This is a genomic window from Actinoalloteichus hymeniacidonis (assembly GCF_014203365.1).
Taxonomy (GTDB): Bacteria; Actinomycetota; Actinomycetes; order Mycobacteriales; family Pseudonocardiaceae; genus Actinoalloteichus_A; species Actinoalloteichus_A hymeniacidonis.
Genome location: NZ_JACHIS010000001.1, coordinates 5,921,299 through 6,306,207 on the forward strand (window position 1 = coordinate 5,921,299; position 384,909 = coordinate 6,306,207).

General features: G+C 67.2%; 362 protein-coding genes, 9 tRNA genes, 1 other RNA gene and 1 CRISPR repeat array (1 of these 373 only partly in view). Of the genes, 175 read left to right on the forward strand and 197 right to left on the reverse strand.

The genetic code is table 11. The features are described 5' to 3' along the window. The 9 genes from BKA25_RS25265 to BKA25_RS25305 all read left to right on the forward strand — a co-directional run. A protein-coding gene (locus tag BKA25_RS25265) for an extracellular solute-binding protein (protein WP_069846120.1) crosses the window boundary here: on the forward strand, positions 1-1,102 show its 3' portion. 158 nt of this gene lie to the left of the window's left edge; the window shows 1,102 of its 1,260 coding nt (coding positions 159-1,260); its start codon lies beyond the left edge, outside the window; it ends in the stop codon at positions 1,100-1,102. Between the two features lie 89 nt (positions 1,103-1,191). Then, positions 1,192-2,070, forward strand: coding sequence for a carbohydrate ABC transporter permease (locus BKA25_RS25270; RefSeq protein ID WP_084643527.1), 879 nt, complete (start codon positions 1,192-1,194; stop codon positions 2,068-2,070). Beyond that, positions 2,067-2,969, forward strand: a complete 903-nt coding sequence (locus BKA25_RS25275; RefSeq protein WP_069846117.1) for a sugar ABC transporter permease — start codon at positions 2,067-2,069, stop codon at positions 2,967-2,969. The genes BKA25_RS25270 and BKA25_RS25275 overlap by 4 nt, the downstream gene beginning before the upstream one ends. 118 nt (positions 2,970-3,087) lie before the next feature. Beyond that, entirely contained in the window at positions 3,088-4,182 is a 1,095-nt protein-coding gene (locus BKA25_RS25280) for an ABC transporter ATP-binding protein (RefSeq protein ID WP_069846115.1), read from the forward strand. Positions 4,183-4,335: 153 nt separating this feature from the next. After that, positions 4,336-5,097 carry a hypothetical protein gene (locus BKA25_RS25285; protein WP_157420901.1) on the forward strand — a complete coding sequence of 254 codons (762 nt, stop codon included), beginning with the start codon at positions 4,336-4,338 and terminating at the stop codon, positions 5,095-5,097. Between the two features lies 1 nt (position 5,098). Continuing rightward, positions 5,099-5,446, forward strand: coding sequence for an immunity protein CdiI family protein (locus BKA25_RS25290; protein WP_157420900.1), 348 nt, complete (start codon positions 5,099-5,101; stop codon positions 5,444-5,446). Positions 5,447-5,605: 159 nt separating this feature from the next. Further along, positions 5,606-6,733, forward strand: a complete 1,128-nt coding sequence (locus BKA25_RS25295) for a metal ABC transporter solute-binding protein, Zn/Mn family (RefSeq protein ID WP_069846111.1) — start codon at positions 5,606-5,608, stop codon at positions 6,731-6,733. 76 nt (positions 6,734-6,809) lie between these two features. Further along, a complete protein-coding gene (locus BKA25_RS25300) occupies positions 6,810-7,634 on the forward strand; it encodes a metal ABC transporter ATP-binding protein (protein ID WP_216637776.1) in 825 nt (274 codons plus the stop codon). Positions 7,635-7,663: 29 nt separating this feature from the next. Beyond that, the gene (locus BKA25_RS25305) at positions 7,664-8,482 is read left to right on the forward strand and encodes a metal ABC transporter permease (protein ID WP_069853181.1); all 819 of its coding nucleotides are present in this window, start codon (positions 7,664-7,666) and stop codon (positions 8,480-8,482) included. A 15-nt stretch (positions 8,483-8,497) separates the two neighbouring features. Here BKA25_RS25305 and BKA25_RS25310 read toward each other — a convergent pair whose 3' ends face one another. Next, positions 8,498-8,953, reverse strand: a complete 456-nt coding sequence (locus BKA25_RS25310; protein ID WP_069846107.1) for an NUDIX hydrolase — start codon at positions 8,951-8,953, stop codon at positions 8,498-8,500. Between the two features lie 4 nt (positions 8,954-8,957). Beyond that, positions 8,958-10,304 (reverse strand): alginate O-acetyltransferase AlgX-related protein, encoded by a 1,347-nt coding sequence (locus BKA25_RS25315; RefSeq protein WP_157420899.1) that lies wholly within the window; start codon positions 10,302-10,304, stop codon positions 8,958-8,960. Between the two features lie 373 nt (positions 10,305-10,677). Between BKA25_RS25315 and BKA25_RS25320 the strand changes: the two genes are divergently transcribed. Continuing rightward, entirely contained in the window at positions 10,678-11,898 is a 1,221-nt protein-coding gene (locus BKA25_RS25320; protein ID WP_069846106.1) for a DUF418 domain-containing protein, read from the forward strand. A gap of 101 nt (positions 11,899-11,999) precedes the next feature. On the opposite strand, the gene BKA25_RS25325 is transcribed toward BKA25_RS25320, so the two are convergent. Both BKA25_RS25325 and BKA25_RS25330 read right to left on the reverse strand, forming a co-directional pair. Next, entirely contained in the window at positions 12,000-12,305 is a 306-nt protein-coding gene (locus BKA25_RS25325) for a hypothetical protein (RefSeq protein WP_157420898.1), read from the reverse strand. Then, the gene (locus BKA25_RS25330) at positions 12,298-12,564 is read right to left on the reverse strand and encodes a hypothetical protein (RefSeq protein WP_069846102.1); all 267 of its coding nucleotides are present in this window, start codon (positions 12,562-12,564) and stop codon (positions 12,298-12,300) included. The genes BKA25_RS25325 and BKA25_RS25330 overlap by 8 nt, the downstream gene beginning before the upstream one ends. Before the next feature lie 263 nt (positions 12,565-12,827). Between BKA25_RS25330 and BKA25_RS25335 the strand changes: the two genes are divergently transcribed. Continuing rightward, positions 12,828-13,112, forward strand: a complete 285-nt coding sequence (locus tag BKA25_RS25335; protein WP_069846100.1) for a YxzC family protein — start codon at positions 12,828-12,830, stop codon at positions 13,110-13,112. 168 nt (positions 13,113-13,280) lie between these two features. Then, positions 13,281-14,021 carry a class I SAM-dependent methyltransferase gene (locus tag BKA25_RS25340; RefSeq protein WP_069846098.1) on the forward strand — a complete coding sequence of 247 codons (741 nt, stop codon included), beginning with the start codon at positions 13,281-13,283 and terminating at the stop codon, positions 14,019-14,021. On the opposite strand, the gene BKA25_RS25345 is transcribed toward BKA25_RS25340, so the two are convergent. The 7 genes from BKA25_RS25345 to BKA25_RS25375 all read right to left on the reverse strand — a co-directional run bounded on the left by BKA25_RS25345 (position 13,929) and on the right by BKA25_RS25375 (position 20,059). Continuing rightward, on the reverse strand, positions 13,929-15,362 hold the full coding sequence (locus tag BKA25_RS25345) for an MBOAT family O-acyltransferase (RefSeq protein ID WP_069846096.1): 1,434 nt from the start codon (positions 15,360-15,362) through the stop codon (positions 13,929-13,931). The genes BKA25_RS25340 and BKA25_RS25345 overlap by 93 nt on opposite strands. A gap of 130 nt (positions 15,363-15,492) precedes the next feature. After that, positions 15,493-16,452, reverse strand: coding sequence for a 23S rRNA (guanosine(2251)-2'-O)-methyltransferase RlmB (gene rlmB / locus BKA25_RS25350; protein WP_069846094.1), 960 nt, complete (start codon positions 16,450-16,452; stop codon positions 15,493-15,495). Then, positions 16,452-17,882, reverse strand: coding sequence for a cysteine--tRNA ligase (gene cysS / locus BKA25_RS25355; RefSeq protein ID WP_069846092.1), 1,431 nt, complete (start codon positions 17,880-17,882; stop codon positions 16,452-16,454). The genes rlmB and cysS overlap by 1 nt, the downstream gene beginning before the upstream one ends. A 64-nt stretch (positions 17,883-17,946) precedes the next feature. Then, positions 17,947-18,645 (reverse strand): HAD family hydrolase, encoded by a 699-nt coding sequence (locus BKA25_RS25360; RefSeq protein ID WP_069846091.1) that lies wholly within the window; start codon positions 18,643-18,645, stop codon positions 17,947-17,949. 72 nt (positions 18,646-18,717) lie between these two features. Continuing rightward, the gene (locus BKA25_RS25365; RefSeq protein ID WP_069846089.1) at positions 18,718-18,978 is read right to left on the reverse strand and encodes a hypothetical protein; all 261 of its coding nucleotides are present in this window, start codon (positions 18,976-18,978) and stop codon (positions 18,718-18,720) included. Beyond that, positions 18,975-19,493 (reverse strand): hypothetical protein, encoded by a 519-nt coding sequence (locus BKA25_RS25370; protein ID WP_069846087.1) that lies wholly within the window; start codon positions 19,491-19,493, stop codon positions 18,975-18,977. Before BKA25_RS25370 ends, BKA25_RS25365 begins: the two co-directional genes overlap by 4 nt. Beyond that, complete coding sequence (locus tag BKA25_RS25375) at positions 19,490-20,059, reverse strand: hypothetical protein (protein WP_069846086.1); 570 nt, start codon at positions 20,057-20,059, stop codon at positions 19,490-19,492. The genes BKA25_RS25370 and BKA25_RS25375 overlap by 4 nt, the downstream gene beginning before the upstream one ends. A gap of 124 nt (positions 20,060-20,183) precedes the next feature. Between BKA25_RS25375 and BKA25_RS25380 the strand changes: the two genes are divergently transcribed. The 4 genes from BKA25_RS25380 (at position 20,184) to BKA25_RS25395 (ending at position 21,754) form a co-directional block, all read left to right on the forward strand. Then, entirely contained in the window at positions 20,184-21,041 is an 858-nt protein-coding gene (locus tag BKA25_RS25380; RefSeq protein ID WP_084642418.1) for a helix-turn-helix domain-containing protein, read from the forward strand. Further along, positions 21,038-21,226 carry a DUF397 domain-containing protein gene (locus BKA25_RS25385; protein ID WP_084642416.1) on the forward strand — a complete coding sequence of 63 codons (189 nt, stop codon included), beginning with the start codon at positions 21,038-21,040 and terminating at the stop codon, positions 21,224-21,226. The genes BKA25_RS25380 and BKA25_RS25385 overlap by 4 nt, the downstream gene beginning before the upstream one ends. 114 nt (positions 21,227-21,340) lie before the next feature. Beyond that, positions 21,341-21,538: a DUF397 domain-containing protein gene (locus BKA25_RS25390; RefSeq protein WP_084643526.1), complete on the forward strand. Its 198-nt coding sequence runs from the start codon at positions 21,341-21,343 to the stop codon at positions 21,536-21,538. A 24-nt stretch (positions 21,539-21,562) separates the two neighbouring features. After that, entirely contained in the window at positions 21,563-21,754 is a 192-nt protein-coding gene (locus BKA25_RS25395) for a DUF397 domain-containing protein (protein ID WP_236750456.1), read from the forward strand. A 98-nt stretch (positions 21,755-21,852) separates the two neighbouring features. Here BKA25_RS25395 and BKA25_RS25400 read toward each other — a convergent pair whose 3' ends face one another. Further along, the gene (locus BKA25_RS25400; protein ID WP_069846084.1) at positions 21,853-23,232 is read right to left on the reverse strand and encodes a helix-turn-helix domain-containing protein; all 1,380 of its coding nucleotides are present in this window, start codon (positions 23,230-23,232) and stop codon (positions 21,853-21,855) included. A 69-nt stretch (positions 23,233-23,301) separates the two neighbouring features. On the opposite strand from BKA25_RS25400, the gene BKA25_RS25405 reads away from it, so the two are divergent. Together BKA25_RS25405 and BKA25_RS25410 are read left to right on the forward strand one after the other, a co-directional pair. Continuing rightward, positions 23,302-24,243 carry a hypothetical protein gene (locus BKA25_RS25405; RefSeq protein WP_216637775.1) on the forward strand — a complete coding sequence of 314 codons (942 nt, stop codon included), beginning with the start codon at positions 23,302-23,304 and terminating at the stop codon, positions 24,241-24,243. After that, positions 24,244-25,482, forward strand: coding sequence for an acyl-CoA dehydrogenase family protein (locus BKA25_RS25410; RefSeq protein WP_084642414.1), 1,239 nt, complete (start codon positions 24,244-24,246; stop codon positions 25,480-25,482). Between the two features lie 26 nt (positions 25,483-25,508). Here the strand turns inward: BKA25_RS25410 and BKA25_RS25415 are convergent, their stop codons facing one another. Continuing rightward, entirely contained in the window at positions 25,509-26,027 is a 519-nt protein-coding gene (locus BKA25_RS25415; RefSeq protein WP_236750455.1) for an NUDIX domain-containing protein, read from the reverse strand. 124 nt (positions 26,028-26,151) lie between these two features. Between BKA25_RS25415 and BKA25_RS25420 the strand changes: the two genes are divergently transcribed. Further along, positions 26,152-26,304, forward strand: a complete 153-nt coding sequence (locus tag BKA25_RS25420; protein WP_157420897.1) for a hypothetical protein — start codon at positions 26,152-26,154, stop codon at positions 26,302-26,304. Between the two features lie 38 nt (positions 26,305-26,342). Here BKA25_RS25420 and ispF read toward each other — a convergent pair whose 3' ends face one another. The 3 genes from ispF to BKA25_RS25435 are packed head-to-tail and all read right to left on the reverse strand — an operon-like array spanning position 26,343 to position 28,116. Next, positions 26,343-26,840, reverse strand: a complete 498-nt coding sequence (gene ispF, locus BKA25_RS25425) for a 2-C-methyl-D-erythritol 2,4-cyclodiphosphate synthase (protein WP_069846079.1) — start codon at positions 26,838-26,840, stop codon at positions 26,343-26,345. After that, positions 26,837-27,589 carry a 2-C-methyl-D-erythritol 4-phosphate cytidylyltransferase gene (gene ispD, locus BKA25_RS25430; protein ID WP_069846077.1) on the reverse strand — a complete coding sequence of 251 codons (753 nt, stop codon included), beginning with the start codon at positions 27,587-27,589 and terminating at the stop codon, positions 26,837-26,839. The genes ispF and ispD overlap by 4 nt, the downstream gene beginning before the upstream one ends. Before the next feature lie 38 nt (positions 27,590-27,627). Then, entirely contained in the window at positions 27,628-28,116 is a 489-nt protein-coding gene (locus tag BKA25_RS25435) for a CarD family transcriptional regulator (RefSeq protein WP_069846075.1), read from the reverse strand. A gap of 287 nt (positions 28,117-28,403) precedes the next feature. On the opposite strand from BKA25_RS25435, the gene BKA25_RS25440 reads away from it, so the two are divergent. Both BKA25_RS25440 and radA read left to right on the forward strand, forming a co-directional pair. Continuing rightward, positions 28,404-29,174 (forward strand): hypothetical protein, encoded by a 771-nt coding sequence (locus tag BKA25_RS25440; protein WP_157420896.1) that lies wholly within the window; start codon positions 28,404-28,406, stop codon positions 29,172-29,174. Positions 29,175-29,316: 142 nt separating this feature from the next. Continuing rightward, positions 29,317-30,699 carry a DNA repair protein RadA gene (radA, locus tag BKA25_RS25445; protein WP_069846071.1) on the forward strand — a complete coding sequence of 461 codons (1,383 nt, stop codon included), beginning with the start codon at positions 29,317-29,319 and terminating at the stop codon, positions 30,697-30,699. A gap of 21 nt (positions 30,700-30,720) precedes the next feature. Here the strand turns inward: radA and BKA25_RS25450 are convergent, their stop codons facing one another. Next, positions 30,721-32,880, reverse strand: a complete 2,160-nt coding sequence (locus BKA25_RS25450) for a S1 family peptidase (protein ID WP_069846069.1) — start codon at positions 32,878-32,880, stop codon at positions 30,721-30,723. Positions 32,881-33,206: 326 nt separating this feature from the next. Between BKA25_RS25450 and BKA25_RS25455 the strand changes: the two genes are divergently transcribed. The 4 genes from BKA25_RS25455 to BKA25_RS25470 all read left to right on the forward strand — a co-directional run bounded on the left by BKA25_RS25455 (position 33,207) and on the right by BKA25_RS25470 (position 35,932). Continuing rightward, positions 33,207-34,091, forward strand: coding sequence for an HhH-GPD family protein (locus tag BKA25_RS25455; RefSeq protein ID WP_069846067.1), 885 nt, complete (start codon positions 33,207-33,209; stop codon positions 34,089-34,091). A gap of 56 nt (positions 34,092-34,147) precedes the next feature. Next, a complete protein-coding gene (locus tag BKA25_RS25460) occupies positions 34,148-34,672 on the forward strand; it encodes a 2'-5' RNA ligase family protein (RefSeq protein ID WP_069846065.1) in 525 nt (174 codons plus the stop codon). An 88-nt stretch (positions 34,673-34,760) separates the two neighbouring features. After that, on the forward strand, positions 34,761-35,072 hold the full coding sequence (locus tag BKA25_RS25465) for an antibiotic biosynthesis monooxygenase family protein (RefSeq protein WP_069846064.1): 312 nt from the start codon (positions 34,761-34,763) through the stop codon (positions 35,070-35,072). Beyond that, positions 35,069-35,932, forward strand: coding sequence for an SIR2 family NAD-dependent protein deacylase (locus BKA25_RS25470; protein WP_157420894.1), 864 nt, complete (start codon positions 35,069-35,071; stop codon positions 35,930-35,932). Before BKA25_RS25465 ends, BKA25_RS25470 begins: the two co-directional genes overlap by 4 nt. 193 nt (positions 35,933-36,125) lie before the next feature. Beyond that, a CRISPR array of direct repeats spans positions 36,126-36,680; the repeat unit is 37 nt; unit sequence GTGGCACCGGCCCGTGAGGGCCGGTGAGGATCGCAAC. A 278-nt stretch (positions 36,681-36,958) separates the two neighbouring features. Here the strand turns inward: BKA25_RS25470 and BKA25_RS25475 are convergent. Both BKA25_RS25475 and BKA25_RS25480 read right to left on the reverse strand, forming a co-directional pair. Continuing rightward, complete coding sequence (locus tag BKA25_RS25475; RefSeq protein WP_236750454.1) at positions 36,959-37,972, reverse strand: endonuclease/exonuclease/phosphatase family protein; 1,014 nt, start codon at positions 37,970-37,972, stop codon at positions 36,959-36,961. Between the two features lie 151 nt (positions 37,973-38,123). Continuing rightward, positions 38,124-40,682 (reverse strand): ATP-dependent Clp protease ATP-binding subunit, encoded by a 2,559-nt coding sequence (locus tag BKA25_RS25480; RefSeq protein WP_069846062.1) that lies wholly within the window; start codon positions 40,680-40,682, stop codon positions 38,124-38,126. 443 nt (positions 40,683-41,125) lie between these two features. Here BKA25_RS25480 and BKA25_RS25485 point away from each other — a divergent pair, with 443 nt between their 5' ends. After that, entirely contained in the window at positions 41,126-41,995 is an 870-nt protein-coding gene (locus BKA25_RS25485) for a (2Fe-2S)-binding protein (protein ID WP_084643524.1), read from the forward strand. A 329-nt stretch (positions 41,996-42,324) separates the two neighbouring features. Here BKA25_RS25485 and BKA25_RS25490 read toward each other — a convergent pair whose 3' ends face one another. The 19 genes from BKA25_RS25490 to dacB form a co-directional block, all read right to left on the reverse strand. Then, positions 42,325-42,675: a histone-like nucleoid-structuring protein Lsr2 gene (locus BKA25_RS25490; RefSeq protein ID WP_069846060.1), complete on the reverse strand. Its 351-nt coding sequence runs from the start codon at positions 42,673-42,675 to the stop codon at positions 42,325-42,327. A gap of 156 nt (positions 42,676-42,831) precedes the next feature. Then, positions 42,832-44,286 carry a lysine--tRNA ligase gene (gene lysS, locus BKA25_RS25495; protein ID WP_069853174.1) on the reverse strand — a complete coding sequence of 485 codons (1,455 nt, stop codon included), beginning with the start codon at positions 44,284-44,286 and terminating at the stop codon, positions 42,832-42,834. A 160-nt stretch (positions 44,287-44,446) separates the two neighbouring features. Next, a complete protein-coding gene (locus BKA25_RS25500; RefSeq protein ID WP_069846059.1) occupies positions 44,447-45,232 on the reverse strand; it encodes a type III pantothenate kinase in 786 nt (261 codons plus the stop codon). Between the two features lie 41 nt (positions 45,233-45,273). Further along, positions 45,274-45,804 carry an aspartate 1-decarboxylase gene (gene panD, locus BKA25_RS25505; RefSeq protein WP_069846057.1) on the reverse strand — a complete coding sequence of 177 codons (531 nt, stop codon included), beginning with the start codon at positions 45,802-45,804 and terminating at the stop codon, positions 45,274-45,276. A 13-nt stretch (positions 45,805-45,817) separates the two neighbouring features. Next, on the reverse strand, positions 45,818-46,801 hold the full coding sequence (panC, locus tag BKA25_RS25510; RefSeq protein ID WP_069846056.1) for a pantoate--beta-alanine ligase: 984 nt from the start codon (positions 46,799-46,801) through the stop codon (positions 45,818-45,820). Then, complete coding sequence (locus BKA25_RS25515) at positions 46,798-47,715, reverse strand: Rossmann-like and DUF2520 domain-containing protein (RefSeq protein WP_069846054.1); 918 nt, start codon at positions 47,713-47,715, stop codon at positions 46,798-46,800. The genes panC and BKA25_RS25515 overlap by 4 nt, the downstream gene beginning before the upstream one ends. A gap of 148 nt (positions 47,716-47,863) precedes the next feature. Further along, positions 47,864-49,411 carry a PrsW family intramembrane metalloprotease gene (locus tag BKA25_RS25520; RefSeq protein WP_069846053.1) on the reverse strand — a complete coding sequence of 516 codons (1,548 nt, stop codon included), beginning with the start codon at positions 49,409-49,411 and terminating at the stop codon, positions 47,864-47,866. A gap of 171 nt (positions 49,412-49,582) precedes the next feature. Then, positions 49,583-50,188 (reverse strand): hypothetical protein, encoded by a 606-nt coding sequence (locus BKA25_RS25525; protein WP_069846051.1) that lies wholly within the window; start codon positions 50,186-50,188, stop codon positions 49,583-49,585. 377 nt (positions 50,189-50,565) lie between these two features. Beyond that, the gene (locus BKA25_RS25530; protein WP_157420893.1) at positions 50,566-51,951 is read right to left on the reverse strand and encodes a DUF6779 domain-containing protein; all 1,386 of its coding nucleotides are present in this window, start codon (positions 51,949-51,951) and stop codon (positions 50,566-50,568) included. Between the two features lie 86 nt (positions 51,952-52,037). Beyond that, positions 52,038-52,505, reverse strand: a complete 468-nt coding sequence (locus BKA25_RS25535; RefSeq protein ID WP_069846048.1) for a DUF3180 domain-containing protein — start codon at positions 52,503-52,505, stop codon at positions 52,038-52,040. Next, the gene (folK, locus tag BKA25_RS25540) at positions 52,502-53,011 is read right to left on the reverse strand and encodes a 2-amino-4-hydroxy-6-hydroxymethyldihydropteridine diphosphokinase (RefSeq protein WP_069846046.1); all 510 of its coding nucleotides are present in this window, start codon (positions 53,009-53,011) and stop codon (positions 52,502-52,504) included. Before folK ends, BKA25_RS25535 begins: the two co-directional genes overlap by 4 nt. After that, positions 53,011-53,394 (reverse strand): dihydroneopterin aldolase, encoded by a 384-nt coding sequence (gene folB, locus BKA25_RS25545; RefSeq protein ID WP_069846045.1) that lies wholly within the window; start codon positions 53,392-53,394, stop codon positions 53,011-53,013. The genes folK and folB overlap by 1 nt, the downstream gene beginning before the upstream one ends. Next, positions 53,391-54,233 (reverse strand): dihydropteroate synthase, encoded by an 843-nt coding sequence (gene folP, locus BKA25_RS25550; RefSeq protein WP_069846043.1) that lies wholly within the window; start codon positions 54,231-54,233, stop codon positions 53,391-53,393. The genes folB and folP overlap by 4 nt, the downstream gene beginning before the upstream one ends. A 2-nt stretch (positions 54,234-54,235) precedes the next feature. Further along, positions 54,236-54,865, reverse strand: a complete 630-nt coding sequence (gene folE, locus BKA25_RS25555) for a GTP cyclohydrolase I FolE (protein ID WP_069846041.1) — start codon at positions 54,863-54,865, stop codon at positions 54,236-54,238. Positions 54,866-54,889: 24 nt separating this feature from the next. Continuing rightward, the gene (ftsH, locus tag BKA25_RS25560; RefSeq protein ID WP_069846039.1) at positions 54,890-57,310 is read right to left on the reverse strand and encodes an ATP-dependent zinc metalloprotease FtsH; all 2,421 of its coding nucleotides are present in this window, start codon (positions 57,308-57,310) and stop codon (positions 54,890-54,892) included. A gap of 294 nt (positions 57,311-57,604) precedes the next feature. Continuing rightward, the gene (gene hpt, locus BKA25_RS25565; protein ID WP_069846038.1) at positions 57,605-58,153 is read right to left on the reverse strand and encodes a hypoxanthine phosphoribosyltransferase; all 549 of its coding nucleotides are present in this window, start codon (positions 58,151-58,153) and stop codon (positions 57,605-57,607) included. A gap of 71 nt (positions 58,154-58,224) precedes the next feature. Further along, entirely contained in the window at positions 58,225-59,241 is a 1,017-nt protein-coding gene (gene tilS, locus BKA25_RS25570; protein ID WP_084642412.1) for a tRNA lysidine(34) synthetase TilS, read from the reverse strand. Positions 59,242-59,865: 624 nt separating this feature from the next. Beyond that, the gene (locus tag BKA25_RS25575) at positions 59,866-60,942 is read right to left on the reverse strand and encodes an Rv3626c family coenzyme F420 biosynthesis-associated protein (protein ID WP_236750453.1); all 1,077 of its coding nucleotides are present in this window, start codon (positions 60,940-60,942) and stop codon (positions 59,866-59,868) included. Positions 60,943-60,969: 27 nt separating this feature from the next. Further along, positions 60,970-63,048: a D-alanyl-D-alanine carboxypeptidase/D-alanyl-D-alanine endopeptidase gene (dacB, locus tag BKA25_RS25580; RefSeq protein ID WP_157420892.1), complete on the reverse strand. Its 2,079-nt coding sequence runs from the start codon at positions 63,046-63,048 to the stop codon at positions 60,970-60,972. Between the two features lie 329 nt (positions 63,049-63,377). On the opposite strand from dacB, the gene BKA25_RS25585 reads away from it, so the two are divergent. Continuing rightward, entirely contained in the window at positions 63,378-63,896 is a 519-nt protein-coding gene (locus tag BKA25_RS25585) for an inorganic diphosphatase (RefSeq protein WP_069846034.1), read from the forward strand. An 84-nt stretch (positions 63,897-63,980) separates the two neighbouring features. On the opposite strand, the gene BKA25_RS25590 is transcribed toward BKA25_RS25585, so the two are convergent. The 3 genes from BKA25_RS25590 to BKA25_RS25600 all read right to left on the reverse strand — a co-directional run bounded on the left by BKA25_RS25590 (position 63,981) and on the right by BKA25_RS25600 (position 67,257). Next, positions 63,981-65,801 carry an MDR family MFS transporter gene (locus BKA25_RS25590; RefSeq protein ID WP_069846032.1) on the reverse strand — a complete coding sequence of 607 codons (1,821 nt, stop codon included), beginning with the start codon at positions 65,799-65,801 and terminating at the stop codon, positions 63,981-63,983. Continuing rightward, positions 65,801-66,352, reverse strand: coding sequence for a MarR family winged helix-turn-helix transcriptional regulator (locus tag BKA25_RS25595; RefSeq protein WP_084642409.1), 552 nt, complete (start codon positions 66,350-66,352; stop codon positions 65,801-65,803). The genes BKA25_RS25590 and BKA25_RS25595 overlap by 1 nt, the downstream gene beginning before the upstream one ends. A gap of 125 nt (positions 66,353-66,477) precedes the next feature. After that, positions 66,478-67,257: a S1 family peptidase gene (locus tag BKA25_RS25600; RefSeq protein WP_069846028.1), complete on the reverse strand. Its 780-nt coding sequence runs from the start codon at positions 67,255-67,257 to the stop codon at positions 66,478-66,480. Between the two features lie 330 nt (positions 67,258-67,587). On the opposite strand from BKA25_RS25600, the gene BKA25_RS25605 reads away from it, so the two are divergent. Further along, on the forward strand, positions 67,588-68,484 hold the full coding sequence (locus tag BKA25_RS25605) for an alpha/beta fold hydrolase (protein WP_069846026.1): 897 nt from the start codon (positions 67,588-67,590) through the stop codon (positions 68,482-68,484). Between the two features lie 12 nt (positions 68,485-68,496). Here the strand turns inward: BKA25_RS25605 and BKA25_RS25610 are convergent, their stop codons facing one another. Together BKA25_RS25610 and BKA25_RS25615 are read right to left on the reverse strand one after the other, a co-directional pair. Beyond that, positions 68,497-69,198, reverse strand: coding sequence for a TetR/AcrR family transcriptional regulator (locus BKA25_RS25610; protein ID WP_236750452.1), 702 nt, complete (start codon positions 69,196-69,198; stop codon positions 68,497-68,499). A gap of 159 nt (positions 69,199-69,357) precedes the next feature. Further along, positions 69,358-71,151 (reverse strand): NPCBM/NEW2 domain-containing protein, encoded by a 1,794-nt coding sequence (locus BKA25_RS25615; RefSeq protein WP_069846025.1) that lies wholly within the window; start codon positions 71,149-71,151, stop codon positions 69,358-69,360. Between the two features lie 391 nt (positions 71,152-71,542). On the opposite strand from BKA25_RS25615, the gene BKA25_RS25620 reads away from it, so the two are divergent. Beyond that, positions 71,543-72,154: a GNAT family N-acetyltransferase gene (locus tag BKA25_RS25620; protein ID WP_084642405.1), complete on the forward strand. Its 612-nt coding sequence runs from the start codon at positions 71,543-71,545 to the stop codon at positions 72,152-72,154. Positions 72,155-72,237: 83 nt separating this feature from the next. On the opposite strand, the gene BKA25_RS25625 is transcribed toward BKA25_RS25620, so the two are convergent. After that, on the reverse strand, positions 72,238-72,720 hold the full coding sequence (locus BKA25_RS25625) for an MmpS family transport accessory protein (RefSeq protein WP_069846021.1): 483 nt from the start codon (positions 72,718-72,720) through the stop codon (positions 72,238-72,240). A gap of 464 nt (positions 72,721-73,184) precedes the next feature. Here BKA25_RS25625 and BKA25_RS25630 point away from each other — a divergent pair, with 464 nt between their 5' ends. From BKA25_RS25630 to BKA25_RS25640, 3 genes are all read left to right on the forward strand, one after another. Beyond that, a complete protein-coding gene (locus tag BKA25_RS25630; protein ID WP_084642404.1) occupies positions 73,185-73,430 on the forward strand; it encodes a DUF2188 domain-containing protein in 246 nt (81 codons plus the stop codon). 345 nt (positions 73,431-73,775) lie between these two features. Beyond that, entirely contained in the window at positions 73,776-74,051 is a 276-nt protein-coding gene (locus BKA25_RS25635; protein ID WP_084642402.1) for a PIN-like domain-containing protein, read from the forward strand. Positions 74,052-74,473: 422 nt separating this feature from the next. Next, positions 74,474-75,781: a hypothetical protein gene (locus BKA25_RS25640; RefSeq protein ID WP_157420890.1), complete on the forward strand. Its 1,308-nt coding sequence runs from the start codon at positions 74,474-74,476 to the stop codon at positions 75,779-75,781. 312 nt (positions 75,782-76,093) lie between these two features. Here the strand turns inward: BKA25_RS25640 and BKA25_RS25645 are convergent, their stop codons facing one another. Next, a complete protein-coding gene (locus tag BKA25_RS25645; protein WP_157420889.1) occupies positions 76,094-76,930 on the reverse strand; it encodes a hypothetical protein in 837 nt (278 codons plus the stop codon). 228 nt (positions 76,931-77,158) lie between these two features. On the opposite strand from BKA25_RS25645, the gene BKA25_RS25650 reads away from it, so the two are divergent. Next, the gene (locus BKA25_RS25650) at positions 77,159-77,716 is read left to right on the forward strand and encodes an HD domain-containing protein (protein ID WP_157420888.1); all 558 of its coding nucleotides are present in this window, start codon (positions 77,159-77,161) and stop codon (positions 77,714-77,716) included. On the opposite strand, the gene BKA25_RS25655 is transcribed toward BKA25_RS25650, so the two are convergent. Next, positions 77,707-78,177, reverse strand: a complete 471-nt coding sequence (locus BKA25_RS25655; RefSeq protein ID WP_069846017.1) for an NUDIX hydrolase — start codon at positions 78,175-78,177, stop codon at positions 77,707-77,709. The genes BKA25_RS25650 and BKA25_RS25655 overlap by 10 nt on opposite strands. Positions 78,178-78,192: 15 nt before the next feature. Next, positions 78,193-78,936, reverse strand: a complete 744-nt coding sequence (locus BKA25_RS25660; protein ID WP_069853168.1) for a DUF5919 domain-containing protein — start codon at positions 78,934-78,936, stop codon at positions 78,193-78,195. Between the two features lie 152 nt (positions 78,937-79,088). Here BKA25_RS25660 and BKA25_RS25665 point away from each other — a divergent pair, with 152 nt between their 5' ends. The 7 genes from BKA25_RS25665 to BKA25_RS25695 all read left to right on the forward strand — a co-directional run bounded on the left by BKA25_RS25665 (position 79,089) and on the right by BKA25_RS25695 (position 85,244). Further along, positions 79,089-79,508, forward strand: coding sequence for a hypothetical protein (locus BKA25_RS25665; protein WP_069846015.1), 420 nt, complete (start codon positions 79,089-79,091; stop codon positions 79,506-79,508). 23 nt (positions 79,509-79,531) lie between these two features. After that, on the forward strand, positions 79,532-79,735 hold the full coding sequence (locus BKA25_RS25670) for a hypothetical protein (RefSeq protein ID WP_157420887.1): 204 nt from the start codon (positions 79,532-79,534) through the stop codon (positions 79,733-79,735). Next, a complete protein-coding gene (locus tag BKA25_RS25675; protein WP_157420886.1) occupies positions 79,732-80,097 on the forward strand; it encodes a hypothetical protein in 366 nt (121 codons plus the stop codon). The genes BKA25_RS25670 and BKA25_RS25675 overlap by 4 nt, the downstream gene beginning before the upstream one ends. 474 nt (positions 80,098-80,571) lie before the next feature. Then, positions 80,572-82,095: an FtsK/SpoIIIE domain-containing protein gene (locus BKA25_RS25680; RefSeq protein ID WP_069846010.1), complete on the forward strand. Its 1,524-nt coding sequence runs from the start codon at positions 80,572-80,574 to the stop codon at positions 82,093-82,095. Next, a complete protein-coding gene (locus BKA25_RS25685) occupies positions 82,092-83,741 on the forward strand; it encodes a replication initiator (protein ID WP_069846009.1) in 1,650 nt (549 codons plus the stop codon). The genes BKA25_RS25680 and BKA25_RS25685 overlap by 4 nt, the downstream gene beginning before the upstream one ends. A 16-nt stretch (positions 83,742-83,757) precedes the next feature. Then, a complete protein-coding gene (locus tag BKA25_RS25690; RefSeq protein WP_069846007.1) occupies positions 83,758-83,946 on the forward strand; it encodes a helix-turn-helix domain-containing protein in 189 nt (62 codons plus the stop codon). A 233-nt stretch (positions 83,947-84,179) separates the two neighbouring features. Beyond that, a complete protein-coding gene (locus BKA25_RS25695; protein WP_216637773.1) occupies positions 84,180-85,244 on the forward strand; it encodes a tyrosine-type recombinase/integrase in 1,065 nt (354 codons plus the stop codon). Positions 85,245-85,322: 78 nt separating this feature from the next. Here the strand turns inward: BKA25_RS25695 and BKA25_RS25700 are convergent. The 7 genes from BKA25_RS25700 to BKA25_RS25730 all read right to left on the reverse strand — a co-directional run bounded on the left by BKA25_RS25700 (position 85,323) and on the right by BKA25_RS25730 (position 96,023). After that, positions 85,323-85,399 (reverse strand) — tRNA-Thr (locus BKA25_RS25700). Between the two features lie 61 nt (positions 85,400-85,460). After that, the gene (locus tag BKA25_RS25705) at positions 85,461-86,699 is read right to left on the reverse strand and encodes a DNA polymerase III subunit delta' (RefSeq protein ID WP_236750451.1); all 1,239 of its coding nucleotides are present in this window, start codon (positions 86,697-86,699) and stop codon (positions 85,461-85,463) included. A 157-nt stretch (positions 86,700-86,856) separates the two neighbouring features. After that, the gene (locus tag BKA25_RS25710) at positions 86,857-88,908 is read right to left on the reverse strand and encodes a bifunctional MFS transporter/dTMP kinase (RefSeq protein WP_311734511.1); all 2,052 of its coding nucleotides are present in this window, start codon (positions 88,906-88,908) and stop codon (positions 86,857-86,859) included. A gap of 437 nt (positions 88,909-89,345) precedes the next feature. Continuing rightward, complete coding sequence (locus BKA25_RS25715) at positions 89,346-89,759, reverse strand: hypothetical protein (protein ID WP_157420885.1); 414 nt, start codon at positions 89,757-89,759, stop codon at positions 89,346-89,348. Between the two features lie 110 nt (positions 89,760-89,869). Further along, positions 89,870-92,692, reverse strand: a complete 2,823-nt coding sequence (gene topA / locus BKA25_RS25720) for a type I DNA topoisomerase (RefSeq protein WP_069846002.1) — start codon at positions 92,690-92,692, stop codon at positions 89,870-89,872. Positions 92,693-92,939: 247 nt separating this feature from the next. Continuing rightward, complete coding sequence (locus tag BKA25_RS25725) at positions 92,940-93,599, reverse strand: hypothetical protein (RefSeq protein ID WP_236750449.1); 660 nt, start codon at positions 93,597-93,599, stop codon at positions 92,940-92,942. Between the two features lie 102 nt (positions 93,600-93,701). Continuing rightward, a complete protein-coding gene (locus BKA25_RS25730; RefSeq protein ID WP_069846000.1) occupies positions 93,702-96,023 on the reverse strand; it encodes a sodium-translocating pyrophosphatase in 2,322 nt (773 codons plus the stop codon). 282 nt (positions 96,024-96,305) lie between these two features. Here BKA25_RS25730 and BKA25_RS25735 point away from each other — a divergent pair, with 282 nt between their 5' ends. After that, a complete protein-coding gene (locus tag BKA25_RS25735; protein ID WP_084642398.1) occupies positions 96,306-98,756 on the forward strand; it encodes a DNA 3'-5' helicase SftH in 2,451 nt (816 codons plus the stop codon). Here BKA25_RS25735 and BKA25_RS25740 read toward each other — a convergent pair. From BKA25_RS25740 to ssd, 8 genes are all read right to left on the reverse strand, one after another. Continuing rightward, a complete protein-coding gene (locus BKA25_RS25740) occupies positions 98,726-99,367 on the reverse strand; it encodes a bifunctional DNA primase/polymerase (protein ID WP_084642396.1) in 642 nt (213 codons plus the stop codon). The two genes, BKA25_RS25735 and BKA25_RS25740, sit on opposite strands and share 31 nt — an antisense overlap. Positions 99,368-99,676: 309 nt before the next feature. Then, positions 99,677-100,057, reverse strand: a complete 381-nt coding sequence (locus tag BKA25_RS25745; RefSeq protein WP_069845998.1) for an Rv3654c family TadE-like protein — start codon at positions 100,055-100,057, stop codon at positions 99,677-99,679. Beyond that, positions 100,014-100,709, reverse strand: a complete 696-nt coding sequence (locus BKA25_RS25750; RefSeq protein ID WP_184285105.1) for a TadE family type IV pilus minor pilin — start codon at positions 100,707-100,709, stop codon at positions 100,014-100,016. Before BKA25_RS25750 ends, BKA25_RS25745 begins: the two co-directional genes overlap by 44 nt. Before the next feature lie 71 nt (positions 100,710-100,780). Next, entirely contained in the window at positions 100,781-101,101 is a 321-nt protein-coding gene (locus tag BKA25_RS28540; RefSeq protein WP_084642395.1) for a DUF4244 domain-containing protein, read from the reverse strand. Between the two features lie 104 nt (positions 101,102-101,205). Further along, positions 101,206-101,919, reverse strand: coding sequence for a type II secretion system F family protein (locus BKA25_RS25760; protein ID WP_236750448.1), 714 nt, complete (start codon positions 101,917-101,919; stop codon positions 101,206-101,208). Further along, the gene (locus BKA25_RS25765; RefSeq protein WP_069845995.1) at positions 101,913-102,734 is read right to left on the reverse strand and encodes a type II secretion system F family protein; all 822 of its coding nucleotides are present in this window, start codon (positions 102,732-102,734) and stop codon (positions 101,913-101,915) included. The genes BKA25_RS25760 and BKA25_RS25765 overlap by 7 nt, the downstream gene beginning before the upstream one ends. After that, positions 102,728-103,897 (reverse strand): TadA family conjugal transfer-associated ATPase, encoded by a 1,170-nt coding sequence (locus tag BKA25_RS25770; protein ID WP_069853161.1) that lies wholly within the window; start codon positions 103,895-103,897, stop codon positions 102,728-102,730. Before BKA25_RS25770 ends, BKA25_RS25765 begins: the two co-directional genes overlap by 7 nt. A gap of 149 nt (positions 103,898-104,046) precedes the next feature. After that, on the reverse strand, positions 104,047-105,129 hold the full coding sequence (ssd, locus tag BKA25_RS25775) for a septum site-determining protein Ssd (protein ID WP_069853160.1): 1,083 nt from the start codon (positions 105,127-105,129) through the stop codon (positions 104,047-104,049). Positions 105,130-105,753: 624 nt separating this feature from the next. Here ssd and BKA25_RS25780 point away from each other — a divergent pair. The 4 genes from BKA25_RS25780 to BKA25_RS25795 all read left to right on the forward strand — a co-directional run bounded on the left by BKA25_RS25780 (position 105,754) and on the right by BKA25_RS25795 (position 111,660). Then, positions 105,754-106,590 carry an HAD-IB family hydrolase gene (locus BKA25_RS25780; RefSeq protein ID WP_069845993.1) on the forward strand — a complete coding sequence of 279 codons (837 nt, stop codon included), beginning with the start codon at positions 105,754-105,756 and terminating at the stop codon, positions 106,588-106,590. A gap of 624 nt (positions 106,591-107,214) precedes the next feature. Next, a complete protein-coding gene (locus BKA25_RS25785; protein WP_084642390.1) occupies positions 107,215-109,065 on the forward strand; it encodes a glycoside hydrolase family 3 protein in 1,851 nt (616 codons plus the stop codon). Then, entirely contained in the window at positions 109,062-110,378 is a 1,317-nt protein-coding gene (locus tag BKA25_RS25790) for an exo-beta-N-acetylmuramidase NamZ family protein (protein ID WP_069845991.1), read from the forward strand. Before BKA25_RS25785 ends, BKA25_RS25790 begins: the two co-directional genes overlap by 4 nt. 7 nt (positions 110,379-110,385) lie before the next feature. Continuing rightward, complete coding sequence (locus BKA25_RS25795; protein WP_084643519.1) at positions 110,386-111,660, forward strand: serine hydrolase domain-containing protein; 1,275 nt, start codon at positions 110,386-110,388, stop codon at positions 111,658-111,660. Positions 111,661-111,743: 83 nt separating this feature from the next. On the opposite strand, the gene BKA25_RS25800 is transcribed toward BKA25_RS25795, so the two are convergent. The 4 genes from BKA25_RS25800 to BKA25_RS25815 are packed head-to-tail and all read right to left on the reverse strand — an operon-like array spanning position 111,744 to position 114,983. Continuing rightward, the gene (locus BKA25_RS25800; protein WP_172803714.1) at positions 111,744-112,538 is read right to left on the reverse strand and encodes an ESX secretion-associated protein EspG; all 795 of its coding nucleotides are present in this window, start codon (positions 112,536-112,538) and stop codon (positions 111,744-111,746) included. 28 nt (positions 112,539-112,566) lie between these two features. After that, on the reverse strand, positions 112,567-113,892 hold the full coding sequence (locus BKA25_RS25805; RefSeq protein WP_069845986.1) for a hypothetical protein: 1,326 nt from the start codon (positions 113,890-113,892) through the stop codon (positions 112,567-112,569). 15 nt (positions 113,893-113,907) lie between these two features. Further along, positions 113,908-114,528 carry a DUF3558 domain-containing protein gene (locus tag BKA25_RS25810; RefSeq protein WP_069845984.1) on the reverse strand — a complete coding sequence of 207 codons (621 nt, stop codon included), beginning with the start codon at positions 114,526-114,528 and terminating at the stop codon, positions 113,908-113,910. A gap of 35 nt (positions 114,529-114,563) precedes the next feature. Beyond that, on the reverse strand, positions 114,564-114,983 hold the full coding sequence (locus tag BKA25_RS25815; RefSeq protein WP_069845982.1) for a hypothetical protein: 420 nt from the start codon (positions 114,981-114,983) through the stop codon (positions 114,564-114,566). A 525-nt stretch (positions 114,984-115,508) separates the two neighbouring features. Between BKA25_RS25815 and BKA25_RS25820 the strand changes: the two genes are divergently transcribed. The 3 genes from BKA25_RS25820 to BKA25_RS25830 are packed head-to-tail and all read left to right on the forward strand — an operon-like array spanning position 115,509 to position 118,183. Continuing rightward, positions 115,509-116,441 carry a MurR/RpiR family transcriptional regulator gene (locus BKA25_RS25820; RefSeq protein ID WP_069845980.1) on the forward strand — a complete coding sequence of 311 codons (933 nt, stop codon included), beginning with the start codon at positions 115,509-115,511 and terminating at the stop codon, positions 116,439-116,441. Further along, complete coding sequence (gene murQ / locus BKA25_RS25825) at positions 116,438-117,376, forward strand: N-acetylmuramic acid 6-phosphate etherase (RefSeq protein WP_069845978.1); 939 nt, start codon at positions 116,438-116,440, stop codon at positions 117,374-117,376. The genes BKA25_RS25820 and murQ overlap by 4 nt, the downstream gene beginning before the upstream one ends. A 15-nt stretch (positions 117,377-117,391) precedes the next feature. Continuing rightward, positions 117,392-118,183, forward strand: coding sequence for a carbon-nitrogen hydrolase family protein (locus tag BKA25_RS25830; RefSeq protein WP_069845976.1), 792 nt, complete (start codon positions 117,392-117,394; stop codon positions 118,181-118,183). A gap of 63 nt (positions 118,184-118,246) precedes the next feature. Here BKA25_RS25830 and BKA25_RS25835 read toward each other — a convergent pair whose 3' ends face one another. Both BKA25_RS25835 and BKA25_RS25840 read right to left on the reverse strand, forming a co-directional pair. Then, positions 118,247-118,504, reverse strand: a complete 258-nt coding sequence (locus tag BKA25_RS25835; RefSeq protein ID WP_069845974.1) for a hypothetical protein — start codon at positions 118,502-118,504, stop codon at positions 118,247-118,249. 10 nt (positions 118,505-118,514) lie between these two features. Beyond that, complete coding sequence (locus BKA25_RS25840) at positions 118,515-118,967, reverse strand: hypothetical protein (RefSeq protein ID WP_069845973.1); 453 nt, start codon at positions 118,965-118,967, stop codon at positions 118,515-118,517. Between the two features lie 147 nt (positions 118,968-119,114). On the opposite strand from BKA25_RS25840, the gene BKA25_RS25845 reads away from it, so the two are divergent. Together BKA25_RS25845 and BKA25_RS25850 are read left to right on the forward strand one after the other, a co-directional pair. Beyond that, a complete protein-coding gene (locus BKA25_RS25845; protein ID WP_257786111.1) occupies positions 119,115-119,954 on the forward strand; it encodes a helix-turn-helix domain-containing protein in 840 nt (279 codons plus the stop codon). Then, positions 119,936-120,136 (forward strand): DUF397 domain-containing protein, encoded by a 201-nt coding sequence (locus tag BKA25_RS25850; protein ID WP_069845970.1) that lies wholly within the window; start codon positions 119,936-119,938, stop codon positions 120,134-120,136. The genes BKA25_RS25845 and BKA25_RS25850 overlap by 19 nt, the downstream gene beginning before the upstream one ends. A gap of 17 nt (positions 120,137-120,153) precedes the next feature. Here the strand turns inward: BKA25_RS25850 and arfB are convergent, their stop codons facing one another. Together arfB and acs are read right to left on the reverse strand one after the other, a co-directional pair. Beyond that, positions 120,154-120,579 (reverse strand): alternative ribosome rescue aminoacyl-tRNA hydrolase ArfB, encoded by a 426-nt coding sequence (arfB, locus tag BKA25_RS25855; RefSeq protein WP_069845968.1) that lies wholly within the window; start codon positions 120,577-120,579, stop codon positions 120,154-120,156. A 160-nt stretch (positions 120,580-120,739) separates the two neighbouring features. After that, positions 120,740-122,746, reverse strand: a complete 2,007-nt coding sequence (acs, locus tag BKA25_RS25860) for an acetate--CoA ligase (RefSeq protein ID WP_069845966.1) — start codon at positions 122,744-122,746, stop codon at positions 120,740-120,742. Between the two features lie 188 nt (positions 122,747-122,934). Between acs and BKA25_RS25865 the strand changes: the two genes are divergently transcribed. From BKA25_RS25865 to BKA25_RS25885, 5 genes are all read left to right on the forward strand, one after another. Beyond that, the gene (locus BKA25_RS25865; RefSeq protein WP_069853158.1) at positions 122,935-123,672 is read left to right on the forward strand and encodes an oxidoreductase; all 738 of its coding nucleotides are present in this window, start codon (positions 122,935-122,937) and stop codon (positions 123,670-123,672) included. Positions 123,673-123,835: 163 nt separating this feature from the next. Continuing rightward, the gene (locus tag BKA25_RS25870) at positions 123,836-124,270 is read left to right on the forward strand and encodes a YbaB/EbfC family nucleoid-associated protein (protein ID WP_069845965.1); all 435 of its coding nucleotides are present in this window, start codon (positions 123,836-123,838) and stop codon (positions 124,268-124,270) included. Continuing rightward, positions 124,267-124,569, forward strand: coding sequence for a hypothetical protein (locus BKA25_RS25875; protein WP_069845963.1), 303 nt, complete (start codon positions 124,267-124,269; stop codon positions 124,567-124,569). Before BKA25_RS25870 ends, BKA25_RS25875 begins: the two co-directional genes overlap by 4 nt. 113 nt (positions 124,570-124,682) lie before the next feature. After that, positions 124,683-125,618: a hypothetical protein gene (locus BKA25_RS25880; protein WP_236750446.1), complete on the forward strand. Its 936-nt coding sequence runs from the start codon at positions 124,683-124,685 to the stop codon at positions 125,616-125,618. Between the two features lie 21 nt (positions 125,619-125,639). Continuing rightward, entirely contained in the window at positions 125,640-126,275 is a 636-nt protein-coding gene (locus tag BKA25_RS25885) for a DUF6346 domain-containing protein (RefSeq protein ID WP_069845960.1), read from the forward strand. A gap of 22 nt (positions 126,276-126,297) precedes the next feature. On the opposite strand, the gene BKA25_RS25890 is transcribed toward BKA25_RS25885, so the two are convergent. Next, a complete protein-coding gene (locus BKA25_RS25890; protein WP_084642386.1) occupies positions 126,298-127,248 on the reverse strand; it encodes a sulfite exporter TauE/SafE family protein in 951 nt (316 codons plus the stop codon). Between the two features lie 126 nt (positions 127,249-127,374). On the opposite strand from BKA25_RS25890, the gene nhaA reads away from it, so the two are divergent. From nhaA to BKA25_RS25905, 3 genes are read left to right on the forward strand one after another with little or no spacing between them, the layout of a single operon-like run. Then, positions 127,375-128,631 (forward strand): Na+/H+ antiporter NhaA, encoded by a 1,257-nt coding sequence (nhaA, locus tag BKA25_RS25895; protein ID WP_069845958.1) that lies wholly within the window; start codon positions 127,375-127,377, stop codon positions 128,629-128,631. Between the two features lie 58 nt (positions 128,632-128,689). Next, positions 128,690-129,220 carry a phage holin family protein gene (locus BKA25_RS25900; RefSeq protein WP_069845957.1) on the forward strand — a complete coding sequence of 177 codons (531 nt, stop codon included), beginning with the start codon at positions 128,690-128,692 and terminating at the stop codon, positions 129,218-129,220. 14 nt (positions 129,221-129,234) lie between these two features. Continuing rightward, a complete protein-coding gene (locus tag BKA25_RS25905; RefSeq protein ID WP_069845955.1) occupies positions 129,235-130,194 on the forward strand; it encodes an alpha/beta fold hydrolase in 960 nt (319 codons plus the stop codon). Between the two features lie 69 nt (positions 130,195-130,263). On the opposite strand, the gene BKA25_RS25910 is transcribed toward BKA25_RS25905, so the two are convergent. From BKA25_RS25910 to nth, 4 genes are read right to left on the reverse strand one after another with little or no spacing between them, the layout of a single operon-like run. Then, positions 130,264-131,448, reverse strand: a complete 1,185-nt coding sequence (locus BKA25_RS25910; protein ID WP_069853156.1) for a MarP family serine protease — start codon at positions 131,446-131,448, stop codon at positions 130,264-130,266. Beyond that, a complete protein-coding gene (locus BKA25_RS25915) occupies positions 131,445-132,194 on the reverse strand; it encodes an NUDIX hydrolase (RefSeq protein ID WP_069845953.1) in 750 nt (249 codons plus the stop codon). Before BKA25_RS25915 ends, BKA25_RS25910 begins: the two co-directional genes overlap by 4 nt. Further along, on the reverse strand, positions 132,194-132,763 hold the full coding sequence (locus BKA25_RS25920; RefSeq protein ID WP_069845952.1) for a TlpA family protein disulfide reductase: 570 nt from the start codon (positions 132,761-132,763) through the stop codon (positions 132,194-132,196). Before BKA25_RS25920 ends, BKA25_RS25915 begins: the two co-directional genes overlap by 1 nt. Continuing rightward, positions 132,760-133,659 carry an endonuclease III gene (nth, locus tag BKA25_RS25925; RefSeq protein WP_311734512.1) on the reverse strand — a complete coding sequence of 300 codons (900 nt, stop codon included), beginning with the start codon at positions 133,657-133,659 and terminating at the stop codon, positions 132,760-132,762. Before nth ends, BKA25_RS25920 begins: the two co-directional genes overlap by 4 nt. Before the next feature lie 134 nt (positions 133,660-133,793). Between nth and BKA25_RS25930 the strand changes: the two genes are divergently transcribed. The 4 genes from BKA25_RS25930 (at position 133,794) to BKA25_RS25945 (ending at position 137,735) form a co-directional block, all read left to right on the forward strand. After that, entirely contained in the window at positions 133,794-134,039 is a 246-nt protein-coding gene (locus BKA25_RS25930) for a hypothetical protein (protein ID WP_069845950.1), read from the forward strand. Between the two features lie 156 nt (positions 134,040-134,195). Next, complete coding sequence (locus tag BKA25_RS25935) at positions 134,196-134,870, forward strand: Crp/Fnr family transcriptional regulator (RefSeq protein WP_069845948.1); 675 nt, start codon at positions 134,196-134,198, stop codon at positions 134,868-134,870. Between the two features lie 399 nt (positions 134,871-135,269). After that, complete coding sequence (locus BKA25_RS25940) at positions 135,270-136,526, forward strand: MFS transporter (RefSeq protein WP_084642382.1); 1,257 nt, start codon at positions 135,270-135,272, stop codon at positions 136,524-136,526. Between the two features lie 78 nt (positions 136,527-136,604). Further along, a complete protein-coding gene (locus BKA25_RS25945; protein ID WP_069845945.1) occupies positions 136,605-137,735 on the forward strand; it encodes a DNA polymerase III subunit beta in 1,131 nt (376 codons plus the stop codon). Positions 137,736-137,764: 29 nt separating this feature from the next. Here the strand turns inward: BKA25_RS25945 and BKA25_RS25950 are convergent, their stop codons facing one another. Both BKA25_RS25950 and BKA25_RS25955 read right to left on the reverse strand, forming a co-directional pair. Beyond that, positions 137,765-138,580 carry an MBL fold metallo-hydrolase gene (locus tag BKA25_RS25950; protein WP_069845943.1) on the reverse strand — a complete coding sequence of 272 codons (816 nt, stop codon included), beginning with the start codon at positions 138,578-138,580 and terminating at the stop codon, positions 137,765-137,767. After that, on the reverse strand, positions 138,577-139,443 hold the full coding sequence (locus BKA25_RS25955; protein ID WP_084642380.1) for an NUDIX hydrolase: 867 nt from the start codon (positions 139,441-139,443) through the stop codon (positions 138,577-138,579). The genes BKA25_RS25950 and BKA25_RS25955 overlap by 4 nt, the downstream gene beginning before the upstream one ends. A gap of 31 nt (positions 139,444-139,474) precedes the next feature. Here BKA25_RS25955 and BKA25_RS25960 point away from each other — a divergent pair, with 31 nt between their 5' ends. Both BKA25_RS25960 and BKA25_RS25965 read left to right on the forward strand, forming a co-directional pair. Beyond that, complete coding sequence (locus BKA25_RS25960) at positions 139,475-139,906, forward strand: hypothetical protein (protein ID WP_069845941.1); 432 nt, start codon at positions 139,475-139,477, stop codon at positions 139,904-139,906. A gap of 52 nt (positions 139,907-139,958) precedes the next feature. Further along, positions 139,959-140,873, forward strand: coding sequence for a Gfo/Idh/MocA family protein (locus BKA25_RS25965; protein ID WP_069845939.1), 915 nt, complete (start codon positions 139,959-139,961; stop codon positions 140,871-140,873). Between the two features lie 112 nt (positions 140,874-140,985). Here BKA25_RS25965 and BKA25_RS25970 read toward each other — a convergent pair whose 3' ends face one another. Genes BKA25_RS25970 through sp36 form a run of 4 tightly spaced genes read right to left on the reverse strand, consistent with a single transcriptional unit; the run spans position 140,986 to position 143,990 of the window. Then, positions 140,986-142,665 (reverse strand): hypothetical protein, encoded by a 1,680-nt coding sequence (locus tag BKA25_RS25970; RefSeq protein ID WP_069845937.1) that lies wholly within the window; start codon positions 142,663-142,665, stop codon positions 140,986-140,988. Between the two features lie 55 nt (positions 142,666-142,720). Then, positions 142,721-143,332: a hypothetical protein gene (locus tag BKA25_RS25975; RefSeq protein WP_236750445.1), complete on the reverse strand. Its 612-nt coding sequence runs from the start codon at positions 143,330-143,332 to the stop codon at positions 142,721-142,723. Between the two features lie 21 nt (positions 143,333-143,353). Beyond that, complete coding sequence (locus BKA25_RS25980; protein ID WP_069845933.1) at positions 143,354-143,827, reverse strand: RidA family protein; 474 nt, start codon at positions 143,825-143,827, stop codon at positions 143,354-143,356. Between the two features lie 7 nt (positions 143,828-143,834). Beyond that, positions 143,835-143,990 (reverse strand): Sp36 family protein, encoded by a 156-nt coding sequence (sp36, locus tag BKA25_RS25985; RefSeq protein ID WP_157420884.1) that lies wholly within the window; start codon positions 143,988-143,990, stop codon positions 143,835-143,837. A gap of 117 nt (positions 143,991-144,107) precedes the next feature. Between sp36 and BKA25_RS25990 the strand changes: the two genes are divergently transcribed. The 3 genes from BKA25_RS25990 (at position 144,108) to bagB (ending at position 146,639) form a co-directional block, all read left to right on the forward strand. Continuing rightward, positions 144,108-144,353 carry a hypothetical protein gene (locus tag BKA25_RS25990; protein WP_221313722.1) on the forward strand — a complete coding sequence of 82 codons (246 nt, stop codon included), beginning with the start codon at positions 144,108-144,110 and terminating at the stop codon, positions 144,351-144,353. A gap of 106 nt (positions 144,354-144,459) precedes the next feature. Further along, positions 144,460-145,464: an ATPase BagA gene (gene bagA / locus BKA25_RS25995; RefSeq protein ID WP_069845929.1), complete on the forward strand. Its 1,005-nt coding sequence runs from the start codon at positions 144,460-144,462 to the stop codon at positions 145,462-145,464. Between the two features lie 5 nt (positions 145,465-145,469). After that, entirely contained in the window at positions 145,470-146,639 is a 1,170-nt protein-coding gene (gene bagB / locus BKA25_RS26000; protein ID WP_069853154.1) for an ATPase BagB, read from the forward strand. Positions 146,640-146,660: 21 nt separating this feature from the next. Here bagB and BKA25_RS26005 read toward each other — a convergent pair whose 3' ends face one another. Beyond that, complete coding sequence (locus BKA25_RS26005; RefSeq protein ID WP_069853153.1) at positions 146,661-146,963, reverse strand: WhiB family transcriptional regulator; 303 nt, start codon at positions 146,961-146,963, stop codon at positions 146,661-146,663. A 263-nt stretch (positions 146,964-147,226) separates the two neighbouring features. Here BKA25_RS26005 and BKA25_RS26010 point away from each other — a divergent pair, with 263 nt between their 5' ends. Continuing rightward, the gene (locus tag BKA25_RS26010; protein WP_069845927.1) at positions 147,227-149,800 is read left to right on the forward strand and encodes a penicillin-binding protein; all 2,574 of its coding nucleotides are present in this window, start codon (positions 147,227-147,229) and stop codon (positions 149,798-149,800) included. 82 nt (positions 149,801-149,882) lie between these two features. On the opposite strand, the gene BKA25_RS26015 is transcribed toward BKA25_RS26010, so the two are convergent. Further along, positions 149,883-150,644, reverse strand: a complete 762-nt coding sequence (locus BKA25_RS26015; protein ID WP_084642376.1) for an EI24 domain-containing protein — start codon at positions 150,642-150,644, stop codon at positions 149,883-149,885. A 166-nt stretch (positions 150,645-150,810) separates the two neighbouring features. After that, a complete protein-coding gene (locus BKA25_RS26020) occupies positions 150,811-151,281 on the reverse strand; it encodes a GatB/YqeY domain-containing protein (RefSeq protein WP_069845925.1) in 471 nt (156 codons plus the stop codon). 137 nt (positions 151,282-151,418) lie between these two features. Between BKA25_RS26020 and BKA25_RS26025 the strand changes: the two genes are divergently transcribed. Both BKA25_RS26025 and BKA25_RS26030 read left to right on the forward strand, forming a co-directional pair. Then, complete coding sequence (locus BKA25_RS26025) at positions 151,419-152,381, forward strand: metallophosphoesterase (protein ID WP_069845923.1); 963 nt, start codon at positions 151,419-151,421, stop codon at positions 152,379-152,381. Positions 152,382-152,428: 47 nt separating this feature from the next. Further along, positions 152,429-152,505 (forward strand) — tRNA-Pro (locus BKA25_RS26030). A 1,041-nt stretch (positions 152,506-153,546) separates the two neighbouring features. On the opposite strand, the gene BKA25_RS26035 is transcribed toward BKA25_RS26030, so the two are convergent. Next, positions 153,547-154,062: a hypothetical protein gene (locus tag BKA25_RS26035; protein WP_069845921.1), complete on the reverse strand. Its 516-nt coding sequence runs from the start codon at positions 154,060-154,062 to the stop codon at positions 153,547-153,549. A 359-nt stretch (positions 154,063-154,421) separates the two neighbouring features. Here BKA25_RS26035 and BKA25_RS26040 point away from each other — a divergent pair, with 359 nt between their 5' ends. Beyond that, positions 154,422-155,420, forward strand: a complete 999-nt coding sequence (locus BKA25_RS26040; RefSeq protein WP_084642374.1) for a trypsin-like serine peptidase — start codon at positions 154,422-154,424, stop codon at positions 155,418-155,420. Positions 155,421-155,480: 60 nt separating this feature from the next. Further along, the gene (locus BKA25_RS26045; RefSeq protein ID WP_069845918.1) at positions 155,481-157,358 is read left to right on the forward strand and encodes a S9 family peptidase; all 1,878 of its coding nucleotides are present in this window, start codon (positions 155,481-155,483) and stop codon (positions 157,356-157,358) included. Between the two features lie 68 nt (positions 157,359-157,426). Here BKA25_RS26045 and BKA25_RS26050 read toward each other — a convergent pair whose 3' ends face one another. The 3 genes from BKA25_RS26050 to BKA25_RS26060 all read right to left on the reverse strand — a co-directional run bounded on the left by BKA25_RS26050 (position 157,427) and on the right by BKA25_RS26060 (position 159,124). Continuing rightward, complete coding sequence (locus tag BKA25_RS26050; RefSeq protein WP_069845916.1) at positions 157,427-157,921, reverse strand: Dps family protein; 495 nt, start codon at positions 157,919-157,921, stop codon at positions 157,427-157,429. Between the two features lie 53 nt (positions 157,922-157,974). Beyond that, complete coding sequence (locus BKA25_RS26055; protein WP_069845914.1) at positions 157,975-158,400, reverse strand: organic hydroperoxide resistance protein; 426 nt, start codon at positions 158,398-158,400, stop codon at positions 157,975-157,977. Between the two features lie 166 nt (positions 158,401-158,566). Continuing rightward, the gene (locus tag BKA25_RS26060; protein ID WP_069845911.1) at positions 158,567-159,124 is read right to left on the reverse strand and encodes an NADPH-dependent FMN reductase; all 558 of its coding nucleotides are present in this window, start codon (positions 159,122-159,124) and stop codon (positions 158,567-158,569) included. A 191-nt stretch (positions 159,125-159,315) separates the two neighbouring features. Here BKA25_RS26060 and BKA25_RS26065 point away from each other — a divergent pair, with 191 nt between their 5' ends. Beyond that, positions 159,316-159,519, forward strand: coding sequence for a hypothetical protein (locus tag BKA25_RS26065; RefSeq protein ID WP_157420883.1), 204 nt, complete (start codon positions 159,316-159,318; stop codon positions 159,517-159,519). Positions 159,520-159,746: 227 nt separating this feature from the next. On the opposite strand, the gene BKA25_RS26070 is transcribed toward BKA25_RS26065, so the two are convergent. The 4 genes from BKA25_RS26070 to BKA25_RS26085 all read right to left on the reverse strand — a co-directional run bounded on the left by BKA25_RS26070 (position 159,747) and on the right by BKA25_RS26085 (position 164,245). Next, positions 159,747-161,198, reverse strand: coding sequence for a catalase (locus BKA25_RS26070; protein WP_069845908.1), 1,452 nt, complete (start codon positions 161,196-161,198; stop codon positions 159,747-159,749). A gap of 42 nt (positions 161,199-161,240) precedes the next feature. Beyond that, positions 161,241-161,693 (reverse strand): Fur family transcriptional regulator, encoded by a 453-nt coding sequence (locus BKA25_RS26075; RefSeq protein ID WP_069845906.1) that lies wholly within the window; start codon positions 161,691-161,693, stop codon positions 161,241-161,243. A gap of 174 nt (positions 161,694-161,867) precedes the next feature. After that, the gene (locus BKA25_RS26080; protein WP_069845904.1) at positions 161,868-162,959 is read right to left on the reverse strand and encodes an aspartate-semialdehyde dehydrogenase; all 1,092 of its coding nucleotides are present in this window, start codon (positions 162,957-162,959) and stop codon (positions 161,868-161,870) included. Positions 162,960-162,979: 20 nt separating this feature from the next. After that, complete coding sequence (locus BKA25_RS26085; RefSeq protein ID WP_069845902.1) at positions 162,980-164,245, reverse strand: aspartate kinase; 1,266 nt, start codon at positions 164,243-164,245, stop codon at positions 162,980-162,982. A 386-nt stretch (positions 164,246-164,631) separates the two neighbouring features. On the opposite strand from BKA25_RS26085, the gene BKA25_RS26090 reads away from it, so the two are divergent. Continuing rightward, on the forward strand, positions 164,632-165,672 hold the full coding sequence (locus tag BKA25_RS26090; RefSeq protein ID WP_221312440.1) for an MptA/MptB family glycosyltransferase: 1,041 nt from the start codon (positions 164,632-164,634) through the stop codon (positions 165,670-165,672). 59 nt (positions 165,673-165,731) lie between these two features. Further along, on the forward strand, positions 165,732-166,382 hold the full coding sequence (locus BKA25_RS26095; RefSeq protein WP_069853151.1) for a nitroreductase family protein: 651 nt from the start codon (positions 165,732-165,734) through the stop codon (positions 166,380-166,382). Positions 166,383-166,404: 22 nt separating this feature from the next. On the opposite strand, the gene BKA25_RS26100 is transcribed toward BKA25_RS26095, so the two are convergent. Beyond that, positions 166,405-166,689: a hypothetical protein gene (locus tag BKA25_RS26100; protein ID WP_069845898.1), complete on the reverse strand. Its 285-nt coding sequence runs from the start codon at positions 166,687-166,689 to the stop codon at positions 166,405-166,407. A gap of 323 nt (positions 166,690-167,012) precedes the next feature. On the opposite strand from BKA25_RS26100, the gene leuA reads away from it, so the two are divergent. Together leuA and BKA25_RS26110 are read left to right on the forward strand one after the other, a co-directional pair. Next, positions 167,013-168,815, forward strand: a complete 1,803-nt coding sequence (leuA, locus tag BKA25_RS26105) for a 2-isopropylmalate synthase (RefSeq protein WP_069845896.1) — start codon at positions 167,013-167,015, stop codon at positions 168,813-168,815. 377 nt (positions 168,816-169,192) lie between these two features. Then, on the forward strand, positions 169,193-169,435 hold the full coding sequence (locus BKA25_RS26110; RefSeq protein ID WP_084642371.1) for a hypothetical protein: 243 nt from the start codon (positions 169,193-169,195) through the stop codon (positions 169,433-169,435). Between the two features lie 82 nt (positions 169,436-169,517). Here BKA25_RS26110 and BKA25_RS26115 read toward each other — a convergent pair whose 3' ends face one another. From BKA25_RS26115 to BKA25_RS26165, 11 genes are all read right to left on the reverse strand, one after another. Further along, on the reverse strand, positions 169,518-170,570 hold the full coding sequence (locus BKA25_RS26115) for an ABC transporter ATP-binding protein (protein ID WP_236750863.1): 1,053 nt from the start codon (positions 170,568-170,570) through the stop codon (positions 169,518-169,520). A 122-nt stretch (positions 170,571-170,692) separates the two neighbouring features. Beyond that, complete coding sequence (locus BKA25_RS26120) at positions 170,693-171,688, reverse strand: ABC transporter ATP-binding protein (protein ID WP_069845892.1); 996 nt, start codon at positions 171,686-171,688, stop codon at positions 170,693-170,695. A 2-nt stretch (positions 171,689-171,690) separates the two neighbouring features. Beyond that, positions 171,691-172,626, reverse strand: a complete 936-nt coding sequence (locus tag BKA25_RS26125) for an ABC transporter permease (RefSeq protein ID WP_069845890.1) — start codon at positions 172,624-172,626, stop codon at positions 171,691-171,693. Then, a complete protein-coding gene (locus BKA25_RS26130; protein ID WP_069845888.1) occupies positions 172,626-173,636 on the reverse strand; it encodes an ABC transporter permease in 1,011 nt (336 codons plus the stop codon). Before BKA25_RS26130 ends, BKA25_RS26125 begins: the two co-directional genes overlap by 1 nt. 49 nt (positions 173,637-173,685) lie before the next feature. Beyond that, the gene (locus BKA25_RS26135; RefSeq protein ID WP_069845886.1) at positions 173,686-175,383 is read right to left on the reverse strand and encodes an ABC transporter substrate-binding protein; all 1,698 of its coding nucleotides are present in this window, start codon (positions 175,381-175,383) and stop codon (positions 173,686-173,688) included. A gap of 132 nt (positions 175,384-175,515) precedes the next feature. After that, the gene (locus BKA25_RS26140; protein ID WP_311734513.1) at positions 175,516-176,211 is read right to left on the reverse strand and encodes a uridine kinase family protein; all 696 of its coding nucleotides are present in this window, start codon (positions 176,209-176,211) and stop codon (positions 175,516-175,518) included. Beyond that, positions 176,208-176,816, reverse strand: coding sequence for a recombination mediator RecR (gene recR, locus BKA25_RS26145; protein ID WP_069845884.1), 609 nt, complete (start codon positions 176,814-176,816; stop codon positions 176,208-176,210). Before recR ends, BKA25_RS26140 begins: the two co-directional genes overlap by 4 nt. A 77-nt stretch (positions 176,817-176,893) precedes the next feature. Beyond that, complete coding sequence (locus BKA25_RS26150; RefSeq protein WP_069853148.1) at positions 176,894-177,259, reverse strand: YbaB/EbfC family nucleoid-associated protein; 366 nt, start codon at positions 177,257-177,259, stop codon at positions 176,894-176,896. Between the two features lie 135 nt (positions 177,260-177,394). Next, positions 177,395-179,506: a DNA polymerase III subunit gamma and tau gene (locus tag BKA25_RS26155; RefSeq protein WP_069845882.1), complete on the reverse strand. Its 2,112-nt coding sequence runs from the start codon at positions 179,504-179,506 to the stop codon at positions 177,395-177,397. A gap of 86 nt (positions 179,507-179,592) precedes the next feature. Further along, an RNA gene (gene ffs, locus BKA25_RS26160) (signal recognition particle sRNA small type) lies at positions 179,593-179,687 on the reverse strand. A gap of 73 nt (positions 179,688-179,760) precedes the next feature. Beyond that, positions 179,761-180,645 (reverse strand): glycoside hydrolase family 43 protein, encoded by an 885-nt coding sequence (locus BKA25_RS26165; protein WP_069845880.1) that lies wholly within the window; start codon positions 180,643-180,645, stop codon positions 179,761-179,763. 323 nt (positions 180,646-180,968) lie between these two features. Between BKA25_RS26165 and BKA25_RS26170 the strand changes: the two genes are divergently transcribed. The 4 genes from BKA25_RS26170 to BKA25_RS26185 all read left to right on the forward strand — a co-directional run bounded on the left by BKA25_RS26170 (position 180,969) and on the right by BKA25_RS26185 (position 184,843). Next, entirely contained in the window at positions 180,969-182,006 is a 1,038-nt protein-coding gene (locus BKA25_RS26170) for a sugar-binding protein (RefSeq protein ID WP_069845878.1), read from the forward strand. Then, a complete protein-coding gene (locus BKA25_RS26175) occupies positions 182,003-183,505 on the forward strand; it encodes a sugar ABC transporter ATP-binding protein (protein ID WP_236750444.1) in 1,503 nt (500 codons plus the stop codon). Before BKA25_RS26170 ends, BKA25_RS26175 begins: the two co-directional genes overlap by 4 nt. 17 nt (positions 183,506-183,522) lie before the next feature. Further along, entirely contained in the window at positions 183,523-184,554 is a 1,032-nt protein-coding gene (locus BKA25_RS26180) for an ABC transporter permease (RefSeq protein ID WP_084642364.1), read from the forward strand. A gap of 204 nt (positions 184,555-184,758) precedes the next feature. Further along, positions 184,759-184,843 (forward strand) — tRNA-Ser (locus tag BKA25_RS26185). 108 nt (positions 184,844-184,951) lie between these two features. On the opposite strand, the gene BKA25_RS26190 is transcribed toward BKA25_RS26185, so the two are convergent. Both BKA25_RS26190 and BKA25_RS26195 read right to left on the reverse strand, forming a co-directional pair. Beyond that, the gene (locus BKA25_RS26190) at positions 184,952-185,302 is read right to left on the reverse strand and encodes an immunity protein CdiI family protein (protein WP_069845876.1); all 351 of its coding nucleotides are present in this window, start codon (positions 185,300-185,302) and stop codon (positions 184,952-184,954) included. A 216-nt stretch (positions 185,303-185,518) separates the two neighbouring features. Continuing rightward, the gene (locus BKA25_RS26195) at positions 185,519-186,556 is read right to left on the reverse strand and encodes a bifunctional NAD(P)H-dependent oxidoreductase/GNAT family N-acetyltransferase (RefSeq protein ID WP_216637772.1); all 1,038 of its coding nucleotides are present in this window, start codon (positions 186,554-186,556) and stop codon (positions 185,519-185,521) included. A gap of 129 nt (positions 186,557-186,685) precedes the next feature. Between BKA25_RS26195 and BKA25_RS26200 the strand changes: the two genes are divergently transcribed. Next, positions 186,686-187,081 (forward strand): MarR family winged helix-turn-helix transcriptional regulator, encoded by a 396-nt coding sequence (locus BKA25_RS26200; protein ID WP_236750443.1) that lies wholly within the window; start codon positions 186,686-186,688, stop codon positions 187,079-187,081. A gap of 890 nt (positions 187,082-187,971) precedes the next feature. Here BKA25_RS26200 and BKA25_RS26205 read toward each other — a convergent pair. The 3 genes from BKA25_RS26205 to BKA25_RS26215 form a co-directional block, all read right to left on the reverse strand. Next, a complete protein-coding gene (locus BKA25_RS26205) occupies positions 187,972-188,388 on the reverse strand; it encodes a hypothetical protein (RefSeq protein WP_069845870.1) in 417 nt (138 codons plus the stop codon). 165 nt (positions 188,389-188,553) lie between these two features. Next, entirely contained in the window at positions 188,554-188,742 is a 189-nt protein-coding gene (locus BKA25_RS26210) for a DUF397 domain-containing protein (protein WP_069845868.1), read from the reverse strand. Then, the gene (locus tag BKA25_RS26215; protein ID WP_172803712.1) at positions 188,739-189,566 is read right to left on the reverse strand and encodes a helix-turn-helix domain-containing protein; all 828 of its coding nucleotides are present in this window, start codon (positions 189,564-189,566) and stop codon (positions 188,739-188,741) included. Before BKA25_RS26215 ends, BKA25_RS26210 begins: the two co-directional genes overlap by 4 nt. Positions 189,567-189,884: 318 nt before the next feature. On the opposite strand from BKA25_RS26215, the gene BKA25_RS26220 reads away from it, so the two are divergent. From BKA25_RS26220 to BKA25_RS26250, 7 genes are all read left to right on the forward strand, one after another. Next, positions 189,885-190,058: a hypothetical protein gene (locus BKA25_RS26220; protein ID WP_157420882.1), complete on the forward strand. Its 174-nt coding sequence runs from the start codon at positions 189,885-189,887 to the stop codon at positions 190,056-190,058. After that, positions 190,055-190,522: a hypothetical protein gene (locus BKA25_RS26225; protein WP_069845866.1), complete on the forward strand. Its 468-nt coding sequence runs from the start codon at positions 190,055-190,057 to the stop codon at positions 190,520-190,522. The genes BKA25_RS26220 and BKA25_RS26225 overlap by 4 nt, the downstream gene beginning before the upstream one ends. Beyond that, entirely contained in the window at positions 190,519-190,752 is a 234-nt protein-coding gene (locus tag BKA25_RS26230; protein ID WP_069845864.1) for a hypothetical protein, read from the forward strand. Before BKA25_RS26225 ends, BKA25_RS26230 begins: the two co-directional genes overlap by 4 nt. A gap of 94 nt (positions 190,753-190,846) precedes the next feature. After that, complete coding sequence (locus tag BKA25_RS26235; protein WP_069845862.1) at positions 190,847-191,362, forward strand: hypothetical protein; 516 nt, start codon at positions 190,847-190,849, stop codon at positions 191,360-191,362. A 103-nt stretch (positions 191,363-191,465) separates the two neighbouring features. Continuing rightward, complete coding sequence (locus tag BKA25_RS26240) at positions 191,466-192,242, forward strand: hypothetical protein (protein ID WP_069845860.1); 777 nt, start codon at positions 191,466-191,468, stop codon at positions 192,240-192,242. 6 nt (positions 192,243-192,248) lie between these two features. Then, entirely contained in the window at positions 192,249-192,590 is a 342-nt protein-coding gene (locus BKA25_RS26245; protein ID WP_069845858.1) for an immunity protein CdiI family protein, read from the forward strand. A 111-nt stretch (positions 192,591-192,701) separates the two neighbouring features. Continuing rightward, complete coding sequence (locus BKA25_RS26250; protein ID WP_069845856.1) at positions 192,702-193,046, forward strand: immunity protein CdiI family protein; 345 nt, start codon at positions 192,702-192,704, stop codon at positions 193,044-193,046. A 93-nt stretch (positions 193,047-193,139) separates the two neighbouring features. On the opposite strand, the gene BKA25_RS26255 is transcribed toward BKA25_RS26250, so the two are convergent. From BKA25_RS26255 to BKA25_RS26305, 11 genes are read right to left on the reverse strand one after another with little or no spacing between them, the layout of a single operon-like run. Continuing rightward, positions 193,140-194,546 (reverse strand): Nramp family divalent metal transporter, encoded by a 1,407-nt coding sequence (locus BKA25_RS26255; protein WP_069845854.1) that lies wholly within the window; start codon positions 194,544-194,546, stop codon positions 193,140-193,142. Then, a complete protein-coding gene (locus BKA25_RS26260; RefSeq protein WP_069845852.1) occupies positions 194,546-195,706 on the reverse strand; it encodes an enolase C-terminal domain-like protein in 1,161 nt (386 codons plus the stop codon). Before BKA25_RS26260 ends, BKA25_RS26255 begins: the two co-directional genes overlap by 1 nt. A gap of 27 nt (positions 195,707-195,733) precedes the next feature. Next, a complete protein-coding gene (locus BKA25_RS26265; RefSeq protein WP_069845850.1) occupies positions 195,734-196,675 on the reverse strand; it encodes a phosphoglycerate dehydrogenase in 942 nt (313 codons plus the stop codon). After that, positions 196,672-197,841 (reverse strand): sialidase family protein, encoded by a 1,170-nt coding sequence (locus BKA25_RS26270; protein ID WP_069845848.1) that lies wholly within the window; start codon positions 197,839-197,841, stop codon positions 196,672-196,674. Before BKA25_RS26270 ends, BKA25_RS26265 begins: the two co-directional genes overlap by 4 nt. After that, complete coding sequence (locus tag BKA25_RS26275) at positions 197,838-198,605, reverse strand: HpcH/HpaI aldolase family protein (RefSeq protein WP_069845846.1); 768 nt, start codon at positions 198,603-198,605, stop codon at positions 197,838-197,840. Before BKA25_RS26275 ends, BKA25_RS26270 begins: the two co-directional genes overlap by 4 nt. A gap of 45 nt (positions 198,606-198,650) precedes the next feature. Beyond that, positions 198,651-199,604 (reverse strand): aldo/keto reductase, encoded by a 954-nt coding sequence (locus tag BKA25_RS26280; protein ID WP_069845844.1) that lies wholly within the window; start codon positions 199,602-199,604, stop codon positions 198,651-198,653. After that, on the reverse strand, positions 199,601-200,452 hold the full coding sequence (locus tag BKA25_RS26285) for an ATP-binding cassette domain-containing protein (RefSeq protein ID WP_069845842.1): 852 nt from the start codon (positions 200,450-200,452) through the stop codon (positions 199,601-199,603). The genes BKA25_RS26280 and BKA25_RS26285 overlap by 4 nt, the downstream gene beginning before the upstream one ends. Then, entirely contained in the window at positions 200,449-201,255 is an 807-nt protein-coding gene (locus tag BKA25_RS26290) for an ABC transporter ATP-binding protein (protein WP_069845840.1), read from the reverse strand. The genes BKA25_RS26285 and BKA25_RS26290 overlap by 4 nt, the downstream gene beginning before the upstream one ends. Continuing rightward, complete coding sequence (locus BKA25_RS26295) at positions 201,252-202,154, reverse strand: ABC transporter permease (RefSeq protein ID WP_069845838.1); 903 nt, start codon at positions 202,152-202,154, stop codon at positions 201,252-201,254. Before BKA25_RS26295 ends, BKA25_RS26290 begins: the two co-directional genes overlap by 4 nt. Next, entirely contained in the window at positions 202,151-203,086 is a 936-nt protein-coding gene (locus tag BKA25_RS26300; RefSeq protein ID WP_069845836.1) for an ABC transporter permease, read from the reverse strand. The genes BKA25_RS26295 and BKA25_RS26300 overlap by 4 nt, the downstream gene beginning before the upstream one ends. Position 203,087: 1 nt before the next feature. Then, positions 203,088-204,653 carry an ABC transporter substrate-binding protein gene (locus BKA25_RS26305; protein WP_069853143.1) on the reverse strand — a complete coding sequence of 522 codons (1,566 nt, stop codon included), beginning with the start codon at positions 204,651-204,653 and terminating at the stop codon, positions 203,088-203,090. A 441-nt stretch (positions 204,654-205,094) separates the two neighbouring features. Between BKA25_RS26305 and pdxA the strand changes: the two genes are divergently transcribed. Beyond that, the gene (gene pdxA / locus BKA25_RS26310) at positions 205,095-206,099 is read left to right on the forward strand and encodes a 4-hydroxythreonine-4-phosphate dehydrogenase PdxA (protein WP_216637771.1); all 1,005 of its coding nucleotides are present in this window, start codon (positions 205,095-205,097) and stop codon (positions 206,097-206,099) included. A gap of 14 nt (positions 206,100-206,113) precedes the next feature. Beyond that, positions 206,114-207,007 carry a DeoR/GlpR family DNA-binding transcription regulator gene (locus BKA25_RS26315; RefSeq protein WP_084642359.1) on the forward strand — a complete coding sequence of 298 codons (894 nt, stop codon included), beginning with the start codon at positions 206,114-206,116 and terminating at the stop codon, positions 207,005-207,007. Between the two features lie 35 nt (positions 207,008-207,042). On the opposite strand, the gene BKA25_RS26320 is transcribed toward BKA25_RS26315, so the two are convergent. Next, on the reverse strand, positions 207,043-208,776 hold the full coding sequence (locus tag BKA25_RS26320; protein ID WP_069845834.1) for a right-handed parallel beta-helix repeat-containing protein: 1,734 nt from the start codon (positions 208,774-208,776) through the stop codon (positions 207,043-207,045). A 61-nt stretch (positions 208,777-208,837) separates the two neighbouring features. On the opposite strand from BKA25_RS26320, the gene BKA25_RS26325 reads away from it, so the two are divergent. Further along, the gene (locus BKA25_RS26325) at positions 208,838-209,701 is read left to right on the forward strand and encodes a TetR/AcrR family transcriptional regulator (RefSeq protein WP_069845831.1); all 864 of its coding nucleotides are present in this window, start codon (positions 208,838-208,840) and stop codon (positions 209,699-209,701) included. 79 nt (positions 209,702-209,780) lie between these two features. Here the strand turns inward: BKA25_RS26325 and BKA25_RS26330 are convergent, their stop codons facing one another. From BKA25_RS26330 to BKA25_RS26340, 3 genes are all read right to left on the reverse strand, one after another. Beyond that, positions 209,781-212,522 carry a DUF8508 domain-containing protein gene (locus BKA25_RS26330; protein ID WP_069845829.1) on the reverse strand — a complete coding sequence of 914 codons (2,742 nt, stop codon included), beginning with the start codon at positions 212,520-212,522 and terminating at the stop codon, positions 209,781-209,783. A 244-nt stretch (positions 212,523-212,766) separates the two neighbouring features. Next, entirely contained in the window at positions 212,767-213,264 is a 498-nt protein-coding gene (locus BKA25_RS26335; protein ID WP_084642357.1) for a GNAT family N-acetyltransferase, read from the reverse strand. A 53-nt stretch (positions 213,265-213,317) separates the two neighbouring features. After that, positions 213,318-213,830 (reverse strand): MarR family winged helix-turn-helix transcriptional regulator, encoded by a 513-nt coding sequence (locus BKA25_RS26340; RefSeq protein WP_069845825.1) that lies wholly within the window; start codon positions 213,828-213,830, stop codon positions 213,318-213,320. 100 nt (positions 213,831-213,930) lie between these two features. Between BKA25_RS26340 and BKA25_RS26345 the strand changes: the two genes are divergently transcribed. Further along, the gene (locus BKA25_RS26345) at positions 213,931-214,587 is read left to right on the forward strand and encodes an FMN-dependent NADH-azoreductase (RefSeq protein WP_069845823.1); all 657 of its coding nucleotides are present in this window, start codon (positions 213,931-213,933) and stop codon (positions 214,585-214,587) included. 40 nt (positions 214,588-214,627) lie between these two features. After that, positions 214,628-216,241, forward strand: a complete 1,614-nt coding sequence (locus BKA25_RS26350) for an LLM class flavin-dependent oxidoreductase (protein WP_069845821.1) — start codon at positions 214,628-214,630, stop codon at positions 216,239-216,241. Positions 216,242-216,412: 171 nt separating this feature from the next. Here the strand turns inward: BKA25_RS26350 and BKA25_RS26355 are convergent. The 5 genes from BKA25_RS26355 to BKA25_RS26375 all read right to left on the reverse strand — a co-directional run bounded on the left by BKA25_RS26355 (position 216,413) and on the right by BKA25_RS26375 (position 218,698). Further along, positions 216,413-216,499 (reverse strand) — tRNA-Ser (locus tag BKA25_RS26355). Positions 216,500-216,566: 67 nt separating this feature from the next. After that, on the reverse strand, positions 216,567-217,223 hold the full coding sequence (locus tag BKA25_RS26360; protein WP_311734515.1) for an RNA polymerase sigma factor: 657 nt from the start codon (positions 217,221-217,223) through the stop codon (positions 216,567-216,569). 172 nt (positions 217,224-217,395) lie between these two features. Further along, positions 217,396-217,608 (reverse strand): CsbD family protein, encoded by a 213-nt coding sequence (locus tag BKA25_RS26365; RefSeq protein WP_069845819.1) that lies wholly within the window; start codon positions 217,606-217,608, stop codon positions 217,396-217,398. Between the two features lie 126 nt (positions 217,609-217,734). Further along, the gene (locus BKA25_RS26370) at positions 217,735-218,217 is read right to left on the reverse strand and encodes a nucleoside deaminase (RefSeq protein WP_084642355.1); all 483 of its coding nucleotides are present in this window, start codon (positions 218,215-218,217) and stop codon (positions 217,735-217,737) included. Positions 218,218-218,221: 4 nt separating this feature from the next. Beyond that, positions 218,222-218,698 carry a tRNA adenosine deaminase-associated protein gene (locus BKA25_RS26375; RefSeq protein WP_069845817.1) on the reverse strand — a complete coding sequence of 159 codons (477 nt, stop codon included), beginning with the start codon at positions 218,696-218,698 and terminating at the stop codon, positions 218,222-218,224. A 187-nt stretch (positions 218,699-218,885) separates the two neighbouring features. Between BKA25_RS26375 and BKA25_RS26380 the strand changes: the two genes are divergently transcribed. The 3 genes from BKA25_RS26380 to BKA25_RS26390 all read left to right on the forward strand — a co-directional run bounded on the left by BKA25_RS26380 (position 218,886) and on the right by BKA25_RS26390 (position 223,172). Beyond that, positions 218,886-219,872 (forward strand): prephenate dehydrogenase, encoded by a 987-nt coding sequence (locus tag BKA25_RS26380; protein ID WP_069845815.1) that lies wholly within the window; start codon positions 218,886-218,888, stop codon positions 219,870-219,872. Next, a complete protein-coding gene (locus BKA25_RS26385) occupies positions 219,869-221,863 on the forward strand; it encodes a fibronectin type III domain-containing protein (protein ID WP_069845813.1) in 1,995 nt (664 codons plus the stop codon). The genes BKA25_RS26380 and BKA25_RS26385 overlap by 4 nt, the downstream gene beginning before the upstream one ends. A 109-nt stretch (positions 221,864-221,972) precedes the next feature. Continuing rightward, positions 221,973-223,172 (forward strand): thiolase family protein, encoded by a 1,200-nt coding sequence (locus tag BKA25_RS26390; RefSeq protein ID WP_069845811.1) that lies wholly within the window; start codon positions 221,973-221,975, stop codon positions 223,170-223,172. A 15-nt stretch (positions 223,173-223,187) separates the two neighbouring features. On the opposite strand, the gene BKA25_RS26395 is transcribed toward BKA25_RS26390, so the two are convergent. The 7 genes from BKA25_RS26395 to BKA25_RS26425 all read right to left on the reverse strand — a co-directional run bounded on the left by BKA25_RS26395 (position 223,188) and on the right by BKA25_RS26425 (position 230,089). Then, positions 223,188-223,856 (reverse strand): putative glycolipid-binding domain-containing protein, encoded by a 669-nt coding sequence (locus tag BKA25_RS26395; RefSeq protein WP_157420880.1) that lies wholly within the window; start codon positions 223,854-223,856, stop codon positions 223,188-223,190. After that, the gene (locus tag BKA25_RS26400; RefSeq protein WP_084642353.1) at positions 223,853-224,029 is read right to left on the reverse strand and encodes an antitoxin; all 177 of its coding nucleotides are present in this window, start codon (positions 224,027-224,029) and stop codon (positions 223,853-223,855) included. The genes BKA25_RS26395 and BKA25_RS26400 overlap by 4 nt, the downstream gene beginning before the upstream one ends. 430 nt (positions 224,030-224,459) lie before the next feature. Continuing rightward, on the reverse strand, positions 224,460-225,713 hold the full coding sequence (locus BKA25_RS26405; protein ID WP_069845807.1) for a thioester domain-containing protein: 1,254 nt from the start codon (positions 225,711-225,713) through the stop codon (positions 224,460-224,462). 1,218 nt (positions 225,714-226,931) lie between these two features. Further along, a tRNA-Arg gene (locus tag BKA25_RS26410) sits at positions 226,932-227,004 on the reverse strand. Between the two features lie 37 nt (positions 227,005-227,041). Beyond that, positions 227,042-227,132, reverse strand: a tRNA-Ser gene (locus BKA25_RS26415). A 67-nt stretch (positions 227,133-227,199) separates the two neighbouring features. Beyond that, positions 227,200-229,260: an acetoacetate--CoA ligase gene (locus tag BKA25_RS26420; protein ID WP_069845805.1), complete on the reverse strand. Its 2,061-nt coding sequence runs from the start codon at positions 229,258-229,260 to the stop codon at positions 227,200-227,202. A 124-nt stretch (positions 229,261-229,384) separates the two neighbouring features. Next, on the reverse strand, positions 229,385-230,089 hold the full coding sequence (locus BKA25_RS26425; protein WP_069845803.1) for a dienelactone hydrolase family protein: 705 nt from the start codon (positions 230,087-230,089) through the stop codon (positions 229,385-229,387). Positions 230,090-230,407: 318 nt separating this feature from the next. Here BKA25_RS26425 and hisC point away from each other — a divergent pair, with 318 nt between their 5' ends. After that, positions 230,408-231,475 carry a histidinol-phosphate transaminase gene (hisC, locus tag BKA25_RS26430; protein ID WP_069845801.1) on the forward strand — a complete coding sequence of 356 codons (1,068 nt, stop codon included), beginning with the start codon at positions 230,408-230,410 and terminating at the stop codon, positions 231,473-231,475. A gap of 158 nt (positions 231,476-231,633) precedes the next feature. Next, positions 231,634-231,930, forward strand: coding sequence for a hypothetical protein (locus BKA25_RS26435; RefSeq protein ID WP_069853139.1), 297 nt, complete (start codon positions 231,634-231,636; stop codon positions 231,928-231,930). Positions 231,931-232,019: 89 nt separating this feature from the next. On the opposite strand, the gene BKA25_RS26440 is transcribed toward BKA25_RS26435, so the two are convergent. Beyond that, positions 232,020-233,270 carry an alpha/beta hydrolase family protein gene (locus tag BKA25_RS26440; RefSeq protein ID WP_084642350.1) on the reverse strand — a complete coding sequence of 417 codons (1,251 nt, stop codon included), beginning with the start codon at positions 233,268-233,270 and terminating at the stop codon, positions 232,020-232,022. Positions 233,271-233,640: 370 nt separating this feature from the next. Between BKA25_RS26440 and BKA25_RS26445 the strand changes: the two genes are divergently transcribed. Then, a tRNA-Ser gene (locus tag BKA25_RS26445) sits at positions 233,641-233,728 on the forward strand. A 168-nt stretch (positions 233,729-233,896) separates the two neighbouring features. On the opposite strand, the gene BKA25_RS26450 is transcribed toward BKA25_RS26445, so the two are convergent. The 3 genes from BKA25_RS26450 to BKA25_RS26460 form a co-directional block, all read right to left on the reverse strand. Next, positions 233,897-234,376, reverse strand: a complete 480-nt coding sequence (locus BKA25_RS26450; protein WP_375791869.1) for a MarR family winged helix-turn-helix transcriptional regulator — start codon at positions 234,374-234,376, stop codon at positions 233,897-233,899. 424 nt (positions 234,377-234,800) lie between these two features. Then, entirely contained in the window at positions 234,801-235,949 is a 1,149-nt protein-coding gene (locus tag BKA25_RS26455; RefSeq protein ID WP_069853136.1) for an endonuclease/exonuclease/phosphatase family protein, read from the reverse strand. A gap of 317 nt (positions 235,950-236,266) precedes the next feature. Continuing rightward, positions 236,267-237,796 carry a M28 family peptidase gene (locus tag BKA25_RS26460; protein ID WP_069845797.1) on the reverse strand — a complete coding sequence of 510 codons (1,530 nt, stop codon included), beginning with the start codon at positions 237,794-237,796 and terminating at the stop codon, positions 236,267-236,269. Positions 237,797-238,120: 324 nt separating this feature from the next. Between BKA25_RS26460 and BKA25_RS26465 the strand changes: the two genes are divergently transcribed. After that, positions 238,121-239,107 carry an NAD(P)H-quinone oxidoreductase gene (locus tag BKA25_RS26465; RefSeq protein WP_069845795.1) on the forward strand — a complete coding sequence of 329 codons (987 nt, stop codon included), beginning with the start codon at positions 238,121-238,123 and terminating at the stop codon, positions 239,105-239,107. Positions 239,108-239,121: 14 nt separating this feature from the next. Here BKA25_RS26465 and BKA25_RS26470 read toward each other — a convergent pair whose 3' ends face one another. After that, positions 239,122-239,784, reverse strand: a complete 663-nt coding sequence (locus BKA25_RS26470) for a class I SAM-dependent methyltransferase (protein ID WP_069845793.1) — start codon at positions 239,782-239,784, stop codon at positions 239,122-239,124. 199 nt (positions 239,785-239,983) lie between these two features. After that, entirely contained in the window at positions 239,984-241,183 is a 1,200-nt protein-coding gene (locus BKA25_RS26475) for a cysteine desulfurase-like protein (protein WP_069845791.1), read from the reverse strand. Between the two features lie 236 nt (positions 241,184-241,419). Between BKA25_RS26475 and BKA25_RS26480 the strand changes: the two genes are divergently transcribed. The 4 genes from BKA25_RS26480 to glfT1 all read left to right on the forward strand — a co-directional run bounded on the left by BKA25_RS26480 (position 241,420) and on the right by glfT1 (position 244,781). Then, complete coding sequence (locus tag BKA25_RS26480) at positions 241,420-242,007, forward strand: bacterial proteasome activator family protein (protein ID WP_084642345.1); 588 nt, start codon at positions 241,420-241,422, stop codon at positions 242,005-242,007. A 129-nt stretch (positions 242,008-242,136) separates the two neighbouring features. Next, on the forward strand, positions 242,137-242,997 hold the full coding sequence (gene wzm / locus BKA25_RS26485) for a galactan export ABC transporter permease subunit Wzm/RfbD (RefSeq protein WP_084643513.1): 861 nt from the start codon (positions 242,137-242,139) through the stop codon (positions 242,995-242,997). A gap of 15 nt (positions 242,998-243,012) precedes the next feature. After that, positions 243,013-243,831: a galactan export ABC transporter ATP-binding subunit Wzt/RfbE gene (gene wzt, locus BKA25_RS26490; protein ID WP_069845789.1), complete on the forward strand. Its 819-nt coding sequence runs from the start codon at positions 243,013-243,015 to the stop codon at positions 243,829-243,831. Further along, positions 243,828-244,781 carry a galactofuranosyltransferase GlfT1 gene (glfT1, locus tag BKA25_RS26495; RefSeq protein WP_084642344.1) on the forward strand — a complete coding sequence of 318 codons (954 nt, stop codon included), beginning with the start codon at positions 243,828-243,830 and terminating at the stop codon, positions 244,779-244,781. Before wzt ends, glfT1 begins: the two co-directional genes overlap by 4 nt. 252 nt (positions 244,782-245,033) lie before the next feature. Here the strand turns inward: glfT1 and BKA25_RS26500 are convergent, their stop codons facing one another. Both BKA25_RS26500 and glf read right to left on the reverse strand, forming a co-directional pair. Beyond that, a complete protein-coding gene (locus BKA25_RS26500) occupies positions 245,034-247,046 on the reverse strand; it encodes a glycosyltransferase (protein WP_236750440.1) in 2,013 nt (670 codons plus the stop codon). A 3-nt stretch (positions 247,047-247,049) separates the two neighbouring features. Further along, entirely contained in the window at positions 247,050-248,234 is a 1,185-nt protein-coding gene (gene glf / locus BKA25_RS26505) for a UDP-galactopyranose mutase (RefSeq protein WP_069845787.1), read from the reverse strand. A 2,052-nt stretch (positions 248,235-250,286) separates the two neighbouring features. On the opposite strand from glf, the gene BKA25_RS26510 reads away from it, so the two are divergent. From BKA25_RS26510 to BKA25_RS26535, 6 genes are all read left to right on the forward strand, one after another. Next, on the forward strand, positions 250,287-252,272 hold the full coding sequence (locus BKA25_RS26510; protein ID WP_069845783.1) for a DUF6541 family protein: 1,986 nt from the start codon (positions 250,287-250,289) through the stop codon (positions 252,270-252,272). 150 nt (positions 252,273-252,422) lie between these two features. Next, a complete protein-coding gene (locus BKA25_RS26515) occupies positions 252,423-253,307 on the forward strand; it encodes a glycosyltransferase (RefSeq protein WP_084642342.1) in 885 nt (294 codons plus the stop codon). Between the two features lie 349 nt (positions 253,308-253,656). Next, the gene (locus tag BKA25_RS26520) at positions 253,657-254,562 is read left to right on the forward strand and encodes a glycosyltransferase family 2 protein (RefSeq protein WP_236750439.1); all 906 of its coding nucleotides are present in this window, start codon (positions 253,657-253,659) and stop codon (positions 254,560-254,562) included. Between the two features lie 55 nt (positions 254,563-254,617). Beyond that, on the forward strand, positions 254,618-256,042 hold the full coding sequence (locus BKA25_RS26525; RefSeq protein ID WP_157420879.1) for a lipopolysaccharide biosynthesis protein: 1,425 nt from the start codon (positions 254,618-254,620) through the stop codon (positions 256,040-256,042). A 134-nt stretch (positions 256,043-256,176) separates the two neighbouring features. Continuing rightward, positions 256,177-256,863, forward strand: coding sequence for a polyprenyl-phospho-N-acetylgalactosaminyl synthase PpgS (gene ppgS / locus BKA25_RS26530; RefSeq protein ID WP_069845777.1), 687 nt, complete (start codon positions 256,177-256,179; stop codon positions 256,861-256,863). 4 nt (positions 256,864-256,867) lie between these two features. Further along, positions 256,868-257,284 (forward strand): DUF2304 domain-containing protein, encoded by a 417-nt coding sequence (locus BKA25_RS26535; RefSeq protein ID WP_084642340.1) that lies wholly within the window; start codon positions 256,868-256,870, stop codon positions 257,282-257,284. 91 nt (positions 257,285-257,375) lie between these two features. Here BKA25_RS26535 and BKA25_RS26540 read toward each other — a convergent pair whose 3' ends face one another. The 3 genes from BKA25_RS26540 to BKA25_RS28180 all read right to left on the reverse strand — a co-directional run bounded on the left by BKA25_RS26540 (position 257,376) and on the right by BKA25_RS28180 (position 259,632). After that, a complete protein-coding gene (locus tag BKA25_RS26540; protein ID WP_069845773.1) occupies positions 257,376-258,308 on the reverse strand; it encodes a GDP-mannose 4,6-dehydratase in 933 nt (310 codons plus the stop codon). A gap of 157 nt (positions 258,309-258,465) precedes the next feature. Beyond that, the gene (locus BKA25_RS26545; protein ID WP_069845771.1) at positions 258,466-259,278 is read right to left on the reverse strand and encodes an HAD family hydrolase; all 813 of its coding nucleotides are present in this window, start codon (positions 259,276-259,278) and stop codon (positions 258,466-258,468) included. Between the two features lie 222 nt (positions 259,279-259,500). Beyond that, positions 259,501-259,632: a hypothetical protein gene (locus tag BKA25_RS28180; RefSeq protein ID WP_257786084.1), complete on the reverse strand. Its 132-nt coding sequence runs from the start codon at positions 259,630-259,632 to the stop codon at positions 259,501-259,503. A gap of 238 nt (positions 259,633-259,870) precedes the next feature. On the opposite strand from BKA25_RS28180, the gene BKA25_RS26550 reads away from it, so the two are divergent. Further along, complete coding sequence (locus BKA25_RS26550; RefSeq protein WP_069845769.1) at positions 259,871-260,758, forward strand: LLM class flavin-dependent oxidoreductase; 888 nt, start codon at positions 259,871-259,873, stop codon at positions 260,756-260,758. 6 nt (positions 260,759-260,764) lie between these two features. On the opposite strand, the gene BKA25_RS26555 is transcribed toward BKA25_RS26550, so the two are convergent. Continuing rightward, entirely contained in the window at positions 260,765-261,334 is a 570-nt protein-coding gene (locus BKA25_RS26555; protein WP_069845766.1) for a helix-turn-helix domain-containing protein, read from the reverse strand. A 235-nt stretch (positions 261,335-261,569) separates the two neighbouring features. On the opposite strand from BKA25_RS26555, the gene BKA25_RS26560 reads away from it, so the two are divergent. Continuing rightward, the gene (locus BKA25_RS26560; RefSeq protein ID WP_236750438.1) at positions 261,570-262,262 is read left to right on the forward strand and encodes an endonuclease; all 693 of its coding nucleotides are present in this window, start codon (positions 261,570-261,572) and stop codon (positions 262,260-262,262) included. A 92-nt stretch (positions 262,263-262,354) separates the two neighbouring features. Here BKA25_RS26560 and BKA25_RS26565 read toward each other — a convergent pair whose 3' ends face one another. The 3 genes from BKA25_RS26565 to BKA25_RS26575 all read right to left on the reverse strand — a co-directional run bounded on the left by BKA25_RS26565 (position 262,355) and on the right by BKA25_RS26575 (position 264,802). Then, entirely contained in the window at positions 262,355-262,816 is a 462-nt protein-coding gene (locus BKA25_RS26565; protein ID WP_069853128.1) for a DUF350 domain-containing protein, read from the reverse strand. Between the two features lie 185 nt (positions 262,817-263,001). Next, the gene (locus BKA25_RS26570; protein ID WP_069845764.1) at positions 263,002-264,165 is read right to left on the reverse strand and encodes a glutathionylspermidine synthase family protein; all 1,164 of its coding nucleotides are present in this window, start codon (positions 264,163-264,165) and stop codon (positions 263,002-263,004) included. A gap of 4 nt (positions 264,166-264,169) precedes the next feature. Then, positions 264,170-264,802, reverse strand: coding sequence for a hypothetical protein (locus tag BKA25_RS26575; RefSeq protein WP_260331340.1), 633 nt, complete (start codon positions 264,800-264,802; stop codon positions 264,170-264,172). Positions 264,803-264,957: 155 nt separating this feature from the next. Here BKA25_RS26575 and BKA25_RS26580 point away from each other — a divergent pair, with 155 nt between their 5' ends. After that, entirely contained in the window at positions 264,958-266,292 is a 1,335-nt protein-coding gene (locus tag BKA25_RS26580) for a septum formation family protein (RefSeq protein WP_084642338.1), read from the forward strand. Then, positions 266,282-266,632 (forward strand): metallopeptidase family protein, encoded by a 351-nt coding sequence (locus BKA25_RS26585; protein ID WP_069845760.1) that lies wholly within the window; start codon positions 266,282-266,284, stop codon positions 266,630-266,632. The genes BKA25_RS26580 and BKA25_RS26585 overlap by 11 nt, the downstream gene beginning before the upstream one ends. Before the next feature lie 71 nt (positions 266,633-266,703). On the opposite strand, the gene BKA25_RS26590 is transcribed toward BKA25_RS26585, so the two are convergent. After that, positions 266,704-267,330: a histidine phosphatase family protein gene (locus BKA25_RS26590; protein ID WP_069845758.1), complete on the reverse strand. Its 627-nt coding sequence runs from the start codon at positions 267,328-267,330 to the stop codon at positions 266,704-266,706. Next, positions 267,327-268,316 (reverse strand): prephenate dehydratase, encoded by a 990-nt coding sequence (gene pheA, locus BKA25_RS26595; RefSeq protein ID WP_069845756.1) that lies wholly within the window; start codon positions 268,314-268,316, stop codon positions 267,327-267,329. Before pheA ends, BKA25_RS26590 begins: the two co-directional genes overlap by 4 nt. 258 nt (positions 268,317-268,574) lie before the next feature. Between pheA and BKA25_RS26600 the strand changes: the two genes are divergently transcribed. Beyond that, positions 268,575-269,153, forward strand: coding sequence for a macro domain-containing protein (locus BKA25_RS26600; protein ID WP_236750437.1), 579 nt, complete (start codon positions 268,575-268,577; stop codon positions 269,151-269,153). 162 nt (positions 269,154-269,315) lie between these two features. On the opposite strand, the gene BKA25_RS26605 is transcribed toward BKA25_RS26600, so the two are convergent. Then, on the reverse strand, positions 269,316-269,840 hold the full coding sequence (locus BKA25_RS26605) for an Hsp20/alpha crystallin family protein (protein WP_069845752.1): 525 nt from the start codon (positions 269,838-269,840) through the stop codon (positions 269,316-269,318). Between the two features lie 138 nt (positions 269,841-269,978). Between BKA25_RS26605 and BKA25_RS26610 the strand changes: the two genes are divergently transcribed. The 3 genes from BKA25_RS26610 to BKA25_RS26620 all read left to right on the forward strand — a co-directional run bounded on the left by BKA25_RS26610 (position 269,979) and on the right by BKA25_RS26620 (position 272,883). Further along, a complete protein-coding gene (locus tag BKA25_RS26610; RefSeq protein ID WP_069845750.1) occupies positions 269,979-270,608 on the forward strand; it encodes a response regulator in 630 nt (209 codons plus the stop codon). Between the two features lie 73 nt (positions 270,609-270,681). Continuing rightward, on the forward strand, positions 270,682-271,296 hold the full coding sequence (locus tag BKA25_RS26615; RefSeq protein ID WP_069845748.1) for an acyl-CoA-like ligand-binding transcription factor: 615 nt from the start codon (positions 270,682-270,684) through the stop codon (positions 271,294-271,296). 84 nt (positions 271,297-271,380) lie between these two features. Beyond that, the gene (locus BKA25_RS26620) at positions 271,381-272,883 is read left to right on the forward strand and encodes an FAD-dependent monooxygenase (RefSeq protein WP_069845746.1); all 1,503 of its coding nucleotides are present in this window, start codon (positions 271,381-271,383) and stop codon (positions 272,881-272,883) included. A gap of 40 nt (positions 272,884-272,923) precedes the next feature. Here the strand turns inward: BKA25_RS26620 and BKA25_RS26625 are convergent, their stop codons facing one another. The 7 genes from BKA25_RS26625 to BKA25_RS26655 form a co-directional block, all read right to left on the reverse strand. Next, positions 272,924-274,081, reverse strand: a complete 1,158-nt coding sequence (locus tag BKA25_RS26625; RefSeq protein ID WP_069845744.1) for a GAF domain-containing sensor histidine kinase — start codon at positions 274,079-274,081, stop codon at positions 272,924-272,926. Positions 274,082-274,173: 92 nt separating this feature from the next. Continuing rightward, a complete protein-coding gene (gene cydD, locus BKA25_RS26630; RefSeq protein WP_069845742.1) occupies positions 274,174-277,665 on the reverse strand; it encodes a thiol reductant ABC exporter subunit CydD in 3,492 nt (1,163 codons plus the stop codon). 101 nt (positions 277,666-277,766) lie between these two features. Continuing rightward, positions 277,767-278,774, reverse strand: a complete 1,008-nt coding sequence (gene cydB / locus BKA25_RS26635) for a cytochrome d ubiquinol oxidase subunit II (protein WP_069845740.1) — start codon at positions 278,772-278,774, stop codon at positions 277,767-277,769. Between the two features lie 91 nt (positions 278,775-278,865). Continuing rightward, positions 278,866-280,398 carry a cytochrome ubiquinol oxidase subunit I gene (locus BKA25_RS26640; protein ID WP_069853125.1) on the reverse strand — a complete coding sequence of 511 codons (1,533 nt, stop codon included), beginning with the start codon at positions 280,396-280,398 and terminating at the stop codon, positions 278,866-278,868. Between the two features lie 105 nt (positions 280,399-280,503). After that, on the reverse strand, positions 280,504-281,202 hold the full coding sequence (locus BKA25_RS26645; protein WP_084643512.1) for an IclR family transcriptional regulator: 699 nt from the start codon (positions 281,200-281,202) through the stop codon (positions 280,504-280,506). A 17-nt stretch (positions 281,203-281,219) separates the two neighbouring features. After that, positions 281,220-282,425, reverse strand: coding sequence for a fumarylacetoacetate hydrolase family protein (locus BKA25_RS26650; protein WP_069845738.1), 1,206 nt, complete (start codon positions 282,423-282,425; stop codon positions 281,220-281,222). 66 nt (positions 282,426-282,491) lie between these two features. Beyond that, on the reverse strand, positions 282,492-283,358 hold the full coding sequence (locus BKA25_RS26655) for a hypothetical protein (RefSeq protein WP_265736945.1): 867 nt from the start codon (positions 283,356-283,358) through the stop codon (positions 282,492-282,494). 68 nt (positions 283,359-283,426) lie between these two features. Here BKA25_RS26655 and BKA25_RS26660 point away from each other — a divergent pair, with 68 nt between their 5' ends. From BKA25_RS26660 to BKA25_RS26670, 3 genes are all read left to right on the forward strand, one after another. Then, positions 283,427-284,611, forward strand: a complete 1,185-nt coding sequence (locus tag BKA25_RS26660; RefSeq protein WP_069845734.1) for a homogentisate 1,2-dioxygenase — start codon at positions 283,427-283,429, stop codon at positions 284,609-284,611. A gap of 180 nt (positions 284,612-284,791) precedes the next feature. Next, positions 284,792-285,559 carry a DUF2470 domain-containing protein gene (locus BKA25_RS26665; protein ID WP_375791870.1) on the forward strand — a complete coding sequence of 256 codons (768 nt, stop codon included), beginning with the start codon at positions 284,792-284,794 and terminating at the stop codon, positions 285,557-285,559. Between the two features lie 23 nt (positions 285,560-285,582). Continuing rightward, positions 285,583-286,407, forward strand: coding sequence for a CPBP family intramembrane glutamic endopeptidase (locus BKA25_RS26670; protein WP_375791871.1), 825 nt, complete (start codon positions 285,583-285,585; stop codon positions 286,405-286,407). A 104-nt stretch (positions 286,408-286,511) separates the two neighbouring features. Here the strand turns inward: BKA25_RS26670 and BKA25_RS26675 are convergent, their stop codons facing one another. The 3 genes from BKA25_RS26675 to BKA25_RS26685 form a co-directional block, all read right to left on the reverse strand. Beyond that, positions 286,512-287,513: an eCIS core domain-containing protein gene (locus BKA25_RS26675; RefSeq protein ID WP_236750436.1), complete on the reverse strand. Its 1,002-nt coding sequence runs from the start codon at positions 287,511-287,513 to the stop codon at positions 286,512-286,514. Between the two features lie 434 nt (positions 287,514-287,947). Next, positions 287,948-288,145, reverse strand: a complete 198-nt coding sequence (locus tag BKA25_RS26680; RefSeq protein WP_157420877.1) for a type II toxin-antitoxin system VapB family antitoxin — start codon at positions 288,143-288,145, stop codon at positions 287,948-287,950. Positions 288,146-288,225: 80 nt separating this feature from the next. After that, entirely contained in the window at positions 288,226-288,858 is a 633-nt protein-coding gene (locus tag BKA25_RS26685) for a DM13 domain-containing protein (RefSeq protein ID WP_260331345.1), read from the reverse strand. A 94-nt stretch (positions 288,859-288,952) separates the two neighbouring features. On the opposite strand from BKA25_RS26685, the gene arcA reads away from it, so the two are divergent. Together arcA and BKA25_RS26695 are read left to right on the forward strand one after the other, a co-directional pair. After that, positions 288,953-290,182 carry an arginine deiminase gene (arcA, locus tag BKA25_RS26690; protein ID WP_236750435.1) on the forward strand — a complete coding sequence of 410 codons (1,230 nt, stop codon included), beginning with the start codon at positions 288,953-288,955 and terminating at the stop codon, positions 290,180-290,182. A gap of 179 nt (positions 290,183-290,361) precedes the next feature. Then, positions 290,362-290,922 carry a ferritin gene (locus BKA25_RS26695; RefSeq protein ID WP_069845724.1) on the forward strand — a complete coding sequence of 187 codons (561 nt, stop codon included), beginning with the start codon at positions 290,362-290,364 and terminating at the stop codon, positions 290,920-290,922. A gap of 263 nt (positions 290,923-291,185) precedes the next feature. Here BKA25_RS26695 and BKA25_RS26700 read toward each other — a convergent pair whose 3' ends face one another. After that, positions 291,186-291,794: a TetR/AcrR family transcriptional regulator gene (locus tag BKA25_RS26700; protein WP_069845722.1), complete on the reverse strand. Its 609-nt coding sequence runs from the start codon at positions 291,792-291,794 to the stop codon at positions 291,186-291,188. A gap of 90 nt (positions 291,795-291,884) precedes the next feature. On the opposite strand from BKA25_RS26700, the gene BKA25_RS26705 reads away from it, so the two are divergent. Then, a complete protein-coding gene (locus BKA25_RS26705) occupies positions 291,885-292,625 on the forward strand; it encodes an SDR family NAD(P)-dependent oxidoreductase (RefSeq protein WP_069845720.1) in 741 nt (246 codons plus the stop codon). Between the two features lie 87 nt (positions 292,626-292,712). On the opposite strand, the gene BKA25_RS26710 is transcribed toward BKA25_RS26705, so the two are convergent. After that, positions 292,713-294,638 carry an AAA family ATPase gene (locus BKA25_RS26710; RefSeq protein WP_069845718.1) on the reverse strand — a complete coding sequence of 642 codons (1,926 nt, stop codon included), beginning with the start codon at positions 294,636-294,638 and terminating at the stop codon, positions 292,713-292,715. 299 nt (positions 294,639-294,937) lie between these two features. Between BKA25_RS26710 and BKA25_RS26715 the strand changes: the two genes are divergently transcribed. From BKA25_RS26715 to BKA25_RS26730, 4 genes are read left to right on the forward strand one after another with little or no spacing between them, the layout of a single operon-like run. Beyond that, the gene (locus BKA25_RS26715) at positions 294,938-295,273 is read left to right on the forward strand and encodes a hypothetical protein (RefSeq protein ID WP_069845716.1); all 336 of its coding nucleotides are present in this window, start codon (positions 294,938-294,940) and stop codon (positions 295,271-295,273) included. 33 nt (positions 295,274-295,306) lie between these two features. Then, on the forward strand, positions 295,307-295,903 hold the full coding sequence (locus BKA25_RS26720) for a DUF3558 domain-containing protein (protein WP_084642334.1): 597 nt from the start codon (positions 295,307-295,309) through the stop codon (positions 295,901-295,903). Positions 295,904-295,930: 27 nt separating this feature from the next. Beyond that, complete coding sequence (locus BKA25_RS26725) at positions 295,931-297,367, forward strand: hypothetical protein (RefSeq protein WP_157420876.1); 1,437 nt, start codon at positions 295,931-295,933, stop codon at positions 297,365-297,367. A 3-nt stretch (positions 297,368-297,370) separates the two neighbouring features. After that, the gene (locus BKA25_RS26730; RefSeq protein ID WP_069845712.1) at positions 297,371-298,180 is read left to right on the forward strand and encodes an ESX secretion-associated protein EspG; all 810 of its coding nucleotides are present in this window, start codon (positions 297,371-297,373) and stop codon (positions 298,178-298,180) included. Between the two features lie 9 nt (positions 298,181-298,189). On the opposite strand, the gene BKA25_RS26735 is transcribed toward BKA25_RS26730, so the two are convergent. Both BKA25_RS26735 and BKA25_RS26740 read right to left on the reverse strand, forming a co-directional pair. Next, a complete protein-coding gene (locus BKA25_RS26735; RefSeq protein ID WP_069845710.1) occupies positions 298,190-298,957 on the reverse strand; it encodes a hypothetical protein in 768 nt (255 codons plus the stop codon). Next, positions 298,954-299,361, reverse strand: a complete 408-nt coding sequence (locus BKA25_RS26740) for a hypothetical protein (protein ID WP_157420875.1) — start codon at positions 299,359-299,361, stop codon at positions 298,954-298,956. The genes BKA25_RS26735 and BKA25_RS26740 overlap by 4 nt, the downstream gene beginning before the upstream one ends. Before the next feature lie 116 nt (positions 299,362-299,477). On the opposite strand from BKA25_RS26740, the gene BKA25_RS26745 reads away from it, so the two are divergent. From BKA25_RS26745 to BKA25_RS26760, 4 genes are all read left to right on the forward strand, one after another. After that, complete coding sequence (locus BKA25_RS26745) at positions 299,478-300,386, forward strand: helix-turn-helix domain-containing protein (RefSeq protein ID WP_172803710.1); 909 nt, start codon at positions 299,478-299,480, stop codon at positions 300,384-300,386. 18 nt (positions 300,387-300,404) lie between these two features. Then, complete coding sequence (locus BKA25_RS28545; RefSeq protein WP_084643510.1) at positions 300,405-300,662, forward strand: DUF397 domain-containing protein; 258 nt, start codon at positions 300,405-300,407, stop codon at positions 300,660-300,662. 399 nt (positions 300,663-301,061) lie between these two features. Next, on the forward strand, positions 301,062-302,264 hold the full coding sequence (locus BKA25_RS26755; protein WP_157420874.1) for a hypothetical protein: 1,203 nt from the start codon (positions 301,062-301,064) through the stop codon (positions 302,262-302,264). Between the two features lie 259 nt (positions 302,265-302,523). Next, positions 302,524-303,888, forward strand: a complete 1,365-nt coding sequence (locus tag BKA25_RS26760) for a hypothetical protein (RefSeq protein ID WP_172803704.1) — start codon at positions 302,524-302,526, stop codon at positions 303,886-303,888. Between the two features lie 62 nt (positions 303,889-303,950). On the opposite strand, the gene BKA25_RS26765 is transcribed toward BKA25_RS26760, so the two are convergent. Next, positions 303,951-304,877 (reverse strand): hypothetical protein, encoded by a 927-nt coding sequence (locus tag BKA25_RS26765; protein ID WP_157420872.1) that lies wholly within the window; start codon positions 304,875-304,877, stop codon positions 303,951-303,953. A gap of 124 nt (positions 304,878-305,001) precedes the next feature. Here BKA25_RS26765 and BKA25_RS26770 point away from each other — a divergent pair, with 124 nt between their 5' ends. Beyond that, positions 305,002-305,232, forward strand: a complete 231-nt coding sequence (locus BKA25_RS26770) for a hypothetical protein (RefSeq protein ID WP_069845698.1) — start codon at positions 305,002-305,004, stop codon at positions 305,230-305,232. 70 nt (positions 305,233-305,302) lie between these two features. Here the strand turns inward: BKA25_RS26770 and BKA25_RS26775 are convergent, their stop codons facing one another. Together BKA25_RS26775 and BKA25_RS26780 are read right to left on the reverse strand one after the other, a co-directional pair. Continuing rightward, on the reverse strand, positions 305,303-306,268 hold the full coding sequence (locus tag BKA25_RS26775) for a DUF5926 family protein (protein ID WP_069845696.1): 966 nt from the start codon (positions 306,266-306,268) through the stop codon (positions 305,303-305,305). A gap of 24 nt (positions 306,269-306,292) precedes the next feature. Beyond that, positions 306,293-307,105: a glycerophosphodiester phosphodiesterase gene (locus BKA25_RS26780; protein ID WP_236750434.1), complete on the reverse strand. Its 813-nt coding sequence runs from the start codon at positions 307,103-307,105 to the stop codon at positions 306,293-306,295. 141 nt (positions 307,106-307,246) lie between these two features. On the opposite strand from BKA25_RS26780, the gene BKA25_RS26785 reads away from it, so the two are divergent. From BKA25_RS26785 to BKA25_RS26845, 13 genes are all read left to right on the forward strand, one after another. Then, complete coding sequence (locus BKA25_RS26785) at positions 307,247-307,687, forward strand: YybH family protein (RefSeq protein ID WP_069845695.1); 441 nt, start codon at positions 307,247-307,249, stop codon at positions 307,685-307,687. Between the two features lie 111 nt (positions 307,688-307,798). Then, complete coding sequence (locus tag BKA25_RS26790) at positions 307,799-309,010, forward strand: cytochrome P450 (RefSeq protein ID WP_069845693.1); 1,212 nt, start codon at positions 307,799-307,801, stop codon at positions 309,008-309,010. 119 nt (positions 309,011-309,129) lie between these two features. Then, positions 309,130-310,545 (forward strand): histidine kinase, encoded by a 1,416-nt coding sequence (locus BKA25_RS26795; protein ID WP_446323465.1) that lies wholly within the window; start codon positions 309,130-309,132, stop codon positions 310,543-310,545. A gap of 148 nt (positions 310,546-310,693) precedes the next feature. Continuing rightward, positions 310,694-311,599 (forward strand): S49 family peptidase, encoded by a 906-nt coding sequence (locus tag BKA25_RS26800; RefSeq protein WP_069845689.1) that lies wholly within the window; start codon positions 310,694-310,696, stop codon positions 311,597-311,599. A gap of 135 nt (positions 311,600-311,734) precedes the next feature. Beyond that, entirely contained in the window at positions 311,735-312,529 is a 795-nt protein-coding gene (locus tag BKA25_RS26805; protein ID WP_375791896.1) for a LytR/AlgR family response regulator transcription factor, read from the forward strand. Next, the gene (locus BKA25_RS26810; protein WP_069845685.1) at positions 312,526-312,951 is read left to right on the forward strand and encodes a hypothetical protein; all 426 of its coding nucleotides are present in this window, start codon (positions 312,526-312,528) and stop codon (positions 312,949-312,951) included. Before BKA25_RS26805 ends, BKA25_RS26810 begins: the two co-directional genes overlap by 4 nt. Before the next feature lie 142 nt (positions 312,952-313,093). Continuing rightward, positions 313,094-314,953 carry a sodium/solute symporter gene (locus BKA25_RS26815; protein ID WP_157420871.1) on the forward strand — a complete coding sequence of 620 codons (1,860 nt, stop codon included), beginning with the start codon at positions 313,094-313,096 and terminating at the stop codon, positions 314,951-314,953. A gap of 210 nt (positions 314,954-315,163) precedes the next feature. Next, on the forward strand, positions 315,164-315,505 hold the full coding sequence (locus BKA25_RS26820) for a DUF485 domain-containing protein (protein WP_069853114.1): 342 nt from the start codon (positions 315,164-315,166) through the stop codon (positions 315,503-315,505). Then, complete coding sequence (locus BKA25_RS26825; protein ID WP_157421335.1) at positions 315,505-317,133, forward strand: monocarboxylic acid transporter; 1,629 nt, start codon at positions 315,505-315,507, stop codon at positions 317,131-317,133. The genes BKA25_RS26820 and BKA25_RS26825 overlap by 1 nt, the downstream gene beginning before the upstream one ends. A 182-nt stretch (positions 317,134-317,315) precedes the next feature. Next, entirely contained in the window at positions 317,316-317,834 is a 519-nt protein-coding gene (locus tag BKA25_RS26830; RefSeq protein WP_069845681.1) for a SigE family RNA polymerase sigma factor, read from the forward strand. Continuing rightward, the gene (locus tag BKA25_RS26835; RefSeq protein WP_069845679.1) at positions 317,831-318,763 is read left to right on the forward strand and encodes a hypothetical protein; all 933 of its coding nucleotides are present in this window, start codon (positions 317,831-317,833) and stop codon (positions 318,761-318,763) included. The genes BKA25_RS26830 and BKA25_RS26835 overlap by 4 nt, the downstream gene beginning before the upstream one ends. 204 nt (positions 318,764-318,967) lie before the next feature. Then, positions 318,968-319,315, forward strand: coding sequence for a rhodanese-like domain-containing protein (locus BKA25_RS26840; protein ID WP_069845677.1), 348 nt, complete (start codon positions 318,968-318,970; stop codon positions 319,313-319,315). Positions 319,316-319,353: 38 nt separating this feature from the next. Further along, entirely contained in the window at positions 319,354-320,226 is an 873-nt protein-coding gene (locus BKA25_RS26845; protein WP_172803709.1) for a DUF4328 domain-containing protein, read from the forward strand. Positions 320,227-320,249: 23 nt separating this feature from the next. On the opposite strand, the gene BKA25_RS26850 is transcribed toward BKA25_RS26845, so the two are convergent. Together BKA25_RS26850 and BKA25_RS26855 are read right to left on the reverse strand one after the other, a co-directional pair. Further along, positions 320,250-321,113 carry an Fpg/Nei family DNA glycosylase gene (locus BKA25_RS26850; RefSeq protein ID WP_069845674.1) on the reverse strand — a complete coding sequence of 288 codons (864 nt, stop codon included), beginning with the start codon at positions 321,111-321,113 and terminating at the stop codon, positions 320,250-320,252. Between the two features lie 108 nt (positions 321,114-321,221). Continuing rightward, positions 321,222-321,671: a DUF983 domain-containing protein gene (locus BKA25_RS26855; RefSeq protein ID WP_069845672.1), complete on the reverse strand. Its 450-nt coding sequence runs from the start codon at positions 321,669-321,671 to the stop codon at positions 321,222-321,224. A 376-nt stretch (positions 321,672-322,047) separates the two neighbouring features. Here BKA25_RS26855 and BKA25_RS26860 point away from each other — a divergent pair. Beyond that, positions 322,048-322,119: transfer RNA gene (locus BKA25_RS26860), tRNA-Gly, on the forward strand. 126 nt (positions 322,120-322,245) lie between these two features. On the opposite strand, the gene BKA25_RS26865 is transcribed toward BKA25_RS26860, so the two are convergent. After that, on the reverse strand, positions 322,246-325,935 hold the full coding sequence (locus BKA25_RS26865; protein ID WP_172803708.1) for a S8 family serine peptidase: 3,690 nt from the start codon (positions 325,933-325,935) through the stop codon (positions 322,246-322,248). A 726-nt stretch (positions 325,936-326,661) separates the two neighbouring features. Between BKA25_RS26865 and BKA25_RS26870 the strand changes: the two genes are divergently transcribed. After that, a complete protein-coding gene (locus BKA25_RS26870; RefSeq protein ID WP_157420869.1) occupies positions 326,662-327,996 on the forward strand; it encodes an acyltransferase family protein in 1,335 nt (444 codons plus the stop codon). 40 nt (positions 327,997-328,036) lie between these two features. On the opposite strand, the gene msrA is transcribed toward BKA25_RS26870, so the two are convergent. Beyond that, positions 328,037-328,696 (reverse strand): peptide-methionine (S)-S-oxide reductase MsrA, encoded by a 660-nt coding sequence (msrA, locus tag BKA25_RS26875; protein ID WP_069845667.1) that lies wholly within the window; start codon positions 328,694-328,696, stop codon positions 328,037-328,039. Between the two features lie 302 nt (positions 328,697-328,998). Between msrA and BKA25_RS26880 the strand changes: the two genes are divergently transcribed. From BKA25_RS26880 to BKA25_RS26900, 5 genes are all read left to right on the forward strand, one after another. After that, the gene (locus tag BKA25_RS26880; RefSeq protein WP_157420868.1) at positions 328,999-330,414 is read left to right on the forward strand and encodes a hypothetical protein; all 1,416 of its coding nucleotides are present in this window, start codon (positions 328,999-329,001) and stop codon (positions 330,412-330,414) included. A gap of 591 nt (positions 330,415-331,005) precedes the next feature. Next, positions 331,006-331,929 (forward strand): hypothetical protein, encoded by a 924-nt coding sequence (locus tag BKA25_RS26885; protein ID WP_157420867.1) that lies wholly within the window; start codon positions 331,006-331,008, stop codon positions 331,927-331,929. Further along, positions 331,922-335,659 carry an FkbM family methyltransferase gene (locus BKA25_RS26890; protein WP_069845659.1) on the forward strand — a complete coding sequence of 1,246 codons (3,738 nt, stop codon included), beginning with the start codon at positions 331,922-331,924 and terminating at the stop codon, positions 335,657-335,659. The genes BKA25_RS26885 and BKA25_RS26890 overlap by 8 nt, the downstream gene beginning before the upstream one ends. 3 nt (positions 335,660-335,662) lie before the next feature. Further along, positions 335,663-336,709, forward strand: coding sequence for a hypothetical protein (locus tag BKA25_RS26895; protein ID WP_069845658.1), 1,047 nt, complete (start codon positions 335,663-335,665; stop codon positions 336,707-336,709). 37 nt (positions 336,710-336,746) lie between these two features. Then, entirely contained in the window at positions 336,747-337,997 is a 1,251-nt protein-coding gene (locus BKA25_RS26900; protein WP_069845656.1) for an acyltransferase family protein, read from the forward strand. A gap of 3 nt (positions 337,998-338,000) precedes the next feature. Here BKA25_RS26900 and BKA25_RS26905 read toward each other — a convergent pair whose 3' ends face one another. Both BKA25_RS26905 and BKA25_RS26910 read right to left on the reverse strand, forming a co-directional pair. Further along, positions 338,001-339,305, reverse strand: coding sequence for an alginate O-acetyltransferase AlgX-related protein (locus BKA25_RS26905; protein WP_069853112.1), 1,305 nt, complete (start codon positions 339,303-339,305; stop codon positions 338,001-338,003). Between the two features lie 224 nt (positions 339,306-339,529). Beyond that, positions 339,530-340,072, reverse strand: coding sequence for a PepSY domain-containing protein (locus BKA25_RS26910; protein WP_069845654.1), 543 nt, complete (start codon positions 340,070-340,072; stop codon positions 339,530-339,532). 186 nt (positions 340,073-340,258) lie between these two features. Here BKA25_RS26910 and BKA25_RS26915 point away from each other — a divergent pair, with 186 nt between their 5' ends. Then, entirely contained in the window at positions 340,259-341,221 is a 963-nt protein-coding gene (locus BKA25_RS26915) for an aldo/keto reductase (RefSeq protein WP_069845652.1), read from the forward strand. A gap of 90 nt (positions 341,222-341,311) precedes the next feature. After that, the gene (locus tag BKA25_RS26920; protein ID WP_069853111.1) at positions 341,312-342,073 is read left to right on the forward strand and encodes an SDR family NAD(P)-dependent oxidoreductase; all 762 of its coding nucleotides are present in this window, start codon (positions 341,312-341,314) and stop codon (positions 342,071-342,073) included. Between the two features lie 72 nt (positions 342,074-342,145). Here the strand turns inward: BKA25_RS26920 and BKA25_RS26925 are convergent, their stop codons facing one another. Beyond that, positions 342,146-343,774, reverse strand: coding sequence for a TM0106 family RecB-like putative nuclease (locus tag BKA25_RS26925; protein WP_172803887.1), 1,629 nt, complete (start codon positions 343,772-343,774; stop codon positions 342,146-342,148). Positions 343,775-343,886: 112 nt separating this feature from the next. On the opposite strand from BKA25_RS26925, the gene BKA25_RS26930 reads away from it, so the two are divergent. Continuing rightward, positions 343,887-344,387 carry a DUF6474 family protein gene (locus BKA25_RS26930; RefSeq protein WP_375791872.1) on the forward strand — a complete coding sequence of 167 codons (501 nt, stop codon included), beginning with the start codon at positions 343,887-343,889 and terminating at the stop codon, positions 344,385-344,387. Between the two features lie 141 nt (positions 344,388-344,528). On the opposite strand, the gene BKA25_RS26935 is transcribed toward BKA25_RS26930, so the two are convergent. Genes BKA25_RS26935 through BKA25_RS26955 form a run of 5 tightly spaced genes read right to left on the reverse strand, consistent with a single transcriptional unit; the run spans position 344,529 to position 349,905 of the window. Further along, positions 344,529-345,521: a glycine betaine ABC transporter substrate-binding protein gene (locus BKA25_RS26935; protein WP_069845647.1), complete on the reverse strand. Its 993-nt coding sequence runs from the start codon at positions 345,519-345,521 to the stop codon at positions 344,529-344,531. Then, positions 345,518-346,300 (reverse strand): ABC transporter permease, encoded by a 783-nt coding sequence (locus BKA25_RS26940; RefSeq protein WP_069845645.1) that lies wholly within the window; start codon positions 346,298-346,300, stop codon positions 345,518-345,520. The genes BKA25_RS26935 and BKA25_RS26940 overlap by 4 nt, the downstream gene beginning before the upstream one ends. Continuing rightward, a complete protein-coding gene (locus BKA25_RS26945) occupies positions 346,297-347,478 on the reverse strand; it encodes an ABC transporter ATP-binding protein (protein WP_069845643.1) in 1,182 nt (393 codons plus the stop codon). Before BKA25_RS26945 ends, BKA25_RS26940 begins: the two co-directional genes overlap by 4 nt. Positions 347,479-347,491: 13 nt before the next feature. After that, complete coding sequence (locus BKA25_RS26950; protein ID WP_069845641.1) at positions 347,492-348,139, reverse strand: ABC transporter permease; 648 nt, start codon at positions 348,137-348,139, stop codon at positions 347,492-347,494. Beyond that, positions 348,136-349,905, reverse strand: coding sequence for a BCCT family transporter (locus tag BKA25_RS26955; protein ID WP_069845639.1), 1,770 nt, complete (start codon positions 349,903-349,905; stop codon positions 348,136-348,138). Before BKA25_RS26955 ends, BKA25_RS26950 begins: the two co-directional genes overlap by 4 nt. A 185-nt stretch (positions 349,906-350,090) precedes the next feature. On the opposite strand from BKA25_RS26955, the gene BKA25_RS26960 reads away from it, so the two are divergent. The 4 genes from BKA25_RS26960 (at position 350,091) to BKA25_RS28550 (ending at position 353,060) form a co-directional block, all read left to right on the forward strand. Further along, a complete protein-coding gene (locus tag BKA25_RS26960) occupies positions 350,091-350,660 on the forward strand; it encodes a hypothetical protein (RefSeq protein WP_069845638.1) in 570 nt (189 codons plus the stop codon). Positions 350,661-350,727: 67 nt separating this feature from the next. Beyond that, a complete protein-coding gene (locus BKA25_RS26965; RefSeq protein WP_069845636.1) occupies positions 350,728-351,441 on the forward strand; it encodes a YcnI family copper-binding membrane protein in 714 nt (237 codons plus the stop codon). Continuing rightward, the gene (locus tag BKA25_RS26970) at positions 351,438-352,004 is read left to right on the forward strand and encodes a copper resistance CopC family protein (RefSeq protein WP_084642327.1); all 567 of its coding nucleotides are present in this window, start codon (positions 351,438-351,440) and stop codon (positions 352,002-352,004) included. The genes BKA25_RS26965 and BKA25_RS26970 overlap by 4 nt, the downstream gene beginning before the upstream one ends. A gap of 57 nt (positions 352,005-352,061) precedes the next feature. Continuing rightward, on the forward strand, positions 352,062-353,060 hold the full coding sequence (locus BKA25_RS28550; RefSeq protein WP_069845634.1) for a CopD family protein: 999 nt from the start codon (positions 352,062-352,064) through the stop codon (positions 353,058-353,060). Positions 353,061-353,092: 32 nt separating this feature from the next. On the opposite strand, the gene BKA25_RS26980 is transcribed toward BKA25_RS28550, so the two are convergent. From BKA25_RS26980 to BKA25_RS26990, 3 genes are all read right to left on the reverse strand, one after another. Beyond that, positions 353,093-353,407 carry a hypothetical protein gene (locus BKA25_RS26980; RefSeq protein ID WP_236750433.1) on the reverse strand — a complete coding sequence of 105 codons (315 nt, stop codon included), beginning with the start codon at positions 353,405-353,407 and terminating at the stop codon, positions 353,093-353,095. 198 nt (positions 353,408-353,605) lie between these two features. Beyond that, the gene (locus BKA25_RS26985) at positions 353,606-354,520 is read right to left on the reverse strand and encodes an aminoglycoside phosphotransferase family protein (RefSeq protein WP_157420866.1); all 915 of its coding nucleotides are present in this window, start codon (positions 354,518-354,520) and stop codon (positions 353,606-353,608) included. Next, positions 354,517-355,899: a helix-turn-helix transcriptional regulator gene (locus BKA25_RS26990; protein ID WP_084642325.1), complete on the reverse strand. Its 1,383-nt coding sequence runs from the start codon at positions 355,897-355,899 to the stop codon at positions 354,517-354,519. Before BKA25_RS26990 ends, BKA25_RS26985 begins: the two co-directional genes overlap by 4 nt. 229 nt (positions 355,900-356,128) lie before the next feature. Between BKA25_RS26990 and BKA25_RS26995 the strand changes: the two genes are divergently transcribed. Together BKA25_RS26995 and BKA25_RS27000 are read left to right on the forward strand one after the other, a co-directional pair. Then, the gene (locus BKA25_RS26995) at positions 356,129-356,428 is read left to right on the forward strand and encodes a hypothetical protein (RefSeq protein ID WP_069845629.1); all 300 of its coding nucleotides are present in this window, start codon (positions 356,129-356,131) and stop codon (positions 356,426-356,428) included. A 7-nt stretch (positions 356,429-356,435) separates the two neighbouring features. Beyond that, a complete protein-coding gene (locus BKA25_RS27000) occupies positions 356,436-356,831 on the forward strand; it encodes a hypothetical protein (protein ID WP_069845627.1) in 396 nt (131 codons plus the stop codon). A gap of 452 nt (positions 356,832-357,283) precedes the next feature. On the opposite strand, the gene BKA25_RS27005 is transcribed toward BKA25_RS27000, so the two are convergent. Next, positions 357,284-358,312: a class I SAM-dependent methyltransferase gene (locus BKA25_RS27005; RefSeq protein ID WP_069845626.1), complete on the reverse strand. Its 1,029-nt coding sequence runs from the start codon at positions 358,310-358,312 to the stop codon at positions 357,284-357,286. A gap of 182 nt (positions 358,313-358,494) precedes the next feature. Between BKA25_RS27005 and BKA25_RS27010 the strand changes: the two genes are divergently transcribed. Beyond that, entirely contained in the window at positions 358,495-359,136 is a 642-nt protein-coding gene (locus BKA25_RS27010; protein ID WP_069845624.1) for a TetR/AcrR family transcriptional regulator, read from the forward strand. Between the two features lie 203 nt (positions 359,137-359,339). Here BKA25_RS27010 and BKA25_RS27015 read toward each other — a convergent pair whose 3' ends face one another. The 5 genes from BKA25_RS27015 to argS all read right to left on the reverse strand — a co-directional run bounded on the left by BKA25_RS27015 (position 359,340) and on the right by argS (position 367,308). After that, positions 359,340-359,678, reverse strand: a complete 339-nt coding sequence (locus tag BKA25_RS27015; protein ID WP_157420865.1) for a hypothetical protein — start codon at positions 359,676-359,678, stop codon at positions 359,340-359,342. A gap of 358 nt (positions 359,679-360,036) precedes the next feature. Then, the gene (locus BKA25_RS27020; protein WP_069845620.1) at positions 360,037-363,261 is read right to left on the reverse strand and encodes an L-tyrosine/L-tryptophan isonitrile synthase family protein; all 3,225 of its coding nucleotides are present in this window, start codon (positions 363,259-363,261) and stop codon (positions 360,037-360,039) included. A 655-nt stretch (positions 363,262-363,916) separates the two neighbouring features. Further along, on the reverse strand, positions 363,917-364,567 hold the full coding sequence (locus BKA25_RS27025; protein ID WP_069853106.1) for an NAD(P)H-binding protein: 651 nt from the start codon (positions 364,565-364,567) through the stop codon (positions 363,917-363,919). Between the two features lie 60 nt (positions 364,568-364,627). Continuing rightward, entirely contained in the window at positions 364,628-365,236 is a 609-nt protein-coding gene (locus BKA25_RS27030) for a hypothetical protein (RefSeq protein WP_236750432.1), read from the reverse strand. Between the two features lie 323 nt (positions 365,237-365,559). Then, complete coding sequence (gene argS, locus BKA25_RS27035) at positions 365,560-367,308, reverse strand: arginine--tRNA ligase (RefSeq protein ID WP_069845616.1); 1,749 nt, start codon at positions 367,306-367,308, stop codon at positions 365,560-365,562. Between the two features lie 177 nt (positions 367,309-367,485). On the opposite strand from argS, the gene BKA25_RS28555 reads away from it, so the two are divergent. Next, positions 367,486-368,721, forward strand: coding sequence for an alpha/beta hydrolase family protein (locus BKA25_RS28555; protein ID WP_084642323.1), 1,236 nt, complete (start codon positions 367,486-367,488; stop codon positions 368,719-368,721). A 607-nt stretch (positions 368,722-369,328) separates the two neighbouring features. Here BKA25_RS28555 and BKA25_RS27045 read toward each other — a convergent pair. Then, positions 369,329-369,411, reverse strand: a tRNA-Leu gene (locus BKA25_RS27045). Between the two features lie 139 nt (positions 369,412-369,550). Between BKA25_RS27045 and BKA25_RS27050 the strand changes: the two genes are divergently transcribed. The 9 genes from BKA25_RS27050 to BKA25_RS27090 all read left to right on the forward strand — a co-directional run bounded on the left by BKA25_RS27050 (position 369,551) and on the right by BKA25_RS27090 (position 380,189). Beyond that, positions 369,551-370,741, forward strand: a complete 1,191-nt coding sequence (locus tag BKA25_RS27050; protein ID WP_069845615.1) for an FHA domain-containing protein — start codon at positions 369,551-369,553, stop codon at positions 370,739-370,741. A gap of 106 nt (positions 370,742-370,847) precedes the next feature. Continuing rightward, the gene (locus tag BKA25_RS27055) at positions 370,848-371,303 is read left to right on the forward strand and encodes an FHA domain-containing protein FhaB/FipA (RefSeq protein ID WP_069845613.1); all 456 of its coding nucleotides are present in this window, start codon (positions 370,848-370,850) and stop codon (positions 371,301-371,303) included. Further along, positions 371,300-372,796: a PP2C family protein-serine/threonine phosphatase gene (locus BKA25_RS27060; RefSeq protein WP_084642322.1), complete on the forward strand. Its 1,497-nt coding sequence runs from the start codon at positions 371,300-371,302 to the stop codon at positions 372,794-372,796. Before BKA25_RS27055 ends, BKA25_RS27060 begins: the two co-directional genes overlap by 4 nt. Then, a complete protein-coding gene (locus BKA25_RS27065) occupies positions 372,796-374,244 on the forward strand; it encodes an FtsW/RodA/SpoVE family cell cycle protein (protein WP_069845611.1) in 1,449 nt (482 codons plus the stop codon). The genes BKA25_RS27060 and BKA25_RS27065 overlap by 1 nt, the downstream gene beginning before the upstream one ends. Continuing rightward, complete coding sequence (locus BKA25_RS27070) at positions 374,241-375,707, forward strand: peptidoglycan D,D-transpeptidase FtsI family protein (protein ID WP_069845610.1); 1,467 nt, start codon at positions 374,241-374,243, stop codon at positions 375,705-375,707. Before BKA25_RS27065 ends, BKA25_RS27070 begins: the two co-directional genes overlap by 4 nt. A gap of 3 nt (positions 375,708-375,710) precedes the next feature. After that, positions 375,711-377,201 (forward strand): protein kinase domain-containing protein, encoded by a 1,491-nt coding sequence (locus BKA25_RS27075; RefSeq protein WP_069845608.1) that lies wholly within the window; start codon positions 375,711-375,713, stop codon positions 377,199-377,201. A gap of 102 nt (positions 377,202-377,303) precedes the next feature. Continuing rightward, on the forward strand, positions 377,304-379,304 hold the full coding sequence (pknB, locus tag BKA25_RS27080) for a Stk1 family PASTA domain-containing Ser/Thr kinase (RefSeq protein WP_069845606.1): 2,001 nt from the start codon (positions 377,304-377,306) through the stop codon (positions 379,302-379,304). Between the two features lie 88 nt (positions 379,305-379,392). Then, positions 379,393-379,797: a nuclear transport factor 2 family protein gene (locus BKA25_RS27085; RefSeq protein ID WP_069845605.1), complete on the forward strand. Its 405-nt coding sequence runs from the start codon at positions 379,393-379,395 to the stop codon at positions 379,795-379,797. A gap of 104 nt (positions 379,798-379,901) precedes the next feature. Then, complete coding sequence (locus BKA25_RS27090) at positions 379,902-380,189, forward strand: hypothetical protein (protein WP_069845603.1); 288 nt, start codon at positions 379,902-379,904, stop codon at positions 380,187-380,189. An 8-nt stretch (positions 380,190-380,197) separates the two neighbouring features. Here the strand turns inward: BKA25_RS27090 and BKA25_RS27095 are convergent, their stop codons facing one another. The 3 genes from BKA25_RS27095 to BKA25_RS28560 are packed head-to-tail and all read right to left on the reverse strand — an operon-like array spanning position 380,198 to position 383,230. Next, a complete protein-coding gene (locus BKA25_RS27095; protein ID WP_069845601.1) occupies positions 380,198-380,839 on the reverse strand; it encodes an aminodeoxychorismate/anthranilate synthase component II in 642 nt (213 codons plus the stop codon). 40 nt (positions 380,840-380,879) lie between these two features. Next, complete coding sequence (locus tag BKA25_RS27100; protein WP_172803707.1) at positions 380,880-381,056, reverse strand: hypothetical protein; 177 nt, start codon at positions 381,054-381,056, stop codon at positions 380,880-380,882. An 11-nt stretch (positions 381,057-381,067) separates the two neighbouring features. Further along, complete coding sequence (locus BKA25_RS28560; protein ID WP_236750431.1) at positions 381,068-383,230, reverse strand: class E sortase; 2,163 nt, start codon at positions 383,228-383,230, stop codon at positions 381,068-381,070. 336 nt (positions 383,231-383,566) lie between these two features. Between BKA25_RS28560 and crgA the strand changes: the two genes are divergently transcribed. Continuing rightward, complete coding sequence (gene crgA / locus BKA25_RS27110) at positions 383,567-383,839, forward strand: cell division protein CrgA (RefSeq protein ID WP_069845600.1); 273 nt, start codon at positions 383,567-383,569, stop codon at positions 383,837-383,839. Positions 383,840-384,139: 300 nt separating this feature from the next. Here crgA and BKA25_RS27115 read toward each other — a convergent pair. Beyond that, a partial coding sequence (locus BKA25_RS27115; RefSeq protein WP_184285106.1) for a rhomboid family intramembrane serine protease occupies positions 384,140-384,909 on the reverse strand: 770 nt, incomplete at its 5' end.

The window sequence follows — 384,909 nt, forward strand, 5'->3', positions numbered from 1 at the left end:
CGAGATCGCCCAGGGCTGCGCCGAAGCGGGCGGCTACGACGTCACGATCGAGCAGGTCGCCTTCGATCAGGCCATCAACAACTACAAGACCGCCGCGCAGGCGGGGCAGGGCCCGGACGTGCTGCGCGCCGAGGTCGCCTGGGTGCCGCAACTCGCCGAGGGCGGCCTGGTTCAGGATCTCTCCGACACCGACCTCGCCGATTCGGCCGATTTCCTGGCCACTCCGTGGAGTTCGACCCAGTACGACGGACGCACCTACGCCGTCCCGCAGGTCACCGACACGCTCGCGCTGCTCTACAACCGCGAGCTGCTCGCCGAGGCGGGAGTCGAACCGCCGACGACGTGGGCCGAAGTCGAGGAATCGGCCGAGGCGCTGGGCGGTGAGTCGACGATCTTCCTCAACAACGACGCCTACTACGCGCTGCCGTTCATCTACGGCGCGGGCGGCGACCTACTCGACACCGAGAACCAGGAGATCCTGGTCAACGCGACCGAAGCCGTCGATGGCCTGAGCACCGCCAAGGACCTGCTCGACGCTGGGGCCGCGCAGACCGCGCTGGATCAGGGCAACTCCTACGGGAACATGAAGGCGGCCTTCACCGCGGGCGATGTCGCGATGATCATCGACGGCCCGTGGGCGATCGCGGAGCTGCTGGATGGCGCGGCCTTCGAGGACCCGGAGAATCTGGGTATCGCACCGGTCCCCGGCCCGACGGACGGCGAGGGCAACTCCCCGGTCGGCGGCCACGACTACGTCATCCGCCAGGGCAGCTCGGCGACCGAGTCCGCCCAGGACTTCATCGCCTGCATGAGCAGCACCGAATCCCAGATCACCATCGCCACCGAACTCGGTCTGCTGCCCACCCGCGAATCGGCCTACGAGGACGAGGCCGTCATCGATCAGCCGATCGTCTCGGCGTTCTCGCCGGTCATCGAGCAGGCCCGGCCTCGGCCGTGGATCCCGGAGGGCGGCGAGCTCTTCGACCCGCTCAAGATCGCCTACTCCGACATCCTGGCGGGCAACGTCGAGCCACAGGCGGCGCTGGACGAGGTCGCCACCACCTACCGGGACACGATCCTCACCGACTACTCCGTCAACTAGCAGACCGCAGCCGCTGCCGACTCGCCAGGAAGAAAAGGAGGGCCGCCACCGTGCGTCGGTTCCTGGACCGATATTGGTACGCCTACGCGATGGTGCTGCCGGTCGTGGTGGTGATCAGCGTCCTCGTACTGCTCCCACTGGGGCAGGGTGTCTTCTTCACGATCACCGACATCAACGAGAACAACATCGCCAACCCGATCCTGGACCGCCCCGCCACCTTCGAGGTGGTGGGGCTGGCCAACTATCTGAACGTGCTCTCGGGCGACCCCGCCTACGGCGCGTTCTGGTCGACGCTGGTTCGAACCCTGATCTGGACGTTCTCGGGAGTGTTCTTCCACTACGTCATCGGGCTCGGGTTGGCGATGCTGCTCAATCGCCCGATGCGGATGCGCAGCCTGTACCGGGTGCTGCTGATCCTGCCGTGGGCGGTGCCCGCCTTCATCAGCGCGTTCTCCTGGCGCTACCTGTTCAACGCCGACTACGGCTTGATCAACTGGGCGCTGGACTCGGTCGGGCTGCCGACGCCCGTGTGGTTGGGACAATCGGATATCGCGCTGGTCGCGGTGATCATCGTCAATGTCTGGCTCGGCGTGCCGTTCATGATGGTGGCGCTGCTGGGCGGGCTCCAGTCCATCCCGGCCGATCTGTACGAGGCCGCCGAGATCGACGGAGCGAGCCCCTGGCAACGCTTCGTCCACGTCACCGTTCCGGCTCTGCGCTCGGTGTCGAACACGGTGGTGCTGCTGGGGATCATCTGGACCTTCAACATGTTCGCGGTGGTCTATCTGGTCACCGGGCCCAATCCCAACACCCGGATCCTGATCACCTACGCCTTCGAACGCTTCTTCTCCGGCGCCACCAGGGATTACGCGATCGCCTCCACCTACGGCGTGCTGATCCTCTCGGTATTGCTGGTCTTCGCGTCCGTCTACCGCCGCGCACTCAAGCGGCAGGGGGAGGTCTGGTGAGCATCGACGCAGCCTCGTTACAAGCCACTCGGCAGGCGACCCGCCGCAGACAGCCCAGCCGAGCCCGACGCTCCCGACTCGCGAGCATCGGGCTGCACGCAACACTGATCGTCGCCTCGTTCATCGCGGTGTTCCCGGTCTTCTGGGTGTTGGTGACCTCGTTCAAGCCGGATTCGCGGGCGATCGAGCCGACTCCGACGCTGGTGAACGAATCCAGCCTCGACAACTACCGGGCGATCCTGTCCGGGGAGAAGGGCGATTTCCTCGCCTGGTTCGGCAACTCGATCACGATCGCCGGGCTGACCACGGTGATCGCGCTCTTCCTCTCGTCGACCACCGCGTATGCGGTCAGCAGGTTCGGTTTCCCGGGTCGGCGCGGGTTGATGCTGGGTTTCCTGGTGATCCAGATGTTCCCGTTCGCGGTGCTGATCGTGCCGCTCTACAACATCCTGCTGGGCCTGGGTCTGCATGGCTCGACCATCGGATTGGTGCTCGTCTACTGCACCACCGCGGTGCCCTTCTGTACCTACATGTTGAAGGGCTACTTCGACACGATTCCCGTTGACATCGACGAGGCCAGTCGAGTAGACGGGCTCTCCCCGTTCGGCGTCTTCTGGCGTCTGGTGTTGCCGCTGTCCCGGCCTGGCCTGGCCGTCACCGCGTTCTACGCGTTCCTCACGGCCTGGGGTGAGGTGGCCTTCGCTTCGTCGCTGCTCTCGGTGGCCGACGAATCGAAGACGCTGGCTGTCGGACTGCAGGTCTTCATTCAGCAGAACCGGACGGAGTGGGGACATCTCGCTGCCGCATCAATCCTTGTCGCGATCCCGGCGGTCGTGGTTTTCTACCTGGTACAGCGCTTCCTGGTGTCCGGTCTGGCGGCCGGCGGCGTCAAGGGTTAATCGAACAAGAACCTCACATAGTGGAGACGATGCTCGCAGACCATCTGCCCGCGAAAGCAGCAGGCAGAAGCCGTCCGGCGGCTCGGATTCACTACCTCCAACGTGGAAGGTGCAGCAAATGGCCGATGTGGCTTACAGGGGTGCTTCTCGGGTGTTCACCGGAACCCCACCGGTCAAGGCCGTGGACCAACTCGATCTCGAGGTCGCCGACGGCGAGTTCCTCGTCCTGGTCGGCCCCTCCGGGTCCGGGAAATCCACCGCCCTACGCATGCTCGCCGGACTCGAGGACATCGACGAAGGCGCCATCCACATCGGCGGCCGCGACGTCACCCACACCCCACCCAAGGGCCGCGACATCGCCATGGTCTTCCAGTCCTACGCCCTCTACCCCCACATGACCGTCGCCGAGAACATGGGCTTCGCCCTCAAACTCCGCCGCACCCCCAAAGACCAGATCAAAACCAAGGTCGACGAAGCCGCCCGCATGCTCGACCTCACCAACTACCTCGACCGCAAACCCAAAGCCCTCTCCGGCGGACAACGCCAACGCGTCGCCATGGGCCGCGCCATCGTCCGCGAACCCTCCGTCTTCCTCATGGACGAACCCCTCTCCAACCTCGACGCCAAACTCCGCGTCGAAACCCGCGCCAACATCGCCGCCCTCCAACAACGCCTCGACACCACCACCATCTACGTCACCCACGACCAAGTCGAGGCCATGACCATGGGCCACCGCGTCGCCGTCCTCAAAGACGGACTCCTCCAACAATGCGACACCCCCCGCGCCCTCTACGACACCCCCACCAACGCCTTCGTCGCCGGCTTCATGGGCTCCCCCGCCATGAACCTCAAAACCGCCACCCTCACCCCCCAAGGCGCCCAACTCGACGGCCTCACCATCCCCCTCACCCCCGAAACCCAGAAAACCCTCAACACCACCACCATCACCCTCGGCATCCGCCCCGAGAACCTCACCCTCACCACCAACAACCAACCCGGCATCGGACTCACCGTCGACCTCGTCGAGGAACTCGGCGCCGACGCCTACGTCTACGCCACCACCACCAACACCGACACCCCCGAACGCTTCATCGTCCGCGCCGACGCCCACAACCCACCCACCATCGGCCAAACCATCACCGCCACCCTCACCACCCCCCACCACACCCACCTCTTCCACCCCGAAACCGGACAACGCATCACCACCAACTGAGTGGTGATCAGCCGGATTTAATAAGCACACTTTCCACCGCCCGCCGCGTTTTGCCGGCGGGCGGTGTGTGTTCTGGGGTCATCCGAGTGCATTCGGTCACCTCAATGCGCCACCATGGGACGGACACGTTGCGTAAGGGGGCGCGCATTGTCCGTGACCGAAGTGGTTGCGCAGTTGCGGCAGGCATATGCGCTGGTAGTCGAAGCTCGGGAGGCCGCAACACGGGCCGAGGCCGCGATAGCGGCGGGTTCGGAGATCTTCGCCGAGGGCACTAGGGGATCGATCTGGCCGCAGGTCCGCGAGATCCACACGCTGGGCCGGGCCGCACGTGAGGATGTCGAACTGGCCTTAAGCGAGTTGGGCCAAGCACAGGACATCATCGATGGGTACTGCTTCGCGATCGCCGGACACGGGATCGGCCCACCCGGCGTAGATATCGGTTCCGGTGGGTCGGCGGGCGCGCGGACTCCTGGCACCGAGGAGCCGCCACCAGCACTGTCAGACGGTGGCGATCAACGAGACCATTACCCGGAGTGGATCGCCGAACGCGAACGAGCTGGCGCGATCATCGATCGAGATAACGTCGACCGCATGAGCAAGTTGCCGGACGGGCGGACCGTGTGGGTGGAAGGGAAAAATTCGGAAGGCGGGTCAGACCACATCCTTTCTATTGACCGGATAGGACACTTCGAACGGGTGGGGATCCCAAAACATAAGGTTATGGATCTCCTTTTCGTCGCCCTAGAGCGGGGTGTGATCGTCGGATACAGCGGCAGAGACCGTCCGGTGTACGAAGTAACATTTGAAAATGAGAGGCGCCGCATAGCGATTACGGTCACCTCGAAGGGGTTGATTGTTGGCGCCCATCCAATTTCATTAAAGCGAAAGCTTCGCCAGCATGCCTATAGGAGCTAGAGTGATCCGTTCAGTAGTGGTCTCTTTGTTGACAGGATGGCAGGAAGATCCGTTCTATTACGACTTCGACGACCCGGAGGAGTACAATCATTCGATCGAGGAGGCTGGCGAACAATTGCAGCTCCCTGCCGACCTGATCAGCGACATCAGGGCATGGGACGCCGAATATCAAGCGACCTACAATCCAGATGAATTCCATAAATCCGGCTTCTCCAGCCCAGAGATCGCGGCCGCATGGCGGGAGCGGGGCAAGGAATTGGCGGCGCGGATCAAGCGGGAGTCGCCGGTTACGGCCAGCGTGGATTATCAGGCCAACGGCCTGATCCCGAAGGGCAGCTGCATGTTCTGACCGGCCCGCACTCCCACTCCGGCCGGCCAAGATCAACCGGGGCGCCTCATCCATTCGGCGGTCTAGCCACCTCGTGCACCCCGAACGGAGTAAGGACAGGGGCTACACTGATTTGACTATCGTTTCCATCTTCCGAAGTCAGTCGCAGGAGGCCCACCCATGAGATCCCGATTGCGTCGACCTGCCGCCCTGGTGGGCGGCTTGGCGGTCACCGCGCTGACGCTCGCGGCATGCGGCGACGGCGGGGCCGGCCAGCAGGGGGACGCGGGCGACGGATCACTCAGGGTGGCTGCTTCCACGAACGTGTGGGGCAGCGTGGCGCAGGCCGTCGGCGGCGACGAGATCGAGGTCGTTGCGATCATCGATGACCCGTCCGCAGACCCGCACTCCTACGAGAGCACGCCCCGCGACGCTGCCGAGGTGCAGGACTCCGACCTGGTGGTGCTCAACGGCGGCGGCTACGACGAGTTCATGCGCAGCATTCTCGACTCGATCGGCTCGGATAAACCGACCGTCGACGCGGCCGAACTCGTCGGCGTCGAGGGCCACAGCCATGCCCACGAGGACGAGTCGGGCCATGGCGAGGACGACCACGCCCACGACGACGAGGACCACGCGGACGAGGGCGAGCACGGACACGGCGAGGACGAGCACGCCGAGGAAGACCACGGAGCCGAAGAACACGCCGACGAGGACCACGGCACTGAAGATCACAGCGACGCAGGCCACGAGCACGACCACGCTCACGAGCACGGCGAGGACAACGAACACGTCTGGTACGACGTCGACACCGTCGCCGCCGTCGCCGACGCGGTAGCCGCCGAACTCGGCGAGCTCGACCCCGACGGCGCCGAGACCTACACCGCCAACGCCGAGGCCTTCCACGCCGAGATCGACACGCTGCGCACCCAGATCGAGGGCATCGGCGCCGAACTCGACGGCGAAGCACACATCCTGTCGACCGAACCCCTCGGCCAGTACGTCTTCGAGCAGGCCGGTCTGCACGATGTGACTCCGACCGACTTCCTCCGCGCCGTCGACGCCGAGACCGACCCACCCGCCGCCGCCATCGCCGAGATCAACGAGGCGGTCGATTCGGGCGAGATCAACGCGCTGGTGTTCAATCCACAGACGGAGACGTCGGTGACCAGCCGGGTCCGGGAACGGGCCGAAGCGGCAGGCATCCCGGTCGTGGAGTTCACCGAGACGCTCCCCGCCGATCAGCAGGACTACCTCGCGTGGATGTCGGCGCAGGTCGATTCGCTTTCGGTGGCCTTGACGCCGTGACGACTGCCGGGCTCGACCGGCCGCCGCACGCACCCCGATCGCCTTCCGACGATCAACGGCAACGATGAGGACGGGCATGGCATCCAGCGCCGAACATCCCGCCGCCTTGCAGCTGCGGTCGGCCACCCTCGCCTTCGGCGAGCGCACGCTGTGGGACGGGCTCGATCTGGAGGTCCAGCCGGGCGAGTTCCTGGCGGTGCTCGGGCCGAACGGCTCCGGCAAGACGAGCCTGCTGCGGGTGTTGCTCGGCCTACAACCCCTCACCAGCGGCGAGGCCCGCATCGGTGGGATGCCGCCCGGCAGCCGCAATCGACGGATCGGTTACATCCCGCAGCAACGCAGTGTCGAGCCGACCTTGACCGTCCGGGGCCGTGACCTGGTCGGGCTCGGGCTGGACGGCCATCGTTGGGGTATCGGCTGGCGGGGTAGGCAGGAACGCCGGGAGCGGGTGGACGCGGCCTTGGCCTCGGTCGATGCCTTCGACTTCGGAAATCGGCCGCTCGGCCTGCTCTCCGGCGGCGAGCAGCAACGGCTTCGGGTGGCCCAGGCGTTGGTGGGCGACCCGGCGCTGCTGCTGTGCGACGAGCCGCTGTTGTCGCTGGACCTGGCGAGTCAGCGGATGGTGAGCCAGCTGGTCGCGGGCGCCGCCCGCCGCAAGGATGCCGCCGTCCTGTTCGTCACGCACGAGATCAACCCGGTGTTGCCGGTGGTCGACCGGGTGCTCTACCTGGTCGACGGGCGCTTCCGGGTGGGCACCCCCGACGAGGTGATGACCTCCGAGACGCTGTCCGAGTTGTATCGGACACCGGTCGAGGTCATCCGGCTCGCCGATCGAATCGTGGTGGTCGGTGGCGAGAACGGTGCGGCCGCCCACCACCACCCGTTGGAAGAGACCACGTGAACCTGGCAGCCATCTTCGACTTCGAGACCATGCTGCGACTGCTGGAGCTCGATTTCGTCCAGCAGGCTCTGCTCGCGGCCGCGGTGCTGGGCCTGGTCTCCGGGGTTCTGGGACCGCTGGTGGTCGCCAGGAACATGTCCTTCGCCGTCCACGGCACCGCCGAACTCGCCTTCACCGGTGCTGCGGCTGCGCTGTTGTTGGGCTTGAGCGTCGGCGTCGGCGCACTGGCCGGGGCGGTGATCGCCGCAGTGATCCTCGGGGTGCTCGGCAAACGGGGCAGCGAGCAGGATTCGGTCATCGGTGCGGTGCTGGCCTTCGGCCTGGGCCTCGGCGTGCTGTTGCTCTGGATGTATCCCGGTCGTGCCTCCAGCAAGTTCAGTCTGCTGGTCGGGCAGATCGTCGGTGTCGACTCGACCGATCTCGCCCTGCTGAGCGGCGCCGCGATCGCGGTCATCGTGGTCTTCGCGGTGCTCTACCGACCGCTGTTGTTCGCCAGTGTCGACCCCGAGGTGGCCTTGGCCAGGGGCGTTCCGCTGAAGTGGCTGACCCCGGTGTTCGCGGTGCTGGTCGGCATCGCGACCGCGTTGGGCGTGCAAACCGTCGGTGCGCTGCTCGTGCTCGCTCTGATGGTCACGCCCGGAGCCGCCGCGGCACGGGTCACGGCCAATCCGGTGACCGCCACGGTGCTCGCGGTGTTGTTCGCCGAGGCCGCGGTGTTGGGCGGCATCGTGCTGTCCTTGGCGCCGGGGGCTCCGGTGAGCAGCTTCGTCACGGCGATCTCGTTCGCGATCTACCTCGTGTGTCGGGTCATCGGGCGCTATCGACTGCGCAGGGTCGGCACGGCCTGAGTCCGGGGCGCGGTCTCAATGCTGGATGAGTCCGCCGACCGGGACCGGCGGCACCCGGCCGGTGGCGGGCCGGGTCTGCGCCAGCGCTAAACCGATGTCGACCAACGAGGATCGGCGCAACGACGCGACCTCGGGGATCGGCGTCCACACCGACTCGACGATCTCATCGCCGGGTTCGGGCCGAGGTAGACCGCCGGTGATCCGGACCTGGTAGAAGATCCCGAGGTTCTGGTGTTCGACGCCTGCACGCGCCTCGGCGGCGGGGATCACTCGCGAATCCACGCCCAGCAGGCGTTCGATCTCGGCCACGCAACCGGTCTCCTCGTCGACCTCGCGGATCACCGTGTCGAATGGGTGTTCCCCGTGCTCCACCCGGCCGCCCGGCAGGGTCCAGGTCCGCGCTGCATGGTGGGCGAGCAGCACCCGCCCGTTCTCGACGCACACGGCGTAGGCCGCCAGCCGGAAGCTCATCCGTCTATGGTCTCGGATGTTCGGCCAGGGCCGCACCGATATCGGCGACCACCCCGGGATCGAGGAACGGGGTGACGCCGCCCGCGATCAACCGCTCGACGGACTGCACGACGATCACATCGCCCGCCACCAACACGTCGAGCATGGCCTGTCGATCGCTCTGTGCCACGGTGTAGTTGATCAGCCGCAGGTCGGCGAAGGCGGCGGGCAGGTAACGGCTGGTCGACACCATGAAGGAGTCGCCGAGCATCGCGACGCGCTCGGTGACCATGCCGGTGGTCGCCGGGCTGGAGAAGTGCACCGCTTCGTCCAGGCGGTTGATCCTCGGACCGGTGCGGTCGACGGTCCCGTCGGGACGCAGGCGGTACCGGGTGCCGCTCTCGGCCTCGATCCGTCCCTGCATGACCGCGAGATCCGGCGTGTGATCCCAGCGACCCTGCCGATCGATGAGCCAGCTGTCCGAGCTGCCCGGACTGATCTGTTCGGCGAGTGCCCTGGTGGCCTCGATGGCGCCCTCATCGGTCCAATGCGTGTCCATCAGGTGATACGCGGGGCGGCCGGATTCCGGTGCGGGGTCGGGCTGCCGCAGTGCCGCCCGCAGGTCGAGCGCGCCCGTCTCGGCGGGTACCCGGGCCCAGAAGTCCTCGGTGGCGACTCTCGCGCACTCCAGATCCGGATACTCATCCGGTAGGTACTCCGGCACGATCGTGCTCTTGTCCGGCGCGATCAGCACGATGAGTTCGCGGCCGGATTCCTCGACCACCCGCCGCAGTTCCCGCAGGCTGGCGATCGACTGGTCCAGGTCGCGATAGGGATCGCATTTGCCCTCGACGTCGTAACCGAGGTAGAGCCACCCGTCCTTGCCCTCGATGACCTCGCTGGATTCGGCGAGGATCAGCTGCTCGGTCAGGTCCGTGGATTCCTCGGAAGGCGGGCTGGGCGCAGGTGGCTGCGGCAGCACCGCCGGGCCCGCTGGTTGATCGGGGATGCCCCGGCCGGGCGGCTCGCCGAACACACCTCTGCTGATCCCGTCGGCCAATCGGATGGCCGATTCGCGAAACACCAGGTTGTCGACGGCCCATTGCGGCATTCCGGTGAAGAAACCCCAGCCGTCGGCGAAGCCGGGAAACGCCACCAAGGGTCGATTCTCGATCTCGGTGGCCCGAACACCCATCCCGTAGACGGCCAGCGGCGCCGCGAAGAAGACCACTCCCGCGAGTAGCGCGATGAGTTGGCGGCCGCCGTGTCTCGGCCGGTACAACGAATGTTCCCTCGGCAACCAGGATTCGTGCACCTCGGGGAGAATCAGGCTCTCGGGTGTTGCACCACGAGCGCCCTCCAGGTGTGTCACGGGATACACGGTAGCCAAGCCCAGGCCCGCGTCGGTCGATCGCGCCAAGGCTTCATCGAGTCGGAACGCAACCGGAGTCCTCCGGCGGGGGCCGCAGTGGCGCGCGCTCCCGGCGCGGCGGTTGCATCGCGAATCCCCCCGCGAATCGATGTCGGCTAGCGATCGAATGGCTACGATCGGTGAGAACGACCGGGATGCCCGGCGCAGCAAGCGACTGCGTACCCGGTCGGCAAGTCGTCACCGAACTCCCGGGCTCCGCGCGTGCCTCGCTCGGCATCGCGAGACCGGGCAGCGGTCGATCGTTTCAGAATCCCGCGACCATGCAGGCGGCTATCGCCGCAGGTCGGCCCACGCTTCCCGAAAAAGGACACCGATGACGATTCACGACGATCCGCCACCACAGCGGCAACGCGCCGTCGCACCCGATCTGGCGCGCGGACTCATGTTGCTGTTCATCGCCCTGGCCAACGTCCCCTGGTTCCTCTATGGCGCGCCCACCGCTCTCACCAGCGCGCACCGCGCCGATGCCACCGGCCTCGACGTGGTGTGGCAGACCATCGCGATCGTCGCGATCGATGGGCGCAGCTACCCGCTGTTCGCCTTCTTGTTCGGCTACGGCATCTGGCAGCTCTACACGAGGCAGCAGGCTGCCGGAGTCGATGAGAAATCCGCGCGCCGCCTACTCCAGTTACGTCACCTCTGGATGATCGTCTTCGGTGGCGTGCACGCCGCGCTGCTCTGGCAGGGCGACGTCCTCGGCGCCTACGGACTCTGCGGGCTCATCATGGTCTGGCTGTTCCTGCGTCGGCAGACCGCCACTCTGCGCCGGTGGATCATCGGTCTGTTCACCATGCTGGCGATCGCCACGATCTCCGGATCGGTGGTGGGACTGCTGCTGCCGATGGAGGAGGCGGCCGCCATGGTCCAGCCCACTGTGCCACAACTGGCGGGAACCGAGTCCTATCTCGACTCGATCCTCCCTCGTTTCCTCTTCTGGTCGCCGCTGGTCGTCGCCCAGGGGTTACTCGGGTTCGTCGTGCCGATCGCCGTACTGCTGGCGATCGTCTGCGCTCGGCGGCGAATCCTCGAATCGCCGGAGACACATCGCAGGTTGCTGATGCGCACCGCAGTCGTCGGGATCGCGATCGGCTGGCTCGGTGCCGTGCCCGCCGCCCTGGTGCACCACGGAATCTGGGAGCTGCCCGATTGGGCACCCACCCTGCTGCACCTGCTGACCGGGTTGTGCGGTGGGATCGGTTATGCGGCGCTCTTCGGTCTGATCGCCGCTCGCTTCGCCGACGGTCGTTCTCCTGGCGCGCTGGTCGGCGGCCTGACGGCCATCGGGAAGCGGTCCCTGTCCTGCTATCTCGTGCAGTCGGTGATCTTCGCGCCGCTACTGGCCGCCTGGGGTCTCGGACTCGGCGCCACGCTCACCGAATGGCAGGCCGCGTTGATCGCGGTGGCGGCCTGGCTCGTCTCGATGGTGTTCGCCATCGCGTTGGAGCGTGCGGGTAAACGCGGTCCGGCGGAGTGGTTGCTGCGCAGGCTGGCCTATCGCGGACGACGTTCCTCGGCGACACCGGTAGCACGCTGATCGGGTTTCGCAGCCCGGACAGCTGTCGTCGCGGTCGAGTGCGGCTGCGGCGACAGCTGGCCTGGGAATAGCACCGGCCGCTGGGGCGGGGCTACATCCGGTCAGTCATCGCCGCCGATGTCGTCGGCATTCGTACCGCCATTTGAACCACCGATGTGGTCGTAGTGGCCGGACGGGCCGAAGACGGTGGGGTTGTCCCGGCTGCCGTTCTCGGGTTGCCGGTTCGGCTTCGGCGGCTGCTCGGATCGAACCTTCCTTGGTCCCCGACGCGCGAGGGCGAACGGCAGAATCAGGGCTAGCAGCACCATGGCCGTCAGAAGCAGCAGCCCGAGCGACGGGAGTTGGGCAGATTCCGCCTCAGCGGCGATGTCCAAGACGCCGGCCGCGAATTCGGCCGACTCAGTCACCGCCACCGCCGCCGCCGCCGTCGCCCCCACCACCGCTATCGCCGCCGCCCCAACCGCCACCGCTGTCGGAATGGGAGTCGGACGATGCGGATTCGTGGTGGCGTTCGTAGTCGCCGTAGTAGGTGTGGCCGCTATCGCCGGGGCCGCTGTCTCGATAGGGCCGCCGCTTGGCGGGGCGCCGGGTGCGCTTGCGGGCGGCACTGCGGCGCGCGGCGATCGCGATGAGAACCATGATGCCCAGCGGGATGAGCGCATACATCCACGCCGGTAACCCGTCGCCTTCCCCGCTCGACGCCGCTAAGCCGCTTGCCGTTTCGCTTGCCAGGCCGGCGATCACGCCAAGGCTCATTCTCGGACCTCCCGAATACGCTGCCCCCAGGAACGGCGGCTCGCTCAGGTTAGGCAGCGGATCTTCGGCTTGGACGCGAAATAACAGCATCGCCTACGGATGTTCACTGTCCGCAGGCATCGGGTGTGTGTGCTCCTCCCGGGCTGGGCTGTCTTGCGGTTACGGTCAACGATGTGACAGGCGACCAACGGCCGGACCTGGATCAGATCGAGGCTCGATTCCGGGCGGTTCTCGATGGGCGGTCCAGCCGCGATGCCATTGATCGGTGGGCCGCGAGGTGGGTAGCCGACGACGCTCTCAGCTGGGACGAGGTGAGTTGGTGGGCGTTGGAGAAGCTTCACGGCATCGATCTTCGCCATGGGCCACACCAGGATTTCCTCCACGGCGACGACCAGATCCGAGGCTGGCTGGTGGAACTGCACGCTCGCCGCGCCGCCGATCGGGACACCGGCGACTGACGCACTTCAGATCATCACGATGGACGCCACAATCGGTTCGCGCCGCTACCTGCATTCACGCCATGCCGGTCGGGTCCGAGGGTCGACGCGGCAAGCGACTCGGTCTCGCGAATTCGTCACCGCGAAAATTCGGTTTAGAGAGGTTTCGGTCGGATCTAGAATTCGATCATGATCAACCCGAATGCCGCCTTCGACGAACTCGCGCCGAACTACGATTCCGATGGCAGCCATCGGACGTTGGCCGAGCGTCTGGTCGCGGGCCTGGCGCCCTTGCGGGCGAAAGCAACCGTGCTCGATGTGGCAACGGGAACCGGCGCGGCGGCCTTCGCAGCACTGCGTCGGCTCGACATCACGCGTGTCGTGGCCGTGGACATCTCCGAGGGCATGATTCAACGAGCGAGACAGGCAGCCACCACCGCCGATCCGACGGGCCGGATCGAATGGCAGGTGGCGGCGGGCGTGCCCGCCCCGATGCCCGCAGGCTCCGCCGACCTCGTGCTGTGTGCCTCTTCGCTGCAATTCCTGGGCCGGGCGGCGCTGACCGATTGGCTGCGCGTGCTCCGGCCCGGCGGTCAGGTGGCCTTCACGCTGACCTCGGCGGCGTGCTTCCGGCCCTCCGGTGCCTTCGCCGAGCTGGCCGCCGCCGATCTGCCGATGCCCGCCGACGAGCAACAGGCGGCGCGAATCGCCGGCGAGGCCGGGTTCGAGAACGTCGCCGTGACCACCGTCGAGATCGCAGGCGACCGCCCGAAGGTCGTGTTCCTGGTGTACGGCACCGCTGAGGAAGCGAAGTTCGATTCAGGAGATGAGCAAGTCTCAGAACTGGTAATACAAGAACGGGCTGAACGTCCCGGTGGCGACCAGGATCGCGGCGTACCAGAGGCCGACGGTCAGCAGGGCCACGCGTAAGACGGTGGCGGACCGCGACCGGGCCGATTCCAGGTAGGGGCCGGTCACCGACTTCGACGGCAGGAAGAAGGCTCCGACAGCGAAGATCAGGATGAGCAGGCGTTGGTTGTTCAGCGCGTCGTCGACCTCGATCGACAAACCGGTGAAGTCGGGGATCGCCATGCTGCCGAGCACGCTGAACGCGCTGGCCATGTCGGGGGCACGGAACAAGACCCAGCCGATGGTGACGAGCAGCGTGGTCAGCACTCGGCGCGCGATGCGCCCGCCCGCCGAGGCTGGCGCCTTGTCCTTGCCGGTGGCCCGTTCGAAGACCAGCAGGGCGCCGTGGAAGAGGCCCCAGATGATGAAGGTCCACGCGGCGCCGTGCCAGAAGCCGGTGAGGAAGAAGATGATCCACAGGTTGCGGTAGGTCTTGGCCGAGCCGTGTCGGTTGCCGCCCAACGGGATGTAGACGTAGTCGCGGAACCAGCGCGACAGCGACATGTGCCAGCGACGCCAGAACTCGGTGACCGTGACCGAGGAATAGGGGCGGGCGAAGTTCTCCGGCAGCCGGAAGCCCAGCATCCGGCCTAAACCGATGGCCATGTCCGAGTAGCCGGAGAAGTCGAAGTAGAGCTGCAAGGTGTAGGCGATCGCGCCCAGCCAGGCGATCGCGAAGGTCATGTCCTGGTCAGGCGTGTTGAAGCAGGCCGCGACGACCGGGGCGAGCGAGTCGGCGACGATGACCTTCTTGGCCAGCCCCAGCGCGAATCGGGGCAGTCCGGCGGCGATGTCGTCGAGCCGGTGGCTGCGTTCCTGCGGCAGCTGGTCGGCGATCTCCCGGTATCGGATGATCGGCCCGGCGACCAGCTGCGGGAACATCGCGATGTAGGTGATGAACGACACCGGATTACGCAGGGCGGGCCGCTCGCCGCGATAGATGTCCACCACATAGGAGATGTGGTGGAAGGTGTAGAAGGAGATGCCGATCGGCAGTGCCAGTTCCACCGTCGGCAGGTCCGCACCGAACCAGCCGGCCAGGACGGCGGCCTGTTCGGTGGCGAACCCCGCGTACTTCCAGACGAAGAGGATCGAGAGGTTGAAGCTGATGACGCCGATCAGCAGCCATTTCTTCCGGCGTCGTTCGAGGTCCCACTCGTCCGGTTGCAGCGCGGGCGCCACCAGGTAGTTGACGACGATGCACGACAACAGCAGCAGGGTCGTGCCGCCCGCCCCGCTGGCGTAGAACACCAGGCTGGCCACGGCGACGACGCCGTTGCGCCAGCTCCGGGGTGCGATCAGCACCGCCGCGAGAACGACGGGCATGAAGTACCACAGGAAAAGCGGGCTGGCGAACGACATTCTCGGCCTTATCGACGTCTGGCGAGCGACTCTAACCGATCGAAGACGGCCGAGTACCCGAGATGGTCAACCTCGTCCGCATCGGTGCGGCGAGCAGCGCGTTCGTCGCTCCTCGCCGCCCTTCGCCTGATCAGGACAGGCGCCTGCGACGAGCCACCTCGGCCAGCACCACGCCGGTTGCCACCGAAGCATTCAACGACTCGACGTCGGTGGACATCGGAATCGACACGGTCTCGTCGCAGGTCTCCTTGACCAACCGTGACAGTCCACGGCCCTCGGAGCCGACGACGACCACCAACGGCCCGGTCGCCAATTCCAGTTCGTCCACGCTGATGGAACCGTCGGCGTCCAGACCGACGATCATGAAACCCTGTTTCGCCCAATCCTTCAAGGTTCGGGTCAGGTTTGTCGCCTTGGCCACGGGGATCCTGGCCGCGGTGCCCGCGCTGGTCCGCCACGCGACGGCCGTCAGACCCGCGCTGCGGCGCTGCGGAACCACGACGCCGTTGGCGCCGAAGGCCGCAGCCGAGCGGATGACCGCGCCGAGGTTGCGGGGGTCGGTGACCCCGTCCAGCGCCACCAGCAGGGGCGGACCGCTCGATTCACCGGCTGCGGTGATCAGGTCGTCCGGGTGGGCGTAGTCGAAGGGCGGCACCTGGAGCCCGATGCCCTGGTGCATGGCGCCCTGGGTGATGCGGTCCAGCTCGGTGCGCGAGACCTCCGAGACGGCGACGCCCTGTTCGGTGGCGAGGTTGACGGCCTCGGTCACCCGATCGTCCAGCTCGATCCCACTGGCCACATACAGCGCGGTGGCGGGCACGCCTACCCGCAGGCACTCCACCACCGGGTTGCGTCCCGCGATGGTCTCGGCGCCGGTACCGGCCGACTTCGAACGCTGCTCACGGTTGGCCGCCGCCCGGTTGGCGAGTTCGGCCCGCCGATGCGCCGGGTGGTAGGGCCGGTCCTCGGCACGCGGCGTGGGCCCGCGCCCTTCCAGTGCCTTGCGTCGCTGACCGCCGGAGCCGGTCGTGGCACCTTTCTTGGTGCCCGGCTTGCGCATCGCACCACGCCGCTGGGAGTTGCCCGCCATCAGTTGCTGTCCTTCACAGTCCATGTCGGCCCGTCCGGACCGTCTTCGACAGCGATCCCGACCGTAAGCAGCCGATCGCGAATCGCATCGGCACTCGCGAAGTCGCGGGCTGCCCGAGCGTTCTGCCGCTCGACCAACAACTGTTGCACGAGTTCGCCGAGGACCCCAACCGCGCGGTCTTCCGTGCTACCGGCTGCGGTGTCCCACTCGGTGGCGAGCGGGTCGAGGCCGAGGCTCGCCAACATTCTACGGACCAATGCGACGTGCTCGACCAGCGCCGACCTGCCCTCGGCCGAGGAGTCCTCGGCGAGCAGCTGGTTACCGGCCCGCACCAGGTTGTGCACGACGGCCAGCGCCCGAGGCACGTTGAGGTCGTCGTCCATCGCGGCGGCGAACTCGACCCAGGACTGGGTGGCGACCAGGGCGGCTTCGTCGGCGGACTGCTCGTCGGTGGCGTCGGTGGCCTTGCGGACGAAAGCCTCGATCCGCTGATAGGCCTTGGCCGCCTCGCCCAGTGCTTCCTCGCTGTATTCGAGGTTGGAGCGGTAGTGCGCCGAGACGAGGTAATACCGCAGCTCGGGGGCCCGCACCCGCTCCAACATGACCGGGATGCCGACGGTGTTGCCCAGCGACTTGGACATCTTCTCGCCGCTCATGGTCACCCAGGCGTTGTGCAGCCAGTATTCGGCGAACCCGTCGCCTGCGGCGTTCGACTGGGCCGCCTCGTTCTCGTGGTGCGGGAACACCAGGTCGGCGCCGCCGCCGTGGATGTCGAAGCGCGGGCCGAGGTAGTAGGTGGCCATCGCGGAGCACTCCAGGTGCCAGCCGGGCCGACCGGGGCCCCACGGGGTCGGCCACGAGGGCTCCCCCGGCTTCGCTGCCTTCCACAGGGTGAAGTCGCGCGGGTCACGTTTGCCGGTCGCGGCGGACTCGCCCTGCTGCATCTCGGACAGTCGCTGCCCGGAGAGCTGCCCGTAGTCGGGGTAGCTGGTCACCGAGAAGTAGACGTCGCCGTCGGCCGCGTAGGCGTGACCTCGGTCGATGAGCCGTTGCATCAGCTCGACCATCTGCGTGATGTGTCCGGTCGCCCGAGGCGTGACGGACGGCGGGAGGCAGCCGAGCTTGTCGTAGGCGTCCTCGAAGGCCCGCTCGAAGCGCGCGGCCCACTCCCACCACGGCCTGCCTGCGGCCTCGGCCTTGGTCAGGACCTTGTCGTCGATGTCGGTGACGTTGCGCACCAGGAGCACGTCATAGCCTGCCAGCATCAGCCAGCGGCGCAGCACGTCGAAGTTGAGCCCGCTGCGCACATGGCCGATATGCGGAATTCCCTGGACGGTCGCCCCACACACATAGATCGACACCACGCCGTCCTGTAGCGGACGAAAGTCCCGGGTGGTTCGAGTACCGGTGTCGTGTAGGCGCAAAGTCACATCGGAAAGGGTACGGAATCACAGACTTCCGCAACAGAAAGGGTTGACGAAGTCCGTTTCATCATCAAGCAGGCGCGGAATCCAACAGCCCATGCTTGCCGAGCACGTCCAGCAGGGCGGCAGGCCGCTGGTCGGTCGGCAGCGGCGGGACGATCGCCACGGTGCAGCCCAACTCGGCGGCCGCGCCGTCGGCCTCGGGGCTGTCGCCGACCATCAGTGTCTCGGCGGGCTCGACGCCGAGCCGTTCGCAGGCGATCTGGAACAGCTTGAGGTCGGGTTTCATCGCCCCTTCGACGTAGGACAGGGCGTACTCGTCGACCAACTCGGCCGCGTCGATGCTCGCCAACGCCGACCGGACGTCCCAGACGATGTTGCTGACCACCGCCGTGCGAATCCCGCCTGCGCGCAGCCCCCGCAATGCCGACGCCGTGTCGGGATAAGGCCGCCAATAGGCGGGGTCGATCAACCGCCGGTAAAGCGGTTCGGCCAACTTCTCATCGATGCCCGCTTCGCGAATGATGGCTTGATAAACCGTCTGATGCAGCGAGGCATCGAGGTCCCGACGATTCCAGGCATCTCGAAGTTCGGGGGGCAGGCCCGCTTCCTCGCCTGCGGGCGCGGTGAGCCGAACGATCAGTTTGGCCTCGGCATCCTCGGACAGCGGGGAGCCTGCCCCATCGCCGAGGCCGCGAAACCAGGCCGGGCCCGGTTCGAGCCGAAACAGGGTCCCGGAGAAGTCGAACAGCACGCCGCGAATCGCCACGCGCTCCACGGTACGTCGTCGGGCGGCGCGGACACCATGGGCCTTTCGGCCGGTGCTACCGGTCGTCGGCTCTTACTGGTCGGGAGATCGGGTGGGATTGCCGCGCAACACCCAGGCGTAATCGGCGCAGGCCGGGCAGGTGAGCTGTGGTCGAGTCGGATCGCTGCGGGCGGCGTCGCTGTTGACAACGAGCCGGGTGCCGCAGAAGGCCGTGATCTCGGTGCCTGCGGGCGGTCGGGGCGGGGGCGCGGCGTGCCGGTCGGAGACGGCGGATCTCGGCCTGGCGACGGGTTCCCAGAACAACTGTGGGTCGCCGTGCCAACCGGGGATCACCGTCCTGCCCGCAGGATCCGAGGCTGCCGAGCCCTACGGGATGGTTCGATGCGCCTGCGGAACTCGATCGGGCCGGTGGGGGTCGTCGGCAGCGGTTCGACGCCGGTGGGCAGCGGGTAGGGATCGACGAGGTTGATGGCGTCGACCAGGGCGATCACCAGTCGTGGCAGGCGATCGAGCCCGATTCGCCAGGCGTCACGGGGTGCGCGTTCGCCGAGGACAGCCAGATCGATCCCCACGCCGGGATACACGGTCAGCACCACCACGCGAGGCGCCAAACCAGGGCCGAGCGCGCGCAGTCGGGTCTCGCCGGGTTGTCGCAGGTCGATGTTGTCGATCAGTGAACGGGTGGTCGTGGGGTTGAGCGCGGCCAGACCTGCGGAGCTGAACCCGAGTTCGAGAAGGACCCGGTGTGCGGACCGGTCGACGGTGATCGCGATTCGTTGGCTGCTTCGGCGCCTGCCGCGTAGGTCGGCGGGGATCAGACTGAACAGCTCGGCGTCGGGATAGATCATGCGGCGCTCCGGAGCGGGACGTCGAGACTGCCGGTGAAGGCGGTGACATAGCCGGGCGATGGTGTGGGGTGCCGGTGGAGCGGCGATTGGTGGGAGCCCTGTGGTTCTTGGGACTGCGACGGGGTTTGCCAGCAACGCGCGGCGATCGCGGCCACGCAGTAGAAGTCGTCCTCTGCGGGATCGGCGTCGAGTGTTTCCCGCAGTAGCAACACATCACCCGCCGTCGGGTCGAATCGCGCTGGCTCGAAGGCGAAGTCATCGAGCGGGAATGGATCGGGCTCGGTCTCCCATTCCGAAGAGGTCGAGGTGGCCGCGTCTGGCCAGCCGATGGTCAGTAATGCCTCGTCACGAGGTGACGCGGCAATGCGTCGAGGTGCTGTCGCGCGGGCGGTGGTGTGCGTGGCCTGCGGTGAATAGCGGTGGTCGGACGCGGTTCGCGTGGCTCGCGGGCTGTGCGAGGCCAGGACGGCGACCGGCTCCCCGAAGGAGATCCAGATCAACACCACTCCGAACACCATGAGCGCCAACCCGCCCAACGCGGTACCGACAAAGCCGTCGATCGACATGAGCGACTCCGGAAATGTCACTGTCTGCAACTGGGACAGCACCAGCTTCTGGAAGTGACCCAGCTACTGTCAAGCTCCGCTCGGCCTATCCGCCCAATCGAGTGGCGGCGCTATCGTTCGATGCATGGCCAGCACAAACAAGAGCCCGCTTGTCTATGCGCTCGGCGAGGAGTTGAAGCGACTCCGCCTCGCGAAAGGGCTAACGGTCCGTGCTGTAGGTCGATTGGTCGGCGCCGATCACACCCTGGTCAGTCGCACCGAGTCAGGGGTGCGGAAGGTTTCTCCCGAGGAGATCGCCAGGTGGCTCGGCGCCATCGGAGCCGACAACGAGGACTACGACCGAATCCTCGAAATGGCACGAGACGCCACGCGAGCGACCTGGTCGGAGGTGAATAGTCCCGGATTGCCCACCCTGCTCGATACTTTGATCAAGTACGAACAACAGGCCACCGCGATCACCGAGGTCAATCCGATGCTTGTTCCTGGGCTGCTTCAGACCAGGGACTACGCGATGGCTGTCATGTCGGATGGCGATCTGGCAGCCGACAAAATTCTTCCCCGAGTGATGTACCGCCTCGGGCGGCAGGATGTCCTTCATCGCAAGGACGGCCCACACTTCACCGCGCTCATCGAAGAATCAGTTCTGCTCCGCCACATAGGCGGACACTGCGTGATGGCAGACCAGCTGGACTACCTGCTCGAAGCCAGCTCCCGCAAGAACGTTGACGTCCGGGTGATCCCACTATCAGCAGGCGCGCACGGCGGACTGGCAGGCGCCTGGGTCCTACTTGAGTTCCCCGTCGCACCACCAATTGTTCATCTCGAGCACGTTGGTTCCGCAACATTTCTCCATAAGCGACCACACACCCAATCCTTCCTCAACGCCCGCAGTAGCCTCTTGGATATCGCCTTGAACGGAGCCGAGTCTGCCGAGGTAATTACCTCTTATGCAGATCAGCATCGACGGAATGGGGATTCATGAACGAGCCGATCTCATGGCGCAAGTCAAAGCGCTCACACCAGACCACCTCATGCATTGAAGTGGGCCAGGATCCAAGAAACATGCGCATCCGAGACACCAAGAACAGAGCGGGCGGCACGCTACTCCTCGATAAGTCGACGTTCAGCGCCTTCTTAGCCGCAGTCAAGTCGGATCGGTTGCGCTAGAGCCCCCGTCAGGCTGCTATGGAACCGACCGATGGCGCTAACAGCACCAAGACTCACAACGCCTGCGTAAGGACCGCCAGCAACTCAGCGGAACATTTGAAAGAGGGTAGCAACATGACGGCACCCCGACAGTTCCACAATTGGCAGAAGTCAGCACACAGCGGCGGGCAGAGCCAATGCGTCGAGGTTGGCCAGGCTCCCGGCCTGATCGGCATCAGAGATACGAAGAACCGCACAGGCGGAACCCTCGTGATCGAACGCGGCGCGTTCGGCATCTTCCTAGCGGCAGTGAAAGCTAACCGGCTCCACTGACAGCGCACGAGAGGACGTTGCGACATGATGACGGACCTGCATAGATGGCGTAAATCGACACGATCTGGACAGCAAAGCTCTTGCGTCGAGGTCGGCCGGGCCCCCGGCTTAGTCGGCATCAGAGACACCAAGAACCGCGCGGGCGGAACCCTCATGGTCGAGCGCGCTGCCTTCGGCACATTCCTGGCAGCGGTGAAGGCCGACCGGCTCAACTGACCCGCCCACGGCAACGGCCTCCGGACCACACCGGACCGGAGGCCGCTCTATGCCAGCGCCGCCGGGGAGCGGACCCGGTCGCGGGGCACTGCTTCGGTTCAGACCGGTACGCCAGCGCGGCGGGCAAAGCCACGCAGGCCGGGCAGGGTGTTCGCCGTGGGGTGATGGAGCAGGCCTGCGGTGATCTCCTGGATGGGCTTGCGGTAGCGGACCTCGTCCGGCGAGGCATGTTCGGCGGCCAGCAGCGCCCGGTAGCACTGCGCGGGTTTGCCCCACTGGTGGTACGACCGCGCAACGTCGGACCAGTAGCGGGCCTGCCGTTCGGTCAGCGGGATCGCGGCGGGGTTGATGCGGCGAGCGACCTCGATCGCCGCACCGGAATCCCCGAGGACCCGCGCAATGCTGATCTCGTACAACCCCACGCCGGTCGGCCCGAACGCGGTGAACCGGTGATTGCCCTCGACACCCAAGCGGCCAGCCGCCTGAACGGCTTCGCCGATCAAAGTGTGCGCAGTATCGCGGTCCCCATCGACGGCGGCCGTGTAGGCGGCAGTGGACAGCAGCGATCCGTACACCGACAGGTATTCCGGCCCCCGGTTCAGGTCAGGTTGCAGGACGGCGGCAGCGTCGATGATCTGGCGCTCGGCGGTCGCGGTGTGGCCAGCGCGGCGCAGCACGATTGCCCAGGCTCGGCGGGCGGCAGCCTGAGTGAGCACGTCGTCTCCGGCGCCGTAAGCAGTGCTCACTGCTCGGTCGGCGGTGGTCCACGCCAACCGGTCCCGACCAAGCTTGACCATCAGCTCGGATGACAGGACATACAGCTGGGAGAGTTGGCCGGTCGCGTCGGCACGATCGTTCTCGTCCACGCCCTCGGCACCGGTGGCCATCGCAGTGGCTAGCAGCCTCGGTAGGCGTGCGGCGACGTCTGTGTAGCGGCCCTGCTGAAACGTGGCCCGCGCAGTAGCCACGTCGTGCCGCAGCTGAGGCAGCGTGGTCGGAACGCCAGAACTCAAAGCAGAATCGAGCAGGGTGCTCTCCAACACGGTGACCGGGTCGCTCGGTGCACCGCGTAGGGCGGGTGCACCGAGGACGGCGGCGCCTGCCAACCCGCTCAGTCCTGCCAACAGCGTGCGACGACGCATCGGGTCGGTCTCCTCGTCCGGCGCCAGGATGGACTCGACCATAGCGGCGGGTCGCGAAACTGACACGAACCGTGCCGAAATATCCGCGAGCCCGAGTAGGTGACTCGGGATCCGCAGTGCGTCGGCAAGGCCCCGCAGTACCTGAAGATCCCGCAGCGGCTGCTTGCCCGTCTCCAGCCGCGAGAGCGTCGATACCGAGTAGCCACACCGTGCCGCAAGCTTCGCGAGGGTCCAGTGGTTAGCTTGACGCACCGCGCGCACGATCGCCCCGGCGTTTCCGGATTCGAGGGCAGCGCGCACAGCGTCGGTGTGCCAGACCGCGTGGGGAGCATTCATCGCCTGCGCTCCTTGCTCAGGCCAGGATATCCCAGCGTATCCAACTGATTACTATCAGTGCCAGGCGATTTGCGTACCGTGCAATTCTGCTTCCAAACCTTGCAAAAGGACTGGTCAACGGCCTGCTGCAGTCGTGTGCTGGAAACCGCCTCGGCAGTCCACCCGTCCCTGCCGTGGTGGAGGGATGCCATGACCAGCCCCACCACATCTACTTCGATGGCGATGCCACAAGTTCCATCGAACCAGCCTCCAGCGCAGGAGTTGACTGCAGCCGAGCTGGACCGTGCAGGCCTGCTTCACGCAGATCCCGGCGCCCGGATCAGTCGGTTCGCGGTTTTCGTGCCCACCGACGCGCTTGGCACTCTGCGTCCGGTCACGATCCACTCCGGCGCCGTGGTCAGCCCCTTCTCCGTGGTCCACGGCGGCACCACCATCGGTGCACACGCCCGTATCGAGGGGCACACCATAGTGGGAACTCCGGAGCTGGGCTACGCGGTCGGCCGGGTCTACCCCGGGGTCGGCGGCGGCACAATGATCGGCGCTGGTGCAGTGGTCCGCAGCGGCGCCGTCGTCTACGCGGACGTTCAGATCGGTCTCAACGTACTCATCGGGCATCACACTCTGCTGCGCACCGATGTTCAGGTCGGCGCCGAATCCCAGCTCGGCCACCATCTGACCGTCGAACGCGCCAGCCGAATCGGTCGGGAGGTTCGTTGCTCTCCCGGCTCACACATCACCAGTTCCACCGTGTTGGCCGACCGGGTGTTCCTAGGGGCCGGGGTTCGCACGATCAACGACAAGACACTGACTTGGCGCGATCCCCTTCGCAAGCCGCTCCTGATCGCACCTCAGTTCGACACCGGCGCAAAAATCGGCTCCGGTTCGATAGTGCTGGCCGGTATCAGAGTCGGCGAGCAAGCGCTGATCGGGTCCGGTTCGCTGCTCACCCGCGACATCCCTCCCGGGGCCCTGGCTTATGGCCACCCGGCCAGGGTCCACGGGGAGGTCTAGGTGAGTATCGAGTCGATCAGCAACGGGCGGCCCCCTGGAGCCATCGGGAGGTGGTTGGAATCGCTCCTACCTGTGCTGGATCCGGCGAGGCTTGTCGACTGGCCTCGGTTGTCAGAACTGGCCGCAGCCCTGAACGAAACACTCGTCACCCATCCGCTCGATGCAGGTCTCACAGGAGGTGTCGAGCGCAGTCGCCGGCTTCATGACATCCGCCGTGCCTTGGCCGTGCGGGGCCACCTGAACACCGGCGGGCATCCACCGCTGTTCGGCGTACTCACGCAGTTCGTGTGCGGGTATCGGGATATCGACCTGCGCGATGCCACCGGCTTAGGGCACGGCCAGCTCATCGCCCGCCACGGCAGTGCCCGAGCGCGGCAGCATTGGATTCCCCGGTTGTTAGCTGGCGAGTTAGCCGGTATCGCCGTCACCGAGGCCCATGGTGGCTCGCGGCCAGCCGAGACCCGCACAGCAGCCGTGCACGGATCAGATGGCACCTGGCTGATCACCGGCGGCAAGACGTGGATCAGCCGGTTGAACGAGGCAGCCGTGTTCGTGGTGTTCTTCCTCGATCCACATGGGCACCTGGCTGCCGCCGCAATCGATGCCACCACGCCGGGCCTACACCGCCAGCCGCTGTCGCCGACAGGTCTGGCTGGCTGGAGTTGGGGTGTTCTGGAACTGGATGCAGTACCGGTCCGGGATACCGACGTGCTGCACGGAGACGGGATGGAACTGCTGCGCGAACACTTCGCCGCCTACCGGCCGCTAGTCACCGCAACAGCACTGGGGGGCGCGGCCGCAGTGTTCGACACAGTAGCCGCGACCCTCGTCGCCCGCCGAGACAACGGTGAACTGACGCGACTGCGGGACACGGCGCTGGTCACCCTCGGCCGCACCCACGCCCAGCTCATGACCGCCTTGCTTGGTGTAGTCGTGGCCGCGCAGCTCTCCCACACTGAGCACCAGGATGCGGAGCGCTGGGGCGCGGCGATGAAGGCCCACGGCATCGATACCGCCAACCAGGCCGCAGCGGAACTAGCGCTGCTATTGGGTGCGGTCGGGTACCGAACCGATTCCCCCGTTGCAAAGATCCGACGCGACCTCGGCGGGTTGCTGTACGCCGACGGCATCCACGACAGTCTCTATCGGGCTGCAGGCAAACAACACACGATCGCAGACCAGACCCTGCAGGTGGCGGGACGCTGGCTGGATGACATGCCGACCACCGGGGACGGCTGACGGCGGTAACGGGTAGGGACGCCGGTTCAGTCGATCCGGCGGCCCTGCTCGCACAGCACCGTCGTTCCCTGATCGACCGCCTCCATCGCAGCGGATACGCGGTCAGCTAGCAGCGGTTTGACCCGTTCGGCGACCTGGTCCGGCGCATAGAACCCTACGGAAAGTATTTCGGCGTCGACGAATTCCATCCCAATCATGTCCGTCGCATCCAAGACTCCACCGTCGAATACGAACACCACGCCTTCGGGACGGGAGTCCTGCGGCCGCACATAGTCCACGACGAGCAGCCGACCGAGCGGACGGTCCCAACCAAGTTCCTCCGCCAACTCACGGGTCGCAGCGGCCCACGGCGACTCATCGGAATCCACCGCACCACCGGGAATTTCCCAGTTCGGTTTATAGGACGGTTCAACCAACAACACCCGATCCTCGGCATCGCGAAAAAGCACACCTGCCGCCATCCGTTTGCGGGCGAGCCTGGCAACGTACTGCTCCACGGGTAGCACGTCCGTGGACGCCGATGAGGAGGAACTCGTCGAGGTCACCCATGCACTCTAATCGAGAGGCCAAAGGAGGCACGAGATTACGTCGGCTGGCTCGCCTTGTTGAAGGGCGAAGGTATGGCCCATATTCTGCGACCGACCGGGCCGACCGCTTTGTGCAGAAGGCGTGCTGACTGACCGCATCGTCGACCTGATCTCCGCAAGGATCGAACATCAGGGCAAAAAGCTCATCGCTCGCATCAAACAGGAGTCAGCGCGCATCAGCCGCATCGATTACCAGGCCAACGGCCATTACGAGAATGGCACCTGTGTGTTTTGATCCAGGGACGATGCTCGGCTCTGTGTTGAGAAGGACCCTCAGCCCTGAACCGGCACCAACAGCGCCGTGGCGATCGCTGCCACGCCCTCACCTCGGCCGGTGAGACCCAGACCGTCGGTGGTGGTGGCAGTCACACTCACCGGGCCGCCTGCGGCCTCGGAGAGGACCCGCTGGGCCTCTTCGCGGCGGGGGCCGATTCGTGGGGCGTTGCCGATGATCTGCACGACAGCATTACCGAGTCGGTAGCCCGCCGCCTCGAAACGGCGTCGCACCTCGCCGAGCAGCGCCACGCCGTGCGCACCCGCCCACTCGGGCGCGCTGGTGCCGAACACCGAACCGAGATCGCCGAGAGCGACCGCGCCGAGCATCGCGTCACACAGGGCGTGCGCGGCGACGTCACCATCGGAGTGGCCTGCACAGCCGGTCGCGTCCGGCCAGTGCAGTCCGGCCAGCCAGCAGTCCTTACCCTCTTGAATCGGGTGCACGTCGGTGCCCAAGCCGACCCGTGGCACGGCAAGAGCGGACAGCTCGGTCATCGGGCCTCTCCCACGGTCTCGTCGGCTCGCTCCGCCGCCACTGCCTTCTGCGCCAGCATGGCGTCGACCACCGCGAGATCGAACGGGGTCGTCACCTTGAAGGCATGGGAATGACCGGCAACGATATGCACCGGAATGCCGGACTGCTCCACTAATCCGGCGTCATCGGTGTTGAGAATCGACATCGGGCTCGCCCCATCGGGGTCAGAATCGAGCCCATAGGCCTTTCGAAGAACATCGACGTCGAAGCCCTGCGGGGTCTGCACCAACCGCAATCCGGCCCGATCCGGGGTCGCCACCACCCGGCCCGTCGAATCGATCTGCTTGACGGTGTCGGCCACCGGCAGCACCGGAATCACCGCAGGCAATCCCGAACGCACCGCGTCGACGACCGACCTGATGACCTCGACCGGGGTGAAAGCCCGCGCGGCATCGTGCACCAACACCACCCGGGCCCCGGGCAAGACAGTAAGGCCGCTCCGCAGTGCCAGACGCACCGAGTCGCCACGTTCAGCGCCACCCACGACCACGCTGACCTGCGACCCGAAACGCTCCACGGCAGCGACGACGACGGACACCTCGGCCGCTGGGGCGGCGACCACGACATGGTCGACGCATCCGGCGGACAACAATCCGTGCACCGCGTGTACCAACAACGGCTCGCCTGCGACCTCGACCAGCGCCTTCGGCACCTGAGCACCCAAGCGCTCGCCACGTCCGGCCGCAGGCACGACCGCAATGACACTCACTGTCCGCTACTTCCCTATTTACTCAGGGTGCCCAATTTTCAGGAAGCAGTTTCCAGAACCTCGTCGAGCAAGATTTCAGCCTTGCCCTCATCGGTGCCCTCTGCCAACGCCAACTCACTGACCAGTATTTGCCTGGCCTTGGCCAGCATGCGCTTCTCGCCCGCGGACAGACCGCGATCCTTCTCACGCCGCCAGAGATCGCGCACCACTTCGGCAACCTTGTTCACATCGCCGGAGGCGAGCTTCTCAAGATTGGCCTTATACCGCCGAGACCAGTTGGTCGGCTCCTCGGTGTGGGGAGCACGCAGCACCTCGAAGACCCGATTCAGGCCCTCTTGCCCTACGACGTCCCGCACACCGACGATCTCGGCGTTGTCTGCGGGCACTCGCACGGTGAGGTCGCCCTGCGCAACCTTCAGGACGAGATACTTCTTCTCCTCGCCCTTGATCACACGGGTCTCGATTGCTTCGATGAGAGCGGCACCGTGGTGCGGGTAGACGACGGTCTCTCCGACCTTGAAAACCATGTGTCCTCTGCCCCTTTCGCTGATGCCATCTTAACACGCAGGGCAATTCACGTCCGGCCGACCGACCAACCTTCCGCGCAGGTCAGCGCCAGTGTCCGGGGGTTGACAAACAGCCGAAGAACATGCAAGGGCGTTCGCAGAAGATCGGCTGACTGGTCCATTGTGGACTAATACCGATCGGGTACCTCGGGGACTTGATGTCACGACCGCGAAAGCCGTTGGTTAGGCTGCGCAGGAGGTCACGGGCTCGAGCCCGTCAGCGGCATGGTCTACAGGGAGGACCCGCATTGAGACGCGCAGAGCAGACGGTGCGGCGTGGGATCGGAACGGGCTCGGCCCGTCGACGTCTCGTACCCGTGGCGCTGGCAGCAGGCATCGCCCTGATCGCAGGCGGTTGCAGTGCAGGTCAGATCACCCAGACCTCCCGCAAAGAGCCGATCATCGACGGCATCAACGGTGACGTCGGGGACATGGCGATCCGCGACGCTCAGCTGCTCTTCCCGGTCGGCGAGGACCCGCGCTACGAGGCTGGCGACAGCGTCCCGCTGAGCGTGACCCTGGTCAACACCGGCTCGGTGACCGACACGCTCGTCGAGATCACCAGCCCGTCCGCGCAGGTCGTGCAGGTCCAGGGCGACACGGTGATCCCCGGCGGCACCAGCATCGTCGCGACCGTCGACCCGAGGGACTGGACCGACGCGCAGCGGCAGCTGGCCGAGCAGCAGGAGTCCGCAGACGCCTCCGGCACCCCCGGTGACACCGAGGACGAGGACGGCGAGAACCAGGACTCCGAGGACGCCGAGAACCAGGACGGCGACCAGGACAACACGACGGGTGACGAGACCAGCCCGTCCGACCAGCCGGAATCCTCCGCGAACCGCCAGCCGCTCGAAGACAACGTGATCACGGTGGTCTTGGACGAGCTCGTCAACGACGTGCAGGCAGGCACCAACCTCGAGGTCGTGTTCGTCTTCGAGAACGCAGGCCAGATCTCGCTCCAGGTTCCGCTTGGCCCGCCCGCCGAGGGCCGCCCGGTCGAGCAGAACGACGAGCACTGAAATCCGCCGCTAGTCGGCCCTGAGTCCGCGAGACGCGCCGATCCCCCACGGGGTCGGCGCGTAGTCGCATCCAGCTGACTTCGAGCACCACCGGCGGCCGCGATCGACATCGCGTCGGGGCGGCGGCCTAGTCTGCTGACCCGTGGCCCCGACGAAGAGTGCGAAGCCCGCCCGACCGAGGTACCGCTGTGGCGAATGCGGCCTCGAGGTGCCCAAGTGGGTCGGGCGGTGTCCCGAATGCCAGGCGTGGGGCAGCATCGATGAGACCGCCGCACCGAGCCGCTCCAGTCTGAGCCGGGTGGCGGCGGGTGCCCCGGCGACGCCGGCGCGGCCGATCGCCGATGTCGATGTCGAAGCGGCCAGAGCCCGACCGACCGGCGTTCCCGAACTCGACCGCGTCCTCGGTGGCGGGATCGTGCCGGGGGCCGTGGTGTTGCTCGCAGGCGAACCGGGCGTCGGTAAATCGACCCTGCTCCTCGAAGTCGCCCACCAGTGGGCGGCGGGCCCGGGTGGCCCCGCGCTCTACATCACCGGTGAGGAGTCCGCCGGACAGGTCCGGCTGCGAGCCGAGCGCACCGGCAACGTGCACGAATCCCTCTACGTCAGCGCCGAGAGCGACCTGTCGGCGGTCCTGGGCCACGTCGACGCGGTCCGCCCCGGGCTGTTGATCCTGGACTCGGTGCAGACCGTCCAGTCACCCGAGGTCGAGGGCAGTCCGGGTGGTGTGACGCAGGTCCGCGCCGTCACGGTCGCGTTGACGGCGCTGGCCAAGGAACGCGGCCTGCCGGTGGTCCTGGTCGGCCACGTCACCAAGGACGGCTCGGTCGCGGGGCCTCGGGTATTGGAACACCTGGTCGACGTCGTGCTGCACTTCGAAGGCGACCGGCACTCCACTCTGCGCATGGTGCGCGGGGTGAAGAACCGATTCGGCCCCGCCGACGAGGTCGGCTGCTTCGAACTCGCCGACGACGGCATCGTCGGGCTGGCCGACCCTTCGGGGCTGTTCCTCAACCGGCGCGAGACCGCGGTCGCGGGCACTGCGGTGACGGTCGTCGTGGAGGGCAAACGGCCGCTGCTGGCCGAGGTGCAGGCCCTGGTGTCCAAATCCACGCTGGCCATGCCGCGACGCGCGGTCAGCGGCCTGGACTCCGCTCGGGTCTCGATGATCCTGGCGGTGTTGGAGCGGCGCGGCCGGGTGCGGCTCGGCGAGTCGGACGTCTTCACCGCGACGGTCGGCGGCATGAAGGTCAACGAACCCGCCTCAGACCTCGCGGTGGCGCTGGCCGTGGCCTCTGCGGCCAACGATCGGCCGCTCCCGCCGGATCTCGCCGTGGTCGGCGAGGTAGGCCTGGCCGGCGAGATTCGCCGGGTCGCCGGGGCGGGCAGGCGGTTCGCCGAGGCGGCCCGGCTCGGCTTCACCAGGGCGCTGGTTCCGCCGGATTCCGGGCCGCTGCCTCCCGAGCTGCGTGCCGTGGTCGTCCCCGACCTGCGTGCCGCGCTGGCGGAGTTGCGTCGGGGCGACTGACCGCCGCCGAGCCTGCCTGGCTCAGTCGGCCTCGGTCTGCCCCGCCACGCCCAGTTGTTCGCGCCTGCGCCGCAGCATCAGCAGCGTCCCCGCGACAAGACCGGCCGTGCCGAGCAGGGCCAGTAGCGCCACCGACACGCCGGTGTCCGCCAAGTCGGGGTCGCCGCCGGTGGGCGGGTTCGCTCCGGGGCCGCCGGGTGCCTCCGGAATGACGGTGGTGTGGCCGCCCTCGCTCGGCAGCACGGTGATCGTGATGCTGGTCGGATTCGAGCCGACGTCCTCGACCAGTTGGACAGCGGCGATGGTGTGCGAGCCGTGTGACAGCGGCTCGACCAGGGTGATCGACCATTCGCCGTTGTCGTCCACGACGGAGGCCGTGCCGAGATCGACGTCGTCGACGGTCAGCTCGACCACGGCACCCGGCTCCCCCGTGCCGAAGATCATCGGCGCGGTCTCGTCGATCTCCGCGCCGTCCTGCGGCGAGGTGATGGCGGGCGGGCCGGGAGCGATGAAGAACCCGCTGGTCGTCTCCCCCGACTGCCACTGCGATCCGTTGGTCGCCGTCCACGACTGCGAGACGGTGATCTCGTAGTGGCCGAGCGCGAGCTGCTCCTCGGCGGGCAGCCGCCATTCGCCCCGATCATCGGCGGTCACCAGATGGCTCTGTCCCCGATAGGTGACGGTGACCGTCGCACCGGGCTTCGAAGTGCCCACGATCGGCAGGCTGCGTTCGGTGTGCCGGGAACCGTCCTCCGGGGAGGTCACCACCGGGACGCCCAACGTCGGTTCGTCGGGGTCCAGGAAGGCGGGGACTCCATCGCCGTTGGCGTCGTGCACCGTTGTCCGATCGGCGGCCAGCTCCTCGTGGTCGGGCACCCCGTCGCCATCGGTGTCCGCCGTGGTGGTGAGCACCCGCAGGTCGTCACCGAAGTCGCCGATCACATCGGTGGCCAAGGGCTCGGCGAAGGCGATGTTCTGCTCGCCGATCGTCGAGAGACAACGCCGATCGTCCGGCGTCAACGCCCCGGCGCTGTGCAGGCCGACGGCCAGGGTCCCGGCCAGCACGGCCCCGCCGCTGTCGCCGCGTTCCGTGCAGGCGTCGTACCAGAAGCTTCGCTGCGATTTGACGGTGCCGTCGGGGCCGTTGACCCGCACCTCGACGTCGACCTGCTGGATCTGGCCGCACTCCCACTGGCTGGTCTGGCCGGAATGACAGACCTGCATGCCCTCGATCGGGGCGACGACGCCTTCGACGGGCAGGGTGCCGCCCTGCCAGTCGGTCACCGCAGGCTGCGCGATCAGATTCGGATTCTGCACCCGCACGCTCGCGTAATCGTCGCCATCATCGCCATCGGCGATGCTGTTCCAGGCGACGCGCTCGGGAACGCCGATCTCGGTACCGTCCGCCGCGAGGATCGTCGCCGCATCCGTGGCACAGTGCCCGCTGGTCAACGCCAACGCGCGTCCTTGGCCGTCGATCGCGTTGAAACCCAGCGAGCAGCTCGCCAACTCGGAGCCGTCCTCGGCGGCGGCGCTGATGCCCTGCCCGCCGAGCAGGTCGGCGGCCTGTTGGGTCTGCGGGGGTTCGAGCACGAACTCGGTGTTCAGCTCGACGCCGTGGTCGCCGGGTAATTCGGCGGCCAGCGAGCGGCCCGCCGAGGTAGCCGAGAATGCGAGGGTGACGGAGCTGGTCTTGGCGCTGGTGGAGAGCCCGTAGATCAGGGCCCGTCGCTCTGCGGGCAAGCCGTCGATCCAGGCGCGGAGATCGGCCGAGACCTCGATCAGTCGTTCCTCGTTCACGCCTCGGATGTGTGCCTCGGCGCCGCGTTGCCGGACCATGTCGGCCGCACCCTGACTTGTCACCGCGACGTTGAGTCTGCCCGCCGCCGGGTCGAACCAGGCGCCACCGAAATTGTCGGCCAGTTGATCACGGAGGGCATCGGCGGTCGCGGAGGCATCTGCTGCGGCGAGGGAATTCGACGCATAGGTGATCGGGTCGGTCGCAAGATCGCGTTCGATGGCGACTTCGAGACTCGCCGGATAATTCGCCGCTTGATCGGCGGCGGAAAGATCCGACATATCCGATTGTTGTGCGATGCCGCGCGGTGTCGCTCCAAAGATCGATCCGGCAGCCAGTACGCCCGCAGCCAGCACCGAGGCGACCAGTCTTGCCTGCTTCACCGCTCCTCCAGCCCATTGCGGGCATGGCCCGACGATTGTTACCAGAGACGGTATCCAGCTGAGAGGCTCTCTCATTCCTTACCAAGCGAAACGAAGCGTAACGGTGCCCTGCTCGTTAGCTACCGAATGTCACCAAATCTGCACATGAGTTCACTCCGCTGCCGCAGGAAGCGCATCGCCGCAGCGTGGCAACACTGTGAGCACTCACCCAAGTGGCCCAGTAGAGACCGGCATTCGCCAGCCGGTCACGCGCCGGCCGATCCCCGCAGTCGCGAACCGGGGCCCGCGTGCATCGCCGAGGGCGGTACTGCCAGGATCGAGTCGTCATGAAGTCCACGGTGTTAGCCCCCACGACCTTGATCGCGTGGTTCGACAGGACCGGCCGCGATCTGCCCTGGCGCCACCCGGAGACCACCGGCTGGGGCGTGCTCGTCAGCGAGATCATGTTGCAGCAGACCCCCGTGGTCCGCGTGCAGCCGATCTGGCAGGACTGGATGCAACGCTGGCCGAAGCCGTCGTCGCTGGCCGAGGCCACCGCAGCGGACGTCCTTCGGGCCTGGGGCAAACTCGGCTATCCCCGGCGGGCCCTGCGTTTGCACGCCGCAGCGGCGGCCATCGCCAAGAACCACGGCGACGTCGTCCCCTCCGATGTCGACACGCTGTTGGCGCTGCCCGGCATCGGCGCCTACACGGCACGCGCGGTCGCCGCGTTCGCCTACGGCCGCCGGGCACCCGTCGTCGACACGAACGTGCGTCGAGTCGTCGCCAGGGCCGTGCACGGCTCGGCGGAGGCAGGTCCGCCATCGACCACCCGCGACCTTGCCGACGTCGACACACTGCTACCCGAGGAGGACGCGAGAGCCGCCCGCTATTCGGCCGCGCTCATGGAGTTGGGCGCCCTGGTCTGCACGGCCAGGAACCCGACCTGCGTGGACTGTCCGGTACGGGTGGACTGCGCCTGGCAACAGGCGGGCAAACCCGCCTATGCGGGGCCCACCCGGCCGACCCAGCGCTTCGCGGGAACCGACCGGCAGGTCCGGGGGCTGTTGCTGGACGTGCTGCGCGGTGCCTCCGGGCCGGTGGAACGGGCCAAGCTCGACCTGGTGTGGCAACACGACGGCCAACGAGATCGCTGCCTGGACTCGTTGCTCGTCGACGGATTGGCCGAGCAGACCGAGGACGGCTTGTTCGCGCTGCCCGGCGAATCCTGATCGTGCCGTCGACGCTGCGGCGCGGCGTGCCTGCGCATTAGGGCAGACTCCGCGTCGTGGCGGTGACGCTGGACTTCTTCTTCGACGATGCATCCGATCGCACGATCCGAGACCTGTGGCAACGGCTGGCCGACATCGGCGCGCGTCCCGTGCCGGGCTCGACCCACCCGGCCCCGCACGTCCGGTTCGCGGCCGCCGCCGAGATCGCGCCGCGCGTCCGGCAAGACCTACGGGCCGAATTGCGGGCCCTGTCGCTGCCGTCCTTCTGGTTGACCACCCTCGGCACCTTCGCCACCTCGGCGCCCGTGCTGATGCTGGGCGCCGTCGTGGACGCCGAACTCCTCGCCGTGCACTCCACGGTGCACGACGTCCTGGCCGGCCGGGTCAAGCAGCCATCGGCGTACTACCTGCCCGGTTCCTGGGTGCCGCACTGTCCGCTCGCCGAAGGGGTCGAGCGAGAAGCCTTGGCGGCGGGTTTCGCCGAGCTGCATCCGGTGCGGGCCATCCATGCCCGGGTCGTCGGGGTGGGCGTCGTCGATGGACGCACCGGCCATACCGAAGACCTGGTCCGCCTCGGCTGACACCATCCGACCGGATCACCCGACAGCTCGTCGATCTCGACACGACAGCGCCGGTGTTCGATCGGCCGCGACCGGTACCGTCGGATGCATGGCAGTCGTGAAGATCAACGCTATCGAGGTTCCCGAAGGCAGCGGCCCCGAGCTGGAGAAGCGGTTCGCCGCCCGCCAGGGTGCGGTGGAGAACGCCCCCGGCTTCCTCGCCTTCGAACTGCTCCGGCCGGTCGCGGGCGAGAACCGCTACTTCGTCTACACCCGCTGGGAGTCCGAGGAGGCATTCCAGGCGTGGTCGGGCGGCCCCGCCAAGGAAGCGCACTCGGGTGAGCGCAGCAAGCCGGTCGCCTCGGGCGCCAGCCTGCTCGAATTCGAGGTGATCCAGCACGCGGAGTCCAAGGGCGAATGAGCACGGATCCCATCCGGGAGGCGGCAGACCTGATCGCCGACGCCGAGGCCCTGCTGATCTGTGCGGGTGCGGGTTTCGGCGTCGATTCGGGTCTGCCGGACTTCCGTGGGCCGGAGGGATTCTGGCGGGCCTATCCGGCCTACCGGAGCCTGGGCTTGGACTTCGCCGAGCTGGCCGACCCGGTGCACTTCGCGGCGGACCCGGCGCTGGCGTGGGGTTTCTACGGCCATCGACTGGACCTCTACCGCCGCACCACCCCACATGCGGGCTTCGGGACGCTGCACCGGTGGGGAACGGCGCTGCCGGGCGGGTTCCGGGTATTCACCTCCAACGTCGACGGCCAATTCCAACGGGCAGGCTTCGCCGAGGAGACGATCGTGGAGCGGCACGGCTCGATCCACCGACTCCAATGCACCGGCCCCTGCGCACAACGACAGTGGCCCGCCGACGAGGTACAGGTCGACCTCGACGAGGAGACGATGCGGGCGCGCGGTCCGCTGCCGAGCTGCCCGGACTGCGGCGGCCTGGCCCGGCCGAACATCCTGATGTTCGGCGATCATTCCTGGGTGGCCGACCACACCAGCACGGCGATGGACGGCCTGACCACCTGGCTACGACCGCTACGGACCGCAAGACTCGTGGTGATCGAACTCGGTGCGGGGACCGCCGTACCCACGGTGCGGCGACAGGCCGAACTGGCCAGCGCGGCACGCGGCGCGCTGATCAGAATCAATCTGCGGGAGCCCGCTATCCGGCACGGGCGCGGCATCGAGATTCCGATGGGAGCCGCTGCGGCCATCGCCGCGATCGACGAACTGTTGCCGGATCGGCTGCGGGCGGCGGTGGAGACGGCCGGCTGATCAGCTGCGCGGGCCGGTCTCGACTGTTCGGTGTTCTCCGATGTGGTCCTCGCGCCGCGATGCGGTTCGCGCCGCTTAGGGAAGGCAAGCGTCCAACAACACGCCTCACCCTCCCGAACTGAATTCCGGGCGTGTCGGTCAACATTCGGTAACCTTGCCCCGCAACGAACACAATCGCCCCTGCATACGCAGGGTGGCACCGGCCCGTGAGGGCCGGTGAGGATCGCAACTGCGGGAGACCGAGGCGACGCTGACCCTCGGTGCGGCGTGGCACCGGCCCGTGAGGGCCGGTGAGGATCGCAACAGTTAGTTTCGGGTGAGTCGATTCCAGGCAATGCCGGTGGCACCGGCCCGTGAGGGCCGGTGAGGATCGCAACCAGATCGTGTGCCGAGTGACCTCGGTCGTTCGCTCGACGTGGCACCGGCCCGTGAGGGCCGGTGAGGATCGCAACTGCGGGAGACCGAGGCGACGCTGACCCTCGGTGCGGCGTGGCACCGGCCCGTGAGGGCCGGTGAGGATCGCAACAGTTAGTTTCGGGTGAGTCGATTCCAGGCAATGCCGGTGGCACCGGCCCGTGAGGGCCGGTGAGGATCGCAACCAGATCGTGTGCCGAGTGACCTCGGTCGTTCGCTCGACGTGGCACCGGCCCGTGAGGGCCGGTGAGGATCGCAACGCCAACAAGATCAGCTCCGGTGCCGCCGCCGACGTCGGTGGCACCGGCCCGTGAGGGCCGGTGAGGATCGCAACCCCGGCATCGTCGTCCTCACTGCTCGCGGCAAGGAGGTGTGGGTGAGGATCGCAACGGTGTTCGCGCCTGCGTCATCTCGCTGCGGCTCTCTGGTGGCACCGGCCCTCACGGGCCGGTGAGATCGCAACTGATCCTTGTCGATCTTTACGGCGTAAAGTTCAGGTCGTGGCACCGCCCTCACAGGCCGGTGAGGATCGCAACCGCCGTCTCGGGTGTCGTGGTTCCGGGTGTCGTTCCGGGTGACACCGGCCCTCACTGGCCGGTGTGGATCGCGCCACTACGACGGGACGACGAACTCGGCCAGGACTGCCCGGTGGTCGCTGCCGGGCACGTCGAGGACGTCGAAGGACTCGACGGCACAGCGGTTGTCGACCAACACGTGGTCGATGGTCAGCGGCGGCGCGGTGATGGTGCCGCCCGCAGGCCAGGTAGGGCGGAGTCCGTCGCCCGTCTGGTCGGCCGCGTCCTGGTAGCCGGAGTTCAGCAATCGCCGAAGTGGGCCATGGTCGAGGGTGGCGTTGAAGTCGCCTGCCAGCACCCGGATCGGGTCGGCCGAACGGGCCTCGGGCAGGCTCGCGAGTTCCCGCTGCCAGGTGTCGGTGGTGCCGTCGCCGATCGGCCACAGCGGGTGGACCGACACGATCTCGAACTCGCCGCCGTCGGGCAGCGTCACCGCTGCGGCGGACTGGCGATGTGTCGCCGGGATGGCATCGATGCGTTCGGCCTCGTGACGCGAATAGAGGCCCGAACCGGGTGCGCCGTTCTCCGGGTCGATCACCTGGTGCGGTAGCTCGGACTCGATGCCTGCCTCGGCCAAGGCGGTGACCGCCGCCGGGGTGAGCTCCTGCAGGCTCAGCACATCCACCTGTCGGTCCCGCACCAGATCGACGAGCACGGCGGGGTCGGCGCTGCCGTAGCGCATGTTGAGGCTCAGCACCCGGACCGACTCGCCCTGTACGAAGGGGCGCGCGTCCGGGGTGGCCCGGGGGATCACCACGGCGGCCATGATCACGGTGAGCACCGCGGCCACCAGGGCCACCGCCCAACGACGTAAGGCGAAGCCCGCGACGATGAGGAGAAGTCCCAGCGGCAGCGTGTACGGGGTGAGAGCGGCGGCGCCGACGGCGATTCGAAGTCCGCCGACCTCGATGAGTCGGTTCACCGACACCAGCACGAACGGCACCGTCAACAGCAGCAATAACAGGGTGACCAGCGGGCCGCCCGGACGTCGACGTCCGGTCTCCTCTGCCTCGGCAGGATCCTCGTATGCCATGTCCGTCCGCGCCCCCATGATCTGATTCTCACCCACGCCCGACCGGCGCGTCCCCGCCCTGCCCTGCCCGAGGCCCGCTCGGGCCTGCGGGCGGGACCCCCTAATACACAAAAGCTGGGGCCGATGCCCGGTTTCGGCATCGGCCCCAGCTCAGGGTTGGTTCATCGGGTCACTCGGACTCGCCCTCCGCGGGGGGAAGCTCCTGGTTGCCCCCGGTCGAGCTGGACAGCTCCACCGGCGGGACATCCGGAACCTGCGAGGGCTTCGGCTCGCCTCGGAAGACGAAGCGCGCCTTGTCGTCGCTCTTGCCCTCCTCGAAGCCCTCGACGTCGCCGATGATGATGTGCCCGGCCTCCAGCTCGCCGAACAGGATCTTCTCGGACAGCTGGTCCTCGATCTCGCGCTGGATCGTCCGACGCAGCGGCCGAGCACCGAGCACCGGGTCGAAGCCGCGCTTGGCGAGCAGCTTCTTCGCGTTGGCGGTCAGCTCAAGGCTCATGTCCTTGTTCTTGAGCTGCGTCTCGACCCTGGCGATCATCAGGTCGACCATCCGGATGATCTCGTCCTCGGTGAGCTGGTGGAAGACGATGATGTCGTCGATCCGGTTGAGGAACTCCGGACGGAAGTGCTTCTTCAGCTCGTCGTTGACCTTCTGCTTCATCCGGTCGTAGTTCGAGCCCTCGGTGCCGCCACCGGCGAAGCCCAGGCCGACCGCCTTGGAGATGTCCTGCGTGCCCAGGTTGGAGGTGAAGATGATCACCGTGTTCTTGAAGTCGACCGTGCGGCCCTGACCGTCGGTGAGCCTGCCGTCCTCGAGAACCTGGAGCAGCGTGTTGTAGACCTCCTGGTGCGCCTTCTCGATCTCGTCGAAGAGCACCACCGAGAACGGCTTACGCCGCACCTTCTCGGTCAGCTGGCCACCCTCCTCGTAGCCGACGTACCCGGGGGGCGCGCCGAACAGCCGAGAAGCGGTGTAGCGGTCGTGGAACTCACCCATGTCGATCTGGATGAGCGCGTCGTCCTCGCCGAAGAGGAAGTTCGCCAGCGCCTTGGACAGCTCGGTCTTACCGACACCCGAGGGGCCGGCGAAGATGAACGATCCGGAGGGACGCTTCGGGTCCTTCAGACCGGCGCGGGTACGACGGATCGCCTGGGAGACGGCCTTGACGGCGTCCTCCTGGCCGATGATCCGCTTGTGGAGCTCCTCCTCCATCCGCAGCAGCCGAGTCGTCTCCTCCTCGGTCAGCTTGAAGACGGGGATGCCGGTCCAGTTCGCCAGAACCTCGGCGATCTGCTCGTCGTCCACCTCGGCGACCACGTCGAGGTCACCGGACTTCCACTGCTTCTCCCGCTCCGCCTTCTGGCCGAGGAGCTGCTTCTCCTCGTCACGCAGGCGGGCGGCGCGCTCGAAGTCCTGCGCGTCGATCGCGGATTCCTTGTCCCGACGCACGTCGGCGATCTTCTCGTCGAACTCGCGCAGGTCCGGCGGCGCCGTCATCCGACGGATGCGCATCCGCGCGCCCGCCTCGTCGATGAGGTCGATCGCCTTGTCCGGCAGGAAGCGGTCGTTGATGTACCGATCCGCCAGCGTGGCGGCGGCAACCAGCGCCGAGTCCGTGATCGAGACGCGGTGGTGCGCCTCGTAGCGGTCCCGCAGACCCTTGAGGATCTCGATGGTCTGCTCCATCGTGGGCTCGCCGACCTGGATCGGCTGGAACCTGCGCTCCAGAGCCGGGTCCTTCTCGACGTGCTTGCGGTACTCGTCGAGCGTGGTGGCACCGATCGTCTGCAGCTCGCCTCTGGCCAGCATCGGCTTCAGGATGCTCGCGGCGTCGATCGCGCCCTCGGCGGCACCCGCACCCACCAGGGTGTGGATCTCGTCGATGAACAGGATGATGTCGCCCCGGGTGCGGATCTCCTTGAGCACCTTCTTCAGGCGCTCCTCGAAATCACCCCGGTAGCGGGAGCCCGCCACCAGCGAACCGAGGTCCAGCGTGTAGAGCTGCTTGTCCTTGAGGGTCTCGGGAACCTCGCCCTTGACGATGTTCTGCGCCAAGCCCTCGACGACGGCCGTCTTACCCACACCGGGCTCACCGATGAGGACGGGGTTGTTCTTGGTACGGCGGGACAGCACCTGCATGACCCGCTCGATTTCCTTCTCCCGGCCGATGACCGGGTCGAGCTTGCCCTCCCGAGCGCTCGACGTCAGGTTGCGACCGAACTGGTCGAGCACCAGCGAGGAAGACGGCGTGCCCTCGCCGCGGCCGCCGGTCTCGGCGGGTTCCTTGCCCTGGTAGCCCGACAGCAGCTGCAGAACCTGCTGACGCACTCGGTTCAGATCGGCACCCAGCTTGACCAACACCTGCGCGGCGACGCCCTCGCCCTCGCGGATCAGGCCCAACAGGATGTGTTCGGTGCCGATGTAGTTGTGGCCGAGTTGCAGAGCCTCCCGAAGCGACAGCTCCAGCACCTTCTTCGCCCGAGGCGTGAAGGGGATGTGGCCGCTCGGGGCCTGCTGCCCCTGACCGATGATCTCCTCAACCTGCTGGCGGACGCCCTCCAGGGCGATCCCCAGCGACTCCAGCGCCTTGGCGGCGACACCCTCACCCTCGTGGATCAGGCCCAGGAGGATGTGCTCGGTGCCGATGTAGTTGTGGTTGAGCATCCTGGCCTCTTCTTGGGCCAGGACGACCACCCGCCTCGCGCGGTCGGTGAACCTCTCGAACATTCGCACTCCTCGACAGCGGCGGCAGCGGCTCTCGCCCGGCCACACACCAGGGACTTCGGTCTCTGGCGCTGTAGTGACGGGGTCGGCACCCTAACAACCACTGTAGTCGGCATTACCGTGACATCGAGTTGGTGTCGGCTTCTCTTAGGCCGTTCCGTAGCACTCGCAACCTGCACAACGCTGCGTGACGCGGCCTCATTCCAGGTCAGGCCCTCGCGCGTTCGATGTCCGCTGAGAGCGAACACGCACCGTGTCGGACCACAACCACCCCGCGAGCCTCGCCCCATCCCGGCTCCCCCGCGCGGCGACCAGATAAGCTTAGGCAACCCTGATTTGGTCGCGGCTGTCATCGCCGAACCAGACGGTCGACCAGTAGGCGTTACCCGACGAAGGTGGGACATCGTGCCGATCCGCAGCTGCACCCAGGAACGGAGAGCCGGTCGATGACCACGGCTTTTCGCAGGTCAGGCGCCTATGGATCGGGGACGGCCGCGAACATCGCGGAGTCGATCGCCCGACTGGACCTTCCGCCGTGGCTGGAGGCCCGACACGGTGACGCCGCGCTCGACGCCGGTTGGTCACGCTGCTCGTCGCTGCTCGACGACCCGGCATCGTTCACTCGATGGCGTGAACTGCTGAGCGGCTGGCTGATCGAGAACTACGGGGCCGCCCCGGAACGAACCACCGCCGGCTACGTGATGTCCTGGTACCTCAGCGTGCCGGGCTACCTGGGTGCGCTGCTGTTCCACACGGCACGCCGGGTGCCGTCACTGGCGCCCGAGCACACCGCGTTCCGACTGGCCGAGGGACGACCGCACCTGGACGGCATCGCCCTGACCGGCGAGGCGTTCGCCTGCCTGCCCGACGATCCGGCCGCACACACCAGCGCGGCCACCGTGGTGGCCGACGAACACGCGTTGGCCGATCTGCTCCGGGCGAGGTTCGCGGGCCACGCCGCCCGCTTCGTCGCGGCGTTCGCCCCCGGCACCCGCCTGGGCCGCCGAATGCTCTGGGCAGCGGCCACCGATGTGCTGGACACCACGCTGTGGCTGGCGGGACAGATGTGCGGCGACGAGGACGGCGGGGTCGCCGATGCGGCCCTGGTGCTCGGCACCGCCGCCGACCCACTGCTGGACCCGTTCACCTCGGTATCGACGATGTACCGCGTCTCGGTGGACGACGGAGAACGGTGGACGAGACGTCGAGGAAGCTGCTGTTTCCATTACGCGCTGCCCGGTTCGCCCCAGGCCTGCACGACGTGCCCTCGGGTCGGCACAGCGGAACGGGACGCGCGCGTGCGCGAGCTCGGCTGACACTCCTGGCGACGCGTTCCCTCGATGGCAGTCGCCCACCGGCTGCCATCGAGACGTGTCCGAATCGAGCACAAGCGCGTCGCCGAGCGGCAACGGTCGCGTCGTTTTCTTCTCCAGGGTGATTTCGCGGGCAAGGTTCTTGCACTCGCCCGACTCAGCGCCGCACACATCGCAGCACGCGCGCGTCCCCTCGGCCCGGCTCTAGCCGAGCCAGGCCAATTCCCAGTCCGCGAGAACCGACTCGGTTTCGCCGGATTGCCGACCGAGGAATCCGAGTGTGGCGATCGACTCAATCAGTCGATTTCACGGTCGGAGTTCGTCGGTACGGCTCAGTTTGCCGCGTGGTAAGCGTCGATGACATCGGCGGGGATACGGCCGCGATCGGAGACCTTCATGCCACGCTTGCGCGCCCACTCCCGAATTGCCTGGTTCTGCTCCCGATCGCCTGCCGAGGTGCTGCCACCGTCGGCCCGGTCGCCGCCGGGACGCACGTTGCGCTTGCGCCCACCGGAGCGCCGCGCGTGCCCGACGAAACCGGCCAGCGCATCCCGAAGTACCCCGGCATTGGCCGAGGAAAGGTCGATCTGGTAAGCGGCTCCATCGAAAGTGAACTCGACGGTCTCGTCAGCCTTAGAACCGTCCAAGTCATCAACCAGTGTGACTGTGACCTTCTGTGCCATGACCCATGTCCTTCCACGAAAAGATCTGCTCAAGGCTGCCCACGCGCCTCATTTCAGCCGATATTACCGCAGAAATGGATCCGAACGCTCTTAGTTCTTAGACAACGTGTTTGGAAGAAGCCGATCGACACCGCATGGTGCCGATCGGCAGCAGCGTCATTCCGGACGGACCAGCGGAAACAGGATCGTTTCCCGGATGCCCGCACCGGTCAAGGCCATCAACAAGCGATCAACGCCCATTCCGCAGCCTCCAGTCGGCGGCATTCCGTACTCCAGAGCCCGTAGGAAGTCCTCATCCAATCGCATGGCCTCGACGTCGCCGCCCGCTGCCAGCCTGGCCTGCGCTTCCAGTCGTTCCCGCTCGACGACGGGGTCGACGAGTTCGGAGTAGCCGGTGGCCAGTTCGAAACCTCGGATATAGAGGTCCCACTTCTCCGCGACACCGGGTTCGGTGCGGTGCTGCCGAGTCAACGGCGAGGTCTCGATCGGAAAATCCTTCACGAAGGTCGGCTCGTACAGATGATCGCCGATCAGATGCTCCCAGAGCTCTTCGATCAGCTTGCCGTGACCGAGCGCGGGATCGTGTTCCAAGCCCTGTTCAGCAGCGATGGCCCGCAATCGCTCCACCGATGTGTCCGGCGTCACCTCTTCGCCCACCTTCTCGGCGAGAGAGCCGTACATGCTGAGCCACTTCCATTCACCGGAAAGGTCGTACTCGGTTCCATCGATCAGTGTGACGACCTCACCACCACAGGCGGCTCTGGCCGCCTCCTGGATGAGTTCCCTGGTCAAGGTCGCGATGTCGTTGTAGTCGCTATACGCCTGGTAGAACTCGGTCATCGCGAATTCCGGCGAGTGCGAGGAGTCGCTGCCCTCGTTGCGGAAGTTCCTATTGATCTCGAAGACGCGCTCCATTCCGCCCACCACGCAGCGCTTGAGATACAACTCCGGCGCGATGCGCAGGTAAAGGTCGATGTCGAACGCATTGGAGTGGGTGTGGAACGGTCGGGCCGCCGCGCCCCCGTACAGGGTCTGCAACATCGGCGTCTCGACCTCGGTGAAGCCGTGCCGATGGAACGACTCCCGCAGCGAACGAACCACTGCGGCCCGAGTCTCGACGATCCGACGGGCCTGTGGCCGCACGATCAGATCGACGTACCGCTGGCGAACCCGGGTTTCCTCGCTCAGTTCCTTGTGTGTCACCGGCAACGGACGCAGTGCCTTCGCCGCGATCCGCCATTCATCGGCCATTACCGACAACTCGCCCCGGCGCGAGGTGATGACCTCGCCATGCACGAATACGTGATCGCCGAGGTCGACATCGGCCTTCCACGAAGCCAGCGACTCCGCCCCGATCTGCGCCAGGCTCAACATCGCCTGCAACTCGGAACCATCTCCGGAACGCAGCGTCGCGAAGCACAGCTTTCCGGTGTTTCGCAGGAACATCACTCGACCCGAGATGCCGACGATCTCGCCGGTGGCGGTGTCGGGCTCGAGATCGGTGTGCTTCGCGCGAATCGCCGCGACGGTATGTGTGATGGGAAGCACGACCGGATACGGTTCGATACCGGATTCCAGCAACCTCGAGCGCTTCTCCCGGCGTACCTTCATCTGCTCGGGAAGAGTGTCCTCGCTGGTCGTGGCGTCGTGTTCCGGAATCGCGTTCACAGCGACACAGCGTACGGTCCGACCGGCGCTCGGCGGAAACGGGATACGGCTGCCGACGGGCGACTCGGCGGCCACTGCGGACCCCGACTCGGCGCGGCCGGTGTCAGCTCATATTGCGCTCGTAGACCAAACGCAGGCCGATGAGCGTGAGATCGGGAACATGGGTGGTGATCGTCTCCGATTCCCCGATCACCAACGGGGCCAGTCCGCCGGTGGCCAATACGGTGACCGGCCCGTGCTCCCCTGCCGACAGCTCGGCGAGGATCCGGCGGACCAGGCCGTCGACCTGGCCTGCGAAGCCGAAGAGGATGCCGGATTGCAGGCACTCCACCGTGTTCTTGCCGATCACGTTCCTCGGCCGCAGCAACTCCACCTTCCGCAGCTGAGCGGCCCGCGCAGCGAGGGCGTCCACCGAGATCTCGATGCCGGGCGCGAACACCCCGCCGAGAAACTCGCCCTTCCGGGAGATCACGTCGATGTTGGTGGAGGTCCCGAAGTCGACGACGACACAGGCCGTGTCGTAGAGATGGTGGGCCGCCAGGGTGTTCACGACTCGGTCCCCGCCGACCTCCTTGGGATTGTCGACCAGCAGCGGGACCCCGGTCCGCACCCCCGGCGCCACGATCAGGGTCGGGACCTCGGCGTAGTACCGAGCGAGCATCACCCGCAGTTCGCGCGCCACGGCGGGCACGGTCGACAACGCGGAGATCCCGGTGATCCGGTCGGCATGCTCACCGAGCAGACCGCGCATAGTCCACGCGAGTTCGTCGGCGGTCATCCGGGCATCGGTGCGCATCCGCCAGTCACGCAGCAGCCGCGCGTCCGGCCCGGAGCCGACGTACAGGCCGAACACGATGTTGGTGTTCCCGACATCGATGGTGAGCAGCACCGCCGGTTCTCCCTTCGCAGGCCGCCGGCCAGGGAAGGCCGTCAGCGTTCGGACTGCAACAAGGCGTCCAGGCGCACCGCATCATCGGTCTCGCCCGCCGCGATGCTCTCGGACCGGGCGGTGGTCGAGCCGCCTGCGGTCGGGGCCGAATCGGCCGACCGCGAATCGATGGAGCCCGATGAGAGACCGAAGCCATCGGGAACGACTGCCGGATCGGCGTCGAGGCTGATCACCTTGTTGTCTGCGTCGACGAACACCACCGAGGGGCGGTGCTCGCGGATCTCGGCGGCGTCCATCAGCCCATAGGCGATGAGGATCACCAGGTCACCAGGGTGCACCAGGTGCGCTGCCGCTCCGTTGATCCCTAAGACGCCGGTGCCGCGCTCGCCCGGGATGACATAGGTCTCCAGCCGGGCACCGTTGGTGACGTCGACGATGGCGACCTGCTCACCGGCCAAGAGGTCGGCCGCATCCATCAGGTCCTCGTCGACCGTGACCGAACCGACGTAGTGCAGGTCGGCCTGGGTGACGGTCGCGCGGTGGATCTTCGACTTGAGCATCGTCCGCAACATCTCGTTCTCCCTCTCAGCGACTCTCGGCGGAGTCGGTCGCCGCACCGTCCGCAGCCGGGGCGTCCGCGACCTCGCCCGGTTGCTCCTCGGCCGTTCCGAAGGCGATCGCGACGTTGTCGATGAGCCGAACCGCGCCGACCCGAGCCGCCACCAGCAGCCGGGCCTCGCGCTGCTCGTCGACGGCATTCAGTTCAACGTCGCGAAGCTCCAGGTAGTCCACGTCGAGAGCAGGCTCACCGTCGAGTACCTCGCGGGCGGTGGCCAGCACCCGCGCGGCATCCCCGCCCGAGCGAGCCGCATACACACCTGCCGTGAGGGCCGCCGAGAGCACCACCGCAGCGTTGCGTGCCTCGGCATCGAGATAGACGTTCCGGGACGACAGCGCCAGGCCGTCGTGTTCGCGGATCGTGGGGATGCCCACGATCGAGGCGTCGAAGTCGAGCTCGCGCCCCATCCGACGCAGCAGCACCAACTGCTGGTAGTCCTTCTCGCCGAAGAAGGCGAAATCCGGCCGGACGATGTTGAGCAGCTTGGCCACCACGGTCAGGACGCCCGCGAAGTGCCCCGGCCTGCTCGCCCCCTCCAGCTCATCGCCGAGGGGGCCGGCCGACACCGTGATCGAGGTACCTGCGCCGTACATCGCCGCCGCTGTCGGAGCGAAGACCAGCTCGACCTGCTCCGCACGGCAGACGGCGACGTCGGTGTCGAGGTCCCGGGGATAGCGCTCGAAGTCCTCGCCTGCGCCGAACTGACGCGGGTTGACGAAGATCGAGACCACCACGATGGTGTTGGGGACCCGCTTGGCGCGGCGGATCAACTCCCGGTGCCCGCGATGCAGGGCCCCCATGGTGGGCACCAGGACGATCCGTCGTCCGGTGGCCCGCAGCGCCCTGGTGACCCTCGCCAGCTGCGCGGGGTCGGAGTGCACCGTCGTATCACCGGGCGCGAACAACGGGGACTCCCCCGGCGCTCCGGGCGTGGCCTGGGTCTCGGTCATCGGGGCTCCTCGTTGAGCAGGTCGTCGACCTCGGCGGCGGTCGAGTCCGAGAGCAGACCGGCGGCTCTCGCTCGGTCGGCGGTGCGGGCGGCCAGCACCCGGTAGCTCGGGACCACCTCCGGTGCCACCTCGCCGAGCACGTCGAGATGGGTGCGCAGGGTGCTCAGATCGCCCCTGGCCACCGGGCCGGTCAGGGCTCGATCACCGTGGCGTAGGGCGTTGTCCATCGCGGCGCCGCACAGCGGTCCCAACAGCCGTTCCGGATGCGCGACGCCCGCTTGGGAGAGCAGCCCGACGCATTCCGTGAGCAGGGTGATCAGGTGATTCGCGCCGTGTGCCAGCGCCGCGTGATACAGCGGGCGGACCGCCTCGGGGATGCGGACCGGTTCCGCGCCGATCTCGACGACCAGCGCTTCGCCGACATTCCAGCCGGGCTCGACCGGGGAATTCGGGTCCCCGGACGCGGTGACGCCGATGCAGCAGGCGGCGAGTCGCTCCAGGTCCTCGCTGCGACCGGTGAAGGTCATCACGGGGTGCAGGGCTAGGGGGAGCGCGCCCAGCTCGGCGGCGGGGGTCAACACGTCTACCCCGTGGGCGCCCGAGGTGTGGGCCACGATCTGGCCGGCTCGCAGTGCCCCGGTGGCGACCAGCCCAGCAACCATGCCGGGCAGCACATCGTCCGGTACCGCGAGCATCACCAGGTCGGCCCTCGTGGCGACCTCGTCGGGCGCGAGCACCGGGACGTCGGGAAGGAGTTGCTCGGCCCGACGCAACGAGGCATCGGACACCGCGGAGGTGGCGACGACGACGTGCCCGGCCCTGGCGAGCGAGGCACCGAGCACGGCACCCACCCGACCTGCCGAGATGACTCCGACGGCCAATCTCGCAGGCCGAACCCCTGCGTTGTCGATCATGTCGGTGGCGACTCCATTTCTGCCGTTCCAGTCCCGTCCTTCGTCCTACGGGTACCGGACGGCGGCGAGCGTAACGGGATCGACGCCGGTCTGCCGCGATCGGGTGAGCAGGTTCACCGCCGCGATCGGCCGCCGGCGCCCGAGCCGATCAGGCCTTCGGTTCCCCGCTGGTCGGCGGCACCGGGTCGATCACCACGGTCACGTCGGTCGACTCCGAGGACTGCGCCGGGATCACCGGTTCCCGCGCCGAGGTCAGGGCAGGCTCGACCGGAGCGACGACCCCGTCGTGGCGGACGGTCGGTGCGCCGCTCGACAGCGGCTCCAGGACCATCTTCGGGATGGGCAGGGTCTCATCGGCCGATCGATTCGATCCGACCACGATCCCGGGCAGCGTGACCTCGGTGGAGACCGGCCGTCGAGGCGGGCCCAGTGCTCGCAGCAGCACGGGTTGGCGGTCGAACAGCCAACCGGAACCGCGCGATGGCCGGTTCCGTCTACGGATGCCCGCAGTGCTGCGCGCGGCGTCCGCCAGGGCGCCTGGCGAGCGCAGGACGGCCGCTCTACTCCGGATCAACCGCGCGACCGCCTGGTCGAGTCGCTCGGCCGTCTCGGGGAACGTCCGGCCGCCTGCCAACTGATTCCGCACGAACGCCAGCTCGGTGACCGCGAGCTGGTAGGCCGCCACCGCCTTGCCTGCCGAGGCCCCGGACCGTTTGCGGACGGCGACCCGCCATTCCTTGCGGCTGGTGAGGCTGGCCAGCAGGCCGATCTCGCTGGCGGCGATCCACCCCTCGGCCGCGAAGCCGGGCAGCTGGGTGACCACGACGTGTTGTTCACGCCGACGCTGCCAGCAGACCAGCAGCGCCGTGGAGAGGAAGATCGGCACCATCACCAGGAAGTAGACGTTGATGAAGATCCGGCCGCCGCCGAGGGTCGCAGCCCCGTTCCAGAGCGCGTGCAGCAACACCGCCATCAGGTAACCGATCAGTGGCGCCGCGATCCGCATTCGTGGACGGCTGGTGCAGGCGGCGATACCGAGCCCGATGCCCAGCATCGCGCCGAACAACGAGTGGGTGAACGGCGACAGCACCCCGCGCAGCACGAACACCGCGACCACGCCGCCGCTCATGTCACCGAAGCCGCCCTGGACGAAGGCCAGCCCGAAGTAGGTGATGTTCTCGGTGAAGGCGAACCCGACACCGGTGATCCCGGCGTAGACGATCCCGTCCACGATCCCGTTGAACTCCTGCCTGCGGCGCAGCAGCACAGCGAGCACGAAGAGCCCCTTGGCGGCCTCCTCGAACAGCGGGGCGGAGATCAACGCGGCGACGAGGTCACCGCCGCCGGTGCCCAGGAGCACCTCCCCGACGACCTGCGCGGTGTCGTTGATCAGCAAGGCGGCGATCGTGGCGCCACAGGCGCCCCAGAGGAAGGCGGCGAACAGCAGCCTCGGTGGTTCCGGCTCCCAACGGTCAACCCACAGAAAGGTCGCGATCACCGGACCCAGCGGCAACAACGCGGCCGCGGCGCCGACCACCAGCGCGACCGCGCCCACCCGAGCATGGGTCAGGCCCAGCAGCGTCAACCCGCACAGACCCAGGATCACGACGCCGAGCACCGGCAGCAGGAAACGCTGCCAACGGCTCGCCTGCGAGCTCGTCAATCGCTGCGACGTCGACGAATGTTCGCTGGTCACGGTTGGTAACACTAGGAGTTCGGGGACTCAGTCGAGCGGTTCGAGAACGGGGTGACCGCCGGTCGGGTGTAGTTCGCCGAATGCCACAACGCCCCCGTGGGTGACGCGGTGGGCGCTCCCGATCGAGTGAGCCCGTCGAGACCCGATGCGTCAGCCCGATGTCGCTGGCGGCTAGTCCCCCGCTTCGCTGGACATCGTGGCGTCGTCCATGCCTCGAATGCCACCGGCGAGAACGAACGGGTTGTACCGCAGCCGCCGCAGTAGCACCGCCGCGATGGAGCCCAACAGCATCACCGCAGCGACCACCAGCAACAGCCACCAGGAAGCGGCGTCGATCGTGAGTCCGACGACCGAGCGATAGCCGAAGTCGACCACCAGGAAACCCGCGCCGATCACCGACAACACACAGATACCCGCCGCCAGACTCAGGCCCCAGCTCCGGCCATGCCAGACGGCGCGGGCCGCCGCCCACAACAGTGAGACGATCGAGACCGGCAACAGGGCGAAGAGGCAGAAGAACACCACCGCAGGCGGCGTGGCCACCAGCTCGCCCTGCCACAGCCAGAACGCCACGACGAAGGTGGCCAGCAGCATCGCGGCGGCCAACACCGCGAGCAGCACGGCCGCAGCACGTAGCGACCGAGGCGGTGACCCGAACGGCAGGGCATTGCCCGCAGCCGCCGATCGCCGGGCCTGCACCGGAATCCGGCGCGCCGAAGAGCGCCGGTCGGCGGGGTCGACCACGACATCGGGCCCGGCTAGCTCCTCGTATTTCATCGGGAAAGTCGCACGCGAGCCACGGTCTGACATCGGGCCTCCCCTGACGCCGCGGGCCCCTCCCCGGCACCGGTACCGGCCCCCGCACGGGGGCAGACCCCGCCCTCTCATTATCGATCGTGTTGACCATCCAGGCCGGCGATCAGCACCGTTTGTCGAGGTGAACAGCCCATTCGGCTCGGATGACCACCGACCGTATTCACTCGGGAGGGTTCGGGGTCACCGACATGGCCGCCGGACGGTCGACCCGACCGCCCATCGCCGCCGTCAGACAGTCAGCGGGGACGCACCAGCACGCGACATGACTCAGCGCCCCGCGTTCATCGCCGGAGCGCGGGCAGCGAAGACGATGCCAAGGCGGCCCCGCCTCGGGGTGATCAGTCGCGCCTGCGGCGATGCCTGCGGGGCTGCTCGTCGCTGTAGGCCGCCAGCAGCTCGCTCACCGAACGGCCGGAAGCGTGCGCACCCGCGTCATCGCCGTCCTCCGGCGCCGCCCGACGACCACGGGCCGCCCGACGACCGGTCGGCTCGGGTTCCACCGCCACCGGCTGCTCGATCTCGGGCTGCCAACCATCGATGCCGTCGAAGGCGGTCTCCTCCGTCGCCCGCGATACCGGCGCGGGCACGGGGGCAGGCGGCGGCGCAGCGGGTGCGGGCCGCTTCGGACGGTTGATCTGCCGGGTGGGTTCCTCCCGGGTCGGCCGCTTCGGCGCAGGTGGCGGCGCCTGGCGCGTGGGCTGCTCGGGAGGCTGCGGCGGGTTCCGGCGGGCGGGCGGCCGGTTCGGCCCCCGGGCCGGCGGCTGCTTCTGCGGTGGTGGCGGTGCCTGCGCCGGTTTGCGCGGCCGAGCGGGCGGCTGATCCCGCTGATCCATCGGCTGGGGCGACTCGACCTCGCCGACGACCTCCATCCGCATCGACCGCGAGCTCTGGTCCTCTTGGCGGTCGTGCCCGGCGGCGGGCCTGGCCTGCGGCGGGACCTGTGCCGGTGGACGTTGTCCCGGACGCCGGGTCGCGGTCCGCCCGGAGTCTTCCCGGCGTGGCGCGCCCGCCCGCCACTGTTCGACCGGATGCGGTCGGTCGCCTCGGCCGGGCCGATTGCGTCCCGGGGAACCGATGCCGCGTCCATCCCCGGACCGCAGCTCCATCTCCTGAACCGCGTTCTCTACCTCCACCAACGCGTCGATGATCTGCGTCTCCTCGGCGGAGACCACCGAGGAGGAGCTCGACGAGGTGATGCTGCGGATCTCGTCATCGTGCGCGGCGATCACCCGTGACTGGTCGGACAGCGAGCGCAACCGGGTCGACTCCGCGCGCAGGGCGACGCGCTCGACCAGCACGTCACCACCGAGCAGCGCCTCGAGGTTCTCCCGCAGATTCCGAAGTTCACCGCGCAGCGCATCCAGTTCCCGGCGCGACTCGTCGCGGACCTCTTCCTCGACCTGACGTCGGGTCTCGGCCTCGACCTCCAGTTCGTACTCGCGACGCGCCGCGATCTCGCGTTCCAATTCGAGTTCGTAGATCTGCTGCAACCGGTCGGCTTCACCGGTGCGGGCATTGGCGTCCTTGCGATATCTGGCGGCGGCGAAAGCGCCCAACAGCGCCGTCCACAACGCCGCAAGCAGGCCGAGCCGCAGCAGACGCGCATCGTCACCGAGTACGAGGACCACCGTGGCGATGAGTGCGAGACCCGCACCCAACGCCCAAAGGATGGTTCCTCGGCCAATGCGATGACGCTCGCCGTCCGTATCTGACAAGCCGACCATGGCCCATACGGTACCTGCCGGTTATCTTCGCGAGACCTCCTCGCAGGCACTACGAAGATCAACCCGCCCTACCAGCGCGGAGCCGATCAGGCGTGCCGATCGGGATGCTTCTCGTCGTCGTCCTCGGGCGTCCGACAGCAGTGCTCCAGCCACAATCCGGCCGCGATCGCCGCCGCAGCCGACACCGCACCCACCACGGCGGCGGCCATATCCGCACCTGCGGCGGAGATATCGCCGATCAACGGAATGAGATAGCCCACCACACCCAGCCAGGCGCCGAGGACGATGGCACTCGTCAAGGACGTGGCCTTGGCCAACGCGACCGCTCTGGCAGCCACCAACGGCTCCACCGGCGGCGCACCGGGACGACGCCCGATCCTCGACCGCAGTGAGAAGGCCAGTACGACCTCGACGACCGCGAGGACGAACAGCGGGCTACCCGCCAGCAACGGCAACGGCGGCCACGTCCCATAGCCCGCCTGCACCACCAGGTTGAACAACAGCCCGGCGATGATCACCGCCGTACCGAGATCGCGTGCGCGGGTGAACTTCATCGGCTCCCCCTCGTCGTGGGGTGCTCGTCGAGCAGTCCCGTGTCGAGTCGGCGCAGATCCGTGCTGTCGAGTCCAGCGAGCAGGTCGCGAATCGGGCCGCGCCCCGGCAACACCGCATCCGGGTCGATGTCGTGCCACGGCACCAGGACACTGGCTCGGTCGCCCGCACCGGGATGCGGAAGCAGCAACTCGGGATCATCCGAGCGAACCTCGTCCACCGTCACCACATCGACGTCGAGGGTGCGTGGCCCCCAACGGATCTCCCGGACCCGCTGGGCCTGCGTCTCCAAGGCCTGCGAGCGGCGAAGCCAGTCCCAGGCCCCGATGTCGTCCTCGACGATCACCACCGCATTGAGGAAATCCGGCTGATCCAACACACCCCACGGCGCGGTCTCATAGACCGGCGACACCGCGCGCACCGCCTCGCCCAGCCCCGTCACGGCCAAGCGCAGCATGGCCAGGCGGTCACCGAGATTCGAACCGAGCGAGAGCACCGCGCGGCTCATCAGTCGGCCCGTCCCCGACCCGCCCGCCGCGACCGGCGCACGGTCACCGCGACGTCGGCGAACTCCAACGGAATGGGTGCCTGCGGCTTGTGCACCGTCACCTCGACGGCGTGTACCCGAGGATCGGACAACACCGAATCGGCGGCCTCGGCGGCGACGGTCTCGATGAGGTTCCTCGGTTCGCCCCCGACGATCTCGGCCATCCGAGTGGCCAGCACCCCGTAGTCGAGGGTGTCCTGCACGTCGTCGCTGCGCGCCGCGCGATCGGTGTCGATCCACACCGTGACATCCACGATGAAGTCCTGGCCGTCCCGGCGCTCATGCTCGAAGACACCGTGCCTGCCGCGAACCTTCAAACCGGTCAACACGATTCGATCGGTCATCGGTCGTTCCCGCCTTTCCATGCAGCCGCCACCCGCACCGCGTCCAGCGAGTTGACCACGTCGTGCACCCGTACGCCCCAGGCGCCTGCCTGCGCGGACAACGCCGAGATCACCGCGCCCGCGACCTCCCGACCTGCGGCGGGACGCGGCTTGCCGTCATCGTCGGCCAGCACCGCACCGAGGAACCGCTTGCGTGATGCGCCGATGAGGATCGGCAGTCCGAGCGAGCTCAACTCGTCCAACCGGCCGAGCAACTGCCAGTTGTGCTCCGCGGTCTTGGCAAAACCCAGCCCGGGATCCAGTACCAACGCCGAAGCAGCCACCCCGGCGGCCAGGGCCGCATCCACCCGGGCCGCCAGTTCGGTACGCACATCGGTCACCACGTCGGAGTACTCGGCCAGCGAGTTCATCTCGCGGCTGTGGCCGCGCCAATGCATCAACACCCACGGCACATCCGCATCGGCGACGACCTTGGCCATCCGATCGTCGGCGAGCCCGCCGGAAACATCGTTGATCACCGTCGCACCCGCGGCCACCGCCGCCTCCGCGACCACCGACCTCGTCGTGTCGATGCTCACCGGGACGCCCTCGGCGACCAGCTCGCGGATCACCGGAACGACCCGGTCCAGCTCGACCTCGGCGGGCACCCGATCGGAACCGGGGCGAGTCGACTCGCCGCCGACATCGATGAGGTCGGCGCCCTGCCGGGACATCCGAACGCCGTGCGCGACCGCCTCGTCCCGGTCCAGGTACCGACCGCCGTCGGAGAAGGAGTCCGGCGTCACGTTGAGCACGCCCAGCACCGCGCATCGGCCGGGATCGGGCAGCAGCCGATGCACGACTAGTGCCCCCGGATCAGGTCGAGAGCCTCGGCGCGGGACGACGGGGAGGAGCGGAACAGGCCACGCACGGCCGACGTCGTGGTCCGTGCACCGGGCTTACGCACGCCACGCATCGACATGCACAGATGCTCTGCCTCGATCACCACGATCACCCCACGCGGGTCGAGCTTGCGCACCAGCGCATCGGCCACCTGCGAGGTCAACCGCTCCTGCACCTGCGGGCGTCGGGCATACAGATCGACCACGCGCGCCAGCTTCGACAGCCCGGTCACCCGGCCCTGCTGGTTCGGGATGTACCCGACGTGCGCGGACCCGTGGAACGGCAGCAGGTGGTGTTCGCAGTAGCTGTAGATCGGGATGTCGGTGACGAGCACCATCTCGTCGTGACCCTCGTCGAAGGTCTTGTCCAGGACCTCGTCCGGATCGGTGAACAGTCCGGCGAACATCTCCTGGTATGCCCGACCCACCCGGGCGGGAGTGTCCCGAAGGCCCTCCCGATCCGGGTCCTCTCCGCAGGCCAACAGCAGCTCGCGTACCGCTGCCTCGGCGCGGGGCTGGTCGAACGCGGGCCGAGACGAGGGTCTCGCCCCCGCCTCGGCCTGGCCGTTCTCATTGATCAGGTCGGTCATCGCGTTCCTCCGCTGACGGCGGGGTCAGCGACCACCACCGTCTGACTGGTCCTCGTCGTCGACCGGACGGTCCGGCCTCAAATCATCCCGGTTGATCCGTTCCGTCCCATCGTGTGTCGGGTTCACACCCGAGACAGCGCCTGCCTCGTCACGACGTTCCCACGACGGGCCGGACTGACGCTCCCACGACGGGGTCCACGAACTCGGCGGTCCGGTGGGCGACGTCGCAGGGGTCCATCCGGGCGGCGCACCGTAGTTCGGCGGGCCAGAACCCACGCCATTGTGATTCACGCCCTGCGGGCCGACACCCTGCGGAACGGGCCTGCGAACAGTCGGGTCGGTGTCCGTCGAAGGATAGGTACGCGGCTCCGGGTCGTGCGGGGGCACACCCTCGCCCGGCCCGTGGCCCGTGCCGGGCAATCCGTCGGGCTCATGCGATCCGGGCGGTCCGTCGGGCAGATCGCCACCGCCGTGCGCCTCACCGACCGGGGTCGGCTCGGACTCGACGATCGGCGGCCACGGCTCGCCGCGCTCCTTGGCCAGCTCACCGGGGCTCTTGATCGGCGGCTTGTCCGACGGGGTGCGACCACCGAAGTCGTTGAACGCGGTGATCCGGGGCCGCTTCTCCACGCCTGCGAAGATCCGCTCGAGGTCGCGCCGCTGGAGCGTCTCCTTCTCGAGCAGCTCCCGCACCAGGTCGTCGAGGATGTCCCGGTAGGTCCGCAGGATCTCCCACGCCTCGGTGTGCGCCGCCTCGATGAGCGCGCGCACCTCCTTGTCGATCTCGTGGGCCGCTTCCAACGAGTAGTTGGGCTGGCTGCCCATCGAACGACCGAGGAAGGGGTCGCCCTCGTCCTTGCCGTACTTCACCGCGCCGAGTCGCGCGCTCATGCCGTACTCGGTGACCATCGCCCTGGCGATCTTCGTCGCCTGGTCGATGTCGGAGGACGCGCCCGTGGTGGGCTCGTGGAAGACCAACTCCTCGGCCGAACGACCGCCGAGTGCGAACACCAACCGGCCGATCATCTCCGAGCGGGTCATCAGCTCCTTGTCGTCCTCCGGGACGACCAGGGCGTGACCACCGGTGCGGCCTCGCGGCAGAATCGTGAGCTTGTAGACCGGCTCCAGGTCGGGCATCGCCCACGCCGCGAGCGCGTGACCGCCCTCGTGGTAGGCGACGAGCTTCTTCTCCTTCTCGGAGACGACGCGGCTCCGGCGGGCGGGCCCACCGATGACCCGGTCGACGGACTCCTCCAGCGAGGCACCAGTGATGAGCTGCTCGTTCTGGCGTGCGGTGAGCAGCGCGGCCTCGTTGATCACGTTGGCCAGGTCGGCGCCGGACATACCCACGGTGCGCTTGGCCAGCGAGACCAGGTCGACATCGGGAGCGAACGGCTTGCCCTTCGCGTGCACCTGCAGGATCGCCTTACGGCCCGACATGTCGGGTGCCGCTACGGGGATCTGGCGGTCGAATCGGCCGGGACGCAGCAACGCGGGGTCGAGGATGTCCGGCCGGTTGGTGGCGGCGATCAGGATGATGCCGCCACGCGAGTCGAAGCCGTCCATCTCGACGAGCAGCTGGTTGAGGGTCTGTTCCCGCTCATCGTGTCCGCCGCCGAGTCCGGCGCCACGCTGACGGCCGACCGCGTCGATCTCATCCACGAAGATGATGCAGGGCGCGTTCTGCTTGGCCTGTTCGAACAGGTCGCGAACCCGGGAGGCACCGACACCGACGAACATCTCGACGAAGTCGGAACCGGAGATCGAGTAGAAGGGCACGCCCGCCTCGCCCGCGACCGCACGCGCCAGCAGCGTCTTACCGGTGCCGGGCGGGCCGTAGAGCAGGACGCCCTTCGGGATCTTCGCGCCGAGTGCCTGGTAGCGGCCCGGTGCCTGCAGGAAGTCCTTGATCTCGTACAGCTCGTCGACCGCTTCCTGAGCGCCCGCCACGTCGGAGAAACTGGTCTGCGGCATGTCCTTGTTGAGCTGTTTGGCCTTGGACTTGCCGAAATTCATGACGCGGTTTCCACCGCCCTGAGCATTGTTCATCATCCACATGAGCAGCAGCAGGAGCAGGCCCAGCGGGATGAGGTAGATCAGAACCTGGAAAAGCAGGGAGTCCTGGGTGACGGTGGTGTCCCAGTCACCGGGAATATCGGCGTCGATGAGCGCCTGAGTGAATTCATCGGTGGCCTGCGAGGGGAACTGGGTGATGAGCTGGTTGTTCCCGTTCACCGGGTTCTCCAGCGTCAACCGGAGCTGCTGCTCACGGTCCTCCAGCACGGCCTCGCGGACATTGCCGTTCGTGATCTGTTCCAGAGCCGTGGATGTCGGCACCTGCTCGTACCCACGGGTGTCATCGAACAGGGCGCTGAACCCCAGCCACAGCAGTAGCACTGCCATGATCCAGAGCAGCGGGTTACGGAGCAGGCGCTTACGGTCCATTCGGCTACGGCCGCCTTTCGGCCTCGACCCTCCAGAGACGCACGGTGCGGGCAATCCGTCGACGAGACGGGAACCCAGTTCCGACCAGCGTACCGCTCAACGCGCTGCGTACTGCGCCGAGCGGTGGGGCGGCCGTACCGGCCGATACCCCGCACGCTGCTCACTCACGGTGACTCAACTGCCCGGCGGCCGAAGAAGTTCCCGACATCCGCCGGATGAGCGGTTGAGGTCACATCCGGCGGATGGGAGATCGAGATCGAATCGGCCGGGACGATCGTCCCGATGCCGGCTGAATCAGCTCGAGTAGACCCGGGGTTCGAGGGTGCCGACGTAGGGCAGATCCCGGTACCGCTCGGCGTAGTCCAAGCCGTAACCGACGACGAACTCGTTGGGGATGTCGTAACCGACGAAGCGCACGGGGACGTCCACCTGAACGGCGTCGGGCTTGCGCAGCAGCGTGCACACCTCCAACGACTTCGGGTTACGCGAGGCGAGGTTCTTCAGCAGCCACGACAGGGTGAGCCCGGAGTCGATGACGTCCTCGACGATCAGCACGTCGCGGCCCGCGATGTCCCGGTCGAGGTCCTTGAGAATGCGTACCACCCCGGACGACGAGGTTCCCGACCCATAGGAACTCACCGCCATGAACTCGAGCTGGGTGGGGATCGGCAGCTCACGGGCCAGGTCGGTCATGAACATCACCGCACCCTTGAGAACGCCCACCAAGAGGAGATCGGATTCCGCTTCTTGGTAAGCGGCCGCGACCTCGGCAGCCAATTCGGTGACCTTGTCCCTGATCTGCTGCTCGCTGATCAGCACGGAAGCGATGTCGCCGTCGTACACGGCTCGGCTTCCCCTCTCTATTCGGCTGGTGCGTTCCGGCCGGTGACCCAGTCGATCGCCCTGCGTCGAAGTCAGTCCGGCGCCTGGAGCGCAAGCCTGCCATGCGCCCGCGCGGCCACCAACCCACCCGGCAGCCACACACCGCCCTGTCCGCGCCATCGGGAGGCCAACTCGTCGACGGCCTGGAGATGCCGGGAGGACAGGTCTCGGACACCCATCGCCCGTAGCCAGGAACGGAGCACCCTGGACCGAATGGCGGCGGGCAGATCGGCCAGATACCCGGCCCGCAACTCGTCGGGGTGAGACTCGTCACGCGCGGCCGCCAACGCTCGATCCGACCACTCGTCGAGCGCGGACAGATCGGCCCGCAACTGCTCGGCAGTCCTGGCCAGCGCCGAGGCCACCCCGCCCTGCAACACGTCCTCCAACAGCGGCAACACCTCGTGTCGGAGCCGAGCCCTGGTGAATCGGCGCGCGCTGTTGTGCGGATCCCGCCACGGCGTCACCCCGAGGGCGACACAGGCCGCCTCCGTGGTGGCTCGGGTGCACTCCAGCAGTGGCCGAGCCCAGGGCGGATCCAGTGGACGCATGCCTGCGATCGAACGCGGGCCCGATCCCCGGCCAAGGCCGAGCAACACGGTCTCGGCCTGGTCGTCGCGGGTATGACCGAGCAGGACGAGTTGCTCGGGGTGCTCCCGTGCTGTGGACAGCGCGTCGTATCGGGCCCGCCGCGCCGCCGCCTCCAAGCCACCGTCGCCCGCGACCGTGACGCCGAGCACCCGGACCCGCGCGCACCCGAGGGCATCGAGTTGATCGGCGGCGGTAGCGGCGACGGCGGCCGAGTCCGGTTGCAGACCGTGATCGACTACCAGTCCGTGCACAGCTAGGCCGGGCCTGCGGGCGGCTTGGACGAGGCCGCCCGCCAGCGCGAGCGAGTCAGCGCCGCCCGAACAGGCCACCGCGATGCTGCCGACCCGATCGAGAGTCTCGGCCGCCGGTCCGGTCAGCAGCCTGCGCACCGCAGCGCGCACCTCGTCGAGGGCGACACCGGGTTCGATAGCGGGTTCGGCGGGCGGCAACGCGGTCATAGGGCGTGACTATCCCGGTTCGCGCCCGACAACGGGCAGGCGAGGGCCGTCGCGTTTCGGTGCCAGCCTGCGAGCCGGCTCGGGAAAGGCAATTCATGGTCCAAGGTCGGCCAGCGTGCTCGCCCTACCGAGTCCACATGCCAAACGGCGAATATCCACGTAACGCTTCCTGCACGCTTGATAAGCCCTGCGTCCGGCCTCACGACGGCAATTGAAGCCGCATCCCCGAGGTCGGGCCCTTCATCGACTCTTCTCGATTGCATTCGGCCGATTCACGATCGGCTGTTCTGCGGTGACTCGTCGATCAGGTCCGGTCTCTCGGCAGACTGCGCATTCCATTCGGCAGCTTCGGAAATCCCATGTCACGTCGGCCGTAGCTCGCACGGACATCGTGCTCTGCTAGCAACGCAGCCAGGCCTCGACCGCTTTCCCGAAAATCAGCCGTCGAAGCAGATTATTCACCGGCATACCCACAGATCAGCGGATAAGGCCGTGATTCTTGTCGCATATACGGATGAAGCTCTTACCGGACACTCGAATGCCCGATAAGGGCCCGCAGCCGGGCACCGATGCAGAACCACACGGTGCGCGGTGTCGAACCCGACCCGCGCACCGGGGGTCGCCCTAACCGTGGACCCGGTCCAGCCAGTCCGATGGTCGGCTGATCTCGGCACGGCTGGGCAGGGTCTCGGGAGAACGCCAGACCTCGTTGAAACCCGCCATGCCCACGGCATCGACGACCTGTTCGGTGAACTGCGCGCCATCGGCGTACTGGCGCACCTTCGCCTCGACCCCGAGCACCGACCGCAGCACCCGATCCAGTACACCGCCACCGCGTCGGCGAGCGGTGAACCTGGCCCGGATTCGGCGTACCGATGGCACCACGGACGGGCCCGCCGCATCCATCACGTGATCGGCGTGGCCCTCCAGAAGCGTGGAGAGCGCGATCAGCCGATCGAGGCGGACGCGTTGTTCCGGAGACTGCAGTAGTTCCATCAACCCGACCGGCTCACCCTCGGCGCCACGGCGCCGCGCGGAGCGGACCAGCTCCGGCAGCCGGACGACCACCTGGGCGAGGGTGTCGTCCATCGAGCTGAGCAGACTGCCGACCTCGCTTGCGAAATGATCACGCAACCAGGGAACGGCGTTGAACTGCAGCCGGTGGGTCGCCTCATGCAGGCAGACCCACATCTCGAAATCCTCGGCTGGCACATCGAGGGCCTGACGGGCGGCGACCACGTTCGGCGCCACCAACAACAGGTGACCCGAGCCATCCTCGCCGCCGAAGGGGTCGTACTGGCCGAGGACCCGGCTCCCGAGGTAGGCGAGCACCACACCCGTCTGCACGCCCGCGCTGCCTGCGGCGACGCCGCCGAGCAGGGTCGACGGGTCGTCACCGGCCAGTGCGTCATCCATCAACGCGGCCAGGCCGACAACTGCCGCCTGCGCCCAACCCGGCCGGTCGACGACCTCCCCGCTGTACAGCGGGAGGCCGGCGCCGAGACCGGTGACCTCACGCACGTGCGCCTCGGCGCTCACGCTGAAGTCGCGCAGCCTGGCCACGGTGGCCTCGGCCTCCGCCAGCGGCAGTACCGGTCCCGGTCGCATCAGCCGTTGCGCGGTCGACGCCGCCACGCTCCACGCGATCGGGACTCGGTCTGCTGTCGCTTCCAGCTCCTGCACGCTCGAGTCGGGCTTCACACCGCCGACGCTACCGAACGACGGGGGCTACCGACATCCGCACTCGCGCAGCGCGCTGGTGACCTCGTCCAGCGCTGGGCGAGCCACCGTGGCGTTCGTTCCGCTCGACAACAGCGCGAACGCCATCAGCTTCCCGTCCCGGTCGGTGACCACTCCTGCCAGGCCGTTCACCGCGGTAAGACTGCCGGTTTTGGCCCGCACCCAACCGCGCCCCGCAGAGGCGCCCGCCGGATAGCGATCGGTGAGTTTCCCACTGGCCCCGGCCACCGCCAGGCCGGTGAGCATCGGCCGCAGCTGTTGGGAGACGGCGGTGTCCGACTCGTCCGCCGGATGGGCGGCGAGGGAGAGCACATCCCCCAGCAGGTTCGGCGTGATGAGGTTCTGGTTGCTCAGGCCGCTGGCATCGGAGAGCTCCAGCTGCGAGATGTCGAAGCCGTTCTCACCGAGGACCTCGATGATCGAGGCGGCGCCGCCCGCGAAGGACGGTTCCGCGCCGCGCTCGATGGCGACCTCCCTGGCCAGCATCTCGGCGGCGACGTTGTCCGAGAGCAGCATCATGGCCTCGATCAGATCGACCAACGGCAGCGAGCTGATCTCGCCAAGCACCTCGCCGTCCGCCGGGCTGCCTGCCTCGTCGACGGCGGAGACGCTGGTCGCACCGAGTTCTGCGGCCAGGGCGTTGCCCGCCTCCAACGCAGGATCGCCGACTCGCTGCGAGAGGTCGTTGAGCGGGTCGGACCGGCCGCCGTCCAGCATCAGCGGCTCGATGAATCCGCCGTAGCTCGATGGGGCATCGCTGGCATCCCACCCGTCCGCGATGGCCTGACCGGTGTAACGGCTCGCGTCCACCAGCACCTCGGTGATGGCGATGTCACCCGCGTTCTCGCGCACCTGTGCGGCGAGATCGGAGATCCGGGCCGGGTTGGATGCGTAGAGGGTGTCCGTCCCTTCGGGGACGGCCGTCAGTGAGGGATCGCCGCCGCCCACCAGGATCACCGAGCCGGGTGTGGGACCGGCGACGACCGTGGTGGTGAAGGTGTGGTCGGCGGGGAACGTCAGCAGTGCAGCCGCCGAGGTGAGGATCTTCGTGGTCGATGCCGGGGTCGCGGGCACGTCGGCCTCGTTGCCCCACAAGGACTGTCCGGTGCCCGGGTCGACGATGACGGCGTGCAGCGTGCCGACCTCCGCCGCGGTCACCGAGGGTTGCAGTGCCGAGGCCAGCCCGGCTTCGGTCGGGCCCGCCGAGACGTGGTCCACCGGGATGAGTGCGAAGTCAGGATCGATCGGGTCCGGAGCGGGCTCCGTGGGCACGGCGGAGGGTCCGATACCGAAGACCCGGCCGACGGGTTCGATGGTGAAGACGGCGGTGGCACCGAGCGCGACCACCACGACGACCGCCAACGCACCGATGAGCAATCCACGCCGCTTGCGTGGCGGCTTGGCTGCCTTCGGAGCAGACGGCGGGTCCTCGGGCGGTTCACCACCGGATGCGGCGGCCGGTGGTTCGGCGGATTCGAAGACCGTGCCGCTGGAACGCGGCGAGAGGTCTCCGGACAAGGCGGTGGGTGGCCGGGTGAGCGCCACGGTCTCCTGGTCGCCGGTGGTGGCGGCCGGTTCGTTCTGGGTCATCGACCCGCCGCCCACGGTCGAGCTGATCGTTCCGGACGAGATCCTCGGCGGAACGCCCATCGACTGCTGACTCGGCCGATCCTGCGGCGCCCAATTGGCTGGCGGGCGATTCGCGGCGGGCGGCTGCGGGCGCGAACCTGGTCCCGACGCGCCCTGTTGCGGCCATTGCTGCTGTGGTGGCTGATGCTGCTGCCGCTGTTGAGACGGCGGCTGCTGAAGGTTCTGCTGCGGGTACCGCTGCTGGCCCTGCTGTCCCGGACCCGGTCGCTGTGCCGACGCAGGCGCGGGGCGCATCGAATCCGGCGGCCTGCTGCCTTCTGAAGCGGTGAGGCTGCCGGACAGGGCACCCCGCAGCCCGGTCGCCGAGCGCGGGGTCTCCGAGCCATCGGGCCCGCTGTCCCGCCTGACTTGGTCGCGCTGACCCGCCGGTTCGGCCTTGGGCTGCGCAGGCTGCCGGGCCGGATCGCCCGTAGGCATCGACGCACCCTGTCCTGAGCGATGCTCCGGAGGCGGTGGCGGAGGGTTGCTCGACGCCCGATCCTGGTCCGACGAACCCTGCGGTTCGTTGCGCCGGGGCGCGGCTGACCCTTGCGGGGGGTGCCCGGAATCGGACACGCGACCTCCTAGAACGGCCTGTTGGATGTGGCGGCGGCGCGGATGGGGATGGATTTCACATGCCGACGGGGGCTCTCGATGCGACTCCGCCGGGTCTCGTCGTTCAGACTAAGGGCCTGGGGTGACCGCAAGTGCAAACTGTGGATCACACAACGTCCAGACAACCCGGCGAAGACATTGCGAGGCACCGCGTGGAGTTCGACGTCACCATCGAGATCCCCAAAGGGGAGCGGAACAAGTACGAGATGGACCACGAGACCGGACGAATCCGCCTCGATCGGACGCTCTTCACCGCGACCCAGTATCCCGCCGACTACGGCTTCATCGAACACACGCTCGGCGAGGACGGCGACCCGCTCGACGCGATGGTGATCGTCCAAGAGCCTACGTTCCCCGGCTGCTTGATCCGGGCTCGAGCCATCGGCATGTTCCGAATGCGCGACGAGAAGGGTGGCGACGACAAGGTCCTGTGCGTACCAGCTGAGGATCCCAGGTCGGAGCACCTGCGCGATATCCACCATCTGGCTGAGTTCTACCGGATGGAGATCCAGCACTTCTTCAGCGTCTACAAGGAGCTGGAGCCCGGTAAGAGCGTCGAAGGCGCGACCTGGGTCGGCCGTACCGACGCCCAGATCGAGATCGAGCGCTCCTACCAGCGTGCGATCGACACCGGGTACTACGAGGGCAAGCACGAGTCGCCCAAGGTCTGAGTTCGAGACCGGGCGAAGGCGGCCCCCGAGTCGCTCGGAGACCGCCTTCGCCCGGTCACGTCCGGAGTTCGTACGCCGATGGCCTCAGGCATCGTCCGGACTGCGGTCACCGGAACCGCTTGCGCCGATAGTCGACGCCCTCGGTCTTTCGACCGCCCCCTCTGGGTCGCCCGCGTCCTCGGCATGCACCGAGTCCGCATGCCGGGTCGCCGATGACTCGGAGTCAGCGGCACGATCCGCTGCCGCCCGTTCCGCCTGCATCCGCTGGATGCCGGACTGGTTGCCGAGTTCGACATCCGGAACGAACCAGCTGAGCAGGAATGCCACGAGCATCACCAGTCCACCCACGAGGAAGACGGTGCTCATCGCGCTCGCGAACCCGTCGAGCACCGGAGCCGCCAACCGTGGATCGATGGTGGTCAAGAACGAGGTGTCGTTCAGGTCCAGCTCGGATCCGCTGCCCTGGAGATTCTCCAGGAATCCCTGGTTGGCCGGGTCGGCCAGCACCGCCGGGTCCTGCAGTGCCGCGTTGAACGCCGGGTCGTCGGCGGCCGAGGTGAACGCGTCGGCGATCCGCCCGGCCAACACCGAGAACAGGATGGACAGGAACACCGCGGTGCCTGCCGTGCCACCGGTCTGCCGGAAGAAGGTCACGGCGGCGGTCGCGGACCCGTTGTCGGCCGGTGGCGCATCGTTCTGCACCAATAGGGTCACGGTCTGCATCGACAGGCCCAGTCCGCTACCGAACAACACCATCAGCGCGCCGAGCAGCACCATCGGTGTGTCGGCGTCGATGGTGCTGAAGAGGAACAGCGCCGCCGCCATCACCCCCGCGCCGAGCACCGGGAAAACCTTGATCCGCCCGGTCTTGGCGATCAGTTTGCCGACGACGAACGTCGTGGTCATGATGCCGAAGGTCAGCGGGAGCATCAGCAACCCGGCCTGGGTCGGGGACTGGCTCTTGACGATCTGCAGATACAGCGGCAACGAGACCATGCCGCCGAACATCCCCAGGCCGATGATGAAGCTCATCAGGTTGCCGAGACGGAAGGTTCCGCTGCGGAACAACCTCGGCGGCAACAGTGCCTCGTCGCCCATCCGCCGTTCCACCAGCACGAACAGCACGACGCCGACGGCACCGATCGCGTACATGAGCATCGAGATGCCCGCACCCCAGCCCCATTCGCGCCCCTGCTCGGCCACGATCAACAGCGGGACCAGCGCCAGCACCAGGGCGGCGGCGCCCCAGTAGTCGACCCGATGGTTGACCCGGTTGTGCGGCAGGTTGAGCACCTTGGCCACCACGACCAACGCGATGAGGGCCACCGGCACGTTCACCAGGAACACCCACCGCCAACCAGCGACACCCAGCAGGCTCTCCTGGCCTGCGAAGAAGCCGCCCACGACCGGGCCGAGCACGCTGGAGACACCGAAGACGGCCAGGATGTAGCCCTGGTAGCGCGCCCGCTGCCTCGGCGCGACCATATCGGCGATGATCGTCATCGCCAGCGACATCAATCCGCCCGCACCGAGTCCCTGAATGGCTCGGTAGGCGGCGAGTTCGTAGATCGATCCCGCGATTCCGCAGAGCACGGAGCCGACGAGGAACAAGCCGATGGCGGTCAGATAGAGCGGCTTTCGCCCGTAGATGTCGGACAACTTGCCGTAGAGCGGCGTCGTGATCGTCGCCGTGATCAGGTAGGCGGTGGTCGCCCAGGCCTGGGCGGTCTGTCCATGCAGCTCGTCGGCGATGACGCGCATGGCCGACGCGACGATGGTCTGGTCCAGAGCGGCCAGGAACATACCCATCATCAGGCCGGAGAGCACGGTGAGAATCTGCCGGTGACTCAGCCCCCCGTCACCGGACTTGGCTACCTGCCCCGGTGGGGCCAGCGCCTCTGACATCAGGATTCCCCTTCATGACGAGCCTGGATGACGTCCGCGACGTAGGCGGGGAGCTTGGTCTCCAAAGCGTCCGCTAGTCGGGTTAACAGGCGAGCCAGGTCCTGCCGGTCCCGCGATGGCCAGTCCGTGATCATCCGGTCGATGAGTTCTCGACGGGTGGCCCGATGCGCGGCGAGTATCGATCGCCCCTGCTCGGTGATCGACAGAAGGCTGGCACGGCCGTCCTCGGGGTCGATCGTCCGCTCGACCAATCCGGATTTAACCAGCGTGGCGACCTGCCTGCTGATCGTGGATGGATCGAGGTGCAGGGCCTCGGCGACCGAGCCCGAGCGTCGGGCGCCCGCCTCGAGATGGAAGAGCACCAGATAGGTCGCCTTCTCCCACCCTGACGGCACTCCGAGTCGGCCTGCATGAGCCGTCGCGCAGTTGGACATCCGAACCACGCGGGCGATGGCCTGCCCGACGGCCTCCACCTCGACAGCCTTGGCTTCGAGAGCCTCCGGCCGGGAGGCGGCAGCGGCGTCCATGGACTCTCCTGTTGCTTGCGTCATCCAACTAGTTGTACGACACAAGCATCCACTCGACAGAGTCCGGAATTCAACTCAATAAAATATGACGCCGCTCTCAGGGCGACGGGCCGCAGACGAAGCGGCGCGCACTGGAGCGGCGTCGAGGCTCACGCGACTGTACTGCGGATCCAATCCTGGTATGCCGTCACGTCGGTGTAGATCAGGCCGCGTTCGCCACACACCGAGTCGCCACCTCGTCCGTCCAGCCCCACCAGGCCCCAGCCGCCTGCGAGCATCCGCTCCACCGCGGGACCACCGGAGTCGCCGTAGCAGGAGGTGGCCTTGCTGGTCACGTCCACACACAACTCGGTGCGTCCGTCGATCGTGGCTCGCGAACACTCGTTGTCGAAGGCGACGTCCCGGTCGATCTCACGCAGCAGCTTCGGGTACTCCCAAGAGCACTCGTAGGTGTTGCAGGTCTTGCCCCAACCGAGCAGGCGGATGGGATCGCCGTAGATCGGCGAGGACTTGGCGATGGCGACCGGCGCGGCGGTGACCGCGCGTTCCAAGCGCAACATGGCGATATCGCCGTGCAACCCGTCCCAGTTCGGGTGCGCGATCATCTCCACCACCCGTCGGTACTCGCCGCCCGCCGTCCGGTCGTTGGAACCGACTCGGACGGTGTACGCGTCGAGGTCGCCCTGCAGGCAGTGTGCCGTGGTGACCACCCAGATCGGGTCGACCAGCGCGCCGCCACACCAGTGGTCGCGACCTTCGGACTTTCGCTGGATCGAGGCCATGAACGAGTACTTCTCGACGGACTGGGTGCCACCGACGATCCTCGGGGCGGACTGCGGACCCGCTACCGCACTGCCCGCACCCGCCAATGCAGCAGTGAACATGACCACTGCGGCGAGCACGGCGCCCAGCGTTCGCGGCATCCGCATTGTTCGACTCCCTTGAAAACCCTGTTCCGGCTGGATGACCCGCTGATCTTCCGCAGTCGCCGACACAAGATCGCCCGACACACCGAAGCCCTCACCCGACCGATGGATGAATTTCCCACGATCGAGTGGGACACGGCCGGATCTCCGCCAACCCCGCGAGCCAGCCTGGAGAGAACGACGGCCACGGGGTCGCCGCGTCAGATTGCACTCCGCAAGCCAGAAATATGACCGAACGACCGTGCTAATTTATCGATGTCGGCTCCCCAGCTCGGTGGCGCGAGCCGGTGTCGCCCGGTCCAACCCGGACTCGGAAAGATCCGAAGGAGAGTCATGTCGCCCCTCTTCGCCCTCGTCCGTGGTGCCCTGTCCGCGACGTCTGCGATCGCCCCCGATCTGGCTGGTCGCCTGGCCTTCGAGTTGTTCCGCCGCGTCCCGCCACGCGGGAAGGTGCGTCCCGCCGAGCTGCCGGTCCATCAGGCGGCCGAGGTCGACCGGATGACCGTGGCCGGCCGAGAGGTCCGCCTCTACCGCTGGGGAACCGGCGACCGTCCCGTGCTGCTCGTGCACGGCTGGCAGTCCCGCGCATCCCGCTTCGCCGGTCTCATCGACGAGCTACAGGCCACCGGGCGCAGCGCGATCGCCTTCGACGCCCCCGGCCATGGTGACTCGGAAGGCAACACCACGACGGTGGTCGAATACCACGAGATCATCGCGGCACTACATCGGCGATACGGCGACTTCGAAGCGGTCGTCGGCCACTCATTCGGCGTGCTCTGCTCCTTCTACGCCCTCCGAGCGGGCGTACGAGCCGATCGCATCGTCGGGATCTCCGGCGTCGGCGACTTCGACTATCTGGTCGCCGAATTCGGTCGGATGCTGTCGCTACGGCCCGAGGTGACCGCGCGGATCCGAACCCACATCGAGAAGCGACTCTTCCCGGAACTCGTCGACGTCTGGGAGAAGTTCCAGGTCTGGCATCGCCCCGAGTCCGTTCCCGGCGAGCTGCTCTTCCTACACGATGACGATGACCAGCGAACCCCGCCCGAGCATTCGCTGCGGATGGCCACCACGTTCGGCGACCGCGCCCGGCTGGTCACCAGTAGGGGGCTCGGCCACTCCCGCATCGTCGCCGACCCGACGACCGTTCGCACGATCATGGATTTCCTCACGCGGGCCCCGGGAGGAATCACCAAGCCTGCCGAAGAGGATCAGGTCCGCGCACGGTGACGTCGTCATCGGTCAGCGTGGCGCGAGCGGCAACCGGTCCGGATGTGCACTCGCCTCCCGCAGCACCCGGAGTACCGCCTTGGCCGCCCTGTCGTAGGCGACGTCGTCATCGTGCAGCAGAGAGGCGCCGTTGGACGCCTCCAGGAATGCGGTGATCTCGAAGACCGTCTGATCGATGTCGACCTCGGGGCGCAGCGTGCCCGCGCGACGCCCCAACTCCAACTGATGGGCGAGGTAGCCGACCCAGGCCGACCGCGCGGCGCCGACAGCATCGCGCACCGGGCCCGGCCTGGCGTCGACCTCGGCCGACACCCCGAAGAAGAAGCAGCCACCGGGGAAGACCCGGGATCGGGAGTAGTCGAACCAGAGTTCGGCCAACCGCCACACCCGTTGGAGCCCGGCTTCGGTGGTCCTGGCCGGTTCGACGACATACGACTCGTAGAGGCGCACCGCCTCGTGCACGGTCGCGACCTGCAATTCCTCTTTCGAGCCGAAGAGAGCGAAGATGCCGCTCTTGCTGTGGCCCAGTTCGCTCGCGAGCCTGCCGATCGACAAGCCGTCCAAGCCGTCGACCGAGGCGATGTCGACGGCGTGCCGCAATACCGCCCGCCGCGTCCGATTCCCCCGCTCGACCCGCCCATCGCCCGAGGAGTGGTTGGTATCCACCGGATCCGGGATGTGCTGCCCACGCGCCTGGCCGGTCTGTCTCCCCAATTGCCCGCCCTTCGCGATGTGCACACCCGGGCCGAAACGGACTCGAGGCATCGATGATGACATGGCAGACGGGAGAGCTGCGGCCTGCAAGCGACAGGCGGTCGGCCGAGCGACCAGAGTGGTCATCTCGACCGACCGCCGTCATACCACCGGGTTCGGTCAGCCTGCGCAGGTCAGTCGAGCCTGACCCCAGTCCGCGTAGTCCCACCAGTTCTCGTCGCCGCCATCGGTGACGACCAGCCGGAGGGTTTCGGCATCGTTGAGGTGGACGTCCATGTCCCTGGCTCCCTCTCCCGAGGAGACCAGACCGCTGTCCCAGACCTTCTCGTCGTCGGCCCAGACCTGGAACACGACGTCGCCGCCGTCGCCCCGACCATCGTCGGGGCGGTTCTGCGAGGACTGCGGCGCACGGTCGTCGATGCCGACGGACGCGGCGAATCGGGCGCACTCACCGCCGAGATACAAGGTGGTCTCGGAGGGGGCCATCGTGCCGAGGCCCTTCTCGTAGGTCACGCCGTCGACGGTCAGCGGATGACCGTCGTTCCGGCCGATCGCGCCGTTGCTCTGGTCGCGCTCGACGGGTCCGACACCGTTCTCGGCGGTGAGGAACGGCAGGTCGGAGACGAAGACGTCCCCGGCGGGAGCCGACACGATCTGGACCTCGGTCTGCTCGGTGACCCGGGTCGCCTTGCTGCCCCGACCGTGCACTGCGTCGACGGCGAACTCCACATCCCCGGCCTCGACACCCTCGGGCGGGGTCATCCGCCAGGTCGCGGACGTGGTGGCGCCTCGGTCCAGGTGCTTCGGACCGCTCTGCTCGACCAACTCGGCCTGCCAGCCCTGGGGAACGACCGGCTCCAGTCCGGCGTGGATGAGGCGCTTGCTGCCGAGGTTGACGAACTCGGCATCGATCTCCACCGACCCGCCCGGCGCGATGTTGTCCTGCGACGGCTCGACGAGCAGCCCGGAGGCGGGCTCGGCCGGGTCGACGGTCGGAACGACCAAGTCCTGAATCCACTCGCCTGCCGCGACGTCGCGAGCGCGAATCCGAGCGCCGTCCGAGCCTGCGGTGACCTGGATGACCTGCCGGTTGAGCACGGCACCGGTGTTCACCGCGGTGAATCCATCCGGGTGGCCGCCGGGGACCTTGACCCTGGTTGCCCAGTCGTCCTCGCGCAGGTTCGAATGCGTGTGCGAGCTGAACAGCACCGCCTGGGGGTAGTCCCCGAGGATCTGGCGGAGCTCGCGATCCTGCAGATGGAACTGCCCCGACGTGCCGTCGGAGGCGGAGACGGTGTTCTCCAGCGGGTAGTGCGTGGCGATGAAGACGGGCTCACCGTTGCGGGTGTGGTGGTCGAGACGCGCCCGCAACCAGGACAACTGCTCGTCGCTCAGGTAGATGTGGTCATCCAGGTTGGGGTCCTCCCACCACATCAACCGCTCGGTGCCCAGGGTGATCAGTGGGATGCCGTCTACGACGATCTCGTCGTAGACCCGGTCGCGGCCTGCGAAGTCGAAGAACGACTGGTACAGCTCTTCCTCGGTGAAACCGTTGGGCCAGGACGGCTGGCACAGCTCGGTCGGGGAGCACCAGGCGGGCGAGTACGCCTCGTGGTTGCCGATGCTGGACAGGGTGGTGTCCGCACCGGGACCGGGCGTGCTCGCGATGATCTCGGAGACCTCGTCGTACTCGAAGTCGTAACCCCGATCGACGATGTCACCGTTGATCATCAGCGCCTTCGAGTCGGGCGCCAGGTCGTGGGCGGCGAGTCGCACGTCGTTGAATGCTTCCAGCGCGCCCTGGATGTCACTCATGACATCGAAGGTGCCCTTGGATTCGAGGTCGAGACCGGCAGGATCGACGAACGGCTCCTCCGAGGCGACGGAGGTGCCGAAGGCGGCTCCGGTCAGCAGCACCGCCAGCCCTGCGGCGGCCCATCTGCTCTTTCTCACTGTGCGGCTCCCTGTGCCGAGCAACGGATTGTGAGCGTCCGGTAAGACACTCGTCGTCACCCTCGGGGAGGTTCATGTCGTGGCGTACACGCGTTGCGGAACCTCAGAGACCCGTCGTCCCAACAGAACATGAACGATCAGGCCGTTGGCCGGTTCGGGTCGCCCTCGGCAATCGGACAGTCCGGGCACCGCGAGACTCGCGTGCTCGTCGAGCGGCAGCCGAACGGACGCCCGTCGGGTGCCCCGATGACATCCCACCTGCTCGATCAGACCCGCACGCCTGCATTGCGGGATATCCAGCGCGCCCGTTCGACGTCCGGGCGTCGGCCAAGCCGTCCGCATAGGGTGTCAATTCGAGAACATTCCGTAGCGCGGAGCAGAGGAAGGCGACATGGGTAATGAGCGGCACCCTGGCACCGTTCGCGCGGCGAGCCGCCGAGCGATACCGCCGGGCCGCGCCGCCGACCTGCGCGATCTTCCGATCAGAAGCGACGGCCGAGTTCTGCTGCGCGCGTGGCAGATCGACGATCTGCCTGCGATCATCGAGGCAGCCGACGACCCGTATATCCCGCTCATCACCACGATCCCGGCCGGTTGCTCGATGGTCCAGGCATCGGCCTGGTTGCGCCGACAGTGGACTCAGGCAGCCGAAGGATTCGGCATCCCGCTGGCGATCATCGACGAGTCGACCGGCGAGTCGGCGGGCATGGTGACGATCAACGGCATCGACTGGACGCATCGACGCGGTGCCATGGGCTATTGGCTACTGCCGCGCCATCGGGGCAAGGGGCTAGCCAGAGCCGCCGTCGAACTCACCGTCGGACTGGCCCGCGATCTGGATCTGCTTCGAGTCGAGGCCCTGGTCGAGGTGGACAACGGCCCCTCGCAGGCGGTCTGCCGGGCGAACGGATTCGCCGAGGAAGGGACGCTGCGTTCCTATCTCCGGATCGGCGAACGGCACCGGGACATGATCATGTTCTCCCGATTGCTGTCCGGTTCCTGAACGCGAGCTCGCTGAGCGAAGGGCCAGCGTCACCGACGATGTCTTCTGCGGTGCCGCTGCCCTCTCACCACGAGCAAACATGCTCAGCTGAAGGCGCCGATCGACTCGGAACAGCTTGCCATCACGTAGTCGCCATCACTGGTCGCCTGCGCCACCTCTTCGCCGTCGACGGTGATACGACACGAGATCTCGCCGGTTCCTGCTTGTTGGCCACTGACCTGAACCACGAGCAGCGGATCGTCCGCAGGTAATTCGATGGTGTGTTCCCACGGCAGCTCGACATCGCCGACCTGCTCCATATCGGTCTGCCCGTCAGTCGTATAGGTGATCATGCTGCTGGTCCCGGTGCCGGTCACCTCATACACGACCGTAGCTATGTTCGATGCTGCGGCGTCGTCCTCCGCCGGTGCTGTCTCGCCTTCAGTGGTGTCGCCCGTCGCCGTGTCCGGGGTGGTGGTGTCCTCGCCGCCCGTGGTAACAGCGGCGACGGCGATCACGGCAACGATGCCGCCGACGATCCACGGCCAACGCTTCTTTTTCTTCGCCGTGTTGGGGGTGTCGGTCATCTCGAACAGAGCCTTTCTGACTGGAGGATCTTGCACCGCGTAGCTATCCAGCCGTCACGTCGGAAGGACCTTCCCCGTCGTTAACGGTGCTGTCGGTCCTTCATCCGCCACCCAAAGCACATGTGATCCGCTCGAGATGTTCAGGTACCGAAGTTCCGGTGACCGGGGCAGGTGCATCGTGACCACCCGGTCGCCCCCACCGAGATACCGCCTCGGTCGCTCCCACGGGACGTTCCCATCGATCGATATAACGGTGAGTCACCTTCGCCGCCCTGCCGCGGCCCAGAGCAGCGCCACCTCGACAAGCGAAATATGCAGTTCAACGACGATGTATCCCAGATGAGGTCACCATCGACGGCAAGCAGCCAAATCTCAATCGACGGTTCCAAGTAGCGAGATCGGGGTACGCCTCTCACCATGAGTGATGCAACTCGCGTCACCACTCAACAGAATGGAGGCATCCGATGAGACGGAACGAGAAGGATCGGCATGTCGTCCCGAACAGCAACGGCGGTTGGAACGTCGAGAAGCCGCATGCCAGCCGGGCGAGCAGCCATCACCAGACCCAGAACCAGGCCATCGGCCAGGCCAGGCAGACCACTGCCAGGACGGGTGGAGAAACGGTGATTCACGGCGCCGACGGCCGCATTCGAGGTAAGGACACCTCACGACGGGGCAACGACCCTAATCCGCCGCGCGACCGACGTTGACGCAGGTGAGACGACTCCACTGATCGATACCGACGAGCCGACTCGGGCTGTGCTGCGCACCGCCGCCCGACTGCCGTCGAATCGATGCCGTCACACCGATAGGTGGCTGACACACCTCGCCCGCAGCAATGCGGCCTCCTCCTTGCTATCCCGTTTTGCCGGGCCAGGTGGGTCACCCACGGATAGCCAGACCGTCGAACGAACAGGTCCTCCCCGCTGAGTCTGGGAGGACCTGTTCGCTATTTCTGCAGCTTGTAGCTGGCGGGCATATCGGGTGGTCGCCTGGCCTCTTCGGCCCGAAGGCCTGACTGATGGCGCGGTATCGCACCAGGCGGGCGGCGGAGGATGGCGTATTCGACTCGGATGGCCGCAGCTCACCACAAGGTCTCCCATGTCGGCGAGCTCAAGTGGTCAGGAAAGAAGGATCTCGCGTTGCTGCCCGATGCGACCAAACGCGGTTACGCAGTCTTCCTCACCAAAGACGCACGGCAGCTGGAAGACCCGCTGGAGACCGATGCGATCAAGAAATCCGGCATGCACCATGTCTTCAACCCCGGAAGCAAGCAACGCTTCGAACGAGTCGACCCTGCTAAGGCACCGCCCAGGTACTGGCCGAGGTAGGCACCGGGAACTCCGGTAGGTCCCACTCGCCCATGTCGGGAGTCGCGAGCCAGTAGCTCTACCGATAGCTCCACAAAAAGATCAGGGGCCCTCGAAGAGGACCCCTGACCTGCGAGCCGCCTAAGGGAATCGAACCCTTGACCTACGCATTACGAGTTCCCCAAAGCCCTGTTCAGGGCAGTGCAGGATCGTTCATCCGCAGGTCAGAGGCTTTCCGCAACCTGTTGTGGACCGAGCTGAACGGGGGTGAACTGCAACCCGAACTGCAACCCTCGACACAGCATCTCGATCCGCTTGGACCAGTGACACTTCGCACGACCTAAGCTAAAAATCGAACCTATCCAACGGAGAATTTCGCTTCGAAATATTCAAGAAATAGATTGTGCTATAGATTGGATCGACACGGACAGGAAGGCAAGAAGGTGCACGAATCAAATAGATTTTCTCCAACGTTTCGCGGAGGCCAGCTCGCGAGCAGGGTCGAAGCCCAAGACACCGTCTGCATGATTCTACTAGTAGAAGCAATAGGAGGCCTTATCGACGAAATTCCTGCACGTCAACTCACAGAGGCTGGACTAGTTATATTTGAAAAACTAGAAGACATTGAAATTTCATGGCCTAACGGCAGGGCGTTAATAAGCGTAAAGGACAAAGCGGTAAGCTACAGCGACATAACGAACGAAATAGAGAAGTTCTCAAAACTTTACAGTAACACCTCGGACAATAACGGAATGGTCTTTAGGCTGGAAGCGGGATCACTCTCCGGAAGCAAGGCAAGGACGCTGATAGACGATCTGCGAGCTTTGAAATCTGTAGCGCAAAGCGGGGTGATCTCAGAGTGGCGAATGGCAGCGCAAGATTTCGAGGCAGAACACCAAGCGCCCAGTAGCATCGCCGCCATTACAACCGTGTGCATCCGAGATATGAACATCAACCTCGACGTAGGGAAAGCCATCTTCGCCAGCAGGTTCCGGACGGTATTTCCCGTGCAACAATTCACAGACGATAAGATATTTGAGAACTACTCTAGAATGATCTATGAGCAAATCGCACCCGCGCGACGCACACGCGCAACAATCAGAATAGACATCCTAAAGAAAAGCCTTCTTGAACCGCTTGTACCCAGAATGCTTCACGGCATAAATACCGACGTGATGAAAACTCGGTACGGCTACGTAGTCGACCCGACGCTCTCGGAGAAAATCGACTTAAGCCTGAAAATAATCCAGGCATCAAAAAGGAAGGCGTTGAAGAGATGGCGGCGACATGCGCGAAAGCACGCCGTTGCCAGTCTCCTCTACCGTGGACATGTGGCATGCCCCTTTTGCAATCACCCGCTAATGTTCTCAACATTCGGGGACAACTCAGTTGGATGCCCAAATTGTCACTATATACCCTACCTCACAATTTTCTATGCCTGCGACTGCACCGAGCCGGTAGCCCTCGTAAGACAACCTTCAGTCGAAACAATTGAAACTTTCTCCGAGATCCTCGAAGAGGTAAAAATCAATTCACCCACGTGCGATAAGTGTGGACAACGCGTCGACCGCGAGAAGCTGTACAGTCGAGTTTTTTCGGCCACAATACCCTGGCCTCCCGAGAGTTACAACGAAAATGAGCTGATCACTATCAGAACGAAAATCGGATGGGAAGGTCGGTCATACAAAATTCCCGGCGAGACCCCTCTGTCGCTTATAAAAAAGGGAGAGTGGAAGGAATCCGCCGAGTAGACGACCTTTGTTAGATGGCAAGGCGGCGAAGCCGTCGCGGCAGTCGAGCGCCATGACCGGCTCTACCAGGATGACCCCTCGGCGCTCTGGTCGGACCGGTGTGGCTGCTGAGTCCTGCTCGGTCTTCTCGCGCGCCGTCTGCGGTGGCGCGTCACCGGCACCAGGCGGCTGGGCGTCGGCCAGACCGAGGACGCGCGTCAGCGCGCCCGCAGGGTTGAGCCGTGCGCCCGGCCTGCTCAAGGTGACCGACCAGCGCGCCGCCGCAGGCGGCGCGCCTTGATCCCCTAGAGCCAAATTCGGCAGCAGAAGACGTCATTCTCGCGACTTGGTTGCCCGGCGAGGAACTTCGTTCGGGATCGGGTCAACCGTCGCGCATAGGCTTCTCCAATATACATAGAAGCAGAATGCGGCAATTTCCAAAAGGACGAGAGTGACGAGTAGCGAGAGCCCGAAATGACTCAGAGTCGAAGGCATGGACTCGCTTGGTACAGAATCTGACATCAAGAGTGCACCTGGTTGCCACGTACCTGAGACGGCGAATAGTGCCAACGCCAGCAGAAGCGCAATCACGGGACCGACGAAGATGATTTGTTCGAGAACGTTAACGATTCTGGGATGCACTTCGCGTAAGGACTTCCACTTCCCAGATCCCCTTCGCCGCGCGTAGTTACGCCAGAGAGCAACTAGAACTACTGCCACACATACTGCCGCAGCAACTACGGCGCTCTCTCCGTCCGCCGCAGCATCTTCCCCGGGCTGCTGCCCTCCGAACGCATACTCGACAAAATAGACGAGTGAAAAATTTGCCGTAATACATAGAATACCCCATATTAAAATGGGCGATCGAGAATCGATGGATTGATCGATGTAGCGTCCTATGCGGCCCCTCTTGACGGGAGGCGCACTTCCTCCTCCAGCCTCTCCTATTCGGCGCGCACGACGGTACGAACTTTCGTTTTTTTCAGTGCCTCGCGGCCCCGCCTCATATATAACGATATCGCCATTTATCTGATTGGCCTGGACTACATTTGAGACGTTTTCAGCATCAATGGAGTTCCGTGCATCAATCCGGCGGTTGACTTTTGACGAATCAACAATGTTCCGGTCTGGGATCGACCGCTTCTGGGTACGGCGCTGATTTTCGCTCACGCACTCGCCTTCCTTGAGTCACGTAACTATCAGCCCGGCCTGACAACTCGGAAAACATAGTACACGCCTGGACACTGTGAGTTACCAACTCAGACGGTCGTAGTAGTCCGCTGCTCGCTGATCACTCGCTTCACCATGTCTTAGCCGGTGGGGTGCGGCGCTGTGGATGCACGCAAAGCTTTGGTCTTCTTCGGTAGACATGCGTGACTGGGCGGTTACGGTTGGTTGGTGCGGTCGGAGTCGTGGGCTTACGAGTTGGCGTGTGAACGTCTGTCGGTGTCGTTGCCGCAGCGGTGGGCGCATGTGGAGGCGGTGGCTCGGCGTGCCGGTACTGCAAGCGTGGTGGTGGGTGATGGTGCCGGGGTGTTGTGGACTGCGGCGGTGTTGCATGACGTCGGGTATGCGCCGGAGTTGGCGGCGACCGGTCTGCACTCGTTGGATGGCGCTCGCTTCTTGCGCGGCCTCGGTGTGGATGAGCGGGTCGTGGGTCTGGTGGCGTTTCACTCGGCTGCACGGTGGGATGCGGAGTTGGCTGGTCTTGCGTCGTCGTTGGGTGAGTTCGTTGATGAGGGTCCGACGGTGGTGCGGGATGCGTTGTGGTGGGCGGATATGACGGTCGGTCCTGATGGCGCGGTGGTGGGTTTCGAAGAGCGGATGGCGGAGGTTCGTCGGCGCTATGGCCCTGATCACGCGGTGAGCCGCGCTGTGAATGCCTCGCTGTCTGAGCGGGCGGAAGCGGTGAACCGTACTGAGTCGCGGCTTCGTGCTGCGGGGGTTCAGGTGTAGAAGGGCTCGGTTCGTCCCTCGAATCCGTGCCGGATGCGGAGCTGGATCGAGGGGTGGATGTTCAGGTTGTCCACGTCTGAGCGCGGGACCCAAAGGGCTTCTTTGCTCTCGCTGCTGGTGCGGAGTCTTCCGCCGGTTGGTCGGGCTCGGAAGCAGATGGAGAATTCTTGGCGTACTTCGCCGTCGTCGTAGGCGATGACATGGGCGGGGTTGGAGTACAGGCCGATGACTCCTGTCGGTTCCACGGCTATCCCGGTTTCCTCGTCCACTTCGCGAACGACGGTCTGCGAGAGGGTTTCGCCGAGTTCGTGTTGTCCGCCGGGGATCGCATAGCGGTCGTTGTCGCTGCGTCGGATCATCAGTAGGTCGCCAGCCTCGTTGAGGACGAAGGCGCTGACCGCGATAGCGATGCTGTTGGGCTGGGGCGCGTCGGGGTCGTGGAAGTGGTCGGTGCGTGTCATCGGGGCGGCTCCTGATCAGAAGTCGGCTGGTTTGGACTCGGCCCAGACTGTTTCGAAGCTTTCCGAGTAGGTCTCGAACACGTCGCCTGCGGAGAGTCTGCGTAGATGCAGTGCGGGGGCGTGGGCTCCTTGGAAGCCGTAGACGTGGGTGTTGATGACCATCTCGTCGTCGAAGCGAAACACTGAGTTGTACAGCGTCGTCTTGTGGAATCTCAGCTCGACGCCGGGCACGGCTCGAAGCGGTCGATAGAACGCCAGTGCATTGCGGATACGACCTCCGAGGGTGGCCTTGCCCAACTGTTCCTCTTCGCTACGCCGCACGACCTCGCGGCTTGCCGGGTCGCCGAACAACAGGCGGATCTGTGCCCCGTTCTCGGCTTTCTTGGCGAGGTCTTTCACGAAGGTCGGCCGCTCGACTAGGAAGAGTCCGGCGTGAACGAGGATCTCCACCTGCTTGGTCGCCTCGCTGATGAGTCGGTCCCAGAGTTCGACCGGGATGGCGTTGCGATGCGGGTAGACCTTCACGACCTCGGAGACACCGACCTCTGCCTTGCGTTCGGCGGGCAGTGCGTCCGGCCATAGGTAATTCTCGGATTCTCGGACCATCGCGGCGATGGTGTGCCGGTGTTTCGGGTAGGGCAGCCGATTCTTTGTGATCCACCGCTCCACGGTTTTGCGGTCGACGTTGGCCGCGCGGGCGACGTGATCGAGGTTGAGGCCCTGCTTCAGCAGTGCTTCCCGTAGTCGTTCGTTGGGCATGATCACCCCTTCGGGGACATTGAGGGACGTCTCCAAACGTAGCAGGGACGTCCTGAGAAGTCCCACTGTGTGGTGTGTACGTCCTGCGGAAACGCCGATTGTGGTGGTCAGAGTCGCCGTAATGACTCGGCGACATGACCTCTGGAGGCGTTATGCCTGTACCCAACGGTTATCGGTTCTCGGTTCCCTTCGACGACGTGTTCCCGGATGGGGCGTTCGTGCTGGGTGTCGAGCAGGGGATGGATTTCGACAACGGCCAGCGTCGCCCGGCTAAGGACAAGGTCACGGGCCGTCTGGTGTGGAACGTGCAGGTCACCGACCCGGCTGCCAACGGTCGCAACACCGGGGTCGTGGTGAAGATCGCCGCTGACGTGCAGCCGATTCCGCCCGATGCCCTGCCGGGGACGCCGTTTCGGCCGGTGTTCTTCGAAGGGTTGACCGCGACGGCCTACGAGCAGAACGGGCGGGTGGCGTTCAGCCTGCGGGCGGCATCGATGCGGGCGCCCGGTGCCGGTGCGGGTCGGTCCTCGGCGGGCAAGACGTCCCAGCCCACCGCACAGGCTGCGGCGTGAGGGCGGGGAACCCGATGCGCGACATGGTCACTGTGCACCTCACGGCCGATCTGCCCGTGCGAGTCCGGGCCCTGCCGTTCGCCGATCGCGTGGAGATCCGACTCGGCAAGGCATTCCCGGTGGCGCTGGTCATCGATCGCGGTGCGTTGACCCGGCTGAGTTCGGCTGTGTCGGAAGGCATCGCGGCGCTGGAAGCCGCCGACGGACACCGCGAGGGGGACCGATGACAACCGCACCTCGGCTCGTCGTGCTGCCCGCAGTCGGTGCGTGCGCGGTCTTCGGCGCGAACCTTCCCGGACGCGGGCCTACGTTCCTGTTGGATCTGGGCGCGGTCCATGTGGAGATCCCGATTCCGCCGGACAAGCTCAGCCGGGCGTGTATGGCGGACTTCCTGCGCACGCTGTCCTTCGCCGCCGACCGCGCTAGCGAGTGGCTCGACCATGCTGCCGGACCGGCGGGCGGAACCGTGATCACCCCCGAGCCACCCACCGGCATCCCGCAGGGTCGGGGGCGCCACTGCTGGCCCGAAAAGGACCAGGACCCACCGGATCGCGGGATCAGCGGCTCCGGGTGGTGGTCCTCGTCATGAGACGTGTCTTGGTGTGGTCGCGGCGTCATATCGGCTGGTTCTGCCGCACGCGCGGATGCCGGGAATGGGTCCGCACGCCTCGCGGGAAGTGCGCGGACTGTCGGGCGAGAGTCCCGACGATCGGGGTGTATCCGGGGGCGTTTCGTAACTGCCGCCCGAGCGACTGACTGACAAGACCACCCGCTGAACAACAAAGCGGGTGTGGGAAAGGGAAAGGCGCAGAGGCGGTTATAGGCCTGGAAACCGGCCGCCTCTGCGCTGTCCACTTCAACCATTTTTAAACGGAGTGAACAGCCATGAGCTTAGAGCAACCACGCAACGTGTCAAGTCCTCACTTAACGTCAGGTCCGCGTCGGTGCCCCACCTGCAAGAAGTTCGGCAAATTCGCCCCCGGCCACCCCTCATGCCTGCGCTGCCTCGGTTGGCTTCCCCTCGATTTCGGTCCGGCCGTGAACTCGGTGCGGGGTGGTCGCAATGCCTGAGCGCAGCAGGTGGATCGACCCCGCACCGCTGGAAGTCGCCCGGCCTCGGTTGCCGTGGTGGACGCACTCGCCCCGGTGGGCGCTGGTCCTGGTGGCGCCGCTGATCGCCGTCGGGTTGGCCGTGTGGCTGACGGTCGTGGTGGCGAGGAAGGCGGCGCGGTATCCGTTGGCCTTCGCCGTGGTCCTGGTGCTCGTCGTCGCCTGGCACGGGTGGGGTTGGCCGGTGGCCCTGATCCTCGGCGCAATCCTGGCCCTGGTGTTGGTGGGCTGGTGGTGGCGGTTTCGGCCGTCGTTCGTGCGCCTGGTGCTCGTCGAGATCCGCTCGGAATGGCGACGACTGATCGTCTACACCCCGGTGTGGTTACGCACCATGCGGTTCTGCCACCTCGAACGCACCGTCAACGGCAAGGTCCACGTCCCGACGTTCATCCGAGTGCGCGCTGATGGGTGGCGGGACCGGGTCACCGTCAAGTTATTGCACGGTCAAACACCCGGTGAGTTCGAAACCCGTGCCGAGGCCTTGGCGCACTCCTTCGACGCCCGAACGTGCCGCGTCCGCGTCGTGGGGCCTCGCCGGATCGTGCTCGACCTGATCCACGGCGACCCACTCACCCAACCCGTCCCGCCGCCATCCCTGCCCGATGGCACCGACGACACCACCCCCACCAAGGACCTGGAACGCGTTCCCGTCGGCACCACCGAAACCGGACGACCTTGGTTACTGCGGCTCTTCGGCTCCCACCTCCTGGCCGTCGGCGCGACAGGGGCGGGTAAGGCCTCAGTGGTCTGGTCCCTGCTCTGGTCTCTCGCTCCAATGCTGCGCTCCGGCCTCATCCGGGTCTATGGGATCGATCCCAAGGGTGGGATGGAGCTCGGCAAAGCACCGGAGCTGTTCCACCGGCTGGTGTTCGACAACGGCCTTGCTGCGGTAAAACTCCTCGAAGAACTCGCCACGGAAGTGAAGCAACGGGCGGCCTCGTTCCGAGGTAGCAAGCGCAGGTGGTCTGTCGACTGTGGAGTGCCGTTCTTGCTCCTGGTGGTCGATGAACTCGCCGACGTCGTGGCCTACCAAACCGACCGCAAACTCAAAGAACGCGCCAACTCGGCATTGCAGACCATCACCAGCCAAGGCCGCGCACCCGGCGTCTGCGTGATCGGAGAGATCCAAGACCCACGCAAGGAAATCCTGAGCTTCCGACACCTGTTCCCCACCCGCATCGCCCTGCGGCTGGATGAGCCCGGCCAGGTGGACATGGTCCTCGGCGACGGTGTTCGGGAACGCGGAGCAGTCGCACACGAGATCTCCGAAACCACCCCCGGTGTCGCGTGGGTGAAGTACACCGACCGACGGGAACCCGTCCGCGCTCGCGCGTTCCACATCACCGACGGCGACCTTGATCGACTCGTGGACTACGTCACCGCCGATGCCACCGACTCGGCAACGGTGCACGAGCTGCCTGCACGGACGGTTGACGCTGATCCGGACGCTGATGACGTGGTCGGTGAGGCGGCATGAGTACCGAACTCACCACCACACCCACCGACGTTCAGGGCCACACCCGCGCAGAGCGGATGCGCCAACCCCTCGCGGGGAAGGTCCTCGAGGCCACCGCCGACCACCACGGGGTGTGTATCCGGCCGTTCATGATGGAGACCGTCGACTACGACACCGGCGACATGCGCTACGTCGGCGTCCCCTGCGGCTCCACCGTCGAATCCATCTGCGGGCCGTGTGCTCGCAAGGCTCGGGCTCTGCGGCGAACCCAATGCCGCGAGGGCTGGCACCTGGATGAGGAACCGGACTTCACCCCGGAACCACCGACCGAACAACAACGACTCCTGACGACCTACCGCGCGGACCTGGTCACCGACTACCGCAAGGCCCTGGCCGAGGGTGCCGAGACCGACGCTGAGGAACTCCGGGAAGCCATCCGGGATGCTGACACCGATCTTCGGGACCTCGGTGTCCGGGGGAAGCTCCCGAACCCCGATGTGCCAGCCAAGGCGGCCCGGAAGCGCTCGACCCGGCGACGGCAAGACGCCCCGAATCTCCCTCGCCGCAGAGTGGAGAAGCGGACGGTCGGCCGTGAATACGCGGGCAAGTTCCGACCCTCGATGTTCATCACGTTGACCCTGGACACCTACGGCAAGGTCCGCCGCGACGGGACTCCGGTGAACTTCGCGACGTATGACTATCGCCGTGCTGCCCGCGACATCGTGCACTTCGCCGCACTGGTCGATCGGTGGTGGCAGAACCTCCGACGCTGCCTCGGCTGGGACGTCCAGTACTTCGCCACCGTCGAACCACAGAAGCGCGGGGCGCCGCATCTGCACGCCGCTATCCGCGGTTCCATCCCGCACGACGTCGTCAAGCAGGTCACTGCGGCCACCTATCACCAAGTCTGGTGGCCGCACCACAACCAGCCCGTCTACGACGGCACGCACCTGCCCGTTTGGGACCACGACCGGCGCAGCTTCGTCGACCCCGACACCCGGCAAGCACTGCCCACCTGGGATGAGGCCGTCGCCGATTTGGAGGTGCCCGTGCATGTCTCGACGTTCGGGGAACAGGTCCACTCGAAAGGCATCCTCGGCGGCACCCCAGAAGCCGGACGCCACATCGGGTATCTGACCAAGTACCTCACCAAATCGGTCTCCGAGGTCGTCGAACAAGACACCACCCGACAACGCGAACACGCCGACCGGTTGCACGCCGAACTCTCGATCACCCCGTGCTCACCCCGATGCCCGATCTGGCTGCGCTACGGCGTTCAACCCCAAGGTGCTCGCTCTCAGATGGCCTCCGCCCACTGCAAGGGGAAAGCCCACCGACGCGCCACCCTCGGCCTGCCCGGCCGACGGGTGCTGGTGTCCCGCAAGTGGTCCGGGAAATCCCTGGCCGACCACCGAGCCGACCGCAAGCGCTTCGTCGTCGAAACCCTGGCCGCCGCCGGGATCGAGAAACCACCACGGGACAGCCCACGGCTGGGCTGGCAGAAGGTCCGACCCGGCGACCCCGGCGTACCACCACGCGCACACGTCCTCATGCACGCCATCTCTGAGCGCCTCACCTGGAAAACCGAATACGACCGAGCACTCCAAGCAGCACAACCACCACCAGGCGGCGAACCACATCTTTCGGCAACTCCTATCGCAGCCTGATGACCTGGGGGAACAGATGGACAAGTTGTTGTATCGAGTCGAAGAAGCGGCGGCGATCTTGAGCATTGGCCGTACTCGAACGTTCGGGCTGATCAATTCGGGTGAGCTTCGGTCGGTGCGGATCGGCGGCAGTCGTCGGGTTCCCCGTGCTGCGTTGGCCGAGTTCCTGCATTCCTTGGAATCCGAGCAGGCGGAGGCGGCGTGATGGAAGAGCAACGCACGCGGAAGCCGAATGGGCGATCATCCATCTATCTCGGTGCGGATAAGTTGTGGCACGGCTGGGTCACGGTCGGCGTGAAGCAAGACGGCTCGCTCGACCGTAGGCACGTCAAGAGGAAGACAGAGAAGAGCGCAACTCAGGCGGTGCAGGCGCTGGAGAAACAGCGTGATGCCGGAAAGTCGCGGAAAGCCGGTCGTTCGCCCACGGTTCAAGACTGGATGACGGTCTACCTCGACACGATCGCCGTGCAGAAGGTGGCGCCTCGCACCTACGACGATTACTGGTCGAAGACGCGCAACTGGATCATTCCTCTCCTCGGCCAACATCGCCTTGATCGGCTGGAGGCGGAGCACCTGGACGCGATGTACGGGAGCATGTTCCGGGCGAAGTTGGCACCGTCGCACGTCCTCAAGGTGCATCGCATCCTTTCTCGGGCGCTGAAGATCGCAGTTCGACGCGGGAAGGTCGCCCGCAACGTGGCCGAGTTGATCGACCCACCGACGGCAGAACGGGTGGAGCAACAACATCTGAGCCGTGGCGAATCGCGCAATGTTCTCGCCGCCTGTGCGGGTAGACGGAACGGCGCTCGATGGTCTGTTGGGCTGGCGTGTGGCCTACGGCAGGGTGAGGTGTTGGGGCTGCGGTGGCAGTACGTCGATCTGGAGACCGGCGACGTGCGGATCTGGTGGCAGGCACAGCGCAACACCTGGCGGCACGGCTGTACGGACGCGCACGCTTGTGGATCGGCCTTCCACAAGAAGTCGTGCAAGCGGAAGTGCGCCACGCACAAGGGCAAGTGCCCCCGGCCCTGTCCGCCTGGCTGCGTGAGTCACGCTCGACACTGCCCCGATCGGCATGGCGGCGGTGTGGTGTTCCGGAAGCCAAAGGGCACGGGACGGCGGACGATCACACTGCCCGGTCCGTTGGTCGCCCTGTTACGGCGACAACGCACCCGGCAACAGACGGAACGACAGACAGCAGGCTCAACGTGGGAGGACTGGGACCTCGTCTTCTGCCAGCCGAACGGCCGACCGATCGATCATCGGAAGGATTGGGAGGAGTGGGGCGAGCTGCTGCGGGCGGCAGGCGTTCGCTACGTCCGCCCGCACGATGCCCGGCACACGGCAGGGACGCTGTTAGCGGAACAGGGCGTGCACGTCCGTACGATCCAAGCGATTCTCGGTCACTCCGACGTGCGCACCACCGAGGGCTACACGCACGTCAGTAGCCAGATGACCCGGGACGCGGCCGAGCTGATGGGCTCCGCCCTCTGGGCCGAGTAGCAAACGCAAATGCAACCCAAACTGCAACCCTGCACGACACAGGCCCTTCCCGAATACCGGGAAGGGCCTGGTCACTGCTGGAGCCGCCTAAGGGAATCGAACCCTTGACCTACGCATTACGAGTGCGTTGCTCTGGCCGACTGAGCTAAGGCGGCGAAGCACTGACAGTGTAGCTGGCCGCGAGCACCCGGCTGTCACGGGCCTCGTCCATGCGGATCAACCGAGTCGGAGCGTGGTGACCATGGCCTCGACGGCGATCCTCGGCTTCACGTTGCGCGTCAGTGCGGTGCGGCAGGCCAGCACCGATTCCAGTCTGCGCAGAGTCGACTCCGGCGTCCAGGATGCGGCGGCCTGTCGGATGTCTGCGGCGCGGTCCGGATGGTTCAGTGTGGTCGTCGCACCGCTAGCGGCGACGAGCACATCCCGATAGAAGCCTGCCAGGTCGATGAGTGCCTGATCGAGGGAATCGCGCTGCATCCGGGTGGCCCGGGACTTCTGACGCTTCTCCAACTCGCGGATCGCGGCATTGGCGCCACGGCCTGCCGCTGCCGTTCCCTTGCCGGTACCGCCGCCGCCCATCGCGGTCCGCAGTTCTTCCTTCTCGTTCTCGTTACGGGCCTCGTTGGCGGCGCCTGCCTCGGACTCCGCCGCCTTCACCAGCTCGTCCGCACAGCGGAAGACATCAGAGGCCTGTCGCAGGCCGAGCGGGATCGACAGCACCGATTCGCGGCGGGCGCGTGCATCGGAGTCGGTGGCCAGGCGGCGAGCCCGGTCGAGATGGCCACCGCCGACCGAGGCCGCCCAGGCTGCGGTCTGCGCATCGACGCCGTCGTGATGGCGCAGCATTCGCTCCACTGCGGCAGGCGGTGGCGTTCGAAGATGCACGCTGCGGCACCGGGAACGAATGGTCACCGACACGTCTTCCGGGTGATCCGACGGCGCACACAACAGGAACACCGTGCGGGCCGCAGGCTCTTCCACCGCCTTGAGCAACGCGTTGGCAGCGCCCTCGGTCAACCGATCCGCATCGGCGACCACGACCACCTGCCAGCGGCCGCCGGTCGGCCGGCGGGCAGCGGTCTGCACCAGACCGCGCATCTCCGCGACCGAGATCGACAGGCCCTCGGGGGCCACCAAGCGAAGATCGGCATGGGTTCCGGCCGCAACTGTTCGGCAGCCCGCGCATTCCCCACAACCGGGCGGGTCTCCCCCACCGATGCATTGCAGGGCCGCCGCGAAGGCCCGGGCCACCGTTGCGCAACCCGAACCGGGCGGGCCGCTGAAAAGCCAGGCGTGGGTCATGGCGCCGGGTTGCGTCTCACGCCCGGCCACCTGGTCCGCAGCCGCCCTGGCTGCCGAGACCAGTTCGATCGCGACCTCGGGCTGCCCGATCAGCTCGGCCCACACCCCGGAATCGGGTGCGTTCGCGATCTCATCCTCGGTCAGCACCGACACACCCCGTCCTCCGCTGCGTAAACGTCCGCGACCCTACTCGCCGAGCCTACGGCGGGCCCGCCTCGAACCGGCCCCGACCAGCCCATTATCCGGGGCGGCCCGACAACGACGTGCGCTGCGCCTCGGATGGTGGTCCGAGGCCGCCGGAGTGTCCGCCTCAGTCGACGATCGGACCGGTGGTCACATTCGCCACGTCGTATTCGGGGACCCGGCCGATGCGGCGCTTGGCCCGCAGCAGCGGCAGCAATGCCTCCCGAACCCGAGCCGCAATCTCCTCTTCCGATCCATCGGCCTCGACGACCACATACCGCTCCGGGTTGGCGGCGGCCATCTCGGCGAGCAGGTTCTTCACCCGCCACTGGTGATCCGCACCCAACTGTTCGGTGGGGCTGCTCGTGCCGAGCTGCGCCGGGTCGCGATCGAGCAACACCGTGAGATCCGCCCGCAACTTGCCGGTGGCCCAATCCGCCAGGCCCTCGAGGTCGCGTTGCTCGAGCCCGCCGGACGCGCCGAAGTGCGCGAGCGGGCTGTCCACATAGCGTTCCATCACCACCACCGCACCGGAGTCCAGTGCGGGACGGATCACCTGCTCGACGACATCGCTGCGAACAGCGGCCGCGACCAGGGCATGGGCGCGCGAACCGGTGAGCTCCACCGAACCGAGCATCCGGCCGAGGCGACCCTCGTCCAGGGCCGGGTCGTTGGCCAGGACCACGTTGTTGTCGAACGACCGGAGCCAGTGGGTGAGGTGTCGAGTCTGTGTTGCGGTGTCGATCGCCGCATCGGCCTCGATGGTGATCAACAGTCCGCCGCCGCTGTGTCGACCGCCGCTGCGGAAGGCCGCACGCAGATCGGCCATGATCGGTTGATCCAGTCGATCGTCCATCTGCCGATAGGCCAGTACGCCGAGCAGAACCGCGACGAGGCTGGCGCCGAACAGGATCGGCCGAGTCGCATCGACCTGGACCTCGGTCCCGAAGAACTCGAAGGTCCGCTGTCCGACGATGCCGATCAGCACCGGGACGAAGGTCAACGAGGCGAACATGACGATGCGCAACAGCGATTGGACGACGGCCACCGTCCGGCCGCGGATCTCGTCCTCGACCTGAGTTCCGACGATGGTCAAGCCGGTGAGGAAGGCAACGCCCGCCGACGCTCCGACGAGTGGGATCACCGCGAGCGCGATGCCGAGGTGCGGCGCGATGGCCACCGGGATCAGGGCCAGCCCGGCACAGACGATGGCGCTGCCGAACAACCGATTGTGCGGAACCCGTTGCGCCAGCTTCGGCGAGACGGCCATCCCCAGGGCCAATCCGATGAACACCGCGCTGAACAGCATCCCGTAACCGGCATCGCCCGCCGAGAGGCTCTGCGAATAGAGCTTCGACGTCCCGACCACGGCACCCGCCGCGGCCATCGCGCCGACGATGCCGATCACCAGACCTCGGATCAGTGGCGTGGTGCCGATGAACTGAATGCCGTCTCGCAGCATCCGGAACAGGCCGGGCTTCGACGCGGGTTGTGCCGCGACGCTGCCCGGCTCCGCGCGCGTGACCTCGGGCTCGGGTGCGGGCTCCGGCTTGCGGCCGGGCCTGCCGGAGATCTCGGGGATCCGGGTGGCGACGACGAGAGCAGAGGTGAGGAAGGCCAAGCCGTTGATGAACAGGGCCGTGTAGACGGTGGTGGTCGGGTCCAACGAGAGGTTGAACAGCGTGCCCACCGAGGAGAGCAGGGTGAAGACGCCGGTCGCGGTGATCACCGAGACGCCGTAGGTCATCGCCAGGCTCAGCTGGTTCGCGGTCTCGACCTGATCCGAACGGCGCAGCAGGTTCGGGATCGAGGACTCCTTGGCGGGAATCCAGAACAGCGAGCAGAGCTCGATCAGGAAGATCGCGACGAACAGCCACCACAACTCGCCGACGATCGGGATGGACAGCATGATGGCCGCGCGCAGGACATCGCAGGTGACCATCACCTTGCGACGGTCGAACCGGTCCGCGAGCGCACCGGCCAGCGGAGCCAGCAACATCGCGGGCAGCAGCTTCATCGCCACCACACCGCCGAAGGCGAAGCTCTGGGCCGTATAGCTCTCGGTGAGGTGAGTCGCCAGGGCGGTCTGCGCCAACAGGGCGAGCCAGTCGCCCATGCTGCAGATCGCCGAGACTATCCACAGTCTGCGGAAAGCAGGAATCGCGAGCACACCGCGCACCCGACGAACTGTGGATGCACCGGCAATCGAGGACTGCGGTACGCCGTCGGCCGAGGCCTCCGTCGAGTTCCCGCTGATCCTGACCACCTCCAAGTTTTCCGCATCTGCGCCATAGAACGCGGCAAGCCTAGCCGGATTAGTTGATCTTGCTAATCGTTCGCTCTCATTTGGGTCGCCGCGCCACGGACGTGCGAGCAACCTGACACACAGTATCCGTCGGCGCCCGCGAATTCCCCGAGAACCCGCCGTACCTCACAGAAGTCTGATATGCATCCCGAGGGCAGCCCCGATCACCGACGCGGAGGGTAAGCAGAGTTTGCCCTGTCGTCGGTTCGACGTCTGTTCCAAGACATCGGGAAGAAATTGTCTTACGCCCGAGAACAGTCGTTCGTTCGCTGATCGAAAATTGCGCTACCGGCGCATTCGTCGGAGTGATCTCAACCCCCGAACAGCATCAACATCACCACGCCAATGATGATCACCATCGCGAGCAGGCAGAGTAGAAGCCAACCGATCGGTTCGCGAGCCTGCTCCGGCATCAGCTGCGACATCCGGCTGAGGAACTGCTCGTTCGACTGGCTCATCCGAGCCTCGATGTGTCGATGCCGAGGGATGGGCCGCTGCCGCACGGCAGGCGGGCCCGCCCGCTTGGGGACCGCCACGGCAGCGGTCGGCGCCGAGATGGGTTCGGGCACGAAGGCGACAGCCGGAACCACAGGCACCAGGACGGCAGTCCGCTTCGGGCGGTCTTCGGCAACGGTGGCATGTCCAGGACAGAGGGCATCCGGGTACCACCTCGGCGACGGAAGGGATTGAGTGCCGTCCACACCGGACAGGGCGTCGAAACTCATCGCAATCGGCTCCTGGCTCGGCTGCCGCACTGGCGCTACGCCACCACGCTACGCGGACTCGCCGGAGAAGACGATCAACGCAGCTCCGGCCGGTGTGACCCGGCCGGAGCTCACCCGGAGTTCCTCGTCGAACCCTTCGTCGGCGCCTTCGTCGTGGGCTTCTTCGTGGACTTGGTCGCAGCGGGCTTGGCCGCAGTCGACTTCGTGGCGGTGGACTTGCTCGCCGTCTTCGCCGGGGCCTTGCGCTTCGGCTTCTTCGTCGTACCGACCTTCGCTCGCCGCTCGGCCAGCAGTTCACTCGCGCGCTCGTCGGTCACGGTCTCCACCGAGTCACCCTTGCGAAGCGAGGCGTTGGTCTCTCCATCGGTCACGTACGGGCCGAAGCGACCGTCCTTGATCACCATCGGCTTCTCGCTCGCCGGATCGTTGCCCAGCTCCCGCAGCGGCGGAGCAGCGGTGGCCGACCGACCCCGCTTCTTCGGCTGTGCGTAGATCTTCAGGGCCTCGTCCAAGGTGACCGTGAACAGTTGCTCCTCGGTCTCCAACGACCGGGAGTCGGTCCCCCGCTTCAGATACGGGCCGTATCGCCCGTTCTGCGCGGTGATCTCATCACCGGACTCGGGGTCCTTGCCCACCAGCCTCGGCAGCGAGAGCAGCTTGAGCGCCTCCGCCAACGACACCGTCTCCAGTGACATCGTCTTGAGCAGTGACCCGGTCCGGGGCTTGCCCTTGGCGTCCTCGGGCAGCAGCTCGGTCACATAAGGCCCGTATCGGCCGTCCTTGGCGACGATCTCGTGGCCGCTGGTGGGATCGGTGCCCAGCGACCGGCCCTCCATCGGGGTGGCGAACAGCTTCTCGGCGAGTTCCTGCGTCAACTCGTCGGGCGGCAGCGCATCCGGCAGGTTCGCCCGCTGCTGCTCGACGTTCTCGCCGTCGGTCGCGGTGGTGCGCTCCAGGTACGGGCCATAGCGCCCGACCCGGACGACCACGGTCCGGCCTTCGAGATCGGCGAACATCGGGATTGAGTTGACCTCGCGCGCGTCAATCTGCTCGACGCTGGAGCCCACCAGTTTCTTCAGCCCGCCGGCTCGGCCGATCGAGTCCTCCGGGCCGATGTCGCCGCCGAAGTAGAAGCCGGACAGCCAGCTGGTGCGGTCCTGTCGTCCCGCCGCGATGCCGTCGAGCTCGTCTTCCAGGGCTGCGGTGAAGTCGTAGTCGACCAGCCTGCCGAAATGCCGCTCCAACAGCGTGACGACGGCGAAGGCGACCCAGGACGGCACCAGCGCCGAGCCCTTCTTCCACACGTAGCCCCGGTCCTGCACCGTGCTGATGATCGACGCGTAGGTGGACGGCCTGCCGATACCGAGCTCTTCGAGCGTCTTGACCAGGCTGGCCTCGGTGTACCTCGGCGGCGGGTTGGTGCTGTGTCCCTCCGGCGTCAGCTCGCCAGCGGTCACCCGCTGGTCGACGGTCAGGACCGGCAACCTGCGCTCCGCGTCGTCGGCCTCGCCGCCCGCCTCGGAGTCAACCGATTCGACATAGGCCTTGAGGAAGCCCGCGAAGGTGATCGTGCGGCCAGAGGAGGCGAAGGTGCACTCCTCGCCAGTGGCTGCGGAACCCACGATCCGCACGCTCATGGTGGTGCCCTTGGCATCGGCCATCTGCGAGGCGATGGTGCGCTGCCAGATCAACTCGTACAGCCGGAACTCGTCCGTCTCCAGCTCCGAGGCCACCGCGCCGGGCGTCCGGAAGACCTCGCCCGCCGGGCGGATGGCCTCGTGCGCCTCCTGGGCGTTCTTGACCTTCCGGGTGTACTGCCGGGGCTTCGGCGACACGTACTGCGCGCCATACAACTCGGTGGCCTGCGAGATCGCCGCCGAGATCGCCGTATCCGACAGGGTGGTGGAGTCGGTACGCATATAGGTGATGTAGCCGTTCTCGTAGAGGCGCTGCGCCGTGCGCATCGTCCGCTCTGCCGAGAACCGCAGCTTGCGGCCCGCCTCCTGCTGCAACGTGGAGGTCATGAACGGGGCATAGGGCTTGCGGGTGTAAGGCTTCTCGTCGACCGCCGCGACCCGCAACGGGGCATCGGCCAGCCCGGAGGCCAACGCGCGGGCGGCCGTCTCATCGAGCACTCGGATGTCCTGGGAGCGCACCACTCCATCGGGACCGAAGTCACGACCGGTGGCGACCCGTTCGCCATCGACGGCGACCAGCCGCGACGCGAAGGTGCGCGGCGTGACCGACTCGCCGCCGTCCAGGATCGCCGCGACATCCCAGTACGAGGCCGAGACGAACCGGAGTCGTTCCCGCTCCCGCTCCACCACGACCCTGGTGGCCACCGACTGCACCCGGCCCGCGGACAGTTTCGGCATCACCTTCTTCCACAGCACCGGGCTGACCTCGTAGCCGTAGAGGCGGTCGAGGATGCGGCGGGTCTCCTGCGCGTCGACCAGGTACTGGTCGAGATCGCGGGGATTCTCCGCCGCCGCCCGGATGGCGGACTCGGTGATCTCGTGGAAGACCATTCGCCGGACCGGGACCTTCGGCTTCAACGCCTGCAAGAGGTGCCAGGCGATCGCCTCGCCCTCGCGGTCGCCATCCGTCGCGAGATAGAGCTCGTCGACGTCCTTCAGAGCGTCCTTGAGTTCACTGACCGTGGACTTCTTGTCCGGCGTGACGATGTAGAGCGGTTCGAAGTCGTTGTCGACGTCGACGCCGAGCCGCGCCCATGACTGCCCCTTGTACTTCGTGGGGACATCGGCAGCGCCACGCGGCAGGTCGCGGATGTGACCTCGCGAGGATTCGACGACGAAACCGCCACCGAGATAGGAGGAGATCTTGCGCGCCTTCGCAGGCGACTCGACGATCACCAGCCGACGACCCCCGGAGCCGTCGGCGCCACCCTTCCTCGCCTGTGTCGACCCTGCCACGCTCTCCCGCTCTCTCCCCAGACGGCCGATCCGTGCGACCCGCCTACCGTGCTCGTTCTCAAGCCTCGGACTCGCCAGTGTGCACCGACAAGCACTCTCACCGCTGCCCAGGGTGACGTACCGGTACCGGTTCGGCACTGCTTCGGATGTTCAACGGGCGTGAGGTACAGCATGTTCCAGCGCTACTGTCGGTGACTCCTCACCCCCGCCACCGAAGGTAGTCGCACACGCGGAGTGATTCACCTTCTCATGGGGACGGCCAGCAACGCAGCACCTCATCCGCATCGCCCACTCCGGTGGGTGCGGCGCCGACGAGCTCGGCCAGCCGTGCTATCCGCCGCCTTCCGGTGACGCGCAGTGCCGGACCGCCTGCCCGCGCACCGAGCGCCGCTGCGGGCAGTCCGCTGCGGGCGAGCGCCTCGGCGATGGGACCGTGTGTGTCCGGCGCCCGTGGATCGAGGCCGAGCAGGAACCCGCTGCCGTCCATCCGGCCTGCCGCCGCCGCCCAGATCCGCAAGGCCGGGCCGTGTAGCTCCAGACCCGCGGGCACCGATTTCATCGCACCCCGCAACCAGCGGGCGGCCAAGGCGGCGAGGTCGGTTCGGAAAGCCGTGCGCAACAGCGGATAGCCCTCGTCGGACCTGGCCAGTTCCACATCGACGCCTCGGGCCAGACAGAGGTTGCGCAACTCCCGCACCCGCCACGCATCCTCGGTGATCACCGAGATCCGCGCCGCCGTGCCGTGGCCGAAGCCGACGGCTTGACCTTGCGCGCACAAGAGACCACCGAGGTCGTCGACCCGGGGCGGCCGAGCTTCCGAAGAGAAGAAGGACAACTGGGCCTGCGCCACGCCGACAGGGTAGAACAGCCGTTCGAGATTGAGAACCCGCAGCACCCGGTTGGTCACGTTAGGTGTTCACATCCGTACCGCAGGCAACGAAGGCGGCCCGCCCCGAGCGAACTCGAAGCGGGCCGTCCAGGCGTGGGCGTCGATCAGGTTGTCTTCCCGTCAGGACGCGACGCCGCTGGTGGGAACCGCCTGCTGCGGCTCGCTCTCCTCCTCGTCGCCGATCATGGTCGAGCGGCGCTTGGACAGCACCACGGCGACGACGATGATTCCGGTGGCGACCACCGCGATGGACGCGCGAATGACCGGAGAGGCGTCCGGACCGACCGAGAAGGTCACGATCGCGGGCGCGATGAGCACCGCGACCAGGTTCATCACCTTCAACAGCGGGTTGATGGCCGGACCTGCGGTGTCCTTGAAGGGATCACCGACCGTGTCACCGATGACGGTCGCCTCATGGGCGCCGGAACCCTTGCCGCCGTGATGCCCGTCCTCGACGAGTTTCTTGGCGTTGTCCCAGGAACCGCCCGCGTTCGCGAGGAAGACGGCCATCAACGTACCGGCGCCGATCGCACCGGCCAGGTAGCCCGCCAGCGGTCCGACGCCCAGTCCGAAACCGACGGCGATGGGGGCCAGGATCGCCAACAAGCCGGGGGTGGCCAGCTCGCGCAGCGAATCCTTGGTGCAGATGTCGACCACACGCCCGTACTGGGGTCGCGTGGTGCCCGCCATGATCCCCGGGTCGCTCCTGAACTGCTTGCGCACCTCGTAGACGACCGCACCCGCCGCCCTCGACACGGCGTTGACGGCAAGGCCGGAGAACATGAACACCACGGCGGCGCCCACGATCAAACCGACCAATGTGCCGGGTCCGTATACGAGGAACTGGTTCATATCGACGGCCTCGCCCAACGACCGCATCGTGTTGGCGATGGCGTCGGTGTAGGACCCGAACAAGGCGGTCGCCGCCAAGACGGCTGTCGCGATCGCGATGCCCTTGGTGATCGCCTTCGTGGTGTTGCCGACCGCGTCGAGGTCGGTCAGGATCCGAGCGCCCTCGGGCTCCAATTCGCCCGACATCTCGGCGATGCCCTGCGCGTTGTCGCTGACCGGCCCGAACGTGTCCATCGCGACGATGACGCCGACCGTGGTAAGCAGACCGCAGCCCGCCAACGCCACCGCGAACAGCGAGACCGCGATCGAGCCCGACAGCAAGAACGCGCCGTAGACGGCACCACCGATGACCAGCGCCGTGTACACCGCCGACTCGAAACCGACCGAGATACCCGACAGGATCACCGTCGCCGCGCCGGTGAGCGAACTCTTGCCGACGTCCTTGACCGGTCGGTGCTCGGTGCCGGTGAAGTAGCCGGTGAGCCAGAGGATCACGCCCGCCAGGACGATGCCGATGATGACGGCGACGGCGGCGATGACCGCCGGGCTGCCCTCGACGCCGGACTGGCCGCCGCCCAACTCCGCGAAGGTGCCGGGCAGGTAGACGAACGCCGCGATGGTGCAGAGCACGGCGGAGATCCCCGCAGAAATGTAGAATGCCCTGTTGATCGCGCGGAGTCCGTTCTCACCTTGCTTGGCGCTGGTGATGTAGACGCCGATGATCGCGGTGACCACCCCGATCGCCGGAACGATCAGCGGGAAGAGCAGACCCGAGACGCCGAAGGCCGCGCTACCCAGAATCAGCGACGCCACGAGCATCACGGCGTAGGACTCGAACAGGTCGGCCGCCATGCCTGCGCAGTCGCCGACGTTGTCGCCCACGTTGTCGGCGATGGTCGCCGCGTTGCGCGGGTCATCCTCTGGAATGTTCTGTTCGACCTTGCCCACCAGGTCGGCGCCCACATCGGCCGCCTTGGTGAAGATCCCGCCGCCGACTCGCATGAACATGGCGAGCAAAGCCGCACCGAAGCCGAAACCCTCCAATACCTTCGGTGCCTGCCCCGCGTAGACCATGACGACCAGCGCCGCACCGAAGAGACCCAGACCGATGGTGGCCATGCCCACCACGCCACCGGTGCGGAAGGCGATTCTGGTGGCGATCTCCCGGCCGCCCGGCTGTCCCGCAGCGGCAGCCACTCGGACGTTCGCCCTGGTGGACAGCCACATGCCGAGATAGCCGATTCCGGCGGAGAATGCCGCGCCGACGAGGAAGAACAGGGATCGACCGATCCGTTCCCCCGCATCCTCGGCAGGGAGTGCGAAGAGAAGCACGAACACGATAACGACGAAGACACCGAGCGTGCGGAACTGCCGGTTGAGGTAGGCCGACGCGCCCTCTTGCACTGCTCGGGCGATGTCCTGCATCTTCGGGCTGCCCTGGCCTGCGGCCAGCACCTCCCGTAGTAGGACATATCCGACGAGCAGGGCAGCCAGAGCGACCACGGCGACCACGGCGACCACGCCGTAGTCCCCCCCGGAGAGCTCGAGGCCCTGCGCCCAGTTGACCTGGGCGAGGTTGAGCCGGGACATCCGTCCTCCTGGTTGGTTTGCTGCTGTTGTTCCGAGCCGCCACGGGGACGACCACGTCCCTCCCGTGCGGTGGTCGGCCACCCACTGACAGTGCTCGGTCCCGAGATCCGGTCACAAGCGCGATTCGACTGACTACGCACGGGAAGGCGGGCAGTCTATTCCCGGGCAGCGTGTCCGAACTCACGGTGTGGCGTGCAGCTCACTTCGGATACGATCACGAGATCGATCAAGCTCCGGTCAGCCCGAAATCGGTTGCTCTCAGCACTGTGCGAGGGTTGCTATATGACGGAGGGTGATCGCGGCCGCGCCTTACTGGATCGGGTTACCGAGGGGATCCCGAGTCAGGATTTGCCGCTGACCCATATCGCGGAACTGCCGGATCGCCCCGAACACACGGCCAGCTGGCCGAGTTGGGTTCCGCCCGCCCTCACCGACGCGCTGGGCCGCAGTGGTGTCCCCCGGCCGTGGATCCATCAACATGCTGCGGCCGAAGCCGCGTGGGCAGGCGACAACGTCGTGGTAGCCACCGGAACGGCGTCCGGGAAATCCCTGGCCTATCAGTTGCCCGTGGTGTCCCGACTGCTCGAGGACACCAAGGCGACCGCGCTCTACCTCGCGCCGACCAAGGCCCTCGGCTCCGACCAACTTCGCGCGGTACGGGCGCTGGGCTTCGATGAGATCGCCGCCGCCCGCTACGACGGCGACACCGCACAGGTCGAACGGGACTGGGCACGGGCGCATGCACGCTGGTTGTTCACCAACCCCGACATGCTGCACCGAGGGGTCCTTCCGCAGCATGAACGCTGGGCGCGGATGTTCCGGCGACTCCGCTACATCGTGGTGGACGAGTGCCACGCGTATCGCGGCCTGTTCGGCTCACACGTCTCGCTACTGCTCCGGCGGTTGCGGCGGGTGGCCCGTCACTACGGCGCCGACCCGGTGTTTATCCTGGCCTCGGCCACCGTGGCCGAACCGGAGCTCTTCGCCGCCCGGCTCACCGGCACGGACTGCGTCGCGGTGACGACGGACGGGTCTCCGCGCGGCGGGCGGACCGTCGCACTATGGGAACCGCCGCTGCTCACCGAGATCACCGGCGAGCACGGGGCTCCCATCCGCCGCTCGGCGGGAACCGAGGCCGCCGGGATACTGGCCGACCTGGTTCTGCAGGGTGCCCGGACGCTCGCGTTCGTCCGGTCCAGACGCGGAGCCGAGACCACCGCGTTGCAGGCCCGGCGAATCGTCGCCGAGGTGGACCCGACCGCCGCAGGACGAATCGCCGCCTATCGGGCCGGATATCTGGCCGAGGACCGCCGCGAGCTGGAACGATCGTTGTCCGCTGGCGAACTCCTGGGAGTCGCCACCACCAACGCGCTCGAACTGGGCATCGACATCAGCGGACTCGATGCGGTGGTGATCGCGGGCTATCCGGGAACGCTGGCCTCGTTCTGGCAGCAGGCGGGCCGTGCGGGCAGGCAGGGCAACGGCGCGCTGGTCGTCTACGTCGCCAGGGACGATCCGATGGACACCTACCTCGTCCACCATCCAGCAGCGCTGCTGAGCAGGCCGGTGGAGGCGGCGGTCGTCGACCCGGCGAATCCGTATGTCGCTCGGCCACAACTCGCCTGTGCGGCGGCCGAACTGCCGCTGACCGACGACTGCCCCACCGAGCTGGTGGGCGCCAGCGGCCCAGAGATCGTGGCAGGTCTGGTGTCCGATGGGCTGCTCCGACGCCGACGTACCGGCTGGTATTGGACGGACCGGCGTCGGCCGCACCATGAGGTGGACATCCGAGGGGCGGGCGGCGAGCAGGTGGTGGTGGTCGAGGGTGACACCGCCCGACTGCTGGGCACCGTTGACCCGATCGCGGCCTGTCACACCGTGCATCCCGGTGCGGTCTACCTGCACCAAGGCGAGTCGTTCGTGGTGGACGAACTCAACCTCGCCGACGGCGTCGCCCTGGTACACGCCGAGGATCCGGATTGGACGACCTCCGCACGCGAGACGGTCGACATCACGGTGGTGCGAGAACTGGATCGCCACGCGTATCCGGGCGGGGTGACCGCCTGTCTCGGCGAGGTCGATGTTGTCTCGCAGGTGGTCGGTTACCTCCGACGAAGCCCCAGCGGCCAGGTGTTGGACCAGGTTGCGCTGGACCTACCCGAGCACCGGCTACGTACCCGGGCCGTCTGGTACTCGATCCGCGATGACCTCTTGCACGGCAACGCGCCGGGGGGCGCCCGACTGGATCAGGCGCGCACTCCCGGCGCGTTGCACGCAGCCGAGCACGCGGCGATCGGCCTCCTGCCGTTGTTCGCCACTTGCGACCGCTGGGACATCGGCGGCGTATCGACCGCCTTCCACGAACACACCGGTGAAGCAACGGTGCTCGTGTACGACGGACACCCGGGTGGAGCCGGGTTCGCCGATCGCGGGTTCGCCGCGCTGATCCCATGGCTGGCCGCCACGCGGGAGGCGATCTCAGCCTGTGCGTGCCCGGCCGGTTGCCCGTCCTGCGTTCAGTCGCCCAAGTGTGGAAACGGCAACGAACCGCTGGACAAGGCCGGCTCTCTCTTGGTTCTCGATGCGGTGCTCTCGGTCATGGGCGGGTCGGATAGAGCAGCTATCGCGGAAGGTGCGATCGTCGAACACTCGATCACCGAGCAGATCGTCGATCCGCTGGTGAGCAGACCGAACCCCGTGGCTCAGCGGTCGGCGCCGACCAAGCCGTCCTGATCCTCGAGTACGGGGTCGAGCCCGAGGGCGACCTCGGCGACGATCGCCTGCACCTCGTCGGAGGGCAGCAGGTTCCAGTCACACGTCTCGGGCTTCACTCGCCAGTGGACGACGCCGTGGGTCAGCGGCGACGGCGCCAACGGAACCCAGCTGTCCGCTGCGTGCAGGAGGATGCCCTCGCGCTCCGCGAGTTCGCTGTGCATCGGTGCGCCGGACTCGACGAGGAACAACCAGCGGCCGTCGGGGGTCGCCAGAGTCGGCACCAGCCTGCCCGTCCGACGAAGCGCCCCGGCCACCGCCCGGCCGAGTTCTGCGTCGACCTCGATCACGTCGATGCCGAGGCCGGTGGCGAGCAGCAGGCTGTAGGGCCTGGCAGCCCACCAGGACATGTTGTCGGTCAGCGTCGCGGGAAGCTGCGCACGCCAGTCCTCGCGCACCGGAACCGGTCCGTGCTCGGCGTGGCCGGTGCGGCCGACCCACTGGTTGCCTGCAGGCAGGGAGTCGTCCAGGTACGTGCCGGGGAAGACCGGCCAAGCCCGCCCTGCCAGCCCGATCGCCTCCGCACGCAGCTCGATCCGAAAGGCATCTCGCCAACTAGCCGACCAGTCCATCTCTCGCACCTTCCGTGGTGTTGTTGTCCGCACCATGCCCTGCCCACTACTCAACGACACAAGATGTGCTCAACAGAATGGCTCGTCGGTGACTGGTATGCAGTACACGGCGAACGCATTACGGCGATCAGGCGCCCCGAATGGGCCCGCTTATCCCGAAAAGGATCGCTGCCGAGGTAAGGCGGACGAACGAACCGCTTATCGCTGACCGACGACCATTCATCGCGTTCGACGGCCCGGCCACCTACGTTGCGCTACTCATTCGATGACGTCCGTCTCGACGCCTGATGTTCGGGGCGTCGACGAATGTCATCGCCAACCCGCGCGTGCGCTTGCCGTGACGATACCGGTGTACGGCAACGGCCCGGTCACATCACAACGCACCTCGATGACGGCATCGACGCCCGTCGTTCGGCACTGCGTCAGTTGGACGGCCATCCGATCGGTGATCCGCCGAGCGCGAGCACAGGCGGCTGTTTCACCGGCAGCCCAATGCCCCGCCGCCGCGAGGGCGGCCAGATCGGCGGCGCCCTCGGCCCGATGCCGGGTGAGGACCGTCGCGCCGAGCTGAACACCGAAGAGGATCGTCGCGAACATCGCCGCCAACATGGTGATGGCCAGTGGAGTGGCGACCCCGCGATCGTCCTCATCCTCGGTCTCCTCGACCCGCTCCGGTGGTATCGGGGTCATCGGCATTCACCTCTTCGGCCGGGCCGGCCGTCGTCTCGCTGTTCAGTGCGGCCGCGCCGGTGGGGTTCGTCGTGCGATCCGAGGCCGTCACACCGTTGCCGTTGCGAGCGTCGGCTCCGGTGTCCTCGACTGCTCCATTGCCGCTGTCTGTTCCGTCGGCCCCGCTCGCTCCAGTGCCCCCGCCCGCTCCGCTGTCCTCGGCGGCTCCGCTGCCCTCGTCTGCACCCGCTCCGCCGCCGTTGTTCTCAGCGTTGACCGGTTTTCCGGCATCGAATGGCTCGTCACTCGGGCCGCCCTCGTGGGAATCGGGGGACGGTCCGGCGGCGTCGGCCGGACCCGCATCCGCGAGCCCTGGCTCGGCCATCGCCCAGGCGGTGCTGCTCAACCGGATACCGGGCAGCATGGACAGTGGTACGGCCACCGTCACGGTTAATTCGGCACCGGCGACCGACAGGTCCATGTCGGCCCCCGTCCCAGCGATACGCCGCACCGCCTCGGCGGCCGAATCGTCGGCGCCCCGGGCGTACAGCCGAGCCGCCTCGGTTGCGGCGTCCAGACAGCGGATCTGCGTGGTGACCGCCAGCCCCGAACCCAGGCCGAGCATCAACACGGCCAGGAGCGAACAGATCGCGAAGGCAGCCTCGATGGTCACACCACCCTGATCGTCGGCATCGATCAGGGCCGATCTGTACGCTGCGGAACGCAAGGTGTGGAGACCGACCATCAGAAATCCACCGTCAGGGCACGTTGAATCATCTCGGTCAGTGCGGACAGCACGCCGTCGCCCGTCAACACGGTGTAGAGCAGCGCACCGAGTGCGGCCGCAGCAACGGTACCGATCGCATATTCGGCTGTACTCATTCCCGCATCGGAGTCGACCAACAGCCGGAGTCGTCGTACTGCGGGTTTCAGCTGTGCTCGTTCTCGATGTCGACCACCTGCCGACGGACCGGGCTCGCCGATCCAATGCGAGGCATGCCAGGAAGGCAGTGGTTCCGATTTCCGCGACGTCAGTCTGCGGGCCGAGGCGAAAACCTCGGACATTGCCGCCGAGAATCCTCGAACGGACATCGCGTTATCTCCATTCAACTCAGCATGTGCTCGAGAGACGGGTTGGCTTCGTTCTCGGCGACGGGATTCGTGATCTGTCACCATGTTTCGAGCAACTCGGTGCCCAAGCCCACAACCGTGGGAAGAACGCCTAGGCAGAGGAAAGCCGGCAGGAAACACAGGCCCAATGGACCGGTGACCAAGACCCCCGCGCGTTGCGTTCGCGCTTCCAATGCGTCGGCGGCCCCGGTGCGCGCGGACTCGGCGAGCTGCGTGGCCACCCCGACCAGCGCGCTGCCCGATTGCGCGCTATGCCGAACCGCCCGTGCCAGTTGCCTGGTGGGTGGGTGATCGATCGCTGCCTGCCAGGCCGTGTCCGCGTCCTCGCCTGCGCCGAGTAGGTCGGCCACGCGACGTAGGACGCCCTGTGTCGGACCGGTCAGTTCCTCGGCAGCGATCCGGAGTGCGGCCGGAACCGTCGCGCCTGCGCGCAGGGCGGCGGCCAGCACGTCCCAGCCCGCAGCGAGATCCGCGGGTTCCGGTGTAGCACGCGTCGAGTCGAGGTCGGTGCGCTTTCCGAACCACCACATCGCCGCCGAACTCGACACACCGGCCGCCAGCCCCGCAGGCAGACTGATCGACACCGCCACGGCACCGCCGACCAGGAAGGCCGCCAGCGCAGACAATCGCCATTCGCCACGAACTGGTGGTGGCTGCGGATCGCGAGACAGGCAGGCAAGCCTGCTTCGGATCCCGGCGGTGCCCGGAGCGACGAGCAATGCCGCAGCGAGCAGCAAAGACGCGATCACCATGGCGCGGAGCCACCTGCCTCGGTGATCCGTCCGATCCACCACAGTCCCAGGCAGTCGAGTCCGATGCCCACTAGGAGGAGGACGCCACCGAGGCCACCATCGAGCAGGGTCTGAAGTGGTGCCGCGCCCACACCCGCACCCAGTGCGATGCCCAGCAACGGCAGGACCGACAGCACGAGTCCGGTTGCCCGAGGACCCGCCATTCTGGCGTGCAGGCCCTTGGCGAACTTCGCCCGAAACTCGAGGTCCCTTCGGAGCGCATCCAGAACCTCGGCCAACGGCATCCCGTGTTGCTCGGCCGCCGTCCATCCTCGGCTGAGCCGGGCGATGGCCTTGGCAGACGCGGGTTGTTCGGCTGCCGCACTCCTTAACCTGGCAGGCACATCTCCGCCCAAGCGGGACGTGCTCGCCACCGAGTTCAACACCGTCGCCACCGACGGTTCGGCGTCACGAGCCGTGCTGGTGGCGGCCGAGGACGGCGATGCGCCCGCCCGCAGTTGAGCGCTCATCATCCCCAGTGCGTCCGCCCAGCTCTGGATCTCGTCGACGCCGCGTCGCCAACGCCTGCGTGCCAGGACCCGACTCCAGCAGGTCATAGCCACGACCGCTCCCGTCAGCGCTCCCGCCAGCGAGGCGAGCAACCAGCCCGTACCGGCGCCGAGGGAGGCTGCGACCAGCAAACTCGGACCCGGCAGCCTTCGGAGCGAGCTGCGGGGCGCCGCCACCGGCCAGATCGACCGCAGTCGCCAACGCGCGGGGCTACTCGGCCACATCAGCAGGGCCGCGCCCCAAGAGAACAGGAACAGGCTCACCATGGCGGCTGAACTCCTCTCGTGTGCAGGAGCCGGTACAGCGCGGCGCGACCGGGAGCGGCCTCGCCGTCGCGGCGCCACGCATCGACCACCCGGACGTGTTCACCGTCGCGCTCGAGCAATCCGATGGATTCGAGCCGTCTGGAGCCTGCGGGTCCGCGCGCCATGTGCAGCACGACCTGTACCGCAGCCGAGAGTTGGCTGTGTAGTGCCGTGCGGTCGAGCCCACCCAACGCGGCCAATGCCTCCATCCGGGCGGGTACCTCGGCGGGCGAGTTGGCGTGAAGCGTCCCCGCGCCGCCATCGTGGCCGGTGTTGAATGCCGCGAGAAGGTCGCAGATCTCGGACCCACGGACCTCGCCGACGACCAGGCGATCGGGACGCATCCGCAATGCCTGCCGGACGAGGTCGCGCAAGGTGACGGCGCCCGCGCCCTCAACATTCGGTGGCCGCGCCAGCAGGGAGACGAAATGCGGGTGGAGTGGTCGTAGTTCGCCCGCATCCTCGACACAAACGATGCGTTCGGCATCGGGGACCGCACCCAACAACGCGGCCAGCAGGGTGCTCTTCCCGGAGCCGGTGCCACCCACCACCAGGAACGCGAGCCGCGCTGCGATCACCGCCCGCAGCAGTCCCTCCACCTCGGCTGCGAAGGTGCCCATCGCGCCGAGCGTGGCCAAGTCGTGCACGGCGGGCCGGAGGACTCGCAGGGACAGGCAGGTGCCGCAGGCCGCGACCGGCGGGATGACGGCGTGCAGCCGGACGTCGCCGATTCCCAGGTTCGTCGGCAACCAGGCATCGACGAAGGGCTGGGCGTCATCGAGTCGACGACCGGCGGCTACGGCGAGCCGGTGCGCCAAGCGCCGCAGCGCAGCCTCGTCGGCGAACCGGATCGACGACCGGCTCAGTCCCGCGCCGCGATCGACCCATACCTCCGTTGGTCCCGTCACCAGGACGTCGGTCACGTCGGGTTGTCTCAGCAGCCCTTCCAACGGTCCCGCGCCAACCAGTTCGTCCCGAAGCAGCCGCAACGCGTAGAGGACCTCGGTGTCGCCGAGCATCCCGCTCGCCTCGCTGCGCACCGCCTCCGCCACGATCGTGGGAGTGATGACGGTGTCCAGCTCGGCGAGCCGTCGACGAACCCGATCGACAAGCTCGGTATCGATCCGGTTCGGCTGATCCGTTCCGGATGGCGCCGTGTATTGAGCACCGGTAGACGCACGATCGTCGGTGCCGAAGTGGCGCAGCGATCCGGAGTGCGCTTCGAGGTCGCCGCGTGATGGCTGCCGAGTCGGCACGGCCACGGCGGGCGCCGTCATGACGAACTCCTCAGGTCGTTTCGTCGAGCGAGGTCGAGTACGGCGGCCGCGGCCTTGGCCAGTGGCCCATCCGATCGGACCCGGAGACCGCCGTGTTCGAGGGCTGCCGACAACCCCGGTTCCGGTCGCATCGCGGCGGCGATCGGTACGCCGAGCGCGCGATGGACATCAGCGGTGGTGAGGCCGCCCGGCGCGGGCCCTCGGACGACCAGTTGCAGCGGCGGATCGTGAATCCGGAGTCTGGCCAGGAGTGCGGCGCCCGCCGCGCAGGCCCGCACCTCGGCCGGTATCACCATGACGAGCAGGTCCACCTTGGACAGGGTGGCCACCGCGTGGTCGGGCAAGGACCGTGGCAGGTCGCAGACCACGGTGTCGCCCGCCCGATGAGCGGTCGTGACAACCGTGTGGACCGCTTCCGAGGTGGGCTCGCTGCGCCGATCACGGTCGCAGGAAAGGATCGTCACGGTGCCGTTGCCGACGTCTTGACCGGGCAATGCGGCTCGTAGTGTCGCGGCGGCCAGGCGTCCGCCGACCGCGCCGAGACCCGACCAGCGCAGCCCCGACCGTTCCTCGGCGCCGAGCACCAGGTCGAGACCACCGCCGAGCGGATCGCCATCGATCAGCAGGACTCGTTCGGCTCGCTCCGCCGACACCTTCGCCAGAGCGGCCGCGAAGACGGACGCCCCCGCACCGCCCCTGGCGCCAAGCACGGCCAAGACCATGCCTCGGCCCTCTGGTCGCTCGGCGGCATCGGCGAGAGCCTCGACGAGCCGGTCTTCGTCGCGGGGCAGGAGCAGGACCGCGTCGACGCCGAGTGCGACTGCAGCTCGCCACACGTCCTCGCCGGGCGGGCTCGTGCAGACGACCAGCACACCGGCGCGACGCGATAGCCCGGCAACGGCGACATTGTGGAGCTCGACTGCGTCCAACACGATCAGCGTGGCGCTCCGCCATGAGGCTCGGGCGGCCACGACGTCGGCCGGTCGTTCGACTTCGCATTCCGCTGCAGCGGCCATTCGCAACAGCTCGTCCACCAACTCGGCGTCGTGCGCCAACATCAGCACTCGTTCCGTACTCATCTCTCGAACCCCGGTCTCGTCGGCTTCTCGGCGCCGCAACGGATCGGCGACGCCGGTGAGAACCACGGTGACCGGCTTCGGCGCGAATCGCTAAGCATCAAGATCCACATGTGGACAGCCGAGGGCGTTGTGGACAAACCAGAGATCCCAACGAAGAAACACCAGGTCAACACAGGTCAACCCGATTTCGCGCGACCGCGAAGCGCGCGGCGCGGTCGCCGATTTAAGACCGGAGGACCGCTACAGAGGGAACTCATTGGGATGAACCGAAGCTCGGTTACGAGGACGCAGGCGCCCGGTAACCGCAGGCACCGTCCGACGGCTGCCGCTACGAATCGAGGGAATCGCCCACCCCGGAAATGGGGCGGCCCCCGCCGGGGGGAGGGGCGGGGGCCGCGCGAAGTTCAGCTCCGGGGGGTTGAGCTGAACCCGTCCGGCTTGGCCGGACAGCTATTACTGTACTTCTCACGGCCACTTTCGTGTGACTCCATCACGAACTCATCGCGGCTTCCCTCAGCTCACCGAAACCGCCTCGAAGCAGAGCGTCGAGCAAGGGCGCCGGGTGGCGTCCACCGCGCTCCGGCGGAGCCCGAGTGCCCCCCGGAGGCCGCTTATGCTGACGATGTGACGGCTCAGAACACGGTCGATCGGCGTGATGCTCCAACACGGGTCGCAGCCTTCTTCGACCTGGACAAAACGGTGATCGCGAAGTCGAACACCCTCGCCTTCAGCAGACCGTTCTTCCAGCAGGGGCTGATCAACAGGCGGGCGGTGCTGAAGTCCACCTATGCCCAGTTCCTGATGCTGGCGGGCGCGGACGAGGACCAGCTGGATCGGATGCGGGCGCACATCACCTCGCTGTGTGCGGGCTGGGACGCCGCCCAGGTTCGCGCGATCGTGGAGGAGACGCTGCACGATGTCGTCGATCCGCTGGTCTACAAGGAGGCGACGCAGCTGATCGCCAACCATCGAGATCAGGGACACGAGGTCGTGCTGGTGTCCGCCTCCGGCGAGGAGGTCGTCGAGCCGATCGCCAGGATGCTCGATGTCTCGATCTTCGCGGGCACCCGGATGGCCATCGCGGACGGCCTCTACACCGGTGAGCTGGACTTCTACTGTCATGGCGAGCAGAAGGCCGCCGCGCTGACCGCACTCGCGGAGCGCAACGGCTACCGGCTGGAGGACTCGCACGCGTATTCGGATTCGATCAACGATCTGCCCTTCCTGGAGGCGGTCGGCCACCCGACAGCCGTGAATCCCGACCGCGCGCTGCGCAAGGAGATCGTGCAACGCGGCTGGCCGATGCTGACGTTCGATCACACAACGTCACTGCGCGGCCGGATCCCCACTCCATCGAGCACGACCGTCACGGCGGCAGCGGCAGTCGGGCTCAGCGCGGTCGCCGCCGCAGGAGTGGCCTGGTACGGCAGGCGCCGATTCCGGCAACGGCGCAATCGTTAGTCACCTTCGCCCGCCTACCCGAGCGGTACCGCAAAGCGCGGAATCCCACCAGTCGTCCGCATCGAACGCCAGCGCCCTTTCGAGTGATTAGACCACCTTTTACCGGCACCTTTATTGCGGAGGGTGCCTGAACCGGTGCACCCGATCGAGCACCTTGCTGTGACCGGCGACACGGACTACAAAGGGTGGTGCGGACCTTCATACGGCCAGGGACGACGCGGAAGAGAAGCGGCGTTCCCCCTGTTAGAAGCTCCGTATGCGAATACCAGGACACCCACGCTCAGCACGCCGCGGAGGCTTTCGTCGACCAGGGACTGCGCCAGGACGCTGGACGCCTAGCCCCGAAAGTACGACATTTGTTGCACGCTTGGTAACCAGGATATTCGCATCGGCCGAGGGCGCCCTCTTCACAAGAAGCGGGCGCCTTCGCCCATGTTCGGCACCGGGCCGTCGAACGACCGCCGCCAACACAACGCAGCAGATTTCGCACTCTGGGTCAACATACGTGTACTGATCGTTGACCCTTCGTGTGACTCGTGGGTACTTTGCAGAGACTTCCGGTAAGTCGTCGGGTGGTCCCATCCCCACTCGGATGGGCAGGCCGGACTGCCGAGGGAGACCGTGATGCCGAAGCTTCGCAGAGTTCATCTGCTCGCCGCCGCCGCGATCACCACCGCTGTGGTGATCGGCTCAAGCACTCTCGGGCCCACCAGACCCGGCGTCGAGGAAGATCAGCCGGAGGAGCAACCCGCGGCCACCCAATCGGACGAAGACCAGATGAACGCCTGGATCGACGAGACGCTCGGCGGAATGAGTCTGGAGGAGAAGGTCGGCCAGATCTTCGTCACCTACGCCCACGGGCCGACCGCCGACGGCGCGCATCCCGACAACGTCACCGAGTTCGGTGTCGAGACGCCCGCAGAGGTCGTGCAGCGTTACCACCTCGGTGGCGTGGTCTATTTCAACTGGTCCGACAGCTTCGAGAACCCGGTTCAAGTCGCCGAGCTGTCCAATGGTCTTCAGGAGGCCGCGCTCTCCTCCGGTGCCGAGATACCGCTGGTGATCTCCACCGACCAGGAACAGGGCGTTGTCACCCGCTTCGGTGAACCCGCCACACAGTTCCCCGGCAATATGGCGCTGGGCGCAGGCCGCAGTGCCGACGACGCGCGCGAGGCCGCCGCGATCACCGGTCAGGAACTCCGGGCGGTCGGCATCAATCAGGACTACGCCCCGGTGGCCGATGTGAACGTCGACCCGGCCAACCCGGTGATCGGTGTTCGGTCCTTCTCCCAGGACCCGGCACTGGTCTCTCAACTGGTCACGGCGCAGGTAGAGGGTTATCAGGACTCGGCGGGTCGGGAGCAGACGGTCTCCTCGGCCATCAAGCATTTTCCCGGGCATGGCGATACGAACCAGGACAGTCACGAATCGTTGCCGACCATCGACCACACCCTCGAGGAATGGCGCGAGCTCGACGCCCCGCCGTTCGCCGCCGCGATCGAGGCGGGCGCCGACGTCGTGATGACCGGCCACCTCTTGACCCCCGAGCTCGACGACTCGGGGATGCCCGCGACGCTCTCGCCGGACATCCTGACCGGCCTGCTGCGAGGGGAGCTTGGTTTCGAGGGCGTCATCAGCACCGACTCGCTGCAGATGGAGGGCGTCCGGGAACAGCACGACGACGCCCGCATCCCGGTGCTCGCGCTGCAGGCGGGCGTCGACCAGCTGTTGATGCCGCAGGATCTCGGTGTCGCCGTCGAAGCGGTCATCGAGGCCGTGCACTCCGGTGAGCTCACCGAGGAACGCATCGAGGAGAGCGTCCGTCGGGTCCTGAAGCTGAAGTGGAATCGCGGAATCATCAGCACCCCGCTTGTGGACGTCGCCCGGGTCGATGAGTTGGTCGGCAACGACGAGCATCTGGCGACGGCACAGTCGATCACCGACCGCACGACGGTCGCGCTGCGCAACGACTCGGACCTCCTTCCGATGGAGACCCCCGAATCGGTGCTGGTCACCGGCCCCGATGCCAGCGCGTTGTCCGCTCTGGCGGGCTCACTGGCCGAACGCGGAGTCGAGGTCCAACAGCTGCCGACGACGACCTCGCCGAGTGAGACCGAGATCGAGGAGGCGGTCGACAGCGCCGCCGATCACGACCTGGCCATCGCGCTGACCAATGCGGCCTGGAACGAGAGCAAGTCCGGCCAGCTCGATCTGGTGCGCAGCCTGGCCGAGTCCGAGGTTCCGCTCGTCGCGGTCGCCACCCGCGATCCCTATGACGCCGCCTACGTCGACGAGGCGACCACCTGGTTGGCCACGCATTCGATCGGCAGGCAGGCGATGGAGTCGCTAACCAAGGTCGTGCTCGGCGAGATCGCGCCCGTCGGCGAATTGGCCGTGACCGTGCCGGATCCCGAGAACCCCGACACCGATCGTTATCCGTTCGGACACGGCTTGACCTGGTCGGTTCCGGAATGAGTCGAGGCGATCGCGGATCAATCGGAACGACTTCACTGGCCAGACGCGGCTTCCTGACTGCGGCAGCGCTCGCGGGGTCGGCCATCGCCGTCGGTCCGGCCTCGGCGACGGCGAGTGTCCCTCGGCCGCAGACGTCGAGCCGACAGGGTGGTGGTGTCCGGGTCGGCGCGCAGGTGAGCGCGGAGGCGGGCTGGCGGGAGCTGGCCGGGCATCGGGTCGGCATCCTGACGAATCCGACCGGGGTGCTGCCGGAGTTGACCCACGTGGTCGACGCGGTGGTAGCCGACGGCTCAGTGGACCTGGTCGCAGCGTTCGGCCCGGAGCACGGTTTCCGGGGGACCGCCCAGGCCGGCGGTTCCGAGGGTGATTACACCGACCCGCGAACCGGCGTGCCGGTGTACGACATCTACGGCAGCACCGCCGACGAGATCGCCGCGATGTATCGACAGGCTGGCGTTGACCTGGTGGTCTTCGACATCGCCGATGTGGGTGCGCGTTTCTACACCTACATCTGGGCGATGTACACGGCGATGCACGCCGCCGCGATCGCGGACATCGGATTCCTGGTGCTGGATCGGCCCAATCCGCTCGGCGGCGCTTCGGCTGGTCCGCAACTCGATCCGGCCTTCTCCTCCGGGGTGGGTCGCAAGCCGATCGTCGCCCAACACGGCATGACGGTCGGTGAGCTGGCCCGGCTATTCGACGCCGAGTTCCTGCCCGAGGATGCGGGTCGTGGGGTAGCCGAGCTGCAGATCGTGCAGACGCAGGGCTGGGAACGCAGCCAGCTCTTCGGGGCTACCGGCCTGCCCTGGGTCCCGCCGAGCCCCAACGTCCCCACCGCCGACACGGCACACGTCTATCCCGGTACCTGTCTCTTCGAAGGCACGGTCTTCTCGGAGGGCCGGGGCACCACCCGACCGTTCGAGACGATCGGCGCTCCCGGCGTGGACTGGCGCTGGGCCGAACGTCTCAACGAGGCGGCGCTGCCGGGCGTGCGTTTTCGGGAGACGTACTTCGTCCCGTCCTTCGGCAAGCACGAGGGTGCGGACTGCGGCGGTGTGCAACTGCACGTGACCTCCACGGCGGATTTCGAACCGCTGCGCACCGGACTATGGATGCTGGCCACCGCCCGTGAGCTGTATCCGGAGCAATGGGGTTGGCGTCCCGACCATTTCATCGATCTCCTTGCCGGGTCGGATCGGCTCCGCACCATGCTCGACGCGGGCGCGAGTCCGCAGGAGATCAACGATTCCTGGACTCCCGAACTCGAGGCGTTCCGTGTCCGCCGCGAGCCCTACCTCCTGTATCGATGAGGTGTTCATGCGCGTCCTACCCGCGGTCCTGGTATCGGCGGCAGTACTGGCCACGGGGGTCGTTCCGGCGGCCATCGCCGAGCCGACGAACCTGTCGATGACCTGGCAGACGACACCGAGCTGCGACGGGCTCCGGCCGGGCACGCCTTCGGAGGCCGGGCTCGATGCGGAGCCGATCGAGGAAGCGCTGCGCACGGTGCGCGGGTTCACCGAGGCATCCGGGTCACAGCGCCCGCTGTATCCGGGTGCCGTGGTCACTCTGGCGCATCAGGGAATCGTGACGACCAGCGAGGCGACCGGGCATGCGCTGCGCTATGCGGACGGCGAGGGCACCGAGTTGCCCGCAGACGAACAGGTCCCTACCAGCACCGATACGATCTTCGACCTGGCTTCGCTGTCGAAACTCTTCACGTCGATCGTGGCGATGCAGCAGGTGGAGGAGGGCCGGATCCGACTCGATCGGCCGGTCGCGGAGTATCTTCCCGAGTTCGCCGCCAACGGCAAGGAATCCGTCACCGTTCGCCAATTGCTGACTCACACGTCGGGTCTGCCACCGTTTCTGTTGCTGTGGCGGGATTGGCCGGATGTGCCGAGTCGGATTCACGCCAGTCTGACCGCGGACTTGCAGGCAGAACCCGGCAGCGCCTACATCTACTCGGATCTGAACATGATCGCGCTCGCCGAACTACTGGAACGGGTCACCGGCCGGTCGTTGCCGGAGCTGGTGCGAACGGGGATCACCGGGCCGCTGGGGATGGCCGACACCGGATATCTGCCCGGACCGGAACTACTGCCGAGGGTCGCGGCCACCGAGTTCCAGACCGAGCCCGCCCGAGGCATGGTGCGCGGCGAAGTGCACGACGAGAATGCGTGGTCGCTCGGCGGGGTCGCAGGCCATGCGGGAATCTTCGGCACGGCGCACGACCTGGCGATACTCGGCCAGACGATCCTGAACCAGGGCTGTTACGACGGTAGGCGAATCCTGCGGTCCGCCACCGTGCGTCAGATGCTGACCAACCAGAATCCCGACTTCCCGGAAAACCCGAGGGGGCTGGGCTTCGAGCTGAATCAATCGTTCTACATGGGCGAGTTGGCGGGGCCGGCCACGGCAGGCCATACCGGGTACACCGGCACCTCGCTGGTGATCGACCCGGCGAGCGGCTCCATCGCCGTGTTGTTGACCAACCGCGTTCATCCGTCCCGCGATTGGGGTTCGCCCAATCCCGCCAGGGTCGCGGTGGCCGATGGTCTCGCGGACGCGATTCGGCCTCGATCGACCTAACGCATCACGAACGACGATGGGGACCACCGCGTTCGGTGGTCCCCATCCTTGTTCGTTCCACCGCAGTCGAAATCGACGGTCGATCAGCCGCGCGGCGCCACCAGCGAGCACAGTTCCGCGACGTGGGCCCCGAGCCGCTTCTTGTCCGAGGGCGCCAGGGTGAACCATCGCCTGCCATCCGAACCGATCTTCTGCTGCAGGAAGAATCGGCCGGTCACGTTGTCCATGAAGTCGACCCGGTACTCGGACTTGCGCACCCGTCCGCTGAGCGGATCGAAGCTGCGCGCGGTGAACTCACCGGCCCGCTTGCGCTCGGCCGAGAGCACCTCGGCGAGGAACTCGGCATCGACTCCACGCAGCCCCACGCTCTCGAACGCGTTGCGCAGTTGCTCCGGTGACCTGGCCCCACTGCCCGCCGCCTGCTCGATCTGTTCGGCGGGATGGCTGATCGAGTGACCCCGTCCAGCCGGGTGTTCGGGCAGCAGGCCGACGGCCGCGAAGGCGAGTCCGGTTGGCCGGGTCGGTTCCAGGGCCAGCGAGAGCTCGGTCCTCGGTTTGCTTGGCGGGGCCTCCACCTTGGCCAATACGGCGAAATCACCATTGGCTGCGGCGACAGCATCGAGACTGGTCTCACGGTCGAGCATCATCGTCGCCCACACCGCGAGCGCCGGTCGGGCCAGCGTGTGGAAGGTCTCGTCGAGGAAACGATCCAACTCGCCGTGCACCACCAGCCCCTGCGACTCCAGGTCCCGCCACGTTCGCTGGTGCAGCATCCGCCGCTCGTCCTCGGTCTCACCGAAGCCGATCGGTTTGAGTACCGAGGGCAGCTTCAGGTTCAACCGAGTACAGATCGTGTCGACCGCCAAGGCGGGCAACACGATCCGACCATGATTCGGCACTTACTACCTACCCTCGCTCGCCAAGGACCGGCGGAGCGACGAGCTGCCCGTCGCCGAACACGTCGTCGGCCTCGACGAGGTAGTCGGCGCGCTTGTGCTCCTTGTCGTCCTCGCCTTCGGCGTTACGGCCTCGGGCTCCGCCGCCACCCATGCCGCCACCGGCACCACCGGCGCCGCCGGGAGCGCCAGGACCACCGAGACCGCCAGCGCCACCGGGTCCACCGGGACCACCGACGCCGCCGGGTCCACCGGCACCGCCCATGCCACCGGCACCGCCGCCGGGGCCGAAACCGCCACCTCCGAACCCACCACCGGGACCACCGAAGCCGCCGCCGAAGCCGGGACCGAAGCCGCCGCCAGCGCCAGGTCCGTACCCGGGGCCACCGAAGCCGGGGCCGCCGGCGCCTGGGCCACCGAAGCCGGGACCACCCGCGCCGGGACCGCCGAAGCCGGGACCACCAGGTCCGGGAATGCTCGGGCCGCCCGGGGTCGGGCCATTGAAGTCAGGGGAGATTCCCGGTGCCGGCCCAGGGGACGGCAGCGGGCCGGATCCGCCGCCACCGGGCAACGGGGTCGAGGGCGTCCCGGGCGGCGTCCAGACGCCGCCACCGGTGCCACCACCGGTTCCGCCGCCACCGGTGCCACCACCGATTCCACCACCGCCGGTGCTGCCACCTCCCGGAGCGTATGAGCCTCCGGACGGGCCGGAGTAGCCGCCCGAAGGCGGGCTGTAAGAGCCCCCTCCCCCGGGCACAGACGAGGTTCCCGGATTGCTCGATCCCGTAGACAGGGAGAAGTTGGCGCCCTCCGGCTGCTCGAAACCGGGAACCGCCATCAGGTTCTGGTTGGTGTTGGTCTGATAGCCCTGCATGACCTGCCGGGCTTCCTCGTTCTCCGCCTCGTAGGCGTCCATCCGATCGCTGTGACCGGTCCAGCCCGATGGCAGGACGTTCTCGATGAACCCGCTCTTGGACGGTTCGTCCCGGCCCTCGGGGACGCTGGTCATCGCGTTGAGGCGATAGTCCAGCTGGGTGTCCACGGAACCCGCGATGCCCTCGGCCTGGCTCTGTGCCTGCGTCGCGTAGCTCGCCAGCGGGTTCACCGCCGCCACCGAAGCGTCGGCCGCCGCACCGGTGTGGGCGGCCTGCGCCTTCTGCAACGCCGTCTCGACGTAGCTGCCGACATCGGCGTACCGGCTGCCCAGGTCGCGCCAGTCGCTCGCGATCTGCTGCAGTCCACGGCCATCGACACCCGACATGACCTCGGAGTGGATGGTCTTGGCGTCCTTGCCCTCCCAGGAGAGGCAGGTTGTCTGTAGGTTGAGCTCGCTCATCTCACCCTTCCCCCGTCAATTCGCATCGGGCAGCGTCGGCACGACGGCCGTCGCAACGTCGATGACTCCCGCGCAGGCGTCTTCATCAGAGCCGCTGCGGGTGTAGTTGAAGTCGATGTACTGCGTGTCCGAGATTCCGACGAACAGCGCGCAGGTGACGGACGGCTCGATCTCGTTCGCCCGCACCGCCGGGTAACCGGCGATCTCCATCGGTTCCCAGTCGCTGAACTGTGCTTCCTGGCTGTAGACGTCGTCGATCCCCTGGCCGCCATACCAACCGGCCAGGCTCACTCGGTTGCCCTCGTCGCCGGAGAACGCACACCGGCCCGCGCTTGCCGCGCTGTCCTCGTTGGGCTCACCAGCCGGGTCGAGGCCGTAGCTTGCCGCCACCTCGGGGGTGAGCAACGCGCAGATGTCGGTGCTCTCGATGTCCTTCGGGTTCTCGATGGCCGACTGCGACGAGTCGGAATCGTCGGGAGCCTCCGGCTGTCCGGTCTCCGATGTGGACTGGGTGGTGTCCGTGTTCGCGGTGTCGTCAGGGCTCGCCGCGCCGTCCTGTTCCGAGGAGCAGGAAGCGACCAGCAGTGCAGCCGCGAGCGCCACGCCTGCCATCGTCAACGAACGTGTGGAGGTCATTCGATTCCATCCCATGTGTCGAGGATCGACCTCGGTCAGCCTGCTGCGCCAGGCGGCAGGTGCGGGCTGTTCTCGTAGTACTCGCGCTGACGCCGCTCGCTCGGGGTCTCGCTCGCGGTGAACTGCGCGGCGTCGATGTTGCCCAGACCAAGCTGGTTCGCGTCCTCGACGTTGTGGTACTCCGCCAGCATCGCCTCGAAGCTCTCGATGGCGGCCTCGACGGCTTCGAGGTACGCCGCGTTCGCCGTGGCCAGCGAACCGGGATCCGGGCCGCCCGCGACCGAGGCCAACTGCACACCCGCATTGCTGCTCACGCCGTCGGATCCCGCGTTGGCCACCTCGCCGGCCAGGTCACGGGCCATTTCCTGCAGCTCGATGATCTGGTCACGCGCCTCTTTGAGGTCTGCGATGGCCTGCGGCAGCCGCTCCGGGTCAAGCTCGAACTTCCCGCTCATGACGCGTCCTCCAGAAACGCGGTACCAATGATCGATCTCAACGCCACGCCCCCCAGGGCTTTTAGTTGTCAGGTTTGATGAACGCAACCTAGGACGCGATCGCGTTCCCGTCGGTTCCCACTCGCACAGAGGAGTTTCGGCTCGGATGCTACACCCGAGTGCGGACTCTGACGGGTGAAAACTAACGAACCCCTTCACGCCACGTGAACCCACGCCAGGACACCGCACGCAGCCCGACCCAAGGCGACGGAGCGGCACGCCGACTCCGGAACGACGCCCCGCCCCTCGATCACCCCGCGCAGTCGATCACCACTGACGCCGAAGCCCCTGCATACGACTGCATAACCAAATGGAAACGGCTGTTAACGGGGTAACGCGGGGGCTCGATAGCCAAGGCGTCGACAGCCGCACGATTTGCGGGCGACCTGGGGATGTTAAGAATTCACTCGTTTCACGGTAACTGACAGGTGACGACATGGATACACGCGTTGACCTGCGCAACCTGCTGTTAGTAAGTTTCCCACCGTGACTAAGCGTTATGCCGAGGGCGCGGCAGCAGAGGGCAGCCCATTGGTCCGCATCAGATCGCTCCTCCCTGGCCTCGCTCGAGCCGAACAGCGAGTCGCCCAGGTCGTGCTGGACAACCCAGCAGGCGTGACGCACAACAGCATCACCGAGGTCGCGGAAGCCGCAGGCACCAGCGAGACGACCGTGACCAGGTTCTGCAAGGCCATCGGAGTGCGCGGTTACCCCGAACTCCGATTGGCGCTGGCCGCGGAGAACGCCAGGACGGCGAGCCACGACGAACAGCAGCTCGGCGGCGAGATCGGCCCGGACGACAGCCTGCGCGATGTGATCGACAAGGTGTCCTATGCCGACACCAGGGCGGTCAAGGAGACCGCTGAGCAGATCGACGTCGCCACGCTGCAAGCCGTGGTGGACGCCGTCTCCCGAGCGCGACGAGTGGACGTCTACGGCGTCGGCGCAAGCGCGTTCGTCGCACTGGACCTGCAACAGAAGCTGCACCGCATCGGCCGCACCTGCTTCGCCTGGAGCGACAAGCACATCGCATTGACCTCGGCGGCGGTGCTCGGCACGGACGATGTGGCGATCGGCATCTCGCACACCGGATCGACCATCGACGTCGTCGACTCCTTACACGTCGCCAGGGCACGCGGCGCGAAGACGGTCGCGGTCACGAACTACCCGAGATCTCCGATCACCGAGGCCGCCGACCACGTACTGACCACGGCGGCCCGCGAAACGACATTCCGCTCCGGTGCGATGTCCAGCCGGATCGCCCAGCTGACCATGATCGATTACCTGTTCATCGGGGTGGCCCAGCAGCACTACGACAGCGCGCAGGAGGCCCTGGAGGTGACCTACGCCGCGGTCGTGGGTCAACGCCTGGGTGCTCGACCCGATGGCAGGCGCCGACCGAGGGACGGTAACCGATGAGGACACGAGCGCACCTGAGCTGCATCCGAGTGGACTCCCCCACCGAAGCACGCAATCCGAACACCATGGACATCGACCGGGTGTCCTCGCTGGAGGTTCTCCGGCTGATCAACGACGAGGACCGGTTGGTTCCCGACGCGGTCGCCGAGGTGCTCCCCCAGCTGGCCGATGCGGTGGATCTCGCGGTGCAGGCACTGCGTGCGGGTGGTCGGGTGCATTACGTCGGCGCAGGGACGTCCGGTCGGCTCGCGGTACTCGACGCGGCGGAGCTGATCCCGACGTACAACATGCCTGCGGGCTGGTTCGTCGCGCACCAGGCAGGCGGAGCGTCCGCCTTCGTCCACGCGGTCGAAGGTGCCGAGGACGATGCCGATGCGGGCGCCACCCAGATTCGTGGGCAGGTCGGCGAGAACGACTTCGTCCTCGGTCTGACCGCCTCCGGTCGCACGCCCTTCGTGTTGGGGGCGCTCAGCGCCGCTCGCAGTCTGGGCGCCGCCACCGGATTGGTCTCGGCGAACCCGGCCAACGCCGCAGCGGTGGAGATCGCCGCCGACGTGGTGATCGCGGTGAACACCGGCCCGGAGGCGATCGCCGGTTCGACCAGGATGAAGGCGGGCACGGCTCAGAAATTGATCCTGACCGCGTTCTCCACGGCGGTGATGGTGCGGCTCGGCCGGACCTACTCCAACCTGATGATCAGCATGGTCGCCTCGAACGCGAAATTGCGCGGCCGCACGCTGACCATCCTGCAGGAGGCCACCGGGGCCGACGAGCTGACCTGCGAGACGGCCTTGATGCAGGCGGGCGGCGAGGTGAAGACTGCGCTGGTAACGCTGCTCACCGGTGCCGACATCGAGGAGACGCGGGCGGCGTTGCTTCGGACCGACGGGCATGTGCGGGAGGCGTTGACCGCGTTGGCGCAGCCCACCAACTGATCGGAAGTACCAGGGATGCGGATCGCATTGGGCCAGCTCACCGCTGGCACCGACCCGGAGGACAACCTCGACGCAGTGGCGGCGGCGGTGCAGGATGCCGCCGCCCGAGGCGCCCGTGTCCTCGTGTTGCCGGAGGCGACGATGGCGCGGTTCGGCATCCCGCTCGGCCCGATCGCCCAACCGCTGGACGGTCCGTGGGCGACCCGGGTGCGTCAGATCGCCGCCGAGGCCGGGATCGTGGTGGTCGCCGGGATGTTCGTCCCCGCCGCTGATGGCCGGGTCCGCAACACCATGCTGATCGTCGGACCGGGCATCGACACCGCCTACGACAAGATCCACCTGTTCGATGCCTTCGGATTCGCCGAATCGGACACCGTCGCCCCCGGGCAACACCCGGTCTCCTTCACCATCGACGACGTGACCTTCGGCGTCGCCACCTGTTACGACCTGCGTTTTCCCGGCTTGTTCCAGGCCATGGCCGACCAGGGCGCCCAGGTGATGCTGGTCGGTGCATCGTGGGGGTTCGGCCCCGGCAAACGCGAACAGTGGGAGCTGCTGTGCCGCGCGCGGGCACTGGATTCGACGTCCTGGCTACTCGCCTGCGGACAGGCCGATCCGAGCACGACCGGTGAGCGTCCGTCGGGGCGGGCGCCCACCGGTATCGGCTTCAGTTCGGTGATATCGCCGCTGGGCGAACTCCGCGAGCAACTCGGTGCCGAGCCCGGACTGCTGGTCACCGAGCTGGATCTCACCGAGGTTGCCCAGGCCAGGAAGACGATCCCAGTGCTGGCCAACCGCCGGTTCTGAAACAACAGTCGCGGCGCCGCGATCAAACGGCAGTCAGCACACCTCGTCGGGTCACCGACGAGGTCAGTAGTCCAGCGGCGGCCACGATTGGCCGGTGCGTAGCCGCCAAGCGCCATCCGCACAGCTGAGGCAGGTTCGGTCGACTACCCGAACAGCCCGTTGATTCGGGGTGAGCACGCAGATCTCCACCCCGCAGAACGCGGTCACGATCGTGCCGGGATCGGGCCGCTCGCCGGGCGAACCGTGCCGGTCCCACACCATGCCCTTGGCTGGACGGATTACCTCCCAGAACAACGATGCGCCCTGATCGACCAATGCCATTGAGAACTCCTCATGCAGCAGCGGGGATCAACACGCCGGAGAGCACGGTGCGATAGCCCGCTTGAACGGAGACGATCGGAGGGCGGGGGAAGGCCGAGCGGACGGCGGGATCCGGAGCCTCGGCCTTCCCCGCATACGGACCACGCTCGCGGGGGACGAGCGCGGTCGTGGACTTCGGAAGTGCCGGGATCGCGATCGGTGGCGGCAGTTCGTTACAGCGTTCACGCAGTTCGGAAACCGTGAGACAACCCGTCACCCGACGCAGCCGCTCCTGAGCTCGATTTCGGCTACGCGGCAGGACATGCCGCGAGACGTCGCCGAGCCGGGTGCGCGAGGAACTGCGGCTCCGACGTCGCCGGGGTCTGGACCGCTGTTGGGGGCGGTAGCCGACCCAGGTCGCCCACACTCCGGTCACCACACAGGTAAACCCCATCAGTGCCAGCACGCCCATCGGGTTGTTCACGAAGCACCTCGATTCTGTTTCCTGATTCAGAATCGACCCATCGGCAGGGATGGTCAATCCCTCGATCAGGTAAAGGAGTAACACCACCGACGTTCGTAGAGTGTCTCCATGCCGCGTATGAGAGAACCGGGCGGAACTCCCCAGGCCATGGCGCTCGGTGCCGCCCTACGAGAACTGCGGCAATCCTCCGGTCTCAGCCAACATCAGGTGGCACAACAGACCGGTCTAGAGAAATCGAGCATCGGCCGCTGGGAACGCGGCGATCGAGTGCCACGTCCCGAGGACACCGCGACATACCTTGCGGCAGTGCACTGCTCGCCCACCGAGCGCGAAGAACTCCTCTCGATGACCCGCGACGCCGCCCATGATGATTCAAGCTGGGTCACAACCGGAATCCCGGACGGAGCAAAGGCCCGAGCAGCGCTACAACGCTTCGAGTCGCTGGCGCTCCACATCACAGACGCTGAACCGTTGTTGATTCCCGGACTACTGCAAACATCCGAGTACGCGAGAGCGATGATGAGCGCAGGCGGCATACCCGCCACCGAGATCGAACCACGGCTACAGCTGAGGTCGCAGCGCCAAGGAATTCTGAGTGGTGCGACGCCCAAGGCGCTCACCGTGTTCCTCGGAGCGGGCGCTCTCGATCAGCAGATCGGTGGTCCCGCAGTGATGGCGGCTCAGCTTCGGCAACTCGTCGAGCTGGGGAAGCGCCCCAACATAGTCGTTCGAGTCGTTCCACACGCTGCCGGTTGGACGCCGCTTCTCGAAGGCTCCTTCGTTCTCTTCGAGTTCCACAAAGGTGTTCACATCGTGCATCTCGAACACCATCGCTCCTCGCTGTTCCTTCATCGTCAGTCGGATGTCGCGGCCTACCAACGAGCTGCCGTTAGCCTTGGGACGATCGCGATGGCAGAGACAACATCACTCGATCTCGTCGCCGACCGAGCACGAACCTTGGAGGCAACATGTCGGGAAAGCAGCTGAGCTGGCGAAAGTCCACCCGCAGCGGAACCGACACCAACTGCGTCGAGGTCGGCTTAGCCGAGGACGTGGTCGGCCTACGCGACACCAAGAATCGGGACGGCGGCACGCTTGTCGTCAGCCGTACCCGCTTCACGGCACTGCTCACCGCAGTCAAAACCGGGCGCTTATCCGCACGTCGGTGATCAGCGAAGCCGCTCCTTTAGTCCTCGCGGCTGCGGCGGAGGCGTTTGACGTCGCTGCGCCGCTTCTTCGCGTCGAGTCGGCGCCGCTGTGAACCCCGAGAGGGCTTGGTGGGTCTGCGCTTGGCCGGTTCGGGGGCGACGGCGTCCCGTAGGGCCATCGCCAGTCGGGCGCGGGCGGCCTCGCGGTTGCGCAGCTGCGAGCGGTGTTCGGAGGCGGCGATGGTGAGGACGCCGTCGACCAGTCTGCCCGCGAGTCGGTCGAGCGCTCTGGCCTGCCGTTCCGGGCTGAACACCGTGGTCGAGGCCAGGTCGAAGGACAGCTCGACTCTGGAGTCGGTGGTGTTCACTCCCTGCCCGCCGGGGCCGCTGGACCGGGAGAACCGCCACCGCAGCTCGGCGGCCGGGATGGCCGTCGAGCCGATGATGTGCAGGTCCTCGTTCATGCCTCCAGCATCCCCCATCGACCGCGTCCGCGTCATCCGAGTTCCTCCCGACCAGCGGCTAAACGGCTCGCGCAGAGCGGAGAGGAAAGCGGCCGGCACGACGACCTCCGCGATGAAACGAGGAGGAGGTCATGCCGACCGCCTGCGATAAGCCGGTCGATCAGCCTTCGTCGGTGGGCTTCGCCAGTCCGGAGGAGATCAGCTTCATCACCGAGGAGTCCTGCAGGGTGGTGACGTCGCCCAGTTCCCGGTTCTCCGCGACATCCCGCAGCAACCGCCGCATGATCTTGCCGGAACGAGTCTTCGGCAGCTCCGGCACGACCAGGATCTGACGCGGCTTGGCGATCGGTCCGATCTCCTTCGAGACATGGTCGCGCAGCTGCTTGACCAGTGCGTCCCCGTCATCCGCCTCTCCCCCGCGCAGGATCACGAAGGCCACGATTCCCTGACCGGTCGTGGGATCCGCGGCGCCGACCACGGCGGCCTCGGCCACCGAGGGGTGCGAGACCAACGCGGATTCGACCTCGGTGGTGGAGATCCGGTGGCCGGACACGTTCATCACGTCGTCGACGCGGCCCAACAGCCAGATCGCACCATCGGAGTCGTACTTGGCCCCATCGCCCGCGAAGTAGATCGGGCCTGCTTCGGAGCTGAACCGCGACCAGTAGGTGTCGCGATACCGCTGTTCATCGCCCCAGATGCCGCGCAGCATTCCCGGCCACGGCTGGTCGAGCACCAGATAGCCGCCCCCGCCCCAGCCGACCTCGGCGCCGTTCTCGTCGACGATCTTCGCCGAGATGCCGGGCAGGGTTCCCATCGCCGACCCCGGCTTGGTGGCGGTGACGCCGGGCAGCGGCGAGATCATGATCCCGCCGGTCTCGGTCTGCCACCAGGTGTCGACCACCGGAGTCGTCGAGGAACCGATGTGCTCCCGGTACCACATCCACGCCTCGGGGTTGATCGGCTCGCCCACGCTGCCGAGCACCCGCAGCGAGGACAGGTCGTACCGCGCGGGGATCTCGTTGCCCCACTTCATGAAGGTGCGGATCGTGGTGGGGGCCGTGTAGAGGATCGAGACACGGTAGCGCTGGACGATCTCCCACCAGCGTCCCTCGTGCGGGGTGTTGGGGGTTCCCTCGTACATCACCGAGGTCGCGCGGTTGGCCAGCGGTCCGTAGACGATGTAGGAGTGGCCGGTCACCCAGCCCACATCGGCGCCACACCAGTACACATCGGTGTCCGGCTTGAGGTCGAAGACGTTGTGGTGCGTGTAGGCGGCCTGGGTGAGGTAGCCGCCGGAGGTGTGCAGAATGCCCTTCGGGTTTCCGGTGGTGCCCGAGGTGTAGAGGATGAACAGCGGATGCTCGGCGTCGAAGGCCTCGGGGGTGTGCTCCTCGGACTGCGTGTCGACCAGCTCGTGCCACCACACGTCGCGGTCGGCGTTCCACTCGACGTCGTTGCCGGTGCGACGGACCACCAGGACGTTGCGGACGGAGTCGGCATCCCGGACCGCGATGTCGACGTTCTCCTTGAGCCCCAACGCCTTGCCGCGACGGTTCTGGCCGTCGCTGGTGATCACCAGGGCGGCCTGCGCGTCATCGATCCTGGTGCGCAGTGCCTCGGCGGAGAAACCACCGAACACGACGCTGTGGGTGAGCCCCAACCGCGCGCAGGCCAGCATCGAGAAGACGGCTTCCGGGATCATCGGCAGGTAGATCGCGACCCGGTCACCGGTCTGCAGGCCGAGTGAGATCAGCGCGTTGGCGGTCTTGGAGACCTCGCGTTGCAGGTCGGCGTAGGTGATCGTGCGGGTGTCGCCCGGTTCGCCCTCCCAGTGGATGGCGACCTGCTCACCGTGACCCGCCTCGACATGCCGGTCGATGCAGTTGTAGGCGACGTTCAACCGGCCACCGACGAACCACTTCGCGAACGGGGCGTCCGACCAGTCGAGGACCTGGCTCCACCGGGTCTCCCAGTGCAGCCGGTCGGCCTGGTTCGCCCAGAAGGCCTCGCGGTCGGCCGCCGCCTCGTCGTAGAGGGCCTGGGTCGCGTTGGCGGCGCGAGCGAACTCCTCGCTCGGCGAAAAGGTCCTGCTCTCCTCGAGCAGGTTGTCCAGGGTTGCGGCGCTGCTGGGCCCGGACTCGGCAGCACCGGACTGCTGGGTCATCGCGAAGGACCTCCCTAGAGTGATCGAACGAACATCTGTTGGTGCTGACCGTAGACCGAACAAGGCGTTCGGGACAGGACCAAACCCAACAGGTCCAGACCAATCTTCGTTCGGTGGACCCCGGCGACCGGCGGCGGCAGCGGATGCCCGTCTGTGATCCCGATCCGCGTCGTGAGTACTGTCCGCCCGTGGACGATCCTCTAGGACCTCTCCTGGACCTGCCCGGTGTGGCCGACTCCGTTCGCGCCGCCCGAGACGCGGTCGACGCGGTACACGCGCATCCGGCCAATCGCCGAGGCTGGGCGGTGTCGGCGGCCGAGGCCTCGGTCCGTGCGGCGCGTGCCTCGGCGGCGATCGACGGCGCGGACGTCGATCTGCCGGCCGACGGACCGGTGACCGACCCGCTGACCGCGGGTTCGCTGCGGGTCGCGGAGTCGATCGGTGCGTTGCTGGGCACCTGGCAGCGGGCGCCGCTGCAGGCGTTGGCCCGTCTGCATCTACTCGCCGCCGCCGATCTGGTTCCGGCGGAACGCGACGACCTACTCGGCAGGCCGCGCGCCGACGACTCGGTCTCGACCCGGCTGGACCTCCTCGCCGGACTGGTCAGCGGCGGCACCTCGGTACCCGGCCCGGTCATGGTCGCCGTCGTGCACGGCGAACTACTCGCATTGAACGCCTTCGGCACGGCGGACGGCATCGTCGCCAGGGCTGCCGCCCGGTTGACCGCGATCGGTTCGGGTCTGGACCCGAAGGGGCTCGCGGTGCCGGAGGTCGCGTATCTGCGCAAGCTGCCCGCCTACCGGGCCGCCGCCGAGGGATTCGCCAGCGGAGAGCCCGGTGGCATCGCCGCCTGGATCAAACACTGCTGCGCGGCCATCGAATCCGGTGCGCGGGAGGGGAAGTCCATCGCCGATGCGCAGGGCTGAGCTTCGGCGGGGCTTACACAGCGTCGACCCGGCCGGTCGAATGACCGCCATTCGGTGACAAGGCCATCGGTACCGGAACCATCCGGACGTCGCTTACATCTATGACTATGCGGAGGTGCGCCGATCGTCGCGCACCAAGTGACGTTTTCGGAAAGGCGCTGCCATGCAACCAGACCAATGGCTGGCTCAATACGATGCCACGCTTCAACAAGCCAAGGCCAAAGCCGATTCCGTGACGGAACAGGTCGGCCAGGTTGCCGGTTCCGCCAGCTCACCCGACGGCACGGTTACGGTCCGGGTGAACCCCAGCGGGGGTCTTCTCGATCTGAAGCTGACCAACGCCATCCGGAGCCAGGACCCCGATCGCTTGGCCTCGGCGATTCTCGATTGTGCTCGCCGAGCCCAGCGAGATGCCGCAGGCAAGGTCGTCGAGGTCATGCAGGACGTCTTCGGCGAGGGCGAGACGTTGGACTTCGTCAAGAGCCAACTTCCCCAGGGCTACTCGGGCGACGGGACAGATGAACCGACAAATCCGGCCCGCCGACCTAGTGGTGACGATGACGACTTCGGCAATGACTCTTACCTGAGGCGATCATGAGCGATACCTTCGAAGCCGATCCGGAACGGATCCGTGCGCATTCGAGCAAGGTCCTCGGTCTCGCAAGCCGGATGGACACGGCCAACGGTGCCGCCGACGAGACACTGGACAGTAACGCATTCGGGATCTTCGGTCAGTTTCTCGCCATCGGCTGCGTCATACAGGGCGCTGCGGTGAAGGGCGTGCTCGGCGTCGGAGCGGGCAGCGTGCACCTCGGCAACACCGCGCTGGAAGCCACCGCCTCCACCTACGAGGGAATCGAACAGATCAGTGAATCCCTGTTCCAGGGAGGAAAGTAATGACGTCTCAGGGTGATCTCGTCGTCGACGCCGACGAAGCGGCGGCGCAGGCCGAGGCGAGCAATACCGCAAGTTCGTTCAGCGGCGCAGGCGGCATCGAAAACGTCGACAGTGTGGTGCGCGGCATCGAGAACGGTGACTGGGACACCGTCGGCCTCAGCGCCGCCGGTGTCGGTCTCGACGCACTCGGGCTCGTCGCCGATCCACTCGGAACCCTGTTCAGCTGGGGTTTCGGCTGGATGATCGAGAATGTGCCGTTCCTCCGCGAGCCGTTCGACGCTCTGATGGGTAATCCCGATGCCATCGCAGGCTCGGCGGCGACTTGGACCAATATCGGAACCGAAGTCAAGTCGGTCGCCACGGATTACCGGGCATCAATCGCCGAGACCAGCGACTGGACCGGATTGGCAGGCGACTCCTATCGGGCCTTGGCCGGTGTCCACGCCGACGGGATCGAGCAGGTCGGGGAAGCGGCCAGTGGCATGGCAAGCGCGGTACAAGGCGCTGGAGTACTGGTCGGCGCAGTGCGGGGCATCGTCCGCGACCTCATCGCTCAAGCATGCGGCGACATCGCGGCGGCCTTCGTCAAATGGGGGATAGCCAGTCTGCTCACGGCGGGGATCGCTGTTGGCGGCATGGTCGCCGACGGAATTCGGCTCGCACTGAAATGGGCCGACAAGATCCGCGAATGGGTAGACAAGCTGGGTACCGCACTGACCAACCTGCTCTCCAAACTCGACGAACTCGGGAGCGGCACCCACCAGATCGGTACCAAGATCGGGAACTTCTTCCAGAACGCGCAGGCACCCGGCAGCGCAACGATCGCCGACTCGGCTCCCACACCCAACATCACCTTGGAAAGCCTCACCGATGGCACGAACTTCAAACCATCCTTCAGCTCACCGAATTCGGTCCTGCCTACCGGTGAAACCGGCAACATCCCCGTCTTCACCCCTGGCGATGACTACGGGGTGATCAAGACCGGCTATGAAGGCATCAAGGAAGGTGCCAAGATCGACGATGGAATAGACGCGCAAAACGACAACTGACCACCGACGACGGCGGAGACGATGGAGATATTCGGTCGCTTGTTACGGCTGGTTCTTGGCTTGCTGCTCGCTGCGGGCATCCTGCTCGCAAGCCTCACCATCGTCTTCGCCTTCGATCGCAGCGTCGGCGAGGGCAACGCGACGGCCACCGTCCAGTCGTGCGAACGATCCGGGCCTATCACCCGCTTCGGTTTCGGCTACCGAACGAGCTGTGTCATCGACGTTCGGGCCGATGACGGTCGAACCTGGTCCGGGGTCCGCCGCGATGACACCTTCGCCGTCGAGGACGTCGGCGACTCGGTCCGGATCGTCGGGCTCACCCGGCCGCGCAGCCCCAGCGAGAGCCTGTGGTTGGTCCAGAAGGAGAACACCGGCATCTCCGGCTGGCTGTGGTGGCCGCTGGCCTTTCTGGGAATCATCGGCGGCGGTCTGGCCGCCCTGATGGTGGTGGTGCACTCGCTGCTCGGCTTGTCCTCCCCCGAGGAACGCGCCAAGCGCAAGGCCGAGGCCAAGGCAACCGCCGAAGCCAATCGGGCCGAGCGGGAGGCCAAGGATCAGCGGTTCAAGGAGCACATCGCGCAGGTCAACGCCGCCAACGCCGAACGTCGGCGACAACGGCGCGCAGCGAAGGAAGCCGCGCGGCGCGGGCATTCCTGAGCGAGCACCCGCGCCACAACGCTCAGCTCTTCTTGCGCTTGGCCAGCAATCCCTTCAGGTCCTTCCATACCGTGCGGAAGGCGACGAAGACCAACAGCAGGCCGAACAACACATCGGACAACAGCGGGTTCATCACCACCGACCACTGGGTGGTGGCCACCGTGGCCAGGATTCCCGAGCAGCCGATCCACATCGCATCGCGCAACGAACCATTGCCCAGTCGAAGGTTTCGGCTGCCGCCGAGAATCGACGTCGGCAGGATGACCAGCAGCGAGGTTCCCTTGGCCAGCGCGGCGGGCACTCCGAAACCGAGCTGCATCACCGGCACCATCACGGCGCCACCGCCGATGCCCGCCAGCGCGGCGATCACGCCGATCAGCACACCGATGGGCAGCAACAACGCCAACCGCCACCACTCGTGCGACATCTCACCGGTGGCGACACCGGGGTCGAGCAGCAGCCGGGCAGCGGTCACAAGCGAGATGCCAGCGAAGAACCAGCGCAGTGCGGCCAACGGCACCTTGTTGAGCAGATGGGCGCCGATCCACGCGCCGATCATGGAGCCGACGGCCAGCGGCAAGGCGAAACGCAGATCGATCTGACCGTGTGCCGAGTAGCCGAGGACTCCGGCGACGGCCAGCGGTCCGAGCGCCAGCAACGAGGTCGCCACGGCCTGGCGCTGATCCCGGCCGCACCAGGCGACCAACAGCGGCACGATCGCCACCCCACCGCCGATGCCGAACAGTCCGGACAGGGCACCCGCGATGAGTCCGATCGCCACCAGCACCGGCCATCGCGCTGGAGCGCGTCGGACCGGCTCCTCGTTCTGCTGCGTCACGCCAGCAACATACGCGGGCAGACGACATATCCACCTCTTCGATGACCGACGCCACGTCGAGAGGTCTACCAGCGGCAACGGTCGCTTCACCTCGGGCGGGCCCGGATTCGGGCACCCGTCGGCCGTCGGAGGCACCGTCGATGCTCATCGATTGTTCGTCGAGCACACCGAGGTTAGGGTGACGGACGGTGCGCGGCCCGCCCAATCGGGGAACCGGGTCAGACCTCATGCCAACCGGATCGAACGGGAGCTGCGAACACCGTGTCGGATGAAGCCGATAAGCCAGCCGAGACGGCCGCTCCCCGAGGCGGATTCGGTGATTTCCTCCGCAGCGAGACCGTCAGCGGCATGGTGCTGCTCGTCGCGGCCGCCGTGGCATTGGTCCTGGCGAACTCACCACTGAGCGGCTTCTACGAATCGGTCCGCGACTTCGAGATCGGTCCGGAATCCCTCGGGCTGCATCTGAGCATCGGCGACTGGGCCAAGGACGCGCTGCTCGCGATCTTCTTCTTCGTCGTCGGCATCGAGCTCAAACGCGAATTCGTCGTCGGCGAGCTGTCCAATCCCCGGGCGGCGGCCCTGCCGGTCATCGCCGCACTCGGCGGGATGGTGACGCCGGCGCTGCTGTCCCTGCTGGTCAGCTGGGGCGCGCCGGGTTCGGGCTCGGCCTGGGCGGTGCCGATGGCCACCGATATCGCCTTCGCGGTCGGGGTGCTCGCGGTGGCGGGTTCGCGACTGCCGACCAGCGCTCGGATCTTCCTGCTGAGCCTCGCCGTCGTCGACGACCTCGGTGCTATCGCCGTCATCGCGGTGCTGTTCACCAGCGGTCTGAGCCTACTTGCGTTGGCCGCCGCTGCGGCGTTCTGCGCGGTGTACTGGTTCTGCCAGCGGCGGCGGATCACCTCGCCGCTGATCTACATCCCGCTCGCCATCGCGACCTGGATCGCGGTGCACGAGGCCGGGGTGCACGCCACCATCGCGGGCGTGCTGCTCGGCCTGCTCACCCGAGTCCGGGCCGACAAGGACGAGGAGCACTCCCCGGTCGACCGGCTCGAACATCGACTGCGGCCCTGGTCTGCGGGCTTCGCGCTTCCGGTGTTCGCCTTGTTCGCGGCCGGTGTGCCGATCGGCGGCGACGCACTGGCCGCGATCGCCGAGGACCGCGTGGCGCTGTCCATCATCGTCGGGTTGGTGCTGGGCAAACTGATCGGTATCACCGGTTTCTCCTGGCTGGCGGTGAAACTCGGCATCGCCAAGGCACCGCGAGGACTGCGTTGGGCCGACGTCAGCGCCATGGCCTTGCTCGGCGGAATCGGTTTCACCGTCGCACTGTTGATGGCCGAACTCGCCCTGACCGACGCACAATCCGAACGGGCGAAGGCCGCAGTGCTGATCGCCTCGGGTGTCGCGGCGGTGCTCTCGATCATCGTGTTGCGACTGCGGGTGCGGTATTACCGGCGGCTGGGCCAAGACCAGGCGACAACCGCGATGAATACCGCAGGCGACGATCTTGGGTGATCACAGCCATTGTCCGTGTCTGCACGGCGGGCGTTGGGCTTCATGGGACGATGAATAGGTGAGCAGCGCAGGACACGACCCCAAGAGACAACAGGACTGGGAAGGTCTGCCGCCCGTCCACTCCATCCCGTTGTCGGAGGAGAACGAGACCCACGCGGGCGCGGGCGACCGCTCCTTGGGCGGGCTGGTGCGAGAAGCCAGCGTGCACCTCTCCACCCTGATCAGGGCCGAGGTGGAACTGGCGAGGCAGGAGATCGCCGCCGAGGTGCGCAAGGGGGTCCGAGGCAGTGTCTTCTTCATCCTCGCGCTGACCGTCCTGGCCTTCAGCTCCTTCTTCCTGTTCTTCACCGCCGCCGAACTGCTGTCGGTCTGGCTGCCTCGGTGGGCGGGCTTCGGCATCGTCTTCCTGGTAATGCTGCTGGTGGCGGCGTGGTTGGCCTTCCTCGGTTACCGCCGGGTGCGCAAGATCCGCAAGCCGGAACGCACCATCCAGTCGGTTCGCGACACCGCATCGCGGTTGCGTAGCGGCCAGGAGAACGAGGCAGCCCCGGACTCCGCGACGGAGTACCGGGCCGAGTCGGTCCGCTGAACGACCACCACCCGGTGCGGTCACTTCCCGATCCCTCGACGTCCAGGGTCAGCGGACCATGGACGCATCACGACGTCTCCGCGAACGGGATCTCGCTGCATGTCGCATCGGCCGGTGAGGGCCCGCTTGTACTGCTGGTGCACGGGTTCCCGGAGTTCTGGTGGGCTTGGCGCGGACAGCTCATGGCCTTGGCCGACGCCGGATTCCGAGCGGTGGCGGTCGACCTGCGCGGCTACGGAGACTCGGACAAACCGCCGAGGGGTTACGACGGTTGGACCTTGGCCGGTGATCTCGCCGGGTTGATCAAGGCGCTCGGCGAACGGCGGGCCGCGTTGGTGGGTCACGGCTGGGGCGGCTTGCTCGCTTGGACGACGGCGGCGCTGCACCCTCGTCTGGTGAGTTCGCTCAGCGTGCTCTCCGCACCGCATCCGCTGGCGCTGCGGCGCGCACTGGCGCTGGGCCTCACTCGGCCGTGGCGTCGAGCGGAACGAGCGCAGGTCACGGCGGCCAGCCATCTGTTCCGCGCGCAGCTGCCCACGCTGCCGGAGGCGTGGTTGACCAAGGACGGCGGGGCCAGTGTCGAGAGGTTGATCCGCGCCTGGTCGGGTCCGAAGTGGCCACAGGCCCCGGAGTTCGAGGAGGTCGTGCGCCGCAACCGGTCCGCGATGCTGGTCCCCGGCGTCGCGCACTCCTCGATGGAGTACTACCGGTGGGCGGTGCGCTCCCAGCTGCGTGGCGAAGGCGGCCGGTTCGCCGAGGCGGTGGACCGCAGGCTCACCGTTCCGGTGCTCCGGGTGCAGGGCGGGCTCGACCCATGGATGCGGGCGAGCACCTCGGCCGCCTCCACCGCGTGGACCGGACCGAACTCGATCTACCGCGAGCTCTCCGACGTCGGGCATTTCCCGCACCAGGAGGCGCCGCACGCCACCAACCGCTTGCTCATCAAGTTCCTGACCGGCGAACTGCGGGACTGACCGCGACCTCGGCCGCCGCCGATCACCCGTACGAAGCGCGATCGGCGGCGAACCCACAGCCGGTTGGAACTACGAGGAGCACTGCCCGGTGCCCACCGGATCGACCAGATCCGGGGCGGCCGCGACCTCGTCGGCTATCTCGTCGTTGGTGAGCACGAAGCCGGTCTCCTCGTCGTCGACGGCCGCGCCGAAGACCATGCCCTGCACCCGGCCGTCCGGGTCGATCAGCGGGCCACCCGAGTTACCGCTGCGCACATCGGATCGGACCGTGTAGACCTCGCGGGTGACGGTCGTGCTGTCGTAGATGTCCGGTCCCCGCAGGTTGAACAGCTGCCGGATCCGGGCCGCCGAAGCCCGATAGTCGCCGCCCAGCGGGTAGCCGAGCACGATGCCGTCGGCGCCCGCGGCGCTGGGCTCCTCGACGAACTCCAGGGGGGTGCCGAAGAAGTCGGGCACCGCGAGGATGGCGATGTCGCTCTCCGGGTCGTACAGGACGACGGTCGCGGGCAACCGCGCCTCGCCGACCTCGATGGAGACCTCCTCGGCGCCCGCCACGACGTGGGCATTGGTCATCACTCGCTGCTCGGACACCACGAACCCGGAACCGTTGAGCACCCGAGAGCACGAGGACGCCGTGCCGTGCACCTTGACCACGCTCTCCCGGACGGTCTGGACCGTGCGGCTGTTCTGCAACTCCGGGTCCGGCGGTTGGACCTCGGCGACGGGCGTACGCGAGAACGGGTCGAGCACCCCGGGGAAGCCGGAGCCGTCCAGCAGGCGGCGCAATTCGTCCGGAAGCGCCCTGGCCGCAGGCGGCATCACCTCGTCGACCGTGCCGAGCACCCGCGATTGGTTGACGGCACCTGCCAACCACGGCACGGTGTTCGCCGAGGTCAGCGGCAGTGCGATCAGCCAGGCGACCACGAAGACGGCCAGTCCTTGGAACACGCCGCCGAGCACGTTGTCGACCCAGCTCAGCTTCGGCGAGGTCATACGGGCCTTGATCGAGCGGCCGAGATAGACGCCCAGTACCTCGCCGAGGACCACCAGACCCAGTACCACGGCCAAGCCGACGAGCAACCGCCCGTTGGGCGCGTCGACGAGATCGGCGAGGGCCGGGGCGAGTAGCACGCCGCCGATCGCCCCGAGGATCACGCCTGCGAAGGCGAAGATCGCCACCACCGCGCCGTGCCGTACGCCGGACACGGCGGCGAACACCGCCATCAGGATGACGACGGCGTCGATCCAGTTCACCAGCCCGCCTCGCCGTCCGGAGTCGGCCCAGAGTCCACATCGCCCCACGCGTCGGCGAGATCACGCACGTCGGTGGCGTCCCACGGCTCGGCCCAACCGCCCAGCGACAGCAGGCTGGAGAGCAGCCCGGCGGTGAATCCCCAGACCAGCATGCCCGGTACGGCGAACGCCGGTCCGACATAGCCCGAGGGGTGTCGAACCTGGAAACGGTTGGTGGAGTCGGCGAGGTGCGCGAGAGGGACCCTGGCCACTGCGGCCGTCTCGTTGAAGTCCACCGGGGCCACCGGTGACGGGTTCAGCCAATGGCCGAGCACCGGCGTCACCAGGAACTTCGAGCGCGGGATGTAGAGCTCCGGCAGGAGCGCGACCGGCTTGATGCCGTTGCGCAGGACCCCGACCTCCTCGGCGGCCTCCCGCAACGCGACCTCGATGGGTCCGTTGTCCTCCGGCTCGGCGACCCCGCCGGGGAAGCCGACCTGGCCGGGGTGGTGGGTCAGTCCGTCGGAGCGTCGCAGCAACAGGACGTCCGGCCCGGTACCCGGCCCGCCACCGTCCTCACCGAAGAGGACCAGCACGGCCGCGGGCCGGGGGCTGTCCTCGCTCGGCGGCGGCGCGGCAGCCAGCATGGCGGGGTCGACCCGCCCGCTGGAGGCGATCAATCTGCTCAACCAGGCGGGGGCCTGTGCTGGATCTACCAAGGGGCCACCACGCCTTGCCTGGCTGCGTCCCCGACCTTCCTGAGTCATCAACTCTGCTCCAGATAGCGCGCCACGGCTTGCCGCACCTGTTCCGAGTCCTCGAACGGCACGGGCGGATCCACCCGGTGGATCGTGCCCTCCTGGTCCACCACGTAGTTCATCGGGATCCCCGGGGCGCGCAGTGCACGGATCACCACGTCGTCTCCATCATGGACCGATTGGAGATCGACATCGAGCTCGGCGAGTAACTCCAAGCCCGCGTCGTAGTCGCTGCGGGTCTGCAGCGCGAGCACCGGGATGGCATCGGGGTCTGCCGCGTATTCGGCGAGTACCGGCAGTTCCTCGCGGCAGGGCACGCACCAGGTCGCCCAGATGTTGACCAGCACGGGCCCGTCGGCCAGCAGCTCACCGAGGTCTTCCGACGAGCCATCCTGCGAGGACACCTCGATGCCCGCCAGGTCGGCGGCTCGACGCACGCCGGGCTCTTGGTCCGCCGAGTCGGTGGGGGGCTGTTCCGCGATGTTCGGCGGCGAGTCGTTGCCCCGGGGCCACAGCGCCACCATGCCCGCCACCGCGAGCACCAGCACGAGCACGGACCACCGCACGTTGGCGTTCATCGTGGATCACCGGCCGACTTCGCCTCGGCCGCCTCCGGCGGCGGCCCGGTGCTGCCCGCAGGCTCCGGCTCGGCGGGTTCGACGGGCTCCGCAGTGTCGGCTGCCGATTCGGCCAGCTCCTCATCCAACCCGGCCAACCGCAGCAAGCGCGGCGCCTCCACGCCCTTGACCAGTTTCGATGCCGCCTCGGGTTCGACGACTCCGGTGCCGAACGCGGGACAGTCCCGTGCGAGCAGGCAGGCGCCGCAGGCCGGTTTGCGGGAATGGCAGACCCGTCGGCCGTGGAAGATCACGCGGTGCGACAGCATCGTCCAGTCGCGGCGCGGGATCAGCTCGCCGATGGCGTGCTCGATCTTCACCGGATCGGTCAGAGCGGTCCAGCCCCAGCGCTGCACGAGCCTGCCGAAGTGCGTGTCGACCGTGATCCCCGGAACGTCGAAGGCGTTACCGAGGATGACGTTGGCGGTCTTGCGACCGATCCCGGGCAGTCGGACCAGCTCCGACAGGGTCGCGGGCAGTTCTCCGCCGTGCTTCTCCAGCAATGCGGCGCCGAGACCGATCAACGACGAGGTCTTGTTTCGGAAGAAGCCGGTGGGCCGGATGATCTCTTCGAGCTCGTGACGGTCGGCCCCCGCGTAGGCGGCGGCGTCCGGATAGGCGGCGAAGAGCATCGGGGTGACCTGGTTGACCCGACGGTCGGTGCATTGCGCCGAGAGGATCGTGGCGGCGGCCAGTTCGAGCGGGGTCGTGAAGTCGAGCTCGCAATGCGCATCCGGATACGCGTCGGCCAAGGCTCGATTCATCCGGCGCGCTCGGCGGACGAGTCCGAGCCGGGTCTCGGGCGTCCGGCGCCTGGGCCCGGTGGCGGGCTGAGCGCGGGAGCCACTGGTCTGCACGCCCACAGCCTACGGGCGAGGCCGAACGCCGTGTCCCGGCTCCACCATCTGGGTCAAGACCGACCACCCACCGGTTGGTTGTGCACACCCCCGACCAAGACCACCTAGCGTGATGAGTCACTATCAGATTCACCATGACTGCCTGGTTCGTTATCCTCGTTCCGCTCGTGATCATGTTCTTCGCGCTCTTCATGGAGCGCGTCGAATCACGTATCCGACATGTCTCGGTCCATGAGGACGACGTGGAGGAGCTCTTGGAGAACGCTCGTCCCGACGAGGTTCGTGCCCTGTTCGGCCAGGGAATCGGCCGGGCGTTGGAGCTGTTCCGACTTCGCCGTCGGGGCCGTTCCGGAAGGCTCAAGGCACGCAGACCACGCTGACCTCCACCCGTCGCCGCGCTCACGGAGACCGCAGGTAACGCGGTCTCCGTTACCGCGCAGTTAGACTGCACGGAGCGATCGGCGGCACCAGGCTGGCACTCGTAACGGAGAGTGTCCGCCTTGCGGTGACCGCCGCGTCTCGACAGGAGGGACGAGGTGGACGAGACCCTGGCCCGTGCGGGCATCTTCCAGGGTGTTGAGCCTGGAGCCGTGGAGGCTCTTACTCAGACGCTGGAGCCGGTGGAGTTCTCCCGTAGCCATGTGATCTTCACAGAGGGTGAGCCCGGCGACCGGTTGTACATCATCCAGTCCGGCAAGGTGAAGGTCGGCAGGAAATCGCCGGATGGCCGAGAGAACCTGCTCGCCATCATGGGTCCCTCAGACATGTTCGGAGAGTTGTCGATCTTCGATCCTGGACCGAGGACGTCCACGGCGACGACGGTCACCGAGGTGCGGGCGCTGAGCATGGATCGGCCTGCGCTTCGGGAGTGGATCAGTAAGCGACCGGAGATCGCCGAGCAGTTGCTCCGCGTGTTGGCCAGGAGGCTGCGCCGGACCAACAACATGCTCGCGGATCTGATCTTCACCGACGTGCCTGGCCGGGTGGCGAAGGCGCTGTTGCAGCTCGCGCAGCGTTTCGGCAGCCAAGAAGCAGGTCTGCTTCGGGTGACCCATGATCTGACCCAGGAGGAGATCGCCCAGTTCGTGGGTGCCTCCCGGGAGACCGTGAACAAGGCCCTCGCCGACTTCGCGCACCGTGGATGGTTGCGTTTGGAAGGCAAGAGCGTGTTGATCCTGGATCCGGAGCGGTTGGCTCGACGAGCCCGGTAGGCGACGAGAGAACTCAGAAAAAGAACGGAAGGACCGGGCGCCACCCCCGACGTGGCGCACCGGTCCTTCCGTTCTTTGGCGTAGCCCGTCCCCCGACGAGCCACGCTCCCCCACCCTTCGGTGACAGCCCCGATCTGTTTCGACCGAAGGTAGGTCGCGTTCGCGAGAAGAGGCCCTTGTGACAGCTGGGAGAGTGGCTCTCCCAGCTGGAAGTTTTCTTCTCTACCGAGAAGACGTGAAGACCCGGTCAGGCGTTGCGTCCGATGTCGAAAAAAGTCGGCGCAACTTATCGATTCGATGTTCGAGCACGACTGGGAGATCCAGAGTACCGCTGTCGGTGACTGAGCACACCCCGAAAATAACTGGTACGCGTGTACCAGACCCGTGCAAAATGAACGGGTGTCAGATGCAGTCCGCCTCAGCGACTACCGAACCGCACTCGCAACTCCCGGCGCCGCAGGCCCGGTGATCGCCGCCATCTTCGGCAGACTGCCGATCGCGATGGTCGGCATCTCACTACTGCTCTATACGCAGCGCCAAACGGGTTCCTTCGCCAGCGCCGGCCTGGTCTCCGGTGCGGAGCTGATCGGAGTCGCGCTCGGTTCGGTCGCCCAGGGGCGGATCGTGGACCGATTCGGACCCACCCGGCCGCTGCTCATCATCTCGACGCTGTTCGGCCTGCTCGCCGGTCTGATCGTGGTGGCCATCGAGAACCGGCTGCCCGTTCCGGTCCTGGTTGGAATCGCCCTCGCGGTCGGACTCACCCAGCCGCAGGTGGGCAGCGCGTCCCGGGCGCTCTGGCAACGACTGCTGCCCCGCGGCCCCGCGCGGACCGCCGCGTATTCCTACGAGGCGATCAGCATGGAGGTCTTCTTCATCCTCGGCCCCGGCCTGGCGGGTCTCTTCGTGACCGCGCCGTGGGGCGGAACCGGGTTGGCCATCGGCGTGGCCTCGCTGGTGATCGGCTCCGTCGCCTTCGCTTTGACCCGCACCGTCCGACAGTGGGGCAGCCGTGAGGTCCCGTTGGCCAAGAGCGGGCTGCTCGGCGCATTCCGCATGCCCGCGATGCGGACCGTCACGCTGGCCGCCTTCGGTTTCGGCCTGGTGATCGGCTTCATCGAGGTCGCCGTCCCCGGTGCGGCCAGTCAGGCGGGGCATCCGGCCGTCGGTGGGCTGCTGCTGAGCCTGTGGTCGATCAGTTCGGTGCTGTTCGGCGTGCTGTACGGCATGCGCCCGTGGCCCCGACCGCTCTACCTTCGACTGCCCGTCCTGCTCGGCGGATTCGCCCTGTTGGGCGCATTGTTGGCCATCCCGACGACGCTCGTCGGGCTGGGAGTGGTCATGGTCGTGGTCGGCACGTTGATCACCCCGCAGTCCACCGCGCATTCCCTGGCGATCGAGGCGGTCGCGCCTCCGGGCGCCGCGGCGGAGGCCTTCGGCTGGATCATCACCTCGGTCACCCTCGGCTTGGCCATCGGTCAGAGCATCAGCGGGACCGTGGTCGAGGAGGCCGGTCCGTCGACCGCCTTCCTCGTCGCCTCGGTAGCCGGTCTGGCGGTCGCCTTCCTGGTGTGGTTGCTGCGGCACAGCGTGCGGACTGCGGCGGAGGCCTCGCAGGCGCAGGCGCCCGCGACGGCCGCGACCGAGACGGCCTGACCACAGCCACCGACAGCACGGTTCGGCTCGGTGTCGCGGGCCCCGGTTCTGTCGTGGTCCCGTCCTAGGGTCGACGGCATGGAGTTCGACATCACCGCGCCGACCGCGAGGCTCGCCACCGCTGTCGCCGACGTGACCCGGTTGCTGCCCACCCGAATGGTGGAACCCCTGCTGACCGGGGTCGTGCTCACCGCAGCCTCGGACGGCGTCCTGGTCTCGGGCACCGACCGCGAACGGGGGCTACGGCTGTCGGCCGAGGCGGTCTCCCACGTGGACGGAGCGGTGCTGGTACCGGCCAAACCGCTGGCCGAGACCCTGCGCACGCTCGACGCACCGGAGGTACGGCTGGTCTGCGAGGGGTCCCGGCTGGCCATCCGGACCCCGCAGGCGCGCTTCGCGTTGCCACTGCTCGACATCGCCGCGCATCCGGGTGTCGCCCGACCACCGGCACGAGTGGGCAGCGTGCTGGGCGGTGCCCTGCGCGCCGCGCTCGCACCCGTCGCGGCCGCCGCCTCACGCGACGACGCGCTCCCGGTGTTCACCGGTGTCCGCATCGCCGCCGAGGGCAATCGGCTCACCCTGATGGCCAGCGACCGATTCCGGCTCGCCACGGCTCGGCTGCCCTGGACCCCGCTGGACGATGCCTCGATCGACGTCCTGCTGCCCGCGAACACGCTGTCGGACATCCTCCGACGCATCCCGGACAGCGCCGAGGTCGGCCTACACGCCGATGTGGACTGCGCGGCTCTCACCTGGGAGAAGTCCAGCCTGACCACCGCACTGCTGGCCACGCCGTTCCCGAACACCGACCGGCTGTTGTCGGTGATCCCCGATACCACCGCCTGGGTGGACGCCGACGCACTCGCCGGTGCCGTCCGCCGCGCCCTGCCCTTCACCGGACCGCATGGGTTGGTCGGCGTCGAGGTGTGCGACGCCGAGCTGCGGGTGCGCGGGGTGGACGGTCAGAACGGCGAGTCGGAGGAGACGGTGAAGGCCATCGTCGACGGTGGCAGGCCGCAACGCCGCTATCAGGCACGCAACCTGATCGACGGGCTCAAGGCCTTCGCCGGCGAACAGGTTCGGCTGGCGGTGCCCGACGCCGACCGCCGTGGCACCGTGCTCACCGGCGAGACCCGACCCGACGGCGTCGAACTGACCTACCTCGTCGCACCGTCGCGGGGTGGCAACCCGACGCAGCACGCGGGCTGACCCGACGCCGGCGGTCCCGTCCGGCCTGCTCAGCCGTGTTCCCGCAGGTATTCGAGCTGCGCGGCGACCGACCATTCCGCAGCCGGCCACAACGAACGATCGACGGCCGCGTACACCGACTCGACGATCCGACCGGCCGTCGCATCGGGGCCCAGCTCCGCGAGGGCGCTGCGGACCTGGTCGAGCCTGCTCGATCGGTGTTCGAGGTAGGCGGTCGCCACCGCGCGGAGATCGGGCAGGTCGGGCCCGTGCCCCGGCAGTACCCGCAACCCGGCGGGCAGCTCGATCAACCGACGCAGTGTGGCCAGGTAGTCGACGAGCCGCCCGTCAGGGTGGGCCACCACGGTGGGCCCCCGACCCAGGATGGTGTCGCCGGTCAACACCGCAGCCGCGTCCTCGATCGACAGACAACGCGAGTCGGCGGTGTGCCCCGGAGTCGCCAGGACACGCAACCGCAGGCCCCCGACGGACAAGAGTCGGCCCTCGTCGAGATCGAGGCGCTCCGAGCCCGCTGGGCCCCAGCGCAGTGCCGGATCGGCGGCATGCAGCGGCGCCCGAACCCGTTCGGCGAAGCGGCGGGCCCCGCCCGAGTGATCGGAGTGGTGGTGGGTGAGCACGATGGCGCCCACCGGACCCAGAGCGGCGAGCCGGTCGAGATGTTCGGAGTCGTCCGGCCCGGGATCGATCACCACGCCTTCCTCCGTGCCCGCAGCCCGGAGGACCCAGGTGTTGGTGCCCTCCAGGGTCATCGGAGACGGATTGCGCGCCAAAAGGACGGTGGCGAACTCGGTGACCTGCCTCGGTACCCCGTAGGCGGGCGCGGCGGGGCTCTGGGGTTCGGTCATCTCGACACCGCCGGGTCCGTCGGATCCACGGTGTCGGTCTCGCTCGCGTATCCGGGATCGCCCGGCATCAGCAGTCGGAGCACCGCACCCTCTCTGATGATCTTCGGCAGCACCCGGTCGACCGTCCGTTCCTCGGCGAAGGCGGCGGCCACCGAACCGGACTCGGCGAGTTCCGCCAAGACGAACCAGGTCGGCGGCAGCAGCGCGATCTCACCCGTCTCCCAGGCTCGCAGCGCGTCGGCGGGCGACTGCCAGCCGCCGTGGTCGGCCTCGGTGGTCGCCCAGTCGGCCAGCTGACCGCTCGGTAGGACCGCGAGCAGGAACCTGGTGTCGTAGCGGCGTGGTTCGACGACCGGGGTGACCCAGTTGGCCCACGGCCGCAACAGGTCGGTGCGCAACACCAGACGCTCCTGCGCGAGGAACTCCGCGAACGACAGATCCCGGCTCTCCAAACGCGCCCGCTGCTCGGCATAGCCGGAGGTGTCCGACAGCAGACCTGCGGCGTCCGGGCCTGCCAGCAACACCCCGGTCTCCTCGAAGGTCTCCCGGACCGCCGCACACACCACCGCTCTGGCAAGCTCGGGCGAGCACCCGAACCGCTGGGCCCACCACGCCGGGTCGGGCCCGGTCCAGGCCACCGAGACGTCGGAATCCCTCGGGTCGACCCGCCCACCGGGAAACACGCTCATGCCACCCGCGAACGCCATCGTGGTGACACGACGCAGCAGGAAGACCTCGATTCCCGAGTCGCCGTCACGAACCAGGACCACGGTTGCGGCGTCTCGTGGCCGAACGGGCGGCGACGGCGGCGAGTCCGGCATCAATTCGGCTGGCAAGACGAAGTTCTCGGGCAGTCGAGGCACCAGGCCACTCTAGGTCGAGGATCATGATCACATGACGGAAGAAGTCGAGACGATCGAATCGACGCCTGCCGCGCCCGGGGTCCGGGGCTGCCTGGGTCGGATCGCCTTGATCGTTGTCGGCAGCCTGATCGGCACGGTGCTGACCGTGGTGTTGGGGCTGGCCATCCTGCTGCCGTGGCGGTCGGAGAACACCGAGGTACCGGTCACAGGAGAGATCACGGTGCCGCTCGATCGCGCTCCGACGGTCGAGTTGCGGATTAGAAGCAGCCTGGTCTCCACGATCAACACGGTGTGGATCGGCGATCGCATCGACGACGACGCCTTCTACGGGGTCGCCGTGCCGGTTCCGGGCAATGCCGTGGCGGGGCTGCGCGCGGAATGGGTCGAGTCCGGGCTGCGCCTGCATACCGACGAGGGCTTCGAGGTGCTCGTCCCGGGTGACTGGATGGAGGGCGGCCGCTGATGGCCGGCGTCCGATGGTGTCACCGAGGCCGGGTCACCGGCAGGATGTCGGCGTGGACGAGAGAGAACACTCCGAACAACTTCGTGTCGGCCTGATCGGCGCCGGGCAGTGGGCCAAGGTGATCCACGCACCCGGGATCGCCGCGCACCCCGGTACCCGGCTCACCTCGGTCTGGGCCCGCCGACCCGAAGCGGCCGCCGAGATCGCGCAACAACACGGCGCCGAGGTCGCCGCCGACCCGGAGGCCCTGTTCGACTCGGTCGATGCGGTGGCGTTCGCGGTGCCCCCGAACATCCAGGCGGACTTGGCTCGCACCGCAGCGCAACGCGGCAAGCACCTGATCCTGGAGAAGCCGATCGCACTCTCCGTCGAGGCAGCCGAGCAGTTGGCCGAGACGGTGTCCGACAACAAGGTCGCATCCCTGATGCTGCTGACCAGGCGTTTCGCACCGGAGGTCCGCGACTGGCTGGCGGAGGTGAACCAGACCGAAGGCTGGCAGGGCGGTTCGGTGCGCTGGCTGTCGGGATCACTCTTGGACGCGAAGTTCGCCGACTCCCGCTGGCGACACACCGAGACCGGTGATCTGTTCGACGTCGGCCCGCATGCCATCGATCTGCTGGATGCCGCGTTGGGTCCGGTCACCGGCGTCCACGCGGTACACCGCACCGAGGAAGCGGTCTGGCAGCTCATCCTGGAGCACGAGGGTGGGGCGACGAGCACCGCGACCTTGTCGATGCGCACCCCGATCCGCCCGTCGATCAACGACCTCTCGGTGTTCGGCAAGGCCGGGCATCGGGAGTTCCGTGGCGCGTCCACCGAACCGCCCGCCTGCTACACGGCGCTGCTCGACGACTTCGTGGCCATGATCGGCGAGGGGCGGCACCAGCACCCCCTGGACGTACGTCGCGGAGTGCATCTGCAGCGAATCCTGGAATCGGCGCGCGACCTCGCGGCGGCAGGCCGGTGATCGCTTCGCGTCTACCGACCCAGCGCGCGGGCTGAGCCCATGTCACGACGAAGCGCCGCCGGGACTTCGCTGGTTGCGAGGTCCCGGCGGCGCTCGAAGTGCGTCCTGCGGCTCAGCTCGGAGTCTGGAACGGCGGGTGCCCGTTGTTCTGCCGATGCTGGGTGCTGCTGCCCGCCGTGTACGAGATGCCCTCCATCCCGCTGATCCGGGTGATCGGGCCGGTCTGCTCGATGTTCGTCGCGTGTCTGCGGCCCGAGTACGAACCCATTCCGCCGTGCTCCGCAGAGGGTTCCTCCGGCCCGCCCTGCTCCCGCTGGGCCAGCTCCTCGTGCAGCTTGCGCAGGAGGTCGCGTTCCTTCTCGGTGAGCTTGGAATCGGAGGTGCTGCCCGATCCCATGTCGCCGCCAGAGTCACCCTCGGCCGGGTCGCCTGCGAACGGCGCATCGATCGGCCGGTCGTCATGACCGTTGTCCGTCGCGGACTTCCCGGCGCCGTAGGACAGGTCGTAGGCCTTGGTGGCCGAGGATTCGTCCATCATCGGGGCGTCGTCGACCAGCTCCGGTCCGCCGTCCGGGGTCGGCGGCGTCTGGCGCCTGGCCCAGGCGGACCGGCGGGAGCGCTTGTCCCCCGTCGAGCCGGACTCGTCCTTGTCCTCGGGTTCGTCGTCGTAGCTCGTCGAGCTGTCGGGCCTCGGCAGCTGCACGATGTCGGCGACCAGCTCCTCCTGCTCCGATGCCATACCCGTCTCGGGGGCTTCCGGTGCGGAGTCGTCGGGGCGGGTGGCCGCTGCGGTACGGGGCATCCAGGACGGCCTGCTCGCGCCGCCGCCCGTTGCGCCACCATCGTCGTCGGAGGCTTCAGGGTTCCCCGTCCGGTCGCCTCCGTCCGGACGGGAGCCGCTGGTCGGAGCACCAGGGTCGGCGGAGCCGGTCGCCGACCGGCCGGAGCGACGAGACGACCAGTCCGAGCCTCTGGTGCTCGAACCGGAGTTCGAGCCGGAACGCCACCGTGATTCGGCATCCCGATCGGCCTGCTCGGGCTCGGCGGGCGCCGATGCGGCGGACATCGAGGACGAGGACATCGGCGGTGCGGCGGACCGCGCCGGTTCCGCTTCGGCATACGAGCGGGCCTGTGCCGACGGGCCGGGGCCGACGGCGGGGGTCGGCAGCGGAACCTCCACGGCGGCCTTGAGCGCCGTGGCGTGATAGTCCGAGAGACCGCTGCCCTCGCGCCACACGTCCACAATGGCCGAGACGCCCAGCTCCAACAGTTCGGTGCGCAGCAGGAAGGCCATGGCGTGCGGGAAGCCGGTCCGACCGACCTCGGCCAACACGACGCGCTGGGTTCCACCGGCCGGGCTGGGGCCCGCCGGGGTGAGCCGCGAGACACAGCGAACCCAGTTCAGCGCAGGCAATCTGCCCGCCAGTCTGGACAGCACCTCGGTGACCACCGAGACCGGTTCGGCCTCCGAGGTGAAGCGGTGCTGTATCGACGGGAGCTGTTCTGCGAGGTTGATCCTGGCCGCGAGCGCTGCGGGGGAACGAACCTCGACCAGCAGCGACGACAGCTCGTCGCGCTCGGGAATGGTCACGGGCACGGCGCCTGCCACCAGACAGCCGGTCGTGAAGTCGATCGCGCGATCGAACTCGCCTAAGGCGAGCAGCTCGCGAGCCCGCACCAATGCATCGTCGTCGATTCGACCCGCCATCACGAGCAACAGGTCGTGGATGCGGCCCGACACGTCCAGCGTCTGGCCGCCGAGCCCCTCCCTTGTCAGCGAGGTGTCAGCCATGCCGGATCTCTCCTTCCGCCCCGCCGGGCAACGACGGGTATCGAGCGTGAGCAGCTCAAGCGTGCGTCAAACGCGCCGGTCCGGTGAGGACAACCTCGGACTCGGCCCAGGCAGCCCGGTGGTAGGACGGCAACCGCTGATCGGGCAGCGCCACCTCCACACAGGGGTCGTGCTCGCCGAGCGCCCGCAACACGCGCTGCAGCTCGGCGGTCAGGCGTACGTGCTCGGCGGCGGCGCTGACCAGCAGCACCCGCCGAGGGGCGCCACCGCCTTGATCGGTGATCCGCCAGGTCGAGCGAACCTCGCCGATGCTGGCCCGGCCTCGAAGCACCGCGCCGAGCACGACGGCGGCCGAGTCACCGGTGGCCACCCCGGACGGGGTGACCGCGGTGAACCGGAAGCCGGTGCGCGGTTCGGATTCCAACGACAGCACCCCGGCCAGCAGTGCGGGCGAAGCGCCTGCAGGCACCAATGCCTCGGTCAACAGCCGGTGTTCCTCGACGGTCAGACCGATCCGCTCGTGCAGCAACGTCCGGGGCAGGGCACGAGCGATCACGGCCTCGGCGCCACCGTCCAGCCAATCCCGGTATCGCCAGAGTTCCTCGTCGTCCAGCCTGCCCGCCAATCGGAACAGCAGCTCATGACACAACGTCTGGGGCGTCCCCACCACCGGGTTCTCCGTTCAGGTTCAGGCGACTTCGACGACGATCTCGACTTCGACCGGGGCGCCCAGCGGCAACTCGGCCACTCCGACCGCCGACCTCGCATGGCCGCCGGTGCCCTGGAAGATCTCGCCGAACAACTCAGAGGTTCCGTTGACCACTGCGGGCTGGCCGGTGAATCCCTCGGCCGAGGCCACGAAACCGACGACCTTGACGACCTTGACGACCGAGTCGAGGCCGACCAGCGCGTGCACGGCCGCCAGGGCGTTGAGCCCACACGTCCTGGCGTGCGCCTTGGCTTCCTCGGGGCTGACCTCGGCGCCGACCTTGCCGGATGCCTGCAGAGCACCCTGAACCAATGGCAACTGGCCCGAGGTGTAGACGTACGAACCGGACCGCACCGCGGGCACATAGGCGGCCACCGGCGCGGCGACGGGCGGCAGTTCGATGCCGAGCTCGGTCAGACGCTCGGTCCAGCGCTGCTGCTGCTGTTCGGTCACGCGGTCATCACCCCTTGGGCCGCTTGAGGTAGGCCACCATCTGTTCACCGGTCGGGCCAGGTAGCACGGTCACCAGCTCCCAGCCGTCCTCGCCCCACTGGTCGAGGATCTGCTTGGTCGCGTGGATAAGGAGCGGGACCGTGGCGTACTCCCACTTAGTCATTGACGGAGGGTATCTGTTGATCGGCGTTCGTGGCGTCATCCCCACGAATGGGTGCATCGACACGTCCGTTCGGAGGCATTGTGCCCGGTCGGATCCGACTAGCGTTGAGGTGTGGAGATGTGGCGTGCCATCGCGACAGGACTCATGGTCGTCGGTGGTCTGATCTTGGTTCTGGTTGCGATGGCACAGGCGAGGGATCGCCGCGGCAGTACCCGCGTGGATGTACTGCGAGCTGGGGGAATCTCGCTCGCGGTCCTCGCGGTCTGCGTCGCGTTGGTGGCAACGGTGTTGACTCCCACATTCGCCTGGGGACTCGTCGCCGCGACCATCATCGCGGACGGCGTGATCCTCATCGCGGATTGAAGCAGCGCCCGGATCGGGAACCGAAACCTTCCGAACGGACGAAACGCCGAGCTGCGACCAGCACACACGTTCCTGCCTGTCGCCTCGGCCCCTTTAGTCTGGCCATGTGAGGGCGTCGACCGGCGAATGGACCGAGCAGCTGGCCCGGGTCCGGCTGCATGTGGTCACCGGCAAAGGTGGCACGGGCAAGACCACTGTGGCGGCCGCGCTCGCCCTCGCCCTGGCCAACGAGGGCAGGCGCGTGCTGCTGGTCGAGGTCGAGGACCGACAGGGCATCGCCGGGGTGTTCGGCACCCCACCACTGCCCTATTCGGAGGAACATCTGGCGACCGGCCCCGGTGGCGGGGAGGTCCTCGCCCTGGCCATCGACGCCGAGGCAGCGCTGCTGGACTACCTCGCGATGTTCTACAACCTGGGATTCGCAGGCCGAACGCTGCGCAAGATGGGCGCCGTCGAGTTCGCCACCACGCTCGCGCCGGGGCTGCGGGACGTGCTGCTCACCGGGAAGATCAAGGAATGCGTCGGCCGGATCGACGAACGCGGTAGGCACGTCTACGACTCGGTGGTCCTGGATGCTCCCCCGACCGGTCGCGTGGTGAAGTTCCTCGATGTCACGCGGGCGATGGCGGACCTGGCGAAGGTCGGTCCGATTCGGAGTCAGAGCGAGGGTGTCGTCCGGCTGCTGCACTCCGGTGACACCGCCGTCCATCTGGTGAGCCTGCTGGAGGAGCTTCCAGTGCGTGAGACCTTGGAAGCCGTCGCCGAACTCGACGCCGCCGATCTGCGTCCGGGCGCGGTGTTGGTCAATCGGGTGCGTCCCACCCGCCTGCCGCACCGGTCCGCCACCGCAGCCGCCGCCGGTCGCGTCGACACCGGCAGGATCCGCGCAGGCCTGGAGACCGCCGGGCTGAACCTGGACGCGACGACCATCGAGGACCTGGTCACCGAGACGATCGAGCACGCCATCAGCGTCCAGTCCGAGACCCGAGCCAGGGTTGCGCTCCAACAGCCGGACCTGCCGACCCTCGAACTCCCCGAGTTCACCCAGGGCATCGACCGGGCGCGGCTCTTCGAGTTCGCCGGGACACTGCGCGATCAGGGAGTGCGGTGAGTCGGATGTCGGATGCAGCAGACAACCGTCGGCGGCGGCGCCCCCCGGGGCTGGCCATCGATTCCCTCATCGACGATCCCGGGACCTCGGTGCTGGTCTGCTGTGGTTCGGGCGGAGTCGGCAAGACCACGACCGCGGCCGCCCTCGGCCTGCGAGCGGCGGGCCGAGGCAGGCGCACGGTGGTGTTGACCATCGACCCGGCTAGGAGGCTCGCGCAGTCTCTGGGTCTAAAGGAACTGTCCAACCAGCCGAAACGGGTCAGCATCACGGAATTCGACGGTGGCGGCGAGCTGCACGCGATGATGCTCGACATGCGGCGCACCTTCGATGACATGGTGCTCACCCACGCGGGCAAGGAACGCGCGGCCGCAATCCTGTCGAATCCGTTTTATCAGACCATCTCCACGTCTTTCTCCGGCACGCAGGAGTACATGGCGATGGAGAAACTCGGCCAGCTCACCCAGGACGGCTCGTGGGATCTGATCATCGTCGATACCCCGCCGAGCCGTTCGGCGCTCGATTTCCTCGACGCGCCGCAACGGCTTTCCACGGTGCTCGACGGTAAGATCATCCGACTTCTCTCCGCACCGGCTCGGGCGGGCGGGCGTGGCTTGCGCCGACTAGTCGGTGCGGGATTCTCGCTGTTCAGCAAGGCGGTGTCCACCGTGGTCGGTGGTCAACTCCTCGCAGATGCCTCCGCATTCGTTCAGGCATTCGACAGTATGTTCGGCGGCTTTCGCGAACGCGCCGAACACACCTATCGGACGCTGCGTTCGCCGGGAACGGCATTCCTGGTGATCGCCACTCCCGAACCGGATGCGCTACGCGAGGCCTCCTATTTCGTGGACCGGCTCGCCGGCGAACAGATGCCCTTGGCCGGCTTGGTCGTCAATCGAACTCACCCGATCATCGCGGATCTACCTGCGACGACCTCGCTGGCCGCTGCGGACGAGCTCGCACAGCGCAGCAGCAATCCGCTGACCGAGGCGATCCTGCGCCTGCATGCGGATCGCGTTGCGCTGGCCGAGCGAGAACTGCGTTTGTTGTCGCGCTTCACGAAGTCGCATCCCGAGGTGGCCGTTGTCGGTGTCCCCGCGCTTCCCGACGATGTGCACGATCTCTCCGGTTTGCAGGAGATAGGACACCGACTGGCCTCGGCCGAACCCTCGGGGTGAAACAGTCTCTAGTACTACCGACTACGAGACCTGGTACTCGTCCATATCGGAGTGATTACGCCGCGCTTCCTGGAGCAGTTCCGCCCAGGAATCCACGTCGGGGCGCCTGCGTAGTAGCGCGCGCCGTTCGCGTTCCGTCATCCCGCCCCAGACACCGAACTCGATCCGGTTATCCAAGGACTCGGCCAGACATTCGGTGCGAACGGGGCAACCCAGGCAAACCAACTTGGCTTTGCGCTGTTCCGCTCCTCGAACGAACAACTGGTCCGGGTCCTCGTCGCGGCATGCCGCCCTGATCCGCCAGTCCCCCTGGTCGAACATCATGTCCCCCAGCTCCTGCTCGTCTTCCGACTCATAGGGCACCCCCCGGCACCCGCTGTGAGCAACGTTCCACATCAGTGTCACGTTCTGCGTTTCCCTGTCGTGAGACGTTGACGGACTGTAGAGCCCGTCGGTTCCATCTAATTCACCGGGTACCTCAACAATTACTTAAGGTAACTCTCGGTGACACCCTTAGTCACCTACTCGGGTAGGATGTGTCCACTCGTCCATTATCACACCCACCTACCGGCATTACTGTTGGGTCCGTGGAACTCAGGACGCGGCTGCTCAAGCTTCTCGGCTTCTGTGCGCTGGCGGGTGTGCTCACCGCCGGGGTGCTCTTCCCCGTCGCAGGGGGCGTCGGCGTGGTGTCCAATCAGGCCAGTAACACGGTCGACAGCATCTCGGCAGACCTGGTCTCGACGGACCCGCCGCTGCTCACGACGATCACCGACTCCGACGGGGCCGAGATCGCCTACCTCTTCGATCAGTATCGGGAGATCGTCGAGCCGGAGGAGATCTCCGACTCGATGAAGGCGGCGATCATCGCGGTCGAGGATCAGCGGTTCTACGACCACGAAGGCGTCGACTGGCAGGGCACCATCCGCGCGGCGATCACCAACCAGATGGAGGGGTCGATCGCCCAGGGCGGTTCGACCCTGACTCAGCAGTACGTGAAGAACTACCTGGTCCACGTCGTCTCCAACGGCAACCCCGCACAGCAGGTGAAGGCGCAGGAACAGACCCACGCCCGCAAGCTGCGTGAGATCAGGGTCGCGTTGCAGCTCGAACAGCACCTGCACAAGGAAGAGATCCTGGCCGGCTACCTGAACGTGGTGCCCTTCGGCAACCAGACCTACGGCGTGGCCGCCGCCGCCCAGACCTACTTCAACACCACCGCCGACAAACTCACCATCGCCCAGGCCGCGATGTTGGCGGGCATCGTGAACAGCCCCGGCAGCCTCAACCCCGGCACCGCACCGGAGGAAGCACTGCACCGGCGCAACGTCGTGATCGAGTTGATGGCAGGACAGGGCCTGATCAGCTCCGAGGCCGCAGGCAAGGCCATCGGCGAGCCGCTGGGCTTGGCCGAACCGCTGGGCAGGCCGCCGAACGATTGTGTCGGCGCCGGTCCCAACGATGGGTTCTTCTGCGAATACGTCCTGGACTACCTGCAAAAAGCAGGCTTCTCGAAGGATCAGCTCCGGCGCGGCGGCTACACCATCCGCACCACCCTGGACCAGGAGGCCAATGATGCCGCCAAGGAATCGGCGATGGCCGAGGTCCCCAAGGACACCCCCGGTATCGCCAACGTGATGGCGGTCGTCGAACCCGGCAAGGAGAGCCACAAGGTCCGTGCGCTGGTGGCCAACCGCGACTACGGGTTGGACCTGGACGCCGGCCAGACGATGTACGCGCTGCCCAGCGACCTGACGAAGTTCGGGGCCGGGTCGATCTACAAGGTCTTCACCGCCGCCGCCGCGCTCGAGATGGGCATGGGGATCAACAACGAACTGCCCTCACCGCAGACCTACACGTCGATGGCCTACATCAACAACGGCGACGGCTACACGGTCAACAACCACGGCGATGGCGGCTACCCGGCGTCGATGACCCTGCAGGATGCGCTGGCCCAATCGCCGAACACGTCCTTCGTGATGCTGCAGGAACGGGTCGGGCTGGAGGCGGCCGTCGGGATGGCCGAGCGGCTCGGCATGCGCGAGGGCATGGCGGGGGTCAACCATCACGGTGACCCGATCGATCTCGAATCCGACGAAGAGGTCCGCAACACCGCGCAGGGCGACTACATCGTCGACCACAACATGGGTGCCTTCACCCTCGGCTTCACTCCGACCAGCGTGCTGGAACTGGCCAACGTCTCCGCGACCATCGTCAGCGGCGGCATGTGGTGCCCGCCGTCGCCGATCGAGGAGATCCTCGACCGGTCCGGCAACGTCGTGCCGATCACCGAGGCGCCGTGTGAACAGGTCGTCGACGAGAAGCTCGCCGACGGGCTGTTCGTCGGACTCGGCAAGGACCACACCGACGGAACCGCCACGACAGCCGCGAGCGAGGCGGGCTGGGACCGGCCGATGATGGGTAAGACCGGAACCGCCCAGGACTACTTCTCCGCGGGTTTCATCGGTGCCACCCCGCAGATGGCAGGCGCGGTGCTGACCTTCAACGACGGTCGCGAGATCCAGGGCATCTGTGACTCCGATCCACCCGCGCTGTGTGGTGGCGGCGGCAACATCTTCGGTGGTCGGATCCCGGCGCGTACCTGGTTCGCCACGATGACGCCGATCCACGAGGGTCTACCCGTCATGGAGCTGCCACCGGTCGAACCGCGCTATCTCGACGGCGGCGAGGGCGAGCAGGCCCCCGACGTGATCGGAATGAAGGCCGACGAGGCCCGCAAGACGTTGGAGGACGCGGGCTACGGCGTCAACGAGCAGTCGGTGGACGCGACCGAGCCCGAGGGAACGGTCGTCAGCCAATCACCGGAGGGCTTCGCCCCGGCAGGCGAGACGGTCACCATCTCGGTGAGCAACGGCAATCCGCCTACCGAGGGTTCGGAGAGCGCGTCGCCCACCGGTCCACCCGCGACGCCGAGCGAGAACCCCGCACCGGAGCCCACCCAGGAACCACCGGCGACCCCGCCGCCCACGACCGGAGGTCCGGCGCAGCCGCCATCGGTGGTGCAGCCGACCACCGCCCCACCGCCGACAACCGCGCCACAGCCGGGACCACCGGGCCAGCAACCACCCGGTCAGCCGCCCGAACAACAACCGCCCCCGACCGGGGCTCCACCGGGTGGCAACCCCAGCGGTCCACCGTGATGGCGGCGGTGAGCGAGTAGCGAACACAGCAGTGCCCGGCAGCGAACTCCGCTGCCGGGCACTGTCGCGTTCTAGGGCCTGATCAGGCCGGGGTGACTTCCTCATCGAGCAGGGTCCGAGCCAGCACCGTCGCACCGATCAAGGTCGCCGGGGCAGCGATGAGCGAGGCCAGCGGAACCAGCATCAACAGGTAGTTCGGCAGGGCGAAGCCCAGCGAGAGCATCCGACGCTTGCGCATCGTGCGGCGGCAGTCGGACAGGCCGATGCCTCGCCTGCCCATCGGCAACGAGGTCATCTCCAGGGCCAACAACCAGGTGCCCACCAGGATCGCGATGACGGGAGCGATGAAGCCGACGATCGGGATGAATCCGATGGCCAGCAGCACAACGGCCCAGATCAGCGACCGCAACAGCATCCGCACGGCGTCGCCGAGGCCCCCGATCAGGGACTGGAACCAACCGCTTTGCGGTTCGGTGACTCCGCCGCCCAACTTGTCGTCGACCTCCTCGGAGATCGATTCGTAGATGGGCCCGCCGATCAGCAGGGTCACGGTCACGAACATGACCTGCCCGATCCCGAGGATGACCACGAAGGCGACCACCCCGACCACGGCCCGGGTCAGCGTGCGCCACGGCTGCGGCCAGCCATCGGCGAACGGGGTGATCCACGCGGTGATGTCACCGCTGAAATACACCAAGGCGATCAACAGGCCGAGGTAGAGGATCGAGGTCAGCAGCGCGGGTAGCGCGCCCCGAAGCAGGTGACGACGTGAGCTGAAGAGGAGCGCGTAACCGCGGCCTGCAATGCCCAGGCCTGCGAACACGTCTCGTATGGGGCGGATCACGCGCGGAAGACTATGTCAGTGATCGTGAAATCAGTACTAATACGACGATCTTCCGCCGTCGTCGCACCGTGCCCGGGTCGGCCAAACCCGGACACGGACGACGTCGTCGAGGTCGGGGTCGTCGGGCATCCGATCAATCACGGGGCCCGCGATCCCGAAGTCGAACTCAGCTCTGGAGTAGGGCGCGCACCGCCGCCGCGACGCGACCGCCGTCGGCCCGCCCCGCCGATTTGGCCGATGCGATTTTCATCACCTGGCCCATCTGGCGCTGCCCGGGACGCTCCCCGAGTGTCTCGGTGACCTCGGCCACCGCCTGCTCGGCGATCTCGGCCAATTCCGCGTCACTCAGCTGGGCAGGCAGGTAGCGGCGCAGAATGTCACCCTCCGCGCGCTCGGACTCTGCCTGTTCCGTCCTGCCAGCATCGGCGAACGCCGTCGCCGCCTCATCCCGCTTCTTGGTCTCCTTCGCGAGGACCTTGAGAACCTCGTCGTCGGTTAGCTCGCGCGCGCTCTCACCTGCGACTTCAGCGGTCGAGATCGCGGTGAGGGCCATCCGCAGCGTGGACACCACGAGGGCCTCTCGTGCCTTCATCGCGGTGACGAGCTCTGCCCTCAGTCGTGCTTTCAGCTCTGCCATGGCAAAGAACCTAGCGGTCGGCGACCGACGACGACGCAGGTTATCGAGGCGGGCGGACCCTCGGCGCGAACACGTGGGATGTTCACGACGGGTGCCGGGATCGGCATCAGGTGGCAGAGCCTTCTAGGCTGAGCGGGATGAACACCATCGGCCGCACCCTGATCGGGACCGCCGCACTCGGCGTCGCCACCCTCGGTTATGCCGTCGGGATCGAACGCAGAGCTTGGGCTCTACGGCACGCGACGCTGCCGGTCCTCTCGCCTGGGGCGCGACCCATGCGCGTCCTGCACATCTCCGACCTGCACATGATGCCCAACCAGCAATCGAAGCAACGGTGGGTGGCGGCGCTCGACGCGCTGGAACCCGACCTGGTGATCAACACCGGCGACAACCTCGCCCATCAGGCGGCGGTGCCCTCGGTGTTGCGTGCGCTGGGGCCGCTGCTGAATCGGCGGGGCGCCTTCGTCTTCGGCAGCAACGACTACTACGCGCCGAAGCCGAAGAATCCCGCGCGCTACCTGCTGCCCAGCAGCAAGACCAAGCGGATTCACGGGGTGCCGTTGCCGTGGCGCGACCTTCGTGCGGCGCTCACCGAGCGCGGTTGGCTCGACCTGACCCATAAGCGGCGCACCTTCAGCGTGCAGGGCAGCACCGTGGTCGCGGCGGGCGTCGACGACCCGCATCTGCGCCGGGATCGCTACGACGACATCGCAGGCATTCCCGATCCGAAGGCCCGGCTTCGACTCGGCGTGACCCACTCGCCGGAGCCGAGGGTGCTCGACGCCTTCGCCGCCGACGGCTACGACCTGGTGCTCGCCGGCCATACGCACGGCGGCCAGCTACGGATTCCCGGCTACGGGGCGCTCGTGACCAACTGCGGGATCGACCGGTCCCGGGCGCGTGGCGTCTCGCGCTGGGGCGCACACACCTGGCTCAACGTCTCGGCTGGCCTGGGCACCTCGCCCTACGCCCCCGCGCGCTTCGCCTGCAGGCCGGAGGCGAGCCTGTTGACGCTGGTCCCGCGCGAATCGGACGACCGACCGAGCTCCCGTGGAACTCAGGTGCCGGCCGGTTTCGGGGCTGGGCAAGACATCAGCTAGACTATGTCTCGTCGAACAGCGGACCGGTTGGGAAGCTGTGAGACGGGCGGGGTGTGGCGCAGTTTGGTAGCGTGCTTCGTTCGGGACGAAGAGGTCGCAGGTTCAAATCCTGTCACCCCGACCAGATAAGCGGCCTGGTTGGGACTCCAAGCGGAGTCCCAACCAGGCCGTTTTCGCATGTTCACGGCCCTTGTGCGATGAACCGTGAAATCAGACTCGCCCACCGCTACGTGCTAACGCTGCGAGTCAGACGCGGAGCGAATCCGCCCAACCCCAGTCGGCCATGCGCGGGAAGCGTTCGTGAGCGACGACGGGGCGCAACTGCGCAGCGAGCGCTCATAGCCTCCGTAGTGGTCGATCCGCAGAACGGTCATGCTCCATGCCGATTGCATAGTTGCAGCAGCACATAAGGTGGCGGTTCGCCAGGGCGAGGTGCCGTGTTTCGAGGCGACCCGAATCATGCAGGAGTACTACCTTCACCACTTGAAGACTTCACGATCCGCCTTCCAAGATCGCATGCAAGCTACGCACCAAGTCAAGTCCCGCCACCGTGTGCCCAAAAGGGAAGGTGAGCTGCCTTGAGAACAGTCCCTATGCACTTGGCTACGAAGGAACCTGCAAGAAATACTTGTTCATCCTATGGTCGTCTCGTCGTGAAACAGAGACTATATCTGTCGACATCAGGGGTGAACAAACCAATGTTCTTCGCACAAATATGGGCCGATGTCCTAGCTGCGAAGCCTGGGCAAGCACCGCACTGGTTTCCAACGGATCGACAGACATGTGAACGATTTTCTGCGATCGAGTCATCAAACCATGCCGAATGTCGGATCATGGCCGTTTGGGGTGCCGGCAATGGAACCGAGGGCATGATCCGCACTACTCATCCTGCTTGCAAAGACTGCGCTCGATTGATGCAGGAACAAGGCGTCCTTCACGATAACATCGCAGACCGCAAATATGGACTCACCGGCTGGATACACCCATTCACCATGGAGAAATACGGGCCGCAAGTCACCAATCCGGGGGAAGCAGTGCGGCGGTACGGTTGACAACACACCCAGTCGACATATTCATTCCGTCCGCCCGAAGCGCACACTCCGAGCACATCGAGTAGCAATACGGTAGCTGAGGCAGCAGGGCACGGCGAGATCCCGTCCGGCAATCACTCCGGGGTGTGAAAGTACGTGCGTGCCGAGGGCAGGAACATCGCGATGATCGCGGCGGGAACGCAGACCACGTGCACGAGACGCACGATGAGGAACCACGGTCCCATCGGACCATCGCCGCCGAATGCCTCGACGAACCCGACACCTGCCACCAACTCGGTGATCGGGGCGTAGACCAGCGAGAACATCCCGATACCGCCGAGCAGCACGGTCAGCGAGATTCGGGCCCAGTTCCAACCGCGCCGCATGACCACCGCGATGGTGAACAACACCAGGGTGATCACCACCCGGAACGCGATGAGTCCCAGGATCGCCGCGATGGTCATCGTCCGTTCCGGGGCACTCAGCTCGCCCGCGACTCCGAGGACCGTCTCCACCGCCCCCATCGCCAGGGCCGTGAGCCACAGGAAGAACGCGACCTGCACGACAGTCGGCACGGTGCTACGGCGCGGACCATGAGGTGTCTGCTCTGCGGAGGAGCGGCGCTCGACGGTGTCGTGCTGGCGGTTCATCGGCTCGGCCTTTCGGATGGCAGTGGAGTGCACTTACCGCCATCGTGCGATGGGTCGCGGCGGGTGTCAGTGGGTCTAGCCACCCATCCCCGGGGTGCTTGGGACCCCGGCGGGCCTGCCCGGGCCGAGTGGCCGACATCGCCGCCGTCGGCGGGCTCGGAAAATCCAGCAGCCATCGACGAAGTCGCTCCCGAGTATTACGACCCCCATCGGCGAGTGCGATTTTCGGGGTACCACTCTTGTCGGTGGGGCCGACTATCGTTACCTTGAGAAATACCGGTGCGGGGGGAACATCCACGGGCGGCCGAATAGCCGTCGGATGCCACATCGGACCGCCGAGTATTGGGGGATACCTGGCCATGAGGAGATCGATTCGAACTATTTCGACGACGATATTCACTATATTCGCCGTACTGCTTCCCTCGGGTGCGGCCGTCGCGCACATCGCGGCCACGACGGCACGCTTTCCGGCCTCGGGTGTCGAGCTACGTCCGGTCGGGCGAACCGTGGACGGATTCCCGCTGTACCACGCCGCGTTGCCCGCCTCGCCTGCCCGACGAGGCAGCACCCGCCCCGCTTTCGAGGGTTCCGGCGAATTGGCGGACGCGGGTGACGGTGTCTCGTTCGCGCCGCCTGTGCAGACGGGTTCGGGGCGAGGCGGCGCACCGTCGATCTTCCAGCCCGATCAACGATCGCGCGTCCTCGATACCACGGCGTTCCCGAGTCGCGCCGTCGTCCAGGTCACCGCAGCCGAGATCGGTGGTTGCAGTGGATTCCTGGTCTCGGCCGACACGGTGGTGACCGCCGGGCATTGCGTGCATGCAGGCGGAACCGGCGACCTCGCCGACTTCTTCACCGACTTCCGGATCCTGCCCGGCCGCAACGCGGGCACGGTGCCCTTCGGCAGCTGTGGCGTCACCCAGTCATGGACGGACCTGTCCTGGGTCGACGAGGCGGACACCGACCAGGACTGGGGTGTGCTCAAACTGGGTTGTTCTATCGGAAACACCGTGGGCTGGTTCGGGATGAGCTGGCAGGAGAATTCCTTCGATGGCACTCATGTCACGATTCGCGGCTATCCTGCCGACAAACCGGCTGGCACCATGTGGTTTCACGGCGGCCCCATTCGCCAGTCGCCTGCGAAGAAACTCCGCTACACGGTGGATACCGTTGGCGGGCAAAGCGGTTCGGCGGTTTACGACGATGTGGACCGGGCTATCGCGATTCACACCAATGGCCGCACCGTCACCGTCGACTTCAACAAGGGCACTCGATTAACCGAGGATTTATTCACCTTCATCGACGAGATCCGAGTCGTTCCCGGCCCGCGAGCATCGGGGCCGATCCTGGCCCGTTGACGACCGGGCGACCACCGGGCAGCGGGCACCACCGCTGCCCGGTGCGGCAGTATCGCGGGCGTGAGCACCCACCCTCAAGCCGAGATTCCCGAGCAGCTCTTCCACGACCCCGAGGCCGAGGCCCGATGGCGGGCCAGGTTCACCTCGGCCCGCAATTCCACGCCGGATTGGGCGTTGCTGGCACCCGACCGCAACCTCTACGTGTCCAACGTCAGCGGTGTGTGGGAGGTCTACGCGTGGGATCGGGCCACCGACACCCACCGCCAGGTGACCGACCGGCCGAACGGAACGATCCACGCCACGCTGAGTCCGGACGGCGAGCGGATCTGGTGGTTCGCCGACACCGATGGCGATGAATTCGGCCAGTGGATGATGGAGCCGTTCGGCGGACGCGCGCCCGACGAGGAACCCGCCCAGGCCCTTCCCGGCGTACACGACGGGTATCCGGCCGGGTTGGAGATCGGGACGGATGTGGTCGCCTCGGCGGCCGCGACGGACGAGGGCACCACGATCTGGGTAAGCCGGGGCGTTCACGAGGAGCGTGGCACGGCCGACGTCGTCTACCAGAGCGAGCACGACGCGGGGGCCGCGGCGCTGTCCCACGACGAGACGCTGTTGGTGATCTCGCATTCCGAACACGGCGACTCCCGACACCCGGCGCTGCGGGTGCTACGCCTCGGCGAGTCCGGTGGCGAGCACACCGTTGTCGCAGAGAAGTGGGACGGCGAGGGCAAGGGACTCGACGCGCTGGCGTTCCCGTCGATCGCGGGCGATCAACGTCTGCTGGTCTCGCATGAACGACGGGGTAAGCCCGAGCTGCTGATCTGGGACCTGGCCGACGACTCCGAGTCGGAGTTGCAGCTGGACCTGCCCGGCGAGCTGGCGGCGGATTGGTATCCGGACGGCCGGTCGCTGCTGGTGTCGCATCAGTACCGCGCCCGCGGCGAGTTGTACCGCTATGACATCGCCGAGGCCACCCTCACCCGGCTGAACACCCAGCCGGGCACGGTCGGCTCGGCGGCGGTGCGTCCGGACGGCACGGTGGAGTACGGCTGGTCGAGCTCGCATTCGCCCTCGGTGATCCGGGCGCTGTTCACCGATGGCACCGACCAGGTCGTGTTGACCCCGCCCGGCGAGCCCGCACCCCCGTCGGTGGCATTGACCGATGCGTTCGTCGAAGGTCCCGGCGGCGAGATCCACGCGCTGGTGGCCCGGCCCGCCGATGCGCCCGCCGGTCCGCTGCCGACCGTCTTCAGCCTGCATGGCGGCCCACACGCGGAGGACGAGGACCGGTTCTCGGCCTATCGCGCACTGTGGGTCGACGCCGGATTCGCCGTGGTACACGTCAATTACCGAGGCTCGACCGGCTACGGGTCGGACTGGCGGGACTCGATCGAGGGCAGGCCGGGCCTGACCGAACTCGACGACGTCGCCGCAGTGCACGACTGGGCGGTGCAGAGCGGACTCGCCGATCCGGCCAAGTGTGTGGTCGAGGGTGGTTCCTGGGGCGGCTACCTGACGCTGCTGGCGCTGGGCACCCAGCCGGAGCGTTGGGCCGCAGGCGTGGCCGGGGTCCCGGTCGCCGACTATCTGGCCGCCTATGAAGACGAGATGGAACCACTGCGCGCCTTCGACCGGGCCCTGTTCGGCGGCTCGCCGGAGGAGGTTCCCGATCTGTATCGCGAGTGCTCCCCACTGACCTATGTGGACCAGGTGCGGGCGCCGGTGCTGGTGTTGGCGGGCGAGAACGACCCTCGGTGCCCGATCCGCCAGATCGACAACTACCTCGACCGGTTGGCGTCGAAGGACGTGCACTACGAGGTGTACCGCTTCGATGCGGGGCACGGGTCGCTGGTGATCGCCGAGTCGTTGAAGCAGCGGGCCGCCGAGTTGCATTTCGCCCGTCGCGCGCTGGGACTCGCCTCGCCGATCAACTGATCGAAGCCGTTCTCGACACACAGCCGGGCCGGACGCACTCTCGCGTCCGGCCCGGCTGGTCGAGCCGATTACTTCTTCTGTTGCTGGGCCTGCCACATCCAACGTGCCTTCTCCAGGCTGGCCGTGATCTGGATGAGCAGGTCCTGGGTGACCTGGTCGGTCTTGTCGGTCTCGTCGATGCGGGCCCGAAGCCGGTGCACCACCTCGCTCAAAGCCGCGACCACGTCGTCGACGACCTGTTCGACGGTGCGCCAGCCCGCGTGCGGATGATGCAGTCCGCTGCCTTGGGCGACCGTGGCGGACCGGCCGTCCGGCGAGACGGCCAATGCCGACATCCGCTCGGCGACGTCGTCGGCGAAGTCCCTGGTGGTCGACACCAACTCGTCGAGCTGGAGGTGCGCCGACCGAAAGTTGGGGCCGACGACGTTCCAGTGCTCCTGCTTGGCGAACAGGTGCAGGTCGATCATCTCCAGCAGTGTCGCCTGTAGGGCATGGCAGGTGACATCCCGTTCGCCGTCGCCGAGGGGGCTGGTCAATGGGCTGCGAATCGAGTTCTTCGTCATGGTTGCTCACACCTTCCTGGTGACGGTCAGAGAGCCGGGCGGGCCACGCCTGGTCACACCACTGCGGACACGGAGACGTCGATGTTGCCTCTGGTGGCCTTCGAATAGGGGCACAGCTGTTGGGCCGCCTCGACGATCTCGTTCGCCTGTGGCTGGGTGAGTTCGGGAATCCGGACCTCCAGGTCGACGGAGAGCCGGAAGCCGCCGTCGCTCTCGTCCGCACCGATGCCCACCTTCGCGGTGACCTCGCTGCGGCGCACCGGGGTACCGGACCGGGCCGCCGCCGCCCGCACCGCGCTGTGGAAGCACGCCGAATAGCCTGCGGCGAACAGTTGCTCGGGGTTGGTCGCGGCGCCACCGGGACCGCCGAGCTCGGTCGGGGTGGCCAATTGCTCGTTGATCACTCCATCCGAGGATCTGACCTCACCATCGCGGCCTTGGCCGGTCGAGACGGCCTCTGCGGTGTATAGCGGGGTCATGGTCTATCTCCTCGCCTCCCGGTAGCTGCACACGGCCAGCGACGGCGTACCGAACGCTGTCGCTTGAGGTACCCGGGAGCGGAGACGATTAAGCCTTAATCGATTGAGTTCGCGGCGACGGGACGCCGAGATCCGACCATGGATCGGTGTTTCCACCTGCGACGAACTAGTTCTGTTTTCGCGCGAAGTCGACCACCTGTTGGCCGATGGTGTGCAGGACTCCCGAGGTCTTGGCGTCGGCGCAATCGCCGTGCTCGTCGAAGCGAACCTCACCGGAGTGCAGCGCCGCACCGAGTGGGGTCGGCCAGCCACGCAGGGCGTGCACGATCGAGCGCAGGGCGGTCAACGTGCTCACGGCCGCCTGCCAGCCCTGGGCCGTGCCGATGCAGCCGACCGCTCGGCCGTCCAGATACGGCCGGGCGTCGCCGCGCAGGTCCTCGATGTAGTCGAGTGCGTTCTTGACCAGACCGGACACCGTGCCGTGGTAGCCGGGCGAGACCAGGATCACGCCGTCCGCGCTCTGCACGCTCTCGACCAGGCGCCGGGCGTTGTCGGTGCGTTCGGTGACATGTGGGTCGTAGAAGGGCAGCAACAGGTCAGGGCCGGAGAGCACGACCGTCTCCGCTCCCGCATCCGCCGCTCCCGTCAGGACCGCGCGCAGGGCGCGCTCCGACTGGGAATCCGGCCGAATCGATCCGCCGATGCCGACCACCCGGATCGTCACGTCGGCAGCGCTCGCACACAACGGCGATAAGTCTGGCTTGTCTCCACCAGAACACCCTAAAACCTCAAGCATGCTGTAGGTCAACCCCTGTCGGGCCAGTGTGCCCGTCCAGACCACCACAGGGGGTCGGTGTGGACCTCGTGTGGCATGGGCGATTGGGTATGAGCAGACTGCGGGCTTACTGTGCAGTGGTGAGTGAGGAGCACTTCGAGTCGACGCTGCCAGGCCCGCGCCCCAAGCTCTCCACCATCTGTCCGAGCTGCGAGGGAAGCGGTCAGATCGTGGAACCGGCGTTGGCGATGCTCGGCAATGTCGGGCGGACCGTTCACCATCTCAGACCGTGTCCGTACTGCCAGGAATCCGGCTACCTGCCGGGGCTGTACCCCATGGCCTGACGATTCGCCTGTTCACTGCCCCTGCGCCCGGATCGCATCCGAGGGCGCAGGCAGCCGCTCGCCTCGATACCCCGGACCACCCGCGGTCGTCGTCACCCGCCCCGAGAACGAGGAAACGGCCCGGCGGGAGGGGGGAGGCCTGCCGGGCCGTTTCGACGGCGTAGTCGCCGTCCTCGACCTCTGGAGATCCTGCGGCTGGGGGTCCCGCAGGATTCCAGAGGGAGATCTCAGCTCGCGTCGAACGCGGCCGCGATCTTGTCGCCGAGCTCCTTGTCGACGTTGCGCCAGTACTGCAGCGCCCGCGCCAAGATCGGCTTGGAGACACCGTTGCTCAGGTGGCCCTGAACGTTGGCGACCAACCGAGCCCGCTGGTCGTCGTTGAGCACGGACCGGACCATGGTGCCAGCCTGGCCGAAGTCGTCGTCCTCGGCGTGCAACCGGTAGGCCGAACGGACGATCTCATCGGTGACACCGAAGGATGCGGCCGCCTCGCCTGCCTTCGCGGCGTCCGCGTGCGGACCGCCGTAGGAGTTCGGCGCGTACACCGGGTCGCTCGGGTTGGAGTAGCGCATCGCGCCATCCTTGGCGTACGAGTTCACCGGCGACTTGGGCTGGTTGACCGGCAGCTGTGCGTAGTTCGGCCCGATCCGGTAGCGGTGTGCGTCCGGGTAGGAGAACATCCGGCCCAACAGCATCTTATCCGGCGACGGGCCGATGCCGGGAACCAAGTTCGTCGGTTCGAACGCGCCCTGCTCGATCTGCGCGAAGTAGTTCTCCGGGTTGCGGTCGAGAACCAGGCGACCGACCTTGATCAGCGGGTAGTCACCGTGCGGCCACACCTTGGTCAGGTCGAACGGGTTGAAGCGGTAGTCCGCTGCGTCCTCGTACGGCATGACCTGGACGTGCAGGGTCCAGCTCGGGTGGTCGCCCGCGACGATGGCGTCCCAGAGGTCGGCGATGTGATGGTCGGCGTTCTCGCCTGCCAGCGTCGCCGCCTCGGAGGAGGTCAGGAAGTCGATGCCCTGGTCGGTCTTGAAGTGGTACTTGACCCAGAACTTCTCACCGCCCGCGTTCTCCCACAGGTAGGTGTGCGAGCCGTAGCCGTTCTGGTGCCGCCAGGTCTTCGGGATACCCCGGTCGCCCATCAGCCAGGTGACCTGGTGCGCCGACTCCGGCTGCAGGGTCCAGAAGTCCCACTGCTGGTCGTGGTCCCGACGGCCGTTGTCGGCCCGCCGCTTCTGGGAGCGGATGAAGTCGGGGAACTTGATGGGGTCCCGGATGAAGAAGACGGGCGTGTTGTTTCCGACCAGGTCGTAGTTGCCCTCGGTCGTGTAGAACTTGATCGCGAAGCCGCGGGGGTCCCGCCAGGTGTCCGGCGAACCGAGCTCGCCCGCGACGGTGGAGAACCTGGTCAGCGCCTCGGTCTTCACACCGGGCTGGAACAGCGCAGCCTTGGTGTACTGGCTGACGTCCTCGGTGATCTCCAGGAAACCGAACGCGCCGCCGCCCTTGGCGTGCACGACCCGCTCCGGCACCCGCTCCCGGTTGAACTGGGCGTTCTTCTCGATCAGGTAGTGATCCTGCAGCAGGATCGGACCGTTCGGGCCAGCGGTCAGCGAGTGATCATCACTCGCCACCGGGATCCCCACGTTGTTAGTGGTGAAACGTGCGTCGGTCACGCGCCCAACCTCCTTGTTCGCTTCACGGGTGAACTGCTCGCCTCAACTGGCCGAGCAGGGGGCACACAGGCCCCAGAAGACGACTTCCGCCTCGTCGACGGTGAAACCCGCCACGTCCGAGGGCTCCAGACACGGCGCAGCGCCATGCACGCAGTCGACATCGACGGTGCGGCCGCACTGTCGACAGACCAGATGATGGTGATTATCGCCAGTGCGGGTCTCGAAGCGGGCTGGGTGTCCTGCTGGCTCAATCCGCCGCAAAAGGCCGTGGTCGGTACATGCCCGAAGCACGTCGTAGACGGCCTGTGTGGAGACGACGCCGAGCTGACGGCGGACCGCTGTGGCCACCTGCTCCGTCGTCGAATGCGGGTGATCGGCCAGCCAGTTCAGCACCGCCAGCCGAGGTGCCGTCACCCGCAGCCCAACGCCGCGCAATGCTTCGCGCGGGTCGGGTGCCGCTTCGCGGCCCTGCGGGGATGCCGTGGTGGGAGCCATACGACCGACAGTCCACCACCGTTTCTGGAACAAGTCAAGAAAACGGGTGGTTCGATTCACGTTGCGATCACGGGGGATCCGGGCGCAGTGCGCTGCGGGAATCGCATCCCGCAGACATGCAGGTGGGACGGGCCGAGCAGCCCGTCCCACCTGCGTGAATACCTGTCTGGTTCCTCAGCCTGCCGAGACGACCTGCTCGGCGATCTCGTAGGTGTTCAGTGCCGCGCCCTTACGCAGGTTGTCGCCGCAGACGAACATCTCGAGGGTGTTCGGGAAGTCCAGCGCCTGCCGCACCCGGCCCACGTAGGTCGGATCGCCGCCCACGACGTCCGACGGCGTCGGGTAGATCCCGTTGGCCGGGTCGTCCATCAGGACCACCGTCGGCTGCGCCTCGAAGACGGCGTGCGCCTGGGCGACCGTGACCGGCTTGTCGAACACCGCGTGCAGGGCCACCGAGTGCGTCGTGACGACGGGAACTCGCACGCAGGTGGCCGAGACCTTGAGATCCGGGATGCCCAGGATCTTGCGGGATTCGTTGCGGACCTTGATCTCCTCGGAGGCCCAGCCGTCGTCCTTGAGCGAACCGGCCCACGGCACCACGTTGAGCGCCAACGGGGCCGGGAACGGCGAGTCGTCCTGGACCAATCCGGCGGCGGTCAACGCCTCCCGGACGTCACCGGCCCGCGAACCGAGGTCCTTGCCCGCCACGGCGGCGATCTCGGCGTACAACCGGTCGACGCCTGCCTGCCCCGCACCGGAGACCGCCTGGTACGAGGAGACCACCAGCTCACGCAGTCCGAACTCGCGGTGCAGCGCGCCCAACGCCGCCATCATCGACAACGTCGTGCAGTTGGGGTTGGCGATGATGCCCTTCGGCCGCTTCGACACGTCGGCCGCGTTGACCTCGGGAACCACCAGCGGCACCTCGGGGTCCATCCGGAAGGCGCCCGAGTTGTCCACGGCCACCGCGCCCCGCGCGGCGGCGACCGGCGCCCATTCGGCCGAGACCTCGTCGGGAACGTCGAAACAGGCCACGTCCACGCCGTCGAAGACCTCCGGCGCCAGAGCCAGCACCGTGATCTCCTCGCCGCGCACCGTGATCTTGCGACCGGCGGAGCGGGCCGAGGCGATCAGTCGGATCTCGCCCCACGGCACCGTCTCGCGGTTGTCGAGAATGTCGATCATCACCGAGCCGACGGCACCCGTCGCTCCGACGATCGCCAGGGTGGGGCGACGGCCCGCGCCGCCATCGGTCGTGTCTGTCATCGAAGCGCTCACCGTTTCCCTCATCGACCCGTGCCCGCGTACACGACGGCTTCCTCATCGGTGCCCAGACCGAAAGCCTCGTGAATCGCCCTGACCGCCTGGTCGAGGTCGTCGTCCCTGATCAACACCGAGATACGGATCTCCGAGGTGTTGATGATCTCGATGTTCACCCCGGCGTTGGCCAGGGCCTCGCAGAAGGTCGCGGTGACGCCGGGGTGCGAACGCATGCCCGCGCCGACCAACGACACCTTGCCGACCCGGTCGTCGTAGCGGACCTGCTCGAAGCCCACCTCGGCACGCAGCTGCTCCAGCGCGGCGACCGCCGTCGCGCCGTTGTCCCGCGACAGGGTGAAGGTGATGTCGGTGCGCCCGGAGGCGGTACCGGAGACGTTCTGCAACACCATGTCGATGTCGATCTCCGCGTCCGCCACGACGCGGAAGATCCGCCCTGCCACGCCGGGGGTGTCGGGCACGCCCACCACGGTGACCTTGCCCTCGGAGCGGTCGTGCGCGACGCCGGTGATCATCGCCTGTTCCACGGTCAGATCCTCCACTGAGCCGGAGACCAGGGTCCCCGGCTTGCTGCTGTACGACGAACGGACGTGTACGGGTACGCCGTATCGACGGGCGTACTCCACACAACGGAGCATCAGAACCTTCGCGCCACAGGCGGCCATCTCCAGCATTTCCTCGTAGCTGATGGTCTGGAGATGCTTGGCGTTGGGCACGATCCTCGGGTCGGCGCTGAACACGCCGTCGACATCGGTGTAGATCTCGCAGACATCGGCGTTCAATGCCGCGGCCAGCGCGACGGCGGTGGTGTCCGAACCGCCCCTGCCCAGCGTGGTGATGTCCTTGGTGTCCTGTGCGACGCCCTGGAAACCGGCGACGAGGACGATCGCGCCCTCACCCAGTGCCTGTTGGACGCGCCCAGGAGTGACGTCGATGATCCTGGCCTTCTGGTGTACCGGGGTGGTGATCACGCCTGCCTGCGAGCCCGAGAAGGACCGGGCCTCGGCGCCGAGCGCGTCGATGGCCATCGCGACCAAGGCGTTGGATATCCGCTCACCTGCGGTGAGCAGCATGTCCATCTCGCGTTCCGGCGGGTTTGGCGACACCTGCTTGGCGAGCTCGAGCATCTCGTCCGTCGTGTCACCCATGGCCGAACACACGACGACTACGTCGTTGCCCGCCTTGCGGGTCTCGACGATTCGCTCGGCCACCCGTTTGATCCGGTCGGCACTCTGTACAGAGGAACCGCCGTACTTCTGGACGACCAGCGCCACGTCCTCGAACCTCCTCCAAGATCAGCCTTGCTGCGACCCCGGATGTCAGCTCGATCCAACAGCATCGAGCCCCCACGGGTCGCTCCGCTGCCAGGTCAGCCTACAGAGAATTAACGAAACACCCGAGTTTCAACCACGCCGACTAGCGTGTGACCCCCGATCGACCAACCCTGGGGAGGACCGGCTTGCGCTCCACGACGGCAGCCGAAGACGCGCGGGACGGATCAACCACGGGTTCGGGGGCTGAGCAGGGCAGACCGTCGCCGATATCCCGGCTCTGGGAGTGGGCTCAGCGGCATCCGCGGGCGGTCCGAATCGGTGAGCTCGCAGCGCCCGCTGTGGTCTACCTCGCACTTCGCCAGCTGGGGCTCTGGGTGCTCGGTTGGATGGCCGCACAACACGGAGAGTCACCACTTTCGGAACGCACGGCCTGGGATGGCCAGTGGTACCTGAGCATCGCCGAACACGGCTACGCGAACGTCTCGCCGGAGCTGTACGACGCGTTCGGCCAACGCACCGAGGACACCGCCACCGCATTCTTCCCCGGCTATCCGGGGTTGATCCGACTTCTCGCCGCGCTGCCCGGCGGCGAGCACGTCGCCTCGGCGCTGTTGATCAGCCTTGTCAGCGGTGTGGCGCTGGCCTATGCGTTGATGCGACTGGCCGCCGCAGCGGGTGGCGATCGGCGAACCGGTCTCATCCTCATCGCGCTGTTCACCTGTACCCCGCTGTCCATCTCCTTGTCGATGGCGTACTCGGAGGCGCTGTTCTGCGCGCTGGCGGCCTGGGCGCTGGTCGGGGTGGTGGAGCGGCGTTGGCTGCTCGCCGGGTTCTGTTGCGCCGCAGCGGGCCTGGTGCGTCCGACGGCTGCGGCCTTGATCCTGATCGTGGGGATCGCCGCCCTGACCGCGGTGCTGCATCGCCGGGACGGCTGGCGGCCGTGGGCGGCCGGGTTACTGGCGCCGTTGGGGATGCTCGGCTACCTGGGCTGGGTCGGCCTGCGCACCGGGTCGGTGACCGGTTGGTTCGACGTCCAGGAGGCGGGGTGGGGCTCCCAGTTCGACGGCGGTGCCGCGACGCTTCGCTTCACGATCCAGGTGCTCGCCGATGGTTCCTCGGTGCTGGAGGTCGGCACCGTCGCGCTGCTGTTGGCGGCGATCGTGGCGATCGTGGCCTCGATCCGGATGCGGCTGCCCTGGCCGTTGGTGGGCTATGGGATCGCCGTGTTCATCATGGATATCGGTTCGAACGGGCTGATGAACTCCAAGGCGCGGCTGCTGCTGCCCGCATTCACGCTGCTGTTGCCGGTCGCCATCAGCCTGGCCCGACGACGGCCGAGCACGGCGTTGAGCGTCGTGGCCACCGTCGCACTGGCCGGGTCGTGGTTCGGCGCCTATGCCCTGGTCGCCTGGCCGTACGCCACCTGATCCGCGCCGGTCACGCCGCCGGTGCGTGCCGGGACTACCAGGTGACTACGCTGGCCGCGATGCCCACGGATCGCGGAGGTGCCCAGGTGACCGAATCGGCGGCGACATCGGTCGAGAACTCCGACCGTCGCGCACACACCAGCGTGCCGTTGCACCCCTTGATCGCCGACCGCTGGAGTCCGCGCAACCTCGACGCGACCGCCGAGTTCTCCCTCGATCAGCTCCGACCACTGTTCGAGGCGGCGCGCTGGGCGCCGTCCTGGGGCAATTCGCAGCCCGCGCGCTATCTCGTCGGGCTCCGGGGCAGCGAGACCTTCGAGCGGATCGCCAGCACGCTGACCAGGGGAAACAAGGCGTGGGCGCCCGCATCGGCGGCGCTGGTGGTCGGCATCGCCGTGGTCTTGGACGAGGAGGGGCACCCGCTGCCCTACTCCGAATACGGGTTGGGGATGGCCACCCAGAATCTAGTCCTGCAGGCCGTGGCGGAGGGCATGATCGCGCACCAGATGGCCGGCTTCGACGCCGAGGCGATCGCGGACGCGTTCAACCTGCCCGACAGCGTCGAGCCCCGCGTCACCATCGCCATCGGCAGGCTGGCCGCGCCAGGAACCGGACCGGAGGACCTCCGCGAGCGGGATGCCCAACCACGAAAGCGGCGTGGCCTGGACGAACTGGTCTCCGGCGAAGCCTGGGGCACCCCGGTGTACTGAGCCGGGGTGCGGGCGTCCCGACTCAGCCGAAGGCCCGCGCCAGAATCGCCGCGACCACGACCCAGAACAGGGCCGCGACGCCGTGGTCGACGAGCACCTGGAGTGTCTCGTTGTCGGTCGGGATCAGGCCCGGCCACCAGAGGGTGAGCCATTCGGAGAGGTTGCCGATCAGTTGGACGACCTCCACGTCCGTGCTCACGTTGAGCAGGACCAGTAAGGCGTTCACCACGAGCACCGCAGCCAGCACGAAGCCGACGGCGTTGATCAATCCGGCAAGTCCACTGTCTCCACGTTTTGATGCCGCCATGATGTGAGTGTTTCTCACTTGCAGGTCGGCGCGCACTCCCCGGTAGGCAGGAATGCGGTTGTTCGGGTGGCCTGCGCCGCCACTCGGCCGGGTTCGAGTGGCTCGGCACACACCTTGCCTGCGACATCGTGCAGCTCGGCGTGCCCAGGCTCCCAGCATCTGGACGACGGGCTTTCGCGCCGGGCGCCACGTCGGTTAGCCTCTCGCCGTGGCTCGTGCGCTCCTGCTTCGCTGCCGCGACGGGGTCTGACCAGACCGGCTCCCCGGCGCGGAGTTCGAGGCTGCCGGTCGTCGTACTCGGCATCAGTAGGAGAACATCCGTCATGGCCAGCCATTCCGAGATTTCCGCGCCCGACGCCTTCAGCACCGGCCGTAGTCGGCTGCGCGTGCCGTCGCGACCGGCGCCCGCCGACCAGCCCGCCTGGAACCCGCAGCGGGGCAGCTCGATGCCGTTTCACCGCTACCAGTCCTTCGCCGAGCAGGTAGAGCCGGTCACGCTGGCCGACCGCACCTGGCCCGACGTCGTGACCCGCACGGCCCCGCAGTGGTGTGCGGTCGACCTGCGGGACGGCAATCAGGCGTTGATCGACCCCATGTCCCCCGCCCGCAAGCGTCGGATGTTCGACCTGCTGGTGCGGATGGGTTACAAGGAGATCGAGGTCGGTTTCCCGGCGGCGAGCCAGACGGACTTCGACTTCGTCCGCGAGATCATCGAGGACGACGCGATTCCCGAGGACGTCACCATCCAGGTGTTGACCCAGGCGCGACCCGAGCTGATCGAACGCACCTTCGACGCCGTCAACGGCGTGCACAAGGCGATCGTGCACCTCTACAACTCGACGTCGATCCTGCAGCGGCGGGTGGTGTTCCGCAGCGAGCGCGAGGGCATCAAGAAGATCGCCACCGACGGCGCTGAGCTGGTCGCCGCCTTCGCCGAGAAGCACCCGGAGACGCAGTTCCGCTTCCAGTACTCGCCCGAGTCCTACACGGGCACGGAGCTGGCCTACGCCGTCGAGGTGTGCAACGCCGTCATCGACATCTGGCAGCCGACGCCCGAGGCGCCCGCGATCATCAACCTGCCCGCGACCGTGGAGATGGCCACTCCCAACGTCTACGCGGATTCGATCGAGTGGATGCACCGGAACCTGGCGCGCCGCGATTCCATCGTGCTGTCGCTGCACCCGCACAACGACCGGGGCACCGGGGTGGCCGCCGCCGAGCTGGGATATCAGGCCGGGGCCGACCGCATCGAGGGTTGCCTGTTCGGCAACGGCGAGCGGACCGGCAACGTCTGTCTGGTGACCCTGGCGCTGAACCTGTTCAGCCAGGGCGTCGATCCGCAGATCGACCTCTCCGACATCGACGAGATCCGGCGCACCGTCGAGTACTGCAACCAGCTGCCGATCCCGGAACGGCATCCCTACGGCGGTGAGCTGGTCTACACGGCGTTCTCCGGCAGCCATCAGGACGCCATCAACAAGGGGCTGGACGCGCTGCGCGTCGACGCCGAGGCGGCGGGCGTGCCGGTCGACGACTTCCGTTGGGCGGTGCCGTATCTGCCGATCGACCCGAAGGACGTCGGCCGCAGCTACGAGGCGGTCATCCGGGTCAACTCGCAGTCCGGCAAGGGCGGCGTCGCCTACATCATGAAGACCGAGCATCAGCTGACGCTGCCGCGCAGGCTGCAGATCGAGTTCTCCAAGCTGGTGCAGGCGGTCACCGACTCCGAGGGCGGCGAGGTCGACCCGAAGACGATGTGGGACGTCTTCGCCACCGAGTACCTGGAGCCGACGGCCCCGCTGAAGCTGGCCAAACACCGGGTGAGCGGCGGCGATCAGGACGCGATCGTGGCCACCGTGGTGGTCGATGGCGAAGAACGCGAGATCACCGGCACCGGCAACGGGCCGATCTCGGCGTTCGTGGACGCGCTGACGACCATCGGCTACGACGTCCGGGTCCTGGACTACGTCGAGCACGCGCTGACCGGCGGCGATGATGCCAAGGCCGCGTCCTATGTCGAGTGCGCCGTGGGCGACACGCTGCTGTGGGGCGTCGGGGTGGACACCTCCACGGTCACCGCAGCGCTGCGTTCGGTGGTCTCGGCGGTCAACCGCGCCCAGCGCTGAGCGAGCTCTTCTGTGGCGGTGGCCGGGGTCGATCCTGGCCACCGCGCATCGATCCGCGCGACCCCAGGCTGTCCGGTTCGGGCCGTTCTCTCGCGGCAACCGGACGGTTCGCACCGCACCGCCCGCCGGCCTCGTCCGATGGCGGAGCCACCGATCGGGGCCGGTTCGCCGCAGAATCGACCACGGGCGAGAGCCGGTTGAACTCGATCGATCCGGCGCACCGTCGACTTGCGACGCCGGTCCGTCGCCCAGATGGTGGTGGGCGTCGGCTGTGGTGACCGGGCTACCGCCCAGTCGATCAGTGCGAAACCGGATGTCAGTACTGTGAACGGAATTCTTGTTCTGCTGTGGCCCTACTAGCGATGAATGGAGACGGCATGAGCGCCGGATCGGACGAGGGACTGCGCTGGTGGGTCGACTGCACGGACGCCTCCGGGCGATCCAGGCAGCTCACCGTTCTCGTATTGGGCGACCGGGTCGCCGTCGTGACGCCACCCGGCGAGACCGCCGTCATGGAGCCCTCCGATGCCGTGGGACTCGCTCAGGCCCTGGAGCGGGCCTCGGAGGCGCAGAAGGTGATCGCCGACGGCAGACCGTTGCACCCCGAGACCATCGGCTGACGAGGAAGACCGACCCGAACAATGCGGCTCGACCCGGATTCCGGGTCGAGCCGCATCTCGTTTCGCAGAGGCGAACGGCCGGTTACTTCTGGTCCATCACCTCGGTGATCGAGGCCGGACCGGCCGCCGTCGTGTGCGCCGCGCTCGCCGCGAGGTCCGGATCGACGGCCTCCGCCTTGACCGCGTGCTGTTCGATCTTGCCGTCGCGGATGTCCTCGGCGAAGTGGCAGGCGACCTTGTGGCCGGGCGCCAGCTCCCGCAACGCGGGCCGCTCGGTGTCGCAGCGCGTCTCCTGCCGCCAGGGACACCTGGTGTGGAACCGACAGCCGCTGGGCGGCGCGGCGGGCGAGGGCAGATCGCCGGTGAGCAGGATGTGCTCCCGTCGATCCTCCAACGCCGGATCCGGCACCGGCACCGCCGAGAGCAGCGCCCGCGTGTACGGGTGCAGCGGCTCGGTGTACAGCGAGTCCGAGGTCGCCTCCTCGACGATCCCGCCCAGGTACATCACGCCGACCCGATCCGAGATGTGCCGGACGACCGCCAGGTCGTGGGCGATCACCAGATAGGTCAGGCCGAACTCCTTCTGGAGGTCGCCGAGCAGGTTGATCACCTGCGCCTGCACGGAGACGTCCAGCGCCGACACCGGTTCGTCGGCCACGATGAGATCGGGATTGACCGTCAGGGCGCGGGCGATGCCGATCCGCTGCCGCTGACCGCCGGAGAACTCGTGCGGATATTTGCGCAGCGCGCTCTCGGGCAGGCCGACGGCCTTGAGCAACGTCCGCAGCCGCTCGTTGGTCGCCTCCTGGTCCTTGGCCAATCCGTGGGCCTTCAGCCCCTCCACCAGGATCGACTCGACCGACTGGCGGGGGTCCAGCGAGGACAGCGGGTCCTGGAAGACCATCTGCATCCGCTTGCGCATCCGCCGCAGCGGCTCGCCCTTGAGGGTCGACAGGTCGGTTCCATCGAAGACGACCTTGCCCTTGACCTCGTCCACCAGCCGCAACAGCGCCCGGCCGAGGGTGGACTTACCGCAGCCGGACTCGCCGACCAGGCCATAGGTCTCGCCACGGTGGATGGTCAGGTCGACCCCGTCCACCGCGTAGACATAGCCGACGGTGCGGTCCAGGATCATGCCGCGCTTGATCGGGAAGTGGACCTTGAGATCCTCGACCGAGACCAGGACCTCATCCCGGTTCTCCGCGACCTCGTCCGTCGCGGAGGTGTCGGCGGTTGCCGTGTCGGTGCTGGTCTCGCTCATCCGGTCACCTCCTGCGTTTCGTGCCGACGCGCGACCGGATTGTGGCAGCGCAGCAGGCGGTCGTCGTCGGACTCCATCGCCGGACTGATCTGCTCGCACTTGTCAAGTCGGTTCGGGCAGCGGGGCGCGAACGCACACGCCGAGTGCCACGGCAGGTTGTCCGCCATCGAACCCTCGATGGGGGTCAACCGCTCGCCCTTGGTGGAGTCGAGCCGGGGAATCGAGGCCAGCAGACCCGAGGTGTAGGGGTGTCGCGGCTCGGAGAACAGCCGATGCCTGCCCGCCCGTTCGACCATCCGGCCGCCGTAGAGCACGTTGACCTCGTCGCAGAGGCCCGCCACGACACCGAGGTCGTGGGTGATCATGATCAGCGCGGTGCCGGTGTCGCGCACCAGGCTCGCGAGCAGCGACAGGATCTGCGCCTGAATGGTGACGTCCAGGGCCGTGGTCGGCTCGTCGGCGATCAACAGCCTCGGCTTGCAGGCCAGGGCCATCGCGATGAGTCCGCGTTGCCGCATCCCACCGGAGAGCTGGTGCGGGTACTCGTCGAGCCTGCGGTTCGGGTCCGGGATCCCGACCCGGTCCAACAGCTCGGCGGCCTCGACCCTGGCCGCCTTGCGGGACATGCCGCGATGCCGCTCCAGCACCTCGGTGACCTGCAGGCCGATGGAGACCACCGGGTTCAACGAGGACAGCGGGTCCTGGAACACCATCCCGAGGTCCCGGCCACGGCGTTCGTCCATCTGCTTGCCGTTGAGCTTGAGCAGGTCGGTGCCCTCGAATTCGACGGTGCCGCCGACCTTGGCCCCGTGCTGGGGCAGCAGACCCATGATGGCCAGCGAGGTCACGGACTTACCGCAACCGGACTCGCCGACCAGGCCGACCGTCTGGCCGGGTTCCACATCGAAGCTGATGCCGTCGACCGCGGTGAAGGGCTTCTCGCCCTTGCGTTCGAAGACGACCGAGAGATCGCGAACTTCGAGGAGAGCCATCCTTATCGCCGCCTCTTCGGGTCAAGCGCGTCCCGCATCGACTCACCGACGAGGGTGAAGCCGAGCGCCACCAGGATGATGCAGCTCGCTGGATAGAACGCCAGGTGTGGATGTGAATCGATGATCGTCTGCGCGCCACCGAGCATCTGACCCCACTCGGGGATCGCGTCGTTGGCGGCGCCGAGACCCAGGAAGGATAGGGCGGCGGCGTCGATGATCGCGACCGCCAACACCAGGGTGGCCTGCACGATGACCGGGCCGAGTGCGTTGGGCAGCATGTGCCGGAACACGATCGCGCCTCGACGAACACCCAGTGCCTTGGCCGCCAACACGTGGTCGCTGGAGCGCTGCGCGAGCATCGCGCCCCGCAGCAACCGGGCGAAGACCGGGATCTGCACGATCGCCACCGCCAGGATCACGGTGAATTGAGTCTGCCCCGCGAACAGGGCGCCGATCGACACGGCCAGCAGCAGGGACGGGACCGACAGCATCACGTCGACCATCCGCATGACGAACGAGTCGACCCAGCCGCCGAAGGCACCGGCCAGGGTGCCGAGGGTGAGCCCGCCGCCGAGCCCGATCAGGGTGGCGAACAGCGCGACCAACAGGGTCTGCTGCGAACCCAGCAGCAACCGCGAGAGCAGGTCGCGACCGTTCTGGTCGCCGCCGAGCGGGTGGCCCTCCTGCGCGGGCGGAATGCTGTTGGTGGCCGCCGACACCTGGTCGGCAAGCATCCGGGTGCCAGGGTCGTGCGGTGCGAGGAATGGCGCCAACAGCGCCAACAGCACGAACAGACCGATGATGGTCACGCCGACCAGGAAGGTCGGGCTGCGGCGGAGTCTGCGCCAAGCGGAGGCCAGCAGGCTGGTGCCCGAGTCCGCTGCGGCCGTCTCGGCCACGGCGTCGATGCGCTCCTTGCGAGCGTTGCCTATCGCCATCACCGCGTCCTGATCCGGGGATCGATCGCCGCGTACGACAGATCGACCACCAGGTTCACCAGGACGTACACCATCGCCGCGGCGATGATCACGACCTGCAACACCGGAAAGTCCTTACGTTCGAAGCCCAACGCCAGCGCTTGTCCCAGCCCGGAGATGTTGAACACCCGTTCGGTGAGCACCGCCCCGGAGAGCAGCGCACCGGTCTGGAGACCGATGGTGGTGACCACCGGGAGCATCGCGTTGCGTAGTACGTGCCGCCGCCGGATCACCGAACCGGCCAGGCCCTTGGACTTGGCGGTGCGGACGTAGTCCTCGTCCAACACGTCCAGCACGGCGGCGCGGGTGATGCGGAAGATCACGGCGAACGGGATGGTCGACAGCGCGATCGCGGGCAGGATCAGGTGCAGCACGGCATCCCAGGCCGCATCCCATTCCCTGGTCATCAGGCCGTCGAGGATGTAGAAGCCGGTGATTCTGGTGGCATCCAGCCCGGTGCTCTGCCTACCGGAGGCGGGCAGCCAGCCCAGTTCGACGGCGAAGATCCACTTGAACAGGAAGGCCAGGAAGAAGACCGGGACGGCGATGCCGACCAGCGACCAGCCGATGCTCAGGTTGTCCAGCCAACCGCCTCGCCGCCGCGCGGCCAGGTAGCCCAGCGGGACGCCGACGGCGATCGCGATCAGGATCGCGAAGATCGACAACTCGAGGGTCGCCGGGAAGCGCTGGAGGAACACCTCCATCGCGGGAACTCCGCGCTGCACCCCGGTCGAGGTGCCGAAGTTCCCGGTGAGAGCACGTTCCAAGAAGCTGAAGTACTGCACGAAGATCGGCTGGTCCAAGCCCAGCTCGGCTCGCAACTGCGCTGCGGATTCGGGGGTGGAACGGTCTCCCAGGAGGGCCGAGACCGGCCCTCCTGGGAGTATCCGAAGCCAACCGAACAGCAGCACCGAGAGCACAGCGACGACCAGCACCATCTGGGCCAATCGCCGAACGGTGTATCGGAGCACGCGTTCGCCTTTGGTGGTGGGATTCGAGTCGAGTCGGGTCTCTTACGCCCTACTCTTCGGTCACGGTGATGGTGTTGAACTCCTCCGCCGTGAGGGGGCTGGTGACCAGGCCCTCGACGTTCGGGCCCACCACGATCGCGGGCGGCGAGTGCGACAGCGGGATCGAGGGCATCCAGTCGGACAGCATGTTGCGGTTGATGTCCTCGTAGAGACCGGCACGAATCTCGTCGTCCGGCTCGGCGTCGGCCTCCTGCAGCGCCTCGGACAGCTCCTCGCCGCCCTCGGACTCACCGGTGAAGAACTGGCCCTCGGTCTCGGTGAAGAAGGTGCCGATGAAGTTGTCGGCGGTGTTGTAGTCGCCGGTCCAACCGAGCAGGAACAGCTGGGCGTCACCCTGGTTGGTGCGCTCGGTGTAACCACCGTTCCACGAGGTGCTGACCGCTTCGACGGTGATGCCGACGGCCTCGAGGTCCTCGGAGATCGCGTTGAAGATGGTCTGCGGGTTCGGCATGTACGGCCGGGTGACCTCGGTCGGCCAGTGGAACTCCACCGTCAGGTCGGAGGCGCCTGCCTCCGCGAGCAGCTCCTCGGCGAGCTCCGGGTCGTACGCGTAGGTCTCGACGTCGTCGGCGTAGCCCTCGACCGACTCCGGGTAGAACTGGGTCGCGACCTCGGCACCGGCGGGCATCGTCGAGGTGACGAGCTCTTCGCGGTCGATGGCGTGCGCGAGGGCCTTGCGGACGCGCACGTCACGCAGCGCCTCGTTCTCCTTCTGGGAGATGCCCAGGTAGAGGATGTTGAACGGGTCGCGGATCTCGACCTTGTTGCCGCCGTCCTGCAAGGTCTGGTAGTCGGCCGGGTTCGGCAGGTCGTAACCGTCGATACCGCCGGACTGGAGCTCCTGGCGCCGGGTGGTCTCATCCGGGATGATCCGGAAGATCAGGTTGTCGATCTTCGCTGCGGCCTCGGCGTCCCAGTACTCGTCGTACTTGGTCAGCTCGATCGTCGCGTTGCCCTCGTCGTAAGACGCGAACTGGAACGGACCGGTACCGGTCGGGTGCTCCCGGGCGTAGTCGGAGAAGACGAAGCTGTCGCCCTCGGCCCGTACGTTGTCGGCCTCGTACTCCTCCAGCGCGGTGGGCGACTGCATGGAGAACGAGGGCAGACCCAGGATCGACGGGAACTTGCCGGTCGCCCTGGTCAGCTGGATGACGGCGGTGCTGTCGTCCTCGACGGAACACGACTCGAACAGCGAGGGGCTCTCGCCGTCGGAGAAGCCGCCGAAGGTGTTGTTCCAGTAGTAGGAGATCGCCGGGTTCTGCCCGGTGCCCTCCTGGTTGTACCAGCGGTCGAAGTTGAAGCAGACCGCCTCGGCGTTGAAGGGGGTGCCGTCGTGGAAGGTGACGTTCTCCTGGAGGTTGAAGGTCCAGGTCAGTCCGTCCTCGGACGACTCCCAGTCGGTGGCGAGTTCCGGCTCGACGTCGACGCCTGCCGGCTCGAAGCCGACCAGGCCCTCGAAGATCTGCCGGGAGACGCGGAAGGTCTCGCCATCGCTGGCGAAGAAGGGGTCGAACAGGGCTGGCGCGCCTGCGGCGCCGAAGACGAAGGTGCCGCCTTCACCGGAACCCCCACCGGTGTCGTCGGACCGCTGCGACTCAGCGCAGGCGGACAGGACAAGGGCTCCGGCCAGGCCGACGGCACTCAGCCGTAGGAGCCGTGACCTCGGGGCCGTTCGGGATGTGGCCATCACGCACCTCAGTGTTCGGCTAACTCACAGTTGGTCGCAGACGATAACCCTTGTTCGCTACGTATCCGTAGCGTTACCGGGTCACGATCCCGACACGCATGAATCCTGCCAGCCGAATGCGCCGGATTTCGCTCACTGAGTGTAACGTTCTGATGAATCGGTTGGAGTCGACCAACCGCGCTGAGTGATGATGAGGTCGGCACGTCGCGGGGTCTGATCCTCGGCGAACCACTCGCGTTCGAACCGCTGCCACTCGATGATCGGCTCCCGGATCGTCTCGCCGTCCCGACGTATCGACCGTTCACGTCTGCGCTGCTCATCGCCCCAGGTGATCCACACCCGGTAGGAGAGGAAGTGTTCCGCGGCTCGCCGTCCCATCGAGACGCCCTCCAGCACGAGCACCTCTGGAACCGGCACGCGGACCACGTCCCCGAGGACCGGGCCGGCCTCCGACCAGACGATCCGCCGATACTCCGCTGGCGCACCCGCCCGCAGTGGCGTTAACACAGCGTGCTCGAAACCGGGCCACCACTGCCAGGGCTCGGACCACGTAGCGAAGTCGTCGGCGCGGACCAGACTCACACCCACATCACGGCGACGGAGTTCGGCGGCCACGGCATCCGCGAGGGAGGATTTGCCCGATCCGGAGGGGCCGTCGATCGCCATCGCCCGGACCGTGCCGAGCCTCGCCGGCCGATGCAACACCGAGTCGGCGAGTCGTTCGACCGCACCGGCCGGGAAGGAGACCGGTTCCGTGACCTGCGAGATCTCACCCGGCGTCTCGTGGGAAGCCGGCCGATCGGCCTCGGCCGGTTCAGAACCGGTCACACCGTTCGGCGTCCGGACAGGGCCCGGCCGAGGGTCAACTCGTCGGCGAACTCCAGGTCGCCGCCCATCGGGAGACCGGAGGCCAACCGGGTCACCGTGAGCCCGGGGAAGTCGCGCAGCATGCGGATCAGGTAGGCCGCCGTAGCCTCACCCTCGGTATTCGGATCGGTCGCGATGATCACCTCGGTGACCTCGACCCCGTCGGCCGTGCCGCCGATTCTGGCCAACAACTCCCGGATCCGAAGCTGGTCCGGGCCGATGCCGGACAACGGATCCAGCGCGCCGCCCAGGACGTGATAGCGCCCCCGGAATTCCCGGGTCCGCTCCACGGCGGGCACGTCCTTGGGCTCCTCCACCACGCAGACCAGCCGGGGGTCCCGTCGCACATCGCGACAGATCCGGCAGGTCTGTTCCTCCGAGACGTTGCCGCAGACGTCGCAGAACACCACGCCCTCCTTGACCCGCTGCAATACCTCTTGCAGCCGGGTCACATCGGCGGGTTCGGCGGCGAGCAGATGGAAGGCGATCCGCTGGGCGCTCTTGGGCCCGATACCGGGCAGTCGACCCAGCTCGTCGATCAGATCCTGAACCGGACCCTCGTACACCCCGACCTCTCCTTACTGCCGACTCGCGCTTGCGTCGCGAGAGTCCACGACAATCCGCCCCGGTATTCCGGGTCGAATCACATGCCCGGGAAACCGGGCAGTGCCGGGCCGCCGGGGCCGCCGCCGAGACCGCCGAGGCCACCGAGGTCGCCCAGGCCACCGAGGCCACCCGCGACCGGGCCGAGCTTCTGCTGCGCCAGTTCCTGGGCCTGCCGGTTCGCATCGCGCACGGCGGCGACGACCAGGTCGCCGATGGTCTCGGCGTCGTCCGGGTCGACGACCTTGGGGTCGATGTTCACCGACTGGAGCTCACCGGAGCCGTTGACCGTCGCGGTCACCAGGCCGCCGCCCGCAGTCCCCGTGACCTCGGCCTCGGCGAGTTCCTGCTGGGCCGCGAGCACCTGCTGCTGCATTTTCTGTGCTTGCTGAAGGATCTGCTGCATGTTGGGTCCACCGGGCTGCACTTGTCTGGTTCCTCTCCACGACGGGTGGGGCCTTCTGGCCAGCCTACGGCGTGCTCCAGGCACGTCGGTGCGACGTGGCGGCGCGCGCCAGAGCTTGTTCGGCGAGCCTTTCGATCAGGACCGAAGCCTGCTGACGCCCAGTTCCTCGGTGAGCAATCGCTCGGCGGCCCGCATCGGATCCGGTGGGCGGTCGAATCCCGAACCGCCGGACCCGGCTGCCTCGGCGGCGCCCTCGGTCGGTACGGGTTCCGAAGGCTTGGCGGGCACGACCCGTCGAACCGGGGCCGAGGGCGTCGACTGCGGGTCGGGTTCCGGCGGCTCCATGTCATCGGGCTCGGGTGGCAACGGCACGCCGTCGGCGTCCTCGGTGTCCACCCGGCGCGGCCGCTGTTCGGCGGGCTGAGCTGCGGGACGTTGTGGGCGAACCGGCGCCTGCGGGGCGGGGGCGGCCTGCCGGACGGGTTGCTTCGGAGCGGCCGCAGGCGCTCCGCCGCCGATCGCGGCCATCTCCTCGGCCGACCCGCAGCGCACCTGCCAACTACCGCCGAGGACCTGACCCAACGCCGCCGCGATCGCCTCGGAATTGCGGCTGTCGGCCAATCGACGCGCCAGCGGTGCGGACATGTGGGTCAGCAACACCAGGTTGCCCTGGACGGCGTGCACCGTCGCGTCGGAGAGCATCGCCTCCAGGCTCCGGCTGCGTTCCCGGACGACACCGAGCAACGCCGTCCAGACCCGGCGGATGGCGGCGGCATCGATGCCACCGGTGGCCGCTGGTGCTGCGGCGACGGGTTCCGGCTCGGGGGCCACCGGTGCCGGGTCGGGTGCGGCGGCGGGCGGCGTCGGTGTCTGGGCGGCCTGTGGTGCGGCGGCGGGCGCCTCGCGCTGGGCGGGGCTCGGTTCCGGCTGCGGCGGGCGGGCCTGCGGCCGTTCGATGGTTCGTGGCGCGGCGGCGGGGGCTGCCTGCGCTGGGGAGGTCGCCTGCGCTGCGGGTGCCCGAACGGCCGGGGCCGGACTGGCGGCCTCGGCGCGGGGAGCCGCCGCAGGGGGTGCGACCCCGATGCCCGTCGTCATCCGCAGCTCGACCTGTTCCAAGCGCTGCAACAGGGCCTGCTCGGAATCGGACACCGCAGGCAGCAGCATCCGGGCACACAGCAGTTCCAGCAGCAGCCTCGGCGCGGTCGCGCCCCGCATCTCGCCCAAACCGGAGTGCACGATCTCGGCGAAGCGGGCCAGGGTCGCGGCCCCGAGCTGTGTGCTCTGCCGCTGCATCACCGTGAGCTGGTCGGCGGGGACGTCCACCAGTCCGCGCTGCGCGGCCTCGGGCACGGCCTGGAGCAGGACGAGGTCCCGCAGCCGTTCCAGCAGATCGGTGGCGAATCGGCGGGGGTCGTGGCCCGCGTCGGCCAACCGGTCGACCGTGGCGTAAACGGCGGCGTGGTCGGCGGTGGCCAGCCCGTCGACCATCTCGTCGATCAACGCGGCATCGGTGACGCCGAGCAGGGTGACCGCGCGCTGGTAGGTGACGCCCTCCTCGCCCGCGCCCGCCAACAGCTGGTCGAGCACCGACTGGGTGTCCCGGGCGGAACCACCGCCCGCCTTGATGACCAGCGGGTAGACGGCGGGGTCGACCGCGACGCCCTCCTCGGCGCAGATCCGCTCCAGCAGGCCACGCATCGTGGCGGGCGGCATCAGCCGGAACGGGTAGTGGTGCGTCCGGGACCGGATGGTGGGCAGCACCTTGTCCGGCTCGGTGGTGGCGAAGATGAAGATCAGGTGTTCCGGGGGCTCCTCCACGATCTTGAGCAGGGCGTTGAAGCCCTGCGTCGTGACCATGTGGGCCTCGTCGACGATGAACACGCGGTAGCGGGACTCGGCGGGCGCGTAGAAGGCCCGGTCACGCAGCTCACGGGCGTCGTCCACGCCACCGTGACTGGCGGCGTCCAGCTCGACGACGTCGACGTTGCCCGCGCCCTCCGGCGCCAGCGCCACGCAGGACGAACAGGTGCCACAGGGGTCGGGGGTGGGACCTTCGACACAGTTCAGCGAGCGCGCCAGGATGCGCGCGCTGGAGGTCTTCCCGCAGCCCCTGGGCCCGGAGAACAGGTATGCGTGGTTGATCCGACCAGCCGACAGCGCGGTGCGAATCGGGTCGGTGACATGTTCCTGACCGACGACCTCGGCGAAGGTCGCCGGGCGGTATTTGCGGTAAAGGGCCAGCGCCACACGACGAGGCTACGCGGCAGGTCCGACAGCGTGACGAGCGGTTTGCCCGTGGGCCGGGGCGAGGCCGACGTACTTGCCCTAGAGACAGAAGGGGACCCCGTGCACCCGCCAGAGCCCGCTTACCCTTGCTGCCTTCCGGCCCTGGGGGAGTTCACAGGATGGACGCCGCACGGGGTCCGTGAGTCAGTGTAGCGACCATCTCCGGCGGGCGTGGACACCGGTCCCCGCCCGCCCGATGCGTCGCGCTGACCTGCTCAGTTCAGGCGCAGGACGGTGCCGTGTCGCACGAAGCCGGACAACCCGCCGGGCAGTTCCCTCGGCGCGGTCCACTCGTAGAGGTCCGCGCTGTCGCTGTAGAGGAAGCGGTCGGAGGTGTAGGCGTCCATGTAGATCCGGTACCGGCCGTCGGGCAGTTCGGTGATCGCGGGCCCCTCGGCTCGCCCCCAGCCCGCGAAGTCGCCGGTCTGGACGAACTCATAGGGCCCGCCGAGCCGGGGCGCCACGGCGTGTTCGATGCGCTTGTCCGTCTCGTTCTTGGCGAAGGCGTGGTACTCGCCCTGGTGGTAGGTCACGAAGGTGTCGATGTAGTTGGGCTCGATGCCGGGCAGCGCGGCGGGCGGTCCCCAGCGGCGCAACGAGGAGTCCAATGCGGTGAATAGGTAGGGCCGGAAAGAGCTGCGGTACTCCGCGCCCAGCGAGACGATCACGTTCACCGAGCCGTTGACCGGGTCGACGAAGAATTCCGGTGCCCAAGTGTTATGAATCCCGGCTACCGGCACCGATACCGTCGTCAGGTGTTGCCAGGATTGCAGGTCATTGCTGACTGCGATCGCGAAGTTCGTGGTGTCCCAACCGGTGGTGTGGACGACGTAGTAGCGCCCGTCGCGATGCCTGATGATGCTCGGATCCCGCAGCAGGCTGTCCGACGGGGTGTACGCGGGCCCGGCGGGCGCCTCGAAGTTCAGCGCGTCCGACGACCGGTAGATGTGCAGATCGCTCTCACTGTCGTAGGTGAACGTGGTGAAGACGTACTCGGACTGCGGTGCCGGATTCGCCTGTGCGGCACCGGACACGATCCCTCCCGCGCCCAGCAGCAGGGCGGTCAGTAGTACCGCGTGGATTCGACGTCGAACTCGCATCGGGCAGCTCCTTCACACCAGCCGATCACATCGCAGTTCACTGTGGACCGATGTGGTTTCGGCGGTGTCCGATATCGGCCGCAAGGCCCCGGACGAGTGAGCCGGTTAGCTCGTTCGGAGCGGCTGGTCACGGCGGACGAGAGGACGTCTCGGGTCGGGCCGCGCGGCTGCGACCACATAGGACCGATCGGCCTAGCCGGGTAGTCCGAACCGAAAATCAAGTTCTTGACGACCTCCCAGCGCCGGCCTAACTTGACACGACAGTATCTCGAATAGCATCCGATATTTCGTATACAGCGTGGTCACGGAAGGGATGTGCGAGGGTGCGACCGTTCCCGCTCGCGGTTTCCGTCGTCCTGGTCGCCCTTGTCGCGACCAGCTGCGGCTCGAATTCCGATTACCTGGCAGAACAACGCGAGGCGATCCCCCAGGACGCAAGTCAGAACGATGCGGCCGAGTTGGCCGCCGAATTGGGCATTCCCGACGTCACGGGTGAATCGGAAGAAGATTTGTACATCTTCTTACCGAAATCGCTGGACAACCCCTATTGGGATGACGCCCGACTAGGTGTGGAGGCCGCCGCCGAACGACTGGGAGTCAGCGCCGAGTTCATCGGCCCGCAGACCACCGACGTCGGCCAGCAGGTCCAGATGTTCGAGGCGGCCGTCTCGCGCCGACCGGCGGGCATCGCGATCTCGCCGAACGACCCGGCATCGGTGCAGGCCACCATCGAGGCCGCCCGCGAAGAGGGAATCCAGGTCATCGCCTGGGACTCCCCCGTGCCGGACAGCGAGGTGCAGGGCTACATCGGCACCGACAACACCGAGGCAGGCCGCACGTTCGGCCGTAACCTCGCCGAACAGCTCGGCGGCGAGGGCGAGATCGCGGTCATCGTCGGCTCCCTGGGCGCGGTCAACTCCCAACAGCGCCTCACCGGCCTCGAAGAGGTCATCGAGGAGCACCCGGACATGGAGATCGTCACGATCGAGGAGTCCAACGACAGCCTCGCGCAGGCCACCAGCCGCACCGAGGCGATCCTCTCCGTCCACCCGGATGTGTCCGCGATCGTCGGCATCAACGGCGGTGACGCACCGGGCGCGGCCGTGGCCCTACAGCAGCAGAACCGCTGTGGCGAGGTTCTGATCGCGGGCTTCGACGCGGTCCCGCAGGCCCGCGATCTGATGCGCGCCGAGTGCATCCAGCTCCTCGTCTCGCAGCGGCCCTACGGAATGTCGGCCGCAGGCCTGCAGCTCCTAGTGGCCATGGCGCAGGGCGAGGAACCGGAGGAGACCGAGCTGGACACCGGCGTCGTCGCGGTCACCCTCGACACCCTGGACGACTTCGAACAGGTCGTCTCGTGACCGCCCCCGCCGTCCGAATGACCGGATTGGTGAAGAACTATCCCGGCGTTCGCGCACTGGACGAGGTCGACTTCGAGGTCAACCCGGCCGAGGTGATGGGCCTGGTCGGCGAGAACGGCGCGGGCAAGTCGACGCTGCTCAAGATCCTCGCTGGCGCGGTGAGCCCGGATGCGGGCAGTGTCGAGCTGGCCGGCGAATCGGTACGGATCACCGACCCGCGTTCCTCACGGGCGCATGGCATCGCGGTCATCCACCAGGAATTGACGCTGGCGCCGGATCTCTCCGTCGCCGAGAACATCCTGGTCGCCGCCGAGCCGACCCGCCTCGGTTTCCTCGACAAGGCAGAGATGTCCCGGTTGAGCAAGGAGGCGCTGGCCGAACTCGGTGTGACAATCGATCCGTGGGCCGAGGTCGGCACGCTGTCGCTGGCACGGCAACAACTCGTCGAGATCGCCAGGGCGCTGAACGCGAAGGCCCGCGTGGTGGTGATGGACGAACCGACCTCGGCGTTGACCGAGGACGAGGTCGACCGACTGCTCGACGTGGTGCGCCGACTTCGCGGCAATGGGGTCTCGGTGGTCTACGTCAGCCACCGGATGCGGGAGATCTTCGCCGTGTGCGACCGGGTGACCGTGCTGCGCGACGGCAAGCACAACGGCGTGTTGACGGTGGCCGACACCGACTCGGACGCGTTGGTCACCCGCATGGTCGGCCGGGAGATCACCCAGCTCTACGGCCAGCGCTCCGATGCCGCCCGCGACGAGGTCGTGCTGGAGGTCAACAGGCTGAGCAGCGGAACCCGAGTGCACGACGTCTCCTTCCAGGTGCGCGCGGGCGAGATCGTCGGCCTGGCCGGTCTGGTCGGTTCCGGTCGCACCGAGACCGCCAAAGCGGTGTTCGGCGCCGAGCGGTTCGAGGGCGAGGTCCTGCTGCGCGGCGAGTCCGTGGCGTTCCGGCATCCGAAGCACGCGGTACGCGCCGGCCTCGGCTATCTGTCGGAGGACCGGGCGTTCTCGGGGCTGTTCCTGGACAAGTCGGTCGGCAACAACATCTCGGTGACCGTCCCGGATCAGGTCGCGCCGGGCGGCTGGTTCCGACCGCCCAAGGAGCGACAGCTCGGGGAGCGGTTCCGCAGCGACCTGCGTATCGCCAGCCCGGACGTCGGTTCCATCGTCGGCGCGCTCTCGGGCGGTAACCAACAGAAGGTATCGCTGGCCAAGTGGCTCGCCACCAACCCGACGGTGCTGCTCTTGGACGAGCCGACGCGGGGGGTGGACATCGGCGCCAAGGCCGAGATCTACCGCATCATCCGCAGGCTGGCGGCCGAGGGCGTCGCGATTGTGTTGATCTCCAGTGAACTCACGGAGGTCCTGGGCATGAGCGATCGGATCGTCGTCCTGCACGAGGGACGTTCGGTCGGGGAGCTCGATGCGGCAAGCGCCACAGAGGAGCAGGTGGTGGCGCTGGCCACCGGTGTGACCACGGCATCCGCCGGCTGAGGAGGAAGAGTCCATCCATGGTTGAGACCAAGTCCGTGACACCGCCGGACCCTCCCACCGAGGCCGAGAAGGAGGCCGCCGCAAGGACGGCACCGTTCTGGCAACGCGCGCTGCGGGCCCGCGAGTCCGGCCTGGTCTTAGTGTTGTTGGCGCTGCTGGCCTTACTCGCGATCCGCACCGACAGCTTCGTGACGCTGGACAACCTGGTCGTGGTGGCCAGGCAGGCGGCGTTGGTGGTGATCATCGCGGTCGGTGTGACCTTCGTGATCGCCACCGGCGGCATCGATCTGTCGGTGGGTTCGGTGGTCGCGCTGACCTCGGTGGCCACCGGCTACTGGGTGATCGTCGCCGATCTGCCCTATATCGTCGCGATCCCGTTCGCGCTGCTCACCGGCTTGGCGTGTGGCGTGCTCAACGGTGTGCTGATCGTGTTGACGAGAGTTCCACCGTTCATCATCACCCTGGGAATGCTCGGCATCGCCCGAGGTCTGGCGCTCGGCCTGACCAGCGGTTCCACCCAGACCGGTTTCGCCCCGCCGTTCCTGGCGCTAGGCCAGGGTTCGTGGTTGGGCATCCCGATCCCGGTGTGGATCGCTGCGGTGGTCGCGGTCGGGGCGCACCTGGTGCTGAGCCGGACCACCCTGGGACGCCACGTCTACTTCACCGGCTCGAACGAACCGGCCGCGGTGCTCTCCGGCATCCGGGTGGACCGGGTCAAGCTGTTCGTCTACGCCACGGCCGGATCACTGGCGGCGCTGTCGAGCTTGCTGGAGACGGCCCGGTTGTCGGTGGCCCAGCCCAGCGCGGGTGTCGGTTATGAGTTGACGGCGATCGGCGCGGTGGTGATCGGTGGCGCGAGCCTGTTCGGTGGTCGGGGGACGATCCTCGGCACCGTGCTGGGCGCGGTGCTGCTGAGCGTCATCACCAACGGACTCATTGCCTTGCAGGTCAGTGCCTATTGGCAGCAGGCCATCCAGGGTGCCGTGATCATCCTGGCCGTGATGCTCAACGAGTACCGCTCGCGACGGTCGGTGGTGCGAACAGGTTGACCGAGGCGGGCCCGGGGTTTGCGGGTCCGCCGCTCTAGTGAACGAACGCCCGCCCTGCGCGGGGCGAACAACCGAGTCGGTTCGGCTCGGGTCCGCCCCGGCAGGGCGTTGGTGTCTGCGCGACTCGGATCGATGTTTGCCCAGGTCATCAGCCATGCAGAGCCGGTATCCGGGCCGGGAACCCGATCGGGTAAAGTCTCCGGCGGAGGATTGGCCGAGCGGCCTAAGGCGCACGATTGGAAATCGTGTTGGGCTAAAACCCTCACGGGTTCGAATCCCGTATCCTCCGCCGCAGGTCAAGGGCCCGAGCGCGTGCAGCGCTCGGGCCCTTGTGCGTTGGTGGGGCGGGTACGACGTGCACCCGAAGCCGGTTGCGCCTATCCGCGATACCAGTCGGTCACAAGGCATCAGCACCTCGCTCGAACTCACTGTCAGTCTGGTAGCCGACCCGCCCGATGTTGGTTGCTTCGTTCTTGATCCGAACAGCAAGGGCAGCGCCCTTACGCAGCCGAGCCTGGTACGCAGCATCTGAGCTGAATCCGGCGTCTTGGGGCTCGTCGATGTTCATCGTTGCCTGACACTCCGAATCCCAGGCAGCCAACTCCGTGACCAGGGCCGAAGAAAACTGGAAGAACTCTGCGGTCTCCGCCAGGGTGTGGTTGAGAAATTCGCGCTGCCGATCGTCGAAGAAGAACGGCGGCTGGCGATACCCGGCCAGGATTTCAAGATCGGCCTGTACGGCATTCATACGATTTCCAGTTTTCGATCCGTAGGGTTGGAAGTCACGATGTACCCATTGCTTCCGACCACAATGGCAATGTTCGTTTTCCGGCCATCGACACACCGAACGGCAATTCTCTCATTAGCACGCCGTGGATCCGGATCCAGCACGGACGGGAAGACGTGCGCCACCACAGGTGGCCGCTGTCCCGACCGTAGCCGGGGGCCGCTGTCATCCGATTCCTCAGATGTGCTTGATGAGTTCCACTGTTCCTGTGAAGTTCTCGGTTTGCCGGACGAATCCTTCGCTCGTGTACAGGTCAATGTTCTTCGCGCTCAGCGATCCGGTGCTGAGTTCGATACGGTCGCATGATCCCTCCAGGGCGTTTGTCGCGCTCCGGAGGAGCCAGCGCCCGATTCCTTGTCCGTGCAGATCTGGAACCACGGCAAGCCTGCCGATGTGTCCCGTTCGCGATTCGCGCCGAGTGCGAACCATTCCGATGAGACGACCGTCGAGCCAGAGCCCGGTCGCCGCCCAGTCGGCCAGCCAGGTTTGCACCTCTTCGAGGGTCTCAGTGAACGGAGCGAGGTCTAGGGTCGTGTTGCTCAACGCCTCATCGACCCAGCAGCACCGCTGCAGAACCAGCACATGCGGGCCATCTTCAGAGGTGAGTGGGCGGGCATAGCTACCCGGCAGCGGCCCAACTTCGGCGCTGCGTTGTGCGGCCTCCCGCATGGGCGAGAGCGCGTGAGCGAGCCTGACCAGCTCCTCGAGCAAGCCGTTCGCCGACGCGGTCAGATGTGCATTCTGCCGCACTCTGCCGCTATCGATCGTGTCTTGTAGGCGTAAAGCAACGGTCGAGCCGAGCGGGACGAGGCGAAGAGTCGTGATCACCTGTTTTGCATGTTGTACGGACCGAGTGCCTGCCGACGTGTTGCCGTAACTCACGAATCCCATGGGTTTCCACGCCCATTCATGGCTGAGATAGTCGAGGGCATTCTTGAGGGTTGCGGGCATGCCGTAGTTGTACTCGGGCGTGATGGCGATAAAGCCATCTGCCGGATCGACGATGTTGCTCCACGCTGTGGTGTGCGGGTTCCGGTAGGAGCCGAGAGCAGGGTGCTCCTCTTCGTCGAAGAACGGGAGGTTGAGATCGCGCAGTGAGACATGTCGAAGTTCGACGCCGAGTGCGTCGGCGTGTGGTGTGAGAGTTCTCAGGAGCCAGTCCGCAACCGCGGGGCCGGTCGCGCCGGGTCGCGTGCTGCACGTAAGAACCACCACTCTCACAGGTTTCGTTGACATGTAAATGAGCGTAGACGCTAGAATGATTACATGTCAACGAGAAGGGTCGGCTCCGCAGCACCGTGGCTGAGCGAGGGTGAGGAAGTCGCCTGGCGCGCGTTCCGTCGCATGACGATCGCGGTGCAGGCCAGTGTGGTGCAGGGCCTCGTGGCGTCGGGGCTCTCGGAGCCGGACTATGAAGTTCTCAGCACCCTGGTCGAAGCACCAGAGATGACGAGCACGCTGCATGCCCAGGCGGAGAAGATGGGCTGGTCGAGAAGCAGGCTCTCGCGTCACGCTGGCCGGATGGAAGCGCGCGAGCTGATTCGCCGTGATCCGGATCCAGCGGACGGTCGCGGTTGCCTGCTTGTGCTCACACCCCTTGGGCGTGACACTCTTCGCGGAGCGACTGCCATGCACCTGGAATCCGTGCGTCGTAGCTTCGCCGATCGACTCGACGAGCGCGATCTCAGCGACATCGCACGAATCGCGGGAAAGCTCGCGCAGCCCCAGGGGCCGTCATGAGCACCCATCACGAGCCATCGGATGACGACGGCAGGACGTGCCCATCTCGATCTTATGGAAGGTAGGCCGCGAGCAGCCTATCGAGCGCCGCGCGGGACTGCTCGCGTGCCAGGGCGGTGTTTTCGTGTTGCGCCGTCCAGAGCCCGGCCCCGATCGACGACTTGTTGGCTGCGTTGTGAACCAGCTCCTCACCCTCGGCCTACTCCTCATCGCTGCTGGACTCCCGCTGACGATCTGGAGCTATCGCACGCCGTCCGCTCGTCCACAGCGACATGTCCGAACGGTTGCCGTCGCGGCGATCTTCGACCGGATTGCCCGGGAACGACTCATTGCGGCGGTGAGCTCGTGACCAGCATCAATGTTCTTTTCTTCGCACCCTGCAACAGGAGCGGCATCATGTTCGTCACCTCGCGCGAGCACGGTGTCCTCATCGAGGGTGTCCGGCCCGGCGCAGATCCAGTCCGCGCCAGGATCACGCCTACGGACGCTGTCGACGTGCTCGACGCGCTGTGGGGTGGGCGCGCTATCGACCTTCCAGCGGTCGAAGGAGCTACCGGTATTCGGCGGCTCCAGTTCCGCCCGAGGCCCGACGGCGTGGAGATCTCCATCCGTAGCCACGAGTCGATCGCCTCGTCGATTGTATGGTTGGAAATATCGCCGTCCCGAGCATCAAAGAAGAACGGAGGCTGTCGATAACCTGCAAGAATGTCAAGGCTAGTTCGGTCATTCATGCTCTGGACGGTATGTAGTCGAAGGCGACATCGTCACCGGGCTGGCCGAAAGTAGTTCGAGAATAGCCAACGGCGCTACCTACGATGAGTTCGCCGAGACCGTAAGCCGAGACTGATGGGAAGGCTGCCACAGCAGGGGGCGAGCACAGTCTCGGCTTATCAGCGGCGGCGACGGAGGGCAGCGCGGATCGCTGTCTCTGATTGGCGATTGCGCTCGCGTAATGGGCGGGCCCACCGTGGGTAGACGAAGTTCGGCAGCGGGACGAACGGCAGTAGGACGACGACCAGGAACGGCAGGAACAGCAGCGCGGCGATCGGGAAGGTCACCAGCATCAGGTACCGCCCGACCGTCGGAAGGATGCCGAGGGCGATGCACAGACACATCACGGCCAACAGCGGGGCGCCGAGCACCGTCATCCGCTCGTCCTGCGTCCGGCTGCCGAAGTCGTTGCCCATCCATTCCCGCGCCGCTGCGGACCGGCCCCGGCGCGCCCACCCGGTGTAGAGAAGAAGCAGCAGCGCAACCACGGTGAGCCCGGCCGCGATCAGAAGGCCGGTGGTTCCGGGGTCGTTCATGTAGCCAGTGAAGCAGGTCTATCCGCCATGGACGGCCGAATCCTCCAGGATGGGCGAGCTTTCAGTCGCCACGGACCGACCTGAGGCAGCCACAGCGAGGCGCCGTTGTGGATTCCTGACGGTGTCGAGCCGGTTCGTGCTCGACACCACCGGTACGCAAGAGCGTCAGCCGAGCTTGTTGGATTTGACCGCGTCGAGCAGGTTGCCGAAGGCCGCACGATCGACGACGAGCGTGCCCCCATCGCGGTTCTTGGTGTCCCGGATGCCGACTAAGCCGGGGGCGTGGCCGATCTCGACGCACCCGGTACCTGTCTGGGATCTGCTCGACTTCTTCCAACCGCGCATGTTCGTCATGATCTTGACGCCTCTCGTGCGTGAATGTCCGCGTGCGTCGCGATGAGTTCGGTGGACGCCTCCGGGCTCAGCGCGATCAAACGCAGGCTATCCAGCGCATCCAAGAACGTCTTTGTGTCTGGCCGCTTGTGCACGAAGGTTCCGCTGTCAAGGTGTTCGAGGTGGACTACAGGAGCGGTGTCAAGTGATTCCAACACCGTGAAGCCGCCAATCATGCCTCGGTGCGCGCCTGCTTCGAGCGGCAGAACCCGCACCGTTACTGACGCATCATGAGCGATCGATTCTAGTTCGCGAAGCTGCTCGGCCATGACCGCGTGGCCTCCGATGTGGCGTAGCAGCACGGCCTCGTCGATGATCGCTTCGAGGGCTGGCGGCGTCGTTCGCCGCAGGACCGCTTGGCGTCCCAACCGATACGTCACTCGGTCGTCGATCTCATCGGCTGGTACGTCGCCCATTGACATGATCGCGCGTATGTAGTTCTCCGTCTGCAATAGACCGGGCACGAGAGCCGAACTCACCTCGATGATGCGCCGAGCATCCTTCTCGTAGCGGACCAACGTCGAGAGCTGCACGGGCATCGAGTGGCCCATGGCAGACCAGGCAGATCGATCGGTATCACGCAGCATCGCCATGATCGATTGACGTTCAGCAGCCGTAGCACCGAGGTGCCCCAGCAAAGTGGCTACCTCGTCATCTTCGAGACGTTTCGTTCCCGCTTCGGCGCGCACGATCGCCGAGTGGTGCAACTCCATCCGGCGTGCAACCTCACGCACAGACAGGCCAGAACGCCTGCGGATTTCGGCGAGCGCGTCACCGACGGCCACGGTGATTGGACTCCTGGTGCCAGGCATGTACCAGACGATAGACGCCGACGTAGTAGGCCCGAGATACCCGATCAGGGCATTGACCACCAGTTGGCGCACTGAAATAAACAAGTGCGACACAACTGCGCCAACTTGGCGAAGTTGTCAGACCTGGAGGTTGCCAATGCCCTACAAACGTTCAACTGACTTGCCCGCCCACGTGGGCTTCTTCTCGGCGTTCCACACGAACGGCCTTGATGGACCGGTCCCGTTGCGAGGACTGCGACACAGTGCGCCACCCATGCGGTGCATCAAGCACCAGCACAAGGACGGCGTCGCATGACCGCGCTACTCGTCCTCGGCGTACTTCTGATCGCCGCCGGGTTTCCGCTGGTGATCTGGGGATATCGCCCGCCGCCGACCCGACGGCGGACCCACATCCGCACGGTGGCCTTCGCTTCGATCATGGCTCGCCTGGTCGAGGAACGGCTGGCCATGGCGGTGGGCTCATGACGACCCTCAACGCACTTTTTCTCGACACCGACATCAGCAGGAGCGGCATCATGTTCGTCACCTCGGGCGGGCACGGCGTGCTCGTCGAGGGCGTCCGGCCCGGCGCGGACCCGATTCGGGCCGCCATCACGCCAACGGATGCGGTCGATGTGCTCGACGCCCTCTGGACCGGGCGCGCGATCGATCTGCCCGCAATCGATGGCACCAGCGGTATCCGTCGACTCCAGTTCCGGCCACGGCCCGAGGGGGTGGAGGTCTCTATCCGCAGCCGCACGTCGACTCTGGGCCGTTGGCTCGTGCACTCCGACCGCATTCCCGAGTTGGGCGACGCACTGCGCCGAGCACTGACCTGCGCAGAATCCGGTAAGCCGGTCGCCGGAACGGATGTCGGGGACGGCCGAGACGACGCCGAGAACGATCCAGGCCGTCCTGCTTCCCTGTTCACTTCGGGAATCCACCGATGACCGGCCTGTGGTTCGTCCGGAGCATTCGTGACGGCGACACCCATCGGGCCGTGCACGAGCGGTGGACCGTGGACGGGCAAGCGTGTATCCGGCCGGTGTGTGCACCGGGCGCGGAGTTCACCGCGCTCAACCGCGAGCCGATCGCCCAGCCCTACTACGAGGAACAGCACTGCCCGCGTTGTCTCGCCACCAGCACACGTCAGCCCCGCCGCCTGGCGGTGGTTCGGTGAGGACGTTGACGACGTTCAAGCTCGTCCCGGTCGTACACCGGATGCGGGCGGCTCGCATTCGACCGTACGTCCGGGCGCTCACCGGGAATCGGCGATGACCGAGGACCGGGAGACCGCCGACGAACCGCTACTCATGGAACAGGCCGCACTGCCCGCAGCCGGAATCTTCCTCGACCGCCATCAGGTGTTCGTCAACACCGGCGAACCGATCCCCATCGATGGCGACCGCGTCACCGCGCTCTGCGGCACCTCACTGCTGATCGGCCCACCCCCGACCGAGGTGCTGCCCGGCATACCGGCAATGCGCTTCGCGGACTGCGCCGACTGCACAGCGGTGTTGTGGGCACCTCCGAAAGAGGTCGGCGGCGAGGAAGCCCTCCGAATTTTCCTTCGCCTCCCGGGCACGATGCCCGTACACATCGTGGAGATCGGGGCCGCGACCCCGGCACCGATGCCGCTGGTCTCCCTCTGTGGCGCGGTGTTCGGCGTCGGCCAGCCCGTCGACAGAGTCGACGCGGGCGATGGCACCCCCTGCACGCTGTGCCTGCTGCGCTCGTTATCCGACCGGGCGCACATCGAGGTCGCGGGCGAGCGCACCGCAGTCGGCTGATCGCCGATCTGCCACCCCATGTTGGGCCTCTTTGCCGTTATCCAAAAAGGACTTGCCCGCAGCTGGCATCCTGATTACGTCACAGAAAGTGAGGAGTCATGCCGTGTCCGTCACCGAGGTGGTCGCGCAGCTCCAGCGAGCCCATGCCCTACTGACCGAGGCCCGCCACGCTGCGGCCGTGGCGGACGCGGCGATCAGCGACGGCGCCGCCGTTTTCGCCACCGCCACCACCGGATCGACACAGCCCGAGGTCACCCAGATCAACCGGCTGGCCGTCCGCTCCGGCCAGGATGTCCGCGCAGCCCATGACTTATTCGCCCAAGCCCAAGACCGCATCGACAGATACTGCCAGGAGATCGCGGGGCACGGCATCGGCGGCGGCTCATCGTCGCTGCTGGCTTCGACCAGCGACGACAACGCAACCCGGCCACCGCTGCTCACCACCCCTGCCAACGACACCAACCGACACCCCGACCCAGCGATTCGCTACGCCGAAGAGATTGCCGAGATCCGCCGCAACGGAAGCAAGATCAGCCCTGAGAAGGTCGTCCGTGTGGGCCGCCACTGGCAGGGTCACCTGATCTGGTTGGAGGAAGGTGACAGGTACACAGCGGGAAGAGCCCACATTCTCCGTGAGAACAGGGTCGGGAACTTCGAGGAAGTGGGATTGCCGGAGACTCAGGTCATCGATACCATTTTCGAGTTGCTTGAAAATGGCCCAATCGCTGGCTATTGCGGAGAAGACGGGGAGGTCTACGAGATAGAAATCAACAAAAATCCACGCCGCATAGCTATAGTCGTTTCCGACAACGGCTTTATTGTGACCTCGTACCCACTGAGCCTCAACGATAAGATTCGACCACACCGCGAGCGGAAGTGAGATCCCATGCTCTTGGCCGTAGCATTGCACGCGGGATTCCAGGAAGGCCCATTCTTTTACGTCGCCAAAAAAGGTGAGCGAACCAACCATTGGATCGATGAAGCGGCAATAGACTTGCAGCTCAGCGCCGAACTCGTCGTCGCCCTCACCGCATGGGACGACGAATATCAGTCCATCTACGATCGAGGCTACCCACCGGACTCTAGGTTCCCTACCCCCGAGGCCGAACGGGCCTGGATCGAGAAGGGAAAAGAACTCGCAGCTCGGGTCAAGACAGAGTCTCCGGTCGTGTCTAGCGTCGACTACCAAGCAAACGGCTTTTACGATAAGGGGACTTGTGTGTTCTGATCTCCGAGAACGCGGCGCGGAATATTACTAGCACGGTCAGATCCGCACTGCCCGCCAGCTGGCGCCTAACAGGGTATCGATATTCGCTGGCACAAGAACCGAAGGAAGGCAATGTCAACCAAGATTACGATCCTCACCGAGTGGGATCGGAGTCCGTTCTACTACCGCCGAGGTGATGACGCCGAAGGCTACGACTGGTCGATCGAGGAGACCGGCGAGTATCTGGGGCTCAGTGCGGACCTTGTCCGCGACCTCGCTGCCTGGGACAACCAGTGGCAGGACACCCTTGACCTCGCCGAGGGCCGAAACTCCGGCTTCCGCACCGAGGAAGAGGCACTCCCCTGGATCGAGCGCGGCAAGGAACTCGCCGCCCGCGTCCAGAAAGAATCCACCCTCGACATCAGCGTCGACTACCAGGCCAACGGCGTCATCGCCGAAGGCACCTACGTGTTCTGACCCCTGAAAAACCGACGAGAGGCCCCCGTCGCCGGGGACCTCTCGTCGAGGTTGCGGTGGCGCAGCGAGAGCCCCGCCGCCGCGCCGAGAGCATCAGCCGATGGAGATGCCGAAGACCTCCAGTGCGGAGTAGACCCCCAGCAGCATGATCGCGATGCTGCTCACCACCAGGGCTCCGGTGATGAAGGGGTTCGGGCGGAAGCGTTTATCCGGTTCCTTGGCCCGCAGGTACCAGACGCCGATGACCACGGCGACCAGGAAGATTCCCGATCCGATGCCGCCGATCTGCACCATCAGCACCGGGGACTGCACGAACAGGTAGAACGACGCCCACAGCGGCGGGAAACAGAAGGTGAGGATGCGGATCGTCTTGCGCCGCACCTCCGGGTCCTTCCAGTTCAGCACGCCGATGATGCCCAGGGTGTTGGTCCAGAGCCTCGGGACACTGGCCGTCGAGCCGATGTTGGTGGAGAACAGCACCGCGATCGCCCCGAGCAGGAACACGATCTCCGCCCAGCCGCCGATGGTGTCGGTGTACATCCGGGACAGCGTGGTGATCATCTCGTTGCCCTCGGGCACGAGTCCCTGCGGATGCAGCACCGACGCACCGATGATGTAGAAGGCGATCGTGCAGATCGTGCACACCAGCCAGCCCACCGCGACGTCGAGGCGCATCACCTTCAGCCAGCCCTCGGCCCGCCGATCGCGGTCCTTGGTGCCGTCGGCGGGTCCGGTCCAGCGGGCGTAACCCTTCTCCATGCACCAGTAGGTGTAGGTGGTCATCTCGTCGGCGCCCACACCCGTGGAACCGAACATCGCCACCGCGAGCCCGAGTGCACCCACGGGTACCGCGAATTCCAGGCCGCCCGCGATGTCGCCGACGCCCCAACCGAACTCGGTGAACGGCAGCGCCAACGCGAGACCCACCGTGATCAGGGTGAACATCGCCACCGCGATCACCGAGGCGGTCTCGACGATCGAGTACTTGCTGCTCTGCAGGATCGCGATGGTGATCACCACGACCACCACACACCACACCGTGGTGGACTCCCGGCTCAGCGGCTCACCGACGATCGGCCAGAGAATCGAACAGGCCGCCGCCACTCCGCCGATGATCCCGCCGCGCTGGAACATCTTGGCGAAATCCATGCCGATCCACAGATAGTTGATCCAGCTGCCGCGCCGCGTCTTCGGGGCGACATCGCTGAATGCCTCCAGCGCAGGCCGGCCATATAAGACCGTCAGGCGCCCGAGTTCCATCTGCACCCAGACCTTCACCGTGGTCGCCACGATGATCAGCCACATCAGGGCGAAACCCGCCCTGGCACCGAGCGAGGTCGTCAGGATCAGCTCACCGGATCCGACCACCGCCGCCGAGAGAATCATGCCCGGTCCGAGGTACTTCAGCCGTCCCCGAAGGGTGGTGGGCGGCTCCTGCACATCCTCCGCGCGCAGTGCGTAGAGGTCGGCCTGCTCGGGTCTCGCTTCCGATGTCGTCATCAGGAGAATTCCACTGTCTCGACGGTGTTCGCCTCGATGACATCCCAGTCGTAGGTGATGCCGAGGCCGTTGCCCTCGGGGACCGGCACATAGCCGTCCGCGTCGATCGCGGTCAGGCCGTCCCGGTAGTCATCGGCGTAGACGAGCTGGCTACGGCCGATCTCGCTGGACTTCGGGTGCACGAAGGACATCTCGTAGTAGTTGGTGTTGCGCAGCGACGCCATCAGCTGCCGCTGAGCCGGGCCGGGGGTGTGCAGTTCGACGTCCAAGCCGAAGCCCTCGGTGGCGTGCGCGATCTTCAGCGCGCCGGTGATGCCGCCGTCGTACTCGGTGTCGGCACGCACGAAGTCGGTGCCGCCGCCCACCACGAAGTCGACGTGCTGCTCCAGGCCCCGGACGTGCTCGGTCTGCAACAGCGGCGTGCGGATCAGTTCCCGCAGCCGCTTGTGGCCGAAGATCGAGATGCCGGTGTCCTTGTACGGATCCTCCAGCCACAGGAAGTTCGCCTCGTCGCAGGCGCGGCCGACCTGGATGGCGTGCGCGAAGGTTTCCAGCTTGCAGCCCGGGTCCAACATCAGATCCATGTCGGGGCCGACGGCCTCGCGGACCTTGGCGATGGTCTTGACGATCTCCGAGACCTCGTACTCGTCCCAGACGTGCAGCTTGTAGGCCCGGTAGCCGAGTTCCTTACAGGCCACCGCGAAGTCGGCGTAGGCCTCGGCGCTGTCCAGGCCGCCGTTGCGGTCGCCCGCCGCCGTCGAGGCGTAGGCGGGCAGCCGGGTCTTCCAACCACCCAAGAGGGTTCGGATCGAAGCATTGTGGACGTGGCCCGCCAGATCCCACAGCGCGATGTCGACGAAGCCCATGCCCATCTTGTCGAACTTGCGCAGCTGCCGTTTGACGTCGTTGTAGATCAGCTCCCGCTGCAACGGGTTCTTGCCGATCAGGTAGTCGCCGAACATGCGCAACTGCGCCGCAGCGACCGCATTGCCGCCGACATAGCCGCCCATCACACCCTCATCGGTGTAGATGCGGATGGCATAGGCGCTGGTCGGCTTGCGGCTACCCGGCTCGTACACCAGCGAGAAACCGGTCGGGTGCTTGGCGAAGTCGACCATGTCGAACTTGGCCTTGTCGAGACGAATGCGTTCGATCTTCATGATTTCCTCTTCGGTGGTTAGGAGCCGTCACACGGCGCTGTGGCGCGGCTCGGTACCACCGAGCACGCTGAGAACTCCTTCGGCGACGGCGATACCCATCGCCGCATTCGCCTCCCGGCTGCACGCACCGATATGTGCGGTGAGCACCACATTCGGCGCGCTGGCCAATGGGCTGTCGCCGATCGGTTCGAGCGCGAAGGCGTCGAAACCGGCACCGGCGAAGTGCCCGCTGTGCAACAGATCCGCGAGGGCCTGCTCATCGACGAGACCGCCGCGTGCGGCGTTGAGCAGGATCGAGCCCGGCCGCATCGCGCTCAGCCGCTCGCGGTCGAGCAGCGGACCAGCACCCGGTGCCGCGGGCAGATGCAGGCTGACCACATCGCAGTCGAGAGTGGTGGCCAGGTCCGCCGAGGCGACCGAGCCGAACGCGTCGGCGGCCAGGAACGGGTCATGGGCCACGACGTTCATTCCGAACGCCTCGGCATAACCGGCCATCAACCTGCCGATCCGGCCGAAACCGAGGATGCCCAGGCTGCGACCGGCCAACTCGACGCCGAAGGTCTTCGGCCAGCCCCCGGCCCGGACGGCCCGATCGTTGGCGGAGATCCCCCTGGCCACGTCGAGCAGCAACCCGAAGGTCAGCTCCGCGACCGCCCGCGAATTGCTGCCGGGCGCGTAGACCACCCGCACCCCGTGATCCCGCGCCGCATCGAGATCGATGTTGTCGTAGCCGACCCCGTGTTTCGCGACGACCTTCAGCTTCGGTGCCGCCTCGAACACCTCGCGGTCGATCGGATCCAGTCCGACGATCAGCGCCTCGGCCTCGCCCACCCTGGCCAGCAGCTCGGCCCTCGGTAGCGGGCCGTCCTCGCGGGGCCGCTGCGCGTCGACCCCGGCGTTACGCAGCAACTCCCACGGTTCGGTGGAGAACCGGCCGAACGTGGGTGTGGTGATCAGGGTGAGGCTCATCGGGTCTCCTGCCAGCCCGGCCAGTCGGGCGCGATGCGGGTGTGTCGGATCGACGACCGGTGGTGGGTGTAGGCGACGTGCACATAGCCCTGGGCGTCTTGGGTGATCGACGGATAGGACAGCTCGGTGTTCAAGCCGTCCCGGGAGTTGTTGGTCAGGGCGTTGCCCTCGCCCTGGGCCAGATCGGGATGCCGCTGCCAGGTGCGCCCGTCGTCGGCCGAGGTGGCCAGCGCGATCGGAGTCCGGGGCGCGCCCCAGAAGGCCTGGCGGTCGTCGGCGGCGGTTTCCCCGACGGCGACCGGGGCGCGTTCGGTGCCGCCCAACGCGCCGTGGTCGTCGACCTCGTCGTACAGGCCCGCGCGGCGGTGGCTGGCATCGGCCGCGCTGCTGGCGTTGTAGACCAGCGCCAACCTGCCGTCGGCGAGCCGGGTGGCCTGCACCGACGAGTTGTTGTTGGGCAACGCGGTCGGCACGGGTGCGCTCCAGTGCAGGCCGTCCGCCGATGCGCTGTGCTTGATGTTGTCGGCGAATCGGCTCCGGTACAGCGCGACATAGCCTTCGGCGGCGGGCAGCACGTTCATGTGCACCGCTCCCCGACTGTCGTCGACGTCGTGTCGGGTCCAGGTCCACCCGTCGTCGGTGCTCGCGTACACCGCGCTGGTGTCCTCGCCACCCGACCAGGTGCCGGTTTCCGGTGTCCGGCAGGAGAAGGATGGCAACAGCCAGGTGCCATCCGGGGTGACCTGCACCGGTTGGCGGACGAAGACGCCGCCGGTCTCGGTCGCGGGCAACAACACCCGAGGCTCGCTCCAGGTCCGGCCGCTGTCGGTGGACCGGCGGGTGCGGACCTCGGCGGTGTTCTGGTGCCCGGCATGTTGGGCGGTCCAGAACAACCACAGGCTGTCGTCCGGGGCGGCGAAGAGCACCGGATTCTGCTCGGAACGCTCCGGATCATCGCTCAACGCGACCGGCTCCGACCAGGTGTCGGCGCTCAGGCGCGAGAACCAGATCCGGATGTCGTGCACGCCTTCCTGCGTGCCGCCGAACCAGACGCAGCCCAGGTCGCCGTCGGGCAGCACGGCGAGGTTGGCCGCGTGGGACTGTGCGGTGGGCGCGGCGAGCCGGGCCTCGGTGCGGCCCGGCTCCACCTCGTGAAGCGCACTCATCGGTCGTCTCGCGCGGCAGCCAGGTGCGAGCGGGCCGCCTGCTCCAGGTGCACGAGGTCGCAGGCCACCGAGGCGAAGGTGTAGCCCTGCGCCAGCCTGCGGCGAGCCGCCTCACCACTGGGGTTGTGGATGCCTGCGGCGATTCCCGCCTTCTCGGCAGCCTTGGCGATCTTCTCCACGGCCTCCTCGAACGGTCCGTCCACCGCCGGGTCGGTGGAGGTGGCGCCGCCGACCGCGAGCCGCAGGTCGGAGGGGCCGACGTAGACGCCATCCAGGCCGGGGGTCGCGCAGATCTCGTCGACGTTGGCCAGGCCCTCCGGGGTCTCGATCATCGCCAGCACCAGCGTGGCCTCGTCCGAGACTGCGGGCGTCGGGCCGACCCGCAGCTGGGCGCGCATCGGGCCGTAGGACCGGCGGCCGTGCGGGGGGTAGCGGGTGGAGCGCACGGCGGCGGCGGCGTCCTCGGCGTTGTCGATCAGCGGAACGATCACGCCGGTGGCGCCCGCGTCGAGCACCCGGCCGATGGCGAACGGGTCGTTCTGCTCGACCCGCACCATCGCGGCGGACGTGGCGCCCGCGTCGATCGCGAGCATCGCGTCCCGGATGCCGGTGTAGCCGAGCAGGCCGTGCTGGGCGTCGACGGCCACGTAGTCATAGCCGATGCGGGCCAGCCGCTCGGTGGCGATGGGGTCATCCAGCACCACCCAATAGCCGACGGCCTGCTCCCGGTTGCGGATGCGGCGGGCGAATTCGAGTGCGTCCATGGAAGCGGTGCTCCTTAGGCAGATCTGTGGGTCGGGGTTGGTTGATCAGCGGTTGTAGGCGGGCATCGGCCCGCGCAGCCGGGCGCCCACCTCGTCGCAGGCCGCCACCAGCTCGGCGGGCAACGGGCCCTTGCCCAGCGCCTCGATGTTGGCGGTGAGGTGTTCGATCCGCGATGCGCCGAGCAGGACGGCGTCCACGACGGGCCGGGAGGCCAGCCAGCGCAGGGCGAGTTCGGTGAGCGGCACCTCGGCGCGCGCGGCGATCTCGGCGAGTGCGTCGATCGCCTCGAAGAGCTGGGCGTCCCAGTAGCGTTGCTTGTACATGCCCGCCAACACCGAATCGCCGAATCGGCCGCTGCCCGGCTCGCTCTCGAAACGGTGCCTGCCGGTGAGCAAGCCACCGCCGAGCGGGTTGTAGACCATCGTCTCCAGGCCGGTGGCCGCGGCCATCGCCGCGTACTCCTCGTCGATTCGCCTGGCCAGCAGGTTGTAGAGCTGCTGGGCCACCACGGGCCTCGGCGCTCCGACCTGATCGGCGACTCGGTTCAGCTCGACGATCTGCCAGGCCGCGAAGTTCGACACGCCGAGTTGGCGGATCTTGCCCGCCTCGACCAGCTCGCGCACCGTCGACATGGTGTCCTCGAAGGTGGCCGCACCATCCGGTTGGTGCAGGTAGAATAGGTCGATGTGGTCGACGCCGAGCCTGCGCAGGCTGCCGTCGACACTGGCGCGCAAGCCCGCCGGGGACAGCGGCGAGTTCTCGCCCGCGTCCGGGTGCGGCATGCCCGCCTTGGTCGCCAGCCTGATGCGATCCCGGCGCGGGGCGATCAGCGGGGCCAACAGGGTTTCGGTGGTGCCCTTGGCATAACCGTTGGCGGTGTCGACGTCGACGATTCCGGCGTCGAGCGCGGTGTCGAGCATCCGCTCCGCGTCGGCGGCGGAGACGGTGTCGGCAAAGGTCATCGTCCCGAGGACCAGCCTGGGTGCTCCGGTCGTCATGAGGTCCTTTCCTCCTCGATGCCGCCCGCGCCGATCGCGGCCAGCAGGTATCGCGGCTTTCGTCCGGTGATCGTGGTCGGATCGAGCGCGGCGCTGCGCAGTTGCCGGGTGTACTCGGCAGCGGGATCGCCCAGAACCTGGGCGGCGGGGCCGTGTTCCACGACCTCGCCCTTGCGCATCACCAGCACCTCGTCGCTCAGCTCCCGCACCACGCCGAGGTTGTGGGCGATCACCACGAAGGCGACGCCGCTCTCGGCCTGGATGTCCTTGAGCAAGGCGATGACCTGGGCCTGCACCGAGACGTCCAGGGCGCTGGTCGCCTCGTCGCAGACCAGCACGTCGGGCTTGCAGGCAAGCGCCCTGGCGATGCCGATGCGCTGGCGTTGCCCGCCGGAGAACTCGTCCGGCCGCTTGTCCACCGCTGACTCGGGCAGTTCCACGCGGGCGAGCAGGTCGGTGGCGGCCTTGCGGCGCTGCGCCGAATCCTTCATGCCCTGCAACTTCAGCGGCTCGCCGACGATGTCGCCCGCGTCCAGATGCGGATCGAGCGAGGCGTACGGGTCCTGGAAGATCATCTGGATGCGGGCCCGCATCGGTCGCAGCTTGCGTTCGGACAGCCGGGTGATGTCGGTGCCGTCCAACACGATGCGGCCGGAGGTGGGGCGCTGCAATCGGACGATGCTGCGGGCGATGGTGCTCTTGCCGCAGCCGGATTCGCCGACGATGCCCACCGTCCGCCCCCGGTGCAGCTCGAAGCCGACCTCGGAGACCGCGCGGAACGGTGTGCCGCCGGCACCGGGGAATTCGACGACGAGGTCCTGCACCTGCAAGATCGGCTGCTCGCTCATGCGTGCGCCTCCTTCGTCGTCAAGCTGGGCACGGCCGCCAACAACCGCTGGGTGTAGGCGTGGGTCGGCGCGTCCACCACCTGTTCGACCTCGCCGCTCTCGACGAAACGACCGGCCTTCATCACGTGCACCCGGTCGGAGACCATCCGGGCGACGCCGAGGTCGTGGGTGATCATCAAAATCGCCACCCCGGTGCGTTCCTGGAGGTCCATCAGCAGGCTGAGCACGCCCGCCTGCACGGTGACGTCCAGTGCGCTGGTCGGCTCGTCGGCGATCAGCAGTTTCGGTTCGCCCGCCAGTGCACAGGCGATGAGCACCCGCTGTTGAAGTCCGCCGGAGAGCTGGTGCGGATAGCGGTCCAGCAGCCGATCCGGGTCGGGCACCCGCACCTGCTCCAACAGATTCCGGGCGGTGGCGCGCGCGGCACGGCGGCTGGTGCCGGGATTACGGAGCCGGACCAGCGCGGTGAGCCTGCGGCCGATGGTCTGCACCGGGCTCAACGCGGTCATCGGGTCCTGCGGGATGAGGCCGACGACGCTGCCGCGCAGTTGCGCGATCGACGCCGGATCCGCGACCACGTCGTGGCCCATCAGCAGGGCCTTGCCGGACAACACGGCCAATCCCGGCGGCAGCAGTCGCAGCAGGCCCATCGCGGTCGTCGACTTCCCGGAGCCCGACTCGCCGATCAGGGTGACCGTCTCGCCCGGATCGACGTGCAGCGAGACCCCGTCGACGGCTCGGACGACGCCGCGCCCGGTGACCAGTTCGATTTGTAGGTCCTCGACCTCGACCAAGGAACTCATGCCGTGGCTCCCTTCTTGCGCCGGGTGCGGTCGCGAAGTCCGTCGCCGAGCAGGTTGACGCCGACGACGAGCGCCACGATCACCAGACCGGGCAGGGTCACCAGCCACCACGAGGTGGTGACGTAGTCCTGACCGTCGGAGATGAGCCGACCCCAGGTGGCGTACGGGCGTTCCGGTCCGGCGCCGAGGTAGCTCAGCGCGCTCTCCAGCAGCACCGCCTGGGCGAGCAGCAACAGCACGACGAGGCTGGTCTGGCGAACGATGTTGGGCACGACGTGCCGGAACAGCACGCCGGAGGGCATCAGCCCGAGGGTGCGCGCCGCGTCCACATAGGGCTTCTCGCGTTCCACCATCACCATCGACCGGGTCAGCCGCGCGACCTCCGGCCATTGGGCGATGGCGATGACCGAGGTGATCACCGGGATGGACGGACCGAACAACGCCACCACGAGCAGCAGCATCATCAGCAGCGGCAACGACATCTGGGCTTCCAACACCCGGGAGACCACCGCATCCACCCAGCCGCCGAAGTAACCGGCGGCGGCGCCCGCGATCAGTCCGATCAGGCCGGACACCACGACCGCGAGCACGCCGATGAGTACCGAGACCTGGCCGCCGTCGAGCACCCTGGCCAGCAGGTCGCGGCCGAGTTGGTCGGTGCCGAACAGGTGGCCTTCGGAGAAGGGCGGCAGTCGGCGGGAGCTGAGGTCCTGCTCGTTGGCGTCCGGCAGCGGCAGGAGATTGGCCAGGGCCACCGGAAGCACGACCAGCGCGGTGAGCACGGCGCCGATCCAGATCTTGGCCTTGGCGGTGCGGGAGCGGCGAGCGGCGCCCGCATCGCGCAACTGGCGTGGTTTCACCCGGCTGGGCCGGGTTTCCGGAGTATTCGTAGTGGTCATCGCGCCGTGGCCTTTCCGAGCCGGACCCGCGGGTCGAGCAGCGGGTACAACAGGTCGATGAGCAGTTGGACGAGGACGGCCAGCGCTGCGGTGACCAGGACCGTCGCCTGGATCAGCGGGTAGTCCCGCGTCTCCAGCGCGCGAACGACCAGCGAACCGACGCCCGGCCAGGAGAAGACGACCTCCACCACGACGACGCCGTTGAGCATCGCGGCGAAGCGGGTGCCCAGCGCGGTGATCACCGGAATGATCGAGTTGCTCAGCGCGTATCCCCAGATCAGCCGCCGCTCGCCGAAGCCGTGGGCCCGCGCGACCGTCAGATAGTGCGAGTTGAGGTTGCCGACCATCTCCCGCCGGACCAGCCGGGAGATCAACGCGATCTGCAACAGCGCGACGGTGACTGCGGGCAGCACCAGCCCGGCCCAGGTGGTGAAGCCGGAGGACGGCAGCACCGGTACCAGCACGGAGAAGACGGTGAGCAGCATGATGCCGCTCCAGAACTCCGGCATCGACTGGGCCGCGACGGTGGCGATGTTCGCGCCGGTCTCCCGCGCGGTGTCCGCCCGGCTGGCCATCCAGATGCCCAGCGGCAGGGCGATCAGCGCGGTGAGCAGCACCGAGGCCGAAGCCAGGGTGAGCGTGTAGGGCACCCGATCGAGCACCACGTCGAAGGCGGGGGCCCGGAACGAGTACGAGGTGCCCATGTCGCCGGTGAACAACTGCCCGAGGAAGGTCAGGTACTGCGAGAGGATCGAGCCGTCGAGGCCGAGTTCGGTGCGGATCGCCGCCAGGTCCTCGGAGCTGGCGTTCGGCGCGGCGAAGGCGGCGGCCGGGTCGCCCGGTGCCATCCTGATCAGCACGAAGACGGTCGACACGGTGAGCATGACGACCAGCGCGCTCTGGCCTAACCGTTTGAGGATGTACCTCGTCACCTCACGCCTCCAGACCGATGTGCTCGAGTTGGTAGGAGTTGGTGGCTTCCAAGGACACCCCGGTGACCCTGGTTCGGTAGGCCAGCACCGAATTGGGCACGAACGCCCACATACTCGGCCAGGAATCCCACACGATCTGCTGGATCTCGGCGGTGATCTCCTGCCTGCGGTCGGGGTCGACCTCGGCGTAGGCCTCGTCGAGCTTCGCGACGACCTCGGTGTTGACGTAGCCCTGGTAGGTGTCGCGGGTCTGTTCGCGTTCCGGCGTCCCGCCGTACATCCCCTGCAGGATCGGCAAGGCCGCGCCGACCGGCGAGGCGTAACCGTTGCCGAGGATGTCCCAGTCGCCGCCCCGGCCCTGCCGCCAGGCGGGGATGTCGCCGCCCGGTTCGAACTGGCGCAGGGTGACGCCGACGCCGATCTCGCCGAGCATCTGCATCACGGCCTCCATGACCGTGGTGTCGCTGGCGAACTCGCCGGTCTCCCAGATCAGCGTCAGCCGCAGGTCGCCATCGGCGATGCCCTCGGCCTCCAACATCTGCTTGGCTCGACGCGGGTCGTAGGTGTAGTCGCCGCAGACGACGGAGCCGTTGAGGGTCTCGGCCACCGGTCCCCTGGCCGGGCGCACCGAGTCGGCGAGGATGTCCTTGGCCAGCACGTCGCCATCGATGGCCAGCGAGAGCGCCTGGCGCACCGAGGCCTTGGACAGCGGGTGGTCCTCGGGCTTGCGGAAGTTGTAGAAGAGCTGGTTGATCCGGGTGCCCCTGACGCGGTCGATCTGCACATCGGCGAGCCCTTCGAGCTGTTCGGCCGAGTCGGGGCTGATCGTGTCGATGAGGTCGAGTTCGCCGGAGCGCAGTGCGACGACGCGGTTGGACTCCTCCGGGGTGAACCGGACCCGCACCTGCTCGATGCTGGGCCGATCGCCCCAGTACTTCTCGTTGCGGCGCAGGCTGTAGTCGCCGGTACCCCGGTTGGAGGCGGTGACGACGTAGGGCCCGGTGCCGATACCGGTCTGGAGCTCCTCGGGGATGTTGTCCTTGGCCGGGGTGATCAGGATGTTGGCCATCAGGTAGTCCAGAACCGGCAGCGGCCGATTGGTCTCCAGCGTGAAGGTGCGGTCGTCGACGGGCACGACCTCGGGCCATTCGGGGAAGAAGGCCGCGAGGTAGGAGCCATTGACCTGCCGATACATCTCCAGCGCCGTGCCGATGTCGTCGATGGCGACCGGGCTGCCGTCGGAGTAGCGGATGTCGTCGCGCAGCCGGACCGTCCATTGGGTCGGCGCGGTCAGCTCGAATCGGTCGGCCAACACCGGCACGGGCGCGAGATCCGGTCCGATCCGGGTCAGTCCTTGGCGCACCGCGCGCTGCACGGTGACCGCGGCGTCGAACTGGTTGAGCTTGTTGTCGAGTGAGACCAGCGAGCGGTTGAGACCCAGGGTGACCGAGCCGGGTGGCGGCCCGCCCGTGGGACCCGCGCAGCCGGTGACGACACCGGTCGCGGCCAATCCCCCGGCGAGGCCAAGCGCCTTGAGCAGCGTTCTCCGGGACATCTTTGTCTGCATTCGGAACCTCCGTTGCTCTCGAGCGCCGTCGCCCGCCGAGCACCTGCTGGTGCGACACAGTTGCATGCTTGCGTGATATGCGCAACATCGATAGCCTGATTCGCGCAGAACAGATATCTCGCACCGGGTTCGGGTCCAGGTTCAGGGAGACGTTCATGAGGCCAGCAAGACCAGCACTGGCCTTGCAAGATGCCTCCCTTTACGCCATCGTCAGCGAATCGGATCCGGATCGAAGGTCAACCGATTCAGTCCCGCCGACAGCGGGCCCGCTCGACAAAGTTGCGCGTTTCGCGCACAGTCGCATCGCGCAAACGCCTTGCGGCTCGGCGACTTCCGGCAGGAGACGCCGCGATCACCCACCGCGCGCGGTCGAGTAGTCCACAGCGGACACATCCCGTGACCGGATCGCCGACAACGTCAGATTGATCACCAGGAGGACCTGTGAGCACGCCACTACCCGTGATCGCCATCACGATGGGAGACGGTGCAGGCATCGGCCCGGAGGTCGTCGCAGGCGCCCTCGCCGAGGCGACCGTGTACGAGCGCTGCAGGCCACTGGTGATCGGCGACGCGGGCAGATTGCGCCAGGCCGCGGCACTGATGAACGCCGAGGTCGAGGTCGTCGCCGTCGGCTCCATCGCCGAGGCGAGCTTCACCCGGGGCCGGATCGACGTGATCGACCTCGGCTTACTGCCCGAGGACCTCGCCTGGGGCAAGCTGAGCGCCACGGCGGGCGACGCGGCCTACCAGTACATCCGAGTGGCCTCCGAGCTGGCGCTCGCGGGTGAGGCGCACGCGATCTGCACCGCGCCGTTGAACAAGGAGGCGCTGCACGCCGCCGGGCACCTCTACCCCGGCCACACCGAGATGCTCGCCGCCCTGACCGGCACCGAAGAGGTGTCGATGATGCTCTCGACGCCCAAGGTCAAGGTCATCCACGTGACCACGCACATCGGCCTGATCGCGGCCATCGCCAAGATCGAACCCGGCCTGGTCGAGCGGACCGTCCGCCGAGGTCACACCGCCATCAAGGCCTCCGGCGTGGCCGAGCCCGTCATCGGCGTGTGCGCGATCAACCCGCACGCGGGCGAGAACGGCCTGTTCGGCGAGGGCGAGGAAGCGGAGAAGATCACTCCCGCCATCGAGCGGCTACAGGCCGACGGCATCGACGCCCGGGGGCCGCTGCCCGCCGACACCGCCTTCTTCCTCGCGGGCCGGGGCGACTACGACCTCATCGTGGCGATGTACCACGACCAGGGCCACGGCCCGGTCAAGGTGCTCGGCATCGAGGCGGGCGTCAACATCACCGTCGGGCTCCCGGTCATCCGCACCTCCGTGGACCACGGAACGGCCTTCGACATCGCCGGAACCGGGACCGCCGAGGTCGGTAGCATGATCGAGGCACTACGTCAGGCCGCAGACCTGGCCCCGATCTCCGTCAGCTGAAGAAGGACGAGCCAGTGCCTCGTGACTCCGAAATCCGCCGGAAGTCCATCGTGCAGATGGCCAGCAGCGGGCTGGCCAACGTCGAAGAGCTATCCGAGCGCTTCGGGGTCACCGCGTCGACCATCCGCCGCGACCTCGCGCAGTTGGAACGGTCGGGGGCACTGGCTCGCACCTACGGCGGCGCGATGGCGCTCGTCGCGCACCCCGAGTCCAGCCTTCGGCAGCGCGTCGGTGAACAGTTCGACGCCAAGCGCGGCATCGCCCGTTGGGCGGCCCGACAGATCGGCGCGGGCGAGACGGTGCTGCTGGACGCCGGCACCACGACCGGGGCTCTCGCGCACGAACTCCGGGCCGCGCCCGCGCTGACGGTGGTCACCACCGGGATGACCGCGTTGCAGGAGTTGGCCGCCTCCGACAGCGTGACGGTCGAATGCCTCGGCGGCGTGCTGCGGCCTAGGAGCCTGGGATTCATCGGGCCGCTCGCCGAGGCGGCCCTGGAACGACGCACCTTCGACCGGGTCTTCCTCGGCGCGGACGGCGTGACGGCCAAAGAGGGCATCTGCGAGGCCGACATCCGCCAGACCAGGCTCAAGGAGCTGATGGCGCGACGCAGTGACCGTGTCTACCTCCTCGCCCACGGCGCCAAGGTCGGCAGGCGGCCCTTCCACGCCTGGGCCCCGATGCCCGCGCAATGGACCCTGGTGACCGATCGATCGGCTTCGGAGGAGGCGCTGGAGCCGTTTCGCGCCCGGGGAGTCGACGTCATCGTCACCGACATCAACGGCGAGGTCACCTCGGCCGTCGGGGCGGCGGCGCTGGCCGAGACGGCGGCGCTGGGCGTCGAACTGGATTCGCGGGACGCCGAGCCGCTGGATATCGAGCAGACCCACGGCGTCGAACCGGCCTGATGAAGGTCGGCTCGACGCGCCGGTCTGGGGAGCGGCTAGTCGGCGGTGTCGCGCAGCAGGCCTGCGCGGGCGCGGATCCGCGCGGTGGCCGCCTCGAACTCGGTCTCGTCGGTCACCGTCCGGTTGTCCAGGTAGTCGACTCCGTCGGGGATCTCTTGGCTGCCGATGGGGTCGGCATCCCAGAAGTTGCCCCGGTAGGTCACGTGCTCCAACGGTGGGCTGACCAGCAGTACCGCCGTGCTGTCGGCGCGCTGGACCACATTGCCCTCAACGGTCACCCAGGCCGCCCCGTAATCGGTGTAGAGCCCGAAGTTGTAGGGCGTCCGGGTGTCGATGATGACGTTTCCGGCGATCACCGCGCCGTTGTCCGCACGGTCGCCCTGCGGGCCGGAGAGGTAGATGCCGCCGCCGTCCGCGAGCACGCCCATGGTGTCGGTGGTGAGATTGCGCAGGATTCTGGTTCCCCGGCCCGGACCTGCGGTGATTCCGCAGTGCGGGACATCGGACACCTCGTTGTGCGCCACCGTGCAATCAACCGTGTTCGACAACGCGATGCCGGGTGAACCGGAGTAGTCCAGGCCGATGCGCTGGACTCGGTTGTCCTCGATCACCGTGTGGGTGCCACCGTCGACCGAGATCGCCGAGCCCGCGAGGGTGTCGAAGTCGCAGCCGCGCACCGTCAGGTCCGCGCCGCCGAGAACGCCCAACCCGGCAGCGCCGAGCCGGGTGAAGCGACAGCGGTCGAACCGAATTCCGCTGGTCTCCGCGAAACTCAAGCACGCAGGCATGGTCTTGGCCTCCGTCGGCACGGTGACCCAGGCCTGGTCCTCGATCACGACAACGGTGTCGAGAGCGCCGCCGTCGTGATAGCCGTTGGCGTGATAGTGCAGGAAACCGAGGTCGCCGCCGGGCCGCAGCCAGGTGGCATCGGCGAAGACCAGCCCTCGGAACGAGACGTCCCGGGTTCCGGTGGCGTGAATCAACTTCTCCAGCACCGGGACCACCACCCGAGTGCGTTGCGGATCTTCGCCCGCACGCGGCAGGTAGTTCAGCACATGCCGACCGGGGCGGGAGCGATCCAGCGCGAAGGTGCCGGGTTCGGTCAGGAATGCGGGGTCGTTCTCCACTCGGCTCGGCAGCGGCAGCCCCGTCATCTGCTCGCCCTCCCAGGCCGACCGATAGAGATCGGTGCCCCAGGAGAAGGCGGGCTGGGCCATACGGATCTCGGTGTTCTCCCCGTCTTGGACGATCTCCGCGACGGCACAACGCGCCTCGGTCCACGGATAAACCCCTCGGAAGACCAGTTCGACGCCGGGCGCCCGCCACTGCAACGGTTCGGCGCTGTCCGTGACGTAACCCGTGTCGGTTCGGCGGGTCGAACCGGGGATCGCCTCGATACCGGCGCGTTCGACGCGCTTGCCGTCCACCGACAGCTGCCGGAAGTCCAGTTCACCGACATCCGCCGACCAGATGCCGTCCCGCACCTGCCAATCCGTGATCCGTCGACCACCGCTGACCTCGACTAACTCCTGTTCGTCGGTGCCGAATCCGTAGGCCTGGTAGCTGATCCGGCTGCCCTTGGCGGCGGAATCCCGTTCGGTGAACTCCAGAGTCTCGGTGAGCAGGTGGGTGCCCGCCCTGAGCTGCACCAGGACCTCGCCGTCGGCCTCGCGGGCCGCTTGCTGGGCTCGTCGCAGAGTCGCGAAGGGTCGATCGGCGCTACCGGGCGCGGAGTCGTCGCCGGTCGGGCACACGAAGAGTTCGGTCATCGCTCACCTCATCAATGTTTACACCATAAACCGGTGTGTACCATAAACAAGGAGGTTCGAGATGGCAAGTGGCAAGGCGGACGATCCCGATCACGGCGTCGAGCTGCTGTGGCGGGAGCAGGCACGCGATGCGCGGCCCGGGTTGACCCTGGATCGCATCGTGCGGGCCGCCATCGAGGTGGCCGACGCGGATGGTTTGACGGGGCTGTCCATGCGCAAGATCGCCGATCGGCTCGGCTTCACCAGCATGTCGCTCTACCGACACGTACCCGGCCGCGACCACCTGGTGGACCTGATGCGCGATGTCGCGTTGGGCGAACCGGACGAGGTCGGCGAGCTGTCCGGTTGGCGAGCACAGCTGGAGGAACTTGTCCGACAGGGACTGGAACTGCGGAAACGACATCCCTGGCTCGCGGAGGTTCGTACCACCCGATTCGTCCCCGGACCGAACGTGATGGCGCACTACGAGGCGCTGCTGCGCAGCGTCGCGGCCAGCGGCCTACCGCCCACCGAGGTGGTTGCCACCGTCAATCTCATCGGACGGTGGGTCGATGCCGAATCACTGGTCGCCCTGGAGACCGCGCAGGCCGAGCAGCGCAGCGAGGTCAGCCATGAGCAGTGGTGGGGCGAACGCGACTCGCTCTACGCCGAGTTCGACCGCTACCCGACCCTGACAGCACTCTGGGAGGGCGGCGGATTCGATCGACCAGTCGACCCCTTCGAGTTCGGGCTGGCCCGCATCCTGGACGGCGTCGAGCTTCTGATCGCACAGCATCGTGATGAAAGACGTGATGAAATTACCGAGCGGGACTCACGCTGTGCGGTCTGTGGGAATCCCGTGGTGCAACCGTCGTCCGGACGACCGCGTGCGTACTGCTCCCGAGCCTGCCAGCAACGCGCTTACCGACAGCGTAGATCCGGCTGACTCGTACTAGCACCGAGAACGACCGTGGCCCGGCTGCCGAGGACGACAACCGGGCCACGCACCAGAAATCAAGAAGGGATCAGTCGGTCTGCTCCGCCTCGCCCGCGCCCGACTTCTTGCGGCGCGCCAGGAAGATCGCCGTACCACCGCCCACGAGTAGTACCAGCGCGCCGATCACCAGGAACAGCGTGCCGGACACACCGGTGTTGGCCAAGCCGGCAGCACCAGCCAGCTCGGGCACCTTGGTCACGGGCGCGGGATCCTCCTCCGGGTCCTCGTCCGGGGTCGGCCCATCACCGGGGCCGGCACCGCCGCCATCGCCGTCACCCGGGCCGCCGCCCGCCCCGTAGTACTCCTCCTGCTCGGCGGCGTCGATCTCCGCGTCACCGTGCAGCGGACGGAAACGCACGATCTGCGGATCGTGGTCGCTGGCCTGGTCGGCGAACTCGGCGTTGATCCGCACCGGGTCGTAGTCGGCCCGCTCGGACAGGTTTCCGCTGACCAACAGGTGATCGAGCGCCTGCGAGTTGCCGTCGAAGACGTACCCGTACTGCTCGGTGCTCGGCAGCCACTCCATGGGGTTCACCAGGACATCGGCCTCGGTGAGGGTGTCGAGCACCGGCGAGAACTGGAAGTCGTTGAGGTCGCCGACCACCAGCACGTTGGCCGCCGGATCCACCTCGGCGATCTCGTCGACGAAGGTCCGCACCGCAGCCGCCTGCGCCAACCGCTGCGTCTCCGAGGAGCGCACCGGCGGCTGGAACCTGCCGTGCAGAGCCTGGTCGCCGCCCTTGGACGCGAAGTGGTTCGCCACCACGAACACGTTGCGGTCCTCGAAGCGGAACTGGCCGACCAGCGGCTTGCGGCTGTCGTCCCAAGCCGAGTTCGCCGGGTCGATCCGACCGGGCGACACGCTCAGCTCCGCACGATCCTCCGCATCCACCTGCACCTCGACCGAGGTGTCGGCGTCGCCGCCCTCGATGTCCACGAAGGACACCCGGGCCGGGTCGAACAGGAACGCCGTGCGGATGTTGCCGCCCGGCGCGCCACCGTCCTGCTTGTCGTTCGGATCGATCTGCCGCCACTCGTAGCTGGGTCCGCCCGCTGCCTCGATCGCGGCCACGAACTGGTTCAGCGTTCCATCGGCGGCCACGACGCCGTCGTCCTCGGGCCCGCTCTCGTCCTGGATCTCCTCCAGCGCAACGATGTCGGGGGAAGCCAGGTTCTCCACGATCCCGCCCGCCAGCCGGTCGAACTTCGCCTGGTCGTCGGCGGGCGAGAGGTTCTCGACGTTGTAGGTCGCTACCGCCAGTTCCCAAGACTCGGTGTCCCGGGTGATCTCCCTGGTCAGGCCGCCGGTGAGATGTGTTCCCAACGTGGTGGCCTTGATCAGGTAGCCGCCGTACTGCGAGTAGTAGAGCGGACCCTCGGTCACGCCGCGCAACTCGTCGCCGACATCGGCGATCGGGAACGGACGCTCGGCAAAGGGAATCAGCGACTCGATCTTCAGTCGGCCGGTGTTCGAGTCCGCGTAGTCCTGGTAGACCGTGCCGCCGCGTTCGCTGCGGTTCTGGGTGGGCTTGGTGGTCACCCACAGCGCGTCATAGGCGTCCGTCGGGCCGACCACCGGCGCGTCCATCACCTTGACCAGCATGTTCTCGCGGGAGGCGTAGAAGTCGAGCGCGTACTCGGTGGGCGCCAGCTCCAGTTCCTCGATGTCGCCGCCCGCCTCCGGGGCCAGGGCCCTCGGAACCGCGTCGGCGTCGAGGATCTCGGCCTCGGGAAGCTCGTTGTCGTTGGAGAGCACCGTCCAGGTCGCGTTGGCGAGCTGGGTGATGGACTGCGCGGCACCCGAGTCGCCGCCGGGGCGGTAGGCGTCCACGGTGCCGGAAACGAGAACCTCGTCGCCGACCGCCACGTCGGGCGTGGTGTCGGAGGTGAAGACGAACATGCCCTCGCTGGTGCGGTCGTCGCCGTCGCCCTCGACGTCCTGGAACCAGAAGCCCTGCGAGGAGCCGAAGGAGTTGATCCCGGTGACCACACCGGGAACCCCGTCGACCTGCTCATCGGCCAGCGGCGAGATGCGGGTGACGCCCTGGATGTCGTGGATCCGTACCTCGCCCGGCTCCTCCGGGGTCTCGGGGAGCTCCGGCTCCTCGGGGTCCTCCGGCGTGCCGGGCGTCTCGCCACTGGAGTTGATCGGCGCGGGTTCGCCTGCGGTGAAGTCGACGGAGTTGTCGTCGGTGTCGGATAACTCGGCGTCCCGGGACACCGAGGTGGTGTTGGTGGTGCCCTCGGCGGGCTCGCCCTCGCGCACCTCGGCCGCGCCGTAACCGACCACGTCGATGATGCGCTCGTCCTCGGCGCAATCAACCTCGGTGAGGCAGTCCAACGGCTCGGTCCCGTTGACGACCGCCACCGTGCCCCGGCTCGCCGACATCGCGATCTCGCCGACGGCGTCGGGCTCGGGTAACTCCACCGAGCCGCCATCGCCCAAGCCCTGCGCGACGAGGAATCGGCCTGCGGGCTCGACGGTGCCCGCCAGCGGCGTGCTCTGCCATTTCGAGGTGGGGCCGGGCTCGGCGGGAAGGTACTGCACGCTGAGGTCGTCCACCGGCACCTCGGCGGAACCACGATTACCGAGGACGACGAAGTCGTTGGTCAGGGTCGCCCCGATATTGCCGCCGCCACCATAGATCTCGGCGATCACCAGGTCGCTCGATTGCGCGGCTGCGGTGGGCACCAACGCGAGGTTCGCGGCCACGGCGAGGGCAGCCACCGCACCGGCGCCCGCTCGCCGGGATAAAGAAGTAAGACGCACTCGATCCTCCGGTCTCGAAGGAGCCGCCGGACCACTGGCGACACATGAGCGGTCGACGGCCGGGCTCCTCAAGGGCTCGAGGCATCTTCACCTGGCCGGGTGAACACCAGGCGTCATAAACCGAAAATGACCACCGAGCGCGACTGGATCGTTGTGATCAAGCCACGGAAATCAGTGATATGTCCAGGTCCGGTGGGCCTCGCGGCGTCTCGACGCACGGCGGCTCAATGGAATTCGGCGCGACTCAATTCGGCGCGGCGAGGCAGTGCGCGGGTTCCACGACCCCTGCGGCCAAGATCAGATCCACCGTGTCCAATCGGCGAAAGCCGCGCCGCGAGTACAACTGAAGAGCCGCGCGATCCCGTGCGAGGACGTCGAGCACCGGGTGACGATCACGACGGCGAGCCTCGGCGCAGGCGGCATCCAACAGCAGTGTTCCGATGCCGCGTCCGCGCGCGGATGGGGCGACGAAGAGTCGGGTGATCCCGGCAGGCGCGGCAGCCTGTGGACCGGCGTGCCGACGCCAGGCCTGGCCCGCGATCTCCGATTCGGCCTCGATCAAGCCCACCTGCCCGAGCAGGACGCCTGCCTCGGCGACGATCCAGGCCCCGAGCATCGCACCGGGATCACGCAGCCATTCGGTCGGATTCGCGGGCCAGTGCCGGGGATAGCCGTCGGCGGCGTGCACCGCCGCCAACACCGACACACAGTCGTCGAGGTCGCTCTCACGGCGCGGCCGCACGATCGGCGTCGAGCGGGCCGATTCCTCGGCTGCGGCGTGCGGTACGGAGTCGATCAGGTGAGTTCCTCGACGATGGAACAGGTGTCCTTCACCGGATCGAAGCTGTTGGCGTGGACGGCGACGCGCTGAAGCAGCTGTCGGAAGAGCGTGGCGTCCTCACCGAGTGCACTGAGTACGTGCCGTTCGACGTGGCGCAGCGCGTCCTGCCGGTCGGTCCACAGCGCCCGGCCCTTCTTGGTCGCCACCACCAGCCTGCTGCGGCGATCGGACGGGTCGGGACGGCGCTCGACGAGCCCGGCCTTCTCCAGATCGTCGATCAGATAGGTGAGAACGGTGCGGTCCAGCCCCAGCTGCGCGGCGATCGTCCCCTGGTTACCGCCGAGGTCCTGAACGGCGAAGGCGAGTACCTGATGCCCGCGAGGTCCGCCGGGGATGTCCTCGAGCACGGCATTGGTGACCTTGACGTGGGCACGGAAGACAACACCCAGCCCCCAACCCAGGTCAGCTTCGAGAGCTGCCTCACACGGATGCGGCGTCGGTGTGTCCGCTGCGGCAGGAGTCGCCATAGCTCAACCCTACTCCCGTTCGAGGATCCATCTGCCGGCAAGTTGTTCTGTGTAGGATAACGTCTGCCCGACAGAACATCTTCCATCAAGGAGTTCGATCATGACGCTGTTTCGTCTGGACGCAAGCATCCGCACCGAGGGCTCCGTCACCCGTGAGCTGGCGGATTCCGCCCAGGCTGCCTGGCAGGAGGCCCGCCCCGGCCAGTCGGTGATCCGGCGCGACCTCGCCGCCGACCCGCTGCCCGCGGATGCCTGGTCGACCTCGGCGCTCTCCGGATTCGTCCCGGCCGAGCAGCACACCGAGGAGCAGCTGGCCGCCAAGGCGCTGGCCTCGACCCTCGCCGAGGAGCTGCTCGCGGCGGACGCCTACCTGTTCGCGGTGCCGCTCTACAACTGGGGCGTGTCGCAGCACTTCAAGACCTGGTTCGACCTGCTCGTCACCGACCCGAGGTTCGCGCCCGGCGGCGACACCCTCCTGGAGGGCAAGCCCGCAGCCCTGTACGTCGCCAGGGGCGGCGGCTACGGTCCGGGCACGCCCAAGGAGGGCTGGGACCACGCCACGCCGTGGATGGTCCGCATCCTGCAGGACGTGTTGAAGCTGGACCTGAAGGTGAGCGTCGCCGAGCTGACCCTCGCGCCCGTCACGCCCGGAATGGAGGGCCTGCTGGGCTTGGCGCAGGATTCACTCGACACCGCGCAGCAGTCGGCCCGCGAGCACGGCAAGAGCCTCGCCGACCAGGTCGCAGCCGCGGTCTGATCCAGCCGAAATCCCCGCCCGCCGCTGAAGGAGAGCAGAGTTGGCCGACTACGGGCACGAATTGCGGTTCGGAACCTTCCTGACCCCGACCGCCGATCGTGCGGACCAAGTGATCGAACTGGCTCAACTCACCGAGCAGGTCGGCCTCGACCTGGTGACCGTGCAGGACCACCCGTATAACAACGGCTTCCTGGACACCTGGACGCTGTTGTCGGTGATCGCGGCCAAGACCAACACCGTGCACGTGTCACCGAACGTGGCCAACCTGCCCTTGCGGCTTCCCGTGATCCTGGCTCGCAGCGCCGCGAGCCTGGACATCCTCAGCGGCGGGCGGGTGGAACTCGGCCTCGGCGCAGGCGGCGTCGCGAAGGCCATCGCCTCCATCGGCGGACCAGACCTCAGCACGGGCCAGCTGGTCACCGCCTTGGAGGAAGGCATCCAGGTCATCCGGGGCATCTGGAATCCGGCCGCCGGAAACGTGCGGGTCGACGGCGAGCACCACCGCATCGCCAGCGCTCGATCCGGCCCGGCCCCGCAGCACGACATCGGCATCTGGCTGGGTGCCTATCGACGTCGGATGCTCACCATCACCGGCAGATCCGCCGATGGTTGGCTGCCCAGCAGCCCCTTCGCTGCGCCGGAGACGCTCACCGAGAAGAACGCGGTGATCGACGCGGCCGCCATCGAAGCCGGTCGCGACCCATCGGAGATCATCCGGCTCTACAACATCATGGGCACCTTCGGCCGCGACGACGGCACCTTCCTGCACGGCCCGGCCGCCGTCTGGGCCGAGCAACTGGCCGAGCTGACGCTCACCGAGGGCATGAGCACCTACATCCTCGGCTCGGACTCCCCCGACGACATCCGGCGCTTCGCCGCCGAGGTCGCGCCGCAGGTCCGCGAGCTGGTGGCGGCCGAACGCGCCCTGTCGACGGCTGACTCAGGCGATGATGGTGATCCGGATCGATTAGTCGACGAGGCACCGAGCGAGCGTCCATCGATCGAGACCACCTCCCGCAGCACGCGAGCGGGCTCGGCGGGGGTGCGAGCGACCGAGTTCTCGGTGGTCCCGACCCCCGACACCGGTGCCCGCTACAGCGCCGAGCGCCCGTGGGACGAGAGCACCAGGCCGACCGGCCCGGACCGCGACCCCGACCGGCGATACACCGCACACGAACAGGCCACGGGCCGACACCTCATCGATGTGCACGACATGCTGCGCCAGGAACTCGCCCAGGTGCGGGACCTCGTCGAGCAGGTGGCGGCGGGCATCCTGGAAGCAGGCGTGGCCCGCTCGCACATCAACACGATGACCATGCGGCAGAACAACTGGACGCTCGGCACCTACTGCGAGTCCTACTGCCGAGTCGTCACCACCCACCACAGCATGGAGGACGTCGGCGTCTTCCCCCGACTTCGCCGCGCCGACCCACGGCTGGCGCCGGTCGTGGATCGGTTGCAGGAGGAACACCAGGTCATCCACGAGGTGCTCGAACAGCTGGATCGAGCGCTGGTGGCCTTCGTCGCCGACCCGGCCGAGAAGATGAAGGACCTGCGAGCCGCCGTGGACCTGCTGACCGACACGCTCCTGTCGCACCTGTCCTACGAGGAACGCGAGCTGGTCGAGCCGCTGGCCAGACTCGGGTTCCAGTAGTCGCTCGTATGACGAGACGCCGGGCGGGTTCGACGCCCGGCGTTCGTCGTGTTCGAGGGCAGTGGTCGTCGAGCCGCTGCGCTGGAACAGCATCGCCGCTCGCCGAGACGCGACCGGGGCCTAAACGTCGAAGAGCCGGTCCCCTCTGTTGAGGGAACCGGCTCTGACCTGCGGTAGCGGTGGGATTTGAACCCACGGAGGGGGTAAACCCTCACACGCTTTCGAGGCGTGCTCCTTAGGCCGCTCGGACACGCTACCGTGCGCCAGAATAGCGAACGTCATCTTCGCCGATACAAGGGGGGCACCCCCGCGATGCAACGCGCGATCATCGCCAGGCCCGCAGCGCGACGGCAAGCCTGCTCCTAGCCCGACAGAGCCTGCCCCGAACCGCTTGTTCATCCAGGTCGAGCAACCGGGCCGCCTCGGCATGCGAGATGCCCGCGACCTCGATCAACAGCCAGACGACCCGCTGTGGCGCGGTCAGGGTCCGCACCGCGCAGCCGAGATCACGAAGCGCAGCGCTGGTCTCCGCAGCCCGCTCCGGCTGCACGCAGCATCGGCCCGTCACCCCGAGACCGGAGATCATCGCGGACTCCGGAACCTGCGCATACGGCTCGGTGCGACGACGTCGGCGCGCCCGCAGCACCTCCAGGGCACGCCGCTGTGCGATGCGACACAGCCAACCACCGACGGCCTGCGGATCGGCGAGCCCGTCGATCTTGCGCCAGCAGATCAAGAAGACGTCCTGGGTGACGTCCTCGGCCTCCGCCCGGTCGCCGAGCATCCGCAGCGCGATGCCGAAGACCTGCCGGGAGTAGTCGCGCACCAACACGGCGAATGCGGCGTCGTCCGGGGCGGTCGATGCGACAGTCGGCAACCACGGTGTGGTCGGGATCAGCGCGACGATCGGGGTGGTCGAGTCATCGCCGGGGCCTCGGGCCGTCCCCTCGTCCAGGACCGCCGCCCCGCCGCGAAGCCTCACCACACCGCACCCCCGAGGTCGCCCATGCCAAAGGCCCGCCCCACATCGCGTGGAACGGGCCTCATGGTGGCAGCGCCTCGGCGTGCCTGCCTGGCGAGTCGTTCGTGGCTTATCTAGAGCGGCGCTCGCGGGCCATCGCCTGTCTGCGGCCGCGCGCTCCGGCCCCGGCGGGTCAGGCGCCGTTGTCGAACTTCTTCTTCACGTCGTCGACCACGCCTGCCGCCTTGTCCTTGGCGTCCTGTCCGGCCTGCTTGGCCTGACTCTCGAGTTTTTCCCGCTTGCCGGCGTTCTCGAGTTCCTCGTTGTCAGTCGCGCGCCCCACGGCCTCCTTCGCCTTGCCTGCAACCTCTTGCGCCTGTTGCTTGGCCTTGTCGAACACGCCCATCGAATGACTCCTCGTCTCGGCTTCGCGTCCGGGCCCCGCCGCCGAAGTTCACCGGCTGCCGTGCCCCTCGCGATGAGAGGTGCCCATCAGCGACATCAACATCACGGAGTTGTGAAACCAATCACATCAAGCTCGGCTACGGCGTTGCGTGAAGAAGCCATCCAGCAGCGCTGCGGACTCGGCCGCCAGCACTCCCCCGACCACCTCGGGGCGGTGGTTCAGCCTGCGGTCGCGCACCACGTCCCAGAGCGATCCGACGGCTCCCGTGCGCGGCTCCCAGGCACCGAAGACCAACCGGTCGACCCGCGCGGCGACCACGGCACCCGCGCACATCGCGCATGGCTCGACCGTGACAGCCAGGGTGCAGCCGGTGAGCCGCCAGCCATCGCCGTGTACCTGCGCTGCGCGGCGCAGCGCGAGCACCTCCGCATGCGCGGTCGGATCGCCGAGCACCTCGCGTTGGTTGTGGGCGGTCGCGAGCAGGCCGCCCTGCGCGTCGACGACCACCGCGCCGATCGGCACATCGCCCGCCCGGCCCGCCAGTTCGGCCTCGGCGATGGCCATTGCGACCAGTTCGCGGTCGGTCTCCCGTTCGTACGGCTGCGACACGTTCCTAACGTTCCAGGACCGCGTTGAGCTCGGTGCCGAAGCCGCATCGCTGGGCGATCATCATCAGCTGCTCATCCGGATAGACGTCCTCTTCGGCGATGACCGTCAGTTCGGCGTCGGACAGCCCGAGATCGGCGAGGATCGCCAGGTCGCCCACCGGCCAGATCTCCTCGTCGTCCTCCTCCGGCGGCTCGACCCCGAGCGCGTCGACGACGTCCTCGGCCACGTCGTAGTAGAGCGACGCCACCGCGTCGGACAGCAACAGCGCCATCCCGCCGGGGGTGGGTCGCAGCAGAATGAAGAACTCGTCGTCGACGTTGAGCAGCGCGAACGCGGCACCGGTCGATCGAGTGTTGCGCAACTCCGTGACTGCCCTGTCCAGGTCGAGCAGGCACGCATCAGGCAGCGGTAGGCACCGCCAGCGCCCCTCTTCACGAAGCACCGCAACGGCCGTGCCCTGGATCGGCTCCTGCACCGACATGCCACCACGGTATGCCTCCCCGACGTGACCCGAAAGCAGTAGCCGTCGGAGACAACCCGGACGAGGATTCACGCAGGGTTCGCCAGAATCACCGTGGGTGATACCTATCGGCGAATGCCCTGTTCACGCAGGCAGTCGCCGAGCAGTACGTGGGTTCGGCTCACATGTGGGCATCCGACGGAGGAGAATGATCGACGTGCCTGCGGTATGTGTGATCGGAATCGGTTTGATCGGCGGATCGGTGTTGCGCGCGGCTGCGGCAGCGGGTTGGCAGGCATTCGGCGCGACCACCTCGCCGACGGACGCCGAGCTGGCGCGAGCCGACGGGGCCGATGTCTGCACCGATGTCGACACCGCGCTGCGCCGGGCGGCGGCCGAGGACGCACTCGTGGTGATCGCCGTTCCCTTGACCGCCCTGGACACCGTCCTGCGCCAGATCGCCAGGTACGCACCCGACTGCGGGCTGACCGACGTGATCAGCGTGAAGGAGCCGGTCGCCGCGCGGATCGCCGAGCGGTTGCCGGACGCCCGCTATGTCGGCGGGCATCCGATGGCGGGTAGCGCCACCTCCGGTTGGGCAGGCGGCTCGGTGGATCTCTTCCGGGGCGCACCCTGGGTACTGACCACCGAGGACGACACTGATCGGGCCCATTGGCTGCGCACCGCCAGGTTGGCGTTGGCCTGTGGCGCGGCCGTGGTGCCTGCCTCCGCGCGCGAACACGATGCCGCTGCCGCACGGATCTCCCACCTGCCCCATGTGCTCGCCGCCGTGCTGGCCTCGGTCGCCCAGGAGGGCGGCAGTCTCGCGTTGAGCCTGGCCGCCGGTTCCTTCACCGACGGGACCCGGGTCGCCGCGACCCGCCCGGAACTGGTGCAGGCCATGTGTGAGGGCAACCGAGACGCACTGTTGGCGGCCATGGACGACGCCCTCGGCCGTCTCGGCGTGGCCCGAGGCGCCCTGGCCACCACCGGGTCGTTGGCCGCCACCATCAACCACGGACACCAATCCCGGTTGCAGTGGGCACAGCAGCAGGCGCAGGCCACCGGCGAGTTCACCGTGCCGTTCCTCGAAGCCGATGCGCCGGAACGACTGCGGACCATCGGCGCGGCCGGTGGCCGCATCCATCGCATCAGCGGTGATGTGCTGGACGGCGTGTTGCCGCTGCCGCAGTGAGCGATGTCGAAGCCCCCGGAGACGGCACCGCCGAACCCGGTGGGCCCCGGCGACTGCGGCTGATCGCGATCCTCGTCGTCGGTCTCCTGGTGGTGGGCGGCGGCGTGTTCCTGCTGCGCGATCGGCTCGACACCGAACGCACCGCGTGGGCCGATCCCAACCCGCAGCAGGAGTTTCGGGCCGAGGAGGTCACGTACCACGCCGCGCAGGCACCGAGCAGCCCGGAAGGCCTGCGGGTCGATTCGTGGCGCCCGAACAGCCTCCGCGTTCGTTGGGACGCCGCACGGACCGAAGGCTCGGTCGCAGGCACCGCCTACGAGCTGTATTGGGCGGGTGACGGGCGCACCGAACGACTGGTGCTCGGCTCGAACGCGACCGAGTTGACCGGCCTCGCCGACGACGCCAGATATTCGGTGGAGCTGCGCTCGATCAACGCACTCGGCGAACGCTCCGAAGCGGTTCGAGCCACCGCGGTCCCCAGCCGATCCCGCGTCGATCACGTCGAGGACGACTGGTCGCTGATCGAGGATTTCGACGAGCCGGAACTGTCTTCGCAACGCTGGCAGCCACAAAGCAACCGATGCATACCGGAGTGGGTCGATGGCGGCTCGATCACCGCCGATCCGAGCTGTTGGTGGACCTCGATCCGCAGCCGGGCGCCACTCGTCCTCGATTCGGCCGACGCCCCGTCGCGGGGCCGGATTCTGCTGCTCGCCGAGACACCGGCCGCCGCTCCGATCGATCCGAGCGCGGAGGCCATCTCGGGCGGCCCCCGACGGTCCGACCCTCCGAGTGTCTCGCTCGACCTCACGCCACGGCCCGCCATCGCCGACGGCGCGCCGGTGCAGAGCACCGAGACGGGAACCGCCCCCGAGTTGCCGCCCGAGTCGATTCGGCTGGTGATCGACGCCGACGGCCCGACGTTGTTGGTGGGCCCGGGACTCCTCGACGATGGCGCTGCCGGCGAGTACGGGCCGGCCGAGATTCCGGCCACTGTCGGTATGCCGACCCAGTGGGAACTGCGAGTGGGTTCGACGCAGCTGACCGTCCTGCAGGACGACGTCCCCGTGATCCGCCTGCCTGCCGAGGTGTCCTGGCGGGAGGCCGACGTCACCCTGACCAGCGGCCGGACTCGGGATCCGCACCATCTGGGGGCACCGGCGACCGTCGACCTGATCGCCATCGACCGGCTCAACGCCGACGCCGCGACCGACGACTTCCCGTTCGTGTTGGCCGAGCAGGGCGTGCAGGTGTTGCCGCTGCCCGCTTCCTCGGCACTGCTACGCACTCCGGCCCGTGCCGAACTCGTCCTGAGCGGCTCGCCGGGGAGAGCGCCCGAGCTCGAACTGGCCGGGAAGCACATCGAGATGCAAACGGTGGAGCATCCGGCCGGCGGACAACGATTCTGGACCGTCGAGATAGCAGCCGAGCTCCTGTCGGAGCAGCATTCGGAGTTCTCCTTCCCGGAACCCGAGGACGGCGGCGCGACGGTGACAGCGGCCGCGCTGCGGCTGTGGTCCGATCCGGACGAACGGTTGGCACCGATCGGTCTGAGCACAGCGGAACCCCCGCCATCCAGGGTCACATTGCTGGACGAGTACAACGCGCAGAAGGTGCCTGTCGCGACCCTCGCCGTCAGCCATGACGGGCAGGAGATCCAACCGATCCATCCCTGGAGCGAATCCACCGAGGCGACGCCGATATCCCGGGGAGAGCTGGAGATCACCGCCACCTTCGCGGAGGGCCACGATCTGCGGGAACCCATGGACGGCTACGGCATGACCGGCTGGGAACTCCGTGCCGACGACGAGGTCCTGCTCCGGGTCACCGCGCATTCGGACGGACCGATGTCGGTAGGCGAGCACCGCCTCACGCTGGACACCTCCGAACTCCCACCCGGCGAGGTCGAGTTCGAGTTATGGACCTACGGCCTGGAACCAGGATCGGACGAGGAGACCGCCGGAACCTTCACCGTCGTATTCCTCGAATGATCCGGCGGCCTGCCGACCAGCACCGATAGATTCACCGGACCCGTCGAAACCCACGCTGCGGCGCGGTCTTCATCACTCACGGAACCCGTTCTTCGGGGACGATAGGGCGATGCGAAGCGCACTCATCCTGGACGCCGCCCGCACTCCCTTCGGCCGCTACCGAGGCGGCCTGTCCGGCGTTCGAGTGGACGACCTGGCAGCCCTGCCCATCGTCGAACTGTTGCGCAGACACGGTCCCGATGGCACCGAGCGGCTGGACCCGACCCGGATCGACGACATCGTCTACGGCAACACCAACGGCGCAGGCGAGGAGAACCGCAATGTCGCCAGGATGGCGGCGCTGCTGGCCGGGCTGCCGCCGACGATCCCCGGTGTCACCGTCAACCGCCTATGCGGCTCGGGCGGCGAATCGATCGTTGCGGCATCCCGCGCCATCGCGACCGGCGACGCGGACCTGATGCTGGCCGGCGGTGTGGAAGGCATGAGCCGTGCGCCGTTCGTGGTGCCACGGCCTGCACGCGCACTACCCGACCGACTCGAAACGGCGACCACGACCCTCGGTTGGCGGCTGGTCAATCCACGGATGCCCGCGGAATGGACGGTGCCGCTGGGCACCGCGGCCGAGCAGGTCGCCATCCGACAGGGCATCAGCCGCGAGGCGATGGACCACTTCGCACTGCTCTCGCACCGCCGGGCCGTGGCGGCCTGGGACGCCGGAGTGCACGACGGATTCGCTTTCGCGGTACGCACTCCGGACGACGAGACCGTGCGCCGCGACGAATCCGTGCGGGCCGACACCAACGAAGCACAGCTCGCCGGGCTCGGCTCGGTCTTCTCCGAGGACGGCCCGGTGACGGCCGGGAACTCGGCTCCGCTGAACGACGGCGCCGTGGCCGCGTTGATCGGCACCGAGGACACGGCGGATCGACTCGGATTGGCTCCCATCGGCCGCATCGTCAGCAGCACGGTGGCCGCGGTCTCTCCCGAGGAGTTCTCGCTGGCCCCGGTGCCTGCCGTGCGCAAACTGCTGGCGCGGTTGGGAATCGGCATCGAGGACGTCGCGCTCTGGGAGATCAACGAGGCGTTCGCCGCGATGGTGCTCTCGGTATTGGACGGACTGCCGGAGATCGATCCCTCGCTGGTCAACGTGCACGGCGGCGCGCTGGCCTACGGACATCCGCTCGGCGCGTCGATGTCCCGAGTGGTGGTGGACCTCTGCCGCCATCTCCGAGTGCGGGGCGGCGGGCTCGGAATCGCCACCGCCTGCGTCGGGGTCGGACAGGGCATCGCGATCGCGGTCGAGGCTTGAGGCGGTTGGCGAGCGCTAGATACGGCGGGCCAGGCCCGGGCAGTCCAGGGTGAACCCGTCGGCATCCATGACGAGTTCGACCGTGCTCTCGTTCGAGGTCAGCGCGACGATGCGGCCCTCGGGTTCGTCGCGCACCAGTTCGTATCGGCGTTGCACCGGCTCGACCGCCAGATCAGGCAGCCCCACGAAAGCCATCGGCACGTCCTGCGCCCCGCTCTCCGGCGTCAACCCCAGGCGATTGACCGGCAGGGTGGCGAAGAGCGCGGAACCCGCCAGGTCGACGTCGAGGGCGCCGTCCAACTCGGTGCGCTCGACACGCTGTTCGCCCCCGGTGAGGTTGTCGCCCCGGTCGACCAACCAGATTCCCTCGCGGGAGTGGCTGATGGACAGGTGTCGCTCTTCCTCGGCGGTGATGGAGTGCACCAGGAGCCTGCGCACGCCGCCCTGGTCGTCGAGGTGCAGCTCGTAGGAGACGGTGAGGGCCGGGGTGTCGTCGGTCGCGGCGGCGATGATCTGCCCCAGGGCGCGCAGCCGACCACCGCTGGTCAGCACACGGGCTGATTCCAGTCTTCCCCCGTCGACGCCGCGCCAGGTGAGCATGCGGGCGGGCGGGGTGACCTCGGCCTTCGACAAGCGGGCCCCCTGCTCACCGGGGGCCCGCTCCGTCGTGTCAAAAACGTTCACTCTCCACCTGGGATGTAGTCCTTGCCCTTGCCGACGACCTTGTCGACCTGCTCTTCATGGCCGCCCAGTCGCTCCTTGGCGGTGTCGCCGACCTTGTCAGCGCCTTCCCTCAGCTTGTCGCTGTGCTTCTCGCCGAAGTCCTGCGCCTTCTTCTTCATGTCGTCCAAACCCATTTACACCCCTCCTATTTCATCCCCGTTGCCGGGTAGTCACGGATGGAGTGGAGGGCTCTGGAGCCGGAGAGTACCCGAATCCCGCTCCCTCCACCTATACGGATGAACCCTCGTCAGGGCCGGGTTTGGCCAGGTTTCGTGCCGTCATCCGTCTATGTCGGGTACCCCGTTGCCCGACGCGCTATGCCGTCCGCTGACCAGAGCATTCGACGCCACTGCTCCGATAGCCCGATGCCGTTCGGCCGAGCGGCGCACTCGATCGGGGCGAACAAACACGGCGTGTCAGCAAGATGTCGAAAAGCACCGCGAACGGGTGAGGAGACAACGAAAAGGGGCCGTCCCTCCGGAAGGAGGAACGGCCCCGAATCAGCTGGGCGAATCAGCCTGGCAACCGGCAGGCGAACTCACCGGTTCGGCCTAATCAGTCAGCTCAGACGTCGCCGGTCTTCTTGCGACGCATCAGCAGCAGCGCACCCGCGCCGCCACCGACCAGGACCACGCCGATGATGATCGGCAGCAGGATCGAGGCACCGGTGTCGGCAAGGTCGTCGGTCTCGTTGACGTCGTCGACGTCGGTCTCCGTGGTGGGAGCCGCGGAGCTGGACGGGACCTCTTCGCTCGACCCAGGCGCAGACGGCTCCGTGGTGGGGGCCGGGGGCTCCTCGGTCGGAGCGGGCGGCTCCGTGGTCGGCTCGGCGCCTGCGACCCACTCCGCGGTGGCCTGGCTCTGCAGATCGGTCGGGGTGGACTCCGCGACGATCAGCGACTGCGTCTTCATCTCCTGACGCGAGGCCGTGTCGCGCACGCTGCCCCAGTCGGCGCTTTCGTCACCGATGAAGAGCCTGCCCGCGTCGACCGTGGCGTTGGCCTCGGCGGTGATGGTGGCGCCGCCCTCCTCGACCTCGGCCGGGACATCCAGGAAGAGCTCGCCGAGGTCAGCGGTCTCGACCTCGCCGTCGAGAATCGCGATCGGCTCGGCGTCGCCCGACTTGCTGACGAGCTGCACTCCCTCGGGAGCGTCCAGGCCCAGGGTCACCACGTCGGCGGTGGTCTCCAGGGAGAACGGCCCGACCAGGCTGCCTGCCTCGCCCTGCACCTCGGCGGGGCTGAACTGAAGGCTCGGGGTGGGCTGCTCGCCGATGCCGACGTTCTCTTCGCCGGTCAGGTAATCGAAGAGCGCGCGGACGTCGCCGTCGTTGTCACCGTCGAGCTCGGCACCGTTGCTGTAGTGCCAGATCGCGGCCTGCGTGCCGCCGATCGCTTCCTGCTGGTTGAGGTTGAGGCCGAGCTTCTCGTTGAGCTCGTCCACCGAGACCGTGGGGAACGAGTGCTGGAGGATCCACAGCACGTGCTCGCGGTTCTCGTCGAACGTGGCGTTGTCCCGCGTGGGGTACTGGTCCCACGGGACCTCCACCATCGGGGCGCCCGTGCGGGCGCTGACGGTGAGCTCCACGCAGTAGGTGCGAAGGATCGTGCCGTCGTCGAGGCCGAGGCTGAGCAGCCGCGTGATCTGATCGCCGCCATCCTCCAGGCTCACCCGAGTGCCACGGTCCGGGTCGGGATTGGGGGTGGGGAGAAGCTCACCGCGAGTGGCCGCGAAGGCAGGCAGCGCGGTGCTCGCCACAATGGCCGCAGCACCGAGGAGCGCCGCGCCGGTCTGCGCGATACGCATCCGGATTCCCATGTCTCTCCTTTCGCCTGGACCTGGGTCCAGAAACCGCCGACCGCCGGCGGATCGTCCTGCTCGTTGGACTGCGTCGATCCCTGCCACGCCACTACCCGGCGCCGATATGCACTCGGTGGGAGGAAACCGAGTACCCGGGCAGCTCGGGAGTGGGAGATGGATGGGTGACGGTCGCCGTCCATAATCGATGGACACGCGGACTTTACTTCCTCTTCGAATGCACCACAAAACCGGGGGAGCAAACCGAGGTCGAACCAACGAGTCGCCGCCGGCACGCGGTTACCGCCGCCTGAGCCACACCTCAAAAGGGGCCATCAACACAAGACCGAATACGGCAGCCATAAGATAACGAAACGATCACTGTCATCAACGCGGCGAAACATATCCGACCTTATCGACGATGCAATGCGAATGGGATGAACCCTCGCCGTCGGGAGGCTTGCGAGACGACGATGCGAACTCGGGACGATCACCCCGGCTCACGACCCCGGCCTGCACGGCAGAAAAGCCCCGGCCACCGCGCTGTGTCCTGGGACGCCAGTCGTCGCGGCTCCGCCAAGGTTACCGGTACCGCCCATATCGGCGGGGCGGAATCCGATACGTCGACTACGTCATCTCGACAACGCTGCGGCACGAGCACGCCGGTTGGACGAGATCCGATGAGACGAGATCGGCGTTGGTTATCCGGCGTCGAATAAAGCGACCCGACTCGACCAATCGGCGGAGTCAGGCGGTCCAAACGCAATGTGATCAAGCTAATGACAACTTACCCGGCGTGACATTTGTCCGTCGATCAGCGAAACCCGAGTAGCCCCGGTAGTGCCGGTACGCCTGCGGACTTCCGCATCGACATCGCAGCGCAATCAAGCCATCGAACCGCATCGAACCGGATGGGCCTGCCTGCGGGACTGATCATCGATGCAATGACAGGCGACCGCAGGAGTAACCGAGCGTTTACCCGACGCGTGGATCGACGAAATCGGCAGGCGACTCAACTAACCGTTGCGCCAACGGCCACACCGAGGAACCCGATAGTCGGCGGCACGAATCGTGTGACTCCGAACACGACGAGAGGCCCCTCGGCGACGTCCACCGCACTACGGTGGATTCGTTATGACCGTGATCACATTCCGGTGCGGCGCACAGTCGGATCTGAGAGCGGAAAGCGAGAAGCCCCCTCCCGTGAAGGAGGGGGCTTCATGCTGTCTCAACCAGACGCGCGCCCGTAGGGATTCGAACCCCAAACCTTCTGATCCGTAGTCAGATGCTCTATCCGTTGAGCTACGGGCGCATTTTCAGTTGTTGACGATCAGGTTCGATCGCCAGCGCGGAGGCTCCGGGATTTGAACCCGGGAGGGGGCTTAAACCCCCAACCGCATTAGCAGTGCGGCGCCATAGACCAGACTAGGCGAAGCCTCCCGGGACCTCGTTACCGTCTGGGCCATACAGTACACAAGGCGTTGGGCACGAGGCAAAGGGGTACCCCTTATGCGGATCCAGCTGGCCCATCCGCCGCACTCACCGTCGCTTCCAAAGCCGTGGCCTGCGACGATCCATCCTGCGCCCACCGGATGAACGGTTCGAGCGCCTCGGGATTGCTCAGCGCCGCCCGGCTCACCGCCCGCTCGACCGGTGTCCCGGCGAGGATCTTCTTCACCGGCACCTCGCACTTCTTGCCGTTGAGCGTCCGAGGCACCGAGCCGACGACCGCGAAGAGGTCCGGCACATGCCGGGGCGAGAGTTCCCTGCGCAGCCCGCCACAGAGCCGGTCGACGACCTCGTCCCGCACCGCGCCCTCGGCCAACACCAGGAAGCACAGCAGCCTGCCCACCGGCTCGCCTACGCCGCTGGTATCGATCACCAGGGAGTCCAGGACGTCGGAGTCCTGTTCGACCACGCGGTAGAACTCGGCCGTGCCCATCCGGACGCCGCCCCGGTTCAACGTCGAGTCGCTGCGCCCATAGATGACGCACGATCCCCGAGGGGTCCGACGGATCCAGTCGCCATGCCGCCACACCCCCGGGAAGTCCTCGAAGTAGGCCGAGGTCAGCCGGGAGCCGTCCGGGTCGTTCCAGAAGGCCACCGGCATCGAGGGCATCGGTTCGGTGAGCACCAACTCCCCTACCTCGTCGTACACCGGCTGCCCCGACTCGTCGTAGGCCTCGACCGAGGCCCCGAGCAGCGGGCCGGACAACTCCCCCGACCACACCGGCCGGTCCGGAGAGGCACCGAGGAACGCCGTGCACAGATCGGTGCCGCCCGACACGCTCGCGAGCTGCACACCGGGGCCGAATTCCTCGGCCACCCAGTCGAAGCCCTCGGCGGACAGCGGCGCTCCGGTCGAGCCGAGGACCCGCAAGCGGTGCAGGCCGAACTGTTCGACGGGATGCAGCGCCTTCTTCACACAGGACTGGAGATAGGCCGCCGAGGTGCCCAGATAGGTCACCCGGTGATCCTCGGCCAGCTCCCACAGCCGAGCCGGTTCCGGGTACGCCGGACTGCCGTCGTAGAGCACGATGGTCGACCCGACCAGCAGCCCGGACACCAGGTAGTTCCACATCATCCAGCCGGTGGTGGTGTACCAGAGGAACCGCTGGCCGGGCCCGAGATCGGAATGCAGGCCCAGGGCCTTGAGATGTTCGAGCAGGATGCCGCCGTGGCCGTGCACGATGCCCTTGGGTAGGCCGGTGGTCCCCGAGGAATACAGCACCCAGAGCGGGTGATCGAAGGCGACCGATTCGAAGTGCAGCCGGGAACCCCAGTGATGCTGCAAGGCGTCCAGCCAGGTAACCACGCGATGGGGCTGGTTCGGCAAGGTGGCCTGCGGATCGACTCGCTGGACGAGCACGGTGCCCCGCAGACTCGGGATCTCGGCCCGCAACCTGGCAATGGTCGGGCGGACGTCGACGAAGCGTCCGCCGTATTGGTAGCCGTCCACCGCGATCAACACCGTCGGCTCGATCTGCCGGAATCGGTCGACCACGGCCCGGACGCCGAAGTCCGGCGAGCAGGACGACCAGACCGCCCCCAGACTCGCGGCGGCCAGCAGGGCGACCACGGCGTGCGCGGAGTTGGGCAGCAGTCCCACGACCCGATCGCCCTTCCCGACGCCCAGATCGACCAGGTAGGCCCGGATGGCGGCCACGTGGATGCGGAGCTCACCGAAGGTGTACCGCTCGATGCGGCCGTCCTCCCTGGTGTCCACGATCGCCAGGTCCTGGTTCTGTTTGCCCGGCCCGCGACGAAGCGCGTGCTCGGCGTAATTCACCGTCGCACCGGGAAACCAGCGAGTGCCGGGCATCGTCGCCGTGGGCAGCGCACCCCGAGGCAACTCCTCGTCCGGCGCGCGATGGAAACGCACCTCGAAGAACCGGGCAACCGAACTCCAGAAGCCTGCCAGATCGGTCACCGACCATCGATGAAGTGCGTCCGGGTCCTCCGGTATCGATCGGCCCTCGCCGATCGTCGACCATTCCCGTTCCAGCCATTGCCGGTAGCGGGTCATCGTGGTCGGCAGGGCAGGCCGTGGATCCGGCTGCCACAGCATCCTTGGTACAGCCTCGTCGCCAGCCATATTCAACCGTCCTAGCCGATGTTCCGCCGATCTGCCAAGATCCGTTTGAGTCAAGATCCGTTCGAGGTCTCCCGATACCCCCAGGCGGCGGAATCACTCACCGTAGGTGCGCGTCGAACCAGTTCAAGGTGCGCTGCCAAGCCTCGGCAGCCGCCTCCTGATCGTTATCGAAGCGATGGTCGGCATCCTCGAATCGGACCACGTCGACGGCGATCTGCGCCCCGGCGGCGGATTCACGGAGTTTCTCCACCTGTTCCACGGAGATCTCGGCGTCTTGATCGCCGTAGATACCCAACCACGGAGAACTCAATTCCGAGGCGATGTCGGCCAGCGGCGCCAATCCGGGCGCGGCGGGCTCGACGATGCCGCCCGCGCTCACCGTCACCACGGCACCGACCGAGCGGGTCGCGGCGACCGTGAACGCGGCCACGCCGCCGAATCCGAAGCCGAGCAGTCCGATCTGGTCCGCCTGTACGCCCTGGTCGGTCAGCCAGACCGATACGGCGTCGACGTCGACCAGCAGATCGGCGGCCGTGGTCGGGACGGTTCCTGCCGCAGCCGGTTCGGCGTCCGGTTCGTCGATGTCGGGCGGACCGCCCGCCGCCAGCGGCAGATGCGGCGCGACGGTCAGCCAACCCTCGGTCGCCAACACGCCGACGAGCTTGCGCAACGACTCCCCAGCCCCGGACGAATCGTGCAACAGCACCAAACCGCCGCGCGGCGGGTCTTCGGGCTCCGCAACGGTGACTCGAATGTCACTGCCGTCGGTCAGCGCGATGGTCTCGGTCCGCGTCTGCGTCATGACGTCAGCCAATCACGCGGGGGTGAACATTCGTCAACGTGACCAAACGAACGAAGCCACGCTGACAAGGTGCGATTCACCGGGTCGACGACTCGGAGTCACGGATTCGACCACACTCCGTGTAAGTCTGCCGACCGCACGAGCGGAAGCTGTCGGCGGAGAAGTCGACCGGCTCGGACGCAGGCGGCCGATGCACGGTCAACCGGGCTATACCGTGACACGAAAGAGCTAACCTCGTCTCGATAGCCGATCGGGCCATCGAGCGCGTCGGGCAGCGTGGGCCCTGGCCACGCTCGGGAGAGAAGCGAGGAGTCCGCCATGACCGTGCGCATTCGCGCCGATTTGGAGCAGCTTCCCGGCTATGTGCCCGGTCGCAGTCTGCCCGGAGCGGTGAAACTGGCCAGCAACGAGGTTCCGTTCGGACCGCTGCCCAGCGTCGTCGAGGCGATCACGGCGGTCGCCACCGAGATCAATCGTTATCCGGACAACTCCGCGAGCGCCCTCATCGCCGAGCTGTCCGGCTTCCTGGACGTCCCCGCCCAGCAGCTCGCCGTCGGCTGCGGCTCGGTGAGTCTCTGCCAACAGCTCGTGCAGGCCACCTGCACCTCCGCCGACGAGGTGCTCTTCGCCTGGCGCTCCTTCGAGGCCTACCCGGTCCTCACCCACGTCGTCGGCGCCCGCCAGGTCCGGGTGCCGCTCACCGGGGAACACGGGCTCGACCTGCGGGCGATGGCCGATGCCATCACCCCGGCAACCCGCCTGATCTTCGTGTGCAACCCGAACAACCCGACCGGTAGCGCCGTCCGGCGGGCGGAGCTGGAGGAGTTCCTCGATCGCGTCCCCGCTGACACGCTGGTGGTGCTCGATGAGGCGTATCGGGAGTTCATCACCGATCCCGACGTCCCCGACGGCGTCCGGCTGGCCGAGGAGCAGTTCGCCAAGGGCAGGCACAACATCGCCGTGCTGCGGACCTTCTCCAAGGCCTACGGGCTGGCCGGGCTACGGGTCGGCTACTGCTACGCCACCGGCGCCATCGCGGAGGCCCTGCGCAAGGTCTACGTGCCCTTCAGCGTCAACTCGCTCGCCCAGACTGCGGCCATCGCCTCGCTCCGGGCCCACGACCAGCTGATGGCCCGCTGCGCCGAGGTGGCCGCCGAACGGGATCGGGTGCACGGCGCCCTCATCGAGGCGGGCTACGCGGTGCCCGAGACCCAGGCGAACTTCGTGTGGCTTCCGCTGGGCGAGCGCACCGAGGCCTTCAACGAGCACTGCCTGACGCACAAGATCGTCACTCGGCCATTCGTCTCCGACGGGGTGCGGGTGACGATCGGCACACCAGAGGAGAACGACACCTTCCTCGCGGCCGCCCGGTCCTTCACCGGCTGAAAATCGGGTTTCCCGCGATCGTGCCTGGGCACACGGCGATCGCGGGCCGAGCGTCGGCCCATCGGCGGGTCGTCGACCCTCTCCGGCCGCCTATAGCGGTTACGGTGGGAGTACGCGACCCAGAGGCAGAACAGTATTTCTGTCGAAAGGAGCCGATGATGCTCACCGTCACGGACACCGCAGCGGAGACCATTCGCACCCTGCTCGCCGACCACGGAGCGCCGGAGGACGGCGGTCTGCGGATCACGGCAAGTAGGGAGACCGAGACCGAGACCGCACTCGAACTGGCGCTTGTCGCGACGGGCGAGGAAGGCGACCAGGCCGTTTCCGCACAGGCGGGCACCAAGGTGTATCTCGATCGACAGGCTGCCGACATCCTTGAGGACAAGCTGCTCGACGCGCACAAGGACGTGGACGGCCAACTGAACTTCGCACTTCGCGAGCAGTCGGAGTAGCGCCGATACATCGGTGTCCGGGATGGCGGGTGGAGACGTGGTGACACGTCTGCACCCGCCAGTTCTCGTTCTTGGTTCCCCGGGGCGTCTTAACGCAGGAATTCGACCTGCGGGTATTCCGGCGACGGACCGGTGAGCAGCGGTTGTTCGATACCGCGAAGCTCCTGGTCGAACAACGCTCGGCTGTAGCGCTGCTGGGCGGCGAAGGAAGCAGCCGGTTCGATGGTGCCGACCTCCAGGGTGAAACTGTCCGAAGGCAGCTCGAGGATGTCCACCAGCTGCGGATAGAACGTCTGGAAGTCGCTGAAGGAGTTGTGGCTGCCTTCGGCCAAACCGAGCTGCCAGGTGTCGCCGCGTAACTGCGGCCACCCCGCATCCCAGGAGTCGTTCCACGTGGGAACCTCGTACGTCGACTGCCGGAACAGCAGAAACGGCTCGTCGAAACCCTCTTCGATCACCGAGCCGAAGAAGGGGCCGTCGAGACTGACCGCCGCATCGAAACGGGGGTCCTGCTGCAATGCCACCGCAGCGGCCGAACCACCCAACGAGTGTCCGAGGATCCCCAACTCCGCAAGGTTCAACGCGCGACCGAGACCTTCGGGAAGTTCCCGGTCGGCTGCATCCGGGTTGCCGCCCTCGGCGATCTCGGTCAAGGCGTCGACGACGAATCCGAGGTCATCGGCATGTACCTCGGCCTGGTGGCCGAAGTCGTCACCCAGCTCGGTGCTCAACACCACCCGGCCATCGGGAAACTCCACCTGCCCCGCGTTGTAGGTGTGATCGACGGTGACCACGACGTAGCCGTGGCTGGCGAGATCTTGAACCAACGAGGTGCCCATCGACCGGGATAGTCCGGATCCCGGCGAATAGAGCACCACGGGATGCCCAGTCGGGGGCGATACCGCAGGCGCTCCCAGCACGCCCGCCGTCTCGGGGAGCCGCAGGTTCTCCACGGGGAGTCCGCTGCCCTCGGCGAAGTCGGCTATCAACGCCTCGCCTGCGTTCGGCGGGATCCACGGGGCCCGAACCGCCTCCGGATCCGGCGCATCGGTCGGATACCAGATGCTGACCATGAGCTCGCGGTCTCCCGCCGAGGGAACCCACGGGTCGGGCCGCGAGGAGTCGATGAGATGCAGCTCGACGGTGCCTACCTGGGCGGGGCCGGTAGGGGCGGGCAGGGTCAGAGTGATCGGGTCGTTCACCGGAGACCTGGACTCGGCCATCGCGGTACCCGTCGGCAGCACGGTGGTCCCCACCACGCCGATCCCGAGCAATGCCGTGCTCGCGAGCATTGCGTGGAACCGACGCACCATTGGTCGCCGTGATTGCTTGATCTTCATGACTGCCAAGTCAATATCGATGACAGGAGCCGGGCCATCCGGATGATCCCCGACCCTGGGGTCCGGGTGCCCCCAGCTTGCAGTGTGGGTTCTCGATCGCGGTTCGCTTGGTCAGCCGCCACGCCCACCGAGTTCGCACCGCGCAGTGCAGCGCACCGACCACGCCGCTGACCAGCCAATTGTGCATCAATAGAACACATGTTCGAAGTTATCCCCAGGCTTGTCCCCAGCTGTGGAGAACCCCCGACGGTGCCCACACCCCGACTCGGCCACTTGGTCGAATCGGCGCACGCCGGGCTCGACGGCAGCGGTTCAATGCACCGTCGAGGGCATCCCGACATCCACTCTCGGATAGGCTCGTCCTGAGCCGGGTAGCGTGTCCGAGCGGCCGAAGGAACGCGTCTTGAAAACGCGCGAGGTCTAAAAAGCCTCCGTGGGTTCGAATCCCACCGCTACCGCCCAGGACAACGACAGCGCCCCGCACTCGGGTCTGAGAGCGGGGCGCTTGTTCTGTCTTCGTGGCGACACCGTCGAGGCACGCTCGACGAGGCCCGACGCGAGTTCGTCATCGCCTGCGGGCCACAGGCGGCACGATCGAGGACCAATCTGGCTTTCGACAGCCGCATTCAGCCGCGATCCCCGCCCAACCGTTGCGTCACCCTGGCGAATACCCGGCCCAGAATTGCCTGTTCCTCGACGTCGAGCAGATCGATCAGCAGCCTGCGAACCCCGTCCGCGTGGGTGGGCGCGGCACGCTCCAGCACCTCGGCCCCCCGCTCGGTCAGTACCGCGAACACGCCGCGACCGTCGCTGGGGCACTCGATCCGCTGCACCAGCCCCGCATGCTGCAAGCGCGAGATCTGGTGCGAGACGCGGCTCTTGGACGAGGCGACCTCGGCGGCGAGTTCACTCATCCGCATTCGGCTGTCCGCCCGTTCGGCGAGCCGCACGAGGATCTCGTAATCGGCGAGCGCCAAGTCGTGCGCATCCTGTAGCTCTCGATGCAGGTGGTATTCCAGCAGAGAGCTGCCGACGACATAGTTCCGCCAAGCCCGCATCTCATCGTCGTCGAGCCAGTTGGGTTCGACCCGCGTTCCAGCAGTCACGACACCAGGCTATTGCTTTTCGGCCCACTCCCGACGATCTTGATCGCCACACAGTGACCGTTTGATTACCGTCCGCACATGAATCACATCATGTCGAGGGTATGGGGCCCAACGAATGGAGCAGCAGCACCACGGTCATTCCCGCTGGCCATCGAGGTCGAACAAGCGTCAACCACCCCGGCGGGCCGCGAAGCGGAAAGCGCGCGTCCCGCGCCCGGTCCTTTGCAGTCCGAACCATGCCGGACCAGCGCGCTCAACCGATTCGGCAGCGCATCGGGGCCGGATATCCCGTTGGTTGGGCCAACCGGCCCAACCAACGGGAGCGGGCACCCACCGTGATCAACTTCCACGCCCGGCGGGTGCTCGAGATCGCCCCGAAAGGTTCACTCTCCCGGCGTAAGGATTTCGTCGGCTAACCCGCCGTTCAGCGGCGCTTGCCGAACACGTCGACCCACACCAGGTGATGATCCGAAGCCGAATTGAGCCTGCTCAGCGCCGACTCCGGAATGGGCCAGAACACCCCGCTGCCCACCGGGATCAACTGTCGCGATGGCAGGACGTAGTCGACGCGGAGGTTGCCGGGGCTCTCGTCGTTGAAGTCCGCAGTGTCGAACCACGACAGACCTCGGTGCTCCCGATTGGCACCACCTTGATCCCAGGCCGCGCGGATCGCCCCGAGGCTGCCCGGCCAGGGATCGATCAGGGTTGGCGTGTTCAGCAACCGGGCGATGGCGCCCGGCTCGCCGTCGCCGTCCATCGGGTCGGCGTTCTGATCGCCCGCGATCACGAAGGCCGCGCCGTCGGCGAGACCGCCCCGGCCGCCCTGATCGTCGTAGGCGTAATCCCCTCGACCGGGCGTGACGTAGTCGGCCCAGAAGCGGATCTCGTCATGGTTGCGCAGCCGGTTGCGCCCCTCGGGGCCGTCGAAGGCGGGCGGAGTCGGATGCGACACCAGGAAGTGCACCGGCTCGGACCCGATCCGAATCGGCAGGTCCCAGTGGGATTTCGAGGACAGCGGCAGCAGATCGAGCGCCTCCGGCGAGTACCAGTCGGCGGGCTCGGGCGTGTCGACGTCGTCGGGCAGCAACGCGCCGGGCATGTCCTGCCAGCGGAAGTTCTGGAAGGTACGCACGCCGTCGAGGTCGATGGGATGCCGGGAGAGGACCACCATGCCGTACTGGCCGGGGAACTCGCCGAAGCCCAGCGCGTCGTCCGGCCCGCCCACCTCGCCGTCTCGGTTGAGATCCAGGCCGCTGGGCACGCCGGTGTTGACCGGTGCGATGAAGGAGTACGGGTACTCGATCGGCCGGGCGCCCTGCTGGCTCACCGACAGGTAGTTCTGCTGGAAGGCCGTGACAGCGGCACCGCCCTCGACGTGGTCGAACTCGTTGAGCAGCACCACATCCGGCCGGTTGCGTTGCAGGACCTCGGCGATCTGCGCGGCCTGCGGGTCGTCCGGCGTGCTCAGGTCGGCGAGCAGGCCGCCCTCGGTCTGTCGGTTCAACGAGGCGTTGAACGTCGCGAATCGTGTCGCACCGGGCAGTGCGGCGCGGGCCGCTCCATCGGCACCCATGGTGCTGATGTCCGGTCCGTCGGCAGGCGCCGTCGATGCCGTCGCGCCCGCCGGAACGCCTCCGATGCTGATGGCCACAGCACCGAGTATCGCCGCAACACCGATACCGGCGCGGTTGCTTCGAATACCCACCGACACTCCCCAGTCGTTCGAGCCGCCCCGGGATCGCTCGATCTCGGGGTTTGGTCGGCACGACCCTGGCACAGGGACGCAACCCGGGAAAGGCATCCGGGTGAACGCGTGATGTCGGCGGCAGGCGCCGCCAGGTGGGTCCCGCGCCGCCTGCCGGAGCCGGTTGGGGCGCGGGACCAACTGACTCAGCGGGTGGCGTCCTCGCCCTGGTGGGCTAGGGCGGCGGTGTCGGCCCGCAGGCCTGCGCGCATCGCGGCGCGGTCCTCCCGGGGCGGCACGCCGTTGACCGCCTCGGTGGTCTCGCCGTAGGCCGTGGTCACGTAGGCGACCGCCTTGGCGTTGCGTTCCAGGGCGACCCGATCGACGTTGCCCAGGTCATCGGCGGGCAGGTGGTAGCTGGCGTCGTAGGGCTCACCCGCGACCCCGCCCCACTTGTCGGCCTGCTCCTGGGTCTTCACTCCCTCGGCGCCGGTGAACAGACCACCCGAGGGAATTCCGACGGCGATGAACTCGGCATAGTCCGAACGACCGCTGAAGTCGGAACCCTCGGTCTCCAGGCCACCGTCGGCGAAGTAGTCGACGAAGGCCTGCTCGATCTGCGCCGAGCCGTAGGGGCCGGGCGCCGAGAGGCCTTCCGAACCGTCGCCGTCCAACACGAAGTAACCCGCGTTCGGCGAGCCGATCATGTCGAAGTTCAGGTAGAGGGCGATGTCGAGCTGCTGCTCGAAGTCCAGCGACCTGACGTACTGCGTCGAGCCGTGCAGGCCGAGCTCCTCGGCACCCCACCAGGCGAAGCGCACCGCGTTGTCGATGTCGGGTGCGCCGCCGAGCTGCAACGCGGTCTCCAACAGACCCGCCGATCCGGTGCCGTTGTCGTTGATCCCGGCGTACACCGAGTCCAGGTGCGCCCCGGCGACCACGACGTTGTCGGTCCGGCCGGTCCGCGTCTGCGCGATCACGTTGCGGCTGGAGTGCTCCTCGATGCCCGCGATCAACTCGAAGTCGACCTCGGCGCCATCCTGCGAGGTCAGGGCGTCGCCCGCCTCCTGGGTCACGCCACCGGTCGGAATTCGCGCCGCCGACGGGTCGCCCAGCGTCCCGTTCACCGAGCCCGCCTCGTTGTTGGCGATCAGCACCGCCGCCGCGCCCGCCTCGGATGCCAACCGCGCCTTCAATGCGAAGTCGCATTCGCCCCGGCGGATCAGCACGACGTCGCCATCGACCTCGACCCCGGCGAAGTCCTCCGGCGTGCAGCCCAGCTCCGAACCCGCGGGCAGTACCGCCAGCGGCGCGGCCAGCCCACCCTCCGAGGTGCTCGGGCTGTAGGTCAACGCCTCGACCTCGATGGTCTCCCCCGCCACGGCCAACCGTTCCGTCTGGGCGACGAACAGCTCGTAGCTGAACTCCGGGGTGCTCACGTCGTAACCGGCGGCGCGCAGTCTGCCGACCACGTAGTCGATGCTGGCGTCATAGCCGGGGTCCCCGGCCGCCCGCGTCCCGCCGTGGGACTCGGCGATGCGCTGCAGCGCGATCAGGTGTCGGTTGACGCCGGTCAGATCGACGGCGTTGGCGACGTCCTGCGGGAGTGAGCCCACCGCGAGGGTGCCTGCCTGGTCGGATTCGTCGGCCACGGCGGGAGATACCACCATGCCGAGTCCGAGACAGGCGGCGAGAAGGGCGGCGGCGGGTCTGACGCCGCCTCTGGTGAACGACATGGGCGAATCCCCCTCAGTGTGCGACCAGCGCTGGTCTCTCCATCGAGTGCTGGTGGTGACGAACGGCGGTGGCGGCGCGGTGTCATGCCGGTGCGAGCACGGGCTCCGTTGCTACACACTGGGGACAGGATCGACCACCGATGGTCACCTTCGCCTGTTCCGCCGACGGCGTCAAGACTTCCACCAGCGGTGCACGGTTACCCGGAAACCTCCCGCAACCTGGGAATCTCCCACCATCGCGCAGCGCGGACCCGGCCGGGCTCGCAGGCTTTCGCGCGCGTGGACCACTGTGCTGACAACGTCGACGCGGGCTAGCGTTGGGGAATGCGCGCGATCATCGTCCGTGAACCCGGCGGCCCGGAAGCACTGGAATGGGTCGAGCAACCAGCGCCCCGACCCGCCCCCGGCGAGGTGGTGATCGACGTGGTGGCCAGCGCGGTCAACCGCGCGGATCTCATTCAGCGACAGGGCTTCTACGACCCGCCACCCGGTGCCACGCCCGTCCTCGGCCTGGAGTGCTCCGGTGTGATCAGCGCACTCGGGGAGAACGTCACCGACTGGCACATCGGCGACGAGGTCTGCGCGCTACTCGCGGGCGGCGGCTATGCCGAGCAGGTGGCCGTCCCGGCCGAGCAGGTCCTACCGGTGCCCGCAGGCGTCGACCTGGTCACCTCGGCAGCGCTGCCGGAGGTCGCGTGCACGGTGTGGTCCAACGTGGTCGGCGCGGCCCGGCTGACCGCCGACGAGGTGCTGCTGGTGCATGGCGGCGGCAGTGGCATCGGCACGTTCGCCATCCAGCTGGGCAAGGCGCTGGGTGCCACGGTCGCGGTGACGGCGGGGTCGGCCGATCGGCTTGCGCGCTGCCGTGAGCTCGGTGCCGACATCACGGTCGATTACCGCTTGGAGGACTTCGTCGCCGAGGTCCGCACGGCGACCGAGGGCCGTGGTGCCGATGTCATCTTGGACAACATGGGTGCCAAGTACCTGAGCCGCAACGTCGAGGTACTCGCCGAGGACGGCCGTCTCATGATCATCGGCATGCAGGGCGGCCGGACCGCGGAGCTGAACATCGGCGCGCTGCTTCCCAAGCGCGCCAGCATCAGCGCGATCGGACTACGCGGCAGGCCCATCGCCGGGCCGAGCGGCAAGGCGGTCATCGTCGCCGAGGTGATCGAGAAGCTGTGGCCGATGATCGAGGACGGGCGTATCCGACCGGTGGTACACGACCGGATCCCGCTGGCCGAGGCGGCAAGGGCACACGAACAACTCGAGGTGGGCGGGGTGTTCGGCAAGCTGCTGCTGGTCCGGTGAGCAGCGGCGCTGCTTCAGATCCGCACGGTCGCCGTGGCCAGTCTGGCCGTCTCGTCGTGGTGAAAACGCAGGCCGAACTCCCGGGCCCATCTGTCGAGGACGGCCTGCTCACTCACCCGGTCCGCATCGGCGACCAACACCGTCGCCCCCGGCGACAGGGCGCCTCGAAAGACCGGCATCGCCGGATACCGCGACAGGTCCGGCCGCTGTTGTCGACTCGCACTGGGCGGGCCATCCACCAATAAGAGGTCCACCAGGCCGTTGCGCTCCACGAAGTTCGTCACCATCTCGAAGACCACCGACGGCTCGTACCAGTGCAGTCCGCTCAACGCGGCCGGGTGCGCGGCCAACGGGGCATGCACCACCCGCGCCACCTCCGAGAGCCGCTCCCGACGGAGTTGGCTGGTGGCGAACGCCGCGGCCCGCTCGTCGTGTTCCAGGGCGAGAAGCCTGCCGAATCCGCGCCTGCTCAACAATCGGGCCAGCAACACCGAGGAAGCGCCGCTCCCGCACTGCACGATGACACTGCGATCCCCGATCAGGACCTCGTCCAGGAATGCGACGATCCCGCTGGGGCTCAATGATTCGGGCGGAAAAGGAAGGTAATCGCTCAACAACGGGGCGAGGCGTTGCCAGGCGGCGAGATCGGCGACGGCATGTTGCAACGAGCCGTCCACCCAGCACCATCCCGTCCTCGCGCACCCCGCTCCCAGCGGTCGGCGTCGTCGAATCCGACCCTGCCATTCAAGCGCACCACCTGCGGTGGCGACCATCACCCGACAAGGGATTCCGACAGAAGGATCAACCTCTGCGGAAACGTCGGGCGAAAAGCGCACTCAGCGGAATCGAATCCGACGAGGAATGGACCCGGACGGCTCAATCCAGCTCGGCGACCGCTGCGAGTAGTCGATCCACCTCGTCGGCCTTGCTGTAGTGGGCGAGCCCGATGCGCACCGCGCCGCCCACCTCCCCGACCCCGAGCACCGCGAACACCCCATGGGTTCCCGGGTCCTCGAAGGCACAGACGCCGCGTTCGCGGAGATGGTCGACGACATCGCAGGCCTTGATGCCGTTCACCGTGAAGGCCATCGCGGGGACCCGGCGCATCGCATCGCCGATCAGCACCACCTTCGGCAGCGCGCGTAGCCCCGTGGTCAAGCTGGCCAGCAGACCCGCCTGGTACGCCTTGACCGAACCGAGCGAGGTCAGCACGCGTTCCCGACGTGGTCCCTTCGCCGCGTCGTCGAGACCGGCCAGGTAATCGACCGAGCCGATCAGACCGGCGAGCAGCGGATAGGCATGCGGCCCCAGCTCCAGACGTTCCGGTCCCTTCGCGGTGGGTTCCAGCGACACCGACGGCCACCGGTCCAACAGCGCGGGGTCGCGGAACACCAGGGCACCGACCGGTGGGCCGCCCCAGGAGGTCGCCGACACCGCGACGACGTCGGCGCCCATCGCGGTGATGTCCAGGGGCAGGAATGGCGCGGCGTAGGAGGCGTCGACCACCACCAGCGCATCGACCGCCGCAGCGAGTTCGGCGATCTGGCGGACGTCGGGTCGGGTGCCGACCGCCCCCGAGGCCGCCGTCACCGCCACCACCTGGGTCCGCTCGCCGATCAGGTCGCGGTACTGCCATTCCGGCAGTTCACAGGTCTCGATGTCGACCTCGGCCCACCGAACGGCGGCGCCGCTGCGTTGGGCCGCGCGACGCCACGGCGCGACGTTGGCCGGGTGATCCAAGCGGGAGACGATCACCTCGTCGCCGAGCACCCAGGTGTCCGAGACGACCTCGGCGAGACGTTGCAACAGCACGGCCGCGCTCGGGCCGAGGACGACGCCCGCCGGTTTGGCCCCCACCAGGTCGGCGATCGATCTGCGGGCCGCGTCCAGGATCGCCGCCGCGCGTTGTGATGCGGGGAACAACCCGCCCGGACCCGAGACCGGGGCGCGTAAGGCGGTCGCGACCGCGGTGGCCACCTGCTCGGGCACCTGCATGCCCGCCGGGGCATCGAGATGGACCCAGCCATCGCCCAGCGCGGGGAACAACCCACGTACCCGTGCGACGTCGAACGCCATACGAACACCGTACGTACCCCGTCACTCACACCTTTCGCGCGGGTCAGGACGGGTTCGCGGTCGGATGCCCTGGATCAACCCCTCCGCCGATCCGCCACGAACCCGTCATCCCATCCGCGCCCGCACGACGGCAGGTGACCGGCGACGAAGGTGAAATGCCTGGCGACAGCGATAATCACCGCAGGTAGAGGAGGCCTAGTGCATCGCTGGTGTGCAAACGGGTCCAGGATGGGGATATGAGTCGCGAGAGGGACAACGGACAGGACCACCCCGACCAGGTCGGAGCCGACCGGCGGCACCGGGTCGTCCTCATCGGCGATGACGGGGTACCGCTGGCCACCGGGGACCCCAGCGATGCCGAGGCGGATGAATTCGGTGCGGCAGGCGGCGAACAGATCACCGATCTGGTCGAGCAACCCGCGAAGGTGATGCGCATCGGAACCATGATCAAACAACTGTTGGAGGAGGTCAGGACCGCGCCGCTCGACGAGGCGAGCCGGAGCAGGCTTCGGGAGATCCACGTTTCCTCCATCAAGGAACTGGAACAGGGCCTAGCACCGGAATTGGTGGCGGAACTGGACCGATTGTCGTTGCCCTTCGCGGAGGACTCGGTTCCATCCGATGCCGAGCTCCGCATTGCCCAGGCACAGCTCGTCGGCTGGTTGGAAGGGCTGTTCCACGGCATCCAAACCGCATTGTTCGCCCAACAGATGGCCGCTAGAGCGCAACTGGAGCAGATGCGTCGAGGTGCGCTACCGCCTGGAACGAAGGCCACCGAACCCGGCGAGTCCAGTCCGTTGCGCGGCATGGGGCAATACCTGTGAGGACGACTCTCGGGTAAGCGACAACTCACGATGTGATTCGAGAAGAGTCATGGTGTGCTCCGACAGAGTGACGCGAGCGTGACCTACCGGCGACGAGTCACACACACCGTCGCCGGTACTCTCTCTCCCGTGCAGGCAACCAGCACGCGTGAGCGTTCGACAGAGCCGCCCCAGCCCTCCTATCGGAGCTGGAGCCGTGCCTTCGGCGATCTGCGCCGGGGATGGCATCAGCGCCCTTTGTGGGGCTACCTCGGCTGGCAGGACATCAAGCAGGGTTACAACCGATCCGTGATCGGTCCCCTGTGGATCACCATCAGCATGGCCGTGACGGCATTCGCCCTCGGCGTGCTTTATTCGACGTTGTTCGATCAGGATCTAGCGGTACACCTGCCGTATCTGACGGTCGGCTTCATCGTCTGGAACTTCATCGCGGGCAATGTGAATGAGGGTGCCTCGGTCTTCATCGCCAACGAGGGCCTGATCAAGCAGCTGCCTGCACCGCTCTCGGTGCACGTGTACCGCCTGGTGTGGCGACAGATGCTGTTCTTCGCCCACAACCTGGTCGTTTACGTCATCCTGATGTTCATCTTCCCGAAGCCGCTCGGATTCCACAGCCTGATGGCCGTGCCCGCCTTCGCGGTGTTGGCCATCAACGCCATGTGGATGGCGATCCTGGTGGGCATCATCTCCACCCGCTTCCGCGACATCCCGCCGGTCACCGGCAGCCTGATGCAGTTGCTGTTCTTCATGACGCCGATCGTGTGGAACTACGACATCATCGCCGATCGCAGCGAAGAGGTCGCGGCTCAGCTCTGGGTCGTCGAGCTCAACCCGTTCATGCACTTCTTGGAGATCATCCGGCAGCCGATGCTCGGCGAATGGGCCTCGTGGCACCATTGGGCCATCGTCGGCGGCATCACCGTCGTCGGCTGGGCGGCAGCCCTGGTCATCCTGCGTAACTACCGTGCCCGTGTGTCCTACTGGGTCTGAGTGAGGCCGTAACAAGTGGTCAGCATCGACGTCTGGAACGCTTCGGTCGATTTCCCGATTTTCGACGCGAAGTCGCGTTCCCTCAAGAAGGCCGTGCTCAACAAGGCGGGCGGCAGAATCGGCACCGAATCGAAGGTGCCGCAGATCGAAGCACTACGCGATATCAACCTGTCGCTCGGCGACGGGGATCGCGTGGCGCTGGTCGGTCACAACGGAGCGGGGAAATCGACCCTGCTCCGGTTGTTGACCGGCATCTACGAGCCGACCAGGGGGCGTTCCAAGATCGTCGGCAAGGTCGCGCCGGTGTTCGACCTCGCCGTGGGGATGGACCCGGAGATCTCCGGCTACGAGAACATCCTCATCCGTGGTCTCTTCCTGGGCATGTCCCGGAAGCAGATGGAGAAGCGCACCGACGAGATCGCCGAATTCTCCGAATTGGGCGACTACCTGGCGATGCCGTTGCGTACCTATTCCACGGGTATGCGGGTGCGGCTCGCGCTCGGTGTCGTCACCTCGATCGACCCCGAGATCCTGCTGCTGGACGAGGGCATCGGCGCGGTCGACGCGGCCTTCCTGGAGAAGGCCCGTGACCGGCTCAACGATCTCGTGAAGCGGTCCGGAATGCTGGTCTTCGCCTCGCACTCCGATGAGTTCCTCGTCGAGCTGTGCAATACGGCGATCTGGATGGACAAGGGCCGAATCCGCGAACACGGCTCGCTGCGCGAAGTCCTCACGAATTACAAGGGCAAGGACCCCTTCGAGAGCCTGACTCCGGAGACGATGGCCCGCATCAGCTCGCCCGTGTCGGTCCACAACCAGGGTGAGCAGGCATGAGCGCCGCAGCGGCTTCGACGCCGACCAACGACGACGCCGAGCAGGCCGGGGAGCGCTCGACGCTGCCCCCCGGCTCCGTGGTGGCGGTGATCGTCACCCGGCATCGTGCGGAACTGCTCGCCGATTCGCTCAAGGTGATCGCCGCGCAGACCCATCGTCCCGACCACGTCATCGTGGTGGACAACGGTCCGGACCAGCCCGCGCGCTCGATCGTCGAATCGTGCCCGTTGCCGACCACCTATCTGGTCTCACACCGCAACCTCGGTGGCGCCGGTGGTTTCGCCCTCGGCATGTTGCACGCCTTGGCGCTGGGGGCCGAATGGGTCTGGCTGGGCGATGACGACGGCAGGCCCGGCGACGAGACCGCGCTGGAAACCCTGATGTCCGAGGCAGAGCAACGCAAGCTCGCCGTGGTGTCGCCGGTCGTGGTCAACATCAACGACCCGGATCTGTTGGCCTTCCCGCTGCGGCGTGGCCTGACCTGGAAGCGGCGCCGCAAGGAACTGGGCACGACCTTCCTGCCCGGTATCGCGTCGTTCTTCAATGGCGCGCTGTTCCGCTCCAGCGCCCTGGACGTCGTCGGCGTCCCGGATTACCGGCTGTTCTTCCGTGGCGACGAGGTGGAGATCCACCGCCGGGTGGTGCGTTCCGGCCTGCCGTTCGGCACCTCGCTGCGTGCGACCTTCGTCCACCCCGACGGCTCGGCCGAGTTCAAGCCGATGCTGGGCGGCCGATTCCACGCCCAGGACCCCGAGGATCCGGTCAAGCGTTACTACACCTACCGCAACCGGGGTTACCTGCTGTCGCAGCCGGGCATGCGCAAGCTCGGTGTGCTGGAGGTCTTCCGGTTCGGCCTGTACTTCTTGGCGGTCCGCCGGGACCCCAAGGCCTTCCGCCAGTGGGTCCGCCTGGTGCTGCAGGGCCGCCGGGAGCACTTCTTCCGGAAGTGATCCCCTAGCTGACTCCCGACAGTGGGGGCCGTCTCGGCAGTGCCGGGCGGCCCCCATTGTCGTCTCCGTCCTGGGCAGGATGTCCTGCGTTGCAGGGCGGGCAAACGCACTCGCCTGCGATCCCCACACCGGCACAACAGAACGGGGCGGTCGAGTCCGGAATCGCATTCCGGCCAAGACCGCCCCGTATCCGGTGGCTTTGCTGGCTATTCGACCGTCGAACCCGAGGTCATCGGGTCGACGGCCCGGTTGCTATTCGCCGAAGACCCGCTTCCAGGAGTCGGCGCTGGTCAGCTCCGGCATCGCGTCCCGGTAGGCCCGCTTGAGCCGAGGCCACTCCCGCATCAACCTGCGGTAGTTGTTGACCACCTGGGCTCCGAGCTTGCGGAACTCCTCCGGGTCGCGGCGGCGGAAGGCCACCCCGGAACCGTCGGCGTTGGACACCGTTGCACTGTCCAGCGAACCGAGCAGGAACCACAGGGCGTTGCTCGACGGCACGTTCATCTGCGGCCGTTCCTTCGCCACCGTCTCCGGCGGACGCAGGTTGTGCAGCAGTGCCTTGGACGCGCGCGCCGCGATGACCACCGGGTTCACCGGCGGCTTGAGCATCGCCTCGGCCCGCACCATGTCGAAGGTCGGCGGCGGGAACTCCCGAGAGGACGGCAGGACCTGTGCGTCGCTGTAGTTGCTACGCAGCTCCCGAACCTCGGGCAGCGAGGTCCGGAGCGACTCGACCAGGTTCGCCGGGCCCGCCAGGAAGTCCTCGATGGCCTTCTGCTGCACGGCCACCGTGGAGTACTCCATCGACAGCAGGTGCCGCAGCGACAGCTTGAGGCCCTGCTTGAGCAGCGTGCGCCGCACGTCGTACGGGCTGTGCAACGCAGCGAGGATCAGCCGGTTGCGGGTGTGGTAGTACGCGGTCCAGTCCGTCGCGTCGTTCTTGTCCGTCCACGGCATGTGCCACACCGCGGAGCCGGGCAGGCTGACGGTCGGGAAACCGCGCTCGGCGGCCCGCAGCGAGTACTCGGCGTCGTCCCACTTGATGAACAGCGGGAGCGGGTAACCGGTGCGCTCGACGACCTCACGCGGGAAGTTGCACATCCACCAACCGTTGTAGGTGGAGTTGATCCGGCTGTGCAGCTCCGGGGTCTCCCGAAGGGATTCCTCGCCGAAGTCGTGGTCGACGACGGCACCCGGGGCGGGACGCCAGAAGCAGCTGTTGAGGTCGACGACCTCGCCCATGCTGTGCAGTCGAGCCCTGGCCTGCAGGTTCAGCATGTGGCTTCCGACGATGACCGGCTGCGCCAGCGCCCTGGTGAAGGCGTTGGAGCGGAGCACCGAATCGGGCTCCAACCGGATGTCGTCGTCCATCAGCATGACCTGATCGACGTTGGTGTGCTCGATCGCCTCGTACAGGCCCCTGGTGAAGCCACCCGAGCCGCCGAGGTTCTCCTGCTCGATGACCTCGAGCCTGCTGCCCAGCAGCTTGGCCGCCTCGGCGAAGCCCTCGGTCTCCCGAACCTTCACCTTGCCCTGGTCGGCGACGAAGACCTTCTCGACGACGTCGAGGACGTCCCGGTCCTCGCCGAGCGCCCGCAGCGCGATGACGGCGTCGACCGGGCGCATCGTGGTGATGCCGATGGCCATCTTCTGCCGGGGCAGGTCCTCATCGGTGGTCCAGGCCGCTTCCTTGATCTGCAGCGAGGACTCGTCGGTGAAGATGTCGAACCAGATCCAGCCGCCGTCCTCGAACGGCGCGAGGCTGACCCGGATCTCGATCGTGGTCCATGCCTTGGAGCTGCGGACCGGGTGGCCCTCCAGGTGCACGATGTCGCCGCTGGGCTTCGACCGGTAGAGGTCGACGCGGCCGGTGCCCTTGACCGAGAGGCGCAGAACGACCTCGTCGACGCGGGTCCAGCGCTTCCAGTAGCTGGCCGGGAAGGCGTTGAAGTAGGACGCGAAGGACACCTTCGCCGACGGCGGAACCGTCACCGCATGCCTACCGGAAACGTGGGTGTGCAGGTTCTCCGGCTCGTCCAGGTACAGCGGACGGACGTCGAGCGGGTCCTCGTCCCTCGGCAGGATGAGCCGCTGGAGCACCTGCAGACCCGCCAGCCCGGAACGGTTGCCGACTCGCACCGAGGTCTGGTCACTGACCTTGGTGTCCGCGACCACCGCGTCGGAGGCGGCGTCCGTTGCCTCGCCTGCTGCGGGAACGGTGTCCTGCGGGCGGGTCGCCTTCGGCGGCCCGGTTTGCTCGGTCACGTCTCAGTCCTCCAGCGAGCCGTCGAGCGAGCGGCCCTCGGTGAAGTAGGGGGCGATGCGGTTGTCGAACATGCTCAGCGCCGACCCGATGGCCATGTGCATGTCGAGGTACTTGTACGTCCCGAGCCTGCCACCGAAGAGGACCTTGCGCTCCTTCGCCTCCTGCTTGGCCAGCTCGCGGTACTTCTCGAGCTTCGCACGGTCTTCCGCGGTGTTGATCGGGTAGTAGGGCTCGTCCTTCTCCTCGGCGAACCGGGAGAACTCCCGAACCACGACCGTCTTGTCCGTCGGGTATTCCCGCTCCGGGTGGAAGTGCCGGAACTCGTGAATCCGCGTGTAGGTGACGTCCTCGTCGGCGTAGTTCATCACCGGGGTGCCCTGGAAGTCACCGATCGGCAGGACTTCCTGCTCGAAGTCGAGCGTCCGCCAGGACAGCGCGCCCTCGGCGTAGTCGAAGTAGCGGTCCAACGCGCCGGTGAAGACGACCGGCACCTCGGGCAGCTCGCCGCGCACGTCGAAGAAGTCGACGCCCAGCCGGACCTCGATGTTCTCGTGCTCGGCCATCTTCTCCAGCCAGGCGGTGTACCCGTCGACCGGCAGACCCTCGTAGGTGTCGTTGAAGTACCTGTTGTTGAAGTTGTAGCGAACAGGCAGGCGCGAGATGATCGCGGCCGGGAGATTCTTGGGGTCGGTCTGCCACTGCTTGGCGGTGTAGCCCTTGACGAACGCCTCGTAGAGCGGGCGCCCGATCAGCGAGATCGCCTTCTCCTCGAGGTTCGACGCCTCTTTGGTGTCGAACTCGCCGGACTGCTCGGCGACCAAGGCCTTGGCCTGGTCCGGGGTCAGGTACTCACCGAAGTACTCGCAGATCGTCGCGAGGTTCACCGGCATCGGGAAAACACGATCCTTGAAGATCGTGAACACCCGGTGTTGGTAATCGGTGAAGTCGGTGAACTGGTTGACGTAATCCCACACCCGCTTGTTGGACGTATGGAACAGGTGTGCGCCGTAGCGGTGCACCTCGATCCCGGTCTCGGGCTCGGCCTCTGAATACGCGTTGCCTCCGATGTGCTCACGGCGATCGAGCACCAGTACCCGCTTGTTCAGCTGGGTAGCCGCCCGCTCAGCAACCGTAAGGCCGAAGAAACCCGAACCCACAACGATCAAGTCATAGCCATCAAAGCTCACAGTTGTCGAGAGTACTAATAGCTTCGTGGAGGCACGAACCCACCGTCACTTCACGGCCGCGCACCCCGCCGAAGGTGCTCGGCAACGCCGGCGGCACGCCGTGAGAGGACACATCGAAGCGAGCCACGACGCCGGGTTCCCTCGGGCCGTAGGTGCAGCGTGGCACAACAATCCTGCCGGTCGGATTATCGATGGATCTCGTGGTCACAGCGGGTCTGATCGGCCGATTCCCACCGCCGTGACGGTGGAGTCGCTACCCGAGTCGCGCTGCTAGGACGGGTATCGGCCACCACTGCGGACGACCTCCGGATGTTTCCGAATCGTCCGATCTCGATGCGATCTACGAAGGCGGTGCTTCGACGACTTCAACTCGCGGGCAGCAGAAGTGATTCGGCCCGGTGCAGTCAATTTCACGGCACCCTCACAACGAGCCGAGGTGACCGCACGATCACCTTCTGTGACAGCGGATCAGTCCGAATCGATGCGGAAACAAGAAGCGACTATACGGCTTGTCGATAAGCGAGCATAAGGCGGAGCTAAGCTCCTCGACTCCACCGGAGAACAGTCGAGACGAAACTGTCCCACTGAAACTCCAAGGTCTTATCGGGATATCAGAATAATCAATAGAATCGACACCCATCCACGATCGTGACCGGCGGCCGCCACGAATGCCCCGGGTGATTGAGCGGGTAACGCACGCGGGTAACGGTGGGCGGTTCGTCCAGACGATCTCGAAGATGGCGCGATGTTCGTATCGAACCATCGGCTGCGTCCCCCCGGATCGCGGTTCCAGCAAAAGGCATGCCTCGGCGGAGGACGAACGACCCACGGTCGAGGAGCTCGAGCGCCATCGCACGGACACCCTTCGAACGACCGCCGATGAACAACGGCACACGAGCCGCAGGGCGCATCGGTAGCGGCAGGCATTGCACCGAAGTCGGGAATTGGTCCACCTCTGCTCGGCTCGTCCTTACCCAATGCCTGCGTCGCAGGCCAGCACCCCAACGGGTGACCTCGTGGCCTAGGTCCTAGATCGGAACTCGGCATCGACAGAGCGCCGCCTGCGCGGGCGCGAGTCGGGATGGACAACGCAAACCGAGAACGGTCCGCCCAGTTCGACTCGGACGATACGTGGACGAACGCGGCGGCATCGGCAGGCGACTCCCGATGCCATCGACCGGGCAACCACGGCTAATGGTCCAGGCACGCCCCGCTGGATACCTCGCCGGTGTCCGGTCGAGTGTGATTGAGCAGACAGCGGATGCCGCCTCGGGCCTGCCCGGAATAGCCCTTAACCGATCGGTTTCATCGGAGTTGGCGTCGCACTATCCAATGCCGGACGGATCCACGGTGCGCCCGGGAGCATCCGCATTGGGCGCATCCCCGCAGGCATCGACAGGCCATCGGCGCGGCCGCTTCGGGCTCTTGCGCATCACCGGAGTGCAAGAAAGCCCGCCCGAGCCTCGCCCGCCCACATCCGCAAGACGTCGAGACCCTCGCCATCAGGCCTTTTCACCGCGAAAGACGCCCAAATCCTAGATCACCCACGGTGATCGATGTGGCTACCGGAAGCGTGGCGCCACCGACCGGCAGCGGCAGGTGGTCGGTGCGCGAATCCGAGCACGCGGACGGAAAACCGCGAATGGGGACCCGACCACAACGCGCGAAACGCCGGGGTCGTCTTGCACGCAGTCGACGCGTCCGTTGCCCACGCACAGCCCGACAGTCGGACATCCGAGGATCGCCGGAGAAAGCACGCCTCGCGCGCCCGCGCGCAATACTGCAATCTGGTCGCCCAGATTGGTGAACGAACGTTTCACCAGCATGATGCCGTTGATAACCACGAAGGGCGACTTTCACTTCGCAGTTCGCTCGAAGGATCTCTACCGATCAGGTGAGCGCACCGATCGCCTCCACTGACTGCCGGCCTAGACTTCGAACGCAGGCACGCCCACGACACGTGCGCCGCCTTGTCGACGATCACGCGGAACACACGCGCCCAGGCCCCGGGGGAACGACGGCTGGGCCGCCAAGGCAATGGGGACTTGACGAATGAGTTGGTTGGAAGCCGTCCCGACAGCGCTGATCGCAGTCGGCTGGCTGTTGCTTCCGGGGCTGTTGCTCGGATACGCGGCCGGATTCCGAGGTATCCCGGCATGGGGTGCCGCTCCCGTCGCCAGCATCGCCCTGATCGGAACGCTGGCCGTTGCCGCAGGCGCCGTGGGTCTCACCTGGGGGCCTGCGATCGTCGCAGGCGGCACGGTCATCGCCGCGGTCCTGGTGCTGGCAGTCCGGCTGCTCATCGCAAGACGGGCCAAGCCGAAGCCGACCGAGCAGGACCCGTGGTCCGTGCGGATCGCGGCGTTGATCGGCATCCTGCTGGCCGTCCCCATCGGTGTCGTGACGGTCATGGCCGGGATGGGTGAGCCCGACCGGCTCGTCCAGAGCTTCGATGCCGTCTTCCACCTCAACGCCATCACCTTCATCCTCGAAGAGGGCAACGCATCCTCGCTCGCGGTCGGTGGAACGACCGACCCGCTGGGCGATGGCGGGTTCTATCCGGCGGCCTTCCATGCGCTGGCGTCCTTGACCGAGTCCATCGCGGGCGTCGGCGTGCACACGGTCGCCAACCTGACCGCCGTGGTCGTCGCACTGATCGCCTGGCCGTTGTCCTGCATGCTGCTGGTCCGCCAGATCGTGGGCCCATCGGTGCCCGCGATGGTGCTTACCGGCCTCATCAGCCTCGGCTTCGAGTCCTTCCCGTGGATGCTGCTCGGCTTCGGGGTGATCTGGCCGAACCTCGTCGGCATGGCGGTGCTGCCCGCAGGCCTGGCCGCAGTGATCGCCCTGACTCGGATGACCAAGCGGGTCACGCTCGGCAATGGCCAAGCCGTCCTGTTGCTGCTGGCGACCTTGGCGGGTGGCGGGCTCGCCCATCCGAACTCGGTGTTCAGCCTTGCGGCGTTCAGCATCGCTCCGGTGGCCTTCGCGGTGTTCCGGCAGGCGAGCCGCCTGGTCTCGGTCAAGCGGTACATCCCGGCGACGGTGTTGGTCGTCGTGCCGGTGGTGCTGACCATCGTCGGCGGCCTGGTCTTCGCGACCTCGTCGGCGTTCGCCGAGCTCACCTCGCACGACTGGCCCGCCTTCGAGACGCCGTCTCAGGCCCTCGGCGAGGTCGCCTTCGGGGGACTCAACCGCCGGGATGCGACCTGGCTGCTGTCGTTGGCGGTGTTGATCGGTCTGGTCTCGGCCTGGCGCGGGCGGACCCATCGATGGCTGGTGTTCTCACACCTCACCGCCGGGGTGCTCTACATGTTCGCGGCCTCGCTGGACAGCGGCCTGTCGATGCTGCTCACCGGCATCTGGTACAACGACTCGCATCGGCTCGCCGCGATGATCCCGGTCACGGCCATCCCGCTGGCGGTGATCGGTCTGACCGCCGTCGCGCGGGCGCTGCACCGGTTCGTCGCCGAGCGGCGCTGGACCGGCCCGATCACCAAGCTGACCGGTTCCGTCGCCACCCTCACGCTGCTCTTGGGTGCGCTGTTGGTCGTGCAGAGCGGCGGGATGTACGCCAGGGACCATCCGGAGCTGATCGGCAGGCTCTACCCGGAGACGCCGAACAATCGGCGCGAGAACCTGGTCGACCCCGACGAACGTCGGTTCTACGCGGAGGTCGCCGAGATCGTCCCCGAGGGGGCGACGGTGGCCAACCAGCCGTGGGACGGCAGCGCGCTGCTCTGGGCACTGGAGGAGCGTCGGGTGCTCTATCCGCACCTGGTGTTCGAGTGGAACGAGGACCAGGAGTACCTGGCCGAGAACCTCCACGAGGTGGCTACCGACCCGGTGGCCTGCCAGGCGGTTCAGGATCAGGGGATCGAGTATCTGATCAGCGGATCGCTGGACTTCTGGCCGGATGACGCGCGCCGTGAGCTCTATCCGGGAATCGAGGCCGCCGCCGGTGCACCGGGCTTCGAACTGGTCGCCGAGGATGCGGGACTACAGCTTTATCGCATCACCGACTGCGCAGCGGGCTGAGGGCGTTAGACCTTTCGCTCCAGGCCTGCGGTGGATCCCCACCGAACGTGCGGCAATAGCCGGAGTAGTCGACCTTGAAGTCGGCGGCGCTGACTAAGCTTCACGATCGGGTGACAGTGGTCCCCGCAGGCCCGACTGGAAGGTCAGCGCATGATCTCGCTGGACGTCATCATCCCGTATTACGGGGACCCGAATTACCTCTTTCGGGCGATCGAGAGCGTTCGGGGACTGATTGACACCGACTGGCGACTGACCATCGTCGAGGACTGCTATCCCGGTGGCGCAGAGGTACAACGGCGGGTGGCCGCGCTCGGCGATGACCGCATCCGCTACTTACGCAATGCGGAGAATCTCGGCGTGGCGGGCAATCAGCACCGATGCATGCAGCTGGGCGAACGCGAGCATTTCGTCGTGTTGGATGCCGACGACGTCCTGCTGCCCAATTACGGCAAGGTGCTGAGCGTCCTCATCAATCGTTATCCCGATGCGGCGATGTTCCAACCCGGCGTTCAGGTGATCGACGAGAACGGCGCGTTCCACCGCCCGCTGCCGGACCTGGTGAAGGGCTTCGCCCGAGGCAGATCCGGCACCTTCGAGATCTCCGGCGAGGAGGCGGTGACGAGCCTGCTGCGCGGAAACTGGCTGTACACGCCCGCGCTCTGCTACCGGCGGGACATCAGCGCCGACCTGCCGCAGCGCACGGGCACCGACGGCGTGAACGACCTCGCCATGGTGATCGACATGATCCTGCGCGGCGGATCGCTGGTGGTGAGTCAGCAGGTCGCATTCCAGTATCGCAGGCATCGGGCGAGCCATTCCAGCTCGTATGCGCGCAGCGGCGAACGCTTCGTCGAGGAGAAAGCCTACTTCGAATCGATTTCGACGCAACTGCGGGAGCGCGGCTGGAACAGCGCGGTGCGCGCGGCCAATCAGCGCCTGTTCTCCCGGCTCAATGCACTCACCCAGTTGCCCTCGGTGCTCCAGGCAGGCGAACGCGACACGGCTCGCCGGTTACTTCGTCACGCGCTTCGGTAGTCGCCCACCGACGCCGTTGTCTCGGTGGGCTCCTCCGGTTTGGAGTGGGTCCACCGATTCGCATTCCCTCGCGGTGTCGGCATGCACTCCGCGCAGACGGCAGGCCGAGCAATACAGCTACGCCCAGTGATCGCCACCACGCAGATCTCCACGATCGGGAGCCCTTCGGCAATCGATTCCCCGCCCCGCGCAACCGGGACGAACCGGACTACAACATCTGGGGCAGGCGATCAGCCGTAGCCACTCGGCGTGAAATCCGCACAAGATTGTTGTGATGACCAGGTAAAATCGATCTTGTTAAAGATTAACCTTTTCGGCGATCGGTCGGACAATCACCTACAGTGGGCCGGTGGCTTCTCCCCTCGACATCATGCTCCCGTATTACGGCGACGTCGGCCTGATGCAGACCACCGTGCGTAGCGTGCTGGCTCAGGACGACCCCGATTGGCGATTGACCGTCGTCGACGACGGTTACCCGGACGACTCGATCCCCGGTTGGTTCGAGTCCCTGGGGGACGGTCGCATCAAGTACCTGCGCAACGAGGAGAACCTCGGAGCCAACCGCAACTTCCAGAAGTGCCTGGACCTCGTCGAGCACGAGCTCGTGGTCGTGATGGGCGCAGACGACGTGATGCTGCCGAACTACGTGCGCACCGTCCAGTCGGCGCATCGATCGCACCCCAACGCCACCATCATCCAGCCCGGCGTCGAACTGATCGACGAGAACGGCGAACCGGCCAAGACGCTCGTCGACCAGGCGAAGCGCAGGCTGTACGCCCCCAAGGGTCGGGGCAGGCAGATCTTCTGCGGCGAGGACCTGGCGATCAGCCTGCTTCGCGGCAACTGGCTGTACTTCCCGTCGCTGACCTGGCGGGCCGATGCCATCACCAAGGTCGGCTTCCGCGAAGGCCTCAACGTCGTTCAGGACCTCGCGCTGGTCATGGATCTGGTGCAGCGTGGCGACCAGCTCGTCGTGGACGACACGGTCTGCTTCCAGTACCGACGTCACCGCGCCAGCGACTCCTCCTGGCGAGCGATGGCCGGCACCCGCTTCATCGAGGAGCGCAACTACTTCCTCGACGTCGCCCGCAGGCTGGACGAGCAGGGCTGGAGCCGGGCAGCAAAGGTCGCCAGGAGCCACGTCTCCTCGCGGTTGCACGCACTCACGCTGTTGCCGAAGGCGTTGAAGAACAAGCACAGCGAGGGCACCCGAAACCTCACCCGGCACGCATTCGGACCCAGCAAGCGGATTTGAGCGATCGATCAGCGGCCCGGTCCGCCCTGGGCGGGCTCGCCTCTAGTCTGTCGCTGTGACTCGATCAGCTGCCCGATCCTCTCGCTCCGCCATCCTGATGGGGATCGGGCTGGTGATCGTCGGCCTCGCCGGGTTCGGTTTCCTCGCGATCGTCGGCAACACCATGCCGCCCGCCGAGACCGTCGCGCTCCAGTCGCTCTACATGATGGTCAGCATCATCGGTCCCGGCTTGTTCGTCTCGCTGGAACAGGAGACCAACCGCGTCGTCAGCAGCGGCATCGCCGCGACGGTGGATCCTCGGCCCGGCATCCGACGGGCGGTCCTGCTCGGAGCCTCGCTGGCAGGCCTGACCATCCTCGTCCTGCTCGCCGCGTCCCCGCTGCTGGTCGACCGGTTGTTCGGCGGCGACTTCATGCTGTTGTCGCTGACCCTGCTCTCGGTGGTCATGTCGGCCGCCATGTACCTCACCCGAGGGCTGCTCGGCGCGAGCCAGCAGTTCACCGGCTATGCCGCCACCCTCGGCGCGGAGGGCCTGTCCCGGCTGCTCGCCTGTATCGCGATCGTGCTGGTCGGCATCGGCGGCACCAGCATGTTCGGTTTGGCCTTCGTCGCGGGTGGCGGCTTCGCGGCGCTGGTGGCGTTGCCGTGGCTGCGCCGCGAGTTCGCCGCGCTTCCCCGCAAGGAGCACGGCCCGGCCGACTCGCAGACGGACCCGGCCGTGGCCCGGACCGAGGACTCGGGCGAGACGGCGACGGCCGAGCCCTCCGCAGCCGCCGAACCGGATACCGAGACCACCGGCACCGCGGCCGAGGTCATCGCCGGTCACACCCTCGGCCGGATCGCCAAGGGCCTGGTCTTCCTCGGGGTGGCGACGCTGCTCGCGCAGCTGGTGGCCAACCTCGCCCCGCTGGTGGTCAACGGCAGACTCGTCGAGGACCGCGCGGCGGCCACCGCCTTCGGCTTCGCCTTCGTACTGACCAGGATCCCGCTGCTGCTGTTCAGCCCGATCCAGGCGATGTTGCTGCCGGTGCTCACCAAGGCCGCGGTGCACGGCGAGTACTCCGTCGTCCGCAAACGGGTCGGCATCATCCTCATCGCCGTGGCGGCCGTCGGTCTGCCCGGTGCGGCGGGCTCGGCGCTGCTCGGCCCGTGGATGGTCGTCACCTTCTTCGGCGCCGAGGCTCGGCCCGCCGCCGGGGTGATGGCCCTACTCGGCCTGTCCACCGTGCTGTTGATGCTGGCGCAGATCCTGCAACCCGCGTTGGTGGCGATGGGTATGCATCAGACCGTCTCCATCGCATGGGTGCTCGGCACGCTGCTTCTCATCGGAATGCTGGCGCTACCGGGCGACCCCATCTCCGCAGCCGTCATCGCACAGCTGGCAGGCCCGCTGGTCGTGGTGCTGATCACCGGCATAGCGTTGGCCCGCAGGCTCACGACCCGCCGAGCCGACACGCCGAGCGTGCCTGCGGCGCAGTAAATCGGCGGCGGGGCGTCAAACGGCAACGGTCGCTTGGAGTAAACTCGGATCGCTTCGCGCTCCAGAGGCCTCCGCCTGATTGGCAGCCCGAGATTCCAGGCGCGACATCTTCTCCACAACCCGGGAGCTCTGGCATGTCCGACTACGACGATGTCTGGCTGATCGTCCCTGTCTACAACGAAGCCCAAGTGATCCGCGAGGTCGTGCAGAATGCGCGACTGACCTTCCCGAATATCGTTTGCGTCGACGATGGCAGCCGAGATGCATCGGTTTCCGAAATCCGCCAGTCCGGGGCGCATCTGGTGCGTCATCCCGTGAATCTGGGTCAGGGTGCGTCGTTGCAGACGGGCATCGAATACGCCCGCACCCAGCCGGGCGCCAAATACTTCGTCACCTTCGACGCAGATGGTCAGCACCGGGTCGAGGACGTGGTGCGCATGATCGATCGACTGCGCAAGGAACCGGTCGACATCCTGGTCGGCACCCGATTCCACGGCGACACCAGCCACATCCCGTGGATCAAGCGGTTGGTACTCAAGACCGTCGTCGCGCTCAGCCCGCGTACTCGGCGATTGAAGCTCACCGACGCCCACAACGGCCTGCGCGCATTCAACAAAACGGTGGCCGACGGACTCGACATCACCATCAACGGCATGGGCCATGCCTCGGAGATCATCGCGATCATCGACCGCAAGAGCTGGCGGGTCGCCGAGGAGAAGGTGACCATCATCTACACCGAATACTCGATGGCCAAGGGCCAGTCCTTGATCAACGGGGTCAACATCCTGTTCGACAGCGCACTACGCGGCTCGAGGCGGTGACCTGATGCTCATTCAGATTCTGTTGATCAGCGCGGTACTCGTGCTGATGGTGTTCTTCCTGCGCAATCACGGCACCACCCGCACCGCCGCAGGCGTGAAGATCGGCTTCGTGCTGTTCATCCTCTTCGGCGTGCTCGCGGTGCTCCAGCCGGATGCGTTGACCAGCATCGCCGACGCGGTGGGTGTCGGTCGCGGAACCGACCTGCTGCTCTACGGCCTGGTCGTGGCCTTCGCCTTCGCCATGGTCAACACGTACCTGCGGTTCAAGGAGCTCGAACTCCGCCACGCCCGGCTCGCCAGGGCGATCGCGGTGCAGTCCGCCGAACCGCCCGCGCTGGACGACAAGGTCCAGGAGCCGGGCGCCGGACAGGACGAGAACCAGGACAAGGACGAGGGCACGAACGTCCCGACGGCATCCTGATCGACCACGACGCCGATGGCTCGGCGGTACCGGGAGCGACCTAGTCGCCGCCCCGATATCCGCCGAGCATCACGCGGATGATCGAGTCTGCTCAGCCCCGGAAGTAGTCGACGGTACGGCGCACGCCCTCGACGATGTCGACCTCCGGCTTCCAGCCCAGTTCGCGGGCCGCAGCCGTGGCATCCAGCGCCGAGGCCCGCAGGTCGCCGAGCCGCTCGGGATGGAACTCCGGTGCGTCCGCCGCTCCGGCGGCGGCCGCAGCCACCGTGTGCAGTTCCCGGTCGGAGGTCTGCACCCCGGTCCCGATGTTGTAGCGCTTCCCGGAACCCGCTTCGCCCGCCGCCGAGGCGAAGGCGGCGACCACATCGCCGACGAAGACATAGTCACGCGTGTTTCCGCCGTCGCCGAAGACCTTGGTCGGCCTGCCCGAGAGCAGGGCCTCGGCGAAGATCGCCACCACGCCCGCCTCGCCGTGCGGGTCCTGCCTCGGCCCGTAGACGTTGGCCAGCGCCAGGTGCGTGCAGTCCAGGCCGTACAGCCCGCGATAGGTGTTCAGGTACACCTCGCCGGAGACCTTGGAGGCTGCGTACGGCGACTGGGGGTCCACCGGCACCGTCTCGGCGATCGGCAGCGTCGCCGGATTGCCGTAGATCGACCCGCCCGAGGAGGAGAAGACGATCTTGCGTACCTCTGCGAGGCGGGCGGCTTCGGCCAGGTTGATGGTGCCGAGGACGTTCTTCCTCGCATCGAGCAGTGGTTGAGCGACGCTGACCCGGACGTCGATCTGCGCCGCGAGATGAAAGATCACCTCGGGGCGGATTCGCGCGACGAGATCGATGAGGCCCTCGTCGACGATGTCCAGCTCGTGCAGCGTGGCACGGCCCGTCTCCAGGGCACCGGACAGATTCGCCGCTTTCCCGCGACTCAGGTCGTCGACGACGGCGACCTCGCAACCGTCGGCGAGCAGCCGATCGACCAGGGTGGAGCCGATGAACCCGGCTCCACCGGTTACTAGAGCGCGCATGGACTTCCTTTTCCTGCCGACGAAAGACAACATCATGGTAACGAAGTGACCCTGTGCCGCAGGTTAAGAACGAGCCCGATCGCGTAGATCAAACCGGGTGCCGTCCCCAACGATCCGCCCGCTTCGGGGCAGTGGGCGACAGCACCGCAGAGCGCTTTCAGAACCAGCGTTCGAGCACGTGAGCGACCCCGTCCTCCGCATTGCTGACCGTCACCTCGTCGGCGATGTCGCGCACCTCCGGATGCGCATTGCCCATCGCGACGCCATGCCCGACCCAGCGCAGCATCGGCAGGTCGTTGGGCATATCGCCGAAGGCGATGACCTCCGCCGCCGAGATACCCAGGTCCTCGGTGATCTCCGCCAACCCACTCGCCTTGCTGATCCCCGACGGCATCACGTCGATCAGACCGAGATCGGTGGAATAGGCGACCTCGACCACGTCCCCGAGCATGGTCGTCACCGCCGCGGCCATCTCGTCGCTGCTCAGGGAGTCGTGTCGGGCCATCAATCGGACCGCGGGACGGCCGAGTATCTCGGCGATGGTCGCCGACTGGATGAGGCTCTCCGTGGACCAGGGATGGACGTAACCCGGGCCGCCGAGGAACTCGTCGTTCAGTCCTGTGCCGGTGGTCTTGATCCGTTCGACCGCCAGGGTGCAACCCGGCAGCAACCGCAACAATGCCTCGCCGACGTCGTTGAGCAACACCGCATCCAGGGTGTGCATGCTGCGGACCTGTTCGCTGCGGGTGTCGAAAACCACCGCACCGTTGATGCAGACGGCCAACCCGGGAGCATCCAGCATCCTGCTGACCGGGATCACGAAGCGCGGGGCTCGCCCGGTCGCGAGGATGAAGGGCACGTCGGCGGCCTGCAGTCGGTGGACCACGGCTGCGGTTCTCGGGCGGATCTGCTCCAGCGGATCGAGCAGGGTGCCATCGATATCGGAGGCTACGAGTCTCGGGATACTCACTGGGCCATCGTGCCTCGGATGGGTCTGATCAGGAACGCAACGCCGCAGACCGGTCGCGCCGTTGCACCCGGTCGTCGCGGGCGGCGGTGCCTGTGCCCCGGTCCAGCGTGTCCCGGCGGGGCGCCCCGACAGTCGTGAACCAGCTCTGCGGGGGTCGATGCGACGGCGAGCAGGCGAGGTGCGCCGCAGAGCGGCAATCGCCCCGTCCTGGCTCGCTCGATGTCACTCTTCGTTGCTCACGAGTTCGATGCTGATGGTCGGCGCGGAGTCGACCAGGTTGAGCACTACGAACGCGAATGCCGCTACCACGGCGAACACGAAGGCTGCGAACATGGCGGTCAGTCGAAGCGCCATTGCGCTGTACCTCCCCAATGGACATCGGCTTGGTATCCGTTCGTTTCATCGTGGCGGCGGTCACTTTCGTTAGTCGGTCTCATCGACAACACCCGATCGGCCTAGTTTGGATCGAACCCCCACTGCTGGTCACGAGCGGGACAGCCAAACCGCACGCCCAGCTCCCTCCTTTGCTCTCATCAGGTGATCAAGCATCGGCGGTTTGCAACCAGAGTCGTGACCCGTAACGTGAGCCCGCGTGCGAATCGGCATCGTGATCCTTCCCGAGTACCGCTGGTGGATCGCCGAACCGAAATGGCGGGCGGTCGAGACCTACGGCTTCGATCACGCATGGACCTACGACCACCTCGGGTGGCGGTCCCTGGTCGACGAGCCGTGGTTCGGTGCCATCCCCACCCTCACCGCGGCGGCAATGGTCACCTCCCGGATTCGACTCGGCACCCTGGTGGCCTCTCCGAACTTCCGCCATCCCGTGCCGTTCGCCAGGGAGGTCACCGCGCTCGACGACGTCTCCGACGGCAGGCTCCAACTCGGCATCGGCGCGGGCGGCACCGGCTTCGATCTCTCGGTCCTCGGTTCGGGTCAGCAGGCGCCGCAAGACCGGGCCCACCGATTCGAGGAGTTCGTCGAGTTACTCGACGCGTTACTCACCAAGGAGAAGACGACCTGGCAGGGCGAGCACTTCCACGCCGTCGAAGCGCGCAGCACGCCCGGCTGTGTTCAACAGCCGAGGGTTCCGTTCCTCATCGCTGCCAACGCACCGAGCTCGCTGGCACTGGCGGCCCGCTTCGGACAGGGCTGGCTGACCAACGGCGATCGGACCGAGAGCCGCACGGACTGGTGGCGATCGGTCGAGGTGCTCGCCCGGCGGATGAACGAGACGCTGGATGCGACCGGGCGTCGGCAGGACAGCATCGACCGCTATCTGAGCGTGGACTCGGCGACCAGCTATTCGATGGGCAGCGTGGAGCAGTTCCGCGATGTGATCGGCCGGGCCGCCGAGCTCGGTTTCACCGACGTGGTGGCGCACTGGCCCCGCTCCGACGGTGTGTACGCGGGCAATGAGTCGGTTCTCGAACAGGTGGCGATCGAGGTGCTGCCCGCCCGGCATTCGAACAGCTGGTGAGGCGCCTCAGCGCGGCAGGGTGTGACCGATGGCCAGGAAATCAGCCGGTTGCCCGTGCTGCGCCTGTAGGCGGTGCGGCACGCGGGAGCTGAAGCTGACGCTGTCCCCCGGCGCCAGACTGATCGCGTCGGAGCCGAAATCGATCAGCAGATCGCCGGTGAGCACGTAGATCCAGTCGTTGCCCTCGTGGATGAGCAGATCGGTGGACTCCTGCGAGGGCTGGAGCTGGTATCGAGTCGCGTACATCCCCGGCACCACCGATCTCGGGGTGAGCACCTGGGTGGACAGCCCACCCGCCGACACGGTCGGCACGCTGTCGCCGCGCATCACGACGGCCGCAGGCCCCGGCGGCTGGTCGGTGAGCAGTTCGGAGAGCGGCGCATCGAGTCCGGCGGCGAGCCGAGCGAGCATGTGCAGCGAAGGCAGCCGCTCGCCGTTCTCCAACCGGGACAGATGCGGTTCGCTCAGGCCGCTGCGGGTCGCCAGTTGGGACCGACTGAGTCCTCGGCGTGTCCGCAGGGCACGCACTCGCTCGCCGAGACCGGCCAATGCCTGTTCCGACACGTCGACGGACATGCCCCGCAGGCTACGGGACCGACCCTGGGTCGGCTCGGCGTCGAATGCGATCCCGCAGCGGCGGGTTTCAGCGCCGGACGGCACCCTGACCTGCGCTGATGACCGCGTTTTCGCCGAGCTGTGTCGCTGCTGGACCACCTGGGTAGGCCCCAGAAAGGGCGCTTTCCGCGAAGGCCCGCCCCGCATCTGACGGACGGTTCGAGCAACCGAGGAGACCCCACGGAGGAGACCGGGAATGGCGACCAGGACGACCGCTCGAAGTTCCACCGACCGGAGACGAGCGACCCAGGACACCGACAGCAAGGCCGTCGTCGACAAGCTGCTCGCCGACTCCGGGCAGACCTACGCCGACGAGGCCGGGATTCGACTCCGGGACAAGCCCGCGTCGCTGTACCAGCTCTTGGTGTTGGCGGTGTTGGCCTCCGCCCCGATCCGTTCGGCCACGGCGGTCGATGCGGCCCACGAACTCACCGAGAGCAAGATGGGCACGCCGCGCGCCATGCGGCAGGCGAGCCGCCGGGACCGCATCCAGGCACTGGGCCGGGCGCACTACGTCCGGTACGACGAGAGCACCGCCACCGCCCTGGGCCGAGGCGCCGATCTGCTGCTCGACCGGTACGGCGGTGACCTGCGTCGACTGCTCGACGCGGCCGATCACCAACCGGAACGGGTCGCCGAGTTGCTTCGCGAGTTCCCCAGGTTGGGCCCGGTCGGAGCCGACGTGTTCTGCCGGGAGGCCCAACAGGTATGGCCCGACCTACAGCCCTACTTCGACGACAAGACCCTCGCCGGGGCCAAGCGAGTCGGGCTTCCCGCCGACGCGGACCGGCTGGCCGCCCTGGTCGAGCCCGAGGACTACGCCCGACTGGCGGCGGCGTTGGTTCGCGCCGACCTGGAGCACCGGCGTTCGCGACGCTCGAAGTCGTGACCACGCCGAGCGGGTGAGAAAGGCCTGCAACGAAGAAGACCCGCCCTGCCGTGGACGAGCCGACGGCGCGGGCGGGTCTTGTTCTGGTCGAACTAGGCGACGGCGACCGCCACCACGAGACCGAGGCCGAGATGCGCGGCCCCGACCACGAAGCTCGCGGGAGTCAGCTCGTCGGCATGGATCAGCTGGCCGATCTGGATCCCGGCCGCCCACTCCAGGACTCGCACCGCGAGCACCTGGGCGACGATTCCCACCAGACCGAAGACCATCGCGGCGAGCAGTCCCTCGATCAGGCCGCCACCGGCGTTGAAGATCGCGACCACCACGATGAAGGCCATGCTGAACAAGCCGGAGGCCGTCAGGACCACGGCGTTGGGCTTACCGGCTCGCACCAGTTCGTTGAGCTTGCCCGGGGTCGTCAGGTCGATTGCGTAGAAGCCCACCAGCATCAGCAACAGACCGAGGATGGCGTAAAGCGCGATGGCGCCGACGCCCCCGCCGAGAAAGCCGAGAAAACCCTCCGACAGCGCAAGGGTCGTCTGGGCGACGGACATGGTGACCACCGGGCTTACCTCCTCGGACCAACCGGTTGGTTCGTCATCGAGTGATGAAAGAACCGCCCATCGCGATTCCACTGGATGCAATGAGTAGCAACGAACGGGCGGGGCCCACGATGGCTTGTTCGCCCGATTTGTCGCGCACTACGGAGTCGATCGTCGCATCACCGCAGCGTTCCGGCTCAGCCGGGGATGCGGTGCGGGATGAACGACGCGCCGTCATCGGTCACGAGCCCGACGGTCTCGCGGATGCCGAGTCCGGCCGCCTGGTCGCCGACGACCCATGCTCCTAAGGCGGGCCGCATGCCGTCGAACTCCGGAAGCGGCGCGAAGAGTTGGTAGACGAAGCCCTCCTCGCCGTACACGCCGCCGGTCTCCTGCTCGATGCCGGGAGCGACGATCTTGATGTTCGCGCCCTCCCGTCCGAGGCGGGGCTTACGCACGTATTCGGTGAGGAAACCCGGCTCGTCGAGGAAGGCGGGCAGCAGGTTCGGGTGGCCCGGGTACATCTCCCAGAGCACGGCGAGCAAGGCCTTGTTGGACAGCAGCATCTTCCACAGCGGTTCCACCCACAGCGTCTCCGGCAGCGAGCTCATCGCGTGCTTGCCGAAGACGTCGTCCACCACCCATTCCCACGGGTAGAGCTTGCAGATGGTGGACATCGGGGCTTCCTCGAGATCGACGAAGCGCTCCAGCAGGGTGTCCCAGCCGAGGTCCTCGATGGCCAGTCCGATGGTGTTGAGGCCGGCTTCGGCAGCGGTCTCCTGCAGGTAGGCGGCGGTGACGTGGTCCTCACCGCTGGTGTCGCCGGAGGACCAGCTGAAGTGCACCTCGTTGGAGGGCAGCGTCTCGGTGATCTCGCCCCACCGCTCGACCAGCTTCTCGTGGATCGAGTTCCACTGGTCGTCGCCCTCATGTGTGTCGGTGAGCCAATGCCACTGGACCACGGCGGCCTCCAGAAGGGAGGTCGGGGTGTCGGCGTTGTACTCGAGCATCTTCGCGGGCCCGTTGCCGTCGTAGCGAAGATCGAAACGGCCGTAGAGGTGCGGGTCGCGCCGCCGCCATGATTCGACGACGGCGGGCCAGGCCTCCTCGGAGATACCGAAATCCCGGTATCGATCCGTCAGCACCGCGTTGTCGACGGCCTCCAGGCACATCGAGTGCAGCAGCTCGACGTCGGCCTCCATCGACAGCACCTCGTCGAGGCTGAAGACGTAGTGAACGGACTCGTCCCAGTACGGCCTCGGAGCGCCGCCGACGCCCCGAGAGGGCGTGCCGAAAACCAGGCCCTGTTCGGCCGTGCGTTCCCGCCAGTCGGGCCGTGGCGTCGAGGTCTCGCGGTGCACCGTGTCAGCTCCCCCCGCTGCCGCGGCCCGTGCCGAAGCCGCCGCGCTGGATAGTGGATCCGGACTTGCTCCGAATCTCGGCGTTGTCTGGACGAACGGTAGTACCCCCGCTGATCGTTCCGCCCGCCCCAGGGGTGCCGCCGTAGTTGTAGTGGTACTGGTTCCCGCCGCCGCCGAAGCCGGGCAGGAAGATGATGCCGCCGGGGCTGACCGTGCCGCCCTGCTGCTGCGCGTAAGCCGGATCGCAGACTCGCTCGTCCTCGGCTTCGACGCCGTTCTCATCGACGCAGTAGGCGGTGACCGGTTCGGGACGCGAGGCGTAGGCGACGGCGATCAGCGCGACGACGCCCAACGTCACACCGCCGCCGATCATGACCCGCTTGCGGATCTTGCGCTTACGCTCGGACTCCTGGAACTCGAGTTCCTCGGCTTCCTTCTGGCGGCGTTCCGCCGCGAGTCTGGCCCGCTTCTCCGCCAGCGTTGGTTCCCGAGGCTTGGTCGTCTCGTCCTGCTGCCGGATCTGCCCGCGTCTGGGACCGCTGCCCGCCATTCGCGGGGTCGGCGGCTTCGGCCGCCCGCCCGCCGATGCCGCCGGATCCTGTGGGCCGCCCGTCGTGTTCTCGTCGTCGTTCGTCATCGCTCACTCCCCCGAAGTCCGGACACGGTGACCTCTTCAGACGCCATCATCTGCCCACAGGAAACATCTTTCACCCGAATGGGGCAAGAAGTGATCTGGAGCCCTGTTCTGCCACCTACCGTACGACGGACTGGCGGCAGGCATGATGGACAGCGATGTCCGACGCAACCGAGACTCCTGAATCATCGCCGTCGAAGTCCGGCGCGATGAACACGCGACTCGTGATGATCGGCGCCGCCGCAGGCGCGCTGATCGTCCTGACCGCGTCCGCGTTCTCCCTGCTGCCCGGCGATCGATCGGGCGACACGGCCAATGCGGGCGGCGGCCGACCCGGAACGGGTCAACAACAACCGCAGCAGGCGCCGTTGCTCTTCGAGACCGAACCGGGCGAATGCCTGACGTGGGCCGAGACCGACGCCTCCGATATCCGCCCGGTGACCTGCGGCGAACCGCATCTGATGGAGGTCGCGGGTTCGATCGACCTCGAGACCCTGCCCCCGGAGGACGAGGCGGCGGCCGATGGCGAGATGGTCGAGGGCGCTGAATCCGGTGTCGGGGCCGGCGCCGGAGCGGGCGGCGTCGAAGGCGACACGACCGGCTCGGAAGACGAGGCAGGCGCCGAGGACGAGCCTGCCGAGTCGCCCTATGGCGAGGATGCGTCGTTCCCGGACACCGACACCTGGTTGGCGCTCAAGGACACCCACTGCCTGCCGCAGGCCAGCGAGTATCTGGACGGGATGCTCGACCCCTTCGGCCGATTCCAGGTCAATGCCTTCACCCCGAGCGCGGAGAGCTGGGAAGACGGCGACCGGACCATGTACTGCGGCCTGCAGTGGCCCGCCACCTCGGGTGGTCTCTATCCGATCGTCGGGGAGATCTCGACGCTGAGCCAGGCCAACGTGCACGAACCCGGCGTGTGCCTCGGCATCAACGCGGGCGCGGTGACCGATCCGGTCGACTGCGCCGAACCGCATTCCCAGGAGATCGTGGAGATCTACGACCTCAGCGAGGGATTCGAGATCCACCCATCGGATGCCGATCAGGACTCCTATCTACAACCGCTGTGCAGGCAGGCATCGACCGACTACGCCGGTGGCCCGGTCAGCGAGCAGGGGCTCATCTACGCCTGGGACCTCCTACCGCTGGAGAGCTGGGAAGCGGGAACCTTCCAGGTCAAGTGCTACGTGGCCGCGGTGTTGCCGGATGAGAGCGGGATCGCGCCCATCACCGGCAGCGTGAAGGGCGAGTTCGAGGTCAGCGAGGACGAGGAGACCGTCGAGCAACCGGAGATCACGCCGGGTGCGCCGTTGCCGGATCCGATGGGCCCGCCGATGCACGGCGACCATGACGCGACCAACCCCGATGAAGAGGGCGAGGGCGGCGAGGAAGGCGACGGCGAGGGCGGCGAGGACGAGGAGTCCCCCGACGAAGAGGACGGCACGGACGAGGACACCGAGCAGGATGGGACGGAATCCAACGATGGCGGTTGAGATGTCCCGGGCCCGGTTCGATGAACTGGTCTCCGATGCCCTGGATCTGATCCCGGTCGAGTTCGCCAAGGCGATGGACAACATCGTCGTGCTCGTCGAAGACCACAACCAGGAGGAGCCCAGTCTGCTGGGTCTCTACGAGGGGATCGCGCTCACCGAGCGCGATTCGACCTACGGCGGTGCACTGCCGGATCGGATCACCGTCTACCGCGAGCCGCTGTTGGAGATGTGCGCCGATGAGGCGGAGGTCGTCGACGAGATCGCGGTGACCGTGGTCCACGAGGTGGCCCACCATTTCGGCATCGACGACGCCAAACTGCACGAGCTCGGCTGGGGCTGAACCCGACCAGACCGAGTGCGGCGGGTCTCCGGGCCCGAGCCCGCGCCGCTGAGGGGCGCGGGTCCGCTCGGTCAGGCCGGGATCTCGTGTCCCGTCCACTCCAGGCAACGCCAGCCGGACTCGACGGTGTCGTCCTGCACCACCACGATGCGGCCGGTGTTGGGCAGGTGGGTGGCGTTGGCCAGTGATCCGGTGACGTTCTCGGCGAGGAAACCACCGATCAGCCGCAATGCCGCGCCGTGGCTGACCAGGACGACGGTGCCCGACCGGTGTCGTGCCCGAAGCTTGTCGATCACCTGGACGAATCGGTCGACGACCTGACGTCCGGTCTCGCCGTTCGGGCAGCACTGTTCGAGGTCGCCGCCCTGCCAGGCGCCGTAGACCTCGGCGAATCTGCCCAGCGATTCGAGGTCGGATGCTCCTTCGAGGTCGCCGACGAAGACCTCGTGAACGCCGTCCAGCACCTCGACGTCGAGCTGGTGCTGCTCGGCGACCGGGGCCGCGGTCAGTTGGGCCCGCAGTGCCCTGCTCGCGTAGACCGCCACCACCGGTTCGGTCGCCAGCGACTCGCCGAGCCGCTGGGCCTGGCGGGTGCCCTCCTCGGTCAGCGGCGGGCCGGGCGGCACCGTGTCCAGGGTGAGCCGGACGTTCGACTCGGTCTCACCGTGTCGAACGAGCATCAACCGCAGGCCGGTCATGACGGACTCCCCTCTAGCAGCGACTGCACCCAGCTTTCGGCTTCCGCGAAAGCCGCATCGGAGACCGGCTCGGGCGGAGCCGGATCGGCGGGATCGTGGCCGTCCGCGCGCGGGAACGAGCCCAGGAACCGGACGGCCTGGCAACGGCGCCGCAGCGCGGCCAAGGCATCGGCTACCCGTCGTTCCGCGAGGTGACCATCGAGGTCCAGGAAGAATCGATAACTGCCCAACCGGTCCCTGGTCGGCCGGGACTCGATCCTGGTGAGGTTGACGCCCCGGACGGCCAACTCGGTGAGCAGGTCCGCCAGCGTGCCCACCCGGTCGTCGACGGTCACCACGATCGCCGTTCGGTCGGCACCGGTGGGCGCGGGCATCCGGCCCGGCAACCGCATCAGGCGGAAGCTGGTGACGGCGTCGCGGACATCGGCGACGTCGGTGGCGACCACGTCGAGCGGGTAGCGCTGCGCGGCCAGAGGCGCGGTCACCGCGGCGTCGGCGCGGCCTTCGAGGACTTCCAGTGCTGCGGCCGCGGTGGAGGTGCTGGAGACGATCGAGGCGGCGGGCAGGTGGCCTGCCAGCCATTGCCGAACCTGGGCGGCCGCGTGCGGATGGGTGGCGACCGTTCGGATGTCGTCGATCGGAAGGCCTGGTGTGGCCAGCACGGTGAATCGCACCGGCAGCACGGTCTCGGCGACCGCGACCATCGGATCGGCGGCGTCGAGCGCATCCAGGGTGGCGGGAACCGAGCCTTCGACGGAGTTCTCCACGGGGGCGACGACTGCCTCCGCGTGACCGCTCGCGACCTCGCGCATCGCGATCTGCACGGTGACGGCCGGCTCCAGGACCACATCGGCGGCGGTGCGCTGCGCCTCGGAGTCCGACGACGAATCGGAAGCCGCCGAGCCCGGGTAGGCCCTCGTGACGAGCACCCTGGCCGCCTGCTCGGTGAAGGTGCCCTCCGGACCCAGATACAGAATGCGCCGCACCAAGCCACCCTACGCAGAAGAGCAATCGCCATCGTCAAGGGTGGCGCCGCACCGCGCCGGGCCCGGTCGCGGCGATGGCCTAGGTGGACTCACCCGGCGCCGGCCTTTCGCCCCTCCAACGAGTGGGACGGGCCCTCACGCACCGACAGAAATACGACACTCAACGTGACAGGATCTAGATCACTCTGCCACTGTCGGGCGCCCAGGTTACGTGAGGCGGTGCGGTCCTGTAATGCTTGCAGGGTGACCGTCGGTTCGGTGGGCACCACTTCTGCAGATCAACAGGCCCTGCACCTCGTCTTGTGTGCGGTCGAGCCAGGCCTCGCCGACGCCTGGCAACAGATCGCGGCAACGAGACCAGGGATTTCCGCGCATGTCGGCTCCGTGTTGGAGGTGGGTGCAGACGCGGTTGTGAGCCCGGCAAATTCCTATGGCTGGATGCGCGGCGGTATCGACGCGCTCTACGCACGGACCTTCCCGGCAGCCGAGGAGAACGTGCGTAGCGCCGTGCTGGCCTACCACGGCGGCGAGTTGCCGGTGGGCGAGGCGCTGCTCGTCCCGACGGGCGTGAACTCGCCGCGCTGGTTGCTGAGCGCGCCGACCATGCGCGAGCCGGGTGAACGGCTCGCCGGGGACACCGTGCATCCCTATTTAGCGGCGCGTGCGGTACTGCGCCTGTGGGTCGAGGGCACCCTCGAACACGGGGCTCCGGTTCGGCGGGCGGTCCGCACCATCGCCATGCCCGGGCTCGGAACCGGCGTCGGCGGCGTGGATCCGGCAACCTGCGCGCGTCAGGTAGCCGCTGCCTGGGACGAGGTCTTCGCCTTACGGCGGTGATCCGCACCCGATGCCGATGATCAGCGGCATCGCGGGCGCGGGAGCACCGGGCGGCCCGGTTCGCCATCTTCTGACCGGCCTTCGGGGGCGGGACGGCATGGGTGTCCATCCTGCCCACCCCCGAAGGCGTCTCCTCGGCGCTGGCGAGGGCACCGCGCGGCCTCAGCTCTCGGTGGAGTCGGACTCGGCGCTCGCTCCCTCCACCGTCGTGGGACGGGCCGGTGCTGCCGCGCCCTGGCGCACGGCGACCTTGGTGGGGGTCGGCGCCGGACGGACGACACGGTTGACCCGGATCTGCAACAGGCCCCGGTCGTAGGACGCCTCGATCGCCTCGGGGGTCACGTGATCCGGGATGGTGAACTCGCGCCGGAACTCGCCGCCACGGATCTCCCTGGCGATGCGGTCGCCCGCCGCGACCTCCCGCTCCTCTCGGCGGCTGCCGCTGATGCGAAGCGTGCCCTCCAAGACCTCGACCGTCACGTCGGAATCGATGTCCACGCCCGGTAGTTCCAGAGTGATGAGCACGTCGTCACCATCGCGACTGACGTCGGCCGCCGGGGTGAAGCCCGCAGGCCTGCGCACCTGCGGACCGAATGCCTTGCTGACCAGTGCGTCGAACGAGGCGTCGAACTCCCGGTTCAGGCCTCGAAGCGGTTCCCAACCCACACGACGCGTAATGATGGCCATTGACTCATCCCTTCTCGCACTGCTGCACTAGCTTTACATGAGTCCTAACGACTCAACTTTGCTCGGTGTTCCCGGGCGCCCAACTTTTTTCCGCGGGGCGACCACTCCGGCGGCGGCGCACTTTCGTACGGTGAGCGGGTGTCCATCCGCGTACTGCTCGTCGACGACCACGAGGTGGTCCGACGTGGACTGCGGGACCTGTTGGCCGCCGAGGCCGACATCGAGGTCGTCGCGGAGGCGGGCAGCGTCGGCGAGGCGTTGGCGGTCGCTCCGGCCGCCCGACCCCAGGTGGCCGTCGTGGACATGCGACTGCCCGACGGCAACGGCTCGACGCTGTGCCGAGAACTGCGCTCGCAACCCGATCCACCCGGCTGCCTGGTGCTGACCGCGTTCGACGACGAGGAACTGCTTGTCGAGGCGATCCAGGCGGGCGCGGCGGGCTACCTGCTCAAACAGGTACGCGGCCAGGATCTCGTGACGGCCGTCCGCGAGGTCGCCGCCGGGCGGTCTCTACTCGACCCGGTCACCACCGCCCGAATCCTCGATCGGCTGCGCAGACCGGAACCGGTCGACGAGCTCGCCGCGCTCACCGATCAGGAACGCCGCGTGCTCGAACTCATCGGCGAGGGACTGACCAATCGACAGATCGGACTGCGCCTCTTCCTCGCGGAGAAGACGGTGAAGAACTACGTGACGGCCGTGCTCGCGAAGTTGGGCATGGAGCGGCGAACGCAGGCCGCCGCCTGGCTCGCTCGCCGATCACGCTGAACCGGACGCCGCCGACATAAACTTTCCGGATTGGAAAGTTTGCAATCTCGGCAAAATTATCTAGGCTGGTGCCATGGAGACCGGCGAGGGCGGCCTACGCGAACGCAAGAAGCGTGCGACCCGACGCGCATTGAGCGAGGCGGTCATCAGGCTCTCGCTGGAGCACGGGTTCGACAACGTCACCGTGGAGGACATCGCCTCGGCGGCGAACGTCTCCGAGCGCACCTTCCGCAACTACTTCGCGAACAAGGCCGAAGCGGTCGTCGCCATGCACGTCGAGCGCGGCCGACAGATCGCCGACGTGCTGCGGGAGCGCCCCGCAGACGAACCGCTGTGGGACGCACTGGTCAACGCCGTGATCGAGCAATTCGAGCACCAGCCCGCGCCCGAACAGCCTGCCGACGACCGACACACCTCGGCTCGGCAACGGCTGCTCGCCGAACCCGCAGTCCAACACGAGGTGTTCCGCGCTCATGCCACCGCACAGCGGGAACTGACCGAGGCCATCGCCGCCCGTACCGGCACGGACGCCACCGCCGATCTCTACCCGCAGGTCGTCGCCTCGGTGGTCGGCGCCGGGCTCAACACGGCGATCACCCATTGGACCCGCGATCCCGAGCGGTCGCTCGTCCCTCTCCTCCGCGAGATCTTCGCCCAGATCCGAGCAGGCCTGCCCGACCCGCGCTAGGCCGCCCGTCTCGCAACAGACAACCAACAACGAGCCCGCCCCGGCGGGCTACTCGACCATGCCCAGATCACGGGAGTGCCAACCATGGATGTAGTCATCGTCGGCGGCGGACCCAACGGGATGATGCTCGCGGGCGAACTCGCGCTCGCCGGTGTCCGCCCGATCGTGCTGGAACGGCTGAGCGAGCCCAGCGCAGAACCCCGATCGAACGGCCTCGCAGGCCAGGTCGTCCGCATGATCGATCGCCGAGGCCTGTTCGAGCGGCTCGGCGGCGGCCCCGGGGCACCGGAGCCCAACACCGGCTACTTCATGTTCGCCGCGATGCCGCTGCACCTCGGGCTTCTCCACGAGAGCCCCCTCTACAACCTCGCGGTGCCGGAACTGCGCACCGTGCAGGTTCTGGAGGAACGCGCCACCGAACTCGGCGCCGACATCCGTCGAGGCCATGAACTCATCGACCTCACCCAGGATGCCGACGGCGTCACCCTCACCGTCGCCCGTGCCGATGCCCCACCCTACGAATTACGCGCTCGCTACGTCGTCGGCGCGGACAGCGCACACAGCCCGGTCCGCAAGGCTGCGGGCATCGGATTCCCCGGGGTGACCTATGACCGGTCCACCACCCGCACCGTGCACGCCGTCGTCCCATCGGAGCGAATCGATCCCGCGACCGGTGCGTTGATCGTGCCCGGTCACGAACCCATCCGACCGTTCCTGCCCATCCGCACCGACCAGGGCGGCTTCTCCTACGCCCCCTTCCCCGGCGGTGCGACCCTGATCGCCACCGTGGAATGGGACGAACCCGAATCCGAGGAGCCCATGAGCTTCGAGGAGATGCAAGCCAGCGTCCGCCGGGTCCTTGGCGCCGAGGTCGAACTCATGCCACCCAGCGGGGAAGGACCGCATCTCCTCCGCAGGCTCCATGGCGGCAACACGCGCGTCGCGGAGCGATACCGGAACAACCGGGTGTTCCTCGTCGGCGATGCGGCGCACGTCTTCGCCGCCGGTGGTACCGGCCTCAACCTCGGCCTCCAGGACGCGATCAACCTCGGGTGGAAGTTGGCGGCCGCGCTCGACGGCACCGTCGACGTGCTGGACACCTACGAGACCGAGCGGCGCCCCGTCGCCGAGCGGACCACCGTCTACTCGCAGGCCCAATCCGCGTTGCTCTCCCCCGGTGAGGACGTCACCGGGCTGCGGCAGCTGTTCGGTGAGCTGCTCACCCAACCCGGAGTCGTGCAGGTCCTCGCGGATCTGGTCGCCGGGGCGGACGTCCGATATCCGGTCGGCGAGGCCGCCCATCCGCTCGCGGGGTGGCCCGTGCCCGACCTGACCCTCTATACGTCGGACGGCATGGTCCGCCTTGCCGAACTGGCCCGCGCCGCCAAGCCGCTGTTGATCGACCTGACCGAAGGCGGCGATCTCTCGGCGGACGGCGTCGAGGTCGTCCGGGCCACTGCCGAAACCGAGATCACGGCGCTGCTTGTGCGGCCGGACTCCTACGTCGCCTGGGCTTCCTCGGAGCGGCATCCCAACCGCGAAGAGCTCGCCGCGACCATCGCGGAATGGTTCGGGGTGCGGGGCTAGGAGCGACGAGAAGGCGTCTCGCTGGGCGAGCTGGCGGCCATCACGGCAACGGGACCACCCAGGTCACGTCCGTCCCGGTGCGGGCCGAGGAACGCACCGTGCAGTGGCCGCCCGCCGCTCGGGCCCGTTCCTCCAGGTGGCGGAGACCGCGACGGCTGACGCCCGGTGGGATCCCGCAGCCGTTGTCGACCACCTGCACGCGCAGTCCGGCCGCGTCCCTGCCGAGCCGGATCACCACCCGACTGGCACCGGAGTGACGCACCACGTTGGACAGCGCCTCCCGGATGGCCGCCCTGGCATGGTCGGCCACCGAGGTCGGGACCTCGTCCAACGCGCCCGTCAGTTCCACGATCGGAGCCACCCCGAGCAGCTCGCCCGCCGTCTCGGCCTCGGCACGCACCGAATCGGCCAGCCCCGTCGAGGCCGGCTCGCCGGGGTCCGCCGAGCGCAGCGCGCGGACCGTCGCGCGGATCTCCTCGATGGTCAGATCGAGCTGGTCCACCGTCTCGGACAGTCGTTGTGATTCCGTGGGAGCCAGCCGGTTGCCCAGCCCCCGGCCCAACAGGTCGAGCTGCATGCCCGCCGCGTACAGCCGTTGCACGATCACGTCGTGCAGGTCGCGCGCGATCCGCTCCCGCTCCTGGTAGACGGCGACCCGGCGGCGGGCGGTCGTGCCCTCCGCCAGCACCAGCGCCAGCCCGGCCTGTGCCGCGAAGGCCGTCAACACCTCGACGGTCTCGGCGGCGAAACCGCTCGCACCCTTGCGCCGGTAGACCGCCAGCGCGCCCAGCCTGCGTTCGAGGGTGCCGAAGGGTGCGACGGCGAACGGTCCATAACCGCGCAGCGCCTTGGGGACGAACGGCGCGGTCCTCGGGTCGGCGGTCAACTCGTCGACCACCACCGGCACGCCGCCCCTGGCGACCCTGGCCGCCGCCGATCGTGCGGACAGCACCGCGCCGACCGGGTCGACGGATTGTGCGGCGCTGTCGAGCGGACCGCCGTCGGATCGGTGTGCCGCCTCCACGGTGAGCGTGCCGTCGTCGGAACGCACCATCGCCAGGCCCAGATCGGCCCCGGTCAACCCGACGGCCTGCTCGACCACCATCGGCAGCACCAGATCCGGGTCGTCACCGGAGAGCGCCGCGGTGGTGATCCCGGTCGCGGCGGCAAGCGTTCGACCTGCAAGGGACGGGTCCATAGTCTCGCCAAGGATAGGCCGGCTCGCGCCACCGCCGCCGCACGCGGGCCGGAGCGCGGGTCCGGGCGCGGCAAGCCGACCGGTGGCGCGCACTAGTCGGCTCTCGGCAGCTGGGCCGGCACCACCACCGGTCCACCGGACAGGCCGATCTCCACCGACAGGGGCTGGCTGGACAACGCCAGGGCGCCGAGTTCCGGATAGGCACGGACCTGCCCGTCGCGGACCTCCAACACCAGATCGGCGTCGCCTGCCTCCTCGACGTGGTGGGTCACGTGCACCACGGTGTGCTCGGCCAACTCCTGGCGGATCGCCGTCCGCACCACCGCCGCCGCCTTGGCGTCCAGTGCGGCCGTCGGTTCGTCCAGCAGGACGAGGTCGGCGTCCTTGGCCGCCAGCAGCGTTCTGGCGAAGGACAATCTGCTCGCCTCGCCACCGGACAACGCGATGCCGTCCCCGCCGACGACGGTGTCCAGCCGGTCGACGAAGTCGGTCAGGCCCGCCGACCGCAGCGCGGCCCGCAGTTCTTCGTCGTCGGCCGTCGGATCGGCCAGCCGCAGGTTCTCCCGGACCGTGGTGGAGACCAACGCCGCATCCTGGGGACACCAGGCCACGCGACTCGGCCGGGTGATCATGCCCTGTTCGGCGGGCAGGAAACCGAGCAACAACGCCACCAGGGTCGACTTCCCCGCGCCGGACGGCCCGAGTACCGCGACCCGCGATCCGGGCGGCAGCTCGACGGTGACCTCGCGCAGCGCGGCCTCGGCGGCACCCGGCCATCGGGCATCGACCTCGACCAGCCGCACCGGAGTCGGGTCCGCATCGGATCGCAGGGCGGTCTCGTCGCGACCGACCCGGTTCGTCGGCGGCTCGGTCGCCGCGCCCGCCCCGAGGCCCGTCAGCCTGCCGTAGGCGCTGCGCAGGGTGTCGGCCTGCTGCCAGGCCGAGGGCACCGCCGCGACGGCCTCGCCCGCAGCCAGCGCACCCAACACCGCGACGGCCGCCCAGGCGGGGTCCAGGTCGCCCGCCGCGACGGCGTCGGCGGCCAAGGCCAACACGGCCACCACGGCCAGACCGGTCGCCGCGATCATCACGGCCGCCGCCACACCGACACCGGTCGCCTCGCGCCGCACCAACCGGGTCAGCTCCCGATCGTCCCGGTCCAGCACCTCGCGGCTACGCCGGTCGGCGCCCATCGCGACCAGGTCGGCGGCCCCGTCGAGGATGCCGAGGACCCGATCGGCCACCCGGCGGCGCAGCACGGCTGGAACGGTGACGGAACGCCGTCGCACGGTCAGCGCGGCCCAGCCGCCACCCACCGCCGCGGTCAGCAGAGCCAGCGCCGTCACCAGCCCCGCCGAGGGCAGCAGGGTCCACTGCACGGCCACCACCGCCGTGCCCACCACTCCGGCCACCAACGGCGGAATCAGCACCCGTGGCACCAGATCCCGCACCACGTCGACATCGGTCACCAGCATCCGCAGCGCCTCGCCGTTGCCCCGGTGATTGACCTGGGCCGGCCCGGAACGCACCAGCGAGTGCCAGAGCGAGACCCGCAACCTGCCCGCGAGCCGGAACGCGGCGTCATGGGTGCACAGCCGCTCCAGGTAGCGCAGCAGTGCCTTGGAGAACGCGAAGGTCCGCACCAGGACGGCCGCGACCGTCAGGGTGAGTACCGGCGGGTGCTCCGATGCCGTGGCGATCAGCCAGGCGGCCGTCCCGGTGAGTGCGACACCCGCCGTCGCCGACAGCGCGCCCAGCAGCACCGCGGTCGCCCACCGGCGATCAACCAGGTCACGCAGCCTGCCCTTGGGCGCTTCGCGGGGCGCCGTGGGCGCGGCCAACGCCGGATCGGCGGTCTCGTGTGCCGAGGTCGAGTCGGTGGGGCGGTGGTTGGCCAACACCACCACCGCACCCTCGTCGGCGAACCGGCGGACGTTCGCCGTCACCACTCCGGCGGTGTTCGCATCCAGATGGGCGGTCGGCTCGTCCAGCAGCAACAACCGGGCGCCGCGCATCACCCGGAGGAACGCGCGGGCCGTAGCCACCCGCTGCCGCTCGCCGAGGGACAGCGCCGAGGTGGATCGGCCCAGCAGATGGCCCGCCGCCGCCGCGCGCGCCGCCGTGATCAGCTCGCGTTGGGTGGGCGCTCCGCCTTCCTGATCGACGGTCGCGGTGGCCAGTTCGTCGGCCACGGTCGTCTCGGTGAACCGGGGCCGTTGCGGCACCCAGGCCACGTTGCGACGCCAGTCCTGGATATCGCAGTCGGACAGTTCGATGTCGCCGATCCGCACCTCGCCCGCGTCGGCGGGCCGTAGTCCGAGCAGCACGGCGAAGGCGGTCGATTTGCCGCTGCCGCTGGGTCCGATCCCGTTCTGCCCGTCCAGGCGCAGGATCTCGCCGGGTTCGGCGTGGAAGGTCAATCCGTCGGGAGCATCCCGGTCCCGGCGCCGCACCCGAAGACCGCGCACCGACAGTCCGTGTTCGGCGAGCGCCTCGGTGATGCGGCGGGGGTCGACGGGCAATCTGGTCGGATTGCCCGACGTCGTGGGTCTCGGTCCGGTGGCCGAGGTGTCGGGGCGGTCGGCGACCGCCGTCGCCGGGGCCACGGCGTCGGCGAGGTCGATCACCTCGCGTACCCGCCGCACCGCCTCCACCCCGTCCTCGGAGGCATGGTGCGCGGCGCCTGCGGCCCGCAGCGGCAGGTAGCACTCGGCGACCAGGATGAGCACCACCAGCGCCGTGGTCAGTTCGACGTCACCGGCCACCACCCGCAGTCCGATGTTCACCGCGACCAGCGCGACCGACATCGAGGCGATGAGTTCCAGGGCCAGCGCGGAGAGGAAGGCGACCCGCAGCGTGGACATGCTGGCGAGGCGGTGCGCGTCGTCGACCTGCCGCACGGCCTCCGCCTGCGCCTCGGCCCGCCGGAAGGCCGTCAGCAGCGGCAGGGCCTTGACCAGTTCCCGCAGCCGGTCCGACAGCCGGACGGTCGCGTCGGCGGTCGTGGCGGCGCGGGCCTCGGTGAACCGGCCGATCAGCACCGCGAACAGCGGGATCAACGGAATGGTCAGCAGCACCAGCACCGCAGAGGGCGGGTCGGTCAGCAGAATCCAGCCGCCCACCAGGACGGGCGCCACCGCCGCCGTGACCAGCGCGGGCAGCAAGCGCACGAAATAGGCGTCGAGTGCGTCGAGTCCGGTGGTGGCGATCGAGGTGAGCCGCGCGGCGCCACCCTTGACGGTCGCGGCCTCATCGGTTTCGGCGCTGCCGCCGCCGTGGATCCATTCCGGACCGATGCGCAGTGCCGCGTCGAGCAGCGCGCCCCGCAGTTCGCGTCGAGTCTCGCCTGCCGCTCTGGCGGCCACCGCCTCGGTGGCCCAGTTCAGCACGGCCCTGGCCAGCACCGCGATACACAACACCCGCAGGCTGTCGGTGAGGTCGGCGGCCGGAACCGCCGAGGACACCACCACGCCGAGCGCATCGGCGATAGCGACGGCCTGCACGACCAAGGCGACCGAGTTGCCCACCGCCAGCAGCGCGGTGATCAGCAGGGCTCGGCGGGTCGATGTCGACAGCGCGGCCATCGCCGCCAGCGGATTCCGGCCTGCTCGACCGCGTCTCGAGCGAGGGTGCGGCCCTGTCGCATCCCCCGAGGACACGACAGGACCGCTGCGGATGGACGTCGTCATGGCACGCGCACCGGAGGAATCTGCGCGGTGCTGATCCGGCGGCGAAAGACCCAGTAGGTCCAGCCCTGGTACAGCAGCACCGCAGGCGTGCCGAAGGCGGCGACCCACGACATCACGGTCAGGGTGTAGGGGCTGGAGGCCGCGCCCGCCACCGTCAGGTCGAACAGCGGGTCGATCGTGGAGGGCATCACATTGGGATACAACGATCCGAACAGAACCACCAGCACCGAGGCGAGCATCACGCCCAGCAGGGCGAAGCTTCGGCCGACCTGGCCGCGCCGCACCAGCAGCAGGGCCGCGACCGAGGCGAGCGTGGCGATCCCGGCCACCGCCGCCGTCCACGTCGAGCCCTGCCCGATCTGCACCGACCACAGCAGTCCGGCCCCTGGCAGCAGAAGCAACGCTCCGTAACGGGTCGCGAAGCGCTGCATCCGCCACCGGATGTCGCCGTCGGTCTTCAACGCGAGGAACACCGCGCCATGCAACAGGCTGAATCCCGCAAGTGCCAGTGCTCCGAGCACGGTTTCGGGTCGAATCAGATCGATCGGCCCGCCGCGCAGGTCGCCGTTGATGTCGATGGGCAGCCCGGTGACGGTGGCCGTGATGATGAAACCCCAGCCCAGCGGGGGTACCCAGGAACCGATGGCGATGACGCGGTCCCAGTTTCGGCGCCAGCGGGCGCTGTCGACCTTGCCCCGATACTCGAACGCGACCCCTCGACCGATCAGCGCGAGCAGCACGAACAGCACGGGCAGGTAGGCGCCGGAGAGTAACGAGGCATACCAGTCGGGGAAGGCGGCGAAGGTCGCGCCGATGGCCACGATCACCCACACCTCGTTGCCATCCCAGATCGGCCCGATGGTGTTGATCAATACTCGACGTTCCCGCTCGTCCTTGGTGCCCAGACCCAGCAGCATTCCGACGCCGAAGTCGAAGCCCTCCAGGAAGAAGTAGCCGAGCCAGAGCACCGCGATGAGGAGGAACCAGAAGGTAGGCAGGTCCATGATCGACTCCCGGCGTCAGCGGTGGAACGGGTGGAGCGGATAGGGGGTTGGCGGGCCGACCCGGCGGGTCGACGTGGCGGAGTGCACTGCGTCAGTAGGCGAAGGCGAGTACATCCGGGTCCTTCTTCTCGGGTTCGGTGGAACCCTCGTCGGAGTCCGCAGGCGGGTCCTGCCACGGCGGCCGCATCACGCCCTCGACTCCCGCCCTGGCGTACTTGATCAGTAGGAACAGCTCCACGACCGCGAGTGCCGCGTACACCAAGGTCAGCGCGACCAGCGAGAACAGCGCTTCACCGAGCGACACACCCGGTGAGACGGCGCTCGCGGTGTACATGAACACCCCGTCCACGCCGGTCGGGTTCGGGACCACGACGAACGGCTGTCGGCCCATCTCGGTGAAGATCCAGCCGAAGGAGTTCGCCAGGAACGGGGTGGCGATCGAGGCGAGCGCGACGGGGGCGAACCAACGGCCCTTCGGCAGCCGGCCGCCCCTGGTCAACCAGAGACCGGCGGCGGCACCCAGCGCGGCGACGACGCCGAAGCCGATCATCAACCGGAAGCCCCAGTAGGTCACCGGCAGCGAGGGCACATAGTCGATCGGCATGCCGGAGAGCTCGCCGAGGCGTTCGTCCACCGGGTAGTGCGATCCGTATTTCTCCTGGTAGGCGGGCACCAGTTCCTCGATGCCCTGGACCTCGCTCTCGAAGTCGCCCTCGGCCAGGAAGGACAGCAGCGCCGGCACCGTGACGCTGGAGACGTTGCCGCAGTGCGGATCGGAGAGATCGCCGATGGCGAAGATCGAGAAGCCCGCCGGTTCCTCGGATTCGCAGAGCGCTTCGGCGGCGGCCATCTTCATCGGCTGTTGATCGAACATCAGCTTGGCCTGGAAATCGCCGGACACGGCCACCGCGGCGAACGCCGCCACCCCGACCCAGCCGCCGAAACGCAGCGAGGTGTGCCAGACCTGCCGGTCCGGGTCGTCGACCGGGCTGTGTCGATGTCTGCGGGCCAGGTGCCACGCCGAGATGCCGATGAGCACGGTGCCCGCCACCGCGAGACTTCCCGCCAGGGTGTGGGGGAACGCGGCCAGCACCGTCGAGTTCGTCAGCAGTGCCCAGATCGAGTTGAGCTGCGGGTCGCCGTCCGGGCCGATCTCCACCCCGACCGGGTGCTGCATCCACGAGTTGGCCGCCAGGATGAAGTAGGCCGAGGCCACGGTGGCGAGCGCGGCGGCCCAGATCGAGGCCAGGTGCACTCGCTTGGACACCCGATCCCAGCCGAATATCCACAGGCCGAGGAAGGTCGATTCGACGAAGAAGGCCACCAGGCCCTCCATCGCCAGCGGTGCCCCGAAGACATCACCGACGAACCGGGAGTAGGCGCTCCAGTTCATCCCGAACTGGAATTCCTGCACGATTCCGGTGACCACGCCCATCGCGAAGTTGATGAGCATCAACTTGCCCCAGAACTTGGTCATCGCCAGGTATTTGGGATCCCCGGTGCGGTGCCAGATCGTCTGCATGATCGCGACGAGTAAGGCCAGTCCGATGGTCAACGGCACCATCAGGAAGTGGTAGACGGTGGTGATGCCGAACTGCCACCGCGCCACATCGAGGATCTCCACGGCTGCCTCCTTCAGGCCCGTGGCCAATCTAGGAGCGCGTGGCGGTGCTTCTTCAGGTTCGAGGGTCCCGTCCCGACGGGACCAAGGTCCCGTCTGTGGAGGCTCTCAGCCGAGGGCGGCCGCGATCTCGCACGCGGCCCGCATCACCTGCGGCCCGACCACCGGCACGTCCAGGGGCGCCAAGGCGATCACGCCCACGCTGGCCCGGAGCCCGTCGACCCCGATGACCGGCGCGGCGACCCCGTGCGCCCCGGCCTGCAATTCACCGTTGGACACCACCCAGCCGCCCGCGTCCGGGGCGAGGTCGATCGCGCGCCCCGCCGCCCCGAATCGGACCGGATGTCTGGTGCCGACCCGGTAGGAGACGTGGAAGGTCGTCCAGGACGGCTCTACGACGGCGACCGCCTGGGCATCCATCCCGTCGGCCACCGTGATGTGCGCGGTCGCCCCCACCTGTTCGGCCAGCACCCGCAGGGCGGGCAGGGCAGCGAAGCGAACCTGTGGCAACACTCGATTCGCCAAGCGCAGCACGCCGAGCCCCAACCGCACCTTGGAGCCTTCTCTTCGCACCAGACCGCGCGCCTGCAGCGGTCCGAGCATCCGATAGACCGCGGCCCGGCTGGCGCCGATGGCGGTGGCCAGATCGCTGATGCTGGGGGCGTCGGACTCGGCGTCGGCCACCGCCTGCAGCAGAGCCAGCCCGCGTTCCAGCGTGAGCGAACGCTCTCTACCGGCCGGGGCCTCCTCGCCGTCCACCGCCGTCGTCGGCCCGTCCGAATGCCGCCGTGCGGTCGGTGCCACCATCGCCTCAGTCCTCATTCTCACGCCGGAGCCGCTGGTCGAATGGTGCCCGCCACCTCACCGAGCCCGATGATCGAGTCGGCCGGTCCCGGTGCGGTCGCGGTGATGACGACCGAGTCGCCGTCTTCCAGGAAGGTCCGTCGCACGCCCGGACCGAGGTCGATGTCCTCGCGCCCGCCCCAACTCAATTCCAGGAACGAACCCCGTTCGGTGCGCGCCGGACCCGACACCGTGCCCGAGGCGATCAGGTCGCCGGGACGCACTGTCGCACCATTCACCGACAGGTGGGCCAATTGTTGGCAAAAGGACCAGGACATGACGGCGAAATTCGGTTCGCTGACCACCGTCCCGTTCCACTCCACCCGCAGCCGCAGCTCGAGACCGGCGGGGCGGGTCTCGACGAGGTAGTCGGCCAGCGGATGCGGCGCGGCGGGTGTCGGCACCCGCGCGTGATCGAAGGCCTGCAACGGCGTGATCCACCCGGATATCGAGGTCGCGAACGACTTCCCGAGGAACGGGCCGAGCGGCTGATACTCCCAGGCCTGGATGTCGCGCGCCGACCAGTCGTTGACCAGCGCCACCCCGAAGACGTGTTCCTCGGCCCGTTCGGTGGACAGCCGTCCCTCGGTCGGCCCGCCGCAGACGAAACCGACCTCGGCCTCGATATCGAGTCTCCTGGTCGGTCCGAAGGCAGGCGTGTCCGTTCCGGTGCGTCGACGTTGGCCGTGGGGCCGAACCACATCGGTTCCCGAGACCACCACCGTCCCGGCTCGCCCGTGGTATCCGACCGGCAGGTGCGTCCAGTTCGGCAACAGCGGCTCGGAATCGGGCCGCAGGATGCGTCCGACATTCTCCGCGTGGTGCCGCGACGAGTAGAAGTCGACGTAGTCGGCGACGGTGAAGGGCAGGCCGAGCCGGAGTCCGTCGAGCGGAACCAGGCGCGCGCCGGGGGGCGCGGTGGTCGCCGTGGTGATCTCCCGTAGGCGTTCCCGCAGCTCCGACCAGTGCTGTGCATCCGAGGCGAGCAGCGGATCGAGGGTGTCGGTCTCGGTCAACGGCCCTAGTCGGGGCCCGAGGGCCGCAGCCAACGGGCGCAAGGGCAGTGCGTGATCACCGACTCGCACCGCGAGTGTTCCGCCATCCTCGGCCAGAATCCTGCCGTATGGCAGGGTTTGCGGCCCGAATGGCGCATCGGCGGTGACACCGGGTACGTCGATCCAGCTCACTTCTTCACCCTCCCCCGAAAACGGGCGCGCGGAAACCTCTTTTTCGGGGCGACCGCGCGTATCCGCTCACAGCAGACCGAGTCGTTCCAGGTCTTCGACCGGCTCGGTGAGCGAGCAGGACCCGTATGAGGCGAAGACCGACCGCACTGCGGTGGCCGCCTCGTCGCCCAATGCCTTGGCCTCGGTGGACAGTGCCTCGGCGTCGGTACTGAGCAGCGCCTCCCGCACGTCCTTGCCGGAGAGCACCCGCGCCGTGGCCACGATCAGGTTGAGGAAGCCGTGGTGGGTGAAGCCCGTTTCCTCGTCGGTGTAGCGGACCGCGTGGTGCATTCCGGCCGTCGCCTTGAACGGCAGGCCGGTGGTGCCCGCGACGGCGAGGAAGTCGGCGACCTGGTCGGCGCCGGGGAAGGCCTCCATGGTCTGGCCGCCACAGCGCAGCTTCGGCCAGGAGCCGTGTTCGGCGACGCGACGCACGCTCTCCAGCCAACCGGGTCCGCCTCGGCGGGGCTCGATGACCCGGATGACGTCCTCGGGCACGAACTCCGAGACTCGTTCCAGCCATACGGCGTCGAGGTCGGAGGGCGCGGGCATCTCCACCATGCGCAGCGCCAGCAATTCGCTGCGGGATTCGACGATGGACACGGCCTTGGGCACCCCTCCCAGACCGGTGTCGATCACCAGGGACAGGGCGACGGGGCGGATCGGTTTCGCCTTGATCAGCTCGGTGATCAGCTCGGACAGCCTCGATGCCGGACAGAGGAACAGACCCAGTACACCGACTGTCCCTCCCGCCCTGGCTTCGAGGTGGCGGCGCACCGCATCCGGCATGCTCGCGCTGCCGGGCGGGAAGAGTGCGGCGTCATCTACCAGCCTTGCGAGCAAGGGTGGAATACCGCGCGGACCGGGCGCATGGAGTTCTACGGCGCTTGACACGGCTGCGAGGCTAGTGCGTACCAGAGAATGAACAAAGGTGTCCGTATAACGAACGCCGGGAGCACGTCATGCCGTACTACCGCGCCGTGGGCAAGATCCCCTCGAAGCGACACACCCAATTCCGCAGGCCAGACGGCGGCCTGTACGCCGAAGAACTCATGGGAGTCGAAGGCTTCTCCGCAGATTCCTCGTTGCTGTATCACCGCCATCTTCCGACGGCCATCGTCGACGCGCAGACGGTCGAACAGCCCCGTGGTGACACCACGCCGAACCTGCCACTGAAGCCGCGCCACTTCCGAACTCAGGCGCTGAACTGGGAAAACGTCGAATCCACCGATGCCGTAGCGCATCGAAGACAACTTTTCCGTAACGCCGACGTCTCAATCTGTTTCGTGGTGGCGAACTCGACCAGTCCGCTGTATCGCAACGCCATCGGGGACGAACTGCTCTACATCCAGTCCGGCAGCGGAACCGTCGAGACCAGCTACGGCGCGCTGGAGATCGGCGAGGGCGACTACGTCGTCTTACCCACCTCTTGCACCTATCGGGTGAAACCCGAGAACGAGCTGCGAATCCTCGTGCTGGAGGCATCCGGCCACATCGGACCACCGCGTCGCTACCTCTCCACCAAGGGCCAGTTCCTGGAGCACTCGCCGTACTCCGAGCGTGATCTCCGTGCTCCCACCGAGCCCCTGCTCCTCGACGGACAGGACGTGCCGGTGCTGGTGCGCCACCGCGCGGGCCTCACTCGCTTCACCTATGCCCAGCACCCGTTCGACGTGGTCGGCTGGGATGGCTGTCTCTACCCGTGGGCGTTCAACATCCGGGATTTCGAGCCGATCACCGGCCGGGTGCATCAGCCGCCGCCGGTCCACCAGACCTTCGAGGGCCCGAACTTCGTGGTGTGCTCCTTCTGTCCCCGCAAGGTCGACTATCACCCGCAGGCCGTCCCGGTGCCCTACAACCACGCCAATGTGGACTCGGACGAGCTGATGTTCTACGTGGGCGGCGATTACGAGGCCCGGAAGGGTTCGGGAATCGGCCTCGGTTCGCTCTCCCTGCATCCGGCGGGCTGCACCCACGGCCCGCAGCCGGGAGCCGTCGAGGCGTCCCTCGGTGCCGAGTACTTCGACGAGACCGCGGTCATGGTGGACACCTTCCGACCCTTGGAACTCGGCGAAGCGGCGCTGGCCAGCGAGGATCCCCGCTACGCTTGGTCGTGGGCCCGCCGGGGACCGGACTGGACGGACTAGTCACGCCATCGGGTTTGGCGCAGGCGAGGTCGTCCACGAGTTCCACCCTCCGATATGCCAGGTAGTCGATTGGGCCGTCTAGCGGATGGTCCGGACGACCCCCGGTGGTAGGCGGCGGCGTGGCGAAGCTTCCCTACCGGGCGAAAATAACTTAGGCTCCCCTAAGTCCTGGAGGTGAGAGTGGAAACCAACGTGAATCGCAGGCCCCCGTCGCCCACTGCGGCCGAGCGGGCGCGGTCGATGGCGATGCGTGGTCGTGCTGTCATCCTGCCCGCGATAGAGAGTGCCGCCCGGGTCAATCCGGTGCTGCATCACGTCCATGCCAACGGCTCGATCTCCGCGCTGCTCTCCGGGCGGCACCCGCTGGTCGCGTTGGCGCTGCACGGCACGGACGAGATGGCGGCGATGATCGAGGTGTCCGACACCGCGCCGGTTCCGCTGCGCGAACCGGTGCGCGGGCTGCTGTGGATCAGCGGGCTGTTGAGCGTGCTGCCCGAGCCCGCCGCTCGCGCCGCCGCGCTGGACATCGCCGAGTCCCGGCCGGACCCCAGGCTGCTGGACGTCGGCCACGACCTGGTCGTCCTACGGCTGCGGGCCGCCTCCCTGGTGCTAGCCGACGCGGAGAGCAGCGGGCCGCTGGATCCCGCCGAGTTCGCCACGGCGACGCCCGATCCCTTCTGCCGCTTCGAAGCCGCCTGGCTTCGCCATCTGGAGGGCGCGCACCGCAACGTCGTGGACATGCTCGGCCGCCATCTCCCGGAGGAACTCCGGGGCGGTCGCATCCGGCCGCTGGGTCTGGACCGGCTCGGACTGCGGCTGCGGGTCGAGGACGAGAGCGGCGACCACGACGTCCGGCTGGCCTTCGGCAAGGCGGTGAACAGCGTCGGCGAGCTGTCCTCGGAGCTGCGCAAGTTGGTCGGCTGCCCCTTCCTCGCTCGGCAGAGCTGAGCACTGGACTACCGTCTGCGAACGTGACCTCCGGTTCGCCCCGCGCCCTGTCCGGCTGGTTCAGGCCGAAACGCCCCAGTGAGCCCGCGCTGATCACCGATCCCGGTGAGCGTCGCGCGATCGTCATCGAACTCGTCATCGTCTTCACGACGACCTTGGGCCTGTCCGGACTTCGCAGTCTGTTGTCGCTGCTGGATCGGTTGCTGCGGCCCGAACCGCTGAACGAGCAGTCGGTGGCGATCAACGTGCCGCAGGCCGCGTTGAGCCTGCTGGACTTCGCCCGCCAGCTCACCAGTGTATTGCAGCTGTTGGCCTGGGGAGCGCTGGGCGTCTATCTGTTGTGGCGCGGCGGGATCGCGCTGCGTCGCATCGGCCTGGACCGCCTGCAGCCGGGACGCGATTTCCTGCAGGGCCTCGGGCTCGCGGCGTTGATCGGCGTGCCGGGGTTGGGTTTCTACCTGGTCACCTTGGCGATCGGCATCAATCTCGCGGTGGTGCCCTCGACCTTGGATGCCGAGTGGTGGCGCAGCCTGGTGCTCGTACTGTCCTCGATCGGCAACTCCTGGGCCGAGGAGGTGCTCGTGGTCGCCTACGTCCTCACCCGGCTGCGGCAGCTCGGCTGGTCGGAGAACGCCGGACTGCTGTTCGCGGCGGTCCTGCGCGGCTCGTACCACCTGTATCAGGGTTTCGGCGGCTTCCTCGGCAACATCGTCATGGGCCTGATCTACGGCCGATACTGGCAGCGGACGAATCGGCTGTGGGCGCTGATCGTCGGGCACGCGATGATCGACATCGTCGCGTTCGTCGGCTATGCCCTGCTGGCAGACTCGATCTCGTGGTTGCCGTAGGTGCCGCCCGAACTCGCCTGGTTGCGAACGAGCATCCCCACCGGCCAGCCAAATCGACATCCATTCACGGCCCGAGAATTTCCCCGGGCATTCGACATCCGAACTCAAACAAACGGCATCGGACGTTCATCCACATCGTCGAGAGCGGCGCTTTTAGCCGATATGCTTTCGAGTTTGACCCGCCCAGAATAGCGATATATACCCTCGCCCGCATTTTCGACATGGACGGTGCAGTCGTAACCATCGTAGCGCATTTCGAAGCCATCGCTTTCCGGGTACCAGAAATTCAACTTCTGGACTTTCGCTCCCGGATACTCGGCCCTGAACGCCTCGATATAGCGGTCGAGCTGCGCATCCGATCCTCCGTTTCCATAATATTGTTCACTCATAGACTTAATCTCGCCCACAAAAATAGTTAAACCGGCATGGCTTCCGTGACTGGCTGCACCGTCTTCCCGCTCGTCATGAAAAGCTACGAGGTCCGCCCGCCCGCCACCTACCGGCACTTCAACATCTAAGCTGAACCTCCTGCGCAGTTCAAAATCTTCCCGGAACTCCCCCTGAATGAGCCGGTGTACATCATCGCCAATAGCCCTGGCATCTTTTTGCTTGTTACTCACCCCTGCGACACTGGCCCTTTGGATGGTAATGCGATCACCAGGCTGCGGGAGCCGCTGCACCGATGATGCGGAGGAGTACTGCAGCTGTTCCGCGGCGGTGGCGTCTGTGCTGTTCGGCACTGGACGGTTCATTACCCGGGTCGCGTTGGCCTCGGCAGCCCGCTCGAAACGGTCATCCGGATCGGAGATCGAAAACCCGTCGCCATGGTCTGCTCCGGCAACCGGACCGGAGCGTTGTTGGATCACATGGGTCAGCTCATGGGCAAGCGTGTGCTTGTCTGCTCCCCCAGCACCGATGACTACGTGGTTGCCGGAGGTGTAAGCCCGGGCGCCGATCTCTGCTGCGGACCGCTGAGCAGCAGAGCCAGTGTGCAGCCGCACGTCGGCGAAGTCGGCGCCAAGGCGGTTCTGCATCTCCAGTCGGACGTTCTCATCGAGGGCACGGCCAGTTGATCCCAGTACGTCGGGCACGGTCGAGCGCTGCACGGGCCGGTTGTGCCCGCAATCGCCCCGGCAGGAAGGCGGTTGTTGCCGCTGGGCTCCGATGAGACGGGCCACCGCGGCGTTGCCGACGGTGCGCTGCAGGTGTAGGACCGCCTGGGGCGAGAGGTGCGCAGCCGAGTTGACTGGCATCGGCGTTGGGTCGGCAGCCCGCAGGGGCAACCGCCGAGGCCGCAATCGGGAAGTGTTTACCGGTTCCTGGTCCTGTGCGCGCATGAGTCCTCGATTCCTGGCGGCGGCTAGAGAACGACACTGCTGTACCTGACGTTGCCGGCCAAAAGCAGGTTGAAAAGGGTTCATACGGGCACGATCCGGCCCCCTCCTCGCGCCAGAAGAAGGGCACTATGGGCGCCCAGAAGGACATGCGGCCCGTCACCGGCATCCGACCGGGCGCTATCAGCCATTCCCGATGCGCCAGCTCACGGAATGCCGTCGGCCTGCTGATCGAGGATGTCCTCGGCAAGCCGAACGAGATGCAGACCAGGCTCGCCGGTCCCGCCGCGATCGGGCGGCAGCCCCGCCACCAGCCGGAGCGCGGCGTTGACCGTCTCATCGGCGGTGCTGGTCCCCAGTCGACGGCGGGCCTCGGCCAAGGCCACGTCGTCGATGTCGGTCACCACCAGCACCGCACCGGGATATCCCGCCGGGACACGGGCCAATCGCAGCGCAGGCGATCGGCCCGGTCCGGGGGACGCTGCTACAGGCTCACGGGGGCGGAGCCGAACGCAACCGAGAAGCGATGGCACCAGATCACCACGCTGGACAGACCGTCGAGGTCCAGCTCGGCGGGTACCTCGTAGTTCTGGTTGCCGTGGGTGCCCTTGAGCACGCCGAGTTCGTGGTACCGGTTGTCGCGATACTTGAACCAATCGCCGCCTGCCTCCTGATCGGTGATCGCCACCCGAAGATCGGGGCCGTCACTGGAGGCGAGATCGGTGAGCCGCACGATGCGGGAGCCATCGGCCAGCTCGATGATCTCGGCGGTGCCGCTGGTCGCGTGCTCCTGCGAGACGAACTCACCGCCTGCAAGCACGATCGGTTCGGCAGGCGTCTCGGGTGCGGGCGCTGGCTCTTCCGTGGTCTCCGAGGCCGACGCTGCGTCGGAGTCCGACTCTGCCTCGGGTTCCGCCGCAGGGCCCGATTCCGCGAACGAGGACACCGAGGTGGGCTCGATCGTCGGCAATGCCTCATCGATGGTGTTCGAGGTCCACAACCGCCACGGCTGGAATGCCCACAGCCCGAGCACCAGGGCCACCATGGCGACCCCGGCGCCGACCAGCACCGCCGGACGACGCAATAAACTCATCTTCTTATCGCCAGTTTGCTTCATGAACAGTTGCTCTCCTGCCCTGATAAGAACGAGTCTTGTTGATAATCCTGGTTGGAAGCAGCGTTTCACTCAGGAGACTTCTAGGCTGGTCGGCGTGAGCATCCAGGACTCCCAGCCCCTGTCCCAGCAGGCCCGCGTCGACTCTGAGGTGGGCCCGCTCCGGTCGGTCCTGCTGCACCGGCCCGGCAATGAGTTGAAGCGCCTCACTCCGCGCAACAACGATCAGTTGTTGTTCGATGGAATCCCCTGGGTGGATCGAGCCCAGGCGGAACACGATGCATTCGCAAATCTGTTGCGCTCGCGGGATGTCGAGGTCCTACTGCTCGCCGAGCTGTTGACCGAGGCGCTGGCCGATAACCGTGCCCGCACCGCCGGGATCTACGCGGCGGTGGAGGAGCACCGGCTGGGGCTCGAACTGGCCGACGTCCTGCGCTCCCATCTGAGCTCGTTGCCGCCAGCGGCCCTGGTGGATGTGCTGATGAGCGGCATGACCTTCGAGGAACTGCCCGCTTCGGAGGGCGCCTCGCTGGTGCGCCGGATGCAGCATCCGCACGATTTCGCCGTCGCCCCGCTGCCCAACCTGCTGTTCACCCGCGATTCCTCGGTGTGGGTGGGCGAACGCGTCGCGATCACCTCGCTCACCATGCCCGCACGTAAGCGGGAGACCTCGATCACCGACCTGATCTACGCCTATCACCCGAGATTCGCCTCGGCGGGCCGCGCTTATGGAGCGCATTCGGCGCCGGTCGAGGGTGGCGATGTCCTGTTGCTCTCCCCCGGCGTGCTGGCCATCGGTGTCGGCGAACGCACCACTCCGGCTGGCGCGGAGTCCTTCGCGCGGTCGGTCTTCGCCGACGGCCTCGCGCACACCGTGCTGGCGGTGCCGATCGAGCAACAGCGGGCCTCGATGCACCTGGACACGGTATGCACGATGGTCGACGTCGACGCGGTGGTGATGTATCCGGCGATCCAGGACACGCTGGCGGCGTACCCGCTGCGCCCCACCGGTGCGGGCGGGTTGCTGGTCGGCGGCCCGATGCCCTTCCTCACGGCCGCCGCCGAGGCGATGGGGATCGAGCGGCTGCGACTGATCGACACCGGATTGGACCCGGTCACCGCCGAGCGCGAGCAGTGGGACGACGGGAACAACACCCTGGCCGTCGCGCCGGGGGTGGTCGTCGCCTATGAGCGCAATGTGGAGACCAACGAGCGACTCGAAGCGAATGGCATCGAGGTATTGCGCATTTCCGGTTCCGAATTGGGCAGCGGAAGAGGCGGCCCGAGGTGCATGTCCTGCCCATTGGATCGGGATAAAATCAATTAATCAGGCGATCATTTCCGGCACGCGAAATAATGCGCAGAACGCGTCGAGCACCCTGCCTGACCTGGCCACTAAGGTCAGGCAGGGCTAACTTCGGCAAGCCTTACCTTTTGCTATCGACGATTCGGTGAGTTGGTTCTCATCGGGTCGCTCGATTAGGAAAAGAGGTTTACGCTTGAACCATGGCTATCACGGCGAAGAAAATTCAACCGAAGACGTCCACCTTCCACGAGCTGCTGCAGAACCAGGTGCGCAACGAGTTCACCGCCTCGCAGCAGTACATCGCGGTGGCGGTCTGGTTCGACAGCCGCGACCTGCCGCAGCTGGCCGGGCACTTCTACCGGCAGGCGTTGGAGGAGCGCAATCACGCCATGATGATCGTGCGCTACCTGATGGACAACGACGTCGAGGTGACCATCCCGGGCATCGAGCCGGTCCGCAACGAGTTCGGCGAGGTGACCGAGCTGATCGCGCTCGCGCTGGCCCAGGAGAAGGAGGTCACCGAGGAGATCGTGGCGCTGGCCAAGGCCGCCAGGGCCGATGACGACTACCTCGGCGAGCAGTTCATGCAGTGGTTCCTCAAGGAGCAGGTCGAAGAGGTCTCCCAGATGTCGACGCTGCTCAACGTCGTCGAGCGGTCCAACGGCAACCTGTTCGACGTGGAGAACTTCCTGGCCCGCGAGGTCGTCGGCGATGCAGGTGCGGACGCGACGGCGCCCCCGGCGGCAGGCGGCGCGGTCTGACGCCGTGATCGGATGGCGACAGTCACGATCGACGACCTCACCATTCGGGCCAGCGCCGACGAACCGATTCCGATCGTGGTGCCCGCTGCTGGTCGCCGTGGACATTGCTCCTCGGCGACCGGCGCACGTCGGGGCGAGCGGATCGCCTACCAGTGCCGACGCGGACTGCCGTGTCACAAGCGCACCAGGCTTGATTCAGCCCCGCTACCGTTCTGAACTCGCTGGCAACAGGCACGGCAGGAACCGCAGCCGCGCAACCATCCTCAGATGGGCGGCCAACTTCGTAGGGCGGCGTCGGCAACGCGAAAGAGTTCCTCGCGACTGACACCGCTTGCCGCCTGCACGGCGATTCCGTTCGACATCGTCGACAGGAACCGTGCGAGCACCTCCGGGTCCGACTCTGGCGGAAGATCTCCCTCGTCCAAGGCTCGCTGAAACCTCTCGCGGAGGCGATCGGACGCAGCATTGCGCCAATCGGCCAAGGCTTCACGGATGTCCTGGTCCGCAGGCGCCGCAGCCAGACAGGCTTGCACGCCGAGGCAGCCGGTCGGCCGGTCGGGCTGGGTGGCGGTTCGCACCGCGCCATGCAGGATTCCCGTCGCGACCTCACTCGCGGTCGGCTCGTCGAGCACCCGTGTCACGTAGCCGGCGGGACCGGCGGTATAGCGCTCCAGCGCCTTGCGAAACAGCTCTTCTTTGTTGCCGAAGGCCGCATACATGCTCGTGCGGGTGATGCCCATGGCGGTGGTCAGGTCGGCGAGGCTGGCGCCCTCGTAACCCTGCTTCCAGAACACCAGCAGCGCGCGTTCGAGCGCATCGTCTGCGTCGAATCCCCTTGGCCTGCCTATCGGCGCCCTCCGCGTGACTGCCATGTGGTGAGCATAGCTCTCGTTGGACTGATCAAACTCGTGCTACGTTGATTTATGTACCGATCAGTTCTTAAATAAGGCGAGGTCATCAGCGTGGGACAGCTTGAAGGCAAGACCGCCGTCGTGACAGGTGGCGGTACCGGGATCGGTCTGGCGTCCGCGATCCGACTGGCGGGCGAGGGCGCGCATGTGTTCATCACCGGCCGCCGCGAGAAGGAGTTGACCGAGGCCGCGGCCACGATCGGCAACGCCACCGCCGTGCCGGGCGACATCACCGATCCGGCCGATGTGGACCGGCTCTACGATCAGGTCCGCGAGCGTGGGCACGGCGTGGACGTGCTGTTCGCCAATGCGGCCGCAGCCTGGCTCGCGACGCTCGACGAGCTCACCGAGGACGGTTTCGACCAGACCTTCGATCTCAACGTCAAGGGCACCTATCTCACCGTCCGCAAGGCATTACCACTGCTCAACCCCGGCGCTTCGGTCATCTTGAATGCCTCGACCGCCGCCGACAACGGCACCAAGGCCTTCGGCGCCTACGCCGCATCGAAGGCCGCCGTCCGGTCGTTCGCCCGCACCTGGGCCAACGAACTCAGTGAGCGCGACATTCGGGTCAACGCGATCTCGCCCGGCCCGGTGGACACCCCGGGACTCGATCACGTCTTCGGCGAGAAGGTCGACGAGATGAAGAAGCAGATCGCGGCCAACACGGCGGTCGGCCGGCTCGGTGACCCCGCCGAGGTCGCCGCCGCAGTGGCCTTCCTTGCGTCGCCACAGAGCAGTTTCATGGTCGGCTCCAACGTCTACGTCGACGGCGGCGAGAACCAGGTGTGATCCCGAGGGTGTGCCGAGCTGATCTCCGCCCCCGGTCGGCTTCGACATGAACCGTGGACCTCGGTCGCCGTGGAAGACGACCGAGGTTCAAGATTCCTCGACTTCTCCGTTACTCAGGAGGACCGAGGGCGCTCCGGTCCAGGTCACCAGAAGTCGTTCGCGGGCCCGCGAACAGGCCAGGGCGAGCAGCGCGCGCCAACGGCGCAGCAACTCCGGCCGATCGCCGGGATCGATGCGGTCGACGTCGGCTTCTGGCGGCACGTCGGCGATCCCGACGCCGGAGACCGCGACGCCGGAGAACTCCCGCCCCATGACCTGGTCGAAGGCGCCGACCCGCACCGCCGGATTCGCGGCGATGTCCTGGTCGGTGCCGAGTTCGACGGTGGCGATCCCGGCCGCTCGCAGTCGTCGATCCCACTGACCTACGGCGCGGGTCGTCGGGGTGAGGACCGCCAGCGGCGGATCTTCGGGCGTGAACTCGGTGCGCCAGCGGCGAAGGGCGCCGATCACCGCGTCGCGTTCCTGGGTGGCGGAGTCGAAGGACCGGAGTAGCGGTGGTGGTCCGTCGCCCTTGGCGGCGTGGGCCTCGCTGTCTCGGGGGTGTTTCGTCATCGGCCCGGCGAGCAATGCGGCGGCGAACTCGCTGATCTGTTCCGTGCTCCGGTGGTCGAGGTCGAGCCGATGTCGGGGGCCGTCGATAGCCAGGTGTGCCGTCGCATCGTGATCGGCGTGGATGCGCTGGTCGCCGTTTCCGCAAAGCAGCAGGGTTCCGCGGGCGGGATCCAGCAGCGCTTTCAGCAGTCGAAGCTGCGTCGGACTGATTTCGGGTGCCTCGTCCACCACGATGTGTCGATATCCGCCGACTCGCGGGGCGCCGGGTTGGCGGGCCCGTTGGGCGAAGTCCGCTGCTCGGGAGGCGGCCCGCTCCCGACTGTCGACGCCCCGCTCATCGAGGATGCTCTCGAAGGCCTCGACCAGCCGCCAGACCTGCACCCGATCCGGCCCGTCCAGGACGACGCCGCGATCGGCCCGCGAGGCCGCAAGATAGTCGTCGAGCCGCCGGAGACCGCCGCCGACGATCACCCGGCGGTATTCGGCCGCCAAGAACTGCGGCGTGTATCGCCTGCGGTCGGCATCGCCGAGTTCTGCAGCCTGTTGCAGCGCCCGCGCCCACCGAGCAGGTTCGTCTCGGTCGATCCGTACCGCCTGCCCGACATCCAGAATGCGGGTCTGTCGCACCACCGTGTCGATGTCGAGCACGTCGACCCGTTCGAGGATCTCCTTGCCAGCCAGGCAGACCAACGACTCCGACAGCCGGTGGGCACCGGCTTGGTCGAGCGTGGTGAGTAGTAGCCGCCCGCTGGTTTCCCTACGCCACAGGCGATGGATGCGATGCAGGGCGACGGTGGTCTTCCCGGTGCCCGGTCCCCCGGTGACGGTGGAGATGCCGGGCGGGCCCGGTTCGGCGGCGGTTTGCTGGGCGGGGTCGAGGAAGAAGCGCCAGCCGTCGTCCCGACCGGTGAACAGGTTTTCGAGGCGTGGTTCGGTATTCGGCCCTGCCACGACGAGGAACTCGGCACGTCCGGCCGGAGTTTCCAGGCTCGCCAACACCTCAGCGGCGGTCAGCTGTGCAACGGGCGCGGCCGGTGGTCGTTCCTGGAACGTCGGTGTTCCCGTGGTCGGGTCGAGCTCGGTTCGCAGTCTGCGGAGCCTTTTCTTCGCTGCGGCGGGTTCTTCGAGCGCGAAGAACACCAACACGGTGTCCGTGGCGGCGGCGTCCGTGGTCGCGGCGTCGGTCGCCGCGAACTCGGCGAGAACGGCGTGCAGCCCGTCGACGACCGGCAACACGCGAAGCCGGCCGTCGACTGCCGAGTCTGGTCGGACGGCGGATGAATCCTCGGGTGCTGCACCCGCGAGCAGCCGCCCGACCGTCTCGGTGACGTCGGCCCTGGTGAGCGGAGACTGCCGGGAGACGGCCGCGTGGAAACCCCTCGCTACCACGACGATCGCCATCTACCCGCCCTGTCTTCGTCTCGCACCGACCAACGCGTCGAATCATGGTGCCCGGCACCGACGATCACAGACATCGAGGACAGTCGCACGCTGCGCGGACAGTGCACGCTGCAACCAGTCCGACCCATCGCACGCAGGCACAACAGCGTCCTGATTGCGCCAAATGTGTGATCTTGTCGATCGACTTCGGACAGTGCCCCATGCGTTACTGAGCGGCTGCTAGCTTCGACCGGACGATCGTGCACGGGTCCGTGGGGACGGCCCGCGCACGAGCATGCAACGGGGAGGGGAGAAGACACATGTCCGACGGCTACGAGATCGATCTAGAGCGAGCGCCCCAGATTCTGGCGAACCTGAAGGAAGCGGAATCTGAGGTTCAAAAGCTTATTGCTCGAGCCAGCGAGCTCGCGCTGGCAAGCTTCCAAGGTTCCGACTCTGTTAGCAACCACGCCACTCAAGAGATACGAAATTTGACGCTGGATTCAGAGTCCGGATCACTATTTCACGCAATCACAGCATACCAAGAAGCCATCGCGACGCAGATAACGAACCTCGAAACCACCCTACTTAACTACCATAGCACCGAAGAACTTAACGCGATCACCGGCGCATCTATGGACTTGCTCGAAACATAATTCACCCACTCGCCAGAACGATCTAGGAGAATAATGCAATCTAAATGGGGAAAATACGCTGGCGCCTCCCTTGCCGTAGCGTTCACCATGCTGGTCTCTGCATGCGGAACGGAAGACGAGGGAAATCCTCAGCCTGAGCAGACTGACTCGAGTGATGCCGCAACCAGCCAGACCAATGCTCCAATCGAAGACCAACTTGCCCCGACGGTTGCCAACCCCAAAAACGTTGACGGCATTAATCCGTGCAATTTTCTCACACCAGAACAGGCGGAAGGATTTAATCTTCCAACAACGGGCGAGCCTCTGACTGGAGCGCTCGGGGGAGATCAGTGCCAATGGACGGATTCAGCGACCGGACTTAACGTAATTATCTACCTTGAGAATAGCGGATCCAACCTTTCGGATGTTTACGCCCAAGAAGGCGATTTCGAATTTTTCGAACCAGGGGAAGCAGGAGGGCATCCCGTAGTTTCTGCGAATAGAGCGGCGAGCGACCTCTCCTGCGAAACGTACACCGCGATCAACGATGACGAGATTGTCGTCGTTAGTTCACATCTACGAGAGGCCAATGATGGAACCTCGTGCGAATGGGGTTTGCAAATAGCAGAAGCAGTACTAGAGAACTTCTAGACATACAGAAAACCAAAAGGGGGAGACATGGGGTATCAGCCGGGAATCAGCGACTCGAGCTGGGACCACACTAATGCTCAAGCCATATCAGCAGCGCTCAGCACTGATCCGAGCGCAGCAAATCCCGATGGCATGGTGAGTACGTGGCGTGCAATTGCTACAGATTTGGATGCCGTCGGTAGGTACATTGAACAATCGATGGCCGTTTCAGAAGAGGTACACCAGGGCTCTGCGGCTGAACAGTCGCGGAACGCTTCGTCACCGCTGGCAGCGTATGCGATCGAAGCCAAGGACCAGGCTGATCAGGTAGCAACTGCGATTCAGGCGCAGGTTGCCCACCAAACGATGGCCAAGACGCTGGTTCCAATTGGCTCGCCGAAGCCCGAAAAGGGATTCTTCGACACCGTCACGTTTGGTTTGAACGGCCATAACGATGAGGTGGCAAAGTACGACGAGGAAAACCAGCGCGCGCGTGATGTGATGGACACCTACCAGTCCAGCACCAATATGACTCTGACGAAATTGCAGGGCTTCGATCCACCGGAGAACACCCCCATCACGATCGCCGACCCCAATCTGAGCCGCGCAGACGACGGAATGCCCTCTACGTTTGGGGATTCTTCGTTGCCTGGTGGTGGCGGGTCGTATGGCGGTGGCGGGATCAATGCGCCTGGTGGCGGTCCCGGTGGCGGCGGCTACGGCGGTGGCGGTTATGGCGGCGGTTCCGGTGGGAATGGTGGCTCCGGCGGTGGTGGCAGCAACCCCGGTTACACGCCTCCGCCCACGGCTCCGCCGTCGATTCAGCCTGATTTCCACAACCCGGCCCCGTCGAACCCGATCGGCGGCTCTCCCCTCGGTCCGCCCGGTGGCGGGATCGGACATCCCGGTTACAACCCTCCGCCCGGTGGCGGCGGCGGTCTCATGCCGCCCGGCGGATTCGGTCCCGGTGGCCCGAACGGGCCTAACGGTCCGAACGGACCGAACGGCCCCGGCGGCCGTGGACCCGGTGGACCGGGTGGCTTCGGTGGCGGCCGCGGACCCGGCGGATTCGGTGGTCTGGGTGGCGGGCCCGGTGGTCCCGGCGGTGGTGGACGCATGCCCGCAGGCTTCGGTGGACCCGGCGGCGGATTCGGTCCCGGCGGTAGTGGCGGCGGATTCGGTCCCGGAAGCGGCGGGCCCGGCGGTGCAGGCGGGTTCGGTCCCGGTGGGTCGACCGGCGCGGGTGGTCCCGGTGGTGGCCGGATGCCCGGCGGTTTCGGACCCGCAGGCGGTGGTGGCGCCGGTGGTATGGGCGGCGGCATGGCCGGTGGTGGCGGCGGCGGAGGCGGTCGCGGCGGCCAGGGCGAAGAGGACAAGGAACACAAGCGCGCCGACTACCTCATCGAGATGGACGACATCTTCAGCGACGGCACCAAAGTCGCACCGGCCGTCTTCGGCGAAGAGCCACCACACAGGAACAGGTAAGTCGTGACGGAACGATTCACTTTGTCGGCGGTTGCCGTCGACGCCGTGCGCACCCACTTGAAGACGCGGCTGCCGCCGCTGTTCTACACCGTGGGTTTCGGCGAGACGCAGGAGGAACGCCGTCGGCTGCACCTTCAGGCCTGGAACGAGCTGGATTCGCTCGGCCTGTTGGATCGTGGCGAGCCTGCGGCGTTCCTCGCGGATGCGTTCTACACCTTGGCCCGCCCGACCCGCGCCGTCTATGGCGCCTACCTGATCGATCGGACGACCGGGGCGAATGCGGTGTCCGCCGCCAATGGCGAGTTCGCGGTGTTGGCCACGCAGACCGAACCCGAGGGCAGCACCGAGATCGAGCGGCCGTTGACGCTGGAACGAATCTGGTCGACCTCGCTGGGTCGGGCCGTCGTCGAGGTGCTTCCACAGGTGCCCGCCGGTCGCGGGTTGTCGGTGAGCTTGCCTTCGGATGACGTTCTGCAAGCATCCGAGGAGGGCGGCCGGTCGACGACGGCCTTGCGTTCGTCGTTGACCGCCGCGGGTCTGCGGCCCGGTGAGGCCGAGGTCGTCGCGCGGACGCTGACGGCGCAACGCCTGCGGGCGGGCCAGATCAGCGCGAGCGCCTTCGATCGACTGACCGGCAAGACCACCAAGGGCGCGTATCGAGTCGACTTCCTCGACACCGCCGAAGGCCGCTATTTCATGCAGCACAAGCCCTCCCACGATGGCAGGCATTGGTTCACCATCGCGCCCGCCGACCGGGCGATGCTCGCGAGCCAGGTCGAAACGCTGCTGTCGACCTTCGAGCCGCGCCGCTGACAACCCCGGTCACGTCAGGCATAGCGCCGCCAACCTCGCGCGGGCCAGCCGCCGACTGCCGCCGGGCAGGATGCGCGCGATGGCGCGAGTGAAAGCGCGTGCCGCGCAGCGCACAGCGCTTTCGGGTTTGTGCAAGGAGTTTGCGGGTTCCGTCGCCCTCGGGAGGAGAGGCGCGAGGGCGACGGGCCCTGGCTTCGAACCGTCGGAGTCCGGTTCGAAGACCTCCGCAGCGGCCCGGGGGTCGCGGGCGCGCGGAGTCAGTACCGACGACGTCAGCTCGTCGTCGAGTTCGATAAGCCTGGTGACACACGGCGGGTCGCACATGGCGCCCGCCGTGGAGTGGAAGCAGTGAACCGGCGCGACGAAAGCGGCTTGCGGAGCTAGTGAGTCCACTGTCGACTGACGCGTGGGCGCTGTGGTCGCGACAGCGGCAGCGGTCTGCTCGGCTTCTCGCCGCTGGCTGGCGACGAAGTCGTGGTCGACCATCGCGGCCAACTCCTCGCCGCCGCGATGTTGGCCGTGCCAGCGGAAACGCGGATGCACGTAGACAATCTGTTCCGGGCAGCGGGTGCACGCGCCGCAGGCACAGACCAGTCGTTCGACGACGGCGGAACCGGTGTCCTCGGCTTCGACGGCCCGCCAGGTGTGGTCGTCGGCGGCGCAGGATGCGCAGACCACCACCGACGACAGTCGGGGTGAACCGAGTCGCGCAGCGGGCTCGGCCCTGATCGGCAGGGTTCCGACCAACACGGAATCGGGCAGTTCGGCGGCGGTCACTCGGCGGTCCCCCCGAAGGAATTGCGGCCGGTTAGAAAGGCGAGGCCGTCGTCGAGATGGCTCACCAGGTGGTGGAGTTCCAGGGCGGAGAACGCCAGCGTGATCGCGTCCGAGGCGGCCACGGTGACGGTCAGGTTCCACCGCACCTCGGCCACCGCGAGCGTCAGTCGACGCGGGCCGCCCATCTCCCCCGGACAGTCGAGCGTGCAATCGGCGCCCAGCAGGATCGTGTTCACCAATTTGGTCGTGTGCTTGACCGACAACACGCAGGCGTACTGCTGCACCGAAGCCGGTCGAAGAATCAACCATTTCCGATCCTCGGTGAGTTCCAACTGACTCGTCACCGGCCCACGACCGACGTCCTGACCGTAGAAGCGACGATAAAACGTGAAAGACCTACTCATATTTCCCGGCACCTGCATCGGATTCCCCCTTCGACGCTGACGAGGGCTAGAGTGCCCTGCAAAGTTGCATGTCGTCCAGCCCAGAAGCTGTCGCGATAGCAACTTCACCAATTCGAGTGACTGCCGCGCAGAAGGTTTATGCATATATCTTTTCCCCGACGACCATGGAGGGCAATATGCTTGAGCGAGGACCCAACGTTCGACAGCGCAAGGTCGCACGAAGCCTGCGAAAGTGGAGGAAAGAGAAGGGTCAAACTCTGGCAGAGGTAACCACACCTCTGCGCTGGTCCGAGTCGAAACTCAGCCGATTCGAGCGAGCAGAGACGATCGCCGGACCAGCGGAAATCATTGCCATTGCGACAATTCTCCGCATCGACGAGGCCCAGCGGGACAGCATCGTTGGCCTGGCTGCCGCTGACCAGGTTGCACCGTGGTGGCGGTCTCTGACTCCAGAAGCTGCTATGGGGTGCTTCGAAGACTATGTCGAGTTGGAAGCAGAAGCCGCCGAAATTCAGAATTTTGAAACGCATCTAATCCCAGGACTACTGCAAACCGAGGACTACACTCGGAAAATTCTTCAGACTACCTTGCCAGCGCCGAAACACGAGGTCATCGCAGATCGGATCCGACTTCGCGCAGAACGACAATCCCGACTCGTGAACAAGAATCCGCTTGCTCTCAACGTGGTAATCCACGAAATGGCCCTAAGGGTTCCGGTCGCAGGAGCTGTGGCAATGCGCGAACAGATCCGACATTTGATTAAGTCGAGCCTTCAAAGCAACATCAACGTCCGCGTGCTTCCACTGAACACCGGAGCGTTCCCAGGAATCGGTACTTCGTTTAACTTGGTCCACTTGGACGCTGCGGACACCTCAGTGGCCTATCTGGACACATTGACTGGCGGCCTGTTCGTCGAAGACGACGACGACGTCTACGCGTATAGACTCACGTTCGATCGTTTGAACGAGATGGCACTCAGCTCGGAGGACTCTGTCCGGTTGCTCGAAGGGATTGGAGTGTCATGAGTTTTGGAGGGAACGCAGATGGGCGCCACAGACCTCAATGGTTTCCGGCGGAACAAAAGCAGCCGTAGTGACGGGAACAGTGCTTCCATCAAAGTCGAGCTTGCTGCAACTACCTGGCGTAAGAGCACTCGAAGCAACGCTACCAGTGCTTGTGTCGAAGTGGGCTTAACACTTCGAGCACCAACACATACGGCGGTCCGTGACTCCAAGAACCCCAGCGGTCCGACGCTGATCTTCCCGCGAAGAGCGTTCGTCGACTTCCTGCGCTCGCTCTGACCGGCAGCTCGGCCGAGTAACAACTGAAAAGCCCATCCCCGAAGAGCCGCGCCGTGCCTCGGGGCGCTCAGTGCTGCGCTGAAGTCGGTTTTGGGTAACGAGATCCCCGATGTCCGCCCGGACCGTCGGCATGACACGGCATGCTGTGATCACCCGGTCACTGTCAAGAACCCTTGTGGAGAACCCCGCATGTATCCCCCCGGCGGCCCACCGCCCGGACCCTACGGACCACCACCCGGCCAACAGCCCCTGCCCCAGCCGTCGTCACCACCGGGCTGGAACCTCGGCCTGGGACAGAACTACCAGCAGTACGGCACCAACCAGCAGTATCCGGCGCCCCCGCCCAACCACCAACCCGCGCCCAAACGTCGAGGGCCTGGCCGGTGGATCGCGGCCGGAGTGATCGCCGCCGTAGCCATTGCGGGAACGGCTGTGGCGATCAACTACTTCAGTGAGAACAGCACAGCCGATGCGGCGGGCGGTCCAGACACCTCGGACAGAGAGTCGCTGCTGTCTCCCAGCAAGGAGTTCTCCCTCACCAACCTCGATGTGGAACTGCCGGCGGGCTCGTACGCGGGCGTCCCCGTCTACGACGCCTGCGCCCTCGCCCCCATGGCCGAACTCACTGAACTCGGCCTTGAGTACGGCCAGGGAACCAGGAGAGAGGCGCTCGATAGCGAGGTGCCTGCGGACGCGGCTCTCGACCACATGATGGACCCGGTGTCCTTCTGCTCGTACGCCCTGGCTGGCCGCCCGACCGACGCGCTGCATATCAGTGTCTTGCAGGAACCCTACGTCGATTACTGGGAACTCGATCGGCGTTCACGGCACGTCGAGGGCGTCTCGCACGACTATGGCTCCGGTATCACGGGCGTGACCTGGGACGAAGTCGGCCTAGGCGGCGAGGACGAATACCGGTTCATGATCATGATGCCTGAGGTGATCGTTGAAGGCAGACTGAACACCGAAGTCAGCCTGGACGGCTACGCGCACAATGTCGAAGCGGTGAAAACTCTCACCGAACAGATCGCCGCGTTGGTCGCCGAGAACATGGCCGAAGACCCGGTTCGGGGACAGCATGGCCACGTCGGCTACGAAGACGCGCCGACTCCATGTGGGCTGTTGAGCCCGGAGGTCTTCGGCGCCGCCTACGGCACGCCTTACAGCGCACCATTCGAGGAATATCACTACGGACGAGAGCAACATTCGGTCGACTCTGTAGGCAGAACACAGGTCTACGTCGAGTCCGACTGCACGCGCCGGACCAACCAGAATCACCAGACCCCCGATGAAGATGCTCACTGGATGAAGCTGGTGCTTCAGACGCATCGCACCGAGGAATCCGCTGTCCAACAGATGGTGACATTCTGCGATCCGGATGACCCGTTGCGCGTCGAGGCACCAAGCCATCCGCTGAACGGCGAACTCGGCGACGAGGCGTGTCTGACGGGCTTCGGCCGCCCTGAGGGCTTCGACCTGGCCATTCGGGTCGGAACGAACGTGATGACCATCCACACCCGCGATTCCTATGAGCACACCGAACCGGCTCCCACCGAAGAGATGCTGATGCCGATCGGCGAACAGATCGTGGCGAGCATGTAGTGGGGTTTCGGCGGGTTCAGCCGGGCTCGGTTGCGCTGACCGGCCGTCCCCACCGAGCCATCGTCGCACCGAGCACAGCGCAAGATTCCTGTCCCAGGTACCAGCATCGGACCGGTCGCCGCCGTCGGCCTTGGCCGAATACTGATCACTCAGAACCCTTGTGGAGAGACCCCGCATGTATCCCCCTGGCGGCCCGCCGCCCGGACCCGGTCCCTACGGACCGCCGCCCGGCCAGGCGCCCCTTCCGCAGCAACCGCCCATGCCTCAGCAACAGCCTGGGCCGAACTGGCAGCCGGGGCCGCACCAGCAGTACCCGCCGGGTCCCCACCACCAGCAGTTCCCGCCCGGGCCGCCGCCCTTCCCGCCGAATCAGGCGCCGCGCAAACCCGGTCCCGGGCGGTGGATCGCACTAGCAGCGATCGTCGTGGTGGTCGTTGCCGGAACGATCGTGGGCGTCAACTACTTCGGCGGCGACGGTGCAGCCGACGCGGCGGGCGGCAATGAAGACTCGTCCGGTGCTAACGCAGACGCGCCCGTCAACGAACCGCCGTTGACTCTCAGCGAGGATTTTCTTCTCACGGATCGCGACGAGGAACTACCCGCAAGCTCGTACGGCGGCACCCTGGTCTACGACGCCTGTGCCCTCGTGCCGATCGACCGGCTCACCGAGCTGGGTCTCGTGCATGACCTGGGTGGTAGAAGGGAAGCGCTCGACGCCGACGTTCCTGCCGAGGCCGTCCTTGAACATTCGTTTAATTCGGTCTCGTTCTGCTCTCGTACCCTGACCTCCCCGCCGCTCGAATCACTACACGTCAACGTCTATCAGGAGCCGTATGTCGAACGGTATGAGATAGATCGACGCCTGCGTGTGGAGGGCGAAGCACTCGACGTCGGCTCGGGCATGGCCGGCCGGACATGGGAAGAGACCACACCGACTGGTCAGGTCAATTACTACTTCCTCGTTGAGAGACCGGAAGCGATCGTCCAGGGGCGGTTTGAGATTGACGCCGATGCGGCTGCCGAGGGGATACCGGAACTCCGCGCGCAGCTCGCGCAATTGGTCGCCGAGGGCTTGGCTGAAGACCCGGTCCGGAAACGGCATGGCCACATCGGTTATGAGGGCGCGCCTGCACCGTGCACGCTGCTGAGTCCCGAGGTGTTCGCCGCCACCTACGGCACGCCCTACAGCGCCCCGCCGATCGAGTTCCACTACGGCCATGAGGATGCTGTCGACGACGCAGGCGAGCTATCGCAGGTCTACGTCGAGTCGCATTGCACGCGCGAGAGCGACCACAACGCGGCGACCCCCGAAACCGAGATCAACCAGATGTATCTCAAACTCCACAACCATCAAACCGAGGGCTCTGCGCGGCGGGGGATGGCGATCTACTGCGATCCAGACGATCCCGCACGCGAGCGCTCGCCGAGCCTGACGTTGGACAAGCCGCTGGGCGATGAGGCGTGCGTAACCAATTACGGCCGCACTGATCACTACGATCTCGTGATCCGAGTCGGAACGAGCATCATGATCGTCAACACGCCCGAGTCCGAGAGCCACACCGAAGCGGCCCCCGTGGCAGAGATTCTCACGCCGATCGGCGAGCTGATCGTGGCGGGAATGTAGCGAGGTGCTGGCGGTTTCAGCTGGTCACCACCGAGGATCGGCTGGAGCCGCCGCACGCCTGCTCATTCCGGTGGCCAGGCAACGGAATCGCCGGTGTCCAGGTCGTGCAGGCGGCCGGGGGCAAGTCCCTCCGGGATCTCGGTGGCGCTGAACGGGGTACCGGCCGAACCGAAGGTGGTCTGGCGGGCCTCGCCGTCCAAGGTCCAGTCGACGACCAGTGAGAACCGAACGTGGCCGTCAATGTCGGCCGAGGACAGCTGGAAGTGCTCCCCGGCGCCCTCCGGCAGGGAAATCGGGAAGACCTCCGCCATGGGAACGGAACTCAGGCGCTCTTCCACCATGTCGAAAGCCGAAAGACGCGGCTCCCCGTCGGTGAAATCGACCGTGAACTGGGTGGCTGCCGAATCGGGGTCGGTGGAACAATCCCCCACCAGCACCGAGCCACCGGAGATCGCGTCTCCGGAGTCGTGCAACTGCACGCCCAGGCCGGTGATCACCAGCTCCGGTGGCTCGGCATCGGTGTCCGTGAGGTCTTCGGAATTGTTCAGCCAGAGATCCAGCGGCGGTGTCCCAAGTCCTTCGACGATCGCGCTCCGGCCCATCGTCGAAGCGCCATAGGTACCCAGATCCTCGACGACCTCGTCGAGACCGCCGGGGTCGTGGAAGCCGTAGCAGTCTGGGTCCGCCCACGACGCCGACAACGCCAGTTCGCCGGTGTTCGGGGGCGGCCTGCGCACCGCCGATTCCACGGGCGCGGCCGCCGAGGTCTCACCCGCCGCCTCGGGGGTTTCCGACTGGTCCAAGGTGGTGCGGCCACCGATCACCCCGGCCACCACGACCGCCGCGACCAGCACGAGCCCGATGATCAGCCAGGTTCGGCGGGACGGCCCCGGCGGGTCCTCGGTCGGTTCCGCGCCGTGCACGGTGACCTCGGAGATTCCCGGTTCGTCGCCGGGGAAATCCTGGGCCCTGTCACGAGAATCCGCCATGCCGACCTCCGCACTCACCTAGTCGGTGACGATACCGTCACCTTGGGTGAGGAAGCGGCGCCGCGTGGTTGCGATCCGGCGTAGATCGCACCGGGAATCCAGTACCGGCCAGCACAATCGGGCCATGGGTTCGGTGTATGCCAAGAAGACCTTCGAGGACGCCGACGAAGCACGCTACGACGTCGTCTACGAGTTCGACCCCGGTTGGGTGCTGATTCTGGACAAGAACACCAACCGAACCCGCCCGGCGGACGGCGGCGACCCACCGGGCCGACCCACCGCGGCGGCACTGATCACCCGGGATTGGTTGCGCGACGGCAAAGCGCCGGAACGGGTCGTCCGCATCTCCTGCTGACCGCATTCCACCGCCCGAAAAAAACGCGGTTCGGGCGACGCCACGCGCCACCCGAACCGCGCAACAACGACTAGCGCAGCGTGATCTGTCGACCGATCAGCCCGGCCCGGGCCCGCCGCTCCGACTCGTTCAGCGGGGTGTCGTCCACCGAGGCCAGCGCCTCGGTGAGCCGCTCGCCCAGCTCGGCCGCGGGCTTCTCCCACTCGCGGGCGTGCAGCTCGCGGTCGAGGTCCCACACCGGAACCAGCAGGCCGTGCGCCCGGAACGAACCGGCGTAGCGGCTGCCCTCGCCCAAGGCCAGCTTCTCGGCGGCGGCCAGCCTGGCCATCGCGGCCAGCAGCTTCTCCTCCGGCTCCGGACGCACCCAACGCAGGTGCGCCTTCTCGCCCGCGTCCACCCAGTAGGCCGCCTGAATGCCGGGGCCGTTCAACCGCTCGGTGGGCATGATCGCCTCGTTGGCGCGCTCCAGCGACACCGAGACCTCGGCGCTCGCCTCGGTGCCCTCGGGAATCCACCAGCCGAAGTCGGCGTGCAGCTGGACATCCAGCGGCGCGTCGGCGACCAGGATGTCCTGCAGCCTCGGGCCTGCTGGGTCGTCGTCCGGGCCGACCACGGGCAGCACGTCGCCCGGCTTGGCCTGCGCGGCCCACAGCACCGAACGAGCCACGTCCCGGCTCAGGTCGCCGGATCGGGTCTGCACCTGGAGACCCACCAGGGCCTTGTCGTCGTTACGACGCATGCCCGCAGCCGCCATCGGCAGCACCGAGGCCAGCGTGACGTCGACCTCGGCGGTGCCGTCGATCAACGGGAGCTTGGCGAAGGCGCTGGGCACGAACTCGCGGAGCGCGATCAGTTCCGGCTCGGCGGCCAAGCCCTCGAACGGCCGGGTGATGATGACGTCCGCCGCGCCGCCCTCGGAGCCGTGACAGGCCTTGAATCGCTTACCGGAACCGCATTCGCAGGGCCTGCGGGGATTCAGTCCGCCGTCGCCCGCGCTCGTCCGATCCTTACGTTTGACCGCAGTGCGCTTGGCCACTTGGCGCCCTCCCCTTCGAGTCCCTTACGCCGTGGGAACGGTAGTCGACCGAGCACCGGACAAGGCGGACCGGGTGGCCGCTGGGCGATTGGTCGCGAGGAAGGAAACACCGAGTTCGGCGCACAGCTCGATATCGGCGGAATCGTCGACCGTCCAGCAATAGGTCTGATTGCCGTGGTCGGCTGCGCGGCGAACATAGTCGGGATCGGAGCGCAGCAGGTGAATGCCGGGGCCGGTGTAATCGGCCCAGGGCGGCAGGACGCCCTGCCGGGTCGAACGGTCGAGCCGGTCCAGCAACAGGACCGTGGGCAGCGCGGGGGCCTGCGCGCGCACCCGACGCACCGCGCTGGAGGCGAAGGACATCATCACCACCGGTGAGGTCTCCTTCGCCGCAGGTCTGTCGAGTCCATGCCGGGCCAGCGTGTGCAGCAACGCCTGCTCGACCAGCCCGCCGAAGCGCACCGGGTGCTTGGTCTCGACGAACAATCGGATCGGGCTCGGCGTGGAGGCGACCAGGTCCAACAGGTCGTCCAGAAGCAGCAGCCCCGCCGGTTCGGCGCTCGGCGGCGGGACCGAGGCGCCACGGCGTTTCGGCTTCACCTGGCTGTAGTCCAGCTCGGCGAGTTCGGCCAGCGTCAGCTCGCTGACCAGGCCACGGCCGTCGGAGGTACGGGCGACGCTGCGGTCGTGGATGCAGACCAGCTGGTGGTCCCTGCTCAGGCGGACGTCGCATTCGAGAGCGTCGGCCCCCTGCTGCACGGCCAGTTCGTAGGCGGCGAGGGTGTGTTCGGCACGTTCCGCAGAGGCGCCTCGATGGGCGACGACGGCTGGGGACACGCCCAGAAGTCTCGGCCGTCGAGGTGGCGTGCAGATGGCAAATCGACAACGTCGTGCGGAAGGACACGTGGCGTCCTGCCCTTGACGGCACCCCGCGACACGCTTGACCTCAACCACACTTCGGGTGTTTGGCTCGCCGCCATGACCACCGCCGCGCATCTGCCGCCCATGATCGACGACGACACCACCGACCACCACGAGGACATCGCCGCCATCACCCAGGTGATCGCCGATACCCAGACCGCCTTCAACACCAACGACGCCGACCTGCTGACCGAGCACTTCGCCGAGAACGCGACCGTCGTCAACGCCGTCGGCATGATGATGTCGGGTCGCCCGACACTGCACGCCGCGAACCAGCGCGGGCTGGCCGGTTTCCTCCGGGACGAATACGCCCGTTACGAGGTCCTGGATGTGCGATTCCCTCGGCCCGATGTCGCGCTCGCCTACAAGAACGCCAGGTCGACCACCCCGGAAGGCGAGCTGATCGACGTCGATCCGACGATGATCGCGCTCTATGTCCTGGTCAAGGAGGCGGGCCGTTGGTGGGTGATCGCCAGGCAGAACACGCTGGTCCCGTGAGGTCGCCCGGCGCGCAGCCGGCTGTATCGACGGCCTCACGGTGATCAACCGCAGGTGAGACGGGCCGTGGGCGATGTCGTCACACTCGGTTCTGGGCATACCGTGTCGACTGTGACCGCTGTCCAGCCTGCTCAGCAGCCTTTCGATCCCGCAGATCCCGCCTTCCTGGCCGATCCGTACCCGACCTTCGCCGCGTTGCGGGAGGCAGGGCCGGTGCACTGGCACGAAGGAATGGGACTGCATCTCGCCGTCACCCACGGGGTCGCCTCTGCGGTGCTGCGGCATCGCAGCCTCGGGCGGATCTGGGTCGACGCCGAACCCGCCGCCGAGTTCGGCGCGTTCAACCTGCTGCATCAGACCTCGCTGCTGGAGAACGAGCCGCCCACCCACACCCGGCTGCGCAGGCTGGTGTCCTCGGCGTTCGGCCGGGGACATGTGGAGCGGCTGCGGCCGTGGGTGGAGCAGCTCGCCGACGATCTAGTCGCCGGTCTCGCCGCAACGATCGACGAGACCGGCTCCGGCGATGTGCTGGCCGAGGTCGCCGCGCCACTGCCGGTCGCCGTGATCGCCCAGCTCCTCGGGGTGCCCGAGGCCGACCGTGGGCTGTTGCAGCCCTGGTCGAACGCGATCGTGAAGATGTACGAGTTCGGCCTCGCCGAAGCACGCAGGCGCGAGGCCGAGCAGGCTTCCGCCGAATTCGTCGCCTACCTGCGGGAGCTGATCGCCCTGCGGCGCAACGATCCCGGTGACGACCTGGTCTCCGACCTGGTGGCCGTCACCGACGCCGATGGCGCGCGACTGACGGAGGACGAGCTGATCGGCACCGCCGTGCTGTTGCTGATGGCGGGGCACGAGGCATCGGTCAACGTGGTGGGCAACGGGGTCCGGGCCCTGTTGCAGAACCCGCAGCAGTGGCAGCGGCTACTCGACGATCCCGCGTTGCTGCCGACGGCCGCCGACGAGCTGATCCGCTACGACTCGCCGTTGCAGCTCTTCGAACGCACCGCCGTCGAGGACGTCGAGATCGCCGGGGTTCGGATTCGCGAGGGCGAGAAGATCGCCGCGCTACTCGGCTCCGCCGCCCGCGACCCGGAGGTGTTCGCCGAACCCGACCGGCTCGACGTCGGCCGCGATCCCAATCCGCACATCGGTTTCGGCCTCGGAATCCACTATTGCCTCGGTGCTCCGCTGGCCAGAATCGAGGTGATCGCCACCCTCGATGCGCTCCGCCGCAGGCTCCCGACGCTGTCCTCGGCGGGCACCCCGCGACGACGTGGCGAATTCGTCATCAGGGGACTGCACGATCTACCCGTGAGCCGATAAGGAAGAGTCGCAGGTAGCGGTGGGCATTTCGTGCCGACCGCTGCCCGACATTGCTCCATTCGGGCGACAAAACCCGGCTGGATTGCCTCGCTGGCACCGATCATCGGAGCATGGGAACCGTGAGTGAACTGTTGACCGATCGCACAGTTCTCACCACGCTTGCCGTCATCGGCGTGCTGGGCATGTTCGTCATGCTCTGTCGGGCCCGCCGCGTCAGCACCTCCATCGAGGATGCCACGCTGCGCGCGCTGCACCGGGTCTCCCAGGCCGCGCCGGAACTACGCGAAGGGCTCACCGAGGAGTCCGCCAACCGGGCGACACCGCACCTCCGCGAGCTGCTCCAGTGTGTAGCCGTCGGGCTCACCGACCGATCCGGCCTGATCAGCTGGGACGGCGAGGCAAACCACCATTACGCCGACCTCGCCGGCCGGGTCGGCGACGTGATCTCCGACGGCAAACACGCCCACATCGACCACGCCGACCTCGACTGCACATACAAAGGCTGCCCGATGCGCCACGCATCGATCATTCCGCTGCTGGTCGAGGGCGAGATCAAGGGTTCGCTCGTCGTGGTCGCCGACAGCGGTGGCAAGCGGGTCATCAATGCCGCCGAGGAACTCGGGCATTACGTCTGCACCCAGTTGGCGCTGGCCGAACTCCAGGAATCCAGGGAACGACTGGCCAAGGCCGAGGTGCAGGCCTTACGCGCCCAGATCTCCCCGCATTTCATCTACAACGCGCTGAACACCATCTCCTCGTTCATCCGCACCGATCCGGAAGAGGCCCGCGACCTACTTCAGGACTTCGCCGAGTTCACCCGCTACTCGTTCCGCGCGACCGGCCTGTTCACCACGTTGGCCGAGGAATTGCGCAACGTCGACCGCTATCTGACCCTGGAACGAGCCCGTTACGGCCACGACCGACTGCGCGTCCAACTGCGCATCGCCCCCGAGGTGCTGCCCGCCGTGGTGCCGTTCCTGGTGGTGCAACCGCTGGTGGAGAACGCGGTCCGGCACGGATTGGCCAGCAAGCGCGGCGGCGGGACCGTGACCGTCGAAGCGGCCGACAACGGGAACGAGGCGCTGATCAGCGTCGAGGACGACGGCGTCGGCATGGACCCGAACCGGCTGAACAAGGAATTCACCAACGCCCACCTGACCGGCGCACACGTCGGACTCGGCAACATCCACGACCGGATGCAATCGGTGTTCGGCAACGAATACGGCCTGGTCGTGGAGACCAACATCGGCGCGGGAATGCGCGTCACCATGCGGGTGCCCAAGTACAGCCCCGGCGTGCGGCCGTTGCCCAGCGCCGACGAACCGCTGGAATCGGTGGAGCCGCCGGAGACCCCGATCGACGAGGTACAGGAACCCGCGCCGACCACGAAAGAACCGGACGCCGACGAGGAGCCGCGCGAGCGGACCCGGACCGAACTGGCCACGCCGAGCGAGCCGGCAGACACCGAGGAACCCGCCGGGGAGAACGCCGCCGCCGAGAAATCGGCCGCCGATACGGCGAGCACGGCGGGCTAGTGCTGGTGTCCGAGGGCCACGACCGCAGGCGGATCGGACCGCCCGGGTGCCCGGAGGAGCCGCGAAACCGCAGCCAATCGGCGTGGAACGAGTCGTTCACGAGTCGAAGGTCTCGATCATCCATCGTCTTTCGAGCTAGGGTCGAGGCATGAGCGTGACCGACAAACTGGCAGCCCGGCTGCCGCTGCCTGGCAGGCTCGGCGAGCGCGGAGACCGTGCCCCGGTGGTCGGAGTGGTCCGACTGCACGGTGTGATCACGGCGAATCCCGGCCCGGGAACGAGAGGCGCTCTCAATCTGCACAGCGTCGAAACCGCGCTGACCAGAGCTTTCTCGCATGAACGACTCGCCGCCGTCGCCCTGGTGATCAACTCGCCCGGTGGGTCGCCCACGCAGTCCGCACTGATCGCGGACCGGATCATGGGTCTGGCCGAGGAGAAGTCCCGGCGTGGCCGCAAGATCCCGGTGATCGCCTTCTGTGAGGACGTCGCCGCCTCGGGCGGCTACTGGCTGGCCTGCGCGGCCGACGAGATCTACGCGCATCCGACGTCGATGGTCGGTTCGATCGGCGTGATCAGCAGCGGTTTCGGCCTGACCGGATTGTTGGAGCGCTTCGGCGTGGAACGGCGGATTCACACCGCCGGTACGAACAAGGTCCGCCTGGACCCCTTCTCCCCGGAGAAGGACGAGGACGTCGCCTGGCTGAAGAACCTCCAGACCGAACTGCACGAGCAGTTCGTGGAGTGGGTGCGCACCCGGCGCGGCGACCGGTTGAGCGGTTCGACCGAGGAATTGTTCTCCGGCGAGGTCTTCACCGGGGTCACCGGCAGACAACTGGGTCTGATCGACGAGCTCGGCACCCTGCGTCAGGTCATCTCGCGTCGGTTCCCCACCGCGGAGATCTCGGTGGCCGAACCACGCAAGAATCTCCTGGCCCGGCTCGGAATCGGTGGTGGCGCACAGAGTCTGTTGGGCGGTAACCATGCCTCGACCGCACTGCTACAGGCAATCGATGGTCTCGAACAGCGGGCGATGTGGAACCGATTCGGGCTCTAACCCAGCCCAGAATGGTCACCGCGCAGTGGGGCTTGCCACACTATCGAGCAGATGCTCGGTCCTGGACAACCGCGACACGCGCCCTGGGCAGGAAATGAAGGCACTGTGAATACTCAGGAGAACGGCGCGGGACTCATCGTCCTCGCGGTCGACGACGAGGATCGCGGCCTGGACGAATTGCTGTACTGCCTGCGCCGCAACGGCCGGGTCCGCCGAATTCTGACCGCATTCGATTCGGCGGACGCCTTGCGGGTGCTGCGGAGTAACGACGCCGAGCTGCGCGAACGCTCCCGCGCGGGCTTGTCGCCGGTGGACGTCGTCTTCCTCGACATCGCGATGCCCGGCCTGGACGGGATGGAGCTGGGCAAGGTGCTCACCGCGTTCCGCGTTCCGCCTGCGTTGATCTTCGTGACCGGGTTCGACAATCAATCCCTCGAAGCGTTCAACGTCGGCGCCACCGACTATCTGGTCAAACCTCCGACCGCAGACCGGGTCGACGAGGCCCTGCGCCGGGCGGAGCGACTGCGTAAACCGGAAAGCGGAATGGCCACCATCACGCCCGTCGAGGACGAGGTCATCCCCGTCGAACTCGCCGGAACCACCAAGCTGATCCCCCGGTCCTCGATCCGCTATGTGGAGGCGCAGGGCGATTACGCGCGGCTGCACACCGTCGAAGGCAGTCACCTGGTGCGGATTCCGTTGTCGCAGTTGGAGGAGCGCTGGTCCGAGGTGGGCTTCGCGCGGATTCACCGCTCCTATCTGGTCTCGCTGGCGCTGGTGAGCGAACTCCAGATGTCCTCGTCGGGCTATTCCGTGCGGTTGGGCACCGGCGAGACCGCCATCGAACTGCCGGTCAGTCGTCGACACACCCGGGAATTGAAGGACCGACTGGTTCGACCGCCCAAACGAGGACTCGGTCCGGGCCGATGATTCCACCGGACGACAGCAGGGCCGAGCTTCCGGACCCCGACACGCTCGAACCGCCCCCCGGGCGCCGACTCCGCCGGGTGAAGGTGGTGCTCGCCGACCGGCGGGCCGCCCGCAAACCGCTGCGTGAACTGGCGGAACTGGGTGAGCAGACCAGCGTCGGCGAGGCGTTGGTGCGCAACCTCATTCGGGCCCAGCTGCGCACGACGTTACGGTTAACCCTGCTGGTCGCGGTGCTGCTCGGCGTTCTTCCGCTGTTGTTCTGGTTGTTCCCCGGCTTCGCGACGCTGTCGATCGCGGGCATTCGGATCTCGTGGGTTCTGTTGGGTGTGCTGCCGTTTCCGCTGTTCATCGCGATCGGATACGCCTACAACACGCAGGCGCAACGCAACGATCGAGACTTCATCGACATGGTGGAGAAGTGATGTCGGCCGGTGGGCGTGGATTGCCGTGCCGAGCAGGTCGGCGGGATCGGGTGCGTAGCGCTGCCGGTGGTGGCGGTCCGAACCGGTCTCGGCGTCGAAACGTGGCCGCGAAAACGGACACCGTGGAGTAAAGGGCCGCACCGTGGAGCCGACTCTCTGGGCGATCGTAGGCATCGTGATGATGGCCGTCGTCATCTTCGCCCTGGGCATCTTCGGGACCCGCTCGGTGCACACGACCTCCGATTTCCTCGTGGCGCGCCGAGGAATCGGCGCCGAACGCAACGCCGCCGCCATCTCCGGCGAGTACCTGTCGGCGGCCTCGTTCCTGGGTATCGCCGGGCTCATCCTGAAAGACGGCGCGGACGCGCTGTGGTACCCGATCGGCTTCACCGGCGGATATCTGCTGCTGTTGATGTTCGTGGTCGCGCCGCTGCGGCGCTCCGGGGCCTACACCCTGCCCGACTTCGCCGAGGCCAGACTCGGCTCGACCCGGCTGCGCAGGCTCGCCACGCTCACCGTCGTGGTGATCTGTTGGCTGTATGTGGTCCCGCAGTTGCAGGGCGCCGGGCTGACGTTGGAGACGGTCACCGGCCTGCCGTTCTGGGCGGGCGCCGCGTTGGTCGCCGTGCTGGTCGTGGTCAACGTGCTCAGCGGCGGGTTGCGGACGGTCACCCTGGTGCAGGCGGTCCAGTACTGGGTGAAGTTGTTCGCGATCTCCTTACCGGCCTTCCTGCTGGTCATCTTCTTCGTGGCGGACCCGGATCGCACCCGCCGCAGCCTGGAGGCGGAGCTGCCGCCCCGCTTCGAACTCGAAACCTCGATCACGGTGTCCACGGACGTGGTGTTGGAGGTCGCCGCGCCGGTGCATCTGGAAGCCAGCGGAGTCGTCAACGGGCAGCTCGCCGACGGCACCGTCTTCTGGTCGGAGGGCATGCACAGCGTCGAGGCCGGTACCGAACTCGTCTTCCCGAGGTATGCCGCGGTTCCGGTGGTGGAGGGCGCGCCCGCCGAGAACGCCTCCTGGCTGACCCCGCAGGACGACGGCGATGGTCGCGGGCTGTTCGCCACCTATTCGCTGATCATCGCGGCCTTCCTCGGCACGATGGGTCTGCCGCACATCCTGGTTCGCTTCTACACCAATCCCAGTGGGCAGGCCGCCCGGCGCACCACGCTGTTCGTGTTGATGCTGCTCGGGCTGTTCTTCCTGTTCCCCACGATCTTCGGGGCGCTGTCCCGGATCTACGTTCCGCAGCTGTTGGTGACCGGTTCGACCGATGCCGCGGTACTGCTGTTGCCCGGGGCGATGGTGAACGGCTGGCCCGGCTATCTGCTCGGTGCGGTGACGGCCGCCGGCGCATTCGCGGCCTTCGTCTCGACCGCCTCGGCCCTGGTCGCCTGCGCGGCCGGGGTGGTGGCCACCGACGTCCTGCGGCGCGGCTCGATGAACGATTTCCGGCTGGCGGCCGTGGTCTCGGCGCTCATTCCGGTGCTCGGAGCCCTCTACTTCACCAATCTCAGCATCGCGCAGTCGGTCGGCATGGTGATGGCGCTCGCTGCGGCGACCTTCTGCCCGCTGCTGGTGTTGGGCGTCTGGTGGCGGGGATTGACGGCGACCGGCGCGATGGTGGGGATGTCGGTCGGCGGCGGGCTGACGCTGCTGTCGATGGCGCTGACCATGGTCATGCAGCGGTGGTCGCTCGATTGGCTGGCCACGATCACCGCGCAGCCTGCGTTGATCACCGTGCCTGCGGCGTTCCTGACGATGGTGGTGGTGAGCCGGGCCACCGCCCGCCAGGTTCCTCCGGACGTCTCGCGCATCCTGCTGCGGATGCACGCCCCGGACCGACTCGGGCTGATGCAGGACCGCGACCTCGAACGCTTCGGGTTCGCCGACGAGCCGAAGACCGAGAGCGCAACGGCGTCCGACGATCGGGGCGCCCACGAAGCACCCGAACCGCGTCGCCCGCGAGTGGCTCGACACCGCCCGAAGTCCGATCCCTGAGTCACCATCGTCCCGCCGATCACTCAATAGCAGCAGGCGAAAGTTCCAAAGAGTGATGATCGAACTACTTATCGGTCACTCACCGTCTCCAAAAACACCCTGCGCAGTCGGATTCGGCCGTTAGCTCGCGGTAAGCCGCCCGTTTGGGGGCTTCCGGTGTGATCAAGGTGACACAAGCATGTGGTGCACCCCACGCCAGAGGGAGATCCCGTGAGCGAAACACCGCAGCCCCGCCCCCCAGAACCGCCCGCCTGGGAAACGATCCAGGCCAGTCCCGAATTCGGCGACCTACGACGCCGACTGCGCAACTTCGTCTTCCCCATGACCGCGCTGTTCCTCGGCTGGTACCTGCTCTACGTACTACTGGCCGACTACGCGCACGAGTTCATGAGCATCAAGGTCATCGGCAACATCAACGTCGGCCTGATCCTGGGCCTGCTCCAGTTCGTCTCCACCTTCCTGATCACGACGCTCTACGTGCGCTTCGCCAACCGCAAGCTCGATCCGCTCGCCGACCGAATTCGGGAAGATGCCGAAGGAGGCGACCGATGATGCATGCCGCCGCGCTGCCCACCGTCCTGGCCCAGGATCCGGATCAGGTCGGCTCCCCACTGCTCAACATCGGCATCTTCGGCCTGTTCGTCGCGGTCACCCTGGTGATCGTGCTGCGGGCCAGCCGCAACACCAAGACAGCCGCCGACTACTACGCCGCAGGCCGGGCGTTCACCGGTCCACAGAACGGCATCGCCATCTCCGGTGACTATCTCTCGGCGGCATCCTTCCTCGGCATCGCCGGCGCCATCGCCGTCAACGGTTACGACGGATTCCTCTACTCGATCGGCTTCCTGGTCGCCTGGCTGGTCGCGCTGCTGCTCGTCGCGGAACTGCTCCGCAACACCGGCCGCTACACGATGGCCGACGTACTGAGCTTCCGGATGCAACAGAAGCCGGTTCGCACCGCGGCATCCATCTCCACGCTGGTGGTGTCCTTCTTCTATCTGCTCGCCCAGATGGCCGGTGCAGGCGGACTCATCGCGCTGCTGCTCGGCATCGAGAGCGGCGCGGGCCAAGCGCTGGTGATCGCGATCGTCGGGGCCCTGATGATCGTGTATGTGCTGATCGGTGGCATGCGCGGCACCACGTGGGTGCAGATCATCAAGGCCGCGCTACTGATCACCGGCGCGGGCGTGATGACCGTGTGGGTCCTGGGCATGTACGGGATGAACCTGTCGAGCCTGCTCGGAGCGGCGGTCGAGGCCGCAGGCACCGAGAACGTGCTCAACCCGGGCATGGCCTACGGCGAATCCGGCATCACCCGGCTGGACTTCCTGTCGCTGTCCTTGGCCCTGGTGCTGGGAACGGCAGGCCTGCCGCACATCCTGATGCGGTTCTACACGGTGCCGACCTCGAAGGAGGCCCGCCGTTCCGTCCAGTGGGCCATCTGGCTCATCGGCCTGTTCTACCTGTTCACGTTGGTGCTCGGGTACGGCGCGGGCGCCATCGTCGGACCGGAGCGCATCCAGGATGCTCCGGGTGGGGTCAACTCGGCCGCACCATTGCTGGCGGGCGAGATCGGCGGACCGCTGTTGCTCGGATTCATCGCCGCCGTCGCGTTCGCGACCATCCTGGCGGTGGTCGCAGGCCTGACGATCACGGCATCGGCATCCTTCGCCCACGACATCTACGCCAACGTGATCAAGGGCGGTGCCGCCGACGACAAGGCCGCCGAGGTGCGGGTCGCCCGCATCACCGCGGTGGTGATCGGCGTGGTGTCCATCCTCGGCGGCATCGTGGCCAACGGGCAGAACATCGCCTTCCTGGTGGCGTTGGCCTTCGCCGTGGCGGCCTCGGCGAACCTGCCGACGATCCTCTACTCGCTGTTCTGGAAGCGCTTCAACACCACCGGGGCGCTGTGGAGCATGTACGGCGGACTGGCGGTCACCATCACGTTGATCGTCTTCTCCCCCGCCGTGTCCGGCCACGACAGCTCGATGTTCCCCTCGGCGGACTTCGATCTGTTCCCGCTGTCCAACCCGGGAATCGTCTCGATCCCGATCTCCTTCGCGCTCGGCGTGATCGGAACGCTGCTGTCCAAGCGGCCCGCCGATCCGGCGAAGTACAGCGAGATGGAGGTGCGCTCGCTGACCGGCCTCGGAGCCGAGAAGGCCACCGAGCACTGATTCGTAACACCTGCCCACGAGGGCCCGACCGCCATCGCGCGCGGTCGGGCCCTCGTCCTGTCGCGGCCCGAATGCCCTGGGTGGTCCCGCCCACCCGAATGATCTTGAGAACTCGTGCAACCCTCCCGGCCCGATCGGCGTAATGGGCATGACCGCAGTCTCAGCACAGCCAGGAGGAATCGGTGCGCGGACACGACAAGCTCGTGGAGGAATTCACCGAATTCTTCGCTGGACGCTTCGACACAGCACGACGTACGGCATACGCGCTGTGCGGCGACTGGTCGGAGGCAGAGGAGATCGCTCAGGCAGCCTTTGTCCGGATCTATGCCCGGTGGGCCAAGATCCGCCGAGACGACGCACCGGGATACCTGCGCGTCACACTCACCCGAGTCTTCCTCGACTCCCGTCGACGCGGCCGACAACTGGAGAAGCCGGTGGCCGAACCGCCCGACAGACCCGGTGTCGAGAAACGCGGCCATGACGAGCGTCAAGAGTTGATCTCCGCGCTGCAACGGGTTCCACCTCGGCAACGCGCCACGCTGGTGCTGCGGTTCGTCCAAGACCTCTCCATCGAACAGACCGCACAGGTGCTCAAGTGCTCGAAGGGGACGGTCAAGAGCCAGACCGCGCGCGGGCTAGATGCGTTGCGCCGGGCTTACGAGTCGGTCGGTCGGCCGCAGGAGGCGGGTATCCAGCAATGAGAAGCATCTGGGACAACGAGGGATCGATAGGGGCGGCGCTGCGCGACAGTGTCGAAGGCCCCGCGCCCATCCCCAAGGTCAGCATCGATCGGGTGATGCGACAGGGCAGACGGAGAGCATTGGCCCGGCGAGCGGCGATGACGCTCGGAGCCACCGGGGTCGTGGCAGGCATCGGACTGAGCAGCGTGCTGGTGGGCGGGCTCGGCGATGGGTTCCTCTCGCCCGCGAACGGCGGCGATGCGGCGAATCACCCGCTACCGCCGCAGCCAGTCGTCGCTCCCGTGGAACCGCTGCCGGGCTGGACCACGGTCGATGTGTGCCCGCTGGTCGATCAGTACGGTGACGAGGTTCCTTCGGATCTCGGTCCACTTCCGAAGGCGGCGATCCCCCCGGTCAGCGTCATCGAGCCCGTGCTGCGGGACGCATTGACGGACCAGCGGCCGGATGCAGAACAGGCCGTCACGTTGGCAATAAGCGAGCAGTACAACGAGAAGTACCAGGCACCACGCGCCGCCCTCAACCTGGACATGGTTGCCCCAGAAGCGTCCGGCTCGATCTCTCTGGAGGCGTTGCCCCACCACGGCAGCACGGCCGAGGCGGCAGACCGGTGGGCGCTCCGTTATGCGGATAGCGGGCCATCGTGTGAGAACGCTCAACGGATCACGTTGGATGACGGGACGGTGGTGCAGATCCACGGCGTCGTCAGCGGCGGTTTCAACGCGAACGCGCCCAGCCAGCAAGTCACCGTGTTCTACCCCGCTGACTATTCCCTCTCCATCGACGCCAACGGCCATCTCAGTACCGATCTCGTCGGGTCACCCGACGACCCCGACATGAAATCTCTTCCCGAGCACGAGGGAACCGGAGCCGTGCCGCTGAGCACGGAGGAGCTGGCAGCGGTGGGTCTAGCCCTGGCCGAACTGAGCTGAGACCCGGCGGAACCCGAAGCATCGACCGCCGCCCACACCCTCGACGCAGGCAGTGATCAAAACGGTGCGATCGACGACCCTCTCATCGAGCCCGGCCATCGGGATGGGGTCCCGGTCCCCGTTGGGGACCACCAGCCCGCCGCAATAGCAGCGCGCAGGCCCGTCTCACAGCATGCCGAGCCCCATCCATGGCAGCATCGACGTGTGCAACCAGTACAGGTGCCCGCCGTGGCGATCGAGAATCTTCCGGAAAAGCTCCCCAACAACGACGCCGTCGTGCTCGACGTCCGGGAGGACGACGAATGGCAGGCGGGCCACGCGCCCGACGCCGTTCACATCCCGCTCGGTGAACTGGCAGGCAGGCTCGACGAGCTGCCCGCCGAGAAGGACGTCTTCGTCGTGTGCCGCTCCGGTGGCCGCTCAGCGCGGGCGACCGCCTACCTGAATCAGAACGGGTGGGACGCGGTCAACGTCGAGGGTGGGATGAAGGCGTGGGCACTGACGGACCGGCCCGTGGTGTCGGAGTCCGGGAACACCGCAGAGATCCTGTAATCGACGTGCCCCCGCAACCCGGGCCCCGCATGGTGTGGGTGGCCACGACGCCCGACGAGGACCGTCGTACCCGAGAAGCGGACCCGCCGCCGGTCTATCGGGGCCCGCCGTCGTATCCGGCCCCGCCCCGGTGGGGCCTGCCGCTGCTCGGCTGGCGGGCACCCACCTCGGTGCCCGCCATGGCCCCGCAGTTCGGCGACGCCGACACCAGGGCGCGGCTGGTCGCGATCCCCGCGACACGTGCCCTGTGGGCGACCACGGTGATCCTGCTGTTGGCCGCCTTCGCCGAGGCGTGGCGCTATGCGCTGCTCGTCATCAGCGCCGACAACGCACTGCGGCTCCAGACGGTGCGGCTCTCCGACACGGCGGTGCAGACCGGTGCCCTGATGTCGGTGATCCTGGGGATCGGCTCGGTCGGTATCGGTTTGTTGTGGTTGCTGCGCGCCAGGCAGGCGGCGGCCGAACTGGCCGGGGTGCGACCGTCCCGACCCGCCTGGCAGGCCACGATCGGTTTTCTCATCCCAGGGATGAACCTGGTGGTGCCCGGTTCGGTGCTCGCCGAACTCGAACACACCGCGGCGCAGCGTCCCGCCGATCAGCGGCCTCGCCCCAGCAGGTTGGTGCGTACCTGGTGGCTGTGCTGGTCGGCGAATCTCGTACTCGGGGCCATCGCCTTCCTCTGGCAGTTTCGCAGCGGAGCCCAGAACATGGCCGATGGCGTACTGATCCATCTGGCGCTGAATCTGACGGCGGCGGCGGTCGCGGTGCTATCGATCCAGGTGATCCGCCGGGTGTCGTTGTTCCTCGACCCGGTCGATGTCCGCAACACCGCGCGGATGCGGGTGGTACGGGTCGAGGGCGATCCGTCGACGGTCGAGCGGCGAAAGAGACCGGCCGACCAGGCGCGCTGATCGACCAGCGCGCCGGGGTCGAACTACTTGATGAACTTGGAGCGTCGCCGGTCGGCCAGCAGCTTGCCGTTGGTCTGGCAGGTCGGGCAGTACTGGAAGGCGCGATCCGAGAACGACACCTCGCGGATGGTGTCCGCACACACCGGACAGGGCAGCCCGGTTCGGCCGTGCACCCGCAGGCCGGACCGCTTCTCGCCTTTCAGCCGCGCCACCTCGAGCCCGATCGACCGGTGCACCGCATCGGCCAACACCGTCTGGATCGCCTCGTGGAGTCGGTCGATCTCGATCTCGGTGAGCCGACCGGCGGTCGCGAAGGGTGAGAGCCGCGCAACGTGCAACACCTCGTCCGAATAGGCGTTGCCGAGACCGGACAGCACCGACTGGGTGGTCAACACCGTTTTCAACCGCTCGGTGCGCCCGGACAGCAGCTCCCCAAGCTGCGCTCGATCCAACCCCGGCGCATCGGGACCCAACTGGGCGATCGGCGGCACCTCGGCGGGGCTGTGCACCACCCAGACGGCCAAGCCCTTCCGAGTGCCCGCCTCGGTGAGATCGAAGCCAGGATCCGAACCGGGCGGGCCGAGGTGCACCCGGACGGCCAAGGGGGAACGGCCCGGCCTCGGTGGTGCGGCGGGCAGGGTGTCGGCCCAGCGCAACCAGCCCGCCCTGGCCAGATGCACCACCAGGTGCAGGCCGCCGCAGTCGAGATCGAGGAACTTGCCATGCCGCTCGACGTCGCGGACCTCCCGGCCGTGAAGCTCCGTCCACGGCGGGGAGGCGGTCTTCAACGCGGCGAGCGACACGATGTCGACCCGCGTCACCGTGCGTCCCACCGCGTGCTCGCGCAGAAAGTGGACGATCGCGGCGATCTCGGGCAGCTCCGGCACCCTGCCAGTGTGGGCCCGACGCGGCGCTATGGCAGCGCCGAAGACCCGACACCGCACGGCCGGATGCATTCCTGCACGCCGCCGGAAGAGAGCCGAGCGGTCGGGTGATCAGCTCGCGGTCTGATCGACCGGCTGCAACACCCCGTCTTGATCGGGCTCGGAGTACACCTCGATGTGCCTGGACACCTTGGCCGTCTCCTGGCGCACCAGGAACACCCCGCGCACCACACCCGCCCAACGTTCGGAGGGATGCTCGTCCCCATCGCCCTGGGTGTCGGCGACCAGGGTCCACGGCCTGCGCAGTACCCAGCGGGCCGGGAAGAAGACGATCACCAGGAACAGCGCGAGGATCAGCCAGGCCGGGATGTAGACCTCCGGCGGGCGCCAGAACAGCAGCAGCAGAACCAGCGAGCCGAGCACGACCGACAACAGGATGCCGGGGCCCCGGCCACCGCTCACGTCGTGTTCGAACTCATCGAGTTGCATCGGATGAGTCCACTCCATCTGACTCTGGATGTTCCACATCCGACCGTCGGCGCCGCGTACCACTTTGTTCATGCCGCCTCCTAGCGGACTGTGGCGGCAGGAACCACCCACCACCAAGAGACAACGAAAACGAACCGATCCGACTACCGAGGGTAGGACCCACCGTACCGTGTTCCCGGGCCCGCGCCCAGATTCCGAGGTCCAGCGCGGCGATCTCCCCGGCGATCCCGCCGAGCACGACACATCACCTGAGACGGGCGGGTCGACTCGCCGGCGAGTGGGCGAGATGGGTCTGCGGTGATCCCGGGCGGTTGTCGACCCGGTTTGGGAAGCGGCACCCGGAGGGGCTAGACTCATCCCACCGCGAGGGGCTCGCCCCAGACCGGTGCACAACGGCTTCGCGAAGAGGCCCACAGACGAATAGCCATCGCTTCGATGGCAGCACAATGCGGACGTAGCGCAGTGGTAGCGCATCACCTTGCCAAGGTGAGGGTCGCGGGTTCGAATCCCGTCGTCCGCTCGCGAAGAGGCCCGATCGAATGCGATCGGGCCTCTTTCCTTTTGTCGATGCCGGTGTCCGCCGCAAAGTCGATGGACGTCGCCCCTGCGCAGTCTCACGACCCGCAGGGACGACGGCCACCTCCGCTCAGCGAACCTCGTAGGCCGCGATCAACGTCTCCGTATAGGAATTGCCCGCGCCCTCGTCTGCCGCGTGCACTCGGAGCGAGACCGATCCGGCCTGCTGGCCGGGCACTGTGACGGTCCAACCTTGCTCCGCCGCTGTGACGACGGCGTCCTGCCAATTCTGGCCGTCGGTGGCGAACTCGGCCCGCAACTCCGTCACGCCGGAGGCATCGGCGGTCGAACCGGCTTGGTATCCGGCCGTCACGCCGAAGGTGAGGTCCTCGCCAACCGGCGCGGTGTGCAGCAGACTCAACGCCATGTCGTAACGAAGGTCGATCAGCGGCAGCACCTCGGGCTCACCCTCGACCGGACCACTGCGAAAGACCCAGTCGCCGCGATATCCGGTACCCACGCGCAGACCAAGTAGGTCACGGTCGGCCTGCACGGACAGCCGGTGCTCGGCATCCGATCCCGGCACCGAGAAGGTGCCGAGCCCCGGTGTGCTGGTGCGACCGGTCTCCATGCCGTCGCTGGTCAACACCGTCTCGCCGATGTTGGTCCATGGCTCGATCATGCCGATCGACCCGTTCGCGGAGTTCGCCTGGAACACCGGGAGGGAGATCCGGACATCGTCACCGGTCCGCCCCGCTAATGGAATCGGCTCGCCGGTGACGGCGTCATAGTGCGGAACGCCCAAGTCCACACCGTAGGGCCCGGAGAACAGATCGAGCTCGTAGTCGCTGCCTGCCTCATAGCGGGTGGTCACCGTTTCGTGAATACCAACCGGCCGTTGATTGTCATGACTGATTGTCGCGTTGTGGAACCACTCCAGACCTGGAGTGAGGTAGACGTCCTGTTCCAACGGGGCATAGGGAAAGGCCTCCATCCCTATCAGACCGTCGCCGGTCTCAGCGAAATGAGCCACACTGACCACGGCGATATCCGAGGCGGGCGCATGAATCCGCATGCGAACCCGTGCCAGGTCCGCCGTGTCGTGAGACCAGTGAACCCCGGCAGGTAGTCCGGACCCATCCGTCTCGTCGTGCAGGACATAACTGGCGGGACCTTGTTCTCGACCGGTGATGGTGAACTCGGTCGGCCCCTCGGCGATCCTCGAAGTCAAGGCGTCGTCGTGGTCATTGGCGTTCAGGACTGGAACTCCCCAGGCCGAGTCATATGTCACGGAGCCATAACGAAGGATGATGGCAACGGCTCCTGCTTCGACCAGCTCGGTCACCCTTGCCTCGGTCTCCAAGTCATCAACCGGGAGGTACGGCACGGTCAGCAATGCCATTGCGTCGGCGACGTCCACCGCCGTCGGGTCTTCCGCTTCGCCGACGTCAACGATGGGCGCGGTCAGCTCGCCGATGAACCGAGCATCGGGATTGTTGATTCCTCCGAAAGGGAACATATCGTTCATGTCGAAGACCAGCGGTTCTGCATCGTTGGTCATACCGGTCAAAACCGGCCGCTCCCAGAACGTGTCGGCGAACATCCCGAGTCCGTCGACCGGCCCACTGGGCACCACGAAGTCGCGACCGGGGTGCACAGCCCCGCTCAGCGTTGCAGGCACTCCGTTCTCCGGCTCAGAACGGACACCGAGCCTCGTACCGAAATTGCTGGCCACCAATCGCTGTTCGGGATCGTCGACCTGCACCTCCGCCGGCTCGCCGCCGCGTGCGTCCAGGGTGACGGTGCCGTTCTCGTCGAGTTCGACATCCTGCGCCAGATAGGTGAAGAGGTTCTCGCCGTGCACCTCTCCAACGTCGACCACCTGGGCGATCACCCGATATCGGCCTGCGGGCAGCAGCGTGCCGCTATCCAGCCACTGCGACGCACCCGTCTCGAGGTTCTGTACGACAACGGAGGCCCTGTCCGCCGGTTCACCGGATCTATCGATCGCGGAGTAGTCGAGCGAGTACTCCTCCGCGCCGATGTCCGCGCCGAGCGCCACCCGAACCGTCGCACCGTCGACGGTCGTGCCGACGAGCCTGGCGCCCTTCGGTCCGGGCGTGTCGGCCGAGGCCGCGAAGTTCGCGGTGACCGAGACCTCTGCCGTGCCCTGCGCGGGAACGGTGATCGTCGAGACGTCGATGTCGAACAGACCTTCCGGTGTGCCGCCACCACCCGACGCGTCGATACCCAGGTCCAGCTCGACAGGCTCGGGGCCGTCGTTGTGCAACGTCACCGGCATCGTGACCGGCTCGGCCGCCTCGGCGGGAAACGGTGCCTTGCCCAGGGACAACGAAGCGGGCTCGGCCCGAAGTGGCTGCTCCACGGCACGGGCCAGGTCGAGCCGCCCGGCGCCTTGGCCATAGAACGGGACCTCGTCCAACGGCTGCGCCGAACTCATCAGCGCGGACTTCAGCTCGGCCGCCGACCAGTCGGGATGCTGCTGGGCGAGGATCGCGGCGGCGCCCGCCACATGAGGTGCCGCCATCGACGTGCCGGACATCCTGATGTGCTGGTCGTCGACGGGCGCTCCGTTCTGGCTTCCCGCCGACCTGGCTGCCGTGATGTCGTGTCCGGGCGCGGCGATATCCGGCTTGAGCGCCGAGTCGATCACGCGAGGCCCCCGGCTGGAGAACTCGGCGAGCGTGTCCTGCTTGGTCGACGCGGCCACCGTCAACGCGGAATCGGCGGAACCGGGCGAGCCCACGGCGAAATCCGCGCCGAAGTTGCCCGCCGCGATGACGAACAGGACACCGGAGCTGGCGGTGAGTTCGTCGACGGCCTGTGAGAGCGGGTCGCTGCCGTCCGTGGGCTCGCCACCCAGGCTCATATTGATCACCGATGCCTGTTCGTCGACCGCCCACTGCATCCCGGCGAGGATGGCGTCCATCGGGCAACCCTCGATCCCGCACACCGTGCCGTGGAGCAGCTCGGCATCCGGGGCGACGCCTCGATAGCGGCCATCCGAAGCCGTTCCGGAACCCGCGATGGTGGCGGCGACGTGGGTGCCGTGTCCGTCGGGATCGGTCACCTCGCTGCCCGGCTCGATCAGATTCTCGGCTCCGACCGCGTTGTGCGCCAGGTCGGGATGATCGGGGTCGTATCCGGTATCCAGTACCGCGACCCGCACCCCCTCGCCGGTGAATCCGGCGTCCCAGGCCGATGGGGCACCGACCAGGCCGACACTCTCGTCGAGCGAGGGTTGCAACCGCTGGTTCAGCCATACCTTCTCGACCGGCCCCGCTGCTGCGGAGAACTCGTCGGACTCGGGCTCGCCCGCGACCAGCTCGGACCAGAAGTCGACGGCCTCGGCCTTGTCCACGGCCAGCGCGGTGACGCCGAGGTCGGGAAGCGTTCGAGTCACGTCCGCCCCGGCAGGGTCGTCCGCGAAGGTACGCACTCCCGTCTCCGAGGCGGAGAGCAACGAGACGGAGTCGGTATTCGCGTCGCCGAACCCCTGTTCGGCAAGCAGTGAGACGTTGAACAACGCCTCGTCCACCCGATCCGCCCGCAGCATTCCGAGGGCATCCGACGGGTAGACGAAGTGCTCGCCGTTGCGCTGCGACCGGACGAAGTCGACGGTCTCGCGCCCCCGTCCTGGCTCGACGCCTGCCACCTGGACGGTCCCGTCGGGGGCGGTACGAATCGTGACCCGGTCACCGGTGACCAGCGTGAGGGTGCCTGGTGTCCCGGCTCCAGAGTTCCCGGACGGCGCCGATTCATCCGACTGCGCCAGCGAAGCCGACGAGGACACCGTCACCCCCGCCAACCCTAAGAACACGGCAACCGCCGTCAGCACCGCCGAAGGCGGTCTCCAAGATCGTCTTGCGTGCATGCACACTCCTGACAGTTCGCCCGATCGACCGAGCCGATCGCGGACTGCCGGTAGTACGCGGAGTGCACCGTCAAGGTTGCATCACCGATATTCATCCGAGTGCGATGACCCGTCGCTTCCACGCGGCAGGCTCCGAGGTCTTCTCCGCGATCGCCGCCGACCAGGCAACGTGCATCGGCGGCCGTGCGTCTCGGAAGCGGCGCCGGTGACCGGGCGGTCAACCTCTGACGCCTGGCGCAGAGCACAGCCAGGTCGGAGCGGGTGGCCGACGACAGGGTCGATCGACGTGTCGACCTCAGTCCCGGCGCAACGAATGGCGGTCGAGGTGCCGTCACGGGTTCGCTCTAATCTACGAGATCAGGCTAGCGTCGGTTTTTCCTCCGGCGTGAATCGCGAATCAGCCTGGTTGTCGGCTCGCGATGCGGACCGCCCGAAATGCCATCGGTCCGCATCGTTCGTTTTCCCCGCAGGGATTGCCGCCCGCACCGTGTCCACCGCTAGTCCCCTCCTCGCACCGGGCGCCGATGCCACCTCGGCTGCGGACCGATAACGAAGGCGAACCGGTTGATACGTGATCCGGTGGTAAGGCCGCCCGCGTTGCTAGCGTCCCGCCGTTCAGCCGTCCGCATCCGAACTGGAGGTGCTCCGCAGGTGACCAGCCGAGGATCGGGATCGCCTGTCGGAGTATCCGAGAAACCAGCACGTCGTTACCTGTACGGGTTGGATCTGCTTCGGGTGATCGCCACCATGCTCATCCTCTTCCGCCACCTCGCGGGTTGGGTGGCAAGCAACCACCCCGATGACTGGTTGGCGGGCGCCCTCGTCAACGGCTTACTCGCGGAGCCGCTGAGCCTGAACACGAACCTCGGCATGATGGGCCTGACCACGCTGTTCCTGATCAGCGGACTGGTCGTCACCTATGTGACGGCCAAGGAGGAGCCCGGCCAGTTCCTGTTACGTCGGATGGCCCGGCTGTTGCCCGCATTCTGGGTGACGGTGCTCGTGTTCTGGATACTGATCATGGTCGGTGTCTCGCGGGGTGCGAATCAGGATCTGCTGTCGCTGGCCATGAACATCGGCTTCATCGGCTTCGTCGGGCCGCTGGTGCTCGCGGTGACCTGGACCCTGAGCATCCAGCTGACCTTCTACTTCTTCACCGCGGCCACCCTGCGGATCGGCCGCAGCCATGCCTGGTTACCGCCCGTGCTGGGCGCGGTCGCCATCTGGTTCGTGCTCCTGATCGTGACGGACACCAATGTGGATCCCGCCCACCAGATCCGCACCATCGCGACCTACCTGCCGGTGTTGTTCATCGGCCAGCTCATCTCGCTGTGGGCAGCACAACGGCTGGCCGCGCGGACCGCCATCGCGCTCGGCCTCGGTCATGGCCTGCTCTTCGTCTGGGCGGGGATGAATCACGAGTCGATGCCATCGGGCGCCGCCACCGAACGCACCCTGCTGCTGGTCGTGCTGATCACCCTGCTGCTGTTGGGCGCCAAGGGACGTTTCGTCCGATCCAAGTGGATCGCCGCGCTGGCCAAGCGCAGCTATGCGATCTATCTGGTGCACCTCAACGTCAGCTACCCGGTGCTGCGGGCCACGGTGGCCGAGTTGGGCCTGACCCTGGGCATGATCATCGCGCTGCTCGCCGTCGCCGTCGTCACCGAGTTGCTCTACCGCTTCGTCGAGGTACCGGTCTACAACCGATTCCGTCGATGGGAATCCGCACGGGCGGCCCGCCGGGCGGGTGCCGAGCAATCCCAGCGGGCAACGGCATCGGCATCGGCGCCGCCCGCGATCGGATCGGCTGGCACCACGACCGACGTGCAGTCGGACGCTGATCGTCGTCTGCCGTCGTTGGAACCGGTGATCGTGGTGTCGACCGCCGAGCAGGCGATGCCGATGGCGGTGTCATCGGATCAAGCAGGCACCCGGACCCCGTCCGACCGCTCCGAGCCGATCGCAGGCGATAACTCGTCGAACTGATCGGCCCGGCCGAGACCGCTCCCGCCTCGGAGGCCTCGACTCAGGCGCCGAGGCCGACCGGGCACGACACGCCCGTGCCGCCGATTCCGCAGTAGCCGCCGGGGTTCTTGGCGTCGCTCAGGTACTGCTGGTGGTATTCCTCGGCGTAGTAGAAGTGGTCCAGCGGGGCGATCTCGGTGGTGATCTGGCCGTGGCCTGCCGAGGTCAGCGCGGGCTGGTACTCGTCGCGGCTCGCGATCGCCGCCGCGCGCTGTGCGTCGTCGGTGGTGTAGATCGCCGATCGATACTGCGTGCCGACGTCGTTGCCCTGTCGCATTCCCTGGGTCGGGTCGTGCCCTTCCCAGAACACGCGAAGCAGTTCGGGCAACGAGATCGCCTTCGAATCGAAGACGACCAAGACCACTTCGGTATGCCCGGTCCGACCGCTGCAGACCTCTTCGTAAGTCGGGTTAGGCGTACTGCCGCCCGCATAACCGACCGCAGTCGACCAGACACCGTCGGTCTGCCAAAAGATGCGTTCCGCTCCCCAGAAACAACCCATACCGAACACCACGGTGCTCATCCCCGTCGGGAACGGACCGACGATCGTCCGATCCGGAAACACGGTGTGCCGCCCGGAGATAGTCAACGGAGTGTCACGGCCCGGCAACGCCTGGTCAGAACGCACGATCTGCCCCTTGTCTCGACCGAACAACGCCATATCATCACTCTACTCATCCCGAGCCGCTCCGCCGTGCACCCTCGTGCACGCGGTCACCCCCTGAGCTGCTGTGATCTGTTCGGCTTTTTCGATCACCGTTGGTTGTCCGGCAAGAAAGAGCAGGGGTGCGGGATCGGCTCTCGACAACCGGCGATCCGCTGGACAAGATGATCCGAAACAGCGACAGATTGATCTCGATCACATCACAACGCCGCCTGCTTATATCGAAGTTTGAATAGGCGATGAACAACCCGGGGCGTTTCGCCATACAGGTTCCCCGGAAGCAGCGAAGGAGCAACATCATGACCTGGCAGGACGAGTTGCGCAGACTCGATACCGCTCTCGCTGCAGGCGACATCTCGCAGAGCGAGCATCAGGAACAACGAGACGCGGTCCTGTCGATTGCGGCGGGAAGTAGAGCGGGCTCCCCCTTCGACACCCAGCTGACACTCCGAAATCAGCCGATTTCCGCTATCAAGGCCAACACGGCAGCAGCCGACCAGCTGGATCCCGCCAGCCCGGCGCCCGTGATGGCGGCAGCCGACGAGCCGACTCCGACCGCGCCTGCCGAGACCGATGGCGACACACCATCCGCTGCCGAGTCCGTCGCGCCCGAAGCCGAGCAGAAGACCGCCGAGCAGCCTTCCGCCGAGCAGAAGACCGTCGAGCAGGGGGCCACGGAGCAGCCGACGACGGAGGCGGGGGAGAAAGCCGACTCGACGCCCAAGCCCGCTGCCGAGCCGCCGCCCGCCGAGACCACCTCGGTCACCCCGCTGCCGGCCGGCCCGCCCACGATGACCACGCCGCCCACCTCTGCCGATTCCAGCTCTGTCTCCACGACGACGGGAGTGCCCATGGCCGGTTCCACCGCACCGACGTCGAAGCAGGGCACCACCGACGAATCGGCGGACGCGGGCGGCCAGACCCTGGGTGCCCGCCTCGGCGCGGTCATGCAGGACCACCCGAACGTCCATCAGAGCGATCAGGATTCGCTGCCGCTGCCGATGACGACCGACACCATGGCCCGGCCCGGGCCCTATGCGGGCCGCGCCGAGGAGGTCTTCAACGCGCAGAGCGCCCGGCCACGACGCAAGCTCGTGCTCCCCATCGTACTGACGGTGCTGCTGCTGGCGGTGATCGCCGCAGGCGTCGTCTGGTTCATGTCCAACCAATCGACGGCGGACGACACCCAACAGGACGTCAACCAGAGCCAACCGCAGGACAACGCGCCGCCGCCCGCAGCAGGCGATCAGCCCACGCTGCCCACCCTGCCCGGCGAACCGGTGCCCCATCCGGAGGCGATGAGCCGGGACGCGGCGGTGACCGCGGGCGTGCTCGGTGAGACCGAGGCCGAGGTGTTCGGCGAGCACGACGTCACCGAGATCCTGTTCCGTGGTTCGGCGGATGCGGGCAACTCCTTCGGGGTCCTCGTCGGCGTCGCACCCTCCGAGGACGCGGCACTGGCCAGCGCCGAGGCATTGGCCTTCGGGCAGACCGAACTCGGTCTTGAAGCGGTTGCGATGGAGGAACTTCCCGGTCAGGTTCGCGTCTTCGAACAGGTCGGCGAGGAGCAGAGCATCTACCGCGCCGTCTACGTCTCGGGCGTGCACGTCGTCCGCCTCGGGGTCGCCGGTCCGACGAACAACGAAGCGGCACCGGTGGATGCCGCGTTCCGCACCCTCGCCGACGAGACGTTGCAGACACTGGAGCAGAATTAGCCGACGTCCTCGCCTATCGCCTTCGAGTGGCCCGCATCGGACGTAACCGACCAAGCGCCCGGAGCGATACCCCTGCGTTGCTCCGGGGCGGAGTGGCTCCACCGCGAGCCATCCGCGAAGGCAGTCAGCACGATCGGCGCAGTGGCGCCGATGCACGCGGTCACCGCGAAGCGGGTGCTCATCACAGATTGGTGACACCCGATCACAGCCTCATCGGACACTCGGTGGGGCGTGGACAATAGGCAGGCTTGACGTGTGAGGAAAGGGGGTGTCAGGGTGACCTGGCAGGAAGAGGCGCAGAAGCTGGACACGGATCTTGCGACGGGCCGGATCTCTGCCGAGGAATACCGCGCGCGCAGAGACCAGCTGCAGCCAGGCGGTCCATCGGGCACCACAGGCACCCCCCAGAGCACAGGCCGTGAGGCCCCCTCGTCGATGGAGTCGACTCAGTTGATAGGCCCCAATTCAGAGAACGAGCAACGGCAGGGCGGCGCTACCCCTCCGAGCGATGCAACCCAGGTAGTTCGCCATGATTGGCAACAACAACCCGGTGGTCAAGCAGGCCAGAGCGACGCCGACCGCACCCAGGTGGTGCGTGTCAACCAGCCGCCGCAGGGCGGTTATCCGCAGCAGCCGCAGGGCTACCCCGGCCAGCAGCCGCCGCCATCGCCCCCCGGTGGGTTCCCGCAGGGCGGCGGTTATCCCCCGCCCCCTGGTGGTGTGACCCAACCGCCGTGGGCAGGAGGCGACAGCCAACCGCCGTGGGCGGGCTCCGATCTACCCCCGCTGCCGAGCAACTCCTCGGACAACTGGATCCGGCAGGGTCCGGAGGCCTTCGAGAGCGATGGCGGCGGCAAGGGTCCGAAGATCGCAGGGATCATCGTGGCCGTCGTCGTGGTGATCGGTCTCGCCGTCGGCGCCTTCTTCCTGTTCGGCAACAGCTCGAACGAGCCAGAGGCCAGCGGCGGCACCACGCAGGGCGATGGCGATAACTCCGGCGGCGGTGGTAACGACGCGACGGAGGAACCCGAGCCGCCGCGCGACCCGATGCTGCCCGCCGACATCGGCGGTGCGCAGGAACTCGACAAGGCGCAGATCACCGACTACGCCGGGATCCAGGGCATCCGGACCCTGACCGAAGGCGAGGACGAGGCCTTCACCACCGGCGGCGCGACCGACGCCAGGGCCTTGGTCTCCAACTTCGAAGAGGACGGCACCCAGGTCGTCATGTTCGTCGTGCAGATGCCGGATGAAGAGGCGGCGGCCCAGACCCGCGACCAACTCGGGACCCTGCAGGAGAACTACGGCCTCGAGATCCGCGATGGCGAGACCCCAGGCATCAACGAGGCGTGGAACGTGGCCGAGGACGGCGACGAGTCGATGGTCCGTGCGCACTACGTCAGCGAGGACCTGTTGGTCCGCATCCAGGTTCGCGGCGTGAGCGAGAGCACCGTCGTCGAACGGTACGAGGCAGTTCTCGAGGACCAGGTGGTGGCGCAGGTGCCGAATGAGTGATGGCGTGACCGCGGTCGCCTGCACGATCGTCGCGAAGAACTATCTCCCCGCCGCGCGTGTACTGGCGCAGTCGTTCCGCGAACACCATCCCGAGCACGAATTCGTGATCGCGGTGATCGACCGGGAACACGGCGAGGAGCAGGACGAGCACGCCACGATCGTCGGACCGGACTGGTTCGGGATCACCGACGAGGACTATCTGCGGATGGCCACCTCGTACACGGTGATGGAGCTGGCCACCGCGGTGAAGCCCTATCTCCTGCGCACGCTGCGGGAGCGGGCGGACGTCGCCATCTACCTCGACCCCGATATCCAGGTCTTCAGCCCGTTCGGCGAGGTCGTCGAGCACGCGTCGACGAAGTCGATCGTGCTCACGCCGCACACTCTGGAGCCGATCCCGCAGGATGGCCTGGAACCCGATGACGCCGTCATCATGGGCACCGGGATCTACAACCTCGGTTTCATCGCGGTCGGCGCGGGCTCCGAGGGCTTCCTGGACTTCTGGGCTTCCCGGCTTCGCCACGACGCGATCGCCGCGCCGGAACAGCAGTTGTTCACCGACCAGCGCTGGGTGGATCAGGCGCCCGCGTTGTTCCCGCACTACATCTGGCGGGATCCGGGCCTCAACGTCGCGTACTGGAATGTCTGGCAGCGGCCCATCGAGCAGACCTCGACCGGTGGCTGGACCGCCGCCGGTCGGCCGCTGCGGTTCTTCCACTTCAGCGGCTACCGGCCGGAGAAGCCCTGGCTGTTGACGTTCCACTGCGCCCGCAAACCCCGCACCCTGCTCTCCGACCACCCCGCGTTGCGGGCGCTGTGCGACGGCTACGGGCAGGCATTGCTGTCGGCCGGTTACGCGGACTCCGTGGAGTCGGTGCCCTATCGCTACAACACGCTCGCGGACGACACTCGCATCACGCCGATCATGCGGCGGGTGTTCCGGGCGGGCTGGATCAAGTCCGAACGCGCCAAGAAGAAGCCGCCGCCCGCGCCGCCGCACGCCTTCGGTGTCGACGGTGGGCAGGCCTTCCGCGACTGGCTGACCGCGCCCGACGATGCGCAGCAGGCCGCCGCCGGGCTCAGCAGATGGACGATGGCGGTCTGGCAGAACAGACCGGACCTCCAGATCGCCTTCCCGCAGCCCTGGGGTGCCGACGCCGAGGGTTACCGACACTGGTGCGTGAACTCGGGCGTTCAGGAGAAGCAGATCGCCCCGTGGGCCCTGCCGACGGCCGCGCCGAAGACCATCGCGCCGCTGGACCGGTTCGGCGTCAACCTGCTCGGCTACCTGACCGCCGAACTCGGGCTCGGCGAGATGGCTCGGATCGTGCACGACGCGATCAGCCACGCCGACATCCCGATCGCCGCCGTCGTCGAGGACGAGCTGGTCTCCAACCGGACCGACCTCGATGCCCCGGACACGCTGGGCGATCCCCGGTTCCCGGTCAGTCTGATCGCGGTCAACGCCGATCAGCTGCCCGCCGTGAGCTCCACCCATGCCGCCGCGGTCAAGGGCCGCTACCGCATCGGGTTGTGGGCCTGGGAGCTGGAGGAGTTCCCCGAGTCGCTGCACGGCTCGTTCGACCTCGTCGACGAGATCTGGACGGTCAGCGAGTTCTGTCGGGAGGCGATCGCGCGGCACTCTCCGGTGCCGGTGCGCACGATCCCGGTTCCGGTACGCGACCCGGGTGCCCCGATTCGTCGGGACCGGGAAGAGGGCGAGAAGACCCGCTTCCTGTTCGCCTTCGACTTCAACAGCGTCGGCGAGCGGAAGAATCCTTGGGGCCTGGTGACGGCGTTCCAGCGTGCCTTCCCGGATCGCTCCGATGTGCAGCTCACCATCAAGGCCATCAACGCCGCCCTGCATCCCGAGGCGGCCGAACGGCTGCGCTCGGTGGTGCAGGCCGACGCGCGCATCGAGCTGTTGGAGCGCTACCTCCCGGTCGACGAGCTGCGCCAGCTCTACGCGGACAGCGACTGCTATGTGTCGCTGCACCGCAGTGAGGGTTTCGGGTTGACCGTCGCCGAGGCGATGATGTTGGAACTCCCGACCATCTCCACCGACTATTCGAGCACCACCGAGTTCCTGAACTCGGAGTTCGGTTGGCCTATTCCGCACACGATGACCACGGTCGGACCGCGTTGCGAGCCGTATCAGGCATCGGCGATCTGGGCCGAGCCCGATCTGGACGCCGCGGCCAAGGCGATGCGCGAGGTCGCCGACGATCCGGCGGAGGGCCGTCGACGGGGTCGTGCCGCACGGGCCCACCTGCTTCGGACCCGCAACCTCGACATCACGGCCACGTGGATGCGGGAACAGCTCGAACGGGCCTACGCCAGTTGGCAGGGCCGGGGAGACGAACCGGAGAAGCCCACCGAGAAGACCAGTCCGATGGAACCGTTGCGGCAGGCCCGCGAGGCATTGCGCTGGCGGGCCGACACCGAGATGCCCTCGCGTAATCCGCTGGCTCCCGCCATGCGGCGCGCGGTGCTTCGGGCGGTCGACCACTACGACGTCCACCAGCGTCGGGTCCTCGGCGCGGTGACCGACGGCGTCGAGAGCAGCCTGCAGGCCGCACACGACCGGATCGACGACCTCACGGGTCGGATCGCCGAGCTGCACCAGCGGCAGGTCGTCGACGTCGACGAGATCAAGACCGAGGTTCGGACGGTCGCCACTCGCATCGGTGAAGCCCGGCGGGATCAGGACGAGGTCCTGAATCGGCTGGAGACGAAGCTGGACCGGCAGATCGTCGAGTCCGAGCAGATGTGGGCCGATCACGGGACGACCCAGGCTGGGCATACCGAGGAACTGGAGGGACTGCGCAAGCGCGTCGAGGCGAGCAGCGAACAGCAGTTCGCCATGTTCACCGAGCGGGATCAGCGTGCCGACCACCTGGACATCGAACTCGCCCAGGCCCAGCGCGACCTGGAGGCACTGCACGCGCTCATCGCGGCCCGGCACACCGAGATCCCGCCGGGGTCGGAGGTGGTGGTCTGCGACGCGGGCGCGCTGCTGATGCCCGCCGACGAGATCGTCATGCCGTGGATTCGGCATCACCGCAGCTGGGAGCTGGATGAGGCCGAGCTGATCGCCCGGCTGGCGGGCGATGGGACGTTTCTCGACATCGGCGCGCACGTCGGTTACCACTCGCTGCGGCTGCTGACCAGGAACCCGTCGCATCGGGTGATCACGGTCGAGGCGAACCCGACGACGGTCGAGTACCTGCGCCGCAACATCAACGCGAACCTCGCGCCTGCCGCAGCCGATCGCGTGATCGTGTTGCCGGTGGCCGCGTGGGACACTGCGACGAAGTTGTCACTGCTGGCCGCCGATCCCGTCAACAGCGGCGACTATCGGGTGAGCGAGTGGGCCGAGGACCGGTCGGTGACCGTTCCGGCCGTCGCCCTCGGCTCGCAGCCGGAGGTCACCGAGCATCGGATCTCGCTGATCAAGGTGGACCTGCAGGGCCGGGATCACCGGGCGTTGGCCGGTCTGCGCGACCTGCTCGGCCGGGATCACCCGCACGTGGTGTGCGAGTTCTGTCCCGAGCAGATCGAGGAACTCACCGACGATCCGAGGACCGTGCTCGCCGAGTATCGATCCCTCGGCTACCGCATTCGCAGTGTCGCGGGAGTCGAGCAGGTCGATGACGAAGCGATCATCGAGGACGCTCGGGCCAGCAGCACAGGGTTCTCCACCCTCTGGCTGGATCCCTCGGCGCCCTGACCGATGGCCTCGGCAGAGCTTCACGCGACACAGGACGATCCAGGCAGGACGACCGCCCGCGACTCCGCAGCACTGAGTGTGCTCGGCGCCGTGGGCGTCGTCCTCGTCCTGTACAGCTACCTGGTCGCGGTGTGGCCCAGCCGCCAGGGCGAGACGTTCGGTGTGGTCTCGCTGCTGCGGCGTTGGGTGAACGAACCGATGGGCATCGGATCCGACTTCGGTTTCCTCGGGACGGCCCTGATCTTCCTGATCGCGGGCTATCTCGGGGCCCGCTCGATGGACGTCGAGCCACTCGGGCGCTTCGTCCTCCGGCTGCTGGTCACCTTCGCGGCCTTGGCGCTGGTGACGTCAGGCCTGGTGTTCCTGGCGGGCCTGGCAGGCGGCGAGGCCTACCGGGGTTCCGGTCTCGAACTCGGACCCGACCCCAGCTCCGGGTATTTCCTGCTCATCATCTCGCTCTTCGTGTTGAGCGCACTGTTGTGCAGGCCGCTGGCGCGCATCCATCCCGCCTGGGCCGTCGCCGCGCAGATCGTGGTGTCCTCGGTCCCGGTGTTCCTCGGTGCTGGCGCCGAAGGCCTGCCGCGTTCGTTGAGCCTGCAGTTCGCGTTCCTACCGATCCTGATCATCGGCCAGCTCGCCTGGTCGGTTCGCACGGCACGGATGCCGCTATGGCTCGCCGTCGTGCTGGGGATGGCCGCGTTCCAGGTGATGGCCTGGGCCGAGCGCTCCTATCATGAGCTGCTGCCATGGTGGTATCCGTTGAGCGCGGTGTTCGCGATGCTGTTCTTCCTGTTGTTGCTCAACCATCCGCCCCGCTTCGGTCTCCATGCGGTGTTCGGTTGGTTGTTCGATCGTCGATATCCGGCGTTGTTGTTCACCGTGACCCTCGGTTGGGCGACACTGTCTCTATTGGGTCCGGTGGTACCGACCGGTCTTGCCGTGCTCGCGTCGCTGCTCATTACCCTGGCGGCGGCGGATGGGTACCACCGCCTGATAGAGAAGCCGCTGCGGCGACTACTCGTGCGAGGTCGCCCGCCGCAAGGCGCGTGAGGCAACGGCCGTATCCGACGACGTGGGGATTGTTGACATGACGGCGCGGCCGGGCAGTGGATCCGCCCAGCACACTCGTCGGCCCCACCCGCAGGATGCGATCACCGAGGTGATCCCGGTACAGGAACCGATCACCGAGGTGATCCCGGTCCCGGCGGGTCTCGGCGCGACACCGGCTGATGCGCCCAAGCGGAAGCCGGTCAAGAAGGGCTACCACGCGGGATTGGACCTGCTTCGGGTCCTGATGGCCATCGCCGTGGTGTACACCCATCTGACGATCTGGGTGTCGTCCAACGAGATCCTCTGGCCGGGGCACACGATCGTCCACCGGGGGCTCACCACCCCGTTGAACCTCAACCTGAACCTTTCATTCGTCGGCGTCGGCGCGTTCCTACTGATCAGCGGCATCGTGATCACCAAGGTGGCCGACCGCGAATCACCGACCCGCTTCATGGCCAGGCGGCTGATCCGCATCCTGCCCGCCATGTGGCTCGTCGTGATCGTGATGTACTTCCTGGTTCAGGAAGGGCTGGTCAACGCCGAGGGCGGCGAGCCGGGTCAACCCGTTGACCTGCTGGCGAATCTGACGCTGGGAGCGTATTTCGAGACCCCCTCGGCGATCCTGCTCGGCGTGACCTGGACCCTCATCGTCCAGCTGATCTTCTACACCTATGTCGCGCTGACCATTCCGCTCTTACGGCGTTATCCCTGGTTGCCCGCGTTGCTGGGCGCCGCGTTGGTCTCGATAGCCCAGTCCTGGGCTGCGGCCGAGCAGAACACCGGGATCGTCAACTTCCGAATCGGGATGTTCACCAGCTATCTGCCGGTGTTGTTCATCGGGCAGCTCATCTCGCTCGGTCATACCCGACGCATCCCGATTCCGGCAGCCATCGCACTGGGCAGCACGCACTTCATGCTCTTCCTCAGCGCCGACCTGTTCCAGGACTACATCACCACCGGCGTGGCCCACAGCCGGACACTGCTGTTGCTGATCATGGTGGTGCTGCTGGTGATGAACAGCACCGGCAGGCTGGCCACCTCGCCGTTGATCTCGGCGATCTCGAAACGGTCGTACAGCATCTACCTGGTGCACACGGCGTGCATCTATCCGATCATGGGGCTGATGACCTCGACCTACGGCGTCGGACTCGCGATCGTGACCTCGTTGGCAGCCGTGGTCGTCGCCACCGAACTGCTGCATCGCTGTATCGAGATGCCACCGGTGCGACTGCATCGACGATTCGAGCGGTACCTCGACGGACGCCGGGGTGTCCGCCGCGCAGGTTGACGCCTAGGAGATCGGGTTGGCGCCCAAGTCGGCGGTGATGCGGTCGATCATCTCGGATTCGAGGAACGGTGCCGTGCCACCGACCAGGTTGCGCTCGACGACCTCGATCACGATCGTCTCCTGACCGATGAGCATGTCGATCACCGACCTCGGGTCGTCGCTGAGCGTTCCGTAGTACTGCAGGGTCACGTCGCTGAAGAAGCCCGACACATAACGGCTGCTGGCGGCGAGGAAGGAGTCACCGATGATCGCGGTGCGATCGGTGTTCATCCCGGCGAGGGGGCCGACGGAGAAGTGCTCCGGTTCGTCCAGGCGGTAGTTCAGTCCGTGGGTGTTGTCGGTCTGGCCGTCCGGGCGGATCCGATAGGTCATGCCCGCGCGTTGTTCCTTCTGGCCCAGCAGCACCGGGAGATCGGCGTCGCTCTCCCAGATCTCGTGCTCATCGGTGGTGACGGCTGCGGTGGAACCGGGTTTCAGCTCTTCGGCGACCTCGGTGAGCATCGTGATGGCGCCCTCGTCCATCCAATGCGAGTCCAAGGGGTAGTAGATGGGCCTGCCCAGTTCCGCGCTTCTCTCCCGCAGCGGCTCGCGGAGGTCGATGGCGTCGGTCGCCTCGGGCAGCTCATTCCAGAACTCGGTGGCCGCCTCGGTGGCGCAACGCTTGCCCGCGTAGTCCTCCGGAAGATGCTCCGGCACCGCCGTGGTCTTGTCCGGCGCGATCACCAAAACGAATTCCCGGCCGGAGGCCTCGATCCCGGTGCGAAGCCGCTGTAGCGCGTCGATCACCTCGTCGAGGGACCGCTCCCGGTTGCATCGGCTGTCGACGTCGGAGCCGAGATAAAGCCAGCCATCGCTGCCCTCGATCACGTTCGGGTAGGCGATCCGGCGGTCATCATCGCCGCCCGGGCCGGGGGTGATCGGGCCGCTGCCCGCGTCGTCACCGCCGTTCAGGGAGACCGACTCGCCGAAGACGACGTGGCTGACCGTGTCGGCGGCGTTGATGGCCGATTCTCGAAACGGCAGATAGTCGATCGACCACTGCGGGAACTCGGTGAAGAAGCCCCAACCGTGCATGATGTTGGGGAAATCGACCAACGCGCGGTTCTCGATCTCGGTGGCCCGCGAACCGAGCAGGAAGCTGAACACCGGGGCGCCGAAGAACAACAGTGCCGCGAGCAGCGCTAGCAACTGCCTGCCGCCATGCCGGGGACGGTAGAGATCGTGTTCCTTCGGCAGCCACGCCTCGTGCACCTCGGGAAGCCGCACACGAGGAATCGGTGCTGTCTGCTCGACCCCGGGCCTGGACATGTTCATACCCTAACGGGGGACCGACATCGGTTCGGGCGGTTCCATCCGGTTCTGCGGCGAAACCCCCGACATGCTGCGGAATTCCGCCGTCATCGGTGGGGATGGCATCCGCTCCTCGACACCGGCGCCCCACCCAAACGATGTGTCGAGACCGGTCATCGGCCTCGACACCCCGTCCGCTTCATCCCCCGACAGGCCCGGCCGAGCCTGCTTCCGTGGCGGGATCAGTCGTCCCAGTCGTCCCGGTCATCCCGGTCGTCGTCGTCATCGTCGTCATCGTCGTCGTCATCGTCGTCCCGGTCGATCTTGAGGATCTCGCCGGACTCCGCGTCGATCTCCACGTCCCATTCGGTGCGGTCCTGGCGCAGCTCCAGTTCCCATTCCAGCCGGCCGTCGTCCTCGTCGCGCTCGACCTCGACGACCTCGGCGCCGGGCAGTTCGGCCTGCGCGATGCCGATGGCCTCCTCCCGCGCGATGGTGGTGCCGTTGCCCGACTTCGCGGGCTGGCTCGCGACGTCGTCGCGGTCATCGCGGTCGTCGTCCCGGTCATCCCGGTCGTCGCGGTCGTCGCGGTCGTCCCAGTCGTCGTCCCGGTCGTCCCAGTCGTCGACCCGCTGCTCGGTGGTCTGCTCGGTGGTCTGCTCGACGAAGCCGTTGCTCGTCGGCTGGCTGGCCGAGTTGCGGTCGTCCAGCGCGATGGCGGTGCCACCGATAGCCAGCAGACCGGCTGCGCCGATGATCGCTGCCATGATCTTCGGGTTACGCATCAGATGTCCTCTCGTCGTGCTCCGTTGTGCTGGTACCTACCTTGGCGGAGCTCGACATAGCGGCACGCTTGCTGACTCCTAAGGGCTGGTTAAGACCGAAAATCGGTCGTGAAATCACTCGCCGAACCCGGCGGGACCGGAACCACCGGTTTGGATGGACCGCAGTACGCCTTATGGTCTTGAGCCGTGGAGCAACGACGACTGGGTGACTCGGGTCTGACCGTCAGCGTCGTCGGCCTTGGCTGCAACAATCTCGGTAGACCCGGGACCAGCACGGAGACCCTGTCCGGGACCCGTGCCGTGGTCAACGCCGCATTAGACGTCGGAATCACCTTCTTCGACGTTGCCGACGTCTACGGCGCCCCCCGAGGTCGCAGCGAGGAACTGTTGGGGCAGGCGTTGTCCGGCCGACGCGAATGGGCGGTCATCGCCACCAAGTTCGGCATGGACATGCAGGGCGTCAACGGCCCGGACTTCGGCTCGCGAGGATCCCGCCGCTACATCAAACGAGCGGTGGAATCGTCGTTACGTCGATTGGGAACCGACTGGATCGACCTCTACCAGCTGCATCGGCCCGATCCGGCAACGCCGCTTGAGGAGACCCTCTCGGCGCTGGACGACCTGATCCGCGAGGGCAAGGTCCGCTATATCGGCCACTGCAATCTCGCGGGCTGGCAGATCGCGGACACCGCCTGGATCGCCGACGACCAGAAACTGACCGGACCGATCGCGGCGCAGAACCACTATTCCCTGCTGGAGCGCGAGGCCGAGCGCGAGGTGGTTCCGGTCTGCGAGCGCTTCGGCGTCGGACTGATCCCCTACTTCCCCTTGGCCAACGGACTGTTGACCGGCAAGTACCGCCGGGGCGGTGAGACCCAACCCGGCACGCGGCTCGCCGGCCGCAGCAGGTTGCTCGCCGAGGCGCCGTGGGATCGCATCGAGGCGATCCGGCACTTCGCCGATCAGCGGAATCTGAGTATGACCGACGTCGCGATCGGCTGGTTGGCGGCGCAACCCGCAGTAGCCTCGGTCATCGCGGGCGCCACCATGCCCGAACAGATCAAGATGAACGCCATCGCCGGGGACTGGCAGCCGACCCTGGCAGACTTGGCCGAGCTCGATCAGATCTGCCCGCCCGGTCGCCGCTGAGCGTCGCGCTGTCGACCCGCCTGGGTGGGCTACTACCGATCGACTCGGACACGTCCCGGCAGGTGGACCAACGGGCTCAAGGGAGAGCACATGCAGATCACGGACACCGCAGCGATCGTCACCGGCGGAGCCTCCGGCCTCGGCGGCGCCACCGCCCGAGCACTGGCGGCGGGTGGCGCGAAGGTATTCGCCCTCGATCTGCCCTCGGCGGTCGAGGCGGCGCAGCCCGTGGAGAACGTGGAGTTCGTCGCCGCCGACGTGCGAAGCGCCGAGCAGGTACAGGCCGCCGTCGATCAGGCCGTCGCCTCCGGAAGCCCGTTGCGCATCGCGGTGAACTGTGCCGGAGTCGCCGACGCAGGCCGCATCCTCAGCCGCAAGGGCGTCCACGACCTGGAGCTGTTCCGCAAGGTCATCGAGATCAACCTCATCGGCACCTTCAACGTGATGCGGTTGGCGGCCGAGGCGATGGCGAACACCGAGAAGCTGAACGAGGAGGGACACCGGGGCGTGGTGATCAACACCGCTTCGGTGGCGGCCTTCGAGGGCCAGGTCGGCCAGGCCGCGTACTCGGCGTCCAAGGGCGGCGTCGCCGGGATGACCCTGCCCGCCGCCCGTGACCTGGCATCGCTGGGTATCCGCGTGATGACCATCGCCCCCGGAATCCTGAGCACCCCGATGATGGCCGGGATCACCGCCGAGTTCCGCGAGGAGCTCACCGCGAACCTTCAGTTCCCCAAGCGGATGGGCCACCCGGAGGACTACGCGCGGCTGGCGTTGTCGATCATCGACCAGGACTACCTCAACGGCGAGACCATCCGGCTCGACGGGGCGCTGCGGATGCCGCCGCGTTAGTCGGCCCTGCCGCCGTTGCCCGCGCGGCCGCCCGCCTCACCGGCGGCCGCGCGGGCGAGACACCGTTCGAACTCAGAGGTCGCCCGCGTAGGGCAGCTCGGTCATGGCCTTCGAGGTCATCCACTGCCGCAGCGTCCAGGTCGCACGCACGTCGTCCTCGTTGTAGCCGAGCAACCGCTCGCGCTGCGTGTCGTCGGGGGGCAACCCGTCCAAGCCCACCGCATCGCGGTACCACCGCATCGAGTTCTCCCCGCCCGCCTCGGGATCACGCCAGGCGAAACCGGCCTGCGGTGCGACGATCTTGAGCCCGCGTCCCCGTGCGCAGACGAACTGCTCCCGGACGATCGCGAACAGATCGACCCACTCGTCGGACTGGATGAAGGCGCGGACCTCGGCGGCGGTCGGCACGCCTGGGCTGCCGACGAAACGGCTCGCCGAGGACAACAACCAGCGGTTCTCGGCCAGTTCGTTGTAGCAGTAGGCGCGGAAACTCAATCCCCGGGAAGCCGCACGCAGCCGGACCATCCGCAGCCAGGCCCAGAACTCGGCGAAGGACCGCGCCTCATCCAGGGTGGGCACCGGCTCCCAGGTTGCGAAGGCACGGTAGCCGGCCGGGATACCGAGGTCCGCGCCGGACAGCAGCGCGCCCCAGAGGTACGCGCCGCCGTCGCCGAAGCTCTCCATGTCGATGTCCACCTCGACGTCGGCCCTCGGCACCTCGATCCGGCGGACCCGACGGACCATCGACAGATCCCGTAGCCACGCCTTGGCCAGGACGACGCTGTCGCCGAATGTGGCTCCGACCAAGGGCACCGGCGACTCGGCGGCCGGGTCGAACTCGGCGAGCTGGTCGACCGTGCGCACCCCGACCGAACGCAGGGACGTGGCATCCTCCCCGCGCACCACCAGGCTGACATCGCGGTCAGCGCGCAGGGTCTGCTCGCACACCGGCCACCAGGCGCAGGACCGGCATTCCAGGATGCGGGAGGGCGCGGCCAGCGGCTCGGCGCCGGTCGCGGCTGCGGTGGCCACGGCCAACCGGTCGGCAAAGCGCGCGTCGTACTCACCAAGCGCCGAGCGACCGCCCGGCCAGTTGGGCGAGGTCAGGTCGTGCCAGACCACGATGTCGGCGTCCAGACCGATCACCCCGCCCATCGGCTTGCCGCCCGCGTCGTAGCCGATGGATTCGAGCATCCGATGGATGTGAGCGAGTCGAAGCTGGTCTCTGGCCTGCGGCCGGGCCTTGCGCTTCGGATCGACGGCCGCGGATGCAGGTAGCGGACTCTCCAGTGGGCTGGTGCGCACGCCGGAGCCGGGGTCGCTGACCTTGTGCCGGACCACCAGGATCGGCACGTAGCCGGTATCGGCCCACACCAACAGGTCGATGGCGCCGCGCCGCCCGTGGGACGCGTCGGCAGGCAGCTGCGGACCCCAGATGAAGGCCGTTTTCGCGGCCATCGCGTCGAGCGTGGCCTGCCGCCGCTCCAGCGAGCTTCCGGTGCGTGGGATCGTCACCCAGTCCCCGGCGTGCAGCTCGCCGAGCCGTCGGCCCACGGCCGCGCGGTGGGCTGCGGCATCGGCCATCCGCTGTTCCGAGGTCGCGTCCGGTGCGGCCCTGGGCGTGTCAGCCATCGCGGGGTCATGCTCCAGATGAACCCGACGACGACACCGCGTCACCACCCCCGCGTCCAGCAGCACCATCTCCGTCACACACCGAGCGTAAGCGCTGCCGTCACCGCGCCGAGCCGATACCCGAGGTTGCACAGCCGTCGGGGCTGATCTGGCACGATTGGTGATCTCCAGCCTCTTTCAGGTGGGGCGGCGTTCCAGTCGGAAGAAAGGCGGAGGTGCACCGACGATGGCACGAAGAAAGAAGAGCGAGACCGTTTCGACGGGCCGAGGCAAACGGCTGGTCGGACTGGCCAAGACGCTGGTACCGCTCGCCGCGCCGGTCCTGCTGCCCTACGCCGCCACGGCGGCCGCCTCGGCACGCGAGAGCATCGACCGATACCGGGCCCGTCGGCTGGGCGTGCCGGTCGAGCGGTTGGCCGAGTTCACCGGCAGGGGTGCGGCTCTGCACGCCCGCATCGTCGGTATCCAGGAATCACTCGGGTCACTGGGTGAGCGCGCGGACGCCTCGGGGGGCGATGCCCGCTTCGCCTCGGGCATCGAACCACGACTTCGGCAGCTCCTCGCCGCGGTGCGGGCGGCCGAGCGGATGCCGAGCGTTCGACGTCGGGCCGCGCACCGGGCCATCGACGCCGAGCTGGCCCCGGTGGAGGACGAACTGCTCCGCCGATTCAACCTGCGCTGAGTCGCGCGCAGGACCATCGGGGGTCGGACCCCGGGCCATCGACCATGCTGCCCGCACCCGGCGGTATCTCGACGCAGACAGCGGCCCGTCGGCGTATCCGACGGGCCGCTGTCCAACAACGAACTGCTCCTTCACCGGGCATCAGTCGACGGCCGTGACGAAGCCTTCCTCGATCAGCCATTCCATGGCGACCTGGTCGGGGTCCATCCCGTCCACGTCCACCCTGGCGTTCATCTTGGTGATGGCCTCATTGTTCAACCGCTCCGAGACCGGGTCAATCACGTCCCGGATCTGCGGGTACTCCTCGATGACGTCTTCCCGCACCACGACGGAGGCGTTATAACGCGGGAAGAACTCCTTGTCGTCCTCGAGCACAACGAGATCGAGACCGAGGATGCGGCCATCGGTGGTGAACACCTCGCCGAAGTTGCACACCTCGCCATCGGCCGTGGCCTGATAGATCGGCCCGGTGCCCAGTAGCGAGACATTCTCCGGCGGCGCGGTGAACCCGTAGGCCTCCTCCATGCCCGGCAGCCCGTCGTTACGACTGGCGAACTCGGTCTCCACACAGAACGTGGCCTCATCCGGTTGTTCCCGGACAAGCTCCGCCAGATCGGACAGGGTCTCCACGCCGAGGCGTTCGGCGTTCTCCTGATTCATCGAGAAGGCGTAGGTGTTGTCCACCGGTGACATCGCGGTCCACACGAGCCCATGCTCGGCCTTATCGAGTTCCGCGACGGCCTCGTACTGTGCCTCGGCCCCCGGGACGGGATCGACCTTGCCGTTGTAGGAGATCCACGAGGTTCCGGTGTACTCCCAGTACATGTCGATCTGCTCGGTATCGAGGGCATCCCGCGCACTATTGGAGCCCTGGATGTTGGTGAGGTCCCGCACCTCCGCGCCGGCTGCGGACAACGAGAACAGGGTGATATAGCCCAGCACCCAGTTCTCGGTGAAGTCCTTGGAACCGACGGTGAAGGTGGCATCGGCGAGCGTCGGGTCGTGTTCGATCGAGCCGGGCCCGACCTCCAACGACAACGACGATCCCGAGCTCAGCCCGCAGCCTGCGAGCACCGACACCGAGGTCAGCAGCGTCACGCCCAACAGGGCGCTGCGGTTACGTTTCCGAGTCATCGCAGTCCCTTCGGTCCGAGCAGCCGCTCGGCGAGTCCGCCCAGCCAGTCCACCAGCAGGGCGAGTGCCATCGCCAACGCCGCACCGACCACCAGCATGGACGGCCTGCCCAGCTTGTAGCCGGAGTCGATCAACTCACCCAGTCCGCCGCCCCCGACGAAGAAGGCCAGCGTCGCGACACCGACGGCCAACACCAAGGAGGTGCGAAGGCCTGCGAGCACGAACGGGATCGCCAATGGAAGCTCGATCCGACGCAGCACCGTGAACGGCGACATCCCAACACCGCGACCCGCCTCCAAGAGGCTGGAGTCCACCTGCTGAATACCGATCATGGTGTTACGCAGCACCGGAAGCAGGGCGTAGAGCGCGGTCGGGAAGACCACCACCCAGAAACCCGTCTGCTCCGTCCAGAGGAAGAACAGCACCAGCACACCGAGTGCGGGCGCGGCCTGGCCGATATTGGCGATGACGAGCACGACCGGTGCGATGAACTTCGCCCACGGCCGGGTCACCATCACACCGAGCGGCACCGCGACCAACAGCACGATCACCACCACCATGGCGGTGATCTGGATGTGCTCCCAGGTCAACGAAGCCAGCACGGGAACATTGATGTTCCGCGCCTCGATGTCGTCCAGTTCCCTGGTGAACGCCCACAGCAGTACCCCGGAGATCAGGGCGAGCACGATCGCGGGTTCCAGGAACAACCGAAGCCGTTCCGAACGGTTCGACCCCGATTCGACGTCGAGCGACGCACCTTGCCGGACGGCCGCGGTCATGCGTCCGCCCCGTCGGTGTCCTCGTGCTGCTCCCGCAACTGGCGAATGGTGCCCATCAACGTGTCGATGCCGACCACGCCCGCGTATTCACCTCTGGACCGGGTGACGACCGCGTAGCCGTCGTCATCGGTGAGGATCGCCTCCAGAGCATCCTGGAGAGTGGAGGCCCGGTCGACGCTGTCCACGACCGGACGACCGACCGTCTCCAACGAACTCGCCCTGGCCAGATCGCGTTTGGTGGCCCAGCGAATCGGCCGCCGACGCTGATCGAGCACCAGGCCGACCGCGCCCCGGCGGGAGCCGAGCTTCTCGGCCAACACACTCGGCGACTCCGTCACCGATGCGGTGGGCACCTCTTCGAGTTCGACGTCGCGAACCCGCAACAGCGTGAGCTGCTTGAGCGAGGCACCCGCGCCGACGAAGCCCGCCACGGTGTCGTCCGCGGGGTTGGCCAGGATGGCCTCCGGCGTGTCGTACTGCAGGATCTTCGACTGGTTGCCCAGCACCGCGATCCGGTCGCCCAGCTTGACCGCCTCATCGAAGTCGTGCGTGACGAAGACGATGGTCTTGCCGAGTTCCGCCTGCAACCGCATCAACTCGTCCTGCAGGTTCCCCCTGGTGATCGGGTCGACCGCACCGAACGGCTCATCCATCAACAGCACCGGCGGATCGGCGGCCAAAGCCCTGGCCACACCGACACGCTGCTGTTGGCCACCCGAGAGCTGCCTCGGGTAGCGGCCGAAGAACTCGCCGCTCTCCAGACCCACGAGGTCGAGCATCTCCTCGGTCCGCGACCGGATGCGCGCCTTGTCCCAGCCGAGCAGGCCGGGCACGACACCGATGTTCTCGGCCACCGTCAGGTGCGGGAACAGCCCGACCTGCTGGATGGCGTATCCGATGCTGCGCCGGAGCTCGTCCGGGTTCAGGCTGGACGCGTCCCGGCCACCGATGAGGATTCGGCCGGAGGTCGGCTCGATCAACCGGTTGATCATCTTCATGGTGGTCGTCTTGCCGCAGCCGGACGGCCCGACGAAGACGACCAGCTCGCCGGCGGGAATGGTCATGCTCACCGCGTCCACGGCGGGCTCGGCCCGGTTCCCGTAGCGCTTGGTGACCTCTTCCAACCGGATCTCGACGCTGTCCCCGCCCGCCGAGCCCGACGGTGCGTTAGCACCCACTGTGCTGCTCGATTCAGACACGGACACCCCTTGACGTGGTCATTCGGCCGATCAAGATGTACAAACCGTCCAGCACCAATGCCAGCGCGATGATCCCGAGCGTTCCCGCGACGGCCGAGTTCACCGCGTTCGCGCTTCCGATCCTGGCCAAACCGGTCAGGATCTGATTACCGAGACCGGGTCCCTTGGCGTAGGCCGCGATGGCCAGGATTCCCATCAACAGCTGGGTGCTGACGCGCATCCCGGTGAGAACCGAGGGCCAGGCCAGCGGCAATTCGACCCTGGTCAACACATGCCATCGACTCATTCCGATGCCCTTGGCCGCGTCGACGACCGAGCGGTCGAGGGCATTGAGGCCGACGATGGTGTTGCGCACGATCGGCAACAGCGCGTACAGCACCAGGGCCGTCACCGTCGGCGGCACCCCGAGCCCGAGGACCGGAATCAACAATCCGAACAGCGCAAACGAAGGAACCGTGAGGATCGCGCTGGTCAGCGCCGTCGCCAACGAAGAACCCACCGGGCTCCGATAGACGACGACACCGACCAGCACGCCGATGAACGCGGCGATGATGGTGCACTGCACCACGGCACTGGCGTGCTGGAAGGCATCGACTGCCAGCTGCTCCCAACGAGAGCTGACGTATTCCCAGAAACTCACTTAGCGGAGTCCTCGGAATGGTCCGACTCGCCGTCAGTCAGATTCTCGACGGTCGGGGCCGAACCCTTTTTCTTCTTGATGGCTCCGACCTCGATCTGGAAGTCACCCGCGAATCGCTTGTTTCCGTGGATGACCGCCTGCTCGATGACTGCCTCCGCCTTCTCACTGCGGCGAACCATCGGGTCGCTACGCAGATCCTTGGCCAACGAGAAGCACATGAGCACCATCACGAGGACGAATGGCGTCGCCGCCAGAATCGTCAGATCCTGTAGGCCGGATAGCGCATCGTCGCCACCACCGCCAACCATCAGCATGATGGCCGCGACGGCACCGGTGGCCACACCCCAGAAGATGACCACGGGACGGCTGGGGGAGATGGAACCGCGTTCCGACATCGTCCCCATCACCACGGAAGCCGCGTCGGCACCGGAGACGAAGAAGATCGACACGAGGATCATCACCAGCACGCTCACCACCTCGAAGAGTGGGAACTGTGCCAACAGGCCGAACAACTGGGCTTCCTGCCCGCCCGCATTCGCTAGATCGACGCCCTGTGATTGTTCATAGATCGCCGTACCGCCGAGGATGGCGAACCACACCAGGCTGACGATGCTGGGAACGAGGATCACGCCGGTGACGAACTGCCGGATGGTCCGGCCACGGCTGATGCGCGCGATGAACAGACCCACGAACGGCGCCCAGGAGATCCACCAGGCCCAGTAGAAGACGGTCCAGCCGGACAGCCAGGTGTTGACGGCGTCGCCGCCGGTGGCGTCGGTCCGCGCGGCCATCTGCGCGAGGTCGTTGAAGTAGGCGCCGATGGAGGTCGGCACCAGGTTCAGGATCATGACCGTCGGGCCGACCACGAACAGGAACAACGCGAGCAGCAGTGCCAACACCATGTTGATGTTCGACAGCCACTGGATGCCCTTGGCCACGCCGGAGACCGCCGAGGCGATGAAGGCGATGGTGAGCACGGTGATGATCGCAACCAGCACACCGGTGCCGATGCTCTCCTGCCAGCCGACCTCTTGGAGCCCGCTGCCGATCTGCAGCGCGCCGAGGCCGAGCGAGGTGGCCGAGCCGAAGAGGGTCGCGAAGATCGCGAGGATGTCGATCACGCGCCCGGCGGGGCCGTTTGATATCCGCTTGCCGAACAGCGGCGCGAAGGTCGCACTGATCAGCTGCTTGCGGCCACGACGGAACGTGCCGTAGGCGATGGCCAGTCCGAGCACCGCGTAGATGGCCCACGGGTGCAGGGTCCAGTGGAACAACGAGGTGGCCATCGCGGTCGAGAGGGCTTCGTTGCTCTCCGCCGCAACCGTGCCGGGCGGGGGATCCGCATAATGCGTCAACGGCTCGGTAACACCGAAGAACATCAGACCGATTCCCATACCGGCGCTGAACATCATCGCGATCCACGAGACGGTCCGGAATTCCGGCTTCTCGTCATCGCGACCCAGTGGGATGTTGCCGTACCTACTTGCCGCCAGCCACAGGATGAAAACCACGAATCCGGAGGCAGCCAGCACGAACACCCAGCCCGTGTTGGTCATCAGCCAGCCGAGTGCGGAGCCCGAGAAGCTTCCCAGGCCGGCGGTGTCCACGATGCCCCACACCATGAAAGCCACCGCGAGGAACGCGGAGACACCGAAGACCACGTAGTCGGTCTTCGGCCGGTCCGCCTTCGTGACGGCTGTCGCAGCCGTGCCTGGCGGTTCTGCGGGGTCGGTCGATCGTGCGTTGTCAGGGTCGTCAGTCGTCACTTCGTGCGACGCCCGGTTCCGGGCGCCCCTCCTTTCAGTGGGAAGGCACGCCCATTACTCAGAGCACCCGTTGTGTGCTCTGAGTGAGAAGCGTGCCATCAGCGGGTCCACAGTTGCTCAACACGCTCGCAGAAGCAACCAGACCCGGGCATGGCGTCATCGAAACGACACATAGGCTTGACACCGTGACCGACGCGCCGTACAGGGCTCGCGGGGTGCCTTCGGCGCTCTGCGGGACGCTGTCGGCACTGCTCGCTTCGTCACTGTCGGTATCGGCACACGCCGTGGCGGGGGGCGCCGCCCCGGACCTCGGACTAACGCTGATTCTCACGACTGCACTCGCCACCATCCTGGTAGGCGCGCCGAGACGACGCCGAGGTCTTCCCACCGCGCTGGGCACCCTGGCTCTCTCTCAGCTCGGGATGCACGCATTACTCGAATTGCTGAGCACGCACAGCCACCAGGCGTCCACAGTGGCGTATATCACGTTTAATCCGCTCGTGATGGTCGCCTCCCACGCGGTGGCCACCCTCGTGGGCGCCCTCCTGCTGACACATGCCGATCATGTATTGCGGCGTGGCCTCGGCATGGTGCACCGAGGCGTCGAACGCCTCCGGGGTCTGTTGGCAGGCACCGCACGCCCTGTCGCCGACGGCGTGCCGTGCCTCGTCCCGCTGACGGCAGGGCCATCGCGGCGCTTCCGGATCCAGGCAGGCCGGGTGAACACCCGGCGCGGCCCGCCACGAACTCCCTGAAGAACCCCGTACGGTCGGCGCCCGACGAACAGCGTCGCCGACCAACCACTTCAGGAAAGAGAAGGACATGGCGACAACACGCATGCCCAGCAGGTTCGGCGGCGCCCTCGCGCTCGCCGGGGTCTGCTGCCTCGTCGGCACGGGCCAGGCGATGGCCCACGTCAGTGCCGTTCCGGACGAGGCGGCGAAGGGCGGCTACGCCACCATCGCGCTGCGGGTGCCCAACGAGCGACCGGACGCGAGCACGGTGAGCGTTGCGGTCGGCTTCCCGGCCGATCAGCCGCTGGCCTCGGTACGCACCCAACCGCAGCCCGGCTGGACGATCGAGGTCGAACGGGCGGACGAGGAGTCCGAGGACTCCCCCGTGAGCACCGTGACCTGGACCGCCGAGGACGGCGCGGAGATCGGCCCCGACCAGTTCCAGGAGTTCTCGCTGAGCCTGGGCGGACTTCCGACCGATACCGATCAGTTGGTGCTTCCCGTCGATCAGACCTATGACAGCGGCGAGGTGGTGAGCTGGGACGAGCCGCCCGCCGATGGCGAGGAGGAGCCGGAGCGACCCGCGCCCGTGGTCACCCTCGTCGATAGCGAGGACACCGGTCACGGTCATGGCGTGGACTCGGCGACCGGTTCGGCGGACGAGACCACCGACGACGCGGCCGAGTCGGCTGGTCAGACGCAGGACGACACCGCTCGACTGTTGGGCGGGGGCGGCCTGGTGGTCGGTGCGCTGGGCGTCGGGTTCGGCATCGGCGCGATCCTGCGGTCGAAGAAGCGATGACGACGCGGCGCGGCGCGCGTTGGTCGCTGATCGCCTCGATCGTCGGGTTCATGCTGCTCGGGATCGCGGCACCGGCCTGGGCGCACAACGTGTTGATCGAGAGTCGTCCCGGGGACGGCGACATGGTGGAGGGCGCACCGGAGATCGTCGAGTTGGTCTTCGATCAGCGGGTTCAACCGGGCTTCAACACGGTGACGGTGACCGGGCCGGATGGGAATCGCTGGGAGGAGACCAGCGAGGCGACGGTGTCGAACGACACCGTCAGCACCTCGCTGCATCCGCTCGGGCCCGAGGGCGAGTACACCGTCGGGTACCGGGTGCTCTCCGCCGACGGCCACACCGTCACCGGAAGCACCACCTTCACCCTCTCGACGGCAGGGGACGGCGAGGTTCCGCCGCAGCCGGTCGACGAGTCCACCGAGTCCGCCGAGGAGGGCGCCGATTCCGGGGATACGGGTGGAATGCCGGTCTGGCCGTGGATCGCCGGGGCGGCGCTGCTGTTGGTCGTCGGAGTCACGGTGGCCATGCGGCTGGGCAACGACGACCGGAGCCCGAAGAAGTAGTGCGATAGACGGCAACCAAGGCATCGAAATGGTGAGCGTTTCGCGTGAGTATTAATAGTGAATCGCGATACTGACCGAGGTCTCGCTCGGTTTCCGCTGTTCATCGCCTTGGCAGGGGCGGTGGCCGGGCTGGCGCTCGGCCTCGCCCTTGCCGTGGGCACTGCGGCGACGCCCGCCGATGTGTTCGCGCTGCCCGCCCTGCGGCTGGCGGTCGACCTCACGGGCACCCTCGTGGTCGGCTCGTCCGCCATCGGCCTCCTGTTGCCCGCCGAATCGCATTCGCCTGCCCGATCCACGGCCGGTCGTGCCGCAGCCCGCGAGGTTCGACATCTCGGCGGACGACTCACGCTCGCAGGCTCGGCGGCCTGGGCCCTGCTCGCCCTCGTCCTGCTGTGGGTGCAGGCAGGCATCGCCAGCGGCGAAGGACTGGGTATCGGGCTCGACCGGGTCTCGGACTACCTCGATGTGGTGGCGGCGGGCCGGGGGCTGCTCGTCGCAGCAGCCGCCGCAGTGCTGTGTGGCGTCCTCGTCGCGGTCGGCGAGCGCCGCGAGCTCCCACCCTGGATGCTCCCGGCGGTAGCCCTACTCGGGATCACCGCCCTACCGCTCACCGGACACGCCGCCGCGCTGGAGGACCACGGCCTCGCGGTGGCCGTGGCGGCGCTCCACGCGGGTGCCGCAGCGGTATGGGTCGGTGGACTCGCGGTGATCCTGCTGTTGGTGGCCCCGCGCCGGGGACTGGCAGCGCAGGTATTGCCCCGGTTCTCCCGGATCGCGGCCTGGTCACTGGCCATCGTTGCGGTAAGCGGTCTACTCAGTGCGCTCATCCGCATCGATCCGATGCCCGCCGGGCTGCTCACGACCGGGTACGGCTGGCTGGTCCTCGCGAAAACCGGCGTCCTCATGTTGCTGGCCGCCGTCGGCTGGACACTGCGATCCCGGGTCGTTCCCAGCGTCGCCCGGCATCAGCCAGGTAGCCTGCGGCGCTGGGCCACGATCGAACTGGGCCTCATGACCCTCGCCTTCGGACTCGCCGCCGTACTCGCGATGGTCTGACGAACCACCGACCCGAACACCGCGGCCGCCGATCAGAATCGGCCGATATGGCGGAGTGTCCTGGCACCCTCGGGGCGACGAGCCATCCGGTCCAGGACCGCGACGCATTGCCTGCCACGTTCGTGGAGCTCACGACGGCCGATCCAGCCCGCCCCGTACCAGCGATACGCCTGCCCCAACATGACCAGCGCGGCCAGATACTCACTCGCCCGCCGAGCCGAGGGTTCCGACAGCCCCACTACCAGTGGCAACTGTGAATCGACGAGCTCGTCCAGCATGGCGGCGGTGCGCAGAGCCCGCCTAGCCGATGATCCCGATCGAACCCGACGATCCCTGCGCCACGTCACGGACAGCCCACCTCACCTCGTGCGACCGCGCTACGCCTCGAGAGGACGAAACCGGTGGCCGACGACCGCGAACGGTGCGGCGGAGTCGACGAACGGTCGCCCATGCCGGGCTGGACGGTCATTCCGGCCGGATAGCCTGGGCATCGCCGAATCGGCGACTCGCGTTACGCACCCGGACCGAATGCCCACGTCGAGTGATCAACGATAGGGCGTCCACGGGACCGTGACATCGCCCGATCGCAGCGATTCGAGGCGCAGCTGCAACTGGGCGCGAACGCCGGGATTACTCCGCAGGATCGGCAGCACACTGGTGGTCAGCTTCAGTTCTCGGACGTCCCGCAGCACGGCGAATCCCGACCAGCGGGTGATGTCGAAGCCGTACTCGTAGGCCAACAGCCGCTGCTGCTCCTCGGGGTGCAGGAAGCGTTGGGCGCCGACGGCCAGCGGGGTGAGGTCCCACTCCCGGGGGCCGACGCACGTCGAATCGAAGTCGCAGATCGCCGTGCCGTCCGGCCCCGGGATGAGATTGCCGAGGTGGGCATCGCCATGCAGCACGCCCTGCGGCAAGGGGAAACGCAGGTCGCGCAGCCGGTCGGCCACCTCGGCACAGCGGCCCTCCAGAAAGGCCCGGTCCCGATCGGACAGTTCCTCCGCGTCGGCGAGTCGCCGATGAACGTCGTCGAGCGGCCGCCAGGTCGGCAACGGGAAGTCCGGTGCCTGGAGGCGATGGATGTCGCGGAGCAGCCGGGCCAGGTCCTTGGCACCCGGTGGCGGGCCGACGTGGGGGATCATCTCCCAGATCGTCGCCACCTGACCCGCCGCATAGACCGGCTGCTCGATACCCGCAGGCAGCCGGACCGCCGAAACGTCGTTCTCGGCCAGCCAGCGGGCGATCCGCACCACCTTCTCGGCGCGGTGCCGGAGCCGGGCCGACGCGACGATACGCACGACGTGCCGCCGATCGGCCAGCTCGAACACCGCGTTGTTCGTCACGCGGATCAACCTCGCCCCGCGTGGATCGAGTCCGACTCGCGCGCAGATCTCCTCGAGCGCGACGGTCAGCTTCGCGATCGTGAAACGACCGTCGATTCGGTTCTCCGCGATCACCGTCATGCCACTCGGTGGCTCCTGATCCGCTCCGCGAGCTCCTTGCTCATCGGATTGGCGGATCGCTTCTGCGCTAGGTCTTCCAACGGCTTCATCCGGTCGAACACCCGCTTGGAGCGGACGTGTTCACTCGCGTCGAGTGCCAACGAGCCCATCTGCGAGCTCTGGTCGGTGTCGCCCTCGATGAGGTGGTTCAACGCGAGCATCGTGCACTGGAACGCCACATTCCTGGTCGGTGCACCGCCGACGGCCTGGTAGTCGCTGATCGCCCTGTTCAGCGAGTTGATCGCGATCCGGCTGTGCTTGGGATCGGCGTCGTCCTTGGTGGCCAGCTCGGTGTGGATGGCTCCGATCATGGCGAAGAGGTCGGTCTCGTCGAAGAACCGCACCCAGCCGGGCGGATCGCTGCGCTCACTGCGCTCGAACATGTCCTTGGCCATGTTGACCAAGTTCTTCGCGGGCCGCTCCATGCCCATCTTCGCGTACGCCCACGCCTCGTTCGCGCAGAGCACCGCAGTGGTGAGCTGCGAACCGGTGTTCTGGGCAGCCATCTGGCCGAGTTGGAAGAGCTTCAGCGCCTCGTTGGGCTCGTCGTGGTGTAGGTACAACCGGCCCGTGCGGTAGAGCACGTTCGCGACCAGCGAATCGTCGCCGCCTCGGCGGGCGAACTCGAGTGCTCGCGAGAAGTGTCCGCGCGCGGAGTCGATCAGTCCGGTGTCGAACGACGTCCAGCCCGCGAGGTTGTGCAGGTCGCCGATGGCGACGAAGAGCCGGTTCTCGATCCCGTCCCGGCGCTGCGCGCTGAGAAGCTGCTGAGCCCATCTGAGCTGGGCGATCACGGCGTCCCGACAGAAACCGCCGCCGTGTCGGGAGTCCAATGACCGCAGCGCACTGGTCGCCGCCTCGATCTGACGTACGTCGGTCACCCCGATCCGCCCCGGCACCGGGGTCTGATCCGAGGTAGGCGCCCAAACCTCGTCTTCTCCGAAGACGGCAGCCCCGACGGTCACGGCGGCAGCGTGCGCCAGGAATTTACGGCGCTTCACCGTTTCGTCCTCCTCCGACTTTGAGTCACCAGTCACGCCAACGACCTTGATCGCGGTGCCCTCGTCATAGGCCAAGCCCATGAACCCCCGAGGAACCCGGAGCCCGTCTGCAATCCGGACCAGCACGTCATAAGCCATGACCTGTCGGCCCTTGAGGATCTCCGAGACCTCGGACTGCGACTGCCCTGTCGCGGCGGCGATCTGACGCTGAGAGATGCCGTGTTTGCGTAGCAACCGATAGACGGCGCTGATCTCGCGCTTGAGAAGCGCGTCGCGCATCTCTTGGCCCTCCCAGAACTCGGGTGTAACAAGAGCGCTGCGCGTACCGATGGTGTTCATTTGAACCCCCTCCCGCTCCAACGGGCGTCTCCCGCAGAGTAAGGCCACGTTGTGCCCCGGTGAAGTCCCGATCGGCGAGGCTGATCGGCTCCACCTAACGCCGCTGACCGCTTGTCGTCGAAGTGCAGCCGATCAACGCAACTGGGCTCGCCAGGACAACGCTTGTGAATCAAGGTTGTACCCGGAACGACGGAACGCGGTGCGATCGACAGTGAGGAACGGAAGAGTCGTGAGGCTGACGAGTCAGATCGACCCCCTAGGCGGGGGCGACGCGGGACAGGTGGAGCACACAGCCGGTCTCCGCTCGGGCTCGGCATCGAGCGGTACGACCGAGCCGCATGGTGGCAGGCCGCACTGGTTGGTGGATTGCCGCGATGTGGCGAACCGCCCCTGCGTGATCACCGTGCTCGTCGACAACGGCAAGGTGGTCCTGCTCGGACCGCCCGGCGAAACCGCCGTGCTGACCCAAGCCGAGGTCGGTCGACTTCGGACAGTGCTGCAAGAAGCCGCCGAGCTGGCGGAAAGGTGACGTTGCGGTGGACGAGATACTTGGCCGTGTCTTGCGCACGGCGGTCTGGGAACGGCTCGACATGCTCACCGAGCTTGCCGAGCGAGCTGACACCTCATCACTTCTCTCGGTAGCGCGCTCCGAACTGCCACGGCTGACCGAGTGCTGGCGTGAGCTGCTGAACGCGCACCAACCCGACAACCGGGGCAACTGCCGCGAATGCTCGACGCGGTGGCGCCAGCAACAGGCACCGTGCGAGGTCTGGCGGGCCGCGTACGAGCACCTGGTGATGGGTGGGCTGGCCCCATCGGCGGCCGATCCGAACACCGGTGCAGCCCCGGCGGCAACCGCCACGATCGGCAAGAACAGGTTGACCAATGCTTCGAGCGCCGACCGGACACACCTGATCGTCGGGGCGGCCTGACAACCCAGACGGGCGGCCTCGACCTCGTGCCAACCCCCGACTGGAGCGAGTTCGATCAGCCGCCTGCGGTACCGGTGGTCCGCCAGAGCACGGCCCCCGACGGTTCGGCGGGCCACCGGTCGCCGAAGACCACAACTGCACAGTGACTTCCAACGGCAGAACCGCAGCACGTCTGCTCTTCCTCGCCAGCGTGGTGTTCCACTTGGGCGAGGGCGGATCGAGCGCGATGCCGATGACGACTTCCGCGGGCCGACACTCACGTCCCTCCCCCGACAGTGTCGGTCCGCGGATTCCAACCAAGCCTTCACCGAGATGGGGCCTGAGTCCGTCGACGCCCACACGACGTGACCGCCCCACGAGAGGCGGGTGGCCGCCCACGCCACCCGCCTCTCGCATACTTCTTTCACCGTCGCCCCGGCTGGTCTCGCCGTCGCGCCAGGCTGCGCGGTGGCTCAGCGGCTCCGGCAGATGATCCCGTTGTGCGACTTGATCTCGCCGTGCCGCAGCACCTCGAACCCGTTCTCGTGCGCGTAGAGCCCGAGTTGCGCGACGTTCTGCAGCTCCCGGTATGAGAAGTTCATCAGGTCACCGAACAGCCGGTAGAACGCCTTGGTACGCAAGGCGACCCTCGGCGTGGTGAGAATCGCGTAGCCGCCGGGGCGCAGGAACCGTCGGTGCCAGTCGAAGGCCATCGGCTTGTACTGATCCGGAAAGTGCTCGACCAGGCCAATCGATACGACGACGTCGAACTCCTTACCGAAGTCGAGGTCGCGGATGTCGGAGACGAGGTACGAGATGTCCATCTCGTCGCGATGCCACACCTTCCGCGCGCCGGTGGCCGGATTCACGCCCAGGAACGGGTAATCGGTGGGGAAAGCGCCGAATCGGCCCTCGACGCAGAACTCGTCGTAGTCGACCAACACCACCTCGCCGCCGGGATACATCGCCGAGAGCAGCATCGCCTCGTATCCCTCCGCCGCGCCGAGGAACAGGATCCGCGGCCGTTCCAAATCCAAGCCCTCGAACAGCGATCGCTTGGCTCTCGGGTCCCACACCGTGTCGCCAACCCGATGGGCCTGGTTCCAGATCGTCCAGCGCGCGACCTCGGAGATCGCCGCGTAGGCGGCCTTGACCTGCAACGAACTGATCCGCATTCCCGCCGTGCGCAGTGCGGCGACCCTGGCGCGCACCGGATCGGCGTCGAAGAGCGATTGGAAGGAGCGATTGAACAGTTGCCAGGCGACGGGCACCGGCAGCGATTCCTCGTGCTGCGCCTCCCATTCCCTGCGGCTGCGCGACCAGTTCTCGACCCGGAAGGGGCGACCCGCCTCCTTCCAAGTCAGGCGCGAGAAATCCAGTGGTCTGGCATCGGCGAAGACATCACGCGAACCAGGCCGCAGGTCCGCTCGATACGTGTCACGGACTTCGGTTCGGCCGAGATCCGCGTTCGTCCATCGCGATGACGAGGAAATCGATGTCATGACGCCTCCTGCTCATTCGCTCGATCTGGTAGAGCATCGTCGCCCGCGATGTCCTAGATCGTTAGAGAGGAGAGGGGCCGCCTGACCAGCTGCCCTCCCAAACATGAAGTTGATTCGCATGTTAGGTGAGGCGCGGCTCACAGGAAAGAGCCCGATCCGAGTCGCCGCAAGACGACAACATCATGAGGAGAGTTGACGTGACGATCGCCCCCACCTCGCTCCGTCGACGGCCCGTGCAACAACGCAGCACCCGCCGGGTCGAGAGAATGCTCAGTGCGTGCGCCGAACTCATCGGCGAACTGGGCTACGACGGAGTGACAACGACCCTCATCGCCGAACGAGCAGGCGTGGCCGTCGGTTCGCTCTACCAGTTCTTCCCCGACAAGAAGGCCGTCGTCGCGGAGTTGACCCGCCGCAACCTCGACGAGTTCCTCGTCCGGGTCCGCGATCGATTCACCACGACGATTCCCAATGACTGGTGGGAAGCCGTCGACACGGTCTTCGACGTGTACGTGACCATGCACCGCACCGTGCCCGGCTTCTCCCGACTGCACTTCGGCGACGCCGTCGATCTGCAGCTACTCGACGAGCGCAAGGAGAACAACGCACTGATCACCGATGGGCTGGCCCGGCTGCTCTCGCCCCGCTTCCAGATCGCGCCCGACCGGCTCTACCTGCCGCTGGCCGTGGCCATCGAGGCCGCCGATGCGGTGCTCAACATGGCGTTCCGGCGCGACCCGGGCGGCGATGGACGTGTCATCGAAGAGGCGAAGGCCATGACTCGCGGCTACCTTTCGGCGCGGCTGAACTCGAGCGTCGAATGAGCGCGCGGTCGGTGGACGCAGCAGTACGCAGTGGCGTCCGGGTCGCACCGAAACCGAAGCCGAAGCCCAACCAAGCAGCACACCATCGGCGGCATGAACGGTGGTGCGCCGCCACCCCCTGATCGGCAAGAAGTCGATTACCACGCCGATTCGGACGGCCCGGGGCAGGCCGTCCGTCAGGTGGCTGGATACGACGACCGGACTCAACTGGCGAGGTGTACGCCTCGCCTCGCGCGGTGCCGACCCTCGCCCTCGCGATGCGGCGTCACCAACAGCATGCCGTCCGAGCACTTCACACAGTCCTCGCACGCGCAATCGAACCGCAGCAGGACTGCCGACCTGGTGTTCTCCACCGACTCCTGGCGCCAGCGGTGCACTCCCGCCAGGCAGGACGAGCAGCGGGTATCCCGACGCGGCAACCGGAGCAGGGTCGACCCGTCGGAGTACCGCACCTCCCGGCCGATCGGACGACATCTCGACCCACTCGCCACGGCGGTATCCCTTGGCGGCCAGGTCCAGTCGGCCAATGCAGACGATTCCACGATCTACCACTCCTTGAGACACGGCGTGCGTCGGCCGCCGGGCGAGACGCCGCCGGGCGACCGGACCCCGAATTGGGCCCGCACGGTCGGCTGGTCACAGGTGTCGACGCACTCTGCGCCCCAGCCCTTCACAAGAGGGGTATCGGCACAAGGCAGCGCGATACGGAGAACCAGACGCTCACGCAACCGGGTGATAAATGATCTTCATGACCTGCGGGTTCGCGTCGTTTTCCCTGTGATGCCAACGGTTTCCGGCGCCCGAGGTCTCATCGTGGGCCGCCGCTGCGGCCTCGCGGGGAACTCGGTCGCAGCGACTTACCGCCCAACGTGCGCCGTGCTGCGCCGAGCGGCGCGACGATCAGCGTTTCCGCAACCGGATGGTGCCCGCGAACTCCGGGTTCAACCGCGCGCCACGCTCACCCGGCGCCACCTCCGACGCCGTGATCGGCACCATCATCCACGGCTGCCTATTTCCGATGAGCGGCGAGTACACCGGCACGAACGCCTGGTCGTACAGCGAGACCGCGAAGTCCGCCGAGACGTTGCCCCGCCGGTCCACGGCCCCGGTCCCGTGCCAGGGCAGCAATCCCGAGCCACCCAGGCCGGAGAATCCGCATCGGCCCGGCCTCGGCACGTTGGTCAGACGTACGCGGGAGGAGAACACGTCCTCGTAGTGCGAGTCGTGGTCCGCCTGGCGCACGACCACGTACCGCACCGCCGAGCGCCATGCCCGACGCAACACCTGGCGGCGGGCTCGCAGCACCTCGGGATGCGCCCGAGGGTCCCGGACGTCGAAGACGTCGGCGAAGACCCGTGCCGAGAAGCCCATCAGATCGGTCGAATCGGGGTGTTCGGGGGCCGTCGAGTACAGGGCCGAATGGAAGAAGTCCGGCAGCGCCGAGAGCAACTCCCGCGCGAGATCGACGTCGAGCACCCGGTCGTCCGGTTGGAGCGCCAAACGGCCGATCTCCTCCAGCACCCGCAACGGGTCCACGCTCACATCCAGATCTCCGAGCAGTTCGAGCAGGCCCCGGTGATAGCGCCGGATGCGACGTTGCCGCTCGGCCTTGCGGTCCTGGCTCAACCGCTCGTGCGCGAGATCGTCGATATCGATCAACTCGATGACGTCCCCGGCGCCGACCATGGCCAGATAATCGCGCAGAATCCGCTGGTAGGCGGTGGTCGCCGAATCGGGCCGGGAGTGGAAGTGCTGACCGTCGGTCAACACCGTCAGCCGAACCCCGGGCGGATACACCTGGCCGACCGCCTTGGCCAGCTCCCGCAACCGCACCAGCACCCCGAGTTCGGCGAGATCGGGCAGCGGGCCCGATGCCTTCAGACCATTCTGGCCGTGTTTGATCGGGAATCCGGTGATGACCATCCGGATCGGCTGGTCGGTGTGCAGGAACGGAAGCATGTCCTGCCTGGCCTGTTCCACCGAGTAGTTCGACCGCGAGCCCTTGATGAACTGTTTGCGGGTCAGTACGTGGTGGATCAGCGCCACGATGCGATCGTGCGCGGAATCCACCGTGGCCAGGCGATCCGCGAGGTGCCGCCGGGCGTTGGCGGCCACCCGCACCGCGGCGCTGTCGGCGCCCCGGACCAGTTGCGCGACGATCCCTCGGCTCTCGGCCATCGACAGTCGAACCGCCTGCCCTCGCGCAGGCCGGTTGGTCCGCAGTTCCCCGATGCGCAGCCCCGCCAGGGAACACGCGTAGGACAACCGGGGAAGTGCCTGCTCCCCCGGTTCGACCGCCGACCACGGCGTGGTCTCGAAATCCTGGATCGCCTGCTCCGACCGCGCAGCCGGTGCATCGTCGGGAGCGGCCACGGCCAATCTGATGGCCGAGGGGAACTCACGGTCCAGCAGCGTCCAGTTGGCCGAGGTCTGCGCGATGACGGCGACCATCGCGAGATCCGGACTGTTCTTCGCGGTCAACGCCGTCTGTCTAAGCCGCCCGCCGTTGGTGAGGAAGACCTCGCCGCCCGCGTCCGTCACATCCCGGCGGAATCGGCGCAAGCCCGGCAGCGCACGTTCCGGGTCGGCTAAATCGAGCTGGATCAGCACCGAGGGCCGCTGAGAGGTCTGTCCGGTACGCCGAGCCTGCGTCTGCCTGCGGACCTCGGCGAGCACCTCCTTCAACCGATCGTCCTGACCGGTCGGCACGCAATGCACGAACTCCCGCAGCGGATGCCGGGAACCGAGCCTGCGCACCGTCTCCGGACGTAGGAAACGCAGTTCGTCGTGCAGCACGTCCGTCACCGCCCGTCGGACCTCGGCGGCCGAGTACCGGTCGAACCAACCGGTACACCGACGGAAGGCGACGGTCAGAACGCCGATCAGGTCGTAGAGCGCGCTCATGCTCGCCCCAGACTCACCGGAGTCGGGTCGGCCCGGCTCGGTGGGCAGCGTGGGGTCGCACAACACGACCCGACCGGTCAGGTGCAGTTCCGGCGACAGCTCGATGGCGACGTTCTTGTCGTGCAGGCCCGCGAGCCCGAAGCCGTATCGGTCGATCAGCACCCGGAACACCGTGGCCAGCGGTCGGATGAGGAACTCGATGAAATGCTCGAGTTCGCTCTCGGACCTTTCGAAGCGGTTCTCCAGCGCGCGCTGCAGCAGGGTGGGCGAGTGCCGGTCCTGTCCGCTGGTGAGGGCGTTGATGCTCACCGGCAGGGTCCCGCCGGGGAACTCCGGATGCGCGGGGTGAACCTGCGGTGAGCGCAGCACCGCCGTGGCCCCGCTCTCGACGTCGACCAGCGCCGCCAACACCGGGCGGGCGGCCGCATACAACCGCAGCAGCGGATCGGTCCGCAGGATCTCGATCAGCGTCCAACAACGCTGCAGCCGGTGCTGGGTCTGTCTGCGGACGACGCTCTCGGCGGGCCAGATCTGCTGCGAACCGCCGTAGAGCGGCGCGGCTCCCGGCTCGGTCTCCAATTCGACCTGCCATGGCCCTCGACCACCGCGAAGGTCGGGCTCGGCCAGCAGCATGGTGTTGGGCGAGGAGGTCAGCTCACCGACCAGGGTGCGGTATCCGATAGAGGCGCGGTGCGCGTGCTCGGCTCCGGCCACTTCGATCGGGAAGGTGAGGCTTCCGTCCGGATCGGTCAGGAACTCGAGTCTGCTCGCCGTCTCGGCGGCGAACTGTTCCGGCAGGTCCCCCGAGGGTAGGAGCGTCTCGACTCGATCCGCAGGCAGTAGCGCGCAGCGCAGCAGGAACGGTCCTGGCGGGGAGCCGGCGGCCGGATCGGACCGAGGTTCGGCCACCTGCCGTTCGCCGAGGACGTCGAAGTTCCGCCGGTCGCCCGTGGTCTGTTCGCGGAACGCGCCGCCCGCCTCTGCCTGGCCGACGATGTCCTGTTGCCAGCCCAGATCGGGCCTGACACGGGTCTGGCGGAGTCGGACCAACACCCGATACAGCGCAAGCCGGTCGACGGGCCCTCGAATTTGGATCCCGGCTCCGGTCCCCGGTCCGGTCAGCAGCACACCCGCGTGGTTCTCGACCACCGTCAATGGGTAGCCGCCATCCCGCAGCAGTCCATTGAGCTGGTTCTCGTTGAGAACCTCCTCGGCTGCCATCCGAGCCAATGGGGCCGGTCTCAGCGCGTCCGGCCGAGGAATGCTCGGTCCGGTGTTCTCAGGCCCGACCTCAGCGGCCGAGTGCCCCCATGACATCAGGAGCCCGTCCTGATCTATCACGCGCGCATGCCTCCCCCACTGGATCCGCGACAGCGGTTGTCACGCGAAGGTGCATTGTCGCAACGGATCGCAGCGGAGTCGAACCTGCTGGGTAAGCAGGCGACCACCCAGTGGAATGAAACGCGACGCACCTCCCCGTCGATACGAATGCGGATAGTGGCCAGTTTGACTCATACGGGTGTATGGCGGAACAACAACGCTCACCCGACATGACACAAGCGTGCGCGCCGGAATCCAACACCGTTTTCACATTCCGCAACCACTCGAACGCCGAAAGCATCCGGGCCGATGCGAATCGTCTTTCGCCAGATCTCGGCACGGCGGGCCGACGGCCATTGGCGGCCGCCGACCCGTTATGCCCCGGCGAAGGCGAGGTACCGCAGGGCGCATTCACCCCGGGGTGATACGACATTCGGACTAACGCATTCGATCGAATGCGCCAAACCGGAATTCGCCGGAAGCGCCGATTGCCGTGATTCCCGGCGAATACGGTGTTCGTGGACGATCAGGACCGACTCCGGGCAGGCGCTCCCGATTACAAGCCCGCGACCGCCGTCGAGATCGGTGTCCGGCCACCCACCAACTCCGCGGTCACGCCGCCGAGGGTGGGCCTGTCCAACAGCTCCAACAGCACGGCGGCGACATCGTCCCTGGGAACCGCGCCCGCCGCCACCGACGGCGCGAGCTCGATCAAGCCGGTGCCGGGATCATCGGTCAACGATCCCGGCCGAAGCGCGATCCAGTCGAGATCCTTGGTGCGAAGTTCCTCCTCCGAGGCCTTCTTCGCGCGGAGATAGGCCGCGAACACCGGGTCGATGCCCGGATCGTCTGCACGATCCGCCCCCATCGAGCTGACCAGCAGGTATCGGCGTACCCCTGCCCGCACCGCCGCATCGGCCAACAGCACTGCGGCCGCCCGGTCCACCGATTCCTTGCGCGCCGCCCCGCTTCCCGGCCCGGCGCCCGCGGCGAACACCACGGCGTCGGCGCGATCGAGGGTGTCCACGACGGACGAGATGTCCGACTGCTCGAGATCGCAGAGCACTGCCTGCGCCCCGGTGTCGGCTACCTCGTCTAGATGGTCCGGATTGCGGACCAAGCCGATTGCGCTGTCCCCTCGCGCACTCAACAGCCGTTCGAGCCGAAGTGCGATCTTCCCGTGTCCACCTGCGATCACCACATGCACGTGGATCACCATAATGCCGGTTCAGCCCGGGCGCCGGTCTCTCGGCGCGAGTCTTCGAGACTACTGGGCCAGGACCAGCTCGTAGATCACCTCGTTGAGCCAGAGGCCCGTCACCGTGGCCGCCGGGTCGATCAGATCGGGCCATGCGGGCTGGGCTACGTCCAGGCTCTCGTCCTGCCCTGCGGTCAGCACCGTCACCTCGTGGTCACGGGCGCGCGGCAGACAGTTGTCCTGGAAGTCCGCCAGACCCAGAACGCCGTCGGGCAGCACCATCGCGGCCGGGCAGAACCGCGCGAACGGTGCCACCGAGGCGAGGCCGGTCCGCCAATGCCTGCCCAGTGCGAGCATTCCGGTGATTCGAACGGCAGGCGGCGGCGCCTGAACCGAGAGCTCCGGCCAGACCCACGTCTCGACGGATGCGCGGTCGACCACCGGGGTGAATCCCAGACACAACCGTTCGGCGTGTGCCTCGGGGATCAATTCGGCAACCGGTACGACGCGCCTACCGAAAAGGGTGCAGGCGGGAAGTACGACGCCCCGCCACCCCAGCAGGCCAGCCGCAGCCACCGCCAAATGCTCCGCAGGGGTGGGGAGTGCGACATCCGGCTCGTGCCTGACGGGCAACACGTCGGCATTGTTTCCGGTCGCGTGCCCTGGTGAGCGGTTCACCGACAAGCCTCCTTATCCGATACTTCACGACAATGGGTGAGTCGTGCATTTCTGCTCTTCTCAGAGCAGACGTACCAGTTCGGAAGAATCGGGCGACCGGCTACCGCTCGTCGGTGCGACCGGCGGCGGGGAGCGGTCGATGACCGGTCGATAACCGGTAGGTGGCCTTCAGCCCTACATGCCGCCGTTCGTGTGAGTGCGGTTCGTCAGGTTGGTGGATCGAGCCGAAATCCCGAGCGGCCGAAGTCGGTCCGCGCTAACCGGCGCAGGCCGAATTTCGTCCTGCGCCGAAGCCGATCGGGATCCCTTCCCCACTGTGCGCTTCAGAGTCGTTCTGGCGCGGCAATACCCAACAACGACAGTCCCAAGGTCAGCACCTGGGAGGTCGCCGCCGCAAGGGCGAGTCGCGATTGCCGGACCTCGTCGGGCGTTCCCGGGGCCAGGATCGGGCAGCGCTCCCAGAATGACGAGAACGCGGTGGCGATCTCGTACAGGTGCCCACAGATCCGATGCGGTGCCAACGATTCGACCGCCGAGGACACCGCGGCAGGGAAGCGCAGCAAGGCCAGTGCCAACTCCCGTTCCGCAGGCTCGACGGGCAGGACCGCGGTGTCCGCCGAGGGCCGCTGTCCGGCCTTGCGCAGCACCGAGAGGCTCCGCGTGTTGGCGTACTGAAGGTAGACGGCGGTGTTGCCGTCCATCGCCAGCATCTTGTCCCAGGAGAACAGGTAGTCCTTCTCACGGTCGCCGGAGAGGTCGGCGTACTTCACGGCGCCGATGCCCACCGACCGGGCCACCGAGGCGCGCGCCTCGGCATCGAGCTCGGTGCGCTCCGCGACGACCGCGCCCGCCCGCTCGACGGCCTCGTGCAGGAGTTCCACCAGCTTGACCGAACCGCCCGCCCTGGTGCGGATCGTCTTGCCATCGGAGCCGAGGATCGACCCGAATGCGACGTGTTCGGCCCGGTGCTTCTCGGTCAGCCAGCCCGCCTGCGCTGCGACGGCGAAGACCATGGCGAAGTGCTGTGCCTGCGGGGTGCCCACGACGTAGAGCAGGTCGGTGGCGCCGCGCTCGCCCGCCCAGTAACGAGCGGTCGCCAGGTCGGTGGCCGGATAGCCGTAGCCACCGTCGCTCTTGCGGACGATCAGGGGCAGCCGTTCGCCCTCCCGATTGGTGAAGCCGGGTGGGAAGACGCACACCGCGCCGTCGCTGATCTCGGTCAGTCCCTTGGCCTCCAGCTCGGCGACCGTGTCGGCGAGCATCGGGTTGTAGAAACTCTCGCCGTAGAGGTCCTCGCGGCGCAGGGAGACGCCGAGCAGTTCGTAGACCTCTTCGAAGTGACGGGCCGACTCGTCGACCAGCCCCTGCCACAACGCGAGGGTCTGCTCGTCGCCGCCCTGAAGCAGCACGACCCGCTTCCTGGCCCGGTCTGCGAAGTCCTCGTCACCGTCGAACTTGACGCGCGCCTGCTGATAGAAGCCGTTGAGGTCGCCGATCGCATGTGCCTGCGCCCCGTCGGCCACCCAGCCCTCGTCGATCAGGTGCTCGATGAGCATTCCGAAGGGGGTGCCCCAGTCACCGATGTGGTTGTGCGGGACGACCTCGTGTCCGATGAACTCGAGCAGCCGCCGCAGCGCCTCACCGATGATGGAGGACCGCAGGTGCCCGACGTGCATCTCCTTGGCCACGTTGGGGCTGGAGTAGTCCAGGGCGAATCGACGGGGTTCGTCGACCACTGGCACGCCCGCCCTCGGGTCTGAGAGCAACGCGGTCAGCGCAGAGCCGAGGAAGTCGTCGCGGAGGACGATGTTGATGAACCCGGGGCCCGCGATCTCGGTCTCGGCCACCAGGTCGCCTGCGTCGAGGTTCGAGACCGCCGCCTCGGCGACCTCCCTCGGTTTGCGGCCGAGCTTCTTGGCCAGGCCCATCGCCACATTGCACTGATAGTCGACGCCCGCTCGGTTGGACGGTCGGATCAGGGCTTCCTCGGGGGTGATCGACACGTCGAGTGCCGTCCGCAGCGCGGTCGCGATCCGACCGCCGAGCTCCAACCCGATATCGCCCTGTAGCACCCGGTGTCCTCCGGTTTCTCTTTCGTCGTGGCTTCTGCGCCGATGTCCGAGACAAGTATCCCAGTATCCGAGGGATGCAGGTCGCAGTCACCCCGACAACGGGTTCCGGGCACCCCTACGCCGGGGACACGGGTGAACCCGGATGTTGCGGCGGTGGCGGATTCGCAGACTCGATTGGTGATCAGAACCGAACCGAATGAGACCCGATTCACCACCGACCGCAGGCGAAGGCAGGCCGCGATGCTCCCGCTGGCCTTGGCGCTCGTCGCATCGCTGGCCGTGCCTGCCGCCGCCACCGCCGAACCGGCCGAGGCTGTTTCGCCCAACGCGGAACCTTTACTGACCCTGCCCGAGCCGACCGGCGGGCACCTCGTCGGTTCGACCAGCCTGCACCTGGTCGACGAGAGCCGATCGGACTATTGGCGTCCCGAGGAGGACCGGGAACTCATGGTCGGGCTGTGGTACCCGGCGATCGCACCGACGTCGAAGCGAGCCGAGTACACCTCTGCGGCGGTCTCGGAACGAATAGTCGCAGGCCACGGGGTCGATGCGCCTGGCGACTCGTTGACCAGGGTCGAGACCCATTCGTTCCGGGATGCGATCCCGAGGCCCGCGCGCGGCGGACGCCCGCTGGTGCTGCTGTCGCCGGGTGCCGGGCTCAGCCGCGAGTCGTTGACCTCGTTGGCCGAGGAGCTGGCCTCGCGGGGAAACATCGTCGCCACCATGGATCACAAGTACGAGGCACAGGGAATCGAGTTCCCCGACGGCCGGGTGACCGGGTGCCTGCTGTGCGAGGAGAAGACCTCCCGAGAGCTGGGTGCGGCGATGGCCGAGGGACGGTCGGCGGACGCCTCGTTCGTCATCGACGAGCTCACCGGCCGAGATCCGGCCTGGTGGGCGGGAATGCTGATCGATGAGTCGCGCATCGCCATGGCAGGCCATTCCTTGGGCGGCGCCACGGCGTATCTCGCGATGGCGACCGACAACCGGATCGATGCGGGCGTCAACATGGACGGCACGATCTTCACCACCGTCGCAGGCGAGGGCCTCGATCGTCCGTTCATGCTGTTCGGCGGGCTTCCCCACGACCGACCGGTCGACCACGAGGACTACGACGAGACCTGGGCACGTGAGTGGGCTCATCTGGAAGGCTGGCGACGCTGGATCCAGGTCTGTAACGCCGACCACATGGGTTTCACCGACATCCCGCTGCTGGCCGAGGCCTTCGACATCCCGCCGACCCAGACCCCGCAGTGCGCGGCAGACGAGGTCGGCCTGCCTACCGGAGAACGATCGGTGGAGATCACCCGCGCCTACCTGAGCGAGTTCGTCGACCATCACCTGGCAGGCAAGGAGAGTGACCTGCTAGACGCTCCCGCTCCGGATTTCCCAGAAGTGGAGTTCCGAGGCTGACACCCGAATCGCCATGGTGACGCATGGGACTCAACCAACTCCCATGCGTCACACCCAAGCAGCCCACAACCACACGTTCAGCCCCTAGCCCCACCCCCCACGACCAGGTAACTTCCCGCACCACAACCAAAACCAGGCACCCCAGCCCAAACGCCAACGCCAACGCCAAGGCGGCAAGACCCGCTGGTCAAAGTCGAGATCCCAAAGCCGAAGGCAAGGGAACGAGATCCGCTGGTCAACACCCAGCCGCTCCCCACCCAACACAAGGAGCGGCACCACACCACAGCAACAAACCCCGAAGGCCGAAGGCCGAGAAAAAGTCGAGATCCCAAAGCCAAAGGCAAGGGAGCAAGATCCGCTGGTCAACACCCAGCCGCTCCCCACCCAACACAAGGAGCAGCACCACACCACAGCAACAAACCCCGAAGGCCGAAGGCCGAGAGATAGTCGAGATCCCAAAGCCGAAGGCAAGGGAACGAGATCCGCTGTCAACACCCAGCTGCTCCTCGCCCCACGCAAGGAGCAAGCAACGCGGGGGGCATGGGGGGCTCGGCCCCCCAACAAGCGCGGGAACCCGCGAGGTTCCCCAACGGGGAACCGAATAGAGTGGGCGAGGAGGGAGTTGAACCCTCACGTCCTTGCGGACACACGGACCTGAACCGTGCGCGTCTGCCATTCCGCCACTCGCCCGAGTGACTGACACCCGGTCTTGCTGGGTGCGGCGAAAGCGTAGCACACGTTCTGAGGCGCCTTTTGCACTAGACGCTGTGGCCCGCTGTCGGCACGGATACGATCGGGACAAGTAGTCGTATCGGGTGGAGGTTATGCCGTGGGCCTCGTGCAGCGCTTCGAGCGCCGTCTCGAAGGCATGGTAGGGAACACCTTCGCGCGGGTGTTCGGCGGAAACGTAGTGCCGCAAGAGCTTGCGCAGAACCTCCAGCGGGAGGCTGACGGGCATGTACAGGAGCTGGCGGGTGGCCGCCTGCTCGCGCCGAACCACTTCGTGGTCACGCTCGGCCCGAGCGACCACGAGCGACTCACTGGTGACGAGCAGCGGGTCAAGCAGCTGCTCGCAGACTGCGTCCAGGAGCACCTCGCCGAACAAGGGTGGGATACCTATGGTGACGTCGTAGTCTCCTTGGAGCGCTCTGAAACGCTGCACACGGGACAGTTCCGAACCAGTTCGTCTGTCGACCCGGATGCGGGCAGTCAGGCGGCACCACCTCGCAACGCAGGAGACCGACCCATGAGCCAGCCCCCCGGCCAGCAGTACCCCGAGAGCGACCCGTACGGCCAGCAGCAGTACGGCTACGACCAGCAGGGTTACGGCCAACAACAACAGCAGTACGGCTACGACCAGCAGGGTTACGGCCAGCAGCAGGGTTACGACCCGAACTACGGGCAGCAGCAGGGATATGGCGGCCAGCCCGGTTACGACCAGCAGGGTTACGGCCAGCAGCAGGGTTACGACCCGAACTACGGGCAGCAGCAGGGATATGGCGGCCAGCCGGGCTACGACCAGCAGGGCTACGGCGGCCAGCCCGGTTACGACCAGCAGGGCTACGGCCAGGGCGGGCAGCCGGGTTACGACCAGCAGGGCCAGCAGGGTTACGGCCAGCAGGGCTATGACCAGCAGGGCTACGGCCAGCAGCAGGGTTATGGCCAGCAGCAGGGCTACGGCCAGCAGCAGGGGGGCTATGCTCCGCCCGCCGTGCAGACCGGCCCTCGGCAGATCACCGCGACCCTGCAACTCGACGACGGTTCCAACCGCACCTATACGCTTGTGCAGGGAAGCAATGTCGTCGGTCGAGGCCAGGATGCACAGTTCCGGCTGCCCGACACAGGAGTCTCCCGGCGACACCTGGAGATCACCTGGGACGGACAGAGTGCGACCCTTGCTGATCTCGGTTCCACAAACGGCAGCACCGTCAACGGCAATTCAGTCCAGACTTGGCAGCTCGCGGAAGGCGACGTCGTCCGCATCGGCCACTCCTCCCTGGTCTTCCGAAGCCAGGGCTGACGAAGCCGCAGGCACGACCGACCACGAGACCTCGGTGGCGGCATGGAGTAGGAGCATCCAGAACGGTGGAAGGCGCATATCCCCTCCGTAGCGGGGGTGGTCGGTCATGCCAGAGTTGGTGATCCAACTCACCAGGGCAGGCTTCCTCGCCCTGCTCTGGTTGTTCGTGTTGGCCGCGCTCCGGGTCGTCCGATCCGATCTGTACGCGGCTTCGGGACTGCGAGTGACAGTCCCGGGTGGACGACGTGAACCGCAGAAGTCGCGCGGTCGCTCGCCTCGACAGCTCGTGGTGACACACGGGGCCCTCGCGGGCACCCGGATCTCGTTGGACGGAAGGCCGATCACTCTCGGTCGAGCCGACGACTCCACATTGGTGTTGGACGACGACTACGCCTCGACACGGCATGCGCGTCTGGTACTCCGAGGGACGGACTGGTACGTGGAGGATCTAGGCTCCACCAACGGCACCTACCTCGACCGGGCGAAGGTCACGGGTCCGACCCGAGTCTCGCTCAGAGCCCCGATCCGTATCGGCAAGACGGTGATCGAGCTGCACTCATGACCCTTGTCCTCCGCTATGCGGCCCGAAGTGATCGAGGCCTGGTTCGCTCCAACAACCAGGACTCCGTCTACGCAGGGCCCAGACTTCTGGCGCTCGCCGACGGAATGGGCGGCCATGCTGCAGGCGAGGTGGCCAGCAAGGTCGTCATCGCCGCGCTGGCACCGCTCGACGACGACGAGCCGGGTGACGACCTACTCGGTCGGCTGCGCGAAGCCGTCAGCAACGGCAACGGCATGCTCAACGAGTTGGTCGCAGGCGATCCCGACCTCGACGGCATGGGCACCACGCTGACCGCGGTGCTCTTCGCGGGCAGCAGGTTGGGCCTGGTCCATGTCGGCGACTCCCGCGCTTATCTGTTGCGGGACGGCAGGTTCGCCCAGATCACCCACGACGACACCTTCGTCCAGTCGTTGATCGACGAAGGCCGGATCAGCGAGGAGGACGCGGCGAACCATCCGCAGCGTTCGCTGCTGCTCCGCGCTTTGACCGGCAACGACGTGGAGCTGACCCTCACGGTGCGCGAGGCTCGACCGGGCGACCGCTATCTCCTCTGTTCGGATGGGCTGTCCGGCCCGGTGAGCGATGAGACGCTCGACGAGGCCATGCGCATCTCGGACCCGCAGGCCTGCGCGGACCGGATGATCGAGCTGGCGCTCAAGGGCGGCGGGCCCGACAACGTGACCTGCATCGTCGCCGATGTGGTCGACGTCGAGTTCGGCGAGAACGCCCCGATCGTCGGTGGCGCGGCCGGTGACGGCTCCGAGGAGCCACCGCCGCCGGATTCGGCTGCGGCGCGTGCTTCGGCCACGACTCTTCCTCGGCCGCCGAGGAAGGAAGCCGAGCCGGAGCCCACCAAGAAGAAGCGCAAGGGCCTTCGGACCGCGCTCGTCCTGTTCGCCGTCCTGGTACTGCTCGGCGTCGGTGGCTATTTCGGCTACAGCGTCGTGATGGGCCAGTACTTCGTCGGCGCCAACGATGACGACGAGGTCGCCGTCTTCCAAGGCGTTCGCGGCACGGTGGTGGGTATCCCGTTGCACCGCCAGGTCGAGGATTCCTGTGGTGGCGCCGGGGAGGACTGCGAGCGCATCCAGATCGGTGATCTGCGGCCTGCGTACCAGGGCACGGTTCGAGACGGCATCGTGAACCAGGGCGATCTGAACGACGCCAGGGAGACGATCGACCAGCTTCGCACCGAGCAACTGCTGCCGCCCTGCACCGAGGAACAGCCCGCTTCCAACGGCGACAACGAGCCCGCCGACAACGACGACTCCGCGAACAGCGCCGGGGACACCGAGGAAGCCGAGGGCGACCAGCGCACTCCCGAGGACGAACAGACTCGCCCAACGCCTCCTTCGGAGGGGCCCTCCGGCTTGGTCGGCCAGGACGACGAACGTTCCGACACTCGTGAGCAGGACGCGAAGGACGAGACCACCGGAGGCAGCGCCGCACGTCACGTGCAGGAGCCTGGAGTCGATTGCCGGACGGTCGGCTGATGTCCAGCCCGGTCGACGCCACGTCGAATCCGGGGCAGGCGGCAACGCCGTCGCCCCCTGCCGTGCCCACTCGGCGAAACACCGAGCTGTTGATGCTCGCGTTCGCCGCCATTCTCGTCACGATCGCCAACGTCCTGGTCGAGGCGAACCAGGAACAGGAGTTGTCCACTCAGCTGCTGTACAACGGCGCGGCCTTCCTCGCGCTGTTCGGCATCGCGCACCTGGCGGTGCGCAAGTGGGCGCCCTATGCGGATCCGCTGATCCTGCCGTTCGCCGCGCTGCTCAACGGCGTCGGGCTGATCGCGATCTACCGAATCGATCTCGCCGACGCGGCCGCCGACCCGGATCACGGATACCTGGTGAACCGGCAGATCGGCTGGATGGTCATCAGCGTCGTGCTGTTCGTCCTGATCCTGGCCTTCGTCAAGGATCATCGGCTGCTGGCCCGCTTCGGCTATACCTGTGGCTTCGTCGGGCTCATCGCGCTGGCGCTGCCCGGTTTCCTGCCCGCGAGCATGTCCAGCGCGGGTGGAGCGAAGATCTGGATCCGTATCGGCGGGGCGGGTATTCAGCCGGGTGAGTTCGCCAAGATCCTGTTGATGATCTTCTTCGCGTCCTTCCTGGTCTCCAAGCGCGACCTGTTCACCGTGGCGGGTAGGCGTTTCCTGGGTATGGACTTCCCGAGGATGCGCGACATGGCCCCGATGCTGCTGGCCTGGGCCGCCTCGGTCGGCGTGCTCGTCTTCGAGCGCGACCTCGGCACCTCGCTGCTGTTCTTCGGCCTGGTGCTGGTCATGATCTACGTGGCCACCGAACGGGTGTCATGGGTGGTCATCGGACTCAGCCTGTTCGCGATCGGCTGTGTCATCGCCTATCCGCTCTTCAATCACCTCCGGGTCCGAGTCCTGAACTGGATGGACCCACTCGGCAGGCTCGATGCGACCGACGGCGACAGCTTCCAGCTAGTTCAGTCGTTGTTCGGCCTCGGTACGGGCGGCATCTTCGGCACCGGACTGGGCAGCGGACGACCGACGCTCATCCCTGCGGCCGAGACCGACTTCATCATCTCCGCGATCGGCGAGGAGATCGGTTTCGTCGGAGTCGCCGCCGTCCTGTTGCTGTACCTACTGCTGGTGATGCGTGGCCTGCGTACCGCGCTGGCCGTCCGAGACAGCTTCGGCAAGCTGCTCGCCAGCGGTCTGGCGTTCATCATCGGTCTGCAGGTGTTCATCGTCGTCGGCGGTGCCACCCGGCTGATTCCGTCTACCGGTATCACCGCCCCGTTCCTGTCCTACGGTGGCTCGTCGCTGCTGGCGAACTACATTCTGGTCGCACTGTTGCTGCTCATCTCTCATGCAGCACGCAAGCCGCAGCCCCCGTCGAAACCCCGGCCGCAGCAGGCTCCGCTGGCTGAGGCACACACGGAGATGGTGGCCCGACCGACATGAACACACCGATCCGTCGAGTCGCCCTGACCGTCATGCTGCTGATCGTGGCGCTGATGGTGAACCTGACCTATATCCAGGTGATCTGGTCGGACGAGCTTCGGGCGCATCCCAGGAACAGCCGCACCCTCAACGAGGAACTGGCGCGGCAGCGGGGCGACATCATCGTGGGCAACGAGGCGGTCGCCACGGTCGAGGAGACCGGCGACAACCTCTACCCGTACGAGCGGGTCTATCCGGATGGCCCGGTCTACGCGCCGATCACCGGTTACTACTCACCGATTGGTCGCACCGGCTTGGAGCGCGCCGAGGACCCGGTACTCAACGGATCGGACGACCGGCTGTTCGTCCGGAGACTCTCCGACCTGATCACCGGTCGGGACGCCCGAGGCGGCATGGTCGAGCTCACCATCGATCGGCGGATGCAGGAGACCGCCTATCAGATGATGACGGACCGAGGCCTCACCGGCGCGGTAGTGGCATTGGAGCCGAGTACCGGTCGAATCCTGTCCTTGGTGTCCACGCCGACCTTCGATCCGAATGAACTCTCCACTTTGGATTCCGAAGCACGCGCTGCGGCGACCGAGGAACTGGAAGCCGACGAGAATCGCCCGTTGCACAACCGGGCGATCTCCGAGACCCAGCCGCCTGGCTCGACGTTCAAGCTGCTCGTGGCGGCCGCCGCGTTGGATAACGGCTATTCCAACGACAGCGAGGTCAACGCCGCGCCCTCCGTCCAGCTGCCCGGCAGTAGCGTCAGCCTGCCCAATTACAACAACAATCCGTGCGGGAATGGACAGCGCGCGACACTCCTTCAGGCGATGGAGGAGTCCTGCAACGTTCCCTTCGGTGAGATCGCGGGGGAACTCGGTCCCGAGGTACTTCAAGAGCAGGCTGAAGCGCTAGGCTTCAGCGACCCAGACCTCGAGATTCCGCTTTCGGTTGCGTCCTCCGAACTCGGTGAGATGGCGGACTCCGCAGCGGTCTACCAAAGCGGAATCGGCCAGCGCGATGTCCGGGTCACCCCATTGCAGAACGCGATGATGGTTGCGACTATCGCAAACGAGGGCAGCCGGATGGAGCCGCACGTCGTCTCGCGGATTCTCACTCCCGAGCTCGATCTCCTCGACGAGATCAACCCGGATGAAGCTGAGCAAGCGTTCTCGCCTCAGGTCGCACAGGACCTGACCGAGATGATGATCGCCTCCGAGCAACACACCGGCGGCGAGGGACAGATCCCCGGCGTGACGATCGCGTCGAAGACCGGTACCGCCCAGTGGGGCGTCGACCCCTCAGAGACCAACCCGCACGCCTGGTATGTCGCCTTCGCACCTGCCGAGGACCCGCAGGTCGCCGTGGCCGTACTCGTCGAAGCAGGCGGCGATATCGGCGCGGGTGCCACCGGCGGTCGAGTCGCCGCACCGATCGGCCGGGCGGTGCTCGGTGCCGGGCTCGGAGGTGGCTGAGCCGTGCTCACCTCCGGGCAGCTGCTCGCGGACCGCTACCGACTCGGTACGCGGATCGCGGTCGGCGGCATGGGCGAGGTCTGGGAGGCGGCTGACACGCGCCTCGATCGCAAGGTCGCGGTCAAGGTCCTCAAACCGGAGCTCTGCGGCAATGCCGAGTTCCTGCACCGGTTCCGCACCGAGGCCCGCACCACCGCATCACTGAACCACCCGAATATCGCGGCGATCCACGATTACGGCGAGACCGCTGCGGTACCGGATGGCCCGGAGGACACCGCCTACCTCGTGATGGAGTTGGTCGAGGGCGACCCGTTGGCCGCTATCCTGGCCACCCAGGGCAGGCTTAACGCCGACCGCGCGCTCGACATGCTCGAACAGGCGGGCCAGGCACTTCAGGCCGCGCACGAACGCGGTTACGTCCACCGCGACGTCAAGCCCGGCAACATCATGGTGACCCCGAACGGCAAGGTGAAGCTCACCGACTTCGGGATCGCCAAGGCGGCCGATGCAGCGCCGGTGACCCGATCCGGCATGGTGATGGGCACCGCGCACTACATCGCGCCGGAACAGGCATTGGGCGGCGAGGCCGAACCCGCCAGCGATGTCTACTCCTTGGCCGTCGTCGGTTACGAATGCCTGATGGGGCACCGTCCCTTCGTGTCCGACAACGCGGTGACGGTCGCCATGATGCACATCAGGGAGAACGTCCCGCCGCTCCCGCCGGATGTGCCGATCGGTGCGCGGACCCTCATCGAGAACACCCTGGTCAAGGATCCGAGGCGGCGTTACCGCACCGGAGGCGAGTTCGCGGCGGCCGTGTCCGCGGTACGCGCGGGTCATCCGTTGCCTGCGCCCTCGGGTCTGGCGATGCTGTCCAACGGACCGATCACCGGCAACATCCCCCGCGTTCCGCCGGGGGGCAACATGATGATGCCTGCGGCTCCCGTGCAGAACATGCCACCGGCACCGCCCGCCCATGGTCCGGCCCCGATGGGTCATCACCCGGGCGGCGGTTACCACCCCGGGATGCAGCAGCCACCGCGTCGTCGAAGCAACGCCGCCGCATGGACGGTCGTCTCGCTGCTGGTCGTCATACTCATCGGCTTGGCCGTGTGGGGTATCTCCACGGTTCTGCAGGAAGGGCAGGGGCGCGCGGAAAGCCCCGGTTCCGGCACCGATCTCGAGGAAGATTCGGGTCCTTCGGTTTCCGACGAAGATGTCTTACCCTCATTCCCCGAGCCCGATGAACAGCCACCGCCTGGTCAGAGCGAGAATTCTGCTCTCGTCGAACTCGCCGAGACCGAGTTTCAGAACAAACCGTCCGAGGTAGTGGCGGAACGGCTCGAAGAGCTCGGAATGCGCCCAACGGTGGTGGGAATCGACGACGATCCGGTGGAACTCGCGAGAATGTGCCTGGTGACAGGCATAGAACCGAGTGGTCTGCAGCCAGTGAACACTGAGATCGTTGTTCGGTGTACCACAGGGGGTGCTTGATCCGATGTATCACCACGAGGACATGCTTATGCAGACTCGGCATCGGACCGGGCGAACCGGCATGATGAGACGACCGTTAACGAGGATCGGGACGACGCAGTAATGGGCACGCAGCGACTGCTCTCCAACCGCTATGAACTGGGTGACACACTCGGTTATGGCGGCATGTCCGAGGTCCACATGGGCAGGGACGTTCGACTCAGCCGCGATGTGGCCGTGAAGGTGCTACGCGCCGACCTCGCACGGGATCCCACGTTCCAGCTGCGCTTCCGCAGAGAAGCGCAGAACGCCGCAGCGTTGAATCATCCCGCCATCGTCGCCGTCTACGACACCGGCGAGACGGAGACCGAGCACGGTCCGCTGCCCTACATCGTCATGGAGTACGTCGACGGTCGGACGCTGCGCGACATGGTGAAGGGCGATGGCCCACTCACCGGTCGTCGGGCGATGGAGGTCATGGCCGACGCGAGTGCGGCCCTGGACTTCAGCCACCGACACGGCATCATCCACCGCGATGTGAAGCCCGCCAACATCATGATCACCAAGTCCGGCGCCGTGAAGGTGATGGACTTCGGTATCGCGCGGGCACTGCACGATGGCCAAGCCGCCGTCACCCAGACCGCAGCCGTGATCGGCACCGCGCAGTACCTGTCGCCGGAGCAGGCCAGGGGCGAGGCGGTCGACGCCCGAAGCGACGTCTACGCGGCGGGCTGTGTGCTCTTCGAGCTGTTGACCGGCGAGCCGCCGTTCACCGGTGATTCGCCGGTTGCGGTCGCCTATCAGCATGTCCGGGAGGATCCCCGGCGGCCGTCCGAGGTCAACGACCAGATCACGCCCGAGCTCGACGCGATCATCCTCAAGGCGATGAGCAAGAACCCCGCCAACCGGTACCAGTCGGCGGCGGAGATGCGCGCCGACCTGGTGCGGGTGCTGTCGGGGCAGCGGCCGAACGCGCCGATGGTGATGACCGACGAGGAACGCACCACCATGATGGGCTCCGAGGACGCCCCGCAGCCCGGCAGGCGGCGACGTCCGCCGCCGCCCCCCGTCGACGACGACTACGACGAACTCGCCGATGAGGAGGAGGAACGGCGCGCCCGACGCCGGAAGGGCTGGGTCGCCGCGCTGATCACGGCGCTGTGTGTCGGCATCATCGCGTTGGCCGCCGTCCTGACCATCAACGGATTCAACTCGGGCGAGGACGACGCCCCGACCACACCGACCGTCTCGGTACCCGACCTCACCGGAATGACCGAGCGGGAGGCCAGGGACGCCCTGGACGCTGCCAATCTCCGGATCGATATCGGTGAGCCCGTGGAATCCACCGCAGAGGAGGCAGGCACGGTCATGTCCACCGACCCGGCGCCTGACGCGGAGGTCGAAGAGGACTCCACCGTGCAGGTCATTCTCGGTGCAGGCCCGGGTACTGCAACGGTGCCGGATCTCACCGGGATGTCGGCGAGTGAGGCAGGGGACGCCCTGGGCGAGGTGGGGCTGCGGCTCTCCGAGGAATACCAGTACGAGGAGACCGAGGACGAGAACCTCGTCGGGGCGGTCATGGGACAGAACCCGCCGCCGGACCAAGAGGTCGACGGCGGTTCGCGCGTGCAGATCACCCTCGGCGAGGCCATCGAGCAGGTCAACGTCATCAATGCGGTCGGGCAACAGGTCGACACGGCCAGGTCGAACCTGGAGAGCCTGGGATTGACCGTCGACGTGCAGACCACCAGCAGCGCGGAGGAGGAGGGCGAGGTCCTCTCCCAGAGCATCCCGCCGAACACCCCGGTCGACCGGGGTTCGACCATCACCCTCCAGGTGTCGCTCGGCGATCAGCTCGAGATGCCCGATCTGACCGGGATGACCGCAGATGAGGCATTGGAGGCGCTCCAGCAACTCGGGTGGGACGGCGAGCTCGTCGAGCAGGGCGTCATGGTCGACGATATCTCCCAGCTCGATCGAGTGGTGTCGCAGTCCTTCGACCCCGGCAATCCACTCCGCAACGACGAGTCCGTGATCATCGGCATCGGAAAACTCACCGGCGGCGATGACGACGGCGGCGGCGACGATGACGGGGGCGGCGGCGGCTTTCTGAACCCGCCGTGAGGCGTGGCAAGCACTCGCTGGGGCGGCTGGAGCTGAATCCGGCAGGTTGGACAAGGACCCGACAACCGCCCCAGTAGGCTTGGCGGCCATGGTGTCCACGGCGCAGACGCAGACGCGGCGGACCATCGATCGGTATCTACGGCTACTGGCTGCGGGAGACGCGGCGGGTGTGTTGGAGTTGTTCACCGATGACGGGGTGGTCCGCTCGCCGATGAACGGCGAGATCCCGGCACGCGAGTTCTACCCCGAACTCGCGGCGACCACCGCACGCTCGGAGATCACCCCGGTCGACGTGTATCTATCCACCGAGCAACCGAACTGCGCGGCCGTGCGGTTCCGCTACGACTGGCGGCTGCCGGACGACACCGCGACAGCCTTCGACTGCGTCGACATGCTCACGCTCGACGAGACGGGCCGGATCACCGAACTGCGCATCGTCTACGACACTCATCCGCTGCGAATGGCCTGGCAGGCGAGCCTTCCCGCGCCTTGATCCGAACCTCGGCGTCTCCTGTTGCGTCCCGGCACAGCTCACCCCACGCTGACACGACGGGTGGCCGATCGTCGGCTTCGCGGGTCGCTTAGGAGGTGCCAGAGATGGCGGACGAGATGATCCCGTCGGCGGAGCGGGCACTGCCCGAGGTCACCTGCCGAGACATCCAGGGCCGCACCTGTCTGATCACGGTGCGCGTCGTGGACGACCGGATCGAGCTCAGTTCCCCGGCAAGCGAGATCATCATGCTCGAACCGGATTCGATCCGCGCTCTGGGCATCGTCCTCCGAGGCGCGGTCGCCCGGGTTCAGGCCAGGATCAGGGCCCGGTCGATCCCGCTGCCCAGCCCTCGGCGGCCCGGCGGGCCCGAGCCGATCATCGGCACGCTCTAGAAGACGCGTCAGGCCTGTGCAGCGGCCGCCAGCTTCCGGGCGCCGTGCTCCAACTCGTCGACCAAGGCCGAGGGCACCGTCGTGCCACAGGCCGCCAGCCAATTGGCCAGCATCCGATGTCCGCCATCGGTGAGCACCGACTCCGGATGGAACTGGACGCCCTCGATCGGCAGCGTCCGGTGTCGAATGGCCATCACCACGCCGGACTCGGTCCGGCCCGTGACCTCGAAGTCGGCGGGAACGGTGTCCGGCCGCACGGTCAAGGAGTGGTAGCGGGTCGCGACGAAGGGGTTCGGCAGCCCGGTCAGGACGCCCGAGCCATCGTGGTGAACCAGGCTGGTCTTGCCGTGCAGCAGCTCGGGAGCCCGCTCGACGACGCCGCCCCAGACCTGGGCGATCGCCTGGTGGCCGAGGCAGACCCCGAGCACCGGTAGGGCTCGCTCGGCACAACGACGGATGAGCTCCATGCTCTGACCGGCCCGGTCCGGCGTTCCCGGTCCCGGGCTGATCAGCACACCGCTGACCTGGTCCAGGTCATCCTGTTCGACGACGTCGTTACGACGCACCAGCACCTCGACGTCGAGCTGCGCCAGGTACTGGACCAGGTTGTAGACGAAGCTGTCGTAGTTGTCGACGACCAGGATGCGCATTCGACCAGCGTATCCGAGCGTCAAGGCCCGCCGATGCGCGTCATTCGACCGTGTTGACGTCGGTAGGCACGTCGACGCTGTTCCAGGGCAGCAGCGGCGCCACCCACGGGAACACGACGAACAGCAGCAACGAGATCACGATGGCCACCAGCACCAACGCCTCGATGATCTTGACCACGAGTGGTCCCGGCAGATGTCGCCAGATCCAGCCGTACACGTCGTCTGCGCCTACTCTCGTTCCAGGGTCACTGACTCCAGCTCGGGCGGCAGTCCGGCGCCCTCGCCTTCCTTCGGATACTGAGCGGTCAAGAGACCGTGGATGATCATCCGTTGCTCGGCGGAGAACCTCGGGTGACAGGTGGTCAGGGTGATCAACGAACGCTGATCCGCCTCGGCCAGCTCCACACCGGGATTGCTCGGTACGGGCAGGATGACCTCACCCTGGCTCGGCGAGACGATCTGCTGGCCGGGGGTCATCCCGTAGGCGCCGCCGCCCTCGACGTTCGGATCGACCAGCGAGGGCACATCGGTGCACTCCGGCCGGGCCGCCCTGGTGGCCTCCCAGTCCGCGATCTCGCTCTCCATCGGCAACACCCGATAGACGAACCACTCCGACTGGCCCTCGATGACGATCGCGTCGCAGCTCTCCAACAGGTCGAGGTTGTTGAAGGGCGAGCCCCAACCGACCCGGTGTCCCGCCACCGCGAAGTTGCCGCGCTCGCCGGGCAACGCGCTGTCGATGTAGTGGCCTGGGCCGACCTCGAGGTTCTCGTCGCTGGTGCCCTCGACGATGCTGTACCGGTAGTCGGAGCCGAACTTGGGCACGTAGATCCGTGCGAAGGCATCGCCATCCATCGGGGCGATACCCGAATCACGCTCGTTGGCGCCCGCCTGCCACATCTCCTCCATCCGCGAGTCGGCCTGGGCCTGCCGCGAGGAGGTGAACCAACCGGTGACGAAGAGCTCGTAGAACACGAACAGCAGCACCACGAACCCCGCGGTCAGCATCAGCTCGCCGCCGGAGCGGGCGAGGATCCGGCCCGCGCTGTCCTTCTTCTTTTTCTTGGTCGCTACCGACTTCTTCTTCGTGCGCGGTTTGCCCTCGGCTGCGGCAGCGTGTTCCGAGTCGTCGTCGGCCTCGTCGTAGCCGTCGTCATAACCGTCGTCGTAGTCGTCCGCGTACTCATCGTCGTAGTCGTCCTCGACGGGCGCGATGAGCTCGGTGGCCGCCTCCGGCGCGGGTTGCCCGGCGCGGTTCGGTGCGTGCGATGCCGATGCAGCGGGCAGCAGCTCGGTCTGCATCGACTCCGGGTCCGGCCCGGGTGCCTGCATGCCCCGCGTCTGCATCGGGCCTCGGCCTGCGCCACCCGGCGCCTGCCGGGGCGGCATCCCGGGGATGGGCGCCATCGAGGGCCGGGACCGATTGGGCCCGTCGGCGTCGAGGGCGCCGTCGAGTCGGGCGCCCAGCAAGGAACCGGCGCTGGACTCGACGTCGTCATCGATCGGCGCGGCGAACGGCGGTTCGGCACGGGGGGTCGAGCGCGGTGCGACAGGCAGCTGACCGGCGAGGTCGGCCGAGCGAGGCCCGTCCGAGGTCGGTCGCCCCATCGGGGCGTCGGGGAGCGGCAGCACACCGCCGAGATTGGGTGCGGCGGGCGGCGGCCTGTCGTCCGGCCTCGGCCAGTCCTGGCTGGTCTCCGGGCCTCGGGGAGCGGCCGCGGGCGGGTAGGTCGGCGGGGGGCCGGGCCGGGTTGGCGGCTGCGGCCGTCGGGCCCGCCTGCCATCCGGTGCATCGGCCGGGCGCTCCCCCGGGCGTCGCGGGGCGGCAGGCGGCGTACCACCCGCCGGACCGGCCGGCCTGCGCTCGCGGCGAGTGCCGTTCGGCGCATCGTTGGGCGCGGTCTGCGGCCAGGCGTGCTCGGTGGCGGAGCTCAGCGGGCCGCTGGCGATCGGGGCGGAGAATCCGGTGGACCCGGTGGAACCGCTGGGTCGCGGCGGAGCGGAGAACTCGGTGCGCTCGCCCGCCAGGTCCGGCCGAGCCGGGTTGTCGACGGGTTCGGCGCGGCGACGTCGACCCCCCTGGCCCGGTGTGGGACGCGCGGGCGGTGGCTCCTGGTGGTTCTCCGGCTCGGCGGCCCGCCGACGACCGGTGACCGGGCGTTGGACGCGCGTCGCCTCGGGCGGGTTCGGCGCCTCCCACGTGCCCGATGCGGAGTGCCTGCCCGGGTTGGCCGGGTGCTGGTCTTCCGATCCCTCGCGCGCGGCGCGCCTACGGCCCGGGCCTGCGGTGCGCGCCGGGCGCGCGGCCGCCGGGCGCTGCTCGTCCTGCGCAGGCTGCGGAGCACGAGTGCGGGGGGCGTAGTCGTCCCGCTCTGGCGGGAACTCACTCACCACGAAACCTCCTGGGCTACGACGTCGGCAGCTCTGCACCAGCAGCGTAAGCACACGTCTGTTGTGACCGTGTCCATTCGTCGAGAGACGCAGGCCACTTGGGGCTGATCGCGTCATAGGCTGGCGGACATCACGACCGCCGAGTGGGCGAATAATCGCGACCGTCTCGGCGCCATCCGCTCGACGGGTACACCTGTCCTTCGCTGAGAGCCTCGACTACGTTAACGTGATTGCGGGATCGAGGCGTCCACCTTGCGTTTTCTCACCAGGCGTAGACTGGACGGCCACATTCCGTGATGACGACGAGCAACACCGGTCGACGCCAGCGAGGAAACGATGCCGAAGTCCAAGGTCCGCAAGAAGGACGTCTACACCGTTCCGCAGGATAAGCGCACACCGGTCAAGGCAGAGGCAGTGGGTCTTGGTCCTTCGCATCCGGTCTACGTGTCCGTGATGCTCGGGATCATGCTGATCGGCCTGCTCTGGTTGATCGTCAACTACATCGCCGGAGATCGTATTCCGCTGATGCAGGAGCTCGGGTCGTGGAACTTCGCCATCGGCTTCGCGCTGATGATCACCGGTTTGTTGATGACCATGCGGTGGCGCTAGAGCACCGAGCCCGGACGACTCCGGGTCGGCAACTCCATACTGACAGTGACAACGGGCCCGGGCACCTGTGTGTCCGGGCCTCGCTCTGCCTGATGAAGATCGTTCAGCTCAGGCACGAGCCGTGCACGGTGGGTACTCGAACCACATCCATGTAAGTCATCCCCAGTGGGGACAACTCCTGTGGATAACTTTGCGCATTTCGGCACAAGCGCCGGTAGAGGGCCTTGGTTGTCCACAAGACAGCGACGGGCTCACCCGCTTGGGTGAGCCCATCCATGACGGATCAGCAAATCCGCTATGTCAACCGATCCGGCCGCAGGTCTCCCGACCGTCGATGGTCATGCACGTCCATTCGCCGAGCTGTGCTTCTCGGATCAAGAACGCCACCACCAACAGCGCGATCAGCGCGACCACGACACCGATCTGAACGGCATCACGCCGCTGCCGAGGCGCGAAGACCATCCCGGCCGTGGCCAGCGCACCGACCACCAGACCACCGACGTGTCCCAACAGGGAGATCCCGGGGATGGTGATGCTGATGACCAGGTTGATGCCGATGACCATCAGAGCCTGACGCGGATTGACCTTCAACCGGATCGCGGCGATCGCGATGCCGCCCATCAACCCGAACACCGCGCCGGATGCTCCGGCGACCTGGACCTGTAGTTCCCCGAACAGATAGACGGCGATCCCGCCGCCCATCAGGGAGACCAGATACACGGCGATGAACCGCAGTCTGCCGAGGAGAAGCTCCAGATCCCGGCCCAGCACCCACAGCGCGAACATGTTCAGCGCCAGGTGCAGCAGGCCGAAGTGCAGGAATCCGGACGTGAACAGCCGCCACCACTCGCCCGCCGCAACCATCGGCGGCCACAGCGCCCACGCCCCGAAGAGTTCCGATGCGGCGTTGCCCATCGGATTGCCCGCTTGGGCCGCGGTGATCAGGTAGACCACCACGTTCAATGCGATGAGGACCGGAACGACGATCGGCTTGGCGCCAACCGGGGCACCGGCCAGGGTCTTGGGCCTACGCGTGGTGCGCGCGCCCTCCGAGATGCAGTCGACGCACT

What these genes read in the sequence shown, in the direction of transcription:
- BKA25_RS26205 (WP_069845870.1), bottom strand. Translation starts at nt 188,388, where the DNA reads ATGAACGACCCCGGAACCACCGGCCTTCTGATCGCGGCCGGGCTCACC.
- BKA25_RS25815 (WP_069845982.1), bottom strand. Translation starts at nt 114,983, where the DNA reads ATGAGCGGGAAGTTCGAGCTTGACCCGGAGCGGCTGCCGCAGGCCATC.
- BKA25_RS25690 (WP_069846007.1), top strand. Translation starts at nt 83,758, where the DNA reads ATGGACAAGTTGTTGTATCGAGTCGAAGAAGCGGCGGCGATCTTGAGC.
- BKA25_RS26380 (WP_069845815.1), top strand. Translation starts at nt 218,886, where the DNA reads ATGATCGACGTGCCTGCGGTATGTGTGATCGGAATCGGTTTGATCGGC.
- BKA25_RS26345 (WP_069845823.1), top strand. Translation starts at nt 213,931, where the DNA reads ATGACGCTGTTTCGTCTGGACGCAAGCATCCGCACCGAGGGCTCCGTC.
- BKA25_RS25660 (WP_069853168.1), bottom strand. Translation starts at nt 78,936, where the DNA reads ATGCCCAACGAACGACTACGGGAAGCACTGCTGAAGCAGGGCCTCAAC.
- panC (WP_069846056.1), bottom strand. Translation starts at nt 46,801, where the DNA reads ATGACCGAGACCCAGGCCACGCCCGGAGCGCCGGGGGAGTCCCCGTTG.
- BKA25_RS26230 (WP_069845864.1), top strand. Translation starts at nt 190,519, where the DNA reads ATGACCGGCCTGTGGTTCGTCCGGAGCATTCGTGACGGCGACACCCAT.
- BKA25_RS26255 (WP_069845854.1), bottom strand. Translation starts at nt 194,546, where the DNA reads ATGACGACATCGGAAGCGAGACCCGAGCAGGCCGACCTCTACGCACTG.
- BKA25_RS26115 (WP_236750863.1), bottom strand. Translation starts at nt 170,570, where the DNA reads ATGATCCTGGACCGCACCGTCGGCTATGTCTACGCGGTGGACGGGGTC.
- BKA25_RS25745 (WP_069845998.1), bottom strand. Translation starts at nt 100,057, where the DNA reads ATGACCCCGATACCACCGGAGCGGGTCGAGGAGACCGAGGATGAGGAC.
- BKA25_RS26605 (WP_069845752.1), bottom strand. Translation starts at nt 269,840, where the DNA reads ATGGCCATCATTACGCGTCGTGTGGGTTGGGAACCGCTTCGAGGCCTG.
- BKA25_RS26090 (WP_221312440.1), top strand. Translation starts at nt 164,632, where the DNA reads ATGGCCGCACAACACGGAGAGTCACCACTTTCGGAACGCACGGCCTGG.
- BKA25_RS26440 (WP_084642350.1), bottom strand. Translation starts at nt 233,270, where the DNA reads ATGAAGATCAAGCAATCACGGCGACCAATGGTGCGTCGGTTCCACGCA.
- BKA25_RS26615 (WP_069845748.1), top strand. Translation starts at nt 270,682, where the DNA reads ATGGAGACCGGCGAGGGCGGCCTACGCGAACGCAAGAAGCGTGCGACC.
- BKA25_RS26760 (WP_172803704.1), top strand. Translation starts at nt 302,524, where the DNA reads ATGCCTCAGCAACAGCCTGGGCCGAACTGGCAGCCGGGGCCGCACCAG.
- BKA25_RS26420 (WP_069845805.1), bottom strand. Translation starts at nt 229,260, where the DNA reads ATGCTGTGGCAGCCGGATCCACGGCCTGCCCTGCCGACCACGATGACC.
- BKA25_RS26295 (WP_069845838.1), bottom strand. Translation starts at nt 202,154, where the DNA reads ATGACCACTACGAATACTCCGGAAACCCGGCCCAGCCGGGTGAAACCA.
- BKA25_RS25395 (WP_236750456.1), top strand. Translation starts at nt 21,563, where the DNA reads ATGATGACGGACCTGCATAGATGGCGTAAATCGACACGATCTGGACAG.
- BKA25_RS26835 (WP_069845679.1), top strand. Translation starts at nt 317,831, where the DNA reads ATGAGAAGCATCTGGGACAACGAGGGATCGATAGGGGCGGCGCTGCGC.
- BKA25_RS25295 (WP_069846111.1), top strand. Translation starts at nt 5,606, where the DNA reads ATGAGATCCCGATTGCGTCGACCTGCCGCCCTGGTGGGCGGCTTGGCG.
- BKA25_RS27060 (WP_084642322.1), top strand. Translation starts at nt 371,300, where the DNA reads ATGACCCTTGTCCTCCGCTATGCGGCCCGAAGTGATCGAGGCCTGGTT.
- BKA25_RS26580 (WP_084642338.1), top strand. Translation starts at nt 264,958, where the DNA reads ATGTCCGACGCAACCGAGACTCCTGAATCATCGCCGTCGAAGTCCGGC.
- BKA25_RS26190 (WP_069845876.1), bottom strand. Translation starts at nt 185,302, where the DNA reads ATGAATGCCGTACAGGCCGATCTTGAAATCCTGGCCGGGTATCGCCAG.
- BKA25_RS26165 (WP_069845880.1), bottom strand. Translation starts at nt 180,645, where the DNA reads ATGCGAGTTCGACGTCGAATCCACGCGGTACTACTGACCGCCCTGCTG.
- BKA25_RS25455 (WP_069846067.1), top strand. Translation starts at nt 33,207, where the DNA reads ATGAAGTCCACGGTGTTAGCCCCCACGACCTTGATCGCGTGGTTCGAC.
- BKA25_RS25740 (WP_084642396.1), bottom strand. Translation starts at nt 99,367, where the DNA reads ATGGACTGGTCGGCTAGTTGGCGAGATGCCTTTCGGATCGAGCTGCGT.
- BKA25_RS26235 (WP_069845862.1), top strand. Translation starts at nt 190,847, where the DNA reads ATGACCGAGGACCGGGAGACCGCCGACGAACCGCTACTCATGGAACAG.
- BKA25_RS26510 (WP_069845783.1), top strand. Translation starts at nt 250,287, where the DNA reads ATGAGTTGGTTGGAAGCCGTCCCGACAGCGCTGATCGCAGTCGGCTGG.
- BKA25_RS25695 (WP_216637773.1), top strand. Translation starts at nt 84,180, where the DNA reads ATGACGGTCTACCTCGACACGATCGCCGTGCAGAAGGTGGCGCCTCGC.
- BKA25_RS25340 (WP_069846098.1), top strand. Translation starts at nt 13,281, where the DNA reads ATGATCAACCCGAATGCCGCCTTCGACGAACTCGCGCCGAACTACGAT.
- BKA25_RS26970 (WP_084642327.1), top strand. Translation starts at nt 351,438, where the DNA reads ATGACGACGCGGCGCGGCGCGCGTTGGTCGCTGATCGCCTCGATCGTC.
- BKA25_RS26040 (WP_084642374.1), top strand. Translation starts at nt 154,422, where the DNA reads ATGAGGAGATCGATTCGAACTATTTCGACGACGATATTCACTATATTC.
- BKA25_RS25475 (WP_236750454.1), bottom strand. Translation starts at nt 37,972, where the DNA reads ATGGGGGCGCGGACGGACATGGCATACGAGGATCCTGCCGAGGCAGAG.
- BKA25_RS26740 (WP_157420875.1), bottom strand. Translation starts at nt 299,361, where the DNA reads ATGAGTAGGTCTTTCACGTTTTATCGTCGCTTCTACGGTCAGGACGTC.
- BKA25_RS25670 (WP_157420887.1), top strand. Translation starts at nt 79,532, where the DNA reads ATGGTCACTGTGCACCTCACGGCCGATCTGCCCGTGCGAGTCCGGGCC.
- BKA25_RS25625 (WP_069846021.1), bottom strand. Translation starts at nt 72,720, where the DNA reads ATGACCGACACCCCCAACACGGCGAAGAAAAAGAAGCGTTGGCCGTGG.
- BKA25_RS26555 (WP_069845766.1), bottom strand. Translation starts at nt 261,334, where the DNA reads ATGTCCGTCGACGTGTCGGAACAGGCATTGGCCGGTCTCGGCGAGCGA.
- BKA25_RS26405 (WP_069845807.1), bottom strand. Translation starts at nt 225,713, where the DNA reads ATGGGAATCCGGATGCGTATCGCGCAGACCGGCGCGGCGCTCCTCGGT.
- BKA25_RS27005 (WP_069845626.1), bottom strand. Translation starts at nt 358,312, where the DNA reads ATGACATCGATTTCCTCGTCATCGCGATGGACGAACGCGGATCTCGGC.
- BKA25_RS25620 (WP_084642405.1), top strand. Translation starts at nt 71,543, where the DNA reads ATGGGTAATGAGCGGCACCCTGGCACCGTTCGCGCGGCGAGCCGCCGA.
- BKA25_RS26035 (WP_069845921.1), bottom strand. Translation starts at nt 154,062, where the DNA reads ATGAACCGCCAGCACGACACCGTCGAGCGCCGCTCCTCCGCAGAGCAG.
- BKA25_RS27055 (WP_069845613.1), top strand. Translation starts at nt 370,848, where the DNA reads ATGCCAGAGTTGGTGATCCAACTCACCAGGGCAGGCTTCCTCGCCCTG.
- BKA25_RS25945 (WP_069845945.1), top strand. Translation starts at nt 136,605, where the DNA reads ATGGAGTTCGACATCACCGCGCCGACCGCGAGGCTCGCCACCGCTGTC.
- BKA25_RS25845 (WP_257786111.1), top strand. Translation starts at nt 119,115, where the DNA reads ATGGCGCTCGGTGCCGCCCTACGAGAACTGCGGCAATCCTCCGGTCTC.
- BKA25_RS25385 (WP_084642416.1), top strand. Translation starts at nt 21,038, where the DNA reads ATGAACGAGCCGATCTCATGGCGCAAGTCAAAGCGCTCACACCAGACC.
- BKA25_RS26855 (WP_069845672.1), bottom strand. Translation starts at nt 321,671, where the DNA reads ATGAACAAAGTGGTACGCGGCGCCGACGGTCGGATGTGGAACATCCAG.
- BKA25_RS26985 (WP_157420866.1), bottom strand. Translation starts at nt 354,520, where the DNA reads ATGACGGTGATCGCGGAGAACCGAATCGACGGTCGTTTCACGATCGCG.
- BKA25_RS26465 (WP_069845795.1), top strand. Translation starts at nt 238,121, where the DNA reads ATGCGCGCGATCATCGTCCGTGAACCCGGCGGCCCGGAAGCACTGGAA.
- BKA25_RS25655 (WP_069846017.1), bottom strand. Translation starts at nt 78,177, where the DNA reads ATGACACGCACCGACCACTTCCACGACCCCGACGCGCCCCAGCCCAAC.
- BKA25_RS26935 (WP_069845647.1), bottom strand. Translation starts at nt 345,521, where the DNA reads ATGACTCGGAAACGTAACCGCAGCGCCCTGTTGGGCGTGACGCTGCTG.
- BKA25_RS26150 (WP_069853148.1), bottom strand. Translation starts at nt 177,259, where the DNA reads ATGCAGCAGATCCTTCAGCAAGCACAGAAAATGCAGCAGCAGGTGCTC.
- BKA25_RS26785 (WP_069845695.1), top strand. Translation starts at nt 307,247, where the DNA reads ATGACCACCGCCGCGCATCTGCCGCCCATGATCGACGACGACACCACC.
- folE (WP_069846041.1), bottom strand. Translation starts at nt 54,865, where the DNA reads ATGACCGACCTGATCAATGAGAACGGCCAGGCCGAGGCGGGGGCGAGA.
- crgA (WP_069845600.1), top strand. Translation starts at nt 383,567, where the DNA reads ATGCCGAAGTCCAAGGTCCGCAAGAAGGACGTCTACACCGTTCCGCAG.
- BKA25_RS25515 (WP_069846054.1), bottom strand. Translation starts at nt 47,715, where the DNA reads ATGATCGACAACGCAGGGGTTCGGCCTGCGAGATTGGCCGTCGGAGTC.
- BKA25_RS26270 (WP_069845848.1), bottom strand. Translation starts at nt 197,841, where the DNA reads ATGAGTGCGCTTCACGAGGTGGAGCCGGGCCGCACCGAGGCCCGGCTC.
- BKA25_RS25630 (WP_084642404.1), top strand. Translation starts at nt 73,185, where the DNA reads ATGAGACGGAACGAGAAGGATCGGCATGTCGTCCCGAACAGCAACGGC.
- BKA25_RS25960 (WP_069845941.1), top strand. Translation starts at nt 139,475, where the DNA reads ATGACGGAAGAAGTCGAGACGATCGAATCGACGCCTGCCGCGCCCGGG.
- BKA25_RS25310 (WP_069846107.1), bottom strand. Translation starts at nt 8,953, where the DNA reads ATGAGCTTCCGGCTGGCGGCCTACGCCGTGTGCGTCGAGAACGGGCGG.
- BKA25_RS26895 (WP_069845658.1), top strand. Translation starts at nt 335,663, where the DNA reads ATGGCCTCGGCAGAGCTTCACGCGACACAGGACGATCCAGGCAGGACG.
- BKA25_RS26825 (WP_157421335.1), top strand. Translation starts at nt 315,505, where the DNA reads ATGCATGCCGCCGCGCTGCCCACCGTCCTGGCCCAGGATCCGGATCAG.
- BKA25_RS26645 (WP_084643512.1), bottom strand. Translation starts at nt 281,202, where the DNA reads ATGGTGGCACCGACCGCACGGCGGCATTCGGACGGGCCGACGACGGCG.
- BKA25_RS26120 (WP_069845892.1), bottom strand. Translation starts at nt 171,688, where the DNA reads ATGGCTCTCCTCGAAGTTCGCGATCTCTCGGTCGTCTTCGAACGCAAG.
- BKA25_RS25490 (WP_069846060.1), bottom strand. Translation starts at nt 42,675, where the DNA reads ATGGCACAGAAGGTCACAGTCACACTGGTTGATGACTTGGACGGTTCT.
- BKA25_RS26400 (WP_084642353.1), bottom strand. Translation starts at nt 224,029, where the DNA reads ATGGGTTTGGACGACATGAAGAAGAAGGCGCAGGACTTCGGCGAGAAG.
- BKA25_RS28545 (WP_084643510.1), top strand. Translation starts at nt 300,405, where the DNA reads ATGGGCGCCACAGACCTCAATGGTTTCCGGCGGAACAAAAGCAGCCGT.
- BKA25_RS26660 (WP_069845734.1), top strand. Translation starts at nt 283,427, where the DNA reads ATGCCGTACTACCGCGCCGTGGGCAAGATCCCCTCGAAGCGACACACC.
- BKA25_RS26535 (WP_084642340.1), top strand. Translation starts at nt 256,868, where the DNA reads ATGCTCATTCAGATTCTGTTGATCAGCGCGGTACTCGTGCTGATGGTG.
- BKA25_RS25635 (WP_084642402.1), top strand. Translation starts at nt 73,776, where the DNA reads ATGGCGTATTCGACTCGGATGGCCGCAGCTCACCACAAGGTCTCCCAT.
- BKA25_RS25330 (WP_069846102.1), bottom strand. Translation starts at nt 12,564, where the DNA reads ATGTATGCGCTCATCCCGCTGGGCATCATGGTTCTCATCGCGATCGCC.
- BKA25_RS26435 (WP_069853139.1), top strand. Translation starts at nt 231,634, where the DNA reads ATGCTCACCGTCACGGACACCGCAGCGGAGACCATTCGCACCCTGCTC.
- BKA25_RS26810 (WP_069845685.1), top strand. Translation starts at nt 312,526, where the DNA reads ATGATTCCACCGGACGACAGCAGGGCCGAGCTTCCGGACCCCGACACG.
- cydD (WP_069845742.1), bottom strand. Translation starts at nt 277,665, where the DNA reads ATGGCCGCGCTGTCGACATCGACCCGCCGAGCCCTGCTGATCACCGCG.
- pknB (WP_069845606.1), top strand. Translation starts at nt 377,304, where the DNA reads ATGGGCACGCAGCGACTGCTCTCCAACCGCTATGAACTGGGTGACACA.
- BKA25_RS25950 (WP_069845943.1), bottom strand. Translation starts at nt 138,580, where the DNA reads ATGACCGAACCCCAGAGCCCCGCCGCGCCCGCCTACGGGGTACCGAGG.
- BKA25_RS26910 (WP_069845654.1), bottom strand. Translation starts at nt 340,072, where the DNA reads ATGCGTAACCCGAAGATCATGGCAGCGATCATCGGCGCAGCCGGTCTG.
- BKA25_RS27090 (WP_069845603.1), top strand. Translation starts at nt 379,902, where the DNA reads ATGGCGGACGAGATGATCCCGTCGGCGGAGCGGGCACTGCCCGAGGTC.
- ppgS (WP_069845777.1), top strand. Translation starts at nt 256,177, where the DNA reads ATGTCCGACTACGACGATGTCTGGCTGATCGTCCCTGTCTACAACGAA.
- BKA25_RS27065 (WP_069845611.1), top strand. Translation starts at nt 372,796, where the DNA reads ATGTCCAGCCCGGTCGACGCCACGTCGAATCCGGGGCAGGCGGCAACG.
- BKA25_RS26285 (WP_069845842.1), bottom strand. Translation starts at nt 200,452, where the DNA reads ATGAGCGAGCAGCCGATCTTGCAGGTGCAGGACCTCGTCGTCGAATTC.
- BKA25_RS26880 (WP_157420868.1), top strand. Translation starts at nt 328,999, where the DNA reads ATGACCTGGCAGGACGAGTTGCGCAGACTCGATACCGCTCTCGCTGCA.
- BKA25_RS25715 (WP_157420885.1), bottom strand. Translation starts at nt 89,759, where the DNA reads ATGAGTTTCGACGCCCTGTCCGGTGTGGACGGCACTCAATCCCTTCCG.
- BKA25_RS26075 (WP_069845906.1), bottom strand. Translation starts at nt 161,693, where the DNA reads ATGGCTCCCACCACGGCATCCCCGCAGGGCCGCGAAGCGGCACCCGAC.
- BKA25_RS25810 (WP_069845984.1), bottom strand. Translation starts at nt 114,528, where the DNA reads ATGACCTCCACACGTTCGTTGACGATGGCAGGCGTGGCGCTCGCGGCT.
- BKA25_RS26590 (WP_069845758.1), bottom strand. Translation starts at nt 267,330, where the DNA reads ATGACCGGCCTGCGGTTGATGCTCGTTCGACACGGTGAGACCGAGTCG.
- BKA25_RS25920 (WP_069845952.1), bottom strand. Translation starts at nt 132,763, where the DNA reads ATGAACGCCAACGTGCGGTGGTCCGTGCTCGTGCTGGTGCTCGCGGTG.
- ftsH (WP_069846039.1), bottom strand. Translation starts at nt 57,310, where the DNA reads ATGGACCGTAAGCGCCTGCTCCGTAACCCGCTGCTCTGGATCATGGCA.
- BKA25_RS26905 (WP_069853112.1), bottom strand. Translation starts at nt 339,305, where the DNA reads ATGTCCAGGCCCGGGGTCGAGCAGACAGCACCGATTCCTCGTGTGCGG.
- BKA25_RS26965 (WP_069845636.1), top strand. Translation starts at nt 350,728, where the DNA reads ATGGCGACAACACGCATGCCCAGCAGGTTCGGCGGCGCCCTCGCGCTC.
- BKA25_RS26245 (WP_069845858.1), top strand. Translation starts at nt 192,249, where the DNA reads ATGCTCTTGGCCGTAGCATTGCACGCGGGATTCCAGGAAGGCCCATTC.
- BKA25_RS26765 (WP_157420872.1), bottom strand. Translation starts at nt 304,877, where the DNA reads ATGGCGGATTCTCGTGACAGGGCCCAGGATTTCCCCGGCGACGAACCG.
- BKA25_RS25915 (WP_069845953.1), bottom strand. Translation starts at nt 132,194, where the DNA reads ATGACTCAGGAAGGTCGGGGACGCAGCCAGGCAAGGCGTGGTGGCCCC.
- BKA25_RS25595 (WP_084642409.1), bottom strand. Translation starts at nt 66,352, where the DNA reads ATGACGCAAGCAACAGGAGAGTCCATGGACGCCGCTGCCGCCTCCCGG.
- BKA25_RS28180 (WP_257786084.1), bottom strand. Translation starts at nt 259,632, where the DNA reads ATGGCGCTTCGACTGACCGCCATGTTCGCAGCCTTCGTGTTCGCCGTG.
- BKA25_RS26900 (WP_069845656.1), top strand. Translation starts at nt 336,747, where the DNA reads ATGACGGCGCGGCCGGGCAGTGGATCCGCCCAGCACACTCGTCGGCCC.
- BKA25_RS26725 (WP_157420876.1), top strand. Translation starts at nt 295,931, where the DNA reads ATGGGGTATCAGCCGGGAATCAGCGACTCGAGCTGGGACCACACTAAT.
- BKA25_RS25785 (WP_084642390.1), top strand. Translation starts at nt 107,215, where the DNA reads ATGCCGAAGCTTCGCAGAGTTCATCTGCTCGCCGCCGCCGCGATCACC.
- BKA25_RS25875 (WP_069845963.1), top strand. Translation starts at nt 124,267, where the DNA reads ATGAGCGATACCTTCGAAGCCGATCCGGAACGGATCCGTGCGCATTCG.
- BKA25_RS26020 (WP_069845925.1), bottom strand. Translation starts at nt 151,281, where the DNA reads ATGGCAGAGCTGAAAGCACGACTGAGGGCAGAGCTCGTCACCGCGATG.
- BKA25_RS26475 (WP_069845791.1), bottom strand. Translation starts at nt 241,183, where the DNA reads ATGGCGTTCGACGTCGCACGGGTACGTGGGTTGTTCCCCGCGCTGGGC.
- BKA25_RS26425 (WP_069845803.1), bottom strand. Translation starts at nt 230,089, where the DNA reads ATGACGCAGACGCGGACCGAGACCATCGCGCTGACCGACGGCAGTGAC.
- BKA25_RS25300 (WP_216637776.1), top strand. Translation starts at nt 6,810, where the DNA reads ATGGCATCCAGCGCCGAACATCCCGCCGCCTTGCAGCTGCGGTCGGCC.
- BKA25_RS26720 (WP_084642334.1), top strand. Translation starts at nt 295,307, where the DNA reads ATGCAATCTAAATGGGGAAAATACGCTGGCGCCTCCCTTGCCGTAGCG.
- BKA25_RS25535 (WP_069846048.1), bottom strand. Translation starts at nt 52,505, where the DNA reads ATGAAGTTCACCCGCGCACGCGATCTCGGTACGGCGGTGATCATCGCC.
- BKA25_RS26770 (WP_069845698.1), top strand. Translation starts at nt 305,002, where the DNA reads ATGGGTTCGGTGTATGCCAAGAAGACCTTCGAGGACGCCGACGAAGCA.
- BKA25_RS26700 (WP_069845722.1), bottom strand. Translation starts at nt 291,794, where the DNA reads ATGGCAGTCACGCGGAGGGCGCCGATAGGCAGGCCAAGGGGATTCGAC.
- BKA25_RS25320 (WP_069846106.1), top strand. Translation starts at nt 10,678, where the DNA reads ATGACGATTCACGACGATCCGCCACCACAGCGGCAACGCGCCGTCGCA.
- sp36 (WP_157420884.1), bottom strand. Translation starts at nt 143,990, where the DNA reads ATGACTAAGTGGGAGTACGCCACGGTCCCGCTCCTTATCCACGCGACC.
- BKA25_RS25790 (WP_069845991.1), top strand. Translation starts at nt 109,062, where the DNA reads ATGAGTCGAGGCGATCGCGGATCAATCGGAACGACTTCACTGGCCAGA.
- leuA (WP_069845896.1), top strand. Translation starts at nt 167,013, where the DNA reads ATGGCCAGCCATTCCGAGATTTCCGCGCCCGACGCCTTCAGCACCGGC.
- BKA25_RS26540 (WP_069845773.1), bottom strand. Translation starts at nt 258,308, where the DNA reads ATGCGCGCTCTAGTAACCGGTGGAGCCGGGTTCATCGGCTCCACCCTG.
- BKA25_RS26455 (WP_069853136.1), bottom strand. Translation starts at nt 235,949, where the DNA reads ATGGGTGCCGATGGAGCGGCCCGCGCCGCACTGCCCGGTGCGACACGA.
- BKA25_RS25435 (WP_069846075.1), bottom strand. Translation starts at nt 28,116, where the DNA reads ATGGTTTTCAAGGTCGGAGAGACCGTCGTCTACCCGCACCACGGTGCC.
- cydB (WP_069845740.1), bottom strand. Translation starts at nt 278,774, where the DNA reads ATGGACCTGCCTACCTTCTGGTTCCTCCTCATCGCGGTGCTCTGGCTC.
- folB (WP_069846045.1), bottom strand. Translation starts at nt 53,394, where the DNA reads ATGACCGATCGAATCGTGTTGACCGGTTTGAAGGTTCGCGGCAGGCAC.
- BKA25_RS26110 (WP_084642371.1), top strand. Translation starts at nt 169,193, where the DNA reads ATGAGCGCCGGATCGGACGAGGGACTGCGCTGGTGGGTCGACTGCACG.
- BKA25_RS28540 (WP_084642395.1), bottom strand. Translation starts at nt 101,101, where the DNA reads ATGTCCGAGGTTTTCGCCTCGGCCCGCAGACTGACGTCGCGGAAATCG.
- BKA25_RS26135 (WP_069845886.1), bottom strand. Translation starts at nt 175,383, where the DNA reads ATGGCCACATCCCGAACGGCCCCGAGGTCACGGCTCCTACGGCTGAGT.
- panD (WP_069846057.1), bottom strand. Translation starts at nt 45,804, where the DNA reads ATGTTGCGGACGATGCTCAAGTCGAAGATCCACCGCGCGACCGTCACC.
- BKA25_RS25990 (WP_221313722.1), top strand. Translation starts at nt 144,108, where the DNA reads ATGTGGCGTGCCATCGCGACAGGACTCATGGTCGTCGGTGGTCTGATC.
- BKA25_RS26390 (WP_069845811.1), top strand. Translation starts at nt 221,973, where the DNA reads ATGCGAAGCGCACTCATCCTGGACGCCGCCCGCACTCCCTTCGGCCGC.
- BKA25_RS26585 (WP_069845760.1), top strand. Translation starts at nt 266,282, where the DNA reads ATGGCGGTTGAGATGTCCCGGGCCCGGTTCGATGAACTGGTCTCCGAT.
- rlmB (WP_069846094.1), bottom strand. Translation starts at nt 16,452, where the DNA reads ATGGCGGGCAACTCCCAGCGGCGTGGTGCGATGCGCAAGCCGGGCACC.
- BKA25_RS25675 (WP_157420886.1), top strand. Translation starts at nt 79,732, where the DNA reads ATGACAACCGCACCTCGGCTCGTCGTGCTGCCCGCAGTCGGTGCGTGC.
- BKA25_RS26925 (WP_172803887.1), bottom strand. Translation starts at nt 343,774, where the DNA reads ATGGTGCTGCTGGACGCGGGGGTGGTGACGCGGTGTCGTCGTCGGGTT.
- BKA25_RS26375 (WP_069845817.1), bottom strand. Translation starts at nt 218,698, where the DNA reads ATGTCGGTGCAGGAGCCGATCCAGGGCACGGCCGTTGCGGTGCTTCGT.
- BKA25_RS26620 (WP_069845746.1), top strand. Translation starts at nt 271,381, where the DNA reads ATGGATGTAGTCATCGTCGGCGGCGGACCCAACGGGATGATGCTCGCG.
- BKA25_RS25530 (WP_157420893.1), bottom strand. Translation starts at nt 51,951, where the DNA reads ATGGTCGGCTTGTCAGATACGGACGGCGAGCGTCATCGCATTGGCCGA.
- BKA25_RS26125 (WP_069845890.1), bottom strand. Translation starts at nt 172,626, where the DNA reads ATGGCGATAGGCAACGCTCGCAAGGAGCGCATCGACGCCGTGGCCGAG.
- BKA25_RS25680 (WP_069846010.1), top strand. Translation starts at nt 80,572, where the DNA reads ATGCCTGAGCGCAGCAGGTGGATCGACCCCGCACCGCTGGAAGTCGCC.
- BKA25_RS26515 (WP_084642342.1), top strand. Translation starts at nt 252,423, where the DNA reads ATGATCTCGCTGGACGTCATCATCCCGTATTACGGGGACCCGAATTAC.
- BKA25_RS25525 (WP_069846051.1), bottom strand. Translation starts at nt 50,188, where the DNA reads ATGAAATACGAGGAGCTAGCCGGGCCCGATGTCGTGGTCGACCCCGCC.
- BKA25_RS26990 (WP_084642325.1), bottom strand. Translation starts at nt 355,899, where the DNA reads ATGAACACCATCGGTACGCGCAGCGCTCTTGTTACACCCGAGTTCTGG.
- BKA25_RS25470 (WP_157420894.1), top strand. Translation starts at nt 35,069, where the DNA reads ATGAGCACGGATCCCATCCGGGAGGCGGCAGACCTGATCGCCGACGCC.
- BKA25_RS26225 (WP_069845866.1), top strand. Translation starts at nt 190,055, where the DNA reads ATGACGACCCTCAACGCACTTTTTCTCGACACCGACATCAGCAGGAGC.
- BKA25_RS26265 (WP_069845850.1), bottom strand. Translation starts at nt 196,675, where the DNA reads ATGAGCCTCACCCTGATCACCACACCCACGTTCGGCCGGTTCTCCACC.
- BKA25_RS25930 (WP_069845950.1), top strand. Translation starts at nt 133,794, where the DNA reads ATGACTGCCTGGTTCGTTATCCTCGTTCCGCTCGTGATCATGTTCTTC.
- BKA25_RS25760 (WP_236750448.1), bottom strand. Translation starts at nt 101,919, where the DNA reads ATGGTGATCGCGTCTTTGCTGCTCGCTGCGGCATTGCTCGTCGCTCCG.
- BKA25_RS27010 (WP_069845624.1), top strand. Translation starts at nt 358,495, where the DNA reads ATGAGGAGAGTTGACGTGACGATCGCCCCCACCTCGCTCCGTCGACGG.
- BKA25_RS25600 (WP_069846028.1), bottom strand. Translation starts at nt 67,257, where the DNA reads ATGCGGATGCCGCGAACGCTGGGCGCCGTGCTCGCCGCAGTGGTCATG.
- BKA25_RS26890 (WP_069845659.1), top strand. Translation starts at nt 331,922, where the DNA reads ATGAGTGATGGCGTGACCGCGGTCGCCTGCACGATCGTCGCGAAGAAC.
- BKA25_RS27070 (WP_069845610.1), top strand. Translation starts at nt 374,241, where the DNA reads ATGAACACACCGATCCGTCGAGTCGCCCTGACCGTCATGCTGCTGATC.
- BKA25_RS25380 (WP_084642418.1), top strand. Translation starts at nt 20,184, where the DNA reads ATGGCCAGCACAAACAAGAGCCCGCTTGTCTATGCGCTCGGCGAGGAG.
- ssd (WP_069853160.1), bottom strand. Translation starts at nt 105,129, where the DNA reads ATGAGTACGGAACGAGTGCTGATGTTGGCGCACGACGCCGAGTTGGTG.
- BKA25_RS25390 (WP_084643526.1), top strand. Translation starts at nt 21,341, where the DNA reads ATGACGGCACCCCGACAGTTCCACAATTGGCAGAAGTCAGCACACAGC.
- BKA25_RS26480 (WP_084642345.1), top strand. Translation starts at nt 241,420, where the DNA reads ATGAGTCGCGAGAGGGACAACGGACAGGACCACCCCGACCAGGTCGGA.
- BKA25_RS25665 (WP_069846015.1), top strand. Translation starts at nt 79,089, where the DNA reads ATGCCTGTACCCAACGGTTATCGGTTCTCGGTTCCCTTCGACGACGTG.
- BKA25_RS26275 (WP_069845846.1), bottom strand. Translation starts at nt 198,605, where the DNA reads ATGGACGCACTCGAATTCGCCCGCCGCATCCGCAACCGGGAGCAGGCC.
- BKA25_RS26340 (WP_069845825.1), bottom strand. Translation starts at nt 213,830, where the DNA reads ATGGCGACTCCTGCCGCAGCGGACACACCGACGCCGCATCCGTGTGAG.
- folK (WP_069846046.1), bottom strand. Translation starts at nt 53,011, where the DNA reads ATGAGCCGCGCGGTGCTCTCGCTCGGTTCGAATCTCGGTGACCGCCTG.
- BKA25_RS25885 (WP_069845960.1), top strand. Translation starts at nt 125,640, where the DNA reads ATGGAGATATTCGGTCGCTTGTTACGGCTGGTTCTTGGCTTGCTGCTC.
- BKA25_RS26320 (WP_069845834.1), bottom strand. Translation starts at nt 208,776, where the DNA reads ATGACCGAACTCTTCGTGTGCCCGACCGGCGACGACTCCGCGCCCGGT.
- hisC (WP_069845801.1), top strand. Translation starts at nt 230,408, where the DNA reads ATGACCGTGCGCATTCGCGCCGATTTGGAGCAGCTTCCCGGCTATGTG.
- BKA25_RS25685 (WP_069846009.1), top strand. Translation starts at nt 82,092, where the DNA reads ATGAGTACCGAACTCACCACCACACCCACCGACGTTCAGGGCCACACC.
- BKA25_RS25400 (WP_069846084.1), bottom strand. Translation starts at nt 23,232, where the DNA reads ATGAATGCTCCCCACGCGGTCTGGCACACCGACGCTGTGCGCGCTGCC.
- BKA25_RS25850 (WP_069845970.1), top strand. Translation starts at nt 119,936, where the DNA reads ATGTCGGGAAAGCAGCTGAGCTGGCGAAAGTCCACCCGCAGCGGAACC.
- BKA25_RS26325 (WP_069845831.1), top strand. Translation starts at nt 208,838, where the DNA reads ATGGCAAGTGGCAAGGCGGACGATCCCGATCACGGCGTCGAGCTGCTG.
- msrA (WP_069845667.1), bottom strand. Translation starts at nt 328,696, where the DNA reads ATGGCGTTGTTCGGTCGAGACAAGGGGCAGATCGTGCGTTCTGACCAG.
- BKA25_RS26280 (WP_069845844.1), bottom strand. Translation starts at nt 199,604, where the DNA reads ATGACGACCGGAGCACCCAGGCTGGTCCTCGGGACGATGACCTTTGCC.
- BKA25_RS25830 (WP_069845976.1), top strand. Translation starts at nt 117,392, where the DNA reads ATGCGGATCGCATTGGGCCAGCTCACCGCTGGCACCGACCCGGAGGAC.
- BKA25_RS26050 (WP_069845916.1), bottom strand. Translation starts at nt 157,921, where the DNA reads ATGACGAAGAACTCGATTCGCAGCCCATTGACCAGCCCCCTCGGCGAC.
- BKA25_RS25870 (WP_069845965.1), top strand. Translation starts at nt 123,836, where the DNA reads ATGCAACCAGACCAATGGCTGGCTCAATACGATGCCACGCTTCAACAA.
- BKA25_RS25485 (WP_084643524.1), top strand. Translation starts at nt 41,126, where the DNA reads ATGACCACGGCTTTTCGCAGGTCAGGCGCCTATGGATCGGGGACGGCC.
- BKA25_RS25970 (WP_069845937.1), bottom strand. Translation starts at nt 142,665, where the DNA reads ATGGCTGACACCTCGCTGACAAGGGAGGGGCTCGGCGGCCAGACGCTG.
- BKA25_RS25590 (WP_069846032.1), bottom strand. Translation starts at nt 65,801, where the DNA reads ATGTCAGAGGCGCTGGCCCCACCGGGGCAGGTAGCCAAGTCCGGTGAC.
- BKA25_RS25370 (WP_069846087.1), bottom strand. Translation starts at nt 19,493, where the DNA reads ATGATCTATCCCGACGCCGAGCTGTTCAGTCTGATCCCCGCCGACCTA.
- ispF (WP_069846079.1), bottom strand. Translation starts at nt 26,840, where the DNA reads ATGACCGAGCTGTCCGCTCTTGCCGTGCCACGGGTCGGCTTGGGCACC.
- BKA25_RS26695 (WP_069845724.1), top strand. Translation starts at nt 290,362, where the DNA reads ATGGCTATCACGGCGAAGAAAATTCAACCGAAGACGTCCACCTTCCAC.
- BKA25_RS25605 (WP_069846026.1), top strand. Translation starts at nt 67,588, where the DNA reads ATGTCGCCCCTCTTCGCCCTCGTCCGTGGTGCCCTGTCCGCGACGTCT.
- BKA25_RS25280 (WP_069846115.1), top strand. Translation starts at nt 3,088, where the DNA reads ATGGCCGATGTGGCTTACAGGGGTGCTTCTCGGGTGTTCACCGGAACC.
- BKA25_RS25730 (WP_069846000.1), bottom strand. Translation starts at nt 96,023, where the DNA reads ATGTCCCGGCTCAACCTCGCCCAGGTCAACTGGGCGCAGGGCCTCGAG.
- BKA25_RS26100 (WP_069845898.1), bottom strand. Translation starts at nt 166,689, where the DNA reads ATGGCGGCATCAAAACGTGGAGACAGTGGACTTGCCGGATTGATCAAC.
- BKA25_RS26260 (WP_069845852.1), bottom strand. Translation starts at nt 195,706, where the DNA reads ATGAAGATCGAACGCATTCGTCTCGACAAGGCCAAGTTCGACATGGTC.
- BKA25_RS26080 (WP_069845904.1), bottom strand. Translation starts at nt 162,959, where the DNA reads ATGACAGACACGACCGATGGCGGCGCGGGCCGTCGCCCCACCCTGGCG.
- BKA25_RS26685 (WP_260331345.1), bottom strand. Translation starts at nt 288,858, where the DNA reads ATGAAGCAAACTGGCGATAAGAAGATGAGTTTATTGCGTCGTCCGGCG.
- BKA25_RS26180 (WP_084642364.1), top strand. Translation starts at nt 183,523, where the DNA reads ATGGTTGAGACCAAGTCCGTGACACCGCCGGACCCTCCCACCGAGGCC.
- BKA25_RS25305 (WP_069853181.1), top strand. Translation starts at nt 7,664, where the DNA reads ATGCTGCGACTGCTGGAGCTCGATTTCGTCCAGCAGGCTCTGCTCGCG.
- acs (WP_069845966.1), bottom strand. Translation starts at nt 122,746, where the DNA reads ATGACCCAGCAGTCCGGTGCTGCCGAGTCCGGGCCCAGCAGCGCCGCA.
- BKA25_RS25480 (WP_069846062.1), bottom strand. Translation starts at nt 40,682, where the DNA reads ATGTTCGAGAGGTTCACCGACCGCGCGAGGCGGGTGGTCGTCCTGGCC.
- BKA25_RS27095 (WP_069845601.1), bottom strand. Translation starts at nt 380,839, where the DNA reads ATGCGCATCCTGGTCGTCGACAACTACGACAGCTTCGTCTACAACCTG.
- BKA25_RS26920 (WP_069853111.1), top strand. Translation starts at nt 341,312, where the DNA reads ATGCAGATCACGGACACCGCAGCGATCGTCACCGGCGGAGCCTCCGGC.
- BKA25_RS25795 (WP_084643519.1), top strand. Translation starts at nt 110,386, where the DNA reads ATGCGCGTCCTACCCGCGGTCCTGGTATCGGCGGCAGTACTGGCCACG.
- BKA25_RS26290 (WP_069845840.1), bottom strand. Translation starts at nt 201,255, where the DNA reads ATGAGTTCCTTGGTCGAGGTCGAGGACCTACAAATCGAACTGGTCACC.
- BKA25_RS25270 (WP_084643527.1), top strand. Translation starts at nt 1,192, where the DNA reads ATGGTGCTGCCGGTCGTGGTGGTGATCAGCGTCCTCGTACTGCTCCCA.
- BKA25_RS27085 (WP_069845605.1), top strand. Translation starts at nt 379,393, where the DNA reads ATGGTGTCCACGGCGCAGACGCAGACGCGGCGGACCATCGATCGGTAT.
- BKA25_RS26220 (WP_157420882.1), top strand. Translation starts at nt 189,885, where the DNA reads ATGACCGCGCTACTCGTCCTCGGCGTACTTCTGATCGCCGCCGGGTTT.
- BKA25_RS26565 (WP_069853128.1), bottom strand. Translation starts at nt 262,816, where the DNA reads ATGTCCGTCGCCCAGACGACCCTTGCGCTGTCGGAGGGTTTTCTCGGC.
- BKA25_RS25835 (WP_069845974.1), bottom strand. Translation starts at nt 118,504, where the DNA reads ATGGCATTGGTCGATCAGGGCGCATCGTTGTTCTGGGAGGTAATCCGT.
- BKA25_RS26095 (WP_069853151.1), top strand. Translation starts at nt 165,732, where the DNA reads ATGCCCACGGATCGCGGAGGTGCCCAGGTGACCGAATCGGCGGCGACA.
- BKA25_RS25805 (WP_069845986.1), bottom strand. Translation starts at nt 113,892, where the DNA reads ATGAGCGAGCTCAACCTACAGACAACCTGCCTCTCCTGGGAGGGCAAG.
- BKA25_RS26005 (WP_069853153.1), bottom strand. Translation starts at nt 146,963, where the DNA reads ATGATGTTCGACCAGGGGGACTGGCGGATCAGGGCGGCATGCCGCGAC.
- BKA25_RS26710 (WP_069845718.1), bottom strand. Translation starts at nt 294,638, where the DNA reads ATGGCGATCGTCGTGGTAGCGAGGGGTTTCCACGCGGCCGTCTCCCGG.
- BKA25_RS26200 (WP_236750443.1), top strand. Translation starts at nt 186,686, where the DNA reads ATGACGATCGCGGTGCAGGCCAGTGTGGTGCAGGGCCTCGTGGCGTCG.
- BKA25_RS25765 (WP_069845995.1), bottom strand. Translation starts at nt 102,734, where the DNA reads ATGGTGAGCCTGTTCCTGTTCTCTTGGGGCGCGGCCCTGCTGATGTGG.
- tilS (WP_084642412.1), bottom strand. Translation starts at nt 59,241, where the DNA reads ATGACCGCGTTGCCGCCCGCCGAACCCGCTATCGAACCCGGTGTCGCC.
- BKA25_RS26210 (WP_069845868.1), bottom strand. Translation starts at nt 188,742, where the DNA reads ATGACGAACATGCGCGGTTGGAAGAAGTCGAGCAGATCCCAGACAGGT.
- bagB (WP_069853154.1), top strand. Translation starts at nt 145,470, where the DNA reads ATGTCGGATGCAGCAGACAACCGTCGGCGGCGGCGCCCCCCGGGGCTG.
- BKA25_RS25735 (WP_084642398.1), top strand. Translation starts at nt 96,306, where the DNA reads ATGACGGAGGGTGATCGCGGCCGCGCCTTACTGGATCGGGTTACCGAG.
- BKA25_RS26460 (WP_069845797.1), bottom strand. Translation starts at nt 237,796, where the DNA reads ATGTCGTTCACCAGAGGCGGCGTCAGACCCGCCGCCGCCCTTCTCGCC.
- lysS (WP_069853174.1), bottom strand. Translation starts at nt 44,286, where the DNA reads ATGAAGGTACGCCGGGAGAAGCGCTCGAGGTTGCTGGAATCCGGTATC.
- BKA25_RS26800 (WP_069845689.1), top strand. Translation starts at nt 310,694, where the DNA reads ATGAGCGTGACCGACAAACTGGCAGCCCGGCTGCCGCTGCCTGGCAGG.
- BKA25_RS26025 (WP_069845923.1), top strand. Translation starts at nt 151,419, where the DNA reads ATGAACACCATCGGCCGCACCCTGATCGGGACCGCCGCACTCGGCGTC.
- BKA25_RS25465 (WP_069846064.1), top strand. Translation starts at nt 34,761, where the DNA reads ATGGCAGTCGTGAAGATCAACGCTATCGAGGTTCCCGAAGGCAGCGGC.
- BKA25_RS26625 (WP_069845744.1), bottom strand. Translation starts at nt 274,081, where the DNA reads ATGGACCCGTCCCTTGCAGGTCGAACGCTTGCCGCCGCGACCGGGATC.
- BKA25_RS25345 (WP_069846096.1), bottom strand. Translation starts at nt 15,362, where the DNA reads ATGTCGTTCGCCAGCCCGCTTTTCCTGTGGTACTTCATGCCCGTCGTT.
- BKA25_RS26575 (WP_260331340.1), bottom strand. Translation starts at nt 264,802, where the DNA reads ATGACGAACGACGACGAGAACACGACGGGCGGCCCACAGGATCCGGCG.
- murQ (WP_069845978.1), top strand. Translation starts at nt 116,438, where the DNA reads ATGAGGACACGAGCGCACCTGAGCTGCATCCGAGTGGACTCCCCCACC.
- glfT1 (WP_084642344.1), top strand. Translation starts at nt 243,828, where the DNA reads ATGAGCGCCGCAGCGGCTTCGACGCCGACCAACGACGACGCCGAGCAG.
- BKA25_RS25375 (WP_069846086.1), bottom strand. Translation starts at nt 20,059, where the DNA reads ATGTCGATCGACGGCTTTGTCGGTACCGCGTTGGGCGGGTTGGCGCTC.
- BKA25_RS27020 (WP_069845620.1), bottom strand. Translation starts at nt 363,261, where the DNA reads ATGGCAGCCGAGGAGGTTCTCAACGAGAACCAGCTCAATGGACTGCTG.
- BKA25_RS26715 (WP_069845716.1), top strand. Translation starts at nt 294,938, where the DNA reads ATGTCCGACGGCTACGAGATCGATCTAGAGCGAGCGCCCCAGATTCTG.
- BKA25_RS26940 (WP_069845645.1), bottom strand. Translation starts at nt 346,300, where the DNA reads ATGACCGCGGCCGTCCGGCAAGGTGCGTCGCTCGACGTCGAATCGGGG.
- BKA25_RS26560 (WP_236750438.1), top strand. Translation starts at nt 261,570, where the DNA reads ATGGCGACCAGGACGACCGCTCGAAGTTCCACCGACCGGAGACGAGCG.
- arfB (WP_069845968.1), bottom strand. Translation starts at nt 120,579, where the DNA reads ATGAACGAGGACCTGCACATCATCGGCTCGACGGCCATCCCGGCCGCC.
- dacB (WP_157420892.1), bottom strand. Translation starts at nt 63,048, where the DNA reads ATGCCTACGGGCGATCCGGCCCGGCAGCCTGCGCAGCCCAAGGCCGAA.
- BKA25_RS26250 (WP_069845856.1), top strand. Translation starts at nt 192,702, where the DNA reads ATGTCAACCAAGATTACGATCCTCACCGAGTGGGATCGGAGTCCGTTC.
- BKA25_RS26365 (WP_069845819.1), bottom strand. Translation starts at nt 217,608, where the DNA reads ATGGGCGTGTTCGACAAGGCCAAGCAACAGGCGCAAGAGGTTGCAGGC.
- BKA25_RS26305 (WP_069853143.1), bottom strand. Translation starts at nt 204,653, where the DNA reads ATGCAGACAAAGATGTCCCGGAGAACGCTGCTCAAGGCGCTTGGCCTC.
- BKA25_RS26055 (WP_069845914.1), bottom strand. Translation starts at nt 158,400, where the DNA reads ATGACCCCGCTATACACCGCAGAGGCCGTCTCGACCGGCCAAGGCCGC.